At 51.6% G+C, this 461,373-nt stretch carries 467 protein-coding genes, 2 tRNA genes, 1 other RNA gene, 13 pseudogenes, 4 riboswitches and 1 other annotated feature (2 of these 488 cut by a window edge); of the genes and pseudogenes, 300 read left to right on the top strand and 183 right to left on the bottom strand.

Annotated features, from left to right (window positions below):
* The 13 genes from pnp to KNP75_RS08230 form a co-directional block, all read left to right on the top strand.
* Positions 1-637: the 3' portion of a polyribonucleotide nucleotidyltransferase gene (gene pnp / locus KNP75_RS08290; RefSeq protein ID WP_138859580.1), read on the top strand. It extends 1,580 nt beyond the left edge of the window; only the last 637 of its 2,217 coding nucleotides appear in the window; its start codon lies beyond the left edge, outside the window; it ends in the stop codon at positions 635-637.
* A gap of 50 nt (positions 638-687) precedes the next feature.
* A complete protein-coding gene (locus KNP75_RS08285; protein WP_215190204.1) occupies positions 688-1,905 on the top strand; it encodes a M16 family metallopeptidase in 1,218 nt (405 codons plus the stop codon).
* Between the two features lie 83 nt (positions 1,906-1,988).
* Positions 1,989-3,449 (top strand): UDP-N-acetylmuramoyl-L-alanyl-D-glutamate--2,6-diaminopimelate ligase, encoded by a 1,461-nt coding sequence (locus KNP75_RS08280; RefSeq protein ID WP_251128218.1) that lies wholly within the window; start codon positions 1,989-1,991, stop codon positions 3,447-3,449.
* A gap of 3 nt (positions 3,450-3,452) precedes the next feature.
* The gene (locus KNP75_RS08275) at positions 3,453-4,706 is read left to right on the top strand and encodes a lipid II:glycine glycyltransferase FemX (RefSeq protein ID WP_034777290.1); all 1,254 of its coding nucleotides are present in this window, start codon (positions 3,453-3,455) and stop codon (positions 4,704-4,706) included.
* Positions 4,703-5,356, top strand: coding sequence for a M15 family metallopeptidase (locus KNP75_RS08270; protein ID WP_214707485.1), 654 nt, complete (start codon positions 4,703-4,705; stop codon positions 5,354-5,356). Before KNP75_RS08275 ends, KNP75_RS08270 begins: the two co-directional genes overlap by 4 nt.
* A 95-nt stretch (positions 5,357-5,451) precedes the next feature.
* Positions 5,452-7,119, top strand: a complete 1,668-nt coding sequence (locus KNP75_RS08265) for a ribonuclease J (RefSeq protein WP_034777292.1) — start codon at positions 5,452-5,454, stop codon at positions 7,117-7,119.
* Positions 7,120-7,181: 62 nt separating this feature from the next.
* Positions 7,182-9,359, top strand: a complete 2,178-nt coding sequence (locus KNP75_RS08260; RefSeq protein ID WP_215190202.1) for a DNA translocase FtsK — start codon at positions 7,182-7,184, stop codon at positions 9,357-9,359.
* A 403-nt stretch (positions 9,360-9,762) separates the two neighbouring features.
* Positions 9,763-10,482, top strand: coding sequence for a GntR family transcriptional regulator (locus KNP75_RS08255; protein WP_034777294.1), 720 nt, complete (start codon positions 9,763-9,765; stop codon positions 10,480-10,482).
* Positions 10,483-10,610: 128 nt separating this feature from the next.
* Positions 10,611-11,696: a BMP family lipoprotein gene (locus KNP75_RS08250; RefSeq protein WP_034777296.1), complete on the top strand. Its 1,086-nt coding sequence runs from the start codon at positions 10,611-10,613 to the stop codon at positions 11,694-11,696.
* 61 nt (positions 11,697-11,757) lie between these two features.
* Positions 11,758-13,284 carry an ABC transporter ATP-binding protein gene (locus KNP75_RS08245; protein WP_034777297.1) on the top strand — a complete coding sequence of 509 codons (1,527 nt, stop codon included), beginning with the start codon at positions 11,758-11,760 and terminating at the stop codon, positions 13,282-13,284.
* Positions 13,281-14,345, top strand: a complete 1,065-nt coding sequence (locus KNP75_RS08240) for an ABC transporter permease (protein WP_034777298.1) — start codon at positions 13,281-13,283, stop codon at positions 14,343-14,345. Before KNP75_RS08245 ends, KNP75_RS08240 begins: the two co-directional genes overlap by 4 nt.
* Positions 14,342-15,301 (top strand): ABC transporter permease, encoded by a 960-nt coding sequence (locus KNP75_RS08235; protein WP_034777299.1) that lies wholly within the window; start codon positions 14,342-14,344, stop codon positions 15,299-15,301. Before KNP75_RS08240 ends, KNP75_RS08235 begins: the two co-directional genes overlap by 4 nt.
* Positions 15,302-15,383: 82 nt before the next feature.
* A complete protein-coding gene (locus KNP75_RS08230) occupies positions 15,384-16,190 on the top strand; it encodes a thermonuclease family protein (protein WP_215190201.1) in 807 nt (268 codons plus the stop codon).
* A gap of 39 nt (positions 16,191-16,229) precedes the next feature.
* Here KNP75_RS08230 and KNP75_RS08225 read toward each other — a convergent pair whose 3' ends face one another.
* Positions 16,230-16,478: a ferredoxin gene (locus tag KNP75_RS08225; protein ID WP_021067177.1), complete on the bottom strand. Its 249-nt coding sequence runs from the start codon at positions 16,476-16,478 to the stop codon at positions 16,230-16,232.
* Between the two features lie 143 nt (positions 16,479-16,621).
* On the opposite strand from KNP75_RS08225, the gene KNP75_RS08220 reads away from it, so the two are divergent.
* The 7 genes from KNP75_RS08220 (at position 16,622) to KNP75_RS08190 (ending at position 23,399) form a co-directional block, all read left to right on the top strand.
* Positions 16,622-17,644, top strand: coding sequence for a YpbB family protein (locus tag KNP75_RS08220; RefSeq protein ID WP_251128216.1), 1,023 nt, complete (start codon positions 16,622-16,624; stop codon positions 17,642-17,644).
* Positions 17,628-19,055: a RecQ family ATP-dependent DNA helicase gene (locus KNP75_RS08215; RefSeq protein WP_215190200.1), complete on the top strand. Its 1,428-nt coding sequence runs from the start codon at positions 17,628-17,630 to the stop codon at positions 19,053-19,055. Before KNP75_RS08220 ends, KNP75_RS08215 begins: the two co-directional genes overlap by 17 nt.
* A gap of 41 nt (positions 19,056-19,096) precedes the next feature.
* Complete coding sequence (locus tag KNP75_RS08210; protein WP_034777302.1) at positions 19,097-19,300, top strand: hypothetical protein; 204 nt, start codon at positions 19,097-19,099, stop codon at positions 19,298-19,300.
* A 164-nt stretch (positions 19,301-19,464) separates the two neighbouring features.
* Positions 19,465-20,322, top strand: a complete 858-nt coding sequence (locus KNP75_RS08205) for a MerR family transcriptional regulator (RefSeq protein ID WP_034777304.1) — start codon at positions 19,465-19,467, stop codon at positions 20,320-20,322.
* Between the two features lie 61 nt (positions 20,323-20,383).
* A complete protein-coding gene (locus tag KNP75_RS08200) occupies positions 20,384-20,965 on the top strand; it encodes an adaptor protein MecA (protein ID WP_034777305.1) in 582 nt (193 codons plus the stop codon).
* Between the two features lie 96 nt (positions 20,966-21,061).
* Positions 21,062-21,979, top strand: coding sequence for a D-alanine--D-alanine ligase (locus KNP75_RS08195; protein WP_215190199.1), 918 nt, complete (start codon positions 21,062-21,064; stop codon positions 21,977-21,979).
* A 151-nt stretch (positions 21,980-22,130) separates the two neighbouring features.
* Positions 22,131-23,399 (top strand): Glu/Leu/Phe/Val family dehydrogenase, encoded by a 1,269-nt coding sequence (locus KNP75_RS08190; protein WP_021067184.1) that lies wholly within the window; start codon positions 22,131-22,133, stop codon positions 23,397-23,399.
* Positions 23,400-23,453: 54 nt separating this feature from the next.
* On the opposite strand, the gene KNP75_RS08185 is transcribed toward KNP75_RS08190, so the two are convergent.
* A complete protein-coding gene (locus KNP75_RS08185; RefSeq protein WP_215190409.1) occupies positions 23,454-24,461 on the bottom strand; it encodes a YpdA family putative bacillithiol disulfide reductase in 1,008 nt (335 codons plus the stop codon).
* Between the two features lie 36 nt (positions 24,462-24,497).
* A complete protein-coding gene (locus KNP75_RS08180) occupies positions 24,498-25,469 on the bottom strand; it encodes an asparaginase (protein ID WP_034777308.1) in 972 nt (323 codons plus the stop codon).
* A 108-nt stretch (positions 25,470-25,577) separates the two neighbouring features.
* On the opposite strand from KNP75_RS08180, the gene prsW reads away from it, so the two are divergent.
* The 27 genes from prsW to KNP75_RS08045 all read left to right on the top strand — a co-directional run bounded on the left by prsW (position 25,578) and on the right by KNP75_RS08045 (position 47,279).
* Complete coding sequence (prsW, locus tag KNP75_RS08175) at positions 25,578-26,234, top strand: glutamic-type intramembrane protease PrsW (RefSeq protein ID WP_034777310.1); 657 nt, start codon at positions 25,578-25,580, stop codon at positions 26,232-26,234.
* A 20-nt stretch (positions 26,235-26,254) separates the two neighbouring features.
* Positions 26,255-26,920 (top strand): flagellar brake protein, encoded by a 666-nt coding sequence (locus KNP75_RS08170; protein ID WP_215190198.1) that lies wholly within the window; start codon positions 26,255-26,257, stop codon positions 26,918-26,920.
* A 74-nt stretch (positions 26,921-26,994) separates the two neighbouring features.
* A complete protein-coding gene (gene cmk, locus KNP75_RS08165) occupies positions 26,995-27,672 on the top strand; it encodes a (d)CMP kinase (protein ID WP_034777312.1) in 678 nt (225 codons plus the stop codon).
* Entirely contained in the window at positions 27,669-28,292 is a 624-nt protein-coding gene (locus tag KNP75_RS08160) for a lysophospholipid acyltransferase family protein (RefSeq protein WP_034777314.1), read from the top strand. The genes cmk and KNP75_RS08160 overlap by 4 nt, the downstream gene beginning before the upstream one ends.
* A gap of 140 nt (positions 28,293-28,432) precedes the next feature.
* Positions 28,433-29,581: a 30S ribosomal protein S1 gene (gene rpsA, locus KNP75_RS08155; protein WP_215190197.1), complete on the top strand. Its 1,149-nt coding sequence runs from the start codon at positions 28,433-28,435 to the stop codon at positions 29,579-29,581.
* A gap of 129 nt (positions 29,582-29,710) precedes the next feature.
* On the top strand, positions 29,711-31,021 hold the full coding sequence (der, locus tag KNP75_RS08150; RefSeq protein ID WP_034777316.1) for a ribosome biogenesis GTPase Der: 1,311 nt from the start codon (positions 29,711-29,713) through the stop codon (positions 31,019-31,021).
* A 17-nt stretch (positions 31,022-31,038) separates the two neighbouring features.
* Positions 31,039-32,082: an NAD(P)H-dependent glycerol-3-phosphate dehydrogenase gene (locus KNP75_RS08145; RefSeq protein WP_034777318.1), complete on the top strand. Its 1,044-nt coding sequence runs from the start codon at positions 31,039-31,041 to the stop codon at positions 32,080-32,082.
* An 80-nt stretch (positions 32,083-32,162) separates the two neighbouring features.
* On the top strand, positions 32,163-32,363 hold the full coding sequence (locus KNP75_RS08140) for a DUF2768 family protein (protein WP_034777319.1): 201 nt from the start codon (positions 32,163-32,165) through the stop codon (positions 32,361-32,363).
* 3 nt (positions 32,364-32,366) lie between these two features.
* A complete protein-coding gene (locus tag KNP75_RS08135) occupies positions 32,367-33,077 on the top strand; it encodes a hypothetical protein (RefSeq protein WP_034777320.1) in 711 nt (236 codons plus the stop codon).
* A gap of 109 nt (positions 33,078-33,186) precedes the next feature.
* The gene (locus tag KNP75_RS08130; RefSeq protein ID WP_021067196.1) at positions 33,187-33,459 is read left to right on the top strand and encodes an HU family DNA-binding protein; all 273 of its coding nucleotides are present in this window, start codon (positions 33,187-33,189) and stop codon (positions 33,457-33,459) included.
* A gap of 127 nt (positions 33,460-33,586) precedes the next feature.
* A complete protein-coding gene (locus KNP75_RS08125) occupies positions 33,587-34,159 on the top strand; it encodes a heptaprenyl diphosphate synthase component 1 (RefSeq protein WP_034777321.1) in 573 nt (190 codons plus the stop codon).
* Between the two features lie 20 nt (positions 34,160-34,179).
* Complete coding sequence (locus tag KNP75_RS08120; RefSeq protein ID WP_034777322.1) at positions 34,180-34,881, top strand: demethylmenaquinone methyltransferase; 702 nt, start codon at positions 34,180-34,182, stop codon at positions 34,879-34,881.
* Between the two features lie 3 nt (positions 34,882-34,884).
* The gene (locus KNP75_RS08115; RefSeq protein ID WP_034777323.1) at positions 34,885-35,847 is read left to right on the top strand and encodes a polyprenyl synthetase family protein; all 963 of its coding nucleotides are present in this window, start codon (positions 34,885-34,887) and stop codon (positions 35,845-35,847) included.
* A 91-nt stretch (positions 35,848-35,938) separates the two neighbouring features.
* Entirely contained in the window at positions 35,939-36,355 is a 417-nt protein-coding gene (ndk, locus tag KNP75_RS08110) for a nucleoside-diphosphate kinase (RefSeq protein ID WP_034777324.1), read from the top strand.
* A 117-nt stretch (positions 36,356-36,472) separates the two neighbouring features.
* Positions 36,473-37,252: a CheR family methyltransferase gene (locus tag KNP75_RS08105; RefSeq protein WP_034779832.1), complete on the top strand. Its 780-nt coding sequence runs from the start codon at positions 36,473-36,475 to the stop codon at positions 37,250-37,252.
* A 10-nt stretch (positions 37,253-37,262) separates the two neighbouring features.
* Positions 37,263-38,423 carry a chorismate synthase gene (gene aroC, locus KNP75_RS08100; RefSeq protein WP_215190196.1) on the top strand — a complete coding sequence of 387 codons (1,161 nt, stop codon included), beginning with the start codon at positions 37,263-37,265 and terminating at the stop codon, positions 38,421-38,423.
* Entirely contained in the window at positions 38,417-39,463 is a 1,047-nt protein-coding gene (locus KNP75_RS08095) for a 3-dehydroquinate synthase (protein ID WP_215190195.1), read from the top strand. The genes aroC and KNP75_RS08095 overlap by 7 nt, the downstream gene beginning before the upstream one ends.
* Position 39,464: 1 nt before the next feature.
* Positions 39,465-40,715, top strand: a complete 1,251-nt coding sequence (gene aroA, locus KNP75_RS08090) for a 3-phosphoshikimate 1-carboxyvinyltransferase (RefSeq protein ID WP_215190194.1) — start codon at positions 39,465-39,467, stop codon at positions 40,713-40,715.
* A 36-nt stretch (positions 40,716-40,751) separates the two neighbouring features.
* A complete protein-coding gene (locus KNP75_RS08085; protein WP_215190193.1) occupies positions 40,752-42,023 on the top strand; it encodes a tetratricopeptide repeat protein in 1,272 nt (423 codons plus the stop codon).
* A gap of 24 nt (positions 42,024-42,047) precedes the next feature.
* A complete protein-coding gene (locus KNP75_RS08080) occupies positions 42,048-42,581 on the top strand; it encodes a ReoY family proteolytic degradation factor (protein ID WP_034777333.1) in 534 nt (177 codons plus the stop codon).
* A gap of 165 nt (positions 42,582-42,746) precedes the next feature.
* Entirely contained in the window at positions 42,747-43,187 is a 441-nt protein-coding gene (locus tag KNP75_RS08075; protein WP_214707512.1) for a DUF2487 family protein, read from the top strand.
* A gap of 110 nt (positions 43,188-43,297) precedes the next feature.
* Positions 43,298-43,801, top strand: coding sequence for a QcrA and Rieske domain-containing protein (locus KNP75_RS08070; protein ID WP_131434059.1), 504 nt, complete (start codon positions 43,298-43,300; stop codon positions 43,799-43,801).
* 15 nt (positions 43,802-43,816) lie between these two features.
* On the top strand, positions 43,817-44,488 hold the full coding sequence (gene qcrB / locus KNP75_RS08065) for a menaquinol-cytochrome c reductase cytochrome b subunit (protein ID WP_021067209.1): 672 nt from the start codon (positions 43,817-43,819) through the stop codon (positions 44,486-44,488).
* Between the two features lie 33 nt (positions 44,489-44,521).
* A complete protein-coding gene (locus tag KNP75_RS08060) occupies positions 44,522-45,316 on the top strand; it encodes a menaquinol-cytochrome c reductase cytochrome b/c subunit (protein ID WP_215190192.1) in 795 nt (264 codons plus the stop codon).
* Between the two features lie 99 nt (positions 45,317-45,415).
* Entirely contained in the window at positions 45,416-46,030 is a 615-nt protein-coding gene (locus tag KNP75_RS08055; RefSeq protein WP_034777335.1) for a DUF1405 domain-containing protein, read from the top strand.
* A gap of 38 nt (positions 46,031-46,068) precedes the next feature.
* Positions 46,069-46,752, top strand: coding sequence for a zinc metallopeptidase (locus KNP75_RS08050; RefSeq protein ID WP_034777336.1), 684 nt, complete (start codon positions 46,069-46,071; stop codon positions 46,750-46,752).
* Between the two features lie 59 nt (positions 46,753-46,811).
* A complete protein-coding gene (locus tag KNP75_RS08045; RefSeq protein ID WP_215190191.1) occupies positions 46,812-47,279 on the top strand; it encodes a GreA/GreB family elongation factor in 468 nt (155 codons plus the stop codon).
* Positions 47,280-47,408: 129 nt separating this feature from the next.
* Here the strand turns inward: KNP75_RS08045 and KNP75_RS08040 are convergent, their stop codons facing one another.
* Complete coding sequence (locus KNP75_RS08040) at positions 47,409-47,741, bottom strand: hypothetical protein (protein ID WP_215190190.1); 333 nt, start codon at positions 47,739-47,741, stop codon at positions 47,409-47,411.
* Between the two features lie 107 nt (positions 47,742-47,848).
* The gene (locus KNP75_RS08035) at positions 47,849-48,724 is read right to left on the bottom strand and encodes a YitT family protein (RefSeq protein WP_114165717.1); all 876 of its coding nucleotides are present in this window, start codon (positions 48,722-48,724) and stop codon (positions 47,849-47,851) included.
* Positions 48,725-48,835: 111 nt separating this feature from the next.
* Between KNP75_RS08035 and bshB1 the strand changes: the two genes are divergently transcribed.
* The 15 genes from bshB1 to KNP75_RS07960 all read left to right on the top strand — a co-directional run bounded on the left by bshB1 (position 48,836) and on the right by KNP75_RS07960 (position 63,790).
* Positions 48,836-49,519, top strand: a complete 684-nt coding sequence (gene bshB1 / locus KNP75_RS08030) for a bacillithiol biosynthesis deacetylase BshB1 (RefSeq protein WP_215190189.1) — start codon at positions 48,836-48,838, stop codon at positions 49,517-49,519.
* Positions 49,516-50,637: an N-acetyl-alpha-D-glucosaminyl L-malate synthase BshA gene (bshA, locus tag KNP75_RS08025; protein ID WP_215190188.1), complete on the top strand. Its 1,122-nt coding sequence runs from the start codon at positions 49,516-49,518 to the stop codon at positions 50,635-50,637. Before bshB1 ends, bshA begins: the two co-directional genes overlap by 4 nt.
* A complete protein-coding gene (locus KNP75_RS08020) occupies positions 50,634-51,773 on the top strand; it encodes a CCA tRNA nucleotidyltransferase (protein WP_215190187.1) in 1,140 nt (379 codons plus the stop codon). The genes bshA and KNP75_RS08020 overlap by 4 nt, the downstream gene beginning before the upstream one ends.
* Positions 51,746-52,708, top strand: coding sequence for a biotin--[acetyl-CoA-carboxylase] ligase (locus KNP75_RS08015; protein WP_214752773.1), 963 nt, complete (start codon positions 51,746-51,748; stop codon positions 52,706-52,708). Before KNP75_RS08020 ends, KNP75_RS08015 begins: the two co-directional genes overlap by 28 nt.
* 218 nt (positions 52,709-52,926) lie before the next feature.
* Positions 52,927-53,763: a 3-methyl-2-oxobutanoate hydroxymethyltransferase gene (gene panB / locus KNP75_RS08010; RefSeq protein WP_215190186.1), complete on the top strand. Its 837-nt coding sequence runs from the start codon at positions 52,927-52,929 to the stop codon at positions 53,761-53,763.
* The gene (gene panC, locus KNP75_RS08005; protein ID WP_215190185.1) at positions 53,760-54,590 is read left to right on the top strand and encodes a pantoate--beta-alanine ligase; all 831 of its coding nucleotides are present in this window, start codon (positions 53,760-53,762) and stop codon (positions 54,588-54,590) included. The genes panB and panC overlap by 4 nt, the downstream gene beginning before the upstream one ends.
* 5 nt (positions 54,591-54,595) lie before the next feature.
* Complete coding sequence (gene panD / locus KNP75_RS08000) at positions 54,596-54,979, top strand: aspartate 1-decarboxylase (RefSeq protein ID WP_021067221.1); 384 nt, start codon at positions 54,596-54,598, stop codon at positions 54,977-54,979.
* Positions 54,980-55,086: 107 nt separating this feature from the next.
* The gene (gene dinG / locus KNP75_RS07995) at positions 55,087-57,897 is read left to right on the top strand and encodes an ATP-dependent DNA helicase DinG (protein ID WP_214752775.1); all 2,811 of its coding nucleotides are present in this window, start codon (positions 55,087-55,089) and stop codon (positions 57,895-57,897) included.
* 66 nt (positions 57,898-57,963) lie between these two features.
* Positions 57,964-58,149 carry a YpmA family protein gene (locus KNP75_RS07990; protein ID WP_016509977.1) on the top strand — a complete coding sequence of 62 codons (186 nt, stop codon included), beginning with the start codon at positions 57,964-57,966 and terminating at the stop codon, positions 58,147-58,149.
* A gap of 17 nt (positions 58,150-58,166) precedes the next feature.
* A complete protein-coding gene (locus tag KNP75_RS07985; RefSeq protein WP_353049024.1) occupies positions 58,167-58,625 on the top strand; it encodes a hypothetical protein in 459 nt (152 codons plus the stop codon).
* Between the two features lie 21 nt (positions 58,626-58,646).
* On the top strand, positions 58,647-59,834 hold the full coding sequence (locus tag KNP75_RS07980) for a pyridoxal phosphate-dependent aminotransferase (protein ID WP_215190183.1): 1,188 nt from the start codon (positions 58,647-58,649) through the stop codon (positions 59,832-59,834).
* Between the two features lie 20 nt (positions 59,835-59,854).
* Entirely contained in the window at positions 59,855-61,156 is a 1,302-nt protein-coding gene (gene asnS / locus KNP75_RS07975) for an asparagine--tRNA ligase (RefSeq protein WP_034777348.1), read from the top strand.
* A 59-nt stretch (positions 61,157-61,215) separates the two neighbouring features.
* Entirely contained in the window at positions 61,216-61,803 is a 588-nt protein-coding gene (locus KNP75_RS07970; RefSeq protein ID WP_034777350.1) for a DnaD domain-containing protein, read from the top strand.
* Complete coding sequence (nth, locus tag KNP75_RS07965; RefSeq protein WP_034777352.1) at positions 61,803-62,465, top strand: endonuclease III; 663 nt, start codon at positions 61,803-61,805, stop codon at positions 62,463-62,465. Before KNP75_RS07970 ends, nth begins: the two co-directional genes overlap by 1 nt.
* Before the next feature lie 104 nt (positions 62,466-62,569).
* Positions 62,570-63,790 carry an MFS transporter gene (locus KNP75_RS07960; protein ID WP_215190182.1) on the top strand — a complete coding sequence of 407 codons (1,221 nt, stop codon included), beginning with the start codon at positions 62,570-62,572 and terminating at the stop codon, positions 63,788-63,790.
* Positions 63,791-63,830: 40 nt separating this feature from the next.
* Here the strand turns inward: KNP75_RS07960 and KNP75_RS07955 are convergent, their stop codons facing one another.
* Positions 63,831-64,682, bottom strand: coding sequence for a DUF3800 domain-containing protein (locus tag KNP75_RS07955; RefSeq protein ID WP_034777355.1), 852 nt, complete (start codon positions 64,680-64,682; stop codon positions 63,831-63,833).
* 352 nt (positions 64,683-65,034) lie between these two features.
* Here KNP75_RS07955 and recU point away from each other — a divergent pair, with 352 nt between their 5' ends.
* The 8 genes from recU to KNP75_RS07915 all read left to right on the top strand — a co-directional run bounded on the left by recU (position 65,035) and on the right by KNP75_RS07915 (position 73,780).
* On the top strand, positions 65,035-65,631 hold the full coding sequence (gene recU, locus KNP75_RS07950) for a Holliday junction resolvase RecU (protein ID WP_084592793.1): 597 nt from the start codon (positions 65,035-65,037) through the stop codon (positions 65,629-65,631).
* Positions 65,632-65,652: 21 nt separating this feature from the next.
* A complete protein-coding gene (locus tag KNP75_RS07945; protein WP_215190181.1) occupies positions 65,653-68,274 on the top strand; it encodes a transglycosylase domain-containing protein in 2,622 nt (873 codons plus the stop codon).
* Positions 68,275-68,363: 89 nt separating this feature from the next.
* Positions 68,364-68,924, top strand: a complete 561-nt coding sequence (locus KNP75_RS07940; RefSeq protein ID WP_251128214.1) for a hypothetical protein — start codon at positions 68,364-68,366, stop codon at positions 68,922-68,924.
* Positions 68,925-68,938: 14 nt separating this feature from the next.
* Positions 68,939-71,188: a DEAD/DEAH box helicase gene (locus KNP75_RS07935; protein WP_215190180.1), complete on the top strand. Its 2,250-nt coding sequence runs from the start codon at positions 68,939-68,941 to the stop codon at positions 71,186-71,188.
* A complete protein-coding gene (locus tag KNP75_RS07930) occupies positions 71,185-72,342 on the top strand; it encodes a ribonuclease H-like domain-containing protein (RefSeq protein WP_215190179.1) in 1,158 nt (385 codons plus the stop codon). Before KNP75_RS07935 ends, KNP75_RS07930 begins: the two co-directional genes overlap by 4 nt.
* Positions 72,339-72,884, top strand: coding sequence for an SLOG family protein (locus KNP75_RS07925; protein ID WP_034777364.1), 546 nt, complete (start codon positions 72,339-72,341; stop codon positions 72,882-72,884). The genes KNP75_RS07930 and KNP75_RS07925 overlap by 4 nt, the downstream gene beginning before the upstream one ends.
* A gap of 5 nt (positions 72,885-72,889) precedes the next feature.
* Entirely contained in the window at positions 72,890-73,186 is a 297-nt protein-coding gene (gene gpsB, locus KNP75_RS07920; protein ID WP_034777365.1) for a cell division regulator GpsB, read from the top strand.
* A gap of 18 nt (positions 73,187-73,204) precedes the next feature.
* Positions 73,205-73,780, top strand: coding sequence for a nuclease-related domain-containing protein (locus KNP75_RS07915; protein ID WP_215190178.1), 576 nt, complete (start codon positions 73,205-73,207; stop codon positions 73,778-73,780).
* 28 nt (positions 73,781-73,808) lie between these two features.
* Here the strand turns inward: KNP75_RS07915 and KNP75_RS07910 are convergent, their stop codons facing one another.
* Positions 73,809-74,102, bottom strand: coding sequence for a hypothetical protein (locus tag KNP75_RS07910; RefSeq protein ID WP_235420186.1), 294 nt, complete (start codon positions 74,100-74,102; stop codon positions 73,809-73,811).
* Between the two features lie 95 nt (positions 74,103-74,197).
* On the opposite strand from KNP75_RS07910, the gene KNP75_RS07905 reads away from it, so the two are divergent.
* The gene (locus KNP75_RS07905) at positions 74,198-74,446 is read left to right on the top strand and encodes a hypothetical protein (RefSeq protein WP_215190177.1); all 249 of its coding nucleotides are present in this window, start codon (positions 74,198-74,200) and stop codon (positions 74,444-74,446) included.
* A 33-nt stretch (positions 74,447-74,479) separates the two neighbouring features.
* On the opposite strand, the gene KNP75_RS07900 is transcribed toward KNP75_RS07905, so the two are convergent.
* Positions 74,480-76,018, bottom strand: a complete 1,539-nt coding sequence (locus tag KNP75_RS07900; RefSeq protein ID WP_235420188.1) for an FAD-dependent monooxygenase — start codon at positions 76,016-76,018, stop codon at positions 74,480-74,482.
* Between the two features lie 104 nt (positions 76,019-76,122).
* On the opposite strand from KNP75_RS07900, the gene KNP75_RS07895 reads away from it, so the two are divergent.
* The 13 genes from KNP75_RS07895 (at position 76,123) to KNP75_RS07835 (ending at position 87,667) form a co-directional block, all read left to right on the top strand.
* Positions 76,123-76,749 carry an NUDIX hydrolase gene (locus tag KNP75_RS07895; protein WP_214709992.1) on the top strand — a complete coding sequence of 209 codons (627 nt, stop codon included), beginning with the start codon at positions 76,123-76,125 and terminating at the stop codon, positions 76,747-76,749.
* A 41-nt stretch (positions 76,750-76,790) separates the two neighbouring features.
* A complete protein-coding gene (locus KNP75_RS07890) occupies positions 76,791-76,991 on the top strand; it encodes a DUF2187 family protein (protein ID WP_021067243.1) in 201 nt (66 codons plus the stop codon).
* A 17-nt stretch (positions 76,992-77,008) separates the two neighbouring features.
* The gene (locus tag KNP75_RS07885; protein WP_215190176.1) at positions 77,009-78,199 is read left to right on the top strand and encodes a DUF2157 domain-containing protein; all 1,191 of its coding nucleotides are present in this window, start codon (positions 77,009-77,011) and stop codon (positions 78,197-78,199) included.
* Positions 78,196-78,660 carry a GDYXXLXY domain-containing protein gene (locus KNP75_RS07880; RefSeq protein ID WP_034777369.1) on the top strand — a complete coding sequence of 155 codons (465 nt, stop codon included), beginning with the start codon at positions 78,196-78,198 and terminating at the stop codon, positions 78,658-78,660. The genes KNP75_RS07885 and KNP75_RS07880 overlap by 4 nt, the downstream gene beginning before the upstream one ends.
* A gap of 223 nt (positions 78,661-78,883) precedes the next feature.
* Complete coding sequence (locus tag KNP75_RS07875; protein ID WP_214752792.1) at positions 78,884-79,627, top strand: 3D domain-containing protein; 744 nt, start codon at positions 78,884-78,886, stop codon at positions 79,625-79,627.
* Between the two features lie 158 nt (positions 79,628-79,785).
* Positions 79,786-80,520, top strand: a complete 735-nt coding sequence (locus KNP75_RS07870; protein ID WP_034777371.1) for an ABC transporter ATP-binding protein — start codon at positions 79,786-79,788, stop codon at positions 80,518-80,520.
* A complete protein-coding gene (locus KNP75_RS07865; protein WP_034777372.1) occupies positions 80,513-82,018 on the top strand; it encodes an ABC transporter permease/substrate-binding protein in 1,506 nt (501 codons plus the stop codon). The genes KNP75_RS07870 and KNP75_RS07865 overlap by 8 nt, the downstream gene beginning before the upstream one ends.
* Positions 82,015-82,893, top strand: coding sequence for a diacylglycerol/lipid kinase family protein (locus KNP75_RS07860; RefSeq protein WP_034777373.1), 879 nt, complete (start codon positions 82,015-82,017; stop codon positions 82,891-82,893). The genes KNP75_RS07865 and KNP75_RS07860 overlap by 4 nt, the downstream gene beginning before the upstream one ends.
* A gap of 121 nt (positions 82,894-83,014) precedes the next feature.
* Positions 83,015-84,367, top strand: a complete 1,353-nt coding sequence (locus KNP75_RS07855) for a sodium-dependent transporter (RefSeq protein WP_034777374.1) — start codon at positions 83,015-83,017, stop codon at positions 84,365-84,367.
* A gap of 184 nt (positions 84,368-84,551) precedes the next feature.
* Positions 84,552-85,268 (top strand): 5-bromo-4-chloroindolyl phosphate hydrolysis family protein, encoded by a 717-nt coding sequence (locus KNP75_RS07850; RefSeq protein WP_034777375.1) that lies wholly within the window; start codon positions 84,552-84,554, stop codon positions 85,266-85,268.
* Positions 85,252-86,481: a toxic anion resistance protein gene (locus KNP75_RS07845; RefSeq protein ID WP_034777376.1), complete on the top strand. Its 1,230-nt coding sequence runs from the start codon at positions 85,252-85,254 to the stop codon at positions 86,479-86,481. Before KNP75_RS07850 ends, KNP75_RS07845 begins: the two co-directional genes overlap by 17 nt.
* A gap of 53 nt (positions 86,482-86,534) precedes the next feature.
* Positions 86,535-87,110, top strand: coding sequence for a deoxycytidylate deaminase (locus KNP75_RS07840; protein WP_034777377.1), 576 nt, complete (start codon positions 86,535-86,537; stop codon positions 87,108-87,110).
* Positions 87,111-87,310: 200 nt separating this feature from the next.
* On the top strand, positions 87,311-87,667 hold the full coding sequence (locus KNP75_RS07835) for a hypothetical protein (protein WP_034777378.1): 357 nt from the start codon (positions 87,311-87,313) through the stop codon (positions 87,665-87,667).
* Positions 87,668-87,829: 162 nt separating this feature from the next.
* On the opposite strand, the gene hisJ is transcribed toward KNP75_RS07835, so the two are convergent.
* A complete protein-coding gene (hisJ, locus tag KNP75_RS07830; RefSeq protein WP_215190175.1) occupies positions 87,830-88,642 on the bottom strand; it encodes a histidinol-phosphatase HisJ in 813 nt (270 codons plus the stop codon).
* A 109-nt stretch (positions 88,643-88,751) separates the two neighbouring features.
* On the opposite strand from hisJ, the gene KNP75_RS07825 reads away from it, so the two are divergent.
* From KNP75_RS07825 to hisIE, 9 genes and pseudogenes are all read left to right on the top strand, one after another.
* Positions 88,752-89,675 (top strand): ATP phosphoribosyltransferase regulatory subunit, encoded by a 924-nt coding sequence (locus KNP75_RS07825; protein ID WP_214710981.1) that lies wholly within the window; start codon positions 88,752-88,754, stop codon positions 89,673-89,675.
* Entirely contained in the window at positions 89,672-90,280 is a 609-nt protein-coding gene (gene hisG / locus KNP75_RS07820; protein WP_034777382.1) for an ATP phosphoribosyltransferase, read from the top strand. The genes KNP75_RS07825 and hisG overlap by 4 nt, the downstream gene beginning before the upstream one ends.
* Entirely contained in the window at positions 90,277-91,494 is a 1,218-nt protein-coding gene (gene hisD / locus KNP75_RS07815; RefSeq protein WP_034777383.1) for a histidinol dehydrogenase, read from the top strand. The genes hisG and hisD overlap by 4 nt, the downstream gene beginning before the upstream one ends.
* Positions 91,491-92,504 carry a pyridoxal phosphate-dependent aminotransferase gene (locus tag KNP75_RS07810; RefSeq protein ID WP_215190174.1) on the top strand — a complete coding sequence of 338 codons (1,014 nt, stop codon included), beginning with the start codon at positions 91,491-91,493 and terminating at the stop codon, positions 92,502-92,504. Before hisD ends, KNP75_RS07810 begins: the two co-directional genes overlap by 4 nt.
* A complete protein-coding gene (hisB, locus tag KNP75_RS07805; protein WP_215190173.1) occupies positions 92,491-93,078 on the top strand; it encodes an imidazoleglycerol-phosphate dehydratase HisB in 588 nt (195 codons plus the stop codon). The genes KNP75_RS07810 and hisB overlap by 14 nt, the downstream gene beginning before the upstream one ends.
* A complete protein-coding gene (hisH, locus tag KNP75_RS07800) occupies positions 93,075-93,662 on the top strand; it encodes an imidazole glycerol phosphate synthase subunit HisH (protein WP_214752803.1) in 588 nt (195 codons plus the stop codon). Before hisB ends, hisH begins: the two co-directional genes overlap by 4 nt.
* Positions 93,640-94,353 carry a 1-(5-phosphoribosyl)-5-[(5-phosphoribosylamino)methylideneamino]imidazole-4-carboxamide isomerase gene (gene hisA, locus KNP75_RS07795; protein WP_215190172.1) on the top strand — a complete coding sequence of 238 codons (714 nt, stop codon included), beginning with the start codon at positions 93,640-93,642 and terminating at the stop codon, positions 94,351-94,353. The genes hisH and hisA overlap by 23 nt, the downstream gene beginning before the upstream one ends.
* Positions 94,346-95,113, top strand: coding sequence for an imidazole glycerol phosphate synthase subunit HisF (gene hisF / locus KNP75_RS07790; RefSeq protein ID WP_215190171.1), 768 nt, complete (start codon positions 94,346-94,348; stop codon positions 95,111-95,113). Before hisA ends, hisF begins: the two co-directional genes overlap by 8 nt.
* Positions 95,062-95,699: pseudogene (hisIE, locus tag KNP75_RS15905) on the top strand (bifunctional phosphoribosyl-AMP cyclohydrolase/phosphoribosyl-ATP diphosphatase HisIE). The gene hisF and the pseudogene hisIE overlap by 52 nt, the downstream one beginning before the upstream one ends.
* Before the next feature lie 42 nt (positions 95,700-95,741).
* Here hisIE and KNP75_RS07775 read toward each other — a convergent pair.
* Positions 95,742-96,665, bottom strand: coding sequence for a DUF7916 family protein (locus KNP75_RS07775; RefSeq protein ID WP_214710292.1), 924 nt, complete (start codon positions 96,663-96,665; stop codon positions 95,742-95,744).
* Between the two features lie 90 nt (positions 96,666-96,755).
* Here KNP75_RS07775 and KNP75_RS07770 point away from each other — a divergent pair, with 90 nt between their 5' ends.
* Entirely contained in the window at positions 96,756-97,310 is a 555-nt protein-coding gene (locus KNP75_RS07770) for a maltose acetyltransferase domain-containing protein (RefSeq protein ID WP_214752807.1), read from the top strand.
* Positions 97,311-97,343: 33 nt separating this feature from the next.
* Here the strand turns inward: KNP75_RS07770 and KNP75_RS07765 are convergent, their stop codons facing one another.
* The 7 genes from KNP75_RS07765 to KNP75_RS07735 all read right to left on the bottom strand — a co-directional run bounded on the left by KNP75_RS07765 (position 97,344) and on the right by KNP75_RS07735 (position 101,952).
* The gene (locus tag KNP75_RS07765; protein WP_215190169.1) at positions 97,344-98,348 is read right to left on the bottom strand and encodes a pyridoxal phosphate-dependent aminotransferase; all 1,005 of its coding nucleotides are present in this window, start codon (positions 98,346-98,348) and stop codon (positions 97,344-97,346) included.
* Complete coding sequence (locus tag KNP75_RS07760) at positions 98,345-99,103, bottom strand: transporter substrate-binding domain-containing protein (RefSeq protein WP_034777396.1); 759 nt, start codon at positions 99,101-99,103, stop codon at positions 98,345-98,347. Before KNP75_RS07760 ends, KNP75_RS07765 begins: the two co-directional genes overlap by 4 nt.
* A gap of 126 nt (positions 99,104-99,229) precedes the next feature.
* On the bottom strand, positions 99,230-99,757 hold the full coding sequence (locus tag KNP75_RS07755; protein ID WP_215190168.1) for a P-loop nucleotide/nucleoside kinase family protein: 528 nt from the start codon (positions 99,755-99,757) through the stop codon (positions 99,230-99,232).
* Positions 99,758-99,766: 9 nt separating this feature from the next.
* A complete protein-coding gene (locus tag KNP75_RS07750; RefSeq protein ID WP_215190167.1) occupies positions 99,767-100,489 on the bottom strand; it encodes a nucleotidyltransferase domain-containing protein in 723 nt (240 codons plus the stop codon).
* Between the two features lie 69 nt (positions 100,490-100,558).
* Positions 100,559-100,909, bottom strand: a complete 351-nt coding sequence (locus KNP75_RS07745; protein WP_215190166.1) for a VOC family protein — start codon at positions 100,907-100,909, stop codon at positions 100,559-100,561.
* Positions 100,906-101,424 (bottom strand): DNA topology modulation protein, encoded by a 519-nt coding sequence (locus KNP75_RS07740; RefSeq protein WP_215190165.1) that lies wholly within the window; start codon positions 101,422-101,424, stop codon positions 100,906-100,908. Before KNP75_RS07740 ends, KNP75_RS07745 begins: the two co-directional genes overlap by 4 nt.
* Positions 101,425-101,451: 27 nt before the next feature.
* Entirely contained in the window at positions 101,452-101,952 is a 501-nt protein-coding gene (locus KNP75_RS07735) for a hypothetical protein (RefSeq protein ID WP_215190164.1), read from the bottom strand.
* Between the two features lie 141 nt (positions 101,953-102,093).
* Between KNP75_RS07735 and KNP75_RS07730 the strand changes: the two genes are divergently transcribed.
* From KNP75_RS07730 to nhaC, 14 genes are all read left to right on the top strand, one after another.
* Positions 102,094-103,557, top strand: coding sequence for a phytoene desaturase family protein (locus KNP75_RS07730; RefSeq protein WP_215190163.1), 1,464 nt, complete (start codon positions 102,094-102,096; stop codon positions 103,555-103,557).
* 16 nt (positions 103,558-103,573) lie between these two features.
* Positions 103,574-104,002 carry a GNAT family N-acetyltransferase gene (locus KNP75_RS07725; protein ID WP_113926548.1) on the top strand — a complete coding sequence of 143 codons (429 nt, stop codon included), beginning with the start codon at positions 103,574-103,576 and terminating at the stop codon, positions 104,000-104,002.
* A gap of 101 nt (positions 104,003-104,103) precedes the next feature.
* Positions 104,104-104,535 (top strand): YlbF/YmcA family competence regulator, encoded by a 432-nt coding sequence (locus KNP75_RS07720; RefSeq protein ID WP_021067281.1) that lies wholly within the window; start codon positions 104,104-104,106, stop codon positions 104,533-104,535.
* Between the two features lie 54 nt (positions 104,536-104,589).
* Positions 104,590-107,115, top strand: coding sequence for a DNA mismatch repair protein MutS (gene mutS / locus KNP75_RS07715; protein ID WP_215190162.1), 2,526 nt, complete (start codon positions 104,590-104,592; stop codon positions 107,113-107,115).
* A gap of 4 nt (positions 107,116-107,119) precedes the next feature.
* Positions 107,120-108,922: a DNA mismatch repair endonuclease MutL gene (gene mutL, locus KNP75_RS07710; RefSeq protein WP_215190161.1), complete on the top strand. Its 1,803-nt coding sequence runs from the start codon at positions 107,120-107,122 to the stop codon at positions 108,920-108,922.
* Positions 108,923-109,085: 163 nt separating this feature from the next.
* A complete protein-coding gene (locus KNP75_RS07705) occupies positions 109,086-109,745 on the top strand; it encodes a 50S ribosomal protein L25/general stress protein Ctc (protein WP_034777406.1) in 660 nt (219 codons plus the stop codon).
* Between the two features lie 201 nt (positions 109,746-109,946).
* Positions 109,947-110,798, top strand: a complete 852-nt coding sequence (locus KNP75_RS07700) for a formate/nitrite transporter family protein (protein WP_215190160.1) — start codon at positions 109,947-109,949, stop codon at positions 110,796-110,798.
* A 190-nt stretch (positions 110,799-110,988) separates the two neighbouring features.
* Positions 110,989-112,833 (top strand): anaerobic ribonucleoside triphosphate reductase, encoded by a 1,845-nt coding sequence (locus KNP75_RS07695; RefSeq protein WP_034777407.1) that lies wholly within the window; start codon positions 110,989-110,991, stop codon positions 112,831-112,833.
* Positions 112,811-113,266, top strand: coding sequence for an anaerobic ribonucleoside-triphosphate reductase activating protein (gene nrdG / locus KNP75_RS07690; protein ID WP_215190159.1), 456 nt, complete (start codon positions 112,811-112,813; stop codon positions 113,264-113,266). The genes KNP75_RS07695 and nrdG overlap by 23 nt, the downstream gene beginning before the upstream one ends.
* Before the next feature lie 54 nt (positions 113,267-113,320).
* Positions 113,321-114,139: a fumarylacetoacetate hydrolase family protein gene (locus KNP75_RS07685; RefSeq protein ID WP_034777410.1), complete on the top strand. Its 819-nt coding sequence runs from the start codon at positions 113,321-113,323 to the stop codon at positions 114,137-114,139.
* A 121-nt stretch (positions 114,140-114,260) separates the two neighbouring features.
* Positions 114,261-115,523 (top strand): S1C family serine protease, encoded by a 1,263-nt coding sequence (locus KNP75_RS07680; protein ID WP_034777411.1) that lies wholly within the window; start codon positions 114,261-114,263, stop codon positions 115,521-115,523.
* Positions 115,524-115,578: 55 nt separating this feature from the next.
* Entirely contained in the window at positions 115,579-115,923 is a 345-nt protein-coding gene (locus KNP75_RS07675; protein WP_034777412.1) for a DoxX family protein, read from the top strand.
* A gap of 21 nt (positions 115,924-115,944) precedes the next feature.
* A complete protein-coding gene (locus KNP75_RS07670) occupies positions 115,945-117,042 on the top strand; it encodes an amidohydrolase (protein ID WP_214708575.1) in 1,098 nt (365 codons plus the stop codon).
* Between the two features lie 164 nt (positions 117,043-117,206).
* On the top strand, positions 117,207-118,607 hold the full coding sequence (gene nhaC, locus KNP75_RS07665) for a Na+/H+ antiporter NhaC (protein ID WP_034779844.1): 1,401 nt from the start codon (positions 117,207-117,209) through the stop codon (positions 118,605-118,607).
* Between the two features lie 17 nt (positions 118,608-118,624).
* Here the strand turns inward: nhaC and KNP75_RS07660 are convergent, their stop codons facing one another.
* The gene (locus KNP75_RS07660) at positions 118,625-119,815 is read right to left on the bottom strand and encodes an HTH domain-containing protein (protein WP_214797747.1); all 1,191 of its coding nucleotides are present in this window, start codon (positions 119,813-119,815) and stop codon (positions 118,625-118,627) included.
* Between the two features lie 78 nt (positions 119,816-119,893).
* On the opposite strand from KNP75_RS07660, the gene KNP75_RS07655 reads away from it, so the two are divergent.
* Complete coding sequence (locus KNP75_RS07655; protein ID WP_215190158.1) at positions 119,894-121,024, top strand: mandelate racemase/muconate lactonizing enzyme family protein; 1,131 nt, start codon at positions 119,894-119,896, stop codon at positions 121,022-121,024.
* A complete protein-coding gene (locus KNP75_RS07650) occupies positions 121,011-121,682 on the top strand; it encodes a hypothetical protein (RefSeq protein ID WP_215190157.1) in 672 nt (223 codons plus the stop codon). Before KNP75_RS07655 ends, KNP75_RS07650 begins: the two co-directional genes overlap by 14 nt.
* Positions 121,683-121,718: 36 nt before the next feature.
* Here KNP75_RS07650 and KNP75_RS07645 read toward each other — a convergent pair whose 3' ends face one another.
* Positions 121,719-122,468 (bottom strand): GDSL-type esterase/lipase family protein, encoded by a 750-nt coding sequence (locus KNP75_RS07645; RefSeq protein ID WP_214708585.1) that lies wholly within the window; start codon positions 122,466-122,468, stop codon positions 121,719-121,721.
* A gap of 117 nt (positions 122,469-122,585) precedes the next feature.
* On the opposite strand from KNP75_RS07645, the gene KNP75_RS07640 reads away from it, so the two are divergent.
* The 7 genes from KNP75_RS07640 to hfq all read left to right on the top strand — a co-directional run bounded on the left by KNP75_RS07640 (position 122,586) and on the right by hfq (position 129,333).
* Positions 122,586-123,506, top strand: coding sequence for an ABC transporter ATP-binding protein (locus tag KNP75_RS07640; protein ID WP_034779847.1), 921 nt, complete (start codon positions 122,586-122,588; stop codon positions 123,504-123,506).
* Positions 123,499-124,497 (top strand): ABC transporter permease, encoded by a 999-nt coding sequence (locus KNP75_RS07635; protein WP_034777418.1) that lies wholly within the window; start codon positions 123,499-123,501, stop codon positions 124,495-124,497. The genes KNP75_RS07640 and KNP75_RS07635 overlap by 8 nt, the downstream gene beginning before the upstream one ends.
* A 179-nt stretch (positions 124,498-124,676) precedes the next feature.
* Positions 124,677-126,206, top strand: a complete 1,530-nt coding sequence (locus tag KNP75_RS07630) for a M4 family metallopeptidase (RefSeq protein ID WP_215190156.1) — start codon at positions 124,677-124,679, stop codon at positions 126,204-126,206.
* 113 nt (positions 126,207-126,319) lie between these two features.
* Positions 126,320-127,180, top strand: coding sequence for a PPK2 family polyphosphate kinase (locus KNP75_RS07625; RefSeq protein ID WP_034777421.1), 861 nt, complete (start codon positions 126,320-126,322; stop codon positions 127,178-127,180).
* A gap of 111 nt (positions 127,181-127,291) precedes the next feature.
* The gene (locus KNP75_RS07620; RefSeq protein WP_034777422.1) at positions 127,292-127,885 is read left to right on the top strand and encodes an AmiS/UreI family transporter; all 594 of its coding nucleotides are present in this window, start codon (positions 127,292-127,294) and stop codon (positions 127,883-127,885) included.
* 236 nt (positions 127,886-128,121) lie between these two features.
* A complete protein-coding gene (gene miaA / locus KNP75_RS07615; protein ID WP_215190155.1) occupies positions 128,122-129,072 on the top strand; it encodes a tRNA (adenosine(37)-N6)-dimethylallyltransferase MiaA in 951 nt (316 codons plus the stop codon).
* A gap of 12 nt (positions 129,073-129,084) precedes the next feature.
* The gene (gene hfq / locus KNP75_RS07610) at positions 129,085-129,333 is read left to right on the top strand and encodes an RNA chaperone Hfq (RefSeq protein ID WP_021067304.1); all 249 of its coding nucleotides are present in this window, start codon (positions 129,085-129,087) and stop codon (positions 129,331-129,333) included.
* 40 nt (positions 129,334-129,373) lie between these two features.
* On the opposite strand, the gene KNP75_RS07605 is transcribed toward hfq, so the two are convergent.
* Positions 129,374-129,886 carry a hypothetical protein gene (locus KNP75_RS07605; protein ID WP_138859499.1) on the bottom strand — a complete coding sequence of 171 codons (513 nt, stop codon included), beginning with the start codon at positions 129,884-129,886 and terminating at the stop codon, positions 129,374-129,376.
* Between the two features lie 156 nt (positions 129,887-130,042).
* On the opposite strand from KNP75_RS07605, the gene KNP75_RS07600 reads away from it, so the two are divergent.
* The 6 genes from KNP75_RS07600 (at position 130,043) to KNP75_RS07575 (ending at position 136,485) form a co-directional block, all read left to right on the top strand.
* Positions 130,043-131,221, top strand: a complete 1,179-nt coding sequence (locus KNP75_RS07600) for a DNA-binding protein (RefSeq protein WP_214752836.1) — start codon at positions 130,043-130,045, stop codon at positions 131,219-131,221.
* A gap of 15 nt (positions 131,222-131,236) precedes the next feature.
* Positions 131,237-132,166, top strand: a complete 930-nt coding sequence (locus tag KNP75_RS07595; protein WP_215190154.1) for a CobW family GTP-binding protein — start codon at positions 131,237-131,239, stop codon at positions 132,164-132,166.
* Positions 132,166-132,948, top strand: a complete 783-nt coding sequence (locus tag KNP75_RS07590; protein WP_138859497.1) for a 5'-3' exonuclease — start codon at positions 132,166-132,168, stop codon at positions 132,946-132,948. Before KNP75_RS07595 ends, KNP75_RS07590 begins: the two co-directional genes overlap by 1 nt.
* Entirely contained in the window at positions 132,929-133,318 is a 390-nt protein-coding gene (locus tag KNP75_RS07585) for a reverse transcriptase-like protein (RefSeq protein ID WP_215190153.1), read from the top strand. Before KNP75_RS07590 ends, KNP75_RS07585 begins: the two co-directional genes overlap by 20 nt.
* A 106-nt stretch (positions 133,319-133,424) precedes the next feature.
* Complete coding sequence (gene fumC / locus KNP75_RS07580; protein ID WP_215190152.1) at positions 133,425-134,825, top strand: class II fumarate hydratase; 1,401 nt, start codon at positions 133,425-133,427, stop codon at positions 134,823-134,825.
* A gap of 169 nt (positions 134,826-134,994) precedes the next feature.
* The gene (locus KNP75_RS07575; RefSeq protein ID WP_138859495.1) at positions 134,995-136,485 is read left to right on the top strand and encodes a GGDEF domain-containing protein; all 1,491 of its coding nucleotides are present in this window, start codon (positions 134,995-134,997) and stop codon (positions 136,483-136,485) included.
* Between the two features lie 15 nt (positions 136,486-136,500).
* Here KNP75_RS07575 and KNP75_RS07570 read toward each other — a convergent pair whose 3' ends face one another.
* From KNP75_RS07570 to KNP75_RS07560, 3 genes are all read right to left on the bottom strand, one after another.
* Positions 136,501-136,980 (bottom strand): dihydrofolate reductase, encoded by a 480-nt coding sequence (locus KNP75_RS07570; protein WP_215190151.1) that lies wholly within the window; start codon positions 136,978-136,980, stop codon positions 136,501-136,503.
* Positions 136,977-137,771, bottom strand: a complete 795-nt coding sequence (locus tag KNP75_RS07565) for a thymidylate synthase (RefSeq protein WP_034777438.1) — start codon at positions 137,769-137,771, stop codon at positions 136,977-136,979. Before KNP75_RS07565 ends, KNP75_RS07570 begins: the two co-directional genes overlap by 4 nt.
* A gap of 154 nt (positions 137,772-137,925) precedes the next feature.
* Positions 137,926-138,597 (bottom strand): Type 1 glutamine amidotransferase-like domain-containing protein, encoded by a 672-nt coding sequence (locus KNP75_RS07560; RefSeq protein WP_215190150.1) that lies wholly within the window; start codon positions 138,595-138,597, stop codon positions 137,926-137,928.
* A gap of 172 nt (positions 138,598-138,769) precedes the next feature.
* Here KNP75_RS07560 and KNP75_RS07555 point away from each other — a divergent pair, with 172 nt between their 5' ends.
* The 6 genes from KNP75_RS07555 (at position 138,770) to KNP75_RS07530 (ending at position 143,026) form a co-directional block, all read left to right on the top strand.
* Positions 138,770-139,051 (top strand): hypothetical protein, encoded by a 282-nt coding sequence (locus KNP75_RS07555; RefSeq protein ID WP_215190149.1) that lies wholly within the window; start codon positions 138,770-138,772, stop codon positions 139,049-139,051.
* A gap of 104 nt (positions 139,052-139,155) precedes the next feature.
* Positions 139,156-140,076: an NAD(P)-dependent alcohol dehydrogenase gene (locus KNP75_RS07550; RefSeq protein ID WP_215190148.1), complete on the top strand. Its 921-nt coding sequence runs from the start codon at positions 139,156-139,158 to the stop codon at positions 140,074-140,076.
* Positions 140,077-140,172: 96 nt separating this feature from the next.
* A complete protein-coding gene (locus KNP75_RS07545) occupies positions 140,173-140,697 on the top strand; it encodes a type 1 glutamine amidotransferase domain-containing protein (protein ID WP_138859491.1) in 525 nt (174 codons plus the stop codon).
* A 26-nt stretch (positions 140,698-140,723) separates the two neighbouring features.
* Positions 140,724-141,458 carry a Bax inhibitor-1/YccA family protein gene (locus KNP75_RS07540; protein ID WP_214752847.1) on the top strand — a complete coding sequence of 245 codons (735 nt, stop codon included), beginning with the start codon at positions 140,724-140,726 and terminating at the stop codon, positions 141,456-141,458.
* An 80-nt stretch (positions 141,459-141,538) separates the two neighbouring features.
* On the top strand, positions 141,539-142,657 hold the full coding sequence (locus tag KNP75_RS07535; RefSeq protein ID WP_215190147.1) for an NAD(P)/FAD-dependent oxidoreductase: 1,119 nt from the start codon (positions 141,539-141,541) through the stop codon (positions 142,655-142,657).
* Positions 142,658-142,678: 21 nt separating this feature from the next.
* Positions 142,679-143,026, top strand: coding sequence for a hypothetical protein (locus tag KNP75_RS07530; RefSeq protein WP_034777445.1), 348 nt, complete (start codon positions 142,679-142,681; stop codon positions 143,024-143,026).
* 82 nt (positions 143,027-143,108) lie between these two features.
* Here the strand turns inward: KNP75_RS07530 and KNP75_RS07525 are convergent, their stop codons facing one another.
* Complete coding sequence (locus KNP75_RS07525; protein WP_215190146.1) at positions 143,109-143,672, bottom strand: TetR/AcrR family transcriptional regulator; 564 nt, start codon at positions 143,670-143,672, stop codon at positions 143,109-143,111.
* Positions 143,673-143,793: 121 nt separating this feature from the next.
* Here KNP75_RS07525 and KNP75_RS07520 point away from each other — a divergent pair, with 121 nt between their 5' ends.
* From KNP75_RS07520 to KNP75_RS07495, 6 genes are all read left to right on the top strand, one after another.
* Complete coding sequence (locus KNP75_RS07520; RefSeq protein WP_215190145.1) at positions 143,794-144,666, top strand: ABC transporter ATP-binding protein; 873 nt, start codon at positions 143,794-143,796, stop codon at positions 144,664-144,666.
* Complete coding sequence (locus KNP75_RS07515; RefSeq protein WP_214791411.1) at positions 144,667-145,464, top strand: ABC transporter permease subunit; 798 nt, start codon at positions 144,667-144,669, stop codon at positions 145,462-145,464. It begins immediately after the preceding gene.
* Between the two features lie 66 nt (positions 145,465-145,530).
* Positions 145,531-146,343 (top strand): aldo/keto reductase, encoded by an 813-nt coding sequence (locus KNP75_RS07510; RefSeq protein WP_215190144.1) that lies wholly within the window; start codon positions 145,531-145,533, stop codon positions 146,341-146,343.
* Positions 146,344-146,560: 217 nt separating this feature from the next.
* Positions 146,561-147,310 carry a TspO/MBR family protein gene (locus KNP75_RS07505; RefSeq protein ID WP_215190143.1) on the top strand — a complete coding sequence of 250 codons (750 nt, stop codon included), beginning with the start codon at positions 146,561-146,563 and terminating at the stop codon, positions 147,308-147,310.
* Positions 147,311-147,587: 277 nt separating this feature from the next.
* Positions 147,588-152,027 carry a glutamate synthase large subunit gene (gene gltB / locus KNP75_RS07500; protein WP_215190142.1) on the top strand — a complete coding sequence of 1,480 codons (4,440 nt, stop codon included), beginning with the start codon at positions 147,588-147,590 and terminating at the stop codon, positions 152,025-152,027.
* Positions 152,024-153,475 carry a glutamate synthase subunit beta gene (locus tag KNP75_RS07495; protein ID WP_034777453.1) on the top strand — a complete coding sequence of 484 codons (1,452 nt, stop codon included), beginning with the start codon at positions 152,024-152,026 and terminating at the stop codon, positions 153,473-153,475. Before gltB ends, KNP75_RS07495 begins: the two co-directional genes overlap by 4 nt.
* Positions 153,476-153,624: 149 nt before the next feature.
* On the opposite strand, the gene KNP75_RS07490 is transcribed toward KNP75_RS07495, so the two are convergent.
* From KNP75_RS07490 to KNP75_RS07480, 3 genes are all read right to left on the bottom strand, one after another.
* A complete protein-coding gene (locus KNP75_RS07490; protein WP_214752860.1) occupies positions 153,625-154,944 on the bottom strand; it encodes a Na+/H+ antiporter family protein in 1,320 nt (439 codons plus the stop codon).
* 148 nt (positions 154,945-155,092) lie between these two features.
* On the bottom strand, positions 155,093-155,803 hold the full coding sequence (locus KNP75_RS07485; RefSeq protein WP_034777456.1) for a YebC/PmpR family DNA-binding transcriptional regulator: 711 nt from the start codon (positions 155,801-155,803) through the stop codon (positions 155,093-155,095).
* A gap of 79 nt (positions 155,804-155,882) precedes the next feature.
* On the bottom strand, positions 155,883-156,329 hold the full coding sequence (locus tag KNP75_RS07480; RefSeq protein ID WP_034777458.1) for a MarR family winged helix-turn-helix transcriptional regulator: 447 nt from the start codon (positions 156,327-156,329) through the stop codon (positions 155,883-155,885).
* Positions 156,330-156,714: 385 nt separating this feature from the next.
* Here KNP75_RS07480 and adhE point away from each other — a divergent pair, with 385 nt between their 5' ends.
* The 10 genes from adhE to KNP75_RS07430 all read left to right on the top strand — a co-directional run bounded on the left by adhE (position 156,715) and on the right by KNP75_RS07430 (position 169,315).
* Positions 156,715-159,306, top strand: coding sequence for a bifunctional acetaldehyde-CoA/alcohol dehydrogenase (gene adhE / locus KNP75_RS07475; protein WP_214752864.1), 2,592 nt, complete (start codon positions 156,715-156,717; stop codon positions 159,304-159,306).
* Positions 159,307-159,446: 140 nt separating this feature from the next.
* A complete protein-coding gene (locus tag KNP75_RS07470) occupies positions 159,447-160,649 on the top strand; it encodes a zinc-binding metallopeptidase family protein (protein WP_215190141.1) in 1,203 nt (400 codons plus the stop codon).
* A gap of 87 nt (positions 160,650-160,736) precedes the next feature.
* On the top strand, positions 160,737-161,648 hold the full coding sequence (locus KNP75_RS07465) for an alpha/beta hydrolase (protein ID WP_214752866.1): 912 nt from the start codon (positions 160,737-160,739) through the stop codon (positions 161,646-161,648).
* A gap of 139 nt (positions 161,649-161,787) precedes the next feature.
* Entirely contained in the window at positions 161,788-162,534 is a 747-nt protein-coding gene (locus KNP75_RS07460; RefSeq protein ID WP_034777464.1) for a DeoR/GlpR family DNA-binding transcription regulator, read from the top strand.
* Positions 162,531-163,460 (top strand): 1-phosphofructokinase, encoded by a 930-nt coding sequence (gene pfkB / locus KNP75_RS07455; protein ID WP_215190140.1) that lies wholly within the window; start codon positions 162,531-162,533, stop codon positions 163,458-163,460. Before KNP75_RS07460 ends, pfkB begins: the two co-directional genes overlap by 4 nt.
* Positions 163,457-165,364, top strand: coding sequence for a PTS fructose transporter subunit IIABC (locus tag KNP75_RS07450; protein WP_034777466.1), 1,908 nt, complete (start codon positions 163,457-163,459; stop codon positions 165,362-165,364). The genes pfkB and KNP75_RS07450 overlap by 4 nt, the downstream gene beginning before the upstream one ends.
* Before the next feature lie 133 nt (positions 165,365-165,497).
* On the top strand, positions 165,498-166,019 hold the full coding sequence (locus KNP75_RS07445; protein ID WP_034777467.1) for a GNAT family N-acetyltransferase: 522 nt from the start codon (positions 165,498-165,500) through the stop codon (positions 166,017-166,019).
* A gap of 198 nt (positions 166,020-166,217) precedes the next feature.
* On the top strand, positions 166,218-166,610 hold the full coding sequence (locus KNP75_RS07440) for a hypothetical protein (protein WP_161787531.1): 393 nt from the start codon (positions 166,218-166,220) through the stop codon (positions 166,608-166,610).
* Between the two features lie 86 nt (positions 166,611-166,696).
* Entirely contained in the window at positions 166,697-167,164 is a 468-nt protein-coding gene (locus KNP75_RS07435; RefSeq protein WP_034777469.1) for an SRPBCC domain-containing protein, read from the top strand.
* A 171-nt stretch (positions 167,165-167,335) separates the two neighbouring features.
* Positions 167,336-169,315: a methyl-accepting chemotaxis protein gene (locus KNP75_RS07430; RefSeq protein ID WP_215190139.1), complete on the top strand. Its 1,980-nt coding sequence runs from the start codon at positions 167,336-167,338 to the stop codon at positions 169,313-169,315.
* A gap of 44 nt (positions 169,316-169,359) precedes the next feature.
* On the opposite strand, the gene KNP75_RS07425 is transcribed toward KNP75_RS07430, so the two are convergent.
* Together KNP75_RS07425 and cls (KNP75_RS07420) are read right to left on the bottom strand one after the other, a co-directional pair.
* Positions 169,360-170,265 carry a sensor domain-containing diguanylate cyclase gene (locus tag KNP75_RS07425; RefSeq protein WP_084592797.1) on the bottom strand — a complete coding sequence of 302 codons (906 nt, stop codon included), beginning with the start codon at positions 170,263-170,265 and terminating at the stop codon, positions 169,360-169,362.
* A gap of 233 nt (positions 170,266-170,498) precedes the next feature.
* Complete coding sequence (gene cls / locus KNP75_RS07420; protein WP_214755017.1) at positions 170,499-171,956, bottom strand: cardiolipin synthase; 1,458 nt, start codon at positions 171,954-171,956, stop codon at positions 170,499-170,501.
* A gap of 94 nt (positions 171,957-172,050) precedes the next feature.
* Here cls (KNP75_RS07420) and KNP75_RS07415 point away from each other — a divergent pair, with 94 nt between their 5' ends.
* From KNP75_RS07415 to KNP75_RS07400, 4 genes are all read left to right on the top strand, one after another.
* Positions 172,051-172,476, top strand: coding sequence for an OsmC family protein (locus KNP75_RS07415; RefSeq protein WP_215190138.1), 426 nt, complete (start codon positions 172,051-172,053; stop codon positions 172,474-172,476).
* Positions 172,477-172,555: 79 nt separating this feature from the next.
* Positions 172,556-173,044, top strand: a complete 489-nt coding sequence (locus tag KNP75_RS07410) for a GNAT family N-acetyltransferase (RefSeq protein ID WP_034777473.1) — start codon at positions 172,556-172,558, stop codon at positions 173,042-173,044.
* 60 nt (positions 173,045-173,104) lie between these two features.
* Positions 173,105-174,103, top strand: a complete 999-nt coding sequence (locus KNP75_RS07405; RefSeq protein WP_215190137.1) for a Gfo/Idh/MocA family oxidoreductase — start codon at positions 173,105-173,107, stop codon at positions 174,101-174,103.
* A 231-nt stretch (positions 174,104-174,334) separates the two neighbouring features.
* Positions 174,335-175,378, top strand: a complete 1,044-nt coding sequence (locus KNP75_RS07400; protein ID WP_215190136.1) for a lipid II:glycine glycyltransferase FemX — start codon at positions 174,335-174,337, stop codon at positions 175,376-175,378.
* Between the two features lie 40 nt (positions 175,379-175,418).
* Here KNP75_RS07400 and KNP75_RS07395 read toward each other — a convergent pair whose 3' ends face one another.
* Entirely contained in the window at positions 175,419-176,453 is a 1,035-nt protein-coding gene (locus KNP75_RS07395) for a PTS sugar transporter subunit IIC (RefSeq protein WP_034777476.1), read from the bottom strand.
* Between the two features lie 251 nt (positions 176,454-176,704).
* On the opposite strand from KNP75_RS07395, the gene KNP75_RS07390 reads away from it, so the two are divergent.
* Together KNP75_RS07390 and KNP75_RS15760 are read left to right on the top strand one after the other, a co-directional pair.
* A complete protein-coding gene (locus KNP75_RS07390) occupies positions 176,705-179,368 on the top strand; it encodes a cation-transporting P-type ATPase (protein ID WP_215190135.1) in 2,664 nt (887 codons plus the stop codon).
* Positions 179,369-179,424: 56 nt separating this feature from the next.
* A complete protein-coding gene (locus KNP75_RS15760; protein WP_034777478.1) occupies positions 179,425-179,559 on the top strand; it encodes a hypothetical protein in 135 nt (44 codons plus the stop codon).
* 69 nt (positions 179,560-179,628) lie between these two features.
* On the opposite strand, the gene KNP75_RS07385 is transcribed toward KNP75_RS15760, so the two are convergent.
* From KNP75_RS07385 to KNP75_RS07375, 3 genes are all read right to left on the bottom strand, one after another.
* Complete coding sequence (locus KNP75_RS07385; protein WP_235420191.1) at positions 179,629-179,901, bottom strand: hypothetical protein; 273 nt, start codon at positions 179,899-179,901, stop codon at positions 179,629-179,631.
* Positions 179,902-180,021: 120 nt separating this feature from the next.
* Complete coding sequence (locus tag KNP75_RS07380; RefSeq protein ID WP_215190134.1) at positions 180,022-180,654, bottom strand: hypothetical protein; 633 nt, start codon at positions 180,652-180,654, stop codon at positions 180,022-180,024.
* 87 nt (positions 180,655-180,741) lie between these two features.
* The gene (locus KNP75_RS07375) at positions 180,742-181,098 is read right to left on the bottom strand and encodes a PilZ domain-containing protein (protein ID WP_034777480.1); all 357 of its coding nucleotides are present in this window, start codon (positions 181,096-181,098) and stop codon (positions 180,742-180,744) included.
* A 146-nt stretch (positions 181,099-181,244) separates the two neighbouring features.
* On the opposite strand from KNP75_RS07375, the gene KNP75_RS07370 reads away from it, so the two are divergent.
* A complete protein-coding gene (locus tag KNP75_RS07370) occupies positions 181,245-181,493 on the top strand; it encodes a hypothetical protein (RefSeq protein WP_034777481.1) in 249 nt (82 codons plus the stop codon).
* Between the two features lie 31 nt (positions 181,494-181,524).
* Here KNP75_RS07370 and KNP75_RS07365 read toward each other — a convergent pair whose 3' ends face one another.
* The 6 genes from KNP75_RS07365 to KNP75_RS07340 all read right to left on the bottom strand — a co-directional run bounded on the left by KNP75_RS07365 (position 181,525) and on the right by KNP75_RS07340 (position 186,901).
* On the bottom strand, positions 181,525-182,220 hold the full coding sequence (locus KNP75_RS07365; protein ID WP_034777482.1) for a queuosine precursor transporter: 696 nt from the start codon (positions 182,218-182,220) through the stop codon (positions 181,525-181,527).
* Between the two features lie 148 nt (positions 182,221-182,368).
* Positions 182,369-182,929, bottom strand: coding sequence for a hypothetical protein (locus KNP75_RS07360; RefSeq protein ID WP_215190133.1), 561 nt, complete (start codon positions 182,927-182,929; stop codon positions 182,369-182,371).
* Positions 182,930-183,067: 138 nt separating this feature from the next.
* Positions 183,068-183,138, bottom strand: a tRNA-Thr gene (locus KNP75_RS07355).
* A gap of 110 nt (positions 183,139-183,248) precedes the next feature.
* On the bottom strand, positions 183,249-185,621 hold the full coding sequence (locus KNP75_RS07350; RefSeq protein ID WP_215190132.1) for an immune inhibitor A domain-containing protein: 2,373 nt from the start codon (positions 185,619-185,621) through the stop codon (positions 183,249-183,251).
* A gap of 144 nt (positions 185,622-185,765) precedes the next feature.
* The gene (locus KNP75_RS07345) at positions 185,766-186,551 is read right to left on the bottom strand and encodes a class I SAM-dependent methyltransferase (protein ID WP_215190131.1); all 786 of its coding nucleotides are present in this window, start codon (positions 186,549-186,551) and stop codon (positions 185,766-185,768) included.
* Positions 186,552-186,589: 38 nt separating this feature from the next.
* On the bottom strand, positions 186,590-186,901 hold the full coding sequence (locus tag KNP75_RS07340; protein WP_021067357.1) for a hypothetical protein: 312 nt from the start codon (positions 186,899-186,901) through the stop codon (positions 186,590-186,592).
* Between the two features lie 181 nt (positions 186,902-187,082).
* Here KNP75_RS07340 and KNP75_RS07335 point away from each other — a divergent pair, with 181 nt between their 5' ends.
* The 11 genes from KNP75_RS07335 (at position 187,083) to KNP75_RS07285 (ending at position 196,001) form a co-directional block, all read left to right on the top strand.
* On the top strand, positions 187,083-187,946 hold the full coding sequence (locus tag KNP75_RS07335) for a cation diffusion facilitator family transporter (protein WP_214763998.1): 864 nt from the start codon (positions 187,083-187,085) through the stop codon (positions 187,944-187,946).
* Between the two features lie 86 nt (positions 187,947-188,032).
* Positions 188,033-188,509, top strand: a complete 477-nt coding sequence (locus KNP75_RS07330) for a GNAT family N-acetyltransferase (RefSeq protein ID WP_215190130.1) — start codon at positions 188,033-188,035, stop codon at positions 188,507-188,509.
* A gap of 47 nt (positions 188,510-188,556) precedes the next feature.
* Positions 188,557-189,543 carry a LacI family DNA-binding transcriptional regulator gene (locus KNP75_RS07325; RefSeq protein ID WP_215190129.1) on the top strand — a complete coding sequence of 329 codons (987 nt, stop codon included), beginning with the start codon at positions 188,557-188,559 and terminating at the stop codon, positions 189,541-189,543.
* A 109-nt stretch (positions 189,544-189,652) separates the two neighbouring features.
* Positions 189,653-190,597, top strand: a complete 945-nt coding sequence (locus KNP75_RS07320; protein ID WP_215190128.1) for a carbohydrate kinase family protein — start codon at positions 189,653-189,655, stop codon at positions 190,595-190,597.
* Entirely contained in the window at positions 190,594-192,024 is a 1,431-nt protein-coding gene (locus tag KNP75_RS07315; RefSeq protein ID WP_215190127.1) for a sucrose-specific PTS transporter subunit IIBC, read from the top strand. Before KNP75_RS07320 ends, KNP75_RS07315 begins: the two co-directional genes overlap by 4 nt.
* An 18-nt stretch (positions 192,025-192,042) precedes the next feature.
* Entirely contained in the window at positions 192,043-193,461 is a 1,419-nt protein-coding gene (locus KNP75_RS07310) for a sucrose-6-phosphate hydrolase (protein ID WP_215190126.1), read from the top strand.
* Positions 193,462-193,568: 107 nt separating this feature from the next.
* Complete coding sequence (locus KNP75_RS07305; protein WP_215190125.1) at positions 193,569-193,856, top strand: hypothetical protein; 288 nt, start codon at positions 193,569-193,571, stop codon at positions 193,854-193,856.
* Between the two features lie 81 nt (positions 193,857-193,937).
* Entirely contained in the window at positions 193,938-194,354 is a 417-nt protein-coding gene (locus KNP75_RS07300) for a YhfM domain-containing protein (RefSeq protein WP_215190124.1), read from the top strand.
* 26 nt (positions 194,355-194,380) lie between these two features.
* A complete protein-coding gene (locus KNP75_RS07295; protein WP_128124215.1) occupies positions 194,381-195,094 on the top strand; it encodes a hypothetical protein in 714 nt (237 codons plus the stop codon).
* Positions 195,095-195,155: 61 nt separating this feature from the next.
* A complete protein-coding gene (locus KNP75_RS07290) occupies positions 195,156-195,557 on the top strand; it encodes a YhfM domain-containing protein (RefSeq protein WP_251128212.1) in 402 nt (133 codons plus the stop codon).
* Between the two features lie 24 nt (positions 195,558-195,581).
* Positions 195,582-196,001 (top strand): YhfM domain-containing protein, encoded by a 420-nt coding sequence (locus tag KNP75_RS07285; protein WP_215190123.1) that lies wholly within the window; start codon positions 195,582-195,584, stop codon positions 195,999-196,001.
* Between the two features lie 23 nt (positions 196,002-196,024).
* On the opposite strand, the gene KNP75_RS07280 is transcribed toward KNP75_RS07285, so the two are convergent.
* Positions 196,025-196,870 (bottom strand): alpha/beta fold hydrolase, encoded by an 846-nt coding sequence (locus tag KNP75_RS07280; RefSeq protein WP_034777544.1) that lies wholly within the window; start codon positions 196,868-196,870, stop codon positions 196,025-196,027.
* 115 nt (positions 196,871-196,985) lie between these two features.
* Here KNP75_RS07280 and KNP75_RS07275 point away from each other — a divergent pair, with 115 nt between their 5' ends.
* From KNP75_RS07275 to KNP75_RS07265, 3 genes are all read left to right on the top strand, one after another.
* Positions 196,986-197,981, top strand: a complete 996-nt coding sequence (locus KNP75_RS07275; protein WP_034777546.1) for a helix-turn-helix transcriptional regulator — start codon at positions 196,986-196,988, stop codon at positions 197,979-197,981.
* A 219-nt stretch (positions 197,982-198,200) separates the two neighbouring features.
* Positions 198,201-199,061, top strand: coding sequence for a metal-dependent hydrolase (locus tag KNP75_RS07270; RefSeq protein WP_215190122.1), 861 nt, complete (start codon positions 198,201-198,203; stop codon positions 199,059-199,061).
* Between the two features lie 8 nt (positions 199,062-199,069).
* Positions 199,070-199,828: a DUF817 domain-containing protein gene (locus KNP75_RS07265; RefSeq protein ID WP_214824633.1), complete on the top strand. Its 759-nt coding sequence runs from the start codon at positions 199,070-199,072 to the stop codon at positions 199,826-199,828.
* A 41-nt stretch (positions 199,829-199,869) separates the two neighbouring features.
* On the opposite strand, the gene KNP75_RS07260 is transcribed toward KNP75_RS07265, so the two are convergent.
* On the bottom strand, positions 199,870-200,277 hold the full coding sequence (locus KNP75_RS07260) for a hypothetical protein (RefSeq protein WP_215190121.1): 408 nt from the start codon (positions 200,275-200,277) through the stop codon (positions 199,870-199,872).
* Between the two features lie 75 nt (positions 200,278-200,352).
* Here KNP75_RS07260 and KNP75_RS07255 point away from each other — a divergent pair, with 75 nt between their 5' ends.
* The 5 genes from KNP75_RS07255 (at position 200,353) to KNP75_RS07235 (ending at position 204,742) form a co-directional block, all read left to right on the top strand.
* On the top strand, positions 200,353-200,769 hold the full coding sequence (locus KNP75_RS07255; protein WP_215190120.1) for a hypothetical protein: 417 nt from the start codon (positions 200,353-200,355) through the stop codon (positions 200,767-200,769).
* Positions 200,770-201,012: 243 nt separating this feature from the next.
* Positions 201,013-202,104: an IS200/IS605 family element RNA-guided endonuclease TnpB gene (gene tnpB, locus KNP75_RS07250; protein ID WP_215190119.1), complete on the top strand. Its 1,092-nt coding sequence runs from the start codon at positions 201,013-201,015 to the stop codon at positions 202,102-202,104.
* Positions 202,105-202,534: 430 nt separating this feature from the next.
* Positions 202,535-203,395 (top strand): ABC transporter permease subunit, encoded by an 861-nt coding sequence (locus tag KNP75_RS07245; protein ID WP_034777554.1) that lies wholly within the window; start codon positions 202,535-202,537, stop codon positions 203,393-203,395.
* A complete protein-coding gene (locus tag KNP75_RS07240; RefSeq protein WP_215190118.1) occupies positions 203,395-204,453 on the top strand; it encodes an ABC transporter permease in 1,059 nt (352 codons plus the stop codon). Before KNP75_RS07245 ends, KNP75_RS07240 begins: the two co-directional genes overlap by 1 nt.
* A gap of 55 nt (positions 204,454-204,508) precedes the next feature.
* Positions 204,509-204,742, top strand: a complete 234-nt coding sequence (locus KNP75_RS07235; protein ID WP_215190117.1) for a hypothetical protein — start codon at positions 204,509-204,511, stop codon at positions 204,740-204,742.
* Between the two features lie 156 nt (positions 204,743-204,898).
* Here KNP75_RS07235 and arr read toward each other — a convergent pair whose 3' ends face one another.
* Positions 204,899-205,315: an NAD(+)--rifampin ADP-ribosyltransferase gene (gene arr, locus KNP75_RS07230; RefSeq protein ID WP_215190116.1), complete on the bottom strand. Its 417-nt coding sequence runs from the start codon at positions 205,313-205,315 to the stop codon at positions 204,899-204,901.
* Between the two features lie 140 nt (positions 205,316-205,455).
* Complete coding sequence (locus KNP75_RS07225; RefSeq protein ID WP_251128211.1) at positions 205,456-205,902, bottom strand: GNAT family N-acetyltransferase; 447 nt, start codon at positions 205,900-205,902, stop codon at positions 205,456-205,458.
* Positions 205,903-205,994: 92 nt separating this feature from the next.
* Between KNP75_RS07225 and KNP75_RS07220 the strand changes: the two genes are divergently transcribed.
* From KNP75_RS07220 to KNP75_RS07195, 7 genes are all read left to right on the top strand, one after another.
* Positions 205,995-206,522: a Rossmann-fold NAD(P)-binding domain-containing protein gene (locus KNP75_RS07220; protein ID WP_215190115.1), complete on the top strand. Its 528-nt coding sequence runs from the start codon at positions 205,995-205,997 to the stop codon at positions 206,520-206,522.
* A 69-nt stretch (positions 206,523-206,591) separates the two neighbouring features.
* Entirely contained in the window at positions 206,592-206,768 is a 177-nt protein-coding gene (locus KNP75_RS15695) for a hypothetical protein (protein ID WP_251128210.1), read from the top strand.
* A gap of 54 nt (positions 206,769-206,822) precedes the next feature.
* A complete protein-coding gene (locus tag KNP75_RS07215) occupies positions 206,823-207,443 on the top strand; it encodes a phosphotransferase (protein WP_251128209.1) in 621 nt (206 codons plus the stop codon).
* Between the two features lie 107 nt (positions 207,444-207,550).
* A complete protein-coding gene (locus tag KNP75_RS07210; protein ID WP_251128208.1) occupies positions 207,551-208,123 on the top strand; it encodes a hypothetical protein in 573 nt (190 codons plus the stop codon).
* A gap of 52 nt (positions 208,124-208,175) precedes the next feature.
* Positions 208,176-208,449 (top strand) — a binding site (T-box leader).
* A 68-nt stretch (positions 208,450-208,517) separates the two neighbouring features.
* Positions 208,518-210,155: a methionine--tRNA ligase gene (metG, locus tag KNP75_RS07205; RefSeq protein ID WP_215190114.1), complete on the top strand. Its 1,638-nt coding sequence runs from the start codon at positions 208,518-208,520 to the stop codon at positions 210,153-210,155.
* Between the two features lie 61 nt (positions 210,156-210,216).
* Positions 210,217-210,879 (top strand): HAD family hydrolase, encoded by a 663-nt coding sequence (locus tag KNP75_RS07200; protein WP_353049023.1) that lies wholly within the window; start codon positions 210,217-210,219, stop codon positions 210,877-210,879.
* Positions 210,880-210,907: 28 nt separating this feature from the next.
* Entirely contained in the window at positions 210,908-211,930 is a 1,023-nt protein-coding gene (locus KNP75_RS07195; RefSeq protein WP_215190112.1) for a serine hydrolase domain-containing protein, read from the top strand.
* Here KNP75_RS07195 and KNP75_RS07190 read toward each other — a convergent pair.
* A complete protein-coding gene (locus KNP75_RS07190; RefSeq protein WP_215190111.1) occupies positions 211,923-212,759 on the bottom strand; it encodes a GGDEF domain-containing protein in 837 nt (278 codons plus the stop codon). The two genes, KNP75_RS07195 and KNP75_RS07190, sit on opposite strands and share 8 nt — an antisense overlap.
* A 212-nt stretch (positions 212,760-212,971) precedes the next feature.
* Positions 212,972-213,709 carry a UMP kinase gene (pyrH, locus tag KNP75_RS07185; protein WP_215190110.1) on the bottom strand — a complete coding sequence of 246 codons (738 nt, stop codon included), beginning with the start codon at positions 213,707-213,709 and terminating at the stop codon, positions 212,972-212,974.
* Between the two features lie 134 nt (positions 213,710-213,843).
* Here pyrH and KNP75_RS07180 point away from each other — a divergent pair, with 134 nt between their 5' ends.
* Entirely contained in the window at positions 213,844-214,755 is a 912-nt protein-coding gene (locus KNP75_RS07180; protein WP_214788529.1) for an alpha/beta fold hydrolase, read from the top strand.
* 82 nt (positions 214,756-214,837) lie between these two features.
* Here KNP75_RS07180 and KNP75_RS07175 read toward each other — a convergent pair whose 3' ends face one another.
* The 4 genes from KNP75_RS07175 to KNP75_RS07160 form a co-directional block, all read right to left on the bottom strand.
* A complete protein-coding gene (locus tag KNP75_RS07175) occupies positions 214,838-215,545 on the bottom strand; it encodes a class I SAM-dependent methyltransferase (protein ID WP_214788526.1) in 708 nt (235 codons plus the stop codon).
* A 313-nt stretch (positions 215,546-215,858) separates the two neighbouring features.
* Positions 215,859-217,082: an MFS transporter gene (locus KNP75_RS07170; RefSeq protein ID WP_214788523.1), complete on the bottom strand. Its 1,224-nt coding sequence runs from the start codon at positions 217,080-217,082 to the stop codon at positions 215,859-215,861.
* A 205-nt stretch (positions 217,083-217,287) separates the two neighbouring features.
* A complete protein-coding gene (locus KNP75_RS07165) occupies positions 217,288-217,689 on the bottom strand; it encodes a group-specific protein (protein ID WP_214788520.1) in 402 nt (133 codons plus the stop codon).
* A gap of 322 nt (positions 217,690-218,011) precedes the next feature.
* Complete coding sequence (locus KNP75_RS07160) at positions 218,012-218,461, bottom strand: hypothetical protein (RefSeq protein WP_214788517.1); 450 nt, start codon at positions 218,459-218,461, stop codon at positions 218,012-218,014.
* Between the two features lie 125 nt (positions 218,462-218,586).
* On the opposite strand from KNP75_RS07160, the gene KNP75_RS07155 reads away from it, so the two are divergent.
* Both KNP75_RS07155 and KNP75_RS07150 read left to right on the top strand, forming a co-directional pair.
* A complete protein-coding gene (locus tag KNP75_RS07155) occupies positions 218,587-218,796 on the top strand; it encodes a hypothetical protein (RefSeq protein ID WP_034777570.1) in 210 nt (69 codons plus the stop codon).
* Between the two features lie 105 nt (positions 218,797-218,901).
* The gene (locus KNP75_RS07150; protein ID WP_058763613.1) at positions 218,902-219,528 is read left to right on the top strand and encodes a hypothetical protein; all 627 of its coding nucleotides are present in this window, start codon (positions 218,902-218,904) and stop codon (positions 219,526-219,528) included.
* Here the strand turns inward: KNP75_RS07150 and KNP75_RS07145 are convergent.
* Positions 219,525-219,851 carry a hypothetical protein gene (locus KNP75_RS07145; RefSeq protein WP_214710163.1) on the bottom strand — a complete coding sequence of 109 codons (327 nt, stop codon included), beginning with the start codon at positions 219,849-219,851 and terminating at the stop codon, positions 219,525-219,527. The two genes, KNP75_RS07150 and KNP75_RS07145, sit on opposite strands and share 4 nt — an antisense overlap.
* 173 nt (positions 219,852-220,024) lie before the next feature.
* On the opposite strand from KNP75_RS07145, the gene KNP75_RS07140 reads away from it, so the two are divergent.
* The gene (locus tag KNP75_RS07140; RefSeq protein ID WP_215190109.1) at positions 220,025-220,750 is read left to right on the top strand and encodes a transposase; all 726 of its coding nucleotides are present in this window, start codon (positions 220,025-220,027) and stop codon (positions 220,748-220,750) included.
* The gene (locus KNP75_RS07135) at positions 220,747-221,202 is read left to right on the top strand and encodes a transposase (protein WP_214825370.1); all 456 of its coding nucleotides are present in this window, start codon (positions 220,747-220,749) and stop codon (positions 221,200-221,202) included. The genes KNP75_RS07140 and KNP75_RS07135 overlap by 4 nt, the downstream gene beginning before the upstream one ends.
* Before the next feature lie 54 nt (positions 221,203-221,256).
* Here KNP75_RS07135 and KNP75_RS07130 read toward each other — a convergent pair whose 3' ends face one another.
* The 4 genes and pseudogenes from KNP75_RS07130 to KNP75_RS07115 all read right to left on the bottom strand — a co-directional run.
* On the bottom strand, positions 221,257-221,736 hold the full coding sequence (locus KNP75_RS07130) for a TVP38/TMEM64 family protein (protein ID WP_125318013.1): 480 nt from the start codon (positions 221,734-221,736) through the stop codon (positions 221,257-221,259).
* Positions 221,737-221,879: 143 nt separating this feature from the next.
* A complete protein-coding gene (locus KNP75_RS07125) occupies positions 221,880-223,040 on the bottom strand; it encodes a D-alanyl-D-alanine carboxypeptidase family protein (protein WP_215190108.1) in 1,161 nt (386 codons plus the stop codon).
* 25 nt (positions 223,041-223,065) lie between these two features.
* A complete protein-coding gene (locus KNP75_RS07120) occupies positions 223,066-224,517 on the bottom strand; it encodes a UDP-N-acetylmuramoyl-L-alanyl-D-glutamate--2,6-diaminopimelate ligase (protein ID WP_029595522.1) in 1,452 nt (483 codons plus the stop codon).
* A gap of 199 nt (positions 224,518-224,716) precedes the next feature.
* A pseudogene (locus KNP75_RS07115) lies at positions 224,717-225,142 on the bottom strand (YdhK family protein); the annotation flags it as partial.
* 230 nt (positions 225,143-225,372) lie between these two features.
* On the opposite strand from KNP75_RS07115, the gene KNP75_RS07110 reads away from it, so the two are divergent.
* From KNP75_RS07110 to KNP75_RS07090, 5 genes and pseudogenes are all read left to right on the top strand, one after another.
* Positions 225,373-226,080 carry a cytochrome c biogenesis CcdA family protein gene (locus KNP75_RS07110; protein WP_029595520.1) on the top strand — a complete coding sequence of 236 codons (708 nt, stop codon included), beginning with the start codon at positions 225,373-225,375 and terminating at the stop codon, positions 226,078-226,080.
* A 38-nt stretch (positions 226,081-226,118) separates the two neighbouring features.
* Positions 226,119-226,662: pseudogene (gene resA / locus KNP75_RS07105) on the top strand (thiol-disulfide oxidoreductase ResA).
* A 323-nt stretch (positions 226,663-226,985) separates the two neighbouring features.
* The gene (locus KNP75_RS07100; RefSeq protein WP_215190107.1) at positions 226,986-227,894 is read left to right on the top strand and encodes a F510_1955 family glycosylhydrolase; all 909 of its coding nucleotides are present in this window, start codon (positions 226,986-226,988) and stop codon (positions 227,892-227,894) included.
* Positions 227,895-227,993: 99 nt separating this feature from the next.
* Positions 227,994-229,397 carry a sensor histidine kinase gene (locus KNP75_RS07095; protein ID WP_215190106.1) on the top strand — a complete coding sequence of 468 codons (1,404 nt, stop codon included), beginning with the start codon at positions 227,994-227,996 and terminating at the stop codon, positions 229,395-229,397.
* Positions 229,375-230,052 carry a response regulator transcription factor gene (locus KNP75_RS07090; RefSeq protein WP_215190105.1) on the top strand — a complete coding sequence of 226 codons (678 nt, stop codon included), beginning with the start codon at positions 229,375-229,377 and terminating at the stop codon, positions 230,050-230,052. Before KNP75_RS07095 ends, KNP75_RS07090 begins: the two co-directional genes overlap by 23 nt.
* Positions 230,053-230,111: 59 nt before the next feature.
* Here the strand turns inward: KNP75_RS07090 and KNP75_RS07085 are convergent, their stop codons facing one another.
* On the bottom strand, positions 230,112-230,444 hold the full coding sequence (locus tag KNP75_RS07085; RefSeq protein WP_084158420.1) for a four-helix bundle copper-binding protein: 333 nt from the start codon (positions 230,442-230,444) through the stop codon (positions 230,112-230,114).
* 272 nt (positions 230,445-230,716) lie between these two features.
* On the opposite strand from KNP75_RS07085, the gene copZ reads away from it, so the two are divergent.
* From copZ to KNP75_RS07070, 3 genes are all read left to right on the top strand, one after another.
* Complete coding sequence (gene copZ, locus KNP75_RS07080; RefSeq protein WP_029336157.1) at positions 230,717-230,920, top strand: copper chaperone CopZ; 204 nt, start codon at positions 230,717-230,719, stop codon at positions 230,918-230,920.
* Positions 230,921-231,057: 137 nt separating this feature from the next.
* Positions 231,058-233,196, top strand: coding sequence for a heavy metal translocating P-type ATPase (locus KNP75_RS07075; RefSeq protein ID WP_251128207.1), 2,139 nt, complete (start codon positions 231,058-231,060; stop codon positions 233,194-233,196).
* 348 nt (positions 233,197-233,544) lie between these two features.
* Entirely contained in the window at positions 233,545-234,504 is a 960-nt protein-coding gene (locus KNP75_RS07070; protein ID WP_114167461.1) for an IS30 family transposase, read from the top strand.
* A gap of 96 nt (positions 234,505-234,600) precedes the next feature.
* On the opposite strand, the gene KNP75_RS07065 is transcribed toward KNP75_RS07070, so the two are convergent.
* Entirely contained in the window at positions 234,601-234,942 is a 342-nt protein-coding gene (locus tag KNP75_RS07065; protein WP_029595514.1) for a YolD-like family protein, read from the bottom strand.
* Between the two features lie 371 nt (positions 234,943-235,313).
* On the opposite strand from KNP75_RS07065, the gene KNP75_RS07060 reads away from it, so the two are divergent.
* Positions 235,314-235,769, top strand: a complete 456-nt coding sequence (locus tag KNP75_RS07060) for a JAB domain-containing protein (protein WP_215190104.1) — start codon at positions 235,314-235,316, stop codon at positions 235,767-235,769.
* Positions 235,770-236,263: 494 nt separating this feature from the next.
* On the opposite strand, the gene istB is transcribed toward KNP75_RS07060, so the two are convergent.
* Positions 236,264-236,980 carry an IS21-like element helper ATPase IstB gene (gene istB, locus KNP75_RS07055; RefSeq protein WP_029595512.1) on the bottom strand — a complete coding sequence of 239 codons (717 nt, stop codon included), beginning with the start codon at positions 236,978-236,980 and terminating at the stop codon, positions 236,264-236,266.
* Positions 236,977-238,413, bottom strand: coding sequence for an IS21 family transposase (istA, locus tag KNP75_RS07050; RefSeq protein WP_029595511.1), 1,437 nt, complete (start codon positions 238,411-238,413; stop codon positions 236,977-236,979). Before istA ends, istB begins: the two co-directional genes overlap by 4 nt.
* Positions 238,414-238,874: 461 nt before the next feature.
* Here istA and KNP75_RS07045 point away from each other — a divergent pair, with 461 nt between their 5' ends.
* Both KNP75_RS07045 and KNP75_RS07040 read left to right on the top strand, forming a co-directional pair.
* Positions 238,875-239,258: a hypothetical protein gene (locus KNP75_RS07045; protein WP_029595509.1), complete on the top strand. Its 384-nt coding sequence runs from the start codon at positions 238,875-238,877 to the stop codon at positions 239,256-239,258.
* Positions 239,259-239,453: 195 nt separating this feature from the next.
* A pseudogene (locus KNP75_RS07040) lies at positions 239,454-239,582 on the top strand (ATP-binding protein); the annotation flags it as partial.
* A 378-nt stretch (positions 239,583-239,960) separates the two neighbouring features.
* Here the strand turns inward: KNP75_RS07040 and KNP75_RS07035 are convergent.
* The 3 genes from KNP75_RS07035 to KNP75_RS07025 all read right to left on the bottom strand — a co-directional run bounded on the left by KNP75_RS07035 (position 239,961) and on the right by KNP75_RS07025 (position 244,310).
* The gene (locus tag KNP75_RS07035) at positions 239,961-240,353 is read right to left on the bottom strand and encodes a FixH family protein (protein ID WP_029336184.1); all 393 of its coding nucleotides are present in this window, start codon (positions 240,351-240,353) and stop codon (positions 239,961-239,963) included.
* 770 nt (positions 240,354-241,123) lie between these two features.
* A complete protein-coding gene (locus KNP75_RS07030; RefSeq protein ID WP_029336183.1) occupies positions 241,124-242,461 on the bottom strand; it encodes a murein hydrolase activator EnvC family protein in 1,338 nt (445 codons plus the stop codon).
* A gap of 307 nt (positions 242,462-242,768) precedes the next feature.
* The gene (locus tag KNP75_RS07025; protein WP_081828362.1) at positions 242,769-244,310 is read right to left on the bottom strand and encodes an N-acetylmuramoyl-L-alanine amidase; all 1,542 of its coding nucleotides are present in this window, start codon (positions 244,308-244,310) and stop codon (positions 242,769-242,771) included.
* A gap of 384 nt (positions 244,311-244,694) precedes the next feature.
* Between KNP75_RS07025 and KNP75_RS07020 the strand changes: the two genes are divergently transcribed.
* The 7 genes and pseudogenes from KNP75_RS07020 (at position 244,695) to KNP75_RS06990 (ending at position 250,728) form a co-directional block, all read left to right on the top strand.
* Complete coding sequence (locus KNP75_RS07020) at positions 244,695-245,369, top strand: thioredoxin domain-containing protein (protein WP_029595508.1); 675 nt, start codon at positions 244,695-244,697, stop codon at positions 245,367-245,369.
* Entirely contained in the window at positions 245,366-245,785 is a 420-nt protein-coding gene (locus tag KNP75_RS07015) for a disulfide oxidoreductase (protein ID WP_029336179.1), read from the top strand. Before KNP75_RS07020 ends, KNP75_RS07015 begins: the two co-directional genes overlap by 4 nt.
* 420 nt (positions 245,786-246,205) lie before the next feature.
* Entirely contained in the window at positions 246,206-246,544 is a 339-nt protein-coding gene (locus KNP75_RS07010) for an ArsR/SmtB family transcription factor (RefSeq protein ID WP_029336177.1), read from the top strand.
* Between the two features lie 23 nt (positions 246,545-246,567).
* Positions 246,568-247,509 carry a cation diffusion facilitator family transporter gene (locus KNP75_RS07005; protein WP_029336176.1) on the top strand — a complete coding sequence of 314 codons (942 nt, stop codon included), beginning with the start codon at positions 246,568-246,570 and terminating at the stop codon, positions 247,507-247,509.
* A 124-nt stretch (positions 247,510-247,633) separates the two neighbouring features.
* Positions 247,634-248,449, top strand: coding sequence for a ZIP family metal transporter (locus KNP75_RS07000; RefSeq protein ID WP_029336175.1), 816 nt, complete (start codon positions 247,634-247,636; stop codon positions 248,447-248,449).
* A gap of 321 nt (positions 248,450-248,770) precedes the next feature.
* Positions 248,771-249,664: pseudogene (locus tag KNP75_RS06995) on the top strand (arsenic resistance protein).
* 212 nt (positions 249,665-249,876) lie between these two features.
* Positions 249,877-250,728 carry a cation diffusion facilitator family transporter gene (locus tag KNP75_RS06990; RefSeq protein ID WP_029336174.1) on the top strand — a complete coding sequence of 284 codons (852 nt, stop codon included), beginning with the start codon at positions 249,877-249,879 and terminating at the stop codon, positions 250,726-250,728.
* A gap of 497 nt (positions 250,729-251,225) precedes the next feature.
* Here the strand turns inward: KNP75_RS06990 and KNP75_RS06985 are convergent.
* Positions 251,226-252,350: pseudogene (locus tag KNP75_RS06985) on the bottom strand (heavy metal translocating P-type ATPase); the annotation flags it as partial.
* Here KNP75_RS06985 and KNP75_RS06980 point away from each other — a divergent pair.
* The 3 genes and pseudogenes from KNP75_RS06980 to KNP75_RS06970 all read left to right on the top strand — a co-directional run.
* A pseudogene (locus tag KNP75_RS06980) lies at positions 252,342-253,097 on the top strand (IS3 family transposase); the annotation flags it as partial. The pseudogenes KNP75_RS06985 and KNP75_RS06980 sit on opposite strands and share 9 nt — an antisense overlap.
* A gap of 110 nt (positions 253,098-253,207) precedes the next feature.
* A pseudogene (locus tag KNP75_RS06975) lies at positions 253,208-253,594 on the top strand (DUF6036 family nucleotidyltransferase); the annotation flags it as partial.
* A 32-nt stretch (positions 253,595-253,626) separates the two neighbouring features.
* Positions 253,627-253,977 (top strand): hypothetical protein, encoded by a 351-nt coding sequence (locus KNP75_RS06970; RefSeq protein ID WP_215190102.1) that lies wholly within the window; start codon positions 253,627-253,629, stop codon positions 253,975-253,977.
* Positions 253,978-254,164: 187 nt separating this feature from the next.
* Here KNP75_RS06970 and KNP75_RS06965 read toward each other — a convergent pair whose 3' ends face one another.
* Positions 254,165-254,911, bottom strand: coding sequence for a hypothetical protein (locus KNP75_RS06965; protein WP_215190101.1), 747 nt, complete (start codon positions 254,909-254,911; stop codon positions 254,165-254,167).
* Between the two features lie 282 nt (positions 254,912-255,193).
* Between KNP75_RS06965 and KNP75_RS15825 the strand changes: the two genes are divergently transcribed.
* The 8 genes from KNP75_RS15825 to KNP75_RS06925 all read left to right on the top strand — a co-directional run bounded on the left by KNP75_RS15825 (position 255,194) and on the right by KNP75_RS06925 (position 261,778).
* Positions 255,194-255,568 (top strand): thioredoxin family protein, encoded by a 375-nt coding sequence (locus KNP75_RS15825; protein WP_214763113.1) that lies wholly within the window; start codon positions 255,194-255,196, stop codon positions 255,566-255,568.
* Between the two features lie 113 nt (positions 255,569-255,681).
* Positions 255,682-256,140, top strand: coding sequence for a CopY/TcrY family copper transport repressor (locus KNP75_RS06955; RefSeq protein WP_034781861.1), 459 nt, complete (start codon positions 255,682-255,684; stop codon positions 256,138-256,140).
* Positions 256,141-256,185: 45 nt separating this feature from the next.
* Complete coding sequence (locus KNP75_RS06950; protein WP_029336168.1) at positions 256,186-256,401, top strand: heavy-metal-associated domain-containing protein; 216 nt, start codon at positions 256,186-256,188, stop codon at positions 256,399-256,401.
* An 18-nt stretch (positions 256,402-256,419) separates the two neighbouring features.
* Positions 256,420-258,879, top strand: a complete 2,460-nt coding sequence (locus KNP75_RS06945; RefSeq protein WP_214716442.1) for a heavy metal translocating P-type ATPase — start codon at positions 256,420-256,422, stop codon at positions 258,877-258,879.
* Positions 258,880-258,893: 14 nt separating this feature from the next.
* Positions 258,894-259,169: a glutaredoxin family protein gene (locus KNP75_RS06940; protein ID WP_034781864.1), complete on the top strand. Its 276-nt coding sequence runs from the start codon at positions 258,894-258,896 to the stop codon at positions 259,167-259,169.
* Between the two features lie 142 nt (positions 259,170-259,311).
* Positions 259,312-259,449, top strand: coding sequence for a heavy-metal-associated domain-containing protein (locus KNP75_RS15820; RefSeq protein ID WP_353048059.1), 138 nt, complete (start codon positions 259,312-259,314; stop codon positions 259,447-259,449).
* 150 nt (positions 259,450-259,599) lie between these two features.
* Entirely contained in the window at positions 259,600-260,277 is a 678-nt protein-coding gene (locus KNP75_RS06930) for a hypothetical protein (protein ID WP_235420268.1), read from the top strand.
* Positions 260,278-260,356: 79 nt separating this feature from the next.
* The gene (locus KNP75_RS06925; RefSeq protein WP_034781866.1) at positions 260,357-261,778 is read left to right on the top strand and encodes an MATE family efflux transporter; all 1,422 of its coding nucleotides are present in this window, start codon (positions 260,357-260,359) and stop codon (positions 261,776-261,778) included.
* A 227-nt stretch (positions 261,779-262,005) separates the two neighbouring features.
* On the opposite strand, the pseudogene KNP75_RS06920 reads toward KNP75_RS06925, so the two are convergent.
* Positions 262,006-262,860 (bottom strand): annotated as a pseudogene (locus KNP75_RS06920) (PRD domain-containing protein).
* A gap of 19 nt (positions 262,861-262,879) precedes the next feature.
* Positions 262,880-263,920: a glycoside hydrolase family 1 protein gene (locus KNP75_RS06915; protein WP_214755135.1), complete on the bottom strand. Its 1,041-nt coding sequence runs from the start codon at positions 263,918-263,920 to the stop codon at positions 262,880-262,882.
* Here KNP75_RS06915 and KNP75_RS06910 point away from each other — a divergent pair.
* The gene (locus tag KNP75_RS06910; RefSeq protein ID WP_051627790.1) at positions 263,906-264,505 is read left to right on the top strand and encodes an IS3 family transposase; all 600 of its coding nucleotides are present in this window, start codon (positions 263,906-263,908) and stop codon (positions 264,503-264,505) included. The genes KNP75_RS06915 and KNP75_RS06910 overlap by 15 nt on opposite strands.
* Positions 264,506-264,568: 63 nt before the next feature.
* Here the strand turns inward: KNP75_RS06910 and KNP75_RS06905 are convergent, their stop codons facing one another.
* The 5 genes and pseudogenes from KNP75_RS06905 to KNP75_RS06885 all read right to left on the bottom strand — a co-directional run bounded on the left by KNP75_RS06905 (position 264,569) and on the right by KNP75_RS06885 (position 270,060).
* Positions 264,569-265,288, bottom strand: a complete 720-nt coding sequence (locus KNP75_RS06905) for a peptidoglycan DD-metalloendopeptidase family protein (protein WP_029336161.1) — start codon at positions 265,286-265,288, stop codon at positions 264,569-264,571.
* Between the two features lie 196 nt (positions 265,289-265,484).
* A pseudogene (locus KNP75_RS06900) lies at positions 265,485-266,460 on the bottom strand (IS30 family transposase).
* Positions 266,461-266,577: 117 nt separating this feature from the next.
* On the bottom strand, positions 266,578-268,992 hold the full coding sequence (locus KNP75_RS06895) for a heavy metal translocating P-type ATPase (RefSeq protein WP_215190100.1): 2,415 nt from the start codon (positions 268,990-268,992) through the stop codon (positions 266,578-266,580).
* Complete coding sequence (locus KNP75_RS06890; RefSeq protein WP_029595499.1) at positions 268,985-269,350, bottom strand: ArsR/SmtB family transcription factor; 366 nt, start codon at positions 269,348-269,350, stop codon at positions 268,985-268,987. The genes KNP75_RS06895 and KNP75_RS06890 overlap by 8 nt, the downstream gene beginning before the upstream one ends.
* Before the next feature lie 95 nt (positions 269,351-269,445).
* Entirely contained in the window at positions 269,446-270,060 is a 615-nt protein-coding gene (locus KNP75_RS06885; RefSeq protein ID WP_029595498.1) for a CadD family cadmium resistance transporter, read from the bottom strand.
* 393 nt (positions 270,061-270,453) lie between these two features.
* On the opposite strand from KNP75_RS06885, the gene KNP75_RS06880 reads away from it, so the two are divergent.
* The 10 genes from KNP75_RS06880 to KNP75_RS06835 all read left to right on the top strand — a co-directional run bounded on the left by KNP75_RS06880 (position 270,454) and on the right by KNP75_RS06835 (position 278,207).
* Positions 270,454-271,608, top strand: coding sequence for an ISL3 family transposase (locus KNP75_RS06880; RefSeq protein WP_214800016.1), 1,155 nt, complete (start codon positions 270,454-270,456; stop codon positions 271,606-271,608).
* A gap of 158 nt (positions 271,609-271,766) precedes the next feature.
* The gene (locus KNP75_RS06875; protein ID WP_051627722.1) at positions 271,767-272,201 is read left to right on the top strand and encodes a hypothetical protein; all 435 of its coding nucleotides are present in this window, start codon (positions 271,767-271,769) and stop codon (positions 272,199-272,201) included.
* A 92-nt stretch (positions 272,202-272,293) separates the two neighbouring features.
* Positions 272,294-272,977, top strand: coding sequence for a hypothetical protein (locus KNP75_RS06870; protein ID WP_131472747.1), 684 nt, complete (start codon positions 272,294-272,296; stop codon positions 272,975-272,977).
* 71 nt (positions 272,978-273,048) lie between these two features.
* Positions 273,049-273,825 carry a hypothetical protein gene (locus KNP75_RS06865; RefSeq protein WP_131472745.1) on the top strand — a complete coding sequence of 259 codons (777 nt, stop codon included), beginning with the start codon at positions 273,049-273,051 and terminating at the stop codon, positions 273,823-273,825.
* A gap of 284 nt (positions 273,826-274,109) precedes the next feature.
* The gene (locus tag KNP75_RS06860) at positions 274,110-274,757 is read left to right on the top strand and encodes a DUF2750 domain-containing protein (protein WP_215190099.1); all 648 of its coding nucleotides are present in this window, start codon (positions 274,110-274,112) and stop codon (positions 274,755-274,757) included.
* Between the two features lie 144 nt (positions 274,758-274,901).
* The gene (locus KNP75_RS06855; protein ID WP_214797470.1) at positions 274,902-275,663 is read left to right on the top strand and encodes a hypothetical protein; all 762 of its coding nucleotides are present in this window, start codon (positions 274,902-274,904) and stop codon (positions 275,661-275,663) included.
* Positions 275,664-275,688: 25 nt separating this feature from the next.
* Positions 275,689-276,198 carry a GNAT family N-acetyltransferase gene (locus tag KNP75_RS06850; protein ID WP_215190098.1) on the top strand — a complete coding sequence of 170 codons (510 nt, stop codon included), beginning with the start codon at positions 275,689-275,691 and terminating at the stop codon, positions 276,196-276,198.
* Positions 276,199-276,241: 43 nt separating this feature from the next.
* Positions 276,242-276,724: an SRPBCC family protein gene (locus KNP75_RS06845; protein WP_215190097.1), complete on the top strand. Its 483-nt coding sequence runs from the start codon at positions 276,242-276,244 to the stop codon at positions 276,722-276,724.
* 6 nt (positions 276,725-276,730) lie between these two features.
* Complete coding sequence (locus tag KNP75_RS06840; RefSeq protein ID WP_131472737.1) at positions 276,731-277,207, top strand: GNAT family N-acetyltransferase; 477 nt, start codon at positions 276,731-276,733, stop codon at positions 277,205-277,207.
* A gap of 19 nt (positions 277,208-277,226) precedes the next feature.
* Positions 277,227-278,207, top strand: coding sequence for a Gfo/Idh/MocA family protein (locus KNP75_RS06835; RefSeq protein WP_215190096.1), 981 nt, complete (start codon positions 277,227-277,229; stop codon positions 278,205-278,207).
* 158 nt (positions 278,208-278,365) lie between these two features.
* Here the strand turns inward: KNP75_RS06835 and KNP75_RS06830 are convergent, their stop codons facing one another.
* On the bottom strand, positions 278,366-279,283 hold the full coding sequence (locus tag KNP75_RS06830) for an AraC family transcriptional regulator (protein ID WP_029595488.1): 918 nt from the start codon (positions 279,281-279,283) through the stop codon (positions 278,366-278,368).
* Positions 279,284-279,524: 241 nt separating this feature from the next.
* Here KNP75_RS06830 and KNP75_RS06825 point away from each other — a divergent pair, with 241 nt between their 5' ends.
* The 3 genes from KNP75_RS06825 to KNP75_RS06815 all read left to right on the top strand — a co-directional run bounded on the left by KNP75_RS06825 (position 279,525) and on the right by KNP75_RS06815 (position 281,357).
* Positions 279,525-279,890 (top strand): nuclear transport factor 2 family protein, encoded by a 366-nt coding sequence (locus KNP75_RS06825; RefSeq protein WP_058763636.1) that lies wholly within the window; start codon positions 279,525-279,527, stop codon positions 279,888-279,890.
* A gap of 66 nt (positions 279,891-279,956) precedes the next feature.
* Entirely contained in the window at positions 279,957-280,808 is an 852-nt protein-coding gene (locus KNP75_RS06820) for an aldo/keto reductase (protein WP_034777578.1), read from the top strand.
* 84 nt (positions 280,809-280,892) lie between these two features.
* Entirely contained in the window at positions 280,893-281,357 is a 465-nt protein-coding gene (locus KNP75_RS06815; RefSeq protein WP_215190095.1) for an NUDIX hydrolase, read from the top strand.
* Between the two features lie 118 nt (positions 281,358-281,475).
* Here KNP75_RS06815 and KNP75_RS06810 read toward each other — a convergent pair whose 3' ends face one another.
* Positions 281,476-282,225, bottom strand: a complete 750-nt coding sequence (locus KNP75_RS06810) for a class I SAM-dependent methyltransferase (protein ID WP_251128205.1) — start codon at positions 282,223-282,225, stop codon at positions 281,476-281,478.
* A gap of 194 nt (positions 282,226-282,419) precedes the next feature.
* On the opposite strand from KNP75_RS06810, the gene KNP75_RS06805 reads away from it, so the two are divergent.
* A complete protein-coding gene (locus KNP75_RS06805; protein WP_215190094.1) occupies positions 282,420-282,986 on the top strand; it encodes a histidine phosphatase family protein in 567 nt (188 codons plus the stop codon).
* Between the two features lie 160 nt (positions 282,987-283,146).
* Here the strand turns inward: KNP75_RS06805 and KNP75_RS06800 are convergent, their stop codons facing one another.
* Together KNP75_RS06800 and KNP75_RS06795 are read right to left on the bottom strand one after the other, a co-directional pair.
* Complete coding sequence (locus KNP75_RS06800; protein ID WP_215190093.1) at positions 283,147-286,527, bottom strand: dynamin family protein; 3,381 nt, start codon at positions 286,525-286,527, stop codon at positions 283,147-283,149.
* A 17-nt stretch (positions 286,528-286,544) separates the two neighbouring features.
* A complete protein-coding gene (locus tag KNP75_RS06795) occupies positions 286,545-287,165 on the bottom strand; it encodes an NAD(P)-dependent oxidoreductase (protein WP_215190092.1) in 621 nt (206 codons plus the stop codon).
* 172 nt (positions 287,166-287,337) lie between these two features.
* On the opposite strand from KNP75_RS06795, the gene KNP75_RS06790 reads away from it, so the two are divergent.
* Positions 287,338-288,429, top strand: coding sequence for an FUSC family protein (locus KNP75_RS06790; RefSeq protein WP_215190091.1), 1,092 nt, complete (start codon positions 287,338-287,340; stop codon positions 288,427-288,429).
* 44 nt (positions 288,430-288,473) lie between these two features.
* Here the strand turns inward: KNP75_RS06790 and KNP75_RS06785 are convergent, their stop codons facing one another.
* From KNP75_RS06785 to KNP75_RS06775, 3 genes are read right to left on the bottom strand one after another with little or no spacing between them, the layout of a single operon-like run.
* Positions 288,474-289,520: a DUF58 domain-containing protein gene (locus KNP75_RS06785; RefSeq protein WP_214802614.1), complete on the bottom strand. Its 1,047-nt coding sequence runs from the start codon at positions 289,518-289,520 to the stop codon at positions 288,474-288,476.
* Between the two features lie 5 nt (positions 289,521-289,525).
* Entirely contained in the window at positions 289,526-290,452 is a 927-nt protein-coding gene (locus tag KNP75_RS06780) for an AAA family ATPase (RefSeq protein ID WP_214712781.1), read from the bottom strand.
* Positions 290,452-291,153: a hypothetical protein gene (locus KNP75_RS06775; RefSeq protein WP_214712779.1), complete on the bottom strand. Its 702-nt coding sequence runs from the start codon at positions 291,151-291,153 to the stop codon at positions 290,452-290,454. The genes KNP75_RS06780 and KNP75_RS06775 overlap by 1 nt, the downstream gene beginning before the upstream one ends.
* 188 nt (positions 291,154-291,341) lie before the next feature.
* Between KNP75_RS06775 and KNP75_RS06770 the strand changes: the two genes are divergently transcribed.
* The 3 genes from KNP75_RS06770 (at position 291,342) to KNP75_RS06760 (ending at position 294,098) form a co-directional block, all read left to right on the top strand.
* Entirely contained in the window at positions 291,342-292,013 is a 672-nt protein-coding gene (locus KNP75_RS06770) for a WGR domain-containing protein (RefSeq protein WP_214823516.1), read from the top strand.
* Between the two features lie 73 nt (positions 292,014-292,086).
* Complete coding sequence (locus KNP75_RS06765; RefSeq protein ID WP_029595474.1) at positions 292,087-292,596, top strand: PH domain-containing protein; 510 nt, start codon at positions 292,087-292,089, stop codon at positions 292,594-292,596.
* Positions 292,593-294,098 (top strand): PH domain-containing protein, encoded by a 1,506-nt coding sequence (locus KNP75_RS06760; protein ID WP_215190090.1) that lies wholly within the window; start codon positions 292,593-292,595, stop codon positions 294,096-294,098. Before KNP75_RS06765 ends, KNP75_RS06760 begins: the two co-directional genes overlap by 4 nt.
* 144 nt (positions 294,099-294,242) lie before the next feature.
* Here the strand turns inward: KNP75_RS06760 and KNP75_RS06755 are convergent, their stop codons facing one another.
* The 4 genes from KNP75_RS06755 to KNP75_RS15755 all read right to left on the bottom strand — a co-directional run bounded on the left by KNP75_RS06755 (position 294,243) and on the right by KNP75_RS15755 (position 297,128).
* Complete coding sequence (locus tag KNP75_RS06755; RefSeq protein WP_251128204.1) at positions 294,243-295,385, bottom strand: sensor histidine kinase; 1,143 nt, start codon at positions 295,383-295,385, stop codon at positions 294,243-294,245.
* Entirely contained in the window at positions 295,375-296,055 is a 681-nt protein-coding gene (locus KNP75_RS06750; RefSeq protein ID WP_214712774.1) for a response regulator transcription factor, read from the bottom strand. The genes KNP75_RS06755 and KNP75_RS06750 overlap by 11 nt, the downstream gene beginning before the upstream one ends.
* Positions 296,056-296,075: 20 nt before the next feature.
* Positions 296,076-296,636, bottom strand: a complete 561-nt coding sequence (locus KNP75_RS06745; RefSeq protein WP_215190088.1) for a VanZ family protein — start codon at positions 296,634-296,636, stop codon at positions 296,076-296,078.
* Positions 296,637-297,005: 369 nt separating this feature from the next.
* Complete coding sequence (locus KNP75_RS15755; RefSeq protein ID WP_255417482.1) at positions 297,006-297,128, bottom strand: hypothetical protein; 123 nt, start codon at positions 297,126-297,128, stop codon at positions 297,006-297,008.
* Between the two features lie 286 nt (positions 297,129-297,414).
* Here KNP75_RS15755 and KNP75_RS06740 point away from each other — a divergent pair, with 286 nt between their 5' ends.
* The 10 genes and pseudogenes from KNP75_RS06740 to KNP75_RS06695 all read left to right on the top strand — a co-directional run bounded on the left by KNP75_RS06740 (position 297,415) and on the right by KNP75_RS06695 (position 305,492).
* Positions 297,415-298,677 carry an NCS2 family permease gene (locus KNP75_RS06740; RefSeq protein ID WP_131472709.1) on the top strand — a complete coding sequence of 421 codons (1,263 nt, stop codon included), beginning with the start codon at positions 297,415-297,417 and terminating at the stop codon, positions 298,675-298,677.
* A gap of 64 nt (positions 298,678-298,741) precedes the next feature.
* The gene (locus KNP75_RS06735; protein ID WP_215190087.1) at positions 298,742-299,335 is read left to right on the top strand and encodes an Imm64 family immunity protein; all 594 of its coding nucleotides are present in this window, start codon (positions 298,742-298,744) and stop codon (positions 299,333-299,335) included.
* A 109-nt stretch (positions 299,336-299,444) separates the two neighbouring features.
* A complete protein-coding gene (locus tag KNP75_RS06730; RefSeq protein WP_215190086.1) occupies positions 299,445-299,933 on the top strand; it encodes a DinB family protein in 489 nt (162 codons plus the stop codon).
* A complete protein-coding gene (locus KNP75_RS06725) occupies positions 299,930-300,421 on the top strand; it encodes a DUF3916 domain-containing protein (RefSeq protein WP_215190085.1) in 492 nt (163 codons plus the stop codon). Before KNP75_RS06730 ends, KNP75_RS06725 begins: the two co-directional genes overlap by 4 nt.
* A 244-nt stretch (positions 300,422-300,665) precedes the next feature.
* Complete coding sequence (locus KNP75_RS06720; protein ID WP_215190084.1) at positions 300,666-301,637, top strand: DUF2268 domain-containing putative Zn-dependent protease; 972 nt, start codon at positions 300,666-300,668, stop codon at positions 301,635-301,637.
* A gap of 313 nt (positions 301,638-301,950) precedes the next feature.
* Positions 301,951-302,280, top strand: coding sequence for a hypothetical protein (locus KNP75_RS06715; RefSeq protein ID WP_215190083.1), 330 nt, complete (start codon positions 301,951-301,953; stop codon positions 302,278-302,280).
* Positions 302,281-302,293: 13 nt separating this feature from the next.
* Complete coding sequence (locus KNP75_RS06710; protein ID WP_215190082.1) at positions 302,294-302,998, top strand: hypothetical protein; 705 nt, start codon at positions 302,294-302,296, stop codon at positions 302,996-302,998.
* Positions 302,995-304,368 carry a barstar family protein gene (locus KNP75_RS06705; protein WP_215190081.1) on the top strand — a complete coding sequence of 458 codons (1,374 nt, stop codon included), beginning with the start codon at positions 302,995-302,997 and terminating at the stop codon, positions 304,366-304,368. Before KNP75_RS06710 ends, KNP75_RS06705 begins: the two co-directional genes overlap by 4 nt.
* Before the next feature lie 63 nt (positions 304,369-304,431).
* Positions 304,432-304,680 (top strand): annotated as a pseudogene (locus KNP75_RS15815) (CPCC family cysteine-rich protein); the annotation flags it as partial.
* 254 nt (positions 304,681-304,934) lie between these two features.
* Complete coding sequence (locus KNP75_RS06695) at positions 304,935-305,492, top strand: hypothetical protein (protein WP_215190079.1); 558 nt, start codon at positions 304,935-304,937, stop codon at positions 305,490-305,492.
* 466 nt (positions 305,493-305,958) lie between these two features.
* Here the strand turns inward: KNP75_RS06695 and KNP75_RS06690 are convergent, their stop codons facing one another.
* Positions 305,959-306,669: a GntR family transcriptional regulator gene (locus tag KNP75_RS06690; RefSeq protein ID WP_215190078.1), complete on the bottom strand. Its 711-nt coding sequence runs from the start codon at positions 306,667-306,669 to the stop codon at positions 305,959-305,961.
* A 159-nt stretch (positions 306,670-306,828) separates the two neighbouring features.
* Here KNP75_RS06690 and KNP75_RS06685 point away from each other — a divergent pair, with 159 nt between their 5' ends.
* Entirely contained in the window at positions 306,829-308,721 is a 1,893-nt protein-coding gene (locus KNP75_RS06685; protein WP_205729372.1) for a beta-glucoside-specific PTS transporter subunit IIABC, read from the top strand.
* Between the two features lie 12 nt (positions 308,722-308,733).
* A complete protein-coding gene (gene bglA, locus KNP75_RS06680) occupies positions 308,734-310,188 on the top strand; it encodes a 6-phospho-beta-glucosidase BglA (protein WP_215190077.1) in 1,455 nt (484 codons plus the stop codon).
* A gap of 50 nt (positions 310,189-310,238) precedes the next feature.
* Here bglA and KNP75_RS06675 read toward each other — a convergent pair whose 3' ends face one another.
* On the bottom strand, positions 310,239-311,105 hold the full coding sequence (locus tag KNP75_RS06675; protein ID WP_215190076.1) for an AraC family transcriptional regulator: 867 nt from the start codon (positions 311,103-311,105) through the stop codon (positions 310,239-310,241).
* An 89-nt stretch (positions 311,106-311,194) separates the two neighbouring features.
* Positions 311,195-311,410 (bottom strand): hypothetical protein, encoded by a 216-nt coding sequence (locus KNP75_RS06670; RefSeq protein WP_131435017.1) that lies wholly within the window; start codon positions 311,408-311,410, stop codon positions 311,195-311,197.
* Between the two features lie 111 nt (positions 311,411-311,521).
* Between KNP75_RS06670 and KNP75_RS06665 the strand changes: the two genes are divergently transcribed.
* Positions 311,522-311,785 carry an excalibur calcium-binding domain-containing protein gene (locus tag KNP75_RS06665; RefSeq protein WP_113926645.1) on the top strand — a complete coding sequence of 88 codons (264 nt, stop codon included), beginning with the start codon at positions 311,522-311,524 and terminating at the stop codon, positions 311,783-311,785.
* Between the two features lie 33 nt (positions 311,786-311,818).
* On the opposite strand, the gene KNP75_RS06660 is transcribed toward KNP75_RS06665, so the two are convergent.
* Together KNP75_RS06660 and KNP75_RS06655 are read right to left on the bottom strand one after the other, a co-directional pair.
* Positions 311,819-312,358 carry a hypothetical protein gene (locus KNP75_RS06660; RefSeq protein ID WP_214763127.1) on the bottom strand — a complete coding sequence of 180 codons (540 nt, stop codon included), beginning with the start codon at positions 312,356-312,358 and terminating at the stop codon, positions 311,819-311,821.
* Positions 312,355-313,215: an alpha/beta fold hydrolase gene (locus KNP75_RS06655; protein WP_214763128.1), complete on the bottom strand. Its 861-nt coding sequence runs from the start codon at positions 313,213-313,215 to the stop codon at positions 312,355-312,357. Before KNP75_RS06655 ends, KNP75_RS06660 begins: the two co-directional genes overlap by 4 nt.
* 194 nt (positions 313,216-313,409) lie before the next feature.
* Between KNP75_RS06655 and KNP75_RS06650 the strand changes: the two are divergent.
* Positions 313,410-314,168: pseudogene (locus tag KNP75_RS06650) on the top strand (glucose 1-dehydrogenase).
* Positions 314,169-314,200: 32 nt separating this feature from the next.
* Here the strand turns inward: KNP75_RS06650 and KNP75_RS06645 are convergent.
* A complete protein-coding gene (locus KNP75_RS06645) occupies positions 314,201-315,001 on the bottom strand; it encodes a helix-turn-helix transcriptional regulator (RefSeq protein WP_215190075.1) in 801 nt (266 codons plus the stop codon).
* 140 nt (positions 315,002-315,141) lie between these two features.
* On the bottom strand, positions 315,142-315,402 hold the full coding sequence (locus KNP75_RS06640) for a DUF1294 domain-containing protein (protein ID WP_232939616.1): 261 nt from the start codon (positions 315,400-315,402) through the stop codon (positions 315,142-315,144).
* Between the two features lie 208 nt (positions 315,403-315,610).
* Between KNP75_RS06640 and KNP75_RS06635 the strand changes: the two genes are divergently transcribed.
* Together KNP75_RS06635 and cls (KNP75_RS06630) are read left to right on the top strand one after the other, a co-directional pair.
* A complete protein-coding gene (locus KNP75_RS06635) occupies positions 315,611-316,393 on the top strand; it encodes a LysM peptidoglycan-binding and 3D domain-containing protein (protein WP_034777617.1) in 783 nt (260 codons plus the stop codon).
* Positions 316,394-316,515: 122 nt separating this feature from the next.
* The gene (cls, locus tag KNP75_RS06630) at positions 316,516-317,982 is read left to right on the top strand and encodes a cardiolipin synthase (protein WP_052090124.1); all 1,467 of its coding nucleotides are present in this window, start codon (positions 316,516-316,518) and stop codon (positions 317,980-317,982) included.
* 49 nt (positions 317,983-318,031) lie between these two features.
* Here cls (KNP75_RS06630) and KNP75_RS06625 read toward each other — a convergent pair whose 3' ends face one another.
* The 5 genes from KNP75_RS06625 to KNP75_RS06605 form a co-directional block, all read right to left on the bottom strand.
* Positions 318,032-319,009: a hypothetical protein gene (locus KNP75_RS06625; protein ID WP_214763130.1), complete on the bottom strand. Its 978-nt coding sequence runs from the start codon at positions 319,007-319,009 to the stop codon at positions 318,032-318,034.
* Positions 319,006-320,034, bottom strand: coding sequence for a DUF58 domain-containing protein (locus KNP75_RS06620; protein ID WP_215190074.1), 1,029 nt, complete (start codon positions 320,032-320,034; stop codon positions 319,006-319,008). The genes KNP75_RS06625 and KNP75_RS06620 overlap by 4 nt, the downstream gene beginning before the upstream one ends.
* Before the next feature lies 1 nt (position 320,035).
* Complete coding sequence (locus KNP75_RS06615) at positions 320,036-320,944, bottom strand: AAA family ATPase (protein WP_215190073.1); 909 nt, start codon at positions 320,942-320,944, stop codon at positions 320,036-320,038.
* Between the two features lie 393 nt (positions 320,945-321,337).
* On the bottom strand, positions 321,338-322,033 hold the full coding sequence (locus KNP75_RS06610) for an amino acid ABC transporter permease (protein ID WP_214707772.1): 696 nt from the start codon (positions 322,031-322,033) through the stop codon (positions 321,338-321,340).
* A 6-nt stretch (positions 322,034-322,039) separates the two neighbouring features.
* Positions 322,040-322,888, bottom strand: coding sequence for a transporter substrate-binding domain-containing protein (locus KNP75_RS06605; protein WP_215190072.1), 849 nt, complete (start codon positions 322,886-322,888; stop codon positions 322,040-322,042).
* Positions 322,889-323,221: 333 nt separating this feature from the next.
* Here KNP75_RS06605 and KNP75_RS06600 point away from each other — a divergent pair, with 333 nt between their 5' ends.
* Both KNP75_RS06600 and KNP75_RS06595 read left to right on the top strand, forming a co-directional pair.
* Positions 323,222-323,617 (top strand): hypothetical protein, encoded by a 396-nt coding sequence (locus tag KNP75_RS06600; protein WP_214707768.1) that lies wholly within the window; start codon positions 323,222-323,224, stop codon positions 323,615-323,617.
* Between the two features lie 80 nt (positions 323,618-323,697).
* On the top strand, positions 323,698-324,240 hold the full coding sequence (locus KNP75_RS06595) for a GNAT family N-acetyltransferase (RefSeq protein ID WP_215190071.1): 543 nt from the start codon (positions 323,698-323,700) through the stop codon (positions 324,238-324,240).
* A 156-nt stretch (positions 324,241-324,396) separates the two neighbouring features.
* Here the strand turns inward: KNP75_RS06595 and KNP75_RS06590 are convergent, their stop codons facing one another.
* The 3 genes from KNP75_RS06590 to KNP75_RS06580 are packed head-to-tail and all read right to left on the bottom strand — an operon-like array spanning position 324,397 to position 326,206.
* Positions 324,397-324,846 carry a GNAT family N-acetyltransferase gene (locus tag KNP75_RS06590; RefSeq protein ID WP_215190070.1) on the bottom strand — a complete coding sequence of 150 codons (450 nt, stop codon included), beginning with the start codon at positions 324,844-324,846 and terminating at the stop codon, positions 324,397-324,399.
* A gap of 17 nt (positions 324,847-324,863) precedes the next feature.
* Positions 324,864-325,580: an MBL fold metallo-hydrolase gene (locus KNP75_RS06585; RefSeq protein WP_034777625.1), complete on the bottom strand. Its 717-nt coding sequence runs from the start codon at positions 325,578-325,580 to the stop codon at positions 324,864-324,866.
* A 14-nt stretch (positions 325,581-325,594) separates the two neighbouring features.
* Entirely contained in the window at positions 325,595-326,206 is a 612-nt protein-coding gene (locus KNP75_RS06580; RefSeq protein WP_034777626.1) for an NUDIX hydrolase, read from the bottom strand.
* A gap of 166 nt (positions 326,207-326,372) precedes the next feature.
* On the opposite strand from KNP75_RS06580, the gene KNP75_RS06575 reads away from it, so the two are divergent.
* Positions 326,373-326,879, top strand: a complete 507-nt coding sequence (locus tag KNP75_RS06575; protein ID WP_215190069.1) for a DinB family protein — start codon at positions 326,373-326,375, stop codon at positions 326,877-326,879.
* A gap of 65 nt (positions 326,880-326,944) precedes the next feature.
* Here KNP75_RS06575 and parC read toward each other — a convergent pair whose 3' ends face one another.
* The 3 genes from parC to KNP75_RS06560 all read right to left on the bottom strand — a co-directional run bounded on the left by parC (position 326,945) and on the right by KNP75_RS06560 (position 331,854).
* Entirely contained in the window at positions 326,945-329,350 is a 2,406-nt protein-coding gene (parC, locus tag KNP75_RS06570; protein WP_138859420.1) for a DNA topoisomerase IV subunit A, read from the bottom strand.
* 2 nt (positions 329,351-329,352) lie between these two features.
* On the bottom strand, positions 329,353-331,320 hold the full coding sequence (gene parE, locus KNP75_RS06565) for a DNA topoisomerase IV subunit B (protein WP_031200243.1): 1,968 nt from the start codon (positions 331,318-331,320) through the stop codon (positions 329,353-329,355).
* A gap of 129 nt (positions 331,321-331,449) precedes the next feature.
* Positions 331,450-331,854 (bottom strand): CoA-binding protein, encoded by a 405-nt coding sequence (locus KNP75_RS06560; protein ID WP_034777629.1) that lies wholly within the window; start codon positions 331,852-331,854, stop codon positions 331,450-331,452.
* 351 nt (positions 331,855-332,205) lie between these two features.
* On the opposite strand from KNP75_RS06560, the gene KNP75_RS15810 reads away from it, so the two are divergent.
* A complete protein-coding gene (locus KNP75_RS15810) occupies positions 332,206-333,261 on the top strand; it encodes a GGDEF domain-containing protein (protein ID WP_214797505.1) in 1,056 nt (351 codons plus the stop codon).
* 15 nt (positions 333,262-333,276) lie between these two features.
* Positions 333,277-334,287: a tyrosine-type recombinase/integrase gene (locus tag KNP75_RS06550; RefSeq protein WP_215190068.1), complete on the top strand. Its 1,011-nt coding sequence runs from the start codon at positions 333,277-333,279 to the stop codon at positions 334,285-334,287.
* A gap of 63 nt (positions 334,288-334,350) precedes the next feature.
* Here KNP75_RS06550 and KNP75_RS06545 read toward each other — a convergent pair whose 3' ends face one another.
* The 3 genes from KNP75_RS06545 to KNP75_RS06535 all read right to left on the bottom strand — a co-directional run bounded on the left by KNP75_RS06545 (position 334,351) and on the right by KNP75_RS06535 (position 337,937).
* The gene (locus tag KNP75_RS06545) at positions 334,351-335,487 is read right to left on the bottom strand and encodes a hypothetical protein (protein ID WP_215190067.1); all 1,137 of its coding nucleotides are present in this window, start codon (positions 335,485-335,487) and stop codon (positions 334,351-334,353) included.
* Positions 335,484-336,695, bottom strand: coding sequence for a hypothetical protein (locus tag KNP75_RS06540; RefSeq protein ID WP_215190066.1), 1,212 nt, complete (start codon positions 336,693-336,695; stop codon positions 335,484-335,486). The genes KNP75_RS06545 and KNP75_RS06540 overlap by 4 nt, the downstream gene beginning before the upstream one ends.
* A gap of 69 nt (positions 336,696-336,764) precedes the next feature.
* Positions 336,765-337,937: a MalY/PatB family protein gene (locus KNP75_RS06535; protein WP_215190065.1), complete on the bottom strand. Its 1,173-nt coding sequence runs from the start codon at positions 337,935-337,937 to the stop codon at positions 336,765-336,767.
* 116 nt (positions 337,938-338,053) lie between these two features.
* On the opposite strand from KNP75_RS06535, the gene KNP75_RS06530 reads away from it, so the two are divergent.
* Complete coding sequence (locus tag KNP75_RS06530) at positions 338,054-338,710, top strand: M48 family metallopeptidase (protein WP_215190064.1); 657 nt, start codon at positions 338,054-338,056, stop codon at positions 338,708-338,710.
* Between the two features lie 38 nt (positions 338,711-338,748).
* On the opposite strand, the gene KNP75_RS06525 is transcribed toward KNP75_RS06530, so the two are convergent.
* The 5 genes from KNP75_RS06525 to KNP75_RS06505 form a co-directional block, all read right to left on the bottom strand.
* Entirely contained in the window at positions 338,749-339,654 is a 906-nt protein-coding gene (locus KNP75_RS06525) for a methyl-accepting chemotaxis protein (protein WP_215190063.1), read from the bottom strand.
* Positions 339,655-339,857: 203 nt separating this feature from the next.
* The gene (locus KNP75_RS06520) at positions 339,858-340,262 is read right to left on the bottom strand and encodes a hypothetical protein (RefSeq protein ID WP_214753280.1); all 405 of its coding nucleotides are present in this window, start codon (positions 340,260-340,262) and stop codon (positions 339,858-339,860) included.
* A gap of 34 nt (positions 340,263-340,296) precedes the next feature.
* Positions 340,297-341,553 (bottom strand): hypothetical protein, encoded by a 1,257-nt coding sequence (locus tag KNP75_RS06515; protein ID WP_215190062.1) that lies wholly within the window; start codon positions 341,551-341,553, stop codon positions 340,297-340,299.
* 11 nt (positions 341,554-341,564) lie between these two features.
* Positions 341,565-342,857, bottom strand: a complete 1,293-nt coding sequence (locus KNP75_RS06510) for a hypothetical protein (RefSeq protein ID WP_215190061.1) — start codon at positions 342,855-342,857, stop codon at positions 341,565-341,567.
* A 106-nt stretch (positions 342,858-342,963) separates the two neighbouring features.
* Positions 342,964-343,347: a DUF302 domain-containing protein gene (locus KNP75_RS06505; RefSeq protein WP_034777646.1), complete on the bottom strand. Its 384-nt coding sequence runs from the start codon at positions 343,345-343,347 to the stop codon at positions 342,964-342,966.
* 171 nt (positions 343,348-343,518) lie between these two features.
* On the opposite strand from KNP75_RS06505, the gene KNP75_RS06500 reads away from it, so the two are divergent.
* Positions 343,519-343,914: a Spx/MgsR family RNA polymerase-binding regulatory protein gene (locus tag KNP75_RS06500; protein WP_214711362.1), complete on the top strand. Its 396-nt coding sequence runs from the start codon at positions 343,519-343,521 to the stop codon at positions 343,912-343,914.
* 27 nt (positions 343,915-343,941) lie between these two features.
* Here KNP75_RS06500 and KNP75_RS06495 read toward each other — a convergent pair whose 3' ends face one another.
* The 5 genes from KNP75_RS06495 to KNP75_RS06475 all read right to left on the bottom strand — a co-directional run bounded on the left by KNP75_RS06495 (position 343,942) and on the right by KNP75_RS06475 (position 348,847).
* The gene (locus tag KNP75_RS06495; RefSeq protein ID WP_034777647.1) at positions 343,942-344,604 is read right to left on the bottom strand and encodes a methionine ABC transporter permease; all 663 of its coding nucleotides are present in this window, start codon (positions 344,602-344,604) and stop codon (positions 343,942-343,944) included.
* Entirely contained in the window at positions 344,576-345,610 is a 1,035-nt protein-coding gene (locus KNP75_RS06490) for a methionine ABC transporter ATP-binding protein (RefSeq protein ID WP_215190060.1), read from the bottom strand. The genes KNP75_RS06495 and KNP75_RS06490 overlap by 29 nt, the downstream gene beginning before the upstream one ends.
* A gap of 9 nt (positions 345,611-345,619) precedes the next feature.
* Positions 345,620-346,441, bottom strand: a complete 822-nt coding sequence (locus tag KNP75_RS06485; protein ID WP_215190059.1) for a MetQ/NlpA family ABC transporter substrate-binding protein — start codon at positions 346,439-346,441, stop codon at positions 345,620-345,622.
* A 73-nt stretch (positions 346,442-346,514) separates the two neighbouring features.
* Positions 346,515-346,618: riboswitch (SAM riboswitch) on the bottom strand.
* Between the two features lie 40 nt (positions 346,619-346,658).
* The gene (locus tag KNP75_RS06480) at positions 346,659-347,675 is read right to left on the bottom strand and encodes an iron-containing alcohol dehydrogenase family protein (RefSeq protein WP_215190058.1); all 1,017 of its coding nucleotides are present in this window, start codon (positions 347,673-347,675) and stop codon (positions 346,659-346,661) included.
* A complete protein-coding gene (locus KNP75_RS06475) occupies positions 347,672-348,847 on the bottom strand; it encodes an aminotransferase class I/II-fold pyridoxal phosphate-dependent enzyme (RefSeq protein WP_215190057.1) in 1,176 nt (391 codons plus the stop codon). The genes KNP75_RS06480 and KNP75_RS06475 overlap by 4 nt, the downstream gene beginning before the upstream one ends.
* A gap of 78 nt (positions 348,848-348,925) precedes the next feature.
* Positions 348,926-349,026, bottom strand: a riboswitch (SAM riboswitch).
* A gap of 175 nt (positions 349,027-349,201) precedes the next feature.
* Between KNP75_RS06475 and KNP75_RS06470 the strand changes: the two genes are divergently transcribed.
* From KNP75_RS06470 to KNP75_RS06460, 3 genes are all read left to right on the top strand, one after another.
* On the top strand, positions 349,202-350,302 hold the full coding sequence (locus KNP75_RS06470) for an AI-2E family transporter (protein WP_034777652.1): 1,101 nt from the start codon (positions 349,202-349,204) through the stop codon (positions 350,300-350,302).
* Between the two features lie 264 nt (positions 350,303-350,566).
* Positions 350,567-351,811: an MDR family MFS transporter gene (locus tag KNP75_RS06465; RefSeq protein ID WP_215190056.1), complete on the top strand. Its 1,245-nt coding sequence runs from the start codon at positions 350,567-350,569 to the stop codon at positions 351,809-351,811.
* Between the two features lie 144 nt (positions 351,812-351,955).
* The gene (locus KNP75_RS06460) at positions 351,956-353,449 is read left to right on the top strand and encodes a peptide MFS transporter (RefSeq protein WP_131435096.1); all 1,494 of its coding nucleotides are present in this window, start codon (positions 351,956-351,958) and stop codon (positions 353,447-353,449) included.
* A 49-nt stretch (positions 353,450-353,498) separates the two neighbouring features.
* On the opposite strand, the gene KNP75_RS06455 is transcribed toward KNP75_RS06460, so the two are convergent.
* Entirely contained in the window at positions 353,499-354,794 is a 1,296-nt protein-coding gene (locus KNP75_RS06455) for a glutamine synthetase family protein (protein ID WP_215190055.1), read from the bottom strand.
* Positions 354,795-354,986: 192 nt separating this feature from the next.
* Between KNP75_RS06455 and KNP75_RS06450 the strand changes: the two genes are divergently transcribed.
* Complete coding sequence (locus KNP75_RS06450; RefSeq protein WP_215190054.1) at positions 354,987-356,024, top strand: SDR family oxidoreductase; 1,038 nt, start codon at positions 354,987-354,989, stop codon at positions 356,022-356,024.
* 38 nt (positions 356,025-356,062) lie between these two features.
* Here KNP75_RS06450 and KNP75_RS06445 read toward each other — a convergent pair whose 3' ends face one another.
* Both KNP75_RS06445 and KNP75_RS06440 read right to left on the bottom strand, forming a co-directional pair.
* Positions 356,063-356,386: a YflT domain-containing protein gene (locus tag KNP75_RS06445; protein WP_034777657.1), complete on the bottom strand. Its 324-nt coding sequence runs from the start codon at positions 356,384-356,386 to the stop codon at positions 356,063-356,065.
* A 104-nt stretch (positions 356,387-356,490) separates the two neighbouring features.
* Positions 356,491-356,718 carry a hypothetical protein gene (locus KNP75_RS06440; RefSeq protein WP_157964157.1) on the bottom strand — a complete coding sequence of 76 codons (228 nt, stop codon included), beginning with the start codon at positions 356,716-356,718 and terminating at the stop codon, positions 356,491-356,493.
* 112 nt (positions 356,719-356,830) lie between these two features.
* Between KNP75_RS06440 and KNP75_RS06435 the strand changes: the two genes are divergently transcribed.
* Both KNP75_RS06435 and KNP75_RS06430 read left to right on the top strand, forming a co-directional pair.
* Positions 356,831-357,889 carry a GTP pyrophosphokinase gene (locus tag KNP75_RS06435; RefSeq protein WP_200881484.1) on the top strand — a complete coding sequence of 353 codons (1,059 nt, stop codon included), beginning with the start codon at positions 356,831-356,833 and terminating at the stop codon, positions 357,887-357,889.
* Positions 357,890-357,979: 90 nt separating this feature from the next.
* Positions 357,980-358,417: a MarR family winged helix-turn-helix transcriptional regulator gene (locus KNP75_RS06430; RefSeq protein WP_215190053.1), complete on the top strand. Its 438-nt coding sequence runs from the start codon at positions 357,980-357,982 to the stop codon at positions 358,415-358,417.
* A gap of 105 nt (positions 358,418-358,522) precedes the next feature.
* On the opposite strand, the gene KNP75_RS06425 is transcribed toward KNP75_RS06430, so the two are convergent.
* The 5 genes from KNP75_RS06425 to KNP75_RS06405 form a co-directional block, all read right to left on the bottom strand.
* Positions 358,523-359,161: a class F sortase gene (locus KNP75_RS06425; protein ID WP_353048154.1), complete on the bottom strand. Its 639-nt coding sequence runs from the start codon at positions 359,159-359,161 to the stop codon at positions 358,523-358,525.
* Entirely contained in the window at positions 359,109-359,906 is a 798-nt protein-coding gene (locus tag KNP75_RS06420; protein WP_034777661.1) for a DUF4397 domain-containing protein, read from the bottom strand. The genes KNP75_RS06425 and KNP75_RS06420 overlap by 53 nt, the downstream gene beginning before the upstream one ends.
* A 252-nt stretch (positions 359,907-360,158) precedes the next feature.
* Entirely contained in the window at positions 360,159-360,872 is a 714-nt protein-coding gene (locus KNP75_RS06415) for a glycerophosphodiester phosphodiesterase (RefSeq protein ID WP_034777662.1), read from the bottom strand.
* Positions 360,873-360,883: 11 nt separating this feature from the next.
* Positions 360,884-362,350 carry a carboxypeptidase M32 gene (locus KNP75_RS06410; protein WP_034777664.1) on the bottom strand — a complete coding sequence of 489 codons (1,467 nt, stop codon included), beginning with the start codon at positions 362,348-362,350 and terminating at the stop codon, positions 360,884-360,886.
* A gap of 66 nt (positions 362,351-362,416) precedes the next feature.
* Positions 362,417-363,949 carry an FAD-dependent oxidoreductase gene (locus KNP75_RS06405; RefSeq protein ID WP_214753260.1) on the bottom strand — a complete coding sequence of 511 codons (1,533 nt, stop codon included), beginning with the start codon at positions 363,947-363,949 and terminating at the stop codon, positions 362,417-362,419.
* A gap of 201 nt (positions 363,950-364,150) precedes the next feature.
* Here KNP75_RS06405 and KNP75_RS06400 point away from each other — a divergent pair, with 201 nt between their 5' ends.
* Together KNP75_RS06400 and putP (KNP75_RS06395) are read left to right on the top strand one after the other, a co-directional pair.
* Complete coding sequence (locus tag KNP75_RS06400) at positions 364,151-365,128, top strand: D-alanyl-D-alanine carboxypeptidase family protein (RefSeq protein ID WP_034777667.1); 978 nt, start codon at positions 364,151-364,153, stop codon at positions 365,126-365,128.
* A gap of 356 nt (positions 365,129-365,484) precedes the next feature.
* Positions 365,485-366,966 carry a sodium/proline symporter PutP gene (putP, locus tag KNP75_RS06395; RefSeq protein ID WP_138859392.1) on the top strand — a complete coding sequence of 494 codons (1,482 nt, stop codon included), beginning with the start codon at positions 365,485-365,487 and terminating at the stop codon, positions 366,964-366,966.
* 151 nt (positions 366,967-367,117) lie between these two features.
* Here putP (KNP75_RS06395) and KNP75_RS06390 read toward each other — a convergent pair whose 3' ends face one another.
* From KNP75_RS06390 to KNP75_RS06365, 6 genes are all read right to left on the bottom strand, one after another.
* Positions 367,118-367,411, bottom strand: coding sequence for a hypothetical protein (locus tag KNP75_RS06390; protein WP_251128201.1), 294 nt, complete (start codon positions 367,409-367,411; stop codon positions 367,118-367,120).
* A 14-nt stretch (positions 367,412-367,425) separates the two neighbouring features.
* Positions 367,426-367,980 (bottom strand): hypothetical protein, encoded by a 555-nt coding sequence (locus KNP75_RS06385; protein ID WP_034777669.1) that lies wholly within the window; start codon positions 367,978-367,980, stop codon positions 367,426-367,428.
* 79 nt (positions 367,981-368,059) lie between these two features.
* Complete coding sequence (locus KNP75_RS06380; protein ID WP_034777670.1) at positions 368,060-368,881, bottom strand: YihY/virulence factor BrkB family protein; 822 nt, start codon at positions 368,879-368,881, stop codon at positions 368,060-368,062.
* 106 nt (positions 368,882-368,987) lie between these two features.
* Entirely contained in the window at positions 368,988-370,406 is a 1,419-nt protein-coding gene (locus KNP75_RS06375) for an alanine/glycine:cation symporter family protein (RefSeq protein ID WP_034777671.1), read from the bottom strand.
* Positions 370,407-370,465: 59 nt separating this feature from the next.
* Positions 370,466-371,371, bottom strand: a complete 906-nt coding sequence (locus KNP75_RS06370) for a Gfo/Idh/MocA family protein (RefSeq protein WP_215190052.1) — start codon at positions 371,369-371,371, stop codon at positions 370,466-370,468.
* A 68-nt stretch (positions 371,372-371,439) separates the two neighbouring features.
* Positions 371,440-371,622 (bottom strand): hypothetical protein, encoded by a 183-nt coding sequence (locus KNP75_RS06365; protein ID WP_034777673.1) that lies wholly within the window; start codon positions 371,620-371,622, stop codon positions 371,440-371,442.
* A gap of 279 nt (positions 371,623-371,901) precedes the next feature.
* Here KNP75_RS06365 and KNP75_RS06360 point away from each other — a divergent pair, with 279 nt between their 5' ends.
* The 4 genes from KNP75_RS06360 (at position 371,902) to KNP75_RS06345 (ending at position 374,161) form a co-directional block, all read left to right on the top strand.
* Positions 371,902-372,777 carry a DNA/RNA non-specific endonuclease gene (locus KNP75_RS06360; protein ID WP_215190051.1) on the top strand — a complete coding sequence of 292 codons (876 nt, stop codon included), beginning with the start codon at positions 371,902-371,904 and terminating at the stop codon, positions 372,775-372,777.
* A gap of 401 nt (positions 372,778-373,178) precedes the next feature.
* Entirely contained in the window at positions 373,179-373,448 is a 270-nt protein-coding gene (locus KNP75_RS06355; RefSeq protein WP_034777675.1) for an SNIPE associated domain-containing protein, read from the top strand.
* A gap of 143 nt (positions 373,449-373,591) precedes the next feature.
* Complete coding sequence (locus tag KNP75_RS06350) at positions 373,592-373,738, top strand: hypothetical protein (RefSeq protein ID WP_200881485.1); 147 nt, start codon at positions 373,592-373,594, stop codon at positions 373,736-373,738.
* Positions 373,739-373,840: 102 nt separating this feature from the next.
* Positions 373,841-374,161 (top strand): GIY-YIG nuclease family protein, encoded by a 321-nt coding sequence (locus tag KNP75_RS06345; RefSeq protein ID WP_235420196.1) that lies wholly within the window; start codon positions 373,841-373,843, stop codon positions 374,159-374,161.
* A gap of 174 nt (positions 374,162-374,335) precedes the next feature.
* Here KNP75_RS06345 and KNP75_RS06340 read toward each other — a convergent pair whose 3' ends face one another.
* The 4 genes and pseudogenes from KNP75_RS06340 to KNP75_RS06325 all read right to left on the bottom strand — a co-directional run bounded on the left by KNP75_RS06340 (position 374,336) and on the right by KNP75_RS06325 (position 377,706).
* Entirely contained in the window at positions 374,336-375,094 is a 759-nt protein-coding gene (locus KNP75_RS06340) for an HNH endonuclease (RefSeq protein ID WP_034777676.1), read from the bottom strand.
* Positions 375,095-375,285: 191 nt separating this feature from the next.
* A pseudogene (locus tag KNP75_RS15685) lies at positions 375,286-376,274 on the bottom strand (IS1182 family transposase); the annotation flags it as partial.
* Positions 376,275-376,524: 250 nt separating this feature from the next.
* Positions 376,525-377,226 carry a hypothetical protein gene (locus KNP75_RS06330; RefSeq protein ID WP_215190050.1) on the bottom strand — a complete coding sequence of 234 codons (702 nt, stop codon included), beginning with the start codon at positions 377,224-377,226 and terminating at the stop codon, positions 376,525-376,527.
* Between the two features lie 12 nt (positions 377,227-377,238).
* Positions 377,239-377,706 carry a Panacea domain-containing protein gene (locus KNP75_RS06325; protein ID WP_034777678.1) on the bottom strand — a complete coding sequence of 156 codons (468 nt, stop codon included), beginning with the start codon at positions 377,704-377,706 and terminating at the stop codon, positions 377,239-377,241.
* A 408-nt stretch (positions 377,707-378,114) separates the two neighbouring features.
* On the opposite strand from KNP75_RS06325, the gene KNP75_RS06320 reads away from it, so the two are divergent.
* Positions 378,115-378,420: a tyrosine-type recombinase/integrase gene (locus KNP75_RS06320; protein WP_034777679.1), complete on the top strand. Its 306-nt coding sequence runs from the start codon at positions 378,115-378,117 to the stop codon at positions 378,418-378,420.
* Positions 378,421-378,498: 78 nt separating this feature from the next.
* Here the strand turns inward: KNP75_RS06320 and KNP75_RS06315 are convergent, their stop codons facing one another.
* Positions 378,499-379,662: a THUMP domain-containing class I SAM-dependent RNA methyltransferase gene (locus KNP75_RS06315; RefSeq protein ID WP_034777680.1), complete on the bottom strand. Its 1,164-nt coding sequence runs from the start codon at positions 379,660-379,662 to the stop codon at positions 378,499-378,501.
* A 105-nt stretch (positions 379,663-379,767) separates the two neighbouring features.
* Positions 379,768-380,135: RNase P RNA component class B (gene rnpB, locus KNP75_RS06310), an RNA gene on the bottom strand.
* A gap of 121 nt (positions 380,136-380,256) precedes the next feature.
* Here rnpB and KNP75_RS06305 point away from each other — a divergent pair.
* Positions 380,257-380,661, top strand: coding sequence for a hypothetical protein (locus KNP75_RS06305; protein ID WP_034777681.1), 405 nt, complete (start codon positions 380,257-380,259; stop codon positions 380,659-380,661).
* A gap of 38 nt (positions 380,662-380,699) precedes the next feature.
* Here KNP75_RS06305 and KNP75_RS06300 read toward each other — a convergent pair whose 3' ends face one another.
* Both KNP75_RS06300 and KNP75_RS06295 read right to left on the bottom strand, forming a co-directional pair.
* A complete protein-coding gene (locus KNP75_RS06300; RefSeq protein ID WP_251128200.1) occupies positions 380,700-382,181 on the bottom strand; it encodes a S8 family peptidase in 1,482 nt (493 codons plus the stop codon).
* Positions 382,182-382,259: 78 nt separating this feature from the next.
* Positions 382,260-382,667, bottom strand: coding sequence for a hypothetical protein (locus KNP75_RS06295; RefSeq protein ID WP_034777682.1), 408 nt, complete (start codon positions 382,665-382,667; stop codon positions 382,260-382,262).
* Between the two features lie 168 nt (positions 382,668-382,835).
* On the opposite strand from KNP75_RS06295, the gene KNP75_RS06290 reads away from it, so the two are divergent.
* The 5 genes from KNP75_RS06290 (at position 382,836) to KNP75_RS06270 (ending at position 387,516) form a co-directional block, all read left to right on the top strand.
* Positions 382,836-383,726: a hypothetical protein gene (locus KNP75_RS06290; RefSeq protein ID WP_215190049.1), complete on the top strand. Its 891-nt coding sequence runs from the start codon at positions 382,836-382,838 to the stop codon at positions 383,724-383,726.
* Positions 383,727-383,787: 61 nt separating this feature from the next.
* Positions 383,788-384,453 carry a response regulator transcription factor gene (locus KNP75_RS06285; RefSeq protein WP_215190048.1) on the top strand — a complete coding sequence of 222 codons (666 nt, stop codon included), beginning with the start codon at positions 383,788-383,790 and terminating at the stop codon, positions 384,451-384,453.
* Positions 384,450-385,796, top strand: coding sequence for a sensor histidine kinase (locus KNP75_RS06280; protein ID WP_215190047.1), 1,347 nt, complete (start codon positions 384,450-384,452; stop codon positions 385,794-385,796). The genes KNP75_RS06285 and KNP75_RS06280 overlap by 4 nt, the downstream gene beginning before the upstream one ends.
* Positions 385,797-385,864: 68 nt before the next feature.
* A complete protein-coding gene (locus KNP75_RS06275; protein WP_138859379.1) occupies positions 385,865-386,872 on the top strand; it encodes an ABC transporter permease in 1,008 nt (335 codons plus the stop codon).
* Complete coding sequence (locus tag KNP75_RS06270) at positions 386,869-387,516, top strand: ABC transporter ATP-binding protein (RefSeq protein ID WP_215190046.1); 648 nt, start codon at positions 386,869-386,871, stop codon at positions 387,514-387,516. Before KNP75_RS06275 ends, KNP75_RS06270 begins: the two co-directional genes overlap by 4 nt.
* A 42-nt stretch (positions 387,517-387,558) precedes the next feature.
* On the opposite strand, the gene KNP75_RS06265 is transcribed toward KNP75_RS06270, so the two are convergent.
* On the bottom strand, positions 387,559-387,987 hold the full coding sequence (locus KNP75_RS06265; RefSeq protein WP_215190045.1) for a hypothetical protein: 429 nt from the start codon (positions 387,985-387,987) through the stop codon (positions 387,559-387,561).
* Between the two features lie 189 nt (positions 387,988-388,176).
* Here KNP75_RS06265 and KNP75_RS06260 point away from each other — a divergent pair, with 189 nt between their 5' ends.
* A complete protein-coding gene (locus KNP75_RS06260; RefSeq protein WP_215190044.1) occupies positions 388,177-389,076 on the top strand; it encodes an alpha/beta hydrolase in 900 nt (299 codons plus the stop codon).
* Here KNP75_RS06260 and KNP75_RS06255 read toward each other — a convergent pair.
* The gene (locus KNP75_RS06255) at positions 389,033-389,731 is read right to left on the bottom strand and encodes a CPBP family intramembrane glutamic endopeptidase (protein WP_215190043.1); all 699 of its coding nucleotides are present in this window, start codon (positions 389,729-389,731) and stop codon (positions 389,033-389,035) included. The genes KNP75_RS06260 and KNP75_RS06255 overlap by 44 nt on opposite strands.
* A 78-nt stretch (positions 389,732-389,809) precedes the next feature.
* On the opposite strand from KNP75_RS06255, the gene KNP75_RS06250 reads away from it, so the two are divergent.
* Complete coding sequence (locus KNP75_RS06250) at positions 389,810-390,502, top strand: lytic transglycosylase domain-containing protein (protein WP_233004295.1); 693 nt, start codon at positions 389,810-389,812, stop codon at positions 390,500-390,502.
* Between the two features lie 34 nt (positions 390,503-390,536).
* Positions 390,537-391,124 carry a DUF1643 domain-containing protein gene (locus KNP75_RS06245; RefSeq protein WP_034777694.1) on the top strand — a complete coding sequence of 196 codons (588 nt, stop codon included), beginning with the start codon at positions 390,537-390,539 and terminating at the stop codon, positions 391,122-391,124.
* 15 nt (positions 391,125-391,139) lie between these two features.
* Here KNP75_RS06245 and KNP75_RS06240 read toward each other — a convergent pair whose 3' ends face one another.
* The 9 genes from KNP75_RS06240 to KNP75_RS06200 form a co-directional block, all read right to left on the bottom strand.
* Positions 391,140-391,874, bottom strand: coding sequence for an energy-coupling factor transporter transmembrane component T family protein (locus tag KNP75_RS06240; protein WP_138859376.1), 735 nt, complete (start codon positions 391,872-391,874; stop codon positions 391,140-391,142).
* Complete coding sequence (locus tag KNP75_RS06235; RefSeq protein ID WP_034777698.1) at positions 391,871-393,202, bottom strand: ABC transporter ATP-binding protein; 1,332 nt, start codon at positions 393,200-393,202, stop codon at positions 391,871-391,873. The genes KNP75_RS06240 and KNP75_RS06235 overlap by 4 nt, the downstream gene beginning before the upstream one ends.
* Entirely contained in the window at positions 393,195-393,770 is a 576-nt protein-coding gene (locus tag KNP75_RS06230; protein ID WP_034777699.1) for an ECF transporter S component, read from the bottom strand. The genes KNP75_RS06235 and KNP75_RS06230 overlap by 8 nt, the downstream gene beginning before the upstream one ends.
* Positions 393,763-394,356 (bottom strand): YkoF family thiamine/hydroxymethylpyrimidine-binding protein, encoded by a 594-nt coding sequence (locus tag KNP75_RS06225; RefSeq protein ID WP_034777701.1) that lies wholly within the window; start codon positions 394,354-394,356, stop codon positions 393,763-393,765. Before KNP75_RS06225 ends, KNP75_RS06230 begins: the two co-directional genes overlap by 8 nt.
* A 79-nt stretch (positions 394,357-394,435) precedes the next feature.
* Positions 394,436-394,536, bottom strand: a riboswitch (TPP riboswitch).
* Positions 394,537-394,598: 62 nt separating this feature from the next.
* A complete protein-coding gene (locus KNP75_RS06220) occupies positions 394,599-395,792 on the bottom strand; it encodes a GTP-binding protein (protein WP_034777702.1) in 1,194 nt (397 codons plus the stop codon).
* Between the two features lie 102 nt (positions 395,793-395,894).
* The gene (locus tag KNP75_RS06215) at positions 395,895-396,158 is read right to left on the bottom strand and encodes a hypothetical protein (protein WP_034777704.1); all 264 of its coding nucleotides are present in this window, start codon (positions 396,156-396,158) and stop codon (positions 395,895-395,897) included.
* A gap of 12 nt (positions 396,159-396,170) precedes the next feature.
* On the bottom strand, positions 396,171-397,052 hold the full coding sequence (locus tag KNP75_RS06210) for an SMP-30/gluconolactonase/LRE family protein (RefSeq protein ID WP_034777705.1): 882 nt from the start codon (positions 397,050-397,052) through the stop codon (positions 396,171-396,173).
* Positions 397,053-397,225: 173 nt separating this feature from the next.
* A complete protein-coding gene (gene rlmN / locus KNP75_RS06205) occupies positions 397,226-398,287 on the bottom strand; it encodes a dual-specificity RNA methyltransferase RlmN (protein WP_034777707.1) in 1,062 nt (353 codons plus the stop codon).
* Between the two features lie 69 nt (positions 398,288-398,356).
* The gene (locus tag KNP75_RS06200) at positions 398,357-399,760 is read right to left on the bottom strand and encodes an amidase family protein (protein WP_251128199.1); all 1,404 of its coding nucleotides are present in this window, start codon (positions 399,758-399,760) and stop codon (positions 398,357-398,359) included.
* Positions 399,761-399,871: 111 nt separating this feature from the next.
* Between KNP75_RS06200 and KNP75_RS06195 the strand changes: the two genes are divergently transcribed.
* A complete protein-coding gene (locus tag KNP75_RS06195) occupies positions 399,872-400,033 on the top strand; it encodes a hypothetical protein (protein ID WP_034777709.1) in 162 nt (53 codons plus the stop codon).
* Between the two features lie 44 nt (positions 400,034-400,077).
* A riboswitch (SAM riboswitch) is annotated at positions 400,078-400,178 on the top strand.
* A gap of 62 nt (positions 400,179-400,240) precedes the next feature.
* Positions 400,241-400,753, top strand: coding sequence for a peptide-methionine (S)-S-oxide reductase MsrA (gene msrA / locus KNP75_RS06190; protein WP_034777710.1), 513 nt, complete (start codon positions 400,241-400,243; stop codon positions 400,751-400,753).
* 28 nt (positions 400,754-400,781) lie between these two features.
* Here the strand turns inward: msrA and KNP75_RS06185 are convergent, their stop codons facing one another.
* Positions 400,782-401,645 carry a GRP family sugar transporter gene (locus KNP75_RS06185; protein WP_215190042.1) on the bottom strand — a complete coding sequence of 288 codons (864 nt, stop codon included), beginning with the start codon at positions 401,643-401,645 and terminating at the stop codon, positions 400,782-400,784.
* A gap of 133 nt (positions 401,646-401,778) precedes the next feature.
* Between KNP75_RS06185 and KNP75_RS06180 the strand changes: the two genes are divergently transcribed.
* The 3 genes from KNP75_RS06180 (at position 401,779) to KNP75_RS06170 (ending at position 402,932) form a co-directional block, all read left to right on the top strand.
* Positions 401,779-401,851, top strand: a tRNA-Ala gene (locus KNP75_RS06180).
* Positions 401,852-401,966: 115 nt separating this feature from the next.
* Positions 401,967-402,299 carry a four-helix bundle copper-binding protein gene (locus KNP75_RS06175; protein ID WP_034777716.1) on the top strand — a complete coding sequence of 111 codons (333 nt, stop codon included), beginning with the start codon at positions 401,967-401,969 and terminating at the stop codon, positions 402,297-402,299.
* Between the two features lie 66 nt (positions 402,300-402,365).
* Positions 402,366-402,932, top strand: coding sequence for a 3'-5' exonuclease (locus KNP75_RS06170; protein WP_034777719.1), 567 nt, complete (start codon positions 402,366-402,368; stop codon positions 402,930-402,932).
* A gap of 43 nt (positions 402,933-402,975) precedes the next feature.
* Here the strand turns inward: KNP75_RS06170 and KNP75_RS06165 are convergent, their stop codons facing one another.
* The 5 genes from KNP75_RS06165 to KNP75_RS06145 all read right to left on the bottom strand — a co-directional run bounded on the left by KNP75_RS06165 (position 402,976) and on the right by KNP75_RS06145 (position 407,604).
* Positions 402,976-404,034, bottom strand: a complete 1,059-nt coding sequence (locus KNP75_RS06165) for a bifunctional glycosyltransferase family 2/GtrA family protein (protein ID WP_214763172.1) — start codon at positions 404,032-404,034, stop codon at positions 402,976-402,978.
* A gap of 102 nt (positions 404,035-404,136) precedes the next feature.
* Positions 404,137-405,126 carry a sodium:calcium antiporter gene (locus KNP75_RS06160; RefSeq protein WP_215190041.1) on the bottom strand — a complete coding sequence of 330 codons (990 nt, stop codon included), beginning with the start codon at positions 405,124-405,126 and terminating at the stop codon, positions 404,137-404,139.
* Positions 405,127-405,341: 215 nt separating this feature from the next.
* Positions 405,342-406,190: an HD domain-containing protein gene (locus KNP75_RS06155; protein ID WP_353049022.1), complete on the bottom strand. Its 849-nt coding sequence runs from the start codon at positions 406,188-406,190 to the stop codon at positions 405,342-405,344.
* Positions 406,191-406,301: 111 nt separating this feature from the next.
* Entirely contained in the window at positions 406,302-407,006 is a 705-nt protein-coding gene (locus tag KNP75_RS06150) for an SDR family NAD(P)-dependent oxidoreductase (protein WP_215190040.1), read from the bottom strand.
* Between the two features lie 52 nt (positions 407,007-407,058).
* The gene (locus KNP75_RS06145) at positions 407,059-407,604 is read right to left on the bottom strand and encodes a glycerol-3-phosphate responsive antiterminator (RefSeq protein ID WP_215190401.1); all 546 of its coding nucleotides are present in this window, start codon (positions 407,602-407,604) and stop codon (positions 407,059-407,061) included.
* 127 nt (positions 407,605-407,731) lie between these two features.
* Here KNP75_RS06145 and KNP75_RS06140 point away from each other — a divergent pair, with 127 nt between their 5' ends.
* Positions 407,732-408,151 (top strand): GNAT family N-acetyltransferase, encoded by a 420-nt coding sequence (locus KNP75_RS06140; RefSeq protein ID WP_034777729.1) that lies wholly within the window; start codon positions 407,732-407,734, stop codon positions 408,149-408,151.
* 37 nt (positions 408,152-408,188) lie between these two features.
* Positions 408,189-409,367, top strand: a complete 1,179-nt coding sequence (locus KNP75_RS06135; protein ID WP_034777732.1) for a cation:proton antiporter — start codon at positions 408,189-408,191, stop codon at positions 409,365-409,367.
* A 45-nt stretch (positions 409,368-409,412) separates the two neighbouring features.
* Here the strand turns inward: KNP75_RS06135 and KNP75_RS06130 are convergent, their stop codons facing one another.
* On the bottom strand, positions 409,413-410,042 hold the full coding sequence (locus KNP75_RS06130; RefSeq protein ID WP_034777733.1) for a DedA family protein: 630 nt from the start codon (positions 410,040-410,042) through the stop codon (positions 409,413-409,415).
* Between the two features lie 102 nt (positions 410,043-410,144).
* Here KNP75_RS06130 and KNP75_RS06125 point away from each other — a divergent pair, with 102 nt between their 5' ends.
* From KNP75_RS06125 to KNP75_RS06095, 7 genes are all read left to right on the top strand, one after another.
* Positions 410,145-410,702, top strand: a complete 558-nt coding sequence (locus tag KNP75_RS06125; protein WP_215190039.1) for a DNA-3-methyladenine glycosylase I — start codon at positions 410,145-410,147, stop codon at positions 410,700-410,702.
* A gap of 123 nt (positions 410,703-410,825) precedes the next feature.
* Positions 410,826-412,313: a sodium/proline symporter PutP gene (putP, locus tag KNP75_RS06120; RefSeq protein WP_034777738.1), complete on the top strand. Its 1,488-nt coding sequence runs from the start codon at positions 410,826-410,828 to the stop codon at positions 412,311-412,313.
* Positions 412,314-412,438: 125 nt separating this feature from the next.
* Positions 412,439-413,587 carry a CapA family protein gene (locus KNP75_RS06115; RefSeq protein ID WP_235420198.1) on the top strand — a complete coding sequence of 383 codons (1,149 nt, stop codon included), beginning with the start codon at positions 412,439-412,441 and terminating at the stop codon, positions 413,585-413,587.
* Positions 413,588-413,713: 126 nt separating this feature from the next.
* Complete coding sequence (locus KNP75_RS06110; RefSeq protein WP_029595378.1) at positions 413,714-414,925, top strand: argininosuccinate synthase; 1,212 nt, start codon at positions 413,714-413,716, stop codon at positions 414,923-414,925.
* Positions 414,918-416,300 (top strand): argininosuccinate lyase, encoded by a 1,383-nt coding sequence (argH, locus tag KNP75_RS06105; RefSeq protein ID WP_215190038.1) that lies wholly within the window; start codon positions 414,918-414,920, stop codon positions 416,298-416,300. Before KNP75_RS06110 ends, argH begins: the two co-directional genes overlap by 8 nt.
* 112 nt (positions 416,301-416,412) lie before the next feature.
* Complete coding sequence (locus KNP75_RS06100) at positions 416,413-416,943, top strand: biotin transporter BioY (RefSeq protein ID WP_215190037.1); 531 nt, start codon at positions 416,413-416,415, stop codon at positions 416,941-416,943.
* Positions 416,944-417,006: 63 nt separating this feature from the next.
* On the top strand, positions 417,007-417,201 hold the full coding sequence (locus tag KNP75_RS06095) for a hypothetical protein (RefSeq protein WP_034777742.1): 195 nt from the start codon (positions 417,007-417,009) through the stop codon (positions 417,199-417,201).
* A 134-nt stretch (positions 417,202-417,335) separates the two neighbouring features.
* Here the strand turns inward: KNP75_RS06095 and KNP75_RS06090 are convergent, their stop codons facing one another.
* From KNP75_RS06090 to KNP75_RS06070, 5 genes are all read right to left on the bottom strand, one after another.
* On the bottom strand, positions 417,336-418,184 hold the full coding sequence (locus KNP75_RS06090) for a sulfite exporter TauE/SafE family protein (RefSeq protein WP_131435199.1): 849 nt from the start codon (positions 418,182-418,184) through the stop codon (positions 417,336-417,338).
* Between the two features lie 71 nt (positions 418,185-418,255).
* Complete coding sequence (locus tag KNP75_RS06085; RefSeq protein WP_138859355.1) at positions 418,256-419,143, bottom strand: alpha/beta hydrolase; 888 nt, start codon at positions 419,141-419,143, stop codon at positions 418,256-418,258.
* 40 nt (positions 419,144-419,183) lie between these two features.
* On the bottom strand, positions 419,184-419,966 hold the full coding sequence (locus KNP75_RS06080; protein ID WP_215190036.1) for an AAC(3) family N-acetyltransferase: 783 nt from the start codon (positions 419,964-419,966) through the stop codon (positions 419,184-419,186).
* Between the two features lie 5 nt (positions 419,967-419,971).
* A complete protein-coding gene (locus tag KNP75_RS06075; RefSeq protein ID WP_215190035.1) occupies positions 419,972-422,983 on the bottom strand; it encodes an AAA family ATPase in 3,012 nt (1,003 codons plus the stop codon).
* Positions 422,980-424,086: an exonuclease SbcCD subunit D gene (locus KNP75_RS06070; RefSeq protein ID WP_215190034.1), complete on the bottom strand. Its 1,107-nt coding sequence runs from the start codon at positions 424,084-424,086 to the stop codon at positions 422,980-422,982. The genes KNP75_RS06075 and KNP75_RS06070 overlap by 4 nt, the downstream gene beginning before the upstream one ends.
* 105 nt (positions 424,087-424,191) lie before the next feature.
* Here KNP75_RS06070 and KNP75_RS06065 point away from each other — a divergent pair, with 105 nt between their 5' ends.
* Genes KNP75_RS06065 through KNP75_RS06055 form a run of 3 tightly spaced genes read left to right on the top strand, consistent with a single transcriptional unit; the run spans position 424,192 to position 427,074 of the window.
* A complete protein-coding gene (locus tag KNP75_RS06065) occupies positions 424,192-425,925 on the top strand; it encodes an ABC transporter ATP-binding protein (protein ID WP_215190033.1) in 1,734 nt (577 codons plus the stop codon).
* Positions 425,922-426,794, top strand: a complete 873-nt coding sequence (locus tag KNP75_RS06060; RefSeq protein ID WP_034777753.1) for an NAD(P)-dependent oxidoreductase — start codon at positions 425,922-425,924, stop codon at positions 426,792-426,794. Before KNP75_RS06065 ends, KNP75_RS06060 begins: the two co-directional genes overlap by 4 nt.
* A 46-nt stretch (positions 426,795-426,840) precedes the next feature.
* Positions 426,841-427,074, top strand: coding sequence for a DUF2188 domain-containing protein (locus tag KNP75_RS06055; protein WP_052090131.1), 234 nt, complete (start codon positions 426,841-426,843; stop codon positions 427,072-427,074).
* Positions 427,075-427,093: 19 nt separating this feature from the next.
* Here the strand turns inward: KNP75_RS06055 and KNP75_RS06050 are convergent, their stop codons facing one another.
* From KNP75_RS06050 to KNP75_RS05995, 12 genes are all read right to left on the bottom strand, one after another.
* Positions 427,094-427,741: a DUF975 family protein gene (locus KNP75_RS06050; RefSeq protein WP_034777756.1), complete on the bottom strand. Its 648-nt coding sequence runs from the start codon at positions 427,739-427,741 to the stop codon at positions 427,094-427,096.
* A 59-nt stretch (positions 427,742-427,800) separates the two neighbouring features.
* Positions 427,801-428,463, bottom strand: a complete 663-nt coding sequence (locus tag KNP75_RS06045) for a copper homeostasis protein CutC (protein ID WP_214711314.1) — start codon at positions 428,461-428,463, stop codon at positions 427,801-427,803.
* A 16-nt stretch (positions 428,464-428,479) separates the two neighbouring features.
* Positions 428,480-429,250: a DeoR/GlpR family DNA-binding transcription regulator gene (locus KNP75_RS06040; RefSeq protein ID WP_215190032.1), complete on the bottom strand. Its 771-nt coding sequence runs from the start codon at positions 429,248-429,250 to the stop codon at positions 428,480-428,482.
* Between the two features lie 246 nt (positions 429,251-429,496).
* On the bottom strand, positions 429,497-430,111 hold the full coding sequence (plsY, locus tag KNP75_RS06035) for a glycerol-3-phosphate 1-O-acyltransferase PlsY (protein WP_371743412.1): 615 nt from the start codon (positions 430,109-430,111) through the stop codon (positions 429,497-429,499).
* Positions 430,112-430,122: 11 nt separating this feature from the next.
* Positions 430,123-431,019, bottom strand: a complete 897-nt coding sequence (locus KNP75_RS06030; RefSeq protein ID WP_215190031.1) for a M15 family metallopeptidase — start codon at positions 431,017-431,019, stop codon at positions 430,123-430,125.
* Positions 431,020-431,094: 75 nt separating this feature from the next.
* Positions 431,095-431,514: an acyl-CoA thioesterase gene (locus KNP75_RS06025; RefSeq protein WP_034777763.1), complete on the bottom strand. Its 420-nt coding sequence runs from the start codon at positions 431,512-431,514 to the stop codon at positions 431,095-431,097.
* A gap of 30 nt (positions 431,515-431,544) precedes the next feature.
* The gene (locus KNP75_RS06020; RefSeq protein ID WP_215190030.1) at positions 431,545-433,806 is read right to left on the bottom strand and encodes an AAA family ATPase; all 2,262 of its coding nucleotides are present in this window, start codon (positions 433,804-433,806) and stop codon (positions 431,545-431,547) included.
* Between the two features lie 57 nt (positions 433,807-433,863).
* Complete coding sequence (locus KNP75_RS06015) at positions 433,864-434,547, bottom strand: hypothetical protein (protein WP_034777768.1); 684 nt, start codon at positions 434,545-434,547, stop codon at positions 433,864-433,866.
* 103 nt (positions 434,548-434,650) lie between these two features.
* Positions 434,651-436,216 carry a BCCT family transporter gene (locus KNP75_RS06010; RefSeq protein WP_215190029.1) on the bottom strand — a complete coding sequence of 522 codons (1,566 nt, stop codon included), beginning with the start codon at positions 436,214-436,216 and terminating at the stop codon, positions 434,651-434,653.
* 126 nt (positions 436,217-436,342) lie between these two features.
* A complete protein-coding gene (locus tag KNP75_RS06005) occupies positions 436,343-436,831 on the bottom strand; it encodes a DUF3939 domain-containing protein (RefSeq protein ID WP_084592824.1) in 489 nt (162 codons plus the stop codon).
* Positions 436,832-436,938: 107 nt separating this feature from the next.
* A complete protein-coding gene (gene acnA, locus KNP75_RS06000; RefSeq protein WP_214753210.1) occupies positions 436,939-439,653 on the bottom strand; it encodes an aconitate hydratase AcnA in 2,715 nt (904 codons plus the stop codon).
* 193 nt (positions 439,654-439,846) lie between these two features.
* A complete protein-coding gene (locus tag KNP75_RS05995; protein WP_138859343.1) occupies positions 439,847-441,442 on the bottom strand; it encodes a peptide chain release factor 3 in 1,596 nt (531 codons plus the stop codon).
* Positions 441,443-441,635: 193 nt separating this feature from the next.
* Here KNP75_RS05995 and KNP75_RS05990 point away from each other — a divergent pair, with 193 nt between their 5' ends.
* From KNP75_RS05990 to KNP75_RS05980, 3 genes are all read left to right on the top strand, one after another.
* The gene (locus tag KNP75_RS05990) at positions 441,636-442,067 is read left to right on the top strand and encodes a DUF2621 family protein (protein WP_034777781.1); all 432 of its coding nucleotides are present in this window, start codon (positions 441,636-441,638) and stop codon (positions 442,065-442,067) included.
* 296 nt (positions 442,068-442,363) lie between these two features.
* Complete coding sequence (locus KNP75_RS05985; protein ID WP_215190028.1) at positions 442,364-442,696, top strand: DUF485 domain-containing protein; 333 nt, start codon at positions 442,364-442,366, stop codon at positions 442,694-442,696.
* Positions 442,693-444,255 (top strand): solute symporter family protein, encoded by a 1,563-nt coding sequence (locus KNP75_RS05980; RefSeq protein ID WP_215190027.1) that lies wholly within the window; start codon positions 442,693-442,695, stop codon positions 444,253-444,255. The genes KNP75_RS05985 and KNP75_RS05980 overlap by 4 nt, the downstream gene beginning before the upstream one ends.
* Positions 444,256-444,289: 34 nt before the next feature.
* Here the strand turns inward: KNP75_RS05980 and KNP75_RS05975 are convergent, their stop codons facing one another.
* Both KNP75_RS05975 and KNP75_RS05970 read right to left on the bottom strand, forming a co-directional pair.
* Positions 444,290-444,742, bottom strand: coding sequence for a CcdC family protein (locus KNP75_RS05975; RefSeq protein WP_034779932.1), 453 nt, complete (start codon positions 444,740-444,742; stop codon positions 444,290-444,292).
* Positions 444,743-444,762: 20 nt separating this feature from the next.
* Positions 444,763-445,461: a cytochrome c biogenesis CcdA family protein gene (locus tag KNP75_RS05970; protein WP_034777784.1), complete on the bottom strand. Its 699-nt coding sequence runs from the start codon at positions 445,459-445,461 to the stop codon at positions 444,763-444,765.
* Positions 445,462-445,653: 192 nt separating this feature from the next.
* Here KNP75_RS05970 and KNP75_RS05965 point away from each other — a divergent pair, with 192 nt between their 5' ends.
* Positions 445,654-445,833, top strand: coding sequence for an aspartyl-phosphate phosphatase Spo0E family protein (locus KNP75_RS05965; protein ID WP_034777785.1), 180 nt, complete (start codon positions 445,654-445,656; stop codon positions 445,831-445,833).
* A gap of 83 nt (positions 445,834-445,916) precedes the next feature.
* On the opposite strand, the gene KNP75_RS05960 is transcribed toward KNP75_RS05965, so the two are convergent.
* From KNP75_RS05960 to KNP75_RS05930, 7 genes are all read right to left on the bottom strand, one after another.
* Positions 445,917-447,680 carry an ABC transporter ATP-binding protein gene (locus KNP75_RS05960; protein ID WP_215190026.1) on the bottom strand — a complete coding sequence of 588 codons (1,764 nt, stop codon included), beginning with the start codon at positions 447,678-447,680 and terminating at the stop codon, positions 445,917-445,919.
* Complete coding sequence (locus KNP75_RS05955; RefSeq protein WP_215190400.1) at positions 447,670-449,424, bottom strand: ABC transporter transmembrane domain-containing protein; 1,755 nt, start codon at positions 449,422-449,424, stop codon at positions 447,670-447,672. Before KNP75_RS05955 ends, KNP75_RS05960 begins: the two co-directional genes overlap by 11 nt.
* Before the next feature lie 129 nt (positions 449,425-449,553).
* Positions 449,554-449,784, bottom strand: coding sequence for a YneF family protein (locus KNP75_RS05950; RefSeq protein WP_021067584.1), 231 nt, complete (start codon positions 449,782-449,784; stop codon positions 449,554-449,556).
* Positions 449,785-449,908: 124 nt separating this feature from the next.
* Positions 449,909-451,900 (bottom strand): transketolase, encoded by a 1,992-nt coding sequence (tkt, locus tag KNP75_RS05945; protein WP_214753204.1) that lies wholly within the window; start codon positions 451,898-451,900, stop codon positions 449,909-449,911.
* 199 nt (positions 451,901-452,099) lie between these two features.
* Entirely contained in the window at positions 452,100-452,333 is a 234-nt protein-coding gene (locus KNP75_RS05940) for a DUF896 domain-containing protein (RefSeq protein ID WP_034777788.1), read from the bottom strand.
* Between the two features lie 60 nt (positions 452,334-452,393).
* Positions 452,394-453,038 carry a YneB family resolvase-like protein gene (locus tag KNP75_RS05935; protein WP_034777790.1) on the bottom strand — a complete coding sequence of 215 codons (645 nt, stop codon included), beginning with the start codon at positions 453,036-453,038 and terminating at the stop codon, positions 452,394-452,396.
* 72 nt (positions 453,039-453,110) lie between these two features.
* Positions 453,111-453,347, bottom strand: a complete 237-nt coding sequence (locus tag KNP75_RS05930; protein WP_215190025.1) for a hypothetical protein — start codon at positions 453,345-453,347, stop codon at positions 453,111-453,113.
* Positions 453,348-453,552: 205 nt separating this feature from the next.
* Here KNP75_RS05930 and lexA point away from each other — a divergent pair, with 205 nt between their 5' ends.
* Positions 453,553-454,173, top strand: a complete 621-nt coding sequence (lexA, locus tag KNP75_RS05925; RefSeq protein ID WP_021067589.1) for a transcriptional repressor LexA — start codon at positions 453,553-453,555, stop codon at positions 454,171-454,173.
* Positions 454,173-454,613, top strand: a complete 441-nt coding sequence (locus tag KNP75_RS05920) for a metal-binding protein (RefSeq protein ID WP_215190024.1) — start codon at positions 454,173-454,175, stop codon at positions 454,611-454,613. Before lexA ends, KNP75_RS05920 begins: the two co-directional genes overlap by 1 nt.
* Positions 454,614-454,700: 87 nt before the next feature.
* Here the strand turns inward: KNP75_RS05920 and KNP75_RS05915 are convergent, their stop codons facing one another.
* The 5 genes from KNP75_RS05915 to hflX all read right to left on the bottom strand — a co-directional run bounded on the left by KNP75_RS05915 (position 454,701) and on the right by hflX (position 460,398).
* Complete coding sequence (locus KNP75_RS05915; protein WP_215190023.1) at positions 454,701-455,801, bottom strand: DNA alkylation repair protein; 1,101 nt, start codon at positions 455,799-455,801, stop codon at positions 454,701-454,703.
* Between the two features lie 170 nt (positions 455,802-455,971).
* Positions 455,972-457,312: a type I glutamate--ammonia ligase gene (gene glnA / locus KNP75_RS05910; RefSeq protein WP_215190022.1), complete on the bottom strand. Its 1,341-nt coding sequence runs from the start codon at positions 457,310-457,312 to the stop codon at positions 455,972-455,974.
* A gap of 46 nt (positions 457,313-457,358) precedes the next feature.
* Positions 457,359-457,757 carry a MerR family transcriptional regulator gene (locus KNP75_RS05905; RefSeq protein WP_021067593.1) on the bottom strand — a complete coding sequence of 133 codons (399 nt, stop codon included), beginning with the start codon at positions 457,755-457,757 and terminating at the stop codon, positions 457,359-457,361.
* Positions 457,758-457,850: 93 nt separating this feature from the next.
* The gene (locus KNP75_RS05900; RefSeq protein ID WP_138860295.1) at positions 457,851-459,146 is read right to left on the bottom strand and encodes a methionine gamma-lyase family protein; all 1,296 of its coding nucleotides are present in this window, start codon (positions 459,144-459,146) and stop codon (positions 457,851-457,853) included.
* A gap of 7 nt (positions 459,147-459,153) precedes the next feature.
* Entirely contained in the window at positions 459,154-460,398 is a 1,245-nt protein-coding gene (hflX, locus tag KNP75_RS05895; protein ID WP_034777801.1) for a GTPase HflX, read from the bottom strand.
* A 102-nt stretch (positions 460,399-460,500) separates the two neighbouring features.
* On the opposite strand from hflX, the gene KNP75_RS05890 reads away from it, so the two are divergent.
* Positions 460,501-461,373, top strand: the 5' portion of a protein-coding gene (locus KNP75_RS05890; protein ID WP_214711301.1) for a site-specific integrase. 138 nt of this gene lie beyond the right edge of the window; 873 of the gene's 1,011 nt are visible here — the first part of the coding sequence; its start codon is at positions 460,501-460,503; the stop codon falls past the right edge of the window.

The raw sequence follows: 461,373 nt of genomic DNA, 5'->3' as shown, positions 1-461,373 counted from the left end.
ACGTTCAGGCCGTCTCCATATCTTGAACCATATGCTTGAGACGCTCGACGCACCGCGTCCGCAGTTGTCGAAGTATGCACCGAAAATCGTGACGATGACGATTAATCCGGACAAGATCCGCGACGTGATCGGACCGGGCGGGAAGATGATCAACAGCATCATCGACCAAACGGGTGTCAAAATCGATATCGAGCAAGACGGTACAGTCTTCATCGCGTCGACCGATCAAGAAGGCATCGACATGGCGATGGCGCTCATCGGCGACATCGTCCGCGAAGTCGTCGTCGGCGAAGAGTTCGATGCGACGGTTCGTCGGATTGAGAAATTCGGCGCTTTCGTTGAGTTGTTCAAAGGCAAGGACGCGCTCGTCCACGTCTCTGAGTTCAGTCTTGATCGCGTCGCGAACGTCGAAGACGTCGTTAAACTCGGTGATACAATTAAAGTCCGCGTAACGGAAATCGATGACAAAGGCCGAGTCAATGCCTCGCACAAAGTGCTCATCCTTGAAGGATTGTCACCGGAAGAACGCGAAGCATACGAAGCGAAACGTAAAGCGCAGCGCGAGAGCCGTCCACCACGTGACAGCCGTCCGCCGCGTCGTGACGGAGACCGTCGTCCGCCACGCCCGACAAACTAATCATGATGGCCATCGTCTGGTGCGATGGCCTTTTTCATAGGAGTGATAACATGGAATGGATCACATTAGACAACGGCGTCCGCATCGTGATTGAACCGATGGCGGATGTCCGCAGCACGTCGACCGGTGTCTTTATCAAAGCCGGCACTCGGACCGAAGACATGACCGAGATCGGCATCAGCCACTTGATTGAACATATGTTATTCAAAGGAACAAAGACGAGAACGGCAAAAGAGATCGCGTCGTTCTTTGATGAACTTGGCGGAAGCGTGAACGCGTTCACGTCAAAAGATCATACGTGCTATTACGTGAAGACGCTTGATGAGCACGCGGTCATCGCCTTCGACGCGCTCGCCGACATGCTGTTCGATTCGTTGTTTGATGAGACGGAGCTCGAGAAAGAGAAGCGGGTCGTCTTAGAAGAGATTAAAATGTATGAGGACACCCCGGAAGATCTCGTCCACGAGCTGCTCGCGAAAGCCGTCTATAAAGATGATATTCTCGCCGAACCGATTCTCGGGACGGAAGCGAGCGTCCTCGGACTATCTCGGGAGCAATTGCTCCGCTACGTCGCTTCGACGTATACAGGCAACCGTGTCGTCGTCTCAATCGCCGGCCACGTGCCGCAAGAGTTGGTCGAGGCGGTCACGAGAAGGTTTGCCGACCTTCCATCAGGGGAATCACCGAAAGAATCGACGACGCCGATCTTGTATAGCGACGTGGTGAAAAAACAGAAAGAGACGGAGCAAGCGCACCTGTGCTGGAACTTCGAGGCGATTGCCGCCAAAGACGATCGATTGCCGCATTTGGCCTTGTTGAACAATGCGATCGGGGCGACGATGTCGTCACGGCTGTTCCAGTCGATTCGAGAAGAGCAAGGCCTCGCCTACTCGATCTACTCGTACTATACGACGTTCGACGACCACGGGACGTTCACCATTTATATCGGAACGTCACCAGAAACGCTCGCGCAAGTCGAGACGATCATGACGCGTGAGCTCGAAACGTTAAAAGCGGATGGGCTGTCCGATGAGGAAGTCGAGAAAGGGAAACGACAACTGAAAGGGTCGCTCGTCCTTGGGAACGAGAGCACGAGCGCACGGATGAACCGCAACGGGCGTAACCTCGTCCTGCTCGATGAAGTCGAGGATTTGAACGAAGTGCTCGACAAAGTTGATCGCATTGAAACGCGTGACGTCAACACCCTCATCAATGAGGTGCTCGGCCACGCCCCTGCCAAATCATATGTCCTTCCGTCCGAAGACTGACTTGAAACCGAATTGTAAGTTCTCTACACTGATTAAGAGGTATTCTTTACTTTGGACAGGAACAGGTGAAAGAAGGGAAAGACTTGAACTTAACGGATTTAGCTAACCACATACAATTGATTAATCAACCAAACCTACAAGGAATCACGGTGACCCATGTGACGACCGACTCACGTGAAGTCGTCCCAGGGACGCTGTTCGTCGCCATTAAAGGCTATACGGTCGACGGTCACGACTACGCTGATTTAGCAGTCACTAAAGGCGCAGTCGCCGTCGTCAGTGAACGGCCACTCCCTTTGAGTGTGCCGAACTTGATCGTGCGTGACAGCACGCGTACGGTCGGTCTATTGGCGTCCGCGTTCTATCAATATCCGTCTGAGCAGATGCGTCTGTTCGGGATCACGGGAACGAACGGCAAGACGACGACGACGACCATTTTACGTGATGTTCTCACCGAGCTCGGACATAGCACCGGCTTGATCGGCACGGTCGAGGTACGCATTAACGATACGGTCGTCCCGAGCAAAAACACGACACCGCAAAGCTCTGAGCTGCAACAGTTGCTCGCCCGGATGCACGAAGAAGGCGTCACCGATGTGATGATGGAAGTGTCATCGCACGGACTCGAACTCGGTCGCGTCATCGGTACGGACTTCGATATCGTCGGCTTCACGAACTTGACGCATGACCATCTCGATTTCCATGGTACGTTCGAAAACTATGCGCGGGCGAAAGGCTTATTGTTCGCTCAACTCGGACAGATGGCGTCGCGTCACAAAGTTGCCGTGTTGAACGCGGATGATCCGTACAGCAAGCTGTACGAGACGATGACGGGCGCCCGAGTGATCACGTATGCAATCGACGAGATGGCCGATGTGACGGCATCAGATATCGTTCAGACGCTGTCAGAGACGAGTTTTAGCCTCAACTACCAAGGGGAGAGTCATCCGTTGACCGTTCAATTCATCGGCCGGTTCAACGTGTACAACATCTTGCTCGCGACCGGGTGTTTGATCGCTGCCGGCTATCGTTTGCCCGAGATCGTTCAGGCGCTCGAGTCGATTCATCCTGCCAAAGGGCGGATGCAACGTCTCGACGTACCAGGGTATAACGTCTATGCGGACTATGCGCATACACCGGATGGCATCGAGCAATGCTTGAAATCACTCGTCGGTGTCCCGAAAGAGAAGATTGTATTCTTGATCGGTACAGGCGGGAACCGTGACGTTACGAAGCGGCCGACGATGGGAGAGATGGCCTCGAAATATGCGGGGACGGTCGTCATCACGACGGATGACCCGCGTTTTGAAGCGTACGACTCGATCACGAGCGGAATCGCCGCCGGGATGACCCATGATAATTTCGTCGAGATTGGGGACCGGGAAGAGGCTGTCCGTTATGCGGCTCGGTTGGCCGAACCGGACAATATCGTCGTCTTGGCCGGAAAAGGGCATGAGAAATATCAAATCATCGGTAATGAGAAAATTCCGCTAGATGAAGAAGCAATCGTCCGAGCGACAATTTTGAAGACGGAGGAAATATGATTTATGGCAGTACAACCGATCACCTTGACAGAGAAAGAGCATGACGATTTCGTCAAAACACACGACCGTGGGGACTTGCTTCAGCTTTCGAGTTGGGCCGACGTCAAACGACAAAACGGCTGGTTCGCCGAGCGGGTCGCCGTCGCGAACGATGGGGTGACAAGCGGGGTGGCGTTACTCTTATTCAAACGTGTACCGAAGCTCCCATTCACACTCTGCTATGCACCACGCGGTTTCGTCGTCGACTATGACGACGTGGCTTCTTTACGGGCATTGACCGAGGAGGCGAAGCGGGTCGCCAAGGCGAACAAAGCGATCGTCGTGAAAATCGATCCGAATATCGATCGAGATGAAGTGCCAGGTCTATTGACCGAGATGGCGAGTCTTGGCTTCGCCCATAAAGGATACGGCGGTGGGTTTGATTACGCCCAACCGCGGTTCACGATGGAGACGGATTTACGCCCGAGCGAGAAAGACATCTTCGGCAAATTCCATCATAAATTCCGCTATAACGTTCGTTTGGCCGAACGGAAAGGGATCGTCTGCACGGAAGTCGGGCGCGACGGGCTTAAGACGTTCGCCGACTTGATGAAAGTGACGGGCGAGCGTGACGGTTTTGCCATTCGTGGACTTGACTATTTCGAGAACCTATACGATTGTCTGCAACCTGATGACGCCCGTTTGTTCTTGACGAAACTCGAGCCGAAACTCGCACTCGACCAACAGATGGCCACACTCGAAAAAGCGGAGCGTGACCTTGGGAAAATCGAACGGTCACTCGAGACGGAAACGGTCGAGAAGAAACGGACGAGCTTGTTGAACCGTCAAAAGCAGACACGTGAGCAAATCGAGAAGATTCAAGCCGCGTTACCTGAACTGACGGAGTTACACGAGAAATACCCGAACGGTCTCGTCTTGTCGGGCGGTCTGTTGACGCTTGCCGGACGACGCTCGTATTATCTGTACGGGGCATCCTCGAACGAGTTTCGTGAGTTCATGCCGAACCACCTCATGCAATGGACGATGATGCAAGCAGCCAAGGCGAGCGGGGCCGAACGCTACGATTTCGGTGGCGTATCGGGTAGCACGGAGCCTGATGACGAGTATGCAGGGCTTTATGCGTTCAAGTCGGGCTGGGGAAGCGATTTGATCGAAAAAGTCGGCGAGTTCGACCTCGTCTTGAATCGTCCGCTCTATTTCGCCCTCGAGACGGGATTACCGCTCGTCAAAGGACTCCGTAAACGGTTGCGCCGATGAAATGGACCGGCGTTTTGACGTTCGCGATGACGGCGTTTTTAGTCGGAATCTTTTTAGCGTACACGTTGTCACGTCCGGGCCCGATGCCATGGGTCGATGAACCGACATTTGAAGCGGGAATGTGTGAACGCAACCCGGGCTCGGAAGATGTCGTCGTCGAGCGGAGTGAAAAGGCGTTCGCGAAGCTTCATCCGCACGTCCGCGAGCGGAGCGAGTCGTTCGTGCGCCTGGCCTACTCTTGCCTCGGCCTCGAGGTCCGTCTGACGTCGGGGTATCGGTCGGCCGATGAGCAGAACGCACTCTATGCCCAAGGCCGCTCGAAACCGGGACAAGTCGTGACGAACGCCAAGGCGGGACAAAGTTACCATAACTACGGGCTCGCTGTCGATTTCGTCATCATCCACAATAACCGTGCCGATTACAATCTCGAGTCGGACCACAACCGATCGGACGAACCCGATTGGCAAGAGTTAGGAGAACTCGGCAAAGCACTCGGCTTCGAATGGGGCGGGGATTGGAGAAGTTTTCCGGATTACCCGCATTTACAAATGGACTTCGGCTTGTCGATTCGCCAACTCGCTTCCGGGAAACGTCCGGACGACAAAGCGACGATGCCACTCGCCGATGTGATGAAACCTCTCGTCAATTGAACGGAAATGTTGGCATATCAGCAGTTTTCCGATACAATATTCAGTAGCGATAAGTGGACGAAACAGAATATGCAACATCTAGGAGGTTTTTGTTAGTGTCAAAGAAGAAGACAGAGAACGTTAGCGTCTTTGCGCTTGGAGGCGTAGGCGAAATCGGGAAGAACATGTACGTCGTGGAACTAGACGACGACATCTTCGTCATCGATGCCGGCCTTATGTTTCCAGGCGATGAGATGCTCGGGATTGATATTGTCATCCCAGACATTACGTATTTAAAAGAAAATAAAGATCGGGTACGCGCGATTTTCATCACCCATGGTCACGAAGACCATATCGGTGGGCTCAGCTATGTACTCCGTGATTTGAAGCACGTTCCCGTGTATGGGACGAAATTGACGCTCGGTTTAATCGAGCTCAAATTGAAAGAGGCGGGCTTGTTAAAAGAAGTCGACCTCCGATTGATTGACGCCAAAACGAAATTGACTATCGCTGATCATTTCATCACTTTCTTCCGCGTCAACCACTCAATCCCGGATTGTGTCGGTGTCTGCATTCAAACGTCACAAGGCGCCATCGTACACACGGGCGACTTTAAGTTTGATTACACGCCAGTCGATGGGAAACAGTCGGACTTCAACAAGTTGGCAGCCATCGGCCAACGCGGCGTCCTCTGCTTATTGTCAGATTCGACGAATGCGGAACGCCCTGGCCAAACTGGTTCGGAGTCGCTCGTCGGCGCCGAGTTGAACGATGTCATCTATCAAGCTGAGGGCCGCGTCATCGTCGCCTCTTTCGCTTCGAACGTGCACCGTCTTCAACAAGTGTTCGCGGCAGCCGAGGCGAACGACCGCAAAGTCGCCGTCGTCGGTCGCAGCATGGTCAATATCGTCGAAGTGGCGCAGAAGCTCAACTACCTTCGCTTCAAGCCGAAGACGCTCGTCGAGCTGTCGCAAGTGAATCGCTTGCCTGACAACAAAGTCGTCATCTTGACGACCGGTTCGCAAGGCGAGCCGATGGCGGCCTTGACGCGCATGGCGCGCAACGCCCATAAGCAAGTGAACATCCGCTTGAACGACACGGTCGTCATCGCGGCGACACCGATTCCTGGGAACGAGAAGTCCGTCTCGAAGACGATCGACCTTTTGTTCCGCTCAGGAGCGAACGTCATCTATAACCAACGGAAAGTACACGTCTCGGGACACGGTTCGGCCGAAGAGCTCAAGCTCATGTTGAACCTCGTCAAACCGAAGTACTTCCTTCCGATTCACGGAGAATACCGGATGCAGATGGCCCACTCGAAACTCGCCGAGCAAGTCGGTGTGAAATCGAACAACATCTTCATCGTCGAAAAAGGGGATGTCGTCGAGTTCACGGGACGTAAAGCTCGGATGAGCCGTAAAGTACCGGCCGGCAACGTCTTGATCGATGGGATTGGCGTTGGGGACGTCGGGAACATCGTCCTCCGTGACCGTCGTCTATTGTCACAAGACGGTGTCGTCCTCTGTGTCGTCACGTTGAACCGGAAACAGAAGAAATTGATTTCAGGACCTGAACTCATCTCGCGCGGATTCGTCTATATGCGTGAATCCGAAGAGATGATCTCAGAAGCGAACCGCATCGTCACGAAACAGATCGAGAAGAGTCTCCAGGCTGGAAGTGATTGGACCGAGTTGAAATCAAATATCCGCGAGCGGCTCAGCGTCTACTTGTTCGAACAGACGAAACGTCGTCCGATGATCTTGCCGATCATCATGGAGATTTAAGGAATTGAGATTGAGGCAAAAGTCATCAGACTTTTGCCTCGTTTTTTTAGGAGGAATCTAAGGTGGCACAAAAATCGAGAAAAACTCCGGCGAAGCGGAAGCGACCGACGACAAGGCGTGCGAAAAAACAGCCAATCCCACTACGTACATATGGCTGGGTCATGTTCGTCACGTCGATCACGGCGTTCATCTTCTCCTTGTTCGACTTCGGTTGGGTCGGGAATCAGACGTCACTCCTCGCGACGACGTTATTCGGAGGCTGGGGGGCACTCACGTATTTGGCAATCGCATTCACGTTGCTCGTCTTTTTAAACGAATTTCGTCCGATGCAACGGACGGGCATCCTGTTCCTGTTCGTCTCGTTTCTCATGTTCGGAGATTTGGTATGGGGAGCGGAACGGGGGACGATCAACGGGGCGCTGTATCAGCTCAACCAATACTTGCTCTCCGACTTTGGGATCATCTTTTTAGGCGTGTTATGCATGATCATCGGGATCTCGCTCTTATCGCCGACGATTTGGCGGACGATCGGGTCGCGCCTGCTCGAGACCGGTACGGCCATCAAACAAGAATGGCACGACCGGGAGCGGGTCAAACCGGCTCCGGTGTCCAATCGGAAGAAGGCGGTTTCGGCACCGGCAAAGGTTGAATCGAAGCCGGTCGAAGCCGAGCCTGAAGCAGACGCGGTGACGATGCATGACATCCCGATTGTCGGGTTCAGCGAGAAAGTCGTCGCCGAGAAACGTCCGAAAACGGAAGAAGTGGCCTCGACGGAAGAAGTGACGGAGCTACCGACCGAGGACATGATGATGACGGCGTCACAAGACGTGTCGGACACGTATGAATTGCCAACGTTCACCATCCTCAGCGAACCGGTCGTGACCGACCTGTCCGGCGAGAACGCCCGTCTGAAAGCAAATGCGACAAAACTCGTCCAGACGCTCAAATCGTTCGGCGTCGGTGTGAAGGTGTTAAAGATTCATCTTGGTCCGACCGTGACGAAATATGAACTGCAACCGGATATCGGGGTCAAAGTGAGCCGCATCACCTCGCTCAGCGATGACCTTGCCCTTGCGCTTGCCGCCAAAGACATCCGGATCGAGGCGCCGATCCCAGGAAAGGCCGCCATCGGGATTGAAGTGCCGAATCAGGAAGTGGCCCCGGTCTGTCTCCGTGAAGTGCTCGAGGCCGATCCGGTCAAGCGGGAGCAGTCGCCACTCCTCGTCGCCCTTGGGCGCAGCATCAGTGGCGAGACGGTGACGATCGCCTTGAACAAGATGCCGCACTTGCTCGTCGCGGGTTCGACCGGTTCCGGGAAATCGGTCTGTATCAACGGCATGATCGTGTCGCTCTTGATGCGGACTCGTCCTGATGAAGTCCGGCTCATGATGATCGATCCGAAAATGGTCGAGTTGAACGTCTATAACGGCGTCCCGCACTTGCTGACGCCGGTCGTGACGGATCCGAAGAAAGCTGCCCAAGCACTCAAACAAGTTGTCGCCGAGATGGAACGACGCTATGAGTTGTTCAGCCGTTATGGTGTGCGGAATATCGAAGGATATAACGAACTCGTCGATAAATCGGACGATGAAGACGCCAAACGTCTGCCGTTCATCGTCGTCATCGTCGATGAGCTCGCCGATTTGATGATGGTCGCCTCGAACGACGTCGAGGACGCCATCATGCGTCTTGCCCAGATGGCACGGGCGGCCGGCATTCATATGGTGCTCGCCACCCAGCGTCCGTCTGTCGACGTCATTACGGGCGTCATCAAAGCGAACATCCCGTCCCGCATCGCGTTCGCCGTCTCGTCGCAGACGGATTCACGGACGATCCTTGACGGGGGAGGTGCTGAGAAGTTGCTCGGCCGGGGTGACATGCTCATGCTCGCCAACGGGATGAACAAACCGATCCGTGTGCAAGGTGCGTTCGTGTCCGACCAAGAAGTCGAAACGGTCGTCAATCATGTCATCGCCCAGCAACGGGCCCAATACGTCGAGGCGATGATGCCGAAAGAAGAAGAGGTCACGACCATTGATTCGGACGATTCATTGTTCGAAGAAGTCGTTCAATTCATTTTGACGCAAGAGACGGCGTCCACTTCGATGATTCAACGAAGATTCCGCATCGGTTATAACCGGGCAGCCCGCTTGATCGATTCACTCGAACAAGCCGGATATGTCGGGCCGTCAGAAGGCTCGAAGCCGCGGAAAGTGCTCATCAACCAACCAGAGGGTTAAAAAATAAAACGAACGATTAGGTATATTCAATCCTAATCGTTCGTTTTTTTATCTGATTTCAGATAATCCGGTTCAAACGTGACGATCGGGGTCGACGTCATGTTGGGACGAACTAATATAGCACATCTGACCTATTTGATTCATTAGGACATACTACTAAAAATGTTGAACCGCTTTCATTTTTTAATACCGTTTTCATTTTACGATTTCTTTTCAAAGCCTGCCAGAACAGGTAATATAGACTATGAAGTGTACATAATCCCTTCACTTTAAAATATTTCCCTGATTCCGAACAAAAAGTATTGCGTTCTATTTCTCGAATCCCTATACTTAATATTGGCAAGGACATTCATACGTCAGATGTCTGAGCACTGGTAAGAAATAGGTAAAGGTGGTGAGGCCCATGTCGATCAAGCTCGATCATCGCTTGCTCTATCTTCGCGTGATTGAGAAAATCAAGCAAGATATCGACGATGGTGTCTATCGTGAAGGAGAGAAACTTCCTTCAGAATTCGAGTTATCGAAGCAACTAGGAGTCAGTCGAGCGACACTCCGGGAAGCACTTCGTATTCTCGAAGACGAGAAATTTGTCGTGCGGAAACATGGCGTCGGGACATTCATCAGTTCAAAACCCCCGTTTACTTCAGGGATTGAAGAGCTGTTCAGCGTCACGGACATGATCATGCGCGCCAAAATGACACCAGGAACGAAAGTGTTGGTGGCCGAAAAGGTTCTAGCGACCGAGAGAGAAGCCGAGCGTTTAAAAATCGAACCGAACTCACCGATTTATCGGATCGTCCGGATTCGATATGCGGATGAGACACCAGTCGTCTACTGTGTCGATAAAATCCCAGCCCATCTCGTCTCGAATCCGAAGGCGTTGACGGAAGGAAAGTCATTGTTTGATGCGCTCGAAAAAGAGGTAGGACGTCGGGTCGCATATGCGATCACGCACATCGAACCGAGTGTGAACGCTGAAATTTCGACGCAACTTCAAACGGACCAACCGTTACTGGCATTGAAACAATTGCATTACGATGAGAGCGACTTACCGCTGCTCGATTCGGCAAACTTTTTCCGAGCGGACCGCTTCGACTTCCACGTCGTCCGCAAACGCGTTTAAGCACGTTCGTTTTATCCGGAAACGGTTATTTTTGGGGAACAGCGTGAAAGCGCTTTCTTATACCGGTGTAAAGACTACTGATGACATGACAACCTTAATTGTTATGATCCGAAAGGGGAAACACGACGATGAACAAGAAAAAAACAATTCTCTCAGCTTTAGCAGCAGGTCTCACACTCTCGACAGTACTCGCAGCATGTGGCGGGGATGACAATGAAGGGGCATCGAACGGCGAAGGCGGCGGCGAAGGCAGTGACTTCAAAGTAGCGATGGTAACCGATACTGGCGGTGTCGATGATAAGTCGTTCAACCAATCAGCTTGGGAAGGTCTCACGAAGTTCGGGGAAGACAACAACTTGACTGAGAACGAAGGATTCAAATATCTTCAATCATCGAAGCAAGCAGACTACCAGCCAAACTTGCAACAATTGGCACGCGATAACTTCAACTTGATTTACGGAATCGGCTTCTTGATGGGCGAAGACATTCAAAAAGTAGCTGAGCAGTTCCCAGACAACAACTTCGCGATCGTCGACATGGTCGTTGATGCACCGAACGTCGCATCAATCACGTTCAAAGAGCAAGAAGGTTCGTTCCTCGTCGGTGTTGTCGCTGGTCTTACTACGAAAACTGACAAAGTTGGATTCGTCGGCGGCGTTGAGTCTGACTTGATCAAGAAGTTCGAGAACGGTTATAAAGCTGGCGTCATGGCCGTTAACCCGGATGCGACAATCGACGTGAAGTACGCTGAAGACTTCAACTCAGCTGAAAAAGGTACAGCAATTGCTTCAGGTATGTACGGAGCAGGTTCTGATATCGTGTACCACGCAGCAGGCGGTACTGGGGTTGGCGTATTCACAGAAGCGAAAAACCGTAAGAAGAACGGCGAAGATGTATGGGTCATCGGTGTTGACCGTGACCAATACGAAGAAGGTCTTCCAGAAAACGTAACGCTTACTTCAATGGTCAAACGTGTTGACACGGCTACTTACGAAGTATCGAAACTTGCGATGGAAGATAAGTTCCCAGCAGGCGAAATCGTTGAGTTCTCTTTGAAAGACGATGGTGTAGGGATTGCTGAAACATCTGATGAGAACGTTTCAGCTGACGTCCTCGCAAAAGTTGAAGAGTACCGCACACAGTTGATCGACGGAGACATCACGGCTCCAGCGACTGACGCTGAGTTCGAAGAGTTCATGAAAACAGTAAAATAATTCATTGAGTTAGGGGGGACCCATGCGGTCTCCCTTTACTTAAAGTTAGGGGTGGACTTTCTTGGAATATGTAATTGAAATGCTCAATATTCGCAAAGAGTTCGGAACGTTCGTTGCCAACGACAATATCACCCTCCAATTGCGCAAAGGAGAGATTCATGCGTTGCTCGGCGAGAACGGGGCCGGAAAATCGACGCTCATGAACGTCCTGTTCGGTCTTTATCAGCCGGAAGGCGGGGAGATCCGCGTGCGCGGGGAGAAAGTGAACATTGAGAATCCGAACATCGCCAACGACCTTGGGATCGGTATGGTACACCAACACTTCATGCTCGTTGAGAAGTTCACGGTGACCGAGAACATCATCCTCGGCTCAGAGCCGAAGAGTGGACTGACGGTCGACCGGGCGACGGCGCGTAAAAAAGTCATGGACATCTCGGAACAGTATGGTCTTCGGATCGATCCGGATGCGAAAATCGAGGATATCTCGGTCGGGATGCAACAACGGGTCGAAATTTTGAAGACGCTCTATCGCGGGGCCGAAATCTTGATCTTCGATGAGCCAACCGCTGTACTGACGCCGCAAGAGATTCAAGAACTCATTCAAATCATGAAGCGTCTGATTGAAGAAGGTAAATCGATCGTCTTGATCACGCATAAGCTGAAAGAGATCATGCAAGTCGCCGATCGCTGTACGGTCATCCGTCGTGGACGTTATATCGGTACGATTGATATCGATGAGACGGTCAACGAAGATCGTTTGGCAGAAATGATGGTCGGGCGTGAAGTTAACTTTGATGCGGAATATTCCAAGGCAGATCCACAGCAAGTCGTCCTCGACGTCCAAAAACTTGTCGTCAAAGACAGTCGCGGGCTCAAAGCCGTCGACGGCTTGGATTTACAGATTCGTTCAGGGGAAATCCTCGGGATTGCCGGGATTGACGGGAACGGACAGACCGAATTGATTGAAGCCATCTCGGGCTTGAAGAAACCCGAGTCTGGAAAAGTGATGTTGAACGGGAAAGACGTGACCGGGTTCACGCCGCGCAAAGTGACGGAGTCTGGTGTCGGCCACATCCCGCAAGACCGGCATAAACATGGCCTCGTCCTCGATTATACGATTCGCGACAACATGGTGCTCCAAACGTATTATAAAGAGCCGTTCTCGAAGCGTGGTTTGATGAACTATAAAGCCGTGGCCGAGAAAGCGAAAGCGTTGATTGAGAAGTTTGACGTCCGAACTCCATCGGTCGACGTACCTGCCCGTGCCTTGTCGGGTGGTAACCAACAGAAAGCCATCATCGCCCGTGAAGTCGACCGGTCACCTGACTTGTTGATCGCGGCGCAACCGACGCGAGGTCTTGACGTCGGGGCCATCGAATTCATTCATGAACAGCTCATCAAAGAGCGTGAAAAAGGACGCGCCGTCTTGTTGATCTCGTTCGAGCTCGAAGAGATTTTACACGTCGCGGACCGAATCGCCGTTTTGTATGAAGGGAAGATTGTCGGAATCCGTGATCCGAAAGAGACGACGGAGCAAGAACTCGGCTTCTTGATGGCCGGCGGTAAGAGAGGAGAAGAAACAGTATGAATAAACTAGGATTTAATCGACTGCTCATCCCGCTCTTGTCGATCTTGATGGGACTTCTCGTCGGGGCGATCGTCATGCTCATCGGTGGCTATGACCCGATTCGAGGGTTCTCGTCACTGTTTGAAGGCATGGTCGGCAGCCCGTACGCAATCGGTGAGACGCTTCGCGCCGCAGCGCCGCTCATCTTCTCAGGTTTGGCCGTCGCGTTCGCGTTCCGGACCGGCCTCTTCAACATCGGGGTCGAAGGCCAAGTGTTGATTGGCTGGGTGGCAGCGGTGTATGTCGGGATCAACTTTGATTTGCCGATGTTCATCCACTTGCCGCTCGCGCTTCTCGCGGCCATGTTCGCAGCAGCGCTTTGGGCGTTCGTACCTGGTTTCTTGAAAGCCAAGTTCCACGTCCACGAAGTTATCACATCGATCATGATGAACTATATCGCGCTCTACACGACGAACGCGATTTTGCGCAGTGTCATCGGGGTGACGAACGAACGCACAGAATCCATTAAAGATTCGGCGTCGCTCGCGTCACCGATGCTTCAAGAATTGACGACGTTCTCGCGCTTGCATTGGGGTGTCCTCATCGCCGTGCTCGCAGCGATCGTCTATTACTACATCTTGCAACGGACGACGCTCGGTTATGAGCTTCGTGCCGTCGGTTTCAACAAACACGCATCACAGTACGCAGGAATGAGCGTCAACCGGAACATCATTCTCTCATTCGTCATCTCGGGTATGTTCGCAGGACTCGCAGGGGCGATGGAAGGTCTCGGTACGTTCAACGGGATGACGCTCAGCGCCTCGTTCACCGGAGTCGGTTTCGACGGGATCGCCGTCGCGCTCCTCGGTGCGAACACGGCCGTCGGTGTCGTCTTGGCAGCTATCTTGTTCGCTGGACTCAATATCGGCGGACTCGCGATGCAGCTCGGTGCGAACATCCCATCTGAGCTCGTCAAAGTCATCATCGCCGCGATTGTCATCTTCGTGGCTTCAGGTTACGCCTTTAACTACGTGATTGACAAATTCAAAGGAAATCGTAAGAAAGGAGTGGAGAAAAAATGAGCTTCTTAGAAGTCCTCTACATCGTCGTGCCGGTTGCCTTAGCCTATGCGACTCCACTCATCATCGCGGCGCTCGGCGGCATCTTCAGTGAACGTTCGGGTGTCGTCAACATCGCCTTAGAAGGCATCATGGTCATCGGTGCTGCGACAGGAATTATCACGACGCTCACGTTGACGGATATGGGGCTGGGCGGTCTCAGTCCATGGATCTCACTTTTGGTCGCTATGGTCGTCGGTGCGCTCTTCTCGCTCTTCTTGGCGGTGCCGGCCATCCTTTGGCGGGCTGACCAGACGGTACTCGGGGTCGCGATCAACATGCTCGCGATCGGACTCGCCATCTTCGTCGTCCGTGTGCTTTACAACAAAGGGCAGACCGACTTCATCGAGTTTCGGATTGCCAAAGAGAACGTGCCGATTCTATCGGACATCCCGGTGCTTCGCATGTTCTTCATCAACGTGCAGTACACGTCGTTCATCGCGATCATTCTCGCGTTCGTCGTCTGGTTCGTCATCTTCAAGACGCCGTTCGGTCTTCGTCTCCGTTCGGTCGGGGAACACCCGATGGCGGCTGACACGATGGGGATCAACGTCACGAAAATGCGCTTCATGGGCGTCATGCTCTCAGGAGCGTTCGGCGGACTCGCTGGTGCCGTGTACGCTGTCACCGTCACGACAAACTTCAGCGGGACGACGATCGTCGGTCAAGGTTTCTTGGCCATCGCCGCCATGATTTTCGGGAAGTGGAATCCGCTCGGCGCGCTCGGTGCCGGTCTGTTCTTCGGATTCGCCCAAGCGTTGTCGATCATCGGTAGCAACTTGCCGGTCATCAGCAACGTGCCGCAAGTGTTGCTCTTGATTGCGCCGTATGCGCTCACGATCCTTGCCCTCGCAGGTGTCGTCGGACGTGCGGATGCACCGAAATCGGTCGGTATCCCATATATTAAAGGGAAACGCTAATCATCAAAAGGACAAATGTCCATTTCATCCAGGTTGTTTGACGCTTAAGTCAAACAACCTTTTTTGTTATACTGGTGTAGAGGTGAGACAATTGAAAAAATGGTGGCAACTGCTGATCGCCGTCGTGCTGAGCATCTCGCTCGCGGGCTGCTCCGTCGACGACTGGTTCGCCGAACAAATCGACCCGCCAGAATCGCTCGTCGAACTCGAGGCCGATTTTCCGTCGGCGTCGGTCGCGCAACAAGTCGCACGGCCGCTCGGCAAGACCGAGACGGTCACGCTCGACCGCGTCATCGACGGAGATACGCTCAAAGTCGAGTTTGAGAACGGGGCGACCGAATCGATTCGTCTCTTGCTCGTCGATACGCCAGAGACGAGCCATCCGACGCTGCCGGTCCAACCGTTCGGAGAGGATGCGAAATCATTCGTCGAGCGTTGGCTGCCAGAAGGAGATACGATCACGCTCGAGTATGACGTCGGGCGCTACGATCGCTATCAACGGACACTCGCCTACGTCTGGTATGACGAAGCGATGTTGAACGAGGAATTGTTGCGCCGTGGGTTGGCGCGTGTCGCCTATGTATACGCGCCGAACACGCAACACGTCGATGCGTTTCGGGAGGTCGAGCAGGCCGCGCGTCAGGAATTGCTCGGGATTTGGAGTCTTGAGGACTACGTGACCGGCAACGGCTTCGACCATGAGGCGACCGAGCCGGCCCAGCCGAAACGAGACACGGATGGATGTGACATTAAAGGGAATATCAATCGGGACGGAGAGAAGATTTATCACGTTCCGGGCGGGGCGAGCTATGAGCGAACGATCCCAGAAGAGATGTTCTGTACAGAGGAAGAGGCGCGTGAAGCGGGTTTCCGGAAAGCGACGCGATAAAAAAAAGACATGTGCGCCCTTCAGGCACACATGTCTCTCTTATTCGTACTTGAGTGCGTCGCCATCGAACGATTCGTCCGCGACTTTAATTGAGTCGGTCGGGCATCCTTCGAACGCGTCCATCAAGTCCTCATACAATTCGTCTGGGACTTCGATCGTGCCCGTGTTGTCGTCCATCAAGTTGAACGCGAGGCCTTCGTCGTCATAGTCGAAGATGTCTGGGGCGGCTGCTCCGCAGGCCCCACATGCGATACATGTATCTTTATCAACAATCGTAAATTTTGCCATTTGTAACCCTCCATACGTTTCGTCTCTCTGCATAGAAATGATTTTCTACTGACTATGAGTAATTGTAGTCTACATACCCAAATATTTCAATGAGGAAACGAATAACGTTTTGGAAGCATAATTTTGACCGAGGAGGTGGAACGATGGTTCATTTAGCGGACGGGGTGTTGTTGCTTTCGATTGAGCGCTTGAAAGGGGAGCGCAGCGAGCGCAGTTTGTTTCATGTGTTGAACGGCAAACGTTCGGCGACGACACTGCAAGATGCCTTTTTTTATGACTTGGAACCAATTTTCGGATTGTTCCCCTATACGAAGTACGACTATGAGAAACTGCTCGCCTCGTTCGAGAAGCGAGGCTGGCTCAACCGTTCGAGCTTCACGTTGACCGAGGCCGGCAAGATGCTCGCTTCGCCGGAGGCGGTCAGTGAGCTGTTCGACCGACTCGGCGGTGAGTATCGGGACTATACGACGATGACGTGGAAGCGGCTCAGTTTGTTCGTCCAGACGTTCATGTCGCTCGAGCATGAGCGGACGTTCTATCCGGTGCAGGCCGATCGTCTGGCCGAACGCTGGGTCAAACAGATCGTCCGGACCGAGCGGGAGTGGCAACCGCTGATCCACAGCTTTCACCAGGAGCTTGAAACGGCGCTTGAAGAAGTGGGGGACCCGTACGCGACCGCCGTCGTCTATCGGTTCACCGGTGCGTTCGAGACAGGATACACGTATGAACAAATCGCCTCACTTCTCGATGTCGATGCGCGCACGGCTCGGCTCTATTTCTTGGCCGGCTGGAACGCCCTGTTGTGGAAGTTGCCAAGGGATGCCAAGTTGCTCGGCTTCGCGCACGGCTTGTCGATCGAGCGGATGACGCTATCGGCGCGCGAGTCGTATGAGCAGTTTTCGGCTGGTCGAACGTTCCAACAAGTCCAGTCCCAGCGACGGTTGCGCACGAGTACGATTGAAGACCACGTCGTCGAGATGGCGATGTATTTAGATGAGTTCCCGCTCGACCAATTTGTTCCGTTCGAGCAAATCAAGCAAGTCGAGCAGTTGCGTGACGAGTCGAGCTGGGCGCTCAAGCCGATTTTTGAACAAATCGACGGGATCAGTTACTATCAAATCCGATTAGTGTTCGCGAGATTGAAACGAGGTGAGACATTTGTTTGAGAAGACGTTGAAGCGGGTGTTCGGCTACGACAGCTTCCGTCCCGGGCAACGGGATGTGATCGAAGCGGTCGCCGACGGCCAGGACGTGTTGGCCATCATGCCGACCGGAGCGGGCAAGTCGTTGACGTTCCAACTCCCGTCCTATCTTAAAAATGACGGGCTGACCATCATCGTGTCACCGCTCTTGTCGCTAATCGAAGATCAGATGCTCCACATCCGTGAACGCGGCGAGCGGGGAGTGGCGCGATTGACATCGATGGAGACGCTCGAGGAGAAACAAGACATCTTGAACCATTTGAAGCGTTATCGCTTCTTATACTTATCGCCCGAACAACTCGCCGTGCCGCACGTGACGCGGGCGCTCGCTCGGACGCGGATTCAAATGCTCGTCGTCGACGAGGCCCACTGTATCTCGCAGTGGGGCCATGAGTTCCGACCCGAGTATGCCCGTCTAGGCGAGTTGCGTAAACAACTCGGCAGCCCGCAGTGCATGGCCGTCACCGCGACGGCCCCGGAGACGGTGAAACGGGATATCATCGAGAAGTTGGCGTTGTTCTCGCCGGCGCAGTTCGTGCATTCGGCAAACCGGCCTGAGATTCGACTCATCGTCGAACGTCTCGAGTCCGAGGACAAGATGCGGCGGTTGAGCGAGCTCGTCCATGACGTCCCGAAACCGGCCGTCATCTATACGGCGACACGGCGTGAGGCCGAAGCACTCGCTCTTCATCTTGACGACGCCTTGTTTTATCACGGTGGCATGTCGACTGAGGACCGCCGGCTCGTGCAATCGCAATTTTTGCGAGATGAAGTCGCCATCATGGTATGTACGAGTGCGTTCGGGATGGGTGTGAATAAAGACAACGTCCGTTCGGTCATCCATTATCAAATCCCGGCCACCCTCGAGGCGTACATGCAAGAGATCGGTCGTGCCGGACGAGACGGCGAACCCGCATTTGCCGTCTTGCTCTATGCCGAAGGCGACGAACGCATTCAACAGTTTTTGATCGACCAACAATATCCGAAAGACAAAGACATCCGTCTCGCGTATTTAGAACGCGACAACGGCACGAGTCTGGCCCAACTGCCGCGTCTCTTGCGGTTGAACGAGGAAGACCCGGTCTGGGGATTGTTGAACCAGATGCTCGCCGAGCGGACGCTTGCCGAGGCGATCGATTGGGTAAAAGATAGAAAGCGGGCCCGCTATCGTCAACTCGGACAGATGATGGACTACGCCCTCATCAAGACGTGCCGGCGCGATTACTTGTTGAACTATTTCTCGGAACAACCGATCAAACAAGCCGATTGTTGCGACGTCTGTGGGGAGATCGTGTTCCCGCCGTCGGTTCAAATTGTGTCTAAAAATGTGACAGATTGGAAACATCGTTTATCTCGTATCTTCTCCTTTGATTGATATCATAGTAAAATGATAAAAAAGGTAAAGGAGGGCACACGTTGCGACATCGGAACCAAGCGGACTCACTTCGTGAACAAGTGGTGGACACGTTGCCGTCTCGCGCTGAACGACAAGAGCATGAGCGGAAAGAAAAATTGAACGACAATTGGCTGAAACGGCCGCTCGCCATGATGCTGACATTGACGATGTTTGCCATTATTCTCGTATTTTTATATATAGGTCGTCATACAATATTTTTCTGACAATACGACGGGGACGTCGTATTTTTTTATGAGCAATCTCTGTTTTGTCGAACCAATCGCACAATCTCACCAATTTCTCACAGGAATTGCACAATAAAACAGGTAAAGCGCTTCAGATGGGTCTATACTAAATAAGAAGAACTTGTAGGAAAGGAGGGGCTGCTGTGCCGAAGTACTCCATTAAGACGGTCGCGTCGCTCACCGGGGTCAACCCGACGACGATTCGAGCGTGGGAACGCCGCTATCAATTCATCGTGCCGAGCCGGACCGAATCCGGCCACCGATTGTATTCCGACCAAGACGTCGAAAAGATTAAATGGGTCGTTGAAAAACAACGGGAAGGCTTGACCGTGTCCCAAGCGATTCAACAACTTCATGAAGCCCCGAAGCCGAAGCCTGCCCGCCTCTATGACGAGGAGCTCATGGACGGGTTGCTCGAGGCGTTACTTTCATTTGACGAACGCAAGGCGCACGATTTGATCAATCGTGCCTTTAATACGTTCAGTTTTGAGAAGGTCACGAAAGATATTATTGGTCCGTTGTTGATGGAGATCGGGACGCGTTGGGAGAATGGGGACATCACGATCGCGCATGAGCATTTTGCGACCGCTTTTTTGCGGGCCCGATTGTCGACCCTCTCGCTGCAGATGCCGATGAACCCATTTTTACCGCGGATCATTTGTGTGTGTGCCCCGGGCGAGATGCACGAGATCGGTCTGTTGTTCGTGACGCTTTACTTGCGTCAATATGGATACGACGTGATCTTCCTTGGTGCGGGCTTCCCGAAAGAGGATTTAAATGAGGCGTTGCACGATATCGACGCCAAGTGCTTGATCTTCTCCTGCACGTTGACGGAACATCTCGAGGACCTGAAAGAGGCGATGCGATTTATCCAAGCGGATCATCCCGATCTCGTCATCGGGGCCGGTGGTTACGCGGTCAGCCTTCACGCGACCGAGTTTGAGTCGGCCTTCCTTGGAGATACGCCCGAAGCATGGACCGAGTGGTTGTCAACTATTTGACAGGTTGCACAAACGAGAGTAGCTTATAAAGTAGGATTGATTAATCTTTGGAGGTTTTCGTTTGAGATTTGAAAAGCAAACTAAAGAACATTTAAGAGTATATTTGACGGCGAGTGACCTTTCGATTCGAGGGATTGCCATCGATACGATTGTCGGGGAGAGTGGTCAAGACTTGTGGCGGGAATTGCTCGAGACGGCGGAAGCGGAATTCGGTTTCATGCCCCAAGGCACCGTCGACTTGAACGTGACGATGTTTCCCCGTGATGGGCTCGTCATCGACGTCCAAAAAGTCGAGGCAGCCGTCCCGGATGCGGATCAAGAACAAGTCGAGATCCGTTTGACGATCGATGTGATTCATCATCTGATTTATCAGTTTGATGATATCGAGGACGTCATCAACGCCTCGGTCCGTCTATTCCCGCACATGCAGGATACAGAACAGGGCGGGGCGCTCTACCATTATGACGGACACTATTATTTACACTTTGTCGAAGTTCTCAAACCGGACGTCGAAGAGCGGTTGGCCGCCATCTTGTCGGAATACGGCCGCACGACGACCGTCAGCCCGTACGTCATGATGGAGTATGGCAAGACGATTCAAACTGAACAAGCCGTGAAACAGCTGTACGATACGTTCGCGTAAGTACGGCTTTTTTACTGTTCTGTTTCTATTGTTTTCGGCCGACACATGGTATGATAAAACTTGAATTTTTGAGAAGTTAGCCGAAGGAGAGATTTGATGAAAGTCGCGGTATTATATGGTGGTGTATCAGGTGAGCGGGAAGTGTCGCTCACGAGTGGTAAAGGAATGATTGAAGCGCTTGAAGAACGGGGTCACGACGTCGTGGCGATTGATTTTCACCCGGACCGGGCCAATGAGCTGTTGACGCTTCAAGCCGACGTCGTCGTCAGCGCCCTGCATGGCAAATACGGCGAAGATGGCCGTGTCCAGTCGCTCTTAGAGATGGCAGGCTTGCCGTACACGGGGTCGGGCGTTTTGGCATCAGCGCTTGCGATGGACAAAGCCCGTGCGAAAATTATTTTCGCCGCCGCCGGCATTCGCATCGCCCGTGACGTCCTCATCGAGTCGGGCGACGATATCGACGCAAAAGTCGTCGAGTGGGGTGGTGAATTCCCATGTGTCGTCAAGCCGGCCCAAGAAGGGTCATCGAACGGATTGACGATTGCGATGGACGAAGCGATGCTCCGTGAAGGGATTGACAAAGCGTTTGCATGCGATACGGCTGTCTTGGTCGAGCAATATATTAAAGGCCGTGAGTTGACGGTACCCGTCCTTGGGAATCACGGGGCTGAGGCCGCACTCCCGGTCATCGAGATCATCCCGAAAAATGAATTTTACGATTACGAGTCGAAGTATTCAGAAGGTGGATCGATTCACGTCTGTCCGGCCGAGTTGCCGGAAGCGTTGACTGAAGAAGTTCAAACGGCTGCCATCAAAGCACACCGTGCCCTCGGATGCAGCGGTTATTCTCGTTCGGACTTCCTCGTCTCTGAAGATGGGCTCGCTTATATTTTAGAGACGAACACGCTTCCGGGTATGACACCGCTCAGCTTGTTCCCGGACAGCGCCCGGGCCGTCGGGATCTCGTACGGTGAGCTGTTAGAGCGATTCATCGAACTGGCACTAGAAAAGTAAGAAGGGAATTCCCCCTTCTTTTTTCATTTTAGAAAACGCTTTCATTATTTTTGTAAAAGCCTTTCAAATTGGGCGCGTATCAGCTATACTTTTAAACGAATACGAGGTTGATTCTTGGGGGAGAATTGACAATTTAGGGGAGGAAACCTTCATGATTACGGATCAAGAAAAAGGTCATCAAAAACGAAAAAACATCCTTGAATCGACACAAGAAGTGATACACGAGGCGCTTGATAAGCTCGGGTATCCAGAAGAGATGTATGAGCTCTTGAAAGAGCCACTTCGGATGTTGACCGTCCGCATCCCGGTACGTATGGATGACGGATCGACAAAGATTTTCACAGGATACCGGGCGCAACATAATGACGCGGTCGGACCGACGAAAGGTGGGATTCGCTTCCACCCGAGCGTGACGGAGGTCGAAGTGAAGGCGTTGTCGGTCTGGATGAGCTTGAAGGCCGGAATTGTCGACCTTCCATACGGTGGCGGTAAAGGCGGGATCGTCTGTGATCCGCGTGAGATGAGTTTCCGTGAAATCGAACGATTGAGCCGGGGTTATGTCCGAGCCATCAGTCAAATCGTCGGACCGACGAAAGATATCCCAGCGCCGGACGTGTTCACGAACTCGCAAATCATGGCGTGGATGATGGATGAGTATAGCCGCATCGATGAATTCAATTCGCCGGGCTTCATCACTGGTAAACCGCTCGTGCTCGGTGGCTCGCATGGACGTGAGACGGCGACGGCGAAAGGTGTCGCCATCATGATCCGGGAAGCGGCGCTACGCCGTGGGATCGAATTGAAAGGGGCGCGTGTCGTCGTCCAAGGGTTCGGGAATGCTGGTAGCTTCTTGTCGAAGTTCATGCATGACGCCGGGGCGAAAGTGATCGCCGTCAGCGATGCATATGGTGCGATTCACGATGAGAACGGCCTCGATATCCCGTATCTTCTCGATCGTCGAGATTCGTTCGGGACGATCTCGACGCTCTTCAAGAACACGATCTCGAACAAAGAAATGTTAGAACTCGACTGCGACATCTTGGTCCCGGCCGCGATCGAGAACCAAATCACCGAAGACAACGCCGACAACATCAAGGCGTCCATCGTCGTCGAGGCCGCCAACGGACCGACGACGAACGAAGCGACCCGCATCTTGACAGAGCGCGGCATCCTGCTTGTCCCGGATGTACTCGCTTCGAGCGGTGGGGTAACCGTCTCGTATTTCGAATGGGTTCAAAACAATCAAGGATACTATTGGACGGAAGAGGAAGTGGAAGAGAAGCTTGAGAAAGTGCTCGTCCACTCGTTCAATACGGTATATAACACGTCATCGGCCCGTAAAGTCGACATGCGTCTCGCCGCCTATATGGTCGGTGTACGCAAGATGGCGGAAGCATCGCGTTTCCGCGGTTGGGTATAATTAAACAGCAAAAAGAGGGAGAACCTGGCGCCAGGTTCTCCCTCTTTTTGTCGATTACGTTGTCACACCGTTACGCTCCCGAAGCGTCTCGGCGATCGCTTGGCCATGGAAGCGGCCGTTCTCGATAAAGATCTTATTGGCGTCATTTCCGGCGGCGACGACACCGGCGATGAACAAGCTGTCGACGTTCGTCTCGAACGTCGTCTCGTCAAACGAGGGCACACCGGTCTCCTCATCGACTTGGACCCCGGCATCCGCGAACAGCCCATGGTCGGGCAAGTAGCCCGTCATGGCGAGGACGTGGTCGGTCTCGAGCCGATGTTCTTCACCATGCTGACGATAGACGACGTGATGCGGTTCGATTCGAACGATCTCCGCTTCGAGCTCGAGTCGCACCTTGTCATGACGGACGAGCGAGTCGAACGTCGGCAGGACCCACGGTTTGACAGACGGACTGTAGCCGTCCCCGCGATAGAGTACCGTAACGTGGGCACCGGCCTTCTCGAGCTCGATGGCCGCGTCGACCGCGGAGTTCTTTCCGCCGATGACCGTCACACGTTGTCGGTAAAACGGATGCGCTTCTTTGAAATAATGCGTGACGTGCGGCAACTCTTCACCTGGGACGTCCAACGTACGAGGACGGCCATAATACCCGGTGGCCAAGATGACATAATCGGCTTGGCGTTCTTTGACGCCGTCACGGTCATGGCGTGACCGAACGATGAACCCGTCCTCGGAACGCGTGACCGTTTCGACCGTCTCGAACGGTTGGACGTTGAGACCGGTCCGGCTGACGACTTCCCGATAGTAGACGAGCGCGTCTTGACGACGCGGTTTCAAATCTTTACAGATAAACGGGATATCCCCGATTTCGAGCAAGCTGGCAGAAGAGAAAAACGTTTGATGGGTCGGATACCGATAGATGGCATCGACGATATTGCCGCGCTCGATGACCGTGCACGAGATGCCGATCCGTTCTAATTCGATCGCAGCCGACAGTCCGCATGGTCCGGCGCCGACGACGATAGCATGTTTATTCAATGAAATCACCTCATCCCTCATTGTATGGAAGGACGAAACGGTTGGCAAGCCGCCAACTCACTGTTGGAAGCTGAAGCTATGTTCCATGACCGCTTGGGACGAACCCGCCTCGAGCTCGACAAGGAGGCGAAGTCTCGCTTTTTGTGAGTTGAGACCGTTCGAGAAGATGATGCCCATCTCTTTCAGTTGCTGGCCGCCGCCGACGTAGCCGTACACGTCTTGCACGATTCCGTTGAAACAACGGCTGACGATGACGACCGGCATCCGTTCGACGAGCATCTCGAGCGCGGGGACGATTGACGGTGGGACATTCCCTTGCCCGAGTACTTCAAGGACGAGCCCGTCATAGCCGAGCGCGAGCACCGCCTCGAGCAGGTCCGGCTCCATCCCGGCGACGACTTTCAGCACCGCGACCCGTTTCGTGATCGATGGAATCATTTTCGGTTGTTTTGTCGTCGGCTGACTATAAATGAGGACGTGATCTTTCGTCACCATACCGACGTTGCCGAAGTGGACCGATTTGAACGTGTCGACCGAGGACGTGTGCGTCTTCGTGACGTTGAACGCGGAGTGGATTTCACCATTGAAGACGACGAGCACGCCTTTGCCGCGTGCCACATCACTTTGGGCGACCCGAAGCGCCGTGATGAGATTGAATTCGCCGTCCGAGCCGACCTCGTTTGACGAGCGCATCGCTCCGGTCAATACGATCGGTACCGGTGCACCAAGCGTGATTTGTAAGAAGTAGGCCGTCTCTTCGAGTGTGTCCGTCCCGTGAGTGATGACGACCCCATCGTACGTGTCTTGTGTCAATTGTTGATTGATGAACTGGGCGAGCTCGAGCATTTTCTCGGGCGTCATGTGCGGCGACGGGATGTTCGAGAAATGTTTCGTTGTGATATTCGCGATGTCCGTCGCTTTCGGTAACGTCGCGTCGATCGGATTGACTTCGCTCGGCATGACATGTCCCGACCCCGATTGAGACATGGCGATTGTGCCGCCGGTGTGGATCAGTAATAAATGGTTCATAAACAGACCTCCAACTTTTTTGTTCGTTTCTTCCAATTTCTAGGTGCGACCTACTTTTTCTTTCCTCTATTTCAGTGTATGCTTAACGTGAGAAAGGAGAGATGCATCATGATTGCAATCGCCTTGTCTGCGGTTGCGCCAGGGTTCGCCCTTCTTTCCTACTTCTATCTCCGGCATGAATTGGAAGCGGAACCGCTCGGCTATGTGATCCGTTCGTTCGTCGCCGGGGCCATTCTCGTCTTTCCGATCATGTTCGTGCAGTATGCGTTCGTGGAAGAAGGGGTGCTCGTGGGCCCGTTTTGGAAGGCGTTCGTGGCCACCGCGCTATTAGAAGAGTTTTTTAAGTGGTTCATGATTTATTATACAATATACATACATAAAGTCTTTGATGATTACTACGACGGGATTCTCTATGCGGTCGCCTGCTCACTCGGCTTTGCCACGTTAGAGAATTTTCTATATTTATGGGTGTACGACTCGATTGAAATCGCCATTTGGCGTGCTGTGTTGCCGGTGAGTGGGCATGCGCTCTTCGCTGTCGTGATGGGGTTTTGCCTCGGCCGGGCCAAACATTCCGCCCATGAGCGCTTCTGGCTGTTCACGGCCGTCATGGCGGCGACATTGTTGCATGGCATGTTCGACTATATCTTGCTCGTCGAACCGATGAACAAAGTGCCGGCTGTCGTCTACATCGTCGTTCTTTGGATGGTCGCGCTTTTGCTCGTGCGGACCGCCAATCGCTCCAACCATCGCCAGTACAAATAGAATAAAAGGGGAATCGTTTCATGTTAAAAGTAGGACAAGAGTTACGGGTAGAAGTCGAAGGGAGAAAAGAAGGAAAGACAAAAATCGCGGCTATCAACGACCAAGTCGTCTGGATCGAGTCCCCGAGTGAGACGGATACGTTAAAGACGTTTTTCTTGCACGAGGACGAATCGATGCGTGTCTATTTTTTCGTAGGAGAAGAGCAGCTCTATGCGTTTGATACGGTCGTGACGAGACGGGTGAGCGATGCGCAACTGACGCTTCGCTACGCCTTCGCGTTGCCGGATGAAAAGAAAATCAAGCGCGTGCAGCGCCGTGAATATTTACGTGTCCCTGAAATGATCAATGTGACCGTATCCGCCGAGGACGGCCAGGCGTTCCCATCGTTTGAGACGACGTCGCTCGACGTGTCGGCCGGCGGTATGCGAATCGTGGCCAATCGAGCCCCGGTCGCGGTCGACGAGTCGATGATCGTCACGTTCCTTATTAATGATGACCGGGGCGTGCCGCAGACGTTCCGCGTCAAGAGCCGCCTCGTCCGCATCCATGAACAGACGGCCAAACAAGAGTTGTCGCTTTGCTTTGAAGAGTTATCACACCGGGACCAGGAGACGATTTTACGTTATTGCTTCCGAGCCCAGCTCGAAGCGAGAAAACGGACCGGCTCCGTATTTTCTTCACGATAAAAAACTGGTATGATGTTCTCGGAACAAATGACCGAGAGGAGGCGGGTATTGGGATGAGCCGATACCCAATTTTTATGAATAAACCATTACAAATCGCATTAGATGGACCGGCTGGGGCCGGCAAGAGCACGATCGCGAAAACGCTCGCTAAAAAACTAGGATACGTCTATATCGATACGGGTGCGATTTATCGCGCCGTCACGTATCGCGCGCTTCAAGACGGCGTCGGTCTCGAAGACGGTCCGATGCTCGCTGAGATGATCGACAAGATGGATTTACGTCTCGTTCCGTCCGAGAACGGTCAACGCGTGTTCGATGGCACGGAAGAAGTGACCGATGTCATCCGGACGAGCGAAGTGACGAACAACGTCAGTTTCGTCGCGCGCCAGCCGGAAGTACGGGCTGCCCTTATGGATTTACAGCGTGACCTCGCGAGTAAAGGCGGAATCGTCATGGACGGCCGTGATATCGGCACGCACGTCTTACCAGGCGCCGACTTGAAAGTGTTCATGACGGCGACGGTCGAAGAACGGGCCCGCCGTCGCCACGAAGAGAACGTGGCGAAAGGGTTGCCGAGCGACCTCGGACAGTTACAGCTTGAGATTGCCCTCCGCGACAAGCGCGACTCGGAACGAGAGGTCGCTCCGCTTCGCCAAGCGGACGACGCGCACTACCTCGACACGACCGAGCTGTCGATCGACGGGGTCGTCGAGGCGATCGAGCAATTGATGAAGCAGGTGATTGAACGATGAGACCACTCAACAATGGGCCGTTCGGCATGTATCGTCTCGCGGTGGGCGTCGTCAATATCATTCGCCGGTTGAGTTTCCGCGTCGAATATATCGGACGGGAAAACGTCCCGCTCGACGGGTCGATGATCGTCTGTTCAAACCATCAATCGAACTGGGACCCGGTACTTCTCGCCGGGGCGATGCCGAAACAACGCCAGCTCCGCTTCTTTGCGAAAAAAGAGTTGTTTGAAGTCCCGGTATTGAAACATATCTTGAACCGCGCTGGTCAAATCCCTGTGTCACGCGGAGAAGGCGACCGCCAGGCACTCCGTGTCGTCTTGCAAAAGTTGAAGGAAGACGAGGTCATCTCGATCTTTCCGGAAGGGACACGCTCGAAAGACGGGACGCTCGGCAAAGCCCAGGCCGGAGTCGGGTTCTTTGCGCTCCGCTCGGACGCCTCGGTGCTTCCGGTAGCCATCATCGGCACATATAAGTTCCGTTCGAAGCTTAAAGTCGTGATCGGCAAGCCAGTCGACTTGAGCGGGCTAAAAGCGGAGAAGGCGAGTGCTCAAACCGCGGCCGATTTGATTATGGCGACGATCGGTGATTTGTACATGCAGCATTCACGGAACGTTCGTTAATTTCAGGTTTAATCTCGCGCCAGGAAAGGAACTAACCTGATAACACCTTGACAAATCTTTCGAATTATAAGAAGTTTATACTAGGTGTAAGCGCCTTAGGGCGTTCCTTTTTGTACTCATCGTGAGGGGGTAGTGTTGGAATGGTCGAAGAAATGAAAGATATGCCTGATTTTGAGATTAATCGAGGTCAAATTGTGACCGGTACTGTCGTCAAAATCGAGGACAAACAAGCGTTGATCGATATCGGTTATAAAACCGAGGCAATTTTACCAATCAGCGAAGTATCAAGCATGCATTTAGACGATTTAAACGAATCACTCCATGTTAACGACGAAATCCGTGTCAAAGTGAAAAAGGTCACGGACGAAGAGGTGGTCGTTTCGAAGAAAGACGTGGATGCCGAGGCAGCTTGGGATCAAATCGTCGAGAAATTCGAATCTGGCGAAGTGTTCGAAGTCATGGTAAAAGACAAGGTCAAAGGTGGTCTTGTCGTTGACATCGGTATCCGTGGATTTATCCCGGCTTCGCTCGTAGAAAACCACTTTGTCGAAGACTTCTCATCCTACTTGAATAAACCGATTACGGTTAAAGTCGTCGAGATTGACCGCGAGAAAAATCGCGTCATCTTGTCGCATAAAGCGGTTGCTGAAGCTGAAATGAGCGCGAAGAAAGCGGAGACGCTCGAATCGCTCGAGGTCGGTCAAATCATCGAAGGGACGGTTCAACGTCTCACTGATTTCGGTGCATTCGTCGATATCGGCGGCGTCGACGGACTCGTCCACATTTCGGAAATGGCCCATAGCCGGGTAGAGAAACCGAGCGATGTTGTGACTGAAGGAGACAAAGTCAAAGTGAAAGTGCTTGGACTTGACCTCGACAACGAGAAAGTGAAGTTGTCGATCAAAGAGACGCAACCTGGACCGTGGGAATCGGTGGAAGGTAAAATTCAACCGGGCGACGAGATCGACGGGAAAGTCAAACGTCTCGTGACGTTCGGTGCTTTCGTCGAAGTCGCGCCGCAAGTCGAAGGTTTGCTGCACATCTCGCAGATTGCGAACCGACACATCGCGACGCCGTCTGAAGTGTTGTCAGAAGGCCAAGACGTGAAAGTGAAAGTGCTCGATGTCCATCTTGATGAGAAGAAAATCTCACTCTCGATGCGTGCGCTCGAGTCGAGTGATTCGACGCGTGAAGACGCGGACCAATCGCTGCTTGACGAGTATAGTGACCAAGGAGGGTTCTCTGTCTCTGAATTGACAGGAGAAGAGACCTCGGACGATTCTAAATAAGACGGTCGTTCAAGCGGGAGCCAGACTCCCGCTTCTTTTTGTATGGTCACGGAAATAGCGCTGTGATATGATAGTACAGTTGCAATTAGAAACGATCAGTTATTGAATGAAAGTTAGAGAGGTGTTTATATGGGAATTCCAGCAGTGGCCATCGTAGGCCGCCCGAATATTGGGAAATCCACGATTTTTAACCGGATTATCGGAGATCGCGTGTCGATCGTCGATGATAAACCGGGGGTAACACGCGACCGCATTTATGGGACGGGTGAGTGGTTGAACCGTAAGTTTCATTTAATCGATACAGGCGGGATCGAGGTCGGTGATGAGCCGCTTCTCGTTCAAATGCGCCACCAGGCCGAGCTTGCGATCGATGAGGCGGACGTCATCATTTTCATGGTGAACGGACGCGAAGGCATTACAGCGGCAGACGAAGAAGTGGCGAACTTGTTGTTCCGTTCGAACAAACCGATCGTCCTCGCCGTCAACAAAGTCGATAACTTCGAGATGCGCGAACTCATGTATGAGTTTTATTCGCTCGGATTCGGCGACCCGTTCCCGATTTCGGGGACACACGGACTCGGGCTTGGAGACTTGCTCGACAAAGTTCTCGATTTGGCGCCAGATAAAGATGATTATGAATACAATGAAGAAGTCATCCAGTTCTCGCTCATCGGACGTCCGAACGTTGGGAAATCGAGCTTGACGAATGCGATTCTCGGTGAAGAACGCGTCATCGTCTCGGATATCGCGGGGACGACTCGTGATGCGATCGATACACCGTTCACACGGGATGGACAAGAGTACGTCATCATCGATACGGCTGGTATGCGGAAACGCGGAAAAGTGTATGAATCAACCGAGCGTTATAGCGTCATGCGTGCCCAAAAGGCAATCGAACGTTCGAACGTAGTCCTCGTCGTCATCGACGGCGAAGAAGGCATCATCGAACAAGACAAACGCGTCGCCGGCCTCGCCCACGAAGCGGGGAAAGCCATCGTGCTCGTCGTCAACAAGTGGGATGCCGTCGACAAAGACGATAAGACGATGAAGAAGATGGAAGAGAAGATTCGTAAAGAGTTCTTGTTCCTCGACTACGCGCCGATCGTATTCTTGTCGGCTCTCACGTCGAAACGTCTTCAGACGTTGCTTCCGGTCATCAAGGAAGTGGCCGAGTCGCACCGTCGTCGGATCTCGACGAGCGTGTTGAACGACGTCATCGTCGACGCGGTCGCGATGAACCCGACACCGACGGACAAAGGACAGCGACTCAAGATCAACTACGCGACGCAAGTGGCCATCGAGCCGCCGACGTTCGTGTTGTTCGTCAACGACCCAGAGTTGCTTCACTTCTCGTACAAACGTTATCTAGACAACCAGATTCGTCGCGCATTTGACTTCACTGGTACACCGATTCATATCGTGGCGCGTCAGAAAAACTAATAATGGGGGTGCCTTCTATGGCAAAAGTTGCTGTCATCGGCGCAGGGAGCTGGGGAACGGCGTTATCACTCGTCCTCGCTGACAACGGACACGACGTCCTGCTTTATGGACGTGAAGAAGAGCATGTGCATGAAATCAATACCGACCACACGAATTCGACGTATTTGAAAGATGCGCCGTTACCGACCTCGATTCGAGCGACGACGGACTTGGCAGAAGCGGTCGCCGGCCGCTCCATCGTGTTCCTCGTCGTCCCGAGCTCGGCGATTCGTCCGGTGTCTCGTGAGTTGAACGCACTTCTCACAGAGCCGGCCGTTCTCGTCCACGCCGCTAAAGGGATCGAACCGAAGACGCACAAACGTCTGTCGGAGATCATCGCCGAAGAAATCGATCCGGCGAAACGCCGGGCCATCGGTGTTTTGACCGGCCCGACCCACGCGGAAGAAGTGGCGGTCCGTAAATTGACGACGATCACGATCGCCTGCGAGGATTTGGATGTGGCCGATGAGATTCAAGAGTTGCTCACGAACGATCAGTTCCGGGTGTATTTGAACTCGGACGTCATCGGAGCGGAGTATGGCGGTGCCCTTAAAAACATCATCGCGCTCGCTGCGGGGATGACGGACGGCCTCGGTTACGGCGATAATGCCAAAGCGGCGCTCATGACGCGCGGGATCGTTGAAATCGCGCGACTCGGGGTCAAACTCGGTGCCAACCCGGCCTCGTTCTCGGGATTGACCGGGATTGGTGATTTAATCGTCACGGCCACGTCTCAGCATAGCCGTAACTGGCGCGCCGGGAACGCGATCGGCCGCGGTGAAAAACTCGAGGACGTGCTCGGTCATATGGGAATGGTCGTCGAAGGTGTTCGTGCCTGTGAGGCGGCGCATACACTCGCTCGGGAAGCCGGTGTCGAAATGCCGATCACGGAAGCCCTTTACAACGTATTGTTCGAAGGCAAGAGCCCGCATGATGAAGTACAAAAGTTAATGAGACGCCCGCAAAAGCATGAGATGGAAGAAGTATTCCATTTCGAAGGCGGCGAAGAGCAAAGGGACTGACGTTTTCGTTCAGTTCCTTTGTTTTTTTTGCTACACTTATGTACGGAGAAAGAATTAAAGAGAAAGTCGAGGGGATAGACGTGACACCGTCACTCATCAAGATGTGGATTTCATTTGCGGGGATTGGAGCGTTTGCCATCGCCGCGCTCATGGTGGCAATCAGCCATACGAAGCTATCGGGATGGTTCGCGGCGCTCGTCCGCGTCATCGCATTCGTCATATTTTTATTTGGAACGATCATCATGATTTATGTGGTCGCTTCAGGACCGACAGGAGGATAACACGTGAAACGGATTTTGTTGGTCGCTAGTCTTTTGGCGGCGACCGTGCTCAGTGGATGTATGTTCCCGGACTCGAACCGGGTCGATAACGTGCCGTATGAAGATCAATTGACATCGGTCCAGACGGCCGTTGATTCGTTCAAAGAGACGACCGGTGTCTTGCCAATCAAAACGAAACCGGCTGAAACGCCTCTCATGGAGCGTTACCCGATCGAATTCGCCCGTCTCGTGCCTGGTTATTTGGCCGATCCGCCGGCGAACAGTTTCGAAGGGGGCGGCTTGTTCTTATATGTCCTTGTCGACGCCGAGACCGAGCCTACGGTCAAGCTCATTGATTTGCGCGTGACCGAACGGTTGCAAACGTTACAGACGAACATTAACGCCTTTCGGGCCAAAGAAGGGAAATTTCCGTTTGACGGGTCGGTCGGCAAGAATCAATTCACGATCGATTATGATCTCATCTTCGTCTCAGAAGAACCGACGGTCCCGAGTCCATACACCGATACCGAGTTGCCGATTTATGTCGACGGGACCGGGCAATTATTTGTCGATTACCGGACCGACCTTGAAGCCGCCCTTGAGAACACGGATGTAGAGCCGAAAGTCGGGGAAGACATTCGATATTTGCTCTATAATGACTCCCCGTTCGCCCCTGCTTATTCGCAAGGGTACACGATTAATGAACAAGGTGAGGTCGAGTTTTTAAACAACTGATCGTCGGAACGGGTCGAATATGGGCTTTTCACTTAAAAAATGTTGTCATATCAACGTTTGTACGATATGATTAATCCCGTAAACTCCCTGTGAGAGGAGGTGAATCGTGATGAACAAAACTGAATTGATCCAAGCAGTTGCGGAGAAAGCCAACGTTTCGAAAAAAGAAGCTACACAAGTTGTAGAAGCTACATTCGAATCTATCACTGAAGCACTCCAAAACGGTGATAAAATTCAATTGATCGGTTTTGGTACTTTTGAAGTTCGTGAACGTGCTGCCCGTAAAGGCCGTAACCCACGTACGAAAGAAGATATCGAAATCCCGGCGAGCAAAGTTCCTGCCTTCAAAGCAGGTAAAGCGCTCAAAGATGCGGTCAAATAATGTGCAATACATAAGTCGCCGAAAGGCGGCTTTTTTTGTGGTGGAAAGCGAGTTCACATGGCGTGAATGTGACAAAAATGTGCTATACTATGTCAGAATGACAACGAAGAGGACGAGGGGGGATAGCATGGAACAGATGACATACGAAACCGTTGTCACCGACCTTGCTCGTCAAATCGAAGAACGCATGACCCATCCGTATTTGACGAGACACGAGATTGTACCCGCAGTCGACATGCCTTTACTTCGTTGGATGGTCGAGATGATTGAAATCGAATCGAATCAACAACGTCAGCTCGTGCTTGCGACGTATTTTGCGCACCAAGCGCTCGAACTGCACGATCAAGTAAAGGATAGTCCGAACGGATCGCTCGAGCGGCAATTGAAAGTGCTCGCCGGCGATTATGCCTCGGCTCAATTTTATAAAATTCTGGCCCTGTTTCCTGCCGATTATAGCAATCGCTTCGGCCGGACGGTCCAGCTCGTCAACGGGGCGAAATGTACACTTGCGTTAGACGCAGACGTACCTGTCACGACGTGGATGGAAGCGAACTTCGGATTGATCAAAACGTTTTCTGAAGTGATCGGTCAGGCTTACTTGACCGCATACGGAAAAACGATCATCGAACGAAAGGCGGCGGAACTGCGCCAAGAACAACGAGAACAGCTATCGACGCTCCTGGCGCACGCTGTCGCTTAGAACGGAAAGGATGTTACGTATTGCAACCGAAAGAAAAAGAGCAAAAAGTATATGACGTGTTTCAATCAATCTCACCGAGCTACGATACGATGAACTCGATCATCAGCTTCCGTTTGCATAAATGGTGGCGCAAAGCGACAATGCGTCGCATGCAAGTGTTCCCAGGGGCTAAATGTCTCGACGTCTGTTGCGGGACGGCTGATTGGACGATTCAACTCGCCGAGGCGGCCGGGAATACCGGTGTCGTCAAAGGTCTCGATTTCTCCGAGAACATGCTCGCGGTCGGACAAGAGAAAGTGGAAGAATATCCGACGATCGAACTCATCCATGGTAACGCGATGGCATTGCCGTTCGGCGATCACTCGTTCGACTATGTGACGATCGGTTTTGGTCTTCGCAACGTTCCGGACTATATGACGGTGCTCCGTGAGATGCACCGGGTGTTGAAGCCGGGTGGTACGGTCGTCTGTCTCGAGACGAGCCAACCGACGGCACCACTCTTCAGCGAGCTATACCGATTTTACTTTGGATCGGTCATGCCGCTGTTCGGTAAAGTGTTTGCCGGCTCGTATGATCAATATAAGTGGCTCCAAGAATCGACCGATCAATTCCCGGACCGGTTGACGCTAAAACGGATGTTTGAGACGGCAGGATTCGAACAAGTCGAAGTGAAGGCGTTCTCCGGCGGTGCGTGTGCCATGCACTTAGGAAAGAAGTGGTGACCGATGTCTTTGAAGCGACTTTATCGCCACATGAACCGAGAGATTGAACAGATTGACCGGTTCTTGTCGACGCGAGTCCAAACCGATCATCCGGTCATCGAAGCGGCTTCGAAACAACTGTTAGACGCGGGCGGGAAGCGGATTCGGCCGGCGTTCGTCCTGCTTAGCGCCGGATTCGGACAGACGAAAGACATCCGATTGACGAAAGTGGCGGCGAGTCTAGAATTGATTCATATGGCCTCGCTCGTTCATGACGACGTCATCGATGACGCCACATTGCGCCGCGGCAAACCGACCGTCATGGAACGTTACGATGAACGGGTCGCGATGTACACCGGTAATACGTTGTTCGGTGAAGCGATTCGGCTCGTCTCTGAGATCGATTCCCCAGACGTGATGCAAATCATGGCTGATACGATGGAACTGATCTGTGTCGGGGAAATCAATCAAATCCAAGATCAATATGACTGGGCCCAATCTCCGAAACGATATCTCGACCGCATCGCCCGCAAGACGGCGCTGTTGATCGAGACGAGTTGTGCGGCTGGTGCCGTCGTCTCGGGAGCCTCTCCTGACGTTGTCAAACAGCTGCGGTTGTTCGGCTATGATATCGGGATGGCGTTTCAAATGACGGACGACTTGCTCGACTTCACCGCAAAAAGTTTCCAACTCGGAAAACCGGTCGGTGAAGATTTGAAACACGGTCATAAAACGCTTCCGCTCTTCTATTCAGCGGAAAATCCGGAATTTTTCGATCGGTTGCAACAAGTCAGTCATTCGTCTGATTATGCTTTGACGCACACGCTCGTTCGTGAAGTGCAACGCAACGGGACGCTCGAGCGGAGCCAACGGACGATCGACCGTTATGTGAACCGGGCGATCCGACGTCTTGACGGGTTACCGGACGTGGCCGACAAACGCTCCCTCATCGAGATTGCCGAGTACATCGGGAAACGAAAATGGTAATCGGCACCTTGTAAACCCTTTCAATAATGGTGATGACCGTGTAAACTAATAACGTACATGGTACACATATCGATTTAGGGGGATTAGGGGAATGGAAAAAACATTTTTAATGGTGAAACCGGATGGCGTGAAACGTGGATTGATTGGGGAAATCATCTCGCGCTTCGAACAAAAAGGCTATACGTTGAATCGTCTTGAATTGTTGACACCATCAGTGGAAGTTGCACAATCGCATTATGCGGAACATAAGGAAAAGCCGTTCTTTGGAGAGCTAGTCGACTTTTTAACGTCTGGTCCTGTTGTGGCGATGGAATGGGAAGGCGAGAATATCGTCGCCGTCTCTCGGTTGATGATCGGGAAGACGAACCCGCTTGACGCACAACCTGGAACGATTCGTGGCGACTTGGCCTCGACGATGTCACAAAACGTCATCCATGGTTCAGATAGCGTGGAGAGCGCAGAGCGTGAATTGTCACTCTGGTTCGCCACTGAAGCATCACACGTTTGATGACGATAAAAGGGACGGGGGCCTCCTGTCCCTTTTTATATTGGGATTGAAGCGCTCTCACTCGTTTTGGCACGACATGATCTAGGAGAAGAGAAAGAATTGAGGTTGGAACTGGTGATAAATGATTATGCCATCTTCGTTAAAAAGTTTTATTTGAAGTCAGGGATCGACTTGAATTTATATAAAGAGGCTCAGATGAAGCGGCGGATGATCGCGCTTCGTGAGAAGAAAGGGTATGCCACGTTCATCGAGTATTTCAAAGCGATGGAAGCGGATCGAGGATTGTACGATGAATTTTTAGACCGCATGACGATCAACGTGAGCGAGTTTTATCGGAACCCCGTCCGCTGGCAGCAGCTTGAGACGGATATCTTACCCGAGCTCATCCGAAAAAGTCAAGGCAAATTGCGTGTCTGGAGCGCGGCCTGTTCGACCGGAGAAGAGCCGTACTCGTTAGCGATGCTATTATCGAAACATTTGTCACCCGCCCAGTTCACGATCACGGCGACGGACCTAGATGATGTGGTGATCGAAAAAGCGAAGCAAGGCAAGTACCATGAGCGGGCGCTCGTCGACTTGCCCCCTGATTTTCGGCAGCGTTATTTCACTCGCCGTGGGGACGACTATTACATCACAGAAGACATCAAGAAGTTGGTGACGTTTAAAAAACATAACTTGTTGGCCGACGTGTACGAGCGGAATTTTGATTTGATCGTCTGTCGCAACGTCTTGATTTATTTCACCGAGGAAGCGAAAGAGAAAGTTTATAAATCATTCCACCGTTCGCTTCGCCCGGGCGGGATCCTTTTCGTCGGAGGCACGGAGCAAATCTTTCAACCGAAACGGTATGGCTACAAGATGAAACAAAGTTTCTTCTACGAAAAATTTGAAGAGTGAGGTGGCGCACATGCGTTATTTGACGGCAGGAGAATCGCACGGTCCCGGACTCTCGATCATCATCGAGGGTGTGCCGGCCGGGCTTGAAGTCGACGTGCAGGCAATCAATGACGAGCTTGCCAAACGGCAATCGGGTTATGGACGCGGCCGTCGCATGCAAATTGAATCAGACCGAATCGAGGTGAGGGCCGGTATTCGTCACGGGGTGACGACAGGGGCCCCTATTTCGTTTTGGATCGAGAACAAGGACCATACCCATTGGCGAAACGTCATGCAGGCCGAACCGGTCGACGCGGATGTTGAAATCAAGCGTCGCGTCGTCCGGCCACGGCCGGGTCATGCCGACCTCGTCGGCGGACTGAAGTATGACCATCGCGACCTGCGAGACGTGCTCGAACGCTCGAGCGCTCGAGAGACGGCGGCCCGTGTCGCTGTCGGGGCACTTAGCAAGCAACTGCTCGCTGCGGTCGGCATGTCACTCGTGAGCTATGTCAAAGTGATCGGCGGTGTCACGGCCGAGACATCATACGAGTCGCTCGACACGTTGCACGCCGCGATTGAGGCGTCGCCGGTCCGGACGATGGATGAGGCGGCAGGTCAGGCGATGATGAATCGAATCGACGAGGCGAAAGCTGCCGGTGATTCGCTCGGCGGTGTCGTCTGTACGGAAGTGCATGGCGTCATCCCAGGGCTCGGGTCGTATGTCCAATACGACCGAAAACTCGACGCGGCCATCGCCCGCGCCGTCATGAGCGTCAACGCGATTAAAGGGGTCGCGTTCGGGGATGGGTTCGAGATGGCGTATCGACCAGGCTCTGAAGTCATGGACCCGATCGCCTATGGCCCGGACGGTTATACGCGGCTGAGCAACCATCTCGGCGGTTTCGAAGGCGGGATGACGACGGGCATGCCGATCGTCTGTACGGCTGTGATGAAGCCAATCCCGACGCTATATAAACCGCTCCAATCCGTCGATATCGACACGAAACAACCGTTTCTCGCGCAAATCGAACGGAGTGACGCCTGTGCCGTCCCTGCCGCCTCGCTCGTCGTCGAGGCCGTCGTCGCGTTTGAGCTCGCCCGCGAGTTATGCGAGACGTTCGGATATGACACGGTCAATCGGATCCAGTCACGTGTCGCCGCGTACCGAGAGGAGATTCGGACGTGGTGACGCTCCATGTGAACGCCTCGACCCCGTACGACGTCACAATTGAACGAGGGGACGCCTGGCTCGACCGCGTCCCTTACTTCTCGTGCTCCACCGTTTGGGTGGTCACAGATGAGACGGTCGACCGGTTGCACGGAAGTGCGTTCCGGGAACGGCTCGCGCATAAACATCGGAACGTCGTCTGGTCGGTCGTCCGCCCGGGTGACGGCTCGAAGTCGCTCGACACGATTGAGCGGCTCGTCACGGACGGATTGACGGGCGGTTGTGACCGGGATACGCTCGTCGTGGCATTCGGAGGTGGCATGGTCGGGGATTTAGCCGGCTTTTTAGCGAGCGTCTATATGCGCGGTGTGCGTTACATACAAGTGCCGACGACGATTCTCGCGCATGACTCGGCCGTCGGTGGGAAAGTCGCGGTGAACCATCCGCTCGCGAAAAATGCGATCGGTGCCTTCTATCAACCGGCGGGCGTCCACTATAACGTGGACCGTCTCGAGACGTTGTCCGCGCGGGACGTCTTGAGCGGGCTCGGTGAATTGATTAAGCACGCCTATCTGTCACGTTACGTCCTCGGTCACTCGTTTGAGACCGAGTTGTTCACAGCTTTGGCACAAGGACCGCTCGATTGGGAAACGTGGCTCGCACGAGGGATCGAAGTGAAGCGATTAGTCGTCGAGGCCGATGAACGCGAACAAGGCGTGAGGGCGTGGCTGAATTTCGGTCATACGTTCGGCCATGCGTTGGAGTCGGCTGAGGCATACCGGTTGTCGCACGGGGAAGCGATTCTCTACGGGATGGTGTACGCCTTCCTCGTCTCGGGCGACGAGAAGCGGGCCGAAACCCTCGCTTCATTCATGAGGCGGGGAGGCATCACAACGGTCAACTGGCAATCGTTTGACACGTATCTCGCAGGCATGGGACACGATAAAAAGAATCGGGACGGGCAGATCCGCTTCGTCCTGCTCGGCGCTGAGGTGACCGTTGCGAGCGTCACGGCCGAGCGACTCGCTGGAGCGTTCCATCAAATGAAAGGGTGGTTTTGACATGGGATTGAATGGATTCATACGGGTTCCGAGTGACAAGTCAATCACGCATCGCGCTCTCTTGTTCGGGGCCGTGGCGACCGGGGAGACGACGATTTATGATCCACTCCTTGGCGAGGATTGCCGGTCGACGCTCGAGGCGATCCGGCGGTTAGGAGCGGACGTCATCGAAGAGCCGGACCGCCTCCTCATCACGGGGGCAAAGACGCTCACATCGGCCGAACTCGATTGCGGGAACTCGGGCACGACGATGCGTCTTTTGACAGGGCTTCTCGCCGGTTACGATGGGGAGTTCACGCTTACCGGAGACGCCTCGCTCTCAAAACGTCCGATGCGTCGGGTGACGGACCCGCTCCGACAAATGGGCGCGGACCTCCACGGAGAGTTCGCCCCGATCCGAATTCACGGCCGGACGCTGGCGGGCATCGATTACACGTTGCCTGTCGCGAGCGCGCAAGTGAAGTCAGCGGTCCTGCTTGCGGGACTTCGTGCGACCGGACCGACAATCGTGCGCGAACCCGTCTTATCGCGGGACCATACGGAACGCATGCTGCCGCTGTTCAGTGGGCAATTGGACATCACGGCAGAGGACGGTGTCCGAACGATCCGGTTAGCTCCATCCGGGCTCAAAGGGACCACGGTGGCCGTTCCGGCCGATCCATCTTCGGCTGCCTTTTGGTGGGCCGGGGCGGCACTCGTCCCGGGCAGTCGCGTCACGACGACCGACGTCTGTTTGAACGAGACACGAATCGGATTTTTACGCACGCTTGAACGGATGGGTGTGAAGACGGAAGTGACGAACGTTCGTTTGCTCGGGGAAGAATCAGTCGGCGACGTGACAGTGTCGACGAGTACACTTCACGGCATCCGCTTGGACGGGGACGCCATCCCGCACCAAATTGATGAATTGCCGTTGTTCGCTCTCGTCGCGTCGCAAGCGACGAGTCCGTCATCGGTCCGGGACGCGGGCGAACTCCGAGTGAAAGAGACGGACCGGATTCAGACGGTCGTGCATGAACTCTCGGCACTCGGGGTCGATGTGCGCGAAACCGAGGACGGATTTGACGTCTATCCGAGCCGGTTGCACGGGGGTCATGTCTCCTCGCACGGGGATCATCGCTTGGCGATGATGCTCCAAATCGCGGACTTATTGACGACGGACCGTGTGACGATTGAACACATCGAGGCAGCTGATGTAAGTTACCCACGATTCCGTGACGATTTACAACGCCTCGGCCGTGAGATAGAATAACGTCAATACGAGTAGCCGGTAGGAGGAATTATAAACATGTTAGACGAAATAGAATTGAATCATATTATTGAGATGCTCGAGAAAGGTGAGACCGAGCATGCCCTCATGCATCTCGAGTCGCTCGAGAAGGAAGGGTCGGACGAAGACCGTCTGGCCATCGCCGACATCTACCTCGAACTCGGGCTCGCCGATCGGGCCGTGAACGTACTCGCGGCACTCTACGTCGACTACGCGGGCAATCCGCACGTCGCCTTGTCACTAGCCGAGGCTTACTTGGACAGCGACCGGGAAGAAGAGGCGATCGCCGTCCTTGAAAAGATTGATACGACAGACAAGGAAGCGCATATGCGCAGCCTCGTCTTGCTCGCTGATCTCTATCAATCTCAAGGGTTGGATGAGGTCGCGGTGAAGAAATTGATGGAGGCGCTTGAGGCGAATCCAGACGAACCGCTCCTTATCTATGGTCTAGCCGAGTTGTATGCGTCGATCGGTTCATTCGAACAGGCGGTCCCGCTCTATGCCCGTCTGCCGCACTTGCGCTTGCCGGAAGAACTCGACTATCAGGCGGACTACGCCGAGGCGCTCACGATGATCGGCTCGTTCGAAGAGGCGCTCGAGGAGTATGAGAAAGCAAACGACCGCAACTTGAATACCGTGTTCGGTCACGCGATGACCGCCCATCGCATCGGTCGCGATGAAATCGCCGTGAAGCAGTTCGAGTCACTCCGGGCGATGGACCCGGACTTCACGTCGCTCTACTTGCCCTATACGGAAGCGCTCGACGCACTCGGCCGCTTCGAAGAGGCATTGGATGTGATCGATCAGGGAATCGACCGTGACGACTACAACGACGAGTTGCGGACGGTGAAGGCGAAGCTGTTCTTGAAGCAAGGGCGGACGGACGAGGCGGTTACGGAACTTCGGGAAGCGCTCGCGCTGAACCCGGAATCGCTCCAGGCAACCGAGCTCCTCTTATCAGTCTTATTCGAATCGGGTGACATGGAGGCCGTCCTCGAGACGATCGACACGCTCGAAGAGCATTCGACGTCCCCGCTCATGACCTGGTACAAAGCGAAGGCGGCCTATGAACTCGAGGACTACGATCAAGCCGTCACGTTATACGGGTCGATCGAGCAAGTTTATAAAGAGGACGTGTCATTTGCCATCGAATGGGCTACACTATTGATAGAAGAAGGACAGCGTGCCGAAGCGCAACGAGTGCTCGAGCAAACGCTTGCGCTCACCGTCGATGTCGACGACCGCCAAGTTCTGGAGGAGCGGCTCGAACGGTTGACGGACCACGATTAATCGATACAAAGGAGATGGGGTCATATGGTCGAGCGGAAAAAGATGTTCTTAAAGCGATTCCTCGCTCATCATACGCTTCGCAAACGAGAAGCCAAGTGGATTATCGACTACTGGCTCAGACATCCAGAAAAACTCGGGAACGTTCATTTCGTCACGAACGCCTCGGTCTCACCGCGTAGCCTGATCATGACGGCGTACGGTTTTGACGGCGAACCGTTCCGTTACCGCCGGGGTGACCTCATCACGGTCAATCCCGAGAAGGCGTATCACGACATCCGGCTCCATGACGGCGCCATCTACGTGGAGCTCAACTTCCAAGGGATGATGATCGACGAAATGTGGATCGACATCGTTGAATTGAACCCGTTCGAACCCGTGGCCGAACTTAAGGATGAAGTGACGACGTCCGCGCAAACGGTCATCCGGGCCTCGGTCGCCCAGTTCGAGGAAGAACGTCTGCTCGTCGAAATCGACAAGGCGCTCGACCGGCGTGACGAGAAATTGTTCCGCAATTTGACGAGTCAGCTGCATCAAGTGCGAGCCTCAAAATTATTTTAATAAAAACAAGCGCTTCCGTTATGGTCGGCGCTTGTTTTTTGGTATATTAATGACGTAGGAATACACAATAATTTCACATTTCGTTCATAAGTTTCGCATAGGGAACGTTTGTAGGTACGCTACAATGGACATGATGATGTATGTCTGGAGGAGAGGAGGAGGAAGATGAGGTTCGATGGCATAGACGCGATGAAATCGCTGACAGAACGCCAATACGTCGACACGCTCGTCGTCCCACTCGTCGAACTGGCGTTTGATGAGGACATGGTGCGAAAAGCCGAAGGGAACGAAGTCATTCAGGCGGTGGCACTTGAGACCGAACGGCAACTGTCGGGACGGACGATGCTCAGCCCGACACTTAGTTACGTCGACGTGGACGCTGGCCGGGCGACGGCAGAAGCGGTACTCACGAAGGCGGTGTCCTCTGGGTTTTCCCACGTGTTGTTCATCTCCTCGGATTTGCGTTTCAAAGGGTCTGAACTGCCGATTATGTTTGTTCCGCCGCTTGCTTTAAAAGGCATGTCCGGCGAGCAGTCGCACACGATGGTTCAAAATTTTGCGACGCAAGTCATTACCGAGCTTTCGAGCCGTTGGATGGCGACATGAAGCGGTTGACGTGGAGGTTTTATTGATATACTATTTTGTTGAGTGAGAAATTTTTGTGAAGAATGCATAAAGAATTATGGGGTTATGCACACGAATGAGGGGGGAACGAAATGGCTCAAAATGGGTCAAAAGTCACACGCCGTCAGTTCTTAACGTATACGTTGACTGGTGTAGGTGGCTTTATGGCGGCAACATTGATCAGTCCGATGGTCAACTTTGCGATCGATCCGGTCTTAAAAAAATCGGATGCGGGCGATAAAGTAAAAGTCATCAGTCTCGACGACATCACGACTGAGCCGCAACGTGTCGACTTTAAGAAACAAACGCAAGATGCTTGGTATGAATTTGAAGAAACGCTTTCGGCGTGGGTATTTAAAGATGAGAGCGGCGAAGTCATCGCCTTGTCTCCGATCTGTACGCACCTCGGTTGCCAAGTAGGATATGGTGGAGACCCGACTCGACCGACAGAGTTCTTCTGTCCGTGTCACTTCGGTCGCTATGAGAAAGATGGAACGAACATTCCGGGTACGCCTCCGACATCACCACTTGCACGCTACGAAAAAGAAGAAAAAGACGGCTTCCTATACTTGGGCAGTCCAGTCGCACAGTTGTGAGAGGGGGAATAGTCGATGTTACAAAAAATTTATGATTGGGTCGATGAACGCGTCGACATCACGCCGTTATGGCGCGACATCGCTGACCATGAAGTTCCAGAACACGTCAACCCTGCCCATCACTTTTCAGCATTTGTTTATTGCTTCGGCGGTCTGACGTTCTTCACGATCGTGATTCAAATTCTGTCAGGGATGTTCTTGACGATGTATTACGTACCAGACATCATCAACGCGCACGCGTCGGTGTATTATTTACAAAACGAGATCGCACACGGACAAATCGTTCGTGGGATGCACCACTGGGGCGCATCGGTCGCCATCGTCATGTTGTTCTTACATACGCTCCGCGTATTCTTTACCGGATCGTATAAGAAGCCGCGCGAACTCAACTGGGTCGTCGGTGTTCTCTTGTTCTTCGTCGTCTTGGCGCTCGGTCTTACAGGGTACTTGTTGCCGTGGGATATGAAAGCGTTGTTCGCGACGAAAGTTACGCTTCAAATTGCCGAGAGTGTCCCGGTCATTGGTGGCATCGCCAAGACGCTTCTCGCCGGTGGTGAGATCGTCGGCGCACGGACGCTCACGAACTTCTTCGCCATTCACGTCTTCTTCTTACCGGCGGCCTTGTTCGGACTCCTCGGAGCCCACTTCTTGATGATTCGTAAACAAGGGATTTCAGGACCGCTATAAGCCGATTCGAAGATATAAAGGGGGAGAAACGATATGCATCGCGGTAAAGGGATGAAATTTGTAACCGACTCTCGAGTAGGAATCTCGAATCGGAAACAAAATATTGCAAAAGACTATTCTGAATACCCAGGACGCACTGAGGCGTTCTGGCCGAACTTCTTGTTGAAAGAGTGGATGGTCGGTTCGGTCTTCTTGATCGGGTTCATCGCCTTGACGATCGTCGAGGCACCACCGCTCCAAAACATCGCCGATCCAACGAACACGTCTTACATTCCGTTACCGGACTGGTATTTCTTGTTCTTGTATCAATTGCTCAAGTACCAATTCGCAGCAGGGGACTGGATCCTTCTTGGGACGGTCATCTTGCCAGGGGTCGCTTTCACGGCGCTCTTGATCGCACCATGGCTCGACCAGGGGCTCGAACGTCGTCCGGCGAAACGTCCGGTCGCCATCAGCTTCATGCTTCTCGGTGTCTTGTCGATTTTCTACTTGACGTGGGAGTCGGTTCAAACGACACATTGGGATCAAGTTCACGAGCAAGGAATCTTGGAAGTACCAGGTGAGGGCCCGGAAATTGATACGGCCGCACCAGGTTACGAGATTTACTCGGCGCAGTCATGTGTGAACTGTCACGGTCAGAACCTTGAAGGCGGCGCAGCCGCTCCAGGTCTCGTCGGGACAGCTTACACGGCCGAAGAGATCGCGGATATCGCGGTCAATGGTGTCGGAACGATGCCGGCCGGCCAATGGGACGGTTCGGATGAGGACCTCCAAGCCATGTCTGAATTCATCGCTTCATACGGTGAAGGCGGAGAAAACAACCAATAAACGATTGGTTCAAGAAGTGTGACCCGTCAAACGGGCCACACTTCTTTTTACTTTCGTTTCGTTGCGCTACAATGAAGAAAAAAAGGATGGAATACTCGAATGATACATATGTTGCGCCCGATCCTGACACACCGGCTCGTGTTAGGACTACTCTTTCTCATCAATCTGCTCGGCACGATCTACGGGTACGTCTGGTATGAGCCCCAGCTTCGCGATACGCCGCTCATCTATTGGCCGTTCGTACCGGACAGCCCGACGGCCTCGCTCTTCTTCACGATTGTGCTCGGCCTATGGCTCGCCGGAAAGAAGTCGCCGCTCATGGAGACGCTCGCCTTCGTGACGCTCATCAAGTATGGGGTGTGGGCCGTCATCATGAATCTCTTGTTCTTGCGGGAACTCGGACCGGACGCGGAGACGTTCACCGTGCTCATGGCGGTCATGCTGATGGTGTCGCACGGAGCGATGGCGTTCCAGGCGCTGTTGTATGCACCGTTCATGACATGGACGGTTCGTTCGTTCGTTTTGACGCTCGTCTGGGTCGTCCACAATGACGTCGTCGATTATGTGCTCGGCCAATGGCCGCGCTATCCGTCGCTCGCCGAGCATATCGCCTGGATCGGCTATGGTTCGTTCTGGTTGACGGGAATATGTTTTTTTATGGGATACCACCTCATCCTGCGCACTTCACTTGATAATAAGTTCATAAGAATGTAAAATCAGGGTATCAAATACACGCAGAGGTGATAGAGAACATGTCATTAGGTGGCTATATTTTCTATCTTGCACTGATTATGCTCATCCCATTATGGGCCCAGATGCGAGTGAAAAGTACGTACAAAAAATTTCTTCAACAACCGATTCAAAGCGGCGTCACCGGCGCCCAAGTCGCTGACTTCATCATGAAACAAAACGGCGTCAACAACGTCCGCATCGAGATGGTCGACGGACTGATGAGTGACCATTACGATCCGGTCAATAAAGTCGTCCGTCTCTCACGTGAAGTGTATCAAGGCTCGACGATCTCATCGGCTGCGATTGCGGCCCACGAGATCGGCCACGTCATTCAAGATGCGACCGACTATAAGATGATGCGTGTCCGTCACCGGCTCGTGCCGGTCGTGAACATCACGTCGAACTTGTCGTTCCCGCTTCTCTTAGGTGGTTTCTTGCTCGGCGCGATGGGCCTCGCCCAACTCGGTGTCGTCATGATGCTCGGGGCGGTCGTGTTCCAACTCGTCACACTCCCAGTCGAATTCGATGCCTCGAAACGGGCCATGGCTGAACTGACGAGCCACGGAATCGTCACGGCAACCGAAGAGTCGGGTGCGCGCAAAGTGCTCAACGCGGCAGCATGGACGTACGTGGCGGCAACGCTCGTCGCCGTCGCCGAATTGATCCGCTTGGCACTCATCGTCTTCATGCCACGTGATGAGTAGAATCAACGGTCCCGTCTCGCGACGGGACTTTTTTTATCATGTTTGGAAAGGGGACCGAGATGTCAAAACCACAGTTGACGAAGGCGGGTCGTCTGCGTCTGATCGAACAACTCGAGACGCTTCGCATCGAGGGTCGGCGTGAAGCGCTCGAACGTGTCAAGGCGGCCCGGAAATTTTGTGACTTTCGAGAAGATGTGACGTACTTTGACGCAGTGCGTGAACAAGAGCGCATCGAGACGAAAATCATCGAACTAGAGCGAACGCTCGCCGATGCCGTCGTCGTGGAAGAGGAAGCGACTGCCGGAAAGGTTGGGTTCGGTGACACGGTGACGTTGCGAGAACTGCCGGATGGTGACACCGAGACGTACCAAATCGTCGGCGAGCTCGAGGCCGATCTGGCGAAAGGCACGATTTCCGTGTCGTCCCCGCTCGGCAGCGGGTTGATGGGCGGCGTCGTAGGTCAATCCGTCACAATCGATTCACCGGACGGCCCACTCGACTTTGAGATTGTCCGGATCGACAAATAATGGTTAGACCCAACCCGAGTCTACGACCGTTTACTCAAAAACAGGCCACTGGAAGCGATTAAGCTGCTTCTAGTGGCCTGTTTTATCATACTCGTATTTTGTCTCATGACGAGTGCAATCAGAGCAACGTCAAAATTGCCCGTTATAATCGCTTGGAACGACGTTGGTCAAAACATACTTAGTCGATGCTTCCTTTGACTCGTAAGACACCGTGTACTCCTCATTTTCTTCAAGTAAAGCCCACGTACTGAAATCAACCACATCTATTTTTTTCTCATTTGCAAGAATAATCCATTGTCCTGTCTCAGACCGATCCTTTGCAACAATGGTCGTCCTCTCAGTAACGGAAACGATAGAAGAATTCCCAAACAGGTACGCCATGCATGCTGAAGTCAAAAGAATCACCAGCGAAATGGTCAAGAGATGTCTGTTTGACAACGCTGAACAAAAACGATTCTCCACAATGTAGCCTCCTTGAAACAATGCGAGTTGTTTTAATCGACTGGTCCCTGACTCACGATTTGGATACGAATCGAAGCAACTCAGATGAACGAACAATCTACATTACTTTATTTCAGTGGTACACGGTTCTCATCGAACGTGAAGCCTTCACCACCGACCTCATAGACGTGGTGGAACGTGACGAAGGCGTGCGGGTCGATCTGTTTGACGATCGTTTTCAACCGGTTCACTTCGTTCCGCCCGACGACGACATAGAGGACTTCAAGTTCCTTGTTCGAATAGCCGCCTTTGGCGAGAAGACGGGTCGTCCCGCGGTTCATCGTGGCGTGGATGCCGTCGGCGATGGCCGTGCGATGGTCGCTGATGATCATGGCGGCCTTCCCGGCATATGTCCCTTCCTGCATCGAGTCGATGACGCGGGCCCCGATATAGACGGCGAGGAGCGTATACATCGCCTCGCGAATATCGAGATACGTCAAACTGAGGACGATGACGAAAAAGTCGAACACGAGGAACGTCTTGCCGATCGACCAGCCGACGTAACGTTGCACGAGCCGGGCAATGATGTCGACGCCTCCGGTCGTGCCGCCGTTATTGAAGATGATGCCAAGACCGACCCCGATGAACAGGCCGGCGAACAAACTCGCGAGCACCATGTCGTCCGTCAAATCGATGACGAGGTTTGAGTACTTGGCAATGAGGGCGTACCAGAGCGAGAAGCTGAACGTCCCGATGAGCGTGTAGATGAACGTCGTCCGCCCGAGCAGCTTATAGCTGACGAAGAAGAGCGGGATGTTGAGCGCCAAGTTCGTGATCGATGGCGACCAATCGAACAAGCCCCGCAGAATCAAGGTGATGCCTGTGAAGCCGCCTTCCGCCAAGTTGTTCTGGACGTTGAAGTGGTAGACACCGAACGCGAAAATAAAGGAACCAATCAAAATGAAGAATATATTGCGAAACCGAATCGGTAATTGTACCGTCATCTGGTTCACCTCCCATCTAGTAGCGTACTCGAAAAACCTCTCGATTGCCTACCCTGAACATATGACAATCGAGACGGAGTCCGATATACTTTTCACAGAAGAGGTGATTTTATGAAAATAGTAGCAATTGGGGCCCATCCGGACGACATTGAGATCGGCATCGCCGGTATGACCGCCCAATGGACCGAGGACGGGATCGAGGTCCTATACGTCGATTTGACGAGAGCCGAACTGTCATCGAACGGGGACGTCGTCACCCGGGGGAAAGAAGCCGAGATGGCCGACCGTGTGCTCGGTATCCGGCGTGTGAACCTCGGTTTTCCGGACCGGGGTTTGACAGGGGACAATGAACAAGTCGAGGCGCTCGTCCGTTTGATTCGGACCGAACGTCCGACACATGTCTTTTATCCATACGGCGTCGACCGCCATCCTGACCATGGGGCTTGCGCCCGACTCGTCGAGGAGGCGCTCTTTAACGCAGGAATCCGTAAATTTATGCCGGACGTCGCCGCGTATCGACCGGCGAGCGTCTATCAATATATGATCAACGCCCATACGACGCCTGACGTCTGCATCGACATCACGGCGACGATTGAACATAAACTAAACGCTTTACGGGCTTATGCCAGTCAGTTCACACCGGTCGACGGTGTGGCGACACCGCTCACGGACGCCTATCTCGATCGGGTGTTGGCACGGGAACGGCATTTCGGCAGTTTGATCGGCACGGAGTACGCCGAAGGGCTCATGACGACCCGTCCGTACGTTGTCACGAAGGCGGGTGAGCTCGCATGAGACTACGCATCGGGGTCCTTTGTTATCCGTCGGTCGGAGGTTCGGGCATACTCGCCACCGAGCTCGGCATGAAACTCGCCGACCGGGGGCATGACGTTCATTTCATCACGTCGAGCATCCCGTTCCGACTGAACGCCTACCATCCGAATATCACGTTCCACCAAGTCGAGATCAACCAGTACTCGGTGTTCCGCTATCCGCCGTACGACATCACGCTCGCCTCGAAAATCGCGAGCGTCATCCAGGCGTTCGGCCTTGATGTCATTCATGCCCACTACGCGGTGCCGCACGCTGTCTGTGCCGCCCTCGGGCGCGAGATGGCCGGGACGAAGACGCCGATCGTGTCGACGCTCCACGGGACCGATATCACCGTGCTCGGGGAAGACGAAGAACTCAAGCCGGCCATCCTTTATGGGTTGCGTCAATCGAACGCGATCACGGCCGTCTCGGACAGCTTGAAACAAGAGACGCGCGAGCGGATCGGGTCCGATTTGTCGATTGACGTCATCCATAACTTTATCGATGAGGCTGTCTATCAACCACAGGCCGATACATCGCTTCGCGAACGATACGGTTTATCGGAACAGGACCGGGTCGTCATCCATATCTCGAACTTCCGGCAAGTGAAGCGAATCGACCTCGTGCTCGAATCGTTCCAGCAGATGAACGTGCCGCACAAAAAACTGCTCCTCGTCGGTGACGGCCCGCTCATGGGAGCGATGCGCCGCCTCGTGAGCGAGATGGGGCTCGAAGAGCAAGTCATCTTCGCCGGGAAGCAAGAGCAAGTGGCGGCACTTCTATCGATGTGCGACGTCCATATCCTGTTGTCGGACAAAGAGGCGTTCGGCCTCGTCGCCCTCGAGGCGATGGCGACGGGTGTACCGTCGGTCGTCAGCGATGCGGGCGGATTGCCGGAAGTCATCACCGACGGCGTGGAAGGGTTTGTCGTCAAACGCGGCGACGCGCCCGCGGCGACGAAAGCGCTCGAAGCGATCTTGCTCGACCACGAGCTCCATGCACGCTTCCGTGCGAACGGGCTCGAGCGGGCCAAACAGTTCGCCTCGGCCGATATCGTCACGGCGTATGAATCGCTTTATGAACAGGTGGTGGGACGATGACGGAATGGGAATACGCCAAACGAATCATCGAGACGATCAACGCCCACGGCGGCGAAGCGTACATCGTCGGGGGTGCCGTCCGTGACTATATGCTCGGTACGCTTCCGGATGATATCGATATCGCTACGTCGCTCTTCCCGGACGAAGTCATGCGCTTGTTCCCGAAATCGGTACCGACCGGGATTGACCACGGCACGGTGACGGTCATCCTCGACCATCATCCGTTCGAAGTGACGACGTTCCGCTCGGAAGGGACGTACTCGGACTCGAGACGACCCGACCATGTTTCGCTCGGCGTCTCGCTTGAAGAAGATATGAAACGGCGTGACTTCACCATGAACGCGATGGCGTTCCACGACGGCAACGTCGTCGACTTGTTCGGCGGACGGATGGACCTCGAGGCACGTGTCATTCGGACCGTCGGCAGCCCCTATGAACGCTTCAACGAGGACGCGCTCCGCATCATGCGGGCGTTCCGCTTCATGGCCCAACTCGATTTCCGGCTCGACGAAGACGTGCAACGGGCCTCACGCGAACTCGGCCACAAACTGCAAGACATCGCGATGGAACGGGTCGCCATCGAGTTCGAGAAGTTGATGATGGGCCCGGCATACCGAAAGGCGCTCGCGGCGATACTTGACCTCGGCATCCATCAATACTTGCCGAACGTCACGGAGACGCTCATCCGCCGTGTCATCGCCGACAAGCGGACCCCGGTCGACCCGGTCGGGGGCTGGGCGTTGTTCGTCTATTATGCTGACGCCACCGATTGGCTGACACCGTGGAAACGCTCGAACGCACTGAAGCGGGAGGCGGGCGTGCTCGCGCGTCTGTTCGACAGCGGGCTCGACACGTTCACCATCTATGAGACGACGCCGGAGACGCTAGCGACATACTTGCGGATGTCCGGACGAAGCGAGACAGCCGAACAGTTGAAGCGGCAGTTGCCGATCCAGTCGCGCCGGGAACTCCGATTCGATGGTCGCGATGCGCTACATCTCGGTGCCCGGGGACCGCTCATCAAACAGCTGCTCGCCCACGTTGAGCGGCTCGTGCTCATTGGCGAGCTCGCCAATGAGCCGGAACCGTTACGAAAGGAGGCCGAACAATGGCTTCGACACGCGGAAAAGTCTTAAATCTGTTGCAGGACGGGGCCGTCTGGAGCGGTCAAGAGTTGGCCCGCCAATTAAATATTTCACGTACCGCCATTTGGAAGCATATCGAGACGTTAAAACAAGACGGGTATGCGATTGAAACGATTCCTCGAAAAGGGTATCAATTGTTCGGTCAGACCGACCGGCTCGATGAACCGGCGTTCGTATCGTTCCGAAAAGGGCGGTTCGGACAAGTCGTCCATGCGTTTGAGCAAATCGACACGACCCAACGCATCGCCCATGAATTGGCGCAAAAGGGCGTCCTCGAAGGAACGCTCGTCATCAGCGAAGAGCAGACAGCGGGCCGAGGCCAACTCGGCCGGAACTGGTATAATCCGAGCCACGTCAATATCGCGGCGAGCGTGATTTTGCGGCCGGCGTTGCCGATTCGAGACGCCTCGAAGCTGACGCTCATGGCGGCGAGCGCGTTCGCGCGCGCCCTGCACGCGCAAGGCATCCCGGCCACCATCAAATGGCCGAACGACTTGTTGCTCAACGGGAAAAAAATCGGCGGCATCTTGACCGAGATGCAGACGGAGGGTGACCGGATTCAAGCCGTCATCCTCGGCTTCGGGATGAACGTCAACAGCGAGGTCATCCCGGAAGAGCTCGCGCATCGGGCCACATCGATCAAACTCGAGACGAATCAGACGCATCGCAGAAGCGAGCTGCTTGCCAACTTACTCGCCGAGCTTGAAAGCGAATATGACTTGTTCCTTGAGTCTGGGTTCGGCCCTGTGCGCAAGCATTGGCTCGAGCATGCCGCTTATCTGAACGAATCGATCACGTTGACGGCGTCAGGTAAGCCGAGGTATGGAACGATGCGCGGTATTTCGGAAGAAGGCGCACTCCTTTTGGAACAAGAAGGAATCATCGAGCCGATTTATTCGGCGGAGATCGCAGTTTGGAATGATTGATGGAAACGGGTTCGTGGTCTATAATGAATGTGCCGGACGCTATCGCTCGCGAAGTGTACCGGAACTGCAGACCGCCACTCTATATTTTGTCTGCCTTGATCATTTTGACAGGGACAGAAGGACACTCAACTACTTGAGATCGTTTTCGTGCGCCTTCTTACCATTCGTGTAGGAAGGCGTTTTTTGTAACCTGTCTCCACATTTAGGAGGAGAACCATATGCACACGATGACTTCGTTATTGAAGAAGATGAAGCAAGAAGAGAAATTGGTCATGTTGACGGCCTACGATTATCCGTCGGCGAAACTGGCCGAGGCAGCAGGGGTCGACATCATTTTAGTCGGGGACTCGCTCGGAATGGTCGTGCTCGGCTACGATTCGACGATTCCGGTGACGACTTCGGACATGGTGCACCATGCCAAGGCCGTACGCCGCGGGGCACGCGACACGTTCGTCGTCGTCGATATGCCGTTTGCGACATATCATGGCGACTTCGACCGCACGCTTCAAGCGGCCGCGACGTTGTTCCAAGACGGTCAGGCCGATGCCATCAAACTTGAAGGGGCCGGCGAGGTGCTCGAAACGATCGAACGTCTGACGAAAGTCGGTATGCCGTGTGTGGCCCACCTTGGCCTCACCCCACAATCGGTCGGTGTGCTTGAAGGCTATAAAGTACAAGGCAAATCGCTCGAGGATGCCGAACAGTTGATCGCCGACAGTCTCGAGGCCGAACGGGTCGGTGCGAAGATGCTCGTTCTCGAGTGTGTGCCACATCAATTGGCCAAAAAGATTGCCGAGGCACTTACAATCCCGGTCATCGGCATCGGTGCCGGTGCCGACGTGGACGGTCAAGTGCTCGTCTATCACGATATCTTGAAATATGGCGTCGACCGTCTGCCGAAGTTCGTCGAGGCGTATGCCGATGTGAATGAGGTCGCGACGACGGCAATCCGCAATTATGTCGAGGCGACGAAAGACGGCTCGTTCCCGCTCGAACGGCACACGTTCACGATGGATGAGTCGCTGCTCGACACGCTCTACGGGGGCAAGGCATGAACATCGTCACGACACCACATGACTTACAGAAACTGTTGACCGACGCCGGGACGATCGGTTTCGTCCCGACGATGGGTTATTTGCATGAAGGGCACCTCAGTCTCGTCGAGGCGGCCAAGTCAGAGAACGACCTCGTCGTCATGAGCATCTTCGTCAACCCGACCCAGTTCGGTCCGAACGAGGACCTCGACCGCTATCCGCGTGATTTCGAGCGGGACGAGGCGCTCGCCCGCGAGGCGGGTGTCGACGTCTTGTTCTACCCGAACACGGAGACGATGTATCCGCTCGACATGGCTCGTGTCACGGTACGTACCGGCGCAGATGTTCTCTGCGGAGCGAGCCGGCCCGGTCATTTCGATGGCGTTTTGACCGTCGTGTCCAAGCTGTTCAACTTGGTCCGTCCGACGCGCGCTTATTTTGGTTTGAAGGACGCGCAACAAGTCGCCTTGATCGAAGGATACGTCCGTGACTATTTCGTCCCGGTCAAGATTCGACGCTGTCCAATCATCCGTGAAGAATCAGGTCTCGCCAAGTCGTCCCGGAACGTCTATTTGTCGGAGACGGAGAAGGCGGATGCGAGTGACATCAACCGTGCCTTGATCGAGGCGCGAGACGCCCTTGCGCAAGGTGAGACGATTCAAGATGTGAAAGCACATCTCGAGGAACGCCTGAAGAACGTCCCAAACAGTACGATCGACTATATCGAGATCAAAGACTACCCGACGTTGACCGAGGTGACCTCCGCGTCGACCGAACTATTGATTGCCGTAGCGGTGCAGTTCGAACGGGCCCGCTTGATTGATAATGTGATTTGGAAGAGAGGATGAATCCAATGATTCGAACATTTATGCACGCGAAACTACACAAAGCGACCGTCACCGAGGCGAACTTGCATTACGTCGGTTCAATCACAATCGATGAAGATTTGATGGACGCGGTCGGCATCATGGAAAACGAACATGTGCACATCACGAACAACCATAACGGAGCTCGTATCGAGACGTATGTCATCAAAGGAGAACGAGGTTCGGGTGTCGTCTGTCTGAACGGGGCAGCGGCCCGCCACTTCCAAGTCGGAGATGTCGTCATTATCATGGCGTACGGCCAAATGACAGCCGAGGAAGCGAAACAGCATCGTCCGAAAGTCGCCGTCTTGAACGAACGGAACGAGATCGATCAACTTCTTTATGAAGAGATCGCCCATACGATTCTATGACACGAGCGGGGATGTCCGATAGAGGCATCCCCGTTTTTTCGTGTATCGTTCTATGGTAAGATGAGACAGACAGAAAGCACGAGCGTGCCGAAGATGGGATGGATGTTATGGACACCTATGTGATAGTGGATTTGGAGACGACTGGTCATTCCGTCAAGTCCGGCGACGAACTGATTGAATTTGCGGCGGTGGTCGTTCAAGGGAGTGAAGTGATTGAGCGCTACAGTACCTTGATTCGCCCGAGTCGCCCAATCCCGCCTTTTATCACGCAGTTGACGACGATCACGAACCAAGACGTGGCAGAAGCCCCGACGTTTGAGGAAGTGATCCCAGATATATGGAAGATGCTCGATGGGCGAATATTCGTCGCCCACAACGTGTCTTTCGATTTGAATTTTTTAAATGAAAGCCTCGAGCAAGCCGGGTACTTGCCGTTCCAAGGGCGAGCGATCGATACGGTCGAGCTGGCCCGGATCTTATACCCGACGCTTGAGAGCCATGCGCTCGAGTCGCTCGCCGAGACGTTTGATCTCGTGCATACTGACGCGCACCGGGCGCTCAGCGATGCCGAGGCGACGGCGGAACTGTTCATTCGTTTGATTGAACGGTTGCGCGCCTTGCCACTCGTGACGTTACAACAGTTACGACGCCTGTCCGAGTCATGGACGAGCAACGTCGAACCGCTCCTCGACGAGTTGATTCTTGAGGTTGGGATCCGAGCCGACGATGAGACGACGTTCGATATTCATCGGAAAATCGCACTCCGACGTCTCGTCGATACGTTCGAACCCGCTGTCGAACGCGAACCGTTCGAGCCGTTTCTTCACCGGACGATCGAAGAGACGCTTCCGGCACTATTCGGTCAATTTGAACCGCGTCAAAGTCAGTTCGAGATGATGCGACACGTCTATAAGGCGCTCGACGACGAGGCGACGCTGTTGATCGAGGCGGGTACGGGGACCGGAAAGACATTGGCGTATTTGATTCCGAGCGCACACCACGCCCTCGAGACGAAGCGCCCGGTCGTCGTCAGCACACATACGATTCAGTTGCAAGAACAGTTGTTGAATCGAGATTTACCAATCTTAAAAGCGATTTTCCCTGAAATCGAGTTCACACTTTTGAAAGGGAGACGCAACTACATCGACCTCCGAAAGTTCGAGATGATTCTCGAAGAAACGAATGACGGGCTGCTCCCGGCGATGTGCAAGGCGATGGTCCTCGTCTGGTTGACCGAGACCGAGACGGGGGACTTGGAAGAGTTGTCATTGCCCGGTGCGGCGTCACAAGGGCCGGCCTCGTTCAAACGGCTGATCCAGGCCGATGCAGCCTCTGACTTCGGTCGCTTCGACCCTTGGTATAGCCGTGACTTCTTCACCCGGGCCGTCTTGCGCTCGAAAGAGGCCGATATCATCGTGACGAACCATGCTTTGTTGTTCTCTGATTTGCAACACCAGGCTGGGATTCTCCCGACCGATACGCCACTCGTCTTGGACGAGGCGCATCAAGTCGAGGAAGTCGCGTCGCATCACTTCGGAGTCACGTTTGACGCGATTCAATTTGACCGCTTGTTCAAATGGTTCGGCTACGGTGCCGACGGCAAGTTTCATTCGCGCGTGCTCGGGCTCGCCGATTTGACGTCCGTCTCGGAAGAGGCGGAGGCGTTTAGCAAAGCGACCGATCAAGCACTCGCCCGCGTCGACGATGAGCTGAACGATTTGCTCACGGCGCTCCAGTCGCTCGGGAAAAAGCGGGAGCAACGTCAAACCGTCCGCTTCGAGCGGGAAGGGGAACCGTTCCGACCGATTCGTGAAGTGGCGAAACGGCTCGAGGACCGACTGCGCACGTTACGGACGACATTGCGACAACTGCACCGTCTCCTCGATGAGCATAAAGAGCATATGACGTTCAAACAACGGGCCGTGCTCGGTGATTTGAAGGCGTTCATCGGCGACGTGCGCGATATCGAGAGCGTCCTCTACGAGACGATGCTCACGCGAGACGACGATGCCGTCAGTTGGGTTGAGCTCAATCTGGCTAATCGCAAGTTGACCTCGGTGTACACCCAGCCGGTCGAGATCGGACCGCTCCTGCATGAGCGGCTGTTCGCCAAACGGCCGACCATCCTGACGTCGGCGACGATGACCGTCTCAGGACGATTCGGCTTCATCGAGCGGCGTCTCGGACTCGATGGGGAAAACGTTCGCCGCGTCGTCCTGGCGTCCCCGTTTGATTTCAAGAAGCAAGCGAAACTGTTCGTCCCGTCCGATATCCCGCTCATCAACGAAGTTCCGTTGCCGCGGTTCGTCGAGCAGATCGCGGACTCGATCGCCCAAATCGCCAACGTGACGAAAGGACGGATGCTCGTCTTGTTCACGTCGAACGAACTGTTGCGTTTGACGCACGAGGCTGTCAAAGACCAATTGGATGAGGCGTACACGCTCCTCGCCCAAGGCGTCAGCGGCGGATCGCGAAGCCGCTTGACGAAACAGTTCAAACGGATCGACCAGTCGATTTTGTTCGGAACGGCAAGTTTTTGGGAAGGGGTCGATATTCCGGGCGAGGCACTCACCTGCCTCATCATCGTCCGGCTTCCGTTCGCGCCGCCCGACCAGCCGGTCATGCAGGCTCGGTCCGAGAAAATCGAGGCGACCGGTAAATCGTCTTTCTTTGAACTATCGCTTCCGCAAGCGGTCATCCGCTTCAAGCAAGGGGTCGGTCGCCTGATTCGTTCGAAAGAGGATTACGGCGCCATCTTCGTCTTCGACCGTCGCGTCGAGACAACGCGTTATGGCAAGCAGTTCATCAACAGTCTACCGTCCGTCGATCGAATTGACGGACCGCTCGAGACCGCCCTCGCTGAACTTGAGCTGTTTTTAGACGAGAAAGAGAAGACCGGGTTAGGAAATCAGAGATAACGCTAGGCATCGTGAAATTATCGCTTTATAATAATGGGTATAGTGTTTTTTGAAGGAGGAGTAATCATGAATTCGAATATTGAGACGTTGGCGACGGTTCGAATCGAGCCGACGGCAGACGTCTACAAAATCGTCGACTTGTTGAATCGTACGTTGAAGAGCCAAGATTTAATGTTCGGTCTTGCTTTAGAGAAAAAAGTGAATGATCCGAAGAAAGAAGAGATGGTGTTCACCATCTATCGGACGGAATGACACGGAAGACAAAAGTAGTGATTGCGTTCATGACGGCACTCATCGGTGTCGTCATCGTATTTAGTGGCATTTATTGGTTCACGGTCGGCCACACCGAGCGGACGAAAGAGAAAATGATCGAGGAAGCGCGCGAGCGACTCGTCGACGAGCAACCGTCCGTCTCGATTGAACGGGCCGAACTGTTTAACGGGACAGAACCGTATGTCGTCTTCGAGGAGACGGATCGGGTCCAGTTCGTGCCGGTCGACGACAAGTTGCCAATCGAGACACGGGACATCGCAACGGTCGACTCAGAACAAATCTGTGCCGATTCGGTCGCAGAGATCGGCGGTACGCTCGTCAGCTGTAAATATGGCTTCGATGAACGGGCATTGATCGAAGTCGTGACAAAAGCGGGCACGTCTTACACGTACTCGTACTATACGCTCCAAGCGGGCGAATTCATTCGACGGGTCCAATTGACGGACTCGCCTTGACGAAACTAGAGGGGGATCTCAATGGAACATCTATTGGCACAACGTGTAAAGCAGTTGACACCTTCAACGACACTCGCCATCACGGCGAAAGCGAAAGCGTTAAAAGCGTCGGGTCAAGACGTGATCGGGCTAGGGGCCGGTGAGCCGGACTTCAATACGCCTGAACGCATCATCGAGGCAGCCTGTCAGGCCGCACGCGATGGCGACACGAAGTATACCCCATCTGGCGGGACGGTCGCACTCAAAGACGCGATCATCGAAAAGACGAAACGCGACAGCAACTTGACGTTCACACGTCCAGAGGTCATGGTCGCTTCCGGTGCGAAACACGCCCTCTATGCGCTGTTCCAAGCGATTTTAGATGAAGGGGACGAGGTCATCATTCCGGTACCATATTGGGTCAGTTATCCGGAGCAAGTGAAGCTGGCTGACGGGGTTCCGGTCTACGTCGACACGAACGAGACGACGATGTTCAAACTGACGCCGGAGCTGCTCGAGGCGGCCATCACGGATCGGACGAAGGCGGTCATCTTGAACAGCCCATCGAACCCGACCGGCATGATTTATACAAAATCTGAACTCTCGGCGCTTGCGGACGTCGTCAAACGGCATGATCTGCTCGTCGTCAGTGACGAGATTTATGAGAAACTCGTTTACGGTGAGGCGGAGTTCGTCTCCATCGCGACGCTTCCTGACATGCGGGAACGGACGATTATCATCAACGGTGTCTCGAAGTCGCATGCGATGACGGGATGGCGCATCGGCTATGCGGTCGGTGACAAGACGATCATCGAGGCGATGACGAACCTCGCGTCGCACTCGACATCGAACCCGACGTCGATCGCGCAAGCTGCGGCGGTCGAAGCCTACAATGGACCACAAGATGACGTCGAGATGATGCGTGTCTCGTTCGCTGAACGACTCGAGATCGTCTATGAACGACTCATTGCGATTCCAGGAATCACATGCTTGAAGCCACAAGGCGCATTTTACTTATATGCCAACGCCAAAGAAGCGGCCACGATGAGCGGTTACGACTCGGTCGATGCGTGGTGCGAGGCCGTCCTCGGTGAAGCGTACGTCGCCCTCGTCCCGGGTTCAGGTTTTGGTCAGGACGACTACGTCCGCTTGTCATATGCAACAGAATTAAAACGAGTACTAGAAGCGCTCGATCGAGTGGAAGACTTCATTACACGTAACGCTCGATAAGCGAAAGGATGGATATGAACATGACAACTATTTCAATCAGCCAATTTAAAGACTATGAAGGCCAGACGGTCCGGGTCGGAGCTTGGATCGCCAACAAACGTTCGAGCGGAAAGATCGCGTTCCTTCAACTTCGTGACGGGAGCGGCTTTGCCCAAGCGGTCGTCGTCAAAGCCGATGTGGCAGAAGATTTGTTTGCCCTCGCCAAAGGCGTAACACAAGAGACATCGGTCTGGGTGACCGGTACCGTCAAATCGGACGGTGGTCGCACGCCGCTCGGGTTCGAACTCGAGGTGACGGACATGGAAGTGATCGCGGAGTCGGTCGACTACCCAATCACACCGAAAGAGCACGGGACAGAGTTCTTAATGGACAACCGTCACCTTTGGCTCCGCTCGCGTCGTCAGCACGCGATCATGAAAGTCCGTAACGAGTTGATCCGGGCGACGTACGAGTTCTACAACCAAGAAGGGTTCGTGAAGATCGATCCACCGATCATCACGTCGAGCGCACCGGAAGGCACGACGGAATTGTTCGAGACAGATTATTTCGGACAGCCGGCCTACTTATCGCAAACGGGCCAACTTTATATGGAAGCCGCAGCGATGGCACTCGGGAAAGTATTCTCGTTCGGACCGACGTTCCGGGCCGAAAAATCGAAGACGCGCCGTCACTTGATCGAATTCTGGATGATCGAGCCAGAGATGGCGTTCTTCGACCACGACATGAGCCTCGAGCTCCAAGAGCGTTACGTCTCATACATCGCCAAGTCGGCACTTGAGAACTGCCGCAACGAATTGGAACTGCTCGGACGTGACTTGTCAAAACTTGAAAAAGTTCAAGCACCGTTCCCGCGCGTCCGTTATACGGATGCGATCAAGTTCTTGAAAGAGGAAGGTTTCGACGACATCGAGTATGGTGACGATTTCGGTGCACCGCACGAGACGGCCATCGCCAACGCGCATGACCTCCCGGTGTTCATCACCCATTGGCCGAAAGACATCAAACCGTTCTATATGAAAGTCGACCCGGAGAACCCGGAACTCGTCCTTTGTGCCGATTTGATCGCGCCGGAAGGTTACGGCGAAATCATCGGCGGCTCGCAGCGTGAAGACGACTACGACCGCTTGAAAGAAGAAATCATCAAAGAAGGTCTTGATGAGACGGACGCGTACGACTGGTATCTCGAACTCCGTAAATACGGGTCGGTCCCGCATTCTGGCTTCGGCCTCGGCCTTGAGCGGACGGTTGCTTGGATTAGCGGTATCGAGCATATCCGCGAAGCGATCCCGTTCCCACGTCTCTTGAACCGCATTCACCCATAATCGCCGATCGGGGATGACTTTGTCTTCCCCGATTGATTTGTCTAGAAAGGATGTGCGACATGGATGCACATAATATAATCAAGCTGTTCGAACAAAATCCAGTCGTCGTTCCGAGGAAACTGTTCACCGAGGCACGTCGCCTCAACTTGACGCCGGTCGAGTTCAATCTCGTCATCCATCTGCTTGAAATGATTGGGGAAGGCATCGAGATGCCGCTTCCGAGTGAGCTCGGGGACCGGATGAACGTGGCCGAGAGCGAGGCCCGCGCCGTGTTGCTCGGCCTGCTCCAAAAAGAGTTGATCGCCATCGACGCGTCGGCCGAGGTCGAACGATACAGTCTGCTTCCATTGTTCTTGGCGCTCGAGGAAGGGGCGGCACCTGAAAAATCGGCCCATTCGTTGAATGAGAACATCATTCATACGTTTGAGCGCGAGTTCGGGACAATCACTCCATTTGAGATCGAGCAGATTGTCGGCTGGTTGACCGAGGACGGCTTCAGCGAAGAGCTGATCATGGCCGCGCTTCGGGAAGCAAAACTACGCAACGTACGGAACTTCAAATATATGGACAAGATCCTCCGGGTGTGGCAAGACCATAACGTCGAGTCGCTCGAGGACCTCGTCGATTATCAACGGAGGAAAAAGTGATGTTGACGAGAGCCCAATTGAACGAAGTGTCGGACGAGATGCGCCGTATGTTCCCGGACGCCCACTGTGAGTTGACGCACCGCAACCCGTTCGAGCTGGTCGTGGCCGTGGCGTTATCGGCGCAGGCGACGGATGCACTCGTCAACAAAGTGACGCCTGGTCTGTTCGAGGCCTATCCGACCGTCGAATCGATGGCCGCGGCAGACGTCGCCGACATCGAGGCGTTAATCAAGCGCATCGGTCTCTATCGGAACAAGGCGAAAAACGTGAAGGCGCTGTCGATGCAAATCGTGGAACGTCATAACGGAATCGTTCCGTCGGACCGCGAATCGCTCGAGGCATTGCCTGGCGTTGGACGGAAGACGGCGAACGTCGTCTTGTCCGTCGCGTTTCATGAACCGGCGTTCGCCGTCGACACACACGTAGAGCGCGTCTCGAAACGGCTCGGGATTTGTCGTTGGAAAGACAACGTCCGTCAAGTCGAGGACACGCTCATGAAGAAGTTCCCACGCGAAGAATGGTCTCAGCTCCATCATCAGTTCATCTTTTTCGGACGTTACCATTGTAAAGCGCAACGTCCTGCCTGCGAGACATGTCCGCTGTTGCACATGTGCCGCGAAGGCAAGAAACGAATGAAGTCCAAGCAAGCGACCGGACAATGAACAAGCGTCTTCCTGATTACAATGATCAGGAAGACGCTTTTTATACGCAGGGGGGTATTTTTTGGTATACTCAATCCAGTTAGCAATCGGCAAGGAGGATGTATATGGGTGAAACCCGGATTGGAATAAAAGAAAATCAAATGAACTTCATCTTGCTCGTCGTGACGAACTTTTTCGTTGGGTCGATGGTCGGCCTCGAACGGACGATCTTGCCCATCATCGGAGAAGAGGACTTCGGTCTCGTCTCGACGAGTGCGGCACTATCATTCATCATCAGCTTTGGGTTCTCGAAGGCTGTCGTCAATTACTTCGCAGGAGCCATCGCCGATCGATTCGGGCGCAAGAAAGTGCTCGTCTTCGGCTGGGGGATCGGGGTATTCGTCCCCGTGCTCGTCATGTTGGCCCCGGCCTGGTGGATGATCATCGTGGCGAACGTCTTGCTTGGGATTAACCAAGGACTGACGTGGTCGATGACGGTCAATATGAAGATTGATTTGGCTAAACCGACGGAGCGGGGGCTCGCGGTCGGACTGAATGAATTCGCCGGTTATGTCGGTGTCGCCGTGATGGCCGCCGTCTCTGGGATGATTGCCGTCACGTACGGCAGTCGGCCGGAACCGTTTTATATCGGCGTCCTCGTCGCATTCATCGGTCTCGGGTTATCATTGTTCGTCCGCGATACGACGAATCAGGTACAGCTCCAACCGACGAGCGGGTCTGAGAAAACACGTTCCGCGAGAGACGTATTTATGACGACGACTTGGAAAGACCGCTCGCTCTCGACTCTGACGGTGGCCGGTCTGTCGACCAATCTGAAAGACGGCATGGCATGGGGCTTGTTCCCGATTTATTTTGCCGCACAAGTGCTCAGTCTAGCTGAAGTCGGATTAATCGTGGCGGTCTATCCGGCGGCGTGGGGCTTCTTCCAACTGTTCACCGGGGTATGGAGCGATCGCATCGGACGCAAAGGATTGATCGTCGCCGGGATGTGGGTCCAGGCCGGTTCGCTTTGGGCGATTCTTGTCATGTCCGACTATTGGCAATGGGTGCTCGCCGCGGTCATGCTCGGCATCGGGACGGCAATGGTCTATCCGACGCTCCAAGCCTCGATCAGTGACGTCGCCGAGCCATATTGGCGCGCCTCAGCAATGGGCGTCTATCGGTTTTGGCGCGACAGCGGCTATGCGTTCGGGGCCATCTTTGCCGGGGTGTTGACCGACATATTGTCCATCGATTGGGCGATCGGGCTTGTGGCCGTCCTACCGTTCCTGGCCGGACTCAATGCGCTCGGTCGTTTGCGGGAGACACTTCCAGGTTTGCGTTAATCAAAAAACTGCCTTGCCGAAGCTTCGGCAAGGCAGTTTTTTAATGGTTCCACGGATGGTCGCTCCATTCGCGGCGTTTTTTCGTGATCGGTACTTTTTTGAATCCCCAGTTACGGAAATCTTGGTCAGGACTTTCTTTACGAATGTAAATCTTGTCCTTGATGGCTTTGAAGATCCGGTTCTCATCCCCATAATGGACGAACCGTGGTTTCACTTCGATGACGCCGCGACGTACGCGCGAGAGCGGGAGACAGACGAGGTCAGCGATTTCAAGCCCAGACTGATAGATGGTGTTCTGTTTCTCCGAGAAGATGAAACCTTTAATCTTTTGTCGGCTCTTCTCGACGTCAAGATGGACCGTCCCTGAATTGAAGATATCGAAGAACGCTTTTTGGATGAGCAAGTTTTGATAGTCGTCTCGCGACTCCAAGACGACACGGGCGCTGACCGCTTCCGTCTCTTCTAAGAATGCATAAAACGATTTCATCAAGTGGGCGAAGGCGACGACGTACGGATCTTTCGGCGTTGAATAGAAGTCGTGAAGTTTTTGTTTATCGACCTCGACGCTGATGATTGTACAGTTGATATCGCGTAGGAAGTCCGGCAACTTGTTCCAAAAGTCACGAAGCATATCGATCGTGATGCCATCCTCTTTTCCATACGGATGCTCGGCCTTTAAAATCTCTTTTAAATGGAGCGGGATATTCTCCGTCTTGAACACGTCGCGTTTGAAGGCATGTAACCGGCGCTTCAACTCGCACGGCATCCCGGCCTCGTCGGCATCGATTGCATATTTGTATTCCATCAATACGCCGGTGAGGTTGAACTGGGTATTTCCTTTTGGCGTGCCCGTCTCATCGACGAACATGACATACTTCTTTTGTGTTTCCATCTTACTCCTCCAACCATGGCTCAACTGTTTATCTCAGCGAGCCTGCTAATTGTTTTCCAACCTTGGTTTACATTGCTTATTGCGCACTTTTTCAAACTTACGTCAATCTGCGTTTAATCTGTCTTGATTATGGCTAATAAGTAGAAGACTTATTTCAGAAAAATAAATAGCTCTTCCGTAACAAGGTCGTGTCAATTTGACTACACAATGAACTACCTACTAGTTTAACATACGGGAGTTTGGTACGATATGGATTGCGGAAAATCCACACAGGAGTCGAGCGACAGAACTCGACAATCAGACTTCAGACGGAAGGAACGGCTGGACCAACCTGTTAAACTAGAGACTAGGGGTGACGACATTGTTCCATTATCCGAACGGGAAAAAGCCGAAACCTGCGGCAACGCCGGTCCGCTCTAATCCGCAGACGTATGCGAATCGAGGCATGAACCTTGAGACGCTGCTGAACGACACGAATGAGTTTTACCGACTCCATGGACGAGCGGTCATCCATAAGAAGCCGACACCGCTGCAAATCGTGAAAGTCGATTACCCGAAACGGAGCGCGGCGAAAGTGACCGAGGCGTATTTCAAGCAAGCGTCGACGACCGATTATAACGGGGTGTATCGCGGGAAGTACATCGATTTCGAGGCGAAAGAGACGAACAATAAGACGTCATTTCCACTCGGAAACTTCCACGACCACCAAATCAACCACATGCGTGAGTGCGAGCGGCATGGAGGGGTTTGTTTTGTCATCATTCGGTTTAGCCGCTATAATACGCAATATGTGTTATCAACGGAGCAATTATTAGTTTGGTGGGAACAGCGCGAATCGGGACGGAAGTCGATTCCGCTCTCCTATATCGAGCAAGAAGCAATTGAAGTCCCAACCCGGGCGATGCCCGCCGTCGATTATTTGACGGCGATTGAGGCGTGGCTCGATTGAAATAGAAGGAGTGAAGCGTGAATGGAACGAAGTCGGATGGCACGTCGACAAGATACGACGAGCAATAAACGTAAACCAGCGGCCAAAAAGCCGAAACAAAAAACGAAGAAGTCGAAGTTTCGACGCATTTTAACGATTTTAGGGATTTTATTCATTATCGGCGTCATCGCCGGCGCCGCATACACTGCGTATGCGATCGCGACGGCACCGCCGCTCGATGAAGAGAAGTTGGTCGATACGTATCCGATCCAACTATTATCAGCTGAAGGCGAACCGCTCGAAGGAAGCGGACAAATTCGGGAGTATGTCTCCATCGATGAAATTTCAGAAGTGATGCAACAAGCGGTCATCTCGATCGAGGACCGTCGCTTCTATGAACATAACGGGATTGACTTGCGCCGTATCGGCGGCGCCGTGGTCGCGAACTTGACGGACGGCTTCGGGGCCGAAGGTGGTTCGACGATCACGCAACAGCTCGTCAAACAATCGTTCTTGTCGACCGACAAGAAATTGAAGCGGAAGCTGCAAGAACAGTGGCTCGCCATCAAACTTGAGCGCGAGTACACGAAAGAGCAGATTCTCGAGATGTACTTGAATAAGAACTATTACGGTACAGGCGGATATGGTGTCCAAACGGCATCGAAACGCTACTTCAATAAGCCGGTCTCAGAAGTGAATTACCAAGAGGCGGCCATTTTGGCGGGTCTCCCGCAACGTCCGAGTGCCTATGACCCGATCAACGGGGACCAGGAACTGACGCGTTATCGTCAAGAGCAAGTGCTCTCAGCGATGAAGCGTGACGGTCATATCACGGAAGAAGAATACAACCAGGCGCTCGACGTCGAGATCGCGGACGTCATCTCGCCAGGTGAAGAAACAGAAGAAGAGACGTACACGCGCTCTATTTACGCTCGCGTCCAAGCTGAGCTCGAGGAAGACTACGGTCTCGAGCAGGCCGACATTTACGGGACGGGATTGAAAGTGTATACGTCAATCAATAAAGATTTGCATACGAAGTTCAATAACGATATTAAGAACGACAACGTCAACCTTCAGACTGAGACGTTCCCAGAAGATCTTCTCATGGGAGCGACCGTGTTGAACACGAAGACGGGTGAAATCGTTGCCGTTATCGACAGTCAGCAAGCGAAACAAGGCGATAAGAACTATCGTGACTATTCGCGCGAGAAACGTCAAATCGGGTCGACGGCGAAACCGTTCTTCGATTACGGTCCGGGGATTGAGAACGCGCAGTGGTCGACTGGGAAAATTTTGATGGATGAACCGTTTGGTGAAGATGAATTCAATCCAGGAAACTATTACACAGGGTATCGCGGCGCCAATACGATGCGTTATTACTTGACGGTTTCCGGGAACACTCCGGCCGTCCGAGCCTTCAATGAAGTAAAGGAAGAGTTCGGTCCGGAGGCGATCGAATCGTTCGTCGAGAACGTCGGCATCGAGCCGGCGCGTGCGGGTGACGAGATTCTGCCGGCAAACAGTCTTGGTGTAGCAGAAGCGAACACGACACAAATGGCGGCTGCTTACGCGGCGCTCGGCACGAACGGGATGTATACGAAGCCGCACTTGATTCAAAAAATTGAATTCAATGACGGCTCGACAATCAACTCGCCGATTAAAGCAAAACAGGCGATGGAAGACTATACGGCCTACATGTTGACCGACATGCTCCGTGACGTGGTCAACACGTCAACTGGTACGTATGTGCCTGAACCTTTCCCTTATGACGTCGCCGGGAAGACCGGGACGACGAACGATAAAGATAAAAATCCAAACGATAAGTGGTTCACTGGTTATACGACCGACTATTCAATTTCGGTTTGGACCGGAAAAGCACCAGGAGCTGATAAGGATGCGCTTGCTGAAGATCATGCTCAGTTCTACTTTGACTATATGATGCAAGAAGTGACGAAAGCGACGGGTCAACCGGATCGCTTCCAGCAACCGGAATCGGTGCTCTCGCTCGGGAACGAGTTGTACGTCAAAGGAACGAAACCAAAAGACTTGCAGCCTGACAAACTCGCCGCGCCGACCGGCGCATCGATTGACTACGATGTGCCAGGCGAGACAGGTACGCTCTCGTGGTCATACGACAAGCAAGCAGTCGAAGCAGCTGGTTACCAAGGACTTTCGTTCACCGTGACGGAGACACGTCCGGACGGTAGCGAGCGTGTCGTCGGGACGACTGAAGACACGAGCATCGCCATCTCTGGCCTCGGTGAAGGGGAGACGACGTTCACGATTGTCGCCAACGCGACGAACGCGCTCGTCGGCGATCAACAGTCGAGCCCGCTCCAAACTTCCTACACGGTCGAACGGAGCGAGGAGCCTGCTGCCGAAGAGGAAGAAGAGCCAGCCACGGAAGAGACGCCTCCTGAAGAAGAAGGCGAGCAAACCGATGGTGAGAGCAACGAGAACAATGGCAATAACGAAAACAATGAGAATAACGGAAACGACAACAACACCGAAGACGAGAACACGGAAGAACCGACCGAAGAAGAACCGACAACCGATGAGACAGACGGGGAGTCGGATTCGGAGGGGGACGTCAGCCGTCAATCGACGTCAGACTCGGATGACCGTAACAACGGCAACGGGAATGGCAACGGTGGTCGTGACTAATCTGACTCACAGGAAACAGGGCGACATCAGCGCCCTGTTTTTCTGTTTCGTTTGCTATAATGAAAAGAAAGCGAATAGGATGGTGACACATGGTACAACTCTCATTGAAACGTAAGATGAAAGTATTGTTTGTGATCGACCGACTGCAAGAGGATGATTTAGGCATCCCGTTACATGGCGTCAATGGCTTGAAGATGGGCCGATTGCTCCTCGAGGAATCGATTCCGTTCGGACGCTTGATTGATGATCAAGCCGTGGCCGAGGCCAGTGGCCATCCCTATTTGAAACGGATCGGCGTTGAGACGATGTTTCTCGGCGACGAGTCATATTACCCTGAACTTCTGCGGGGCAAGCGCCAAGCGCTCGCGACGCATGAAGATTATCATAAAGCGGTGCAGCGTTACACGAAGCATTTACAAGCGGTCCACTCGAAGTGTACGAAGCTACATACCATCGTCTTGTTCGGACGGTCGACGCAACGGTTGTTTGACGATGCGATCACGCGTCTCGAAGAAGAAAATGAGCATGTCGCCGATTCGTTCAAAGCGATGGACGTGCTCCGTTTGCCGGCCGTCCACCGGCTCGTACGCGACGAACGGATCAGCCAAGTCAAGGCTATCGTGGAACGTCTCGCACCTTCGAAATCGTAAAGAAGGTGAACTCTATGCGGAAAAAACGTTCCGTGGAAGAAATGATTCAGACGCTCAAGACCGACCCGGGTTTCTCGGGCAACGTGACGCATTGGCACACGGTCGAGGCGAAGCCGGCCCGGTATGCGCCGATTCCATCGAGCGTCCCGCCAGATCTCGTCCGGGTGCTGCATGGCCGCGGAATCGAACAACTGTACACCCATCAGGCCGAAGCAATCGAGCAGACGTCTCGAGGCAACTCGACGGTCATCGTCACCCCGACCGCTTCCGGGAAGACGCTCTGTTACAATCTGCCGGTTTTATCGAAAATGATTGAACAACCGAATGCCCGGGCGCTCTACCTGTACCCGACGAAAGCGCTCGCCCAAGACCAAAACAGTGATTTGATGGAGATGGTCGAGGCGCTCGAAGGTGACCTCCGCTGTTTCACTTACGATGGGGACACGGCGCCAGCGGCTCGTACGAAAGTACGGGACGCCGGCAATATTGTCATCACGAATCCCGATATGCTTCACTCTGGAATCTTGCCGCATCATACGAAATGGATTCGCTTGTTCGAGAACTTGGAATATATCGTCGTCGACGAGTTGCACACGTACCGAGGGGTATTCGGTAGCCACGTCGCCAACGTGTTTCGTCGTTTGAAGCGAATCTGTGCCTATTATAGGAGCCATCCGAAATGGATCATGACGTCAGCGACGATCGCCAACCCGGTCGAGCTGGCTGAACTGTTGACCGAAGAGGACGTCGTCCTTGTCGACAACAACGGGGCGCCCCAAGGGAAGAAACATTTAATTTTCTACAATCCGCCCGTCGTCAATGAGGCGCTCGGGATTCGTCGGAGCGCCACGCTCGAGACGAAGCGGATCGCCTCAAAGCTCGTCGAAGCGGACATTCAGACGATCGTCTTCGCCCGCTCACGGGTACGGGTCGAGGTGTTGTTGACGTATTTACAAGAACTGACGCGGCGCGAGCTCGGACCAAAATCGATCGTTGGCTATCGGGGCGGCTACTTACCGTCGGAGCGTCGTGAAATCGAGCGTCGGCTCCGTAACGGGGAGATTAAAGCTGTCGTCTCGACGAATGCGCTTGAACTCGGCGTCGATATCGGCCAGTTGCAGGCGTGTGTCTTGAACGGCTATCCGGGCACGGTCGCCTCGATGTGGCAACAAGCGGGCCGGGCCGGACGCCGTCATTCCGAGGCGCTCGTCATTTTTGTCGCCTCGTCGTCTTCGCTCGATCAACTCGTCGTCGAACAGCCCGATTTGATTTTAGACCGGTCTCCGGAAGCGGCTCGTCTCGACCCGAACAATTTAATCATTCTCGTTGACCATATGAAATGTGCCGCCTTCGAACTGCCTTTCTCAAAAGGGGAACGATTCGGCACGGTCGAGACGGAAGAAATTCTCGATTTCTTGACGGACGCCCACATCTTGCATGAACGGGCCAATAAATATTATTGGATGACGGACGCATTCCCGGCTCATGACATCTCGCTGCGGACGAGTGACCAAGAGAATGTCGTCATCGTCGACCAGACCGCGAAAAACCAGGTCATCGGTGAGATGGATACGTTCAGCGCGATGACGTTACTGCATGACGAGGCCATCTATTTACATGGGGCCGAGCAATATCAAGTCGAACGACTCGACTTTGAAGAGAAGAAAGCTTACGTCCGACGTGTCGACGTCGACTACTATACGGACGCCAATTTGGCGGTCGAACTGAAAGTGTTGGAAGAGAACAAGACGACCGGCGTGAAGACGTTTGGAGAAGTATCGGTCATCGCGATGGCGACACTATTCAAGAAAATCAAGTTCGGGACGCACGAGAATATCGGTTCCGGGCCGATTCATTTGCCGGAACGAGAACTGCACACGACGGCGACGTGGTTCACGCTCGACGAACGGTTCGCCTACTCGGAGGCCGACATGGAAGATCAGCTCGAAGCGGTCAGTGATCTCTTGCGGCGGCTCGCCCCGCTCTATTTGATGTGTGACACGCTCGACTTGTTCACGACAATTCAAATGAAAGCGACCCATACGAACAAACCGACCGTCTATTTATACGACCGCTACCCAGGCGGCATCGGACTGAGCGAGGCACTTTATCGCGACGCCGATGAGGTCTTGGGTGCAGCCATCCGTACGGTCGAGGACTGTCCGTGTGAGAGCGGCTGTCCGCGGTGCGTCGGCATGATTGGGTACGGTGATTTCAAACAGCAGGTCGTCCAGCAGTTGCATGCATTGAAAGGATCGATATGAAAGCAAAACTATCACGACTCATCAAAACGAATGAACCGAAACAAACGGCCGTGACGCCGGACGACGTCGAACAAGCAAAATGGCGGGCCCGAGGTGGAGAAATCCTGACGTTCGAACAAGAGTGGTGTGTCCGCTTGAAGCAGATTTATCCGCTCGACGAGACGTACCACGACTTTACGTTCGGTTCCGCCAAAGCTTCGCTCGCGACATCGACCCATCCCTTTTTCCAAGTCGATGTCCCGTCCGAGCAGGTGTTGTTCATGGATATCGAGACGACTGGGCTCCGCGGATCGGGGACCTCGATCTTTTTGATCGGATTCGCGCGTTTCCAAGACGAGCATCTCGAGATGATCCAATACGTGTTGCCTCATCCCGCGTTCGAGACGGCGTTCTACTATCACTTCTTGAATGACATCGGCGACGAGGTTCGTTTCGTGACGTATAACGGAAAATCGTTCGACTGGCCCCAAATCAAGACACGGCACACGTTCGTCCGCTCGAAAGTCAAAGCGTTACCGGCCGTCGGCCATGTCGATTTGTTGCATGCCTCACGGCGATTGCTGAAACCGACGCTCGAATCGGTATCGCTCAAAGCGGTCGAGGCCCATTTCGGTCACGCCCGGACGGACGACTTGCCCGGCTTCTTGGCCCCGATGCACTATTTCCAATATGTGAAGGACCGGGAACCGGATATTTTACAGCCGGTCATCGAACACCATCATGCCGACTGTCTAAGCCTCGTCTCGCTCTACAAACGGCTCTGTCATCTCGTCGAAGCCGACGAGACGCCATTTGGTGAAGAACGGGCGCACTGGTTGAACGACCTCGGCAACGCCGAGGCGGCGCTTCAAGAGTACGAGCGGCTCGAACAGCCAACGAAGCGGGCCTTGATGCGTCAAGCGCTCCTGTTAAAACGGACCGATCAGATGGAGCAGGCGTTGCCGCTGTTCGAACAAGTCGGTACGGTCGAGGCGCTCGTCGAATTGGCGAAATACGCCGAACATCGCGAAAAAGACATCAATCGGGCCATCATCTATACCGAACAGGCCATCGCCTTGGCGGAACGGAAAGAGACGGTGCTTCGACAGACCGCTTTGACCGAGATGCGGGCGCTTCGGCACCGGATGAACCGGCTAGAAAGGAAGCAGTCATGAAAGTTGTCGCCATCACAGGATACCGGCCGCATGAGCTCGGCATCTTCAAAGCCGACCATCCCGGTATCGGCATCATCAAGGAAGCGTATGAGCGAAAAATTGTCGAAGCCATCGAGCTCGGAGCCGAATGGTTCATTTTTAGTGGCACGAACGGTTGTGAATTATGGGCTGGAGAAGTATTGTTAGAGTTAAGAGAAACTTATCCAATCAAAATCGCCGTATTTCCACCTTTTTTACAGATGGAAGAGAAGTATAAGCCGTACGAGCAAGAATTGTTCATTCGTTTGCAGCTCGAGGCCGACTTTTTTGAAGCACTGACCCAGCGTCCTTACGAGGACCCGAGCCAGTTGCGGGCAAAAACCGCCTTCTTTTTAGACAAAGCAGCAGGATTAATCACGCTGTATGACGAAGAGACGGGAGGAAGCCCACGCTTTCTCGTCGAAGGGGCTAAACGAAAACACCAGATGGAGTTATTCTTGATCACACAGGAAGAATTACGCGTGATCGAAGAAGAAAAACAATGGGAACAACATTGGGAGTGAAAATGATGCAAACTGAATTAACAGCCGAAGCCATTTATAAACAAGAATTCAAGACCGCCCTTCGTGGGTACTCACAAGAAGAAGTCGACCAGTTTTTGGACGTCGTCATCCGCGATTATGAGAAGATGACGAAAGAAATCGAACGGTTGCGCCAAGAGAACGAGTCGCTCCGCCGTGGTTCGAACGAACAAGCAGAACCGGTCAAACCGGCCCAGCCTGTCGCGTCGAACTATGACATGTTGCGTCGCATCTCGAATTTAGAAAAGGCCGTCTTCGGAAAACAGGTCGGCCCGAGCGAATAAAGTGAGGAGGTGGAGAAGATGTTACAAGTATTGACGGCCGTCAAAAAAGAACCTGAGAAACGACAGACGAAAGGCTTGTTCCGCACGAAAGAAGAAGTCATCGCACCGCCGAAGTCGTACACGGACGAGATCGTCGAGATTATCCGTCACACATGCCGGTTTGATTGGATGATGATCGAACAAGTCGAGCTTGGTGAGGATGTGCTCGATTATGTATTGGTCGGCCCGAAAGGCGTCTTTTTAGTCCGCATCAATCGGACGACGTCGGCCGTCCATATGACGAACCGTGACTGTCGTCTCGAGACGTCGCTCGGTTGGAAAAACATCTATCCGCATCCGATAGAAGAGCTTGAGCGGATGACGAAGCACGTCAGGAGCGCCCTGAAGAGGCAATGCGGACAAGCAGTCCCTGTCACGTCGTTCTTGATTTTCCCTGAGACATCCCGTCTAAAGGTCGAACGCATCAAAGCCAACTGTGCCGATACGTTCGATGTGATCGATGACGTCATCGCGAAAACGAAGCTCGAGCTGTTATCGGAGGCGACAATCAAACACATCGCCTACTATTGCTCGGAGCGTCAAGTACATAAATGAAAATGGCGCTGAAGCTTCAGCGCCATTTTCATTTCAATAATTGTCGGGCTTGTTCTGCATCTTTACGATGGACGAACAAAGCGACCCGGTCGTCCAAGTTTTTTGCGAGCGGGCGGAACAGGCGCCCGGTCGGCAAGCCGTGTTCGACGCGACACGTGATGCCTTGTTCCGTCAAATACGTATAGTCGTCGAGCAGCGCCTCGCCTTGCTTGCCAAACGCCTCGCCGAAGCGGACCCACTGTAAGTTGCGGACGGCGCGGATTGAGACGAGCACGACGAATGTGATGCCTAAGACGATAATCAATAGCGTTTCCAAATCCAAAGCGTTCAACCCCTTCTTTACATAATTTTAAGGGTGCAACCGCTTGAAAGCAACAACGATAGACCGGTATACTCAAAAGAAAGTGAGGGATGACGATGAAAACAACGATTCAATCGCGTCGCGAAGCCGTGACGCTGCTAGAAGACAAGCACGTGCTCTACATCCGCATCCATAACGGGCAGACCGGGATGATCAAACAAACCGAAGACGGAATCGTCGTCGCGATTCCGAATGAAGAGACGGACAAAGTCGATTTCCGCAAGTTAGAGGACATCGAAGCGTTTGAGGCGTTCTACGATTTGACGCTCTCGAAGCCAGGGACGCTTTATTATAACCAATCGTAAACAAAGCTCCACTCATCTCGAGTGGAGCTTTTGTCATGGTGTCGGCAGCCAAGTGGACATCGTCTCTTGCAACGAATCAGGGCGCAGGTGCCGTTGTTTATGGAGCAAATAGCCGTCCGGTCGGATGACGAGCACGCCGCGCTTCATGAACAATGATTTCGCGAGCTCGTTGCCTTGGTCGAAGAAGGGACGACTCGTCTTCGAGAGCGTGATGATTTGGAAGAACGATTGATGATCGTTCAAATAATCATAGAGTGCGGTCGCATCACGTTTATCATCGTCGAGGATGAGCACTTGGAACCGGCCGTCCGCAATCTCTGAGATTTTGGTGCGCAACCCGTCATCGGTACGGATGATCTCGATCTCCGGGAAGATTTTGCCCTTGGTGACACGCAAGAACGGAATTCGGGAATGCCCGGGATAAGACAAGTGCAGTTGGGCGATTCGTTCCGTTATTTTTTGGTTGACCAAGTTGACGCGCGTAAAGACGTCGGCGCCGAGCGCTTGGAACGGCAAGAGGACAGGCAACGTCGTCTGTAACACCTCAGTCGCCACGTTCGTCGTCTGAAGTACGTTACGAGCCACGTGTTCACGTTCGTCGCGATACGAGGCGACGACGCGGAACGGGGCACCAGCCTTCAAATGAAGCCACAACTTCCACCCGAGGTTGAACGAGTCGGCGATGCCGGTGTTCATCCCTTGTCCGCCTACGGGTGAGTTGATATGGGCGGCGTCTCCCATTAAAATGACTCGATTGTGGATGAACGAGTCGACCATACGGTTGTGGACCCGGAAGAGCGAGAACCACTCAACTTCGTCGATCTCGACATCCATATGGCTTCGCTGTTCAATCAATTTGCGCAGTTCCGACTCATTGAACGACTCGTCGCTCGCGAGGTTCCCTGTGATGCGAATCGTGTCATCCGTGAGCGGGAAAACTTCTAAGACGCCCCGGTCGGAAAAGAAAATATGCACTTCTTCGCGCGAGATGTTCCATTTGGCTTTCATATCGGCGAGCACCCATGACTCTTTGAACGATTTTCCGCTAAACGGAAGGGCGAGCATCCGGCGAATCGAACTGTTCGCCCCATCGGCCGCGACGACGTATTTGGCTTCGATCGTCCGGTTTGATGCATCTGACTCAAGGTGGGCGAGCACTCGAGACGGGTAATGTGTCAACGAGACGAGCGATTCACCGCGCTGGACGGAATGACCGTGTCCGTTTAACGCATCCTCTAAAATCGCCTCGGTCTCGTTTTGGCGTAGCAGCGTCACGAACGGGTACGGCGTGACGAGGCGAGAAAATTCAAGTTTGGCCGTCCATTGACCCGAGAAGTATAGATTGCCTTTCTCGATGGTCCGTGCCCGGCCGAGTACTTCCTTGGCGACATCGAGACGAGAGAACACTTCGATCGTTCGCGGTTGAATCCCGATGGCCCGGGAATTGTTCGACGGGGTCGTCTTACGATCAATGATTTCAAATGAGATCCCATATCTGGCTAACGTCAATCCGAGCGTGAGTCCGGTCGGGCCCGCTCCGACGATCAATACATCAACTTTTTTATCCACCACATCCACCAACTCCTATCGTTAATAATGATATTTCCGACATTTGATGCGTTTAAACGAGGAGACAACGGTGGAAGTGTAGAAACAAAGAGAACGAGGTGGAGAGAATGGACAAATCGTGGATCACGGAACAACAACTACGTGACAGTTTCTCGATGGAAGAAAACTATGAACAGACGGCAGCCGTTTTGATCCCGTTGACCGAGGTCGACGGGACGTGGCACGTCGTCTTTGAAGTACGCGCCCATACAATGCGGCGTCAACCCGGAGAAATCTCATTTCCGGGCGGCCGTCTCGATCCCGGTGAGACACCGGTCGAGGCCGCTGTTCGAGAGACGAGTGAGGAGTTATTACTCGCCTTATCCGATATCGAGGTCATCGGTCGCCTGCAGCCGCTCGCGACGCCGCACCGGCAACTGATCTATCCGTTCGTCGGGGTAATTCCACTGCTACCGGACGTGCATCATACGGATGAGGTCGACCATTTATTTTCAATCCCGGTCGAGACGTTGCTTTTGCTAGACCCGTTCCATGGGGAGATGGAATGGACGATGAACCCGGATCAAAATATCCCATTTGAACGGATGGCGAATGCTAAAGCGTACGAAAAACGGGTAATTAAAATGAGAGAACCTTTTTATGAACATGAAGACTACATTATTTGGGGATTGACTGGAAAAATTTTGACACAATTTATTAAACGGCTTAAAGAAAACGTATTCAAACCGATATAATTTCGTTATAATGATAGAAACAAATTTAAGATTGGAAGTGAATGGGTGTGTCTGTAGAATTCGTTGTGGGTGATATCGTCAAGTCAACTCGTGAAGGTTGGGTCGCAGAAGTGACTGCCGTATTGACCAATACGGTCATCGGGGACGTTTCCATCATGGAAGAATTTCAACAGCTTGGTCTCGAATTTGAGAAGCAAGTTTTACTGAAAAAAGATTTGGAATTGATCGAACGCGCCAGCTGACCTTTTAATCGAAAGGGATGATTCAGGTGTCCATTGACAAAAAAGTTCGTGAATGGGAAGAGGCCGGTTTACTTGATGAAGTGACCGGTCAGCGCTTGGTCGAATATGAACATAAGAAATTGGCGGTCGGTGACAAACGTGAGCACAAACCGCCTATTCTTGTGATCATCGGTTCTATTTTGCTCGCACTCAGTCTATTCAGCTTTGTCGCGGCCAATTGGCAAGCGATTCCTGACCTTGTGAAAGTCGCTATTTTCCTCGTGTTTATGGTCGGGATGTATGTGACCGCCGAACGCCTGCAAGTGAAGGCGTCACGCTATGTCACGCTGTTCCGGCTTTTAGGCGTCGCTTTCTTCGTCGCCACGATGATCGTCATCTTCTCCACTTATAATCTGTCCTCGCAAATCCCGCTCTTATTTTGGCTCTTCCTTGCCGTCGCTGTCCTGCATAAATTGATCTATAAGCATCCCATCTACACGTTCCTGGCCGCGCTCGCTGCCTTTTTGGCGGTCACGAACAGTTTTCAAGGCATCGGCATCACGTTGATCGCGTTCGGGTTCCTCGTGACCTGGGTCTGGTTCCATTACGGAGACAACGAGCTCGATCGTATCTTCGCCTGGTTCGGCTTTTATGGCCTCCTCATCACAATCGGTCAATATGCCGGCTACGAAGGACGCTTTTGGCCGCTATGGGCCCTTGCTGCCTTACATGTCCTATTCCTTATCTATCGTGAGCGGGCCCAGTGGAATTATTTGTACCTCTTCGTCGCGGCCGTCCTATCGATCGGTTATTTAATCAATGCGACGGAAGGCTGGTTGTCGCAACGAACGCCCTCGGTCATCGAGGCGACGATCCTTTCGGTCGTCCTCGTCGCCGTCTATTTACTTCACCGACGCCAGGACTTGATGTGGGTCAGTTTACTCGCTGTCATCCCGTTCTCATTATTCGAAGACTCCGGCATCTTGCTAGCGGTGCTACTTGAAGTGGTCGCACTCGCCTATCTCGTCTATCAAGACCACAATCGCAAACCGATCGTGCTTGCTTTCATTTATTTCTTGCTCGTCCAAATGACGATTTACTTCATTTACGTTTGGGATCGACTCGACATTTCGCTGTTCTTCCTCATCGGAGCATTGATCGTCTTCGCATTGTCGCTCGCTTTGTGGTGGCGCAGCCGTAGCCGTACGAGAGGGGATGCTCAGACATGAAACGATTGACGCCTTGGCTAGTGCCGGTTTTGCAAGTAGTGATCGCTGTCGGTTTTATTCTGCTCGTCTATGCGGTCTCCTGGTTCGGAGAGACGTATACGTTCAAAGCGACCTCCTATGAGCCGTACGATCCGTTCTTTGGAGACTTTGTCTATTTGGAATACGATTCGTTCGACGGCAGACAAGATGTCGAATCAGGGACGGTATACGTGTCGTTCAAAACGGGGGACGACGGTTACGCGACCATTGATCGGGTCAGTTCACGGCCGTTCTTCGGTGGCACTCGTGCCAATTACTATGACCGGCAAGTGTATATCGATGACATGAGTTCGTATCGGGTCGCCGAAGAAGAAACGTCGGCGATCGAAGGTGCGAAAACGTTCGAAGTGGATGTCGACGTGGCACCTTGGGGCATGGTTCGCCCCCATGATTTACGCTCGATTGAAGCTGAAACAGAATGACAATCAGATTACAGATTTGTTACACGTTATGTTGTAACGAATCTGTAATTTTTTACGAAAACGGTTGGTAACACTAGGTTTATTGTAAATGTTACAGATTGTAACCAGTTCTTTCTTGATGTGTCAGAAATATTTCACTTCGTCAAAATCCCTTCTCGTGATTGAAACGACATGGTAAATTTACTCCTGTTCGTTAGATGACGAGAAAGGTGCTGACCTATTAATGCATTCCTTAAAATATATAATCGCGATTTTATTTGCCGCTGTTGGAACATTCGTGTTTGCTGCGAATGCCGATGCCGCCCAAATTGGAATCGGGACTGAACAGAAAATTGTCCAAAACCCACTTGAATTAGAACGTCAGGCCATTGAGTTGGAGCGCCAGCAAGAAATCGAACGCAAGAAACGTCTTGCCGAAGAGAAACGGCTCGCTGAAGAAAAACGTTTAGCCGAAGAAAAGCGCTTGGCAGAAGAGAAAGCCAAACGTGAACAGGCCGAGCGTGAAGCGAAAGCGAAAGCAGAACGTTTGGAAGAAGAAAAGCGCGTCGCTGCCGAACAGGCACGACAAGAAGAAGCGAAACGCCAAGCCGCAGCAAAAACCGAGAAGAAGCAACAAGCGGCATCGAGTGCGACCGTGACACCGGTCTCGACACAAGGACGTGTCATTCAAGCCGAGTCAACGGCCTACACGAACGATGCAGCTGACAACGGTTCTTACGGGGGACGCGTCTTGACGGCGACAGGCCATGACGTGACAGACTCGATTTATTATAACGGCATGCGTATCATCGCAGTCGACCCATCTGTCATCCCGCTCGGTACGGTCGTTCAAATCGACGGCATCGGCCAAGCGATCGCCCTTGATACAGGAGGACGCATTAAAGGGAACATCGTCGATTTACTCGTCGACACGAAGAGCGAGGCCATCAATTGGGGTCGTCGTCATATCACAATCACATTGCCATAATCTAAAGGTTCTCCTGCGGGGGAACCTTTTTTGTCTCGCCTCGTGGGTTGACAGTCTTTCGACCGCGTCCCAGCACGTTTCATTGTTTAACAATCGTTGGAAACGGGCAAACTAATATTTGACTTTCATGAAAAGTTACGAGCCGAGGAGGGGTAGAGTTGATAGAATTCCAAAATGTATCTAAGCGTTACGAAGACGGGACGTTAGCCGTCAAAGATTTGGATTTAACAGTACGAAGAGGCGAGATTTTTGTCTTGATCGGCCCATCAGGGTGTGGCAAGACGACAACCATGAAAATGGTGAATCGACTGATCGATCATACCGACGGGAAAATTTTGATTGATGGGAAAGAGATTTACCAATTCGATATTTATGAGTTACGCCGCAATATCGGTTATGTACTTCAACAAATTGCCTTATTCCCTCATTTAACGGTCGAAGAAAATATTTCTGTCGTTCCTGAACTATTGAAGTGGCCAAAGCAAAAGACGAAAGACCGCGTGACCGAACTCATGGAAATCGCCGGATTAGATCCCGTCTTGCGGGCTAAAAAGCCGACCGAGCTATCCGGTGGACAACAGCAACGCGTTGGGGTGCTCCGTGCGCTCGCGGCCGATCCTGACGTCATCTTGATGGATGAGCCGTTCTCGGCACTCGATCCAATCAGCCGGGGCCAACTCCAAGACGATATTAAACGCTTGAACGATGAGCTTGGGAAAACGATTTTGTTCGTGACCCACGACATGCAGGAAGCGATGAAGCTCGGAGACCGTATCGCGTTGATGCGTGACGGCGAGTTGGTCGTCGTCGGGACACCAGATGAAATCAGAGCGAGCACGGACCCGTTCGTCCTCGACTTTACACAACGCGGAAGAGGTGAGGTTGATGCTTGAGACATTCCAAAACCGACGAGGGGAACTCGTCGAGGCGCTCATCGAGCACTTGCAGCTCTCCGTCGTCTCCTTATTGATCGCGGTCTTGATTGCCGTCCCGCTCGGTATTTGGTTGACGCGCCGTAAAAAAGTGGCCGAGACCGCCATCGGTGTCACTGCCATCATTCAAACGATTCCTTCTTTGGCGCTCCTCGGACTGATGATTCCACTTGTTGGGATTGGCGCCTTGCCGGCGACGATCGCCCTCGTGTTGTACGCCTTACTCCCAATTTTACGAAACACGTTCACCGGACTGAACGAGGTCGACAAATCGCTCATCGAAGCGGCACGAGCTTGCGGCATGAAGCCGAACCAGAGCTTGATGAAAGTCGAGCTCCCGCTCGCCTTGCCGGTCATTATGGCCGGGATTCGAACGGCGATGGTTCTCATCGTCGGGACGGCGACGCTCGCTGCCCTCGTTGGAGCAGGTGGGCTCGGGACGCTGATTCTTCTAGGAATCAACCGGAATGACAACTACTTGATTTTACTCGGCGCCATCCCGGCCGCCATCCTTGCTCTCTTGTTCGATTTCTTGCTCCGACAAATGGAAGGCGCGACAGCTACGCGGAATAAGACAAAATTGATTGCTGTCTCTACCGTCTTGGCGTTAATCGTCGCGGCACCGCTCGCGCTCGGTCGCACGCAACAGACCGATCTCGTCGTCGCCGGAAAACTTGGACCAGAGCCTGAAATTTTAATGAACATGTATAAATTATTGATCGAGGAAGAGACTGATTTGACTGTTTCTGTCCGACCAAACTTTGGCGAGACGACATTCGTCTGGGGTGCGCTCCAATCTGGTGATGTCGATATTTACCCAGAATTCACAGGGACGGTACTCGCCAGTCTCGTGAAAGAGACACCGAACTCAAATGACGCTCGCGAAGTGTATGAACAGGCTCGTGATGCGCTGGCAGACGACGGCTATGCCTTGCTTGAGCCGATGCAGTTCAACAACACATATGCCATCGCCATCCCACGCGACTATGCCGAAGAGGAAGGCATCACATCGATTTCTGATTTACGAAACGTGCAAACGGACATTAAAGCCGGCTTCACGCTCGAGTTTACGGACCGGGAAGACGGATACCCTGGACTTCAGCAAGCCTACGGTCTCGACTTCCCGTCGGTCGTCTCGATGGAACAGAAACTCCGTTATCGCGCCATCGCTCGTGGTGACGTCAACCTTGTCGATGCATACGCGACGGACCCGGATATCGCCGAGAATGATTTGCTTGTCCTTGAAGATGATCAACAGTTCTTCCCGCCATATCAAGGGGCACCGTTGCTCAAGCAAGAGACATTAGACGAGCACCCTGAAATCGAGGACGCGCTCAATCAATTGGCCGGTAAAATTACAGATGAAGAAATGTCTGAACTCAACCGCCGCGTCGCGTATGGGAATGAGCGTGCTTATGACGTCGCACAAGACTTCTTGGAGCAGGAAGGTCTCCTATGAGAGCAATGATTATCTCGAATCCAACATCCGGTGCAAGTGAAACGATGCTCGGTGAGGTTGTCGGGACGGTCGAATCCCTGTATGACGAGATTCTGATTCGAAAGACGCTCGGACAAGGAGATGCTGCCCGCTTTGCCGAGGCGAGTGGGTCGTTCGAGCATTTAATCGTCATCGGTGGGGACGGGACCCTGCATGAGGTCGTCAACGGCCTCATGTCACTTCCGAAGGACGAGCGGCCGACGGTCGGCCTCGTCCCCGGTGGTACGTGCAACGACTTTGCCCGTGCGCTCGATTTACCAGTCGAACCGATTGAGGCGGCCCGGTTATTTAAGATGAGTCATGTCCAGCCCGTCGACGTCATGCGGGTCAATGATCGATATGGCCTCAATTTTATTGGGGTCGGCCTGATCGCCGACGCATCGAGACAAATCGATCCGCTTCAAAAAGAATCTCTTGGTTCCATCGGCTACTTTTTAGCGACAATCCGGCAGTTTCGTGAACTCGACCCGTTCGACGTCCGCATCGAACACGGTGGGGAGGTCGTCCATGATGGGCCGGTCAGTTTTTTGTACGTCGGAAACGGGGCATATCTTGGTACGGTACCGACAAAGTTACCGACCCAATCGTTCACCGACGGACTCGTCGAAGTCGTGCACAGCTCGGCCATCGGCTTTCCAATGATTCGGCAACTGCTTACGCAACAACTCGGACTCGAACAGTCGTCGCCGGAGTGGGTCCATCTACAAATGTCTCAACTGACCGTCCATTTGAGCGAATCACAGATCATCGACGTCGATGGGGAACATTTTGAGGCGGACCGATTACACATCGACGTCTTGCCAAGTGAACTGACATTCCTTGTGCCATCCCACTAAAAACCAGACAGAGAAAAGAATTCAGACTTTTCTCTGTTTTTTGTTGTTCTCATTTCTGAACCGTGTTAGTATTTCACTATTATTATGAAAATAGATATGAAAACAGGAAGTAGGGATGGTAATGGCGCAAAACTCGTTCGCCTCAAAAATTGGATTCATCTTAGCGGCCGCAGGGTCAGCGATTGGTCTCGGTGCGATCTGGAAATTTCCGTATGTCACCGGCACAAGTGGAGGCGGCGCCTTTTTGCTCATGTTTTTAGCGTTTACGCTCTTACTCGGTCTCCCGTTATTGATCGGTGAGTTCATCGTCGGACGCTCGACACAAAAAACGGCACTGCTCGCATTCAAAAAATTAGGACACGGCCGTTGGACGCTCGTCGGTTACCTTGGTGTCATCGCATGTTTCTTATTGCTCTCATTCTACAGTGTCATCGGTGGTTGGGTATTAATCTATGTCGGTCTCGGCTTGAGCGGGACATTGAACGGCCGATCGCCTGACGAATTCGGTGCCGTCTTCGGAGATGTCGTCTCGTCACCAGGCATCGCCGTGTTCGGTCAATTCTTATTCTTATTGATCACGCTCTTAATCGTGCTAAAAGGCGTCGAAGCTGGAATCGAGCGGATGAGCAAGATCTTGATGCCGCTCTTGTTCGTCAGTTTCATCGTCCTCGTCATCCGCTCATTGACGCTCGACGGGGCGATGGAAGGGGTTCGCTTCTTCTTGCAGCCTGACTTCTCTGCCTTGACGGGGGAATCGGTCTTGTTCGCCCTCGGTCAAGCGTTCTTCTCGCTATCACTCGGGGTTGCGGCCATGTTGACGTATGCGTCCTACATTAAAACGAAAGGCACGCTCAATCGCTCGGCGAACATGATCGTTCTATTGAACATCGCCGTCTCGCTGTTGGCGGGTCTCGCGATTTTCCCGGCCGTGTTCGCATCAGGTCTCGACCCGGCTGAAGGCCCGGCGCTTCTCTTCGTCGTCTTGCCGGCCGTCTTCAATCAAGTCCCGCTCGGTGGTTTCTTCATGGTATTGTTCTTCTTGCTGTTCACGTTCGCCTCGATCACGTCATCGATTGCGATGCTTGAAGTCGTCGTCGCCGGTGTGACCGACCGACTGAACGAAAAGAAACAGACGATGTCGAAACGGAACGTCACACTCTTGTCAGCAGCGATCGTTTTTGCGGTTGGTATCCCTTCGGCCCTCTCGTTCGGAGTGATGAGCGAGATGCAGTTCTTGAACGGTCGTACGTTCTTCGATTCGATGGACTATATCGTCAGCTATGTCTTGATGCCGGTCGGTGCGCTCTTGACATCGATTTTCGTCGGGTATGTCGTTGATCAACGCATTCTTAAAGAAGAGATTCAAACATCGGGCGCTGGTGTCAAGCTGTACCCGGTCTGGCACTTCCTCATCCGGTATGTCATTCCGGTGACGGTCGCCATCGTCATGGTGACAACGTGGGTCACGGTGTAACGTGACGAACTCCTCCTGATTCATTGAATCAGGAGGTTTTTTTACATTCGAGCGACCCTGACTTTTCGTTCTTGCGACCGAGAGAGCGTGCGGCGTCATTATGCTAAGCTTATAAAGATGACGAAACTTTTTTTGAAGGGTCACGTAAGGTACAATAGAAGTATCATGAGACGAGGTGAAACGGATGAAAACATGGATGAAATGGGCCCTGACCGGGGCGATCCTATATTTTGCCATAAACGTTTTTGATTTCTCTTGGTTGTTTATCATCGTCGGGGCGCTCGTATTAAACGAAGTGTGGTCGACCAATAAACGCCGGAAGCGGGCACCGGCCCCCGTTGCCAAACGGGCCAAGAAAAAGCTGTTGCTCGATGAAGACGAACCGTTCGTCGGCTCGCGTATCTTGAAACCGCTTGAAGAAGCGGCGCCGGTACGTCAGTTCGAGGCGACCGACGATTTAGAGCTTCAATTTTTGCAACGGACGATTGAACAAGGCTATGAGAAACTGCAACAAATCGACCGCGTCTTGCCGGAAATCAAAGACATCGAGGTGCGGCGTGAGATGAAGGCCGTCTCGAAGGAAGCGCACGAACTGTTCGCCGAACTGTTCGAGAATCCACAAGACGCGAAACATGTTCGTGATCTCTTCACGTTCTATTTGGATTCGCTTGTGTCGGTCGTGTTGAAATTTAAAGAACTAGAAGGAAAACGCGTCGTCATTCAAGAAGAGACACGTGAACAGTTGATTACCAATATGCGACTCATCGTCGATAAGTTCAAACAGCAACGCAGCCGTCTCTTAGAAGACGATGCGGTCGACTTTGAACGAGAGTTGATCATGATGGAAAAAGTATTGGCCGATCAACCAGAAGGGAGAAAAAAACATGACTTCATCGAATGAAACGAACTGGCAGTCATGGCCAGAAGAAGAGCTCACTTCACAGACGAAAACGAAGACGGAAACCGATGCGATTTCGGACCCGTCCGTGGACTGGTCATCTATGACAGAGAAACATGAGGTGCCGGCGATTCAAGTGAATCCAGATGTCCCCCAGGAACACCGAGAACGGATCACGCGCATCGCCGAGTCGATCGATATTAAAAAGACAGATTCCGTCATGTTGTTCGGCTCAAACGTGCAACGCGAACTGTCGCAATTCTCGGACCAAATCTTGACCGAGGTCCGGATGAAGGATGGCGGTGACGCCGGAAAGCTATTGTCCGACTTGATGCAGAACGTACGCAAGATGGACCCGGACATGTTGCAGCCAGAGAAGAAGAGTTTTATGGACAACTTGCCGCTCATCGGACGGGCCAAGAAGAAAGCCGAGAACTACAAACTCCAGTTTGAAAAGATGAGCGTCTATTTAGAAGAAGTCATCCATAATCTAGACCGGGCCAAGTTCGGTTTGATGAAGGACATCACGATGCTCGATCAGATGTACGATAAGAACAAGCGTTATTTTGAAGAGCTTAACGTCTATATCGCCGCCGGTGAGACGAAACTTGACCACGTGCGCAGCTATGAGATTGCCCCACTTCGTCAAGAAGTGGAGATGTCGAAAGACCAGGTCAAACTTCAACAGTTGAACGACATGATTCAACTCGCGGACCGATTCGAGAAAAAATTGCACGATTTGAAACTGAGCCGGACAATCAGTCTGCAGATGGCACCGCAAATCCGGGTCATCCAACAGAACAACCAGATTCTAGCCGAGAAAATCGAGTCGGCGGTCGTCAATACGATTCCGCTCTGGAAAAACCAAGTCGTGCTTGCGCTCAGCTTGACACGACAAAAGACGGCGCTCCGCATGCAGCAAGACGTCACGAAGACGACGAACACGTTGCTCGAGCAGAACTCGAAGATGTTGAAAGACTCATCGATCGAGATCGCCACAGAGAACGAGAAAGGCATCGTTTCGGTCGAATCGCTCAAAGTGGCGCACGAGAACTTGCTCTCGACGCTCGACGAGACGCTCCGGATTCAACAAGAAGGACGTCAGAAGCGTCGTGAGGCCGAACGTGAACTCGATCGTATGGAGCACGAGTTGAAAGAAAAAGTCATCGAGATCGCTTCAAAAAACAAAGAGTTGCCAAAAGAGACTGGATATTGAACGAGGAAAGTCTGAGCCCTCAGACTTTCCTTTTCTTTGAGGAGGATAAGAAGATGGAAAAACAACGGCTATGGGATGAGACGTGGTTGCAGTTCGCTGATATGATGGCGGTACGCCATTCGAAATGCGCCTCGAAAAGTGTCGCTTGCGTCATCGTCAAAGATGAGAAGCCGATCTCGATTGGGCTCAATGGGACGCCACCCGGGCATACGAACTGCAATGAGATCTTTTTAAAACGGGAAGACGGTTTTTATAAACGGGCCGAGTACGTGTCAGAAGATGCGGTCGATTTGCTCGAGGCACCGGTTTCATTCATCCATGAGGGTGTGACATTTATTAGATGTTCGGACCCATACGACCACCATAATTGGTCGAAGCAACATGAAATCCACGCCGAAATCAACGCGATCGGTAAGCTCGCCGCGGATTCGACGAACGCCTTCGGCGCGACAGCCTATGTGACCCACTCACCATGTCATGCCTGTTCGCTCGCTTTGATTGCGTCACGCGTAGCCCGTGTCGTCTATGCGGTCGGCTATGAGCATGGTGACGGCCTCGATTTGATGCGTGAGAGTGGGATTGACGTGGTACATATGCCACTCGAAAAAAGTTTCAAAAACACATTGTAAACGTTTACATTCAATGTTATATTATTAATGTACTGCCAATGGTGTTTTACTCTTCCATTATTCGTCTCTCTTCGGAGGGACCTTTTTTTATGGCTAAGCACAGGTGAGACAAAGTTTACACATAATGTTCAATATTTCACAATCTTTTCGTGGGTTTCTTTCTTATAATGAAAGTAGATTAACGAGAGGGGAAATGTTACATGGAAAAACAAGTTCGTTTCACAGATGGTGCCTATGATGTGGAAGCGTTGATCACACTCGAAGAGGTGTGGGAAGATAAATTTGCCATCGGGACGCATAAAGAGCTCGCCGTTAAGTCATTAAAGATCAACGGAAATGAGGTTTCGGAGTTGAAGCACGTTCGGGCGTTGCTTCGCTACTATCCGACGCTCGGTGTCTCGGGCATCTTGCTAGCGCTCGATGGTGCCGCAGCTGAGATCGTCGCCTTGTCAGGGGATACGGATCCGGCGCTCCGGTTTGTTGAACTCGTGGCGTTACAAATGGACGAGGCAGCGACGGAAGAGTTGAAAGACCTATACGCCGAGATGGCGGTCTAACTTTGTAAGGATGACACCCACGTCATCCTTTTTTCATTTTCGGGTTGCAATGCGGGTTCAGTATGGTATTATTGTCAATAGATGAAGAAATGGAACGCCATATCGTTATCGACAACCAAAAATGGGGATCTAGATAGCTAGATCGCTGTGAAAAAGCCACGTTCATAGGAACGTGGCTTTTTTTTGTATAATTTCGAACCCGGCGCCGACATCGAAGGCGATATGGGCGTCTGAACCGAGCACGAACGGGATGCCGAGTGCGGCCGCCTCGGACGCGACGTCAATGGCGTAAGGTTGGCCGCAATCGGGCTTGCGGAGACCGGCCGTATTCAAATCGAGACCGAAACCGCGTGTAGCGATCGTTTGTAGCAAGCGCGTCTGTTCGTCCTGCACGTTCGAGCGGGCCCACGTGTAATTGTGTTGATATTTGATCGGTAAGTCGATATGTCCGATGCGGTCCACTTTCAAGCGCTCCCAAGGGAATGCGAGGCCGGCAGCGAGCGCCGTGTAGTATTGTTTCATCACGGCCTCGAACGAGCCGACACGTTTGACGAGCGCATCAAACGTGTCGGCCGAGAAGTCGATAGGCAGGAGCTCGTCGTCGACGAGGAGAAAGTGTTGGGACAAGATTGCTTCGTCTAATACGTTGGCATACGGCTCGAGCAACGCCAGCGTCTCGGACTCATATCCGGGCAAATAGTCGATCTCCAAACCGATGCGGAGATCAAGTTCGGGATACGACCGCTTCAACGTCTGCAAAGCTTCTATATAACGCGGGAGCAAATCGAGCGCCATCGCTGAATCTTGGTCTGGCGTCGGGTCTTGAAACCGGGCCGGGAGCGGCGCATGCTCCGTGAACGTGAGCGTCTTGATTCCTTGGTTCAAGGCGCGCTTTACATACGCTTCGAGCGAATCGGATGAACCATGCGGACAAAATGGGGTGTGAAGGTGACCATCACGGGTAAAGTCAATCATCAGTCGACATTCCTTTCGAGTTCGCCGGTTGACAGCAACGGCTTGGTTTGATAAATTTAACACACTACTTTAGTTTGGTAAAGTGATAATAAGATAAAGGGTGATATTGATGATCTGGTTCAATACAAAAGGATCCATCCCGGAAGGATGGCACGAATTGCAAGGGGAAGACGTCCTGCGTCCGAAGCAGTGGATGTTGTCATTTTTAGAACGAGCCGAGTCAAATGGCTACAGTGTCATTGAGCCGCCGCTCGTGGAATATTATTCGCACTATCAAGACTTGGCCTTGTTCGATGAGTCGGCCTATTATCGTCTGTTCGGGAATGACGGCGAGTTGCTCGTCATGCGTCCGGACTATACGTTGCAAATCGCTCGGAAGCTCGCCGATGGTCATGAACCGATGCGAGTCGCCTATGCCGGTGCCGTCTATCGGCGTACCCCGAAACATTCGGGTCAGCCGCATGAGCGTCAACAGCTCGGGCTTGAATGGATTGATGGTGATGCACCCGATATGGAGCTGATCGCTTCGTTCCTCAGTATGACCGAGCGGGTGTTGCCGCAAGACGGGCTTCGGATTCAAGTCGGCTCGGCTGCCTTGGTCGCGGCCGTGGCGGAAGAGGCTGGGATCCCAGAGCGGACGCTCCGTCAATATTTGGCGCTCCGTAACTTAGAATCACTCCGTGACCTCGCGGATACGTACCAATACCCGTTAATCGCGAAGCTACCGTTCTTAATCGGTGATTCGGCACTCGCTGAACTACGAGAAGTTGCCGAGCCAGGGTTGACGGCTGCGATCAATGAAGTCGAGCGGGCGGTCGAACATTTACGCGCCATCGGTTTGAACGTATCGTACGACTTTGGGCAGACCGGCGATTTTGATTATTATTCAGGATTGACGGTGACAGGAAGCATCGACGGACGGCGCGTCCTCTCGGGCGGTCGCTATGATTCGCTATATGGACATTTCGGCCAATCGCGACGGGCGTTCGGATTGTCGCTCGATTTAGAACAGTTAGGTGAGGTGATTTTATGAAAGTGGCCATCGCGAAAGGACGCATTGAAAAAGCGGCCCGAGACTATTTCGAACAAGTCGGATTAACCGTCTGGCCCGAAAAACGCGGCCGGGAACTGACCGTCGAAGTCGACGGGCATGAGTTCATCTTCGTCAAAGGGGATGACGTCTATAAATATGTCATGCATGGCGCGGCTGATGTCGGCGTCGTCGGTGGCGACATCTTGCGAGAGAAGACGCCTGGCGTCCTCGAAGTCGTCGATTTGCCGTTCGGCCGTTGCCGGATGGCGGTTTGCGGACCGAAAGAACGGAAAAACGGGACGAAAAAATTGAAAGTCGCGAGCAAGTATCCGAATATCGCCATCTCTCACTTCGCTTCGAAGCGACAGAACGTCGAAGTGATTGCGTTGAACGGTTCGGTCGAACTCGCACCGCTCACAGGACTCGCCGATTGCATCGTCGATATCGTCGAGACGGGGGCGACGCTTCGTGCGAACGACCTCGAGGAATACGAAACGATTTTCACGGTGAACGCCAAGTTCATCACGAGTGAGACGGCGCTCGCCAACGATCCTGATGAATTGAAGGCCTGGATTCGTCGTTTAAGCAAGGAGGAAGCGAAATGAGCACGGAAACGAATCGGAGCCGGCGTGAAAGCTGGGCGGAAGCGGTTAAGCCAATTCTTGAGGCCGTGGAGTCGAACGGAGATGAGGCGCTCCTAGAGTTTACAAAGAAATTTGACGGTGTCGACGTAATCGAAACAGTCGACTTGACGGCCTTCACGCCACCTGAAGCTTACGGGGAGTTGACCGAGGCGTTGACGCTCGCCGCCGAACGCATTCGCACGTTCCACGAGCGTCAGCGTCGTCAAGACGACGCGTATGAAGATGGCATGTTCAGACTCGGACGTCGCTTCATGCCGCTCGACTCGGTCGGCGTGTACGTACCGGGTGGGACGGCCGTCTATCCCTCGAGCGTCTTGATGAACATCATCCCGGCGAAAGTGGCCGGTGTGAAACGGATCGTCATGGTGACGCCGCCAAAACCAGATGGCATCGACTTGTCGCTATTGATTGCGGCAAAAATCGCAGGGGCAGATGAGTGTCATCTCGTCGGCGGGGCACAAGCCGTGGCCGCGCTTGCGTTTGGCACCGAGACGATCAAACCGGTCGACAAGATTGTCGGACCTGGTAACGCCTATGTCGCGACCGCGAAGTCGCTCGTCTCTCACATCGTCGGCATCGACTCGGTCGCTGGGCCCTCTGAAGTACTCATCATCGCCGATGAGACGGCCAATCCGAAATGGGTCGCCGCCGACTTGCTCGCCCAAGCCGAACATGACGTCGAAGCGACGGCACTCGCTCTCGTCACGTCAGACGAGTTGGCCGAACGGATCGAACAGGAATTGGCACGCCAGCTGGCCGAGCTACCACGCCGTGACATTGCGGTCGAGGCATTGAAACGAGGCGGGGTACGCATCATGTCGAGCGAACGTGCAATCGAAGTCGCCAACGAGATGGCAGCCGAGCACGTGCAACTTGCCGTCTCCGACCCGGAAACCTATATGCAAGCCATCCGTCACGGTGGTTCGTTCTTCCTCGGTCATGAAGCCGCGGAAGCGTTTGGAGATTACATCGCTGGACCAAACCACGTCTTGCCGACGAGCGGGACGGCCCGCTTCTCGAGCGGCCTCTCGGTCGATGATTTTTACCGGAGACAGACGTTCCTTCAGATGACGGAGCTCGATGAACGTGTCACACGCGCCGCGATTCGCATCGCACAACAAGAACAACTTGACGGCCACGCCCGAGCGATGGCGGTTCGATTGGAGGACGTATGAGACAGAACTATGAGACGATTCCCCGCTACGTCCCGCAGGCGGTCAAAGGACATGCGTTGAATCAAAACGAGAGCCAATATGAGTTCCCAGAGCGGTTAAAGACGGCAATCCGAGAGCTTCCGCTCGATTTGAGCCATTATCCGGTCGATGAGTTGGCAGCGCTGAAACAAAGTTATGCGACATATGCTGGTGTGGATCCGCAACAACTCATGGTCGGGAGCGGCAGTGACGAACTGCTAGCCATTTTATGTCAGGCAATCCTTGACGCCGATGACGTCGTCGCCGCCCCGATTCCCGATTTTTCGATGTACGGCATTTATACGCATATCGCTCGCGGGAATTTTGTGCAGCCGGATGTGGACGGATTGTCGATTCAATCATTGCTCGAGACGATCGAGGCGGAACGGCCGAAACTTGTGCTCGTGTCGAACCCGAACAATCCGACGGGAAAGATGTGGTCACTCGATGAACTCGAAACGGTCGCCAGACGTGTTCCATATCTCGTCGTGGACGAGGCATATATCGATTTCACGATGGAAGATTCATTCAAAGACCGACTCGCGGACCACGCGAACGTCATCATTCTCCGTACGTTATCGAAAGCGTTCGGACTCGCGAATCTGCGCATCGGTTTCATGATTGCCGACGAGCGCTTAATCGAGAAGATTGATCGGTTCCGTTCGCCATTCAACGTGAGCGGGCTGAGTGCGGCCGTGGCGACGGTCGTGTTGAACGACTCCGAATATATCGAGGAGTCGATCAGCTTCCATCAAACGCAACGACAAAAGCTTGAAACGTTGCTCGCACCGATTGGAAACGTCTTACCGAGCCGTGCCAATTTCCTATACGTCAAAACACCGGACAGCGAAGCTTGGGCCGCCCGTTTCTTAGAAAAGGATGTCCATGTTCGCGCGTTCGCAGACGGGATTCGTGTCAGTGCCGGCACGGACGAGGCGTACCGCTTGCTTCAACAAACGATAGAAGAGGTGACTTCACTTGAGAACAGCTGAGACGAAACGAGAGACAAAAGAGACGAAAATCGAGCTCAAGCTTGATTTGAATGGGACAGGACAAAGTGACATCAAGACAGGTGTCGGCTTCTTTGACCATATGCTGACACTGTTCGCGTTCCACAGCCAAATCGATTTGACGGTCCATGTCGAAGGGGATACGTGGGTCGACGCTCACCATACGGTCGAAGACGTCGGAATCGCCCTTGGGCAGATGATCAATCAAGCGCTCGGCGACAAAATCGGCATTCGCCGCTACGGCACGAGTTATTTGCCGATGGACGAGACGCTCGCGCGTGCCGTCGTCGACGTGTCGGGCCGTCCGTTCCTCGTCTACCGGGCCGATATTAAAAATCCGAAACTCGGAGACTTTGACACCGAGCTCGCCGAAGAGTTTTTCCGGGCCGTGGCGATGAACGCCCGGTTGACACTGCACCTAGAGGTCCTCTACGGGTCGAACTCGCACCATATGATTGAAGGGTTGTTCAAGGCGTTCGGTCGCTCCCTCGCCGAGGCGATCGGGCAAGACGGGTCGAATCGATTGCCGTCGACGAAAGGACTGATCGAAGGATGAAAATCGCGGTCATCGATTATGGAATGGGTAACGTGTTCAACGTCGAACGGGCACTCCAAGCTATCGGCTGTTACGTCATCATCACGAACGATCCAGTGGAAATCGAGGCAGCTGATGCCATCTTGCTGCCTGGGGTCGGAGCGTTCCCGCAGGCGATGCAATCGCTGAGCGAGACGGGGCTGATTCCGCTGTTGAAACGATCGGCGAATGAAAAGCCGTTCCTCGGCATCTGTCTCGGCATGCAACTCTTGTTTGAATCGAGTATGGAAGGCGTGCCGACGGAGGGACTCGGTTTGATTGAAGGGCGCGTCGAGCGGATGCGGGCGAAACGTCTGCCACACGTCGGCTGGAACTCGATTTTGCGCGACGAGGACGTCTATTTCGTCCACTCGTATCACGTCGTGACTGATCCAGTCCACGTCGTCGCGTCTGCCGATTATATGGGTGAAACCGTGCCAGCCATCGTGCAAAAAGGGCTCGTCACGGGGATGCAGTTTCATCCCGAGAAGAGCGGCGCGTTCGGATTACGTTTATTGACAGAATGGAAGGAGGCGGTCGAACGTGAGATTACTACCGGCCATTGATTTGATTGACGGAAAAATCGTCCGCTTGACGGAAGGCGATTTCAATACAGAAGAACAGTATGGCGACCCATACGAAAAATTGAAGGAATGGCAAGGGCGCGTTCCGATGCTTCACTTGATTGATCTCGAAGGGGCGAAAGCCGGCGAACCGAGACATCTTGATGTCGTCCGATTCGCCAAATCGTCCGGCTTCTTCGTCCAGACCGGCGGAGGCATCCGTTCCGAGGAAGCGCTCGATGCGGTCATGGCGACCGGCGCCGACCGTGTCTTGCTTGGGACAAAGGCGTTTACAGACCCGGATTTCTTGGACCGGGCGCTCGCGAAGTACGGTGATCGTGTCGCCGTCGCCCTCGACGCCTATGATGGCATCGTCGCCGTCAACGGATGGCAAGAAGCGACCGACTTAAAAGATATCGATGCCGCGAAAGAACTCGTCGACCGTGGGGTCAAGACGATTCTCTATACGGATATCGGTTCGGACGGGAAATTGAACGGACCGAACCTTGAGCGGATGAAGGCGCTCCGTGAGGCTGTTTCGGTCACGATCATTGCCTCGGGTGGCGTGACGACCGAGGCTGACGTCGAGGCGCTTCAAGCGGCCGGCATCGACGAGGCGGTCGTCGGGAAGGCACTACTCTCCGGACAAGTCAGTCTTGATGACTTGATCGAGTGGGAGGCGCGCCATGCTTAAACGTCGCATCATTCCGTGTCTTGATGTGAAAGACGGTCGTGTCGTCAAAGGGATCGAGTTTGTCGCGTTACGTGACATCGGCGACCCGGTCGAGATTGCCAAGTATTATGACGCCTCCGGTGCGGATGAGCTCGTGTTTCTCGATATCACCGCGAGTACGGAACGCCGCCAGACGATGCTTGACGTCGTCAGTGCTGTCGCCCGGAAAGTGTTCATTCCGCTCACGGTCGGTGGCGGCATCCGGTCGCTTGAGGATATTTCCTCGCTCTTAAAAGCTGGGGCCGATAAAGTGTCGCTCAACACGCTCGCCGTCGAATCACCCGATTTGATTAAACGAGCGGCCGAGCGGTTCGGGTCACAATGTATCGTCATCGCCATCGACGTCAAGTTTGAAGATGACGATTACTTCGTCTATACGTATGGCGGTAAACATCGGACCGAGTTACGGGCCGTCGATTGGGCAAAACAAGTGGCCGCACTTGGGGCGGGCGAACTGCTCGTCACATCGATGAATCAAGACGGAAAGCAGAGCGGCTACGATTTACGAATCCTTGATTTGCTCCGCGAGGCCGTCGATATCCCGATTATCGCCTCAGGGGGCGCCGGGAACGCGAATCACGTCGTCGACGCGCTCGAGAAGGTCGATGCGGCGTTGCTCGCCTCGATTTTACACGACCGAAAAACGACAGTGGAAGAGGTGAAACACGTATGCAGCGAGCACAACTTGCCGATGCGGTTCGTTACGACGACAATGGATTGATCCCGGCCATCATCGTGTCGACCAAAGACGAGGCCGTTCTCATGCTAGGTTACATGAACGATGAGGCGATTCAGAAGACGCTCGAGACGAACACGGTCACGTTCTGGTCACGTTCGAAAGGGAGACTCTGGATGAAAGGGGAGTCGAGCGGAAATACGCTCGAGCTCGAAAGCATCCACGTCGATTGTGATCAAGACGCGTTGTTGGTCCGTGTCCGTGCCAATGGGCCGACGTGCCATACGGGAAATCGAAGCTGCTTTTTCACGGAGGTGGAAGGATGATTCACGAATTAGAGAAGTTGATTCAAGAACGACAGGCGTCACCGAAAGAAGGGTCGTATACGTCTTATCTATTCGACCAAGGTGTTGACAAGATTGCCAAGAAGTTTGGGGAAGAGTCGTTCGAGGTCGTCATCGCGGCATTGAACGATGAAGATTTGGTCGAAGAGTCGGCCGATCTCTTGTACCACCTGCTCGTCTTGCTCGCCGCCAAAGGCGTGTCATTACAAGACGTTGAGGCGCTCCTCGCCAAACGGCACGGGACGACGACTCCGGCGAAACCACGCCGAGACGTCACCGACTGGTAACACAAAAAGGAACGAAGCCATTATCGGCTTCGTTCCTTTTGATTAGCGGTTGACCGAGGCGGCCATACGGATGTACGTATGGCGCCGTCCCCGAATCGCAATCGATAACGCCTGAATATTCTCCGGTGTGGCGATTCCGGACAGCCCAGCATCGCCGATATGGAAGATGTCCGTCCCACCGCGCTTCGAGGACAAGGCGATGTCACGAATCGTCGCTTCATCGGATCCTTCCTGTGAAGTGCCGATGGCGGCGACGACAAGTTTATCCAACGCCTGAATCTCGCGCGTGACTTCATAGAATTCATCTTCGCGGACGCCAGGAACGGTGCCGGGCGCTGGAATCAAGATGATGTCGGCCCCGGCTTCAGCAAACCGGACGTACGCCTCTTGATCGAGTACACGGCCGACGCCGGCTTGATGCATTTTCCCGGCGATGATGACGCCCGCGAACTCTTGGCGGGCGTTGATGATGGCTTGCTCAATCGCCTCGTTCGTCACCCCGGTGTTCGGGTTTCCGGTCAGGCAGATGAAGTCGATCCCGAGCTCTGACGCTCTGGCGAACGCTTCCCGTGTCGCGAGCCGTCCTTGTTTCACATCATACATGTCCTCCGATTTCTCGGAAAAGTCGACCGGCTCGAGGTTGACCCCAATCGGCAAACCGACGAGCCGCTTCAATTCCATGATGGGATTGTCAGACATCGTCTCGCCCGGCATGTTTCCGAACAAGGCGTGGCTTTCGAGACCTTTTATGTACGGGTGGAACACGTCGAGCATGTTCAAAAGAATCATGTCGGCACCGAACGCCCGCGCGAGTTCGGCGTTCGTCACTTCCGGATAGAGTGGTTGTACGGTCGGGATGACTTCGGCGAGTACGGTCCGGCCTTCGGCTTTGCGAATCGATCCAATCAAATCCGAGCGGTTGAACGTCAAGAAATCACTGGCTCTACAGTCAAGAATTCGTTTCATCTGTCTATTCCTCCTCTAGTTCGTCATGTTCCTATTCCCCATTTCGCTAGAAATTCCTCTATAATGATGACAGAATAGGGGGAGATGCAGATGACTGAAAAAGAAAAGATGATTCGGGGCGAGCTTTACTTGGCCGGAGACGAGGAACTCGTCGCCGACCGGCGTCAGGCCCGGCGTTTGACGGAACGATTTAATCGATCCGGGATTGATGAACTCGACGACCGAAAAGCAGTGTTAGCGGAGCTGTTCGGCTCGACCGGAAGTTCGTTTTATTTGGAGCCGACGTTCAAATGCGACTACGGTTATAACATTCATCTCGGAGAACGGTTCTTCGCTAACTTTGATTGCGTATTCCTCGACATCTGTCCGATCACATTCGGTGACGATTGCATGCTCGGTCCGGGTGTGCACGTGTATACAGCGACGCATCCGCTCGACCCGATCGAACGAATCTCGGGTCTTGAATACGGGAAACCGGTCACGGTCGGACATCGGGTATGGATCGGCGGCGGTGCCATTCTAAACCCAGGGGTGACAGTCGGGGACGATGCCGTCATCGCCTCTGGCGCCGTTGTGACGAAAGACGTGCCAGCCCGTGCCGTCGTCGGGGGGAATCCAGCAAAAGTGCTTAAGTTCATACCATGACGAAACGACCCGACGTGATGTCGGGTCGTTTGATTATGCTGTCGGTTGTGACGCGAAGGTGACTAGTGCCTGACGTGTTGCTTCGAGAGCAGATTCATTGCCGAGCGTGATGCGAATCCCGTTCGGTTGTTTCGATGTGTGAACGCCATGCGCGACGAGGTGGGCCCAAACGGCCTCCGGCTCATCGAGCGTGACGTAAATGAAGTTCGCCTCGGCGGGATGGACGTGTCCGATGGTGGCGAACAAGTCGGTCCACTGTCCGCGCATGTCGGCGTGCCATGTGATGGCCTCATCGAGATACGTCGCATCTTGTAAAAAGATGTTGGCGATTTTCGCGCTGACACCGCTAATGTTGAACGGCGGGACGAACTGACGGAAATAAGCGGCGAGTTCGGTCGTCGTGACCATGAAACCGAGGCGGACGTTGGCCAGGCCAAACGCCTTCGATAACGTCCGCAGTACAATCACATTCGCAAATGAATCAAGATGGGCCACCATGCTCGACGTCGGTGTGAAGTCGATATAGGCTTCGTCGACGATCAAGTACGGCACGAGTCCCGCGAGTTCGGCCAATTCAGCGACGCTCCACAATTTACCGGTCGGATTGTTCGGGTTCGACAACAGCAACAGCTTCGGTGTGTGTTGCGTGATCGCCTGGACGAGTGCGTCATACGACAGGTCATCGGCTTGCACGTGACGACCGTGAGCGATTGTCGTGAAGATCGGATAGAGTGCGAAATCCGGGCTCGGTGACAAGACGACGTCTTCCGGTGCCAACAGCGCCTGGGTGACGACGTGAATCATCTCGTCACTGCCGCAACCGACGAGCAATTGATTCGGCTCGACACCGGCGTAGGCAGCATAACGGGTGAACAACTCGTCAATCGGTTGGACCGGATACTCATGCAAGTCTTGGAACGAGATTGTCGCAAGTTGGTCATACAGCCGGGACGGCACCGGGAACTGGCTCTCATTTTGATTCAAACGGTACCCTTCTGGATAGGTGACTGGATAAATCGGTAGCGAGACTGGTCTCATTCCGTCGGCTCCATCGAGAACCATTTTTTGGCGAGTTTGTCGATTTCACCTGAGTCGATCATCTTGTTCAACTCCTCGTTGAACTGATCGCGAAGGTCATCCTCCAATTTAAAGGCGGCTGCAGAACCTTTCTCGCCATCTTCTTTCAAGGCGAACGTGTAGAGCCCTGCGTCTTGATCCAAGTATTTTTGGGCGACCGTATCCTCGATGACCATCGCGTCGATCCGACCCGTATTCAACTCTTGAACGATTTCTGGAATCTTGTTCAATGAGACGAGCTCAGCCTCCGGAGCTTGGTCTTTGGCGATGTTTTCTTGAATCGATGCCGTTTGGACGCCGATTTTCTTGCCGGCAAGCGCCTCAATCGACTCGAGTGACTCATCTTTCGTCATGACTAAGTTCGTCGCCGACAAGTAGATATCCGAGAAGGCGGCATTTTCTTTCCGCTCTTCGGTCGGCGTCATACCGGCCATAACGAAGTCGACACGTCCGGCGTTTAGTGCCCCGAGCAGGCTACCGAAGTCCATGTCTTCAATTTTGAGTTCGTAGCCGAGGCGTTCCGTGACGGTTTCGGCAATCTCGATATCAAATCCGACAATCTCGTCCCCGTTCGCCGTATCGACAAACTCATACGGGAAGTAATCGGCGCTCGTCCCCATGACGAGTGTTTTTTTCTCTTCGCCCGTCGTCTCTTGGCTACATCCTGCTAGTAATGCACTTGCCACTAATCCCCCTGTAATGACCCACTTTTTCATGTATGAATTCCTCCTTCAAGATATGAGACTAAGTGTATATGTATGATTATTAATTGTAAAGCATAAAAATACAAAAAATGATTAAAAAAATGCATCCGGGAAAAAGTCACAGGATGCATCAGGTGGTCAATCAATCGCTTGCAGATAGGCGATGGCTTCGGGTAAATACGTCTCGAGGGGGCGATTCGTATCGATTGTAAGCGTATGCATAAACGGCGGTTTTTTACTGGCTGCGACGGTCTGTTGGAAATCTTCTGGCGAGACGCTGCTGATTTGACTGAGCTTCCGCTCGCGTTCCCGTAAACGGCGATTGATTTCATCGATGTCATCGATGAGACATTCGATGTAACGATACGTGGCCCCGTTATTTGTCGTCATCGACAGGCCGCGGTCAATCATTACGTCATACAGACAGGGGCTATCTAGAATAACATTCCGTCCTAAAGACAGATGGAACTCGACGAGCGCCCAATCGAGATCATAGGCGACTCTTCCGGCCAGCTCCGGGTCGAGCGAATATTGTGCGGTTGATTCGAGCAGTGCCGTCTTCGTGACATCGTGATCGACGATAACCGCATCCAGTCGTCGGGCGATTTCCCGAGACAGCGTCGACTTACCTGATCCGGGGAAACCGGACATTTGTAGAAAGAACATAGAGACTCCTCACGTTTCGTTTGATTTCCCCCGGCTGTATCCGGCGAACACCCGGCCGCCGAACGGGGAGAGCGTCTCATCGACGTAACGGATGAGCGCGTCGGGTTCGTTCGTTTGATAATACGCCTCAAGGGCAGTGACGAGTTCTCGGGCTGCTTGCGCATCGTAGCGGTCGAGAGCGCGGTACGTCCATTTGGAAGATCCCGTCCATTGTCGATTCGTGCGCAGGATGAACTCGCAGACCAACGTGGCGAGAGTGCCCGCGATGAATAACCCTTCTGCCCGAGTGGTGCATCCAATCAAATCCTCGAGTGCATCGGTCAGAAAGTATCGTTTCAACTCAATCGTCTCGTCCGACCAAGCCTCCGGCCCGATGTCGAGCAACGCTCTCGCTTCACGTTTGATGTCTTCGACGATGTCTGTGTCCTTCAAGACGATGCCTTCGGTGACCATTCTCGGTAACGACGGAATGGCACGCTGGCAATCTTGCTCGAAGAACGTCCGATACGACGTCAAGTTATGGGCGAATAGTTCGATGGGCCATCCGGACTCGATGAACGATTCTCGATAAGACGAGCCGAGGGTGTCGTCGAAGATGATGATGTCTAAATCCGACGTTGCGGTCGCCTCACCACGGACGACGCTCCCAGCGAGCAGTGCGGCCCGACAGTAGGGGAAATGTGTAGAGATAAAGTGATGCGCCGCTTCGAGCGGGTTAATTTTAGAAGGCATCATGGACTCCTTTCAAATTGATGTGATTGACACGTTGAGTCTGAATGCTTGTATCTTCTGCTGGTCCCGTCAGCATTGGCACATCATGAGAACGTTTCCGTCCGGGTCTTTGAAATTGAACCAATGATCGTGTTCAATCGGGGTTACAATGTCAATTTGTCGTTGCACCATATGCGCATATGCTTGATGGATATCCGGCGTGTTCAAATGGAACAGCGGCGTCTGGATGACGTTCGCTTCGGACCAAATTTTACTATCTAGTACGATATTCGGTCCGTCTAACGGGACGACATACAGATGACCGAACAGGATGTCTCCATCTGCCGAGATATCGAATAGCTGACAATACCAGTCCCGGGACGTCGCAACGTCTCGGACGGGAATAAAGACGGTCCCGATTTCTGCGAGAATTGGATTCATTTATTCGCCTTCAGTTGATTCGCTACGAAACGACGGACCTCGGCCCGTGAACGCAGGATAATGATGTCTTTTTTGGATTCAAGTTCGTGTAAACGCTGTAAAATCGCTGGTCGCTGCGACTTCGGATAGTCCCACACCCACTTCAAGAACTTCGGGTCGAACCGTTCCTCACAACCAGGACCCATGTCCGGACGTGTCTTGCCGCGATAGGACAGCATGCGCTTCAAGACGCGGTACGAACAAATAGACCTCGGCAAGTCGAGAAAAATAATCGTGTCGGCAGCGTGAAGGCGCAAGTCGAGCGTGCCCCCGTAGTTGCCGTCGATGATCCACGACTCGCGTTCAATCAATGCTGACTGCATGGTAATTTGTTCGTGCCGTGTGGCGGGTGTCCAATTCGGTTTCCATAGTAAGGCGTCTAAGTGATGGACGTCGATGCCGAGTAGGCTTCCCAACACGCGGGCGAGCGTCGATTTGCCCGAACCACCAGAGCCGATGAGAATTATTTTTTGCATAGGAAAATACCTCTCGTATTTTGAATGTCATGATTCTTCTGATTCTAGGATGCGCCATTTTTCAATGACACCGTCCTCTTCGTATAGGACGCGTACCTCCATCTGGTTCAATACGAGCCGTTGCTCGCTGGCGAAGAGCACAATTGGATAACCGATTGACAGCGGTTCGTCAGCTTCAAAGACGGGGCTGTGCGCTTGCATGGCATAATAGCCGTCCGAGCGCGTATTGGCCGCCCCGGCATCGACTTGAATCACCGTCTCGAACCCTTGGAGCCGGAGGATGTAACTATATGTCGTCCGGGCGCCGCGTTCGAGCCGCCATTCCTCGACGATCGCCTCGCGGCCATCTTTTACTTCTTCGAGTAAGATTTTCTGTGTCGTGTATTCCCGTTCATACGGAATCATCTCTTGAATATTCACAGCCGTCATCGTGGCCAATTTTTGTGATTCTTCCGATGGCGGGGTGATGAGAATGCCGATAAAAATTAAGATAGGGATGAGCAGATAAATGATGACCCGACTTCGCATATAGTTTCACCTGTCCTTTATCGATTTTTTCGCCATCTACCGGCAGAACCCTGCCTGACCGGTGAAATATGTCTAAGGAACACGTTGAAATGTCTCGGATTTCAGGAAGCCATGTATGATGAAGGCAGGAGGGGATTCAATATGCGAATCGGGATTATCGGCGGTGGGATTGCCGGGTTGACGACCGGGGCGTTGGCAAGTCGGATTGGTCATGACGTGACGGTGTTTGAATCATCGCGGGAGTGGGGTGGTTGCGCCGGTAAGTTCGAGCGCGGTGACTACCGGTTCCCAGCCGGGGCGACGCTCGGGATGGGATTTGAACCAGGCGGCCTGCATGAGCGAGTCTTGTCCTACTTAGGTGAAACGATTGACGTTCGCCCGTTAACCGAGGTGATGCAGATTCATGTGGACGGGAAAACGGTCCGCTATTATCAAGACCCGACTCGTTTTTTACTTGAACTTGAATCGACGTTTCCCGAGCTCGCTCCGCGGATTCGTGCCTTCTTGAATGAAGTATGGACCGATTTTGAGACGATTCGTCCTTTGTTTGAGATGCTACCGGCGTTGCCGTTTCGAACGATTCATGACGCATCGGTTGCGATACGTGGTTTTCGACCGACGCAACTACGTGCGTTTCGGAAGTTATACCGGCCGCTCGGTACAACGTTAAAACGGCATCGATTGAACGGGACGTCGTTCGAACGGGTCATCGACGGGATTTTGCTCGATAGTCTTCAGACCGGAGCTCGCGAGGCGAGTCACTTGCTCGCGGCCGTCGCGTTATCGATTTACCACGAAGGGGCATTTTACGTCGATGGCGGCTTGTACACGCTCGCTCACGCCTTGGAGCGCTCGATTCAAAAAGACGGCGGACAAACCCTTCTCGGACGACAAATCGTCAAACTCGAGCGCGTGGCGGACGGTTGGCTCTTGACCGATCGGCGGGGCCGGCTCGACCTCGTCGATGTCGTCGTCTCCGCCATCCCGCTCGAGGCGACCGCTCAACTGCTGAGCGGAGATACGTCACGTCAATTCAGCAAGCAGTACGGGCGTCACTTAAAGCGCTCGCAATGGGGAACGTTCAGTCTGTACGTCACGTTACCCGAAGCGATATGCATGAACCGTCCGCTGTTCCAACAAGTGTATAGCGATGACTTACCGTCAGGACACGCCTTCATCTCGATGTCAGCCGCAGATGATTCGCTCCGGACCGAGCGACCGGAACGGACCGTCACCGTCTCGACCCATATCGATTTGACAGAGTGGCAGGCTTGGAAAGACAAGGCGACGTATGAGAAACTAGAGACAGATTGGACCGAGCGCCTCGTCTCGGTTGTGAGTCGAGCGTTCCCGGACTGGAACGGCGAATCGTCTGTCATGTTGCCCGGGGGACCAGGGGCGTGGGTGAAATATACGAAACGTCCGCACGGCGCGGTCGGTGGTTATGCCCAAACACCGCAACAAGCTTTGTTCCATGCGGCGAGCTACCGGACAACCTTGCCGAACCTGTATGTCTGCGGGGATACAGTATTTCCGGGGGCAGGCACAATCGGGGCGATGACGAGCGGGCTTCATGTCGCCCGAGCGCTCGGTTCGAAGTTATGAGGGGAGACAAGTGGAGATGCATAAAAAACGGTTTGACGAATTGACGACGAGAGAACTCTATGAGTTATTGGCGCTCCGGACCGAAATCTTCGTCGTGGAACAAGATTGCCCATATCAAGAAGTCGATGGGAAAGACGTGGCGGCGGTCCATTACTGGATTGAGGCTGATGGTCGCCCGGTCGCGGCGCTACGTGTCCTCGAGGAGGAGTCGCCGGTCGCCATCGGCCGTGTCGTCACGAAATCGACGCATCGGGGACAAGGCCATTCGCGGCGTTTGATGCAAGAAGCCGTGGCTGACTTTGGGGATCGCGATTTGTACTTGCAAGCACAGACATACGTGGAGCCGTTCTATGCGAGCTTCGGGTTCACACGAACGAGCGAGGAGTACTTAGAGGACGGGATTCCTCACGTCGATATGGTTCGGACGGCGACCGTCTCGAAGTGAATCGATGCGGTACCGTTTGCCATAAGTTCGTGGTAGAATGATGAGGAATACTTGCGTGCGTCAAGGCGTGCGTTCAATCATAGAGAGCAAAGGGGTTTACGATGGTGACTGATCAAACTGTGATTCAAAAAGCGAGAGAATTAGCCGACTTATTGGCGAGCACGCCGGAAGTGGCCCGCTTCAAAGAAGCGGAAACGAAAGTGAACGAAAGTGAACGCGTTCAAACGTTGATTAAACGTATCAAATACTTACAAAAAGAAGCCGTCAACTGCAAGCACTACGGGAAGACGGAAGCGCTCGCCAAAGTTGAGCTGAAAATCGACAAGGCGATGGACGAACTCGATTCGATCCCGGTTGTCCAGGCGTTTCAGGAGACGCAAGTCGAAGTGAACGATTTGCTTCAATACGTGACGGTCACACTCGCCAACTCGGTGACAGATCGCATTATCGAGTCGACGGACGGTGACGTTCTCGCCGGTAAAACAGGAAGCGGTATGGCAGCGGAGAAATCACGCGGCGGCTGCGGATACTAACAAACAGACAGCTGGCCTTTGGTCAGCTGTTCTAATTTCTAGAGGTGAACACGAATGGAAACGATACATCAAACCCCGATGATGAAACAATACTTTTCAATCAAGGCCGATTATCCAGACGCCTTTCTCTTCTACCGGCTCGGTGACTTTTACGAGCTGTTCTTTGAAGATGCCCAAATCGTCGCCAAAGAACTTGAGTTGACATTGACCGCGAAAAACGGGAAGAACGCTGAGCACCCGATTCCAATGTGTGGCGTACCACATCACTCGGCCGCTATCTACATTGAACAACTGATCGAAAAAGGATTCAACGTGGCCATCTGTGAACAGATGGAAGATCCGAAAGCGACGAAAGGGCTCGTCAAACGTGAAGTCATCCAAGTCATCACGCCAGGTACATACATGGCTGCACTCGGTGAGAAAGAGAACCGGTATTTACTATCGGTCGTGAACGTAGCAGGCCGTTTCGGGATTGCCCGCGGCGATGTGACGACAGGTGAATCTTGGTTGACGACCTTACCGTCGCGTGAGGCCGTCCTACGTGAAGTCGAAGGGTTGGTCCCGAGTGAAATCATCGTTGATGACGCCGAGTTGGCAGACCATCTCTCATCACTCGGCATTCCGTTGTCGGTGCAGACAGAGCGGCTAGCGAGCCCGTTGTCGAGCGGAGCGAAAGACGAGGCGCAAGTGAGCGCGTTTGAATTGCTGTTCGCTTATTTGACGCGCACGCAAAAACGCGCCCTCGATCATCTCCAACCGGCCGTCGCCTATGAAGTCGAGGCCCATATGCAACTCGATGCCAACACGGCCCGGAACTTGGAATTGTTCCGGTCGGCCCGGTCCGGTGAACGGAAAGGGTCGCTTCTCGCCTTGCTTGATGAGACGACGACGGCGATGGGGGGACGGTTGCTGAAACGTTGGCTCGAACAGCCGCTCTATACCGAGCAGGCGATTCGGGACCGACAAGATGCGGTCGAGAACTTGGTCGATGACTTCATGCTTCGTGACCAGTTGCGTGAACAGCTACGTCACGTCTACGATATCGAACGGCTCGTCGCCAAAGTCGGTTACGGGACGGCCAACGCCCGTGACCTCGTCCAACTCCGGAACACACTCGAGCGCATCCCGGCGGTGCGGGCCTTGCTCGAAGGCGTCACGGCCTCACGGCTTCGTCAAATCGATGATACGCTCGACACATTCGACGACTTGGCCAGCATGCTCCAAGCAGCGCTCGTCGAGGCGCCACCGATCTCGATTAAAGAGGGTGGGATGATTCGTGCCGGCTATTCGGCCGAACTCGACGAACTGCTCGAGGCGAAAGCGGACGGAAAGACATGGATTGCCAATCTCGAGCAACAAGAGCGGCTCGCGACCGGCATCAAGTCGCTGAAAATCGGCTATAATCGTGTCTTCGGCTATTATTTGGAAGTGACGAAAGCGAACGCCCGCCTGCTCGAAGAGGAACGTTACGAACGGAAACAGACGCTGACGAACGCCGAGCGTTACGTCACACCCGAGTTAAAAGAGAAAGAAGCGCTCATTCTCGGGGCTGAAGAGAAGAGTTGCACGCTCGAGTATGATTTATTCGTCGCCTTGCGTGACCAAGTCAAGCAAGAGACGAAACCGCTCCAACAACTGGCGCGCTCGCTCAGTGAGCTCGACGTCTTGCTCGCGCTCGCCATCGTCGCCGAAAAACGTGACTATGTTCGGCCGACGACGTCGACGAACGTCCAAATCGATCGTGGCCGCCATCCGGTCATCGAGACGGTGCTACCACGCGGTGAATACGTCGCCAACGATTTGACGCTCGACGACACGCGGCGCATGCTCTTAATCACCGGACCGAACATGTCCGGTAAATCGACGTATATGCGTCAATTCGCCTTGATCGCCATCTTGCATCAAATCGGGTCGTTCGTGCCGGCTGAAGCGGCTGAGATTCCATTGTTTGATCGCATCTTTACCCGCATCGGTGCGGCCGATGACTTGGTGAGCGGCCAGTCGACGTTCATGGTCGAGATGACGGAGACACGCCAAGCGGTGACAGAGGCGACCGAACACAGCCTCATCCTGCTCGATGAGATCGGTCGGGGGACATCGACGTATGACGGCATGGCGCTCGCCCAGGCTATCGTCGAATACATCGCTTCGACAATTGGAGCGAAGACGTTGTTCTCGACCCACTATCACGAGCTGACCGTGCTCGAAGACACGATCCCTGCTCTTGAGAACGTGCACGTCCGCGCCATCGAGCGAGACGGGCGTGTCGTGTTTCTACATGAAGTACATCCGGGGCGGGCCGATAAGTCGTACGGGATTCATGTCGCTGAGCTCGCTGAATTGCCCCGTGATTTGATTGAACGGGCGCGGACCATCTTGTCTCAACTTGAGACGGACTCGAAACCGGAACTGGCAGCTGTTGAACATCCGGGAACGGCAGAACCCGTGGCCCAACTATCGCTCTTTGAGGCGGAAGACGAGATTAAACGACAATTGCTCGAACTCGATTTGTTGGCGATGAACCCGATCGAGGCGATGCAAGCGCTCTATGCGCTCCAACAATCCGCGAAGAAGGGGTGAGTCGATGGGAATCATACAGGAGTTACCGGAACAACTGGCCAACCGAATCGCGGCTGGCGAAGTCGTCGAGCGGCCGGCCTCGGTCGTGAAAGAGCTCGTCGAGAACGCGATTGACGCCGGCGCCACCAAAATCGAAGTCGATTTGGAGGAAGCGGGCATCCGTCTCATTAAAGTCCGCGATAACGGGCACGGGTTTTATGAAGAGGACGCCCCGCGCGCCTTTTTACGTCATGCGACGAGTAAGATTCGGGACGAGCACGACTTGTTCCGGATTCGCACGCTCGGCTTTCGTGGGGAGGCGCTCGCCTCGATTGCTTCGGTCAGCCATGTGACGCTGAAGTCACGCCGGGCCGAGGAAGACGGGTTCGAGATGACGCTTCAAGGCGGCGTTGTCACGGCGCAAACACCGGCCGCGGCGAACGTCGGGACGGAGATAGCCGTCAGTCAATTGTTCTATAATACACCAGCCCGATTGAAGTATTTGAAAACGTCCGCGACGGAACTGGCGAGCATCACCGACACGTTGAACCGGATCGCCTTGTCCCACCCGGAAGTGCGCCTCACGGCGTTCCATGAAGACAAGGAGCTGCTCAGGACGAGCGGGAACGGAGACATCAAACAAGTCATGCTCGCCATTTACGGGCGTCAAGTCGCGGCCCAAATTGTCACGGCGTCGAGTAAGACGAACGACTATAGTTTGAGCGCCCATCTCGTCCGTCCGGAAGTGACGCGTTCGAACAAGCAGTACGTGACGCTCATCTTGAACGGTCGGAGCATCAAGAACTTTGCGTTGACCCAAAGTGTGCTCGAAGGCTACCACACGCTGCTACCGATTGGTCGTTATCCGATCGCTGTCCTCGAAGTGAACATGGACCCGATGCTGATCGATGTCAACGTTCACCCGACGAAACGAGAAGTTCGGCTTTCAAAAGAGAAAGAGCTCTGTCAGTTGATTCGCGAGACGGTCCAACTGACACTCCGGGAACAGCGTTTAATCCCGTCGGTCAAACCGAAAGAGCGACCGGTCATTCGGACCGAACAAGAGCGACTTGATTTCACGGTTGAACGGGCGCCGGTCACGGAAGAAGCGCCGACGTGGAACTATCCAATTCCACGTGAGCCTGTCACGTCACCGAGTCGTTGGTCGCCGACCCCGCTCGTCAATGAAGCGCCTGAGCCGATAGCGTCGACGGTCGAATCGGAAACAATCGAGACGAAAGGAGAGCGGTTGCCGCCGCTCGACGTCATCGGTCAATTGCATGCGAGTTATATCGTCTGTGGTGCCGAGGACGGGATGTACGTCATCGACCAACACGCGGCCCAGGAACGAATCAAATATGAGTTGTTTTACGAGCAACTCGGGAATCCTGACAAGGAATACCAGTTGTTGCTGCTTCCGCTCACGCTCGAGTTCACGCAAGAAGAGGCGCTCGCGATTGAAGAAGTCACTTCGCTTTTAAAAGAAGCAGGTCTCGAATTGGAGCCGTTCGGCGGCAATACGTTCCTCGTTAGAGAGATTCCGACGTGGTACCCGCAACATGATTTAGAAGGAACGGTCCGTGATTTGATAGAGATGGCGATTCGGGATCGCTCCATTGACATCGCTAAATATCGGGAAGATGCGTCGATTTTGATGGCGTGCAAACGGTCGATTAAAGCGAACCATCCGTTGAACCACGAGATGATGCGGCAATTGCTTCACGATTTGAATCAGACGACGTCTCCGTACACGTGTCCGCACGGACGTCCGATTTTAGTGAAGTGGAGCACGTACGAGCTCGAGAAGCTATTTAAACGCGTTATGTGACACGCCTGTAATCTTTTTTTAACCTCCTGTTACGTTTATGGATAGGTGGCTATGGGAACAATATACACATGTCACTCAACGCATCGAGGTTGAGAGGTGGCTTTTTCACTGCCTCACCCTCAAGATGTAGACATGATCGATAAACCAGTAGGGGGAAAAGATTATGGCAGACACGCTTAAAGTAACGAAACGAGAATTACGACCACGTTCGGTCCGCGCTAACTTGCGTAAAGAAGGAAAAGTGTTAGGTGTCGTTTACGGCTACAAAGTTGAAAGCACACCGGTCGCATTCGAAGAGATGGCACTTCGTAAGATTCTTCGTGAACACGGCGACAACGCTTTGATCGAACTCAATATCGATGGTAAGAAAGTGAACACACTCGTTCACGGGACAGAAGTCGACCCATTCACGAACGAATACAAGCACGTCGAATTTATGGCAGTGAAGATGGACGAAGCGACAGAAGTCGAAGCGGACGTCACACTCGTCGGCGACGCGAAAGGCGTCAAAGAAGGCGGCTACTTGGCACAGACGCTCTATAAAGTAACGGTCTCGGCAACACCAGCCAACATTCCGGAGCGTATCGAGCTTGATGTTTCTGAACTCGGCATCGGTGACTCGCTCACTGTCGCTGATATTCCAGAGAACAAAGATTACGAAATCGTATCTGAGGGTGATCTTCAAATCGCATCGGTGAATGAACCGGTGGCGGTCGAAGACCTTGAAGCTGATACAGCGACAGAAGGCGAAGTTGAAGCGACTGAAGAGGCGTCAGAAACTTCAACGGAAGAGTCGGAAGAGGCTTCTGAAAACAAAGAATAATCATTTCGAACGGCCCTTTGCGAAGGGTCGTTTTTTTCTAGTCACAAATCCGACAAATGTAAACGATTACGATGTGAAAAATGTGTCAACATGTGGAAGGGGCGATTGCAATTTATTCGTTTCGGGCTTATATTGTTAATGATTTCACATGTTCGTTCTTATTATAATGGTTTCATTCAAACAGAAAGAAGGGTTTGTGACATGGCATCAATGGAAATCCATGCACTCGAATCGTTGCGGAAGAAAGCACAGGCATCTTCGCAAATGATTCATTATCGGCCAATGGAGTACTTTTTACGAGCAATGCTCGCGGGGATCTTTATCGGATTCGCTTCAATTTTCACACTGAAAGTCGTCAACGGAATGTATTTGATCGATTCTCCGTTCACAACGCTCATCGGAGGATTCTCATTCGGGATCGCCCTCGTCATGATCATCTATGGCGGAGCCGAACTGTTCACCGGGAATACGATGTACTTCACAACCTCGACGATGCGGGGGTACACGACGCTCAGCGACACGATGCTCGTCTGGTTGCTCTGCTTTGTCGGGAATGCGCTCGGTGGCGTTTTGTTCGCCTTGCTGCTCGCCCCGACCGGTGTCATCCAAGAACTTGGGATGAACAACTGGCTGTTCTCGGTCGTCGAGAGCAAGATGCACCACACGACGGTCGAAATTTTCTTCCGCGCGATCTTCTGCAACTGGATGGTCTGTCTTGCCATCTTCTTGCCGAAGCAAATGAAAAACGAGTTCGCCCAAATCTTCTCGATGATCTTCCTCGTCGCCGTTTTCTTCGCCTCAGGATTTGATCACGTCATCGCCAACTTCGTCTTGTTCGCCCTCACGCTCGTCGTCCCGCATCCTGAGGCGATCAGCTTTGCCGGCGCGATCCACAACTTGATCCCAGCCACGTTCGGGAATATCATCGGTGGCGCGTTGTTCATGGGTGCGATCTATACGTGGTTAAACGCGAAAGGCTTGCGTGAAGCCCAAGAATCGGAAGCAACGGAAGAAGTCGAATTGAAAATTGTGAAACCTGCCAAAGAAGTATAAGGTAGCTCACGACAACGAGCAGTCGAGTCCACGTCAGTGGCTCGACTGTTTTTGCGTTTTTATCACAAGCATTGATCACAATTTCGACTTCACATCTCAATAGCAAAACATGACATAATCTATATATGGAACTTAAGCGAGTAATTAACTCGCTTGTAATCAATATATAGTGAGGTGATGCGGAGTGAATATGCTCCAGCTTTATGAAGATGTCTGTGTTCTCCCAGATCAGGACCTCGTACAAGAGAACGCCAACGTCGACGGGAAATCACCACTTGGAAAATTGGCACGATTATCCTCAGAAGTATCAAAACAATTGTCGACGACATATCTATTATCAGAACGGTCACGTCAAGCCGTCGAGGATAATTTTTTGTATATCCATGACGCCGACTACTATGTGACAGGATCGACGACGTGTTGTCAAATCCCACTCGGTGAGCTACTCACGAACGGATTTCATACCGGGCACGGGACGATTCGACCGCCCCAGGATATCCGCTCGGCGATGGCGCTCGCTTCGATTATTCTTCAAGCGAACCAAAACATGCAGCATGGCGGTCAAGCTTTCCCGATGTTTGATGTCGACCTCGCACCGTATGTCGAAAAGACGTATGAACGTCAGCTCGAGCGGCTCAAAAAGTTACCAGTCGAATGGACGACCGAGCAACTCTTTGAAACTGCCGAGTCTGAAACAATCGCGGCGACGTATCAAGCGTGTGAGGCGTTCATCCACAACGCCAACTCGATGCACTCACGTGGTGGCGGACAAGTACCGTTCGTTTCCATCAATTACGGCACCGACACGAGCCGGTGGGGACGAGTATTCATTCGAGAGTTGCTGCGCGCGACCGAGCGAGGGCTCGGTAACGGGGAGACGCCGATTTTCCCGATTCAAATCTTCAAAGTGAAAGAAGGGGTCAACTTCCATGAGGACGATCCAAACGTCGACTTGTTCCGTCTCGCGTGTCGTGTGACGGGCAAGCGATTATTCCCGAACTTCTCGTTCGTCGATGCTCCGTTCAACCTTCAATACTACGACGGGACGCACGGCTCGGAAGTCGCCTACATGGGTTGTCGGACACGGGTGATGGGGAATCGGCATGGTGCCGAGACGTCGATTGGACGAGGCAACTTATCATTTTCGACGTTGAACTTGGTCAAAATGGCACTCGTCTCTTCGGATATCCATACTTTTTATGAGACGCTCGACGCTTACGTCGACGTCGCCATCGATCAATTGCTCGAACGATTCGACTATCAAGCGAAGCGGCACGCCGACGAATTTCGGTTCCTCTATGCCCAACACGTCTGGCGGGGTGGAGAGAGACTCGGTCCAGAAGACGATCTTCGCGAGGTACTGAAGCAAGGGACGCTCTCGGTCGGATTTATCGGTCTCGCCGAAGCGCTTCGTGTTCTCACAGGTGGCACGCATGCCGAGTCACGAGAGGCGGAACGGCTTGGGCTCGATATCGTCACTCATTTACGTGATCGAATGAAGCAGGCATCGGAACGATACGATTTGAACTTTTCTCTCTTGGCGACCCCGGCCGAAGGATTGTCGGGTAAATTTGTGACGAGAGATCAGCAATCGTTTGGGATGATCGAAGGTGTGACCGACCGCGCCTTTTATACGAACTCGTTTCATGTGCCCGTGTATCAATCGGTCTCGATTCGCGACAAAGTCCGTCTCGAAGCGCCTTACCACGCGCTTTGTGATGCGGGTCATATCACGTATGTCGAAGTCGACGGATCGCTCGCCCATAATGCGGAAGCGGTCGAAGCGATCGTCCGGCTCATGCGGACCGAGAACGTTGGCTACGGGTCGATCAACCATCCGGTCGACCGTTGTGGCAACTGCGGCCTTGAAGGGATCATCGACGAAGCGTGCCCGACATGTGGCGAACATGAACGAATTGAACGGATCCGTCGCATTACCGGCTACTTGGTCGGGACGATGGACCGGTGGAATTCGGCAAAACGAGAAGAAGAACGAGCGAGGGTGAAGCATCATGCGCGTCCTATCCGTACTTGAAGAATCGGTCGTCGACGGTCCAGGCATTCGCACGGTCATCTTTACGGCGGGCTGCCCGCACCGTTGCCCTGGGTGTCATAATCCAGAATCTTGGAATCCACGTGGAGGACAAGACGTCTCGGTCGCGGACTTACTCGCTCAAATCGAACAATCAGGCTGGGACGGGGTGACGATTTCAGGCGGGGAACCATTTCTGCAACCGGAAGAATTGGCACGGCTCGTCGACGGATGTAAGGCCCTTCAGAAAAACGTTTGGGTGTATACGGGCTATACGCTCGAACAGTTGCAAGCCATGCACGACGAATTCGTCACAAGCGTGCTCGACCGTGCCGATGTGCTCGTCGATGGGCGTTTCGAACAGCCGCTCATGGACCGGTCGCTCCGGTTTCGGGGATCGAGCAACCAGCGGATTATTTTCTTAAACAAAGCGTAATCGGGGCCGTCGCGTCCCGATTTTTTGTATACTAGCAAAAAAGGGGGAATTTTGATGAAATGGTGTAGTTTTCAAGTTGAAGGAGAGCAAAGGGTCGGTGTCGTGGCAGGAGAGTTCGTCTATGACGTCAGTGACCAATTACATACGACTTCGTTGTTAGAAGTCATCGCGCGTGAGTTTGAACCGGATGTCGATCTAGATGTCGCGCCAAGGCTGGCGCTTCAAGACGTCACGTTCGTCGCACCGTATCGTCCGCTCAAAAATGTCATCTGTATCGGGAAAAATTACGAAGAGCATGTGAAAGAGATGGATACGGCGGGGGCCGGTAAGCTCGTCATCTTCACGAAAGCGCCGACCTCGGTCGTCGGCCCAGAGGCTGTCGTCGAACGTCACCCCGAATTGACCGACCAGCTCGACTATGAAGGCGAACTCGCCGTCATCATCGGGAAATCAGGGCGGGATATTGACGACGTCGATGCCCATATTTTTGGTTACACGATTCTGAACGACATCACGGCCAGGGATGTGCAAAAACAACACGTCCAGTTTTTCCGCGGCAAATCGTTCGATACGTTCTGTCCGATGGGGCCGTATATCGTCACACCGGATGAGCTCTCGTTCCCACTGACGATTCAAACGGTTGTCAATGGCGAGACACGTCAAGATGGGTCGACGGCGGATATGATTCGCCCGATCGAAGAGTTAATTCGGACTTTGTCAAAGGGCATGACACTTGAAGCAGGAGACATCATCGCGACCGGCACACCGGCCGGGGTCGGCCACGGCATGAAGCCGCCCGTCTATCTCCAATCAGGAGACACGGTCGAAGTGAGTATCACGGGACTCGGGACGCTCCGTAACGTCATCGTCTGACCCAATTGACGCAAATTGTGAAGAATCTTGTAATCGATGCTTCATTTCCGCAAAACGATGACTATGCCTCTTATACTAAGGGTAGAACAAAGAGGAAACATCATATAGGAGATGATTACACATGGAACGCAATGATCGTCCAACAGAATCAAATGAACAAAATCACCGCGAGGATTGGCTCGATACCGAGCTCGGCTCGTCAGAACAACGACAAGAACCGTCGCGCGCAGAGCAACCGGCCCGACCATCGTTCGTCGGCCGGATGTTCCCTGGGTTTGTCGGTGGCGTGATTGGTGCCGTCTTGACTGGCGCCATCGCTTTTCCGTTCATCGATCAAGTGCCGACAAATGTGTCTGATACGAACGTGACGTCGGAAGGGTCGCCGGTCCAGACGACGTCTACGACAACGGACAGCTCGGTCACCGATGCGGTCGCGACCGCACAGCCTGCTGTCGTGACGGTGAACAATTTCGCGTCAAACGGTTTTTCAAGTGAGGCTGTCGAAGCCGGGGTCGGCTCGGGTGTCATCTATAAAAAAGACGGCGACTCGGCTTACATCGTCACGAACCATCACGTCGTCAACGGTGCTGACCGTTTGACCGTGACATTCAATGACGGATCGACAGCAGACGCCAAATTGATGGGTAGCGACGCCACGTATGACTTGGCCGTGCTCGAAGTCGATGCGGACAAAGTCTCGTCCGTCATCTCGATTGGGAAGTCGAGCGAGTTGAAACCGGGGCAAACCGTCGTCGCCATCGGGAACCCGCTCGGCCAGTTTGAGAACTCGGTCACACGCGGCGTCGTCTCGTCGACGTCACGTCTCGTCCCGGTCGATACGGATGAGAACGGACAAGCCGACTTCAACGCCGAAGTCATTCAGACGGACGCGGCCATCAACCCGGGTAACTCCGGTGGCGCGTTAATCAACGAATCAGGACAATTGATTGGGATCAACTCGATGAAAATCGCGACCGACTCGGTCGAAGGGGTCGGCTTCTCCATCCCGGTCGATATCGCTTTGCCGCTCATCAATCAAATCGAACAGACGGGCGAAGTGAATCATCCATCGCTCGGCGTCTCGCTTCGGGACGTGTCGGAGTTCCCACCGGGGTACTTGACCGAGCAAATCAATTTGCCGGAGTCGGTGACGTCGGGCACGATCATCGTTGAAGTGCAAGCGAACAGTTCGGCTGCACGGGCAGGACTTGAGGCACGCGATGTCATCGTGAAAATCAACGACCAGGCTGTCTCATCGTTCATCGACCTGCGGAGTGAACTGATTCGAGACACGGACGGGACCGTCACAATCGAATACGTTCGTGACGGTAAGACCGAAACGGTCGATGTCGAGATTCAAAACGCAAATGGAGACGCACTGTAAAGATGGGCACGCAGCCCATCTTTTTTGTTATGCTTAGAAAAAAGGAGGGGTTCAGTTGATTCGTAAACTATACGGGATTTTATTTCTAGGGGCCGGCATCATGCACTTCATTCAGGAACGGGCGTTCATGTCGATTATTCCGAAATCATGGCCGTTCAAACGATTCATGGTCCAGGCAAGCGGGGTCATCGAGGTCGTCTATGGTGTGTTGTTGCTCATGAACAAAGGGACGCGCTTCGTGAAAGGGACATTACCCGCTTTCTTAATCGCGGTGTTCCCGGCCAATATCAACATGGCGCTCAAACCGTCGAAACTAGGCAAAATACCGCTCCCAAAATGGGTCACGTGGGCCCGATTGCCGCTGCAGTGGCTCTTAATCAAAGGGGTCAAAAAAATATAAGTACATATGGGGGAATTGATCATGACGACGAACGTATTGAACTGGTTTGAGCATTTTCATGCTCATCCGGAAGTGAGCTGGAAAGAGGTTGAGACGACGAAGACGATTGCCGACATCTTGACGTCATGGCAAGTCCGTCACGAGACGTTTGCGGACGTGACCGGGGTCATCGCAGAGATTGGACAAGGTGATGACGTCATCGCTGTCCGGGCCGATATCGATGCCTTATGGCAACAAGTCGACGGGACGTTTCAAGCCAATCACTCATGCGGGCACGACGCCAACATCAGCATGGTGCTCGGCGCGCTCGACCTGTTGAGACATGAGATGCTATCGAAGCGGATTCGCTTCATTTTCCAACCGGCAGAAGAACAAGGGAACGGCTCGCTCGCGATGATTCAAAAAGGGGCACTCGAAGGAGTGAGTCAGCTGTATGGCATCCACTTGCGACCGCTCGAGGAATTGCAGCGCGGACAATATGCGGCTGCGATTCAACACGGAGCCGCATTCTTTCTAAGAGGAAGCGTTATCGGGGACGATGCCCATGGTGCGCGACCGCATCAAGGTCAAAACGCGTTAGATGTCATCTTTACGATTCAACAGATGCTCAAAAGCATCTACTTGTCGCCGTTCGAGCCCCATTCGATCAAGTTGACGGGCGTCCAGGCCGGTAGCGATAATTTGAATATCATCCCAGGGAACGCGACGTTCTCACTCGACGTCCGGGCTCAACAGAACAAGGAGCTGCTGGCGTTACGTGACCGCGTCGAGACGCTGTTGCAGCAAATCGCCGTCCTTCATGATGTCACCATCCACTGGGACTGGCAAGACTTCACACCGGGTGCGGAGATCGGAGAACGCTCGAGCCGACATGCGGCCGAAGCGATTGTCGACCGCTTCGGGGAAAGCGCGCTCGTCGACCGGATCATTACATCAGGTAGTGACGACTTTCATTTCTATACGGTCGAACAGCCGGGACTCGATGCGACGATGATCGGAATCGGCGCGAACTTGACACCGGGGCTCCATCATCCTCATATGTCGTTCGATCGGGACGTCTTACCAGAAGCGGCCGCCTTACTCGCCGATACGTTGCGCCGGGCCGCAAACGATAATTGAAGCGATTGACTAGATGGACGGGCCGGACGAGCTCGTTCATTTTTTTATTGCCAACTTTAAATGTAAGCGTTATCATCTACTTATTAGCGACAATATAACGACAATTCTGAATTTTTCGCTATCGGGGAGGAAGACACATGGAACAACAGGGGAACAAGGTAGACATGAAGCTTCGCTGGGCGGTATTGCCGCTACTTGTCATGATCGGGGTCATGCTCGTAGCCATCGTCAAATTGGAACAAGGGCCGCACATCCCACTCATCGTCGGGACAGCGGTCGCGTCGCTCGTCGCATGGCGACACGGGTACAAGTGGAAAGAGATCGAGGAGATGATGTACAAAGGGATTCGGCTCGCACTACCGGCCGTCGTCATCATCATCTTGGTCGGTTTAACGATTGGTGCCTGGATCGGGGGAGGCGTCGTCGCTACGATGATTTATTACGGATTGACGATTATTTCACCGGCCTATTTCTTGGTGACGATTTGTATCATCTGCTCGGTCGTCGCGCTCTCGATTGGCAGCTCATGGTCGACGATGGGAACAATCGGCGTCGCCGGGATGGGCATCGGACTGAGTATGGGGATACCAGCACCGATGGTCGCCGGAGCTGTCATCTCAGGGGCATACTTCGGGGATAAGATGTCCCCGTTGTCGGATACGACGAACCTCGCGGCGGGTTTGACGCACACGAACTTGTTCGAACATATTCGGCATATGCTCTACACGACGATTCCAGGGCTCGTCATCGCGCTCGGCGCCTATTGGTGGCTTGGCAGACGGTTCAGTGAGACGACGACGGACTCTTCAGAAATCGTCCAAACACTCGGTATTTTACAGGACAGCTTCGTCATCTCGCCGTGGCTCCTATTGATTCCACTTGCTGTCATCGTCCTCGTCGCGAGGAAAGTACCGGCCATTCCGGCACTCGTCGTCGGGATTGCGCTCGGCTTTCTCGCCCAAGTCATCGTCCAAGGCGGTTCGCTCGCCGACAGCGTCGGGGCGTTGCAGAGCGGGTATGTGATCGACACCGGTAATGAACTCGTCGACAACTTGTTCAGTCGGGGCGGTCTCGACGCGATGATGTACACCGTCTCGATGACGATCGTCGCGATGACGTTCGGAGGGATTTTAGAATACTCGGGGATGCTGCAATCGATCATGAATCAAATCGTCAAACTGGCGAAGACGGCCGGTTCGATGATTGCGTCGACGATTCTCGCCGGGGTAGCAACGAACGCCACGTGTTCCGAACAATACATCTCGATCGTCGTTCCATCTCGTATGTTTGCAGGTGCTTATGAGAAAATGGGGCTTCACTCGAAAAACTTATCCCGGGCACTCGAGGACGGCGGGACACTGACGTCGGTCTTCATCCCATGGAACACGTGCGGTGTGTTCATTCTCGGGACGCTCGGCGTCGGGGCGTTCGAATATGCGCCATACGCGATCTTGAACTTCATCGTTCCGGTCATCTCGATTATCTATGCGTTCACAGGCTTCACGATTGCACGGATTGCTGTGCAGAGTGTGGAACCGCCACTCGAAAAACAAGCAGCACAATGAAAAATTTCCCGGCCTATTCAGGTCGGGAAATTGAATTTATAGACGGCACGAGGTCGTCCTTGGTTGTAACTCATCTCTTCACCAATCACTTCGATCAGTTGCGCGTCATGTAATTTTTTGATGAGTCGCTCCGTCGTCCGTCTTGAGACGGCGAGATGGTCAGTCAACTCTTTTGCCGTGAATTCGAGATGGTGTTTTGAGAACTGCATAATTTTACCGATGTTGACCGGACTGATCCCGGCTTGCTTGATGACGTCAAAGACCGCTACTTCGGTCACTCGATAGGGGATGCGGTCCTCACGGTTCGGAAAGGACAAGCGTTTTGAATCGTCGACGATTCGAATGCGCTCCTTGCTCGCGGCTGATAGTGCGATCTCAGCATGTTCGTATGCTTGTTGATATTGCGTGCCATAGCCGATTCCGATTCGATAATCACCTGTTGGGCTGAGCGTACTTGTATCGAGGGCGTTGTTCGTCTCGCCTCGTGTCGTAAGTAGCGTGATACGACCATCGTCGGTCGATTCGATGTGTCCGCCAAGGTAGCGGACCACTTTCAAATGTTCGAGTAATGCCTTGTCGTCGGTCTCGAAACGAATGATGGCGAACTGGGCGTCGTCCGCGAACTGGCGTCGAATTCGTTGAATTAACATATCGAGATGGCGCTCGACCGTGGTCCGCGGCTCGATCATCAATAGACTATGATACCCATCACGGACGAGTTGACGATGAACTTGTTCGATGCTCGTCACGGCCAGTTTCGCCTGCTTGGCCCGGTGCTCCGTGTGAAAAGTAATCACGTCTTCGAAAGCGATACTCGGTTCGATTTTCATAACGACAGGAGTCGAGGCATGATTCGGGAACGACTCGAGGATTGACGTCAAGCGCTCCGGCTCGACCAAATCGATGGACAGTTGATCAAGAGGGACTGAGTGGGTGAGCGTCGCATAGAGAAGTGTCGTTAATAGGACAGTCTCGTCTTGGACGACGTGATGGGTCGCCACGTTTTGAAGGTAGGGGGCCGCATAAGTGAACGGGAACGACCCGGAAAAAAAGACACCATCGAACGAGCCGAGCGTTTTGGCGATAACGGCTGCTTCATGGGGATGCTCATAAGGGTGATACGCGAACCGAACACCTTCTGGGGCACCGAGGGTACGGATGGTCGCCACGAATTCGTGCGACCCGACGATGGCGATATGGATGGACATCAAAACTCCTCCTTGCAATTTAACGACTATTTAACGACAATATAGCTAACGATATATAAAAAGTAAAGGGGAATGGATATGAGAATAAAGAAAATCGAGCTGTTTGCGATACGTCTACCACTGAAAGTACCGTTCATCGTCAGTTATCACCGCTATGACGACATGCCGTCGGTAATCGTGAAACTGACGACCGAGTGCGGACATGTCGGTTACGGCGAGGCCGTCGCTGATGAGCACGTCACGGGTGAGTCGCTCGACAGTACGATTAGCGTCATCCGACATGTGCTAGGACCACTTTTGATCGGGCAAAACCCGATGCATATGGAACGAATCCATGACGTGATGGACCGAGCCATCCGGGACGTGCCGGCGGCGAAGGCGGCGCTTGATATTGCCTGCCACGACGTTGTTGGGAAAAAACTTGGCTTGCCTGTGTATGAGTTGCTTGGCGGCCGTTATCACGATGCCTTCCCGGTCACGCACGTGTTAAGCATCGGAGATCCGGAAGCGATGGCGGCCGAGGCGCTCGAACAAATCGAACAAGGCTATACAGCCGTCAAGATGAAAGTCGGCGTCGATGTCGCCTCGGACGTACGACGTGTCGAGGCGGTTCGGCGAGCTGTCGGACCGGACATTCCGATTCGGGTCGATGTCAATCAAGGTTGGGTCAATGCTGCCAAGACGCTCCAAGCGATGAAGTTGCTCGAACCATTCCATATCGATTGGGTCGAACAGCCGGTCAAAGCCGACGATTTTGAAGGCATGGTCGAAGTAAAAGGGAAAATCTCGGTCCCGCTCATGATTGATGAAGGCGTGCGGGGTGTAACCGAAATGCGTCGTCTGACGATGATGCAGGCCGCCCACAAAGTGAACATTAAGCTGATGAAGTGCGGCGGCATCTACCCGGCGAAAAAACTTGTCCATATGGCCGAGATGTCAGGTATTGAGTGCCAAATCGGGTCGATGGTCGAGTCGTCGGTCGCCTCGAGTGCAGGTTTCCACGTCGCGTTCTCGAGCAAAATCGTCCAATCGGTCGAATTGACAGGGCCGCTCCGTTTCGCAGAAGACATCGGCAATTTGACGTACGACCTTCCGTTCATTCGATTGTCTGAACGACCAGGACTCGGTGTCGACGTCGATGAATCTGTCTTATTACGTCTGACGACCGCGACGTACGTCGTCGGAGGGACCGATCATGTGGCGCGGTGATTGTAACGGCCTCGACATCGAGGTCACCTATTTGGCGATGACCGACCTGGGACAAATCGAGGCGGTGCAACAGAATGTCATGGATACACTGACGGAAGGGAGCCAGTATCAGTCCCTGTCGACAGAGGAGTTCGTCAAGTTGTTGACGGACCGGACGCTCATCGGGGCATATCACAAGGGAACGTTGATCGCGTTCCGCGCGCTCCTCATCCCACCGCTTGATGACGAGCATCTCGGCTATGATATCGGTTATCCATCAGAGGGACTGGAACGCATCATTTATCAAGAAGTGACGAACGTCCATCCGGACTACCGCGGCTACGGCCTGCAACAGCATCTCGGCAGGCTTCTGATGAGAGAGCTGGAACATGGTAGCCGATTCGACCTCGTCTGTGCGACCGTGGCACCATTCAACATCCCGAGCTTGAAAGACAAGTTTGCCCTCGGGCTTCGCATCGGTGCCCTTAAACCGAAGTATGGCGGGAAGTTGCGCTACATCTTTATGAAGGAACTGCACAGCGACTGGCGACCGGCCGGAGAAGCGACATGGCTCGAGATGGGCGAGACGGAGCAACAGGGCGCCTTGTTGAAGGCGGGTTGGTACGGAACGTCCATGACGCGCGACGGGGAGAGCTGGCTCGTCAAATATGAACGATGAAAAAATGGCCTGATCGCGATGATCAGGCCATCTTACTTATTCGAGGATGAACAGGACGTCCTCGGCTAACTTCTCGTACGTGCGATCGCTCGGATGGAACTGGTCGGTCGCGAGGTCACGCGAGACGTCAGAGACGTATGCGAACGGGTCGATCACGTCGATGCGTTGCGCGTTTCCGAACGTGGCCGCCGAGGCGTTCCAATCGAGAATCAGTTGATTGAACGCCTCACCGTTTTCGTTCTCTTGGAATGGATTATAGAGCGCGATATAAACGATTTGTGCCGTATCGTTCAATCCGCGAACTTGTTCAAAGATGTCATTCAAATTCGTCTTGGCATCGGTCACGACTTGTTCGATATCGACCGATTCAAAGTTATCGACGTTCTCGCCGCGATTGAACAGGTCGTTGCCGCCAATCGTGAGTGTGATGTAGCGGGCGTTCTCAATCGTTCGCCGCACTTCCGGTTGTTCGAGTTGGGCCAACAAATCCTCAGTCCGGGCACCGGAGACGGCCAAGTTCTGCGTACGAATGCCGTCTTCGTCGAGCGTTTCACCGACCGGCTGAACGTAGCCAGCACCTGACGTCGACCCGACGCCGCGTGTCAGGGAGTCACCTAAAGCGACGTAAACGTCACCGACCGGTTCGGGTCTCGAATCTTCACTAATCGAGAGTGTGCGTTCCGGTGGGTTGACGATATCTTGATAGCCGATCCATAAACCGTATAAGGCGATGCCCGTCAAGAAGACCGAACCGATTAAAAACGAATACCATTTCCCATTTTTCATGTGATTCCCTCACTTTCTATGAGACTATCATATCAAATAAGTTTGAACCTGCCCTATGTGAATGTTCGAATAGGACAGATGCGGTTGAGTCCGATAGAATGTAGGAGAGGTGAGATGATGCAACCAACATTGAAAATAGACCATTTGACAAAAGTAATCGGTAAGAAAACAATCATCGATGACATCTCGTTCGATGTATTCCCAGGTGAGGTGTTCGGATTTTTAGGTCCGAACGGGGCCGGCAAAACGACGACAATCCGGATGATTGTCGGGTTGATTAAGCCGACGAAAGGGACCGTCTCGATTTGTGGATTCAGCGTCGAACGACAATTCGTTCAGGCGATGAACCAAATCGGGGCCATCGTCGAGAATCCGGAGCTGTATAAATTCATGAGCGGGCGTGAGAACTTGAACGCCTTTGCCCGGATGTTGCCCGGTGTCGATGAGGCCCGGATTCAAGAAGTGATCGACCTCGTCGACTTGACGGCGCGGATCGATGATAAAGTGAAGACCTACTCGCTCGGAATGCGGCAACGGCTCGGTATCGCCCAAGCGATGTTGAACAATCCCCGCGTCTTGATTCTTGATGAACCGACGAACGGGCTCGACCCGATGGGGATTCGCGATCTTCGACTCTTCATCCGCCGTCTCGTCGAAGAGACTGGACTGAGCGTCCTCGTCTCGAGCCACATTTTGGCTGAGATTGAACTGCTCGCGGACCGCGTCGCCATCATGTCGCGCGGAAAAATCGTCAAAGTCGGGACGGTTGACGAATTGATTCATGAGTTGGCGTCGACTGTCGATGTTCATGTGGCCGACAGTTTTGAAGTCTTGCCGATTGTGCGCGGTTTCGAATCGATTGAGCACGCCGACGTCGTCGACGAGCGCACGATTCGCGTCTCGATGAATCTTGAAGAGACGGCCCGCTTGAACCGCTATTTGCTTGACCGGGGAGTCGACGTATTCGGGCTTGAACGACGCGTCCAGACACTCGAAGAATTATTCATCTCATTGACCGGGGGTGACCATATTGTCTAATCCGTCAATACTTGGTCTTATTCGGAACGAAGTCTTAAAAATCCATAAGAAGCGACGACTCCTCGTCGTCTCGATCATCTTGATTGTGCTCGTTTCGATGTTCACGTATGCGAACTATCGTCAAATCGAGAAACAGCGCGAAGAACAAGGGACGATCGATTGGCGCGTCGATTTGCAACAAGAGATTGTCGATACGCAAAACCGGCTCGCCTCGGCGAACGTTCAGGACGAGTTCCGTCAAATCTTGGAGTTCCAGGTCCAACAGAATCAATACTACTTAGATAATGATATCAACCCGAACTATCCCGGGGCTCCGACGTTCATGCGAGTCTTCTTCTCGCAAGGAACGACGCTCGTGTTGCCGCTCTTCATCATCGTCCTGATGGCGGATATCGTCAGCGGTGAACACAATGACGGGACGATCAAGACACTGTTGTCTCGGCCCGTAAGACGATTCAAAATCTTGCTCGCCAAATGGATGACGACGCTGCTTTATACGTCGATTCTCATCTTCATCACGGCGTTCGTTAGTTACGCCATCTCCGGCATCGTGCTCGGTTGGGACGGATGGACCGCCCCGATTTTGACCGGCTTCCAGGCCTCGTCGACGGGGACGTTCTCGACCGACTTCGTTCATACGCTGCCGATGTGGCAATACTTGCTCATGTCGGTCGGACTATCTTGGTTCGTCGTCGCAGCCGTCGGGACGATTGCGCTCATGATCTCGGTCATCGTCAAAAACACGGCGACAGGGATTGGGATCATGATGGCCGTCCTGATTTCAGGACCGCTCCTCACGTCGCTCGGGTCGAATTGGGACAGCTCGAAATATTTGGTCAACGTCAATTTCGGTCTTCATACCTATCTCGAGGGGCAAGCCCCACCAATCGAGGGGATGACGTTGCCGTTCTCGCTCATCGTCATATTCGTCTGGTCGCTAGCGGCTCTCGCGTATGCGTTCTACCATTTCACACAAAAAGATGTCTATTGATGACTGGCGTCACCTTCCATGGTGACGCTTTTTTTGTTACGGCTGATACGACTAGAGAAGAGGACGGGTTAGTCCAAATGTCTTAATAATTTGAATTGTCAAAATAATTAAAAAGTTGGATACATTAAATGTGGGAAACTATGTAAAGTAGGAGACACCACATAAGGAGGGAAACACACATGAAAAAAGTTTTATCTACATCACTCATCGCAGGAGTCTTGCTCGTGCCACAACTCGTCGGCGCGGCGGAGCTCAAGTCGGGCACGTTGACGAAACCATCGAACGAAGCCCCGACGACGATCGTCAAAGAGTATGCGAAAGCGAAAGGCGAATTCAAAACGCTCGAATCGAAGCGTGACAAAGTCGGACAAGTTGTCAAATTACAACAGACGGTCGACGGAGTGCCAGTCTTCGGTGGAATTGTCGTCGGTGTCGTCGATAACGATGGTCAATTGAAAACGGTCGTCGACGATACGAAACAACTTAAAGGATTACATAAATCAATCAAGCTGAATGAGCAAAAAGCGGTCGCTCGTTATAAAGAGCTCGTCGGCCACAAAGGCGCATACGAGCTTGAGCCGGCAGCGGAACTCGTCGTTTATCCGAATGGTGAAGAGGCGGTCTATGCGTATGAAGTGACCGGGACGATCCTTGATGCGGATGAGCCGTCACGCTGGACATACTTCATCGATGCGACAAGCGGGAAAGTATTGAACAAATACAACCAATTGGCGCACGCCAAACCGACGAACGGCGTCACGGGTACGACATTTACGGGAACGGGAATCGACGTCCTTGGTCAGAGCCAAACGTTCAAGACGACGAAGAGCGGTTCATACTACTATCTCCAAGACTCGACGCGCGGTAAAGGCATCTATACGTATGACGCCGGAAACCGGACGCGCCTTCCTGGATCTCTCTGGGCCGACGCTGACAACGTCTTGAACACGACGTACGACCGGGCCGCGGTCAGTGCCCATGTCAACGCGACGAAGACGTATGACTTCTTCAAGAACACTTATGGACGCAACAGTTACGATAACAACGGTGCGGCCCTCAACTCGACGGTCCACTATAGCCGTAGCTACAATAATGCGTTCTGGGATGGCAGCAAGATGGTGTACGGTGACGGGGACGGCCAAACGTTCACGTACCTCTCTGGTGCACTCGACGTTGTCGCTCACGAATTGTCACACGCCGTTACAGAATACACGGCCGGTTTGATCTATCAAAATGAATCGGGTGCGATCAACGAGGCGGTATCGGATATCTTCGGTACGGTCGCGGAGTATAGCGTCGGCTCGAACTTCGACTGGTTGGTCGGGGAAGACATCTACACGCCTGGCGTGGCTGGGGACGGACTCCGTTCGATGTCGAATCCGGCAGCATATGGTGACCCGGACCACTACTCGGTCCGTTACACGGGGACGCAGGACAACGGTGGCGTCCACATCAACTCAGGTATCGTCAACAAAGCGGCTTATCTCTTAGCGAGCGGCGGTTCGCACTACGGCGTCTCGGTCCAAGGCATCGGCGTCATGGAGATGGGGGACATCTACTACCGTGCCCTCACGGTCTACTTGACACCGACTTCGAACTTCTCAAGCCTACGTCAAGCCGTCGTTCAATCGGCCAAAGACTTGCACGGTGCGACGAGCACGCAAGCAGTCGCAGCGGCGAAATCGTTCGATGCGGTCGGCATCAACTAAACTTGATTCAGTCCTTTTCGCTTCGGCGGAAAGGATTTTTTTGTCGCTATTTTTTTGAAAGAATAGGGTAAATAGATGTTGTACTTAGAATTCAATCGAGTCAAGGAGGACACATGGATATTCAAACTTTTCGCATTGACCATAAAAATGGGATTCGTCTCAGCGATTTCCCGACCACGATACAAGATCGCCCATCTGACGAGACGTTACAAAACGAGTTGATTCCAAAGAGCGTGGAGCGATTGAAAGAGTTGCATTGGAAGCTGTACGCCGAATCGAAGAAAGGGATCGTTGTCGTCTTGCAGGCGCTCGATGCCGGCGGCAAAGATGAGGCGATCAGTTATATCTTTTCGAACTTGAACGCGCAAGGGTTGAAGACGAACGCGTTCCAAAAACCGTCGGACACGGAAAAGAAACACGATTACTTGTGGCGAATGCATGACCTCATGCCAGAGCGGGGGCAGGTAGGCATCTTGAACCGGTCGCATTATGAAGAAGTGATCGCTCCGCGCGTCCATGACCTGCTCGGGGAAGAGGTCATCCCTGATGAAGAGGACAAAGAGTCGGTATGGAAGGTCCGTTATCGCCAAATCAATGACTTTGAACAATATTTAGATGAGAACGGATTCAAAGTCATCAAATTTTTCTTTAACGTGTCAAAAGAAGTCCAGCGTGACCGCTTGCTTGAACGACTGAAAGATCCAAGTAAGAACTGGGAGTTTTCATTCAATGACGTCGAAGAGCGAAAGCATTGGGATGATTACCAGGATATCTTTGAGGATATGTTATCGAACACGGCGTCGAAACATGCACCCTGGTTTGTGCTCCCGGCAGATGATGACTGGTACGCCAGATATATCGTCTCCACGATTATGATTGACGTCCTTGAAGACATCGATCCTAAATTCCCGACATTTACGGAGGACGAACAGGACCGGATTGATGAAGCGATTGAAACGCTCGAGAATGAGTGACCTTTGTCGACTCCGTGAACTTCCATTTCCCCACTTGCACTGAAAACGAATTCACGTTACAGTGGACGTATAAAATAAGACGTCAGACATCTGTACGAAGGAGCAATGAGAGTGGGGAATATTAGTTTATTATTTGGTGGCGTGGCACTGTTCATTAACAGCCTCGTCTTATTCGGGAAAGTGGACGTCAAGAGTGCGGGTGTATTCAGTCTCTTCACAGGACTGTTGCAGACGTTCATCGCGACGTGGCTCGTCATCGGCGCGAGTTCGGCGGAAGTGTTCGGATATGCGAGCATCTATTTGTTCGCTTTCACCTATTTGTACGTCGGTGTGACATTTTTGTTCGACCTCGACGGACGTGGCGTCGGTTGGTTCTCGCTATTTGTTTCGATTTCAGCCGTTTTTTATGCCACCATCTCGTTCACGACGGGCGATGTGATGGGCGCCGTAACCTGGTTGTTCTGGTCGTTCCTATGGGGACTGTTCTATGTAGGGATGGGTCTTGGGCGCCAAATTGATGGGTTGACGGCCCGAGTCGCATTCGTGCTCGCTTGGTTGACACTGATCGTCCCGGCGCTGTTTGGACTGGCCAACTTGATGACACCGCTCTATGACGTGATCTGGTGGGCAGCGAGCGGCACGACGGTTCTCTACATTGGGTTCACGATGTGGCGAGGCCGCCGAGTTCTTGAAGTGACACAATGAATGACGCTCTTCGTGAGCGTCTTTTTTTACGTATTCAATTGTGTCTAAAGTGTGAAAAGTGGGAATGAGGTACGTAAAGGAGGCGACCACGGATGAGTGACGGCTTAATTTTATTGATGGGACTATTATTATGCGGATGGATGCTGTTTGCGGTCGTGTTTGATGATACAATTAAAAGAAGAATTTAACGGACCGTTTCCTTTTTGGAACGGTCTTTCGTTTGAGGAGTGACAAGGATGGAACAAACACCAGTCATCGTCCTCGTCGGACCGACCGCTGTCGGGAAGACGAAGACAGGAATCGAGCTCGCGAAAGCGTTCAACGGTGAAATCGTATCGGGCGACTCGGTCCAAGTGTACCGCGGGATGGATATCGGTTCGGCAAAAGTGACGGTCGAGGAGGCGGAAGGGGTTCCGCATCATTTAATCGATATCTGTGACCCGGACGAGGCGATGAGCGTCGCCAAATTCCAGACGTTGGCCCGGGCGGCGATCGATGACATCTACGCGCGCGGGAAATTGCCGATTCTGGTCGGCGGGACCGGTCTCTACATCAGAGCAATCTTATATGACTATGAGTTCACGGAGCGACCGGTCGACCATGCATTGCGCGAATCGCTCGAGTTAGAGGCGGAGACGAATGGTCCTGAAGCGCTGCACGCCCGCCTGCAGTCGCTCGACCCAAAACGGGCCGAGAGCATTCATCCAAATAACGTCCGCCGCGTCATCCGTGCTCTTGAAGTCGCGCTCCAAGGCGACGCCCAGGCGATGGATAGCCTCCCGTCGGAGCATTACGCCTATAAATTGTTCGTCTTGCATGCGGACCGGGACGTGCTCTACTCGCGCATCAACCATCGTGTCGACTTGATGCTCGAAGCAGGTCTCATCGAAGAAGTCGAGCGCTTACTCACGGCTGGTTACCGGGACACGCAAGCGATGCGGGCCATCGGTTACAAGGAAGTCGTTCCGTACCTTGATGGATTGATGACGCGCGAACGGATGACAGAGACGCTCAAACAGCACACGCGCAAATTCGCGAAGCGTCAATTAACATGGTTCCGTCATCAATTTGATGGGATTTGGGTTGATATGGGAAGAAAATCATTTGAACTATCGTATCAAAATATTTATGATGAAGTTGAGGAGTTTTTTCGAAAATTCCGATTATTTGAAAGAGACATAGACTAGGGGGAATGCAACATGAAGGCTAGCTATAACATCCAAGACCATTTTTTGAATCAATTACGTAAAGAAATGGTGCCGACGACCGTCTTTTTAGTCAGCGGATTTCAAATTCGGGGAGTCATCAAATCGTTTGACAACTTCACGGTCATCGTCGAATCAGAAGGGCGCCAACAGTTGATCTATAAACATGCGATTTCAACGTTCTCACCAGCGCGGAACGTCACGTTGTTCGAACCGGAAGCGGTCGAAGTGACAGAAGGATAATTTAAGGCATAAAAAAGAGCGGCCCGGGGACCGCTCTTTTTTATGCCGTTTTGACGTTCGGGTCGAGATCGAGTGCTTCAATCACACGATGGACGGCGCAACCGCCGAGCAGTGAGTCGAGCTGGTCACAGAGCTGTGTAGGTGCCGACCGATACAAGTGGGTATATGTCCGCTTCCAAGATCGTTCTGCCGATTGAATCCGCACGAGCAAGTCAGCATGACCGAGTTCTTTCAGTTTCTCGATGTTCATCCGGTTCGTGCGTGCGAACGCCGATAAGACGACGGCTTTGGCGAGCGGTGTTTGGATCGGATAACCGGCGACGAGCAGGACGGCCATCGCCCCTTTCATTTCATGCTCGATGACCGAGTCGACGAGTTGGTCTGGCGTATATGGGTTACCGGCATGCCCCGAGACCGCCGTGACGAGCTCTTGATGCGAGACCGGGCAAGTCGATGCCTGTAAAATGCTTGCGATTGTCGAATGCGTAGTGGCGTAACGTGTCGCTTCCCCTGTTGCGATCAACCGTTCATACGTATCTACCAATGAAATCATGTGAGTTCCCCCTTTATCTAACTGCCTTTATCGTAACAATTCTAGTAAGCGCTTTCAATATAATTCAGGAAACTTCTGGCCCTATAACGAAAGTATGTTCGCCTCGAAGCGGAAAACACGATACAATGGGCAAAGAGAAGAAGGAGGGCATTGCACATGAACTATTACCAACAGATTGATCCAATTGCAGGGGGCGGATTCGACCGAACACGGTTCCAACTTCCGACCGTAGAGAAGTCGGCGACACGGCTATCGGACCTGACAGACGGAACACCGGTTCAGACGAAAGCGCTCGTCAGTACGGTCGAAGTTCGAGAAGGCAAATCCGGGGCGAAATGGTTACAGCTCAATTTGACGACCTCGAGTGGACTCATCCGTGCCAAGCAGTGGTTGCGCGGCAATGAAGATCAATTGTTGCCGATTTACGAGTCAGGCGTCATCGAGCTCGAAGGGAAAATCGACGTCTACCCAAAACCGGACGGCGCCAAATCGATTACGATCGACCGGGCCAAACCGATTGCCCGGGACGAAGCGGTATCGTTGTTGCCAGGTCTTCCTGGAGACGAGACGATGGAACAATACGCCGACGAGCTGTTCGCGATTCTGTCGACGCTCTCGCCAGACTATCAAGCGATCGCGATGTCACTGCTCGACCGCTATTGGGACGATTTCGTTCTCGCACCGGCCGCACTGTATCATCATCATAACTATGTCGGCGGCCTCTTGAAGCACACGGTCTGTATGCTTCGACTTGGTTATCGGTTTCAAGAACAAGACGACCATTTGGCGATGGCGTTCCGGGTCATCAAAGAAGCCGAGCAGTTGCACAAAGTAGACGTATGGAATACGATGAACGGTGTAAAAGTTGAACAGGCGTTCCGCGGCACGTTCGAGTCGCTTTACGCGGCCTGTGAGGCCATCGCCGAGTTGAAAGAGCCACTCCGTTGGGACGAGCTCGCGCTCGGGATTTTGTTCCATGATATCGGTAAGTTGTTCGAGTACAGTCACTTGCTGTCGTCCCCGAACCGGTTCGAGCAACTGTTCTCGGTCAGCGGCACGAGTGAGACGACCGGGATCTCCATCAACCCGATGGGAAGCTTGATCGGACACATGCCGTACGGCGGACTTTTGTTCGAGAGAAGTCAACAAGCTGCCGGCGTCACACTTCCGCTCGACGTCCATCACCGGATTTGGCATATGATTTTGTCCCACCACGGCAAGCGCGAGTGGGGCTCGAGCGTGTTACCGGTCACGACGGAAGGATGGATGCTCCATCTGATCGACTTGTTGGATGCCCGTTATGAGAAGTGGGCGCGGGTCCACGAAAATTTATAAGGTGAGGTGCAGTACATGATTCCCGTGCAATTGGTGACCGGTTTTTTAGGCGCCGGAAAAACGACCTATATGAATCGCTTGCTAGAAGCGACGGACGAGCGATTGCTCGTCATCGTCAACGAGCTTGGCTCAGTCAATATCGACGAACAGTTGATCGTCAAGATGGACCAAGAACAGATTGAGTTATCGAACGGTTGCATCTGTTGCTCGATTCAAAGCGATTTGAGTAAGACGTTCTATCAGCTTGCGTCCAAAGATACATTTGACCGCATCGTCATCGAGACAACTGGTGTCGCCGATCCGGCACCGATCATCCAGACGATTTATTACGATGATTACTTACGGACACGGTTCAAGCTGACGGCGATTTTGACGGTCGTCGACGCTAGTCAAATGGACCGCGAATTGTTTATAGAAGGAATCCATCAAATCGCCTATGCAGATGTGATTCTGATGAACAAAGTCGACCTCGTCGATGACGTCACGCTCGAACAAGCGCATGAACGGATTAAAGCACTAAATCCGACCGTTCGGGTCATCGAGACGGTCCAGACGGTAGGGGACTATGACTTGACGGAAAATACGTTCCAGCTTTCACGAGTCGACGAGCAACTCCTCGGTCGACTGACAGCAGGGCACACGTCCGTCTCTTCACTACGGGCCGTGACGCTCACGACCGACGTCCCACTACGTCGGGAACGTGTCACGCAATACGTACGCGAGGTGCTCATGCACTATGAGGACGATGTCTATCGCTTGAAGGCGATTGTCCGTTTAGAAGGAGAAACATCAAAATTCGTCGTCCAAGCGACAAATCAACTGATGGGGGCGACGTTCGCCAAAGAACCGAGCGACGACTCGCGTTCCGTCTTCGTCTGGATCGGGAAGAATCTCGATCGAGACGCGCTAGCGCGCGGATTACAAGCTTGTGAGGTGGATGCATGATGAAATTGATGTTGGTCGATGGGTTTAATCTCCTGTCGCGTTATTATTTTGCCACAGAGCGTCGTCGGGCGCTCGATCCCGATGTGACGTTGAAAGGACTGCTCCGTAAAGTTGACGGGTGGACGAACGACTTCACGCATATCGCCTTCTTTTGGGACGGACCACGCGAGACGACGCATCGTTACGCCCTGTTTTCGGACTATAAAGCGACTCGCACCGGCTTACCGGAACCGTTGTTCCACGATTACGTCAAGTTGCGGGCAGCGTTGAGCGAGCGCGGCATTTTTCAGTCCGAGCTCGCCGGATATGAGGCCGACGATTTGATCGGGGCCGTCGCGACCGCGTTCCCGGGTGAATCGTATATGTATTCGTCAGACCGTGATTTGCATCAGCTGCTTTCCCCGAACGTGTTTCAAATCGTCCCGAAAAAAGGGGAAGAGATGATGATGAACCAGGACATATTCGAGACGACTTATGGAATACGGCCCGGACAGTTCGTCGATGTGAAAGCGCTCCAAGGTGATGCCTCGGACAATATTCCAGGCGTCCGCGGCATCGGACCAAAGACGGCGACGATTCTTGTCCAGTCATACGACACGGTTGAAGCGCTGTATGACATCTTGAGACAAGAAGCACTCCAAGAGGCGCATCGGAAGTTTGCGAAGAAGCTCGACGGGCAAGAAGAAGTGGCGCTCTTGTCGAAACGTCTCTCGCTCATCGATATCCATGCACCGATCGAAACGGATTGGGAGGCGTATCGCTTTGGTTCACATTTATTTTGATGCGGCGACGAACCAAGAGGCGGGTGAGAACGGTCTTGGTGTCTGGGTCAAGACGACGGACGGCACCGTATCCACGTACATCGCCAAACGTGTCGGGCTGACGAGCGTTCAGGCCGAACTCGCCGCGCTCGCGTTCGCCCTCGAAAAAGCGCATACGCTCACGGACGAATCGACGTTCATGTTCTATTCGGACGCCGAGACGGTCGTGCGGGCGCTCGAGCAGCGGTTCTTAAAAGACCAAGCGGTGCGTCCTTTGTTCGTCAAGGCGCTGACGCTGTATGACGAATTGCCAAACAAGTTCATCAAATGGATCCCGCGGGCAGAGAACCGGGCCCATGACGTGGCGAAACAGGCATTGTTGATCGGATGAGAGTCGGGCTTTGGCCCGACTTTTTGTCAATTGCAGGGGAATGATTTCTTTTTTGCAAAAGTTTCGCTAAAATGAAAGCGTAGTCAAAAAAAGAGGGGGAATTTTCATGGAATATCGGATCGAACGGGACACGATGGGGGAAATCAACGTTCCGGCTTCAGCCAAATGGGGAGCCCAAACACAGCGCAGTCTAGAGAACTTTAAAATCGGCACGGAAAAGATGCCGCTCGAGGTCGTGCATGCCTTCGCGATTTTGAAAAAAGGTGCCGCACTCGCCAACGCCGAGCTCGGTGTGTTGGAGCAAGCGAAAGCCGACGTCATCGCCGAAGTCGCCGATGAGATCGTCGCCGGGAAACATGACGCCGAGTTTCCACTCGTCGTCTGGCAAACGGGTTCAGGGACACAGTCGAACATGAACGTCAACGAAGTCATCGCCCATTTGGCGAATGATAAGTTGAAAGAGCGTGGTCAAACGCTCACGATTCATCCGAACGACGACGTCAACAAGTCGCAGAGCTCGAACGACACATATCCGACGGCGATGCACATCGCCGCCATCCTCGCTGTTGAGGACCATGTGTTGCCGTCAATCGAGGCGCTCCACGCGACGCTCGCGAAGAAGGCCGAGTCATTCATGGACATCGTCAAGATCGGTCGGACGCACTTGCAAGACGCGACGCCAGTCACGCTCGGTCAAGAGATCAGTGGTTGGGTTCGGATGCTCGAGCTGTCGAAACAGATGATTGAGCGTACGATCGAACCGTTGACAGAGCTCGCCCTCGGCGGGACGGCAGTCGGGACGGGGATCAATGCTCATCCACGGTTCGGAGAAGTCGTGGCCGAGAAGATCTCGCAAGAGACCGGAAAACGTTTTATCACGGCCGTCAACAAGTTCCATGCGCTCACGAGCCACGATCAGCTCGTGTTCACACACGGTGCCTTGAAAGCGCTCGCCATGGATGCGATGAAGATTGCCAACGACGTCCGTTGGCTCGCTTCTGGCCCGCGTGCCGGTATCGGTGAGATCTTGATTCCGGAGAACGAACCGGGCAGCTCGATCATGCCTGGTAAAGTCAACCCGACTCAGAGTGAGGCGTTGACGATGGTCGCGGCCCAAGTGCTCGGCAATGATGCGACGATTGGATTCGGGGCGAGCCAAGGAAACTTCGAGTTGAACGTGTTCAAACCGGTCATCATGTACAACTTCCTCCAGACGTGCCGCCTGTTGACGGACAGTCTTCATTCGTTCGACGTGCATTGCGCCGTCGGCATCGAACCAGACTTAGACGTCATCGCGCACAACGTCGATCGTTCGCTCATGCTCGTGACAGCGCTCAACCCGCATATCGGCTACGAGAATGCGGCTAAAATCGCAAAACTAGCACATAAGAATGGGACGTCTTTAAAAGAAGCGGCGCTAGAGACAGGACTATTGACAGAAGAGCAGTTTGACGAATGGATTCGTCCACAAGAGATGACATCTCCTAACCTAAAAGTTGGAAAATAAGAAAAGAGCGGTCGATGACCGCTCTTTTTCATGATGTAATGGGTCATAAGCACTATCTTATTGTCAAACAATGGGCGGAAAATAAGTAAATAGTTGTATTTTCGTGGATAAAGTCGCATAATCATAGACAGAAGAACATATCGGGGAGAACGAAACTGGGGGGTCGGGAATGAAGCAGCAGCAACTCACAGATCGTATACATACTATTTTGACGCAAATCACGAGCGCGAGACAGATTCAAACATCAGAGATCGAGTTTTTATTAGATTGGATGAAGCAAGAAGTGAAGCGTCGCCGCTTGATGCACTTGCTTGAGATTTTCAGTCGTGTCGAGTCTGATGTTCGTGAATTGCCACCGGTCTTGACGCAAGCGGAGGCGATGGCTTTGATTGCCCCAGTGAAACGTTATATCCATACCGTCTTAGGCATCGAGCAGGAAGACGAAGATCTCGTCCTTGTTTTAGCTAACAGTTTTTCGACGTATAGCCGGTATAAACCGCGCGTCGAAAAGCTCGGGGCGCGTCCTGTCTTCTTGCAGACGTTAGAAGAGGCCGTCGAATATGACTATGAAGATGTCCCGAAAGCCATCATCATGGACGTCGAGTTGTGGGCCCGCTTCCCGGAGCGGTCGATTCAATCGTTCGTCAGCAAGATGAAGAAGCTGTATGTCCCGCTCATCGTGATCGGCACGAATGAACATTATCGCCTCGCCGCCTATTCTTACGGCTTCGATGACTATTGGGAGGAATGGGTACCGATGGAAGAACGACTCGTTCGTCTCGGACATCATATCGAGAAGGCTCGTCTCGTCTCGAACGCGCTCCTCGTCGATGAATTGACAGGCGCGTTCAACCGAAAATATTTGAAAGCGACGTTTAGCCGTTTCATGTCCCGACTTGAGCGCTCCGGTGAGAGCTTCACGCTCGCCCTGCTCGACATCGATCATTTCAAACAGTTGAACGATACGTTCGGTCATGCTTACGGGGACGAGGTGTTGCATCGCGTCGCCGAGGAAGTCCGTCTCGCCATCCGCTCGAGTGACGAATTGATTCGTTATGGCGGGGAAGAATTTCTCATCATCCTAAACGTGTCCGAGCGTCACGTCGTCGATGCGGTGCTTGAACGGGTCCGTAGGCGCATCGAGGAGATGACATTTACATATGAACATCACGTCACCGTATCGATCGGCTATACACGGGTCTGTCAGACCGGTATGACGCTCGGCGAGTGGTGTGCTTATGCCGATGAGGCGCTCTACAAGGCGAAGCGCGATGGACGCAATCGAATCATCCGCTACTCGTCAGCCGTCCGCGAGGAGAAACGGCTCGCTTACGTGACGATGAGTCCTGAGAAGTACGCTTTGCTCGCTGAGCGCTTGCCGAAGCAGCATCGTCGCTACGAGGTCATCTATCGCCCTTACGACCGTTACGCCTGTAACGATCATATGGAAATGTTTATTCTCGATGACTCGGGCACGAACGAGACGAGAGGGACCTTGTCAGCCGTCAAAGAGCAACGCGGCAAGTACAGCCACATCTTGGCCGTATCGAAACGAACCGCGCTCGAGCTCGGGGCGCTGTATGATGACTTGGCCGAGCAGGACCATCAGGACACGATTACTGAAAAAATCGAGCAATGGCTCGAAAAATTACCCGATTAAAAAAGGGACGTCGACTCAGTCGATGTCCCTTTTGTCATATTGACGGAATGTGAAGCTATAGGCATGCCGTTCGTCGGCCGGATGAAACTGTTCGTTCGTCACGATAAGACCGTACGGAAGGGACGGATAAAACGTGTCCGCCTCGAACGTGCCATCGACCTCGGTGACGAAGAACCGGTCCGTTATCGAAAGCGTCTGCTCATAGAGCGTCGCGCCACCGATGATATAAAGGTCTGTCGTCTCGTCTTTAAGCGACTCGAGGTCGTGCCACACATCGACACCTTCAGCCGAGAAGGCACGGTCCGACGTGACGACGATATTGCGTCGGTTCGGCAGCGGCCGACCGATCGATTCAAACGTCTTTCGTCCCATGACGACCGTTTGACCCGTCGTGACAGCTTTGAACTGTTTCAAGTCATCGGGCAGGCGCCACAACAAGGCGTTATCTTTCCCGATTTCCCGATTGCTCCCGATGGCGACGACATGGATGATCATACGCTCACTTCTCCTTTAATGTGTGGATGAGGGTCATAGCCGACAATCTCGAAGTCTTCAAACCGGAAGTCCTCGATGGATGACACGTCACGCAGGATGTTCAATGTCGGGAGCGGTCGGGTCTCACGCGTCAATTGCAGCTTCACTTGTTCGAGGTGGTTATGGTAAATGTGGGCGTCGCCGAGCGTATGGACGAAGTCGCCGACTTCAAGCCCGGTCACATGGGCGACCATATGCGTGAGTAAAGCGTAAGACGCGATATTGAACGGGACACCGAGGAACGTGTCAGCGCTTCGTTGATAGAGCTGGCACGACAATTTGCCGTCCGCGACGTAAAACTGGAACATGAGATGGCACGGCGGCAACGCCATGTCTTCAAGTTGCCCTGGATTCCAGGCCGAGACGATGAGTCGGCGCGAGTCAGGGTTCGTTTTGATTTGCTCGATTACTTGCGCGAGCTGGTCGACAGTCGTGCCGTCTGGTTTCGGAAACGAGCGCCACTGCGCCCCGTAGACAGGACCGAGATTACCGTCCTCGTCGGCCCACTCGTTCCAAATACGAACCCCGTTGTCTTGAAGGTATTTGACGTTCGTGTCGCCAGTGATGAACCAGAGCAGTTCATGGATGATGGAACGCGTATGTAATTTCTTCGTCGTGATCAGGGGGAACCCGTCCTGAAGGTTGAAACGCATCTGGTAGCCGAACACGCTCGTCGTCCCGGTCCCGGTGCGGTCTTCTTTGACGACCCCGTTCTCGAGGATATGGGTGCATAAATCATGGTATTGTTTCATGTGGGAAGTCCCCTTTCTCGTTCAAAAATTTACAAAAAGACGCACTCATTATAACACAATATATTGACGACATAACGTTTCGATTTCTACATACAGATTTTGCAAGCGATAATTATCTCGGATTTAACATGAAACCATATCGTAATGGGAGGTACTAATCTGTATGGAAAGATGTGGTCTCAGGTAGCTTCGTTATGTTTCGATTCGCATACAAATAAACGTCTCCAAAGATATCGACTTGATCACCTTGAACACGAAGTGCACAATCTTTGTTCGACAAATAGATTGGTAATTCTTCGGATAAGAGGGCGAGCTCTTGCTTGACGATGTGCATGTGATGTTCGAGATCGAAGTGGGAGAGCACCGAAAAATCGTTGAGGGCCATGCCCTGGAAAATCGTTGGGGTTGAAACCTCATAACCCATGAATGGCGAGCATAACCAAGACAAAGACATATTGATTGCGCCTGCACTAGCGCCTATGACGATGGCCTCGCTTTGTTGAATCGATTGGATTAGGTCATATTCATGTATGAACTGATTTTGCTTGACGGTGTCCCCACCTAACAAGAAGATCATCGAAGCTACTTTAAGAAGATGTTTTGCATTAGTTCGGTCCGTTTCATAATTGATTACGTGATAGTCGTTGAACAAGATGCCAGCTTCCTGTAACCACGATAGCTCGATAACACCATTTTCCGCAGTTGAGGCAGGGTCCGAGCTGATCATTACGAGGGACTGCCGATTTGTCACGTCTCGTGATAAGGCATCTGCCAAATGAGTTGGGAAAAAATCGTTGAACCATCCAAGATAGTAGCACGTCTTCATAGTGAGCCTCCTTCGTATGGAAGTTCTTTCAATAAATTGATTAGAATCAATCTCATTGTAACCGAATTGGTTGAAATTTTTTCCATAAATAATATGTGATTGTTTATAATGAAGAAGACAAACGAGTCTACCTTGTCATGTTGATTGATGTACGTTCAAAAGGAGGATTATCGTGAAGAAGCAATCATTAATTTTCTTATTATCCGTATGCTTACTGAGCCTTGGCCTAATCGGAAATCTTGTTTTTGAAACGATGGGCTTTATCTTAAATCCAACCATTCAGGTGATCAGCATCCCAATCGCATCCACTGAAGGGTACTTCATCCATGGACTTATCGCCCTTGCCATTACTTTTCTTGGGTTATTTCTGCTTCCTTTCGCATTGAATCGTAACAAAGTAAAAATCACTTCCGTTTTTCTGTTGGCGGTCATTCTTATTCCTCAGCTTGTTTGATGAAAAACTCATTCCAGGAACCAGATGACTTTTCCATCTAGTTTTATTTTATTGAGAGGGTGAATTCATTAGTAACTACTGCAAGTCTTAAGAGGAGGGTTACGATGAAAGCAGTGATTTGTACCGCATATGGGCCACCTGACGTGTTACAGCTCCGAGAGGTCGACAAGCCTGTGCCAAAATCGGATGAGTTGTTGATCAAAGTTCACACCACTGCCGTCCATTCCGGCGACCGTCGATTACGGGCTCTTGATGTACCGGCTCTAGGTAAGCTCCCGATGCGAGTCATCGTCGGTTTCAAGGCGCCGCGCCAACCGATTCTTGGTGTCGTCTTGGCAGGGGAGATCGTCGAGACGGGTAGTCGCGTTGAAGACCTCAAGGTCGGTGACCGTGTCTATGCGCTGACCGGGATGCGGTTCGGCGGCTATGCCGAATATGCGTGTTTCAAAGCGAATAAATGTGTCGAACGCATGCCGACAAACGCTAGTTTTATCGAAGCGGCCAGCTTGCCGTTCGGAGGGACGACTGCCCTTCATTTTTTGCGCAAAGTGAACATCGAACAAGCGAAGACCGTATTGATTTATGGGGCTGCCGGGGCAGTCGGTTCGATGGCCGTTCAAATCGCGAAACATTACGGGGCTCACGTAACGGCAGTCTGTCGAGAGCGAAACTTCGAACTCGTCACAAGTCTCGGCGCGGACGTGGTGATTGACTACACCATAGACGGCTACGACGAGAAACTGACCACATACGACGCCGTGTTCGATGCGGCCGGGAAAATCGATAAGCGGTTGGCCCGGAAACATGTCGCCGAACACGGGAAATTCAGTTCTGTCGCCGGACAAGGACCTGCGAGTGAACGGAAAGAGGATTTGACTTTCCTGAACGATCTGTTTGAAGCCGGCCGAGTAAAGGCCGTCATCGATTCGGTTTATCCGCTCGAGGACATCGTCGCGGCGCACCGTTACGTTGATGCCGGAGGAAAGGCTGGAAATGTGATTGTGACCGTGACACAAGCAAATTGATTCAAGTTAAGCGACGTGCGTTTCATCAATCGTCCCTGTTTTCGCCACGTGGCTTATGGGGTATACTTGTGAAAGACAAATAAAGGGAGGGATTCGATGCAATTACAAGGTAAAAATATTTTGCAAATCGTCAGTGACGACTTTGAAGACTTAGAATTATGGTATCCGGTCCATCGGTTACGCGAGGAAGGTGCAAACGTCATCCTCGCCGGCGAGAAGGCGGATCACGCCTATATCGGTAAGTACGGCGTTCCAGCCAAATCGGACATCGCGTTCGATGACGTCGACATCTCATCATACGACGCTATCCTCGTCCCAGGTGGCTGGTCACCCGACTTGTTGCGCCGCTTTGATTCAGTGAAAGGGTTCGTCCGCTATATGCATGACGAGAAACGGCCGATCGGTCAAATCTGTCACGCTGGCTGGGTGTTGATTTCAGCGAAGATTCTTGATGGTGTCAACGTCACGAGCACACCGGGCATTAAAGATGACATGGAAAACGCGGGTGCGATTTGGCACGATGAGCCGGTCGTCGTCGACGGTCATATCGTCTCGAGCCGCCGTCCGCCTGACCTGCCTGACTATATGCGGGAATTCATTAAAGTCATGGCCAAGAACTGAAAATAGAATAAAGGGGTTAACGACAGTTGAGACTTAAATCGAATCCAGTTCTCCGTAAATCAATGGAGACAACAGCTTATAGCGCCACGCCGATGACGAAAGCCGGTACGTGGTCGAAAGTGTTCACGCTGCTCTTGCTCGTCACGGCAGCCGCCGGGACGACGTGGATGCTCGTGCCGACAATCGGGGAGGCGTTATTGTTCCCGCTCATGATCGGCTCGCTCATCCTCGGCTTGGTCTTAGCACTCGTCATCACGTTCAAACCGAGAACGGCACCTGTCGTCGCGCCATTGTATGGTATTGTCGAAGGGGTGTTCGTCGGGTTGATCTCGTACTTCTTCGAAGCGATGCTTCCGGGCATCGTCGGCCGTGCCGTCTTGACGACGTTCATCGTCGCGTTCGCGATGTGGTTCGTCTACTCGACGGGTCTCGTCAAAGTGACGCAAAAGTTCCGCGCCGGTGTCACGGCCGCGATTTTTACGGTCATGTTGCTTTATCTCGTTCAAATCGGGATGAGTTTCTTTGGTTCAGGACTCCCGTTCATGACGGGCTCGTCACCGCTTGCCATCGGCGTGCAATTTGTAATTGTCATCATCGCCTCACTCGCGCTCGTGCTTGATTTCGACTATATCGCTCGTCAAGTCGAGAGCCGGGCTCCGAAAGAGCTCGAATGGGTCGCGGCGTTCGGATTGATTGTGACGCTCATCTGGCTCTACATTGAAATTCTTGATTTACTGTATCGCCTCGCCATGCGCGACTGATCATCGGCCTTCGGGCCGGTGATTTTTTATGAAAGGAAAGGATGTGAAGCCGTCATCGAACCGATGAGGGCGCGAATGTTATGAAAAAAGTGATTGTGATTGGTTCAGGAATCGTCGGCATCTCGACCGCGTACCATCTGGCTGGGAAAGCCGACGTCACCGTCATCGACCGGAAAGAGAAGGGCCGTGCGACCGACGCGGCAGCAGGCATCGTCTGCCCATGGATCGCCCAGCGCCGGAACAAGGCGTGGTACGCGCTCGCCAAAGGGGGCGCTCACTACTACGCGACCGTCGTCGACGATTTGAAGCGAGAAGGAGAGACGGAGACCGGCTATAAACGCGTCGGGACACTTGCCTTGCACGAAGACAAAAAATTGAACGAGATGCAAGAGCGGACGGCGCTACGCCGGGAAGAAGCCCCGGAAATCGGCGATTTGACCCGGATGACGGCAGAAGAAGCGAGAGCGCTGTTCCCGCCGCTCTCGGACGAATATGACGCCCTTCTCGTCGAAGGAGGGGCACGCGTCGATGGGGAGAAGTTAAGAGCGGCGCTCGAAAGGGTCGCCGTAAAACGCGGCGTGACCTTGGTTGACGGTTCGGCCGTGCTCGTTGAAGCGGGCGGCTATCATGTCGAATGTGATGGTATCCGCTTTGAGGCGGATGAAATCGTACTCGCCTGCGGGGCGTGGTTGCCCGAGTTGATGGAACCGATCGGGTACACGGCCCGTGTCGCCGGGGAGAAGGCACAAATCGTGCACGTGCAGCTCCCGGATACGGACGCGTCCGACTGGCCGGTCGTCATGCCGCCGCGGCGCCGCTATTTGCTCGGATTCGAAGAAGGACGAATCGTCATCGGCTCGACGCACGAACGGGACAAGGCGTTCGACGCACGGCCGACGGCGATCGGGATTCATGAAGTGCTCTCAAAAGGGCTAGAATCGGCCCCGGGACTCGCTGAGGCCGAACTGATTGAGACGCGGGTTGGCTTCCGTCCGGTCACCCCGAACTCGATCCCGATTCTTGGCCGCGTGCCTGGAGCGGAGCAGTTGCTCGTCGCGAACGGTCTCGGCTCGTCCGGTTTGACGGTCGGCCCGTTCATCGGGAAAGTGCTCGCCGACCTTGTTCTAAGCGGAGATTGTGAGCTCGATCTATCACTCTATCCAATCGAGGAATCGGTGTTTAGAACGAAAGACAGCTAATCATAAGAAGGGGGAGTACGAATGCGGTACGAATTTGATTTGATTGACGATGAAAATGATGAGTTTGAGCAGCTGGCAGATAATGTAGGCACGGTCATGGTGTTTGATGAGTCGTGGGAAAATGTCAGCCCGCAAAGCAAGGTGATGATCTCCTTAAGCCGAAATGCCATGATTGGGCTCGGCACGGAGTTGATTCGCATGGCCCACCGCTTTGAAGTCGGTCGACACGTTCATGTTGAACCGATGATGGAAGGACTGGTTTGTCAACGCATGGGTGTTTTCATGACGCCTGAAAGCTCGGAACTGATTATCGCCTGTGGAGACGAATTGGACGTGGATTCGTACATCCCCCCTGAACTTCAAGAGTAGCATCTCTTCTACTACGTTAACGGAATATAAAAAGTCGCCTATCCCTTCTTACACACACATGAAGGGGAAGGCGACTTTTTAGTTATTTCCGGATGATGCCGTGAAGGAAAAATCGGAAATAGTCTTGCATCGATTCGGTCATCGGTGACGTCGACAGGCTCGGGTCGGACAAAATCGCCTGCTGCACAAGTTGGACGTAGCGTAAGTACGAATCGGTCGACAGCTCCGGGTCGATGGCCCCGCTCGTCTTCCCGTACTCAATCAATTGCCGGAATGCGGCGTAGCCTCGTCCTGCCAACTGTTGCCACGAGGCGTCCGCTTGAATCATCGAAGTGATCGTCTCGTCGAACAGCCCGGCCGTCTCGATTTTACGAGACAAAATCTCGATCAGCAATTGATCGAACGGGACGATGTCAGCGATTTGTGACTCAATCCATCCCATCTGTTCCTCCGTCATTTCGGTCAAGACGGCGACAATCACTTGTTCTTTGGAGCCGAAGTAATTATAAATCGATACCGGTGAGACCGAGGCGGCGCGAGCAAGCTCACTCACCGTGAAACGGGACTGCTTCTCGTTCATTAGCCGAAAGGCGGCGTCTAAGATTGCTCGTCGTTTCGTTTCAGTTCGTTTTGTGAATCCATCCATGATGACCCTCGCTTCTCTAATGTTTTGTAATCAATATACCATTTCCATTTCAAAAAATAACGTGATATACTAGTTTTGTAATCATATATATAATAAATTTCAAAACTAAGGAGTGAGTGCGGTGATTCAAATTAAAGGACTGACGAAGCGTTTCGATGCGTCACACGGCATCTTCGACGTGTCGTTCACGGTCGAGCCGGGAACCGTGTTCGGATTTATCGGACCGAACGGGGCGGGGAAATCGACGACGATTCGTCACTTGATGGGGTTGCTCCACGCTGAATCGGGTGTCGCCACGGTCATGGGACATGATTGCTGGAATGAGAGTGAGACGGTGAAGGCGCTTGTCGGCTATTTGCCTGGCGAGATCAATTATCCACAGGACATGACTGGGGAGGATGTCATCCGACTGACTCGGAAACTTCATGTGACGAGCGCGGAGCGCGAACGGACGTTGCGTGACGTGTTCGCCTTCGATACGTCACTCAAAGTGCGCAAGATGTCGAAAGGAATGAAACAAAAACTTGCCATCGTCACCTGCTTCATGAAAGATGTGCCGGTTTATATTCTCGATGAACCGACGAGCGGGCTCGACCCGCTCATGCAGGAACGGCTCGTCGATTGGGTCATCGCTGAGAAAACAGCGGGCAAGGCGGTCTTGATGAGTTCCCACCACTTCCCGGAGATGGAGAAGACGTGTGACCGGGCCGCACTCATCCGTGATGGTCGGATAATCATCGAAGCGGAGATGACCGAGTTAAAACGGCATAGTCAGAAGACGTATCGGATCGAATTGATGGACGAGGCGGCAGCAATGCGGTTGAGCGAAGAAATCGGTTCGCGTGACGGTGTGGTCGTCACCGTCACTTTATCGACGGTCGAAGAGTTGAACGACTTGATTCATCGACTCGCCCGTCACGAGGTCCAATCGTTGTCGAGCGGCACGGACGAACTCGAGCATCTGTTCATGCAATATTATGGGGAGGCGAAATAAATGGTTCTCATCTCGGCACTGTTTAAACAAAATCGTAGCTGGATTCTTGGGTACTCGCTCGGGACGAGCCTCTACTTGTTCTTTTTGGCGGCGGTGTTCCCATCCATCCAAGAGACGGGGCTGATTGAAGGAAAGTTGGATTCGTTGCCACCCGAGTTGCTAGAAGTGTTTAAAATCGACCCGAACTTGGCGATGGACAACGTCATCAATCTGCTCGCGGGCAATTACTATGGGCTCATCTTTTATGTATTGGCCATTCTGTTCGCGCTCACGTTCGCCTCACGGCTCATGGCTAAACCGGTCGATTCGGGTGAGGTCATGCTTTATTTGGCCGCACCGATTTCACGTGGCGGTTACGTGACGGCTAGTATGGTGTTGCTTGTGATCGCGAGTGGTATGCTCGTCGGGTTGAACGGGCTCAGTCTCATGCTCGCCAACGTCCTATTTGATTTACAGATCGACATCGGCTTACTGTGGACGCTTCAGTTGAACGCAGGACTGATTCTAGTCGTCCTCGGGGCGCTCGCCTATGTGCTCGCGAGCCTGTTCGACGACAGCACACGGTCATATATGGTCACAGGTGGGATTTTCGCGCTCTTCTTGATGGCGAACGTCTTCTCGGGATTTAGTGACCAGCTCGACTGGTTGAATACGTTATCGATTTTCTCGTTGTTTGACGCCAACGCTCAAATCCAAGGGGAGTCAGCGTTTCGTTCTTTCATCTGGTTGGGGGGACTTCTCATCGTCGCAATGCTGTTGTCTTATGGACGTTTTACCCGAAAAGATTTGACGATTTAGTTTTTCGAAATAGAATGACGGGTATGATACAATCAGCTCGAACAGTTTTGAAAGGGGAATGATTGTATGCAACTCGCAACATTACGCAACGGTGTCAAAATTCCAATGATCGGCTTTGGGGTATGGCAAGTCGACAACGAGACAGAGGCGCCACAGGCTGTCGCCAAGGCACTGAAAGTCGGATATCGCCATATCGATACGGCAGCCGTTTATAAGAATGAAGAAGGCGTCGCCAAAGGGATTCAAACATCAGGCGTCGCTCGTGAAGATATCTTTTTGACGTCGAAGATTTGGAACGAAGATATCCGTCAGCGCCGGACGAAAGAAGCGTTTGACGAATCACTCGCTCGACTCGATACGGACTATTTGGACCTCTGCCTCCTCCACTGGCCAGTCGACGGGTTCGTCGAGGCATGGAAAGATTTGATTGACCTCTATGAGGCCGGTAAAATCAAGGCGATCGGGGTGTCGAATTTCAAAGAACACCATCTCGAAACGTTGAAAGAAGCGGGTCTCATGACGCCCCTCATCAATCAAATCGAGTTGCACCCGCAACTGCCGCAACCGGACCTCGTCGAGTATTGCCAAGATGAGGGCATTCAAGTCGAGGCTTGGAGCCCGCTCATGCAAGGGAAGTTCCTCGACATCCCGACTTTCGCTGAGATCGCGGAGAAACACGGCAAGACGCCGGCGCAAGTCGTGCTTCGCTGGCATTTGGACACGGGGAATGTCGCGCTTCCGAAATCCGTCACACCGCACCGCATTCAAGAGAACTTCGAAGTGTTCGACTTTGCGCTCGATGCGGACGACTTGGCGAAAATCGACGCCGTGGCGACGCATGACCGCCTCGGTCCGGACCCGGACGAGATCGACTTCTAAACAATTGATGCTACTGTCCATGAACTCAGGTGGGCGATTCCGAATGCGGTGACACTGCCGTTTCTTTGACACGACTCCGGTTTAGGCCGGGGTCGTTTTATTATGTGTCCAGCGAGTTATTCAGGAGCTAGTCCAGATGTGTATGAGCGTTGGCACATGGGTATAGAAAACTATGCTAAAAAAGGAGGTGTCAGGTCTTCTTAGGAGGATCCTACTTATGGACTTATCAAAATGGCCTTTAATCAACTGGCTGGCGTTTTTGGCGACGGTCGTCATCAACTACTTCGCGAGCGGTGAAAATGCGGCCGTGTCGGACCGAATCGATATTTACTTCAAACCGGCCGGCTACGCGTTCTCGATTTGGGGCGTGATTTATATCGCGCTCGCCGTCTGGCTCGTCTTGCAACTGAAGAAAGGGTCGGTTGCGAACCGGCAGGCGAATCGGATGAAAGCGGGCTTTCTCGTCTCGTGTATCTTGAACGGCCTCTGGTTGCTCACGTTCACGAACGAGTGGTTCATCGCTTCGCTCGTCGTCATGATCGCATTTCTTGCGACGCTCGCCTGGATCTATTACATCGCCTTCCGGACGTCGACAAGTTGGCTCGACCGGTTCCCGTTCTCGATTTATATCGGCTGGGTGTCCGTCGCGACGATCGTCAACGTGTTCGTTGTCATGAACCGAGAAAATGTCACCACGTTGCTCGGGCTCGACGAACTGGCTTGGACGTCGCTCATGCTCATGGTCGGTGTTGTCCTCGCACTCGTCTTCATGTGGTGGCATCGTGACTTCATCTATCCGCTCGTCTTCGTCTGGGCCTACGTCGCCATCTTTGCACGAATCGACAATGCGACGCTTTACGTCGTCCTCGTCAGTGCCTTGATTTTGCTCACCCTCGGCTATGTCGGCTTGATCATTTGGAAAAAGCCACGGGCATTCTTGCATCACTCACGAAAAACGGTTGAATAAGGTCGAAAGCAGAAGCGGTAGCTCAATAGACTACCGCTTTTTTGCGAATTTATTTGAGTTCTTATGAACCTATATATCAATATATTTTATGGATAATTATTCTTTATGCATTATAACATGTTTTCAAAAATTGCTTGATAACGCTAATGAATCCGCTTACATCTACATGGTGGTGGACGTGAATTATGCAGAATGGTATACAAGCCCCTTGATTTATCAGAATATTTAGAACAAAATAAAATTTACGAAACAAGATCGAGAGAGAGGGGTTGATTCGATGAAGCGAACAGGCTTGTACGATTCACGATTCGAAAAAGACGCATGTGGCATTGGGCTATATGTCAACCTAAACGGAGAGAAGAAACACGACATTGTCAGTAAATCATTATCGATGCTCTGTAAGCTGGAACACCGGGGCGGGCAAGGCGTCATCGATGCCGGAGACGGCGCGGGGATCATGACCGAGCTACCGCACGAACTGTTCCTCGAGACGATGAATTTGCCGACACCAGGTCGCTACGCGGTCGGGATGGTCTTTTTCCAACCTGACGAATCACGGCTGCAAGAAAAGCAACGGCAGATGGAAGCGATTGCCGACGAATTCGATTTCGCAACCATCGCCTGGCGTGAGGTCCCGGTCGATAGACTGGCCATTGGGGAACACGCCCGGGTGACACAGCCGACGATTTATCAATGGTTCGTTTCTTGCCCATTCGCAGACTACGACTCGAACGAGCGGACACTCTACCAACTCAGACGGACGATTGAGAAGACCGAAGACTTGAATCTATACATGCCGAGTTTATCGACGAAGACGATCGTCTATAAAGGGATGCTGACGCCTGAACAGATTGAGCGGTTTTATCTCGATTTGCAGGCGCCGGCCTATAAGAGCACGTTCGGTATCGTCCATTCTCGCTTCTCGACGAACACGTTCCCATCATGGGAGCGGGCCCATCCGAACCGCATGATTGTGCACAACGGAGAAATTAACACACTCCGCGGCAATATCGACGCGATGCGAGCGCGCGAAGGCGTGACATCGACCGATTTGTTCGAGGACGTGAATCAGCTGTTCCCAGTCCTTCAAGAGACGGGCAGCGATTCGTCGATGCTCGATAACGCCTTCGAGTTCTTCACACGGACCGGACGTTCCATCGCTCATACGGCGATGATGCTCATCCCTGAGCCGTTCGCAGAAGTGAAAATAGATCCGTTCAAAAAAGACTTCTACCAATATCATTCATCGATCATGGAGCCTTGGGATGGACCGACTGGTGTCGTCTTCACGGACGGCCGTCAAATCGGCGCCATCTTGGATCGGAACGGACTGCGACCGATGCGTTATATCGAGACGCTTGATGGCGAACTCATCTTGTCGTCTGAGAGCGGCGTCATTCCCGTACAAGCCGAGAACGTGAAGTCGAAACAGCGACTTCGTCCAGGCCAGCTCCTATTGATCGACTTAGAGTCAAAACGCCTCATCCCTGACGCGGAAATCAAACAGACCATCGCGCGAGCCGAGCCGTACGGTAAATGGTTGAAACAGATGACTAAGCTTGAAGAGTCTCCGGTCGAAGAGCCGTTCGTCGCCGACCTGCACCGGAAACAGCGGGCGTTCGGTTACACGAAAGAAGATATCGAACAATATCTCGTCCCACTCATCCTTGAGAAGAAAGACCCGATTGGTTCGATGGGTCATGACCAACCGGTCGCGGTCTTGTCTGAACGGCCACGCTCATTGTTCCATTACTTCAAACAGCACTTCGCTCAAGTCACGAACCCGCCAATCGATGCATTGCGTGAGAAAATCGTCACGGCCACGTTCACGTGGCTCGGACCACTCGCAAACCCGGTCCACACCGGTCGTGGTCATGCGCGTCGCGTCTGGCTCAAACATCCGTTCCTTGATGCGGCCGCAGTCGAGCAAGTGAACGAGACGCTTCGCGTCGAACGGGTCGAGACGACATACGAACACGACCTCGAGGCTGCTCTTGAGACGTTGTTCGAACGTGTCGAAGGGCTCGTCCGCGATGGGGCTGAAGTCATCATCTTGTCAGACCGAAGCATGAACGAAAACCTGCTGGCGATGCCGTCGCTCCTCGTCTTGAGCGCCGTCCATCAACATTTGATTCGTGTCAATCTTCGCGCGTCGTGCAGTCTCGTCGCTGAGAGTGGCGAAGTGCGTGAAGTGCACCAAGCGGCCGCCTTGATTGGATACGGCGCAGACGCCGTCTATCCGTATCTCGCCTATGCAACGATTGCCGAGGCGGTCGAGGACGGTCAACTGCCATACTCGTTCACAGAAGCCGTTCGCCGCTATCAGACGGCATCGGTCGATGGCATCGTCAAGATCATGTCGAAGATGGGGATCTCGACCGTACAAAGTTACCGTGGGGCCCAAATCTTTGAGGCGGTCGGGATTGACCGTGCCTTGATCGAACGCCATTTCCGCGGGACGACATCACAGTTGTCCGGTGTCGGTTTCACTGAACTCGAAGAAGAGTCGCGCCGCCAGCATGAAGCTGCCTACGAGCGGGAACGACCGCTCGAGGCCGGAGCCGATTTCCAGTGGCGCGCTGATGGGGAAGAGCACGCCTTTAACCCGAAGACGATTCATTTGCTCCAGCGTGCCTGCCGCGAGAACGAGCGCCGGTATTATGACGCTTACGTCAAACTCCACGAGTCGTCAGGCCAATTCTTACGTCAATTGTTCGCGTTCAAACAACAAGATGCGATTTCGATTGATGAAGTCGAGTCGGTCACTTCGATCGTCAGCCGCTTCAAGACGGGAGCAATGTCGTTCGGATCCTTGTCGAAAGAGGCGCACGAGACGCTCGCCATCGCCATGAACCAAATCGGCGGCAAGAGCAACTCAGGAGAAGGCGGGGAGGACCGGAATCGGTTCACCCCTGATGAGGACGGCAGTGAACGCGTCAGTCGCATCAAACAAGTCGCAAGTGGTCGTTTCGGTGTGACGGCCGAATATTTGTATCACGCCGATGAGATTCAAATCAAGATGGCGCAAGGTGCGAAGCCGGGTGAGGGTGGACAATTGCCAGGGAACAAAGTATATCCATGGGTCGCCGAAGTGCGCGGCTCGGTCCCAGGTGTCGGACTCATCTCGCCACCGCCGCACCACGACATCTATTCGATTGAAGATTTGGCGCAACTGATCTTCGACTTGAAGCACGTCAACCCGAACGCGAAAATCAGCGTCAAACTCGTCTCGAAGTCAGGCGTCGGGACGATCGCGGCCGGTGTCGCCAAAGCGAACGCCGACACGATTGTCATCAGTGGCTATGACGGAGGAACCGGGGCGTCACCACGGACATCAATCAAGCATACGGGACTCCCGTGGGAGCTCGGTCTGCTCGAGACGCATCAGACGCTCGCGTTGAACGGACTCCGGGGCCGCGTCACGCTCGAGACCGACGGTAAGCTCATGACCGGGCGTGATATCGTCCTCGCCGCCATCTTCGGCGCCGAAGAATACGCGTTCGCGACGGCGCCGCTCGTCGTGCTCGGTTGTATCATGATGCGGGCGTGTCACCTCGACACGTGTCCGGTCGGTGTCGCCACACAAGACCCGGCCTTGCGCGCAAAGTTCATGGGCAAACCCGAACACGTCGTCAACTTGATGACGTTTCTCGCCGAAGACGTGCGAGAGATTTTAGCCTCGCTCGGTGCGAAATCGCTCCGTGACGTCATCGGCCGGACCGACTTGTTAGAGGAAAGCGTCTGGAAACAAGAACATCCGAAAGCGAGAACACTTGATTTGGCACCGATGCTATCGATTCCGACAGCGTTGCCGGAAAAAGAAGAGCTGCCGCATCCGGCCTATCAGTCGTATGACCACCGAAAATTGATCCCGGCCGTATCACGCTCGATCAAGTCGCTTCAACCGACGTTCTTCGTCGGCCGCGTCCGCAACACGGACCGCGCCGTCGGGACGATGCTCGGGCATGAAGTGACGAAAGTGCATGGCAACGTCGGTCTCGCCGAGGATACGATTTCACTTCGCCTCAGCGGATCGGCCGGCCAAAGTTTAGGGGCGTTCCTGCCGAGCGGGATCACGATCTCGGTCATCGGTGACGCGAACGATTACGTCGGGAAAGGCTTGAGTGGTGGAAAACTCGCCGTCATCGCCGAGAAACATGCCCCGTTTGAAGAGAGCGAACAAGTCATCGCTGGGAACGTCTGTCTCTACGGCGCGACGTCTGGGATGGCGTTCTTCAACGGTCATGTCGGAGAACGATTTGCCGTCCGTAACTCGGGTGCGGTCGCTGTGACAGAAGGCGTCGGCGATCACGGCTGTGAGTACATGACTGGTGGGACGGTCGTCGTCCTCGGTACGGTCGGTCGTAACTTTGGGGCCGGGATGTCGGGCGGAGTCGCCTATCTTTACGGGGACCAGGCGTACGAACAACTTGTCAACGAAGAGCTCGTCTCGATTGATCGAGAGTTGACCGATGAAGATGCCGAACAGATTTACGCGTTGCTCGAGATGCACCAGTTCCATACGGACAGTGTGAAAGCGAGAGCCGTACTTGAGGCGTTTGAGCAAGAACGAAAACGCTTCGTCAAAGTCGTACCGCGTGATTATGCGAACGTACTTGACGTCATGCGTCACATCGAGGCGACGCGTCCGGAATTGAGTGACGCCGACCGCGCCCTCGAACTATTCCGCGTCGTGACTGAAGGAGGGGGAGCATGAGACATAAATTTATCGATATCCCACGGGAGACATTGCCAGAACGTTCCGTCCTCGAACGGATTCATGATTACAGTGAATACGCTTCACGGATGGAAGACGGACCGATCGTCAAACAAGCCGAGCGTTGTATGGATTGCGGCACCCCGTTCTGTCACGTCGGGGACATGATCGGTCAAGAGACGATCGGCTGTCCAATCCACAACTTGATTCCCGAATGGAATAAGCTCGTCTCGGATCAAGATTGGTATCGGGCCTACGAACGATTGATGGAGACGAACAACTTCCCAGAGTTTACGGGGCGTGTCTGTCCGGCCCCGTGTGAAGGGTCGTGTACGCTCGGCATCAGCGAGGATCCGGTCGCGATCAAATCGATCGAACGGACGATCATCGACCGCGCGTTCGAGGAAGGTTGGGTCAAGCCACGTCATGTCAAGAAACGGACCGGACACCGTGTTGCCATCATCGGCAGCGGGCCGGCCGGACTCGCGGCGGCCGATCAATTGAACCAGCTCGGTCATGCGGTCACAATTTATGAGAAAGCGGATGAGGCGGGCGGCCTGTTGTTCTATGGCATCCCGAACATGAAGCTGGAGAAGGACGTCGTCCGTCGTCGCGTACGGCTACTCGAGGCAGAAGGGATTCGCTTCAAGACGGGCGTCAACGTCGGGACCGATGTGACGATTGAGTCACTCCGTCACACGTACGATGCCGTCATTCTCGCGACAGGGGCTCAAAAACAACGGACGCTCGGCATCGATGGGGATGATGCCACAGGCGTCGAGCCGGCGATGGATTATTTGACCGAATCGACGCGGGTGCTCGGCGGGAAATCGCTCAACGCTCGATACGACGCGAACGGGAAAGACGTCATCGTCATCGGTGGCGGAGACACGGGAGCGGACTGCGTGGCGACGGCGATCCGTCAAGGCGCCAAGTCGGTGACGCAGTTCGGGAAACACCCGGAGAAAGGCATGTTCCGGGCGCCGGAGCGGCCATGGCCGCTTCAACCGGACACATTGTCGACTGATTACGCTTATGCGGAAGCGATTGAACATTTCGACCACGACCCGCGCACGTATTTGATTCGGTCGAACCGGGTTATCAAAGATGGAGACCGTGTCGTCGGGATTGAGACGGAACGGATGGAGAAAATCGTCAAACCCGACGGACAGGCGACGTTCTTCGTCGTCGACGGGTCGATCGAGACGTATCCAGCCGATCTCGTCCTTGTCGCCATTGGGTTCGAACGCCCGGAGCGAGAGCTCCGGAAAGTCGGCATCGAGGCGAACCATGACTATACGTCGAACGTCGAGGGTGTGTTTGTTGCAGGGGATGCGAGACGGGGACAAAGTTTGATTGTTTGGGCAATCCGAGAAGGTCGCGAGGTCGCGGATACCGTCGACGGATACTTGAACACTTGTCAACAAGAGCTAAAAACTTCATCATAAAAAGGAGCGACGAATTCGTCGCTCCTTTTTACATGGACATTTAGGAGGAGTCAGAAATGATTATCGAAATCCTCATGTACACCGGGGTTTGGTTTTTACTCGTGCTCGTCTTGCTCGGCACGATTTACGCTCGGCGCAATCGGAAGTGATTACAACACCATGGCGGCGATCAAGCCGAAGACGATGAGCGGAATGTTGTAGTGGAGGAACGTCGGCCACACCGTCTCACGCAAGTGGTCGTGTTGACCGTCGGCGTTCAAGCCACTCGTCGGTCCGAGTGTCGAGTCACTTGCCGGGCTACCAGCATCACCGAGTGCACCGGCCGTCCCGATGATGGCGATTGTCGCCTCGACCGAGAAACCGTATTGGATGCAAAGCGGGACGAAGATGGCCGCGATGATTGGAATCGTCGAGAAACTCGAACCGATTCCTAACGTGATCACGAGTCCGACGAGGAGCATGACGAGCGCGGCGACAAATTGTGAGTCGCCCATGATGCCGCTTGCGCCACTGACGAGCGGATCGATGGCACCGGTCGCGCGGATGACGGCGGCAAAACCGCTCGCTGCAATCATGACGAAGCCGATGAAAGCCATCATGCGCATCCCGCTCGTGAAGATGTCGTCTGCCTCTGACCAAGGGATGAGGCGAAGCAGCGTCAACAGAATGAGTCCTGAGACGGCCGATGCGATCATCGATTCGGTCTGAAGTTGAACGACGAGCACGACGAGGACGACGGCAGCTGTGAGCCAGATTTTGAGCGGGCTCAACGTCCGAATCTCGTAATCAGTAGGCCCGAGTTGAATCGTATCGTACGTCCGCGGCTTCCGGTAGTGGAAGAAGGCGGTGACGAGACCGACGAGCATCCCGAGGGCTGGGATGGCCATGATGCTGACAATATTGACATCACCGACGGCCATGCCGTTCGTTTCCACGTTTGGTAGCAAAATCTCATTCAAGTAAATGCCGCCGAATCCGACCGGAAGTAACATATACGGCGTGACGAGACCGAACGTGAGGATCGTCGCCACGAGCCGGCGGTCGAGCTTCAACTCGTTAAAGAGCACGAGGAGCGGCGGGATGACGATCGGGATGAACGCGATGTGAATCGGTAATGCGTTCTGCGAACTGATTGCTAGTAATAAGAGGAACGATAGCAACAATGCCTTGACCCGAGTCACACTTTTGCCTGTGACGTCGCGGCCTGACATGCTGATTAACTTTTCAGCCAGGACGTCTGGGAGCCCTGTTTTTGATAGACCGACGGCAAATGCGCCGAGCAACGCGTAACTGAGGGCGATGGTAGCCCCTCCGCCAAGACCGTCGCTGAAGGCGGTCAACGTCTCATTAAACCCGAGACCTCCGACCAGACCACCGACGACCGCGGCAAGGATGAGCGATAAGACGATGTGAACTCGACTGATCGCAAGAGCGAATAATACGATAACAGCTAATAAGACAGCATTCATCAATTACAACACCTTTCTTTCAAAACTCTTTCTCTTGTTATCACTTTAATATGATAAAGACTTTTGAAATTTAACATACGTTTTTCGGGTTGTCAAATCGATTGTTCAAAAAAAGCGATAACTCCGAAAAGTTATCGCTCGTTCATGATCATTCAACGTTATGGTACACCTGGCGCACGTCTTCAAGATCTTCGAGGACGTCGAGCAGTTTTTCGAACTGTTCTTTCGACTCGTCGTCGAGGGCGATCTCGTTTTGTGGCAACATCGTCAACTCGGCGACTTCAAACGTCTCGATGCCTGCAGCTTTGAAAGCAGTCTGGACGGCATGGAACGCTTCTGGTTCCGCATAAACGATAATCGTCTCATCTTCTTCGATGACATCGCGAACGTCAAGATCGTGCTCCATCATGAGTTCGAGTACGTCGTCAGCAGACATGCCGCTGACACCGATGACGGCCGTCGCGTCAAACATGTAAGCGACCGATCCGCTGACACCCATGTTGCCGCCGTTTTTACCGAAAGCGGCGCGGACTTCAGACGCCGTCCGGTTGACGTTGTTCGTGAGCGTGTCGACGATGAGCATCGAGCCGTTCGGTCCAAACCCTTCATAGCGGAGCTCATCGAAGTTCTCTTCGTCGCCGCCTTTCGCCTTGTCGATGGCGCGGTCGATGATGGCGCGTGGGACGTTGTACGTCTTCGCCCGTTCAACGACGAATTTGAGCGCTTGGTTTGATTCTGGATCTGGTTCCCCTTGGCGGGCGGCTACGTAGATTTCACGGCCGAACTTCGCATAAATGCGACTCGTATTGGCGTCTTTTGACGCCTTTTTCTCTTTAATGTTGTTCCATTTACGACCCATTACATGTCATCTCTCTTTCCATTGTTCGATTGATTCATCCTCGATTATATAAGAAGACGTGGATGTTGACGAGTAAAAATCATCCCTCGCTCTTATCCATTTTCTCGACGATCTCCGTCAACGTCTTCAGGCTGTCAATCAATCGATCCGTCTCTTCCTCGTCTAAAAAAGCGAGGCGGTCCTCGAACAAGCGTCGAAACGAGTCGCGACGCTCGCGAAGAACGAGCTCACCTTTGTCGGTCAATTGGTTCCAGATGACACGGCGGTCACGCTCGTCCGGCACGCGGGTGATGTAGCCCTCATCGACGAGCTTCGTGATGAGCGGCGTCACGTTTGGCGGGGCGATCGATAGCGTCTCGCTGATGTGTCCGTTCGTCACGGCGCCTTCATCCTCAATCAACATGAGGAGATGAAAGTGGGAAAAGTTCAAGTTTGGGATTTGCGGGAGGTCGGAACGGCGTAACAACTTCCTGCGGATTAATGGGATCAGTTTTACGAACTGATCGGCTGCGTCTTGTCTCGGCATAGTCATGTCACTTCCTAATTAGGTTCTTTCTTCATTATACACGACCGAGGGCGGGGTGGACGACCAATCCTTGTTGCGTGACAAATTGCACAGCACATCAGACAAACAGGCGTCACAATATATGTAAGCGTTTACATTTGTTAGACTTCATCTTTTCATGAAAACGCATACGATTTTACTGAGCGTCCTATCAAAAAGCAAGACCTATCCTCATTCTTCAAAAAAATATTGTGAAAGAGTTCACATTGTTGTCACGCACAAATTGTTGGAAACGTTGTATTCTATGAATGTGAAGGAAAGCACAAACTCTTATCAAACCACTGATCGCCCCGTGCTCTCCATCAAGTCAGCAGTATAAGCTCTCATTCATGAGGAGGAACCCAACATGGCAGTTAAAGAGAAAGCAGTAGTGGAAACATCAGCAGAACAGATGGTCGACACGCTCGTCACACGAGCACATACAGCGCTCGACACGTTAATGACGTTTGATCAAGAGAAAATCGATGCGATCGTTCAGGCGATGGCGCTAGCCGGTCTCGAACAACACGTCGCACTCGCGAAACATGCATATGAAGAAACTGGTCGCGGTGTGTTTGAAGATAAGATGATCAAAAACATCTTTGCGACAGAATATATTTATAACTCACTCCGTGGTGAGAAGACGGTCGGCGTCATCGAAGACGATGAGCAAAACGGCATCACGTACATCGCGGAACCAGTCGGTGTCGTCGCCGGGGTCACACCGGTCACGAACCCGACATCAACGACGATGTTCAAAGCAATCATCGCCATCAAAACGCGTAACCCGATCATCTTCGGCTTCCACCCGTCGGCACAACAGTGTTCAAGTGAAGCGGCACGCATCCTTCGTGACGCAGCCATCGAAGCCGGCGCACCGGAACATTTGATCCAATGGGTTGAAAAACCGTCACTCGACGCGACGAAAGCACTTATGAACCACCCAGGAGTCGCCATGGTCCTCGCAACAGGCGGTGCGGCGATGGTCAAATCAGCCTATTCGACTGGTAAACCAGCCCTCGGTGTCGGTCCTGGTAACGTTCCAGCCTATATCGACAAGACAGCAAAAGTGAAACGTGCCATCTCGGACGTCATCTTGTCGAAAACGTTCGATAACGGCATGATCTGTGCATCTGAACAAGCGATCATCGTCGACCAAGAAGTGTATGAAGAAGTGAAAGCGGAAATGACGGCCCTCGGTTGCTACTTCTGCTCACCAGAAGAGAAAGCAAAACTCGAGACACTCGTCATTAAAACAGACTCTTGTGCGGTAAACCCTGAAATCGTCGGGAAGCCTGCAGCCTGGATCGCCGAGAAAGCTGGACTTAGCGTTCCGGCCGACACGAAAATCTTGATTGCCGAACTCGAGACGGTCGGCGCGACAGAATTGCTCTCACACGAGAAACTTAGCCCAGTACTAGGAGCCTATAAAGTCCAATCGCGTGAAGAAGGTTTCGCGATCGCTGAGAAGATGCTCGAAATCGGTGGTCTCGGTCATACGGCAGCCATCCACTCGACAGACGACGACGCCATCCTCGCATTCGGACTCCGGATGAAAGCTTGCCGCATCATCGTCAACTCGCCAACGGCACACGGCGGGATCGGTGACCTCTATAACGAAATGACACCATCACTCACACTCGGTTGTGGGTCGTACGGTAAAAACTCCGTCTCTGAGAACGTGACGGCGAAACATCTACTCAACGTGAAAAAGGTGGCGAGACGTCGCGTGAATATGCAATGGTTTAAAGTCCCTGAAAAGATTTACTTTGAGAAAAACTCGGTCCAATACCTTCAATCGCTCACATCGAAAAAACGGGCGATGATCGTTACAGATGAAATGATGGTCAAACTCGGATTTGCCGATAAAGTCGTCAAAAACTTGCCGGCTGGTGTCGAGTACCGCATCTTCGACCAAGTCGAGCCAGACCCATCGGTCGAGACGGTCATGCGTGGTGCCGAAGCGATGCGTCACTTCCAACCAGACATGATTATCGCACTCGGTGGTGGATCACCGATGGATGCCGCGAAAGGCATGTGGCTCTTCTACGAACGCCCAGAAGAGAAGTTCTCGAACCTTCGCCAAAAATTCATGGATATCCGCAAGCGGACGTACAAGTTCCCGACACTCGGCAACAAGTCGATGTTCGTCGCCATCCCGACAACATCAGGTACGGGTTCTGAAGTGACACCGTTCACGGTCATCACGGATAAGAAACGCAACGTCAAATACCCGATCGCTGACTATGCGATCACACCGGACGTCGCCATCGTCGACCCTGAGTTCGTCATGACGGTCCCAGCTTCAATCACGGCTGATACAGGTATGGACGTGTTGACACACGCCATCGAAGCGTACGTTTCGGTCATGGCAAACGACTATACGGATGGACTCGCGCTTCGTTCGATGAAGATGATCTTCGATTACCTCCCGAAAGCGTATGAGAACGGCAGTGACGCCGAAGCGCGTCAGAAAGTCCACAACGCATCGACAATGGCTGGTATGGCGTTCGCGAACGCGTTCCTCGGTATCAACCACTCGATCGCACACAAAATCGGTGGCGAGTTCCATGTCCCACACGGACGGACGAACGCGATCCTTATGCCGCACGTCATCCGCTATAACGCGACACGCCCATCGAAACTCGCGGCGTTCCCGAAATATGAGTCATTCATCGCCGACGAGCGTTACGCTGAAATCGCGCGCTACCTCGGACTTCCAGCCAGCACGACGGAAGAAGGCGTCGAGTCGCTCATCCAAGCGATCATCGAGCTCGGTCAGCGCTTGAACATCAAGCTCTCGTTCAAAGCCCAAGGCATCAAGAAAGCGGACCTCGACGCGAAAATCGACAAGATGGCAGTCGACGCGTTCGAAGACCAATGTACGACGGCTAACCCGAAAATGCCGCTCGTCGAAGAATTGAAAGAAATCATGTACGCTGCTTACGAAGGCGTATAAGTCTTACAATATCTAAACGGTTTCCCTCCTAAGAGGGAGGCCGTTTTTTCTTGAAAAATAAATATACAATTGTCAGATCACTTAATATAATAGGATAATACAACCATTTATTGGTGAGTTTTTTTTATGGAGATACGTAGATGACCATTATGTACAGCCTACTGTCGGCACTATTTACTATTTTTCTTTATTTCAATCCGGCCTCGGCAACAAGTCCTTATGAGACGGCTGAATATTTTGCTTCATACGATCGGGTCGCAGAAAGCCATGAAAATGTCGAACTGTTCGAGTCGTTAGGTATCGGTGTTTCTGACGAGACTTCAGTCGATATGAAACGTGAAATTCATTACGCTCCGCTCAACACGAATTGGCCGACTATAACGATTGATGATGAATTTTACGATGGGTACGCGACAATTCCATTTGAAGAGACAATTGAAGGGGAACTGCTTCATTTGGAATGGGATGCCCCGATACCTGATGTGGCTGGAAGAGTCATCGTCCTACCGACGACCGACGTATCTTATGAAGCAATGGAAGATGCGTATGAAATCGATTATTACGGAGAAGTCCTTAATGACGAGGCAGCGAATCGCTATCTTACAAAATTAGCCGAAGCGAATGCGGCAGGTTATCTCATTACGCCACACCCGTATGCTCCGGAAGAATATGGATTCGCTTACGTTTCAGCTGCACTTCGCTTGAATGGGGCCGGGGTCGACCGAATAACAGCCGAGTCTTTCCAAGACGGTCAAACGGTTGCGATTGAGCCGTTCACAGACGAAATTCCTTACGTAGAGTTTACGCAACCTGGCACGACTGACAAAGAAGTGATTGTCATGGCCCGACTTGAGGGAAGCTGGTATGGCGATCACGCTCTCACTGGGTTAGGTGGTGCATCCGTGCTCTACCATACGCTTCAAGCGATGGATGACGTAGAGACGGATGCAACGGTCCGCTACGTTTTCTTGAATGGAACTGGGGATGGATACGAATCAAGTACGCACTATTTGCAGATGCTTCAAGATCGAGGTACGACGCCGCGTGTCATCATGTTACTTGATATACTTGGTACAGGGGAGACGAATCGATTCTTCAAAACAAGTGGGATGACGACATATCCGTTTATGGAGGGGATTGGTTTTGGCCCTGTCGAAGTGAAGAGTCTAGGCGTATCAATCTTAGATGAGTACAAGCAAGCCGGGTTCCCAGTCATCTCCGTCAATGATTCTGTCACAGCCCATAACGACGTTTATACAGATAAAGACACAATCAGTCGTCTTTCTGACGAGGCGATGCGTGATCACGTTAAATGGCTCAGCGAGTGGTTAACTCTCCAATAAGAAGTAAGACCGTCACATATGGGGCGGTCTATTCTTTTACTCGAAACGGATCCATTACTTCGGTATGATGAAAGGGGAGGCGATACGATGGAACGACAACTGAATGTGACAACGAATTATGGACAACTGGCCGGTACGTGGATGACCCACGGCGAGCCCCGAAAGACGGTCGTCCTGCTCAGCGGGAGCGGGCCGAGCGACCGGGACGGCAATTTGGGACCATCCCAATTCGGCACATATAAAAAGCTGGCCGAGGCGCTCTTTGAGATGGGTGTCAACGTCTACCGCTATGACAAACAAGGCATCGGTGCATCGGACGGTGATTTCAATAAAGTCGGGCTGCACGATTTGGTGACAGATGCGATCACCGTCGTCAACGCCATCAAACAGGAGCCGGACGCAGGGGATATGTATGTGCTCGGTCACAGCGAAGGGGCCGTCATCGCCCCGGCTGTTCAGCTCGAGACGAATGCGGCCGGGCTGATCCTTCTCGCCGGATTCAACGATTCCTCGAAGAAGATGTTCTTGCTGCAAGCCGACGCACTCGCAACTGAAGTCGGTTCGGTGAAAGGACTCAAGGGCGTGTTCTATCGATTGACCGGCGTCCCGAAGAAGATTCGCCAGCGCCAAGACGATTTGCTCGAACGGTCGCTGCGGACGAACGTCGCCGCCTTCAAGTACCGCGGCCAAGTCGTGAACGCCAAATGGATTCGCGAGCATGCCTCGTACGACGTCCGCGAACGGCTCGAACATGTGCGTGTTCCCGTGCTCGCTCTCACCGGTGATCGCGACGTCCAAGTCCCACCGGAACATGTCCACTCGATTCGGACCAAAGGGGACGTCGACAGCCACATCATCCACGACATGAACCACTTGCTCGTCGAGCGGACGAGCCCGCACTCGCTCCTCACGCTCCATAAGGAATATCGGGACGCCATTGAGGCGCCGCTACACCCCGAACTCATCCGCCGATTGAACGATTGGTTGATGAAACGATAACGAACCACCAAAAACGGTCACTAAGTGACCGTTTTTTATGTTATAATTGTGACAACGTAAAAAAAGATGAATGTTTTTGAATGTTTATGATTGTTTTTTAAATGAAAACGCTTTATATTAGAGCTACGGAGGGAATACGATGTTAACGAAACAACGACATCAACTGATTTTGCAACGTCTGTCGGAGCAAAAGATCGTCAAATTGAAAGAATTGGTCGAGTTGACGGCATCGTCGGAGTCGACGATTCGCCGGGATTTGACCGACCTTGAAGCCGAAGGTTATCTCGAACGGGTTCATGGCGGTGCAACGCTCGTGGCCCGCTACGAAGAAGAGCCGACGTTCGAGGAGAAACGAGATCAACACGTCGATGAAAAAGTCGCGATCGCACGGAAGGCCGCGACATTCATCGAAGACGGGATGTCCGTCTATCTCGATGCCGGGACGACGACGCAAGCGATGGTTCCTTTCTTAAACGGAAAAGACGTCATCGTCGTGACAAACAGTTTACCGATCGCCAACGACTTGTTCGACCTCGATATTAAAACGTTCGTGATCGGCGGCGAGTTGAAACGTTCGACACAAGCGCTCGTCGGTTATAATGCTCGCGAGAGCATGATGAACTATCGAGTCGACCTCGCATTTCTCGGAATTAACGGCGTAGACTTAGAAGCCGGGTACACGACCCCGGACCCGGAAGAGGCACTCGTCAAAAAGACAGCGATCGACTTGGCCCGTGAGGCGTATATTTTGGCGGACGATTCAAAATTCGGGAAACGTTCGTTCAGCCGTGTGGCATCACTCGATGCAGCCACACTCGTCACATTTGGTGACACGCCATACATCAGCTCGATCCAATCAATCACAAAGGTGGTGAACGCCCAATGATTTACACATTAACCCTCAATCCCTCAATCGATTACTACGTCACTCTCCCTGAAGTCGTCCTCGGAGAAGTCAACCGAATTCAAGAGACGACACAGCGTGCCGGCGGAAAAGGAATCAACGTCGCGTTCGTCTTACGCGAATACGATGTCGACACGGTCGCGTTAGGATTCGTCGGCGGTACGACTGGAGACTTCATCAAGAAGGCGTTGACGGACAAAGGCGTCCAAACCGATTTCGTCGAAGTCGACGGACAAACGCGGATCAACGTCAAGATCCGGGCGCAAGAAGAAACGGAATTGAACGCAAGTGGTCCCGTCATCTCGGGCACGGAACTTGAACAGTTGACGCGTCAATTCGATCACGTCCAACCGGGCGACATCGTCGTGCTCGCTGGAAGCATCCCGGGCAATCTGCCGGATACGCTCTACCGGACGCTCGCTGAGACGGTCCGCGCGAACGGTGCTTCCTTCGTCGTCGATACGACGAAGGAAGCGATGCTCGAAGTGCTCGCACTCAAACCGCTTATGATCAAACCGAACCACCATGAACTCGGTGAACTGTTCGATACAGACATCGAGACGTTTGAACAGGCGCTCCCATACGCGGAGCAGTTGGTCGAACGCGGTGCTCAAAACGTGATCGTCTCGTTCGCCGGTGATGGTGCCATGCTCGTCAACGCTTCAGGCGCTTATACGGCGAATACACCGAGCGGTAAACTTGTCAACTCGGTCGGCGCAGGCGATTCACTCGTCGCCGGATTCGTCGCCAACATTCTAGACCACGACGCAACCGAGGCGTTCCGCTATGCGGTCACGACCGGCAGCGCGTCTGCATATACGTTCGGGCTGTGCACAAAACAAGACGTGGACCGCTTGGTCGGCGAAGTCAGCGTCACCCCACTATCTCGATTGGAGGAAACAACATGAACATCACGGATCTTCTTAAAAAAGACACGATTCAACTGAATCTCCGCAGCCGTTCGAAAGCCGAAGTCATCGAAGAACTCGTCGACGTGCTCGACCGCGCCGGCAAACTATCGGACCGCAACGGCTATCGCGACGCCATTCTCGCACGTGAGGCACAAAGCACGACTGGACTCGGTGAAGGGATTGCCATCCCGCACGCGAAGACGAAAGCCGTCAAACAACCGGCCATCGCTTTCGGACGCTCGGAAGGCATTGATTACGAGGCACTCGACGGCCAAGACAGCCGCTTGTTCTTCATGATCGCAGCCGGAGAACACGCCAATAACGAACACTTGGAAACACTTTCGAAATTATCCGTCTTCCTTATGGACCCAGCTTTCCAAGAACGTCTCTATGCGGCCACGTCAGAAGATGACGTCATCCGGGCCATCGAAGAAAAAGAAGCAGCCGAGGCGGCTCCTGTCGCTTCGAAACCGGTTCAAGCTGATGCTCCTTACATCCTTGCCGTCACGGCGTGTCCAACAGGTATCGCCCACACGTACATGGCCGCCGACAGCTTGAAGCAAAAAGCAGACGCGATGGGCGTCGACATCAAAGTCGAGACGAACGGATCGACTGGCGTCAAAAACGAATTGACAGCAGCTGATATCGCGAAAGCGACTGCCATCATCGTCGCAGCCGACAAAGCCGTCGAAATGGATCGTTTTGCTGGCAAACATGTCATCGAAGTCCCGGTCGCCCAAGGCATCCGGAAGCCGGAAGAGTTGATCAACCGGGCCGTGAAACAAGACGGACCTGTCTACCAAGCGACTGGTAAATCAGGTCAGCAAAAAGAACAGCGGACCGGTATCTACAAGCACTTGATGAGCGGGGTATCTGCAATGCTTCCTCTCGTCGTGGCTGGTGGTCTCTTGATCGCCCTCAGCTTCTTCTGGGGCATCAACTCCGCCAACCCGGATGACCCGTCGTACAACGAATTCGCCGCCCAACTTATGACGATTGGTGGCGCAGCGTTCGGATTCCTCGTCCCGATTCTTGCTGGTTTCATCGCGATGTCAATCGCCGACCGTCCAGGTCTCGCACCAGGTCTCGTCGCCGGAGCACTCGCCAGTCAAGGGAACGCCGGATTCCTCGGTGGACTCATCGCCGGTTTCCTCGCTGGTTATGTCGTCCTCTTCTTGAAGAAAGCGCTCGCGAAATTGCCAGCCACACTTGAAGGAATCAAGCCGGTCCTGTTGTACCCGTTACTCGGTTCATTTATCTCTGGGATGATCATGCTTCTCGTCGTCAACGAACCAATCGCCGCACTCATGTCTTGGTTGATGGAGACACTTAACGGTATGAGTGGCGCGAACGCCATCTTGCTTGGTGTTATCGTCGGTGGAATGATGGCCGTCGATATGGGCGGTCCGATTAACAAGACAGCCTACGTCTTCGGTACAGCAGCACTCACTGCCGGTAACCAAGAAGTCATGGCAGCCGTCATGGCCGGTGGGATGGTACCACCGCTTCTCGTCGCACTCGCATCGACAGTGTTCGCTCGTCAAAAGTTCTCGAAACAAGAACGTGAAGCCGGGAAGACAGCATACATCATGGGTGCCTCGTTCATCACGGAAGCAGCCATCCCGTTTGCAGCGGCCGACCCGATTCGGGTATTACCGTCAGCGATTCTCGGATCTGCGATTGCAGGTGGGTTGTCAGCCTTCTTCGCTATCCAATTGCCAGCGCCGCACGGTGGGATCTTCGTCTTCCCACTCCTTGAAGGAGCTGGAAACGTCGTCATGAGCATGGGACTTTACGCCCTCGCGATTCTCGCCGGAGCCTTGATTGGAGCACTCCTCCTCTCATTCTTGAAAAAACCATTGACGGAGACGCAAGCTACAACAACGCGTAACGTCGCTTGACCAGTACGACCGTAGGATTTCCTACGGTCGTTTTTTGTCAAATGATTGTCAGTCAAATCTGGAAGAAGTCTGATTTCGATTGGGTGATTTGTGGTAAAATACTTGTAAAACTTACGCTAAGGAGGGGGTACGGATGCTCATACGGAAAGCCGAGCCAAAAGACGCTTACGGGATTGCGCGGGTGAGGGTGAACGGATGGCGCACAACCTATCGAGGAATTGTGCCGGCCGACTTTCTCTTGAAGCTCGGTTCGAACGCGATCGAGTGGTCTGAAAAGGTCCGCAGCGCCCTCGCGAAACGAGAAGTCGAAGGGTTTGTCGCCATCGTCGAAGAGGAAATCGTCGGGTTCGTTCTTTACGGGGAAGAACGGACGGGCGAATATCCGGACCATCCGAATGAGATTTATGCAATTTACATTCTAGAGGACCATCAGCGTAACGGGATTGGTTCGCTATTGCTGGAGCGAGCGATTCAAGCGATGTCGAATCACGGGCTCATCATTTGGGCGCTCGAATTGAACCCTTACCGCACGTTCTATGAGCAACGTGACGGGCAAGTCATCGATGCGAAAGAGCGCTTGTTCGGGGAACTTGCCCTCCGTGAAGTCGCCTACGGATGGACAAAAGGGAATCACGACGCGATTGTCGGCGCATAATCGGACACGACTCTACTGTCGTGTCCTTTTTTTAGACTACACACAAAACAAAGGAACAGGCTAGGTGACTATGTGAACATCTATAGCATAACCAAATATCATCCTGAAACGAGAGGAAAAATTGACGAGTGGACGGAAATCACGGACATCCTCCGAACGTTTGACGGTGTCGTCTTCATGTTGGAGGAATATCTCCGCGTGGAATCGAATTACGTTGAAGCGATTGAGCGAATCATGAGTTATTTAGGAGTGAAGACATTGACTGTCTCCTATCTTGAACGACGTGATTATGCGTATCGCCCCTCTTCGAAAAGCGCGTTCAATGCGCTTTATCCAATCCGGATGAGAGATCTTCGTAAAAAAGTGAGGCCAGGGAAGGCACTGTCACGAGACCAAATCCCGAACATGCTTCGACTCATGTTAAGGAATGCGCTTTACGCTGAGTTAGAGTCTAAAGTGAATGAGTCAGACGAAGAGTATAGGTTCAAAGTGTTCTTTGGATACGACTATATGATGGGCGTCCATTCGGTAATAGATTTATCCCCGCTTCGAGACGAATTGTTGCGCATGGATATGTATCTTGAGAGTTGATTTGGCGAAGAAATTTAAGAAGAAATTTAAAAGGAAGTTCCGCACGACTGACTGTACTGTAGCACGCGCTAAAGGAGTGATCCGATATGAATCGACGCATCGATACAGCCGTGGCATGGATTGAGGCAACTCCAGAACGGATCTATCATGCATTTCTCAACTCTGATGAGCTCGTCGAGTGGCTTCCACCGAAAGGGATGTCGGCTCGTGCGACCGTGTTCGAGCCATGGGTCGGCGGCACGTATCAGCTCGTCCTCACGTATGAAGAAGCCGATCTCATCTCCGGCAAAACGACGGACCGGACCGATGTGTCGAACGGACGCTTTTTGGACCTCGTCCCCGGTCTCAAGATTGTGCAGGTGGGTACATTCGAGTCAGCAGACCCGGCCTTTGCTGGTGAGATGATTCAGACGTGGTATTTGGAGGCGCTCGATGGAGGGACACGCGTCACAATCGTTTGTGAGAACGTGCCGCCGGGCATCCGGAAACAAGATCATGATGTCGGACTTCGCTCCACACTCGACAATCTGGCCCGCTATTTGACCAACGACTGAGTCCGTTTGTTTGCCTCGTGCAAGCAGACGGTCTTTTTGTGTATGAAAAGGGTTTCAGTAACGAAAAATAGAAAAAGGTGATGTTTTTTTGTCTAGGGTGTCAACATCCTCTTCCAACTGTCCGATACAAAGGTTAACATAACGAGTTTTCTCGGGAATGGGAGATGTTTTATGAGACGAAAGTACGACCGTACGATCACCATTAAACAAAAATTGATTACGATGTCGTTGGTGCTATTATTGATCCCTTCTTTATTGATTGGATTTGTCGCCTACAATCAGGCGAAACAAAAGATCACCGAACAAATCATGCAGTCGGCCCACGCGGGGGTGGAGCGGATGAATGATGAAATCACCAACTTGATTGAACCAATCCAACGTGATGTTGCGTTCTTTGCCGGACGAATTGATTCGTCCCTCTATGAGTCGGGGGCAGAGAACCTTGATTTGGAAGAGAAGTTTCTTGAGTATTTGGAGACGCATCCGAACGTGACGAATATCTACTACGCCTCGACGGGAGGGGAGATGACGATTTATCCGGCACAAGAGTTACCGGATGATTACGACCCGCGGACTCGTCCCTGGTATGAGGCGGCCGAAGCGGCCGGTGGGAACGTCGTTGTGACGGACCCGTACGTCGATGCGGCCTCGAACAAGATGATGGTCACGCTGTCTCAGACAGGGACGGACGGTCGCGGTGTCATCGCGGTTGACGTCGAGGTCGACGATATCGCAGCCGTCGCGGCGAGCATTCAAATCGGGAAAGAAGGCTACGTGACGATTCTTGATGCGTTGCAACAGTTCGTCACCCATCCGACGCTGGCAGCCGGAGAGAAGGCAGAAGGCGAGTGGATTGAACCGCTCTATTCGGGAGAAGCGGGCCGCTTTGCTTATGAGTTTGAGAATGAAGGCAAACAGATGGACTTCATGACAAACGAGTTGACGGGGTGGAAGATTGCCGGGACGCTCTACGATGAGGAAATCACAGATGAGACGTCTGGAATCTTATGGACGACAGTCGGGGTGATCGGATTGATGCTCGTCTTGGCAGCTGGCCTGCTCTACGTCATCTTACGTTCGATTTTACGTCCATTGAATCGTTTGACCGTCGGGGCTGAACGAATTCAAGCCGGAGATTTGACCGAAGACATCGTCGTCGAATCGAATGACGAAGTCGGGCGTGTCGCCGCGAGTTTCAATGAGATGACGCGTTCTCTGCGCGCTATCATTCAAAGTCTTGATCAATCGATCGGACAAGTCGCCGCCTCGTCGCAGGAATTGATGGCCAACTCGGCTCAGAACACGGCCTCCTCGGAACAAATCGCTGGAGCGGTCCAACAGATGGCCGCCGGTGCGGATGATTCGAAACGTCAACTTGATGATAACGCCGTCTCGCTCCAAGCGATCACGGGCGGCATCATGCGCATCGCCGAGAGCTCGACGGATGTGTCCGAGCTGTCGCGCGAGACCGCGCTCGAGGCTGAGGACGGGACGACTGCCGTCACAGAGAACGTGGTCCAGATGCAAGCGATCGACTCGTCGGTCGAGACGTTCGGCAAAGTCATTCACTCGCTCGCCGAACGGTCGAACGAGATTGGCAATATCGTCGATGTCATCAACGGCATCGCGACCCAGACAAACTTGCTCGCCTTGAACGCCGCGATTGAAGCGGCACGGGCCGGCGAGAACGGGAAAGGCTTCGCCGTCGTTGCGAGCGAGGTCAGAAAGCTTGCCGAACAGTCACAACAGTCGACGAAACAGATTTCCGAGTTGATTGATAATATCAAACAAGAGACGGAACGTTCGGTCCAGTTGATGAAAGAAGTGTCGGCCCATACGAAAGCTGGGCTCGAGACGACGGAGAACACGGCCAAGCGTTTCCAGAAAATCATGACGCAAACGCAAGCGATGACGCCGCGCATCGAGGACGTGACGGCGACGGTTGAAGAGATCGCGGCGAACGTCGAGGAAGTATCGGCTGCGGCGACACAGATCGCCCATATCGCCGACGAGAACTCGGTCGCCTCGAAACAAGTGGCGGCGACGACCGAGGACCAACTCGGTTCGATGGAAGAAATCGCACAGTCCGCGAAGGCGCTCGCGGATATGGCGGAAGAGTTGCAGGAGCTTGTCTCACGCTTCAACGTATAAAAAAGAGGATGCTGCGGCATCCTCTTTTTGGTGGCATCAGTTAGTTAACGTTTACTCGATACTTGATTCCGGCCGCGGTTCTTGGCAATATACAGTGCCTCATCGGCGTCTTGAAGCGCCTGTTCGACCGTCTTCCCATCTTCAAGGGCGCTGACGCCGAACGAACAAGTGACGCGCGGGACGGGACCGAACGGCTCGGCGTTAATCTTTTGTCGGAGCTTATCGGCGAGTTGCACCCCGTCAGCAAGCGTTGACTGCGGGGCGACGATTAAAAATTCCTCACCACCCCAGCGGCCGATCGAGTCCGACTTGCGGATGTTGCGTCTGAGCAATTGGGCGATCGAACGTAAGACGAGGTCTCCGGTCGGATGGCCGAACGTATCGTTCACGAGTTTGAAATAGTCGATATCGAGCATGATGACGGCGGCGGGCGCCCTTGTGTCGAGCGTTTCCTGAGCCGTCGACGAGAGAACGTCCCCGACTTTCTTCCGGTTATACAGCTCTGTCAGCGGATCGAGCGAGGACAGGTGTTCCATGCGTTCTTCATAGCGACGTTGCTCGGTCGCGTCTTCTAAAATGCCGACGCCGCCATCGAGTTGTCCGTCCGCGGAAAAACTCGGAGACATCGTCGTTCGGATGAAGCGAGCCTGCCGTTCTGGTGCTTTATACCAGCCGGCCATGCGAATCGTCTCCCCGTTCAAGACGTTCCGAATGGCGCCTGAGAAGTCGAACGAAGAAGAGCTGCATCGCTCGAACATCACATTCGAGGTCGGAAGCATCCCGAGTAAATGAACGAATGATTCGTTATAGCTGACGATTTGCCCGTCACGATTGAAGGCGAACAGGCCAATCGGGAGCTGGTCCCATGAGGAAGGATCGGGTTTCGTGGTGTGAGTGTCATGATGAGTCCGTTCTTGATCAGCCATTGTATGACATATGCGTGAACGCATACTTCCTCCTTTCCTAGCCGAAGCGGTAGTGTAGGACGTTCGTACTGATACTTTATACCCTAATTTGGGAAGGAACTAGCGAGTATTCTTTTAAAAGATAGCAATTTTTAGAATATGACGAGAAATCGTCACAGCTTGGTGTGAGTGCATAGCTCTCGACTTCCGAACATAAAGATACCCCATCGCGTTGGCACATTTGGCCGATACGATGGGGTAGTTAGCGTAATCAGAACTTATAAGATCGGACTGAGCAATCGTGACACGCCTTCACGCATCCGGACGGTCCATTTCCGGGCCGCATAGTCGTCGACCGTGTATTTGCGGCTGACGGCGACGTCTGACTCGAACAGTGATGCGAGTTCGAGCGCGACCCGCTGATCATAAATGACGGCGTTCACTTCAAAGTTCAACCGGAAACTGCGGGCATCCAAGTTCGTCGTCCCGACGGTCGAAATCTCATCATCGACGACGAGCGTCTTGGCGTGTAGGAAACCTTGCTCATACATATAGACGTTCGCCCCGTAGTCGAGCAATTCGCCGAGGAACGATAGCGACGCCCACATGACGAACGGGTGGTCGGGCTTCCCTGGAATCATGATGTCCATCTTGACGCCGGACAAAAGTGCCATCTTGCAGGCGTCCATGAAGCTCGTGTCCGGGATGAAGTAAGGCGTCTGGATGATGACGCGATGTTTCGCCGACATGATCATCTTGATCATCATGTTTTTCAAATGTTCCGTGTCGGAGTTCGGTCCGCTCGTCACGATTTGCATCGGCGACTTGTCCTTGATGTCGTGGCGTGCGAAACAGAATGAGTTCTCCGGGTCATGATGTTTGCTGCCGGAATAGTTCCAATCGAGAATGAATCGATGTTGCAAATGGTAGACGACGTCCCCTTCGACGCGGAGGTGCGTGTCACGCCAGTACCCGAACTTCTCGACCAGGCCGAGATACTCAGTGCCGACGTTGAAGCCTCCGACATAACCAATCTTGCCGTCGATGATGACGACTTTCCGGTGATTTCGGTTGTTTAACTTGAAATTGATCAACCCGAGCGTCGGCGGGAAGAAGACGCGGACCTCGCCATCGTGGGCGATCAGCTCTTTGAAGTCTGAATCACGGAGGCTGCGCGAACCGACGGCATCATATAACAGCCGGACTTTGACGCCCGCCTTGGCGCGTTCGATCAGTTCATGGATCAGCGCCTTGCCGAGCGCGTCCCGTTGAATGATGTAGTACTGGATGTTGATCTCGGTCTCGGCGCTGCGGATATCGTCCATGAGCGCTTTGAACTTCTGTTCTCCATCATGCATGATGGCAGATTTGTTGTGGACGCTAATCAAAGACTTTGAGGAGCGCAAGTTCATCTCGAGCAATTGCTCGTACTTTTCGAACACAGGTTGAGCCAAAACGGTCTCTTTCCGGCGAATCTGTTCGATTTGACTGTCGACTTGAAGGGCGTGGAACGAGCGCTCTTCGACGCTCAAGTTGAAGAAGTTGTCCTTCTTCAACTGTCGGCCGAGGAAGAGATAGATGATGAACCCGATAATTGGCAAGAAGAACAAGACGAGAAGCCACGCCCACGTCGCCCCGACATCGCGGCGCTCCGCAAAGATGACGGCTAACGCGAACAATAAATTCAAACCGAGGACGATATACAATCCCCAACTAATAATGACCGACCATTCCATGCGACCAACTCCTTAACGACAATTTCCTTACATAGATTAATAATACATCATTCAAGGGAATAGTAAGCTATCGAAACATAAGGAGGAGACAAAGATGCATTTACAAGTGAATTGGAAACAAGGGATGGCGTTTCAGACGACGACGCCTTCGGGTCATAATGTGACGCTTGACGCCGGGGAAGACGTCGGTGGTCTCAATACGGGTCCGCGTCCGACCGAGATGCTCCTGCAGGCGACGGCCGCTTGTACGGGGATCGATATCGTCTCGATTCTTCATAAGATGCGGTTGCCGCTCGAGCGGTTCGAGATGGAAGTCGACGGGGTCCGGGCGACGGAACATCCAAAGAAGTTCACGGCCATCCACATCTTATACGTCCTCGATGGGGATATGCCCGAAGAACGGGTCCGCCGCGCCATCGAGTTGTCCGTCGATCGCTATTGTTCGGTGTCGCACAGTCTCAACGCGACGATGACGTACAGCTATCGTTTGAACGGCGGTGAGGTCGTCCCATTTACGTAATGTGAGCAGGATGGTTGAAAAGAGTCGAAACGGTCCGTTATATTTGTATTTCAAATACTGTAATACAAAGGAGGACGTTATGATTCGACTCGCGACGAAACGCGATGCCAAACACATCGCGGACCTAATCGAACAACGAGCCGTAGCGCTAAAACAACAAGGTAGCGATCAATGGGCGGAATATTTGGAGCAAGACCTCATAGACCGGGTGCAGACAGACATCACCTCGGGATATGTATATGTGTACGAGCAAGATGGAACGGTATTGGCCTCGATCGCCTTACTTCCGGCAGATGACTGGGACCATAGCTTATGGGAAGATGGCGAGCGCGGTCAATACATCCATCGAATCGTTGTTAGTGAACGGCTGAAAGGGCGAGGTGTCGGTCAACAACTGATGGAGCACGTCTTACGTGAAGCCGACACACAGGAGCCGGTCCGGCTTGATTGTGTGGCTGATAATGATTTCTTGAACAGTTATTATCCACGGTTTGGCTTCGTCTTCGTGGACTCACGGGACGGGTATAACACGTTTGAATACAGCATGGATGAGAGTGTCAGTGCATAAGGGGTCGATTGACTCCTTTTTTTGATATACTGGGAAGCGAATGGATAGGAGGAGAACGGTATGATTCAAACGATTCTTGTCGGCTTCGGTTTTTCCGCGACGACATTTCATTTACCATTTTTACAGGAGCTGGATGACTTCCAGATCGCCGGTGTCGTCTCATCAAGACCTGAGGACGTACAAGCCGTACTTGGCGATGTCGCGGTATATGCGACGCTAGACGAGGCTCTCGCGACTGAGGCGACCTTGTTCATCGTCACGACGCCGTCCCATTTACATAAGGACATGGTGGAACGTTGTTTACAGGAAGGGAAGGATGTTCTCGTCGAGAAGCCTGCGTTCTTGACGACAGAGGAAGGAGAGGCGTTGATTGCACGCGAACAGGCCAGTGCCGGAATCGTCAACGTCTTCCATAATCGACGGACGGACGGAGACTTCTTGACGGTCAAACGACTGCTCGAGGAAAAACGACTCGGCGATTGGAAAGTGATCGAGTCACGGTTCGACCGGTTCCGTCCGGTCGTCCGGGATCGGTGGCGCGAGAATGCGGGGCCGGGAGCAGGGATATTGTTTGACCTCGGTAGCCATTTGATCGATCAAGCGCTCGTCTTGTTCGGTGCACCCGACAAAGTGTCGGCAGATGTTATGATTCAACGTAAAGGAGGTCAGTCTGACGACGGCTTCCATCTGACCCTGTATTATGGAGAAAAACGGGTATATCTGCGTTCGAACCCGTTCATAGCCGTCGAGGCGCCGCGGTTCGAAGTGCACGGGACGGAAGGCAGTTTCTTGAAGTTTGGACTCGATCCGCAAGAGGCGTGTCTCCGGAACGGGGAAGTGCGATGTCCCGACCGTGAGAGTGGAACGGTCGTCACAGACGTTGAATCGACAATCGACATCGAAGCAGGTGAGTATTTGTCCTTCTACCGGGCGCTGGCGGATAGTTATATGACACGTCATCCGCTCGTGCCGCTTCGGGAAGCGCTCTTGACGACGAGAGTCATCGAAACGGCTCGTGAAGCATCACGGCTTCAACGTGTCCTCGACTTCAAGTCATAATCATGAAGGACGACCTGATGCCATTGGCGAGGTCGTCCTTTTTAAAATCTCAAAGAAATCGCTATGATTTTATTGTGAATGAACAAACTCGCTTCATGTTTGTTAACAACAAAAAGCTATTCCCCTCCTTCAAATAGTCAGCTTTGAATGGGAACAGGACATAGGAAACGACTCCAGACTGTCCTGTCACACTTCAAACAATGACGACTTAAAGGAAGAGGGGAACGGATGATGTTCAATCAGATTGTGAAAAATCGATGGGAGTGGGAGAACTGGTTGCGGGAGGTCAGTTGTGATTCGTACGATCATTACGATTATGTATTGGCCAATTGTGAACCGGGCGAGCAGCCTGAGTTGTATATTGCGGCCAAAGAGGACGGCATCTTGTTGTATCCATACATCCGTCGTCCAATTGCACATCGTCATGATGACCTCGTGACGGCGTATGGTTATGGCGGCCCGTTCCGTGAAGGCAACTTTTCGAACGAGGACGTCGCAGAGGCTAGACGTCTCTTTTTAAAACGTCCTGAGAATCAAGCCACGGTTACTGAGACGATTCGATATCATCCTTGCCGCTTCGACCATGATTTGATGTGTGCCTTCGGCCAAGCCGTCCCGATTCGTCAAACGGTGCACGTCCGGCTCGATGACCCGTTCGACCAACTCGAGCAACGCTTCAGTAAAATGACGAAACGAAACGTGAAGCGGGCTATCCGTGAACAAGTGACGGCGGTACAAGGGCAGACCCATGAACTATGTGAATTCATCCGGCTTTATCGGGCGACGATGGACCGTCGAGCAGCGAACGAGGCGTACTATTTCTCGGACCGATACTTCGAGGACCTGTGGAACAGCGATACATGCGAAACGGAGCTGTTATTTGCTGTCCATGAGGGTGTCATCGTGGCAGGCGTGTTCATGTTGTTCGGGGACGATGGGGCGCATTATCATCTCGGAGGCTCGGACGCGAACTACTTGGCGCTGCGACCGAACCATTTCTTGTTCCGCGAGATGATCCGCCGCGCGGCCGAGAAAGAGAAAGCATACGTACATCTCGGTGGCGGAGCGACCGGGGAAGATGCGCTCTATGACTTCAAGCAGAGCTTCTCAGGGGATGAGCCGCTCACATACTATATCGGACAGTCCGTGCTCGATGAGGCGGTTTACCACCGGTTGAATCAAGACCATTTGCTCCGCTACGGACCATCTGATTTCTTTCCACTCTATCGGACACCGGTCGAAGAGACGGTCGCCGAGGTGCAAGCAGAACGATAACAAAAGGTTCTCACTCGAGATGGAGTGAGAACCTTTTGTATCAAGCGGCCTCTTCGTCGGAAGCGGCCATTTTTTCGGTTTGGCGAGTGATAGGGAAATTACTGAACAGTTTACTGCCGACAAGTCCGGCCACGATGCCGACGCCGAACAAGATGAGCGCCGTCACGGTCACGGTCTGCCAATCATTGAAGCCGTACATGACGAGCAATCCCGGAATCCCGGCAGCAGAACCTGGCGCGTCGTTCACCATGCCGGTCATCGCGACGATGAGTCCGGCGATGGCGCCACCCACGAAGTTGACGCTGTAGATCGGGATCGGGTTCGCCGAGATGAGATCGGCTTGCGTGAGCGGTTCAATCGCGACCGATAGTTGATCTTTCTTCGTCCCGATGTTCAAACGCTTGAACAGCAAGAAGTTCATCGAGATCGACGCTGTCAACGCGAGGGCGGCGATGGCCATCGGCACACCCGTCAAACCGAGCATGGCGGTGAGTGCCATCGAGCTGAGTGGTGACGTCGAGACGACTGTGACAATCCCACCAAGGACAAGTCCCATCACGACGGGGTTTTGCGTCGCGGCAAGTTCGATGACCGCACCGATTTGCGACAATGTGTTCGAGACGAGCGGATCGACTCCTGTCGCCACAAGGCGAGCGAGCGGAGCCATGACGATCACGTAGAAAATCATGTCGACACCGGCCGGTAAATGCCGGTCTAGTTTACGACCGACAAGGGCAAGAATGTATCCGGCGAAAAAGCCAGGAAGAATGCCGAAGCCGGCGACCGATAGACCGAGCATGAGCGCGTAGACCGGATTGATCCCGAGTGCGATCGAAACGAGCGCGGCTGCGGCAGGGCCGGACAACGAACCAGCCGCCTGTCCGACTTCCTCATATAAAGGGAGCGGGAGCAAACCGCCGATGGCGTAGGCGTTGAACGCCTCGACCAAGAAACTCGCGATGGCGGCGCCGGCCAAGGCGCCCATCGCTTTCATCCCGAACGGGGCTTTGTAACTGAATAACGTGAATAAGGCAAGAATCAACAGTAAAAGTGCGATACCTTGAATAATGATCATACGGTGTACCTCTTTCTCTCTGTTCTATATTTCCTCTATAGTTAACCATCCGAACGGTTCTGTAAAGCCATTTCATCCATCTGACACGACTTTTTTTGATGGTAGCGTTTCCAACTGACGAATTGGAAAATTGTGAACGAATTCAGCTGTAAAATTAGCGAAAAAACAAGCTCAAATGTGTCAGTCCGGCCCGGAGTGGGAAGAGAAAGGGGAAAGACTTTCCATATAGGAATGACCAAGGAGGAGTAGAGATGCAGATGGAGACAAAAAACTGGCACGCACTCGAACCGGATGCGGTAAAGAGTTCGCTCGAGACGGACACATCTAGTGGTCTGTCGAAAGGGGAAGTGTCAAGTCGGCAGGAACAGTACGGGAAAAACGTGCTGCCCGAGAAAGAGAAGACACCTGAAATCATAAAATTTTTGCGTCAATTCAATGATATTCTCGTCTTCGTCTTGCTCGGTGCCGCTGTCGTCACCGGCTTTTTAGGGGAGTACATCGATACGATCGTCATCGTGCTCGTTGTGACGGTTATCGCCGTCGTCGGATATCTCCAAGAGAACAAGGCCGAGCAGGCGTTAGAAGGAATCAAAAAATTACTCGAGACGAAGGCGAGCGTCATCCGTGACGGCAAGCAAATCCAAGTCGACTCGAGCGACCTCGTCGTCGGGGACATCTTGGTCCTTGCCGCCGGTGATAAAGTGCCGGCTGACGCCCGTGTCATTCAAGCCGAGAAATTCAAAGTCGAGGAGTCGGCGTTGACAGGTGAAGCGACGACGGTCGAGAAGAAAATTCAAGTCGTACCGGAAGACGCCGTCCTCGGTGATCGCAAGAACATGATTTATTCGGGTACGAGCGTGGCGACGGGAAGTGCGAAAGCAATCGTCACGTCCATCGGAGAAGGCACGGAGCTCGGCCAAATCAACGCCTCGATTGCTGAAGTCGAGACGGTGAAGACGCCGCTCATTCGGCAGACGACGAAGTTTGGTCAGACGGTATCGATTGCCATCCTCGTCATCTCGGTCGTCATTTACGCGTTCGGTTACTTCGTCCGCGATTTCGACCCGATTGAGTTGATGCTGACGACAATCGGTCTCGCCGTCGCCGCGATTCCAGAAGGGTTACCAGCCGTTATCTCGATTATCCTCGCGCTCGGTGTTCGGAACATGGCTGAGAAAAAAGCCATCGTCCGCAGCTTGCCGTCGGTCGAGACGCTCGGCGCCGTATCGGTCATCTGTACCGATAAGACCGGGACGTTAACGAAAAACGAGATGACCGTCAAACAAGTCGTCACGGCCAAACACGACATCGAAGTGTCAGGGAGTGGATACGCCCCGGACGGTGATTTAGAACTGAACGGTCAACCGTTCGATTTAGATGATGATGAGTCGATGATCGACCTTCTCACGGTCGGGAAAACATGTAACGACGCCCAGCTGTATGAAGAGGGCGGGGAATGGGTCGTCAATGGTGACCCGACGGAAGCATGTTTACTCACGCTCGCCGAGAAAGCGGAGCGGCCGATCGAACGTTTGGACGTCATCTCGAAGATTCCATTCGATTCGGAGTACAAATATATGGCGACGCTCGTCGACTATAAAGGCGAGCGGATGATCTTCATCAAAGGGGCACCGGACCGCCTGTTCGATATGGCGGAAGACACGGAGTTCGACCGTGCCTATTGGGATGAAAAACGAAAAGAGATTGCCGACCGCGGACAACGCGTGCTCGGGGGCGGTTTCAAACGCGTCAACGCCTCGAAAGAGACGGTCGACCATGAAGACGTCGAGAACGGCATCACATTCCTCGGCCTCTACGGCATCGTCGATCCGCCACGACAAGAAGCGATCGAAGCGGTCGCGGCTTGTCGTGACGCGGGGATCCGTATCAAGATGATCACCGGCGACCATAAAGACACGGCCGTCGCCATCGCCCGAGAACTCGGAATGGAAGTCGAGGGCGCCCTCGAAGGGAAAGAATTGACGAACATGTCCGACGAAGAAATCAAAGAGGCGTCGGTCCATAATGACGTCTTCGCCCGGACGAGCCCGAACGATAAACTTCGTCTCGTCAAAGGACTGCAACAAAACGGCTTAATCACATCGATGACCGGTGATGGCGTCAATGACGCCCCGGCCTTGAAAAGGGCCGATATCGGGGTCGCGATGGGAATCAAAGGAACGGAAGTCGCGAAAGAGGCCTCACAGATGGTGCTCGTCGACGATAACTTCAAGACGATCTACAACGCCGTCCGTGAAGGTCGTCGCGTCTATGACAACTTGAAGAAGACGATTTTGTTCTTGCTCCCGACAAACGGGGGACAAGCACTCCTTGTCGCAATGAGTATCTTATTGGGCGCCGCGGCACCACTCAGTCCGGTCCAAATCCTTTGGGTCAACATGGTCGTCGCCATCACGCTCTCGCTCGCCATCGCCTTCGAGCCGCTCGAAGAGAGCACGATGAAACGGCCGCCGCGTCCCGCGAACGTGCCGTTGCTGAGTCGCTACTACGTCTTCCGCATCACGTTCGTCTCGATTTTAATCGGGGGCGGTAGTCTAGTCATCAACTATATGCTCGGCGATTTCGATTACTCGACCGACAAGTTGCAGACGATCACGCTCAATACGATTGTCATGGCGCAACTGTTCCATTTGTTCAACTGTCGGACCGAGCTCGCCCCGGCGTTCAACCGTCACTTCTTTGACAACAAGATCGCCTTCCTCGTGTCGGCACTCTTGATCGGGCTCCAGCTGTTCATTACGTACGTCCCGTTCATGCACACGCTGTTCGGTACGGCACCACTTGAACTGCAAGACTGGATTTATCCGGTCGCGTTCGGTCTCATCGTCTTTGTCATCGTCGAAATCGAGAAAGCCATCTCGCGTCGTGTGATCGGCAACAAAGACATACACTGATGTTTTGCCCACTGCCTAATGTGGAATTAGTCCATTATGCAGAGGAGGGATGCTCAATGAAACGTGATGAATCACAACCAGGGGTTCACCCGGACCCAGTACCGGATGAGGAATCAAACCCGGCTACAAAACCGGCTCCGACGCAACATCCGGACCCGGCACCTGAAGAAGACGACAAAGAATCAAAATAAGGAGACTTCAATGAGGGAGTATCCACAAAAAAGGCTTTCCGACAAAGATCGGAAAGCCTTTTTATGGCATTATTTTTTCGGTGCCGGGGTCCGAAACTCATTCATTTTGTCGAACTCTTTTTCATTGAAGTATTCGACGACGACGAAATCACCGACTGGGCACTCCCAACGGTCTTTCGCGACCTGACATTCTTTGAGTGTCACTTTCTGGTCATACATGTCGAGCTCGAGCGTGTCTTTCAAAAATTGATCGGCCTGTTTGTCATTGATCTTAAAATATTCGCTCAAGATGATCTCTTCGGCTTTATCGTTCGTATGCGTCATCACTTTAAAAAATCTCATATGTGTACCTTCTTTCGTCTGTAAGCTGAATTCTCAGTATATAGGAGCTAGCCCGATTTGGGAACCGTCATCCCGGTTTCGATAAAAATGCCCCTAACGCGAATGCGAAAGGGGCTCGGTTCATTTCATTTTTTGTCGGCTTGGCGGTGCCTCGTTGAACGGTTGTTTATGGCGAATGATCAGCCAGAACAACAAACCGAACAATGGAATGTAAGGCAGCGGCCACAAGCTCATCTTATAACGTTTGGCATCCCGGTTCATCAACGTGATTTGGATGAAGGCGAGCAAGAAGAAATCGACCGTCATCGTCCGGACGAACTGGTTCTGTTCGACGTATGACCAATACTCGGCCACGTTCCCGGTCGTCGACGCGGCGATGAACAAGCCGATCGTGACGAGCAAGAGCAACACCCCGAGCAATCGTGTCGGGAGCGGTTTGATCGGTGTCGGATAAGGCGATTGCCGCGCGAACGCCAAATACGGGGCGATGATGAAGCCGCCGATGACGAAACCGGTCGCTGCCGGTAAGAGCGGGTTTGGGCGCAACTGGTTCACCTCGGACCAAAGAAGCGGGAACAAGGCGAGAGGATAAACGCCTAGGATGCTGAAAAGGGAAAGCGAATACCCTTCATAGGCGTCCGTATTATACGTGATGAAATCGAGCAAAAACCGGCTCGAGAACGGTTCGTTCGGGCCGAGGAGCGCGATGGTGATCGCAGCGGCCCACGGAATGAGTAAAAACTTTCTAGTCATGCCCTACACCTCGAGTCTGTCTCTGTTTCTTTTAGTATACCCCGGAATCAAGCGAACAAAAAATGAGAAGTGTCAATCGACACGTTCTCATTGGTTTTCGCGCGCATACGCTTTAATCATCGTCACGAGTTGCTGGGTCTCGTCAGAGTTCGAATCGAGTCGAATCCCGTAATCATACAGGCTCCCCATTTGTCCACGGTGCCGTACGTGGCCCGTCAGGTCGAGCGGTTGAATCAACGGGACGAGGTCGAGTTTGACTTGGACTTTCAATCCTTCAGAAAGTGGAAATAAGTAATCGCACCGCATCTTCAGACCGTGGGCGCTGATATTGAGCAGTTGTGCTTCCCCGTCATGAAGTTCTTTGTCTTCCCAGATGAGGCGATATGGGATGAAGCGGGGGTTCGGTAAAATATAACGAAACGTTTCTTGTCGTCGATAGCGCATCGGTTCACCTCATTTCTCTACCTTGATTATCGGCTATTTTTGGCGAATCGTGAAGCGTTGAATGCACCAAAATTTAGGAAGCGCGGTTTACAGAAATGCAATCGCTTTCTATAATGAGAAGACAGAGTGGATAGAGGAGGGATCGTATGAACGTCAAGGACTTACTCCGACGCTATTCGATCGACGAACCAATCATCTACGCAAAAAATCTACACGGGCAGTGGGTCAAGTTGGAGCAACTGCCGCCCTACACCATACTAGAGGTCGAGGCGACGGACGAGGCCATCGAGGCGCTCGCCATCGACGCGTACGTGGCGCTCACCGTTTGTCGGGAGAAATCGTCGCTTGAAGATGCACGCCCTTATGCGGTGCGGCTTCATATCAAAGGTAAGTAAAAACCGCGAGCCGATGGGCTCGCGGTTTTGTTTAGGCTGCTTTTTCTGTCTCGTCTTCCTGTGGGACGGTCCGTTTTGCGTAATACATGAACGGCGTCGCCATCCAAGCGATGATGAACTTGGCGACGTATGTCGTGATGAAGATATTCCACCAGATGTCCCATTCCATGCCCCAGAAGGCAATCGTACAGAACGTGAGCGTGTCGATGAACTGTGAGACGACGGTCGAACCGGTCGTCCGGAGCCACAGTTTCTTCTCACCGGTCTTGGCACGAATCTTCGAATAGATGAAGACGTCGAACAGCTGTGAGACGAGGTACGCCGCGAGACTACCGAGCGTGATGAGCGGTAGCATCGAGAACAGCGCCTCGAAACTCTCATGCATGAACAGCGCCTCTTCGAACGGCTCATAGAGCAGTGCGAATTGCATGAGCACCGTCGAGACGATCAAGATGAAGAAGCCGAGCCAGACGCCTTTACGGGCGGTGTGACGACCATATTTTTCATTCAAGATGTCAGTCGCTAAATAAAGGGAACCGTAGACGATATTCCCGAGAGTAAAGATGAAACCACCGATTACAATCTGCTGCGTCACTTGGATGTTGGCGACGACCGAGGCCATCGCGATCCAGGCGAACAGTCCGACACGTCCGAACAGCTTATAACTGAGGACGAGCAGACCGAGCGTGAGCAAGGCAGAAGGAATCCATAACCATTCATTGAGCATGGGGATCGTACTCCTTCCAAATCATTCATTCTGTCAACTTTACAAGTTTATAGAGGAACGGAAACCGTGTCAAGACAGTTTCCATGACTAGACGGAAAAAGCTCTCATCCGGGGTCGGATGAGAGCGATATATCTAGTTGATATGCTGTCATACACCACTTAGATTAATGGCGATGCCTTTCATCATCGATGACAGATGATTCAATTTGGTACGGGCATGTTCCCAAGATTCCCAATCGTCACCTTCTATAAATCGTGTCAACGTCTCACTAATGTAAGTGAGTTCGTTCAATACGGAGGTCAACGCCTCGCGGTCGATGCCTGACGCGTCAGATGCGACAAGGTGATCGAGCGCCGGGAGAATCTCATCAATGTCGGCACGGACGGATTCGAGCTCTTCCCGGTTACTGTCGATTTGCGTAGAGATTTCGTCGAGCGGACGGTCTTCACAAGACATCCCACAGGGGAAAATCGCCTGCTCTGATTTGCGCAACGCGCCGAGCGTATCACTGCTCAGTGACTCAAGATACCCTAAAAAGATTGTGACTTCTTCTTCGGTCGGGACGGGCTCGGAGAAAGGTTGTGTCTCGGATACATCGATTACGACATTTTTAGTTTTCGGGGGTGAGTCAGACGTAAGATCTGTCGTCTGTTCGGTACAGGCGGCCAATAAGGCGACGGCAGCAAGTAGAATGATGAAACGTTTCATATCGAGTCTCCTTTATATAAGTATTTATCCATTATACCATTTATTGGAATATAAGGATGGACGATCGACAATAAAAAAGCACTTTCTCAATAGTTTGAGAAAGTGCTTGTGTTGGTCCGTGTCACGGAATCCATTTGATGCCTCCGACGAGAATCGAACTCGTGCTGCAGCATTACCATTGCTGAGGTCTGCCACTAACCTACAGAGGCGGTTACATCTAGTATGTTACACAGTCTGTCATGAAATTTCAAGCTTTTTTAGAATAATAAGACCCCCGTCCTCCTCATGGTGAGAAGGGCGGGGGTGCGTTGAATCAAGCTTACTTCGTCCGGACCCAAACTGCTCCAGCCGAGTTGTCTTTCGCTTCGCCGACGACGTCGACGACGAGACCGTATTGTGGAAGTTTACGGCCCGCATCTGGGATGAGCGAGTTGATGTACGTGTTGGCGTCGTTGAACTGTTTCACGCCTGGTTGAGCTTTGTAGTCATAGATGCCACGGCTCGGTGAATCGATGTACCAAGGGAGCGTCTTGTCTAAGCTGAACGCCGCGTCTGCGATCTGGTAACGCGTGCTGCCAGCGACTGTGTCTTGACCGTTCAAGTTGCCGATAAGTGCCTCAGGGTGCGAGTCGACGACACCGAGGAAACCTTCACCCGGATGGATGCCGACCCAGTTGTCTGAGAACGAATCATCCGCATACCAGACAACGAGACCTGTGTTGTACTTGACGCCACGGCCGTTCAAGAGACCAGTGTCAGCGCCTTCATGGTTGCGCCATTCGAGGTAGTAGTAGTGCGGTTTCGTGTCATAGCCGTCCGACTTGACGAAGCCGTCGAGCGTGACTTTCTCTGCGCCTTCCGCATCGTCAGCGAGGAGCGATTGTCCGCTTGACATGATCGACAAGTTGTCGAGGGCGAACCCTTCAAGGGCAAGACCACCGTCCGTCACGTATTCGAAGACGATTTGTACGTCTTGACCAGCGAACTGTGACAAGTCGTACGATTTGTTCACCCAAGCGCCGTTCGTCGATTCCGCACCGTTTCCAGTGTTGTCATCGCCGTAGACGTCAAGGACGACTTCTTTGCCGCCGCTGAGTGCTTTCACGTACAAGTAGTCGTAGTCAAACTCGATATCGAAACGTGTGTCGAAAGCGAGTGTACCGTCCGCTCCAAGTTTGACCGTCGGTGTCGAGAGTTCAGTATGCAAGTTATCGCCTTTTGTCGAGTAGTAGTAATACTCGCCGTATTCTGGTTCGATGCCTTTTACTTTCTTGTCTGGAAGGTTCACTTTCAACAATCCAGGGTTGGTTGATTTCGTCACCGATTGATCGAGTTTCGAAACAAAACCTTGTTGCGTGATGTCTTCAAGGTCGACTTCCGTGATGTTCGCCCAGTTGCCGCCCATCAATTTTTGGAAGTACTCTTTGTTTTGTGGCGAGAAGCTCGTTGGCTCTGTACCCGCCACTTTACCAGCCCAGCTGCCGCCGCTCATGATTGACCATGATTGGACCGGTTCGCCTTGACCTGTGTACTGTGTATCGTACTCATCTGGAAGACCGAGGTCGTGACCGTATTCGTGAGCGAAGACGCCGACTGCGCCGTCTTCAGGTTGGATTGTGTAATCGAATGCCGCCATTTGACCGCCCCAGTATGGGACAGCTGCTTCCGTACCTGCTACGCGGTAAGGGCTGTTGCCGACGACCCAACGGTGTGACCAGACCGCATCGTCACCGAGGACACCGCCACCAGCTTCTTGGCCGGTACCAGCATGGATGATCATCAAGTGGTCGACCAAGCCGTCCGGCTCGTTGAAGTCGCCGTCACCGTCGAGGTCATATAAATCGTACTGATCGTATTCGGCGAGGTCCATGCCTGAAGCGACCGCAGCGTTCAACGTGTCTTTAACGAGTTGACGCGGACCTGGCCCGATGTTGTCATTCCCGCCGGCCGGATTGTCACCGCCGTAATCTTTCGCTGTGCCCGGGACGGTCAACCAGTCTGAGACAGTGCCGTCGACCGTGTAACTGCCGCCCGACTGTTCTTCATAATACTGCTTGAACGTTTGGACTTTCTCACCGTTGAACAGTTCGAACGATTCGTCGCCGAACATGTATTGCTCGTAGTGTTCTTTACTAAAGTTGTCGCTATAGAGATAACCTTCTTCTTGAACGACGTTGTTATGTTTGAAGTCGCTGTACTCGACGAGAAGGACGAGGACTTTGTCTTCACGGACGGCGCCGTTATAGCCAGCTTGCTTGGCCGGGTCGACTTTCACTTGGCCGTTCGGCTTGCCTTTTCGATAGTTCGCTTGTCCTTTTTTCGCTTTGTCGAGGAGACGCTTCGATTCTTTCTCGAATTGGTTATGTATCTTCTCTTTCGCTTCAGCGGCTTTATCGTTCAAGCCGTGCTTATGGACGTCTTTCGCACCGCCTTGTTTCTTCTCGATATAGGCATCGACGGCCTTTTGGCGCTCAGTGGCCGAAAGCCCTTTTTTGATGACGCCTCGTTTCTCGAGCGCTTTGGCGAGCCGATCCTCATCGATGATGTTGTGATCGAATGGAGCGGTCGAGCTTGGGGTTGGCAACGGTGAGGCGGCGAGTGGAGCGGCACCGACGGCCGGGATCGCACTGACGCTCATGACCGATGTCAGTGCGACGGCGAGCGTCGTACGACGGATGGAACGTTTTTTCATTTGTACTAACCTCCTGTGAAAATAATGGGAAATTGTGTGAGCTTGAATCCAACGTTAAACTTGTGTCTGATTAATGTCAATATTCAGAAAATAATAACTTAAAAAAGAGACTTTCGTCCCGAATGGTCCTAAAGACCTAAGGGGTCAAGTCTCTACATCGATGATGCCGTAATGAAATTTGGATGTTTTGCGAACAATCCTTGTAAAACCAAACGTTTCAAACGTCTCACTCTCAAAGTGAGCCTTTAGGACAATTCGTCTGGATGCAACACGACGGGCCTCCATCATGAGTTCAAGAGACAGCGGATTCGTGTTGGCGAGGGATCGTAATGGGTTCAAGTGAACCGATTCTGAAATCGTCTTTTCGAACATTGGGTCGAAGTAGACGACATCGAATGAATCGTCCGGGCATGTCATCAAATAGGTGAGGGCATCCGTCCAAACGACCTCGAGCCGACGCATCGCCTCATTGACGGCGGGCTCTTTTTCTTCCCAAACGGTCAGCCCTTCCTTGACGAGCATCGCTGTGACAAATTCGCTCTCGACCCCAACGGCGCGACCGGTCGGACCGACGGCATGACTGAGGACGATACTGTCGGAGCCGAGCCCGAGCGTACAGTCGAGGACCCGGTCACCCGGTTTGATTGCGGCGGCATCGACGAGCGGGTCGTTCCCGCCACGCGCAAGCTGCTTCACACGGAACACCGAGCTCGATGGATGGAAAAAGAATGCATCCTGCCCGTCGAACGGCGTGTATTCGACCCGGCGTTTGTCAAATACGAGCACACCGGCATGAGAGCGGTCTTTCAACGTCTCAATGGAGTGTTTGCGCCGGGGGATAAAACGGACGCCATACGTCGCCGCATGAGCCTCGGCCCGTTCGATGGTTGCCTCAGTTGGGCGTAAACAAGTTGTAACGATATAAGTCATAGTTTCTCCTTACTGAAAAAATGAGACGCAGAAGCGTCTCATTTTTTCTTGCTGAGTAAATCCGATAACTCGTCGATGAGTGCCTTGTGGGAGGCAAGTTCTTTCTTCTTCTCGTCGTTCGGGTTGATCGGGCGTTTCGAGCGGCTCTGGAGCGCCTCGAGCGTTTCGTCGATTGACGATTTGAGCGTGTCACGATCTTCCGGCTTGAGGGTGACCTCATGCGGGTTTTCACCGCTCGCGTCGAGTTCGCGAAGACGAGCCATCAATTGTTTTGCTTCTCGGTTCAAATCAGCGAGTAATCTGTCAATTTGTTCCAAACGAAGCTTGATTCCATCACGTTCCGTAAACATTTGTTTCACCTCTTTTATTGGGATAACCCTGTTGTCTCTTCCCATTTACTTTACCATAATTTTCGAACAACGAAACTACCGGGAATATATTCCATTTTTATTGGCTGTGGGAAACACTGTTTCTCTATGCCCACATGAATCTCAACTGGTATACTGACTTAGCTAAAAAGGAGGTGGTCGGATGCAGTCGACAACTCATCCACCAAAAGCGCTTAAAGGCGCCATTTTATCAATCACGACGTATTTGGTCTTATCTGTATTAAAAGTCGTCTTCGGTTTGGTGTACAATTCGGAGGCCGTCCTCGCCGACGGATTCAATAATACGACCGACATCATCGCATCAATCGCCGTCTATATCGGCATTCGCATCGCCGCACTGCCCCGAGACGCCGAACACAAATACGGCCATGCCAAGATGGAGACGCTCGCCGCGCTCGTCGCTTCGCTGATCATGGTCGCCGTCGGGGTGTTCGTTCTATTGAACAGCATCGCCACTCTAATCGGTGGTGAATACGTCGAACCGAACCCGCTTGCTGCTGTCGTCGCGTTCTTAAGTGCACTTGTCATGTTCGGCGTGTATGCGTACAATTCGAACTTGGCCAAGAAAACCCGGTCGCTCGCCTTGAAAGCGGCCGCGAAAGATAATTTGGCCGATGCCATGATCTCGATCGGGGCTACGCTCGGCGTTCTCTTCGCTTACTTTAAATTGCCTTGGATGGATACGGTTCTCGCCGTCTTGATTGCGGGAATGATCATCCGGACCGCGATTCAAATCTTTCTCGATGCGACACATCAGCTCTCTGACGGATTCCCGCCGGATCTCGTCGATTCCTACGAAGAGACGATTCAGCATTTCGATGCCGTCAAGGAAGTGCGTGAAATCAAAGGACGTCACCTCGGCAACCATGTCATGCTCGATGTGACGATTGCCGTTGAAGGAAGTCTCACCGTCGAGGAGGCGCACGATTTGTGTGATGACATCGAACGGGAGCTCGACGAACATCATGCTGTCGACTCGGTCCATATTCACATTGAACCGGTCTGATTTCGGTTATCTTTTGCGCTTCACGTCGCCGTTCGTATATAATGAGTTTGGAAAGACTATGAGATAACTGTTAAGGAGGGCACGGGATGGAAATCGTGCGTCAACCTATTCGTCAGATTGATGAGATCGAATATGAGCATTTTAAAAAATATGGTCAAAGTTCTTACGGCATCTCAGCCGAAGAGTTAAAAGGCATCTTTGTCGAGATGGGGGCAGAGCAGGTATACTCGGCCGATGAGCATAGTTATGGGGAGGACTTCTATTACGATCTTCTCGTTGACGGGAAAATCGTCGGAAAAGTGTTACTCTTGAAACTCGCTCGCGTCTATCAGCTCGATTTGATGGTGTTCGACGCCTTCAAGGGCAATGGCTATGCGACAGAAGGCTTGCGCCTCGCGCTCGAACAATCCGACTTAAGAGAAGGACATACCGTCCACGCCGGCATCCCGCCGACGAGTCCACATCAGGAAGCGGTACGCCGTGTCCTTGAGAAGAACGGCTTCGAGAAACGGAACGGCCTTTACTATTTAAACTTTAAAAAGCGATATGTAATCAACCACTGAACTGACGGCGTCTGACGCGTCAGTTTTTTCGTATGGAGGTTTTACCGATGAAACAAGTGACAATCAACGACATCGCCAAACTTGCCGGGGTCGCCAAAAGTACCGTCTCTCGTTATTTGAACGGGGGTTCGGTCGGACAAGCGACACGCGAGAAAATCGAGCGGGTCATTCAAGAGACGAACTATGAACCGAACCAGTTTGCGCAAAGCTTAAAGTCGAAACAGACGAAAATGATTGGTGTCATCGTCCCTCGTCTTGATTCCTATGCGGCTTCGCGTACGATGATGGGCATCGACGAGCGGTTGACCGAGCGCGGTTATCAAATGCTTGTCGTTAACACGGCCCAACAGACCGAACGCGAGATCGAGCAGTTGTATAATTTGGCAAAGCAGAAAGTGGCCGGCATCATCTGGCTCGGGACGACCGTGACGCCGCGGCACTTGCAGGCGATCCAAGACATCCAAATCCCGGTTTTGTTGATCGGTCAAGAGCATGAACACGTCCATAGCCTCGTTTATCCCGATTTCGACGCGGCGTACGCTCTCGGACGGCAGTTCATGGACTGGGGACATCGAGACATCATCTATGTGGGCGTCGAGGAGTACGACATCGCCGTCGGTCAAACGAGACGTGACGGTTTCTTACGCGCCTTCAACGAGGCAGGGGCGGATGTGAAGACGTACACGACGTCATTTAAAATCGATGACGCGATTCCGATTGGGGTTCAGATAGGGCATGAGCTGTCGGCGTCACTTGTCGTCTGTGCGACCGACAACATCGCACTCGGCGTGTTGAAGGGACTTGCCAACGCCGGCAAAACGGTTCCAGGCGACATCTCGGTGAGTGGATTCGGCGGCTATGATTTCACCGAAGTGCTCCATCCGTCGATCACGACGGTGCATCTTCCATACCGTCGGACAGGGTCTCGGGCGGCTGACATGATTCTCCAATTGTTAACAGGCGAAACCATCCCGATGAAAACGTTCACAACTTTTGAATTAAAACTGCGAGAAAGCGTTGACATTTTAAATTAAATCGATTACATTTGTGTTGCGGAACCGGTTCCGCAACATTTTTTATTCATTTTTGGAACCGGTTCGATAAATGACACGAAGCACGACATTCAGACATGGAGGTGGACGGATGAACACCGTACATTGCATCGGTGAACTATTGATTGATTGGGTTTGCGAGGACGCATCGAGCGACCTCGTCAACGGGACGACATTCGTGAAGAAAGCGGGGGGCGCACCGGCAAACGTCGCGGCGGTCGTCAGTAAACACGGAGGAAATTCGAGTTTCCTCGGTCAAGTCGGGGCAGACCCGTTCGGACGCTTTTTAAAACAGACGCTCGTCGACAACGGCGTCGGCGTCGAAAACTTGGTGGAGGAAGGTGACACGACGTTCGCATTCGTGTCGATTCAAGAAGACGGGGAACGAGATTTCACGTTCCGACGCGGCAGCGATGGCGACTATGCGTTCGAGTCAATCGACTTGTCGGCCTTCAAGTCTGGAGACATCGCCCATTTCGGATCGGCGACGGCACTCCTCGACGGCGAGTTAAAGAACGCCTACTTTAAACTGCTCCAGTTCGCCAAGCGTGACGGCCTGTTCGTCTCGTTCGACCCGAACTACCGCGACGCGCTCGTGACCGACCTCGAGGCGTTCAAACAAGATTCGCTCCATTTCATCGCCGAAGCGGACTTCGTCAAGTTGAGCGAGGAAGAAGCGCACTTGTTGACTGGGCTTGACGATTTAGATCAAGCGATCGCGTCGCTTCTCGAAACGGGTGCGAAACGGATCGCCATCACGCTCGGCTCGCGCGGGACACTGATTGCGACGAAAGACGTCAAAGACGTCATCGCTTCAGTGAAAATTGAAAGCGTCGATTCGACGGGAGCGGGTGACGCCTTTGTCGGCGCCTACTTGTATCGCTTAGTGACTCTAGGAATCGATGACGAGCGCTTACTGAAGGATATCGAATACGCGAATGTGACCGGCGCTTTGACGTGCACGGCATACGGCGCGATTCCGGCCATACCAACACAACAACGCGTGCTTGAAACGCTAGGAGGGAAACCAGCATGAACTACAGACAAGAAGCAGAAGCGATTTTAGAGGCGATCGGTGGAAAAGACAATGTCGCCGCTGCGGCCCACTGTGCGACCCGGCTCCGCCTCGTCTTGAACGACGAATCGAAAGTCGATGAGAAGAAACTCGACGCCCTCGATGTCGTCAAAGGAACGTTCTCGACCGGTGGCCAGTACCAAATCATCATCGGACAAGGCACGGTCAACAAAGTGTACGCTGAGTTCGCCCAATTGACAGGGCTCGGCGACATGTCGACAAGCGACGTTAAGTCGGCCGGCGCGAAAAAAGGTAACCCGCTCCAACAGTTCGTCAAAATGTTGTCGGATATCTTCGTCCCAATCATCCCGGCCATCGTCGCCGGTGGTCTCTTGATGGGGATCAACAACTTGCTCACGGCACCTGATTTGTTCTTCGAAGGAAGCTCACTCATCGATCAGTACCCAGGCATCGCCGATCTCGCCGCGATGATCAACACGTTCGCCAACGCCGCCTTCGTCTTCCTGCCCGTCTTGATCGGGTTCTCCGCCGCCAAGCGGTTTGGGGGTAATCCGTACCTCGGCGCCGCGCTCGGGATGATCATGGTTCACCCGGATCTCGTCAACGCCTACGCCCAAGCGACGGTCGGCGATATCCCGGTTTGGAACATTCTCGGCTTTGAGATCGAGAAGCTCGGTTACCAAGGACAAGTGTTACCGGTCCTCGTATCTGCTTATATCTTGTCGAAACTTGAAATCAATATCCGTAAATTCATGCCAGCATCACTCGATATCTTGCTCACACCGTTGCTCTCGCTCCTCATTACGGCGTTCGTCACGTTCGCCTTCGTCGGGCCGATCACACGCGAAGCGGGTAACTTGATCATCGACGGTCTCGTTTGGACGTACGACTCACTCGGCTTCTTCGGCGGCCTCGTCATGGGTCTCTTGTACGCACCGATCGTCATCACAGGGATGCACCACAGCTTCATCGCCATCGAGACGCAACTTCTCGCCGATATCGCACGTACGGGTGGATCGTTCATCTTCCCAATCGCAGCCATGTCGAACGTCGCACAAGGTGCGGCCACACTCGCTGTCTTCTTCTTGACACGTGATAAGAAGATGAAAGGTGTCGCTTCGGCATCTGGTATCTCGGCATTGTTAGGGATCACCGAGCCGGCCATGTTCGGGGTCAACTTGAAACTACGCTATCCATTCATCGCGGCCATCATCGGTTCAGGGATCGCCTCGGCGTTCATCGTCGGACGTGAAGTCCTCGCCGTCGCCCTCGGTGCGGCTGGACTCCCAGGAATTATCTCGATCGCACCAGCGTCGATCGTCTCGTATATCATCGGTATGGCCATCGCCTTCGCGCTCGCCTTCGGATTGACGTTCGTGCTTGCGAAACGCCAAGCGAAAAAAGAAGCAGTCAAACAAGCAGCATAAGAAAAAGGAAGTGATGTTATGAGTTGGACGAAGGCAGAGCGTTACCGCTCGTTACGTGACGTGAGTGCCCTCGAGATGGAGACGCTCCGCACGAAGACGGCAGCTTCCCCGTGGCGGTTCGGATACCATATCCAACCGCCGACGGGACTCCTGAACGACCCGAACGGATTCACGTATTACAACGGGGAATATCACATGTTCTATCAGTGGTTCCCGCTCGGACCGGTACACGGTCTCAAACACTGGTATCATGTCACATCACCCGACCTCGTCACGTGGACGGACCGCGGGGTGGCGTTAGTCCCGGAGACGACCGAAGATTCACACGGTGCCTATTCAGGCAGCGGGTTCGTGAAAGACGGGGAACTCCACGTCATGTACACGGGCAATCACCGGACGGATGACTGGACGCGTCACGCCTCGCAAGTGATCGGCGTGTTGCGGGATGGCAAGATCGAACGTCGCAATGTCGCGATTCCGGACGTGCCGGCCGGGTACACGGAACATTTCCGTGACCCGAAAGTGTGGCTCGAGGACGGCGCCTATTACGCCGTCGTCGGCGCACAACGTACGGACGAGACGGGTTGCGTCGTCTTGTATCGCTCGGTCGACTTGGATGAATGGACGTTCCTCGGTGAAATCAAGACGGGACTCGATTCGTTCGGCTACATGTGGGAATGTCCCGACGTGTTCGAACTGAACGGGCAGCACGTCCTCGTCTTCTCGCCGCAAGGGATTGAACCGGACGGGCATCGCTATCACAACATCTATCAGTCTGGGTTCTTGATCGGCAAGCTCGACGTTGAGACGTTAACATTCACCCACGGAGCGTTCGAGGAGCTCGACTTCGGGTTTGATTTTTACGCCCCACAGACGACAGAACAGGACGGACGACGCGTTCTCGTCGGTTGGATGGGACTCCCTGAAATCGAGTATCCGACGGACCGCTTCGGTTGGGCCCACGCCTTGACGTTACCGCGTGTGCTCACAATTGAGGAAGGGATGCTCAAGCAGCGTCCGGTGGCGGAGATGACAACGCTTCGCCAAGACACATTCCTCGACGCGTCCGGCACATCAATCAGCGTCGCGACACCGGACCGGTATGAGCTTGAGGTGAAAACGGATGGGTCAGACTTCACGCTCGACCTGCTTCAGGTCGAGAATGAGTCACTCGTCATTCGTTACGACGCGACGGCAGGCGAATTGACGATCGACCGGACGAATGCCGGAGAGCCGTTCGCGACCGAGTTTGGCACGACACGGACGAAAGCGATTCATGTGACGTCGCTTCACGTGTTCGTCGACTCGTCAAGTGTCGAATGCTTCGTCAATGACGGTGAGGCGGTCGCCACGCTCCGTGTCTTCCCGAGCGAGCTCGAGAAACAGTTGCGCTACGAAGGCGCGACTGCGAGCCTGACCGGTTGGACGTATCAATAAGGAAGAGCTGAGCTTCGGCTCGGCTTTTTTGTTTACCTACAGAATGAACTCTATATGCTATTCTAGAAATAGGGAATAAATTACATATAGCATAGGGGATGATTTACGTGTGGATGGTTTTAGGAGTACTGGCGATTGGCGCGACACTGTTCAATTTGTATACGTTCAGCATCGGGAAAGACTATAAGCTACCGATGGCGCTTGCGTTATCGCTGACCGCATTGACTGTGTGCGCGGATTATAGCTATTTATCAGTATGGGTCGAAGCGGAGGATTGGAGTGCGTTGGCGGATGTCATACCAGGTATGGGACGGGCATTATGGGTTCTCACCAGCATCTCGATTATCTTGAACCTATTGCCGATTTTCTTGGAGCGAATGCGAAAACAGGCATGAGTGATTCGATGTCAAAAATTGTGAAACCTTTCGTCCAGATTTTCGTAAAAGATGACTATCAACGTGAATGGGGTGGAGGGAATGAAACGAAATCGAGCCATTATGACAGTGGCTTCGGCGATGTTCAAAGCTTTCATAGAGCCGGAGGAAAGTGAATTGGATAGAGAAGAAATGATTCAAGCGCGAGTCGCTCAGTCGTCAGGGATCGGTTCGTTCAATGAGACGGATTTCATCATGTTCAATGGAATCGAGAAAGTGAGACCGTTCGCGGACATGTTGCGCAATGCAGATGAGGCGCTCGAAGATTCCATTCACGGGGAACCGGACTTTGACCTGGAACTTCATTGGAAGGGCGGCGTGATGGCACAGTATCATCTTTGGCTCGGTCAGAAGCAGCAACCGAGCTATTTGATGGACGTGACCCATCCACACCTCATCTACCGCGTGTCGGGAGACATGACGAATCAGTTGATTCAAGTGCTCGGGGTGGACGTATAAGGTGGGGAACGTGAGGGTTATGAAAAATGGATTACATTAATTTGAGTTTTCGCTTCGATAAGGATCTTTCGAACAAAACGTATGGTGAAAAGCTCCTTCAATTTTTTGACAAGTACGATGTGGAAATTGGCTTTCTCGGCTATTTTGAGCCCATCAACATACCTTTTTCACGAGAACGATTCATGAATATGTGGGGTGTCGAACAGGATGGTATGTCTGATTTTTTTGCGCGCCTGCATAAACGAAAAAGTTTTCTACTCATCAATCCAAGTTATGACGGAACAGCTAGTGTGTATATCTCGCTCAGTCTATCGAAAACCCATTACAACGACCGGCCAAATCGATGGCTTACTCTATTTAAAGCGATGTGTATCGAACTTAACCCATATCGAGCTGCCATGTGTATGGACCCTAGTTCCAAATCTTCGCTTTATGATTATGACCGGGAAAATTTTTGGTTTCTCAAACCAGAAGAAGTCTCGTGGTTCAATTATTGGAGCGATGATTTGCTGGCCTTTGGGGATGCGTCTGATATTGACGCATTCGAATGGTTTAATCGAGAACGAATCGAAAGCGGATGTTTCTATCAATTGACGGACCAGATAGATGCGTCCGATCTGGAATCGCTTATCGAAGAGGCAAGAATCATGTTTGGCAACGGGTTGCTGTTGAAACGAGAACTCGTTGAAGAGGATGATATCGATTGGGATGAAGATTACTTTGATTGGGAACACAAATGATTTACATAAGTGCTTAGTTATTCATTACAAGAGGCAGAGGTGACTTATGAGGCGAGAACGGATGGGTACTTTAGTCGCTCTAACAGTTTTGACAATTGCTTTGACCGGCTGTGGCTCGAACGATTTTCGGACGGATGGGATTGAAAAAGTCCGCGTCTCGGAATCGGACGGATTCAGCAGTTTCCAAGACCGCGATGTCATCACATATGACGAGCTCGAGGACGTCAAAGTGTTTGCGGACATGATTCGGAATGCGGAACAGCAACCGGGCGTCGTAAATATGGCAACGCCTGAATATGATGTGGAAGTCCAGTATCAAGATGAGACAGTGGACCGCTATTACGTCTGGCTCGGCGACTTAGGCATGCCGACGAGCATCATGGATGTGAATGATACGCATACGGTGTATCTCGTCCCGGCAGACGTGACAGATGAGTTGATCAGACTGCTCGAGCAAGGGTAAACTTTCAAAGCGAGGTGATGGCTGATGAAGCAAGCAATGAGGCAAATCGGGGCAATTACCGTCATGGTTTTTATGTTATCGGGTTGCGGCTCGAACGATTTTCGGACGGATGGGATTGAAGAAGTCCGCGTCTCGGAATCGGACGGATTCAGCAGTTTTCAAGAGCGCGACATCGTCACGTTCGACGAACCGGAAGCGATTCGAGTATTCGAAGACATGCTTCGTGAGGCAGACGAACTTCCAGGCGTCGCCAATGTGGTTGGGCCGGAATACGATATCGAAATCCACTTCGAGGACGGGGAGACGGACCGCTATTACCTCTGGCTCAACGATGATGCGAAATCCGTCAGTAGCCTTTACGACGCGGACGACACAAATATAGGTTACCGCCTTCCGGCTGACGTGACGGAAGAATTGATCAATCTGCTCGAGGCAGGCGACTAAAAAAAGACGCCCGAATCGGCGTCTTACGAGTTGAAGCGGATAAAGCGTTCAATTTGTTGCTCACTTTTTCGCGCTTGACGGCCAATCCAAATTAGATGGCCGGGGCTGTTCAAGATGGTGAGCTGGGCGTGCGGGATGAGCCGCTTCGCATGATGCGCGTGGCGGACCGGCACGGCCTTGTCATTTTTGGAGTGGACGATATACGTCGGGCACGTCACCCCGAGCAGCGCTTCATCGGTCACTTGTTGCCGCAGGTCGAACTGGGCACCGAGACCGAACGCCATTTGGCTAGCGACTCGTTTCAATAGGAAGATATCGTACGGGGTCACTTCGTCGCGGATGACATCGAGTGCGAGCAGGCTCGTCGATTGAATCATGCGGGCCGTCGCCTCGAACGGTTGTTTTTGAATGGCGCGGGCGACGAACTGTTTCATCGCAAATTGCAGCGCGATGAACGCAGGCTGGGCGACGTTACGGCTGATGTATTGCCGATAGGGGAAGTCGACGACGCTCGTCACAGCGGCAGCGAGCGTAAGGCTGAGCGCGTGGTCGTTCTGCGATGCGAGCTCGATTGCCGTCGGCCCACCGGCCGAAATGCCGTACACGTGATACCGATCGATTAACATGACTTCCATCAGGCGACGTAAGTTCGCGGCGAACGCTTGCGGCGAAGCCGAAAATGAGTACGGAGTCTCACCGTAGCCGGGACGGGATGGGACTATGACCCGAAAACCGGACACGACCAGCCGGTCCACATGGTACGGTTCGAGGCTCGATGATTGGGTCCCATGAATCAGAACGATGACCGGACCGTGACCGCGGTCCATATATTCGATTTTCGTGCCGTTGACGTGCGCGTAATGTTTCACTGCGGAAGGGCCTCCTTAAACGATTTGTAATGGAAAATACCTTTATTTCATGGAAATAACATGCTACTGTCTGTTTATACATATTTTACATAGAGAAGTGAAAGGGGATTAAACCGTGAACAACCGAGAACGGTTACTCGAGGTGAGACGGTTTTTCGAACGCCACACAGATGATAATCATCCAAAGACGTTAGAAGACTTGCTCGAATATTTATCTACGATCGGAGATACTTCTAAGTTAGCAAAAAAATCAGTGAAAGACGACATCCAAGCATTGACCGATTCGGGGTTCGAGGTGCAGGATGAGCTCGAGAAGAACGGCCTCGCCAAAAAATATTGGCATTCGGCCCGTTTGTTTGAAATCCATGAGCTCCGGATGATGGTCGACGCTATCGTCGCGGCGAAGTTCATCTCGGAGGACGTGACAGAGCGGATCGTCGAGAAACTTCAAAAACTGACGAGTATTCCGGAAGCGGAAACGCTCCAGTCGATCATTAAGACACCGAAGAAGAAACACGGACAGATTCCGTACCATATCGATCGCATCCAGCGCGCGATCCAAGAACAAAAGGCAATTTCGTTCCAATATACGGACGTCGTCGGCTTTGACGCCACGAAGCGAACGTTCCCGCTTCGCCGCGACGGCGAGCGTTACGTCGTCAATCCGATTGACTTGCACTGGAACCATGAGCAATATTATTTGATTGGCATCGATGAGTCGATCGGGGAAATCCGAAACTATCGCGTCGACCGCATCGTCAACTCAGAGATTGTCGAGGATGATACGCCGCGCATGAAACATCATTTGCCGGATGACTACTTCCAAAAGTCGTTCAATATGTACAACGGGCTCGACGAGGAAATCGTCCTTGCCGTCGACGAGCGCGTCCTTCCGGTCATCTTCGACAAGCTCGGCGAAGACGTCTCGATCACGCAAGACGGAGAACGCTTCCTCATCCGCTTCGATGCGGCCGTATCCGACGGGTTCGTCTTCTGGCTCTTGTCGCTCGGTACGCAAGTCGAGGTGCTCGAACCGATCACGCTCCGCGACCATTTGCGCGAGACGATCGAGGCGATGGCCGAACGATATGCGAAGGCGAGCATTCACTGAAACGATTGAAATGAAGGTATGATATACTGCTTGCGACACTTGTAGAAGGGGGACAGGCGGATGTTAGATTGGATGCCATTAATCATTCCGATTGTCGCTGTCATTTTTGTTGCTGTCGTCGCAAGACGCGCCATGAAAATGGACCAAGAGAAATAAGCTAGGACGGACATCCTTCTCGTCATGAGGGGGATGTCTTTTCCGTCCAAAAGGAGGAGACCGGTGGATACGATTACCCATACGCTGTTCGGTCTGACGCTCTACGGGGCGGCCGATAAGCGAGACTTACAAACAAACGAAAAACGGGCCTTGTTCGTCACGACGCTCGTCGGGAGTCAAATCCCGGACAGTGACGTCATCTCGCGGCTATGGGACACGGAAGGCATGTATCAGATGTGGCACCGCGGTATCACTCACTCGATTTTCCTCGTCCCGTTGTTCGCGCTACTCATTTACATACTCGTACGAGTCTTGTTCAAGGTGACCGATATCCGTTACTTCTGGTGGGCGCTCTTGTCCGTGTTCATCCATAACACGGCAGACTTGTTCAACGCCTGGGGGACAGGTTACTTCGAACCGTTATCGGATGTCCGGGTCACGTTTGGTGTCATCCCGATCGTTGATTTCGTCTATTGGGGCATTTTCCTCGTCGCCTGGCTGATCGCTCGGCGAACTGACATCAGTCATACGTTGTATCGCTACGCCTGGGCAGCGATCGTCGTGCACGTCTTGATTCAAAGTGCGCAAGGGGCGTACTTGTATCAGTCGTATGCCGCCGATCACGACGAGGTGGCGCTGTCGGCCTCGTTCATCCCGACCCAGTTCACCGTCATCACGAAGACGGAGGAATCGGTGTCGATTTACAGTGACTCGGTCTATCAAGAACCCGAGGTCCAATACGAGTTGACGAGTGCGGACAATGCCGATTTGAATCCGCTCTTCGCCGAAAATAAAGAAGCGATCACGCTCAAACAGTGGTCCCCGTTCGTGGTCGTCGTCGAGGATGATGAGCGGCTCGGCCTCTACGATCCGCGCTTCTTTGACGGTGAGTCGTCATTCCTTTACGAATACATCGAATTGTAGGTGATTCTATGCGGCGCATCCGTTATTTGTTCATCTTCGGTTACGAACAAGCACTCAGTTGCATCTTCCCGGTCGCCATCTTCGGGGCGCTCGCGTTGACGAAATGGTTCGACTTTCCGATTCCGCGCTATGACGTCCTCCTCATTTGGTGTCTGTTCGTCCAAGTCGTGCTCGTCAAGACCGGGCTCGAGACGATGGAAGAAGTGAAGGTCATCAGTTGGTTCCACGTCATCGGGCTCGGCCTCGAGCTGTTCAAAGTCCAGATGGGGTCATGGAGCTATCCGGACGAGGCGTTGACGAAATGGTTCGGCGTCCCGCTCTATGCGGGGTTCATGTATGCGAGCGTCGGCAGCTACGTCGTCCAGTCGTGGCGTCGCCTTGATTTGGAGTTTCTCAAGATGCCTCCACCGCTCATTGCATTCGGACTCGGGATTGCCATCTATTTCAACTTCTTTTGGCATCACATTTGGCTCGATTTGCGCTGGGTGTTGATCGGTCTCGTCTTTCTCGTCTTCGGCCGTGCCATCGTCACGTACCGGCTCGACGACCGCCGTTTCACGATGCCCGTCGTCGTCGCCTTCTTTTTGATTGCCTGCTTCATCTGGTTCGCGGAAAATATCGTCACGTTCTACAACGGTTGGGCGTATCCGAACCAGTTGAGCGGTTGGGTGCTCGTCGACCTCGGCAAGCTGTCGTCGTGGTTCCTGCTCGTCATCATCAGCATCTTGCTCGTGGCGTGGCAGAAACGAAGACAGGAGCTCTCATGAAAAAACGTGTGCACCCGCTTCGGGTTGCACACGTTTTTTGGTTACGTCGTTCGTTGTTTGGAGCGGGCGACTATATGGACGATGAACACATAGAGCGGGAACGTGAATGTGAGCGCGATAATCAATAGCCCGACGACCCGACTTGGCCATGCCGCTTCACCAGGGGCGGGGACGATCCGTGTCCAGACGTATGTGAACAGCGTCAAATAAGCGAGCCATAGGACGTAGAGCGATAGATTCCAAGTAGAGGTGGCGAGTTGCCTGACACGTTTGATGATGACTCGCGTGAACAAGACGAGTGAAACAAGACCGATAGCTGTGATGACCATCATATAAATATTACCCATGATCAAATAGAGCCGTCCGCTGTTGGCGAGCAGTTGAATGTTCAATAATAGCAGGACCGCGAGCAAAATGGAGATAGATTGTAACTTGAGGAAGTGGGCCATATAGGACTCCTTAATCTGATAGGATGATGAAACATTATTCAGTAACGCTCGTATAATATGAAAGAGGTGATCAGGTTGGCACAATTATTTATGTTTTGGTTTGTCGGATTCATGTGTGTGTTCTCGACGTTTATGTATGCATCACAGTGGCGGAGCGAGCGCAAACTGATGAAATTGCTAGGAGCCATATTTAGTGTCTTCATAGCTATCGTTTGTTTTATGATTGCTGTACCTGATACATATGATCGCGCGCTTGGCCGTTATGAGATGGAAACCGGGAATTGCTACGTCGTTGACAATCAGTCGAAACAAGGCGGCGTGACACTCTGGTTTGAAGAGGATTCTTATGATTTTCCGGACATACCGGAGGACGTCGCATATGGACCGGGCACGTTGTTTGATTGTACCGTCACGTTGACGAAAGTGAATTCGACTGGAGTTGACTATGTGTTGAAGTCGAAAGACGGCGATCCGCTCTTTTCAACATACTAAAGTATTCTTCTGATTAGAAGGATACTTTTTTAACTGATTTAGGCGAGAATTCTCCCACCTCTAAGCGTCTCGGGCGAAGCCCAGCGAAGGTGGGAGATGAATTGCCCGTCCCCGACGCCCTCGGCCACCGCTGTGACAGGACGACGAACAAATGTTCGTGATTCCGTCAGATTTCCTCGCCCCCTCCGCGGGTATCGGAATGGGACGAGGATGATCCTGAGACCGGGCAGAGGAGGAACGGACATGCTGAAGGGCTACAAATACCGGCTCCACCCGACGGCTACACAGGCCGAGTTCCTGATCAAGACGATCGGCTGCACTCGCTTCATCTACAATAAGTTGCTCGAGGACCGCATCGCCATCCATGAGGAGGCGATGGCGAGCGGCGGGCCGAGGCGGAAACCGCCGACGCCGGCCTCCTACAAGCCCTTGTTCCCGTTCCTGTGCGAGGCGGACAGCCTCGCGCTCGCGAACGCGAAGCTGCACCTCGACACGGCGTTCGCGAAGTTCTTCGCCGGGACGGCCGGCTTCCCTGTGTTCAAGTCCAAACGGAAGGCGCGCGCCTCCTACACGACGAACAACCAACACGGCACGATCCGCATCGAGGAGGACCGCGTACGGCTCCCGAAGGTCGGGTTCATCCGGTTCACACAGCATCGCGGCTTCGACGGGAAAATCCGCTCGGCGACCGTATCGATGACGAAGACGGGCAAGTTCTTCGTGTCGCTCCTCATCGAGCAGGCTGACGAGCCATGGGTCCCAGCCGAGCACAAGGTCGGAATCGACCTCGGGCTGGAACACTTCGCCACCACGACGAACGACGATCTCGTCACGGAGAAGATTGCGAACCCGCGCAACCTGCGACAGGCCGAGGCGCGGCTCAAACAAGCGCAGCGCGCCCTCGCCCGCAAGAAGCCCGGCAGCAAGAACCGCGAGAAGGCCCGAATCCTTTTGGCTAAAAAGCATGAAAAAGTACGGAACCGCCGACATGACTTCCTCCACAAGCTGTCGCGACGCATCGTCGACGAGAACCAAGTCGTCGTGGTCGAGACGCTGAAGCCGAGGGAGATGATGAAAGACCGCCGCCTCGCGAAGTCGATCGGGGACGCCGGGTGGGGCGAGTTCGTCCGCCAACTCGAATATAAATGTAAATTCTACGGACGGACGCTGATCAAGGCCGACCCGTGGTTCGCCTCGACCCAGGTCTGTTCGGCCTGCGGCGAGAACGACGGCAAGAAAGACTTACAAACCCGGGAGTGGACGTGCGCCGCGTGCGGCACGCACCACGACCGTGACGTCAACGCGAGCCTCAACCTGTTGCGCCTCGCCGACTGAAACAATCAGGGCAGGGACTGCCCGACGAGCTTGGCCCATAACCGTGGCTGGTCGAAGCACGGTCTTCCCAAGAAGCTCCCACTTCAGGTTGCGAAGCAAGCAAGTGGTGAGTAGTTCACTGATTTTTCTGCCATTCATCCTCTGAATTCAATTATCATTTGAAATCTACTTTTTCGATAAAGCAATAGGGTGAGTGCAATGGATATCGTTGAGTTGTAAAGAACGCCGATTTCAATGTGGAAACCGTCGAAGCAAATGACTATTTAAATTTCTGAAATTTTCGGAATATTGTTTTTATTCATAAATGATTATGATAAAATCATAACAGTGTAAATGGGGAAATTTTACTTTGGGATGAGGGATATGCTTTATTTTGGAATCGGCTTTTTGGATTCTATAGTTTTTTGTTTTTTGAAAGGGGGAGAACTTAATGAACTTGATTGCTCAAAAATCGGCTCAGTTTTTCATCACCATTTTTGTATTGATTGCAATCAGTGCTTTGCCGTCGCTCGTCGTGCAACTCGAGTTCGTGCCATCGAATTACTGGTACGGGATTCAACAACAATTCAGTCAGTTGGCGAAACTCGATGAGATTACATACTTCAACGTCACAGCGCAACGAGAGTTACCGTTATTGCCAGATCTCGGTCCGCTTATGAAAGAGACGCTTATTATCTTTACGACATCACTTGTCGTTTCGGTCGTGTTCGCCCTTATGTACGCCTATTTCTTTTATCGGAGCGGGAAGCGTGTGCGCACGGTGCTCCAACAAACGAGCCAGACGCTCGAGATGATCCCGGATTTATTTTGGCTCATCTTTTCGCAATATCTTGCAATCACGATTCATAAGACGACCGGATTTGATCGAATTGAAGTCGCTGGCGGGTTTGCCGAATACATACGTTTTCTACCGATTTTGACGTTGACGCTAACCATTCTATTCTTCTTCCTCAAATGGTTGACGAAACATATCCTCGAGGAGGAAGCGACACCGTTTCTCGAGCTGGCGCGGGCCAAAGGCGTCCGGCCGGCAGGGTTGTTCTGGAAACACTTGCTTCCGAATTTGGTGTATCGCTTCTATCTCTTTTTCCGCTCGAATTTGATCACGGTGCTATCGAGTCTCCTGATCATCGAATATTTGTTCAACGTACAAGGGATTTTCCGTTTTGTCGTCTATAATCCTGTGATGCCAATCCTACTCGTGATCTTGCTGGTCGTCTATATCCCGATCTTCATATTGGATTTACTGGCGGAGTGGCTTATCCCGAAATCATGGAAAGGGGAGATTTGATGCGTCGTGCGCTGCTACGTGACCCAGTTTTCTTAATCGTCTTTACGATTTTGATGGGCTTGCTATTGTTAAGCATCGGAAATACGATTTTTCGAGATGGTCAAGTCGATCAATTCCTGAACCGTTACTCCGATGAGGGACGGTTGATTGGCATTCCACCGCTCGAACCGTCCAAAGATCAGTGGCTCGGAACCGACCGCGCTGGGAATGATTTGTTTCAAATGATGATCGAAGGGTTCAAATGGACGGTCGGTATTTGTGCGACCGTGGCGATCGGACGGATGGCGCTTGGATTAGTAGTCGGGATTCCGCTCGCCTTTCGCGGGGCACGGGTGAACCGAATTTTCAAAATGCTGTTAGATGGGTTTTTGATTCTACCGATTTCCCTTCTTGCCATGATGATGCTGTTTTCGTCTCTGTTGTTCGCAGACTCGACGATGGTGCCACCGCTAGTTGATCGCGTGACACTTCAATTGACGGTCTTCGTGTTGCTCGGTCTACCTGCCGTCACGCTGTACCTGATTACAGAAATCCGGCAGTTGCTCCAACAAGAGTTTATGATTGTCGCCGAGACGTTAGGCGGCAGCGTCTGGCATCGAGTGAGGCGACACCTGTGGCCGCACCTCGTCCCGACGATGGTGATCGTCTTCATGCAACAGTTTGTGCAAACATTGATGTTACTCATTCATCTGTCCTTGTTCGGCGTCTTTTTCGGAGGGACCATTTACTTATTCGAAGGTGTGATGCCGACACTGTTTGAATGGTCGTCGATGTTCGGCTATTATTTCAAGCAGTTCACGGCGACGACCTGGATGACGAGTCACATGTTCCTCGTCCCTGCGATTGGATTGTCGATGCTCGTCTTCCTCAGTAACTTGCTGACGAGCCGCCTCGAGCGGGCGTTCCGGTTGCGGCGACAAGAAGCGGTCGACACGGAAATGACGATGTCTCAAGCCGAGGCAGCGGCCGCGTCGCTCGCGGAGCCGTTCACACTTGTGCATGCGGATGGCTCATTTCAAAAGATGAATCAAAAGAAAGCGGACGGCATCACACACTGATGTCATCCGCTTTCTTTTAGTACTTGATTATCGTAAAACTAAGGAGGTAAAGATGGTGAACACGAAGTCGTTTATGCTCGTTTTTGTCTCGGTGTACTTGTTAATGAGTCTTCCTTCAATGTTAGGAATCGGTTATGTGATTGATTGGATTCCGGAAGCCGCTTTATTGCAAAAGCTGAAGGGATATGTGATTGATGGTTTTACTCACAACTCTCTTTTTAAAATTGTGTTCAGCCATCGCGAGTGGGATTTTTACTTTCTTTTCATCAAGACGGATAGCCAGTCATAGTGATTGAATTCGCTCAATATTATGAGAAACCTATGATAAATTAATCTTCAGATTGTGATTTGACTCGATTAATCCATGCATCAAGCTTGTTATAATCGATTTCTCCTGAATATCAGCGCTTCCTGTACGATTTATTCAAGGTGTATCTACTTCGTGTCAGTCTTCAATCATATCTTCTCCAGCGTGTCGCAGTTTCTCAAGTGAGTCGCGCATATGCGCGATCACATCGTCAAGGTGGCGTTCCCAAGCCCCGAGTTCGGCCACGACTTTGAGCGGGGCGTTCGACCGGTAAGACCGGGTCGGATTTCCGGGGAAGCGCTTGTCCGTCAAGTTCGGATCGTTCTCGAAGTCGCCCGTCGGTTCGACGACGTAGATTCGTTCACGCGCATTTCCGCTCGCCAGTTCGGCTCCCCACTTGGCGGCGTCGAGGGTGGCCGTGAAATAGATGTAGTTCGACTGCTTGTCTTGATAGTTCGAGCGTCGCTTCGGTTCAAGCAAGTCTCCAAGTTTCAGTTCGGCTTTCGTTCCGTGGAAAAACGGGCCGGGGTCGAGCGGTCTCATGTCATCGGTCATGCTTTATCTCTCCTTCAGTCAGGCTGTCTTCACAGTATAGTGGATGGATTTAGGAGAACACAGTCTGTTTTTGGTTCGAGAATCGCGATATAATAAAGACGGGAAGAGCGTTCGGCTCTTCCTTTTTTGTTACATAGAATTCAAAGATGTTTTCGGAACGAATAGCTCGTGATGGCGTAGTCCATCTTGTCTTTATAAAAGCGATGCGCCTCGGTCCTTGCCAGTCCGGACTCGAGGGCGACATATTTGGCACCACTGTCGCGTGCGTATTCATGGACGAAGTGAAGCAATATCTCGCCATATCCCTTCGAGCGATGGTTTACGCACGTCACGAGGTCGTAAATGAAGACGTGTTTCTCGAGATATAGATTGACGCGGAGCTCAATCCCCGCAAGCGAGACGATGGCATCGTCGGCGTATAACGCATATAGTTCATACCCTTGTGGTCGCATGGCGGCGACGAGCTCGCGATAGGCGTCGAGCGTCAGATGGGTACGCAGTTGGTTCATGACTGGGAACGATTCATCGAGTTCGTGTGGCGACTCGATTGGTTTAATGGAATAGATGGTCGATGGAATGGGAATCATGCCTCCTTGAGAGGATGTTGTATGTAGATTTCGCTTTCGTAAGTCAGGATTCCTTTCCTTACTTATAAACGGACAGAAGGGACAGATACATCGTGAAACATGCGTTAGTGATCGGCGGGAGCGGGATGCTGGCGGGGACGGTCCTTTGGTTGACAGAGGTTGGCTATCACGTGTCCATCATCGGACGGGATGCCGAGAAAATGAGCCGATTGACCGAACAAGCACCCGCCCGACTGTCTGCCGTATTGGTCGACTATCGAGACGACTTGTGTCTCAAAGAAGCGCTGCGAAGTTCGATTGCGGATCACGGAGATTTCGACTTGGTCGTTGCCTGGATTCATTCGGATGCAGCTGATGCCTTACCGTGTGTGTTGTCAGCACTGCGCGGAGGGACGGACGTGTTCCAAGTTCTCGGTAGCTGCGCCAACTTGAGCGGTGTGAGAAACGGGCTGACGATCCCTCAAGACATCCGTTATCACCAAGTGCAACTCGGCTATCAGGTCGAGAAGGGGGAACGCCGCTGGTTGACGCATGAAGAGATTGCCGGAGGCGTGGTCGAGGCGATTCATGGAAACATGACGTATCACGTTGTCGGCATGATCGAGAACGAATCGGTATAAAACGGATTTGATCAGAGGCGGCGTTCTTAGAGATTGCAGAGGTGGGGTTTATGATGAAGTTGGCACGAAATGAAGAATTCTTTACAGTGGTGTGCCGAGCGTCTCGACTTGGGGGAGTTGAGAGGTCAGCCAACCGTCGTAACGGGTGGATTCATGCATGACATGTATCGGATTGAGACCGACAGCGGGACATACGCCATCAAACTGTTGAATCCTCAAATCATGAACAGGCCTGAGGCGCTTTAAAACTTCATCGATTCAGAAGAGATTGCCAATCTGGCCGCTAAAAGAATCCCGGCGTTGGCTGCCCACATCTTGGACGGTGACGCGGTTCAAACGCTCGGTTGTCAGTCCTATCTCGTCTTTGATTGGGGCTTATATCTGCATAAAGGAATCGGACAAGGAGCCGAGTGGGTTGAACACTTACAAAAAACCGTGGATGACTTGTATTCGTGGCATCGACAGGCAATTCAATCGTCAAACTCGCTCGCGTCAAAACGTGTCATCAGCCATCGGGACTTGGATTCAAAAAATGTGCTGTGGCATGATGACCGTCCCCTTGTCATCGACTGGGAGTCGGCCGGTTCGATTCATCCGATGCAGGATTTGGTGGAGACGGCACTCTATTGGTCGCGAGATGAGGCAGGCCTTGTAAACCGGACCAAATTCTTTTCATGTATACGAGCTTATGAACAGAAACGAGAACGAAGCGATGTGGATTGGCAACGTGTCTTGTGGCATGGCTATCTCGGGAAGTTGAAATGGCTGGAGTACAACTTGAAACGGTCCCTTCACATCGAGAGTGCGAGCAGTGCGGACCAAGCCACAGGAACGAGCCAAGTCGCCGTAACACTCGAGGATTTACATACATATGCCGCTCAGATACCGCGGTTAATGAGCTGGTTACGTCAAGAAATATAAACATTCGCATTGAGGAGATGTCAGCAATAATGAGAATTCTAATCGGACAACCAAAGATGGAGCAACACTTAGAGTAATTCATTCAAGAGATCGAAGCGAACCCTGATGTGGACTTGATCTTGTATCCAGAGAGCTATTGTCAATACACACATTTGAACGAGGTCAAGGAGCTCGCGAAGACGTTTCAGACAGCGGTCGTGATGGGCTATCGGAACGAGCTGAACGTGGACCGGGCTCTCATCATCGATAAGCGTGGGGAGACACTGTTGGACCGTGCCAAGACACCGGAAACGATGCCGCTCTTCATGCCGTCAACTGTCGATGACGATGGTCACCGCTACGGATATGTGCTCTGTCGAGAAATCTTCATGGGGCTGGAAGGACTTAAATCGGAAGAATCCATCCAAATCATCTTCAATCCGATTGGAGTCGGCATGTTCAGTGAAGAGCAGTACACTGACTGGTCTGGAGAAGCGAAACAGATTGCATTGCAACAACGCTCCATCATTCTCGGGACGAGCCATGCCGACGGGTCGTACCGGAACTGTGGAAGTTCGATTCCGATTGCCTACTGTTTTGACGAGACGGGCGAGGCGATATTGCTGTCGAAAAACGACACGCGTACGCGGATTGTTGATACGGTAACAAAGACGGTTAGTATTCTCGTTCCACAAATTTGAAATAAATGTTGACTAAAAATTCCAATGGGAATAAGATACGTATATATATTCGAAAAAGGCATGGAAGAGAAAAGTAGAGTGACTCGATTTTTATACAGAGAACTTCGGTAGCTGAAAAGAAGTTAAAAATCCTCACTTGAAAATGGTCTCTGAGCTTCGACCTGAAAATACGTTTCGTATGAGTAGGCTTCGACGGGAATTGGCATCCGTTATCAATGTCACGGTATACGAACGAACTCATTTGTTCTGTACTTGTAGAGGCAAATGGCGTAAGTCATCTTGCGAACTAAGGTGGTACCACGGGGAATCCAAACCTCGTCCTTAACTGTTATTGACAGTTGAGGGCGAGGTTTTTTTGTTTTCTATTGAACTAATTAACTGGAGGAATGAAGTCATGGCTGTATTCATTGGTGGGGCTTGGGTGTATGCGAACGGATCTTTACATTTAGGACATGTTTCGAGTCTACTTTCCGGAGATATTTTAGCAAGGTATTTTCGGCTAAAAGGAGAAAAAGTACTGTATGTGTCAGGCAGCGATTGTAACGGTACCCCGATTACTGTAAGGGCGAAGCAGGAGGGCGTATCGCCTGCTGTGATTGCAAATCGTTACCATGAGGAGTTTGTAACATGTTTTTCGAAGCTCGGATTTTCATATGATGTGTACACGAGAACAGACACCACGTTCCATCATCGGAACGTGCAAAACATATTCCTCGATTTGCTTCAAAAAGGACTGATTTATAAAAAAGAAGTCGAGCAAAGTTACTGCAACCATTGCGAACAATTTCTTCCGGACCGTTATGTGGAAGGTATTTGCCCGCAATGCCACGCTCATGCGCGCGGAGACCAATGTGATCAATGCTCAAAAATGCTCGAACCCCTCGACTTGTTGCAACGCCAATGTAAGCTATGTGGGAACGAACCGACGACACGTTTCACCGAACACTTCTATCTTTCACTGAGCTCTTTTCAAGAAACGTTAGACACATATGTGAGTCATGCTGAAACTAATTCGCTTTGGCGAGAGAATGCGATTTCACTTACAAAAAGATATTTAAGGGAAGGGCTGCAAGACCGTGCCGTCTCTCGAGATTTATCAATCGGTGTCAGTGTGCCAATCAAAGGATACGAAGATAAGAAAATTTATGTATGGATTGAAGCGGTAGCAGGTTACTTAACGGCGAGTCGATTATGGGCAGAGGAAAACGAAAACGATGATTCACCATTTTGGTCGAAAGGTGTACGGTCGTATTATGTACACGGAAAAGACAACATCCCATTTCACTCCGTCATTTGGGCCTCGATTCTCGTAGCCTTAGGAGATATGGCATTGCCGACGCATATTGTCTCGAATGAGTATGTAACGCTCGAGAAACGAAAGATATCCACGAGCAAGAATTGGGCCGTCTGGATGCCAGATTTGTTAGAACGATATGAAGCCGATTCGATTCGGTATTTTATGACAAGCAATGCACCCGAGAACAGGGATGCCGATTTTTCGTGGAAAGAATTCATCTACAGTCATAATGCTGAATTATTAGGGGCTTACGGGAACTTTGTAAATCGGACGCTTAAATTTATTGAGAAATCATTTGAAAGTATCATTCCCGATATAGCTGTATCAACCGAGATTCAATTCAAAATAGAAACGTTGTACGTAGAAGTGGGTCTACTTATTGAACAGGCGAACTTTAAGCGAGCTTTGGAGACGGTTTTTGAAATGGTTCGCTTTTCGAATAAATATTTCGATCAGCAACAGCCTTGGAAGCAAATCAATTCGGATGAACAAGCCTGTCGACAGACGTTAGCAGACTGCGCTCATTTAATTATCAATTTAGGGCGTGTGTTGGAACCATTTCTGCCGTTCTCGAGTAAAAAAATTCGCGAAATGATTCACGTAGAATGTGAGACATGGGATGTTGTTAGTATCAAATCATATCGTTTGAACAAAGTGGTTCCTTTATTTGAGAGGATCGATGTGGCCATCATTGAGGAGGAGAGGACGCGACTATACGAGCAATCCAATACATGAGTGGATTACAGGGCGTGTACTTTTCAACCTTAAACGAAGATAAAAAGGGAGCGAAGGAAGCATGTCGTTGTTAAAGGCAGTTATTTTTGATTTGGATGGCACGCTGCTGAACCGGGATGAATCCGTTCGTCGGTTCATCCACGACCAGTATGCAAGACTGAACAGACATCTGATCGGCATCGAAGAACGAGATTATGTCACGCGCTTCATCGAACTCGACCAGCACGGCTATCGATGGAAAGACGCGGTGTATGACCAGTTGATTCAGGAGTTTGAGATTAGCGGAATCACTCGACAAGAACTGCTCGATGACTATGTGAACCAGTTTCAGCATTTCTGCGTCGCGTTCCCGAATCTAAAACCGATGCTAAGCGCCTTGAAAGCGCGTGGTCTTCGACTCGGCATCATCACGAACGGAAATGGCGAATTTCAAATGAAGTCGATCCGTGGTCTAGGTATCCACGACTATTTCGATTGCATTCTCGTCTCTGAATGGGAAGGCATGAAAAAGCCAGACCCCGACCTGTTTCAACGGGCCCTTGAGCGATTAGACGTTACGCCAGGAACTGCCATGTTCGTCGGGGACCACGCGCTCCATGACATTCAAGCCGCTAAGCGAGTCGGCATGCGGACGGTTTGGAAACGGAACGACCGCTGGGAGGGGTCTGAAGCAGACGCCGATGATTCGATTGACGATTTGTCCGAATTGATTGTGATGCGGTGAGATTATCTTTAGGAGAGGAAGTTGCGTGATGCCGTTAGATGTAGCATATATCGAGGAGCGGATGAAATACCATCGCGTCCCGGGTTGTAGCATCGCCCTGATTGAACACGGGCGACTCATGGACTCTAAACAGTTCGGAACGGTGGCGACGGGGAGCGGTCATCCGGTGACGGCTGACACGCGCTTCAATGCCTGTTCGATGAGTAAGTTTCTGACCAGTGTCCTCGTTATGAAGTTGGTCGAAACGGGACAGGTAGCGTTAGATGAACCGGTGAATGACCGACTCGTTTCATGGCAACTCACAGATGTTGCCTCAAAACGTAGCGAGGTGACGTTGCGTCAAGTATTGCGTCATGAGTCCGGGGTCATCGATGCGACGGACAGTTTCGGAGAGCTTGATGTCACCTTCGGACGACCTTCGATGACCGCTTTGTTGAACGGAGACACGCTGTATCACGACGGACCGGTTCATGTAACGGGTGAGCCGGGCCAAGCGTTTCACTATTCGGACGCCGGGTTCTGTCTAATTCAACTATTGATTGAGGACGTCATGGAGCGTCCGTTTGCGAATGTGATCCGTGACGAACTGTTCATCCCGCTCCGTATGCATGCGAGTGGATATGACTTCGAGGTGGAAGGTGTGGCGTTTTCGAGCGGACACGACAAGCACGGTCATTCCGTCGCCCCCATCATCCCGCACTATCCGTATCCAGCGGCGGCCGGATTGTGGACGACGACAGAGGATTTGACGCGCGTTGTCATCGAACTCATGGATGCGGTGAGAGGCAACGGTCGCTTACTGTCTCCTCGGATGGTAAAAGACATGCTGTCTGGTTCGTCGTTGAACCCGTTCATCGGACTCGGTGTCTTTTTGGATGGGGAACAGGAGCTGCGCGAACTGTCCTCGCTCGGCTGGGGGATTGGTTTTCAAAGCATGCTCGTGGCATACCCGTACATAGGCAAAGCAATGATCATCATGACGAATGCAGAGTTAGGGGTGCACCAAATGGATGGTCTGATTGGGGATATATATCGCGCGACATTCAACTGATTGCGGACATGTTCGCAATGATTTCGTCGACGACCGTGTTGCTATTTTCTCGATTCACATCATAAAACGTATGTTCATGAGTCAACGACACGTGTTCACCGCTTTGGAGTTCGTACTGTTCGAGTAACGGACGAATCCGGTCATGGACGACGCGGGCGGCCTCTGGGGACGTATGTGGATAGATGATGGCGAACGTGTCTAGGGCGATGCGATACTTATGATCTGTTCGTCTCGTGGCCAGAAGGAGCTCGTCGCTGAAGTAGTTCAAGAACCATTCATATTCTGTCCGTCCATAGCGCTCCTCGAACTGTCTCAGCTCTTGGAGTTGAATGAACGACACTGTGAAGGCGTCACCGTGGCGAATGAGGCGATCGCGTTCTGCAGTCAAATCCATCCGAAACCGTTCGGCGTTATCGAGCCACGTCTCAGGATCAACGGCCACGAGCTGTCGTGCCCGTTCCTCTAACTCGAGCCGTGACAGCTGCACGTTCTTCACGAGTTGATGGACGAGGCCGGACAAAATGGACATGACGAGCAACAGAATCGTAAAACTGATACCTCTGGCGTTAAAAAACTGAACGTTTCCTGCTTCATAGATGGACGCGAACCATCGAAAATAAATGAATAAAAAGACGAGGAGCGTGACAGACAAGGTCAGCCCGGCCCGCATCCCGAAGATGAGGGAAGATAAGACGATGGCAGGTAAAATCAAGTAGCCGAGAAGCCCGGTGTTACTCTCAAGCAAAAGGAAGGTGTACGCCATCGTGCCGACAACCATACAAGCGATGAGCCCGAACAAGTAAATCGAGTCATTGGTCCATTGCTTCATGTTCATCCCTCCATCTGTTTCAAATCGGGTCGCGAGGAGCCACCTCCTCAATTACCCGTGATTCGTAGGGAATAACCAATCAAAGATGTATATATCCATTATAGAACATCAGATTGAAACGACGAGTCCGTTTTTTTGAATCGGGGCGAGTGCGTTCTTCGAGTGAATCAAGTAAACGACACCACCGACATCTGTGCCGGTGGTGTCGTCAGTTATGGCGCTAAGTTGGTCTGGCCGTCGTGAATCAACGTGCCGAGAGATTCGCCCGAACAGATGCGCTTCATCGCGCCCATCTCTTCGAAGTCGAACACATGGACCGGGAGATGATTGTCCCGCGCGAGGAGCAGCGCTGACTGATCCATTACCTTCAAGTCATGGCGCAACACATCGTTATAGTGGAGCGACGTATATTGTCTCGCCGTGTTCGATTGATTCGGATCGTCCGTATAGACGCCGGAGATCCTGTTTTTCGCGACGAACAGGGCGTCGCAGTGCATCTCGACCGCGCGTTGAACCGCCGGATAGTCGGTCGAGACGAACGGCTGACCGTTACCGCCTGCAAAGATGAGGACGTATCCTTTGTCCAGATGGGTGAGTGCCTTCAGTCGAATGTACGGCTCGGCCATGCTCGGAATCGGCATGGCCGTCATGACCCGAACTTCGCGGTCGGTCTTACTCTTCAAGACACCGCGCAACATCAAGCTGTTGATGACGGTGCCGAGTGTGCCGATGTTGTCAGCCTCGACGCGGTCGATGCCCCATGCGTCTGCCATATTTCCTCGGAAGATGTTCCCTCCGCCGATCATCAGGGAGACGTTGATGCCCATGTCAATCAATGACAGGATTTCATCCGCAATTTGATCGAGGTTGTGTGCATCGAAATTTGAGTTGTCCTCGCCGGCGATGGCCGCCCCGCTCAACTTGATGAGCACGTTTTGATAGTTGTTCATCGTTACACTCCCTTTACGATTCCAAATCTCCAAAATTATATAGGTTTTTCAATTAATTAGCAATGATTTTAAGGTGTCAGTTATAATGGAAAGTGAGATTGTTGGAAACGGGAGAGGAATGGGGGGACATATACATGAAGCATTTTGTGAAAGTGTTTGAGACAGAACTTGAAGTGAATCTTAAAAGAGAGCATGGTACACCGATCGTCATCATGACTGGAATGGGTTGTTCATTCGAGGAGTGGCATGAGGTGACAGAGAAGCTAAGTGCAATGAATCGGGTCATCCTGTATCACCGGCCGGGGATTGGCAGAAGTGAGCAGAGTCAACGTGAGCGCAACACCGAAGCAACAGTACGCGATTTAAAAGAACTATTACACATTCTGCGTATTGACGAGCCCGTCATCTTGTTAGGACATTCCTACGGAGGACTTTGCGCCCAGCATTTCGCGAAGCGTTATCCATCTGATGTGGCTGCACTCGTGCTCGTTGACTCCACATCACATGACTTGGAGAGGCTTGATACGCTAGACTTGCCAATCATGAATGAGGGAGCGTCGGATGAGGAATGGCTGAAACAATGTGAGGCGTATGCAGAGCAAACCGAATCAGCGTTAACGCGACGTATCCAAATCGTATTGACACCCAATCAGCTGAAGCTTCCGAGTGATGTTCAAGCAGAATTGATTCAATTTTTCCAAAGACCGAATCTGTATAAAACGATGATTGATGAAGTCAAGAACTGGTATGCGGATGCCCGGTTCATAAAACAGTTAGGAAACCTCGGTGTGATGCCGTTATATGTGATTGGACGCGACGCCGACCATGAAGTCGAACAAGGCATGTTAAACGGTTTTCCTGAATCTGAGTTAAGGTTATTAGAAGCAACGTGGCATCAACTCATTCGTGAACAAACGATGCTCTCAACGACTAGCAAGCTGGTGATTGCGGAACAGGCATCGCATGCCATTCATTTAGATCGTCCGGATGTTATTATTGCTGTGGTAGAAGAACACATTGATCAGATGACTCAAGCGATACAATAAGCCGAATGTCGCCACAACAACTAAGAAAGAGCCGATTGAGAGAATGGTCTCAATCGGCTCTTTCTGTGTCGAGCATAAGAATTCAGTCCGTTTTTTTGAACAGCGCCGTCCAGAGTGCCGAGACCCCAAAGACGTCTTCAGAACGGTCGGCCTGTCGCATCTTGCGAATCTCGACTTCCTCGAACGAATGGAAGATGGACCGAAGTTTTTCAGGCGTGAAGCCGAGCCCGCCGTTCAGGTTTCTTCGGCGATACACTTCCCAGTCCGTGATGTCCGAGCCGCCGAGCTCGCCACCTTCCACGAAGCATGTGATTGCAAAGTGACCGTCTGGTTTTAGCGTTTTCCAGACTAAATCGATATACTGTTTTCTTCGATGCGGCGCGATATGGTGAAAACAACCTGAATCATAGATGACGTCGTATGCGGACTCTTCTAGTTTCACATCATACAGATTGTCATGCATGAAGTTCACTTCCACTTGATTCTCAATGGCGCGTTCTTTGGCCCATTCAATCGATGTGATGGACAAATCGATGGCATCGACCGTACATCCGTTCTCCGCAAAATAGATGGCGTTGCGTCCAGGACCGCTCCCTAACTCCAACACGTGACACGGTGCTAGGATATCCCGCTCAAAATAGCTGACCAAGTTTTCATCAGGCTTGTTCACAAAGAAGGGGATGCGCTTGTCTCGATCTGCGTAAAACGAGTCCCAAAACTCACTCGGTTCCCTCAACAGAGAGTCCAACATATTCAATAAATCTTCTTCAGTTCGAATCGTCTCTTTCATGGTATCCCCCGCTTTTATAGTTTCTTGAACACTCCTTAATTATACGATTTTTTCCAAATGTGAGGATGTCAGGTACATGACATTCAGGTTAATTCATCTCGGATTTGAAGGTAGTAGATGGACCGGAAAATAGTGTGTAAAGGCCTCAGGGAAGGGAGTATAGCTCGTGAACTCAATTTCCATGTCCTCCATTGCAGTTTATTCACAATCGATTAAATAAAGGTTTTTGAGAGTGTGAGGTGAATGATCCGATAGCAATAATTCCTATTTATTACAACTATTATAATTATGTTACAAATGAGGCAGTTTAGAATTACGAGACATTCTCTTCAACGACGACCGCCTCATACATCCCTCGTTTTGAACGTTCGAGCACAATCCGAACCGTGACCAAGCCGACGAGCAAGAAAGCGAGTGAGAAGGCGACATACGTCGAGCGAATCCCGACATATTCAGCGAGGAGACCGATGCCGAACGTCAACCCGATAATCAAGACGGACTCCGCTACGTTGATCACCCCGGAGAAGCGGCCCATCAGGTCGGTCGGGACATTGTTTTGATAGAACGACAAGAAGCCGGTGTTCGCGAACGACAAGGCGAACGTGAGCAGGAAGAATCCGACCGCTGCGACCACGAATGACTCGGAGAAGGCGAAGACGAGATAGCCGACAGGTGTTAGGATGGCACCGAAACTGATTAGGAACGGTAACGTCAGCCGGGCACTGAACGTCGCGTTGATGATGGAACCAGCGATAATCCCGGCTCCGGCAACACTGACGAGAAAACCGTAGCGACTCTCAGAGAAGTTGAGCACTTGCGTCGCGAACGACGCCTCGAGCGAGTCGAGCCCCGACATGAAAATCGTCATGACGCAGAATAGGCCATAGACGAGTGTCACGTAACGCATGGTCGATGCGAATCGGACGACCGTTTTCCAATCATCGAGAATCATGCGCAGGTTGAACACTTCGACTTCGTCGCGGGCCGTGAACAACTTCGGTAGTAGGGAGAGGATTCCGACAGACACGAGCAACGCCAGCGCGTTCAATTGTATCGCGAGCGCGGGTGTACCGATCATGAACAACAATCCCGCGATGGCCGGGCCTAAGATGAATCCGGCCGATTGGACGAAATTTTTCATGGCGTTGAACCGTTGACGGTCACCGCTTGGGACGAGCTTGGTCATGTAGACGAGGGAGGCCGATTCGAAGACGGAACTCGCGATGTTCAATAGAAACACGAGCAAGTAGATGAGCGCGAGTGAGTCGATGAAAGCGAGACTGAAGACGACGACGGCGCGGAGCGCATCAAGCCACATCATCAAGCGGCGTGTATCGGTACGGTCGATGACCGAGCCTGACCAAACGTTCGCGCATAGGGCCGCGAGCGGGACCAGAATGTAGAGGACCGAGACGGTGAACGGCGATTGCGTCATCTCGAGAACAATCAAGTTGAGGGCGATGAAATACACCCAGGCGCCGAGGTTCGAGATGCCGACGCCAGTTAGTAAGAGTAAAGTGTGTTTCCAAGTATTCATCGCAATCGTCCCCGTTCAAAGTAGATTTTGAACAGTATGTCACAAAAATGATTGATATACCAGATAAATCCAATCCACTTCAATTTTTTATGAATTTGATTATCCGGCTTGCTCGCTTTCCATAGATTGGACAAAGAGGCTGCGATATACTTTTTGACAGAGCCAGATGGCTCTCGAAATGATTGTTGCAAGCCGAGCAGGTGACTTAACGCGCTGTACCAGCGAAGTAGACTGTGATGGCCTTAGGCACATCCTCGAGCGGTCCTGTCAATTGGACGACATGATTTAGATGATAGAACGTGCTCGTCGTCTCGACATCGTCGAAGCGATTCGTGGCGTCATGGACGAACACGGGAACACCAGCACCGAGGGCAATCCCGAGCTCGATATGGCTGCTGTTGCCGGCCGGCAGTAAAATGATGACGAAGTCCGAAGCCTTGATGGTCTCGAACTCACTCGTGCCGATGGCTCGCAAGTTTTCAAGTGTCGTGGCGCGATCGTTCGTCGTCCAGTCGTATGTATGCGTGTGACCTTGCGAGAGAAGAGTATCACGCAGCTCCCTTACTCGTTCGATGTTTGCGAAGCGTGAGCCGATATAGAAGTTCATATGAGTCCTCCTAGCATATGTCATGTCGAGTGATTCATGTTGATGGCAATAACTTACCACAAGATATACAGGGAAATGAGTCCAAGCATCAAGAGTATGCCGACGCCTACGAAAATGGACTTGGATCGATGCCATCCTCGATATTTGGAAAGATGCACTGTTAATCCGATTGAAGAGGTTATCAACAATTTCATCGTTCCAAGTATCCACACGAATCCTGGCCCAATCCAATTTGGGGAGAACAAAACGTAAACGATGGATATGAAAAGGCTCCTGCCGCTAATCATCACCGCTTGAAAACGACGCGTCACATGACTTCCGTTCATTGTTTGACTCGATCGAATCGTGTCACCGCTACTTCATGAACGATAAGCAACAAAATCGCGATGAAAAAGATGAGCAATGCGACGTATTCCGGATTGACGTTCAGGAAGTAATTGAGCCCGAACAGTGGCGTCACGAATATGATATAGAGCGGATACTGAATCGCAAACAAGGCGTCCAACACCACGATGTCATACATATATGTTTCGAAGCTATTTAATGTGAAGACAGTGACACTTGCGAACAAAATAGCCATGATGAACAGTTTTGCGGCACGGTTTCGAAGTAAACACGTCCCAAGCATGCAAACGAGCAGTAAGCCGGATGCGAAAGCATGAATTGGGTGAATCTCTGCATCAGGAAACATGAAGGATGGAATTAGGTTCACGATGAACGCGAGTATATAGACCGATGACAAGACGACGAGGCATTTCTTTGAATTAGCCATTTCTGAACCCCTTTCTTGATGAGGGTTATATTTACATTTACTTACAAGTGTAATTTTACACTAAAGGGAGAGTGTGTCAAGATGAACAGGTGGAGTTAGACTAAAAAAAGAAAGGTGGAACAACAATGACAAAAGAGGAATTGAAAGCACTATTGCCGATAGAAGAGGTCGAAATCAAACTCGAAGATGTGGAAGGATTGCCGCGCTTCGCATTCGTTAACGAGCGTGAACGTTTCGAGGAAGTACAGGAGGAGTATCAGGACGACGAGGAGCCATGGCCGGACGGGCTTTATATCATCGGGTATGGGGACTTTTTAGGGACCCCATTTGTGTGAACATCGAGTCGAATTACGTCATCATCGTCAGTCATGAGACGTTCGAAGTGGATGAGATGTTGTCGACTTCCGTCAAGGATTGGTTACGGTAAGGTGGGCGAGCCATTGTTTGAGCAACAAGTCATCATTTCATCCTTAGGTGAGGAGGAAATGGAACTTCAGATGTTCACGATAGTCGGTGCTTCAAAAAAAGCAACGCTGTTAACGAGGGCCGACGCTGCACAACTTCGTGCTTTACAAGAAACCGATTTGCGGTTCATCCGCGTTGGTTACGATAGCGATGGGAATTGGCTAACTATCGATTTAGGCAACGGGGAGCTATTTTTTTGTAACGACGAATACAGACCGAGTGATGTGATTCGCACACCGATTGAAACGGTTATGAACTGGGCCCCGACGACAGAGCGACTATTGCTCTTGACGCAACGTTTAAAGCGCGGAGAGTTGTCTGAACAAGAACTTCCTCGAAAACGTTATACCCCGACGTTCGAAGAGATGATCAAATGGGTTTTGTATGTGAAGGAGGGCTTAGTGACGCGGGAAGACGTATCCGATTGGGCCGGACGTGTGCTTCAGCAGTCAGATGACGACCTCATTGTGGGCATGACGACTGATTCACTTGTCTGGTTAAACGGGATCGATTTACCCGACGGAGACAGCGGTTACTTACATGATGAATCGGATCTGGATGAATGGGTCTTGCAACTTGAAAGGAAGATTGATGAGCTTTAGTAAGTTGGAGTCGTAAAAAACGTCCAAACCACACACATCATATGAATCGTCGCAAGTGTATAAAGGACAGCGAGTAAACCGAATAGGCGCGGGTTGTCACGATTCTTGAAATAGCGAATCGTGTATTCTGAAATGATTGCGCTAGTGAGTGGAATCACGGAGAACATCATGAGGAAGGGCAAATACATGAAAGTCTCGAGGTCGATGAGCGCAACGATGAAATGGTCTTGATCGATCAGGACAGTCTCTATATACAAATACTGACGAATGAGGATATAAATCCATGCCACAAACGATAAAATGCCTAGCAGATGAATGCGCAAATTACATTCTCCTTCTTGTTATAAATTGGATATTGATTGAAATGATTAGGCTCATCACCATAAGGTGTGGTTGACGCATAAAATCCATCAGATTTTGAATTGAACATAGAAAAAAAGCGAAAACCCCGGTATCGTAATTGTTGCTTAGACAAACCACGATTGGAGTTTTCGCTTTGTCCCAACAGTTTATCAAATTACTTCTTCCACTTCCAGACCTTTTTCAGATTCAGATGTCTTCAGACGAAGAACCAAACGTTTTTCCGGTCATCCCGGATCGACATGATATCCCTTGTCCGCTGTGCCAGAGAAAGACCATCCTGCATTCGAAAAAGCGGCGTCGCTTTCGACACGGTCATGCGTGGAACGTCGGTGTACTCTGGATCGAACTGGATGTCCCACGTCAAAGATGCACCTCTTGTGATTTGACGTTCGTGTATGACTACGGTCTCGGGCTCGTCCGCACTTCCACCGAGGTTTTCCGGAAAGGCATCGCAAAACGTTGCCACGGACGGACAATCTCAGATGTCGCACGCGAGTACAGCCTCCCTTATACGACGGTGGAGCGCTGGTTCTATCAGTACGCTTCGGTGGAGACGATGGAGCGTGCAACGCATGTCCTGGTCGACGAGTTCGCCACGAGAAAGGGGCACCACTATGCGACGATTGTCCTCGATGCCAAGAGTGGCCAGCTTCTGTCCATTGTCCCGGGCCGGGACGTGGCAGCCATCTCGGCAGCACTTCAAGGCGTATCCGGGGATGTCCGTTCTGTCGTCAGTGATTTTGCACCGGCGATGGCGAAGGCCATCAACCATGTCTTCCCGGAGGCAGAACATGTGCTGGACCGGTTCCACCTCGTCCAGTTCGTCACGGACGCCCTTCGCCGACGGCGTCGTTTTTGAACGAGGCAAGACGCCATCACCACGTTCGCGTGATCGATCGTTCGCTCGCGCGTCGCCCGGAAACGCTGACTGGGGAAGACCGGGAGGTCGCCCGTTCCTGTATGCAGGAAGATCCATTCATTCGGAACCTCTATCAAGGGCTCCAGCATATCCGATATGTGCTGAAGGCGACGTGCGAGATACAGGCGCAACGGCGGCTCACAGACTGGTTGGACCGTTATCAGTTCCATCCGTGCGGGCCCCTGGCGAAGATCGCGAAAGCAATCCGGGTCCGGGAGCAAGCGATGCGCCAGACAATCGTGTCAAGGCTGTCGAACGGGAAGATGGAAGGGACGAACAACAAGATCAAGCTCATCAAACGCCGTGGCTATGGCTATCGAAACCTCGAGCGATTCTTTTTAAGATTGCGCCTCGAGATCGGTCGTCAAAATAGCAACCACGAGTTATGGTGATGAGCCAGAAAAAGAGGATGAATTTATCGAAGTTTTCTCAAACAGGGGGTAAAATTACAAAGAATTTTTTCTTTTGTTCTTTGCCCAGATCACTAGAAACGATAGAAAGATCAAAATAAATAAGCCGTACTGATAACCGGGATGTATGGATTCTACAAGGCCATAAACAACAGCCACTTCAAGAGAAACGGCCGGAATTTTACCGATGGTGCTGGCAATAATGAATAAGCCACCTGGAATGGGCGTCAAGGCCGCCCCTGCTGTTACCAGACCTGATGGGACAAAAGGAATTAAGCGCAGCAAGATGATTGCCCAGAAGACGCGGCTTATTGAAGAACTCTGGATGTACCTCCAGAACGGCCGCTTTAACCACTTTGGATTAACTTTTGAAAACCCATATCGATATAGGTAAAATCCGACGATAGCGCCAAAAATCTCCCCCGACAAAGAAAGGATGACGCCAATGGTTAACCCTAAAGAACTGATATTGAGAGACGTGAGCAAAAAGCTTGGGAAAAAGCCAACTGCACCCATACTTATGTTGAAAATGAGAAGCAGCAGAAATTCTAAAACGGGGAACTGAGTGTTTATGGTATAATCCGCCTCCTGCGCTGTTTAAAAAATTGATGGTATATAAAAGTTCAGTTGAATGAAATTTTAAGATAGAGAAGTGCGTTCTATATCCGTTTTTTTCGAATTCGGTAATACACTAATCCTGAAAAGCCAACGACGAGGAGGAACAAATAGATTGAACTTAAAATCCCAGGTGGGAAAAATGTGCGAACGTCTTCAGAATTAGAAGGAAGGTTTGTCTCAGAAGCACTGACAACGGGAAACTGATAAGAATACAAAAGAGTGCCATCCTGATCAGTAATCCTTAATAGTCCATCTTCTTTTACAGCGATTGTCACTTGCTCATCTGTTTGGTGTGTATAAAAGAAATCGCCTGGCGTAATGTATTCCACATCACCGGCAAAAAAGCTGCTTTCTTTCGGAATGCTCACTGTTTTAAAATTTTCAAATCCAAAATCCAAAAGTTGAATAGTGTCAGCATAAGCTTCTGCCTCTGTGTCGCTTTTTAAGGTGACGACAATTAAATTCAGGTTTTCTCTTTTGGCTGTCGTGGCCAGCGTGACGCCTGCTTCTGGCACAAACCCGGTTTTACCACCCGTAACGCCTTCATAAGGTTTTTCCCTTAATAGTTTGTGGTGGGTATAAAGCGTGGTATCCCAGGATTCACCGTTCCAGGGCAGTTCTTTTGTTCCAAATATTTTCATGAATTCATCGTTCTTCATCGCATATCGGGTTAACTTCGCTAAATCTTCGGCTGTCGTAACATGCTCGGGATCAAAAAGACCGTGGGGATTTTCGAAGTTCGTATTCCGCAGGCCAATTACATCTTCTAAATATAAATTCATATCAGCAGAAAATAACTCAACGCTGCCGCTGATGTGTTCAGCAATGGCGACGCCGGCATCATTTCCAGAGTTGACTAAGAGGCCCAGCAACAGTTTTTCTAAAGTCACTTGTTCTCCCTCTTCCAAATAAACACGGGTGCCTTCCGTATTGCGTGCTTTTTTACTGATGGTTACAACATCATTTAATTTTCTGTTTTCAATTGCATAAATGGCTGTGGCAATTTTTGTTAGGCTGGCAGGATACATCTGCGACTGTGCATTTTTTTCATAGAGGATTTCTCCAGTCGTTGCTTCCATGACAATAGCTGCTTCACTGGATACGTTTGGCAGGGAAGGGTCATCAGTTTTACTGAAAACGGACGAAACGATTAAAGTGTTGATCATGATTAAAATGGTTGAAACAACACTTAGTTTTTTCATAACTACTCCCTCCTGAGTGATTATTTTAGTTCTGCTTTATTATATAATTGACGGTTTCCCGGTCCGAATCAGTCGGTAAATGAAAGGTTTGCTGGTATTTCTCGTGTCCTTTACCGGTAATCACAATCCAGTCGCCTTCCTTGCTTTCATGGATTGCTTGCTGAATGGCGAGTGTACGGTCTGGAACGATGCTGCCTTTTGAGTTGCCGTATGTTTCATTTAGTTGGTTTAAAACTTCCAGCATATCTCCTGGAGAAACATTGTTCAGGTCGTCCAACGTTAAAATGTAGCGGTCACTCATTTCAGCAGATATGGATAGCATGTGCTTTCTCTTGCTGGCATCTCGATTTCCACGAAAGCCGAAAATATGGGTTATTCGTTGGGCCCCTTGTGATTTTGCAGTTTCCAGGCAGTAAGAGATGGCATCCGGAGTATGGGCATAATCCACAATAACGATCGAGCCCTTGGCCAGTTTCGTGACCTCAAAGCGTCCATCGACTCCCTTGAAATGGTGAATGGAGTTTAAGAGCTTTTCTTTGGGGATACCCAGCAACAATGATGTTCCGTAGGCCATTAAGGTGTTATACATATTGTGCATTCCGGTCATGGCAGCGACCATTTGATACGTTTCGTTACTTTCAATCACCCGCATAGTGGAGGACAGTGAATGAAATTTTGCAACACGCAGGTTGCATTCAGTGGATGTGCCAATTGCATAAATCGGTTTTCCCTTTGTTTGCAGGATTCCACAGAGCTTTCGTCCCCACTCATTATCTGTATTCACTACAGCAATCCCATGTTCTTTCATCTGATTGAACATTGTAAGCTTCGCCTGAAAATATTCTTCCATGGAACTGTGATAATCCAGGTGTTCATGGTGAAGATTGAGGAACAAGCCGTAATCAAATTCAATGCCTTCTAACCGATACTGGGCCAGTCCATGAGAAGAAACTTCCATAATGACGACCTCATCCTGACTGAGGGTCAACAGTTTATGGAGAGCGAGTGAATTTGGTGTGGTGTTCGAGCTTTTCATTTTTTCGCCATTGATAATATTTTGGTTGGTACCGATGACAGAACAACTCATACCGTTGCTTTCCAGAAAGTGCTGGAGCATATAGCTCGTCGTCGTTTTTCCGTTGGTGCCCGTAATTCCAATCATTATTTTCTGGTCAGATGGACGGCCATAAAAATTCCTGGCCAGGATGCCAAGCGCTTTCCGGCTATTTTCCACCTGTAAATAAGGGACACCTAACCGGGTAATTCCTTGTTCTCCGATGACAAGGGCTGCCCCTTTTTCAATTGCCTGGTCAATAAACCCGTGACCATCAATTTCAAATCCTTTAATAGCAACAAACACAAAACCTTTTGCCACATCGCTTGAGTTATCGGCAATCCCCTTGATGTCTAATTCTAATATTCTGGAATCTAATCGGGAGATCAGACCGGATTCGTTCAAAAGCTGATTTGTTTTCATAGATTTGGTGACCTCTCTAAAACTATTTAAATTTGATTTATTCTATTATAAAAATGTTGAAAAAATGTGCAGAATTTATACGGGAAGCCTAACTACTAAAACTTAATGTTTTTGTAATACAAACGAAATCGAATCCTTTATGAACCATTACAGATAAAAACCCGGGATCTTGTTGACAAGATCCCGGGTTTTGGCGCTTTTATTCGGGTGACAGTTCGCTTTCAGTCACCCATTTATGATTGGTGACTTCCTCGCCTCCGGTGGTCGGGACGAAATCAACCATATAGACGGTCGTTTCTTCGGTAGAATCAACCGTAGCCGTTGCGCCGTCCATTCCCTCCATATGGTCAGCGGCAATGGCCGCTTCATCGCCCGTTTCCAATGGTTCATCACCTGGATTTTCCAATTCTGCGTGAATCACCCATTTGTGATTTTCAACCGGCTCGCCTCCGTCCGTCGGCGTATAGGTCACTGCATAGGCGGTTGTATCATAAGCCCCGACAATTGTGGCTTCAGCACCTTTCATGCCTTCCATATGATCGGTTTCAATAATCGCCTGGCTTCCAACTTCAAAGGTTGGATTTTCGGCTTCCTGCAAATCATCCGGGACTTCACCTGAACCGGAATAGAAGAAACTGCACAGAAAATCAAGAATTAATCGGTAAACTGGATTGGTTGACGTCTTCTGGAACGGTTAAGCAAGCACGGGGAAGTAGAAGTTAAGAGAGGGGCTGTATTTAATTTTACATACCTTGAAATTCCCCGAGTCTTATATAGAAAATTTCATTTGATTCCTTAAGGGATACAAAAATGATAAAGAAGAGGATTCAACTTACTGTAATAGGAGGTGTACAAGTGGCGGAAATTAGTTTGTATCTTGCGTTTGGCGCAGGGCTTTTATCATTTATCTCTCCATGCTCCCTTCCTTTGTATCCGGCTTTTTTATCCTACCTTACTGGAGTTTCAGTCAATGAGTTAAAGACGGGCAAGGGAATGATGAGGAGCACGGCTTTGATTCATACGGTTCTATTTTTGATAGGTTTCTCCATCATTTTTTTAGCGTTGGGCTTGTCGACTTCGCTTATCGGAAACTTCTTCTTGGAATATCAAGTTCTTCTACGTCAATTGGGCGCTATTTTGATGGTGTTTTTTGGCTTGGTCCTAACCGGTATTCTGAAATTCGACTTCCTGCTGTCGGATAAGAAATTACAGTTCCAGAAAAGGCCCTCCGGATACGCGGGTTCTGTTCTGATCGGCATTGGCTTTGCAGCTGGATGGACCCCGTGTACCGGTCCCATACTTGCAGGAGTTATTGCACTCGGAGTAGCGGATCCGGACAGTGGCTTACTCTATATGCTGTTTTACGTTCTGGGATTTTCCATTCCTTTTCTCTTGATGTCGTTTTTTATTGAGAAAATGACTTTCTTGAAGAAGAAGAGCGCTCTTTTCATGTCAATAGGAGGAGCATTAATGATTCTGATGGGCGTTTTACTTTACTTTGACATGCTGACAGAAATCATCGCTTTTTTATCGCAATTTACGGGTGGATTTACAGGGTTTTAATGGACTCAACCCATCATCTAGGAAGGACGTGACAGTGTATGGCTGCTAAAAAGGATAAAAAGAGAAATCGCTTGATTATGAGGACAAGTATTTGTTCATTCTGGTTGTCGCTATTGCATTTACCATCTACAACGGATTAACAAAAGAGAAAAACGAATTGCTGCAAGTTGGAGATTCGGCACCCGATTTTGCGTTGACGGATTTGAACGGGGAACGGCATCAGCTGTCTGAGTACAAAGGGCAGGGGGTGTTCGTGAACTTTTGGGGTACTTGGTGCAAACCGTGCGAAAAAGAGTTCCCGCTGATGGAAAAGCAGTACCAGGTATACAAGGATCAAGGTGTGGAGATACTCGCTGTCAATATTGCGCAATCCGATTATGAAGTGAGACAATTTGCTGAACAGCGAAATTTAACGTTCCCGATTGTTATCGATAAGGACAAAAGTGTTATGGAGCTTATAATATCCGTCCATTGCCGACTACTCTGTTAGTCAATCAAGAGGGCAAAATCGAGAAAATTATTACGGGTGAAATGTCCGAAGAGGATATCGCGAGTTATATGGAACAGATCAAACCGTGCTGATACCTCTGAATTTCCCAAGCATAATGCGGGCCACGTTATTTTGAAAAATGCTGCAAAGAAAAAACGAGAAAAAAACATTTCTTTAAAGTGGACTAACCGAAAGAAAAGAAATGTCAGGTGTAGAAAATTTATAAATAAAAATCAGGCAAAGATCCTCCACCGGACCGATTGGAAGGATTATTCCTTTTGGGTCAATTGTAGAGGGAATGGATTACCTGTTTTGAAATCAAGATATCTGCACAAAAAGTCGAAACTTTTTCGTTAAACTTTAAGAATGTTATACTTATAAAAAATAAAAAATGACATATTCGGAGGGCATCTACATGAAAAAAAAGAGAATAGGAACGGCAGTGCTGTCGGCTTTTCTTTTGCTGGCAGGCTGCAGCAATGATACAACGGATTCATTTGAAGTGCCGTTTGAAGGGGAACTGAACCATGTTCATGGGATGGGTTATGCAGGAAATGAGAACGGACTGTATTTTGCCTCGCATACCGGGCTGAAAATTTACCGGGAAGAGGGCTGGTTCGAAACGGCGGATAATTTTCATGATTATATGGGCTTTAATGCAACAAATGAAGGATTTATTACGTCGGGCCACCCAAGTGCAGACTCAGAATTACCCAATCCCCTAGGGATACAGCGAAGCATCGACAGCGGTAAATCGATTGAAGAGATTGCATTTCAAGGAGAAACGGATTTTCATGCCATGGCGGTGGGATATAACAGTAACGACATTTTCCTAATCAATCCGGCCAAGAATTCCCTATTGGAAGCCGGCGTATATAAAAGCGGTGATGAAGGCGAATCATGGAAAACTGTGAAGGCTGAAGGGCTGGAAGGCGAAGTGACTTCGCTCGCTCTTCACCCGGCTGACTCAAACTTCGTCGCTGCAGCTACGGCTGCAGGGATTTATTTCTCACGGGATGGCGGAGAAAATTTTAAAGCCATTACAGACGGAAGTGAAACAGGCACAGCGGTGCATTTCACCGAAGACCATTTGTACTTCGGAAGCTACGGGACAGCGGCGGCTCTGGTGAAGTATACTATGGAAAATGAAGAACTCGAGCCGGTGGATACACCGGACCTTTCACAAGATGCCATCGCTTTTATTGCACAAAACCCGATGGATGGAATGGAACTGGCGATCTACACATTTGAAGGCAATGCCTACTTGTCGGAAGACGGATTACAGACCTGGAAAACGCTGCTGGAAGAGGGAAAAACCAAGTAGAAACCAGCTAGCCGTTTGAAAGACGAACCGAATCCAACAGCTTTCGGCAGCAGTCTTTGTCTTGATTGCTGCTAACCAATCGACTTAAAGAGGGATGCCATGTTAAACAGGCTTGCATTGAAAATAGGTTTGCTGTTTTTTGTGTTTATTATCATCATTGAATTGGTTTTGTTTCTAACCCTGTACGTTACTTTTGTCAATGAACGGGTGGATGAAGTCATGACCAACCTGCTTGCAAGAGGGAACACCCACAGCGAAGTATTGGAAGACAGTTTTGAACCGGCGACATTGAACCATGTGGCGTTGATGGAATCGGCCTCCGATTTCATCGTCATCATCACGGATGCAGATGGCAACGAATTGACCCATTCCGATCTGATTGAACCTGAAATGAGGGAAGTGTTGGAACATACCGATTTTGATGAGGTTCTGCAGGGAGGGAAGGTCGTGGAAGAGCGATGGGACAAAAAAGAGTTTATTGCGACGGACAGCCCAATCACCATTGAAGGAGAACATAGAGGCCACGTGTTCATGTTTGCGGAAACCAATCATATCAAAGGGATGGTCAGTCATTTGCGAAACCAATTCCTGATTGTTGGCCTGATTGCTGTCGGGTTGACCGTCATCACAATTTTTCTGCTATCCCGATTGATTACGTTGCCGTTGATTCGGATAAAAGAAGCGACGGAACAGTTAAGCGAAGGGCACCACGAGGTCAGCCTGAATATTGGCCGAAACGATGAGTTGGGAGAGCTGGCGAACGCCATCACTGCTCTATCCAGTGACTTGGAACATTTAAAAAATGAGCGGAATGAATTTTTGGCGAGTATTTCGCACGAGTTGCGGACGCCGTTGACCTATATCAAAGGATATGCCGATATCGCGAGCCGGCCGGATGCATCCGAGGAAGAGAAAAAGGAATACATTGGCATCATCCGGGAAGAGACGGCCCATTTGACGGAATTGATCCGGCAGCTGTTTGAGCTGGCTCAGATGGATCATAACCAGTTCGCCATTCAAAAAGAGGAATTTTCACTGGAGATGCTTTTTGCATCCGTCGTTGCCTTGGTTCGGCCAGCTTTTGACGAGAAACAGATTTCATTGGCTGTCCATTGTGAACATGAGATTGTCGCCTTCATTGATCCCGAACGTTTTCAGCAGGTATTGCTGAATGTCTTGGACAACGCCCGCAAGCATTCTCCTGAAGGAACACAAGTGGTATTACAGGGAGTCCAAGATAAAGGTACCATCACCATAAGCATCCGTGATGAAGGAGAGGGCATACCGGAAAAAGATCTTCCTTTTGTCTTTGAACAATTGTATCGGGTCGATAAATCCAGATCCAGACAGTACGGCGGAAGCGGTCTTGGCCTGGCGATTGCGAAAGAAATCGTCGAATCGCACGGTGGTCTCATGACGCTTCAAAGTGAGTACGGACAAGGGACAACCGTCCTGATAGAATTGAAAAGGGGGGATTCGCTTGCAGAAAGTGCTGTTGGTTGATGATGAACAACGAATGCTGGATTTAGTGGCTTTATATTTGAAGCCGCATCAGTACCTCTGTAAAAAAGCACTGGGAGCTCATGAAGCCCTCGACTATTTGGAATCGGAACCTTTCGATCTCGTCTTACTGGATATCATGATGCCGGAAATGGATGGCTGGGAACTGTGCCGCGAAATCCGGAAATTTTCGGATGTGCCAATCATTATGCTGACGGCGCGGGAACAACAGGAGGATATTGTTAAGGGATTGAATATCGGGGCGGATGATTACATCACAAAGCCGTTTAATGAAGATGAGTTGCTGGCCCGGATGGGGGCGCTGCTTCGCAGGAGAACTCCGAAAAATACCATTGAAGTGGACGGTTTGGTGTGGGAAAAAGACCGGTTTGAACTTACGTACGGCAAACATATCATCAAATTGACGCCAAAAGAATTTCTGATGGTGGGCCACCTGATGAAGAATGCCGACAAAGTGTTTACGAGGGAGCAGCTGATCCAGTTAATTTGGGGATTCGACTCAGAGACGGAAGGGCGGACCATCGATTCGCATGTGCGAAATGTTCGGGAAAAAATCCGCCAGTCCGGTTTTCCGGTCGATGATCATTTTCTCACGGTTTGGGGAATCGGCTACAAATGGATCCATGAAGCAGAATGATGCTTGATAAAAGAAAAGGTCCGTCGGAAAATATTTCCGACGGGCCTTTTTGAGTAAGGTTATGCGGCGTTACGGCAAGCTTCTGCACATCTACGGCAAGCTTCCGCACAGCGTCTGCAATGTTCATGATGATCGGCGTGCTTCTCACATTCCTCTGCGCAAGCTTCGCAAATGGTTGCGCAAACGGCTGCCAGTTCGGAAACGAACGGTGAATTGTGAGTAATGGCATGTTCCAAAAATGCACACATGTCCGCGCATTCCCGGTCTAATCGAATGCACTGTGCTAGCATCTTCACATCGTCTTCCTGCAGACAAGCGTCAAAACAATGGTTACATTCCGCTGCACAATCATGTAATGCCCGAATCAATTCCTGATGTTGTTCATGAGCCATGTTAAAACCTCCATTTCTTATTTTTGTTTCATTTACTGGATTTCCCTCTCCTTTCCAAACTAAACAGAAATACCGAAACTCCATAGAAACTGCACATTTTATAGACAAGTAATCAAATATTAAAATCAATGGTGCGGTTTTTTTGGGGGGTCATTGTGAACTTCTAAATTAGAGTCATGGAAACAGCGATAAAGTAAAATGATACTAAACACTTGATATACCCTATCGGGGTATGTTAAGTTTAAGGAAATATTACTTTAGGAGGAATAATAATGATTGAAACATTAAAAGTACAAGGTATGTCCTGCGGCCACTGTGCAAACTCGGTTGAAACGGGCGTCGGTGAACTCGAAGGGATTTCATCTGTGACAGTTGATCTTAAAAAAGGCGAAGTGGCAGTAGACTATGATACTGCCAAGACATCATTAAACGAAATTCAGAAAGCGATTGAAGAACAAGGGTATGACGTCGTATAAGGGTGCTTTCACAGCACACTTTACTTTTAAATGAAATATACCCTCGCGTGGTATATTCGGCAAGAACTTTGTGAATGTTAAGAATGTAAATAGGGTTAAATAGGATAAGAACCACTAGTTTGGAGGAGGCGCACTGAATGGCTAAAAATGATAAAGACCATCACCACCATCAAGACGAACAGGTAGATCACAGTAAAATGGATCATTCCAAACATGTTGGGCATTCGTACCATGAAGACCAAGTGAAAGAAGGCATTCAAGACGACAGCAATCCTGCCAAAATTCATGATGATCATGCCCATCACAATCATGGTGGCCACGATCATAGTGACCATGGACATCACCATCATGGGAATTTCAAAGAAATTTTCCTGAAGTCGCTGCCCTTGGGCATTGTCATTCTATTATTGTCGCCGATGATGGACGTTCGGCTTCCTTTCCAATTTACTTTTCCATACTCGGATATTGTGGTCGCTGTATTAGCAACTATCTTATTGGTTTATGGCGGAAAACCCTTCTATCAAGGTGCAATCGCTGAATTTAAGGAAAAAGCACCGGGCATGATGGCCCTTATTTCATTAGGGATATCCGTTTCCTATTTGTACAGCATTTACGCCGTGCTGGCACGCTACGTAACCGGCGATCACATCATGGATTTCTTCTTTGAATTCGCGTCCTTGCTGTTGATCATGCTCCTTGGACACTGGATCGAAATGAAGGCTATCGGAGAAGCAGGAGACGCGCAAAAATCGCTCGCCGAATTGGTGCCGAAAGATGCACATGTGGTATTGGAAGATGATTCGATCGAGACGCGTCCCGTAAATGAGCTGGAAGTCGGAGACCTTGTACGGGTTCAGGCCGGAGAAAACGTCCCTGCCGATGGCATCATCAAAAGAGGCACCTCGCGGATCAATGAAGCTTTGCTGACGGGGGAATCTAAACCCATTGAAAAAGGAGCCGGAGACAAAGTGATCGGCGGTTCCACGAACGGTGCAGGCATCTTATATCTTGAAGTACAGGAAACCGGCGACCAATCGTTCATTTCTCAAGTTCAAACCCTGATAAGCCAAGCGCAGGATCAACCTTCAAGAGCTGAAAATCTTGCTCAAAAAGTAGCCGGCTGGCTGTTTTATATCGCCATTGCGGTGGCTTTCATCGCTTTTGTCGTTTGGCTGTACATTGCTGACATTCAAACCGCTATTCTTTTTACGGTTACGACATTAGTCATTGCATGTCCACACGCTCTCGGCCTTGCCATTCCGCTGGTTATTGCACGAAGCACCAGTTTAGGTGCAAGCCGCGGGCTGTTGGTGAAAGACCGCGAAGCATTGGAGCTGGCAACTAAGGCTGATGTAATGATACTGGATAAAACGGGTACATTGACTACTGGCGAATTTAAAGTTTTGAACATGGAAACACTGGATGGTCAACATACCGAAGCCGAAATCGCGGCGTTAATGGCAGGGATTGAAGGCGGGTCCAGCCACCCAATCGCCCAGTCAATCGTCCAATACGCTGAGAAACAAGGGATTCAGCCTGTCCACTTTGATTCGATTGATGTTGTGTCGGGTGCGGGTATAGAAGGATACGCCAATGGCCGCAAATACGAATTGATCAGCCAAAAGGCACTTGGAAGAGATGTAGCGGTGGATGTTCCCAAAGGGGCAACATTAAGTATACTAGTTGAGGACGGGAATCCGATCGGTACGGTCGCATTAGGCGATGAATTGAAAGAAACGAGCAGAACGCTGATACAGGCATTGAAGCATTACAATATAAAACCGATTATGGCTACAGGTGACAATGAAACGGCTGCCCAAGGAGTAGCAGAGGAACTGGGCATTGAATACAGAGCCAATCAATCACCGCAAGATAAATATCATTTAGTGGAATCACTGAAAAATAATGGACAAACGGTTATCATGGTCGGCGATGGCGTCAACGATGCACCATCCCTTGCAATAGCAGACGTTGGGATAGCAGTCGGTGCCGGAACTCAAGTCGCCATCGATTCCGCTGATGTGATTTTGACTCAGTCGGATCCAGGCGATATTGAATCCTTTATCGAATTGGCCAATAAAACAACCAGTAAAATGAAACAGAACCTCGTGTGGGGAGCCGGTTATAACTTTATTGCCATTCCCATAGCGGCGGGTGTTCTAGCCTCCATTGGGATTACGTTGGCTCCTGCCGCAGGAGCAGTTCTGATGTCCGTGTCCACGGTTATCGTGGCTATCAATGCGATGACATTGAAACTAAGAAATAGAGCTGTTTAACACCGTGTTTAATTGTCGTACACGAAAAGTGCTGCCTCCCAAAAGTTGAATTTTCTTTAACCTTGGGGGCACAGTTTTGTATTAGGTTAAAGTCAAACGGAGGTTTGAAGACTTTGGATAATTAAATATATTTTTATAGTTAACATATGAGATATTATCGGAAGAGAGGAAGCCCAAAAGCTTCTTCTCTTTTCTACTTAAATTCAATTAACACAAAAAAGTTTTCAAAAATTGATCATTCATTCATTAATCGCCGATTGTAAAATTAAGCTAGACAATTGAAAAAGCCATTCGTGGTACACTCACAATGTATTTTCCGACCAAAGAAAAACATAGGAGTGATCACGAATGACCTACACCCATCTTACCACGGATGAACTGGTGATGATAGAATCCTACCACCGCCAAAATATACCTGTAGCGATCATTGCTAAGTTGATGAACCGTTCCAGGCAGCCAATCTACAACGTCATCAATTTCCTGAAATCAGGACATACAGCGCTCGACTTCTACACGCAATACAAGAAAAATAAGAAACGCTGCGGCCGGCGGAAGATTGTCCTGCCGAAGAAACAAGTGGCCTATGTTCAAGACAAGGTGGCGCAGGGCTGGACGCCGGATGTCATTGTCGGCCGGGCAGAAACGGCCATCGATTGTTCCGCGCGCACCATCTATCGCATGTTCAAAAATCAGGTCTTTGACGCCGCCACGCTGCCGATGAAAGGAAAACGGAAACCCAATGGACACCAGGAACGCCGGGGAAAACAGGCGTTCAAACGCCATATTTCCGAACGGGAAGCCGACAACCCGTCGTTCAAAAAAGAGTTCGGGCATATCGAAGGCGACACCATTGTGGGTGCCCGCCACAAAAGTGCGGTGATCACGCTGGTCGAACGGCTGACGAAAGTCATCATCGCCCTGAAGCCTGCAGGACGCAAGGCTTGCGATATTGAAACTGCGTTGAACCAGTGGTTCCAAGGGGTCCCGAGAAATCTGTTCAAATCCATCACGTTTGATTGCGGCAAGGAATTCTCCAATTGGAAACCGTTGTGCAACCGGCACGACGTCTCGATTTACTTTGCGGATCCCGGCACGCCTTCTCAGCGCGCCTTGAATGAAAACTCCAACGGGCTCCTGCGGAAAGACGGCTTGGCAAAGGAAATGGACTTCAACCAGGTGGATCAAACATTCATTTCGTCGGTGGCCGACAAGCGGAATAACATCCCAAGAAAGTCACTGAATTACCGCACACCGTTGGAGGCATTTTTGAGTCACCTGAATGGAGTCGATCTGTCTAGCTTAAATTGACAAACGGAATGATTTAAAGATATCAGTGTACTGCAACTTTTAACTGATACATCTATAAAAGCAGCAAAGGATTTTTCGTCAGCAACCGCCAGGGCGTTAGTCTATCGATTGTTCGACGTGAATGATTGCCTCGAACGGCACATGGATGATCCCTTCCCTTTGATTGGCCAGCTCGACGGTCCGCTCCATGTAGTTCGTCCGGTGCACGAATCCTCTGAATCGTTTCATCTCCCGCTTCTCCACATATTTTACCTCTACCAAATCTCCGCTGAAGATCGCGTCGTTCAGCACATTCTCATAGACCGATAGGACCTGTTCATCGATATCTGGCATCTCAATTTTTTGAATCTCTTTATAGTATTTCGTCAGTAGCGCCTTGTGCTCGGGCATGAGGAATGGGATCCATTTCAATTCGCCCCGATCGCGATACATCGTCATAATAATTACCCCTCTCAATAAAACGAACGTTTGTTCTTATTTTATACCCGATTTGTCCCGTTTGAACAGCCTTTTTCGTGATTGGTAATCCGTGCGTCCTGTTTCCGTACTCTAGCTCGCTGGTCTTCGGTGCAAGGGACGTCAAAAAAATGACGCGCCCTCCGGCCCGTCTTCCTTCGCTTTAGGCTCAAAGCGAGGCTTTTCGCTCGTTGGCTACGGAAGCCTGTCCCTCCGTTTGCTCTACGCATTTTTTTGAGGCTCTCCCTGCGGTCGCCCTTGCACCGTCTCCCGACGCTCTCTTCGTTCCCGTCAACAGGACGCACAACGGTGTTCGTTCTGAGCTCGGCTTATCCGAAAGGGGACAAACCATCATGGAACTTACATCCATCATCGAGGTCATTCGTATCAAACAAGAGATTCGCGAGGAGATGGTCGCTCTCGAGCACGCCATCATCCAATCACCGGACAGTGCCCGACAAATCGGTTCCTCGTTCATCGGGGACGACGACCGTGAAGTGTTCCTCGTCATCATTCTCAACACAAAGAACCGGGTCATCGGCGTCCACCGGGCACACGTCGGGAGCGTCAACTCGAGTGTCGTCCACCCACGGGAGGTCTTCAAATGCGCCATCTTGAACAACGCCTCGTGCCTCATCGTCTGTCATCAGCACCCGAGCGGGGACCCGACGCCGAGCCGGGAGGACATCCTCGTCTCCGAACGGTTACATGAGGCGGGGGACCTCATCGGCATCCCGGTGCTCGACCATCTCATCCTCGGAGCGGACGAGTCGTACGTCAGCATGAAACAGCGAGGTTACATGGGTTGAACGGAATGGAGTGGGGCCGGGGGACCGGTCCCGGTCCGTCCGGTAAGGACAAGGAAGAAAAACGTACGTTTTTCTTTGACTGGATGGGCGACTCGCGTTGCTCTCGCCTGGATCCATAGAGCGGGATCCGGAAAAGGGTCGTTTTCGCATGACGAAAACGCGATGGTTCGTGTGTGAAGGTTGGACGTTGTTTTGGTCTGTCTCGTAAGAAGACTATTTGATGAAATGACAGAAGTGAAAACACGGTTTGTTTATTGAAAATGAGCATGTTTTCTAAACAAGCCCTAGGGCTTACGTGAAATTAGGCGAGATGTTGTCTGCTTGGATGCGAGGTATCATGAGGCTATCAACAGGAGAGGAAGATTCAGATGGACAGTTACCAACTAGATCAACAGACGATGGACGAGATGACGGAGGTATTGCTTCGACTGTATTTTGCAATACAAATGTGCACAATAATGCAACGAAAAGTACAGAACTTTGCCAGCTGGGTTTTAGTGTTTCGACAACGCATGCGTGACACGATAACTGTCACCTGTAAAGTTTAGTATGTGAGCGTGATGGATGACGCGATCGACGAGTGCCGCAGTCAAGCGCGCGTCGCCAAAGATGCGATTCCATTGGCTGAACTCAAGGTTGGATGTGATGATCAGGCTCTTTCGCTCGTACCAGTCGGTGATGAGATGAAACAGAAGTTCCGCAGATTCTTTTGTGAGAGGGAGATATCCCATCTCATCTAAAATAATCATATCTGCCGACTCGAGACGAGAATGGAAGTTGCCTAGTTTTCCATCCCGCCAGGCCTTGTTAAGTTGCTCGACGAGTTCAGAGACCCGGAAGAACCTCACCTCATAACCTTTGTGACAAGCTTCTCTCCCGAGCCCGATGGCCAAATGGGTCTTTCCTGTACCCGGGGACCCTGTCAGAACGACGTTCTGTGAGTGCTCGACGAAATTCAGTGAGGTCAGTTCGTCCTTATCTAAATGCTTTGGGAAGTAGATGTGATTGCCCCAATGATAGTCGTCTAGTGACTTATTGTTGATGAATTTTGCCTTTTTGATTAACCGTTGCGCTTTCGCTTCCTCGCGGAGGCGCATTTCCATCGAGAAAAGCTCCGTGAGAAACTTTTCAGGGGATTCCGTTGGAATCGATTCATAGATTTCAGCGACATAGGCAAGGCGGAGCGATTTGCACATTTCTTTTAGGCTCATACTGCACCACCTTCTCCCCAAGGCCGATTCAGGCTATCGTACTTGCTCCAATCCACATCATAAGGATGGTCCTCAACCACGGCTGGATCGTCGTCCTCGCTCAGTAGCTCGTATAGGCGTTCATTGATCTCGAGGATTGGATAGAGTGCGAGCTTGGCTCGGATCCAGGCCAGTCTTTCCTGCCGAACGAGTAAGTTGGGTACGCCCAGGTACTCTTTGATTCTACCCGGCAGATATTCGGAATAACGGGAGTGCCCGAAGCTTCTCGGCTTCTTGTGCCAAGTGCTGATGATGTTTTCCCATGGGAGCGCACGCTTTGTCATCATGTAGGGACGTTTTTCTTCGTAGAGGATTTCTCCGTGAAGTGAGAGAATCTTCATCGAATCCCACCTTAAGATGGCGCGTACTTGCCCATGACGAGCCCCTGAAGGGATCAAGACTTTCGTCTTATCGATCGTTATTTCGCCGTACTTGTTCACCTTGAACAGTTCTTCTTTGAAGACGGGGAAGTCTTCTTGCGGCAATCGCAATAGATGTCTCTGCTCTTCTTCGAACAACTCACGGATCAGCACATGCTTTTCGTAATGCACTCTCTCCATGTCATCCCGTAGGGAAGCTGCGAGTTGCCGGTTCGTCGAATCGTAATCATGCATGACAGGGGCTGGGACAAGAAAATTGTACCGAACGTATCCTACCTTGTTCTCGACACTTCCTTTCTCGTTACCTCTGTAAGGATTACAGCTTTGAACTTGGAAGCCGTAATGTGCCATGAACTGCAGGAAAGCATCTGTATAGATCGCCTCTTCTTTTGTCGTTCGTGGTTGGATGACTGCGGCGGGGAGATTATCGATTCTGAGCTGTTGCGGTACACCACCGATTTCTTCAAAAAGCATTTTGAGTCCCGTCAAAAAGCACTCTTGGTTTTCTGCGGGCAGGGCGACAGCTGCTGTGCGGTTACTGAAGGGCAGGCTCATGACGAGGCATTTTACATCGACCGCATGACTATCTTTGACGACTTCCATCGTCCCGAAATCTACCTGTGCCTCACCCGGAGGGTGTTGCAATCGTTCTTGCCTTGTGTCGTTTTCCTCCTCGCTCGTCATATGCCAGCTCTTGATGAAATTGCAGACCGTCCGGTAAGAACCCTCGAATCCGTTCGCCACCAGCGTTTCATAAAGCTTTTTATTCGTTCGTCTTAACTTTTTCTGAAGCATTTGATCCTCGGTCAACCAATCCTCGACCATCTCGCCCCATTTCGTTCCGTACATCATGCCTCTCTTGGGGCGAATGGTTTCACTCGGCAGTTGAGCTGAATCCGCGTATTTTTTTACCGTCCTCCAGTTGAGGTCTAGATTTTTAGCGATTCGATTGATCGAATGTGATTTGTGGTTTCTCAGATATTTGATACAATTGATATCGGACATTGCTAGCATTCCTTCCATCTCCTAACGTTCTTGTGTCGCAACTTAAACGTTAGGGTGAGATTATGGTTGCTGGCAAGTCCTTTTTCTTTTCTAAAATAGGAGTGCAGAGTTGTGTACGTTTCCGTTGCACACTTCTGCACTCCTATTTTGCATTACACACTTCGACGCCTTCCTGACCGGCTCCAAGAAGATTTTGACGACTTAAAACTTGTGAGCATGGATCTTCTTTGTGATGTGAAGGAAGGAGAACGCTTGACCCACCTCACCGTCTTTTTCAATACCAATATGATTCGACGGAATCGTCGTACATAAGAACAAAAATATTTGTATACATGTATACATGTAGATTTGTATACGCGTATACATGTATACATTTTTTAAAGTCGTCATTTCTGTAGTTTCATGAACAAGGACTGAACTGGCTCTGGACGGGGAATCGTTCTATAGCGAAGCGGAAGGGGGGAGACGTGATGGATGAGGGGCTGCTTGATGACTATGCGTTCGCTGGATTGGATCCGTTCGTCCGGACGGTGTTCTCGGAACTGATGGAACATCCCGAATGGATGCGTGTCGTCGACAGGGAACATTGCGTCGAGAAGGTCGTCCGGTTCGATGACGGACGGAACTCGCCTTACTTCCGGGTGCTGATCTATCTGGATGCAGAAGAGCGTCCGATCAAGAAAGTGTATCTATACGGGACATGGGTGGTGGCGGATGGAGAAGTCAGCTTCGTCGTCTCAGAGCTATCCAAGGGTGTATTCGAATATGAAGTGATGCATGTCCATTGGCTCATCAAGTATCGGTTCGAGGATTGGGGCGTGTCTGAAGACGGGGCATGGGAGAAGGAATGGTGATCCGGGCTCATGCGTGAGCGTCTAACGCCAGGAGGCGAAGTCGCTCATCGCACCGCTGCCCCCCTGACGGCCCGATAACAAGAGCTGCTGGCTCACCGCCGCATCTCTATGTTCCTGGCCCTTTCTAACGGGAGGCACGGAGCGTAAGGGCAACGTCAAAAGCAAGAGCGTGGGCGCGTCTAACGCCACGCGGAGTGGCATTCGAATCTAGGACAGGCCCAAATCGCGGACGCAATTCTCGACAGGATCGTACACGACTCCTATAAAATCCTGGTCGATGGCGAAACCTCAATGAGGGAACACCACGGGCTAGGGATAAGCTAAGATCTTGGCCATCGATGAGTCGATGGCCTTTTTCTTCATATTGACTCGCTCAGTCGTCCGCACTAGTGGCTCTCTGTATCCGCAATACTCAGCAGGACAAAAAACGCATCCTTCGAGTTTTTGAGGATGCGTTTGAGCAATGTGACTCTATTTGACTCGCGTTTATATTCCTACATATAAGCATACAACTGATGGTAGTTTCCAAGGTGGAGCGACGGAATGGACGTATCAGACATTGGAGCGGAAAGGATATATCATAAAATTGGTATTTTTCGAGCATATATCACAAGGTTGATGTTGTCGCGCGATTCAATAAAAACGAGTTTTTTCATCATGGATTAGCTCGTCTATATTATTAATTGTAATAATTAAAATTTATTATTTTACTAATATTTCGTTTTTGGGCATAGAATGATAGCTTCTTGCTGTCGTATGTGAATATATAAAGTATTTACCGGGCTCTTCAAAAATATAAGAAATTACATACAGTCCGTCTTGTTGATAATTGGCTTCAATTTTTTCGTGTTGGCTTTCCTCTTGGCCTTCTTTCCATATCTCGAATTCAACTTTATCCGCATCGTCTACTTTCTCGTTTCCTTGAGAAACAGTTGCTATAAGTTCAATAACTTCGTTTGCTTTTACTATTTCAGGATCTGTTTTAAATTGTACATCAATTAATTCTGGAATCACTTCAGGTCCATTATTGCTTACTGTACTTCCACAACCAGATAATACTAACAAAACAATCAACAGTGAAAAAAACCTTGCCATCTTTTTTCTCTCCTTTAAACGATTTAATATTAACATACACGAAAATGTGATGTATTGATTATTACATTAAAAGTGACCTGATCATGCAATCTTATTAGCTATCGAGCATAGACCCCATGTCACTTTTAAGGTTCAAGACTTTATAGAGCGTCGTATGCTCGATTGGTTTACTTTTCTATATAAAAAATAAAGAAATGTACATTTTATATATTAAGTTCAATTTTATATATTAAGTTCAAAAGATATTAATTGAACTTAATCCAAAAAGTTGGATCATGAAATAGATCATCTGGTGACTTCGACAACCTAGGTTTGAATTTGGACCTTCATATCCGTAAATTTATCATCGACCGTTAGACACGGCCTTAGTAACCTAAGGTTCGTCTCGACGTATATTGCCAGTTGAAGGTCATCAAAGGAGAGAAGAGTCTGTACTTCAAGATTGAATCGATTAAAGATTGTCTACCCATCCATATCGTTTTTAATATCTACATAGTGAATGTGTATGTCGCACCTGAGATTGTATTCCCCAGGCACTCGTAGGGGGGGGGGGGCACGAACGAAAGCTCATCCTAACTTTCTGAAGTTTTTCTTGCGAGTCAGTTAGCGTTTGGTCACCGAGACTTTAAAAGCTTTCGGACATAAAAATCGCCCCATAAAAATTAGATTATCAGGTCCAACTTTTACGGGGCATCTAATATTCTGTGGTCTAAATATTAAGTGATTTACTGAAGTAATTATATAGTGTTAAACAATTTCGCCTCTGAAATTCAGAAAAATTGGGATGGGTTGACTGTATTCCCTGCACTTGTAGCTGAGTACGAATAGTTTCCTCGATGGACTTCAAAGTGTAAATGAGAACCGGTCGAATTTCCGGTACTCCCCATCGCACCGATGTTCTGTCCTCGGGTCACACGTTGTCCGGCGGAAACGGACAATGAGCTCATGTGAGCATAAAGGGTAGTCCAAACTTGACCGCCTATGACATGCGTAATGATGACATGATTTCCATAAGGTCCACCCCAGCCTGCTCGAGTTACAGTTCCTGTTTGAGCAGCCATAATAGGAGTTCCTACTGGTCCAGCTGTATCTAGTGCATTATGGAAGCTGTAGCCATTGGCCCCGCCTGCTGGACCCCATCCTTGGGTTACGATACCTGAGGTTGGACGTTGAAAAACTCCGCCACTTGTTGGAGAAGCGAGTGAATCCGTAGTCTTTGAAGTGTTTACCACTTTCTCAGAGTTTGGTGATTTTTCGAGAGAGGCTTTATTCTCGCTGATTTCATTTTTTTCGGCACTTTTTGCTTCTGCAGCTTTACGCGCAGCCTCTTTGGTACGAATTTTAGCTTGTTCTTCAAGCCTTTGGGCTTCAATCTCTGCTTGAATTGATTTTTCTTGTTCTTGAAGCGTCGATTCCATTTGTTGCAAGCTTACCAATTTAGATGTGAACTGGATTTTTTCGGCCTCTAATTTTTTTATTTGAGCAGCCCGCACTTTAATTTTGCCGTTCAATTTTTTCTGACTATTCTCTAGCTCTTCTTTTTGACTAATAAGCTTATCTTTTTCAGTGTCCAATTCAGCTTTAGCAATTTGAAGCTTATTTTTTGTTGATTGATATTCTTTGAAAAGTTCTTGATCATTTTCTTGAATCGTCCCTGCGGTGATCATGCGTGAAACCAGATCACCAAAGTCTTTTGAACCAAAAATAAATTCAGCCCAGTTTATAGAAGAACCACCGTTTTTTTGCATCGTGACCATGCGTTCTTCCATCAATGTCTTTTGAGAGCTCATTTTTTTCTGGAATTCTTTAATTTGAGTTTGAATCTGAGCAATTTTCTTTTGGGTTGTCCGAATTTCAGCCTTCTTCTGGGTGACCTCATTGATAATATCCTGTAACTCGGATTCCAAGTCATTCAGTTTCTGTTCTTCGAGTGTGATATCTTGTTCACGCTGCTGAATTGACGTATTAGCTTTACGTTGCTCTGTAGAATTTTGCGCTTGCTTCTGCTGGATATTTTTTTGTTTTTCAGTCAAGTTTAAAGCGTAAGAAGGGGATGCGCTTTGAACTAACATAACACCAAGTAAAGTTGAAGCTATAATTTTTTTCATGGTAAACAATGTTGTTGCCTCCGTAACTTATCTCTATTATAAAAAATGCGTTGCTGGATAAAAGTATTCGTATCATGATTAAAACTCGAACCGGAATCATTGTATCAATATTACTTCACCATCTATATTTCTATTTCTTTTCATTTCTATGTCAGTTGTTCTTTTGAGTTTATTGTCATTCGAGTATATCAAGAGAAATACTTATAATGCCATTTTGATGAGGAAATGAATGATGACCACTGAATTTAGGACATTTTGTCTCAAATTCAGTGGTCAAATCGTTTGTTAGTATTTGTTTGGTGTTTATTTAGTAGTAACTCTTCATAAATTTATCAATTCCTTTGGCGGTTGCTTTGATCATGTTACTTCCCGACATATAGGAGCGATCTACTGAGTTAGCAATAAAGCCATATTCGATGAGAGTAGAAGGTACCGTGTTTCTTCCTACCACATAGACATCTTGTCGCTTAACGCCTCGATTTTTAAAATCTGGAACGTTCATGGCGATTTCTTGATTAATTACTTCACCTAATCTGCGGCTAGCGTTCGCATATGGATTTGTGGTGTACGCGCTAGAAGTAGGGACGAGTGCTTCATGACCTGTAGCGAAAGAAGGTGAAGAATTAATGTGGACGCTTATGAAAGCGTCAGCATCAAGCCTTTCTGATAGATTGGTCCGCTCAACAAGTGACAAGTATCTATCATTTGAGCGCGTTAGTTTCACTTCATAAAGCTCATAGTTTTTCTTTAGTTCGTCGGCCACACGATTAGCAATGTTTAGGGTGAGTACTTTTTCTTGAACTGTACCGTTTGAAGTCACTGCACCAGCATCTCCCCCACCGTGTCCAGCGTCAATTAAAATCACGTGTTTGTTAGCTGGAATCACCGGTGATTTTATAGGAGTTTTTCCGGTAAATGGTTGCACAAAACCAGATGATACGTAACCGACTTGATTGTTATATCGCACCTTGTACCAACTGGCGCTTTTCGATATGACAGAAATCGAAGTGCCTGAGGGAATTGTTGTCAAAATAGATCCGTAACGACTCGCTTGGTTACGTAAATTAAGATTTTCGATAGTAATATATGTTGGATAAGTGGATAAAGAATCCCCCGGTGCCACTTGCACTATATAATGTCGAGCAGGTGTGAATCCTGTAATACCGTTATACATAACTTTTAACCAAGAACCCGTTGTGCCCGATTTTCCTAGTACAGTCACTTCAGTAGATGCTGGAATCGTAATAAGGACCTTTGAGTTCACTAAAGACATGCTTGAGCGAATCTCGGTCGTTTGCTTACTTCGTGACTTCATAGCCGAGGGCGATATGGTTACATACTGACTTGCCACATAGCCTTGAGTCCCATTGTATGATACTTTATACCAAGGGCCTGAGGCAGCATGGTACATTAGTGGGCTGGACTTTGGGATAGTCATTAAAACGGGTGATTTGACAGATGGGCCCTTACGCAGATTTAGTGAAGTTTTAGTTTTATATATTGTGTTTATTGAACTGACTGAATTTTTAGGTATAGGTTTTGGCGTCACGTACTTCGTTGAGACATAACCGATTTTTGAATTAAATGAAACTTTAAACCAGGATTTATCTTCTCCATATACACCTATCTTCTTAATGGTTTTTCCTTTTGGAATCGTCAAAAGGACTTTGCTTTTTGAAGAGAACGAGGAACGCAAATTCAAATTTTCAGTTGTTATGAATAGAGATTCCTCTGCATGTACGACGTTTAGGACGTTAACACTAGTTAAAAGCTTAAAGGGATAGAAAAAAGAAGTTAATAAAGCCAAGGAAATTACTAAGCTTATTCGAAATTTATGTTTAGACTTCATAATAGACTCCTCATATGTAGTTTTTTTGGTTGTAAAGACCCATGAATGGTTTTTTACTATCTGTATGGTACTTATCCTTTAAATATTAGTCATTCTATGCAACGATTATTGGCTTTCGTCTATCTACAGTTAAAAGTTTTCTTGCCCTGTTTTAAAATGCACTATTATTAAGGGGAATAGACGTATTTTAAGAAATAAATTGGCCCTCCTTTCATCTGCATAAAAGTTTAGTTGCATGAATGTGTTAGAATGTAACTTGTTTGACTCATAGATTTCGTTTTTAGAAGTCCATGGATTCAATGTTGAAAAACTAAGGATACTCTAGTATTTTTAGCTATAATTCTGATAAAAGAAATAACGAATTTATAAAAGAGGTGAATTGTTTTGAAAACTAATCAACTATTGACTATTTTTACATCCGTATTAGTAATTGCAGTCTTAGCTTTTTTATTTTTAAATGATCAAAGTTCCGAAAAATCAAAGACTAAAATTGTTCAAGATGAAAAGATATCAGTTAATAATCAACCTACAATAGGTAAAAAGGAAGCGCCGATATCAATTGTAGAATTCGGAGACTATAAATGCCCTTCGTGTAAAGAGTGGGGTGAAACAATCTATCCTCAACTTGTAAAAGATTACATTGAAAGTGGGAAAGCTTCCTTTAGTTACATTAATGTTTTGTTTCACGGAGATGAGTCCACTTTAGCTGCCCTTGCATCAGAATCTGTTTACAAAAATCACCCAGAATCATTTTGGCAATTTCACAAAGCTATTTATGAAGCTCAACCTGACGTGCAAATACACGATAATCCATGGGTTACGGTGGAGAAAATGGAAGAGATTGCGACGAAGACTGTCCCTTCTCTAGATTTAAATAAATTTAGAGAAGACCTATCAAGTCGTTCTTCTAGATTAGAATCAGTTAAAATGGATGCGGCGCTCGTAGAAAAATACAATGTTACACTGACCCCGACGATTGCAGTTAATGGGGTCATCCTTGAAAATCCATTCGACTATACCTCTATAAAAAAACAAATTGAAAAGGAGCTAACCCAATGAGCGCTTCAGTAATAAACCGATATGGACTGTACCTCGCCTGGGTTGTTTCAATTACTGCAGTACTTGGAAGTCTATATTTTAGCGAAATTCGTGGTTTTATACCTTGTGAACTCTGTTGGATTCAACGTATCTTTATGTACCCAATAGCTTTGATTCTTGCAATTGCAGTTTTCAGAGAAGATAGCTCAATCAAATTTTATGTTCTCCCTTTATCAATAATCGGATTCTGTATCTCTTTTTACCACTATCTTGTACAAAAGGTGCCCGGCTTTTCGGAAGTCAGACCATGTGAACAAGGAGTTTCCTGTAATGCACAGTACATTGACTGGATGGGTTTTATCACAATTCCGTTTTTAGCGTTGACCGCCTTTTTTCTGATTACAGTCATTCTTGGACGAATCAGTACCAAACAGTAGTTTTTGATTTGGATTTGAAAAATGAAGAACTAATTGTATCAAATTGGTATGCTTACTAAAAAACAGCTTTGATTTAGAAAAACATGAAAAGCTTTTTGAAGTTGGAAAATAGATTAGACAATACCCAGTAAATAATTCAATTGACGTTTTCTTAAAACGTTAGTGTACTATATTGATTTTTTGAAAAAGCGTGACTACCTATCGAGTATGAGATCTAACTAGCTCTCTAATAGGTAGTTTTTGTATGGCTAAAAATAAGAAATAATCGCAAAACCAGAGAAAGTATCTCAAATCTTCAAGTATGTAGAGCTGATAGAATAAATGTTTTTTAAATTAAGTGTTGACGGCACAGCAAAAGTCTAATAAGTTATATATGAACATATGAACATGTATAGTTATCATGAGCGGAGGTACTGACTTATGGATGAACCGATTGAAGATACTACAGAAAATGAAATAGAAATAGGGGCGCAGATTGACGATGAGACTCTATTTATTGTATCTCAGACGTTCAAGGCACTTAGTGACCCGACAAGAATTAAAATATTAACCCTGCTATGCACAAAGGAACATTCGGTCAACGGAATAGCTGATCTTCTTAACTTAAGTCAATCAAACGTGTCTCATCAGCTACGTTTTTTAAAAAATCTTCGACTTGTCAAGTTTAGAAGAGAAGGAACTACTCTATTTTATTCAGAAGATGATCACCATGTCATGAACTTACTAAGACAGGCGATTGAGCATGCGAAACACCACTAAATATAGTAAGGAGAGTTAATCTTATGGCACATAATCATGCACATGATCATTCTCATACCTCTAACAAAAAGATTTTGATCATTTCATTCTTTATTATTTCGGCATACATGGTTGTAGAGGCGATTGGAGGGTACCTTACAAATAGCTTAGCACTTTTAGCGGACGCAGGTCACATGCTTAGTGATGCGGCTTCGCTCGCTATTGCATTACTTGCCTTTAAATTAGGTGAACAAATAGCGAACAATCGTAAAACGTTCGGATATAGACGCTTCGAGATTCTAGCAGCTGTTTTAAACGGGGTCACACTCATACTGATTTCCATATATATCTTTTATGAGGCCATCAATCGATTTATTCAACCACCTGAGGTCGCATCCGTAGGAATGTTAATTGTTAGCAGTATTGGCCTTGCTATAAACCTTCTTGTTGGATGGATTATGTTAAGAGGTGCAGACGTAGAACATAATTTGAATATGCGAGGTGCTTATCTACATGTTGTAAGCGATACGTTGGGTTCAGTCGGTGCAATACTGGCAGCGCTTCTTATCATGGCATTTGGATGGAACTGGGCAGATCCGCTCGCAGGAATCATTGTAGCGGGACTTGTTTTACGAAGTGGTTATTTCGTGACGAAATCCGGATTGAACGTATTAATGGAAGGTGCACCACAAAACGTTGATGTCGAAAAGGTTCTTCAAGTCATTCACAACAAGGAGGGGGTACGGAGTATACACGACTTTCATCTTTGGAGTATCACAAGTGGAATGAATGCACTCTCATGTCATGTTGTCGTTGATGGTAATTTACAAATCTATGACAGTGAGAATCTACTTCAAGAAATTGAACACGATTTAGCACATCTGAACGTTCAACACTCTACGATTCAATTCGAAACTCTTTCTCATCCTCACAGCGATGAATTGCTTTGCAAACTGAAGGTAGGGGAAGTAGTACATCAACATTAAAAAAATCACCTGTTGAGTAGGATTGACAATCAAGAGGAGGAGACAGCAATGCTGATTTTGGATAATAGTTACTTAATTTTGAGCATGTATAGAAACTCGATTTTTGGCAACGGAGTTTTGATAGATGATTGAATATATTTCTTCGTTAGAACCCCTTACTCAAGCATTGCTGGGTACTTTATTCACTTGGGGGATGACGGCGCTTGGTGCCGCGTTAGTGTTTATGACAAAATCAATGAATCAAAAGCTAATGGATGGGATGCTCGGTTTTGCTGGAGGAGTAATGATTGCCGCTAGTTTTTGGTCATTACTCTCACCTGCAATTGAGATGGCGGAACAAGATTCTCTTCCGGCGTGGTTACCAGCTGCAATCGGTTTCTTACTTGGAGGATTCTTTTTATCAGGTGTTGATAAAGTGATTCCACATCTGCATCCCACTTCACCGATGGATGAGGCTGAGGGTATAAACCCTAAGAAGAGAAAGCGGAGCACGTTACTGGTGTTAGCAATAACATTGCATAATATTCCAGAGGGACTTGCCATAGGCGTTGCATTTGGAGCAGTTGCAGCAGGATTCCCTTCATCATCAATCACGGGAGCTATCGCGCTGGCAATCGGAATCGGCATACAAAATTTCCCTGAGGGTGCTGCTGTGTCAATGCCATTGAGACGAGATGGATTATCTCGTCGTAAAAGTTTTTTCTATGGCCAGTTATCTGGTATGGTTGAACCGTTCGCGGCGTTGGTAGGAGTAGTAGCAGTACTCATAATGGAGCCTTTACTTCCGTTTGCGCTAAGCTTTGCTGCAGGAGCAATGATTTTTGTTGTAGTGGAGGAGGTAGTCCCAGGATCTCAAGAAAATGGAAACAAGGACTTGGCTTCTGTTTGTTTAATGTTTGGCTTTACAATCATGATGATTTTAGATGTGGCTTTAGGCTAAAATAATTATTTTTTTAATGGTTATCACTTTATTTTTTGACTGATATATATTCAAGATACTAACTATATTCGGAAGTGTAAATAATGAGCCTTAATTATATTTACTTTCAGTCGGTATTTTTACTGTTGGATAAATAAAAATACTAGAAGAAAAAATATAAAACCTCTTGCCCTGGCAATTAAAATCGTGGAGTTATCTATTTCATTCTGAAATTTCCTGAAAATTTTGGGGGTGATTTTGATAGAGAAGGAAAGCAAATTCGGAATTCAAGTGCTAGAGAAGGTGGAAGCCCACCAAGTCAGTATATACATCATTTTTTTGATGTTGGCAGTAATCTTTGGTCTATTGAATACAGAAGCTGTATATCTCGATATTTTTATTTCTCCCCTTTTAGGAGTTTTGATGTATGGGATGTTCGTTCAAATTCCGTTTCTGAAATCGAATGGATCTGCTACAAACATGAGGTTTGTGGTAGCTCTTTTATTAGGAAATTTTGTTGCCGTTCCTTTAATAGTTTAGGTTTTGGTTATCATATTTCTTCAAGATTCATCACTAATGCTGGGGGTGTATTTGGTGTTGTTAACACCGTGCATCGACTATGTGATTGTTTTTACAAAGATGGGAAAGGGAAACGAATCAATATTGTTAAAAGTAACACCGATTCTTTTAATTTTACAGACGATACTCTTACCCATATATTTATTCGTATTATTAGGAGAAAAGGCTATTAGTATCGTTAGGATGGGTCCATTTCTAGATGCATTTCTATTTTTGATTTTTATACCGCTTCTATTAGCGATAATGACACAATTGTGTTCTAAAAAGAGTTCTTTAGGTAATCGTATCATGAAAATGCCGCCATGGATTCCCGTTCCATTTATGTCTTTTGTACTTTTTGTGGTAGTTGCCTCTCAAATTAGGGAAGTGTATAGTGACCTCGGGACATTAATAGATGTAATACCAGTTTATATTTTATTTCTACTTATCATACCATGGGTGTCAAAGTCCCTTGGTAAGTTGTTCAAACTAGATATTGCTTCAAGAAGAGCAATTACATTTAGTATGGGAACAAGGAATTCACTTGTAGTTCTTCCATTAGCATCTATATTACCAGAGCCCCTATCAACACAAGTAGCTGTAGTGATCATTTTACAGACCGTTACCGAATTGTTCGGAGAAGTCTTATATATAAAATTAGTGCCTAAATGGTTCTAACAAATTAGATACATGTATTTAATTTCGCTTTCAAAAATTACGTCCTTCGATTGTTTATTAAAATATTAAGAACTGCGCTTAAGTTCTCAAGTATGCGTTGTTTACAATCAATAGGCAAAGAAATTTATTATATTGCAGAACGCTAGAGACCAGTATTATTCTAACAACTAACCTTTTTAAGGATGGACTACCAAGTGAGGAGAGATCGAACAATGGCGAGTACTGATAAGGCATCAAAAAATATCAAACTAGCATTTATAATTAATCTTGTTTTCTCGATTGGTGAATTTATCGGGGGATTTTTGATTAATAGTGTTGCAATCATGTCGGACGCCATTCACGATTTAGGTGATGCTCTTGCATTGGGCCTGTCCTGGTTCTTACAAAAATTTTCGAACAAAAAACCCGATCATAACTTCACTTTTGGATATAATCGTTTTTCCCTTTTAGGAGCATTAATAAATGCGACAATATTAATAATTGGATCTGTATATATTTTTACTCAAGCAATTCCTCTACTGTTTGAACCGGAGCATTCTAATGCACAAGGAATGATTTGGTTTGCAATTTTTGGTGTGCTTTTAAATGGTTTTGCGGCATTCCGTCTACACAAAGGAAAATCAGTAAATGAGGGAGTACTATCTTGGCACCTTTTAGAAGATGTTTTAGGTTGGATTGCCGTTCTTGTAGTAGGGATAGTTTTACTCTTCAAGGATATACATATACTTGACCCCATCCTATCAATTGCTATTGCGTTGTTTATATTAGTGAATGTGTTTCGTAATTTAGTTAAAACAATGAAAATACTTTTAGGTGCTGTCCCTGATGGTATTGACATCGATGAGGTGAAGCAAAAGATTGAAGGTATTGAAGAAGTGATTTCTGTTCAAAACCTATATGTCTGGTCAATTGATGGCGAAGATAACGCCATGAATTTACACTTAATAGTAGAAGAGATGAATCTAAAGGATTCAACTATTGTTAAACAAAAAGTCAAAGAAGTGACTTCAAAACTAGATATTAAACATTCTACAATAGAGTTAGAATCAAAAAAACACAACTAAAGAAATAAGTCATCCTTGCACCAAATCCACACTGAGGTTCGACATATGAGTAAAAATTCTATACTTCATACCGTCTGATACCAATAAATACTTTTCTACGTGCAAGGAAACTGAATATCGAATGAGGGTATATTTAGAAACCCCCTCATTCGTTTTTTTTTTGAACACTATCGAAATTTCGTCTCTTAAAATAGGATGTATTCGAATGAATGAATGATTCCAAAACGAACGTTCAAATATTTAGATTTAATTGTCATAGTTTAGTAGACCTATCGACCGGATTTTCTTTCCATACTTCGGAGAATATTCCGGTCAATGAATAAGGTTCGGCCTCGATTAAAACTGTCTGATGATAAAAAAGCTGATAATGAAACCTAAAAAGATGACTCGGGAACAATACCGAAGTCATCTTAAAGCCGTCTTAAAAAACAGAGATCATTTATTTTTATCATACCCAGTACAAATTCGAGGATATAAAAATGAATATTTTTGTTTTTTTATTCTTTGACATTCATCAGTCTTAAACTGTTCAGTGCTACCAGAAGAGTTGCCCCCATATCGGACATAATAGCTATCCATAGGGTGAGCCAGCCCGGGATGACCAAGAGTAATGCAATCGCTTTGATACTGATAGCGAACGCGATGTTCACTTTGATAATATTTAGGGATTTTCGGCTCAATTTTATCGTAAACGGTAGTTTGCTCAAATCGTCGCCCATCAGGGCGACATCTGCTGTTTCCAAAGCGGTATCCGTTCCAGCACCACCCATGGCAATTCCAACAGTAGAGGCAGCGAGTGCCGGAGCGTCATTTACGCCGTCCCCGACCATCGCGACATTGTCGTACTCAGCTCGCAAGCGTTTAATGACATTTAATTTATCCTCTGGCATCAATTCTGCCTGGATTTCGTTGACGCCAACTTGCTGGCCGATAGCTTTGCCTGTCCCTTTGTTGTCACCCGTCAGCATAATTGTCTTTTTAATACCCATATCATGTAGTTTCCGGATGATTTCTTTGCTGGATTCCCGGACTTCGTCGGCTACGGCGATAACCGCCAATATGCTTTGTTTCGTTCCGATAATCATCGAAGTCTTACCTTGCTGTTGCAGAGCCGTTACGGTTTGGTCCAGATTATTATCAATACTTTCAACACCTAGCTCGTTAAAGAGAAGCGGGCTTCCGATAAAGTAGGTGGTGCCGTCTATCGTTCCTTTAATGCCTTTTCCTGTGATGGAAGAGAAGTCCTCAACTCTGATAGAGGTGTAAGGTATGTTTTCCTCGTCCGCTTTTTTCATGATGGCAGAGGCCAACGGATGCTGAGAACGATATTCCAATGCCGTCACGATAGAAAGCAGTTCTCTCTCGTTTACCTGCTTGTTCGTGATTTTAAAGTCTGTGACGACAGGTACACCTTTGGTCAGGGTACCGGTTTTGTCAAATGCAATAGCTTTCAGCGCGCCCATTTCTTCCAGGTATACGCCGCCTTTAATCAAGACCCCTTTTTTGGCAGCATTACCGATGGCGGAAACAATCGAAATCGGCGTCGAAGTGACTAAGGCACACGGGCAACCCACTACTAGAACCGCCAATCCTTGATAGACCCAGGTTTCCCAGCTGGCATCTCACGTGCGGCCTATTACAAATGGTTGAACCGCACCGTATCGGTGCGTCAAGAAGAGAACGAGAAGCTCCTGGAGGACATTCGTCTACTCTATGACCAGGCGAACCGTACATACGGCTACCGTCGGGTCACGATGACAATCAACCGGTTGCGCCGACAACAAGGTCTGTCCACGTTCAATGAAAAGCAAGTCTATCGCCTGATGCATATCCATGGGATCCAATCGATCATCCGCGGGAAGCGGAAGAGACATAAGAAGTCGATGCCACAGCATGTGGCCGAGAACCTGATGAACCGAGAATTCGGTGCGTCTCGGCCGGACGAGAAATGGTGCACCGACGTCACCGAGTTCAAATATGGTACCGGGAAGAAGGCGTATCTGAGCGCGATCATCGACCTGTACGACGGATCGATCGTCGCCTATCGTATCGGAAGGTCCAACAACAACGGGATCGTCTTCCAGACGATGATGCCAGCCATCGCGGGGCTCCGTCCAGGAGCGCGTCCGATGATCCATAGTGACCGAGGGCTCCAATATACCTCGAGAGGGTTCAAACGTATGGTGAAAGACGCAGGACTAATCGGCAACATGTCCTGAGTTGGTCGTTGTCTCGACAACGCCCCGATCGAGAGTTTTTGGGGCACTTTGAAAGTCGAGATGTACTACTTGCGTGAGTTCCAGGTCTATAGCGAACTCACGTCGGCCATCGAGACCTACATATCGTTCTACAACCATGGTCTACTCTAGAAACGACTAAACGGCTTGAGCCCTGTCGAATACAGGTCTCAAGCCGTTTAGATTGGTTTTCATTATTTGCCCTGTCTACTTGACGGGGGGCAGTTCAGTATCGTCCGACGCGAGATATTGATATTCGCGTGACAGAGGGCGTTGTGACACCTGAATTGAAAGAGGCGCTTCATGAATATGAAATTGAAATTGTCGAAGGCGTGATTCAGTTCCCACCCCGTGAAGACTTTAGGGAGAATGAATTCCGGCATAAGATTGAAGGTCTGTTCGAGGCGGTTGATGTGTATATCCCTGACATTGAACTCTTAGCATGTACCAAGATCTTCTCCTCTCGCCAAAAGGATCTAGAGGATCTCGAAAAGACGAACCTATTGGAACTTTGCGACAAAGACAAGCTTCTCGAACTTGTAGAAGAATACAAAGGTAACATGACGTGGGACGATCCATTTTGTAACGTGCATGACTTGAGTCGAATTTTTCAGGAAAAGGGTATATAATAAATTAAAAGAAGAGTAGAGGAGGGTGACCGATGTCAGACAGTAATCATGTACTTCTGCAAAGTGAGCTAGCGGATGAACTGAATCGTATGCAGGCAGGTGGGACAAGCTATCGCTTAGAGACGGCTCAATTGGCCCTGGCATTAAGTCGTCATGTATCGGTCCCTGAATCGCTACGTGACCGAGAAATGGCTCGCCAGTATGTTCGATCTTCACTCCTTGATTTACAGGACGACCGGGCAGAGGATGTGGCAAAAATGCTTAGTATGGCAGCACGGCGTGCCTACAACACTCCTGAAAGTACGTTCTCGGTAGATATGAAAGTGAAATTAGAAGAAAAGCGTAATCGATTCAAGATGCGTGGATTGCGGGTGAAATCTTAATTGGACCAAGTGGAGTCATTTTTATACTCTCATGAGGTTATGATTCTACGCATGAAGGAAGAATCTCTGGTCAAATCATTGAACATGTATCAGACGATTTCCCCAAACCGTTAAATCCTTTCTTTGTAAAAAATATAAGGGTACTAGATTCAGTCACTGGTTGACTCAATCTAGTACCCTTTTCGTATCATTGTTTATTTTGTTGGGTGTTTCGCTCCCGCAGGACCGCGAGCTCGACCTGTTCCTGTAACCGGTTCTCGAATGTCTCTTTCTCTCGATGGAGGAGCTGGACTTCTAAGTGCAGTTTCTGGTTCTCTTCTTCAAGCTGGTCAAGACGGCGTGTACGAGCTTTTAAGTCGTCGACAGCGTCCATAAGACTTTGATTTTGCCGATAGAGCTGGCTACGTTCATCTTCTAGCTTTTTCATGTCTCCTTCTAGATGAAAAACTGTTTTTTTCTGCTCTTTTAGTTCTTCTTTGTTAGACACACGTTCTGTTTCCAATGCGTCTTCAACGATTCTCTTTTCAGCGATTAGTTGGTTGATTTGATCTTGTAATTGAGTGAGTGCAATTTCATGTGACGACACCTTTCGCTCATACTCCTCTTGGAGTCGTTCAGCTTCTGCAATTACGCTTTGTTCAAGGTCATGAATGGTATTTTTATATCGCGCGTTGATTCGCTCATGTTCTTTTTGTTGCGTTTCTAGTCGAGTGGCTCGTTCATTGAACAGGGCAAGCACTTGATTCAGTGCTGCTTCGAGTGATTCGTTCTCCTTGACGACTAAGGGGTCCGGTGACTGTTTATCGGCCAATGATATTAATTGCTCGAATAATTGGTTGGTTGATATTTGACGTTGCTCCATTAAACGCTGAATATGTTCTTTCACTTCTTGTGACACGCGGAATGACGTCACCTTGGTCTCGTTTGATTCCAATTCTAATCCCTCATTTGGTTATTATTTTGTATACAGCATATGTAGTTCCTATATTTAAATCATTTAAATACAAGTTGTTATAAAAAAAATCACTCATAAACTGGCACTTTGTGGTGTAGGAAGGTATACATTTCGACGTCGAAATGTATACCTTCCTACACTTTTTACTTACGAGAATGTCTCAATAGTAAGCTAGTAGTCGAATCATCTATTTAATCCTAGCGACTAAGCAACAAAACGCTTAAGACAATTCCTACTTTGTTTTATTACATCATATAAGAGATGACAGTAGTTAACAATTTAAAGCTGTATGAGTTCAAAATAAATACGACCCAACTAAATACGAATCGAATTAGTGTTTTGAGAGAAACAATAAGCTTAAAGAAACATACAAAATGGACACGAATATATAGATTGACAAATAACGTTTACAGTTGTAAATTTAAATCGATTACAAACGTAAACGAAAAGAGAGGAGAAAAAATGCTTTCGAAATTTCAATTATCTGATTTGCAAATGGTTAATCACTCTACGCAGCCTGTAGTCTTAAAGTTCACCACCGATTGGTGCCCGGGATGCCGTCAGCTCGCACTACTATTTGAAAGCGTTGCTGAAGGATATCCAGATGCGTTTTCTAGACAAGAATATAGCCAATGAAGACTGAATAGCGAACCCAAAAACATAATGGTTGACAGACGACGTTTACGATTGTAAACTTAAATCAAACAAAATGTTTACGATTGTAAACTTAAAATTTGGAGGTTAGACAAATGGCTGAACATGTCGAAAAACAAATCACGGATTCAGAATGGGAAGTCATGCGTATCGTTTGGGCCCAAAATCACGTGACCAGTAAAGAAATCATCGAGGTATTGGAAAAGAAGATGAGCTGGAAGCCTGCGACGACGAAGACATTCATTGGAAGGCTCGTGAAAAAAGGGATGCTCTCAACCGAGGCCGAGGGGAAGAAATTCATCTACTCCGCGAACGTCGTTGAAGGTGACGTCATCAGAGAGACGTTACACGATCTACTCGATCATATCTGTGACAGGGATGTCGGGAACACAATCGGAACGATGATCACACAGGCGACACTGAGTGTACAGGATATCGAGAATCTCAAAAAAATCCTTGAGATGAAGGAAAGTGAAGCGGTGGAGGACATTCCATGCACCTGTACCCCGGGTCAATGCAGATGTCAGGACCATTCTTGTGGATCCAGACATTGAGTTTGAAATGATGTCATGAATGTAGTGAATAGGAGGAGACTCAAGATGAAAAAAACGATTTTAACGATTAAAGGTATGTCATGCGCTCATTGTGTCAACAAAGTCGAGTCAGCACTTGAAGGTCTGAATGGGGTTGAAAGTGCGAAAGTCAACTTAAAGAAAGGCATCGCAAAAGTGAAGTACGATGAAACACGACTAGATGTGAATGAATTTAAAGAAGTTGTGGGCGAGGTCGGTTACGAAGTCGAATCAGCCCAATAATAATGGAGGTAAGACGATATGGAGAGTAAGACATTTGCCGTGGAAGGGATGACCTGTGCGTCCTGCGTTCAGACAGTTGAAAAAGCAACAAAAAAATTGCCTGGCGTAGTGACCTCCAACGTCAACCTAGCGACTGGGAAATTGAGCATTCATTACGATGAGACGAAAATCTCGCCGCTGGATATTCAGACGACCGTCGAGAAGGCTGGCTACAAGGCCTCAACCGAGACCGAGCAAAGATCATTTGTCATCACAGGGATGACTTGTGCCTCGTGTGTGCAGACGATTGAGAAGGCCACGAGGAAAATGGTGGGTGTGACTGAGTCGAATGTGAACCTGGCGACAGAAAAATTAGTCATTCGATATGATCCTCAGCTGGTGACTGTATCAGATGTGGTCCGAGTGGTGGCAAACGTCGGATATGAGGCAAGAGAAGATCAAGAATCAACGGATGGCCAAGATACAGAGAAAGAAAAGAAACTGAAAAAAATTCAATCGATGTGGAACCGATTTGTAGGATCGGCGATTTTCACGATTCCATTACTCTATGTGGCGATGGGGCATATAATCGGCCTACCCCTACCGATGGCATTGGATCCAACGATGAACCCAGAATTGTTCGCTGTCTTGCAGCTCATGATGACCATCCCAGTGATGTTGTTCGGATGGAAATTCTTCTCCGTAGGATTTAAGACATTGTTCCGAGGGCATCCGAATATGGATTCACTTGTCGCCCTAGGGACGAGCGCAGCCTTCTTCTATAGCGTCGGTGCCACCATGGCTATCCTCTCAGGTTATGAGGGATACGTGAATAGCCTCTACTATGAGACAGCCGCAGTCATTCTCACGCTGATCACATTAGGTAAATATCTTGAAGTCCGGTCGATGGGTAAAACATCCGAAGCGATTGAAAAATTGATGGGACTGGCACCTAAGACGGCAAAGGTCGTCCGCAACGGACAAGAGTTAGAAGTATCAATCGACGAAGTCATCGTCGGCGACACGATTATCGTAAAGCCTGGTGAGAAGATTCCGGTGGATGGCGTGGTTCTATCAGGTAATACGTCTGTAGACGAATCCATGCTGACCGGTGAAAGTATCCCTGTTGAAAAAAATGTGGGTGCTCAAGTCATCGGTGCCAGCATCAACAAGAACGGGATCATCCAATACCGAGCCACGAAAGTCGGTAAGGATACAGCGCTATCTCAAATCATCAAATTGGTCGAGGATGCACAGGGCTCTCGAGCTCCTATCGCAAAACTGGCCGATATCATCTCCGGATACTTTGTACCGATTGTCATCGTCGTCGCGATCCTTTCAGGAATTGCATGGTATTTAGGCGGTCAGACCGGCCTCTTCGCCTTGACGATCACGATTTCAGTACTGGTCATCGCCTGCCCTTGTGCACTAGGTTTGGCCACACCAACAGCAATCATGGTGGGTACGGGCAAAGGTGCTGAGAATGGTGTGTTGATCAAGAGTGGCGGCGCCTTGGAGACGACCCATAAAGTCCAGACGATCGTGTTCGACAAGACAGGGACGATCACTGAAGGAAAACCGAAAGTGACAGATATCGTGACAGTGAATGGACATCAAGAAGATGAGTTGTTACGCTTGACCGCTTCCGCTGAAAAAGGGTCTGAACATCCATTGGGCGAAGCAATCGTAAGAGCGGCAGAGGACAGAATGATGCGTGTCATGGATATCGATCGTTTTGAAGCCATCCCAGGGCACGGGATCGAAGTACTGATCGACGGAAAAGTCTTGCTTGCCGGAAACAGAAAATTGATGAAAGACCGCGGCATCTCACTGGATGTCCTTGAAGGCGCTTCAGACAAACTCGCACACCAAGGCAAGACGCCGATGTATATCGCGATTGACCAACAAATCGCAGGGATCATCGCTGTCGCAGACACCGTCAAAGAAAACAGTCGTAAAGCCATTCAGAAACTTCAACGAATGGGTATCGAAGTAGCCATGATCACCGGAGACAACAAAGGTACGGCCATGGCGATTGCGAGACAGGTCGGGATCGATCGGGTACTGAGTGAAGTGTTACCTGAAGATAAAGCGAACGAAGTGAAGAAGTTACAGGCCGAAGGGAAGAAGGTCGCAATGGTCGGTGATGGAATCAATGACGCACCAGCCTTGGCCCAAGCAGACATCGGAATCGCGATCGGTTCGGGTACTGACGTTGCGATCGAATCTGCAGACATCGTCTTGATGCGAAGCGATTTGATGGATGTACCTACAGCTGTCGAATTGAGCAAGTCAACCATCCGCAACATCAAACAGAACCTGTTTTGGGCATTTGCCTATAATGTCATGGGTATCCCGTTTGCGATGGGGATTGTTTATCTACTCGGCGGGCCCTTGTTGAACCCGATACTTGCCGGAGCGGCCATGAGTTTAAGCTCAGTCTCGGTCCTGGTGAACGCACTCCGTTTAAAACGATTCAAGCCTTCGATGATCAAATAAAAGGAGGGAGTGGGATGGATACAGCCCTACAGCTCGAGCTTTACACGCGTCCGACGTGTTCAGATTGTCAGGATGCCAAAAAATATTTAAAAACAACCACAGTCCCTTATGTGAACAAAGATGTGGGTGCGAACCTTGACCTTGAACAAGAAATGGTAGCGATATCAGGGAATCGAATCGTACCACTGTTTGTCTTCTACAAAAAAGGGATGCTCAGAAAAAGAAGAGTAGTGAAGTACTTTGTTGGCTTCGAGAACAACAAAGAAGAGATTCTAACATTGCTACGATAAGCAACGATAGCTCACTCTCAGAACCTGTTGAAAGCGTGTCGCGCAATGAGGGACACGAACATAAGGTGGCGAGGGTGTAAAAAAATCGATACTTTTACACCCTACCCATGTATGGTAATTAAATAATCAGGAGGAACATATAATGAAAAAATCAACATTTCAGGTAGCGGGCATGTCTTGTGGATCTTGTATCAATAAGATTGAAGGACACGTTGGAAAGTTAGCGGGTATTGAATCAGTGAAGGTCAATCTTTCGGCGGGAGAGGTGGACGTTCGATGAAAGCCAACTCACACTTTCTGAGATTGAAACCGCAATTCAAGAGACTGGCTACGAGGTAACGGAGGCGACCGTTAAAATCGGTTGTTCTTGCTGCAAGTAATGGAGGTCGAGTGACGGTGCGATCAAGGACTACACAAAGGAGTGTTAAACGTGAAAGACCATGGACATCATCATATGAAGAACTTGACGGGAAATGAAGTGTCTGTAGAAGCTAAATATGAATTCGGGAAAATCAGTATCGAGTTAAAGGATCAACATCAGCAAGCCCCGGAACTCGAAGTCAGCCATGAAAAGGAATTCCATTTGATTCTCGTGAACGAAGACCTAACTGAGTACCGACACCTCCATCCGTTTAAAAAGGGTGAGGGTCGATTCGAGCAACCCGTCCAACTTGAGGCAGGGGCGTATAAACTCTTCGTGGATATTCAGCCTAAGGGACTGGCATATCAAGTGAAGCCGGTTCACTTACAGATTGATCATCAGTCCTCTTCCTCTATCGAATCGTCACTTAAAGTGGATGAGCGTCTGACGAAGACGATCGAAGGTCATACCGTCGAGCTGTCGATTGACTCTTTAAAAGCGCATGTCCCGACTGTCTTCAGCTATGACACCAAAGAAAGTAACCCGGAGCCATACCTTGGAGCACTTGGTCATGTCGTCATCTTGGATGAAGCCGGAGAACAGTTTATCCATGTGCATCCTTCTTCTCATGATACGACGGAATTTGAGACGGTCTTCCATAAACCTGGCCTATACAAGGTCTGGGCCGAATTCCAGTTCCATGGGACTGTGCACACCTATCCTTTCGTCATTCGTGTCTCAGATTGACCATGAGCGACCCATGGTTCCTCGTTGGGTCGCTTTCCTGTAATCGTTGTAAGCATAATTTTCGAAGGAGAGGACTCAGATGATAGAAAGTGAGCGGCTGGACACTCATGGTGATCGAAAAACCAAGATGAAATTCATCCTTCTACTCGCGTTACCAGCGGTTGCCGAGAATTTTTTCCAAACGTTGCTCGGATTTGTCGATACGCTGTTCGTCTCAAGAATCGGCCTAGCAGAAGTGTCAGCGGTAGGAGTGACGAATGCCGTCCTCGCCATCTACTTAGCTGTCTTTATGGCAATCGGTGTGGCAGTAAACGTTTATGTCGCCAATAACTTAGGCGCAGAACGAATCGAGCGCGCGAGACATATCGCGCAGCAGGCCATCGTCCTATCTGTCGTGGTCGGGGTGACCTTTGGGGTCGTGACGCTATTTTTCGCTGAGCCTCTCCTGCGGTTGATGGGGGTGGAGAATGACGTTTTAGAAGCTGGTAGCACCTACTTCAAAATTGTCGGGATCCCATCGATCGTGATGGCATTGATGTTTGTGCTCAGTAGTATCTTACGAGGTGCGGGAGATACAAAATCACCGATGAAGGTGAGTATCGTCATCAATGTCGTCAATATTGTGCTCGACTATATGTTGATTTTCGGTTTTTGGATCATCCCCGAACTTGGTCTCGTCGGAGCGGCACTCGCGACCGTCATCGCCCGGCTCGTCGGGACGCTCTTATTGATGAACTATATTCGTAAGACGGAAGTCATCGCCTTCAGGAAAGATTTCTGGAGACCGGATCTCGAACACCAGTTGGAGCTCGTGAACCTTGGAAGCCCGGCGGCTATCGAGCGATTGGTCATGAGAGCCGGACAGATCGTGTATTTCGGATTCATCGTGGTACTCGGGACGAACACCTTCGCCGCGCATCAAATTGCAGGGAATCTAGAGGTGTTCTCTTATATGTTGGCATATGGTTTCGCGACAGCAGCAACCATTCTCGTCGGTCGCAACATCGGAGCGGGAGACCACGAGACCGCCAAAGAATATGCCAGATTGAGCACGTTCATGGCGATGGGCTTCATGTCCTTATTCGGGGTTGTCTTATTCTTCTTCGGAGGATGGGCAGGTTCACTTTTCACCGACGATCCCCAAGTCATCAAAGACATCGATGTCGCGTTAAAAATAGCAGCGGTCTTCCAGCCTTTCCTAGCAGTTGTCCTTGTATTGACCGGTGGATTCCAAGGAGCGAACAATACGAAGTTTCCAATGTATCTGACCACGATCGGTATGTGGGTGATCCGGACTGGGGCAGTATATGTATTGGCGATTCAGATGCAGATGGGCATTGCAGGAGTGTGGATCGCCATCGGTCTAGACATCGTCTTTAAGGCGATCGTCCTTTGGATTCAATTCAGCCGAGGGCGTTGGATTGTAGTGGAATCCGAACCGCAGAAGCCCTGTCATCCCAAAACTAAGCATGAAGACGTGCGATGTATAAATAATTATTAACACTTGACTGAAATTGTAGGAAAGAGCAAAGTTGTTCTTTCCTTTTATCTTTTCTGAAAAAGTTATTAAAGGAGCCCGTCACGCCGATCTAAAGAAATCGAATCAGTGGTGAAAAACACACATATGTCATGCGGCCTATAGCTGCTCGATTATAAAAAATGGATATTTTTTTGTTCAGTATAGAAAAAACCTGGTCTTCGTCAAAAAGAACCAGGTAATTAAGAAAGTTATTGTTTATTCAAATCCATATTAGTTGTCAGTCGATGAATATGAACGGCTAGATAAGCTAGTTCCTCATTAGGAATTGTCACACCGTGCAACTGTTTAAGGTAGTCCCGTACTTTGAATGAACCATTCATGGCCTTTGGGTAGATGTTCGCAATCTGTTCAAATAGTTGATCGGATTCTTCATTCAATATTTTTCCAGCATAAAAGCGTTCAGCGAAATATTTCACATGTGTGATGAATCATGAATAATGAATATCTTCTTCATCGGTTTCAATATTGTAAGCATATCGAATAAGGTTCACAATACTCCCAATCATCTTGGCGTAGCGCATGCCATCACGTGTTTCTTCTCTTTCTCCTTGCGCGTTGATAATATGAAAAGCAATATTGGCTGCCTCTTTAATAGGCAGTTCGATTTTAAATCGTTCATTCATGAGATTAACCGCATAACTTCCAATCTTGAATTCCTGTGGATAATAGTTTCGAATTTCCCAAAATACTCGGTTGCTGATAGTAATACCTTTATAATAACGTTTTACCGCAAAGTGAAGGTGGTCTGTCAGTGTTAAAAAGATACCGGCATTGAGCTTTGTAGCTAGCTTTTCCTCAGCATATGCAACGATTTCTCGAGTGAACTCGACGAATTCAGGAGGAATTTCAGTCACCAGTCCTATGAACTCTTTAATACGGACATCGTCAGCGGGTATGAACATTTGGGAGGCTTCAGGTGGAGCGACAACATTTCCGATTTTCTGCCCGAAACCAATTCCTTTTCCAATTAAAATGTACTCAAGCTTTGATTTGTCCTCGACAATCACGACACTTGAATTTAATACTTTTTTGATACGAATCATTCCATACCTCCGTCTTAATTCAAGTCAGATCATCTCCATTTGAAGCTATGACTTTTTTATACCAGTAGAACGAATCTTTTTTAATCCGTTCTAGGGTCCCGTTCCCTTCGTCGTCCAAGTCTACATAGATGAACCCATACCGTTTCTTCATTTCTCCCGTACTGGCTGCAATCAGATCGATTGGACCCCATGCCATATAGCCAAGTAACGGAACCCCGTCAATCGCGACTGCTTTTTTCATTTCTTCGATATGACTCCGAAGATAGGCGATACGATAGTCATCATGTACTTTCTTGTCCGGCGTGAGCGTGTCAACGGCCCCAAGACCGTTTTCAACAATCATAAGTGGTAACTGATATCGATCATACAAGTAATTTAAGGAATAGCGTAAACCTTTCGGATCGATACTCCATCCCCATTCACTTTGCTCCACATGCTGGTTTTTATAGCCTGTCTTCACGCCATTCAAACCAGAGAATTCGAGAGGCGACTCCTTGACGATAACGTGAGTTAAGTAATAGCTATATGAAATAAAATCAACAGGACCACGATACAATGTATCGGCGTCTCCTTCTTCAAACGGCAAAGAGATATTCTCGCGCTCTAATTCTTTTTTAATGTAGTTCGGATATTTGCCACGACAAAGTACTTCACAGTAGTACTGCATTTTATGCATGAATTCCTCAGTTCGTTGGACGTCATCTGGGTCTGGGGAGTTTGGATATGCGAAGTGGCCATTATACATCATCCCCACTTTGTTCTCTGAATCAATTTCATGGGCAAGTGTCACGGCTTTGGCATTCGCCAACATCTGATGGAATGCACCGATAAACTGTGATTCTTTCGTTGAAGAAGGGATTCCTCCCCCCATCCATGGTTTTGTCGACATGACATTGATTTCATTAAAAGGAATCCAATATCGGACTTTACCTTTATATCGAGTAAACATGGTTTCGCAGTAGTGAAGGAAGAAGTCGACCACATCACGATGAAGCCAGGGGCCATATTTCTGTAATCCTAGCGGAGTCTCGAAATGAAGAGAATCATGAAGAAGCACCATCTCCAGTGTCGGATCAAACCCAAACGAAAATGGAAGTCTCAGGGTGAGAGTATCGTCATCGCCCCTGACCTTCTCAAGCGAGACTTCACTGCCAGTAGACCGAATAAGAAGTGGGTGACGGACATCACCTACATCCAATACGGGGGCACGACGAAGTACCTCTCCACGATCATCGACCTATTCAACAATGAGATTGTTGCCTATAAGCTATACGATCATCAACAGACGCCCCTCGTCATCGATACGTTAAGGATGGCGTTGGAGAGTCGGAACAATCCCGAAGGGGTTATCATCCATTCAGATCAAGGAAGTGTCTATACATCATATGCCTTTCAAGATTTCGTAAAGAGGAAGTATCTGACGAGCAGCATGTCTCGAAGAGGCAACTGTTGGGATAATGCGGTGATCGAATCGTTTCATTCGAACTTGAAGTCTGAGGTGTTCCAGTACGTCAAGTTCAACTCGTTAAGCGACTATGAAGTGCGTGAGCGGGTGAATAATTACTTAACTTACTACAACGAAGAACGTATCCAAGAAAAATTAGGCTACCTCACACCGATAAAATATGGTGTGGCGGTAGCCTAATCAAGGTATTTTTATTAGTGTCTCATACAGCTAGGTCAGTCTAATCTTTTCTTTTTTTTTAGGTTACAAATAGTTCATTGGGTTGACACTATTCGCTGCAGAATAACTGCTGTATTTATAACTGTTTTTATGAATCTCAAAGTGCAAATGATTTCCGAACGAGTTTCCTGTATTCCCAACTGTTCCAATCTTCATACCTTTAGAGACTGTCTGACCATTTTTTACCGAAAGGCTGTTCATATGAGCATAAACGGTTACGTATTTTTGATTCTGTAGACTATGTGAAATCATAACGTGTTTACCGTATGCACCGCTGTTTTTAGATGTAATGACTTTTCCACTGGCAGAAGCGTAGACGGGTGTGCCTTTTGCTGCAGCTAGATCAACGCCATTATGGAATGTATAACCGTAAGCACCATTAGAGTTTCCGTATCCTTGGGTCAGCCGACCTTCTGTAGGAGAAGCAAAAAGAGAGTTATTATATGATGTTTTTTTGGCAACGTGGCTCTTATATTTTTTTAGGTAAGAACTATAGATATACCGTGTGTTTCCTTTGTAAAGGACTTTTGTCCAAGCTCCTTTTTTTCCTAAATAAGAAAAGGTCTGCCCAGTGTTAGTGATGCCGACAATTTTGTGATTGAGAGAAGGACCAGTCCGAACACGAAGATCGTCTGTCTTCACTTTTACGTTATATGCACTACTTGCTTCGACTTTTGGACTATGCATCGAAAAAGTTGTTGTGAGTAAGACACTAGAAGCGATAAGTATTACCTTGTTTTTCATTAGTTGTACTCCTTTAAAGATAAAGATACAGTGACGAACGATTTGTTAAAAGGAGTATAGCATCACTATATTACAAAAAAGTATATCAAATTCATTTCAAAAATTGACAAGAGATTTAATCAAAAAATGCATAGTTTTTTCACAAACGGATTTTATGATAAAAATTAAACACATTTCTTTTTTATAAGACGGTTTGTCAAATTAAGCGCAACACTTCCTCGGTGAAGGCCTCGTGTGCGGTTTTCCAGTCCAGGCACTTTCTCGGTCGCCCGTTGATCTTGGCCAGCGCATCCGCGAGTTCACCGTCACCGACCTGCGCGAAGTCCGTTCCTTTCGGGAAGAACTCGCGGAGGAGCCCGTTGGCGTTCTCGTTGCTCCCCCGTTGCCACGATGAGTTACGGGTCGGCGAAATACATCGGCACGCCGAGCGACGCCTGGATGCGCTCGTGACCGCTGAACTCCTTGCCCCGGTCCGTCGTCGCCGTCTCGAACGTGCCTTCCGGGAAGGCACCGTGCACCGCATGGATCGCCCCCTCCATCGAGGCCGCGGTGCGGTCCGCGATTGGCAGGGCGAGATAGAACCGGCTCTTCCGCTCGATGAACGTCGCGACGCACGCCTTCGATTTCCCACGTCCGGAGACGACGGTGTCGAGCTCCCAATGCCCGAATGTCCGGCGACCCCTGACCTCTGGAGGTCGTTTCGAGATGGGGAGACCGACGTTGATGCGACCGCGCGTCTCGGTCGGCTTTTGACGTTTCCCCTTCTGGCGGAGCACGGTCACGGGCACGTCGATCCGTCCCGCATAGATCCAGCGGTAGATGGTGGAGAAGGCAATTTTTCCTGCGTAGAGGCGGCCGACGATCTGTTCTGGTGACCAGGTCGCACGCAGCTTCTCGACGATCGTCCGGCGCATCGTGTCGTCGAGCTTCGTCTTGACGCCGCAATGGGTTTTCGCCTTCTCGTAGCGTTTCTGCGCACGTCCTGACTCGTAGCCGGGGTTCCGTCTGATCTCCCGCGAGACGGTCGAGGGCTGTCGCCCGATCCGTCTCGCGATGGACCGGATGGACATCCCGAGCTCCAGATAGGTCTCTATTTTCACGCGCACCGTTGTGGTAAGATGGGTGTAGCTCTTAGCGATTCCTCCGTCTGAATGTTTGTGTCGTAACTTCATTCTAAACGAGGCCATCGCTGTGGGCTTTTTTTTGCGTTCACGTTCAGATGTTGCACTTAATTTTATAATTCATCATAAAAAAGGGGTTTCCAGATAATCGGAAACCCCTTTTGCTTTTTATTCTTTCACTCGCATCAGCCGTAAACTGTTTAACGCGACTAGAAGGGTAGCGCCCATATCCGACATGATGGCGATCCACAGGGTCAGCCAACCCGGAATGACCAATAGCAGTGCAATCACTTTGATGCCGATGGCGAACGTAATGTTCGCTTTGATGATATTCAGGGATTTCCGGCTCAATTTCACCGTGAATGGCAGCTTGCTCAAATCGTCGCCCATCAAAGCGACATCCGCCGTTTCCAAAGCGGTATCCGTTCCGGCTCCGCCCATGGCAATCCCGACCGTAGAAGCGGCGAGTGCCGGCGCGTCGTTCACGCCGTCTCCAATCATCGCCACCTTGCCGTACTCGGCCCGTAAGCGTTTGATGACATTCAATTTGTCCTCCGGCATCAGCTCGGCCTGGATTTCGGTGACGCCGACCTCTCGGCCGATGGCCTGACCGGTCGCTTTGTTGTCACCCGTCAGCATGATCGTCTTCTTGATGCCCATGTCGTGCAGCTTCTGGATGACTTCCTTGCTGGAGTCCCGGACTTCATCGGCCACGGCGATGACCGCCAGGATGTTTTGTTCCGTTCCGATGATCATGGCCGTCTTGCCCTGATTTTGAAGAGCTGTGACATTTTGTTCCAAGTTCTTATCCGCACTTGCGGCGCCCAGCTCGTTGAAGAGGATCGGGCTGCCGATATAGTACGTGATTCCTTCTACGGTTCCTTTAATCCCTTTGCCCGTAATGGAAGAGAAGTCCTCGACCAAGACCGAAGAATATGAAATGTTCTCTGCGTCCGCTTTTTTCATGATGGCGGAGGCAAGGGGGTGCTGCGAGCGGTACTCCAGCGCAGTCACGATGGAAAGCAGCTCTTTTTCGTTTACTTGCTTGTTCATGACTTCAAAATCCGTTACGACGGGAACCCCTTTGGTCAGGGTGCCGGTCTTGTCAAATGCGATGGCCTTCAGCGCACCCATTTCCTCCAAGTACACGCCGCCTTTGATCAGCACGCCTTTTTTCGCGGCATTCCCGATGGCGGACACGATTGAAATCGGCGTCGAAATGACCAAAGCACACGGGCATCCTACGACTAGCACAGCCAATCCTTGGTAGACCCAGGTTTCCCAGCTGGCATCAAACAGAATGGGAGGAACGATGGCTACAAGCGCAGCAACGACCATGATAATCGGTGTATAATATTTGGCAAATTTATCGACAAACGCCTGCGAAGGAGCCCGTTCGCCTTGTGCTTCCTCAACCAGGTGGATGATTTTCGCAATGGTTGTGTCTTCAACCAACTTCGTGACTTTGACTTCGAGCAAGCCTTCTTCATTCAGCGTGCCCGCGAAGACGTCATCGTTCACCGTTTTGGCGACCGGCACGGATTCCCCGGTGATGGCCGCCTGATTGACCGCCGAATACCCGTTGGTCACCGTGCCGTCCATCGCAATCTTCTGTCCCGGTCTGACAATCATGGTGTCGCCCACCACAATGTCGTCTACCGAAATTAACTGTTCTTGGCCATTCCGCCGGACCAGTGCCTCTTTCGGAGCGATGTCCATCAACGAACGGATGGATTGTCTCGCCCGGTCCATGGAATAGCGTTCCAGTGCTTCACTGATCGCAAAGAGGATGACCACGATAGACGCTTCCGCCCATTCGCCGATAAAAGCCGCCCCGATGACGGCAACGGTCATGAGGGTTTTCATGTCGAAATCCAGGCGTATTAAATTCTGGAAACCGACTTTGAAGAGCGAGTACCCACCAATGACAATCGCCGCCACAAACAGGAGCGACGTCATCAGGTTGTCTTCGCCATTGACGAACTGGGAAATGTAGCCGAACACGATCAAGAGGGTGGAGTAGAGCAAGGTGCTGTGCTTTTGGTAGAACGGCACTTTCTTCTCTGTTCGAGCTGGCGCTTTTTCGGTTCCGGTATTCGTGATAGCTGGACGTCCTGTAATTTCAGGCGCCACCTTCAAGTTTTCAAACGCACCGGCTTTCTCCAATTCGTCGATGGTCGCTGCCCCGTAAACGGAAATTTTTGAAGCCCCGAAGTTCACTTTGGCATCCTGGACACCGGGGATCTGCTTGACGTTGTTCTCAAACTTCCCGGCGCAGTTCGCGCATGTAAAGCCTTCGACCCGGAAGACATTTTTGTCTTCGACGGTCACTTCAGGAGCCGCCTGGCGTTTCGGTTTTTCCGGTGCGACCTTCAAATTCTCGAAAGCGCCGGCTTTTTCCAGTTCCTCGACCGTCGCCTCGCCGTAGACCGCAATTTTCGAAGCCCCAAAGTTCACTTTGGCATCCTGGACACCGGGAATCTGTTTGACGTTCTTCTCGAATTTCCCGGCGCAATTCGCACACGAAAAGCCCTCAACCCGGTAGACCGTTTTGTCTTCTGTTTCCTTCGTTTTTTCAACCAACGGAAACAACCTCCTTCTGATGGATGAAGGCCACTTGCACCAAGTGTTTCACATGCGCGTCATCCAGTGAGTAGTAGACCAACTTGCCTTCCTTGCTGTATTTCGCCAACCCCATATTATTCAGTAGTCGCAGGTGGTAGGAGGCGGTTGCGGTAGATGAACCGATGATATTCGCAACGTCACACACACACAGTTTGTCCTCCAGCGATAAGGCGTAGGCGATCTTGATACGCGTATCGTCCGACAACGCCTTGAAGATCTTCGCCACTTCCAATGGATTTTGTTCAGACAGTTGCTGCTGGACTCGTTCCACCTTTTCTTCATCTACACAGACCACATCACAAATCTCTTTTGCCATTTTCATTCACTCCTTTTTCTCACTTCTGTTTACTCATTCGTTTTTTCAAGTAAGTGATTTTCTTCTATATAAAACAAAGAGTGCAAAGAATCACTTCAACTCACCAATCCCCAAAGGAATCGGAAAGTCCCATTCTCCGCCATAATCAAGATGCCGAGCCCGATGAAGACAATCGGCACAATCCACCGTTCCCAATTTTCTATCGTTTCAGAAATCGTTTTAACGGCTGCCAACCGGTAACTGAGGTAACACAAGACGGCGACCAGGATGGCAAAGACAACCAGCATCACCACAGTTTCACTTGGATTCAAGGTTGAAAAGTAGGGTATGTAGACGCCAATGTTGTCGCCGCCAGCCGCCAGGGTAATGACTGTAATGGTGACAAACAAGCGATTGGGGTTTCCGGAAGACAAACGGGACAGGAGATTCTCTTCGTCGTCCTCGTCTTCTTCTCGCTTCCAGACCCGGATGCCCAGGTAAATCGGAATGAGCCCTAGCAAGCCCACCCAGTGGGACGGCACAAGCGTCAGGCTGTACGCAGCCAACAGGCTGACGCCCACCAAGATGGCTGTTCCTAGGTATTGTCCGATGACAATGGATTTTAACTGGCCTTTTTTCATCGTTTGTGAAAACAGGATCAGCAAAATAATGACGTAATCAATGCTGGTCGCCACATAAGCGGCAACCGCGGTAAAAATCGTGGTTAACAGCACCCTCATCTCCTTTACGGATATCCTAGTGTGAAGTGATACCCTCTGATAGTTATACATTCAAACAAACGTTTGATTAATGCAAGTGTACAAAGATTTCGCTAGATTGTCAATTATATATTCAAATGATTGTTTTAATGTTTGGGCATGCTTGTTAGAATGAACAGGGAGCGACAAGTGGCAAGGCAAATTGAAATTTAGTATGGCCAATGCCTGCATGTCTTGTTAAGCATTCTATCTTTAGAAGAGCTAAAAATGGTATAGAAGAGGCTCATCACCATAAGGCGTGGTTGACGCATAAAATCCATCAGATTTTGAATTGAACATAGAAAAAAAGCGAAAACCCCGGTATCGTAATTGTTGCCTAGACAAACCACGATTGGAGTTTTCGCTTTGTCCCAACAGTTTATCAAATTACTTCTTCCACTTCCAGACCTTTTTCAGATCCAGATGTCTTCAGACGAAGAACCGAACGTTTTCCCGGTCATCCCGGATCGACACGACATCCCTTGCCCGCTTTGCCAGAGAAAGACAGTCCTGCATTCGAAAAGGCGACGTCGCTTCCGACACGGTCACGCATGGAACGTCGGTATACTTTGGATTGAGCTGGATATCCCACGTCAAAGATGCTTCTCTTGTGATTTGACGTTCGTGTATGACTACGGTCTCGGGCTCGTCCGCACCTCCACCGAGGTGTTCCGGAAAGGCATCGCAGAACGTTGCCACGGTAGGACGATCTCAGATGTAGCGCGTGAATACGGATTACCTTACACGACGGTGGAACGATTGTTTTATCGGTACGCCTCAGTAGAGACAGAGAAGCATACGACAGACGTCCTCATCGACGAGTTCGCCACACGAAAAGGACATCACTATGCGACAATCGCCCTCGATGCGGAGAGTGGTCGGCTCCTGTCCATTGTCCCGGGAAGGGACGTCACGGCCATCACGGCTGCACTCCAAGGCATAGCCGGAGACATCCGTTCTGTCGTCAGTGACTTTGCACCGACAATGGCGAAGGCCGTCGCACATGTCTTCCCGGATGCGAAACATGTGCTGGATCGTTTCCATCTCATCCAGTTCTTCACGGACGCCCTTCGCCGTCGGCGTCGTTTTTTGAACGAGGTGAAACGTCACCATCATGTCCGTGTGATTGACCGTGCTCTCGCCTGTCGTCCGGAGACGCTGTCCCCCGAAGACCGGGAGGTCGCCGATTCTTGCCTTCGGGAAGATCCGTTCACCCGGGACCTCTATCAAGGACTTCAACATATTCGATATGTGCTGAAGGCCACGTGCCATGGACAGGCGAAACGTCGACTGACCGATTGGTTGGATCGTTATCAGTCCCATCCTTGCGGGCCTCTGGCGAAGATCGCGAAATCGATCCAGAACCGAGAGAAAGCGATGCGTCGAACAATCGTGTCCAGTCTATCGAACGGAAAGATGGAAGGAACGAACAACAAAATCAAGCTTATCAAACGCCGTGGTTATGGCTACCGAAACCTCGAACGTTTCTTTTTGAGATTACGCTTCGAGCTTGGTCGTTAAAATAGCAACCACGTGTTATGGTGATGAGCCAATGATTATAGCGTGTGATAGTTGCGGAAACAAATCGAGGATTCTTCGTTCCATCGCGCTAGGTTTTAAACGGAAATGAATGAAAAAAAGAGCGTTGATGAATCATCAAGCAAGGGGCAAGCGTTCAAATGAGCCTGAAAAAACAACTACACAAGGCGATCCTCTCAAATGACCGAGCGACCGTTCAACGTCTAGTGAAGCCGCTCGCTCACGAAGTGGTGTTAGATACATTTCTTGAAGTTGCGTTTGATACGGATGATTTAGCGGTCTACGAAATCGTATGCGATCAGATTCAAGTTGAGCAGACTGCGGATTGGGAAGAGGCTGCGTCGCTTCTCATGAGCCAACCGTTCTGTCACCATCCTCATGCCTATGAACGGGCCTACGAACATGCGAAACGTGCTGTCGTGCTTGATTCTAGTCGCATAGATCTAAAGGAATACTTGCTCTTTTTCAATGCGATTCCCGACAAATTAATGACGGATGATGAAGCGAACGAATTAGCGACCGAGATTCTAAAGCTGCGGCCAACAAGTCAGGTCGCTAAGATGCATCTTCTGTAAAACGATGACTAGAGTCGTGCTGAATGATTATTCCAAGTGGAAACGTCCAATGATACAATGTGATGTAAGTCATCCCTAGAGGAGGCGACAACATGCGTTGGATGATTCGGCTTGGTTTGACCGCAGTGCTGACAGTAGGAACGGTCTTTATTGGACTTCGTCTCATCAGCTTGTTGATGGAATGGTGGTATGAGCCTCCGACCTCGGGGTTAAAGTTGCGACCGACACCGGCAGAATCTGAGTATTTGATGGAGTCGTCCGAAGGAAAGATGAGGATACCGAAAGAAGAAGAACAGTCTCGTCTGAAACTGGACTATTTGGATTATACGATTGATTCTGTGACTACCGTCATCGAACGAGGCGATGGCCTCTTCTATTGGGTGTTGATACTAGCCTGTGTATTGCTTAGCGTACTGATTTTTGCCGCTAACATTCGTTTTCAGCACCGCAAGCGAGCTGACGAAACAGCTTCGTTCACGACGCGGACGTTCTCGCGTCATTCAGTCCCGAGCTCGATGACGAGTGTCGAAGAACCGGCTTGGACCGGTGTGACGATTCGAGACGCGCTCATCACGTTCAATCAGGCGTTACCGCCGGCGAAGAAATGGTTGCCGACAGAAACGGTTTTAGAGTGGGCACGGCGCATCGAATTGACGGACATCGATTTCAAGCCATATTTGGAAGAGCGCTATGGAATGACAGATTCGGTGACACCGAAAGAAGTTGACCGCTTCCGCAGAAGGCTCGAGCAGTATCAAGACCGTCTAGCTCGTTGAGTAAACGTATAAACGATTCATCGTGTTCGATTGACCAACAAGATAGCAGTGAATATGGGAGGTGAAACTGGATGGAGCTACAAGTTGAGACGTTATTTAAAATGGATAGGCTTAGCATAATTGATGCCGATTTATCAGGTGGTGAAGTGATTGTTCTGGTGGATCAGGATGGCCAGGTCGTCTATTGGAATGAGCGAATGATACGACTGCCGTTTCATTTGAGTTCGCCATTCATCCGTCTACTTGATTCAGAAACGTTTCTCGTCGTCGATGTGACGCACGAAGGTACACCCGGCAACGCCTGGGTTATCGATGGGCGAGGGTCGATACTTCATTCGTTCCATGCGGGCAACGCCATCGGAGCTGTCGCCGTCAACGACACGGGGATTTGGATCGGCTATGCCGATGAAGGGGTGTTCGGGGAAGGGATATCCACCGAGGCACTCGTCTGTTTCTCGAGGACAGGGGAAGTGTTACAACGCTATCAGTCAGATTTTGTACGTCCGCCGACCATTGTCGACTGCGAATTGTTGCAAGCAAATCAAACCGGGGTATGGTTCTGTCCGTCGATTTGGTATGACTTGATTCATGTTGATTTAACCGGTCGACTCAACAAGTATAAGACGCCGAAGCGACTTCACGACAGTTCGGCGCTGACGATTCAAGGACAGGTCGGCTACTTCGTAAAAGACGGGTTGTTGTACAAGTGGCCGTTCGGTGCACGCAAACGCCCTGACGTTGTAGCTGAGTTTTCGGGAACTGCTAGAGGGTTAGGGGAGGGTGAACGGTTCCACTTCATTCAAATCGGTGATTATGAAGTGAGCGGCGTTCAGCTCGTTAACGAGTGATGACGCATATAGGTAGTCGTTGAATCGACTAAGAAGTTACAACTTACAACCGAATGATTTCTCGTGACGATGGACCTTGTCTATAGGTCCTTTTTTACGTTTTACAAACGTTTGGCGCAACAGAATCGTGATCATTATTGAATCAACTTGTCGGAATCAATTCCCTCTTTTTTGTAAATTCAGTATACTCATGTTATTGATGTTAGAAAGAAGGCGATGAGATGAGGCTTGATACGAATCTTTCAGGAATTTCGGTCGAAACGATTGAACAGGTAGAGTAACAAGTGGGGTCACGCTTCCCGGACGGCTTACGTGACGCATGGGGTCATGAGAACAAGTTCGAACTTGGGGATTGGTTCTTTTATCCGATCAAGGACGAGCGGTTTTTCAATAAGACATGGGATGACGTCATTCGAGCCAACGAATTGAAACAAGAGGAGTTACCGCATGGGTTCGTGACGCTTGCGACGAACGGATCCGGTGATGAGCTCGGTTTTTTGAAAGACGACCGGGAGACGATTTACGCCTGGTGGCACGAGATAAATGACCTCGAGGTGGCGGCGCATTCGTTTGAGGCGTTCGTCGAAGTGACGCAGGCGGAAAGCGACGTGCTCGAGACATTTTGCGAACGAGTCGAGAAGAATGGACTCGTCTTCGGATTATCTGCGGATCAAGACGAGGGGTGGGCGTACGCACCATCGCACGTCGAAGACACAGACGTCCTGTTATTCTTTTCGTCACGAGAGCTTGCGCTCGCGTGCCGGGTTAAAGAATGGGCCGACTATCATGTGATCGAGTTGCCGGTCGAGCTATTCCTTGAACGCTGGTTGCCGAACATGTCGGATGATGAGCTGCTGTGCGGCCTCGATTGGTCGAGCGAGCTGGTAGGGTTGGAATATGACCCAGAAACCATTCTAGAGTATTTTGAATAATTTTATTTCAAATACCGCATGTGATATCTTTTTTAAAGAAAACATAGCAACGAATATGATAAATTCTTTTTCTAAAAACGCAATCATATCGACAGAATAATAGCGCTCATCGTGGAAAGCGACGTGGGAGAGGAGAACACATCTTTGAATGATTATAACGTAGGGAATATCTTTGAGCTGTATTCAGGCAACGAGACCCTCTCGGTGGAGCAACAGGCGATGATGGATCCCATCGACGCCTACGTTGAGGCAAACCAGTTCAAACAGCTTGAACATTACCTTCAACAAACCCGAGGCATCGAGCAGATGTTGATTGATCATGTGATGATGGACCCGACCGATAACAGCCGATGGGACATGCTCATCGGGTATGAGTTGATTGATACCATCGAAGATTTTGCCCGGGTGAATAGCTTCGGTCTCACTGCCTATACGTTTCATCCGAATGACCCGTTCTATTTCGCGCTCGCCTTATATTGGACGGGTTGGAATGACTTTGTCATCACAGACGAACACGTCGCCTTAGCAGAGTCGCTCATCGAACAAGGGCCAGAAGAAGTGAGCGGCTTGCTTTGTATTGCGTTGGCGAAGAGAGACATCGATCATTTCGATTATACATATGTTCAACGAGCGATTGAACGATGCCCGTGGGCCGTCGAACCATATATGCGTCTCGGCGAACATCGCTTGCGAGCCCATCCAGCAGAAGGAAAGATGCTTCTACAGCAAGGGCTTGACCGGGTGAAGTATACGTGGGGATTCGATCAAAAGGGGCGCTGGTTCAACACGGGCTCGCAGTATTTTAATCCGACCACGTGGCGACAAGACACAATCGCTGAGCTGCTCGGTCTAAGCATGGACCACGACGAGTATAAAAAATACGAGCGGATCATCAATAAAAGATAGTCACCCTAAAGAACGGAGCATTGGAATGAACACAATCGCATTAGCCAAACCATCAGATTTAACTGCAATTGAACAACTGTATCTCGCTTGTAAAGACGATTTGCTCACCCGACAGATTTTTCAATGGGACGACACGTATCCGAACCGCGCCTATTTTGAGGAATGTATCAAAGACGATTCTGTCTATATCATGAAACACGGTGAGGAGTTGCTCGGAGTCGTTGTACTCGATCAATGGCAGTCGCACGAATGGGAGGCGATTCACTGGCGTCACGACCATCCGCTCGTCATCCATTCCTTAATGGTGCATCCGGAGCGGCAAGGTCAAGGTAGCGGAAAAGCCCTGTTACATGCCTCTGAACAGTTGGCAAAAGCGGAAGGTTACACTAGCATCCGGCTCGACAGCTTCTCAGGAAATGGGGCAGCCTGCAACTTTTACAAACGACACGGCTACGTGGAACGTGGAAACGTCCATTTCGATTCGAAACCGAAAGGGCATGAACGGTATGTCTGTTTTGAAAAAGAACTTGTCTAACGTAATGAAAAAAAGAATGTCGATCGATGAAGGAGGATTTGATGTGAAACAACTCGAAGTGGCTACATTTACGATGACAATCGACGCACCGATTGACCACACGTTCGCTTGTCTCGCAGAAGACGAACATATCATCAAATGGAACGACCATTTGATCGAAAATATTTATGAGGACGGTGACGCCTCACTCGTGACGGGAAAACGGTTCATCTCGGTCCAACAGTTCGAGAAAAAAGAGATTCGGGTCGAATCCGAGTTGACCCATGTCAATCGTCCTCACGAATGCGAGGTGCAGGCGGTGACGAATCAAGGGGTGTCGATTGCGACGTATACGTTGAGCGAGACAACGGACGGGACGGATGTGACGATTCGGATTTCACTCATCCCTTCATCCTGGCTATATGCCCTATATGTGAAGGCGTTCAAATGGGCGATTCGCCTGATTTACGATGAACAGTTTAAACAGTTCCGCATCTACACCGAGGCGAGTGCATCAAAACCGTCACTTGCCCGAGAGGCGGAGTGATTTGCGATGATTGAACCGATTACCTCTTCGACGCGTGACGCGGTCCGTGCATTCTTTATCGATGCCTGGGGCACACCTGAGATGGTGATCTCGACCGGGACGTATGATTGCGCCACGCTTGACGGGTTTGTCTGGTCGGAAACGAACGTCATCATCGGCCTCGTCACGTATGTCATTCGGGAAGACGAGATTGAGATCATCTCGCTCGACAGCCTCCAGGAGAAGCGTGGCATCGGCTCGGCGCTCCTCGATGAAGTGGAGAGAGTGGCCAAGCAACATCAGCTCGAACGGCTGTCGCTCATCACGACGAACGACAACCTGGGAGCGCTCTCCTTTTACCAACGCCGAGGCTGGCGCCTCGCACGGATCATCCCGGGTGCGGTCGATGCGGCCAGGCTACATAAACCGTCGATTCCCGTTATCGGTGAGCACGGCATCCCGCTCCATGACGAAATCGTCCTTAGCAAAATCATCACAACTTAAAGAAAAGAGGGATTTTCCTATGATTCGATTCGGTATTATCGGCACGAACTTTATCACCCGTTCTTTCATTGAAGCGACCCATGAAGTCGAAGGCGCATCCGTGTCCGCCGTCTATTCCCGGACAGACGAGCGCGCGAAAACGTTCGCTGAAGAATTTGATATTCCACATACGTTCACCTCACTCGAGGAGATGGCGTCCAGTGAGTTGATTGATGCGGTATATATCGCGAGCCCGAACTCGCTCCACGCCGAGCAGAGCCTGCTCTTCATCCGCCACGGCAAGCACGTCCTCTGTGAGAAACCGTTCGCCTCGAACGTCGAGGAAGTTAGACAGATGCTTGAGACGGCGCGCGAACATGACGTCGTCTTGCTCGAAGCGCTCCGCAACCTGTTCATGCCGAACTTCGATGTGTTGCGTCAAGAACTCCATCGCGTCGGACCGGTCCGGCGTGTCATCTTGAACAAGTCGCAATACTCGTCACGCTATGACTTGTATAAGCGCGGGGACAACCCGAACACGTTCAATCCCGCCTTCTCGAACGGTTCGCTGATGGACCTCGGCGTCTATTGCCTCGGCCCGGCTTTGAAACTGTTCGGTCGACCGGAGACCGTGCAGGCGAACGCGGTCAAGCTCGAGTCAGGTGTCGACGGCAGTGGTTCGGCCATCTTGTCGTATGACGGCATGGACATCATCGTGCTCCACTCGAAAATCCATGGCACGGACGCCCCATCCGAAATCATTGGGGAAGCGGGGCGCATCGTGATTGACGATATCGGTTCGCTCGACCGCTTGACATTCGTTGGCCGAGACGGGGCGACCGTCGAACTCGGTTTAGAACAGGAAAGCCATATGACGTATGAGATTCAGACGTTCGTGAACATGATTGAAGCAGGGGAGCGGGAGACCGAGGTCCATTCGTTTGCCGATATACTCACACTCGCGGACGTCATGACCGATATCCGGCAGCGCATCGACGTGCGGTACCCGGCTGACGCATAACAAAGAGCCTCGAGCATGTGCTCGGGGCTCTTTTGCACGAAATGAATATTCATTCAAAAAGGATAAATAGTAAGCGAACTGGTGCGACAGTGATTATAATTCGTCAATCTGTGGAGACGTGTCGCTTAAATTTTATACATAATCATCAAGTCAGGTGGTCAAAGATTTATCCGTTGTTCATGCTTTTCTTTAAGCCGCTTTATGTCTTCTCTTGGTGGTAAACCGAACAGTCGTGAGTACTCACGGCTGAATTGTGATGGACTTTCATATCCGACACGGTAGGCCACAGTAGCGGCATCTGAGGTCTCTGATAATAAGAGGCGACGTGCTTCCTGAAGTTTTAATTGTTTTTGGAATTGGATTGGGCTCATTGCCGCCACTTCCTTAAAATGCTTATGAAACGCAGAGACACTCATATTGGCTGTTTCTGCAAGTTGATCCACCCGAAGAGGTTTATCATAGTTGGTCATAATGAGTTGAATGGCATTTTTAATGTGATGGGCACTGTTGCCTTTCACTACAATGTTCTCGATCGTGTTTCCATGCTCCCCCGTCAGGACTTTATAAATGATTTCTTTTGTGTACAAGGGGGCAAGCATTGGAATATCGTCCGGGGTGTCCAGTAGTCGGACCAATCGCAAGACGGCATCGAACAAAGAAAAATTTAGTCGGCTAACAAACATTCCCCGTTCCGAACTCGCTTCTGATAAAGGTGAGACATTCGCATTATCTAAAACCTCGAGGATTTCATTAGTTTTTAGTTCTAAGATGAGGCCTAAATAGGGGCTTTCAAGTGATGTCTCGATCAGCTGGCTTGTTGCCGGCAAGTCGACAGAGGAGACCAGGTAATCCCCAGGTCCGTATCTAAAGTCTTCCATCCCTACTGATACTTCTTTCACCCCTTGAGCCGTAATACAAAGCGATGGCCTATAGACCCCGTAATTAAGATCTTTCTCGATTGGACGTCGAACAAAAGACAACGATGGAATAACAGTCTCATGAATACCATTCGTCCCCGTATGACGTTCAATGATACTTGCCAGTTCTGCTTGCTGAATGGATGGTTGATCTCGCATGAATTTTCTCCTTCTCCCCATGGTTTGTACGCTTATTGTAATTTGAAGAATATAGTTCTGTAAATGAAACGAAAGAGGATTAAGCAAACATCGAATAGGAATAGACAAGGGGTTTCTTTAATACTTACGTATAATGAGATTACACCTTCAAATGTATCGAGGAGCTATCGGTATTTCTAGTGTTCTTCACATAGAGTGAAGGCGGGGGAAGAAAAACACCGAGAAAGGGAGTGATCCGAATATGGAACAAGCAATCATAGCTCTTTCAAAGAACAAGTGGGAATGGATGATCGAGAGACAACTAGATGATTTACGTCATCTCTTTCACGAGAAAGCAGTTTTTGTACACATGGGGGCTACATTTTCTAAAGATGAAGAAATAGACGTAATTCATAGCGGCTCTATTATTTATAAGGACATAGACATTCAAGAAACGTCTGTCCAATTAATCGGTGAAACGGCCATCCTTCTGAACAAAGTAAAGTTACAGGCGATCGTAGGAGGAAATACCGTGACGAATCCGTTTGTGGTCACTGAGGTGTATGTGAGACAGAAAGAACAATGGCAGTTGGCATCGATGTCTTTCACACGGTTGTTGTCGCCATAAACGTACCACTGAATAGACGTTAGAACGTTCAACATGACACTGGTTTTTATAGAGGAGGAAGCTACTATGCAAAAAGTTAATTTGAACAATGGTGTTGAAATGCCGATTCTTGGTTTCGGTGTTTTTCAAATTCAGGATGAACGTGAATGTGAACAAGCTGTTTATGAGGCGATTGCAGCAGGTTATCGTTTGATTGATACGGCCGCTTCGTATCTCAATGAAGAAGCGGTTGGTCGAGCAATCAAACGCAGTGGTGTGCCACGAGCGGAATTGTTTATCACGACAAAGCTCTGGGTTCAGGATACCGGTTATGAGAACACAAAGAAAGCATTCGAAAAGTCATTGGATAGACTGCAAGTAGACTATCTTGATTTGTATTTGATTCACCAACCATTTGGCGATGTGCATGGCTCTTGGCGCGCCATGGAGGAATTGTACCGTGAGGGTAAAATCAAGGCAATCGGAGTGAGTAACTTCCAACCAGATCGCTTGATTGATTTAATCATTCATAATGAGATCGTTCCTGCGGTCAACCAGGTCGAAACACATGTCTTCAACCAACAGGTTGAGAGTCATGACTTCATGAAAGAAAACAATGTTCAAATCGAGTCTTGGGGACCTTTTGCTGAAGGGAAAAACAACTTATTCCAGAACGAGATTTTAGCATCAATCGCTGAAAAGTATGACAAGTCCGTGGCTCAGGTGGCTTTACGATGGCTGACTCAAAGAGGCGTCGTGGCCATTCCGAAGTCTGTGCGGAAGGAACGGATCATTGAGAACTTCAATATCTTTGATTTTGAACTGAGCAGTGAGGATATGGAGAAGATCGCTACGCTCGATACGAAAGAGAGCCTGTTCTTCTCGCATAGAGATCCTGAGATGGTGAAATGGATAGGGACACGTAAATTAGACATCTGATTTTTATTAATGAAAAATAGGGGTAGTGATATAGCGTTAACAAGTAATGAGTGAAAAACCCTCGAACAGGCGCTCTCTCTATAATTGATATTGAAGTCAGCTAATAAGCTTCTGCTCTTGAACCGAGAGAAGCCATCCGCCATAGGATTAAGGAATGGTGTCGGCGGAAAAATCGAGCCAGGGGAAACGATTGAGGACTCGGTATGTCGTGAAGTGTTTGAACAGACTGGATATGAAATTGTTGCGCCTATCTATAAAGGAGATATCATCTTGCACGGGGAGCAACAGGTGGGGAACCATCTATTTTTGGCCGAACTATCAGACGACCTAAAGTATGATGAAGTCATGAAAACACGAGAAGGGATTTTAGAGTGGAAAGAGATCGAATGGGTGTTACATCCTGACAATATTGGCATCATCAGTAATCTAAAGCGATATCTGCAGCCCATGCTTGAGAGTCGTGTCCCAATGCAACATGTCTTTCACTATTCTGGACATGACTTGTTAGCGTATAGCTATAAACAGATGGACGAAACAGCCTTTATTTAAAAAATGATATGCCATTTGATGGAATTCAAAAAGTCACGCCTATGAGGTGTGACTTTTTGTTTTAGTTATTAAGTCAACCGAATACAATGTGTAGATAAACATAATTAATTGAGAGGTATCATTCTTTGACGGCTAAAATAGTGAACTCCCACGGTATATTCTCACCGTTCCAACCTCGATGTTCGTCAAATCGACGAATCTGAAAGCCAGTAGTGATTACCGAATTTATGATGTCACTCAGCGCATGATGTGTCAGCAAAACATCAGGGAAGTCGTTTTGCTCGTCCTTATCGAAAAAGGACTTATAAGCGATATCCTCCTCATGCAACTCGTTATCAAAATAGATGGGCATATATGTAGACTCAGGACCAATGCATCTTTTGAGAGGATGATAATCACTTAAAATCATGCTTCCCCCGGGTTTCAAGATGGAATAAAGGATATTGCACAATCGCTTGAGATCATCAAAGTAGTGTAAGATGCCTCCCTCCAAGTAAAGAAGATCGAACCGGCCCTCATACTTGCTGACATCTAGGTCATAGACATCACCCACTACGTAATCGATGCATGTCTGTGCACAAGTCGCTAATTCCAGTGCATATCTTCTGTTCTCTTCGGATACGTCGAAGATGGTGACGTTCGCCCCCATCAACGACAGCGGGACGGCTTTTCTTCCGTTCGACCCGCATAGATTGGCCACATTCAGTCCATCCACGTCATGAAAAAATTCTTGGTGCTTTTTCAAGCTGGCTCGTGGGTCTTTTAAAAGTTCTTTTGCCTTTTCCGCTGGCGTATCGTCGTGTTTTTGCCAAAACTCATAGGCACGGTATTCCCAAGCAGTTTTATTGGTTTGTGTTTGTTTGTTCAAATGTATCCATCCTCTCTTTTTGTTCCCGTCGATTTAGTTGTTTGTAAAGCTATGAAAAGCTGTAAATAGTTCGAAGCAAAATCAACAGCATTTAACAATTTAAGGGGTATACTAAAGTATCGATGGATAATTTTACAATAAGTTTCAGTGGAATGATAGTGAATGATGACATACATAGAACGGGAGACGATGACATGACGACCTTATATTTCGTAAGACATGCACACTCTACATATACAGCCGATGAATGGACGAGACCCTTATCTGAAAAGGGAGAGAGAGACGTCCGTAACATCACGAACACCTTGAGTGAAGAAAAGATTGATCTCGTCGTTTCGAGTCCATATAAACGAGCTATTCAAACCGTCCAAGGGATTGCTGACCAGATTGAAGCAGAAGTTCTGCTCATCGATGACTTGAGAGAGCGGACATTGACGACAGAGCCGGCCGAGAATTTTACCCTGGCGATGACAAAAGTGTGGGAAGATCCGACCTTTGCATGGGAAGGCGGCGAATCGAACGTTGTCGCTCAACAGCGGGGAGTCCGTGCGATCCTGTCACTACTCGACCAATATGAAGGAAAGCGAATCGCAATCGGTACGCACGGGAATATCATGGTTTTGATGTTGAACTACTTCGAAGACAAATACGGCTATACGTTCTGGAAAGAACTCGATATGCCGGACGTATATAAAGTGACGTTCGACAAACAAGAACTATTGAGCGTCGAAAAGCTTTGGGACCGTCAAGGAGTGGTTTGAAGTCGGTTTATGATGACATGGAAAAAGGATGGGGCCGGTCTCGGTCCCATCCTTCAAAGTCTACTCTCTATTCAAATACAGATGGCGGATAAACAAGCCGAGCGCGACCGTCATGATGACGGCCGGAATCAGGCCGACGAGCAACAAGGAACCCATGCGTTCAGTCCTTTCTGAGCGCAGCGAGGCGCTGTGTCATGTCTTGGAACGATTGTCCGTCCGAGAGCACGCTCAGTTCGCCGGCGACAAGGTCGTTCACTTCACGGTCCCAGTCCTGGCTGAGCGTCGTCTCGAGCGCGATAAGGTGCGTCGCCGTCCGTTCGACTTGATGACTTCCGACGCGCGCGAGCTGTTCACGCACTGCCGTCTTCAACAGGGCGCTCAAGTCGTCGCGCAACTTCGTCCGGCCATCGCCTTCGAAGAACTGGTTCGCATTCTTATAGTGCTTCAAGACTGGACGGAAAGGGGCCGCCTCGAACGTGATTGGGTCGACGGCGTCGCGGAGCCAATCGATGTCGATGTCATCTTCGAACGACAACGTCGGCAAGAGCGGACGCAGTTTGAGCGTCTCGCGCTCGATCAAGCGTTCCGTCTCCCGTTTCAAGAAGCGCTCGAGCCGATATTGGAACACTTGCAGCTCTTGATGGATGTCATACGCATACTTGTCGAGTGTCCGGCTGAGGGCGCGCTCGAGGCTCGCCTTCGATCCATCGACCTCGACCGGATGGAACGTCTCTTTGACGAAGTCCGACAGCCGGAGGAGCGAGCGGGTCTCGAGGTGAGCGAGCAGCTCGTCCGTCTCGCGCTTGAACGGGTCTTCGAGCGTCGTGACGTTGAGACGATTGTCAGACGTGCGTACTTGTTCGAGCTTGTCACGGCGGGCCGCCTTGACGCTCGCATCCGCTTCGGCCTCGCGTACAACGTCCTCGAACGCGGTGACGAGGGCATGTGCCTCATCTTTGATGCGGACCGCGTTCGCCTGACGCAAATCGTGGTCGACGAATTGCTCAAGCTTGGCCGAGAATCGTTCGAATCCTGCGTCCGTGCCTTGGATGGCGTTCCGGCTCGAAATCGGTAGCACCGTCGGATGACGGACACCGAGCTTCGTCAACTGGTTCGACACATAATCAGTGACGGCAAGCCGTTCCGTCTCATCGGCCGCCAAATCTGATGCGTTGACGAGGAAGAACATGTGATGGTCACCTGTCCCTTGGACCCGTCCGAGCTGGATGACGAGTTCACGGTCGGCCTCGGTGAAAGCGTGATTGTAGTACGTCACAAATAAAACAGCATCGGCGTCACGCATATAGCCGAACTGCACCTCGCTATGACGGTTGAACTGCGAGTCGGCACCCGGCGTGTCGACGAAGATGATGCCGCGCTCGGCCCAAGGGGAGTCGATGGCGAGCTCGATCTCTTTGACGATACAGCTCTTCTCTTCCTCCGTGACGAACGAGCAGAACGTGTCATAGTCGACCGTCTCCTGGCTACCGAGATAGGACAGGGGAGCGTTCTTGACGGCGTTTACGAACGGGTGGTCGAGATGGAGTGCGTCGAGTGACGCCCCGTAACCGTTCAGCTCCGCCTCGAGTTCGGCACGTGTCTTGAACGTGATCAACGCGCTCTTGTTGGCACGGCCGTTCGGCGGCACGATTTTCGTGATTGACGCCGTCAGTGGGTTCGGTGACGTCGGGAGCACAGTCTCACCGAGCAACGCGTTCAACGTCGACGATTTACCGGACGAGAACGCCCCGAAGATGGCGAGCGTGTACGTCTCGGATTCGGCCCGGGCCAATTTATGACGGAGCGATTTGACGCGTGACTTGAATAACGGATGGTTCTCCAATATTTCACATACCGTATATTCATATGAAAAATCAAACGATAAAGCAGTGATATCATCCACCAAAAGCGAGGTCGAGGCAACTTCTTGTTGCTGATGTTCGACTTGTTTCTGTGGCAATTGGTCGGCCGTGACGTAGTGACGGGTCTCAAGGTCCGTCAAACGCGAATCCGAGAGGTCACGTGTCGTGTAATGGGTGAGCTCGTCTCGTTGTTCGGAGAGCTGACGTTGTAGCGCCAACGTGTCGAGCATGTCATATAATTCGTCTTGCTCGGTCTCGATGGCATGGATTCGGTCTTTACCTTCGGCCTCAAGATACGTTTCGACGGACGTGACCCACGGTTCGGACACTTTCGTCACCCAAGAGGCGAGAGCCGACTCGATGTCGCGGCTGAATTGAAGCACCGTGTCACCGCTGAGCGATGCGCCGGACTTCACTTGGTCACTGATGAGCGCGCTCGGTGCAGTCGGTAACGTATCCGGACGTGACAAAATCGCCTCGGGCAGTTTCAAATCGCGGACGATGTCTTCGGCGTACTTGATCAAGTGGGGGCGAAGGTTCGTATCAATCAACCGGTTGAATTCCTTGACGGCGATGTCTTCACGACGGAGGCGTTCCTGTCGCGTCTTCTCTTTTGAGAAGAACAGGCCGACTTTGAACTCCGGTGCACAACTCTCGAGATAGTCCCGCAATAGTTCGCGGAACTCGTAGTTCATGATTGGCGCGCTCGCGACAATCGGTATCTGGTGTTTGAAGAACTCGCGGCGGAACGCGGTGAGCCATATCGATTTTTTGTCGAGACGTTGCAGGCGGGCTTGAATCTCCGTCGGCTGCTTCTCGATGACCGGCAACTCGTTCAGGAGCGCGTCGTGCGCACCAGTGGACCGGGCGAGCAACGTGTCAACGAGCAAGTCGGCGCGCGCTTCCGCATGTTCCCGCGCGGCGTCGATGACGGTTTGGACGTACGTCCGGAGGCGTTCGACCTCATTTTCCGGGTGATCGAGCTCACGGAGCGAGATGTAAAACATATCGTCCGGATTGATCGCATGGCGGGTGAAGGCGGTCTCGAGCGAACGCTTGAACGTGCTGAACGGAAGCTCTCCTTCATCGTGCTTATCGATTTGGTTGATGATGATCGAGTAGGGACGTCCTTCGGCGCTAAACTGTTTCATCAGTTTAATGTTTTGTTCGGACTGGATGTGATTGTAGTCCATCATGAAGAACAGATGGTCGGCGAGGAAGAGCGAGCGTTCCGTCGCTTGACGGTGCCGTTCATCGGTCGAGTCGATTCCGGGCGTGTCCATGAGGACGACGTCGCTTCCGAACGGGAAGCGGGGCAGGGCGTACTCGACTTCTTTAATCTCTTCGATTTTGCAGTAGTCGCTCAAACGGTCGAGCTCATCCGGCGCGAGTCGAATCCAATCTGTATCGTTGACGGCGACGGATGCCCCGATTTCCCCATGTCGAAGCGTCACGATATTCGCACTCGTCGGAATCGGGCTCGTCGGTAACACACCGTCCCCGAGCCAATTGTTGAGAAGTGTCGACTTACCGGCCGAGAAATGACCACAGACCGCGATCCAAATCTCGTTTTGTGTCACTTTTCGGAGTGCGGTCTTGGCGAGACGAGCCGACTCGGTCTCAGTTTGTGTGTCAAATACGTCGGTCAATTGCGCGAGGCGCATGCGTTGTTCGTTCATAAATCCCCATCCCCTACTTATGATTCCGTCGTGATGCCGACGCGATGTCTACGATATGATTTGTTTTCCCAGGCTTGAATGACGAGATCTGCTACATCGTCACGCGAGATTGGTCCCGAGTTCTGTGTCCCGAGCACGTCAGCTGTGATGACGATGTTCCCGACGGACGCGTCTTCAATCAATTGGGTCGGGCAGACGATTGTATAATCGAGCGTTGATGCATCGAGCAGTTCATATGCCCGGGCGTGATCCTCGGCCGCGGTCGTCATCGAACGTTTCGACTCACGGGTCTCGAAACGATAGTTGTCAGAATCATGTGCCTGCAAGATGCCGGCCGTCCCGACCGTCAGGATGCGCGTGATCCCGGCTGCTTGCATCGCTGAGATGATGAACGGCGTGAAGCGGGACAAGACGTCCTGCTTATCCGTACCGAGCGCCGACATGACGACGTCGGCCGATTTCACCGTTTCTGCGATGGCATCCGCATCGGTCGCATCACCAATGATGACCGTGAGACGATCCCTCGGTTCGACCTCGCGACGTGACAACAGTCGGACGTCGTGGCCGTCTTTTAACAAACGTTCAAGCAACCGCATCCCCGTGCGGCCGCTCCCTCCAAATAAAGCAATGGTTGACAAGTAAACCCCTCCCAATCAAGATTAAAGAAAATATCCAACGCCATCATACCACGGAAGCGCTATCGAAACAGGAGACAACGGCTTGAAGTTGTGAGGTTTCAGGGCAGGGTAAGTGGGATACAAAAAGTTAAGACGTGTATAAGGGAGGAAGACACTTCGTTGTCGACACCGCATGAGATTTGGAGCTAGAACCATCAAGACCGGGATATCCGTCGCCTTGGTATTGCTCATCGCCGAGGCATTTCAATTTCAACAGATTGTCGTACCGGCACTCGCGGCTTCGCTCGCATTATTGCCGTCCGTTTATCAGACGGGTGTCCGGCTATTAGAAGAACTAAAAGGGAACTTGATCGGGGCTTTGCTCGCCGTCTTCTCATTAATGTTGACGCCGAACCCGACACCGATCGCCATCGGCGTCGTCATCATCATCGCCATCTCGATCCTTCTCTTCTTGAACCTCGAGTCGACGACCCGGACCGTCATCTTGACGACGATTCTGATTATGGAAGGGGCAAGCCAGTCGGACATGCCCGTCTGGATGTTCGCCGGGGAGCGTTACTTGCTCATCATGATGGGGATCACCGTGGCGCTTCTCGTCAATGCGCTCTTGTTCCCGCCGCGCTATGAGCGGAAGCTCGAGGACGAGATCACGACCGTCTTCCAAATGGCCGTCCGCATCGCCCGTCTGTTCTCGGAAACGGAAGGGGGACGTTCGTCGTTCGAGTCACTCGATGAGACGAAAAAGAAACATCGAGGTTCGAAGACGACGTACGACTTTTTTGAAGAAGAGATTAAGGCCAACCGCTGGCTCGAGAAGAAGACGCCGATTTATCGCCGGGCCGTCTTGAAGTCGAAGATGATTGATACGAACAGTGCCGCTATCCACGTGCTCGACAAGCTGCATGACGATTTTCTGACACTCGAACATCTACCACCTCAGCTCGAGGACGAATTGATGCGTCATATGCGGCACTTGCTCAGACGGCATGAGCGTCTATTCTCGGCTTATGAATTAGAGAACGAGCACATCATCGACCGGGAAGAGGACTTGATTCACGAGAACTTCGACTTCGCCAAGCTAATGATTGAGAGAATGCGTGAGGAGGAGGAGGACCTCATCCTGACCGTCGTCCCGCTCGTCGCGACGATGACAGATTGGGTCAAGGCGATGAATGAGCTCGAACGCTACCTCATCACCGAGATGAAGAAGCACGGAGACAACCTGAAAGTGGAACCGCGTAAGAAGTGGTTCTTTGAAGACTAAAAAAGGTAAAAAAAATAGCATCACCTAACTGGGCTTTTAAAAAGTCAGTTAGGTGATGCTATTTTTATGAGCTGAGCTTGCTTGTTTTTTATTTTCGTCACGTAAGGCGAGAAACGGGTTGAACCCATATAGTGATCTTGCTCCGATAGACTAGAGAGTAAAGCGAGGATGTTTTTAAGCTGCTTCGCCCCTTCTTGGATGCTCAAGTGATTGACATGTCCCTTTTGATCTAATCGGTTCACAAACAGCTCGACCTTCCCGCCGCTTTCAATCAATTCCCGACTGACCAATGCCGTATCCTCTATCAACTCTTCGAACTGATGATGAAGGCCGATTCCATTCGAAGCCGACAAGTCGAGATACACCGTGAACATGTCTTGATTGACCGGCTGGTACAGTTTCGTTTGCAAAGTGGATTTCTTCGCCGTCGCATACCAGTCGATTTGTCTAGACGGTTCATCCTCATAGGGCTTCGAGGAGATTTGTAGTAACCGATCCTTAATTGGAGAATATTTAGAGACGCGCTCACCAAGCTTCAGGTGTGATCGGATACGCTGCGCATGAGTACTTGAAATCGATGGATAGACCGTCCAACGTAAAGGGGGAGCCAAATAGAGTGTCAACGTACCTAACGATAGAGGCAAGTTAATCGTGATGGAGATTTCTGCTATTTCGATGGGCCCCCTTCGATTACCTGTAAGTTCGAAGACGAAATCAGACGGCAGCTCGTCCAATTCGATGATGGTTTCCGTATGCCCCTCTAAGTTTACAACGTAAGGTCCATCCTTTGGCGTACGTATATACGTTTTCGTGCTCATTTCGTTTAAGAGGTGCACGTTCGTCAGTTCAAGGGTGAACTTACAACTTTCGTCCTTGAACAGAATCGAGTCGAACTGTCTCCACGTGACGTCCATTTGTGCAGTCAGTCGTTTCGTGTAACGCTCGATATAAAGACTTGCTGCCAAAAAAACAGCAAGAACGAATGAAAAAATCGAGAGGTACGGCACGAACAACAAGATGACCATCACTGAAAATAAGACGATTTGGATTCGTTTTTCAAGCAAGAAAAATACATTGGTCGTGATGTTCATCGGAGTCACATGCCCATCTCGACCGGGACCGGGACGGTCGCCAAGAGTTCTTCCATGACCACGGCCTTCGAGGACTTGATCTCGCCCTCGAGCGTCAGTGTCAATCGATGTGCGAAAACGTATGGGGCCAAGAACTTGATGTCCTCTGGTGTGACATAGTCACGATTTTGGATATAGGCATAACTTTGAGCGGCTTTCGAGAGCGCGATCGTCGCACGAGGACTGATCCCCGTCTGAACATTCCGGTGACTACGTGACGCGGTCGCGATCGAGACGATATAACGTAACACATCTTTCGAGATGTGGATTTTCATGGCATCGGCTCGATATTGTAGGAGTTGCTCGAAATCGACATTCGCCAGTACCGCCTTCCGAGTCTCGGTGACGGATTCCTCCAACAATTGAAGTTCGAATTCTTCGGTCGGGTACCCTGTATGTAGACACATCATGAACCGGTCAAGCTGCGCATCAGGCAAAGAAAAGGTACCAGATGATTCAATCGGGTTTTGCGTCGCGATGACGAAGAATGGGGTAGGAAGGTGATATGTCTTGCCCCCGACCGTCACCTGTCGTTCTTCCATCGCTTCGAGCAATGCGGACTGGGTACGTGGGACGGCCCGGTTGATTTCATCGATGAGCACGATGTTGGCGAAGATCGGGCCTTGCTTGTTTTCAAACTCTTGCGTCTTTAGATTGAAAAAATCTGAACCGACAATATCTGACGGTAATAAGTCGGCTGTGAACTGAATTCTTGAAAAGTCGCCGTGGAAACTCGTCGCTAACGTCTTGGCCAACATCGTTTTCCCGGTGCCCGGTACATCTTCTAAGAGCACATGTCCGTTTGCCAACAGCGACGTCACACACAACTCTACTACTGTCGGGTTGCCCAAATAGACTTGGTTGATTTCCTCAATCATCGTACGAATGTTCATCAAGATTTCTCTCCTTTGTAGTGTTGTATATACTGTCTGACAGATACTTTGAAATCATGAAGTGAGCGCTCGTCGATCACGTTCAGTTCTCCATATCGCACATCGGCATAAGGTTTCACAGATTGTTCGAATCGAATGCGTGCAAACCACTCTGAGACGGTCTCGTGAGGTTTTCGTTTTTGAGTGTCGCTCAAGGTGTCATTCAACTCCACGAGTAGTTTCCCAAGCTCAGTATCAGAGGCATAGAGAAAGATTGGTGTGGTATTGGTCACCGTGTTCATGTTGGCTCGATCTGAGAATGGTCTTTCGTCAGCTGAGGACGGTGTCGCTTTGCGTCGCCGCTTATCCCACCAATCTCGTACTCGCTTGTAGTACTTGAGAAATAAAATGAGCAAGAAAGCTATAACTGCCCATTTTAGGACATCTGAAACAGTCTCTTGATCTTCGCCAGACGTCTTCTTCTCAAACCGTTCTTTCGACAAAAGGTCATACCACTTCGGTATATCATTAGTATCCTCTAGATTCTCTGTTTTATCTTTAAAGGTTGCCAATTCACCGTCGATGTACCTTGGATTTCCCGACATGTCTTGTTGGGTCGGGCGATCTACAATCATTGTATAAAGGAAAGTACCCCCGATTTTAAATAAAGCGACGATGATTAAGGTCGATATGATGAAATAATACATTTTTCTTTTCTGCATAAGCCCTCCTTCATCGATAAGTCTCTATGATAACTTAGTCTTCTTAAAGGAATTCAATGTATACTTATATATTCCTTTATAATAAAAAAATGTTAACAATTGAAAAATAATACACTAAAAAGCGAATCACCAGATTGGCTAATTCACCGTATAATGAAAACATAATAAATATTATTGGGGAGTGGCAAATGAAGGTCCATTTACTGCACACTACAAAATTTTGGAACATCCGCGTCGGCACAGACGAGTTCGTCGTCCAGTATGGAAAGCTCGGTACGGTCGGTAAAGTCCAACTAAAGTCTTTTGATACAGCAGAAGAGTGTAAGAAAGAAGCCGACAAACTCGTCCGTCAAAAACTAAAGAAAGGGTACGTTGAGGTCGAGTACGACTGGGACAACCATCTTTACTTAGATGACCCAGAGATCGGCCCGCATCCGTTGACGGCCAACCCGGCGTTTATGCAACATTTCCAGGAAGACTTTTATTTAGACTGTACGGACGAGTTCGCGCCGTTCGGGAGCGATGAAGGGGCCGACGTCCTCGACATGTTCGGAGAAGCGCTTCGAAAAGAGCAGGACTTCGATTTTCTGGAAGGGGCGTATGCCGTCCTGTCTGACTGGCTCGAGGAAGACATCTCGACGCCGGACGACTGGATGTTGAACGGAGATCGTTTCGTGTGTGACGTCGTCATCCTCGTGAGCGCGTTCGCTTCAATCAAACTGACCGGACGAATCACGGATGCGTTGAAACGTTCTGCCCATGAAGCGTTAACCACAATCGTCGAGGAAGTCGAGCCTGAGGATACGCATCGGTTTCAGCTAATCAACGAACAGCTCGCCACTTTCCCCGTGTCGAAATGAAACTTTTTCAGAAAAACGGCGTATACTAAAGAGAGAGAAGGACAAACGTCCGAACGAATAGGGGGAAACACCAATGTCAGACATAGAAACAACACCGATATCATTCAGTGGCACACTGCCGATCGAGGCCCGTACCGTCTTCCGACTGTCGAGCGCCATCTTTTATCTCATCGGCCTCGTCATTACAGGAGGGCTCGTCGCGGCCGCGCTTTATTTTGACTGGCCGACATGGCTTCAATATACGATGTACGCCTTACTCGCTATCGACCTCATCTATAGTGTGATCGATATCGTCGTCTTCCAAAAATGGAAGCAAGAACGGTTCACGTATGATGTAAAGCCGCTCGAGATTCGCCTGCATCACGGGATCATCACGACGCATGACGTCTTGATTCCGATGACGAAAGTCCAATACGTCCACGCCCAGCAAGGCCCGCTGCTACGAAAGTACGGCTTGCAGACGATCACGATTGGAACGGCGGCCGGGTCGCACGACATTTATGCAATCGAGGAGTCGTTCGCGAAGACGCTTCGTGAACAGATCGCCGTCTACGCCCGCATCGAGGAGGAGGATGTCGTATGACGGAAGCCGCCCTCACGTGGCATCGGCTGCCGAGTCGCGTCTTACTGTTACGGGTATTAGAGATCATCAAGTCGTTCGCCATCCCACTCGTGTTATTGTTCGTCGTCAACAACGATTGGGAGTCCACGTTCGGCATCATCTTACGGGTCGGAATCCTGCTCTTCCTCGGGCTCGATGTCCTGCAGAAGTTCTTCGGCTGGCTCAACTTCCGGTATGCGCTCGATGAGAAGACGGTATATATCATCGATGGCAATTGGATTAAGAAAGAGAAGTCGCTTCCGCTGTATAAGATTCAAAGCGTCCATTCGAACAGCCCGTTCTTGTACCGGTTGCTCGGGGTCGTCGAATTGACGTTCGATACGAACGCGAACAGCGACGACGCCTCGTTCAAACTGGCCGGCGTCTTCCCGAACGAGGCGAAGCGGCTCGAGGACATCCTGGACCAGGTCCGTCACCGCAAGACCGAGACCGACATACCAGTAGAAGGTGAGACGGACACGACAGCTACACCGGTGGCGATTGAAAAACCGGCGAGCCGTTTGTTATACGCCCTCTCGACCCGAGAGATCATCATCGCCTCGCTGACATCATTGTCGGTGTTCGCGATCTTCCCGGTCGCCTCGACAATCATCTCGTCCATCGATGACTTCATCAATCTCGACGGGACGTTCGATACGATCGGCGATTGGGTCGTCCACGCGTCGATTATCGCGATTGGCCTGCTCGTCCTGACGGTCCTGATATTGTCGGTCGTCATCGGCATGGTCATCAACTTCTTGAAATACGGGAACTTCCGGCTCGAACGACGCGGGGACCGCATCCGCGTTGAGAAAGGACTGCTCAACCGTTCCGCTAAAGAGATCCCATACGAGAAGATTCAAGCGGTCCGGGTCAAAGAGACGTTCATCCGGCGCTGGTTCAACATCGTCGGTGTCGAACTCGTCGCGGCCGGGACGATGGACGAGTTGAAAGACGAATCGTCAACCATCCTCCCGTTCGTGAAACGGGAGCGGGCGATGACCGTGTTGAACGAGCACTTCGACCAGTTCGTCTGGTCTGACACGCTTCATCGCTTGCCAAAACGTTCGCTCTGGGTCAAACTGCTACGCATCAGCTGGGTCGGACTCATCGTCTCGGGTGTCGTTTTGTATTTCTTCCGCGATTACGCCTGGTGGCTCGTCCTACTGTGGGCCATCATTATCGGCGGTCGCCTATTGAGCTATATGACGACGCGCTACGCTCGCAACGGTCAGTTCATCGAGCTGCGGACAGGGGCCTTCAACGTCAGTTCATTCTTGACGGACAAGCCGCGGATCGAACAGGTCCAAGTGACACAGACGCCACTCCAACGCCGTTTCGATGTATGTAACGTCCTGTTCTCGACACGGGGTGGCTTGCTATCGAATGAGATGATCGAGGACATCCCGAAACAAGAGGCAGAAGCCATGCTGAACTGGTTCTCCCGCTATACGGTACAGGAAGATATGAAAACACCGGGCTAACGGATAGCCCGGTCAGGTGATTGACGAGCCCCCTCGCGTGTTGCGAGTGGCTCGTCTTTTTTAATCGGCTTGAAGGGCTCGCTCCGACATAAGCTTGAAGTTGATCCTGTTTGGTGTGAATGCAACAATCATGGCACGTGTAGGTCACACGTGCCATGATTGTTCATGAACAGCATTGGAAGAGACTTTTGGGAGAATGATTGTGAACGTCGTTTTTCTTGGTTGACTCGTCACGTGAATCTCGCCCTCGTGTAAATCGATGATGGACTTGGCGATGGCGAGACCGAGACCTGATCCGCCAGTGTAATGTGCGCGTGACTTTTCCACTCTAAAAAATCGTTCAAACACGTATGGGATGTCACGTGATGGGATGGCCTCCTCGCCGTAATTCGTCATGTTGATAAGAACCACTTCATCCGTATCTTCAATGAACGTATCGATATACGTTCCGTCACGCCCGTAACGAATCGCATTCTCGAGTATATTTTCAAACACACGGAGGAGCTTCAACGCATCACCTTCAACGATGGGTCGCTTGGCTGAGGAACTGAATCGAGCTTCCATTTCAACTTCCGAGAGACGTAACGTCGACTGCATGATGAGCTGATTGAGCAATTCATCGAGACGGACCTCACTTGTTTGCAGCGCGATTTGGTCGTTTTGTAGAAATGTATAGTCAAAGATATCGTTAATCAAGCCTTTCAGATGGATCGCATTCTCATGAATGACTTGGATGTAATGACGCAATTCCACCTCGTCCCGGTAACGGTCGCTGTGAATCAAGTCAAGATAACCCGTGATCGACGTGAGCGGGGAGCGTAAGTCGTGCGCGACGTTCGTCACGAGCTCGTGCTTCAAACGATCAGCTTGAACCAATTCCTGCTCCGCTTTTGCCGCACTGTCCGAGATGGCGCGTACGGTTGCCATCAATCGTTCTAGCTCTGGCGGGACAGATGGTTCAACCGAATCCCGGTCGGCGTGGAGTTCTTCGACAAGTGAAGTCATCCGCTCAATGTGAAACTGTAAATACCGTTTACGCTCATATTGATAGATCAACACGAGACAAACGATGACCATCAGACTGTAAAACATGACGATGACACCTTCCCGGAAATACGACAATACGATGATCAGACTCTCCACAAATCGTGAAGACTCCTCAAAGTACCAGACGGCAGGCAGTAACAGAACACCGCTCAGGGTAGCGACTCCAAAAGCAATCACCACATACAGCAGACGTTTCCACATCGGGATGAACGTTATGACGCGCCATATATTATGTCTCAATTTTATATCCCACTCCCCACACCGTATGAATGATGACCTCATGTGGCACAACGGCATGTAATTTCTCGCGGATGTTACTGATATGAACCATCACCGTCTGATTCGACCCGACGCCATGCTCTTGCCAGACAGCCTCGAATATCTCTTCAGAGCTATACACCCGGCCTTTATGTTTCGCTAGTAAATACAAAATCTCAAATTCACGTGCCGTCAATCGAATCATCTGCTCTTGCATCATGACGGTGTGGCTGGCTCGATCGATGAGGAAAGGGCCAGCTTGTACACTTGAGGACTCGCTTGGTCGGTTATAGTTTGAACGGCGCAGCAATGCTTTAATACGTGCCATCAACTCGAGCGGATTGAACGGTTTGATGATGTAGTCATCGACTCCCGTCGTCAATCCCAATATCTTATCCATATCACCCACTTTGGCACTGACCATTAAGATCGGAATTTGGCTCGTCTGGCGCACCAGCTTACAAAATTCAAGCCCATCCATCCGAGGCATCATCCAATCTAAAATGATTAAGTCAAACGATTCTTGGTTGAACAAGTCAAGCGCCATTTCCCCGTCGGTTGCCATCGTCGTGTGATACCCGTCATTTTTTACATACACATCAATCAGTTCTGCGATTTGGACATCATCATCCACTAACAAGATTTTTGTCATGCTTGAAACTCCCTCGCGAATTAAAGTTGGAAATTCTGATACAAACGTCGGAACGGGGCGTATTGGACGACGAAGCGAACGAGTAAGAACCCTAAGAGCGCCCCGAACGCATTTGCCAATAAATCATTCACATCCGTGCTTCGTCCACTGCCTAGTGTCGTGCGCACCAATAATTGAATCAGTTCAAGGATCAGACTAAACTGAAATCCTAATTTAAGTACTTCTTTTTTCGTGATCGACGGTTTCAAAAATGGAAGATAACAGCCGAACGGGAGGAACATCACGACATTCAGCACAAATGAATACACATCGATGGCCAAAATCGGAATAAAATTAATCGTTCTCCACCACGGAACTTGATTCGCATACTTTCCTAAATTGACGTCAATCGGGAAAAACACGAAGTGAAGGACACCTAATAAGTATATCCCGAATGATAGAAGCAAAATAGTTTGTGCGGCTTTTACATGTTTCTTGCGAAACGACCAGACGAGTAACGTGATGAGTCCGAGGATGGCGAGTGGGATGAGAACGACTCCTGATTCGATTGTGAACATAACTGAATAATTCTGATTATACATGGGAATAAACCTCCTAAGAATTTGAACTGTCTTCAGTGTAGATGGCAGATTTAAAGAATTTTTAAAGGAGTCATAAATGAAATCTAAAAAAGGCAAAGCGCTTTGCTCTGCCTCGAACTGTTGAACAATCAATCAAGAAGCTTGCTCTCGGATCGATGTCTGGCGCCCAGATATCATTCGTCACGTCAACTTCACCGTTTTCGCGTTTCTGTTGCTGAAAAATGGGAACAAGTATGGTATGATGCAAGTAGAAAGAGACCGGTGCTGGACACACCGGCCTCTGGCTCACAGGCTACCACTTCAAGAGTGGCCCAGCCGCCACAATGGTTAGTGAATCAGAAAGTGACCCATCTCATTGCGCCGAGGGGGTCATTTTTTTGTGCGTTCAGACGTTGCACGATCGGATGTTTGGTGTAACACCAAGTGAACGATAATCGGAGCGAGGATCGGGACGATCACATAATCGCCGACCCAGGTCCATAGTTGTTCCATCCGCACCACCGCCTTCCTCCATTGTGGACTTGGCGGCTGACCCCACTATTGCTGCGTTAACCTGCCTCTTTATTATAGCAGATTCTTGTCAAAAAAAATGCTAAAAACAGGAACGTTTGTTCTTATTTTATAAAATGAACCTTTCGTCCGAATGGGTCTCATGACTGGGTCCAAAGATGGATTTGAACCAATAATAGCTTGTATGTCAGAGGTCAGACAGGATATAATCAATCTCGTGTGTATAACCACATGGGTGGGTGAGGGTGCCAATAAAGGATTGATTCCTATGGCAAAACAAACAGAATGGAAAACAGAAACATACGGGGGCGTGCTGAACTTTCTGGCGACAGCATACATCCCGGCCGTTCACGCGGCAATCTTGACACAAGCCGGACTCCCGTTCGAGGGAGCGCTCGTCGGAGCAATTTTGACAAGCATCATCGGAACGTTCATCGCAGGGCTGTTCAACTTGCCGCTGCTCCTGTTACCAGGGATGGGCATCAACGCGTTGTTCACGTACACGCTCGTCCTGCAGATGGGGCTGAGCTGGCAAGGCGCGCTCGCTGTCTCGTTCGTCTCAGGGGCGCTCGTCGTCCTGTTGACGGTGACGAAGGTGGCGAGGAAACTTGCGAACGCATTCCCACCGATTATTCATGACGGATTGACAGTCGGACTCGGCCTGTTCCTCATCTTGATCGGACTCGAAGCGGCGGGGATCGTCTCGGGCGGTGGTGGGGCACTGCTTCATATCGGAGACCTCGGGGAACGGCCGGTGCAGGTCGCGTTCCTGTCGCTCTTCGTCGCCATCCTTCTCTTCTTGAAGATGGGGCCGAGCAGTTTCCTATGGACGATTGCGTTCGGGGTCGGCTTGAGCGCCGTCATGGGAACGCTCGACTGGACCGGTGAGTTCGCGCTCATGCCGTTCTTCGAGTCGTTCGGCACCGTGTTCGGCAACGTCTCGTTCGCCGAGTCGGCGTCACCGATCTTCCTTGTCGCCGTCGGCGTATTGACGCTCGTCTTGCTGATCGAGAACATCAGCCTGATCCAGAATCAGACGCGCGCCATCAGCAAGGATGCGGACGCACCGAAAGGGCTCGTCGCCCAAGGGTTGTCGACGATGGCCGGTGCCATGTTCGGCTCGAGCCCGACCGTCTCGACGGTCGAAGTCGCGGCCGGCATCTCGGTCGGCGCTAGGGGCGGCATCGCCTCGTTCGTCACATCAGGCCTGTACGTCGTCTCGCTCTTGTTGTTGCCGCTGTTCGCGATCATTCCGGTGACGGCAATTGCGCCGGTGTTGATCATCATCGGCATGATGATGTTCCAGAACGTGAAGCATCTCCCGCTCGACAATTGGGAGCATGCCTTCCCGGCGATTCTCGTCATCATCATGATTCCGTTCACGTATTCCATCGTCGATGGCATCGGGCTCGGATTCATCGCCTACACGATGATTGTCTTGTTCAAGAAGGGCTATCGATCGCTCAGTCCGGTCGTCGGTGTCTTGACCGTATTGTTCTTGGTTTTCTTTTCTTTACCAGTCTGGCTATAAGATAGGGCGGTGCCGTGTATACGGTGCCGCTTTTTTTGTATGATGAAACAAAGGAGGTGTTTGAATGGATCAAGCAGGCGGATTCATTTCCATCGGGATGGCTTATCCGAGCCATTATCCGTTACCTGAACTTGCTCAACATGTATGTGCGGAATTGTTGAGTAGCGGTGGCGAAATCATAAACGTGACATACAGTCAGGATGAGGCGGGCACTAGTTGGACGACAACGACAGGTACCGACTTTGCTCAGATCGGACATTACGGATCTATCCATTTACGAAGCAACTATTTTGGAGACGTGGACATGACGATGACCGTGTCCCTTCAAGAGATGGACACCTATGTCGGGATTCTCATCGATATAAAGTGGGATAATGTCGTCTCACACCCTGCATCGAGACCAGTGTTCACACAGAAAATCGAACGACTGCTCGTTGACGTGTATCGTCATATGCCATTCTCGTACGCGCTTGCCGGGCACGAACTTGAGCTCGACTGGGCACCTGATGCGTTTCCGACATCAGCGGACTGGTTGGATACGTTCCCTCTTTTTATGGTCCCGTCACCACAAGGCGTGATGGTAACTTACGGTTCAATTTCAATCGACGGGATGACTCCTCAAACCAATATGAAGAGGTCTATCCCGTTATATGCATAAGTGAGGCTCAATCACCTCAATCAAGCATTCCTTGATTGACGAAGCTCAGTGCTAAGCGGCCGGAACATGATACAATTTTCTTAGCTTATAACCGAAGGAGGATACTTTTATGACGAAAACCTCAGATGTCATCGACGAGTTTGCATCCTATATAGACTGGTTAAACACATTGTCGGGATTGGATGAATCGATGTGGGAAAAATCGATTGCAACCGACAAATGGTCAATCAAAGCAATCGTCCTTCACATCGCCCATTGGGACAATCATCTGTTGAACGTCATCGTCCCGGCCGTCAAGACCGGGGAAGCCATGATTTTCCCTGAATTCGACTCATTTAACGCGCGAGCGACCCAAAAAGCGAAACGTCTTTCGGGAGAAAACGTGTTCCAGTTAGCCAAAACGAGTCGGAGCTCGCTTATAGAAACGCTTCAGTCATTAAGTCAAGAGACGCTGACTTCGCACACGATGGCGAACGGGGTAACCCATTGCCCGCATCACGGTGTCCCGTATACGCTCGCCTATATCGTCACCGAGTTCATCGAACATGACCGGCACCATCAGCAACAAGTCGGCAGCATCTTGGGGAAAACGTCTTGAAGAGACGAGCGAAAGTACGCGGTGTTAGACGAAGACTGAAACGGTTGCGCATGGATGTCGACGAACAGACCTATTCGTTCCCGACGACGTTTCACGACGGGTATTGGCATAACAAAATTCCAATCGATCAACCGTTCTTACTATCGATAAAGAAGAATAGCCGAATCCAGCACGCCGTCATCGAGGCGATGGTAGAGGGTTCTTCACGTCTCGTACGTCTCCGAGAAGAGGAGCGGTTCCGGGTCGTCGTCTTGATCGACCTGCCGTCGCTCTGGCAGTCCGAACTTCTCGTGTTTGAAAGCGACGCACGACTAAAGGCGTTCATGGAACGCGATACGTCTGAGCAGACATGGACGCGCTTGCCAGTGGGCTCTGTGTGCCTACAGCGATTCATGCTTCCGGCGAACGTCGAGGTATATTGCTTCCATGAGCTGATTCAAGACGAGGATTATACACATAGCGGGGAAGTATGGTTGCTCGTTCAATAAGCGGGCAATTTTTTTGTGAGATGAATTATAAAATTAAGTGCAACACCCAACGTGAACGTAAAAAATGATTATGGCAGTCTCGAGGTACCATATAAGCATTCAGAAGGGGCATCGATAGAAAATATGGTACAATTTAACATATATGAGAAGGGTGATTTATATAACAAAACTACTTCTTACGGAGAGAAAAAAGTATCAACATGATCAAAGCTTGATGGTTTAAAAAGAGACGGAGGACGTTCAATTGAAAAAATTGACTATCATTTTACTTTGCATTCCTTTAATTCTGTTATCAGCATGTTTGGGTGATGAAGAAAATGTAGAAATTGATAAAGAACGTATTGACATGCAACCTGAGACCATGAAAATCAACCAGGATAGTGAATTGAAAATTGTGCCACTTTACACACAATATCAAAAATATTTGGAAGCATCACTTGAGACAAACGATACAGAACAGAAAAGAAAATTTTTTAAAGAATTTGTTCTTGATTACATAGAGGAGATTGGAGAAGAGGAGAAGTTCGGAACAGCAGATTTGAAAGGCAACTTTTTAATGAAATCGACATCCTATGAGCAAGAACTCCTAAATCGAATCGATATATTGATGAGCAAACATGATGAAATTGAAGAAACGATTATAAAAACCTACATCGCTTCACATAAGGTACTTCCTAAAAAGAAAAGTACGATTTTCCTCGTACCAATCAATTCAGAATTTGCATTTATCGGTGAGTCACTGGGTGGGGTTAGTGGAAATGCATATAAAGACTCTTTTGTCTTTTATCTGAATGAAGACTTTGATAAAAATATTCTTGCTTATGCGACTGCACATGAATATCATCACTTGATTCTTCGGGACACACCAAACTTTATGATTAGTTCGGTTTTAAATTCTGCCATATTAGAAGGGAAGGCAGATGCTTTTGCAGATCGAATTGTCAAAGGCGTATCACCTCCTTGGCATGAACCAATAGATGAGAAGACAAAGGAACATGTAGCGAGTCTTGTTAATGATTATGAAACAACATTTAACGATTTTGTTGTCGGTAATGAGCAAAAGAATCTTCCTCGCTGGAGTAACTATATCTTAGGAAAAGACATCCTCAACCATTACTTAGAATCAAATCCAGAGCTTTCGATTCAAGATTGGACATTCAAAGAAGATCATGAAATCTTAGAAGGCTACAAATATCAAGAGATTCTTCAACAATGACGAAACAAGCTACATACTTTTCGAGTATCGCAGTCGTGATACTAACGGAATGGATATTGAGTCCGGTCTCATGAAAGTGCAACGTGACATCTTTGCCCAATCTTTTGTCATTTCTTATGATGAGTCTAAAAACTGAAATCATGATAAATCCATAAGCACGCTTTATAATCGGCCTCAATAGTGCAACGAAAAACATACCTCCAATTATCATAAAGATTTGAAACAGACCAAACGATACAAATTCCAAAGTCGGTTCTAACAAACGAAAGTATTTCAACGCCAAAACCTCGATACATTCACGCTCGTACTCGACTTGAGCGGTCCGCTAGGGAATGGCCTTTATGCGCGCTATGAAGAGTTGATTCAACAGGCCGCTTATTTGGTATCCTATTTAGTGAAGGAAGATTGTAAAGTCGAACTGTTCATCAATCGGCTCAATGCTGATAATCAGATTGACCACTTGCGGATGAGTGACGGTCGCAAGCAGTTACGGCTTGCGCTTGTGCGCCTCGCCTGGATTCATGAATCCGATCGATTCGTCGCCATGAAACGCTTTGACCAAATCATCGACCGACAAAAACATCCCCATGCGGAACTGATTCGGATTGACGCGTCACTGCTCAAACAGATGTCTGTCGGTTGAAAGGAGAAACAATATGTTCCGCCACCTCACAACATTTGCTTTAGCCTTGACCCTCGCGCTCGCTGCCACGTCCGCAGCTGCGGCGCCGACAGAGCGATCAGCGGAGCGTTTCGCTGAAGAACATTTCGAGTCGATCGTTCTCGACCATATCGAAGGAGACGACCCGAGTAACTATCACTTGACTGAAAGTCGCGCCATCTCGTTCGGTTCGCTCCATGAAGTGATGATTGCCGCGCAATCCTGTTATTCGTCGGACGAAATGTGTACGTTCGTTCCGAGTGACGAGTACGTGTCGACCGTCTTACAGGACGGAGAACCAAGAAACGTCATCGGCACGTACGAGCAAGAACCGGGCCTCTTCGCCTTCTCCACGTTCGGGTATGGTGACGAGTTGGCCATTGCTTTAGCTGATGTGTCCGGTACATTGGTCCATTCCGCGCGCGAGAACGCCTGGTTTGACTATGATGGGGAGACGTTGACTGCCTTGACGACCGATGCGAAACGGTTCATCGGCGGAGACACGATCACGCTCGAATCCTATCAGGCACTCTTAGTCGAGACACATTCAAACGTTGAAGGTTCGTTGGAGGATGGCCTCACTGGTAGTTTGGGTAATGTTCAGACGACAGAGCCGAAATCGTATCGGATGCTTGGCCTCGCGTTGTTGGCGGGGCTCCCGCTCGGTTATCTTTTGTACCGGAGGCGAGGAAAAAGATGAATTTGAAACGTCCGTGGTTGCATGAAGTCGATGCGACCACGGCTTTATTTGTGCGTCAACATGCGGTGCACACGAATAAGTTTGAACAAAAGACGGAGAGTTTATCACGTTCGAATGATGGGACGTTATGGAAAGTGGACCGTTACGAATTCGACCAAGTTTATAATCAAGCGCTTGATGACACGTATCGCTCGATTCGTCGACAAGCTGCTGACATCTTCTCTTTTCATCCGGATGGCTTACAAATCGATGAACGCTTTACAAATAAGACGATATTGCGATTCCTCGTCTTGCATCCGTTCACAAGAGCCGTCTATGTCGATGCCGCACCATCTGGGGTCGTTGAGACGGTGTATGTCTGGATGCATCCGATTGAGGTGTGGAAACAAAGAGACCAAATCACTCGTGTGACGCTAGATGTCTCGAACATCGCGGCGGAAACCGAGTTGCATCACCTGTTAAAAGAACAGTTCCATTCCCCTGCTCACTATGACATGAACTGGAACGCATTTTGGGACGCCATCACCGATGAGAACGGATTGCCGGATATCGTTGATTTGTACGGTTGGATGGATTTAGAGCAACGTTTGCCTGAGGCGGCGAACACGCTCGCAAAATGTTTTACGGACTACGAGAACGAGCCGGACTTGAAACCGTGTCGTATCATCTATCAAAAGAATGAGATGCTTATTTTACCGCGGCATGCATTAAAAGAGGGAGAAGCAAATCGCCTGATTTACCGACAACTTGCTGGCGCGACTTTCCCGTTACGCGTGGAACGAAAGACGTCGGTACGGTTGCCGAAGCGACATCGTTTCTCGTTTGAACGCTCAGAAGAGGAGTCTGTCACATTCGGAATTGTTCGCAATCATGAGGATATTGAGCCATGGCTGACACTTTCCCGTGACGACCAGCGTGAAGACGTCGTCACGTTCTCAAATGAAACGGATTGGCTCGTGAGTTCTTACCGTGAGGGACTGACACTCCAAGGGACGACAATTGAATCTGTTGAGTCGATTGACACAGCGGATTACGAGACGTTCTTTCACCACGTGATACGAGGGTCGTTTCCAATCGAGTTGACGTTCTGTCTCGAAGGAACGTTTGGACCAAAAGAGAAAGTCTATCGATTGATGCTACATGACGTAGCGTGGGAGAAGTTGATTGAAGACAGGTTGTTGCCTCAACTAGAGATTCCGAAAACAAAAGGGTTTTGGCAACCTTTCTCTTCACCCATATCTGAACAGACACTTGAGACGTTCTTAGGAGAGTTTCATCCTCATATCTTCGGAAACTTTGTACTGGCGCATGATGCGGACGATGTGTATCACTTTCTTGATCATGTGAACGGGTCAATCAAGCGGTTTTAACTTCGTGAGTGGAGCTTGTGCATAGCGCGTCACAAATTATTTTGACGAATTGGAGCTGTACAAATGAAAATATACACGTGTATCTGTTGTGGCTACAAAACGATGGAAAAGAAGCCGCCAGGGACGTTTGCGATTTGTCCAAACTGTTTTTGGGAAGATGAGGGTGTGAATCCTGATTGTTGGGGAGGAGCTAATGGTATTTCATTACGAACGGCGCAGCGAAATGTGATTCGGTTTGGCGTATCCGATGAATGTTACGTCAACGAGTACAGTACGAAGGAATATCAAAAAGATGTGATATGGAAACCCATATGGGAAACAGAAAACTCTCAATCGTCGTTAATTTTAATTGATGGTAATGTCTTCTGTAAGAAAAAGAACAAGAATATTGATATCAATCGGTTCAATGAACAATTTGAAAAAATGTTGAAACAAAATGGATGGACTTTTGGCGGAGAGTTTGTTCAATCTGAAGAATAAGAGACTCTTTTGAAAACTACACAATGCATCATGTCATAAGATTATACTTGCATGGTATTTAGAGTAAGATAACATGGAGAAATCAGGTGGAAACGATGCATCGATATAGATTAATCAAATACAATCCAGAATACCGAGATGAGTTCGGTGGCTACGAAAAAAACGAGTGGACATCAATATCCGATGTTGGAAAGTCGTTTGATGGCGTTATATTTAATTTCGAGAAATACATGAGAGTGGAAGATGCATATGTGAAATCGGTGAAAATGATTATGGATTATTGCAAGGTGACTGCGCTAAAGGTTACATATATTGAGAAGAGAGGAGTTCTCTCAGCTCACGAATATAACTCACCTAATTTTCCAAAGAACCTATATGATTTAAAAACGGCAGCTTTGTACAAAAGTGTTAAAAAAAGAACCGTGCTGACCGGATGGAGAATCGAACACATGATTCGCTTGATGTTACGAGAAGAACTTTATGCGCAACTCGTCGGTAATGAACCGGATCATAAAAGTGAACCATTCAAAGTGTTCATCGGATACGAATATTTGATGGGGATTCATACGAATACAAATCTTCAACAACTGAAAGAGCAGCTTTTAAAGATCGGAATGTATCTCGAAAACCCGTACGAGGAGTAGTGACTTGAACATACTTAGAGAATTCAAATCGATCGATAGTGAGGTTTGGCGAGTACGACTTGACGAGAGTGACGCATTCCTCGTGATTAAAGATGAGAAAAGACGAAGCGAGCTCACCGACTATCCATGGTTTTCTGAACATGAGGCTTCTCAATTTGAGTCAAAAGAAAATATGATTCATGTCAGTTATCTCGTCACTCCGGACGTCCGATTGAGTCCGGAACACTTGGCGGAAGTGTATGAAGTCGTCGAACAGATATTGCATCATGTCGCCCAGGCCACGTGTGATATCGTATTCATTCCATACAGTTTTCCTACCGAAACGGAGATACATACTCATATAAATGAGACGTGTAAGATTGATTCGTATTCAGTCGATGCGTATCGACATCTGACTCAAGTACAATCCGAATAGATTACGGTTCGACAAAAACACCGCTCTACGCCATCGCGTAGAGCGGTGTTTTCACATGTACGGCCCGTTCGCCTGAACGACGAACTGGGAGTGCTCGTAATGATACGTGATGCGTGAATAATCGAACGGCTTTCCATTCGATAGATGGAAGATCGTCTCGATGCGGAGCGTCGGGTCCTCCGTTTGTAAACCTAGATAGCCGGCTTCCGTCTCGGTCAGTCGACCGACCTGCATGTACATGTCCGAAAAGCCGATGGTGACACCGAGTGCGCCCTGTACGTAATCGAAGATCGAGTCGGCGACGATTTCTCGGTTCAAATACGGCACGATCGCCTTCACATAGTACGACTCCTCGTAACAGAACACCTCGCCGTCGACGAAGCGGACCCGCTCGACGCGATAGACGTCATCTGTCACGTCGATGCCAAGGTTCTGTGCGACCGTCGCGTCCGGTTTCGAGACCGAGACGTCGAGCACGTCCGACGTCAACACCCGGTCACCAAGGTTGCTCTTGAACCCTTGTGTCGAGAACAGGCTCATATAGCCCGGACGGTTGTGGCGCCGGACGAAGATGCCGCTCCCCCGCAATTGAAAGATGACCCCTTTCCGCTCCAACAATTCGAGTGCTTTCGTGATCGTGCTCTTGCTGACGGCATATTGGCTCATCAACTGCTCGAGCACGGGCAGTTTATCTCCTTGCTTCAAATCATGTTGATTGATGTACTGTTCAATCTCTGCTGCCACTTGTAGATATTTAAGCACGCTCATCCCTCATCTACTTGAAAATGTTGCCTTCATTATACCACACACATGTCTACGAAACGTTCACAAACTATTTATTGTATCGCTATTGATTAATTGTACCGGTACAATTATAGTAAGAGTGTACAAAATGTAAGCGTTACATCAAAGGAGGGTGTTCTGTTGAGTAAAGTTCGGGATTATTCAAAATTGGCTCGGGATATTTTAGAGGCCGTCGGAGGGGAAGACAACGTCATCAATGCGGCGCGCTGTGCGACGCGACTCCGCCTCGTCTTGAAGCGGTCAAATCCGCAGGCGAAAGAACAAGTCATGGCGATGCCAGGTGTCATCACGGTCGTCGAGACGGGTGGCCAGTTCCAGGTCGTCATCGGGCAGCATGTCGGGGAAGTGTTCGATGAGTTCACGAAACTGGTGCAAATCGAAGGGACTGAGGTCGAAGACGGAAACAAGGGGACCGTCTTGAACCGCATCATCGCTACGATGTCCGCCGTATTCGCACCGTTCATCTATATCTTGGCCGCAGCCGGGATTTTGCAAGGGGTACTCATCATCACGACATTGTTGTTCGACGGTTTCGCCGAGACGGGGACGTACGAAGTGTTCAGCTTCATCTCATGGGCACCGTTCACGTTCTTACCGATTTTCATCGCCATCACGGCATCGAAACACTTTAAGACGAACACGTTCATCTCCGTCGCAGCCAGTGCGGCCTTGGTCAGTCCGACATGGGCCGAGATGGCGGCTCGCATCACGTCAGGGGAGACGATCAGTTTCCTTGGTCTCGCCTTGTCAGGTACGACGTATACGTCATCGGTATTACCACCGCTCTTCCTCGTCTGGATCTTATCCTATGTCGAGCGGTTCTTGAACCGACACATGAACGAGGTCATTCGTCCTTTGTTCGTACCGTTCTTCAGTTTGGTGCTCATGGTGCCGCTCACGATTCTCGTCATCGGACCAATCACGACGATGGGTGCGGTCGGGATTGCCAACGGCTACAACTTCTTAGCGGAGAACGCCCCGATGCTCGCTGGCGCAATTATCGGTGGTCTCTGGCAAGTCATCGTCATCTTCGGGGTCCATTGGGGCGTGACGCCGATGGTGCTCGCAAACTTCGACTTGTATGGCCGTGACTCATTCCAGGCATATCAGACGATTGCCGTCATCGCCCAAGTCGGCGCCGTTCTCGGTGTCATCTTGAAAGCGAAGAGCCAAGAAATCAAAAAAGTCGGTGTCTCGGCTGGGATTACTGGACTATTCGGAATCACAGAGCCTGCCATTTACGGGGTGACACTCCGCTTCAAGAAACCGTTCATCTTTGGATGTATCTCGGGGGCCGTCGGAGCCATCGTGGCCAGTTTCTTCAACCCGTATTACTTCGCTTACGCTGGTCTCCCGGGTCCGCTCACCCTTGTGAACGGAATCAGTGAAGACGTGCCGACCTCGATTTGGGGACTGTTGATCGGGACAGCGATTGCCATCATCCTTCCGGTCGTCTTGATTCAAATCTTCGGTTTCGGAGAAGACACGGCCAAACAAGTGACAGAAGTGACGGAAACACCTGCGACGGCAGAAGCGAGTGCGACGCTCGTTCAGGAAGAGACGATTGCTTCACCGCTCTCTGGAAAAGTCATCGCCTTGAGCGATGTTCCGGACGATGTATTCGCCTCCGGGGCGATGGGTAAAGGTTATGCCGTCGAGCCAGACGGGAATAAGGTCATTGCACCGTTTGACGGGACGGTCGTCATGGTCGCACCGACGAAACATGCGATCGGTCTCCGTTCGAACACGGGAATCGAGTTGTTGATTCACGTCGGTCTCGATACGGTGACGCTCGATGGGAAACCGTTCACCGTGCACGTCAAAGACGGCGACAGCTTTAAAGTGGGCGATGTGTTGACGACGTTCGACCATGACATGATCGCTGCACATAATATTTCAAGTATCACACCTGTCATCGTGACGAACAGCGCGACATATGCTGACGTACTCGTCCAAGCAAGTAATCAGACAGACACGACGACACCGATACTCACGATTGTTAATCAATAAGGAGGAATTACAATGAAGACATTACCGAAAGACTTTCTATGGGGCGGCGCTCTCGCCGCGCATCAATTTGAAGGCGGCTGGGACGCCGACGGCAAAGGACCGAGCGTCGTCGACGTGTTGACGGCAGGCGCTCACGGCGTCGCGCGTCGGATCACGGACAAGGTCGAGCCGGACGAATTTTATCCGAACCATGAGGCAATCGACTTCTATCACCGTTATAAAGAAGACGTCGCGCTCTTCGCTGAGATGGGCTTGAAGTGTCTCCGCACGTCGATCGGTTGGAGCCGGATCTTCCCGAACGGGGACGATGCGGAGCCGAACGAGGCAGGGCTCCAATTTTATGACGACTTGTTCGACGAGCTGTTGAAGCACGACATCGAGCCGATCATCACGTTGTCCCACTTCGAGATGCCGCTCCACCTCGCACGTGAGTACGGCGGGTTCCGCAACCGTGCCGTCGTCGACCATTTCGTCCGCTTCGCCGAGGTGTGTTTCGACCGCTATAAAGACAAGGTCAAATATTGGATGACGTTCAACGAGATCAACAACAAGATGGACGTCAACAACCCGCTCTTCTTATGGACGAACTCTGGCGTCATCGTCGAAGACGGGGAGAACGCCCGTGAAATCATGTATCAGACGGGGCACCATGAGTTGATTGCGAGCGCGCTCGCCGTCGCGAAAGGGAAAGCGATCAACCCGGACTTCGAGATCGGGGCGATGGTATCACACGTGCCGATCTATCCGTTCTCGTCAAACCCGGACGACGTCATGCTTGCTGAAGAGATGATGCGTCAGCGTTACTTCTTCCCGGACGTGCAAGTGCGCGGGGTCTATCCGAGCTATGCCTTGAACGAATTCGAGCGTGAAGGCTATTCAATCCCATTCCTCGATGGGGACGAAGAGATTTTGAAGAATGGGACCGTCGATTACCTCGGTTTCAGTTACTATATGTCGACGACCGTGAAGAGTGATGTCATCGCCGATAACAGCGGCGACATCGTCAACGGTGGTCTACCGAACGGCGTCGAGAACCCGTACATCAAGTCGAGCGACTGGGGCTGGTCGATTGACCCCGTCGGTCTCCGTTATGTGCTCAACCGGTTGTACGACCGCTATCAAATCCCGCTCTTCATCGTCGAGAACGGATTCGGTGCTGTCGATGAGATTGTCGACGGGAAAATCCATGATGCGGCACGCATCGACTACTTGAAGGCGCATATCGAACAGTTGAAACAAGCGGTCGTCTATGACGGCGTCGACTTGATTGGTTACACGCCATGGGGCATCATCGACATCGTCTCGTTCACGACGGGCGAGATGAAGAAACGCTACGGCATGATTTATGTCGACCGTGACAATGAGGGCAACGGCTCGATGGAGCGGATGAAGAAAGACTCGTTCGATTGGTACAAGCATGTGATCGAAACGAACGGGGAAGCGCTCGCGTACGAGCCTTCGAAGTAAACGAAAATACCTCTTGAAGACAATTGTCTTCAAGAGGTATTTTTCTGTGCTTACGTCGTTTTCGGTTTGACCGCTACCCACACTTCGCTATAGACGTTGTCCGATGGTCCGTCATGCTTCGTGAACGAGATGCTCGGCAAGTCGGCCAGTTCGTACCCAGACGTCGGCAACCATTCGGCATACGTTTTGGCCATCGTCTCCTGGAGCGTCTTCGGGAACGGGCCGGTATTCGGGAAGACGGCCCACAGGTTCGACGCAATAGTGATTTGTTCAAGATCCTCGTACGGATTATCTTGTGTCGTCGCGAAGCCAATCATGTGCGTGAGTGAACCCGTTTCGTCCAAATAGCCTTCATCGAAGTCGTACGACACGTTGAGCACTTGATTTGGATAAAGGTCCGCCAATTGATGCATCTCGCTTCGTTGTTGTTCCGTAATTGACTGCGCCAACTCGACGATTGCATTGTTCACACCTTCAAATTGAATCGGGACGCGTTTGGACACGCCGACGACGTTGAATGAAGGTTTATGTTCTAATTTGAATTCCATTGAAATTCCTCCTTTGATGTCGATGTAGAAAGTGAATTTCGGGAATGACTTTTGAATCTTGTTCTTGATCACTTCAGACGGTAAAAAGCCACACCAGTCTCGAAACGCTCGCGAGAACCCGTCGACGGATTGGTATCCATACGTATACGCCACGTCCGTGACCGATTTCCCATGAATCAAGTCCTTGTTCGCTTCTGACAGCCGACGATTTCGGATATATTCATTGAGCGTCATCCCGGCCATGTAGGAAAACATGCGTCGAAAATGATAGTTGGATACCCCGACGATGCGTGTGATATCCTCACTCGTGATGTCTTCTGTTAAATGTTGATCGATGTGGTCCATCAATCGGTTCAGTGATTCAAGCATCAGCATTCCCTCCTATCTGCATTCATCATACTTCGAACATCGTAGGGGCACTCGATGATTTCGATACGGATATCATCGGATAGAAGACGTCACTGGTTGTAGCCGATGAACATCGTGAACATGAAAAGGATGACCGATGACGTCATGAGTAGAAACGCAAGCGAGCTCGCGAACACGAGAAAACCTTTGGAGAAGTGGCGTCGTCGTTTCCAAATCCCTATGACGAACACCACGTTCAAAATGAGAAATAGTGCGAGCAGCAGTAACGGGAGAGCCCGGTCCTGCATCAATATAAGTAAGTCCATAGATGTTACCTTCCTTCAACTATTTTTAAAAAGCAGGGGATTCATCATAACTGCCCTTATAATAAACAAGAATTAACACTGATATCGTTTGTTACTAAGGAGGAAACAACTATGAAGAAGTTACTTCGCGCGACCATCGCCGGCATCGCGTTGTTCACGCTGAGCGTCGCGCCGTCAGAAACCGTGGACGCCGCACCTAAAAAATTTAAGAATTGCACAGAACTGAATAAGACGTACAAGGGCGGGGTCGCCAAGACGAAGACGACGAAAAACAAAGGCGGCAAGACGAAGTACAAGCCGTATGTCAGCGCCACGCTGTATGAAGCAAACAAATCGAAAGACCGCGACAAAGACTTTATCGCCTGCGAACGCTAAGAGATGAGAGGACAGCGGTCCTCCGTCTCTTTTTTAGTTATTAAAGCGGTAGGATATGTCTCCCGCAGCATCGTAGCCGATGATGGACTCAATCGACTCGATTTGGTCGACGAGCACGAACCAGACGTCATTCCCGGCCTTTGTCTTCAACAGTTCCGGTTCGAATTTGTCTCCGTTCAACTCGACGACGACTCGGGTCGTATCACCGTGGTTCATCCCATAAAGGATGTCGTAGGGGGAGCATTCTGACCGATCCCCGCACGATTGGCCGAAAGTGGCCCACGTGAGCCCTGCCTCGGACAGCGATTCAGATGTAATTGACTGAACCTGATTGTCGACAGTAAGTTCAAGACCTATGCCTTGCGCAACCGGCTCTTCACTCCATTCCTCGACGATGTAACTGTTCGTGAAAAAGCGAAGACTCATATTACGGTCATCAACAGGGTAGGTGAGAATCGGTTCCGCTCCCTCGGGCAATTGTGTCTGCTTCGTCGAATCAAATGCCCAGGCCACTCCGGCTGATACCAACAATAAGCACACAAGAATGAGGACAATCTTTTGCTGACGCTTCATAACAGACCGCTCGCTTTCTCAACTTGTAAAAACTGTCGTACCTGTTCAAGCGGGAACGCCGGGTTCCAATGGACGAAGTGGCCGCCTGTCATTCGTATGTAAGTGATCGGCAGCTCATGCCGTTGCAGGTCCAGAATGGCTGACTTCGTCAATCGGACTTCTTTGTCGTCCAGTCCGACAAAATCGCCGTAAATAAGTAACGTCGGGACTTGAAGTGAACGCATAAGCTGCGGCACGTCAAGGTGATAGAAGCCGAACAGCAGATTCAATCCGCCTCGTCCGAGTTTAGCCGGGTCGTTCAACGCGCGCCGAATCTCGTTTCGTTCAGAGAGGCCTGTCTGTGCGCAGAAAGTCTTAACCTGTTCCTCTGTAACTGGAGATGTACCTTCATCTGAAATGACCTTCGTCTCGATTTTGGGGACGAGTCGAGGTCCGAACAGACGATAAAGTCCGCTCAGGAGCGGGACGGCAAGGCCAAACACGCCATACTCTCTCAACGGAACGCAAGGGAACGCCTTATGGCCTTGATCGAGCAAGACGAGCCGCTCCACGTGCTCGGGATAATGCGTGGCGAAAGCGAGAGCGATCGCACCTCCAAGTGAATGCGCGATCACATGGACGGGTCCGATTCGATGTGTGATGACGTAGTCGTTGACCCAATCCGCCAACTGTTCGGACGTCACGACCTGCTTAATCCCTTCACTTCGCCCGAACCCTGGCAAATCCAGCAAATGCACCTCGAAGTCGTCGCATAGCACCTCAGCGAGTGAACGACCTTCTTCTCCGGTGAATCCTCCAGCCGGTAAAAATATAACGGGTGTCCCGCTTCCCATCACTTCTGCATGATAACGATTCAATTGAATCCCACCTTCCAACTCCCAATATCTGTATCTTTCCATTGTACGTGACTAGTGATTGGAACAGAAGCAGATTCTTTCAAACGGAGATACGTTTTCACCCAAATCCAGGTATAGACTAATGACACGTGAGCAGGTTGCACTTGTCGTTTTCTCTGTCGCTCTTGAGTTGTCTCAACAAGGAGGAATGCGGTGTGAAATTATCGGGTAAAACGGCACTCGTCACCGGGGCCGGGTCAGGGATGGGTCGGGCCATCGCCAAACTGTTTGCCGAGGAAGGGGCACGCGTCGTCGCCATCGACATGAACGGGGACTCGGTCGAAGCGGTCGCCTCAGAGATTAAAGCGAGCGGCGGGGAAGCCGTCGGCGTCTCGGGGAACGTCACGAAACAAGAAGATATCGACAAGATGGTCGAGACGGCGACGAGCACGTTCGGCTCGCTCGACATCTTGGTCAACAACGCGGGCATCATGGACAACTTTTTGACCGTCGGCGAAGTGACGGACGAGATGTGGGACCGGGTCATCGCCGTCAACTTGACCGGACCGATGAAACTGGCACGGGCCGCCATCCATATCATGGACAAACAAGATTCGGGCGGTGTCATCATCAATAACGCCTCGGTCGGTGGTTAGTTCGGGACACGCGGTGGCGCCTCGTACGTCGCCTCGAAACATGCGCTCATCGGCCTGACGAAAAATATCGCCTCCACATACGGTACGTTCAACAAGATTCGGGCCAACGCCATCGCACCGGGCGGGGTCAATACGAATATCGGCGCCACCATCACCGCGCCGAGCGAACTCGGGATGCGAGCCATCCAAGGGGCAGGGGAGGCTCCGATGGGTGAACCGGAGCAGATCGCCAAGGTCGCGTTGTTCCTCGCCTCCGATGATTCGAGTTTCGTCAATGGCGACGTCTTGAAAGCAGACGGCGGGTGGACCGCCCGTTAACGAGAAAAAGCCGACACGATTGTCGGCTTTTGTTATGTCTGTCGCTTTCGGTACGCCAATGGTGTCACCGCATGGACTTTTTTAAACGATTGCACGAAATGGCTCACGCTCGTGTAGCCGAGACGATGTGCTAGATCGGCGATCGGTTCCTTCGACTCCTCGACGAGGCGCGCCGCACGATGCATGCGGACGTTCTGGACGTAGGCGAGCGGCGATGTGTCGCCCCATTTTGTAAAGTAGCGGCAACATTCCGCCCGGCTCAGACCACCCGTTGCTGCGATGTCTTCGAGCGTCAGTTTCATCGTGTCATGGTCATGTATGTAGGCGAGCATGAGACGCATCCGTTCCTGAACATGATGTTTCGTTCTGCTTTGCGGCTGTTGAATCCAATAGCGCCAAATGACTGCGAGCTGTAAGCTCGCATCGAGCAACGCGAACGAGGACTTCTTCTTCAGGCTGCGAATCACTTTGTCGATTATGTCGAGGACGGGCTTATCTCCTGGTTCACCGGGATGCAACACTTTACTACGCGACGTCTCGGCGTGCGGTGTCACGTACAACTCCGCAAGCGACGGAGAGAATAGGTCAAACGGCTCGACGGAGAGCACGACCAAACGAAATGGCTCTCCTTTCGGTTCAACTTTCACGATTTGTCCACGGTCTAAGATCAACGCCATCCCTGAGCGGAGCCGAGACCGTGTCCCATTGACGAGCAGGTCGAGTTGTCCGTTCGTGATTAACCAGATTTGAAACTGCGGATTCACTTTGATCGTCGTCTCAATCGTCGTTTCAGTCCACTCTTGGATATCAATCAGATTTTCTTCAACCTTCATCCGAACACCTCAATAATTGAACATTTATTTCGTTTTAACACCGGATGGACATACTTCTTTTTCACCACGAAGCGTCTATCAAGACATTTCATCGGGATTTTCTACGTGGTGATTGAACAAGTTCCTTCTATATAATGGCGTCAAAAGATGAACCAACCGGTGACACCCGCATGCACTAATATAGCGATTGGAACACCAATGCGGAATTTCGGTTTCAACGTCTTATGACGGAAGAACCGCATCGCGAGATAGGCCCCGAATGCGCCACCGATCCAAACGAGAATGAGTAACGTTTGTTCCGAAATGCGCCATTCCCCTGATTTAGCACGACGTTTATCGAGGTAAAATGACATAAACGCTAGGAAATTAGTCACAATGTAATATAGCAGTAATAGTTCCAAAGACTAAAACCTCCTTTCTCTTCTCTTTAGTATAGCTGAAAATGGCTCAACTAAGCCATTTGTATTTGGATTGTAAAAATTCAGATTCCTCTCATCTCGCTGAAAGCTTCTGTAACTGAACTGATATCACTCTCATATCAGCCTGTAACGGCAGTGAAATATACAGGTGTTACAGTAAGGGGGCGTTAGAAAAGGGAGGAATATTCTTATGAAAAAACCACTATTGACACTAACGGCACTCGCTGGCCTTAGTTTAGGAGTCGCTGCTCCAGCTTCGGCAGCATCAACACACACAGTTCAGTCTGGAGATACACTTTACCGTATCGCCGTGAACAACGGTGTATCAGTTAATGACATCAAACAAGCGAACGGCTTAAACTCTAATATGATTTATCCAAACCAAGTATTGAAGCTTGCGAAGTCAGAAGCTAAAGCTTCAAGCGCTTCAAAAACGTATACAGTAAAATCAGGTGACACGTTGTATCGCATCGCGACAAACAACGGCGTATCTGTCAAACAGTTGATGACATGGAACGGTCTTAATTCAGATCTCATTTTCCCTGGTCAACAATTCTCTGTAAAAGGTGCTAAAGCAGCATCGGTTGCGAACAGCGCACCAGCCGCTAAACCAAAAGCATCAACATCTGCACCGGTGACGAAACAGTCTACGTCTACAACGCAAACCCAAGCTCCGGCTTCAGGTAAGACGATGACTGTGGAAGCAACGGCTTACACACCATACTGTGCAGGATGCTCAGGAATCACGGCAACAGGAATCGACGTCCGCTCGAACCCGAACCAAAAAGTCATCGCGGTTGACCCTTCAGTCATCCCACTCGGCTCTAAAGTATGGGTTGAAGGCTACGGCGAAGCAATCGCTGGAGATACTGGTGGCGCCATCAAAGGTAACAAAATCGATATCTTGATGCCGACACGAGAGCAAGCGCTCAACTTCGGTCGTAAATCAATCACAATCAAAGTCTTAAACTAATCGATTTTCCCTAAAAACACCGCAGGCGCGGTGTTTTTTTGTGTGTCTATCCCTTTACCTGTAAACGAGCATTTCATTCTTACGAAGAATGGGTAAACAAGAGACAAAAGGAGGAGATCGAGATGGTCACGACAGAATTCATTCTAGGCATACTCGGTATCGTATTGGTCATCCTCAACGTGACGTTTGCGGTCACCATTATCTTCTTCGAACGGCGCGATATCGGGTCGACGTGGGCCTGGCTACTTGTTTTATTCTTCGTGCCGCTGCTCGGATTCTTCATCTATATCTTCTTCGGACGATTAATCAAATCGAATAACTTCTACCAAGTCGACGAGGAACGACGGCATGAATACGCGGAACACGTCCATAACCAGTTGACTGAGCTCGACGCCCATGGCGGCTTGTTTGCCAGTGATCCGCTCTTATCCAAGTATCGTCGCCTCGCCCGCTTGAACTTATCCTCCACGAATGCGCTCGTGACGTATCATAATGCAATTCAAGTCATCCATGACGGCGAGCAGAAGTTCGAGGCGTTGTTCCATGACATCGAGGTGGCAACAAAGGAAATCAACATCCAATACTATATCATCCAAAACGACTCGCTCGGTCAGGCTCTCATCTCGGCCTTGACGCGACGGGCCAAGGAAGGGGTCAAGGTCCGTCTACTCTATGACGCCGTCGGCTCCCGCGGATTGCGACGTTCCCATTTTAAACAACTGCTCGCGCATGGCGGCGAGGTCAAATCGTTCTTCCCGTCACGTCTCGGTATCAACTTCCGCGTCAATAACCGGAATCACCGAAAGCTATGTATCATCGATGGGGAGATCGGCTATATCGGTGGTTTCAACGTCGGGAATGAATACCTCGGGACGAATCGTCAGTTCGGCTATTGGCGCGATGTGCATCTACGGATGAGAGGGGAGGCGGTCCGAGAACTGCTCGAGCGTTTCCTCCTCGATTGGAACCGTGCCGTACCGACGAAGCATCGAGCCGAGAAAGAGGATTTCATTTGGCCGTCCATCCTTATTGAGACGGCCCAATCACCGGTGCAAATCGTCACATCGGGCCCGAACTCATCGACCGAGCACTTGAAAAACATGCTCGTCAAGATGATCACCGAGGCGAAAGAGACGATTTACATCCAGACCCCTTATTTCATCCCTGACGCCAGCTTCCTCGACGCCTGCCGCAATGCGCTCATGTCCGGGACGAAAATCCGCCTGATGATCCCGAACAAGCCGGATCACATGTTTGTCTACTGGGCGACGTATACGAATGCGGCCGAGCTCGTCCGCTACGGGGCCGAGGTATATACGTATGAAGGCGGCTTTTTGCACGCGAAGACGCTCGTCATCGATGGCGAGGTCGCCTCGATCGGCACGACGAACATCGACGCCCGCAGTTTCCGACTCAATTTCGAGATCTCGGCGCTCGTCTATGATGAGGTCGTGGCCCAGTCTGTCATCGATGCATTCGATCGCGACCTCGCATGTGCCGACAGGTTAACGATTGAGCGTTATGAGACACGAACGAAATGGATCCGTTTCAAAGAGAGCGTGTCACGCTTGCTCAGCCCAATTCTTTAAAAAAGACCAGTCAGACCGTCCGGGAGTGCCCGGCGAACTGACTGGTCTCTTATTTTTTGAGCGTCTGGGTGACATGTCGTTCGAACGCCTCGACGATTGGAGCCGGCGCTTCTTTCTCTCCGTACTCGGCCGCCTCCAGCCATGTGGCAAAGCGACTTCCTTCGGTAAATCCGATTCGTTCGAACCATTCCGAAACAGTCTCTTCGCGCTGGCGGGGATGGGCCTGTTCGAGACGTCTCCCGGCATCAAGCAGACGGACGTGCCGTGGGGCCCGTGTCGAGCGGCGAACCGAATCGGCCGCTTGATGGCGTTGCTTCGGCACCGTCCCATCCTCATGGATTTCTTTTCGGCGTTGCACATAGATGAATAAAGCGATGACGCTGACGAGAACGACGAGAAACGTGACGACCAAGAATAGCGATTGATTCGTCGCCGATTCGAGTAACGTCTCGTTTGAAATCGTCTCGGCATCGATGTTCGGATTGTCCGGGACGAGGATACGGTTGACGCGATCGGTCGGATCGAGATTGACTCCGTCGAACCAACCGCCGATCCAAATCAGGATGGGCTGAATCCAGGCGACGAGGTTGCCGAACAATAGCTCTTTGATGGTCCGGATGATTATCGCTAAACCGAGGCCGACCCCTAGGGCGACGACGAGCGTGGACAACATCCGTTTATAGTCACGGCGATAATACAGGCTCCGTTGCCAAAACAAGAACAAGAACGGGAAGACGATCATCGCCAGCGGCTGAGACGCCGGCGGGAACAACCAATCGACAATGAGGAAGAGCACACTTGCGATCGCGTAACGGTCCGTCCAATCGAGAGTTCGGATAAAGGCGTGGACGTACGTGAACAACAGTAGCGTGATGCTCATCTCATACGAGAACAAGAGCGCGGCGATGCTCAGGGCCGTCTGCACCCCAAGCTGCCAGTTGCGCGGCAAACGGAGCGTCAGCAGAAAGACGAGCGGAAACACGTGACCGACATAGAACGCGGCGAACACCCACCAGAGTAGTCTCATCGTCCGTCACCTCCCAGTCGTAAAATGGATTGGCTGCCGCCGTATTTGGCGACCTTCCGTTCGAATAGCGACCGGGCGAGTGGGAAATCCCGTTCCGACAGGCAGGCGAGTGTCGTCATGACCTTGCGGAAATGCGTCTCACCGCTCCCCGGGGCGAGGTCATAGGTGATGCCTTCCTTCGTCAGGGTCGGGACGATCAGCCCATAGCTCGCGTTCTCTTTCTCGAAGTCGCGGCATAGCGCCGCCGCCTGCGAGATCAACCGTTCCATCTGATGGGTGAGGGCGCGCCCGTCTTTCGTCAACAAGTCGAGCACGACGACATATTCGTTCGCCTGGACGGGTTGCTCGGTGCGGGCGAGCAGTTCACCTGTTTTCGCATAGGCCGACCAATACAGTTGCCGCATCGGCTGTCCGTGATACGGCGCCACTGACTGGAACGTCTCCGGGTCACGGTAGGCGCTATGACGGACCATCTCTTCGCCTGGTAACGTCGGAGGGCGCTTCGGAATCGGATAAGGCAGGAATTCGGGGAAGACATACCCGATGCGGTCGAGCGGGTCTTCTTTATAGAGCGAAAACATACGGAGCGGGTCCCGGATCTCCATGCCGATCGCCTCCATGCGGATCGGACCGCGTCGAATCGCCTTGAGCGGGAGCGTGTAGGCGACGGCCGCCTCACGACCGACAAAGTTCTCTTGGCGCCAGAAGGCGTGCGCCTCCGACTCGACGGTCGGATGGAGATAACCCGACAATCGGACGATGCCAAGGGGCACGGGCGCCGTCGAAATCAATTTGAGCGTATACGTCTCTTCATCGTTCGGGAACAGCTTCAGTTCGTCAGTCACTTCGACGTGGACGTACTCAGCGAGTCGGAATAATAACTCCGGCATGATGAGCGCATACAGGCTGAACCCGATAATCACACTCGCGAGGAAGACGTTCCCGTATAGGGCGGTGAACACCCCGACGACGAACAAGAGCCACATATACCCGGACTCGAGGTAGCGAGGGCTGACGAGTTGCATGTCACACCTCTGACGGGACCGGGATGGTCTCCAAAACGGACTTGATCAATTTAGACGGCTTCGTCTTGAGCGACGCCTCGACCGTCAAGACGATCCGGTGGCCGAGAATCGGCAAGGCGAGCGCGCGGATGTCTTCCGGTGATACGTAATCCCGTCCGTCCATATAGGCATGCGCCCGAGCCGCCATCGTGTAGGCGAGCGTCGCCCGTGGGCTCGGTCCGACCTCGATATCCCGGTGATGACGGAGCGCCTCGACAAAATCGAGGAGATAGTCCTCCATCGCCTCGTGGAACAAGACATCACGGACGGCTTGCTGCATCTCGGCAAGTTCGGTCTGTTGCAACGTGAACGGAGCCGCACTCAAATGCTCATTCCGCAGCAACCGGCGTTCCGACTCTCGTGACAGCGGGGCGAGTGACAGTTTGAATAAGAAGCGGTCAAGCTGCGCCTGAGGCAGCGGGAACGTCCCTTGCCCGTCGAACGGGTTTTGCGTCGCGATGACGAAGAACGGGTCTGGTAAACGAAGCGACACCTCGCCGAGCGTCACTTGCCGCTCCTGCATCGCCTCTAACAGTGCCGACTGCGTCCGTGGTGTCGTCCGGTTAATCTCATCGACGAGTAAAATCGACGTGAAGATTGGGCCCGTTCTTCGTTCGAACGTGCCTGTCGTCGGATTGAACAGTTCCATCCCTAAAATGTCACTCGGTAACGTATCCGGCGTACACTGTACACGTTGGAATGCGGCCGAGACCGAGGTGGCCAGGCTACGCGCGAGCGTCGTCTTTCCTGTCCCCGGTCGGTCCTCGAGCAGGACGTGCCCCCCGGAGAGGAGGGCGATCGTCGCCAGCTTGATCGCCTTTGACTGCCCGATCACTTGATCGTTTAAATGTGTCGTCCATTGTTGCACCATAATAAAATTCCCCCGTCTATTTTCTGATAATTAAGAAAATCATAGCACACTCGCGGTCCGAGATGGAACGCTAAAGACCAGCGCTTCAAAATATGTACGTCACGTGTGGTCAATCCGAAGAGGCCGCCTTCGCTCTTTTCTGGCTTGGGAACTTAAAAACCAAGTAATAAAGGACAATCATACTCGTGTATGGGTTTAAGGCACTGACCCATGCCGGTCCATCGAATAAAATATACGTGAATGCGATGAGGCCGGATGCGACGAATAATAGCTTTGAGAACATAGGTGATGTCTCTCCTTTGAAGCGAAATATAGAATAAGTTGACTATACCATGTCATTTTTGCAATAACCGCCCGACAAAAAAACTGACCTGCCTGTATGAGGCAAGTCAGTCATCGCTTCGGTGTATCCAAATAGCGTTCAAAATGCCGTTCGAGCCAATCTTGGAAGAACGACATGAACGTACAGATGCCCCAGTAGATGAGGGCGACGACCAGATAGACGGTCATATAGTCGAACTCCCGGCCTCCGACGATCTTCGCCTTGTTGAAAATTTCAGGGACGGTAATCATGGCGGCGAGCGAACTCGCTTTAATCAAATCGAGGAACACGTTCGAAAGCGGGGGGAGCGCGATTCGCGTCGCCTGCGGCAAGATGACCCCTTTGAGCGTCAGCCACTTGTTCATCCCGAGCGAGCGGGCCGCCTCGACCTGTCCCGGATCGACGGCACGGATCGCCGACCGGATAATCTCAGCGATATAGGCCGCCGAGTTCAGACTGAACCCGATGACCGCCGCCGTCAGCGCCGCGAACTCGATGCCGATGAATGGAAACCCTGAATATAAGATGAACAGGATAATCAAAATCGGCACGCCCCGCATGAACGAGATATAGAACGTCGACGGGAACCGCAGCATCCGGGACGGTGACAGTTTCCCAAGGGCAAGCACGAGACCGAGCAACAAGCCGAAGAGCATGCTGACGAATGAGATCCAAAGCGTGTTCGGCAAACCGCCTAGCAGATAAGGGAACGAGCGCACAGCCAGGTCGACGTCAAAGATTGCTTCCCATTTCACACCTTCGAACATGACCGCTTAGTCCAATTCGACGATCGTCGCGTCGACGTCCGGTTCTACCGAGACATCGGCTCCGTTATAGAACGTTTCCGACAATTCTTTCACCGTACCGTCTTCAAGCATCTCGCCAAGGACGCGGTCGATGTTCTCTTGGAGCTCTGCATTCTCTTTGTCCATCAAGAACGCGACTTCCTGTGGGTTATAGGCGATATCCGGGTGGATCGTGATATCGAAGTCCGGGAAGAAGGCGAGGGCGAGTGTCTGAAGATAGTAGTCGTTCAAGATGACGTCGGTCCGTCCTGTCGAGACGTCACGGAGGTACTGGTCGTTCGTCGCGTTGTCATAGATGACTTCCTGGGCTCCGTATTGACGTGCCACGTCCATAAAGACGGTCGTCGCTTCACCAGCGGCCTTTTTGCCTTTCAAATCCTCAATTGACTCGATGCCAGACAAATCGCTCTTGCGAACGATGGCCGTCCCGTACGTGTACTTGTACGGTGTTGAGAAGGCGAACTTCTCTTTCCGGTCCTCTGTGACCGAGATATCGTTCGCTGCGACGTCAACTTGTCCGTTTTGGACGCTCGTCAACATGTTGTCGAACGCCATCTCTTTGAATTGGACCTCAAGGTCAAGACGTTTCCCGACCTCTTTCATGAGCTCGACGTCAAACCCAGTCAATGTATCGCTATCTTCTTCACGGAACGAGGCGGGATAGAGTGTACCGGCCGTACCGACCGTGAGCGTACCGTCTTCTTTGATTTCGTCCCAGCGCGAAGTTTCGGCCTGATCGGTGTTAGAATCACCACACGCCGCGAGCGGGACAGCCAATAATAGGGATGCTGCCAAACCTTTTGTCATACGTTTCATTCAAGTTCCTCCTTAAGTTATCATCTGTCTAAAAATAGCATGACATACGCTTACAGGCAACTCCTAAGAGCGGATAAACAGTCTTAATGTTATATTTGAAACATTAATCCATTAAGCGCTAACATGTTGATGAATGAAGGATTCAATCGAATGACACAGTTTATTAATTGTGATGAAACAGATGAATGGATGTCGGTTTGAACAATACGGTTTAAGCGAAGATATCATCGTGTTGATCAGCCGACTCCCACGCATGTGAACGTCATTAATTAATGTATGATAGATAGTGAAGGCTTATTTGGAACATATCAAAATGAGGAGAGGAGGGCACACATGGAGAAATGGGAAAGATGGACCGCCAATCCAGAGATACCGGATAAACTATATCTGCAGGCGCTAATTGATGATAAAGACGGATTAAGACTCGTGTTTACCGATGCGCATGAAAACACACATACATTCTTGTTTGACGGACTTGTATTGTCGTATCGAAATACAGACGAAGGAACGCTTATTAGAACGCTAGAACATTTATACAAACATCATGACCCTGATTTTTTTGGCGACTGGACACTCTTTAAAGTGACCGATTCCAGCTATTTAAAATGGTTAGCTGAAGAATCAACAAACATTTACGAAACGGTTTATAATATTCAGCATTACGTGTTCCTGACATCAAATGATGTAATTGAAGTGTTGTCGACAGAACCACCGACTTTGATTTCATGATCGCCACTTTATGGCTAGTCTAGTGAGACCATTTGGTTCTGGGATGGAGCGGTCATTACATATGAAGGGAGAAAGATGCAATGGAAGAAGCCCCGAACATCTCGATCAAACCGTTAGATGAGTATTCCATCAGGGTCGTGAACGAAGCCAATAATCCGTTTCCAATCATCGGGAAAATCATTCCGAGCTTTTGTGACGGAGTTTGGACGTATGAGGAACAGTTATATGAGAAAGCCCGTGTGACAAGCTTTCCAGACGATTTGCTGGACTGGCATGAATACATCAACAGTGAAGACAAACAAGTATTCTTGGCGTTCGACGAGACGACATGTATCGGACAAATCCGTGTGGTGAAAGACTGGAACCGTTTTGCGTATATCGAGAACATCGCGGTCCGTAATAGCGATCGACACAGCGGGATTGGCCATTTGCTGATAGAAGTTGCGGAGGCGTGGGCAAAAAAGCAATCGTTGCTTGGATTGTCACTCGAAGCGCAGAACGATAACGTGATCGCGTGTCGATTTTATGCGAAAGAAGGGTTCGCGCTCGGCGGTGTCGATACGCTCAAACAGACCGGAAATCCGAACATCGATATGACGTTGTATTGGTACAAGCTATTCTGATTTTCTCGAGAGGAGAGACGTCATATCTGACATCGATTTTCTTTATTTTTTCTCTTAGTTAACATAACATATATTATCAGTAAAAATAAAACTTCGTCTCAATCCTTTAGTATACTTAAAGTAGTGAGACGGAATTTGAAATTTGAGAAAAGGGATTCAAGATCGTGTAAAACGAATCAAAGTGACACCTGGTTCCGGTTCGAACTCGGCGCTTGGTTCGAAACCGAGCTTCGTGTACAGTTTCTTGGCCGGTCCATTATGTTTGCCGGTGTGCACATAGACGAGTTTGTCCTCGTGCAAGCTGAGCACGTGTTCGAGCAACGTCGTTGCAAGTCTCGCCCTGAAATATCTAGGATCGATGCACAGTTTTGTGACCTCGACCGTGTTCTCAGCCGCTTCAATCGTGATAAAGCCGATCAACCGCCCGTCGTTATACAAACCGTAGCTCGTACCGGGCAGATTCTGGATCACCTCGACCGTTTCATAACGCGCTGGGATTTCATCGAAACCGATTAGCTCGGCCTCGACCGCATAAGCGTTTCGTTGAATCTCGAGCATTTGCTCGGCCAGTTGATAATCTGTCGTCTGAATCTCGCGTAATTCCACCTGTGAGCACCCCCGGATTATCGTAAAAATAGACGTGCTTGCTTGCGTTTGGCCCGCTTCAGTGCCAAATAGAGCCGATGTGTCCCGGCGACTGGTTGCCCATGACCGACGAACGTACGTTGCGGTGCGAGATCGATCAACTTCTCCGCATGCTCTAACGCTGCACGCTTATCCCATGTCGCGATACCCGGCAGCGGGAACAACGGACGGACGTCCCCTGCCACGGCGACTCCCCCACGCGTCTGAAATGCATCTCCCGCAAACAAAATCCGCTCTTTCTCATCGAAAAAAGCAATCGAACCAGGGGTATGACCCGCTGCCGGATAGACCCGTAAGCCGAACAGCCGCTCACCTGGGTCAAGCAATTTATCCGGCAAGGAGTGGATTTTCGGGAGAGAACCCTTCAGTTTGAGAGCCCGCTCGTCCGAGTCAGTCGTCCGGTCCCCTTCAAGGAGACGGGCGTCGCGCCTCGAGACGTACAGCTCGGCATGAGGATGGGCTTTCAAAATCGTATCGACACCGCCGACATGATCTCCATGGGCATGCGTCAACAAGATAGCGAGAAGCGGGCGTTCGAACGTCTCGATATACGCTAAAATCGATTCCGCGTTCTGCGCGAGCCCTGTATCGATCAAGACAAGCCCGAGCTCACGTTCAATCAGTTGGACGTTGATTGGTAAGATGGGTGCGAAAAACGTCAGTTGATGGACGTGATCAAAACGTGTGACTTTCATGGAATCCCCTCCCCTTAATCGAATAACGTGGTCCAATCTTCTTGCCAACGGGCCTCAAAACACATATAGAGCTGCTCTCGCGTGTTCCGAGCAAGTGACAAAGGTGGTAAGGCGTCTCGTGTAAAGAACGCAACCTCGCTCGTCTCATGACTAATTTGCGCCTCTCCACCAATCAACTCGCATTCGATAAACAATTTATAGTAATGCTGCGACAACGGCGGATGGTCGTGATGATGCATGTCGAACAAAGCAAGCAGCCGAATCGGTGCGACATCGAAACCGGCCTCTTCCTCGATCTCTTTGATGATGTTCTCTGCCGGGGACAGTCCGATCTCACAAAAGCCACCCGGAAGCGTCCAAAGTCCGTCTGACCTTTCCTTGACGAGTAACACTGCGTCATCCTTGAAGACGACGCCTCGGACGTCGAGCTTCGGTGTCGGATAACCATCGACGTGGGTCAATTCGGTGATTTCATGCAAAGCAAGATTAGATTGTTGCTCGAACATCTCGGTCGCGATTCGTTGGAGTTCGAGGTAACGTTCTCGATCGAACTCGTCTTTCGTAAACGTCAAGCCAGCCTGTGACAGCGCCTGTAGCCGCTTGGCCCAATCGAGCCACTGTGACATACGTATCCCCCCATGATTTGTCCTCCTGTCCCATTCGCCAAAAGAGATCGTTGTTCCTTTTAGAAATACCCGCTCCTAAGAGAAACTAATGTGACATGGAGTTGAAAAAATCAGCTGATGCCTCCGTGTTATACTGGATAGAGAATCAAATCGAAGGAGGTTGGACATGCCGATTTCACTGTTATCCCAGTTCAAAGCAGACTTGGACGGCTATACCGAGCGGCAGCTCCGTTATCAGGCAGCAGCAGGCATTTGGTCAATCGGGCAGATGTACGACCATATCATCGTGGTGGCCGAGGAATATGCGGACGAGATTGAACGGTGTCTCGCTTCCACTGAAGAACAACCGCTCGGGAAGACCGAGTTCGGTGAACGATTGTTCCGGATGGGCGGTTTCCCACCGGTCAAAATCCGCTTACCTGATGAGATGAACCAACCTCCGAACAATACGGACAAGCGCGAGATGCTCGAACGACGAATCGACGAGTTATCTGCACGCTTGAACCGCCTTGAACCGCTCGCCCGCGCGGCGAACCTTGACGTCAAAGCCCGGCATGGCGGTTTCGGTTGGCTGAACGCCCAGGAATGGTACGACCTCATCGGGATGCATACCCGTCATCATTTGCGCCAACAGACCGATTTGGAGCGCTATCTGATAGAGGCCGAGCTTTGAATCCATAAGAAAAACCCTGTATCAAAGACAATCGTCTCTGGTACAGGGTTTTCTTTAGTTCGATCTCAATCGAGATACACGTCCTCAATCTCACCGAACGTCTCTTCATCAAACACGAATGAGCCGTTGGCGTAGCGGTCCAAGAGCGTCAATTGCTTCGTCTTGACCGTCTTCGCTTTCTCTTTCCCGATGATGTGGAGCGTTTCATCGTCATGCACCGGGAGCACACGACGAATCTGGTGCGGTTTCGATTTGACTTCGCGGATGAGCATCGTCCCGCGCAAGTTGCGGTTCGTGCAGTCGAACTGATCCTCGAGCTTCATCTTCTTGACCGCTCCACGTTGCGTCACGAGGACGAACAGCGGCGGTGTGAAGAAGGCAAAGGCATCGGCGACCACATCGCCATCTTTCAAGTTCATCGCTTTGACGCCGGCGGCACGTTGGCCGACGACCGGAACATCGTCTTCTTTGAACCAGAGGCCATAGCCGCGCTCAGAGACGAGGAACAGTTGTCCTGGACCGTCACTGATGCCAGCGAAGACGACCTCATCGTCACCTTTTAACTTGAGCGCCATGAGCGCCTTCGACTTGCGTTGGGCGTCATAGTCACGGAGCGGCGTCCGTTTGACCATGCCTTCACGCGTGACGAACAGGCAGTGCGCGTCGGTGTCGAACGTCGAGACGACATCGGCCGAGACGACTTGTTCGCCTTCGATTGGCACGAGGTTGGCCACATGCTGTCCGGCGTCTTTCCATTTCGACTCTGGAATCTGATGGACCGGGATGAGCAAGTAGCTGCCTTTGTTCGTCCAGACGAGCAAGTGGTCCGTCGTCATCGCCTGGGTGACGAGGACGGGACGGTCTTTCTGCTTCATCTCCGGCATCTCGTCGCTCGAGGCGCCATATGAGCGCATCGATGAACGTTTGACGTACCCGTCGCGGCTGACGAACACCATCGTCTCTTCGACGGCGATCATGACCTCTGTCTTCAGTTTCAACTCTTCGACTTCCGATTCGATGACCGAGCGCCGTGCGTCGCCGAACTCGTCACGGAGCGCGGTCAACTCTTTCGAGATGAGCTTCCGTTTCGTCGCGTCGACGTTCAAGATGTTGGCGAGGCGAGCAATCTCTTTTTGGAGCGCCTTCGCCTCTTTTTGGAGCTCGACGATATCCGTGTTCGTCAACCGATAAAGTTGGAGCATGACGACCGCTTCGGCTTGACGGTCCGTGAACGAGAACCGCTCCATGAGCTTCTGTTTCGCCTCGGACTTGTCTTTGGCCGAACGGATGAGTTCGAGCGTCTCGTCAAGGACCGAGATGGCCTGTTCGAGCGCGTCGACGATTTCGGCGCGTTTCTTCGCCTGATCGAGCTCGAACGTCGTGCGACGGGTGACGACTTCTTCGACGTGCTTCAAGTACGCGTCGATGATCGACAAGAGACCCATCTGTTTCGGTGTCCGGTTGACGATGGCGACCATGTTGTAGTTGTAGGCGAGTTGCAGATCGGTATGCTTCAAGAAGAAATGGAGCACACCTTCCGCATCGGCTTCCTTCTTCAATTCGATGACGACGCGGACGCCGGTCCGGTCGGTCTCGTCACGGACTTCGGCGACACCTTCGACTTTGCGGTCGAGACGGAGCTCTTCCATCTTCTTGACGAGGTTCGCCTTGTTCACCTCATACGGGAGTTCGGTGATGGTGATCTGTTCACGGCCTCCCTTAAGTGGCTCGATGACCGATTTGGCACGGATGATGACCTTGCCTTTTCCGGTCTCGAACGCCTTCAAGATGCCGTCTTTGCCCATGACAATCCCGCCAGACGGGAAGTCAGGTCCTTGCATATAACGGAATGCGTCATTCGTCGTCTCGACCTCACCTTTCAAGCGGGCGATGGCGAGGTTGAGCACCTCGGTCAAGTTGTGCGGCGGGATCTCGGTCGCATAACCGGCAGAGATCCCCGTCGTCCCGTTCATGAGCAGGTTGGGGAGGAGTGACGGCAAGACGAGCGGCTCTTCGGTCGAATCGTCAAAGTTCGGCGTATAGTCGACCGTGTTCTTCGAGATCGACGTCAGCATGACGCCGGCAATCTTCGACAGACGGGCCTCGGTATACCGCATCGCGGCAGCCGAGTCGCCGTCCATCGAGCCGTTGTTCCCGTGCATGTCGATGAGCGGGTAACGCAACTTCCAGTCCTGCGATAGGCGTACCATCGCCTCATAGACGGAACTATCACCGTGCGGGTGATAGTTACCGATGACGTTACCGACCGTCTTGGCCGATTTGCGGTACGGTTTCTCGTTCGTGTTGCCTTCATGGTGCATCGCATACAGGATGCGGCGCTGAACGGGTTTGAGGCCGTCGCGCGCGTCCGGGAGGGCCCGGTCCTGGATGATATATTTCGAGTAACGCCCGAAGCGGTCACCGACGACCTGTTCGAGCGACAAGTTTAAAATGTGTTGAATCGTCGACATCGTTACATCACTTCCTCAATCGCTTTAGTCACGTGTTCATTGGCGATGATCGAATCATCTTCCTGGAGGCCGAAGGCGACGTTCTCCTCGATCCATTCCCGGCGATGGGCGACGTTGTCCCCCATGAGCACCGAGACACGCTTGTCGGCGACGGCAGCATCGTCGACCGTGACACGGATGAGCGTCCGTGTGTCGGGGTTCATCGTCGTCTCCCATAGCTGGTCGGCGTTCATCTCACCGAGACCTTTGTAGCGCTGGAGGATATAGCCCTTCTTATACACTTTGACGAGCTTCTCGAGCGCCTCTTCGTCCCAAGCGTACTCGAACTGTTCCGACTTGCCTTTCCCTTTCGAAATCCGATAGAGCGGCGGCAAGGCGACGAACACTTTGCCGGCCTCGACGAGAGGGCGCATATAACGGAAGAAGAACGTCAACAGGAGCACTTGGATGTGGGCCCCGTCCGTATCGGCATCGGTCATGATGATGATTTTGTCGAAATTGCAGTCCTCAAGGTCGAAGTCGTGGCCGACCCCGGCCCCAATCGCGTGGATGATCGTATTGATTTCCTCATTCTTCATGATGTCCTGAAGTTTCGACTTCTCCGAGTTGATGACCTTCCCGCGTAGCGGCAGGATGGCCTGGAACGTCCGGTCACGGCCCTGTTTAGCCGAACCGCCGGCCGAGTCACCCTCGACGAGGAACAGTTCGTTCTTGGCGGCGTTCTTCGACGTCGCCGGCGTCAGTTTTCCGTTCAAGATGCTCGAACGTTTCTTCTTCTTGCCGTTGCGCGCCTCTTCCCGGGCTTTCCGGGCGGCTTCGCGGGCCTGGGCGGCGCGGATCGCCTTCTTGATGAGCATCGTCGCCATCTGCGGGTTCTCCTCGAGGAAGATCGTCAGTTGTTTGGCCATGACACCATCAGCGCTCGTACGTGCCTCGGGCGAACCGAGTTTCGATTTCGTCTGCCCCTCGAACTGGAGGAATTCTTCCGGGATCCGTACCGAGACGATGAGCGTCAAGCCTTCGCGGACGTCACCGCCGTCGAGGTTCTTGTCTTTTTCTTTCAACAATCCGTTCTTACGGGCATACTCGTTCACGATGCGGGTCATCGCCGTCTTGGCGCCGACCTCGTGCGTGCCGCCGTCACGAGTCCGGACGTTGTTGACGAACGAGAGGACGTTCTCAGAATAGGCGTCCGTGAACTGGAAGGCGAGCTCTAGCTCGATATCGTTCTCCGTCCCTTCGAAGTAGACGATCGGATGAAGCGTCGCCTTGTCGTCGTTCAAATATTGGACGAACTCGGCAATCCCTTCCTCGTAATGGAACGTCTCTTCTTTATCCGAACGCTCGTCCGTCAACGTGATCGTCAATCCTTTTAACAGGAATGCCGATTCACGGAGCCGTTCAGCGAGCGTGTCGTAGTTATATGTCGTCGTCGAGAAGATCGAGGCGTCCGGTTTGAAGTAGACGCTCGTCCCCGTCTGACGCGTCTTTCCGGTCTCAAGGAGCGTCGTCTGCGGAATCCCACCGTCGGCAAACGTCTGCTCGAACACTTTGCCGTCACGATAAATCGTGACGAGGACCTTGCTCGAGAGTGCATTCACGACCGAGGCGCCGACCCCGTGGAGTCCGCCTGACGTCTTGTAGCCGCCTTGGCCGAACTTACCGCCGGCGTGGAGGACCGTGAAGATGACCTCTGGCGTCGGTTTCCCGGAGGCGTGCATCCCAGTCGGCATACCACGCCCGTGGTCGCGTACCGTAATGGCGTCATCTTTATGGATGGTCACATCGATTTGGCCACCGAATCCGGCGAGCGCCTCATCGATCGCGTTATCGACGATCTCATAGACGAGATGGTGCAAGCCGCGATGGTCGGTCGAACCGATATACATCCCCGGACGTTTCCGGACAGCAGTCAGTCCTTCGAGCACCTGGATGGCGTCTTCATTGTAATTAAATAAGTCTGTTGACATCTTCGTCACCTCAATTTCGAACACACGTTCGTTTTTCTATCCTATTGTATAGCTGTTTTTGGATTCTGGCAAGCCTCCCTCCGCGAGCGGGGCTCGTGAAAAAAAGGAGACCTACCAAGGAGGTAGGTCTTAACCGAGAAGGCGGGCGTGCTCGACATAGATGCATCGATTTTCGATGTAGTCGAGTCCGGCATCGCGAGCGATCCGCTCGGCGTCCGGGCTGGTGAGCCCGAGCTGGTTGAAGACGAGACCGACATCCCCATGTCGGACGGCATCTTCGGCCACGCCGGCCAAATACTCATTGCGTCGGAAGACGTCGACGATATCGACGCGCCCCGGGATGCTCTCGACCGTCGGATAGACTTTGCGTCCGTTCCACGTCTCGAGCGTCGGATTGACAGGGATGACCGTGTAACCTTGCAACAGCAGATACTCTGCGATTTGGTTCGCGGTCTTGTTCGGGTTCGCTGACACGCCGACGACAGCAATCGTCTTCGCTTCGGTGAGCCATTGTTTCAAACGTTGATCGTCCATCCTGAAATCCCCCTTTTGTTTACGTTCTCAGTGTACCTTTACCTGAATCACCGTTTCAAGCTTTATTTTCTTTTATCATACAACTGTAACTCTTTCAAATTTTTAAAACAAATCAATTGGTTCACCATAACTTATTATGTAAACCATGATATATGACATTATCTTTCTGGTTCGAAGGTTGATGTTGTCTCGGATGAAAATGGCGCGTGAACAAACGTTGCGTGAAATATCTATTTCACGCAATTATATGCACGATTTAAAGACGTTTGTGCGTGTCGGTTTTAATCGATTGTTGGATAGGCATGGGCAAATGAGGATGGGTTCGGTATACTGAAAAAAGGAGGTGTTCGCGTGGGAACAGCCTATGAGGAACGTCGCGGTACACTATATAATTACCGCATCACTTTTTATGGGAACGTGTTCGCTTGGCTCATCCATGTCGTGTTCTTGATCACGTTTTGGCGACTTGACGTAACCGTCCTTGCCTGGTCGAACGTACTCAGCGTTCTTTATTACACATTGTCTTTTTATTTTGTACATAAACGATATTATCGGACGTTCTTCATTGGTCTCTTCGTCGAGGTCGTCTACAACGCCATCATCTCGACAATCGTCCTCGGCTGGGGCGCGAACGTCCACTACTTCATTCTCACGGTCGCCTATGGCGTGTTCTTCATGCCGAACGTGAGCCGGGCCATCCGAATCGCCTCGACGATGCTCGCCATGGGAATCTATGGCTATTTATATGTGAACGTGACGGACGGGACATCGCCGCTCGGCCCGACCCTCGAGCAAGTCATCGGGGTGACGTGTTTACTCGCGACCATCGCCTTGATCGCCGGGCTGTCATTCATCTTCGAAGGGGCGGTCGTCGAGGTGACGTCCGAACTCGAACAGACGAACGAACGGCTACATACCCTCGCCTCGCGGGACGGTCTGACCGGTCTCTATAATCGTACGACCGGATACCGTTTAATCGAAGAGGCGATCCGTGAAGCGGTCTTGTCGGGACGCCCGTATGCGGTCGTCTTGGCCGACATCGACCATTTCAAGTCGTTCAATGAACGGCATGGCCACGACTGCGGCGACCTTGTGCTCAAACAAGTCGCCTCTGCACTCACGCGGACCGACGGCGTTGCCGTCCGTTGGGGCGGCGAGGAATTTCTTTTGTTCTTGACGGACCAGTCAGAGGACGAGGCGGCGCAAGCGATCGACCACCTGAGACAGCAAATCAAATCTCTCGAGACGATTTATGAGGGACGACGGCTCAGCGTGACAATGACATTCGGTGTCACGACACACCGCGGGTTCAAGCCCGTCGACACGCTCGTCAAAGAGGCGGACGACCGGCTCCGGGCCGGGAAACAGGCCGGGAAAGACCGCATCGTCACGTCAATCCATCATTAAGCGAGGAGCGATTTTTTGAGTATATTCCGCCAGCTCGGCCAATCACCGACGAAAGTCGACGCGAGACGTTTCAACTTGAGCGGCTATGAACGCATGCCGGGCTTCATCCAAAGGTTCTTGAACCACATGGCCGCCAAACACTACTCGGAGCAGACCGCGCAGCGCTATCTGTATGATTTTTTGGATTTCTTCCGCTGGGTCGAGACCGCGAGTGCATCCGAGGTCGACCCGTCATCGGTCGAAATCGAATCGTTCGTCGAGTTCGACCATGCCGGGGCCGAGGCGTACGCGACGTACCTCGCCCTCGAGCTCGACAACGCACCGAGCGTGATCAACCGCAAACTGTCGTCGATGCAGTCGCTGTTCAACCATCTGATCGAGACGGGCATCACGGCGCACAACCCGTTCCAGGCCGTCGAGCGACCGAAGCGCGCCAAGCGCAACCCGGTCTATTTGACCGAACAGGAATGGCTCGACTTCTCGACGCTCGTCCGCAGCAACGTCGGCATGTCCGACCGCGAAGCGAGCTGGTACGAACGCAATCGGGACCGGGACTTCCTGATGATCCAACTGCTCGGGTTGACCGGGATGCGTGTCTCTGAACTTGTCAGCCTTGATTGGAACGACATCGACCGAGAGAACGGGACGATCCGTGTCATCGGGAAAGGGAACAAGGAACGCGTCATCCCGATCGCCTCCCCGCTCGAGCCGCACCTTGACGGATATCGTGGTCAAGGTGCAGGTCCCTTGTTCTGCTCCGAGAAAGGCAAACGGATCTCGGTCCGCACGGTGCAGCACGCGTTGAAAGGGCACATCGACCGCCTGAAGCCATATCTGCCATTTTTGACGTACAAGCAGGTCACGCCGCATAAATTGCGACACACGTTCGCCTCTCGTCTCGCCATGAGCGGGGTCGACGTCTTGACGATCCAACAACTGCTCGGACACGAGTCGGTGGCGACGACGCAAGTATATGCCCATATCGGTGACGAGAAGAAAAAACAAGCGTTAACCGGTTTACGATAACTTATTATGTAAACCACGATAAAACACCCGAATCTATCAACAGGATAGGTTCGGGTGTTTTTGTCATAACTGTTTTGTCGAGAGGATGACAATCGTCTCATCGAGCACTGTATAGTAGGCGTCCTCGAACGTTTGACGTTCGTTCGTCTCGAGGTTGAAGATGCTCACGCCGCCCCCTCCTTCAGCCGATTCATGGATGAAATAGGTCGAAGCGAGTACGCGCTCGAACGGAGCCGTATCGAGGAAGCGGGCACCGGTCGTCGCGTCAATCAGTTCGGTGTGATCTTCCGATTCCTCGACTTTGATAAAGACCGTCGAACTGACATCATCATACGTGAAGTCGATCGGTTCATAGGCCCCCCAGTCGACGACCGTGACCTCCCGGAGCACGTCCGGTGCCGTCAACTCATAAATCGTCTCCTCATTCGTTGCATCGACGAACGCAGAGAACCGCAGTTTCGCGTCCCGTTCCCCGAGATATTGGACCGTGTCCCCTTCCCCATGGAGCCGAATCAAGTCCTCGAATGGGATCTCCCCTTGTCGGTCCCGGATAGCCTCGACCGCCTCGTCGAGCGAACAGATAAGGATCGCTTCCGAGTGGTCGATCGCATCGTCCGGCGAGACCCGTCCGTCCTCGAGCGCCTCGTAATAGGCGAACTCGTCCAATCGGGCGTTACAGACGATATAAGGGACCCCGTCCAGCTCGGTCGTGAACAGATACAGCTCGCGGAACTTACCGGCATGGCCGACGAGCCGTTCATCACGGATCCGTTCTTGGAACGACGTCTCGGCATCATACAACCATGCCTCATCCGCATCCCCGAAACTCGTCAAGAACAGGAAGTAACGATCGGCGAGTACCCAATAGAGCGTACTGTTGCCTCGCTTCTCGAATGTCGCGAGCATAACCTCCTGTCCAGAGCGGTAATCGAAGGCGATCAGTTCCGTTCGGACGACCCCGGTCCGGTCCGGTGTCTCATTCAAGAAATAGACGCGGTCCTTACTGACGAACAGCTTCGAGATCCCGTAGTCTTCATACACACGACGGCCGACCGGAGTGACGGAACCGTCTTCTTCGTCATAGCGGAAGATCGAGAAACTTGTCTCACCCGACTTTTCGCGGTAATAGACGGACGTCTCGGTGACCGCGATCAAGTCCTCATGGCTGATTGACATGGCACGTGCATCAACGATTCTCATAGCGCACCTCTCTCATAAGAAGATTCGACCGGTTCGACGGTGACGATACCGGGTGGTCGTTTCGGGAATGAAATCCGCAGATGGGCAAATTCGATGACAGACTGGCGAGGGTCGGCCTTCTCGATCCAGCGTATTCGTTGCCGGTTCGCCAAGGCATGACCGATTTTTTCTTCGATTTGGAACTGCGAGATGCCGCGATAGGCGACTTCTTGGATATACGTCGTCTCGTCGGCTTCGAACTGTTGCCAAATGCCCATGACGAGCTGCCCGAGTGCCGAGACGCGTTGTTCCGGTAATCGGACCGTCCGTAACGTCTGTTCGACTTCTTTCAAACATTCGAGCGGATCGTCAGCCACCGCGAACAATCGCTTCGCCGAGTTGTTCATGACCCGATAACGTCGCTTCCCGCTCTCCAGCCGGAGTACTTGCGCGTATGGCTCGACCGGTACCCCGTGAAAGAACGTGTCCACCCCACCCCAAGAAAATCCGAAGGCTGGATCGAACTTTTGGATCGTCTTCATGAAGGCGAGCATGAAATCCTCGACCTCTCGACGCTCGAGCCGTAACCATTCGGCGAGCGCGAGCGTGCCTCGGTCTTTCTGAATCCGGTGCACCGGGAAGAACAAGTCCCCCTCCGCCAGGCGATGTGGTTTGAGTTCGGTCCCGTCGGCGCGATAGTCCGTCGCCGGACGGCCGCTCCGGCCCGCATAGACAATCCATTCGTCTTCGGTGCTCTCAAACGCGTAGGCTTGGTGCGCCCATGGCGGCGTCACGTATAATGCCGGATACTCTTCATACGTCTCTAGGTGAAGGTAGGAGCGGTCGGTCCACAGTTGCGCGAGCAAGCGGACGATTTCCCCGGTCTCCGAGTCCTTCGGTGCGATATAGTTGCCCGTGTTACCGATGTACGTCAAAACATGGAAGTCATAGGCGTGATACAGATGGCGGACGATGCGCTCGAACACGGCGGCGATCATGCGCTCGAACAGCGGATGGTCCTCGTTCCGGTCGACCGAGGTCGCATCGACGGTGCACATGAGCCATCCCATACGCACGTACAGCCGAATCCGGAGCGGATACGAGATCAACGGGGACGAAGATGCATGAATCTCCGTCAGACCAAGGTTGGCCATGTTCTCGACCTGTAACGTGAATCCGCTACGCCTCAGTTGTTCTTCCATCTTCTTTTTCCAATTGATCGTCTCCATCGCATTCACTCGCTTTCCGTTGCCATGTCAGCTTTGTGGCTCATTGTGAAATTTTTCCCGTTTCTTGATTCATACAAACGCCTTTCCACCGGCGTGTTCTGTCAGGCGCTTGAGTGCCTCGTCAAGCACCGGTCGTGCCGTCCCGAAATTGAGCCGTTCGAACGTCGTCCCTGACGCACCGAACGGGAGGCCTGGTGACAAGAACAGACGGACTTGCTCGTGCAGCCACTTCTTCCGCGCTTCCGGTTCAAGACCGAGCCCCGCGAAGTCGATCCAGAGGAGATAACTCGCCTCGGGCATGAACGTCTTCAATTGTGGTAGTTCTTCCTGGAGCCGCTCGACGAGATACGTCGCTTGCTCCTCGAGTTCGGCCGTCAACTGGTCAAGCCAACGCTCGGCGCGCGAATCCGTGTAGGCGGCAATGATGGCCGTGTTCGCGAACGGTGTCGGTAACACATGGTGTTTGTTTTGAACTTGGATGATTCGTTTGCGCATCGCATCGTCCGGACAGATGATGTAAGAAGCGAACAGTCCAGCGATATTAAACGCCTTCGACGGCGCACTCACCGTGATGACCGAGTCATCGAGTCGATTGAGGGCAGTGTGCCTTTGTGACGGGTACGTCAAATCAGCATGGATCTCATCAGCGACGAGGATAACGTCATGGCGACGTGCCAGCTCGACGACCTGCTTCAGCTCGTCCTCGGTCCATACCCGTCCGACCGGGTTGTGCGGCGAGCAGAGCAAGAACAGCTTCGCCTTGCGCATCTGTGTCTCGAGCGCATCAAAGTCCATCTCGTAGCGACCATCGACTTGACGAAGCGGGGCGTCGAGCAACTCCCGTTTCAACCCGGTGACCAGTTCATGAAATGGCGGATAGACGGGCGACTGGATGACGACCCCATCCCCTTCCTCCGTCAACGCCTCGACGATATGCGTCAATCCCGGTACGACTCCACTCGAGAACAAGACGTGATTGGCATCGACGTTGAGCCCGTGACGGCGGTCGTACCATGAACTCACGGCCGCTTGCGCCTCTCTAGAGAACAATGTGTATCCGAACTCGCCTGTCGCGGCCCGCTCCGTGAGCGCCTCCGAGATGGACGGAGCCGTGCGGATATCGATATCCGCCACCCAAAGCGGCAAGACGTCATCTTTCAAATGGAACCAGCGGTCGAGCCCGTCCCATTTCACCGAATCCGTTCCGGTCCGGTCAAGCGATTGATGTAAGATTGATTTCATGTTCATCCCTCCTACTCCTACTGTAACAAAAAACGGACGTCCGAGTCCGCAAAACGATGGAGGATTCGGGGCACGTCGGCTATAATCGACCGAGATACTACAAGGAGGTGAATCTGATGGACGTGACCGTCATCCGCCATAAACGCCGGAAACGGGCGGCTTTCTTCGTAACGCCGGACGGAATCGAGCTGCGGATTCCAGCTAGGCTCCCGAACCGGGTCGTCGAGACGATCTTAACGGAGCATGCCGGCTGGATCGAAGATCGCCTCGCCGCATTGCCGAAGCGTGACATCTTACCAGCCGGCAGACTGCTTTTGCACGGGGAGACGTTCCCGCTCGTCAAACGTGATACCGAGACAAGGTTCCGTTTCGACGGCGAAAACTTTCACTGTCCCGCTGCATGGGACGAGTCATCGCTTCGGAAAGCGCACGAGGCCTGGCTCCGCGAGCGGGCTCTCGCCTACGTCACGAAGCGGGCCCCCCTCTATGAACGTCAGCTCGGTGTGAAGGCGAGCCGAATCCGCATCGGCCACCAAAAGACGCGCTGGGGGTCATGCAGTTCGACCGGGACGATCTCCATCAACGTCCGGCTCATGCTCGCCCCGCGGGACGTCATGGACTATGTCATCGCCCACGAATGGACCCATCTCGTTCATTTCGACCACTCGAAAGCGTTCTGGTCGAAGCTTGCGTCAGTGTATCCAGACGTCGCCGGCGCGATGGCCTGGCTGAAACAGCATGGCCATACGCTGCAAATCAAAAAAACCAATTGAACGTGTCCCTTGTCAGGAGGCATGTCCGATTGGTTTTTTTAGATGGCGGAGGTGAACCGCTCGGCTGTCCCGTTCAGCGATTCGGCCGACTGTTCGATATGCTCGAACCGCTCGAGTGTCTGTTCCATGATGCGCACACTCTCTTGAATGTCTGCACTGGAGCGGGATACACCGTCGACGATCGAGACGAGCTCTTTGTTCATCCCATCCGTGTTCGAGCGCACTTCGATGACGGCGCGTTCGACGAGACGTGACAGGTTCCGCACCTCGGTCGCGACGACGTTGAAGCCGAGACCGTGCTCACCTGCCCGTGCGGCCTCGATGGCGGCGTTGAGCGACAACAGGTTCGTCTGGGCGGCAATCTCTTTGATCGTACTGGCGATTTTCGTGATCTCGCCCGCCTGCTCTTGCAAGTTCGCGAGCATCTTCAAGTTCTGATTCGAGTCCGCATCAAGGCGTTCGATCGTCTGTTTCAACTGTTGACTCTCTTCCATGCCACGACGGGCCCGGTCGTCAAGGTTATCGGCCATGTCACGGAATGAACGCGCATATTCCTCAATCGTTTGTTGGCGACTCGTGATGTCGGAGGCGATTTTGACGACACCGACGACCTCGTCCTGTTCATAGATCGGCATATACGTCGCCTCGAGCCAAATCGAGTCACCTCGGGCGTCAATCCGTTCGATTTTGTCGGCCGAACTGAATCCGTCGAACAGCTTGTTCCAAAACGCTTGATAGTCGGGGCTGCTGACGAAACTTGGTGTGCAGAACAAGTGATGGTGCATCCCGATCATTTCGTCACGTTTATATTTCATTGCCTTGGCGAAGAGGTCGTTCACATCGACGACGCGTCGTTGACGGTCGAATCGGATCATCGCCACGTTGGCCTCGAGGGCACGGAGCACGTCAGGGGATGAGAGGCTAGCGGTCTTTGTCAGTTCCATTCCGATTATTCCTACCTTCTTTTCTCGATTTCCTTTAGTGCTTTATTCCTGGAATGTAGCGGAATTCTAGTGTACCCTGTGTGAAAAGTCCTGAATAGCGTCGGTTTTTGAAATCGAGTCAATATCTTGAATTTGAAGTGTTTTCCAGTTGGTTCACTGCTAAGTCCATGAACAAAGGACCCGTGCAGTGCACGGGTCCCCTATCATTCCTGGTCATCGAATATTGATTTGAACAGCGTGACTTGGTCGGCCGTGAGTTCACCCCGGCTGTCCTGCGGCTCGATACCGCCGATCATCCGCTCATCGAACCAGATTCCGAAGTCGAGCGAACGCTCGGGCGCATCGTCCGGCGTGAACACGAACGTCGCTTTTACATCCGGATCACGATCGATTGGGACGGGCTGGTCTTCCCATTTGATTTCTTCGGTCGTTCGGTCAAGCTCGGCATTCGTCTCAGCGTCGGTAATGGTGCGTGTCGGCCCGTAGTCCCCATCAGTATGTATCGTTTGGTACTCGATACGAGACGGATCCACGTCTTCCTCGCTACTGGCACAACCTCCAAGCAACAGTCCCGCGCAGATGACATATCCAGCTAACATGCGTTTCAACAGCGCATCCCTCCCTGATTCACGTCCAATCTGTTCATTCGAACGCTTGCGGGTACAGTTCTTGGAACGTCTCCGCCCCGACGCTCGACAGTTTGAACACTTCCCCGGTCTTCACGTCTTTCACATAGACATCGACTTTTTTCGAACGTTGCTGGTAGCTGACCTCGAACTGTTGCCCAAGATTTCCACGCAATAGCGTCAAATACTTATAATCTTCCGTTTCACCGCTCTTCGTCGACGGGCGCGCGGTCTCGATGGCTTCGACCAATCGATCATACGCCTCGCCACTCACGCTGACGGCGTCCGGATAAGGGAGCGGGACTTCACGGTGGTACGGATACTTATGGAGGTAAGCAATCGAAACCTTCTCTAACTCGGTAGAATCACTGAGCAACGGGATCGGTTTGAACCGCATCCACAAGGTCTTCGTCACCATCTGTCCGTCCACCTCGACCGTAATATCGTAAAGCGGAATTTGTTTCGACGGTTCCATCGTTCCACCTTCGAATACCCGACGGAAGGTCAGACTGTCTGCCCCATTGAGCAGGTCGGTATCTTGAAGAATGGATGAAGAGTAGCGAGCCCCGTCCCCGCCATAGGACATGAGCAGATGAGGCAGGTTCGTCTCCGTATCCCGCCCTAGTGCGATGAACACATCGAACGGTCTAAGGTTCGGCAAAAAGTCGAAGGATGGGCTAAAGAAGCCCCATTCTCCAATCCCAATCTCGACCGTGCCGTTAAATCCGGGGGACATCCTCATGAGCGTGACCGGATACGGCTCGATATCTTGTCCATTCTCGTAGAAGGCGTCCGGCTGATGTAGCGAGGCCCGCTCGTTCTCCGTCGCGACATGGACGTTCGGAAGGAACGAGACTTCAGTGCCAACTTCGTCTTTTAAGAAAGACGGCCGTACCTCGAGCTCGACGGCTTGGTACCCTGGTATCCCATCCATTTGATGCGACCTACAGAGCGCATAGACCGCATCTCCCTCGACATACGTCACTTCGTCGAAGGCGTATCCGTCATAGTCGTCATTCATAAACGGGGCGCGGGTCGCGTAGGCCATCCCGAGTATGGAAAACGTCTCTCCAGCTAGTTCGGTCAATCGTTCCTCATCTTCACATTGGTTCAAGATTGTTTCGGCATCCACTACAGGCTCTTGACTGTTCATCGTGACCCGTTCGGCCTGCCAGTGTTCCTCGATATGGCCATAGCGGACGACGTCCACGTCTTCCGAACAACCCGCCGTCATCAACAAGAGCGACATTGCCGCCAACGTTCGTTTCTTCATGTTCAACCCACTCATTTCGTCTTCAAATCAGGGAAGTAAGACAAGAACGTCTCTGCCCCTTCGCTCGTCAGTTTATACGTCTCCTTGGTCGATCGGTCCGTCACGTAAATATCTAGCTTCTTCGAGCGCTGTTTATATGTCACCTCGAACTCTTGTCCCTTGAGTCCGTCGACGATTGTGAGATAAGGATAGTTCCCTTGATCACCCGTGCGCTTCGTCGGCTCAGCCGAATCGATTGCTTGAATCAGGTCGTCCATCTCGTTACCTACCGCACGCAAAATGGTCGGATACGTCAAGGTTGACTCGTGATTGAATGGTTGTTGGTGGAGATAAATCAGAGGACCGCTCACAGACGGCATATACTGCTCGTCCGGATTGTCTTTGAGCGCCTTTTGTTCAGAAATCGTCAACAGTTCAGAGGCACGATATGTAATGGTCGCGATTTCGGTCACCGCTTTCCCGTCACGGGTATAATTGAACTCATACAATGGATAGGATTTGTCGGGTAATAGTTCCGAACGAAGTGGCAGTCGTTTGACTGTCAACTCTTCATACGACTGTTCTCCTTTTACCGGGTCGATAATTTCATCTAGCGGACTCATTGTGAAATAGAGGTCCGCGAGCATCAATAAAACATAGGGTTTCTTTTCATCGGGATGATATCCGATTGCGATTTTTACCTCATCTATGTGTGCCATCATCGGGTCGAACATAAGCACCGGAAATGCGACCGGTCGATCTCCAATGGTCAATTCCACCTCGCCGTGGAAGGCCGGTATGAACGTGACGATGGTATCAGGAAAAGGTTCGACAGCATTATTCGGCTCCAATAATCCATCCGTATCGAGGAATTCTGCTTGAGTAGTTTCGTCGGCAGGTTCGATGAAAGGGTTTCGTTGAATTCGCTTCCCGTTCTGTGTATCAACGAATGGGGGGAATGACTCAATGACCTCGGCTTGAAAGCGTTCCGAGAGCATATCGCGACAAAGTGCATAATGCTCATCGCCTTTGATGTACGTCACCGATTTATATGCATATTCATCTCCCGTATCGGTCATCTGATGGCGATTCGCGATGACCGTATCGTACACGGTCAAATCCCCTTTTAATTCGGTCGTCAAGTCCCCGGTACAGGCCTGTAAAGTCTCATCGACCGATTCGAGGGCTTCCGGTTGCTCTAAGGAATACTTGTTAACGGTCCAATGCGCATCGACATACGACAAGTTCACGACGTCTGGCTTTTCCCCACCGCAACTGGCCAATAAGCCCATGGATAATACGAGTGCACTGGCTAACTTTTTCAAATCATCCGCCCCTTAAAATCTATTTGTACCAATTTTACCATTATATGACTTTAAGGAGGAACAGGAAAAAACCCGTCCACTCTCATGGACGGGTTCGCTCATTCAATTATACGGCTTGATCAATCGCACGCGTCAGTCGCGTCTCGACGTCGTGGGCGATCGATTGAAGCGACTCATCCTCAATCAGCTCGATCAGTTTCGTCGGCTTCGGCATCCCGACATGGGTCGCCCCGTCTTTCGTGAAGACAGCGAGCTTACAAGGCAGGAAATAGCCGCCTTCCCGATGTGCCGTGATGACTTTCTTCGCTTCTTTCGGATTACATACTTCAAGGATGCGATAGTCCCCGTCGATCGCTTGGCCTTTCTCTTCGAGCGTCTCGCTCAAATCAAAGTCCCAGAGCACTCCGAACTCTTCTTCCTTGAGCGTCGCTTTCAGCTTCTCGACGACCGCTTCGACCGTCTGGTCCGTCTTGACCGTGTAATCAAACATGTAAATCCCTCCTCGGTTATGGTCTCTTTCGTCATGTACCCGAACTGACTGACGACAAATCGTCCGATGGCGATAAAAAGTATATGTGATTTGAAACATATTTCGCGTTCGAAACGTATGAATGAGAGAAAATAGAGAAGTCCATACTTACGTAAAGGAGAAGTGGTTGCCGTGACGGTCACCGTATTCACACATACAAGCTGCAGTTCTTCCCGTAAGACGATTGATTGGTTACGCGAACAGAACATCCCATTCATCGAGAAGAAATTGACCGATCAAGGGATGTCGTTCACCGAGTTCAAAGACATGCTCCGCCTCACCGAGAACGGGACGACCGACCTGTTGTCCATCCAAAAGAGCGTGTACAAACAAGCGGCGGACCAACTTGACGAGATGTCGCTCCGTGAGCTGTACAGCTTTGTGGCGTCGCACCCCCAGATCTTGAAGAGTCCGATCGTCGTCGACGACAATCGGATTCAAATCGGGTTCAGTGAGAAAGAGATTCGTACGTTCATCCCGCGCCATGACCGAATCGCCGAATTGAAACGATTGCTCGACAACAAATAAGAGCCCTGCCGAAGCAGAGCTCTTTTCTTATGCCTTCTTGAGTCGGGCCGCCAAGCGGTTACCGAACGATTGAATCGATTGGACGAGCAGGATCAAGACGAAGATGGTCACGTACATGACCTCCGGCTCGAATCGGAGATGCCCGTATTGATAGGCGATATCGCCGAGTCCGCCTGCCCCGACGAGTCCTGCCATCGCGGTCGCCCCGATCAAACCGATCGTCGCGATCGTCAAACCGAGCACGATTGAAGAGCGGGCCTCCCGGATCAACACGTACCAGATGATTTTCCGGGTCGAGATGCCCATCGCCTCATACGCCTCGACGACCCCGCGGTCGACCTCGAGCAGCGCCGACTCCATGAGCCGCGCGATATACGGCGCCGTGAACACGATGAGCGGCAACAGGACGCCTTGGACGCCGATCGTCGTTCCCATGATGAAACGGGTGAACGGGAGGATGAAGAATAAGAGAATGATGAATGGGATCGAACGGACGACGTTGATGACGCTCGACAAGATGCCGTAGAAATAACGGTTGGCGAGCCGCCCGTTCGGTCGCGTCAAGACGAGGAGCGTCCCGAGCGGCAGTCCAATCAACGTCGAGATGACGAGCGCGATGCCGGTCATCGTGAGCGTCTGAATCGTCCCCGTCCAAATCAAGTCACCCCAATTTTCCCAAAACTGAAGCATGGTTCGTCACCTCCTTCACTTTCACACCGCTCGCCTCTAAGAAGCGGACGGCTTGGTCGGTCTGTCCCTCATCGCCGTCCAAATGGACGAGTAGATTACCGACGAGACCGCCTTTTAGCTTTTTGATGCCGCCCCCGATGATGTTCGGCAGCAAGCCGAACCGTTTCGTCAACTGGGCGAGCACAGCCTGTTCACTCTGATGACCGATGAACGACAAGTTGACGAGCATCCCGTGCGTGCTCAACTCATCGACGACCTCTTTCGGGACATCGAGGTTCGTCTTCAAGAACTTGCGTGTCGTCGCATGCTGCGGGTCCGAGAACACGTCGAGCACGTCCCCTTCCTCGATGATCCGGCCGGCCTCGATGACCGCGACCCGGTCACAGATGCGCTCGATGACTTCCATCTCGTGCGTGATCAAAAAGATCGTCAGTCCGAGCTCGCGGTTGATGTCGAGCAAGAGGTCGAGAATCGACTCGGTCGTCTCCGGGTCGAGCGCGCTCGTCGCCTCGTCGCTGAGCAGGATATCCGGCTCGTGCGCGAGGGCCCGGGCGATGGCGACACGTTGCTTCTGTCCGCCCGAGAGTTGCTCGGGATAATGTTTTCGATGGTCCGTCAAGCCGACGATGTCGAGGTATTTGTCGACGCGAGCGCGGATCGTTGCCTTGTCGAGACCCTCAAGCCGGAGCGGGATGGCGACGTTATCTTCGACGGTCGCCGTCTTGAGCAGGTTGTAGTGTTGGAAGATCATTCCGATTCGATGGCGGAGTTTTGAGAGCCCACGTTTGTCGAGCTTCGTGATGTCCTGTCCTTCGATCTCGACCTGGCCCGAGGTCGGGCGTTCGAGCAGGTTGATCATGCGGATGAGCGTGCTCTTGCCGGCCCCGCTTCGACCGATGATGCCGAAGATCTCGCCTTTCTCGATCGTGAGCGAGACGTCGTCGAGTGCGGTGACAGCACCTTTGTTCACCGTGAACGTCTTCGTGATTCCTTTAAGTGCGATCATAGGCCCTCCTTAAAACGCCGGGACGATTGAGCCGTTGAACGTCTCTTCGATGAACGTCCGGACCTCGTCCGAGTGATAGTACGACTTGAGCGTCGCGACGACTTCGTCATCCTTGTTATCGGTGCGGACGACGACGTAGTTCGGATACGGGTTGTCGACCGTGTCTTCGTGGAACAAGGCGTCCTCATTGATCGACAGGCCGGCACCCATCGCGAAGTTCGTGTTGATGGCCGCGAGTGCGACTTCCGGGAGCTGGGTCGGGAGCTGAGACGCCTCGAGCTCGATGAATTCGAGGTTGAGCGGGTTTTCAGCGATGTCGCGTTTCGTCGCCTTGTCCGTCAAGCCTTCCTTCAGCGTGATGAGGCCCGCTGTCTCATAGAGACGGAGTGCGCGCAGCTCGTTCGCCGGGTCGTTCGGGACGGCGACCTTGTCGCCTTCTTTCAAGTCCTCAATGTCGGTCAACTTTTCCGAGTAAAGACCCATTGGGAACGCGACGGTCTTGAACACATCGTCGATCTTATAGCCTTTGTCGGACTTTTGCAGTTCAAGGAATGAGAGCGTCTGATAACTGTTCACGTCGAGACTGCCCTCGGCGAGCGCCGTGTTCGGGGTGTTATAGTCGTTGAACACTTTGATGTCGAGCTCGAGGCCGTCCTCGGCCGCGAGTTCTTTCACTTTTTCGGCGATTTGTTGGTGTGGACCGCCCGTGACGCCGATCGTGAGCGACTCCGTGCTGAGCGATTCGCTCGCGTCCGATTGACCGCACGCCGAGAGTGCGATGGCGGCGAGTAGTGAAGTTCCTGCGAGTGCTGTTTTCTGTTTGATGTTCATCTGTTTTTCCTCCTCCAAAATGAAAGCCCGCTACTCATGAAGAGTGGCGGGCACGACAAGACAAAGTCGGACACGCTCATCTCCCAGACGTTCCGTCTGTTGGAATTAGCACCATGATCATAATGATCTGGTTGCCGGGTTTCATAGGGCCAGTCCCTCCACCACTCTTGATAAGCAATCGGTCTATTTAATTGTTATCATCTTACTTTCAATTCTTTTATTTGTAAATAGAAAATTGCAAATTTTCAAATATTATTTTCAGAAAGTCTTTATCGAGCGGCTTTGGCAACTGTTGCAGCTCGGTCTCCGTCATGACGGAGTCGACCAATACCGGGATGTCGCTCGACCCGACCCCGAGCGTCTCGAGCGTCGTCGGGGCACCGAACTCGCTTAGCCAAGCCTCCAAATACGGGGTATCGGCCGAGCGCCGCAACCGCTCTTGGACGATCAGGCCGAAGCCGACCTTGTCCCCGTGTAAGAAACGGTGCGTCGACTCGAAGCGACTGAGAGCGTTATGGACCGCATGGCCCACGGCGACCCGTGTCCCGGCGTCACCAAATCCTCCGACGGCACCTCCGATGGCGAGCACGTGATCGACAGCGAAGCGGACGTCGTCACTATACGACTCAAAAGCGTGCTCGCTCAAATCAAGTTCGACGAGACGCCCGCACTGCTGGGCCAAGACGAGCCCGGTGTTGACGCCCGCGTCGACCGAGCTGTCACCGCTCAAGTAACGGGCCTCGTAAAACTTCGCGACCGTGTCGATGACACCGGCTCGGAAGTATTCATATGGAGAGCGCGAGATGACCCGCGAGTCAACGATGACCCGTTCGATGACGACGCGGAACATGTCGTAGCGGTCGTAGCTCCCGTCCTCCCGATAGACGACGCTGAGAGGCGTGAACGCCGCACAGTTCGAGGCGAGTGTCGGGACGATGATGAGCGGCACGTTCTGTTGATAGGCGACGAGTTTGGCCGTGTCGACGAGCTTCCCGCCCCCGATGGCGATGAGGACATCGACGTCTTCAAAAATCAGCCGTTCGACTTCCTTGTCCGTACACTCCCCACGGAACGTCGTGGCCGGATAGTCCGTGATGGATGGATGAACGGCCCGCACGACTTCGTACCCGTTCTGACCGCGCAGGACGTGGGCACGTCGGCCGTCGACTAAGTCATCAAGACGGTCGAGCGCGTCATCGGCGTGGTCATATTCAAGGACGGCCTGACGAATCATGCCCGCACCTCCTCATAGGCGGCAAACAACCGCTCGATTCGTTCGACGGCCTCATCGATTTTCGGCTCGGGCGAGACGAGTCCGAAGCGGACGTATCCGTTCCCTTCTGAACCGAAGAAATAGCCCGGTGTGACGGCGACTCCTGCCTCGTACAATAACTTACGCGAGAACGATTTGGCATCGCCCTCGGGCACTTTCGCCCAGACGAAGAACGAACCCTCCGGCGGCTCGACGGCCCACCCGGCCCGGTTCAACCCATCGATCAGGCGATCGCGTCGCGCCTCATAGAGTCGGGCCAAATCGTCCCGGATAGAGCGTGGGGCCTCGAGCGCGGCGACAGCCGCCGCCTGGATGGCCGAGAACACGCTGACGTGGACGTGATCCTGGTACGTATTGATCGCCTCGATGATGTCTGCGTTCCCGATGGCAAAGGCGACGCGCCAACCGGACATGTTGAACGCCTTCGACATCGTATATACCTCGATGCCGACGTCTTTCGCCCCCTCTGCCTGCAGAAAGCTCGGCGGGACATGTCCATCAAACCCGATGCTGCCATACGCGAAGTCATGGACGACCATCAAGTCCCGCTCCTGGGCGAACCGAACGGTGTCATCAAAGAAGGCTGGTGTGGCCACGGCCCCCGTTGGATTGCTCGGATAGTTCAAATACATGAGTTTCGCCCCTTCCGTATCGAGCGTCTCATAGTCAGGGAGGAAACCGTGCTCCTCGCGTAAGATGAGATCACGGACGACGGCACCGGCGAGTCGTGCCCCGGAGATGTAGTCGGGATAGCCGGGGTTCGGCAGCAAGATCCCGTCCCCTGGCTCGAGCACACATTGCGGCAACGTGATGAGTCCGGACTTGGAACCGATGAGGATCGCGACTTCCGTCTCGGGATCGACTTCGACGCCGTACTCATTCAAGTAAAACGTCGCCACCGCTTGTTTCAGACGGGCCTGACCGCGGAACGGACCGTATTGATGGGTCGAGGCATCAAGGAGCGCCGTCTGAAGTGCGTCGCAGATCGGGGCGGGCGTCGGCAAATCCGGCGTCCCTTGACCGAGTCGGATGATATCGCGACCGGCCTGTTCAAGTGCTGCGACTTCATCGGCGAGTCCGACAAAATGTTGGGGTGGTAAAGTTTTAAGTAAGTGTGAGCGTCTGTCTGTCATGAATAGTCCTCCTATGCAAAAAAACACCCCTTTCCGCGGAAAGGGGTGTCGAGATACGGACGTATTCAAACAACCACCTTTCCATCTCTCAAGGTCACCTTGCTGGAATTAGCACAGTATTGGAACAATCTGTTGCTGAAGCTTCATCGGGCCAGTCCCTCCGCTTCTCTTGATAGAAAGTGTTTTTATATGCGATTTGTCTTTTTGTAATATGTCACTTAGTTAACCAAACGTTACCAATCTTGTCAATCCTTTTTCGAAAATGGGTGTGGCCTATTGAATCCCGATAAAAAAAAGGTCATAGTACAAAGTGAACACTATTCTACAAAATTTAAAAGATGAGGGGATGGACCTTTGGAATTAAATCGTCAATTAATTTGGAAGTTGAGCGTGATCGGATTGATTCTGCTCGTCCTATGGAAAGTCATCAGTGAACCGGACACGATTTCTAGTGTGTTGCACTACACGTTCCAGTTGCTGACGCCGATTATCATGGGAATTGCCATCGCGCTGCTCCTGAATACCGTCCTGTCCTATATAGAAGAACGGTTTCAATTAAAACGCTATCAAGGTTTGCTGATCGTTTATATCGTCTTCATCGGGATTCTTGTCATCTCCGCTGTGACATTGTTCCCGCGCATCTACTCGAGTGTGGCCTCACTCATCGAAGAGCTCCCGTTCTACATCCGACAGATTGACGGGTTCCTCGCCCAGTTGAACACGTACTTGAAAGAGTACAACGCGACGATCGCCCAAGCCATCGATTTCAGCCGCTTCGAGGAACGTTACTCGGGCTGGGTCGAGACCGCCGTCTTGTCGTCGGTCAGCTACGTGTCGAGCTTCACGATGACGCTCATCAATTTCTTGATTGGGATCGTCATCTCAATCTATCTGTTAAAAGACAAAGAGGTTTTTGCCCGCATGTTCAAGCGGCTGTTGTATGCGATGTTCCCGGTCGCGTCGGCTAAGACGACGATCGACATCTTTCAAGAGATGGATTACATCTTCAAACGCTATATCATCGGGAAGTCGATCGACTGCCTCATCATCGGGGTGTTGGCCGTCGCCGGTCTGTTGATCATCGGGGCACCTTACGCGCTTCTACTCGGCGTCATCGTCGGCGTCTTGAATTTTATCCCGTACGTCGGTCCGCTGCTCGGGATGATTCCGGCGTTCATCATCACCTACTTCTATGACCCGTTCACGGCGCTCATCGTCCTCTTGTTCATCTTCTTGTTGCAACAGTTCGACGGACTTTGGCTCGGCCCGAAGATTCTCGGCGACAGCGTCGGCATCACCCCATTTTGGGTCATCACCTCGATCATCATCGGGGGTAGCCTGTTCGGTCTCGTCGGGATGTTCATCAGTGTCCCGGTCACGGCGATGATTCAAGTCGTGTTCTCTCGGTTGATCGACTACCGGCTCAGCCGAAAGAATTTGAACGAATTATTATGACACATTGACGATTTATGTTGACACATTTCACGGAAATATCATAATCTTGAAGAGAAGACAGTCCAATGCAGAAAGGAGAGGTACCGATGTCAGTCATTCAACGCTCGCACGTCCAAGTTCATATTGACCGGCAGGCGCCTCTCCGTGATTTGAATCCGTGATGTCGCCTGCCTTCCGAGGCATGCCTAAGATCGTAGGGACGCGTATGCCTTTGTGCATGCTGCGTCCCTTTTCTTATTCTATCAACTAAAGCAGGTGACCTTAATGATTCAATCACTCAAACAGCTCGACCGTAACATTTGGATCCGCTTCCTCGGAGAGACGATCACCGGTGTCATGATGTTCATGATCGCACCGTTCCTCGTCCTCTACTATAGCGACAAGCTCGACAGTTATATCCAGGTCGGGGTCATCATGGCGACCGGACCGATCATGGCGCTCATCGGATCGGTCGTCGGTGGACGGCTCGCAGACCTCTATGGCCGCAAACCGATCATGATGGCTGCCATTCTCGGCGACGCCCTCGCCCTCGTCGGTTTCGCCTTCGCCGAAACGTTTTGGCCGCTCCTTCTCTTGAACGCCATGCTCGGTTTGACGAACTCATTGTTCCACCCGGCCGCAAGCGCGATGGTAGCCGATGTGACCGAGCCCGAACAGATGAACGAGGCGTTCGGTCTGTTGCGGATGGGGCACAATATCGGGGCTGCATTCGGCCCGCTCCTCGGGAGTGCCGTCCTCTTTATCGACCGGCAGTATATCTTCTACTCGGCCGCTCTCGTCTTCGTCTTGTACGCACTCGTCCTCGGTCGCTTCATCCGGGAGTCGCTCCCAGAGACGACCGATGTCGACACGCCGTCGAACCGGGATGTCCTGCGCGTGTTCTACAATGACAAGGTGTTCCTCGTGTTCATCTTTGCCGGTGTCTTCATCTCGATGGGCTTCTCGCTCATCGAGAGCATGCTGCCCCTCTTCTTGAGAGAGTCGATGCCATCGTTCACCGATCGTGAGAACCCGTTCGCCTATATGCTCGCCTTGAACGGCATCATGGTCGTGTTGTTCCAGTTCCCGATCGCTTCGAAACTCGGCCGCAAGCCGTTCGGCAACGTCATGCTCGCCGGGGCGACCATCTTCGGGGTCGGCATGATTCTGATCGCCGTCATGCCGCGTCTCCTCTATTCACTCGGGACACCGTACCTCGTTCTCGTCAGCGTCTTGCTCGCGGTGTACGCCTTCTATACGCTCGGCGAGATGATCATGTCCCCGGTCCAACAGACGTTCATCGCCTTGATCGCTCCGGAGAATATGCGCGGTGCCTACAACGGGGCCGCCAGCATCCAATGGTTGATTGGTGGGGTGACCGCACCGATCATGGCAAGCTTGTTCTTCGACCAACGCGCCGGACATATCGCGTTGATCCTCGTCGGGACGGCCAGCTGCGTGTCGGGACTCATCTATTGGCAACTTGGACGCCGCGTCAGCGCAGCCGAAGCGAAACAAAAGACAGCTTGACTTATAAAACCACACTGAACCTAGTCGTTTAGTGTGGTTTTTGATTTCGTTCGAATATCATTAAATTTTGAATTTTTCATTCGTTTATTCTTTACAAACATAATGATTCTTTTTTATGATGATACGGTTAAGGAGGGATCTTTCATGGAAAGGATCGATAAACAGAAAATTGTGGACAGCGTGCCACAAAAAGGTTTTTTCGGACAGCCTAAAGGCTTGTTCACGCTATTCTTCACTGAGTTTTGGGAACGGTTCTCGTATTACGGGATGCGCGCCATCCTCGTGTTCTACATGTACTACGAGGTATCTGAGGGCGGTCTCGGTCTCGACCAGAATGTCGCCTTGTCAATCATGTCGGTATACGGCGCACTCGTCTACATGTCGGGGGTCATTGGGGGATGGCTCGCCGACCGTGTCTTCGGGACGTCTCGGGCCGTCTTCTTCGGCGGCGTGTTCATCATGCTCGGTCATATCGTCTTGTCGATTCCAGGCAGCCTGACGTTCTTGTTCATCTCGATGGCACTGATTGTCATCGGTACGGGCTTGTTGAAACCGAACGTTTCAAGCATCGTCGGTGACCTGTATCACGAGACGGACCGTCGTCGTGACGCCGGGTTCAGCATCTTCTATATGGGGATCAACCTCGGTGCCTTCATTTCACCTTTGATTGTCGGTGGAGTCCAAAAGAGCTACGGCTTCCATTGGGGCTTCGCACTCGCCGCGGTCGGGATGTTCATCGGTCTCGTCGTCTTCCTCGTCACGAAGAAAGGCAACCTCGGTCTTGCCGGTTCATATGTGCCGAACCCGTTGACGCCGTCTGAGAAGAAAAACGCGATCAAGTATACGACGATCGCGGTCGTCCTCATCGGGGGCCTGTTGGCCGTGCTCATCCCGCAAGGTTTGTTCACGATCAACACGTTCATCGGCCTCGTCGGTGTGTTCGGGATCGCCATTCCGACGATTTACTTCATTATCATGTATCGCAGTCCGAAAACGACGGAAGTCGAACGGTCACGAATCATCGCCTACATCCCGCTCTTCATCGCCTCGGTCATGTTCTGGGCGATTCAAGAGCAAGGCGCAACGATTTTGGCCAGTTATGCGGATAAGCGGACCGACCTTGAATTTTTAGGGTTCACGCTGTCACCGGCCTGGTTCCAGTCGCTCAACCCGTTGTTCATCATCATGCTCGCTCCGGTGTTCGCATGGCTTTGGGTCCGACTCGGTGACCGTGAGCCGAGCATCCCGACGAAGTTCGCCTTCGGGATTTTGTTCGCAGGGTTAAGTTTCTTGGTGATCTTGCTCCCGGCCTACTTCGGTGGCCCGGACACGCTCGTCAATCCGCTCTGGCTCGTCCTCAGTTACTTCATCGTCGTGCTCGGTGAGCTCAGCCTGTCGCCGGTCGGTCTGTCGGCGACGACGAAACTCGCCCCGGCCGCCTTCTCGGCCCAGACGATGTCACTCTGGTTCTTGTCGAACGCGGCGGCACAAGGGATTAACGCCCAGCTCGTTCGTTTCTATTCACCAGAGAACGAGATGCTCTACTTCGGGATTATCGGTGGAGCAGCAATCGTACTCAGTATGATTTTGTTCGCTCTCGCACCGGTCATCAAAAAGTATATGCGCGGGATTCATTAAGCGTAAAAGCCCATTCCTCGGCCGAGGAATGGGCTTTTGTATACGTTGCTTATTTACGGACTTGGATGAGCGACAAGTAGCGGTCGATCAAGTCATGGTTGAAGTAATCATGGAACCGGTCCGACTTGAGCGATTGAATCGACTCATGGAACGTCGCCGGGAGTGACGAGATGCCTTGGCTTTCAATCTGCTTCGCCGAGTACTCGAACAAGTCGTCCTCGTTCGGTGCCGACGGCTCGAGCTGTTGCTCGATGCCCTCGAGTCCGGCATAAATCAATGCCGCAAGCGCGAAGTACGGGTTCGCACTCGGGTCTGGGTTACGGACTTCGACGCGCGTCGCGCTTCCGCGGGACGCCGGAATCCGAATCATCGAACTGCGGTTCGACGGGCTCCAACAGATGTTGACCGGTGCCTCGAAACCTGGCACGAGACGCTCGTACGACTCTGGGAGCGGGTTCGTGAAGATGGCCGTCGCGCGGGCATGCTTCAGAATCCCTTCGATGAAGTGACGGGCCGTGAGCGATAGACCGTAATCCGACTCCGGCTCTTCGAATGCGTTCACCGTCGGGTTGCCGTCCTTGTCGTTCTTCCAAACCGAGATGTTGAGGTGCATACCCGAACCGTTCACGTCGCGGAGCGGTTTCGGCAAGAACGACACTTTCGCGTTTTTCTCTTGGGCTGCCAACGTGACGATTTCTTTGAAGAACTGGATGTTGTCGGCCGTATGCAACGCGTCATCGTACTTGATGCCGATCTCGTGCTGGGCCGGTGCCACTTCATGGTGGACCGCTTCGATGTTGAAGCCGACATCGCTCAACCGGTTGGCGATATGTTGACGTACCTCATAGCCTTTGTCTTCCGAACGTGTCGAGAAGTATCCGGCCTCGTCATAGAACTCTCCGTTTTCGTCGAAGATAAAGAATTCCGGCTCGGCGCCGACGAAGATCGAGTATCCGTCACGAGCAGCGCGCTCGAGGGCATCCTTCAAGACGTTGCGCGGGTCGAACTCATACCGTTCCCCGTCTGGCGTGCAGACGTCACAGAAGAACGCGAGGATGCTCTCGTCCCCGTCCTGTTCGTAGCGTGGACGATCTAAATCCGGTCTCAAGAATAGGTCTGAGTTTTTGATGGAAGAAAAACCAGCGATGGATGAACCGTCAAACATCGTCTTCCCTTCAAAAACTTCCGGCAACAATTTTGCAGAGAGAGTCAATAGCTTCAAGTCTCCAAGCACGTCGGAGAAGTACATATGGATCTGAGTGATCCCTTTCTCCTGAACCGTTTTTTCAATCTCTTCTTGCTTCTTCCTGTTGCCATCCTTGTCAGTTCCGAATAGATTAGCCATGATTCTAAAAAACCTCACTTAAGTTATTTGACAGATCAACACTGTCATGACGTACCTTGCGTACGCTTCTCCTTAAGTCATAACCCACTTTAAAAAATGTTAAACCCCTAATTTGAAACATCGGGCTGAAAGTGGCTCATTCCGCCGTCGCTTGTTATGATGGGGAGAGACTGAAAAGAGAGGAAGAACGCTGTGAACATTTTTATGACCGGTGCGACCGGATTTTTAGGAGGGCGGCTCGCCCGCGAGTTGATTCATCGAGGCCACACGTTATGTGTCCTCGCCCGCACGCCTGAAAAAGTGGAGGCGATGTTCTCGAAGGACGAACGCCGCTCGATGACAGTGCTGGCTGGGGATTTGACCGCCCCGTTCCTTGGAGCGGACGATGAGTTTATCAAAAAACATGAGCGGAGCTTCGACTTGGTACTCCACATGGCCGCGCTCGTCAAATTCGACGAGGAGCTCCGCGATGAGCTGTTCGAGACGAACTTGACGGGGACTCAGCAATCGCTCAACCTCGCGAAAGCTTTGCACTGCCCCCGCTTCTTCCACGTCAGTACGGCGTATACGCTCGGCGCACGCGAGAACGGAGATGAGACGTTGTATGCGACCGATCAAACGTTCCATAACCCGTACGAGGAGAGCAAGGCCCATGCCGAACAAGCCGTTTGGGAAGCCCGGCATGACCTGGCCGTCTCCATTTTCCGGCCCGCCATCATCGTCGGTGACTCGAAGACCGGCGAAGCCGATTCGAAGTTCACGATGTACGGCTATATGCGGGCCCTGGAAGTGTTCAAGCGTCGACTCGAACGCAAAGGCGCGCCTGTCGGTCCGATCCGACTTCTCGGCTCTGAGACGGGCACGTCGAACCTCGTCCCGGTCGACTATGTCGCCGACGTGCTACTCGCGGCCATCGAACACGCCAAGCCGGATACCATCTATAACGTGACGAACGATGCCCCGCCGCGCAACGAGACGATGCTCGAATATATGAAGCAGGCGCTCGAGTTCCCGCATTTGAAAATCACCGAGACGGCGACGTCCTCGTTGAGCAACGTCGAGCAGACGTTCAACGAGATGGTAAAAGTATTCAACCCGTACTTGAACCGCAACATCTCATTCCAGGATGCGAACACGAAACGCCTGTTGCAGGACGCCGGGTTCAAACCGCTCGATTTGAATGAGCGCTCGCTGCGCCGGATCGTGAACGCCTATTACGAGACGAAATGACAACAGCCGGGACTGATCCGTATCAGTTCCGGCTGTTTTTATGATTTGTCGCAAACAAGGACGATCTTCCCGGCTTGGATTTCACTTTCGAGTGACTCGACCATCTCTTTCGTCAAACCGAGGCTCTCGAGCTGATCGATGCGGTCATCCGAGTTTTTCGTGAACTTCGACATGAGTGATTCCCACAATCCTTTTTCAGTGATGCGGTATGGTTGTACACCTGCTTCTGCGGCAAGACGCACCGTCAATTCTTCATCTTTGGCAAATAAGTAAATGTTCTCGTTGACACATCCGCCTGACACCATTCCATTCACTTCATGATCGACCGAGGTCATATCCCGCACGATTCTTGTTTCTAACATATTCATCCTCCTAAACGTCCGCTGTTCTAAAATCGAATAATATACTATTCCCGAAAAATGAGTCGTAAAACCCATTTTCCGTCAGCGATTTGAAAAAGAGGGACTCAAGAAAACGTGGCGGTCCAGTCATCGATTCCAAAATGATCGACGATGCCTTGGATTCGTGCCCGTTCCTCCGGTTCAGACGAGACCCCTTCACGGCTGAGACGGACGATATTGACCCCGGTCTGCCAATCGATCTTCCCCGCCCGATAACCGGCCTGTTGCAACAGGCCGGCGACGATCTCGAGCTTCTCGCGCTCCATCGATTTCAATGTATGGCTCACTCTCACATGCGACACTCCTTCCCGTTCCAAGCCGTATTGTATCATAGGGACGGCAGACAGGTGCGACAGCGATTTCAATGATGCTATACTACTTATAATGAGACAAGGAGTGATGTAGATGCCGAGACAGGATATGAATACGATCATGCTCGACTATATGAATGAGAAAGAGGATTACGAGGCGTTCGCCGCCAAACTGAAGTCGCTTCTCAGTGAACTATTGAATGACGCCGGGATTCAGTTCCACTCGATCGTCGCCCGGGCCAAGGAAGCGGAGAGTCTATATGCCAAACTGTCCCGCAAACCGTACCAATACCGGTCATTGCGCGACGTCCAAGACTTGGCGGGGATTCGGATCGTGACATATTTCCATGACGACGTCCGGGCCGTGGCCCAAATCCTTGAGGACGAGTTCCGAATCGACCGTGAACAGTCGATTGATAAATCCACCCTGCTCGACCCGAACGAGTTCGGCTACCTCTCGGTCCATTACGTCGTCGGTTTGAGTGACAAGCGGCTCGCTCTCGGGGAGTATCGCCGCTTCGAGGAGAAAGAGGCCGAGATTCAAGTCCGGTCCATCTTGCAACACGCCTGGGCCGAGATTGAGCACGACCTAGGTTATAAAAACCCGAACGCCGTCCCGCCGGAGATCAAACGCAGCTTCAGCCGTGTCGCGGGACTGCTCGAAATCGCTGATTCCGAGTTCGTCAACATCCGCAAGCAGCTGCGGACGTTCGAGCAGGAGACGGTCGAACGGATTGTCGAGTCACCGGACAAAGTGAGCATCACCCGGGACAACTTGAACTATTATATCGCCAATGACGTCACTGTCGAGAAGCTTGATAATGCCATCTTCCAGAGCGACTGGTTGCTCGACACCGACCTGTCGACGATCATCGAACTGACGCGGATGTTCCATTATGCCGAGATTCGCACGTTCCAGGACTTGAGTGACACACTCGATCGTTACTTCAACCGGGCCATCCAATGTGCGACGCTCTTACCGTCGTCATTATTGCCGCGGCAAGGGATGGGTGTCGTTTACGCAGTCCTTGCCAAGCTGCTCGCCGAAGGGGATGACCAGCAGATCGAGTTCTTCTTCCGCCGCTTCTATCCGGACTTGAAACATTACGATGAAGTCATCCAAGAACTTCGCATCCGTGAAGAGCCATCATAACTTTACAGACTTCATGTTTTTGTTGTAGAATGTTTTTATGTTCTGAAATATATGCAAATAATGATATTTACCTAGGAGGTACGCTTGAGGATGACAACGCCTGTACAAACAGCATCCCGCCGTCAGCTCGTCGCTGATGCTGAGCGAGGGATTCGCATGAACTATCGCGGAGTGAAGAAAAACCTCCGGTCGATGTTCTCACAATACTTGACGCGCAACGAATTCTTCATCCTTCGTTCGCTTTGTCAAAATAGTCCTCAAATCGCCTCGGCCTTATCGAACGAGTTTCAGTTCTCGGCTTCGATGATCACGGCCCTCGCAGATGAGCTCACGAAAAAAGGGTTGATCTCACGCGAACGTAGCGAACGCGACCGTCGCGTCGTCGAGTTACAGGCGACCGATGAAGGTCGTGCCTTGTTCGAGACGTTAGAAGATATGAAAATCGAGTACTTGATGGACGTGTTCGAAGACTTTTCAGATGACGAATTGATTCTTCTGTCCAAATTGCTTGATCGAATGGACGCATAAAAACGACTGGGCCCGATTCATTTCGGCCGCAGTCGTTTTTCTTGTGTCGTCCTACAAACGAAAAACCCTCGATCAGTGCAGTTGCCTTGATCGAGGGTTTTTCGTTTATGCTTTGGCGATTGCCGTGACGACGATCCGGTCACGATATCCGTGTTCCGGGTCATACGGACCCGCACATGTGATGAGCTGAAGCCGTGTCGCTTGGGTCGCCGCAAAGATCGAGGCGAGCGGAACGTCTTCGAGTCGGTACCGTTCGACGGAGACGACTTCATATTCGATCACCTTTTTGCTACGCTGGAGCGTCACCGATTCTCCGAGGCGCAGTTCGCCAAGGTTTGCGAAGATGGCCGGTCCGCGAAGGTCATCGAGATGACCGGATAGTACGACGTTACCCGTCGCACCCGCTTTGGCCCCGTAACGATACCATCCGACCTCATCAGCGTCTGTCGGCGTATCCATCCGGTCGAGTCGGTCTTTCCCGACCGGTTGGATGACGGCATCGACATCAATTGACGGAATCTTCAGTCGTTTTGGGACGAACGTATCTGTGTGAAAAGATTGACGATCGATCTCGGTCGCTGACAGGACGAGCGGGTCGGCGAAACCGACGGTCGTCAGTTTCGAGTCCGCGTCCGGTGCGTCCGCGCCCGGTGCGATCATAAGGAACGATAGCGTTCCAATCAAGAGAAGCTTAAGCGTCTTGCTTCTGACGACGAAAGACGTAGAAGCCAGCTGCTGCTGCACCAAGGACCGCTGCTGCGAGCAACCAGTTCATTGATGCTGTCTGAGCGAGACCGCCTTGTCCTGTTTCTGGAGCTCCGGCCATTTCACCGCCGTCTGCTGCAAGGAGGACTTCAAACGCTGGTTCGCCTTCAAGGAGTCCGATGGCGAACGCCGTATAGTTTTTACCGCCTTCGAGGGCAACACCGTCAAGTGCCTTCACGACGTCAGTCGCGCCGGCCGGACGAACTTCGAGGTCATACGTGCCAGCGTCGAGTGTGCCATAGTCGCTGACTGCTTTGAACTCAAGGTTCGAGAAGAGCGGGTCGCCACCTTTAGGGGCTACATCGACTGCCGGTGCGTCAGGTGAGAAGTGAGCGACACGGACTTTCGATTTACCGTCTTCAAAGTTCGCATCGTCTTCCATTGCCGCGATCTCGATGTTTTCAAGTTGGCCGATTGCTGCCGCTGTGTAGAACTTGCCTGCTTCGATCGAGAGGTCTGCCGCAACGACGACCGTCTCGGCATCACCTGCCGGCTTGATCTCAACATTGTAATCTCCAGCCGGGAGTGTCAAATAGTCGGTGAGCGCTTTGAACTCTGCGCCTTCGACTGCGACTTCACCGTTGACGTAGACATCTACCGCCGGTGCATCAGGTGAAGCATGGAGTACACGTACCATCGCGTTCTCGTGTCCATCCGCACTGACCGGTACGATGAGTGCGAACGCCAAGGCGAGTGTACCAAGTAAAGACATCAATTTCTTCATGTGAAATTTCCTCCTTTTTCTGCTTGGGTTGACCGATTGACTGCGTACGACAAGTTTGATGCGTGCTGCAAAGTGTGCTACATCTGATTGCTATGTAGCTGGTGACATCTTAAATTTAAGACAACGGAGCAATGGCGTAAAGGTGACGGTGTGCTCTGAATATGCCGCTGGGCACATCGGGAAGAAACCGCTTTCTTTACATTACCCACACTTCCCCTTCACCTTACTTTAAAAACCCCGCAACGCGTAACGTTACGGGGTTGAATGTGCTTTGGCCCAGTCGATGTCGTTTACGAACACCGCATCGACCCCGAGCCGGCGAAACCGTTCGAGGTCATGCACCGTCTTGACGGTATAGGGACGCACGGCGAGCCCTTCTGTTTGAAGCTGTAGGATTTCCTCATCGGTCATCGTCCGGACGTTCGGATGCACGGCGGTCGCCCCGACCTTCGCACAGTACGCCACAAGGTCATAGAGAGGTTGGGCCAAGAGCACCGCACACTCGATATCTGGCGCCAACCGCTTCAAACGTTTGAGCGTCGCATGATTGAATGAAGAGAACACGATTTGTTCAACAGGGACACGTCGGTTACGGATTGTGTCGACCAGTCGCTGCTCAATCCCGGGATACCGTTCGATATCGGTCTTGACCTCGAGGTTCAGTACCACCGACGTCCCTTGACACAGGTCGATCAGTTCATCTAACGTCGGAATCTGCTCGTGAACCGCGAACGTGACGCCCGCATTGACCGCTCTCAGTTCTGATAGCGTCATATCGGCAATCCGCCCTTGACCATCTGTCGTCCGATCGATCGTCTCGTCATGGATGAGGACGAGTTTCCCGTCCTTCGTCATATGAACGTCCGCTTCAATCCCATCTGCCCCGGCCTCGAGTGCAGCCCGGAACGCTGTCATCGTATTTTCGGGATGGCGGGCCATCACTCCTCGATGCGCGAAGAATCTCATCTGTATTCGCCTCAGTTCGTTTTATATTTGCTCGTCAAGTAGCGGACGAGCGGACGTACCGAGATGTCTTCCCCGGTCACTTGTTTGATCAACTCGTTCGGGGTGAGCGCCTTCCCATGACGATGGACATTGTCTTCGAGCCACTGTTTGATCGGGCCGAACTCGCCACTGCTGACGAGCGATTCAAACTCTGGATGGGCATCACGGAGCGCCTCTGTCAATTGGGCGGCATAGACCAAGCCGAGTGCATAGCTTGGGAAGTAACCGAATGAACCGCCGGCCCAGTGCACGTCTTGCAGGACGCCTTTCGCATCACTCGGGACATCGACACCGAGATATTCCTTATACAGCGCGTTCCATGCCTCTGGTAATTCCTCGACCGAAAGATCGCCTTGGATCAGTTTCTTTTCGAGCTCATAGCGGATGATGATGTGCAGACTATACGTCAACTCGTCCGCTTCGATTCGAATGAGGGAGGGTTTTGCCTCGTTCACCCCGGCATAAAACGTCTCGAAAGAAACGTCCTGAAGCGCAGGGTGTTCTGTTTGAAGACGCGGATAGACGCTCTTCAGGAACGCTTCGCTTCGCCCGACAAAATTCTCGAAGAAGAGCGACTGTGATTCATGGATTCCCATCGAGGCCCCGCCTCCGAGCCCGAGCTCGTCGAGTTCCGAGTCGATTTGTTGCTCATACGTGGCATGGCCCGCTTCGTGCATCGTCCCGAACAAGGCGTTGCGGAAGTCGGCCTCGTCATATTTTGTCGTAATGCGCACGTCGCGCCGGTTGATCGTGATCTCGAACGGATGGACCGTCGCGTCGAGTCGGCCCCGTGTCAAATCGTAGTCGACGACACGCATCCAATCCTCGCACAACCGCTGTTGGACCGACTTGTCCATCGCCCAGTCGAGTCCTTGTACAGGTTCCGGCAATTCGCGGATGAGCGGGACGAGTTCGTCCCGGAGCGTCTGGAACAACGCATCGAGCTGTACGACCGTCATGCCAGGTTCATAGTCGTACAGCAAAGCATCATACGGGTGAGACTCGTAGCCGAAATACTCGGCGAACTTGCGTTGGAACCCGATGATCTTCTCGAGATATGGGGCGAACATGTGCCAGTCATCCTGGTCCTTCGCTTTCTCCCATGCCGTCTCGGCTTCAGAGACTAGCGTCACGTACGCCTGATATTCCGATGAAGGGATTTTAGCGTTCCGCTCATACTGCGTCTTGGCGACGGCGACCGATCGGACTTCAATCGGCGTCAATTCCTCGGTCTCGGTCATTTGCGCGAGCAAGTCTTTGAACGACTCGCTCGTCTGGCGCTTGAACGCCTCGGTCGACAGATAGCCGATCGTCTCGGCCCGAAGCGGTGCCGATTGTTCCGGCATCTGGGTGCGCATGTCCCAGTATAGTAAAGAAATCGCCTCATCGAAGGCACGCAATTGTTTGAAATGGTCACGCCACTGCTTTGTTAGTTCCATTCTGATTCCACCCCTATGACAGTTATATCGTTACTTCTTTACTTTAATATAGACGAAGGAAGTTGCCTATTCTTTCGACACATCGGTTTTCTGCTCATATGAGAGCGGCTTCGTCGCCGGTCCCTCCAACACGTTCCCTTTCGTATCGAACCGTGACCCGTGGCAAGGGCAATCCCACGAGCGTTCGGCGTCGTTCCAATTGACCGTGCAGCCCATATGCGTGCACCGTGTCGAGACGAGATGGCATTCGTTGTCGAGGTCGCGATAGGCGCCGACCTTCTTGCCGTCGACTTGGACGATGCCTCCCTCGTCCAGCTGCAGGTCGTCGAGCGTACCCGGTTTCTCGAGTGAACCTTTGACGAACTGGGTCGCCGTGTCGAGGTTCGTTTTCAAGAACTGACCGACATCCGCCGGCTTGAACTTGGAACGAAGTGGATTTAATAGTTCTCGGAAGCGATTGTCCTGACCGGTCAACAGATCAGCCAAGAGGAGCCCCGAGGCGATCCCGTTCGTCATCCCCCACTTGGCGAATCCCGTCGCGACGAACACATCCGGCTCCCGGCTAAACATCTGTCCGACATAGGGGAGATGGTCCAGTGTGATCAAGTCTTGTGAGGACCAACGGAAGCTGGCCTTCTTCGTTTCGAACGCGTCATGGGCGAACCGGTCGAGCCGGTTATAACGCGAGCGCGTCTCCGTCACGTGACCACTCAAGTGACCCTCCCCTCCGACGAGCATGTACGTCTTCTCCCCTTCCTGGAACGTACGGAACGACCGACTCGGTGAATCGACGCTCAAATACATCCCCTCAGGTACGCTTTGCTCGGTCTCGCAAGCGACGATATAAGAGCGTTCGACCTCGAACTTCGAGAAATAAAGTCCCCGGATATCATTGAACGGGTAATGGGTGGCGACGACGACTTGGTTCGCCTGGACCCGCCGCCCCGTCGATGTCGTGACGATTGGTCGGGGTCCGGAGCTGATCTCAGTCGCCCGCGTCTTCTCATGGAGTCGACCGCCCGCCTCAACGAAACGAACGGCTAGCTCGTTCAAGTACTTGACCGGGTGGAATTGGCCTTGGTCCCGGATGACAAGGGCCTGTTTCACTTGGAGCGGGAGCGCGGCATTCACTTCCTCCGTCGCGTCCCCGCCTGCGAGGTCGAGCTGCTCATATGCCTCCCGTTCGGCGACGAGTTGGCTCGATCCGTCGATAGAATATAAGTAAGAATCTTTCGTCTCGTAATCGATGTCGAAACCGTCCGCGACCTGGTCCTGCAAATAGCGAAGGGCCTCTTGATTGAACTCATAATAAAGCCGGGCCGTCTCATGATTGAACGTTCGAATCAATTTGGAGTAAACGGTCCCGTGCTGCACGGAACATTTCGCCGTCGTATGACCGGTCGTCCCCCGTCCGACCTCGGCCGCCTCGAGCAGGACGACTTGTTTACCGCGTCGCTGTAGTTCGTAGGCTGTCACGAGCCCGGCGATGCCCGCTCCAATGACGACGACGTCACATGAGACCGAGCTTTCTAACTTTGGATACGGTACGGTCTCGTCGTGTTGACGCCACAGGGAATTGGTGAATGGATAACGATGCATGAAGGTGCCTCCTTTAGTGGGTTGAGTGTCTGTTATTGTGTATACCCATTCCACTTCATTTCATACGCGTCAATTATTGACCTGATTCTTTATTTTGATGACGATTTCAAGAGGCTCCATCCATTATGGTAGAAAAGTAAACAATGAAGGAGCGATTACATAGTGAAACGAAACCGCAGACACCGTAGAAAGACGTACATCATGAGGCGATTGACCGTCGGCCTCGCCCTGATCGGACTACTCGCCATCATCCCTGCCCTAATCGGCTTCAAGCAAGACTCAGAACCAAAAGCAGAACCATCCGCTCCGGTAGCCGTCCCCGTCAAATCCGGACCGACTTTCCCGGAGATTCCAATCAAGGAATGGACACATCAACCGATTGCAGCAGCCGAGACACCGGATCTGCTCGTCGGGTCGATGGCGTTCGTCAATTTGACGGACGGTCAGATTTTAGTAGATAAAAACGCATCGGAACGCGTCTTTCCTGCCAGTACGACAAAACTGATGACTGCCCTCCTCGCTTATGAGACGGCAGTCGACAAAGATGAGCTCGACAAAGACGTCGTCACCGTAAAACAGTCGACGCTCGATATCCCGTGGGACAGTCACATCGTCCATCTCGCAGTCGGTGACCGGCTCACCGTCCGCCAGGCGCTCTATGCGACGTTGCTCGAGTCGGGGAATGACGCCGCCAATAGCCTCGCCGAATACGTAAGCGGTTCGACATCCGAATTCGTCGACTTGATGAACGCCCGTTCGAAAGTACTCGGGTTGACCGGGACCCAATTTCGGAATGCGCACGGCTACTCCGACCCGGAACACTTTACGACTGCACTCGACATGGCTAAAATCACCTACGCGTTCGGCACGTATCCAGAGCTAGTCGACATCGCCGGGACGTACGAATACGAGGCGAAGTTTGTCGATCAGGCCGGAGATTTGAAACGACGTTGGTGGTATCACCTGGGGTCGGCCATCAACGAGCGGAGCATCCACTATTCGAAGCTCGTCACAGCAACGAAAACCGGATATACGGACGAATCAGGCTACACGATGGTGTTCTTGATGGAACGCGACGGCAAACAATACGCTTTGGTAACCATGCAAGCTAAATCGGGACAGACGTTCCCGACGATGCGTACGGTTGAACAGATTGCTTTTGGCATTACTCATGAATAAATGGACATCAACCACCCGCTCTTCCCTGTACAGGGAAGAGCGGGTGGTTGCGTTAAAACATCAGAAATTAGACGAGTTATATGACAAACAGATGACACAGGAATAACACCCACATGACTAATTGTCAGAATATTTAAACTTTAATCATGAAAAATATAGCCCTTATCCATTGATACAATGCGCTTTAGAGCCATTTTTATGAAAAGATGACAGTTTGCAATGATTGAGTAGGTCCGTTATGGTTAGTCACAAGTTCGCCGAGTCACTCAAGTTTGACGCATTTGTGTGAGATTCACACATGATTGAACTACGATTGATAAAACGACAACAATTGAACACGTACAGGAGGTAATCAAATGTTATGGCAAGAATGGGTATCCATCGCGCTTTATCTCGTGATGATGCTCCTCATCGGATACGTCGCCTATAAGCGAACGACCGATTCATCAGATTATATGTTAGGTGGCCGTAAAATGGGGCCAGGTGTTACCGCCATGTCAGCCGGAGCTTCGGATATGAGTGGTTGGATGTTAATGGGACTTCCGGGCGCAATGTACGCCACGGGATTATCAGCGATTTGGTTAGCCGTTGGATTGGTCATCGGAGCTTACTTGAACTACTTGTTAGTCGCTCCCCGTCTACGCGTCTTCACGGAGATGGCAAATGACTCGATCACGATTCCTGACTTTTTAGAGAATCGGTTCCGAGATCACTCGAACTGGCTACGGATCCTGTCTGCATCCGTTATCATCATCTTCTTCACGTTCTACACGTCAGCCGGACTTGTGTCTGGCGGGAAGTTGTTCGCAAGCTCGTTCGGGCTTGACTATCAGATGGGCGTCATCGTGACGATTAGCGTCGTCATTCTTTATACGCTCTTCGGTGGCTTCACAGCCGTCAGTTGGACAGACTTTGCACAAGGTGTCATCATGTTCCTTGCGCTCGTACTCGTCCCAATCGTCGCTTTGACAGACGTCGGTGGTGTTTCAAACGCCGTCAACACGGCCACGACGCTCAACACAGATTTGTTCGACCTCTTTAAAGGGACGTCGACGCTCGGGATTATCGGTCTCCTCGCTTGGGGACTTGGTTACTTCGGTCAACCGCACATCATCGTCCGCTTTATGGCGATCCGTGATGTGAAATCATTGAAGACGGCACGCCGTATCGGTATGGGCTGGATGACAGTCTCGATCATCGGTGCCGTTATGACAGGTCTCGTCGGAATCGCCTACTTCCGTGGTCAAGGGAATGCCCTGGCTGACCCGGAAACGGTGTTCATCCGCTTCTCAGAAGTATTGTTCCACCCGTTCATCACTGGATTCTTGCTCGCTGCGATTCTAGCGGCGGTCATGTCGACCGTATCGTCACAGCTTCTCGTGACATCGTCAGCGTTGACAGAAGACTTCTATCGCAAGTTCTTCAATAAAGAAGCAAGTGAGAAGACGATGGTTCTCGCCGGTCGAATCGGTGTTTTAACGGTCGGAGTTGTCGCGACTCTCATGTCGCTCAGCCCATCGAACACGATTTTGACGCTCGTCGGCTATGCGTGGGCAGGCTTCGGTTCAGCCTTTGGTCCAGCGATTCTCTTGTCGCTCTATTGGAACAAGATGACGCGTCAAGGTGCCCTCGCCGGAATCCTTGTCGGTGCCATTACGGTCATCCTTTGGATCGTGACTGGACTCTCGAGCGTGATTTATGAGATGGTGCCAGGCTTCTTCCTCAGTATGCTTGCCATCGTTCTCGTCAGCACGTTCACGAGCCAACGTGAACAAAAACGAATCAACCGTGAATTCAGTGAAATGGAAGCTGAACTCGCCGTTGCGAAAAAAGAATAACATCAATCAAAAACGCGGGCCGAACGGCTCGCGTTTTTTTGTTGCGCACGGTCACGTATCTTTACTCTAACGCGGCTTGTATTATAGAACACCGTGATCAATGCATTAAAGAAAAGCCCGCAGATATGATATCTGCGGGCTTGAGACTCGATTACATCGCTCTCGCCATGAACCATAATTGAATGAAAAATGGCACCAATACGAGGACGAGCATCGCATTGCGCATCCATCGGTTACGGTTCCAGTAGTACGCCATCAAGACGAACGGATGTAGCGCCGTCAGCTGATATGGGTTGAACCAGAACCAGGTGAGCATCAATACGATAAAGAAATATAACACAGAGCGTTGTTTCGTGGTGCGCCATTCGCGCCACATGTCGAACGCCCCTTTGAAGAATACGATAAACGTCACGATCCAAAACACCATCAGAATGATACTATTCAATGACTAGACCACCTTCATGAGACATTTTCAATATAGAACCCGCCCCAGTAAATATGTCGATACGTGTATTCTTTTCCACTCTCTGCCGTGATGATGATTTCATCCTCAGTCAATACGAGCACATGGACCGGAATCTCACCTTTTCGTAACATCGGGCTAAACAGTTGAAACTGTTTGTTCAACCATTTCCGCTCCGAGAAATCACGGTAATGATGCAAGGCGAGCGACGGATGAACCAAGAACACACCAATGATCAAAGCGATGGCTCCCGGTGAGGCGGCCACTTCAAGCAGTAACGAGAGGACGAGCAGAAGTGATAAGACCGCATAACCGAACTCGAGGAGCTCCATCAAAGAGGCTCGACTGGCAATCACGTACTGCATGACGCGGAAGGCCACGTACAGTAACAGACTGACCATCACATACTGGGTGAACGGAGCGCTACTCATCTCAACGTCCAAATAGAACAAGATCGGCAGTAACATGACCCACTTCCATAATTGTAAGGCGAGGTAAAACAATGTTTGATCGATGAAACGACGATTGTGTACGAGCCGTTGCATATCCATGTTTCCCACCTCCGATTAAAAGATGTGATCTTATCGATATCATTCCCTGAATCAAAGATTGATAACAACGATTTACACGTCAACCGGATATTTCTTTTTGTTCGATGAGCGTGGCGTTCAGAAGTCCCCCGAGAAGGATGACCGAGGCCGCCAGGTAGAACCAGATCAACAAGATGATAAAGGCACCGAGCTGACCGTAAAACTGTTCATAGTTTGCATACTGTGAATAGTAGCTGAATACGTTCGAAACTGTCAAGATGCCGATTGTCGCAAAAGCCGCCCCGGCCCAGCTGTCTCGGAACGTGCCGCGATGGCTCGGCAACCACTTATAGACGAGCAGGAAGACACTGAACAGGATGAGTGTCCCGATGATCCAACGGAAGTAGAACCAAATCTGGGCATATCGGGCGACGATGTCATCGATAAAGATGATGTGGGTCGCCAACTCTCGTAGCGCCGTCTCGATGACCGGGACGAGCAGCGAGAACGGCAGGACGAACATGAGCGCGAGCGTCACGGCGATGTCTTGCAACACCCCGCGCCAGAACGCTTTGTTTCGAATCAGTCGATAGGCGTCGTTCAAGGAGCGAACGAGCGATTGGACGGCCATCGAAGAGATCCAAAGTGCCGGTAAGATGCTGAGCGAGGCCAAGCGTAGTCTCGAATCATCAAAAATGGCCTCGATGTTCCCTTGTAACAATCGATAACTCGCTTCGGGCATCACCAAGGACAACGCCGAGATGACGTCTCCGCTCGAGAACGGTAGCCACCCGACGATGCCGAGGACGAACAATAGAAATGGAAATGTGGACAGGATGAAATAGTAAGCCAACATCGCGGCTTGATCGAAGAATCGTTCGGCAAAAAATCGTTTGAATGTGTGAAGAAAGGGTTGTATCATGTCGTGCGCTCTTTTCTATTTTTATTATATAAGTGCGGTATGTGAAATAAAAAGATTCAACAAGGAAAGGCAGGACTGGCGCTGTGCGTCAATCCTTGCCTTACGCTCAACTAATATTCTCTCGTTTCGCTTCCCATGCTTCGACGTGCTCTTTCCCTGGCAGCTCGACGTCGTCCCGATTAAACACCGGATCGCGTCCTGCTCGTTTCTGGGCCACGTAATCATCAAGCAACAGTTTCGCGACTTTACTGAGCCGGAAGATGGCGTACATATTGACGAGTGCCATCAGACCCATGAAGATGTCGGCGATCGACCAGACAAGCCCGGCCGAACGGACCGAACCGAACAATACCATCCCGATGACGGCGATCCGGTAAATGACGAGATACACTTTCCGTTCCGAGATGAACTCGATGTTTGTCTCCCCGTAATAATAGTTTGCCAAGATCGAGCTGAAGGCGAACAATAAAATCGCAATCGTCATGAGCGATGTCGCGACCGGCCCGATCTCGGTGAGGAGCGCCTCTTGGGCAAGTTCGATGCCTTGGAAATCCTCTGAACCCGGCACGCCAGAAATGAGGACAATCATCGCCGTCGCCGTACAGATAAAGAGCGTATCGACGAACACGCTGAGTGACTGAATGAGACCTTGCTTGACCGGGTGACTGACCTCGGCGGTCGCAGCCGCGTTCGGGGCCGACCCCATCCCCGCCTCGTTCGAGAACAAGCCACGGCGAATCCCTTGCAAGACGGCCGCACCGACCGCACCGCCAAGCAGTTGTCGGAACCCGAGCACGCCTTCTGAGAAAATGGCTGAGAATACGGCCGGGACGACCTCCAAATTCGTCAAGACGACCCACAGGGCGAGCAAGATATAACCGCCAGCCATGATTGGGACGATAATCCCTGACAGTGTCGAGATGGAACGGATCCCCCCGAAGATGACGATCCCCGTCACGACGGCCAAAATAATCCCGATCCAAAGCGTGTCGATCTCGAAGACGTTGTTGACCGACAAGGCGATCGTGTTGGCCTGGACCGAGTTGAATGCAAATCCAAACGCGAACGTGATCAGAATGGCGAACACGATACCGAGCCATCGCTGACCGAGCGCCCGTTCGATATAGTAGGCCGGTCCGCCGCGCCACGCCTTGCCGTCATGCACTTTGTACACTTGGGCGAGCGTGCTCTCGACGAACGCTGACGCCGAACCGATCAACGCGATGAGCCACATCCAAAACACGGCACCCGGTCCCCCGAGTGCGATCGCGGTCGAGACGCCGGCGATATTCCCGGTCCCGACCCGTGCTGCCGTCCCGATGGCGAACGCCTGGAACGACGATACTTGTCCTTTTTCGTGCTTGATCCCTTTGACGAATAACAGCTTGAACATCTCGGGCAACATCCGGAACTGGACGAACCCCATCCGAATCGTGAAATAAAGCCCACCGGCAATCAATACGAAAATGAGTACGTACGTCCATAACAAATCATTCGCCTGCATGACGAGCTCGCGAATGTCCATGCGCATCCCCTCCTTTTACGGAGTTATTACCCGCTCGACGGACCGCAGAAACGAGACGGTCAGCGCGAAGCCTCTTCTAGTATGCGTTCACAGAGCGCATGCGTCGTCAGACTATCGGCAGCGAGCACCGACTCGTTCGGTTCTCCGTTCAGTAGCTTGATGAACGCATCGATCATCGTCGTGAAGCCGCGACGCATAAGGTTCGACTCCCACGGACTCAGAGCCCGCTCGAGCATGCCGTCGCGCGTGAAGTCATACACGCGCTCGACGTCGCGGGTCACCCGCTTCAGACGCGGAGACATCACTTCCATCACTTCTTCCGTACAACCGTTGTCGCGGTTCATGATCCCGAGCGCTTCGATCCCACCCGCCGTGAATTGAATCTGCAACTGTTTCAGCGTCTCTCCTTCATAGCGCGTCCGCACCGACAAATTCTCAACCGGTGCGAGCCCCGTCAAGTAACGGAGCGTGTCGACGACGTGGACGAAATCCTCGATGATGAACTCTCGGAGCGTCGCCGGTTGATACGTGCGATTCTTTTGAATGAGGACGAGGTTTTGGTCCGTGACTTCCTTCAAGGCCGCCGTCGCCGTCGCGAAACGACGATTGAAGCCGGTGACGAGTTCGACCCCGTTGTCTGCCGCGAGCCGCACGAGCCGCTCCGTCTCGTCGAGCGAGAACGTGACCGGCTTATCGATGAACACATGGACGCCCCGCTCGAGCACGTAGCCGACCTGGTCCGCGTGGGCCGACGTCATCGAATGGATCAACACGCCATCCACCTCGTCGAGCGGCACGTCTTGTAACGACCGGTAATGGCCGCTGAATCGGTATTTGTCGACGAGCTGCCCCGCTTTCGCCTCATCTCTCGAGACGAGATAGACGTCCACCCCTTCTAATCCGGCATAAACCGGTAAATACGCTTTTTTCGCGACATCCCCTAACCCAACAACTACGATCTTCATTTCAACATCTCTCCTCTTCGATGGACTGAACAAAACCCCATGGCGTACGCCCGGGGTCGATGGTTCACTTAATGGACGGCAAGAATCTCAAAACTCGTGATCGGCTTGCGAATCGCATCCGACACGATTTGATATAGGTCGGCGAGTTGCTCATTATCCTTTAAATCTGGCGTCCGGTCGAGCTCGACTTCACACGTTCGTGTCGTCTGTTCCTTATCTTGAAACGCATATTCAATCGTATATGTCTGCATGATATGTCTCCTCTCAAGCGATGTATACGTATGTATAGCCTGAAACGAAATGATTGAAACGCCTCGGGTGTGCGACTCAAATCGCTCGAGAGCCCCCTGTTCGACCCGTTCTCCCCCATTGTACCATTCGTACCTAGGGCGACGCCTCCCCCATCTGTGACAAAATCTGTCTCGTTTGTCGGAAGCACGATTAAAACCGCCTCCAATCCGTTTGCTTGTAAATGTGGGCGAAGATTCCTAGAATGGACAAGTATGCATCAAAGACATAGGAGTTTTAACATGAAAAACAATCTTACTTATCTTGCCTTCCCGCTGGCCATGCTGTTGTTGGCCGGTTGCACGAACGAGACAGAACCGAATCCCGAGTCGAAGACGGAACCTCAGGAACAGGTTACCGTTGAGACGGAGCCCCCTGACCAGACCGAAACGAACGATCACTTCACGGGCTACGACTTGATTGAAGTCGAGGGTGGAGATTTGTCAGGCGACCGCGAGAATAATGTCGTCGTCGATATCGGATACGGGGAACGCGAGTATTGGGCGTTCACGAACGAGCACGGACAACTCGTGAAAGTGCTCGCCGACGAGATCGTCTTGCAAGATGATGAGCTCGAGGACGTCACGTCTTCGGGTCGCTATTATTCAGACGAGGCGAAAGTGCCCGGGGTCGAGCATCGCGACCTCGACGAAGGGCACGTCATCGCCGATTCGCTCGGCGGCGTCTCGAACGCCTTCAACATCACCCCGCAAGACAGCACGCTCAACCGCCACGGGGACCAGGCGTACATGGAGAGCGTGATCCGGAGCGCAGGCGGCGCGACCGACTTCGAGGCCATCATCACCTATCCGGATACGGAGACACAAATCCCTTCACACTATGAGTACACATACACTGTCAAAGGAAATGTCATTACCGATTCGTTCGACAACGTGAACCCGGACGAGGTGAACGAGTCGCTCGGGCTGACCGAGAGTGCGACTGAAACCGAGTCCGTGTCTGAAGACGGTGACGTCGCGAGCATCGATATGAACGGGAACGGCCAAGTAACGATCCAAGAAGCAAAAGATGCCGGGTTCAGCATGCCGATCACAAGCGATCATTGGCTCTATCCTTACATGCATGACAACGATGGCGACGGGATGGTCGGAGAATAAGCTATCGGGATCACCCACAACGATATGAAAGAATCATCGACGTCACGCTCTTCCTGACCAAAGGGAGAGCGTTTTTTTATGACGAGTCATGATGAGGTCAGATTGTCGATTTTGAAAGAAACAGCATCAAACAAAAAACCATAGACGAATGTCTAAAGACCGGGGGACTATGTGCCTTATTTCGCGTCTGTCAAATCGACCGGACGTCTCGGCGGACGTTTCCCGAAGAATTGATAATACTATTTATATCGTTCCATCCGTTATCAATTATCATCTCTTTCTGTAAGTATGAAGTAAAATGATTGGGATAACACCATAAACTATCCATAGTAAGTATTTCCTTCATTTTGAAATTTAATTCTCTGCGAAATGTTAATTGTAGAGATGAAGATTCATCGGAGTTGTTAAAAGCTAAATTTGACTTTACACGCACTAAACAAAAAGCTCTTATCAAGAATAAAAGAGCAACTACACATCCACCTGCTTACACAGTCGATGGTGACAAAAAGAAAGGTAAGGAATTCGTTAACGATACAATTAAATTGTTACTACGAACTTTTAATAACGAGTGTGATGTTATTACCTTTGGAGTCAAGCACACAAATTTTGAACGCTCCGTCGAAAAAGTTCAAAAAAGTTTTTATCAGCTAAACTCCTTAACAGATATGTAAACAGTCCTTATGACAACAGAGTACAAAAAACTAAAAGTCGATGAACCTACTATAATGCATAAATTTCGCGTGAAAAAGCAAGACAAGAAGAGAAAGAATAACAGCAGGCCATCAAAAATCAAATGCGCGAAGATGCTCGTATCTTGAAAAAGATTAAGGAGGCTCGGAAGAAGGTCGTGAAAGAAGAGACTCACTTCAAGACCGCCCAACTCGCTGCACGCACCAAAATCGAGAACGCGAGCGATTCTGAGCGCTCAGCACTTAAGGCCAAACTTCAAGAAGTCGAATAAATCAAGGGTGACATCGAGAATCGTGAGCGCAATACTCGTGCCAGTTACGTTTATGTCATCTCGAACATCGGGTCATTCGGGCAACATGTCTACAAAATCGGCATGACGCGTCGTCTTGATCCGCTCAATCGGAACCGTAGTCTCGAGAGCGCATCGATGCCGTTCACGTTTGACATACATGCCATGATTTCCTCAGAGGATGCGCCGAACCTCGAGAACAAACTACACAAACGTTTTGCCGACCGTCGCGTGAACCAGTTCAACTTCCGCAAGAAGTTCTTCAATTTCAACATCGACGAGGTCGCCGACGTCATCAAGCAAGAATTTGACCAGACGCTTGAGATCACTAAGTTGGCGCAGGCTGAGAAGTATAATCGTACATTACAAATCTTTCCTAAAAGTGAAGCTGCTGCATCCAACTAATAAAAAAATAGTTTGAGCAACCAAGACCCTCACAGGATCTTGGTTGCTTCAAATTCTCTGTGTGTTTTTAACTTAAGCATAAAAAAGAGCCTAGCGGCTCGAAGTATTATGCACCCATTATTAATATTCTTCTTGAATAACAGGTTTATTTTTTAACAAATTTCTTTATGATAGCTACACTTGAATTCCGATTCCCGCCTCACAGCTCCGGAAAGTTGTATTTTTGATAGATAAGAAACCTTTATTTTTTATAGCATCTTTGTTCCCTATTGAAGCTTCAATCGAATCAGGACTTATCTTGATTAAAGCACCTTTATAATATAAATTTGCTCTTAATTCAACAGTATTCTTTATTGAATTGACTTTAAAAATCAGATGGATTTTCCTAGAAGCTGAGTTAATTTTCAACTCTCCTTGACTCCATTGTAAATCCCAAACTTTATCGGTCTTTCTATTTACAATCCACTCGTTATCAATAATCTCTGCAATCAACACATTTTTCTCGTCATAGAATTTAATATTTAATAGTGGTCTTCCAAAATCATCTTTCTTTATCTCAATCAATGGAAATTCATTCACAGTAAAAATTTTTGGGACGTCTATAAAAGTACATGTTCCTAATTCAAACTTAAGTGTCTCATAGCTCCCCAACCAAAATTGACTTCTAATTTCTTCGTTTGATAAGTTAAACGGATTTTCTTTTCTAAAATATACCTCCTCCACGGGAATGATATTGTTGTGAAAACTATTGTGATGATTCCCACACAATGCAACCAAATTTTCTGCTTCGTGTTTTTTTACAGTTGCGTGAGGTATGATGTGGTGATATTCAATAATCGGCATTCCACAAAAAACACAACCAAATCCAGCTTCTGTTCTAATCTGTCTTTTAATTTTTGCAGGTATCGGATCTCTTCCACTTTTTTTGTTCATTTTCTTCACCTCTAATTTATTTTATGGAATGATTAGCAGTTTATTTAATTTGAAAACAACTTAAATAATCAATATATAGTATTAAATTACCACTTACCTATTAAAAAGTTAATTATTTAATGAAATATGTAAATAAAAGAAGTCGCTGGTACGAATTGGAGGCAAAAAAGGAGCCTTTCGGCTCGCAGATTGTAGACGTCATGGTGCTCGTCATAGATGAAATCTTTGGTCTTGAAGGCGCCTTTCTTGCACTTCGGGCGCGTGTACGGAAAGACCGGCAGGATTCCACGGTCAATCAGCAACTTGGCGATGGCGAGGTTTTTATAGGCGGAGTCGGCGGCGACGGCGAAAGGTTGAATCAGACGGTCGGAGACCTTGTCGAGCAGATCTGGGAACACGAGACTGTCGTGCACGTTCCCAGGTGTGACGATGGCACCGAGCACGAACCCATGGGCGTCGCTCGCCGCATGGACCGAGTAAGCGAACTGCTTCTCACGCTCGCCTTTCACGTAATATCCACTCTCAGGGTCTGTCGTGCTGACCTTGATTTCCTTCGTTTCCTCCGCCTGATTCTTTTTTGGCCCCAAGGGCTTCTTTCCACTCTCTTCGAGGTCTCGCTCGACCTCGGCATCTAGCTGTTCCTGATAGTGTTTCACCTCTTGCCGGACGGTCTTCTTGACGAGCTTCCGCTTGTTCGCGTTCGCTTTGACGTGTGTCGAGTCGACGAACAGGACGGCACGATCGATGAACCCGGCGTCCGCGGCCTGTTCAAGGATGTGATAGAAGATGTCGTCGAATATATTCGTGTACTGGAAGCGACGCACATAGTTCTTCCGAACGTTGAAAAATGTGGCACCTTGTCCGTGAACCCGAACCCGAGGAACCAACGGTACGCGACGTTCGTCTCGATCTCACGAATCGTCTGACGCATCGATCGGATACAGAACAGGTACTGAAGGAAGGCCATCTTGATAAGAACGATAGGGTCGACGCTCGGTCGCCCGCGGTCCTCAGAATACAGGTCCTCCACGAGCGGATAGATGAACCCAAAGTCGATCACCGCCTCAATTTCCCGGACTAGATGGTCCGCTGGCACGAGCTCGTCGAGCGTGACCATCTCCAGTTGCGTTCGATTGGTTTCCGATTCTGTTGATTTCCTGATCGTCCGATTCGCCTCCATGACTGGTTCTCTACATCTCATTATAAAAAGGAATGAGGGTACGAAAAGAGGGATTGATGTATGGACCGACCGAGAGGGCACGGCGAGACTTCTAGGGGAATAGCAAGCAAAGGGAGACCCAGCAGCGACAACGTCGCGATGCGGCTCCCTGCTTGCCCCCAGAAAAGCGAGCTGTGCCCGGTCGGGCAAATAAAAAAGACTGCAGACAATGTTTTGTCTACAGTCTGAAGAGCCTTTCGGCTCGTTATCCTTAAATCAATTCTACGTACATTTCATATACAATGTCTTTACAGGTAACACACACTTCGTCTAAAAGATCAGATGCTTTCTCTTGCGACAAATAGAGAATAGAGGCATTGCGGACATTTTCAAAAGCTTCATCAGACACATCGGCTAAAACCTTTGGACAATACCTAAAAGATGCAAAATCTTGTTGATTATAATTTTTATCTGGATTTAGTAGATGATGATAATCCACGAAGAAAGGATAAATCTCATCATTGTCGTTAACACCGCAAACTAAACGAATCCCTTTTGAAAAACCAAACTGCCATATGTTTCTGAGATACTCCGAAGAGTAATCAGCATCTGGATAGATCTCATTAATTATATCTTTTGCACGTTTTAATGCATTCCCATTCAGTACATGACAATGAGGAAATTGACGTGCATTTGGATTAGGGTAAAGACTTTTCCAATCCTTCATCAATTTCGGAAGTAAAGTCATCATTATGAAGGCTATCTTTTCAGCATATTGCTCTGCATCCTTCAGATAGGTTGTCATGCCGCCTCTGACTCTTGCTCCACGCATCCAATCCGGATTCGAGAGAAAAAATTGAGGATGATTAGCTTCACGTGGTAGTGTTGAAGATTTTATCTCTTTCTCAGGTAACTTTCCTCCATCTGCAAAAGGATTGATATCACGTATATTTTTTCGAATAGGTTCCGGCATTATTCTTTCCTCTTATAAACGAGATCCATAGGTCTCAAAAATAGTTTCATCGTTGATGATATTGTTACAGATGGCAATCGGTGAACGGTCTCCACGCGCCTCTATCCAAGGTTCTTCTTGATGACTGATAGACTCCAGCTGATTTCCGTTGTATTTGCCATAAACATCCCAAACTTGGAACAAAATTTCTAAAGTCTCAGCTGTAAACCCCACTTCACCAGGAACAAAGCTTTCATCTTTAGGAATGTTATTAGCTCCCCTATCCTTGAACTGATGATAAATTTTAGGGACGACTGGCCCATGTACCCATGCCTCGATTCGCTCGTCAAATAAGCGAATAGGAGCAGGGTTATCTGTCACTTTTTCATTTTCGAATACTAAGAACCACGAATAAGCATAATATAATAGTTTTTGAAGTTTTTTTGGTGTCATGTCATCCATACTTAAGAAAAATCTTACAATCTGTTGAACATCATACATAGTTATTCCCCCTTACTCAATAAATCACTTCCGCGCGTTCTTATTACACTTTACAGGAACGTACGTTCTCATTTTTCCCTTATGTTCGTATTAATAATAACAATAATGTTACAAAAATAGTTAACGAAAGTGCAGAAAAAAGTAAATAGTTTTATCTTTAGTATTTCCGAGGTCACAATTTGTTAAACTTGAGGTCACAAAAAAAACGAAAGTAAGTTCGTAATAATTGCCAATTTAGAAGGAGGTTGATGTGAATGGCAAACATCAAGAAAAACAAAAGAACGGCAAATCAGAGGTACGACTCTCTCTAAGGTACAATGAGGAAGGCAAGAGCGTTCAGCGCTACTTCTCCGTCCCCGACTAGTTGATCCGTTTCCTCGAAAGTCTCGTCTGCGGCAGAAGAACGACATGGTCAAGTTCGTATGGCGGAACGATGAGGAACTTGTCTGTCTCGGCAACAAGGGCACCTATGTCTGGTATTCTGGATTGCGAAGACGTCATAACTTGGCCGTCAAAGCAGCCAAGATTCCGAAAATCACTATTCACGAATTGCCGCATACACAAGCGACACTACTCATCAAGGCTGGAGTCCGCGTAAAGTTCATCCAAGAACGTTTGGGGCATGACGACGCCATAACGACGATGGATATCTACGCCCACGTATTGCACACTACTCAAGGGGAATACGGCCGAACTCTTCTCCTCCATGTTTGAAGACGTAAAAAAAACCGCTCTAGGGAGCGGTTTTCGTATGTCAGAGACAGAAAATAATTAAAAGTGTGCACTGACGACTTATTTTGAGTCAGCCGACTCAACAGGACGTCTCGGCGGACGCTTGCCGAAGAACTGGTAGTACTGCGTCTCAATATTTCCGTTGTACAGCTTACGGCGTTTCGTCGCCGGACGGCCGTACGCCTTCTCGAAGTCCTCATAGCTCGTCAACATGTAGACGCTATAGCCCGGATACTTGGCGAACTGTTGTCCGATCCGCTCGTACAGGTCGATAATCTCTTCTTCGGTCTGCAACCGTTCGCCGTATGGCGGGTTACCGATGATGACACCGTACTCTTCTTTCGGCTTCAAGGCAGCCGCGTCGCTGTGGACGAACGTGATGGCGTCACGGACGTCAGCGAGCTCGGCGTTGTCCTTGGCGAGCTTGACCATGCGTGGGTCGAGGTCGATGCCGTAAATTTTGAGCGGTTTGTCCCACTCCGCTTTCTCGTTCGCTTCATTGATGGCCTCATACCAAGCTTTCTTCGGTACGCACGGCCAGTCTTGTGAACAGAACTCACGGTTGAGACCAGGCGCGATGTTGCGGCCGATGAGCGCCGCCTCGATGGCGAGCGTCCCAGAACCGGTGAAGACGTCATAGAACGGCATGTCCGGCTTCCAGTTCGTCAGCTGGATCATCGCCGCGGCCATCGTCTCTTTGAGCGGTGCCTGTGAGTGAAGCTCACGGTACCCGCGACGGTGAAGCGCGTCACCTGACGTGTCGATCGTAATCGTCGCCACATCTTTCAACAAGGCGACTTCGATTGGATAGTACGCGCCTGTCTTCGGAAGCCACTCGCCCGGCTTGTCGTATCCGCGTTGCATCGCGTCGACGATCGCCTTCTCCGTGATCTTCTGACAGTCGCGGATCGAGAACAACTTCGACTTGACCGAGCGGCCGTCGACGATGAACCGGGCGTCCCACGGCATGAGATCCGTCCAAGGCAGTTCGACGACACCGTCGAACAGTTCCGTGAACGTCGTCGCTTTGAACTCGGCGACGACGAGCTTGACGCGGTCGGCCGTCCGGAGCCAAAGGTTGAGACGTGGAATGTCCTCCATCTCCGCGTCGATATAGACGCGTCCGTTCTCGACCTCACACGTGTAGCCGAGGTCACGTACTTCTTTGGCGACGAGAGCCTCGATGCCCATCGCCGCGGTGGCGATCAGTTTACGTTTTGCCATACTATCCCTACTTTCTATAGTGTAACTCCTAAAATGGTCATGTAAAAAGGAGCTCAAGTAGGATTGCTTGAACTCCTGGTCAATGTTAAATGAGAGACTATGCTGCCCTGTAAGCCATGTTCTGTACTCCGGTGCTCATAACGGTCTCCCTGGCACGATGGAGTGACAATCATCTATCTGCGCCGATTGGCGCCTTCCGTCCCGTTCGGTTCCAGTCAGGAAGTTCCCCTACCATAGTTTGGGTTTCTCGCTCGTGGGGTTTACCTCGTTCCACTCTGAACGTTTCCGATCAGACTCCGTCACTGTGGCACTTTCAAGAAGCTTGCACCATATCCGAGGACTTAGGTGCTTCTTCTGCCGTCAACTTGCGTTGCCTACACTTATCTTTTCGTGTAGCACGATCACTACAGCCATCACAGGCTGTGCGAGCATGGACTTTCCTCAAGACTTGCGTCCCGCGATTGCCCAGACCTCATAGTCACTTTATCCATTGTAGCGGATAACCCGAGAAATGACAACCGAGAACCTGAACTTGATTTTCATGGGCGTCAGCGCTAAAATAAGGCGTGTTCCATTGAACAAGGAGGGATTTTGATGCGTCAAGATGCAAAAAACGGTTGGATTCAACGACTGACCTATGTGATTGAAATCGATGACATTAAAGCGCTCCACCCGAACAACGGCGTGTTCGCCTTCTACCGGAATAATCGACTCGTTCGAGGATTCGAGCCGTTTGACATCAAAGCACCAAATGAATTGTCCAAACGTTCGTATCACTTCGACCATCATAACTTGGCCCACTTACAGGAACGTTTTCCTGAATCAATCCCGACGTTCGACGCGTCGACACAGACACGTCGCGCCTGGAGCGACGACGTCCGCGTCGGCCTCTGCGAGATCATCGTCGACGGGAAACTGAGTTTTGAACATATCGACGATAACGGCAACGTCTTAGAAGCGAATATCCGTTGGAGTGGTGAAGCCATCACGAAAGCATAAATCAACACCCGAAGCCAGCACTGGCTCCGGGTGTTTTTTTATGTCGATTCCGCCGAAGTATCCGTCTCGACTTGAACCGGTTGCGGCGCATATTTGACCGTCACCACTTTTTCAGTGACGTCGGTCGGCTTCAACAGCACCGTATAGGCCGATCCCGTGTCACCACGAACAGGGAACTTGCCCGGTACATGAAGCGCCTCATAGACGACTTTCTTGTTCGCGTCGAGCACGGTGACGACGCCTTTTCGGGACGTGGTCAACTCGAACGTCCCGTCATCGGCCGCTCTGACCGTGACTAACGGCTTGAGGGCGTTCACGTAGGTGAACGAACGATTGACCGAGCGCTTGTGTTTCCCGTCTGTGACGGTGGCATTCAGACGATATTTCCCACTCGGTAACCAATCTCCTCCGGCGTACATCGTGAACATCGATTTCCCGGCTGAGAGGGTCTTCACTTTGCGCGTTCCTTGATACAGCGTATACGTCGTCTTCAAACTCGACTTTTTCATGACCGTCAGTTTCGCTTCTTTCACATAGCGGCTCTTGAGTGTCGATGGTGCGGAGAGCGCGACCGGCCGTGGTGTCGCATCGATCAGCCGCTTCGTGTTGAGCTCGGTATATGTCTTCCCGCTCGCACGTGGCATTTTTTGAAGCAAAGCATCGATGTCGGCCGGCGTCAGGAACGGGTTGACCGATTTGACGAGCGCGATCCCAGCCGACACCATCGGCGCCGCCATCGATGTTCCGTCCATGTAGACGAAGCTATTTTTCACGCCGAGCGACAAGACATTCACCCCGGGCGCCACGATTTTGACTTGGCTGTCCATATTGCTAAAAGCAGCGACACGGCGGTTTGCGTCGATCGCCCCGACCGCGATGACTTCTTTCATATTCGCCGGGAACGACGTTTTCTTCTTCCCGTCATTCCCGGATGAGGCGACGATGACGACACCTTTGGCACGGGCCCGACGAATCGAGTCGGCGAGGACGCGGTCATAGTCTTGACCTCCGAGCGACATGTTGATGACGTTCGCCCCTTTCGCGACCGCCGTGTCCACCGCCTTGGCGACCGTCCAAGAATCCGTGTACTCCGAATTTTTGCCGTAAAAGACGTTATAAAAATGATAACGCACGTTTGGAGCGAGCCCTGCCATTCCGAACTTGTTGTGACGTCCGGACATGATGCCGGCCGTGTGCGTGCCGTGATAGTCGACACTATACGGGCCTTTCATCGAGTTGACGACACGCGGGACGTTATACAGCTCTTTATGACTCCGGTCGGCCGATGAATCGATTAAAGCGATAACGATGTCCGACGCCCCGCGGGTCGTATTCCACGTCAAGTCGGTACCCGTTTGCTTGATATAGTATTGATGACCGACCCTAGGCTCGGCCACGACATAGCCGTGCTTTTCCAACAGCACCGGTTTGGCCGCGTCCACAGACGTCGGGACAAGCAGCGCGAGCGCTGCTGCAATCATAATTTTTTTCATCGCCTTCCGCTCCAATCCACACTTCATAAGATGACCCCATTATCTCAAATCACGAGGTCGATTTCCCTTTTTTTCAAAAAATAGATTGTGACATTTTTGCGACGCTTACCAATAGTCCGGCTGGTCAGGGTCGTTCATCTCGTATTCAATGATTTTTCCGATCGTCAAATACGTGTAATAGCGCGCCAGCTCCGTCCGATACGGGTCAGGTGTGAATCCGTCCAAGTCCTCGCCGAGCGGTGAGCCGTCGATCGTCTCGAACTGTTGACAGAAGAACGATTCCGTCTCTTTGTCCCAGACGATATTGTCGCCGATATAGCCGCTCCCGAACCGGATATAATCGATGATGGAAGGCACGATCACCTCGGCCGGAAGCCGCTCACTCATGCGGCCGACCAATTCATAGCGGTCCCGATCGGCATACTCGGCTTGGTCGAGGGACGTACATTTCAAGACCTCTTTATTGATTTCAATCAAGACGACATAGTCCCCCGGATCAATCGATAGCTTCATCTCATCACCTCATCTCAACTTCCACATAGCTCTATCTTAACAAATATTCGTAACGAAACCGCGAAATCCTGTATGCCTGTAAAATTTTCCATCTGGTCGATTCATACAACATGACGAAATCTGTTTTTGGTATACTGAATGAGATGACATGAAGAGAGGAAGTGCAGTATGGCCAAACGCCCTTTGACCCCTCGCGAGAGTGAATTGATCGCCACGGCCTTGTTCGTCGTCGGGAACGTCCCTTACGTCGGGCACATCGACCGGCTCGAGTCGATCACGCTCCGGGATATCGCAGACGACTATTTGAGTGGAAAAAATTCCGTCGCCGACGCCGTCGAGGCGCTCGACCAATACATCTATGTCCGACGACACCGTTTCAAAAACGTCACGCCGAACAACCTTTGGACGCTTGACGATCGGACCGAGCAGGAGGCACTCCGCTATATCGTGCGCCGGCCTGAGCTGAAGAAAGGCGAGACGCTCAGCAAAAAGGATCAACCGTTCACTGTGGGCCAAGATATCGAGTTCAAGGTCGATAAACAGCTCGATCGTGGTCAGTTCCGGATTTACATCGGTAAACTGAACGGCTACACGGCGAAAGCCCAGTCGAAAGATAAAGAAAAACTCAAATCGGTCAAAGGATGGATCACCCACCTCGACCGGAAAGACCGACTCGTCTTTGTCAACATTTCCGAGTTCGGGCGCGAACCGATCGACCCGGCCGCCAAAGTCCGGCTTGAGTCGATGAGCGCCGCGCTGCTCGGCTGGTTCGCCACCGCCACGTTACCAACCGAGGATGAAGCGATGACGGCCAAACAGATGATTGCCACGCTCCAGCGCCGTGACCAACCGTACTGGTTCACGTTGACCGTCGCGATGAACCAGCCGAAGCCCGAGCACGTCAAGCGGTGGGGCACAGTCGTCAACCTGCTCGTCAAGGCGAGCGCCGGCGACGCTTCTGCTCTTGAGACACTCGAGGCGCAAGAAGACAAGTATTTCAAAGATGCCTTTTTGCGGGCGCTTCGGGCCTTGCATAAAGAACTGACCAAAACGACATAACATGCAGGTGACCTGCCACGGGTCACCTGTTTTCGGTGTCGTGATAGAAAGGAAGAGAGCGATGCACGTACTGATTGTAGAGGACGATTTGGCTATCCTTCGCCTCGTTGAGACCACGCTACAACGAGCCGGACATACGGTGACAGCGGTCATGGATGGGGCCGACGCCGAGCGACTGTTTATGGCGAACCCTGCCGATGCCGCGATCATCGACATCTTGCTGCCCGGCCTCGACGGACGGACGCTCTGCTCACGTCTGAAGCAACTGACGGACATTCCCGTCATTTTATTGACCGCCCTCGGGGAATGGGAAGAAAAACGAAGCGGCTTCGAACACGGGGCCGATGATTATATGACAAAACCGTTCATCCCGGAAGAGCTGCTGTTCCGCCTTCAAGCCGTCGCAAAACGTTACGCCAAAAATGCGGCCACACTCGTCACAGTCGGACCGCTCAAGCTCGACTTGCGCGATTATCGCCTTGAACTGAACAATGAGACGATCCACCTGCCGAAAAAGGAGTTCGAGCTGCTCTATCAGCTGGCGGCGTTCCCGGGCCGGGTGTTCACCCGGGATGAATTAATCGAACAAGTATGGGGCCTTGACTTTGAGGGCGATGACCGGACCATCGATGTGCACATCAAACGGCTCCGAGGCCGCTTGCATGACGACACGATCATGATTCGAACGGTTCGGGGCGTCGGCTATACGCTCGAGGTCTCGCCATGAAGACGCTCTATACCCGGATCGTCCTGACCGTGTTCATGATTTTGCTCTTGTCCGGCGCCATCGCCCTTCTCGTCAGCAATGTCGCCTATTACGTCTGGTGGCAGCCGTCCTACAGCGAAAAGACCGAACAGACGGCACAAGCCGCCCTTGACTACTTCGAGACGCATACGGACGGTGAGGCATCGGCCTTTTATCGTTTGCTCGCTCAGACGGGCTATCAACTCCTCGTCGTGCGTCCTGACGGTGAGATCGACCGCTATGGAGGTTCGTTTCGGGACGAGCAACTCGACGAAGCCGTCATCGCCTCGGTCCGGTCCGGCGAACGCTACGACGGGATGCGCGCTTATCCGTTCCACTTGTTTTGGCTCGGCTTGTTCGACAATGAAGTCGTCAACACGTATGGCTTCAGCCTGGACGGGGAAGATGCCGTCTTCATCCGCCCCGACCTTGGCGCCCAAATCCGAGAATTGCACTTGTTCGTCGGCTTGTTCTTTGCACTCCTGACCGGGCTCGCCTTCATCTTGATCGCCCTATCGACAAGCCTGATCGTCCGACCGGTGCGCACATTGACGGATGCGACTCGCTCCGTCGCATCCGGGGCCCGTCCGCTCGATCTCCCGACCGAGCGCAACGATGAGATTGGAACCCTCGCCCGTCGTTTCTCTGACATGGTCGACTCACTTGAGAAATCCGAGGGTGAACGGCGTCGCTTTGTCTCAAGCGTCTCGCACGAATTCCAAACACCGCTCACCTCAATCAAAGGCTACGCCTCGGAACTGGCCGCCCGAACCGAAGGGGACGCCTTGATGTATGCCGGGATCATTCGTGACGAGACGGATCGCCTCTCGGATTTGACAAAACAGTTGCTCCTGCTCGCCCGGCTCGACGAGTCGAACGTGTCGCTCTCCGAACAAGTCGATGTGAGCGCATCGATCGAGGACGTCATTCGTCGCCATGCGTTCCAGCTGGATGAGAAAGGGATCGCCGTCGCGACAGAGCTTGACACATCGCTCGTCGTGACCGGCGACCCGCTCTTATTGGCCCAAGTCTGGACCAACTTGTTGACGAACGCGATTCACGCCTCTCATGACGGGGGGCTGATCACCATCAAAGCGTATGCAGCCGATCGTCCGACTGTCTCGATTCAAGATGCCGGCGTCGGAATGGATGAGGCGACGCAGTCACGCCTATTCGAACGTTTCTATAAAGGAGATGTCTCTCGGACCGGCCGGGGCACCGGTCTCGGACTTGCTATTGCCCAAGACATCGTCCGCCTGCATGGCGGTGAGATGACGGTCGAATCCCATCTCGGGACAGGAAGCACCTTTTACGTCCGGTTTTAGTCCCGTTCATATTCTGTTCATATCCGTCAGTTATGCTTCCTTCATCGCTATGAAGGAGGCTTTTTTGTATGAATTTAGCATTTAAAGAAATGTGGCGGCAAAAACGAAAATTTTCATTAATTTTTGTCATCACCCTACTCATCGTCTTATTGTCGACGTTGATCACCGGGCTTGCCGATGGGCTCGCCTATGACAACGGGGCCAGTTTGCGTGAACTCGACACCGAGACGTTTCAGTTGGCTGAGGATGCGGACGGGCAACTGACCCGCTCGTTCATCGAACTGCCGACGCCAGAAACGCTTACACCGCTCGGGGTCAAACCGTTGACACTCGTCGATGGGACCGTGAAACAGGACGCCACGCTATTCACGTTACCGCGGGATTCTGACATCGGGCCCGCCCTCGACCTCGCCGTCGGCGAAGTCCTCGTCGATCCAAGCTTTCTCGGGGACTTTAAACTCGGGGACACGATTCAAGATTTCACGACCGGCTACTCATTCACCATCGCGGGGACGACGGACGGACGTTACAGTCATGCACCCGTCATGTGGGCATCGATGGAGACGTGGGAGGCGTTCCAGGCAGACAGCGGACAACCCGAATACGTCTCGGCCTGGCTCGGGGAAACTGAGACGTCGCTCGCAACGCTCTCCAAACAAGACGTCGTCGAGGCCGTACCGGGCTATACAGCCGAACAAGGCACGTTCACGATGATGCGCGGCTTCTTGTTGTTCATCGGTGCGTTCATCTTGACCGCATTCTTTTATATGTTGACGCTCCAGAAACTGCCAGAACTCGGAATTTTGAAAGCGATCGGGATTCGCCCTCGTGTGATCGGCACGGCGCTCGTCACGCAAGTCATGGCAACGGTGCTCGTCGCGAGCCTGTCGGCAGCCGCCTTGACGGCCCTCGTCGCCTCGTTCGTCCCAACCGATATCCCATTCCGTTTCGATGCGGGACATGTGCTGCTCTACAGTGTGATCATGTTCGGGCTCTCACTCATCGGTACGTTGTTACCGCTTTGGAAACTGCGTCATCTTGACGCCGCCGACGCTTTAGGAGGGACATTACAATGAAATTGATGAACATCAGCCACGCCTATGACGGACAATCTGTGTTGCGTGGAATCGATTTGCAGGTCGATGCCGGGGAATGTATCGGCATCATCGGACCGAGCGGCAGCGGGAAAAGTACCTTGCTCCAAATTCTCGGACTATTGAAACGACCGGTCTCGGGACAGGTCGAGCTCGAAGGACGAGACTTGCTCGGCGCCACTGAAGAAGAGCGACGCCTCTTGAGACTGAACGAAATCGGATTTGTATTCCAGCAAGCACATCTCGTCCCTTACTTGACGGTCCGGGAACAACTCGAGCTCGTCCAGGCCGAGAGCGAGTCGAAACAAGATCCGATTCGGTTGCTCGACGCGCTCGGTTTGGGGCATCGTCTCGACCAGTTGCCAGGGCAACTGTCCGGAGGGGAACGTCAACGTGTCGCGGTCGCTCGGGCCTTGGTCAATCGCCCCCGACTTATATTGGCCGATGAGCCGACGGCGAGCCTCGATTATGAGAATGGCCGACGGGTGATGGAGTTGCTCGTTACTGAGGCACGGATGAGTGCGCGACGGGTCATCGTTATCACCCATGACGAACGGATGCTCGACGTTTGTGACCGGGTCCTCATGCTTCAAGACGGTCTGCTCCAACCGTCGCCCCGGCATTAAAACAGGGAAGACCGCGATTGAGGCGGCCTTCCCTGTTGTTTGTCAGATGACGTGCGCGTGAAGTGGCTCCTCAATCGATGCACTTACGAGTTTTCCTAAATGATGCGTCAACCAGGCGTTGAAACCGATGATGAGTGTCATGTTCCCATGCTCGTCGATTCCGGCCGAATCGACCCGGATTAGTCTTTCCTCGATATGTTGTGAGACGAGAGTGATGCGGGCGAGCGCTAGGACTGATTGGAAGACCTCGTCCGCCGATGACCCAATCGCTTGCGCCACGTCCGACACGGACAGTTCAATCGGTCGTGCCGGCTCAAGCACATAGCGGTCAATCAGCACATCGAGTACCATCGCATGCTGACGATGGCCGTTGACCGGGGCACGATAGAAGGTCACCCCTTCGGCGGTCTTGTAATCCACCTGCCCCGTCAAGCACGCTTGCAGCAACTGATCCATCACTTCTCGCCCCATCGCTTCGTATCCTCCCGCTTCACCTTGATGATTGTCTGGTTCCATCATAGCAAGACGATACTAATTAAACGAACGGGACAATCATCGGTAAGACCTCTGCTTAACGGCATGAACCCGCCGTCAAACCGACACTGCGCGTGAACTATCGTCACGTTTTCGGGTACAATAATGGAGAAAGGAGCGGTTCAGATGCAGAAGAAATGGAAAGTTGGACTTGCAACACTATTCACTGGCTACTATGCCATCAGTTATTATGCGTTCAAGCGCATGACGCGAGGCAAACGCAAGACGCCAGAGATGCTCTTGGCCCCGTACACGAAAGAAGATCAATCGTTTTATCATGACGTGCCGTTCGAGCACGTCTCGCTCCGTTCTCAGGATGGCTACCGGCTGTATGGACGCGTCTACCGCAATGAAGGGTCGACGAAATGGATCGTGTTCGTTCACGGCTATACCGCCTCCCACAGTTTCATGGCCCCGCATTTGGCGATGTTCCATCGCCTCGGGTACAACCTTCTCGCTGTCGACTTGAGATCGCACGGTGAGTCCGAGGGCGTATACGCCTCTTATGGTTATCACGAAAAGCATGACATCACCGATTGGGTCGACTGGTTGCGGGCCAATGAAGTGGTCACGGAAGTCGGGTTGCACGGTGTCTCGATGGGAGCTGCCTCGATTTTACAGGCCGGACCGTTAACCGACGTCGACTTCTTGATCGCCGAATGTCCGTTTGACGATATGAGACAGCTCATGCGCCATCAGTTGAACGTGTTGCATCGGTTGCCCGGGGACCTGCTCTTGCCAGGGATCAACTATTTCTTGTGGACGCGGGCCGGTTTCCGGATGCATCAAGTCCGGCCCAAACACGATCTCGCCGCGATTGACGCGCCCGTCTTGTTCATCCACGGGACGAAAGATGATTTCGTGCCGACGTGGATGTCGGTCGAGATGAACGCGCTCAACCGGCAAAACGAGTTAGCCCTCATCCATGGGGCCGAGCACACAAACTGTATCTTGAAAGATCAACCCGCCTATGAGGCGGCCGTCAGTCAGTTTCTGAATCGACGACGTGAATCGGCCCGGCGATAAGGTCGAGCAAGGCATGGACGACCATCACTGGCCATAATACACCCATCGCCAAGTACAAATAGCCGAGTCCCCAGCCGACGATCCCGGTGACCAGGACGCCCCTGACGCCTTGATAAGCGTGGGCCAACCCGAACAAGGCGCCGCCGATGAAGGCGAGTGTCAGGGACGAGACGTCAAGATAGAGACTGACGGTGTAGAGGAGCACACCACGGAAGATGAACTCCTCGGTCACACCTGCCGTCCACGAGACGGCGCTCCACGCCTTCGCCTCAATATCCGTCCGCGGCAAGAGCAACCGCTCGATTTCGAGCTCATAGTACGGACGTAACCGCCGCCGTAATCGAGACGAGGTTTTGACGAGTAAATAGAACGCCAGCAGCACGGAGATGAGGATGGTCGTGAAAAAGAAATACTTCCAAGCGGACATGTCCCCTTCGACCGGGGCGAATCCGAGACCGACCATGTCTGGCGGGACGTCGAACAAGAAGACGAGGGCGAGCAAAAGCAGGCTGAGCCCCCACGACGACTTGACTGTCTGTTCATAGACACGTCCACGACCGAGCGTTTCGATCATCGGCTTCATCAACCGGGCGTTGAACAATTGAACGATCAACAAATACATGAGAATGATGGTAAAGACGGCCTGTTCGAGCATCTATATCCACTCCTGTCCTTCCTGTTAGCTATATGCTACACTATTCGGGTATTGTCTAGAAAGCTAGGAGGCGGAATCTTGAAACGATTGATTTTGCGACTGACCGGTCTCATGCTTGTGATCGTGCTGTGCCTCGGCGCAATCGGCTGGTTTGGTCAACATGATAAAGTGAACAACGCCCTGTACCGGGCCTATTACGGGGACCATGGCGTCCCGTCCGTCCATCGCGATGTGTATGAGGATGCCGCGGCCACGTATGACGTCGATTGGCGCTTACTTGCCGCCGTCCATCGCGTCGAGACGATTTTCTCCCACAGTTCATCGATGCGTTCATCGGTCGGGGCGATCGGACCGTTCCAATTCATGCCGCGGACGTGGCTCGGCTGGCAATATGACACGGACGATCAAAAAGGCGATGTCCCTGAGGACGAAGTCGATTTGACGGATCTCGCGCTCATTGAACAGTACGGCGGTCTCGGACGCGATGGCAACAATGATGGCAAAGCCGACCCGCACAGTCTCGTCGACTCGGCCCATACGGCCGCTTACTATTTGAGCGAGCACGGCGGGACGAAGGCAGACACGACGGACTCGATTCGAAACGCCATCTTCGAGTACAACCGCAGTGAACAGTATGTCAATGATGTGATGTCGTTTTATGAGTCATATCAAACCGATGTGTCTTATTTACCGGATGACAAGGCGTCGGCAACCCAAAGTGTCGCGCGCTACACAATCCGCTACTTGGAATGGTTCGCAGGCTGGGTCTGACCCGGCACTATTTGATTAAAAGTGAGGAAACCTTATGAACACCCATATCGAGGAAGTGACGATTCGTGTCAAGTCGGTCTTCAATGAGGACAAGACGAAGCGCTACTTGCGTTCGTACGAATTCACAGATGTCGTCGACGGCGTCATCTGTGCCGTCATCATCTACTCGCCCCGGATGAGCGATGCTTTCTTGTCCGGTACGACAACGCAGCGGGCGTATATGCTCATGCGGAACCATCTCGATCAACCGATCCGTGAGATGCGCGTCATCAGCCTCGTCCCGACACTCGCCATCAATGACAATCTGCCGTACGTCGAATCGCAACTCGACGAAGTCAACTTTCATTACGTTGAGGAAACGCTCGACGAGGTCGAGGCGAGCGGAGGTATGATTATCGTCGGCTGGGGCTCTCCGGGACGCTTGATGCATCATGCCACCCCGTATAAGGCGCTCTTTGCCGATCATGAGGCGCATATGTTCTGTATCGGCACGACTTCCAAAGGCGAGCCGCAACAGATTCGTATGGCCAACGAAAACACCGTGCTCGAGGCGTTCAATAACGAATCGATCAAACCGAAATTTAGAATCGTAAAAGAAACGAAACAAGACGACTCCGAGTGAGTCGTCTTGTTTCGTTTATATGCCAATCCATACGCTCACTCCAAACAATAGGAGCAAAAGCGACGCCAACAGAAAGTCGTTCCTGGTGACGGGGACAACCTCGTACGTCGCTCGAGGTTCCCCCGTAAACCCACGTGCTTCCATCGAGAACGCGATTCGTTCCGCTTGGCGAATCGATCCAGCAAGAAGCGGAACGATTAATTTGGGGACGTGGCGGATGTGATCGAGTCTCGTCTCCAAACGTACGCCTCGTAGCGCATGCGTTTCATATAGTTGCATCAGTTCTTTTTTTAGAATCGGAAAGAAACGAAAACCGACGAAGACACTATATGCGATTTTTGGTGATAGCTTTCCTTGTTGCATCAAACTGTAGACGAACCGTTTCGGGTCCGTCGTCAGCGTGAACAGAAGCGACAAGGCTGTGAATGCCAACACACGTAAGGAGAGCGTCGCTGCTAGCATCACATTCTCATCGGTCACATCATTGCCAAACAGCTTGAACACGACATCTCCGCTTGATTGCTTTCCAAAGACGAGCGTCGTCCACAATGTCCCGAGCGCGGTCAATAAAAATGGGATCATGAACAACCCCCATCTTCTCCAGCTCACAGCAGAGAATAGCGTTTGAAGTGTAACTGTACCGAGAAAAACAGCAAGCGGAGTCCAAGGGTTATACATGAAGGCGAGACCGAACATGAGACATGCCACGGTCAGAAATTTAATCGTCGGGTTCATCTCATGAAATGTCATCGCGATTCCTCCATCAATAAGCCGTGGGTGCGTAGTAATTCTTTTTCATCCCAGAGTGAAGCGTCATATGGCCCACTCAAGTCGCCGTCACACATCAAATAATATGTGTTCGCAATCCGCGCGAAGCTGAGGTCGTGCGTCACAAACAAAATCGTCTGGCCGGATCGTATTCGTTCGACCATTAAGTCATAGAGCGCACGAAGCGATACCTCGTCTTGTCCGGCAGTCGGTTCATCAAACGCAATCAGTTGTTTATTAGACAGCATCATCACTCCGATGGCGAGCCTTCGTTTTTGACCGTGACTAAGGGAGAGTGGATGGTGGTCACGCACTGATTCGAGCCCGAGCCGCGTTAAGACGTCCTCAATCGGGCGATTATGGCCATATGCGAGTTCTCGGGTCACATCATTCGTAACGAATAGATGCGCCGGTGATTGCGGGACGAGGCCGACTTCACGATGTTTCCGGGCTAGGCTTCGCAGCCATGTCGACTTTCCGCTACCATTTCGACCGAGTACCGCAATGAGATCACCCTCAGCGACCTTTAACTCGCTCGCTGCTAATTGAAATGTTTTTCGTTTTAATTCCGGTATGTGAAATAACATTTTCTTTCCTTGTTCAACTTTAATTGGAGAGAACGCATAATCTGGTCGGACGATGAACGGTCCATCATAGTCGATGCGCCCACTCACGAGCTTTATTTGTCGGTCAAAAAAATCACCCCATATGTATGGCCGATGCTCGATGACGACAACGTTTACGGTCTGTGCGACGCCGTCGAGCCAACGAACGAAATGATGGGCGGTCTCAGGATCGAGGTGAGCGAGCGGCTCATCGAGGAGGAGCCACTCGGGGCGGCCAATCAAGGCACAAGCGACGGCAATTTGCTGCTTCTCACCCCCCGATAGGTCATGAATGGTACGGTGACGATAATCGGTCAAATGCAACGCCTCTAACATTGTGGTGACACGGGCCATCATCTCGTCTCTCGCGACGGCAAAGTTTTCGAGCGTGAAAATCAATTCTTCTTCGACCGTCTGCATGACGAACTGACTGTCCGGGTCCTGAAAGACCGTTCCGATGCGCCGGTTCACTTCGCCAGCTTCATACGTATCATAAGAGCGATCGAACAAGTGCAGTCTGCCCGTCACGATGCCATCACAATTGTCCGGATAGAGACGATTCATCAAAGCGAGCAATGTTGATTTTCCCGACCCACTTGCCCCTGTAATGACCGTTCTCCCTTTTGTTAGACGTAGTGTGATATCCGTCAAGACATCGCATTTCTTGTTCGGATAACGAAATGTCAGATGTTCTGCCTCAACCATGCATACGGTCCTGTCGCGCGAGGGCATACCCATCAAGCGCGCCCGTCCGAAGCAACAAGTCGCTCAAAATCTTACCGCCCAGACCAGCAATCAACATCCCGCTCGTTGCGCGTAGTGCGAACATCGTAGCCACATATGTCGGACTGAGGGCATTGAGCCCTCCCATGACGTACGTATACGCGAAACTTGTCACAGCAGCACTGAATCCGGCGAGCATGAGCACCCAAAGATCATAGCGTTTATAACCCGTCAAAGCGAACGCCGCTTCGGCGCCGATCCCTTGAACGATCCCAACTAAAATGATGCGCGGTCCGATGGCGTTGCCAATCATCATCTCAATCGTCGCCGCAAGCACTTCGGACAAGAATGCAGCCCCAGGCTTGCGAATGATATAAGCTGCGATAATCGAGACGATGAACCATATCCCAAAAATCCATTCGTAGGCGATTGGTCCAATCAGACCGGCCCACAAGTTACCAGCATGGACGAACGCCAAATAGACCACCGCGAACACGACCGATAAAATCGACAACAAGACGATTTCTTTTAACTTCCACGATTTAAGCATCCATGCGTCCCTCGTGTGACGGGCTGTTCACGCTGAACGTCACCGTCATGACGACGTGGCTTGTCTTCTGTCGGACGCGATCAAACGTCGCCTCATAGAAAGCGAACACCGGCTCGATGTCCCCATGTATGCCTGAGGCGTAATGCATCGAGTCATTGAAGACACCCCGCTCTTTCGCAAAAGCGATTTCTTCGTAGATGATGTCCATGTAGTTCTCATCACCGAGCGGATAGAGCGCGAACTGTGAAGAGACATATTGCGGACCGACGGGACCATTAAGCGGTTCGCTCGACACAACGAGCACTTCATCTCCGGCCGTATCCCCTGGACACCCGACCGAGAACGTCCCGCTCATCGACACATGTTCCCCTGTCTTCGTCGCGTGTGACAGCACGGTCTTAGCCACATCGAATACATGCTCACTTCGTCCACGGATGACCGTCGACACGTCATCGGTATGTCGCCAGACGTTTTGTAAATCCGTCTCCTTCAACGCCCCTTTGATGATGCTCACGAAATCAGTCGTCATCGGGCTCAGTGTAAAGCGGAACCCGACGATCGGGCTCGTTCCACATTGTTTGTTCATGTTCTATTCCCCCTTATTATGTGTACACAAAAAAGCCGCATCCATGAGAATGCGGCCACTCGTCCAATTTTAATCCATTAGAAAAAGTGCCACACTTCCTCACGCCGGTATTACCCGGATCGAGTCATAAGGGATTGGAGCCATGCTCACATCTCAGCCGAAGCACCCCTAGTGTAGTCCAATGTATGCGGTTGTTCATGCAAGAATCAGTATAGACGACCGCTTTCATTTTGTAAACGGTCTTATGAGAACGTGACGACCTCGTTCCCCGGAAGTGTGTCCCGGAGCGTCGACCAATCCAGCGCCATCTCCTCATCTGTCAGCAGACAGTGATCGAGCTCTTGTTCGATGATGGCTCGATCCATCCGCTGCCCAATCAAGACGAGCTCCGTCTGTCGGTCCCCGTACGGTTCGACATAGTCGGCGGCGAGTTCCGGTTCGGCCGCGAACATGTGACGGCGCTCTTCTTCCGGAAGCGTCGCGAGCCAGCGTCCGGCATGTTCGAGCGTCGAGGCGTAACCCGCTTGTGAAAACAGACAGGCGAGGTCGTTCCGTGAAGCGATCCATAAAAACCCTTTCGCACGGACGATTTCTTCCGGAAACGTCTCAATCCAGGCATGGAGACGCTCCGGGTGGAACGGCCGACGCCGACGGTAGACGAATGAGCTGATGCCATACTCTTCCGTCTCCGGCGTGTGCACATCTGTCTCAAGTTCTTGAATCCACCCGGCCGCATGCATCGCCTGTTCGAAATCGAACAAATTGACATCCAACAGCTCGGTCAATTCCACGTTCGCATGGACAGACGTCAACAGCTTCGCGGTTGGGTTGAGCGCCTTCAACAGTCCGGTCATCTCGCCGAGTTCGGTCTCGGTCACGCGATCCGCCTTGTTCAAGACGATGATATCGGCGAATTCGACTTGGTCGACGAGCAGGTCGACGACTTCGCGGACGTCCGTCGCCTCGATCGCCTGCTTGCGTTCATGGAGCGACTCGCCCGAGTTGAAATCTTTTAAGAACCGAAACGCATCGACGACGGTCACCATCGCATCAATATAGACTCGGCTCGTCAAATCGATGCCGAGGGCGTCATCGGCATATGTAAACGTTTGGGCGACCGGGATCGGCTCTGAGATACCGGACGACTCGATGATGATTCCGTCGAGGTCCCGGTCGTTCGCAAGCTCTGCTACCGCCTCGAGCAGGTCCTCACGGAGCGTGCAACAGATGCAGCCGTTCGATAGTTCGACCAACTTTTCGTCCGTCCTTGAAAAACCGCCCTGTTCAATCAATCGCTCATCGATATTCAACTCGCTCATGTCGTTGACGATGACGGCGTATTTCTTGCCCGTCCGATTGTTCAATATGTGGTTCAATAGTGTCGTCTTACCGCTTCCTAAATAACCGGACAGCACGGTGATCGGGATTCGTCTCATTCTACCCACTCCTAAATCGTAATGATTACTTTTTAGATAATGACGGGTCGGTGACGTCTTGTCAAGAAAAAAACACGCCCGTTTCCGGACGTGTTCTCCTGCCTATTCCTCTAACGCCTTGCGTTCGGCCTCTGAGCGTGGATAGGCGTTCGCCTGCCATTCGGCTCGATAAATCGAGTCGAGCTGGGTCAGACCGACCTCATCCGCGTCCTTGTCGGCATCCACACTCGGCGTCTCATCCCACCGCGGATTCAAATACGTATGATCGTCTTCCCGGTTTGCCTCCAACAGCTTTTGAATCCCGACCCGGGCGACCGCCGCGAGCGCCAAACCGATTCCCGCACGAACGAGCAATCGTTTTACCATCTTCGTACCTCCTTATCGACCAAACCGATAGAGCGGCATCCCTTTCACATCTGTATCAATTTTAAAGACCGACCCTGCGTCCGGATGGGCCTCGAGCGCCGCGTCATCCATTCCTTCGCGCGCCGTCGTGATCGCAAGTTGTTTCAAGTCATCACCGACGAAACAGCATGACGTGACGTTCGGGGCCGGCACGAGCACCTCGAGCACTTTTTCACCCGTCTTCGGGTTCCAGCGCGAGACGCGTCCGCCCGCGAAGTGGGCAATCCATAAAAAGCCGTCCTCATCGGATGTCATGCCGTCCGGGAATCCTTCCTCATCTTTGAAATCGATGACGACTTCCCCATCCCCGAGTGTTCCTGTTTTCAAGTCGAACGGGTATTTGCGGACCGTCTCGGTCGGTGTATCGATATGGTAGAATGTCGAGTGGTCCGGAGACCATGTCAGACCGTTCGACAGCGTCAGTTCACTGAGCATGACCTCGGTCGTGCCGTCACGGTTCAAGCGATAGAGCGTCGCCTCGTTCTCCTCGTCGTTGAGATGAAGCGTCCCGGCAAAGATTCGTCCGTACGGGTCGGCCTTTCCGTCGTTGAAGCGAAGATCCCCTTCCGGGTCATCGAGTTCGACGAGTTTATCGAGTCGCTTCGATCCCTCGTCCCATTCATAGATGCCGTCTTTCAAGCCGACGACGACGCCGTCTGTCACTTTCGGGACCGCAAACCCGATCTGTTGTCCCATATCGAACGATGACAGCTCGTCTTCCTTTTCGTCGTACCACCAAAGTGTGTGTCCTTCGATGTCGACCCAATAGAACCGTTTCAGTTCAGCATCCCAACACGGGCCTTCCCCAAGTGTATTTCTGACTCGAATCCATAACGCAGCGTTTACTGTCTCCATTGAATTGCCTCCACTCTCTACATTGATTTCAACTGACTATTCCCTGAGCGGACGAGGTCTATTCAAGATTTTTCAAAATCGTTCCGCAGAGTTAGGGGCGATGTCCGTCTTTCCTTCACCGGAGCGGCTCTATGAAAAAAAACTCCTTGAATCATTCGATTCAAGGAGTCCACTTATTTCGCACCTTCGACGTTCATATGTTTACTGCGCAACTGGCCGCATGCCGCATCGATGTCAGTCCCGTGCTCAAGGCGGACACCGGTGTTGATGCCACGCTTCTTCAAGACATCATAGAACGCCATGATGTCCTCCGAGGTACTGCGCTCGTATTGGATATGCTCGTTGACCGGGTTATACGGGATCAAGTTGACGTACGACTTGTCCTTAATATCGTCGATGAGCGCCGCCAATTCCTCGGCGTGCTCCGGTAAATCGTTCACTTTCGACAGGAGAATATATTCGAACGTGATTCGTTTGTTCGTCTTCTCGACGTAATACCGGATGGCCGGCATGAGCTTGTCGAGCGGGAACGCCCGGTTGATTTTCATGATTTGCGTCCGCAGCGCGTCGTTCGGCGCATGGAGCGACAGCGCCAAGTTGATGCGCAAATCGAGGTCCGCGAACTTGTAAATCTTGTCGGCGAGTCCGCTCGTCGAGACGTTGATTTTACGCGGCGCGATCGCGAGACCGCGCTCGTCCTTGACGACACGCAGGAAGTCGACCAAGTTGTCAAAGTTATCGAACGGTTCGCCGATCCCCATGACGACGATATGGCTGACCCGGGCCCCTTCGCCGACTTCGTCCAAGTAATGTTGCACGGTCATGATTTGTTCGACGACTTCGCCCGCCGTCAAATCACGTGTCTTCTTCAAGAGACCGCTCGCACAGAAGCTGCAGCCGATATTGCACCCGACCTGCGTCGTCACACAGACCGAACGGCCGTACTTATGTCGCATGAGCACTGTCTCGATATAGTGCCCGTCGTGTAGTTTAAGTAAAAATTTGACCGTCCCGTCGCCCGCCTCTTGTTTGACGAACAGGTCTTGCGTCGAGATGACGTATTCGGCGGCGATCGCCTCACGCACCTCGGCCCGTACCGAGATGTCCTCGATTTGCTTCACTCGGTCGATGTAGAGCGAGTCCCAGATTTGTCTCGCATGGAAGGCGCTGTATCCCCAAGAGACACACGCTTCTGTCAGCTGATCGAACGTCAGCCCGTATATAGATGGTTTCATTGCTATCTGTCCTTTCTTCAATCCGCATACGTACCATTGTAGCGGACGTGGACGACGGGTGCAACGTTCTTATAACGGTGGAACGGGACGCGAAATATGTCGCTCGAACGCATACGCCAGACGGATCAAGTCACGTTCGGCATAACTCGTCCCGGTGAACGATAGGCCGAACGGCGCCCCGCTCGCTTTCAAGCGATATGGGATCGTGATGGTCGGATGCCCGGCTTTTGCCGCCATGTCATAGTTCAAATCGTGAGGCAAGACGAGCGCGTGCAACTGCTGTTCGTTTAATAGGCGGTCGAGTCCGTCCGTCTTGGCGTCACGCACGTCATCGAGCCGGCGCGTCAAATAGGCCGCCTCGATGAGACGTCCCGACAATCTTTCCGCTTTCTCGAACGTCTTTTGTCCGTGCGGGATCGTCTCAGGATGTCTGTTGTTCCAGTCCATCAAATCCGACAACGTCTCGTACGGGAGCGTCGTCGTGGCCAGGTACGCCTCGATCCCGAGTTTGAACTCGTGGTACAAAATATCGCCTTGGTCGAGTGTATCATGGGCGGGCAGTTCGACTTCGACAAGGTCGATGCCGCTCTGTTTCAACAGCTCGGTCGTCTCACCGTATAATGCTTGTTCTTCTGTTGATAAATCAGCTTTGACGATCCCGACACGCATCCCGACCGCTTGGCGCTCGTCGAGGCACGTCCGATACGGCGGGCCGGCCGGGAGGTTGAGTGTCGCCGGGTCCGCCGGGTCTTCCCCTACCATCGCCTCAAGTGCCCTTACCGCGTCTTCGAGCGTTCGTGCCATCGGTCCCGCCGTATCTTGCGACCGCGAGATCGGGATGATGCCACTCCGACTGATGAGGCCGACGGTCGGTTTGATGCCGACGATGCCATTGTGCACGCTCGGATGGATGATGGAGCCGCTCGTCTCGCTACCGACAGCGAGCAGTGTCAGGTTCGCTGCGACCGCAGAGGCCGAACCTGAGCTCGAACCTCCGACATCGAGCTTATCCCCATATGGATTGAGCGTCTGCCCACCGACACCGCTCCAGCCGTTCGGCATGCCCTCGGTCAAAAAGTTGGCCCATTCGGACAAGTTCGCTTTCCCGAGGATGATGGCCCCGCTCGCTCGCAGGTTTTGGACGAGATGGGCGTCCCGGCCTGCGAAGTGATGTTCGAGGGCGACGGCCCCGGCCGTCGTCTTCATGAGTCCGTCTGTCTCGACATTGTCTTTGATCAAGACAGGAATGCCGAGTAGCGGCAAGCGTAACCCGCGACGAAACGCCCGGTCAGCCGACTCGGCCTCGAACAACGCGTCCGGGTTCACCTGGATGACCGCCTTCAGTTTGTCGTTGAACTGGGCGATCCGGGTCAAATAGTAGGCCGTCACGTCACGCGCCGTGAACGTTCCTTCTTTATATCCGCGATGGGCAGATTCGATATCGAGTTCCATAAAATCAAATGTGTCAGTCATATTGATTCCTCCTTTGGTCACTCGATGGTATTCGCTATCGCCACATGATTTCCTGTTTTCGTTCGCCAACGAATGTGTAACTTGGTACACTGAAAGAAAAGGGAGGTTACTATGAACCGTTCGTACGTACTCGTCTTATTGTCCGTCTTTGCCTTGTTCTTCTTACAGTTATATGCCGGGGACGCCCCGTATACGCTACCGCTCTCCATCGTGCTCGTCATCCTGATCCTCGGTGCCACCTTGCTCCAACTACGGCGCAAGCCAAACCGTTGACGCCGCTTCAAATCTGATGGTATGATGCTGTCACCAACTACATATCGATATCTTGAGTGAACGAGAGACCTGGCTCTATGACTTCACAGCAACCTGCTACGGCAAGGTGCTACTACCAGCAAGGTGATTGCCTTGGCCGATATGACAGAGCGCTCATGTCGATGACATGGGCGCTTTTTTTGGAATGAACATGAGGGGGACTTATTAATGGAAAAAGCAACATTCGCAGGCGGCTGCTTTTGGTGCATGGTGACACCGTTCGAGGAACAGCCCGGCATCGAGTCGATCGTATCAGGTTATACGGGAGGTCACGTCGACGATCCGACGTATGAACAAGTGAAGACAGGGACGACAGGACACTATGAGGTCGTCGAGATCACGTTCGACCCGACGCTGTTCGCTTACGAGCGACTGCTCGAACTGTATTGGATTCAGACCGATCCGACCGATGACGGCGGTCAATTCCAAGACCGAGGCAGTCAATATGCGCCGGCCATCTTCTATCATACGGAAGAACAACGTGTGAAAGCAGAGCAGAGTCGCGACGCGCTCGCGGCGAGCGGACGTTTCCAACAGCCGATCGTCACGAAGATCTTACCGGCTGACACGTTCTATCCGGCCGAGGAGTACCATCAAGACTTCCATAAAAAAAATCCGGCCCACTATAAAGAGGACCGGAAAAAATCTGGGCGTGACGCATTCATCGAACAAGCCTGGTAAGCGAAAGACGGGTCGTCTGACCCGTCTTTTAGCTTTTGGCGATTCCGAGCATGAATCCGGCCACGACAATGAGGCCGATACCCATAAAGACTAAGACACGTTCTTTCGTCGTCTTCTCTTCTTTTAATAGATAGATCCCGCCGAGCGTCGCCACGACGACGTTCAATTGCGACAAGGCGAATGACGTCGCGATTCCGACTTCACCGCTCGACACGAACAGCCCGAAGTTCCCGATCCCCCAGGCGATCCCGGCCAAGATATTTTTGAACGTCTTCGGATCGAACTTCTTCACATCTTTCTCACGCAGGCTGAACAACAGCGCCGCGACGAACATCCCGACCGACTGTGGCAAGATGGCCGTGATCCCGTCGACCTCGAAATAGTTCGTCAGGACGGCGTACGTCACGTAACCGATACTCGACACGAGCAGGACGAGCAAGCCTTTCTTCAAGGCGCCGCTACTGTCGCCGTCTTTGTTCTGCTGATACGATGTCAACGCAGCCCCAATCACGATGAGAACGAGCGCCGAAAATCCGAGCCATAGTTCGGTCGTCGTTTTCCAGTCTCCGAGGACGATGACACCGAACAACGATGTACCGAGAAGCTGCATGCCGGTGCTGATCGGCATCGCCTTCGAGACACTTAAAATTTGAAACGATTGGAACTGTAAATATTGTCCGAGTGCCCAAAACGCGCCGGAGATGAATCCGGTCACGATTGCGAGCGTCGTGAACCCGGGATTGAACACGAGTGCGATAATGACCGCCATCACCATCGCCCCGATTGTCGTCCCGATCAACTGTTGAATCGGCTTCCCGCCGACCTTTGAGACGATGAGCGGGATGCTCCCCCACATCAAGGCAGGTAAGAGTGCGAGTAAAATCATTTCCATACATGACACCTGCTTTCGTAATATAACATCATTTGTGATTTTCCCACGTTCAGTGCTGATTAAACTTTGTTCAAAAAAATTAAAAATAGCCATTGCCAAATGTTTTACTAGGATGATATAATAATTTTCGAACGGGGCATTAGCTCAGCTGGGAGAGCGCCACGCTGGCAGCGTGGAGGTCAGCGGTTCGAGCCCGCTATGCTCCATTATTGAAGTCACCACTCATTTGAGGGGTGACTTTTTTTGCGTCGCCGCTCGGTTTAACTCATCCGCTAGCGGGTAATGATTGTAAGACATCATTATTCTAAAGGGGGACTTATCATGGACCGAGCCTCTGTCGAAGAGACCATTTTAGCCGTCATCGACTGTATGCGGGCAAGTAATCATTGTTTCTCAAAATGCTTACAAGAAGAAGACTTGTTGATGGTCGCCGAGTGTATCCGGCTGACGAAAGAATGTTCGGAAGTGTGTGCACTCGCCTTGAACGCGCTCGAGACCGATTCGGCTTTCACCAAACCGATTGGTGCACTCTGCGCCCAGGTGTGTGACACGTGCGCCGTCGAATGTGGCCGCCACTTGCACGACCATTGCCAACGCTGTGCCGAAGCATGTCTCCGCTGTGCCGAAGCATGCCGCAACCTCGTGGCCGCATAATCGCTTTTTAGTCTAACGATATGTTAGACTTTTTTTATACTTGTTTTTACGAGAAAGGGATCAATTATGCCACATTCAATTCTTGCCATCGACGTCGAGACGGCGAACCGCGATAGTCGCAGCATCTGCTCTGTCGGCTGGAGCCTGCTCGTCGACGGTGAAATCATCGAAACGAACCAACTGCTCGTCAATCCGGAGGAAGACTTCGATGCCGGCAATATCCGGGTCCACGGCATCCGGCCGAGCGATGTCTGGGACGCCCCAGCGTTACCCGAGGTGCTCGAACAGCTCTATCCGACGCTGCGGGATGTCGACCTCGTCATGGCACACAACGCATCGTTCGATATGGGCGCGTTCAAGAAAGCGATCGCCAAATACGATTTATATACGTTTCCGACGATCGAGTACGGCTGTACCGTCAAGTTGTCGAGAAAACTGTATCCAGGTCTGCCGAATCACAAGCTGAACACGATGGCGGAATATTTGAACGTCCCGTTCATGCATCACGATGCGGCTGAAGATGCTCGCGTCTGTGCCCTGCTCATGCGCGACATGATGCAGAAGACCGGGATCCATGATCCGCGTGAACTGCACCGGTACACATCGGTCAAGCTCGGAAAACTCGCTTATTGAACGATATGCATGCCAGACAGGCCAAGACACACGTCTTGGCCTGTTAGCGTTTAAAGATCCATTTTTTCTGGACATAATAACTGACGACGAACAAGAAGCTGTCGACGAACACTTTGATCCATACCTCACCGTCGCGGATGACATAGAACAGCGCATAGACGAGACCGGCCGACAGCGCCATCTGCAATCCGACGAGTCCGAAGTATTTCGGCATCGCCCGCTTCGCCTTCGAATGGAACACGATTTTCCGATTGACGAAATAATTGAATAGCGATGACAGGATACGGGCCACGACCGTCGCAATCAAGACGTGCGTCGTCTCGAACCACGGATTCAACAAATAGACGAACAAGGCATAGAACCCGATGTCTAACAGAAATGATGCGACCGATGATAATGAATAGGCCAAAAACATGCGATAGATAAGAATCGAGTCGATCACCGGCCGGAAATGGGACGAGGCGTTTTCTGCCACATAGACGGTTTGAATTGGTGTCTGATGAATCGGGACTTGCAATCGTTTCGTGAACGTCAACATGTTCATCTCGAACTCATAACGGTTCCCCGGCACATCAAGCAATTGTTCCGCATACCGCAACGGAATCGCCCGAAGGCCGGTCTGGGTGTCCTTCAGACGAAGACCGCTGCCGAGCAACATGACGCCGCGCGTCATCTGATTTCCGAATCGGCTCCGGAACGGGATATCGGACCCTGAAAAGTCGCGACAGCCCATAATCAAATGATGAGGCCAGCGTATGCCTTCTTCATACAGCTTCAAGACGTCAGTCGGCAGATGTTGCCCATCCGCATCGACCGTGATGACCCCGTTCGTTCTAGGGAAATGCTGAACGACATGTCGAATCCCGGTTTTCAATGCCGCACCCTTCCCTTGATTCCGGGTATGCTCGAGCACCGTGACCCATTTTCCGACCTCGTCAAAAATCGGACGGGACGTCTCGGCACTCCCATCGTTCACGACGAACAGATGGACGAACCCTTCTTCTTTCAACTCCCGGACCAGTGTGACGAGCGCTTGATCGGGATTATATGCTGGGATTAATATGACGTAATCATCAAGACGTTCCACGGAATGCATTTGCATCGCCACCCCTCCTTCCCTCCTTCTATACCCAAGTGAGTGAAAAGTGATTCCTCGAACCGCCTCAAACAAAAAACACGATGTCCGAGGACACCGTGTGGTCGATCAACCGATGAAGATGAAGTAAGACGACGCGAAATAGACGAGGACGACGAGAACGGACGGCAAGACGTAGCGGAACTTCGACGTGACATCTTTTCGAAGGACACTGTACATGACCAAGACCGACAAAATCGTGATCCCGATCGCCGTCACCAAGTGTGACGTGGACACATCCGCCAAAATCGAACCGCCTCGGTAGAAGACGTCCGACATCGCGATGATGAGCATATTGAAGATGTTACTCCCCAAAATCGAACCGAACGCCAAGTTGACGTTTCCAAGCTTCAAGGCGACGAAGACGGCGACCGCTTCTGGGAGCGACGTCGAGGCCGCGATCAAAAAGCTGCCGACAAAGCTCGAACCGAGTCCGGTCACGACGGCGATTTGGTCACCTAACACTGAAAGCGCCGTTCCGGCCGCCATGATGACGAGAGCGGCGATGATGAAGCCGATGACCGCGCGTTTGATCGGAATTGAGTCGGTGACGCTGACACCGACCTCTTGCTCGACTTCACGTTCTGTCGTAGTTTCTTTTGGACGTTGTCCGATATAGTAAATCCCAACCGCGTACAACCCTGCAATCAATAAGGCATCGATACCAATCCCGAGAATCGTGAAGTCGATGCGAATGACGAGTGCGAGCATCGTCACGAGCGTCAACATCAAACCGAGACTCGCCGTGTAGAGGTGATCCCGACTTGCTTCGTTAAATAGACGCTTCTGACGATAATACAAGTCAAACATCGCCAAGATAAAGATGTTGAACAAGTTCGAGCCGAGCATGTTCCCGATGGCGATATCCGGGTTATTGATCATGACGGCCGATACGCTCGTCGTCACTTCCGGAAGCGATGTCGCTCCGGCAAGCAACACGGTCCCGACGAGCATGCCGCTCATCGTCGACTTCTCGCTGATGACGTCGGCATATGTCGATAATTTGATGGCAGCATACACGGTGAGTGCTGCGGCCAAGATGAAGTAAATAAATACCATATTTCTGTGTCTCCCCTTTTTCAAAAAATCAAAAAAGACCTTTTTATGGACGCCGAAGAAGCATCCATAAAAAGGTCTCGCGGACTTGGATCAGAAGCTCGATGGACCGAGTGCGTTGCACCGTAGTGACGATCCATCGACCACATTCGTGGTCGCTACTCCCCTTCTTATGTTCACGATGAATATATCACGTTTAAGGTCACTTGACAATCATTTCACTCAAGCCACGCGACGATCTCGTCCGACTGCAATGCCATTCGATACGATAATTCATCGATCGCTTGGAGTGCCGGGAGCGACAAGCGTTCCCACAGTCCAGCTTCTTTCAATTGAGCCGACAAGGCGTCGAGCTCGAGTTGATTGACCTCGGTCCCGTGACGATACCCTTCGCGCATCGTCTCGTTCAGCTCGAAAGCGGTCTGACAAAGCGTCGTCGTCTCTTGAAGCCACTCTTCTTCACGGAACCCATGTTTGATGACACCGAACAACTTCTCTAACTTCTCGGTCCGCCCTTCTTCGACTCCGTAAAACAACAAGTTCATTTCCGTCTCGAACGCTTCGATGAGCGTCGTCGTCTGCGCGAACGGCTTCAACGCATGGAGCAGTTCATGATAATACCAGGACTGGTCGCGGAGCGGCCGATTGAAACGGTCCCATACTTGTTTGCCGGCAGACTCGACGTCGAGACGAATCGAACGCAGATTATGTAGCTTGTCCGCGGCCAAGAGTGCGACTTCATCATACTGCATCGTCCGCACATGCTGAATCGTCATCCGTTTGCGTTCTTCCCACGACTGGTGTTTCCCCGGCTCGGACACAGCCTTGACTAGACGTGTCACTTCATGTCCAAATCGTTCACTCAGTTCATCAGGTGTCGTCAACGTATCTTCGAGCAAGTCGTGGAGCAGACCCGCCACGACGACCGGGACGGGTTGCCTATCTTCGACGAGCAACATGGAGACGGCCACAGGATGGGTCAAGTAAGGAATATTCGTTCCTTTTCGAAACTGTCCGTCGTGACGGACGGCCGCGAAACGGAGTGCCTCCTCGATGATTTGATGCACGACGCTTCCTCCTTCGCTAGTTTCAATGTACTCCCCATCCTATACCCGTCACTAGGTCTTTACACGCATATCGGTTGTTGAAAGATAGGGTAATGGTCCCAGTTTCTTGATTCAAGCTTCGTAAATCATCTTTTTCGTCATGCCCCCGTCAACGATCAAATTATGCCCGTTGACGAAATCGTTTTTCTCGTCAATCAAATAAGAGACGGCACGGACGATATCCTCCGGCGTCCCGACACGTCCTGACGGATGCTGCGCGTGATCGATATCACGAAGGGCTTCATCCGAGGTATGGATCCATCCGGGACTGACCGCATTCACCGTGATCGGTCGTTCAGCCAAAGAGACCGCCATCGACTGGGTCAACGAAACAATCCCGCCTTTTGAGGCGCCGTATGCTTCCCAATCGGCCTCGTTTTGAAGCGCGCGGGTCGAGGCCACGTTGATGATGCGGCCGAAATTAGCCCCTTCGTTCAACGTCAAGAAAGCTTTCGAGCAAGCGAACGTCCCGACGAGGTTGACATCGATCACGCGTTTGAACGTCTCGACGTCGAGTTCGGTCATCGGTTTGACGAGCGAGGATACGCCACCGTTATTGATAAGCACATGGGCGGTGCCGACTTCTTGATGAATTACTTTGAACACGCGGTTCACATCCTCATGATCCCCCAGATCGATCTGATGGAACGTCACTCCTTCAAGTTGTGGGTCTTGCCCGATATCGAGTCCGACAACACGGTATGTCGTGCTGAAATGGCGGGCCAGTTCCCGCCCGATTCCTTGGCTGACACCGGTTATGATCATCGTCTGTTTCATTGTCATCCCTCCTGGACAGTAGAATACCCTGATTGCATGAAAATGAGTCCTATCAGTTCGTCCAAAGTGTTTGGTCAGACGTCGTCACGACGGTCGCACCTGCCTCAAGGGCGGCCTCGATTTCTTCAGACGACGAGATCAAGCCGCCGGCGAAGACTGGAATATTTGTCGCTTCTTTCACGCACCGGATATATTTCGGGACGAGACCTGGTAATACCTCAATATAATCCGGTTGAGTGCGGTTGATGAGGCGATAACTCTTCTCGAGCGAACTCGAATCGATTAAAAACAGACGCTGCACCGTTTTAACTTGCTTTTGTTTCGCTTTTAAAATGACACTGCCTTTCGTCGAGATGATTCCATACGGTCGAAACGTCTGACACACATATTCGGTCGCATATTCATCCGCCTTCAGACCTTGAATCAAATCGAGATGGACGAACACTTGCTTGTCATGGGCCGCTAGTAACTGAAACACGGCATCAAGCCGGGCCACATGGACTTCAAGCAAGACGCCAACTTTGAATGGCCCTCTCACAAATGCCTCGAGGTCTTTCATGTCTCGGAGAGCAGGCAAAATCGTTTGACCTTCAATCATTCCCACACAACCTTTCTCCATTCCAGTTTCTCTCATTATCTGTACAACGTCATCCGGAAATCAAGGTTTACCGATTCAATATAGCGGGAAAATAATTTTAACTTATGCGCAGAGAGGGAGTAGTGACATGGTGAATGAAGTAGATGTACGGATTGAGACACCGACACCGGAGGAGCATCAACGCCTTCGCGTCAAAGCAGGCATGCCGAAGCGTTCCGACTCAGGCACGGTGAAAGGGCTCGCTAACACGTTATACGGCGTTTGTTTATATAAAGACGACACGATGGTCGGGATGGGACGTGTCGTCGGGGACGGCGGCATGGTGTTTCATCTCGTCGATATCGTCGTCGATCCCGAGTGTCAAGGCCTTGGGCTTGGTAAATTGATCATGGAACGATTGATGGATTGGATTTTACAGGAAGCAGACGAGACGGCCATCATTAGTCTGATTGCTGACATTCCGGCAGACGGCCTGTATCGCCAGTTCGGATTTGACTATTCTCGTCCCGAATCGGTCGGGATGGAATATCAATGGAGTGAAAACTGATGGTGAAGCAATCCTTCCCTTTTTTAGGGGGTGACGTATGGACGTATTCAATGTAATCGTATTCCTCGGATTGGCACTCACCGTAATTTCGGTGCTCAGTTTGATTATCGAGCGGTTGTTCTTTCCTAGTATCCTCGCCTTCATTGCCATCGGCGTCGCGGTCGGCTTCTTTTGGGACGGGAATGAGGTCTTCAAAATCGCCGGGGAAATCGGGATTATTCTGTTATTCTTTCTACTCGGTTTAAAGTTTCCGCTGAGCGAGCTCGTCAAGCGAATGAAACAAGTGTGGAAAGCAGGCGTCCTAGATGTCCTTCTCGCCTTCGGGGTCACGATTGGAATCGCTTTGTTGTTTGGTCTCGACTTCTCACAAGCATTTTTGATCGGTGCCGTCCTCTATGCGACGAGTTCGTCGATTTCGGCGAAACTTCTCGAGCGACATTCTGAAAAACATGAAGATGTGAAAGAGTTCGTACTGGCGCTCCTTATCTTCGAAGACATTTTCGCCCCGCTCATTTTGACCGTGGCCCCGTTCATCATCCAAGACGAACCGATCGCTTTCACGGACATCGGGAAAGTGTTCGCCGGATTTCTGATTTTCGGAGTGCTCCTCTTCATCGGGTCTCGTTTCGTTTTGAACCGACAGCGGTTCGTCAAACATCTGTTGCGACAAGATGATGCGAGTATCGGTTTGATTGGATTGATTTTATTCTTTGCCGGGATCGGCATGGTGTTCGGCCTGTCCGAGATTCTCGGGGCGTTCATCGCCGGCATCATGCTTGCGGGCATCCACGATGTGCGGCCGTTGAAACGATTGACCGTACCCGTTCGCGACTTGTTCTTGCCGATTTTCTTCATCTCGTTCGGGATCTCCATCAATCTCGATCAAGGGGTCATCGTCAATGCCCTCTTCTTCGTCCTGATCGTTTGGGGCGTGTTATCGAAGTGGATCGTCGGACGCGTCGGGGGTCGCATGTATGGCTTGACGCGGGTGCAGGCGAACGAGGCCGGCTTCTCACTCGCCCCGCGTGGCGAGTTCTCGATCTTGTTCACCGCCCTATCAAACGGAGCGATCAACTTATTTGTCGGTCTCTATATTTTCGTCTCGGCCATCGTCGGCATCGTCTTGTTCCGCTTCTCTGAGATTCTTGCTAACAAGACGGAGGAAAAACTTGAGAAAGTACTTCCCGATGAGACAAAAAATAAAGAAGATCAATGATAGAACACAAAGGAGGACCTTCGCGTGAAGGTCCTCCTTTGTTCGTCAAAATGACGATGCTTGTTTCGACTGCTTTTTCTTCCGTTTCTTGCGCCAGATGAAAAAGACAATCAGACCGACGGCCAATAACCCATAAATCGCGTACGAATACACATCCAAATATCGTAAAATCGATTCCCAATTCTCACCGACACGGATGCCGATATAAATAAGAATCGTGTTCCAAATGACCGTTCCGGCCGTACTGAGGGTCAAGAACTTCAGAAACGGCATATTCGACATGCCGGCCGGTAACGAGATCAAGCTCCGTACGACGGGCATCAATCGCCCAAAGAACACCATCCAGCCCCCATATTTGTCGAACCAGGCATCCGCCCGTCGAACGTCAGCGATATCGAGCCGAATCCATTTCCCATATTTTTTCGTCCACCTCTCAATCTGTTCGACATCTAAATATAATCCGATCCCATATAACAAAATCGCTCCTAAAATGGCGCCCGCTGTTGCAGCGAAGATGACGATCGGGACGTTCAAATCAGTCTTCACGGCAAAGAATCCACCGAATAAGAGCACGACCTCTGATGGAATCGGCGGGAACACGTTTTCAATAAAGATCATGAACGCGATACCGAAATAACCGAACTGTTCAATGACCTGGATCATCCACTCTCTCATATCGTTCACCCTCCAATATCCCCTATTATACCCGTCACCACCCATCAAAAACCGTCCCGACGTGCTAAAATGAAGTACTTGAACGAAAGCGAGGAAACGACAATGACCGAACCGACACGTTGCCCTTGGTGCGGCACGGACCCCATGTACGTCCGTTATCACGACGAGGAATGGGGCAAACCCGTCCACGACGATCAGAAGCACTTCGAATGTTTGATCCTTGAGAGCGCCCAGGCCGGCCTCAGTTGGATCACCATTTTACGAAAGCGCGACAATTACCGGGAAGCCTACGCCAACTTCGACGTCGAAACGGTCGCCTCGTTCGACGAGACGGATGTTGAACGGTTGCTGGGCAATCCCGGTATCGTCCGAAACCGCCGGAAAATCGAGGCGTCAATCAATAATGCCAAGCGCTTCATCGAGATTCAACAAGAGTTCGGCACGTTCGATGCCTACATCTGGTCGTTCGTCGACAATACGGTGATCAACAACCAATGGGCGGCCAATGACGACATCCCCGCCACGACCGAACTGTCTCATCAGATCAGCAAGGATTTGAAACGGCGCGGGTTCAAATTTTTAGGACCGACGACTGTCTATGCCCATCTGCAGGCGACGGGACTCGTCAATGACCACTTGACCTCTTGCTTCGCTAAATAATTTGATTATTTGGTCAATCCTTCAATAAAATCGTGCACTTGATTCAGTTTTGTGACAAAATTTTGACATGGTGCATACCATAAACATTGAAAGCGTTTTCATTATGATTGAGGGGGATGTTTTATGAACGGGATTTTAATATCCATCACCGTTTACATGGCGCTCATGGTACTACTCGGCGTCATCGCCTATCGGCGGACGGAGAGCATCGGTGACTATATGCTCGGAGGGCGCGGACTCGGTCCCGCCGTCGCGGCTTTGTCGGCAGGTGCTTCCGACATGAGTGGTTGGCTGTTGATGGGACTACCGGGTGCGATGTTCGCGACCGGACTCTCGAGCGGATGGATCGTCATCGGGTTGACGATCGGCGCGTACTTGAACTGGTTGCTCGTCGCACCTCGCTTGCGGACGTACTCGTATTTGTCCGAGGATGCCATCACGATTCCAGATTTTTTCGAGAAACGTTTTAAAGATTCACGCGGCACGTTGCGATCGTTCTCGGCGGCTGTGACACTCATCTTTTTCACCCTCTATGCCACGAGCGGATTCGTGGCCGGCGGCCGGTTATTCAATGCCGTCTTCGGAATTGAGTTCGGGACGGGCGTCTTGATTTTGGCTTCTATCATTATCATCTATACGTTCATCGGAGGATTTTTGGCGGTCAGTTGGACGGATTTCGTTCAAGGGTTGATCATGTTGTTCGCCCTCATCCTCGTCCCGGCCATCGCCATCACGGCGACCGACGGCGTGAGCGCCGCCTTCCAGACGATCGGTGACATCGATGAGGCGCTGCTTGATCCGCTGACTGGTCAGTCGCTCATCGGCATCGTCTCGCTATTCGCCTGGGGGCTCGGTTACTTCGGGCAACCGCACATCATCGTCCGTTTTATGGCCATCGAGAAGTTACAGGACATCAAGAAGGCACGACGGATCGGCATCTCATGGATGCTGTTCACCGTCGTCGGCGCGATGGCGACCGGGCTGTTCGGACTCGCCTATTATACGCAGCGTGGACTTGAGATCGATAACCCAGAAAACATTTTTATTAATTTATCTGATTTATTATTCGTCGATCTCATCACCGGCGTCTTGCTTGCGGCGTTGCTCGCTGCCATCATGTCGACGATCTCGTCACAGCTCCTCGTCTCGTCGAGTGCTGCGACGACCGACTTCTATCAGAAGTTCTTCCGAAGAGACGCCAGCGACCGTGAGCTCGTCATGGTCGGCCGGATCACGGTCATACTCGTGTCGCTCATCTCGATTTGGCTCGCGTTCGGGGCGGATGATACGATCTTGAACTTGGTCGGTTACGCCTGGGCCGGCTTCGGCTCGTCGTTCGGGCCACTCATCCTGTTCAGCCTGTTCTGGAAACGGACGACGCGACAAGGGGCGCTCGCCGGTATGCTCGTCGGGGCATTCATCGTCATCCTCTGGAAAAACTTTGCCGCCGATTGGTTCGGGACCGTCGGTGAGCTCTATGAGATGATTCCAGCGTTCTTCTTGTCGAGCCTCGCCATTTATGTCGTCAGTCTGATGACACCACCACCGAGCTCGACGATCACGAACGAGTTCGAGGAAATGGAACACATCTTGAAGACAGAACGGATTTAACGATCGAAGTGCCATGCTACTATAGCCTGGCACTTTTTTTTGTCGCCTAACAAGGAAATTGACAGTCTATAGCGAAAGGTACATATAGATCAATTTGTATCATAAGAAAGGAAGTGACTCGTCCCTTGAAACGAGTAATCCCGTATAAACAAGCCATATTGACCTTGCCCCTCCTCTTTCTGTTCGGCTGTGCGACCGCCGACGTCGAGACGTCTACGGAGCAAACGGAGACCCCGGCACCAGAGACCGAGGCGGAGGAGCCGGCACCTGTTCCGGAAGAGCCAGAATCAGTCGTGACGACGACGTCCGTCTATGCGATTGGCGATATCTTGTTACACGACAGCGTATATAATGCCGCCAAGAGCGGGGACGGCTATGACTTCACTGCCGCCTTCGAACCGATCGCCCCGATTTTGACCGAGGCCGATATTGCCATCGCCAACCAAGAGAGCATGATTGGTGGCAGTGAGATCGGCTTATCGAGCTACCCGGCCTTCAACAGTCCGTATGAGGTCGGTGATGCGCTCCAAGACGCTGGCATCGACCTGGTGACGACGGCGAACAACCATACGCTCGATCGAGGTGTCACGGCCATCGAGAATTCGATTGCCCACTGGAACGAGATCGGTATGCCGTATACTGGTTCGTTCTTATCGGAAGCGGACAAGGCTGAGATTCGGACGTTGACGAAGAATGATATCTCGTTCGCGTTTCTCGCCTACACGTACGGCACGAACGGGGTCGTTCCGAAACAACCGTACCATGTCAACTACATCGATCTCGAGGCAATGAAGCCTGAGATTGAAGCGGCCGAACAAGCAGCCGACCTCACCGTCGTCTCGCTCCATTTCGGGAATGAATATGAGATACTCCCGAACGAGGCACAACAGACACTCGTCCAAGAGCTGTCTGACCTCGGGGTCGATCTCATCATCGGCCATCACCCCCACGTCCTCCAACCGGTCGCTTGGGTGGACGGCGCTGAAGGCAACCGAACGTTCGTCGCCTACTCGCTCGGCAACTTCCTGTCCGGCCAACAAGGGGACGATCGTAATACGGGTGGCATCGTCGGCATCGATGTCGTCAAGACCGTCGAAGCGGATGAGACGACGTTCGAACTCGCCAATCCGATGTTCTATCCGACGTTCACCCGGCGCTCTAGTGCGGACGGACCGTTCGAGGTCGTGCCGTTACAGACGGCAAAACCCGAGTTGTTCGATGCCACGAGCGAACATATGTCGCAATGGATGCCAGAACTCGAAATCGTTCAATGAAGGATCACTTTCACAAGTGATTCTTTTTTTTTGCCAAAAAAGGTTGCTTTACATGAAATCATCCGTTAGACTAAGTCGTATATTTATAAATACAGATGAATAATTATGTATAAGGGGTGTAAGGAAATGAAACAAAAACTCGTATTAGCTTATTCAGGTGGACTTGACACATCGGTCGCAATCAAATGGTTGGATGAACAGGGATATGACGTCATCGCCTGCTGTTTGAACGTGGGAGAAGGGAAAGACTTGGAGCGCATTCAACAGAAGGCACTCAAAGTCGGGGCCGTCAAATCGGTCGTCATCGATGCGGTCGATGAATTCGTCAACGATTTCGCCCGTTACTCGATGCAGGCACATACAATGTATGAAGGCGTCTATCCACTCGTCTCTGCCCTATCGCGGCCGCTCATCTCGAAGAAGCTAGTCGAGGTCGCGCAAGCCGAAGGCGCCATCGCCGTCGCTCACGGGTGCACTGGGAAAGGGAATGACCAAGTCCGGTTCGAGGTGTCGATTCATGCGCTCGACCCGTCGCTTGAAATCATCGCGCCGGTCCGGGAGTGGAAATGGTCACGGGAAGAAGAAATCGCCTATGCGGCCGAGCACGGTATCCCGATTCCGATCGTCCAAGAAGAGCCGTTCTCGATCGACCAAAACATTTGGGGCCGGGCCGTCGAATGCGGCATTCTTGAGGACCCATGGGCCGCTCCACCGGCGAGCGCTTATGAATTGACGGCACAGCTCGAAGACACTCCAAACGAACCGACGTATGTCGAAATCGAGTTCAACGCCGGCGTACCAGTCGCCATCAATGGACAAGCAGCGACGTTCACAGCCATTCTCGAACAGTTGAATATCGTCGCCGGGGCACACGGCATCGGGAAAATCGACCATATCGAAAACCGGGTCGTCGGAATCAAATCACGGGAAGTGTACGAAGCACCGGGTGCGATGACGCTCATCACGGCACACCAAGCGCTCGAGGCGCTCACGCTCGTCCGGGAAGTCGCCCACTTCAAACCGATCGTCGAACAGAAATTGACGGAGACAATCTACAACGGTCTCTGGTACTCGCCACTGACGAAAGCGCTCCTCGCCTTCATCGATGAGACGCAACAAACCGTGACCGGTACGGTCCGGATGAAACTGTTCAAGGGACAAGCCATCGTCGACGGACGGAAGTCCCCGATCTCGCTCTATGACGAACATCTCGCGACGTACACGTCGGCCGACACGTTCGACCAACAAGCTGCCGTCGGTTTCATCAAGTTATGGGGACTGCCGACGAAAGTGCAAGCGGAAGTGCTCGCAGAGAAAGGAACGATGGTGCATGAGTAAACTATGGGGCGGCCGGTTCGAACAGACGGCCAGTGAATGGGTCGACGAGTTCGGGGCCTCGATTCATTTCGACGCCCAGCTCGTGTTAGAAGATATTGAAGGGAGCATCGCCCACGTGACGATGCTCGGGGAGCAGCACATTTTGACGGCGGACGAAGTCGTGCAAATCGTCGCGGGGTTGAAGACGCTAGCCAAGAAGGCACAAGCGGACGAATTGACGTTCAACGTCTTCCATGAAGACATCCATATGAACCTCGAGGCCCTCTTGCATGAAGAAATCGGCCCGGTCGCTGGCAAGATGCACACGGCCCGCAGCCGGAACGACCAAGTCGCGACGGATATGCACCTATATTTGAAACGCCGTGTCCTCGAGACGATTGACGGGATTGAAGCCGTGCAGACGGCACTCTATGACCACGCCGCTCAAAACGTCGAGTCGATCATGCCGGGTTATACACACTTGCAACGGGCCCAGCCGGTCTCGCTCGCCCACCACTTGCTCGCGTACTTCTGGATGCTCGAGCGCGACAAGGAGCGCTTCAGTGACAGCTTGAAACGGATTGACATGAGCCCGCTCGGAGCGGGTGCCCTGGCTGGGACGACATTCCCAATCGATCGTCATCGCTCGGCCGAGTTGCTCGGTTTCGCCCAAGTCTATCCGAACAGTCTGGACGCCGTCAGCGACCGTGACTTCATCTTAGAGTTCTTGTCGAATGCGTCGCTGCTCATGATGCACTTGTCACGGTTCTGCGAGGAGTTGATCCTTTGGAGCAGCGAAGAGTATCGGTTCATCACGATCTCTGACGTGTTCTCTACGGGATCGAGCATGATGCCTCAGAAGAAGAACCCGGACATGGCCGAACTCGTCCGCGGAAAGTCAGGTCGCGTCGTCGGCAATCTGATGGGACTTTTGACGATTATGAAGGGACTCCCACTCGCCTATAACAAGGACCTGCAGGAAGATAAGGAAGGCATGTTCGATACCGTCAAGACGGTTCAGGGCAGTCTCAGCATCATGGCCGGTATGATTCAAGACATGACGTTCCACACGGAAACGATGAAGCAAGCGACCGAACGCGATTTCTCGAACGCGACCGAACTCGCCGATTATTTGACGGCAAAAGGGATGCCGTTCCGTGAGGCCCATGAAGTGACGGGCACGCTCGTCCGGTATTGTATCGACCAGCGTCTGTATTTATCAGAATTACCGATCGAGACGTACCAAGCCCACTCTGAATTGATTGAAGCGGATGTGTACGAGGCACTCTCGCCGGTGACGGCCGTCAAACGCCGCAACAGTTACGGCGGGACGGGCTTTGACTCAGTTCGGACTCAACTGACAGAAGCGAAAGAGAACCTACCGACACATGCGTAAACGATGAGGACCTGGTCAATTTGCGACCAGGTCCTCATTTTTCTGCTTGTCAGACGAAAAAAATGATGTTAACCTAACTTTAGTCAACGTTAACAGAAAAGGGGTTTACATATTGAAAATTCATGATTTGACACAAGTTGCCATCGGTGCCGCCTTGCTTGCGAGCATCGGCTCCATCGCCATCCCGATCGGCCCCGTTCCGATCACCCTTCAAATGCTCGGCATCATGACGGTCGCTTCCGTGCTCGGCGCCAAAAAAGGCGGTCTTGCCGTCGTCGTCTACTTATTGCTCGGCTTGATCGGTCTACCCGTCTTAAGTGGTTCGGGCGGGCTCGCCCCGTTCGTCGGTCCGACGGTCGGTTACTTGATCGCCTTCCCGATCGCCGCCTTTTTGATTGGTTGGTTCTCGGAACGACATCGTGCGTTCCCCGCCCTCGTCGCTTATAACATCCTGATCGGACTCGGCTTCGTCTATGTAGTCGGCAGTCTCGGTCTCCAAGCCGTGTTCGGACTGACGTTCATCGATGCACTCAAAGTGAATATCCCGTTCATCCTCGGTGACTTGATCAAAGCAGTGTTAGCTGCGGGCATCGCCTACAAAGTCTCAACGAACCCGCAAATGCGCAGAACCCTCGCCTCGTGAAGGTTCAAACGTTTCATCGGAAAGAAGAGGTGGAACGTATATAGTATGGAAGGGGGTGTCCTGATGAGCGATTCAACGTTTAAAAAGCGCTTGATGAAAGCGACCCATATCCATCGCTCCCCGAAAGGACAGCGTCGCGGGAAAGACGAGCCGCAACGTGAAAAACGCGACACCGAGGCGTTCGAACGACGGTTGCGTGAAGCGAAGAGCAAAGTCGGAGAGATTCAAGAGAACATTGACCATATCGCCAGACGTTAACACCCTGTCCTCGGACAGGGTTTTTTGATGCGCTTCAGCACACGTTATACCGATGGTGATGTTCATATGTAGGATATATCATGCTCCGACTATCCCTATAAGAAAGACCCCCGTCTGTAGACGAGGGTCGATCATCACTTCGAACGCGGCCGGATAAACAGCGCGACAATGAACGAGAGCGCGAGGACGACGAGTAGTCCGAGCGAGATGTCGTTGAAGCCGAGCAAGTTGAGTCCGACGCTGATGGCGACAGCGACATAGAAGCCACCGAGCGCCTTTTTGACGAGTTGCGAACTGAACCGTTGCAACTGCTTCGCCCCGATCGGCGAGCCAATCATCGCCCCGGCGATGAGCGCGAGACCATGCCAATAGTTCGCATCGGCCCCGGCGACGGCATAGTTGATCACGCCCGAGACGACGATGAGGAACGCCGCGGCGATACTCGTCCCGACGGCTCGTTTCATCTCGGTGTTGAGCAGTTTGACTTGAAGCGGTGTCAACACGAATCCGCCGCTGACACCCATGAGTGACGAGATGAACCCGCCGAACAACCCGATAAAACCGAGGCGTGGGACCGACTCCGAGCCGACACTTCCTTCTTCATGTTGCTTCGACCGGAAGAACGAGACGGCAAAGTACGTCAGTAGCGCGATGTAGGCGAGCGAGATGACCGGCTTCGCACCGTCGAGCGTCTCAAGGTAGAACACGAGCGGCGTCGCCACCCACGTCCCGACGACACCGAAGGCGCCAATCATGAGGGCATGTTTCGGATTGACGTTCTTTAATTTAAGATGGGAGATCGTACCGGCCGTGGTCGATCCGAGCGTGAGCATCAGACTGAGCGCGATGGCCGCACTCGCCTCGTATCCGAAGACGAGTAGCAGCGGCGTGAGTAAGATCCCGCCCCCGATGCCGAAGAATCCGCTCAAAATCCCGATGAGCGTTCCGAGCAGTAGAAACGATAGTAATGCTGTGACATCCATGAACAAACCTTCTTTCTTTCCTTTTCATAACTAATCATAACAAAAAAGGAGCGCTTTATGGCGCCCCTCGTTTATAATACCTTCTCTAAAAATCCGAATACTTTTTGACGATACTCGGTTTGGAACGAGCGATGCGACTGCACGTGCCCATCATTCTCGGTCACCCACAGTTCGACTTCCTCCCCGGCCTCGGCCAATTGTTCACTCTCGCTCACAGGGATGGCATCATCGCCTTCACTATGAATCAACAACACCGGTGCCTCGATTTGAGCGATATCGTCAATCGGCTTGACCACATCGGCATCGAGACCTGTGAACCACGGCGTCACCGTCATGATGACCGGTGTGAACGGAAAGTTCGGTAAATCGCTCCATACAGGCAAGTTTGTCTCGAGGTAGCCCCGGAGGTCACTGAACGGACTATCGGCGATCACAGCGGCCACGTCGGTCTCATCAGCCGCAGACAACGCCGTCGCCGCGCCCATCGACACCCCGTATAAGACGATTGGACCGTCCGAGCGTTCTTTCGCATAGGCGATCGCGGAGGCGAGATCCGCTTGTTCTTTCGCCCCGACCGTCACACGGTCACCTTCCGAGATGCCTGACCCCCGAAAATCGAACGTCAGGAACTGATATCCTTGTTCATGAAACTCCGGAATCAATTCTTTGAGCGGCAAATCGGACTGCTCGCGGTTCTTCCCATAACCATGTGCGAACACGATCGTTGCGCGCGGTGTCGGGTGCGGGATCCACCACCCGTACAAATCGTGACCATCCTCGGCTTCGATGGTCACATTCTCGTATTTGACACCTAACGTCTTCGGCGTATACGTCAACGTCTCCCGTTCGGGCGACGTCAACTGATCGCCGATGTGGGCCGAGATGCCCACGACGGCGAGAAACACGATGAGAAGCAACACACCGGTCGCCACCCCTATATATTTAACCCAACGATTCATCGCACTGCCCCTCTCCATTGTCCACTTGCTTTCAGTTGACTCATCGGAGCCAACTCCGTAAAGCGATTAACGCATGTTGCACCGGTTCCCATGTCTCAGACGGAATGACGTAACACGTCGCTTCCTCAATTTGAAACGTCGTCACATCGGCACGTCGGACGATATTTTCACCGATTGGACCGAACGGGTCACTGTTGACATCCGTATGGTCGAATGTCTTCCACACCCGCGCCCCGTCCTCATAAAGCGCGCACCCAAACGACTTCACCGGTCCGTCAATTCCATACTCGGCATAATGCCATAACGTCGTCGCATCGAGCGGTGAACCGAGATGTAGGATTTTTGCATTACGCTCGATCATGCGTTCGATTGGCGAACCCGGCCCAAAACCGACCTCAAGTGTATGTCCAGCCACAATCTCCTCGGCACCATTCCCCCACGCAGCGACCGACCACATCGGATGATCGCTCCGAAACACGTTCGGATACGTACGGAACAGTTCCGGGACACGGCCCATGCCTCGAGTCGGTGTCTTTTCCTGGTCATACGCCGGCATTTCCTCCCGGATCGTTGGCCACCACTCGACTGGGACGGGTGGGGCTTCCCATTCAGCCGGGTCTGAATTATCACTGCTCTGGGTCGCCATCATGATCAGCCCGTCCGGACCGACCGTATCTTGGAGCGCCTCGATGACGGTCTGAGCCCCGCCACATACCCATCCGAGCTTTGATAAGGACGTGTGGACGAATAGGGTGTCCCCCGGCTTGACGCCGGCACCCTGTAAGTGGGCAACTAAACTTGTTTTCGTTTCGATATGTTTCATCGGATTCACTCCACGATGAGCTGGATCGTCGACCCGCTCCTTGATTTTTTGACTTCAATCCGGGCGTCGACCCGGTCCTTCAATTCCTGAACGTGACTGATGACCCCGACGAGCCGCCCGCTCGATTGGAGCGACATGAGAAGCTCGATCGCTTGGTCGAGCGATTCAGCGTCGAGTGTCCCGAACCCCTCATCGATGAGCATCGTCTCAAGGCTGACCCCGCCACTCAGTTGCTGGACGACTTCGGCGAGTCCAAGGGCGAGCGACAATGATGCTTTGAACCCTTCCCCACCCGACAGGTTTTGGACGCGGCGTGACTGACCCGTATAGGCGTCAAAGACTAATAGTTCGAGACCGGACTTGGCATTTCCTCTCGCCGTCTCGATTTTCCGCTCCAATTGGAACTGTCCGCTCGTCATTTGATCGAGATGGACGTTGGCCGCATGGAGAATTTGATCGAAGAACGCCGTCTGCACGTACGTCTCGAACGTTAACTTTTGCGGATTCAGTCCTCGACCGGTGTCGGCGATCAATTTGACCGTCTCCAGATTCCGTTGATCCTCATCCGTCTTCTCCCGGAGCGCGTTCCATTCGGCTACGATGTGACGATGACGTTTCAATTGCCCGTCCGCCGTCACGAGTTGTTCGGACAGCGCTTCGAACGAACGGTTCTCCTCGTGCAACTTCTCCTGGAGCCGTTCAAGGTCTGGTCGCGGACGGTCCCCGATTTTATCGTTCAGCGCCTTGACGGCGTGTTCGAGCCGGACACCTTCCTCCAGCTCGGTCGCTTGGCGTTCGCGCAGCTCGGGCAGTTGCTCGACGCGCGCGCGATACTCCTTGAACACAACTACAGTCAACTCAATCTTCTCGAGAGCAGCCTCCAGTTCAGCCGTCGCTTCGGAAAGACGAACATGCTCGAACTCGAGTTGTTCACCAAGGAGACGGAGTCGCTCCGCTTCCCCCCACTTCAATCGATTCAATTCTTCAAGCCGACGTTCATACGTCCCCACGTTTCGTTCGATGTGAGTGAGTCGCGTCGCGAGCTGATTCCGCTCGGTCTGCAACATTTCTAACGTCGTCCCATCCGGTTGACGCATCGACTGAAGCTGCTCTTGGACGGTCTGGAGCTGTTCGAACAACTTCTGTCGTTCATCTGCCTGCACACGCTTCGCCGTCTCGAGTTGCTTCAATTCGGTCGTGGTCGCGCGCAAGAGACGCTCCATCCGTTGTCGTTCTTCGGCTTCTTGACGCAACTGCCGGACGCGGGCGTCTTGGTGTTGCATCGCAGCGTCAGCCGCACCATCGAGCTTCAATTCGAGTCGAGCGAGATCACGTTCACGGATCAGCTCATCGAGTTGGCGTTTGAGCGCCCGATAATCCGCCCGAGCTTCATGGAGGTCGGCCTCGATCCGTTTCAGTGTCTCGATGGCTGAGCGATGACCGGCTTGGTCGATGGACGTCCCCGTTCGCTCGACGTGTCCGTGGGTCAATGAACCGCAGACCGGACAAGGTTCCCCCGCTTCGAGTTGCTCGCGCAGCGTGTCGGCCATGAGCGCATGCTCGGCCTCGACGAATTGGTCGACTTGTTTCGTCTGGGCAGTGAATTGTCGCTGGACTTCCTTCCCGTTGCGTTCACAGGCACCGAGTCGTTCCGTGACCTCTGCCACTTTCTCCTCGAGCCGAACCTGATGTTGGAGCTGACTATACAGCCGTTCGGCCTCGACGAGTTGGTCTGGGGCCGGTGCGTGTTCCAGCTTAGCCGCAAGTTCGCCTTCAGTCGCTTGGAGCTCCTTGAGACGCGCTTCTTCTGAGAACAGGCTGAGCGGCTCCAACTGGCGTTTCAAGTCATCCCGACGTCTCGTGGCCCGGTGCCATTCGTCGACGTAGGGCAACATCTCGTCAATCGCATTGACGCGACTTGTGGCTTGATCTGCCTCCTGGCGCATGGTCGTGATGGCTTCTGCTTCTGCCTTCAACTCTTCCAGCTGTCTCGTGTAGCCTTCGTCTCGTTGACGGGATACATCGCGTTCACGGGTCAACCGTTCGATGTCGTGACGCACCGTTTCGGTACGTTGATAGAGCGGGCTGACGCTTGCCACTTGTTCAAGTCGTTGGATGAGCGCCTGGCGTTCTTCGCGCTCCTGTGCCGCTTCGCGGAATGCTTGGAGCGCGGTCGCGCGCACGTCCCGCTCTTCCATCAACTCGGCGAGCACGGTCGCCTGATTCACTTCTCGACGCAGCGCCTCGAGCCGTTCCTCACCAGTCCGGCGTTGTGCCTGTAGCGAGTCCCTCGCCGCCAAGAGCCGCTCCTCCCGGGCGTCGAGCCACGTCACGATTTCAGGCAAGTTTCGGGTCGACATGTCCTCGACGGCATCGTCTTCGAGTTCCAACAGTTTTAAGCGCGTCGTCTCGACCGCCCATTCGACTCGTTTGCGGTATTTGCCGTAACGTTCGATCCAATCTTCCTGAAAGGCACGGTACGCCTCCGTCTTGAAGATCGATTGCAGAATTTGTTGCTTCTTCGTCGAATCGGAATCGAGGAGCTGACGGAACTGGTTCTGCGGCAACAACAAGATTTGGCTGAACTGCTCATAGCTCAGTTGCAACAACGATTCAATCGTCTGTTCGACGTCGTTCACTTTCGTCGCAATCGGTTTCCAAGCGTCTTTCCATTCGTAGAGCACCGCCTCGTGCGGGATCGGCGTCTTATTTTTCGGGTGCGGCTGTTGTGGTTGGCGGACGATCCGATACCGTTCGTCGCGGATCGTGAACGAAAAGTCGATCTCGGTCTTTCGCTCCGGGTCCGCATATTGGCTTCTAAAATCACTCGCGTTTCGGAGCGTCCCACTCGCCCGTCCGTACAGCGCGAACGTCATCGCGTCAAAAATCGTCGTCTTCCCGGCACCGGTCCGGCCGCTGATGACGAACATCGAACGGCCTTCAAGCTGCGTAAAATCGATTTGTTCTGTCTCGGCGTAAGGACCGAAGGCGGTAATGGTCAATTGTTCCGGTCTCAAATCGATTCCTCCCCTTCTAAGAAGCGTTGCACCGTCGCATCGGCATCGCGGCCGTGGACGGCTTTAAAGAAGTCCATATATACATCCTCGACCGATTGCCGTTCGAGCTTCTCCCGTTCAAAGCGGGACGTCTGGTCTTGGCGACGCAACAACTCAAGTTCGAGGTGTAAGATGTTCGGATAGACGGTCCGCAACTTCGCCATCGGGTCGAATAACGCACGTTCATCGGTCAAGACGATTTTTAAATAGTCGTCGACGGCCTCGTCTTGATAAAACGACGGGTCGAGCAGCTCGTTCAGCGGCCCGGTCAAGATGCGCAAGTCACGGCGCGCCTGGAGTGGACGACGTCGACGTGTCCACGTCCCGTCCCATTCGATGACGTCGACCGATTTCACATGCGTCGCCTCGGAGAACGAATATTTCATGAGCGACCCGCTATACGCGATCCGGTCGTCGCGAATGGCGTCACGGTTATGCAGGTGTCCGAGCGCCGTATAGCCGAACGGCGCGTATAGTCCTTTGGCGACTTGCCCGGCCGTCCCGACGGACAGTTGCCGTTCGGAGTCGGTCTCGAGTCCGCCGGCGACGAAACTGTGGCCGACGGCGACCGCTCGTGCGTCGATCGTCCCGTAGGAATCGACGACTGCGGCGAGCGCGTCATGGTGAGTCCGAATCGACTCGTCGCCGAACGCGTAACGGATGCGCGCCGGCTCGAGGAACGGCATCAAATAAAACGGGATGTCGTTCACGACAATCGGCTCTGTTCCCGGGTCATATTTCCCGACGATATGGAGACCGACTTTCGTCAACAGTTTGGAGCTGTATTGGAGCCGCTCAGCCGAATCATGATTGCCGGCGATGGCGAGCACGGGGATGCCCCGCTCGAGGACGAGCGCACGCCACATCTCATCGAGCAAGTCGACGGCCTCGACGGGCGGCACGGCCCGGTCATATAAATCACCGGCGACGACGATGGCATCAGGCTTCTCCTCGTCGACGATGTGTAAAAATGATTCAAATAATATATGTTGTTGTTCTTCTGTCATGTGGCGGCCGTGGACAATCTTTCCTAAATGCCAATCGGCCGTATGTATCCATTTCATGCGACTTCACCTCTGATTCCATTCTAGCATTATTCCGGTGTACGATTCGACGTCTTGACACTTGTTTTCGAAACAGCGAAAGTTAAAAGGAAAGGGGGACGTATCATGGAGTCCACATCCACATGGCAAGCCTTTCTGCGCTTGTTCCGTGTCGCTCGAGCACCGAAAGGTCTGTTCATCGGCGCTGTATTGATTTCGTTGCTCCAAGCGATGGCGTCACTCGCCATCCCGCTCATCTTGCAACGCGTCGTCGACAATTGGAGCGAGGCCGCGCTTGACGCCCGTCTCGTCGCCATCTTCGTCATCGCGTTTCTAATTCAAGTCGTCTCGAGCGCGATTTCGATCTATTGGTTACATATCGTCGGACAACGCGTCGTCGCCAACCTGCGGACGACGTTATGGGAGCATCTCGTCGCGCTTCCGATTCCGTTCTATGACGGCGTCAAATCGGGGGATCTCGTCTCGCGGCTCAGCAATGACACGACGACGTTGCAGCAGCTCTTGTCCGAACAGAGCGTTCGACTCTTAACGTCGTTCGTCTCGGTCATCGGCGCCGTCGGCATCTTGTTCACACTCGATTGGCAGATGACGCTCGTCATCTTGTTCTCGGTGCCGACGACACTCTTGATTGTCATCCCGCTCGGGCGTAAACTTCGGAAAATCGCCAAGGCGACCCAACATGAGCTCGGTGACTTGTCCGGGTTTTTCGCCGAACTGCTCGGGGAGATTCGGCTCGTGAAATCACAGGCGACCGAATCCGTCGAGGTCGCAGAAGGAAAACGACGCATCGAGCGTCTCTTCGGCCTCGGTGTGCGCGAGGGACGGATTCAAGCGATCTTGATTCCGCTCTTGAACGTCACGTTGACGGCGATGCTGATCGCTATTCTCGGCTTCGGGGCTTATCGCGTCTCGACCGGTGCCCTGTCGACCGGCTCGTTGCTCGCGTTCATGCTGTACTTGTTCCAAATCATCACGCCGCTCATCACGATGACGGAGTTTATCACCCGGCTTCAAAAAGCACGCGGGGCGACCGAAAGAATATCGGAACTGCTCGCCATCGAGCCGGAACCGTACACGGCTGAGCCGTCGACGATTCGACAGTCGTCGCTCTCGTTCGAGGGCCTGACGTTCCGTTATGGCGACCAGCCTGTGATTGACGACGTGTCCCTCATTGTCCCGTTCGGTGCCACGACAGCCATCGTCGGACGCAGCGGTGCCGGCAAGACGACACTGTTTGCCCTCGTCGAGCAGTTCTACCTTCCGTCGAGCGGTCACATCTATTACGGGGACCGGGATATCTCAACCTACGGCCGCAACGAATGGCGGCAAGTCATCGGCTACGTCGCCCAAGATTCGCCCGTCCTATCCGGGACGGTGCGGCAAAATATCTTGTACGGCTTGACCCGGACAGCGACCGAGGACGAGATTCGACGAGCCTGCGACATGGCCAACGCCTGGTCGTTCATCGAGTCGATGCCGGACGGGCTCGATACAGAGATCGGTGAGCGCGGCGTCCGCTTGTCGGGTGGTCAACGACAACGACTCGCCATTGCCCGGGCGCTGTTACGCGACCCGCAAATCTTATTGCTCGACGAGGCGACATCAAGTCTCGACTCGGAATCTGAGCGTGTCGTCCAAGAAGCGCTCGACCGGCTCATGAAAGGCCGGACGACGCTCGTCATCGCCCACCGCCTTTCGACCGTCCAACATGCCGACCAAATCGTCGTGCTCGAGGACGGCGGCATCAGCGGGCTCGGGACGCACCAAGAGTTGCTTCGGGACAACAAACTCTATGAACGACTCGTGAAACAACAACTTTTAGGAGGCAATCAATTATGAAGACAATCGGATTTATCGGACTCGGTGTGATGGGTCAATCGATGGTCAGAAACTTAATGAAGGCGGGATTCGAAGTCCAAGCGTATACGCGGACGAAAGAGAAGGCGGCTGATTTATTGGCGGAAGGTGTCCGCTGGTGTGATTCGGTCGAAGCCGTCTGTCAAAACGCCGATGCCGTCATCACCATCGTTGGCTACCCGTCTGACGTCGAGAGCCTTTATTTCGGGGACGGTATGATTTTGCAGTCGGCCGAGCCGGGAACGCTCGTGATCGATATGACGACGTCTTCGCCGACGCTTGCCGAACGTATCGCTGAGGCGGCAATCGATCGCAGCTTACTCCCGCTCGACGCACCGGTCACGGGTGGCGATGTCGGTGCGAAGAACGGGACGTTGTCGATTCTCGTCGGTGGCGGCGAATACGCCTTCACGAAGGCACGACCGCTGTTCGAGGCGATGGGCCAATCGATCGAACGGATGGGCTATGCCGGGAGTGGCCAATATGGAAAGCTCGCCAATCAAATCGCAATCGCCGGCATCATGATGGGCAACGCCGAGATGCTCGCCTTTGCGAAACAAGCCGGGCTCAATCCCGATCAACTGCGCCAGACGATCCGAGGCGGCGCAGCCGGCAGCTGGACGCTCGAGAACCTTGTCCCGCGGATGATCATCGAGGACTACGCTCCTGGTTTCTTCATCAAACATTTCATCAAAGATATGAAACTTGCCCTCGAGAGCGCAGACCAGTTGAATATCAAACTGCCGAGCCTCGAGTTGGCTCATAAACTGTACTCGATCCTCGAAGAGAACGGCTACGGCGAGAACGGGACGCAGGCGCTCATCGAATACTACATGCACCAGGACGTTTGAATCGGCTCGCTCGTGGAATTAGTAGTACAGAAGGGAGCGATGTAAGATGCCATGGAATATGAAAGATTATCCGGAATCACTGAAAAACTTCGACCCGCTCGTCAAAAAGAAAGCCATTGATATCGCTAACGCCTTGCTCGCCCAAGGCTACTCCGATCAAAAGGCGATTCCGATCGCCACGGAACAAGCGAAAAAATGGCATGAACATGCCTCAAAAGAAGAGAAAGACGAGTTCCGTGACGCTCCCGACCCACAAAAGTCGGATCGGCACGGGACATAAAAACAACCGGTCGGCTCATTCAGCCGACCGGTTGTTCGTTTGCTTCTGTTTCTGCCTTGATTTCGACGTACAGTCCGGCGAGCGCCGTGTTGATATAAGGTTGCACGAAGATATAGGCCAATCCGCCGGTGAATAAGACGAGCACATACCAACCGATGAAACTCGCATATAGACGAAGCATCGTGCGCTTGTGTCCAAACATGAGACGGCGGCTTTCACGCATCGCGCCGAAAGCGGATAGTTCCGGGCGGTCCCGTAGGACGAACGGGACGATCCGATACGTCAAATAGAACCAGATTCCCGGCACGATCAAGAACAGCATGAGCACGTTCAAGCCGAGATAAAAGACGGCATAATACGTGACGGCACGCATGTAATCTTTGAGCGAACCGAACGCTTCGAACAGCAGACCGAACGACGGTTTCTCGGCTTTCGCGATGTCGAGGAATACCCAGTTGCGGCCAAGTTCTAGCGGAGCGAGCAAGACGGTCGCGGTGTATAGCAAACCGATCGAGACGAACAGGATGCTCGGGTCGGTCGATTCTAAATCGAGCTGCGTCGTGATGACCGCTTGAACGAGCATCGTTGCCACGACCGCAAGGAGCGAGATGCCCCAGTTCCCGGACAACATCCGAAGGGCAAATTGTTTATAGACTGATGATTGCATGACTTCACCTACTGTATCGTTTTTTTCATTATAGCAAAAAAACAGTCATCCGACTGTTTTTAGCGTGTCATCGTTTCCTTGATGGCGTTGAACTTCTGCTCATCTAGCTGTCCATCGGTCCTTACACCACTACCGACATGGACAAAGTCAATGCCTAATCGGTCGACGAGTTGGGACACGTTGTCCGCCGTGATCCCAGCGCCTGGAAGGATGTTCATTTCCGCGACGTCGTGCATCGCGCTCAACCGCTCTAAGCCCTCTAATGCCGTCGCTTGACCGCCAGACGTCAGCACATGGTCCACTTCAGGGAAATCATTCAACACGGTGATGGCGTCCATCAAATCGACCGCGTCATCAATGGCCCGATGGAACGTCAATGCCATCTCGCCCTTATGTTTAATCACTTCCCCGAGCAGTGCCTCATCGATGCGCCCGTCATTCGTCAAAGCACCGAACACGATGCCATCGGCTCCGAGCTCACGACACAGACCGACGTCTGCCAAAATCGTCTCCGCGTCCGCCTCATCATAGACGAATGAGTCTGCATGCGGACGAATCATGACGTGGACCGGAATCGTCGCTTGTTCGAGCACGTTTCGAATCGTCCCGAAACTTGGTGTCGTCCCGCCAGCTCGCATATCCGCAATCAATTCGAGACGGTCCGCCCCGTAACGCTCTGCCTGTTTCGCTTCTTTCAATGTGGTCACGATCACTTCAATCATGTCTTCTGCCTCCTTATTAAGGTGCGAAGCGCCATTCGACCTCGTGCTCCGCTAACGCACGTTTCCAATCTGCGGGCTCCGGGAAATCCGAGATGATTGTCGTCACCTTGGAAAAATCGGAGACCCGATACCGCTTTTGTTGGTTGAACTGGGTATGGTCGGCCAGTAGAAAACATTGTCTACTTTGGTCGAGTACCGCTTGCGTCACGGTCGAGAGACCGTGAGCATCACACGTCAAACCGAGCGAGGGATCGACCCCCTCGACAGAGAAAATCGCCATGTCAAACATGTACGTCTTTAACTGCTGCAAGACGTGTTCGCCGACGGTGACGAGATGCTTCGGATCAATCGTGCCGCCGAGCAGTTGGATGTCCCCCGTGAAGACGCCTTTGGCCCGTTGCTCGAAGAGCGCCTTTGCCGCCATGAGTGACGGTGTGACGACCGTCAAATTTCGTCCGCGAAGTCTCGCGGCGACTTGTTCCGGGGCGACCCCATGACCGATGTAAAGGAGGGTATCATCCTCGACGAGCTGAAACGCCGTATAGGCGATGCGACGAATCCCGTCCATGTTTGAAATCAGCATCGGTTGGAACGATACGCTTTGATGCAGCACCGCCCCGCCATACACCCGTTTGATGCGATGTTCTTTTTCAAGTTCTTCTAAGTAGCGGCGGATCGACTCCCCAGAGACGTTCAACCGTTCAATCAATTCACTCGTCTTCACTTTGCCTTCTCGTTCAATCCATTCCACAATCTTTTGCTTACGTTCTTCTCCAATTAAAGACACTTCCCTGCCTCCTCCGCAAATATCGCTTCCTTTCTCAGTGTAGCGAACGGATGTAAATTTAACGTAAACAGAGAGTAAAGAACGGGCAAATCCAACAGATTTTTCGCTCATTTCGACGAAAATCAACAGAAATCCACAAAAAAGACAGTCGAACGTTGACGTCTTGCTTTCAATCCCGAGCGCATCTCATGAAAATGACCGGCCTTCTCTCCGTGTCCTCCGAGAGCTTGCCGGTCATCGAAACATTCATTTCCGTTTTTGGAACAGTGGTACTTTCGGTTCAGTGCCGGAGCGAATCCGCTGCCAGTTCGTGCGGTGTTTGATGATGATGAACAAGGCGAGCGGAACGATGACGATGAGCGGCAGCCAATCTTTCGCGATGACACCATACGTGACGACGGTCACGAGCCCCACGGCTGCGGCAGCCATCGAAGATAGCGATACCATCTTCGAAACGAACAGCGTCACGAGGAACGTCCCGACGACGACGACGAAAAACCATGGGAACGCCGCGAGCAGAACGCCTGCACTCGTCGCCACCGATTTTCCGCCTTTGAACTTGGCAAACACCGGATACGAATGACCGATGATGGCCGGGATCCCGGCGAGTAGCAAGCTCATCTCGCTCCCGAAGAGGAGCGGTAATAGCGCTGCGACCAACCCTTTACCCATATCCCCGAGCAGAACGAGCGTGCCGGCTTTTTTGCCGAGCACACGGAACGTGTTCGTCGTGCCCAAATTCCCACTCCCATGCTCCCGGACGTCGACCTTATAGCCGAGTTTTCCGACGATAAGAGCAAACGGAATCGCACCGAGTAAATAGCTGATTAAAATGATGATGATTTCTGTCATGTAAGGCATCGCAATTCCCCTTAATCCATTAATTGCTCGAGATAGTGCTCAAGCGGGACGTTCGCCTTGTGGACGTCAGTCGCATGCTCTACCCCGATATAGCGTAAGTGCCACGGTTCGTACATATAACCGGTTTCGGACTCATATGCACGTTGATAACGGACGATGAATCCGTACGTGTGGGCATTGTCGGCCAACCACTTGCCCTCTTTCGTCTGTTCTAGACTTTGTGTCAATTGATAGCCGACCGAGGCACTCGAAACATCGATGGCGAGCCCGGTCTGATGTTCCGAGTGTCCTGGTGGTGCCGAATATTTCATCGCCTGTTCTTTCCCGTCCCGGGCTACATAGTTATTGAACAGTTGCACTTGATAATCGTAGGAACGGAACGCACTCGTCCCTTTCAACTCAATGTCGGCCGCTTTCGCGCCCGTCATGAGCTTCTCGATGGCCTGTGCCGCTTCTTTACGAAGCATCTTCCGCTCCCCGGTCGCCGATTCGACGAAATCGATATTCGCCGTCACGAGATCGGCTGGTTTATAGCCCGCTGGCAAGGCGATTTGCTTATTGACAAGGATGAGTGTGTCGAGCTTCAAATTCGCCGTCCCATTCTGTTCAAGCGGTTCGCTCGGCGTTTCAGTCGGCTCCTCTACAGAAGGGGCCTCGGCAACCCGCGCTTCTTCTTCAGGCTGATCCTCGGAAGGCTCTTCCGCTGTCGGTTCCTCCGTTTCCGGAGTCGGTTGTTCTGCTTGCTCATCTTCTTTATCCGTCGGCGTTTCGGCCGGAGTTTCTGTTTGTTGTTCGGTTTCGGCCGGTTTGTTCTCGGCTTCTTCCGTTTTGCTTTGGTCGCTTGTGGTACAGCCCACTAATGTGAGCGTCAAGGCGCAGCACACCATCAGCATAGATGGTTTTCGCATGCGATCTTCCCCTTTCATTGTACAAAAAATACCGTCAAGATATGATACCATACTGACGGTACAAAAGAACCACTGTTATAAGACGGGACTCATGACGCGCATATACATGTCATGCCACTCAGGAAACTCACGGTCGAGTCGAATCGGTTTGAAGTCGCCGCGTTTGACGACGACATGTGTCGTCTTCGCCGAACCGACGAGATGACCGTTTTGATCAGTCAACTCATAACCATAGACCGTCCGGACCTTCGAATAACTATCGACCCAAACTCGTACGTGGACTGTATCTCCGTACGTCACGCTCTTCTTATAATCGACCGAGACGTTCGTTACTGGGGAAACAAATCCAGCTTCCTCCATGTCTTTATATTCGACCCCGAGCTGGCGCAACAATTCGGTGCGTGCCATTTCAAGATATACTAAATAGTTTGCATGATAGACGATGCCCATCATGTCGGTCTCCTGATAGCGGACCGGAATCTGAATCGTATGCATTGAATCGTCCTCACTTTCAACTTGATTATATTATAACTTGGTCTTAATATCTACTACTAAAATCCGATTCAATTCACTGTCTTGTGACGATGCTTCGATCAAACGATATGATTGTCTCGCGATCGCTTCATCGATCAACGATAGGGCCGTCCGTGCATTCGGTCGGTCGATTTCTTTTAGACGGTCAAGGAGTGCCAGACTGACATCTTCATCACACGTATAGCCGAATTTTGCGGCATACTTCTTGGCGATATCGACGAGCTGTTCAAGCGAGTAGTCCTCGAAGTGAATCGTCCGTTTGATCCGGCTGTTGAGCCCTGGGTTTGAGTCGATCAGGCGACGCATTGGTGCCTCATAGCCCGCCATCACGACGACGAGGTTGTCTCCATGCTTTGGCATCTCGTCGACGAGCGTATCAATCGCTTCGCGCCCGTAGTCGTTCGGCCCTCCATTCAGGCTGTATGCCTCATCGATCAACAGCACGCCACCGAGCGCATCTCGAATCGCGGCTTTCGTTTTTTGTGCCGTTTGCCCGACATAGCCGCTGACGAGATCGGCCCGGCTGACGACTTTCAAATGTCCGCGTTTCAAATAGCCCGTCTTCTTCAAGAGCTGGGCGTACAGGTGGGCAAACGTCGTTTTTCCGGTCCCGCTGTTCCCGACGAGGGCGGCATGGAGCTGGACGGGTGCCGTCTTCAACCCGAGTTCACGCCGACGCTTCTGAATCGTGACGAGTGCCTCGATCTCGCGCAGTTGACGTTTTGCCTCATCCATCCCGACCAAATCGTCGAGTGTCGGACCGGACGTATCCTCGGTCGCATCCATATCAAAATCGACTTCTGTCAGGAGCGCCATCTCGTCGAGTGGGGCGTCGGCACCAAATCGCGACCCTTTCTTGAACATGGCGTCGAGTAGAATGTTGTGCACCGTCCGCGCGTTGCCGAACGTCGCGTCGACCCGTTCCCGGTCGATTCGCGCAATCAAGGCGCGCTTCGCTTCGACCGTCAGGACGTAGTTGTTCTCCGCCGCCACTTTTTCACCGATGGCGACGAGTTCGTCATCACTGTAATTCGGGAGCTCGTAATGGTTGGATTCTGGGAAGCGGGAACGAAGTCCCGGGTTCGCGAGCAGAAAATGACGCATTTCTTCCGGGTAACCGGCGAGAATCACGACAAATTTTCCCGCATACTCCCCGCTCGTCATCGCGGCGACGAGCGTGTCGATGGCTGCTTGTCCATAGTCACTCCCACTCGCATCTTGACGTTTCAAGGCATACGCCTCGTCGATGAATAAGACACCGCCCTCGGCTTCCTTCACCTTATTCATGACTTGTTCTTCCGTTTGACCGACGAACGCACCGACGAGACTCGACCGGTCTGCCTCGACGACATCGGGACGTGCGAGCAGACCGAGCTCGAAATAAATCTCGGCCATGAGACGCGCGAGCGTCGTCTTACCGGTCCCTGGGTTTCCCGTGAACACGAGATGGAGCGAAGGTTGGTGTTTGGACGAGAACCCCGCTTTCTCACGCTCTTTCTGGAACAACAAGAACCGATACCATGCTTTGACACGTTGCTTCACGTCAAACAAGCCAATCATCGACTCAAGCGACTCAATCGCACTCGACCGTGTCGCTTCAGTTTGTTCTGGTAACAACGCAACGATCGCGTCGAGTCGTTCCTTGACGAGACCGACTCGTTCGCCGAAGCGGTGAAACGCCTCGCGGCTGAAATAATTCCCTTGCATCGACGCCAAGAGCGAGGCCGTGTCGTCTTCGAGCGCGGCCACTTCTTGCATCGCTTCGATGACGACGATGAACAGACGTTCGAGTTGCCCTTTAAACTCCGAGTCCCGTAAATCAGATTTGGCGCGGTCAATTTCATCGTGAAGCTGCTCGAGATGTTCGAGCAACTCGGATGTCTTCGACTCATATTCGGTCAATATTTGAACTTTCATCGACGCGTAATCCGTCTCACGCAGCTTCGGCCACTCGACATGCAGCTGTTGCTTGTGGCGTCGCAAAAGATCATACAATTGACTGACACGAAGGGCTGGCGGCAAAGCACCGAGCGACTCCAACTCTTTCACCCAACGAGTTAACAGCGGGTCGATCGACTGACGGTGCTGTAACCGTCTCGTCGCGAGTAGTGTCAGTGTGCGAATCAATTCTTGACGATGCCCGGTCGCACGTGACCAATGGGCGTAGGACAGGAGAGCCGCTTCATCGACGCGCCCACCTTCTTCCCAAGCCGTCAAATCGGTTTGGACTTGCTCCAAGGTGATCTGTTTCATAATATTCTCCTTTTTAGACGACAAAGGAGCCGACGTCTCAGTCTGCTCCTCGCCGGATTATCGTGATTCAAAAGAAGTCATGCGAATCGAATGGAACAACTTTCCGTTGTTACGCGACTCGGCGGCGAGCAGGATTCGCTCGTTCGCATCGACGTAATAGGTCACCGCTTCTTCATTCTCATCCTCACTGAAAATCGATGGATACTTCTCGACCCATTCCGCTGGGACGGCTTCCGGTGTTTCTTTCTTGACGAACGCTTGTGCCGTACGACCGATGATATCGACATCGCCTTCGCTCGAGCCAAGTGTTCCGTCGTCTAGCCATTTACGAATCTGTTCGTTCGTCGCCCGCGACAAGAACGGGTGCGGGGCGACCGCGCCTGAACTCGTCTCTTGGCTGTTCGTCTCATCGCCGTCCGGATTGAACTCACGATAGACGGTCCCGTCCCACTCGGCACGGGCGCCGACGTTCGGTCCCTCTACGACCTCGGACACGAAGTGCCCGTCTTCATCATATGTCACTTTATATTCACGAACTTCTAACGTCTCCCCGTCCTCCGGCAACTTTTTCTCTTCATAGCCGATGACCACAGACGTATAGAACGGCTCGGCCCGATTAGTGCGGCCGTCGTCGTCATTTAAATTGGTGACCAAATAAAAGTTATAGGCGAGCAGGGCGCCGACAATGAGAATACCGGCAAAAATCACCCAACTCAATCGCTTCTTTACGTGTTGTTTCATAGAATGCCCTCCCAATCTTCTTCACTTACTATCCTACACTAGCGAGAGGGTCCTGCAAAACATTAACCACTAAAAAAAGGCCTCCGTATGGAGACCTTTCAACTTATCCGAGTTTATCTTCTTCGTCTTTATACGCTTCAATCCACTTGTCCCGCTCGTCCGGTTCGTCGGCCAAGTCCTTGAACAAGGCGACGATCATCAGAATCAAGACGAAGATGAACGGGAAGGCGACGAGAATCGCGACCGCTTGTAGCGCCCCGAGCCCACCTGCATATAAGAGGACGGCAGCGATTGAGGACTGGATGAAGCCCCAAATCAACTTGATGCGCATCGGCGGGATCAGTTTCCCGTTCGTCGTCAGCATTCCGAGCACGTAGGTGGCCGAATCCGCTGACGTGATGAAGAATGTCGAAATCAGGAAGATGGCCACGATACTGAGTACCATCCCAAATCCGCCGAACGTCTCGAACAAGGCGAACAACCCGACTTCCGTCCCGATCTCGTTGACTTGGTCGATCAGTGCTGCGCCGCCGAACAAGTCAGCCCAGATCGCCGATCCACCGAAGACAGAGAACCAAAGTAGACCGAACGATGTCGGAACGAGTAGAATCCCGATGATGAACTCACGAATCGTGCGACCTTTTGAGACGCGGGCGATGAACGTTCCAACGAATGGTGACCATGAGATCCACCATGCCCAATAGAAAATCGTCCACCCGTTGATCCATTCCCGTTCGACAGGTTCAAATGCACCCGTACGGAAACTCATCGTCGGCAACTGTTGCAAATACGTCCCAATCGTCTGTGTGAACAAATCGAGGATGAATGCACTCGGTCCAGCCACTAGTGTTGCCCCGAGCAAGACGATGGCAAGGAAGATGTTCGTGTTACTCAAGATTCGAATCCCTTTCTCGAGACCCGTCGAAGCACTGATCATATAGAGCACCGTCACGACGGCGATGATGATCAGTTGTGTCGAGAACGCGTTCGGCACGCCTGGAATCAAGTAATGCAAACCACCTGCGATTTGCTGAGCCCCGAAACCGAGCGAAGTAGCGACACCGAAAGCGGTCGCAATGACGGCCAAAATATCAACGGTCTGTTTGACCGGACGTTCATAGCGATCATTGACGAGCGAACCGATCGTCTCTCCAATCGTCGCCGGACGACCTTTGCGGAACGTCGAGTAAGCAATGGCGAGCGCGATCATCGCATAAATTGCCCACGGGTGGAAGCCCCAATGGAAGAATGAATAACGCATCGCGGTACGTGCATCGCCTTCAGGCGTTGGTGATTCGAATGGTGGTGTGTGAAAATGCGACAACGGTTCTGCCGCCCCCCAGAAGATGAGTCCGATCCCCATCCCGGCACTGAACAACATGGCGAACCATGTCATGTAGCTGAATTCTGGTCGGTCCGTATCTTTTCCGAGTCGAATCGAACCAAATCTTGAAAAAATTAAAAAGACGGCGACAAGTAATATTCCGGTCGCACTGAGTAAATAAAACCAACCCATCCCGTTCGAGAGCCAACCTTGTAACTTCGTCGTCACGTTCAAGAGACTCGCGTTACCGAGGAGGCTCTCCGGGAAGACGCCCCAAATTGTGAACAAGACCGTGATGATGGCTGAAACGAGAAAAACGGTCGTCACTTGGCTTTTTCTTTCCATAATCTCACTCCTATTCAATTTTCTTATTTTCATATACGTTTTCCACCGTAACATAGTTTATAAACCCGACTCAACCCCTCGGCGTGTAATCGCGCCGCTGACAAAAAGAGTGACGATACCGTTTCGTCACTCTTGCGGCTTCGGTTCTAGCGAGACGATCAATGTCTCGTCCACGACGTAATAAGGCCGTTTCGGCAACACTTTTAAATACCCGCCTTCACGTAATCGTGTCAAATCAAGTTGTAACGTCTGTTGGAATTTTCGGAGCGGTAATTTTTTTTCTTGTTCGAAATATAAATCGAGCGCCCGCTGGACTTGATCCATCTCATAGACCACTTCCCGTTCAGTTTCGGGAACGATGTGAAACGTCTCTTTCGACATGTAAAATCGCTGCCTCGGTTTGCCAGGTAAATGTTTCTTCAAACGCGCAAGATCGATTTCCTGTGCTTCATCGAGGAGCACCGTCCGATTGACGCCTTTCGGCAACGTCTGCTCATACTCGTGGATCGCCTCCCGCAACTGAGGAAGCGTGATGTCGACTTCCTGTTCCGTCACTTCCTCTTTTTGCGTCAGCCGTTGCCACCAGTTTTTGCCTGATTTCGTTTGTCGCTCCATACACTCCCCCCTCTCCCCATTCTCTTCCCGATATCGTGCACCGTCTCACCTTATATTCGCACATTCACTAAAAAAACCTTCCTTTTTTCAAAGGAAGGTCAGTTGGCTTATTTCAATTTGTTACGGAGGACCATCTGCAAGATTCCACCGTGACGGTAGTAATCGATCTCGACTTCAGAATCGAAGCGGGCGACGACTTTGAATTCAGTCACCGTACCGTTCTCATGAGTCGCTTTGACGTTCAGGATATCACGTGGGCGGACCGATTCGTCGACTTGGATGTCGATCGCCTCTTCGCCTGTGAGTCCGAGTGAGTCCGCTGACTCTCCGTCCATGAACTGGAGCGGCAAGACGCCCATCATGACGAGGTTCGAGCGATGAATCCGTTCGAAGCTTTGCGCGATGACGGCACGGATGCCGAGCAAGTTCGTTCCTTTGGCTGCCCAGTCACGTGACGAGCCCATGCCGTAGTCGTTCCCAGCGAAGACGACGAGGCCTGTGCCCTGCTCTTTATACTTCATGGCCGCATCGTACATCGGCATGATTTCGCCAGTCGGCCAGTACGTCGTGAAGCCGCCTTCAGTGCCTGGTGCGACTTGGTTACGAATACGGATGTTCGCAAACGTACCGCGCATCATGACTTCGTGGTTTCCGCGGCGTGAGCCGTACGAGTTGAAGTCGAGCGGTGCGACACCTTTTGATTGAAGGTATTGGCCAGCTGGTGTCGTTTTCGAGAATGCTCCGGCTGGTGAGATGTGGTCGGTCGTGACCGAATCAGCAAACTTCCCGATGACGCGGAGTCCGTTCAACGCATGGACGACGCCCGCTTCCGGCTCGAGGTTTTCGAAGAATGGCGGGTTTTGGATATACGTTGAATCGTCCGAGAAGTCATACAAGTTGCCTTCTGGCACGTCGAGGGCGTTCCAACGCTCGTTTCCTGTGAACACCGTGTCGTACTCTTTACGGAACGCTTCCGGTGAGACGACGTCTTGAACGACCATCTTGATTTCATCGTTTGATGGCCAGATGTCTTTGAAGAAGACATCGTTGCCATCTTTGTCCGTTCCGAACGACTCGTTCATGATGTCGAAGTTGACCGATCCGGCGAGCGCGTACGCGACGACGAGTGGCGGTGACGCCAAGAAGTTCGCTTTCACGAGCGGGTGGACACGGCCTTCGAAGTTACGGTTCCCCGAGAGGACCGACGAGACGAGCAAATCGTTCGATGTGATCGCTTCTTCGACTTCGCGGTCGAGTGGACCCGAGTTTCCGATACAAGTCGTACATCCGTAACCGACGGTGTTGAAACCGAGTTGGTCGAGATACGGCGTGAGACCGGCTTTATCGAGGTAATCGGTAACGACTTTCGAGCCTGGTGCGAGCGACGTCTTCACGAATTTCGGAACCGTGAGACCACGTTCGACGGCTTTCTTCGCCACGAGACCTGCTCCGACCATGACGTATGGGTTCGACGTGTTCGTACAACTTGTGATCGCTGCGATTGCCACGTCACCTGTACGCATGTCGACACCGCCGTCCGTGTAGTTGACAGCTGCCGTCTTCTCAAGCTCGGCTTTTTCAAGACCGAAACCGCTGTGTCCGGCTGGTGCTGTCACGCTGTCGACGAACGCCGTCTGAAGGTCTGACAAGTTGATCCGGTCTTGTGGACGTTTCGGTCCAGCGAGCGACGGCTCTACTTTCGACAAGTCGAGCGTGAGCGTTTTCGTGAACGACGGGTCAGCCTGGTCTGGCGTATAGAACAAGTCGTTCGCTTTCGAGTAGGCTTCGACGAGGTCGATCAATTCTTCTGGGCGACCTGTCGTGCGCATGTAGTTGAGCGTCTCTGTATCGACTGGGAAGAAGCCACATGTCGCACCATATTCAGGTGCCATGTTGGCGATCGTTGCCCGGTCCGAGAGCGGCATCGTGTGAAGCGACGGTCCGAAGAACTCGACGAACTTGCCGACGACTTTCTCGTTACGGAGCATCTCTGTGACGACGAGCGCGACGTCTGTCGCTGTGACACCCGGGTTGACTTCACCGATGATTTTGACGCCGACGACGTCTGGTACCGGGAAGTAAGACGGTTGTCCGAGCATGCTCGCTTCGGCTTCGATTCCACCGACACCCCAGCCGAGGACACCGAGTCCGTTGATCATCGTCGTGTGCGAGTCCGTTCCGACGAGCGAGTCCGGATAGGCGACATTGCCCGTCCCATCATTCTTTTCGAGCACGACCGAAGCCAAGTATTCCAAGTTGACTTGGTGGACGATCCCTGTTGCTGGCGGGACGGCACGATAGTTGTCGAACGCCGTCTGGGCCCAACGTAAGAACTTGTAGCGCTCTTCGTTACGCTCGAACTCGATGTCCATGTTTTTCATGAGTGCGCCGGCGAAACCGTACGCATCGACTTGGACCGAGTGGTCGACGACGAGGTCGACTGGGATTTCCGGATTGATCTTGTTCGGGTCTCCACCGAGGTCGGCCATCGCTTTACGAAGTGAAGCGAGGTCAACGACCGTCGGTACACCCGTGAAGTCCTGAAGGACGACGCGAGCCGGTTTGAACGGAACATCGATGTCTTTCGAGACTTCGGCAGTACCCCATTTAGCCAAGTTCTCGACATGTTCTTTCGTGATGGCGCGGCCATCCTGCTGGCGAAGTACAGATTCGAGCAACACACGAATCGAGTACGGAAGTCGACTAAGTTCCGTCACCCCTTCTTCTTCAAGCTTTTTGAGCCGGTAATAATCGTACGCTTTGCCATTGACCTCGAACTGCGTCCGAGATTTGAAAGCGTCTAATACGTTCGTCTGTTCCATACGATATCCCCCTTTTTGAAAGCGGCGACTTCGGCATGTGCCGTAATCGCTTACTTATCACATGTTTATCATAATACAACTATAGCGTGACGTAAAATACATTCCGTCACAAATTAGTCATAAGTAAAACTTATCAAAATCAACCAAGTCACTGAAACAAAAAAAGACGGCCCTATGAAGAGCCGTCCATCCATTATTCTGCGCCGATCTCGACGTTGACGTCGAGGGCGTCGACGAGCGTGAGCTCATCTTCATACCGTTCTTTGAAGCGATCGAACGTGAACTCGTTGGCGAACAAGAACACGGGACGCTCCCAGCGGTCTGTCACGAGCATGTTGCGTGAGTCCTGGAACGGCTTGAGCGCCTTTAATTCCTTGTCCTTCACCCAACGGGCGACGCTGTATGAGACCGGCTCCATGCGGATGTCGACGCCGTACTCATTGTTCAAGCGATACTCGAACACTTCGAATTGGAGTTGACCGACCGCACCGAGATAAATCTCGTTATACTCGTTACGGTACACTTGGATCGCTCCTTCTTGGGCGAGCTGCTCGACACCTTTGTGGAAATGTTTCGACTTGAGCGAGTTGACCGGCGAGACGCGCATAAAGAGTTCTGGTGGGAACGTCGGCAACGCCTCGAACGCGATTTTTTGTTTCGATGTCGTGATCGTATCACCGATTTGATACGTGCCCGAATCATAAATCCCGATCACGTCTCCAGCGAACGCCTTGTCGACCGTCTCCCGGTCGTTGGCCATGAGCTGTGTCGACTGGCTCAACTTGATCTTTTTGCCCGTCCGTGTGAGCGTGACATCCATGCCGCGCTCAAAGACGCCCGAACAGATGCGAACGAAAGCGATGCGGTCGCGGTGGGCCGGGTTCATGTTCGCTTGAATCTTGAAGACGAAGCCGCTGAAGTCCTCTGACGTCGGGTCGATTGGACCGACGTTCGACTTACGTGCCTCAGGCGCCGGTGACATATCAAGGTAGTGATTCAAGAATGACGTCACCCCGAAGTCGACGAGCGCCGTCCCGAAGAAGACCGGCGTCAATTTCCCGTGCTGGATCGCATCGACGTCGATTTCATTGCCGGCACCGTCGAGAAGATCGATTTCATCTCGAAGGTTCGTCAAGTTCTCTTCCGTCAAGTGATCGGCGAGGATTGGATCATTGACCCCATCCTCGTTCAACGTGAGCGTCCCTTTGTCACCACGGAACAAGTGCACTTCGTTTTTTAAGCGATCGTATACCCCTTCGAACTGCATTCCGCTCCCGATCGGCCAAGTCACGGCGACCGAAGGCATGCCGAGCACTTCTTCAAGTTCTTCCATGAGCTCGAGCGGATCTTTCGCTTGGCGGTCAAGCTTGTTCATGAACGTGAAAATCGGAATCCCGCGCATCCGACAGACTTGGAACAATTTCTTCGTCTGCGTCTCGATCCCTTTGGCCGCATCGATGACCATGACGGCACTGTCGACCGACGTCAAGACGCGATACGTGTCTTCCCCGAAATCGTTGTGTCCTGGTGTGTCCATGATCGAGACGACCTTGTCTTGATAGACGAACTGCATGACCGATGACGTGACCGAGATTCCACGTTGTTTCTCGATCTCCATCCAGTCAGATTTGGCGTGTTTAGAGTTTTTACGGGCTTTGACCGTCCCCGCTTCACGGATGGCTCCCCCGTGAAGGAGCAATTTCTCAGTGAGCGTCGTCTTACCGGCATCCGGGTGCGAGATGATGCCGAAAATACGCCGCTTCTCAACTTCTTGTTTTAATTGGTTCATGTATGGCTCTTTCCTTTCTGAACATTACGATTTACACTGGCTCTTGCTCATTGCAACGCTATCTATTCTAACGAAGCCCACGCGTTTCGTCCATCTTTATAGTAAGGAACGGATAGCTGTAGCTTTTGTATCGCGCCCCTTTTTTGTATACTTAGCTTGAATGATCGTGAAATGACAGAACGGGGGAAAGACGATGCCAGAAAACTTGGTGATGTATTTCATTGTCTTCTGGGGATTCGTGATGATCGGGTTGATGTCGATCGGCGGCTACTTCATGTTCCGCAAATTTTTAAAACGAATGCCGAAAGAAGACGGGCGCTCACTCCTCGACATCGAGGATGATTACATCGACAAGACACGCCACTTATGGACACCGGAGACGCGTACATTGCTTGATCGTCTCGTCACACCGGTACCGGAGCTGTTCCGCGACGTCGCCATCCGAAAGATTGCGGGCAAAATCGGACAGTTCGCTCTCGAGACGCGGGCCCGTGAAATGACGACCGAGCTCGTCGTCAAAGGCTATATCGCCGCGACACCGAAACGGGACCATAAATTTTTAAAAAAGGCGCTTGAAGAAGAACAAATCGACTGGAAAATGTATCAACATTATTTCCAACAATGATGAAACGAGATGCCGGCCTTGGGCTTGGCATCTTTTTTTGTCTTCAACAGTTCAACTAAGTTATGCGAAACGGAAATTGTGCCATACGACTACTAGGTCCAAAGTACCTTTTTCCGACAGATTAATTATTCTTAAATATCGTTCATAATATAGACAATATTGAAAACGCTTACAATAAAGTGGTATGACCAATATTAGTATAATATGTATAGGTTTTAGCAATAAAAAATGGATAGCTTTTCCTTTATTTACATTTCTATAATGTACGTATCTTGATTCCAAAAGGAGGTTTTCCGATGCATGATGTCACGCACGTCACGCGAACTGACAGCACTCGCTCCGCCGAAACAATCGTCGAGAGCTCGTCATTCCACAAGTTGATGCAAGAAAAGAACCGGTTCATTGTTCCATCCATCATCTTCTCACTCATCTTTTATTTTACGTTACCAATCTCCACGAGCTACTTCACGTTCTTGAACATCGCTGTCGCCGGTGAAATTACTTGGGCCTGGGCGCTCGCCTTCGCTCAATTCTTCATGACCTGGACGTTCTGTGTCATGTATAGCCGCCGGGCCCGCCGCTTCGACGAGCTCGTCGCAGCCATCAAACAAGAGGAGGATGGACGATGAACTGGACAGCTATTCTTCTATTCGTCGCGATTGTTGGACTCACGCTCGTCATCACATTTTTCGCCGCCCGAAAGACAAAGACCGCAAGCGACTTTTACACGGCCGACGGTGGTTTGACCGGATTTCAAAATGGTCTGGCCATCGCCGGTGATTATATGTCGGCCGCTTCATTCCTCGGGATTGCCGGGATGATTGCCCTCGCCGGGTTCGATGGGTTCTTTTACTCGATCGGTTTCCTCGTTGCCTACCTCGTCGTCCTTTATTTGGTCGCCGAGCCGCTCCGTAACCTCGGGAAGTATACGATGGCCGATATGATTGCGGCACGCTTCAACAAGCCGCGTGTGCGTGGGGTTGCCGCCATGAATGCCATCGTCATCTCCATCTTTTATATGATCGCCCAACTCGTCGGCGCCGGGGCACTCATCGAGCTCTTGCTCGGCATCCCCTACACGACGAGCGTCATCGTCGTCGGAATCTTAATGACCGTCTATGTCGTTTTCGGGGGGATGACCGCGACGTCATGGGTACAGATCACAAAAGCCGTCTTGTTGATGATCGGGACCGCCATCATTTCGTTCCTCGTGTTCGCCCGCTTTGACTTCTCCGTCTTCACCATGTTTTCCGAGGTCAGTAAGGCGACACCGCTCGGGGAGAGCTTCTTGAACCCTGGCAACAAGTTCAAGCTCCCGCTCGATACGATTTCACTCAATTTGGCACTCGTCCTTGGGACGGCCGGTCTGCCGCACATTCTCATCCGCTTCTTCACGGTCAAGGATGCACCGACGGCACGACAATCCGTCGTCTATGCGACATGGGTCATCGGTGCGTTCTACATACTGACGATCTTCCTCGGATTTGGGGCCGCCGCGTTCGTCGGATCGGACGCCATCGTCGCCGCCAACCCGGCCGGGAACATGGCCGCGCCGCTCCTCGCCCAAGTGCTCGGCGGTGACTTATTGTTCGCTTTCGTGGCCGCCATCGCCTTCGCCACGATCCTTGCCGTCGTCGCAGGACTCGTCCTATCGGCGGCCTCGGCATTCGCCCACGACTTCTATGGTCATATCATCCGGAAGGGCGAAGCGACCGAAAAAGAACAAGTCACAGCGGCCCGTATCGCTTCGATCGCGGTCGCGCTCGTCTCGATGGGACTCGCCTTCTTCGCCCAATCGATGAACGTCGCATTTCTCGTCTCACTCGCATTCGCTGTCGCTGCCAGCGCGAACTTGCCGGTCATTTTGTTCACGATTTATTGGAGACGGTTCAATACGGGCGGTGCTGTGTTCGGCATGGTCGTCGGATTATTCTCGTCCCTCTTCCTCGTCGCCATTAGCCCGAACGTGTGGGCACCGGATGGCTCGGCAATCTTTATCGGTGAGGCGTTATTCCCGCTCACGAACCCGGGGATCGTCTCGATCCCGCTCGGCTTCCTCGCCGCCATCGTCGGGACGTACGTAACGAAGTCGGACGAAGTCGCCGGAAACTTCGAACGCATCCTCGTCAAAGCGAACACCGGGATCGATGCCGAGACGGAAGCCGCCATGACGAAAAAATCTTCATAATCGACAAAACGGCGTCCCTCGCGAGGGACGCCGTTCATGTTGAAGCGATTTGTTTATATTTTTGGTACATGGCGATGCGCCAGGGGACGATCATGCCCCAGGCAATCAAATAGAACAATCCGCCCGTCGCGAAAATATTGACTTCGTCTCCGAGAAACGCCTTCATGACCGTCCGAATCGCCAATAAGACGAAGACGACGATAAAGAACGCTTTTGAGCGGGATAAGTACACCTCACCATCACGTTTCTCGAAGTTCGATGTCTTGATGAGAAATACGCTGAAAATCAATCCGACGATTAAAGCTTCTCCGACCTCGAGCCAAGTCAATCGAAACGCCGGGACGAGAAATTGCAACATCCCGGTCGACATCGCCAAGGGCGGAATCAAGATCTTTTTAGCATTCGTCGGACGTGCCGATGCTTTGACGCGAACGAAGCTCGCAATCAGGCCCATCATTAGTGCGACGAGGGTCGATCCCCAAAATATCGACATTCGGTCAACCCCTTTTAAAATCCGGTGAATCCTACTAATTCGCTCATCCAAGCAGCGAAGCGATTCATGCCATCAAAATATAATACGACGCCGAAGGCCATCATCAAATAACCTCCGAATTTTGCCACCTTGGCACTGTTGCGCGCCAAGTATTTGATTTTCCCGACAAAGCTCGCCATGATGAGGAATGGGATGGCGAAGCCGATGACGTACGCCAACATATAGCCCATCCCTTGACTCGGGTTCGAGGCCGCGAGCGCGATGACACCGGCAAGAATCGGTCCGGTACACGGGGTCCACCCCGCCGCGAATCCAATTCCAATCAATGCCGTTCCAAAGTAGCCGCTTTTACGCTCCCCTAAAGCGAGCTTTTTCTCGCGCATCATGAAACTAGGTTGCCAAAGTCCCGCCAAAAAGACGCCGAATACGAAGATGAGGATGGCACCGAACATGCGCAAACTATCCTTATATTGAATGAACACGTCGGCAATGAGCGAGGTCGACAGACCGAGCACGAGGAAGACGATCGAGAAACCAATCAAGAATGAGAACGTGTGAAACCAGGCCGTGCGTTGTCGCAGTCCCTCGCTCTTTAAATCAGAGACTGAGACCCCAGTGATATACGATAAAAAGACTGGATACAACGGTAGCGTGCACGGTGATAAAAATGATAAGACGCCCGCCCCAAATGCGAGCCAAAGTGTGACTTCCATGCGATCTTCCACCTTTCAGCCCCATTATAGCGAAAACCTTTTCAAAATGCTCGCATCTTTTTCCGAGCACCTTACATGATTGAATTTGTAATCTTTGAAATGGAAATGAAACTTGTAAACGGTAGTGTTAGATGCTAAGATTTGGATATTCTTATTAGTCAGTATCGATCTTACAATGATGGGGGAAACACCGTGGCGGTCATCACAGCTGAAAACTTACATTATGCCATTGAACAGAAACGCGATGAACTGTATGAAATCGCCTCGCAGCACAGTTGGACGTCTCCAGAAGTGATTCATGTCAGCCAAGAATTGGACAAGCTGATTACACGTCACGTCCTAGCCATACACGCTTCAGACCACATAAATTAATCGAACCAAACGGCCCGTCCTTCCTTCAAGTGGCGGGCTTTTTCCATGGAAAAAAGACACCTTGACGGTGTCTTTTTTGTAATTTATGACATCAGACGTTGACCAGATTGAAGTTCGTACATCTTTTTGTACAGCCCATCCTGTTTTAAAAGCGCCTGATGGTTACCTCGTTCGACGATCTCACCCCGATGAAGGACGAGAATCAAGTCGGCATCTTGAATCGTCGACAGACGATGCGCGATGGCAATCGTCGTCCGTCCCCGTCTCATCCGATCGAGGGCGAGCTGGACACGCTCCTCGGTCTCGGTGTCAATCGAACTCGTCGCCTCATCTAAAATCAAAATCTTCGGGTCACGGGCGACCGTCCGGGCGAAGGCGAGCAGTTGCCGTTCCCCGCTCGAGAATGTCGCGCCGCGCTCACCGACCGTATGTCCGTAACCGGCCTCAAGCTTCTCGACGAACGTATGAGCTTGCACGAACTCGGCCGCTTCTCGGACTTTGTCCGAGTCGATTGTCGGATTGAACAGTTTCAAGTTATCCTCGATCGTCCCTGTGAACAAAAATGGATCTTGGAGCACAAGCCCGACTTTGGCTCGGAGCTCGGCTTCCTCGAACTGCTCAATCGGATACCCATCGATCGTGATTTGGCCTGATTGATACGGATAGAACCGGGTCAACAGGTTGATGATCGAACTCTTCCCGCTACCCGTGTGACCGACGAGGGCAACCGTCTCGCCTGGTTTGGCGACGAATGATATCTGTTTCAATACATCGACTTCCCCATCGTAGCTGAACGTGACGTTCTCGAACCGGACTTCCCCGGAGCCGATTTCAGCAGGACCGGCAAGACTCTTTCCTGGAGCCGGCTCATCCGTGTCCAAGATTTTGAAGACACGGTCCGCCGAGACGACCGCCTGTTGAAACTCGCTCAAGCGTTGCATGATGTCGAGCACCGGACGGAAGATGCGCTCGATGTAGCTGATGAAGGCATAGACGACCCCGACCTGCACTTGCTCGGTCGTCGACAAGACGCCGTAATAGCCGAGCAGTCCAATGATGGAGAAGGCGAGCAACAGCTCGATGATTGGTCGCAGCAACATGCTGTCGAGCTTCAAGTTTCGATAACGTGCCTCTTGGTGGGCCTCGTTCGTTTCTTCGAACTGGCGGACGAGCCGCTCTTCTTGACGAAACTGTTGAACGATTCCCATCCCGTTGATCGATTCATTCAATTGCCCGTTCAGTTGTGACAACAAGTCACGCACTTGGGCAAAATATTTTGTCGAATAGCGGCGATACGCCCAGATGATGAGCCAAAACAGCGGAACAAGGACGAGCCCCATCGTCGCGAGCGTCGGTTCGAGGATATAAAGGAACACGTACGTCCCGACCAATTGAACCGCTGACTGTACGAACGTGCTCATTACCCCGACATACAGTTCCTTGACGGCCTCGGTGTCGTTCGTGATTCGAGAGACAAGCACTCCCGCCGGAGTCCGGTCAAAGTAGGCGAGCCGCATCCCCATCACATGTCGGAAGATATCCATCCGGATGTTTTGCACGATCTTCAAGGCAATCTTTTGGAACGAGATCGACTGCAAGTAGTCGAAGATGATCGCCGACACATGCAAGACCAAATAAACAACGAGCAAGGTGACGACCCAGTTTGTCGGATAGACGCCAGGCGTCACGAACTCATCGATGAACACTTTGATTAAGAACGGTCCTGCGAGTTTTGCGCCGGTGGCGAGCAGCAAGAACACAAAAGCGAGTCCGAGCGGACGTGCGTAGCGGTTCGTGTAGGCCAACAGGCGTTTGATGACCGCCCATTCCTGAACGTCATGCTTCATGGTGGCCACCTCCTTCGACAATCGCCTCGAGTTGTTGGCGATCGTACGTGTCTTTGTACCAACCGGGCTCGCGAATCAAGTCCTGATGACGCCCGCGTTGGATGATTCGACCGTCCTCAAGAACGAGAATCTCATCAGCATGCTCGACCGCAGACAGTCGATGCGCCACGATCAAGCGGGACTGGTCAGGGTTCCCGGTCCGGAAATGCTCGATGATCGCCTCCTCCGTCTTCGCATCGACAGCCGAGAGGGCATCGTCGAGGATCAACACGTCCGCCTCAATCATGAGGGCACGTGCGATTGAAATCCGTTGCTTCTGACCACCCGACAACGTCACACCCCGTTCCCCGACGAGCGTGGCGTATCCTTCCGGCAGCCGCATGATGTCATCATGAACCTCGGCGATTTTTGCCGCCTCCATGATTTCGTCGAGTTTCGCTTCCGGTTTGCCGAATGCGATATTGTTCGCAATCGAATCGCTGAACAAGAAATGGTCTTGCGGGACGACGGCGACTTTATCGAGCAGGAGTGATTTTTTCACTTGGCGAATGTTGGCACCACCGATTTTGATCGTCCCATCATGCACGTCATACTCTCGTGTCAACAAGCGTACAATCGTCGTCTTACCAGAACCGGTACGGCCGACGAGTCCGAGCGTCCGTCCGCGTTCGAGGCGGAATGTGACGTCTTGCAGGACGGGCGTCTCGTCATAACGGAACGCACGAATATCCGCTTCAATCTCCGAATGGGCGAGTTTCGTCGCCGCCATCGGATCATCCTGAATCTCAGGTTTGACGGCGAGCATCCGCTCGATCCGGTCGTAAGACGCCCGCCCTCGTTCGACGATATTGAACAGCCAGCCGAAAGCAAGCATCGGCCACGTGAGCAAGCCGAGATAGGCGGTGAAACTAACGATCTGTCCGATGGTCAGCTCTCCTTGTTCAATCAAATACGCGCCATAACCGATCGACAAGATATACGAGAGGCCGACAATCCCGAAGATGGTCGGGTCGTACAAGGCGTCGATTTTCGCGACACGTACGTTTTTCGCCATGACTTCGTCGGATAGCTTCTCGAACGAGTCAACGTCGCGGCCGACTTCCCCGGTCGACTTCAACACCCGGACACCGCTGACGCTCTCTTGGACTTTATCGTTCAGTTCAGAGAACGCCGCTTGGGCGACCCCGAACCGATTATGTAAGAGTTTGCCGTATCGCGTCGTCAACGCGACCATGATTGGCAGCGGCAACAATGCCACGACCGTCAACTTCCAACTGATGGTCGTCACCATCGTGATGATGACGAACGTTCCCATGGTGATGCTATCGACGAGTGTCAAAATCCCCGCACCCGCCGTCGTCGAGACGGCTTGGACATCGTTTGTCGCATGGGCCATCAAATCCCCGACCCGCGACTTCTTATAAAACCGTTGATCTAAATCGGTGAAATGACGATAGAGCTGACTCCGCAACATCCGACCGAGGCGAATCGAAGCCCCGAAGATGAAGTATCGCCAGAAGAAACGGGCCACATAGTTCCCGATTCCGACGGCCGCGAGCCCGCCGAGCAACATCCATAATAAATCTGTTCCAAGCGTTCCCCGGTTGATTTCATCGACGATTCGTCCGATGATGCGCGGCGGTATAAGTTCGAGCGCCGCGACGAACATGAGTAAGACGATGCCGAGCGCATACGTCCGCCACTCGAGCTTGAAGAACCAAGCTAGTTGTTTGAATACACGAATTGGAAACACCCCCTATGTTGTCTTGAATTCAGACTATTCTATTAGATTAGCGAAAGTCTGTTCGATTGTCTAACAAAAACTGGATGAAAAAAGCACTTTGCGGGCGCAAAGTGCTTCGGTCAATCGAGTTTATTTCTTTTCGTTCTTCATTTGAACGTTCATGGCGCGCATCACTTGGTTGACTTTCTTCTGTGACGGCTTTTGACCCATTTGCATCATCAATGTACGAATCATATCTTCGTTGATCGGTGGGTTCTGTTCGAGGTAGTTCATCATGTATTTACGAGCGATAAAGAAACCGATCGCAATACCCCCGATTAGTGCTGCCACGATAAGAAGAATCCAGAATAATGTACTCAAGGCTTAACCTCCTCTACCATATGAAACATCGTTTTTTACTATACACTATATTACGCTAATTCGCTAGTCGTCTGAAAAAAAAGTGGTGACCCAAAACCTCCGGGCCACCACTGACAACATGCGATTAAAGTGATTTGACAGCTGCGACGACGTTGTCGACAGACATGCCGTATTCTTTCATGAGGAGATCCCCAGGAGCAGAGGCGCCGAACTTGTCGATGCCGAGTACTTTTCCGCCGAAACCGACGTATTTGTACCAACCGAGCGTCGCGCCCGCTTCGAGCGAGACACGTTTCGTGATCGACGACGGAAGGACCGATTCTTTATACTCTGCCGATTGCGCTTCGAACAATTCCCAAGAAGGCATCGAGACAACAGCCGCGTTCACGCCTTCAGCCGCGAGTGCTTCGCGAGCTTCGACGAGGACGTGTACTTCAGAACCTGTACCAAGAAGAAGGACGTCTGCCTCGCTTGAGTTGCCGGCGACGACATAGCCACCTTTAGCTGCGTCTTCAACCGACGTGCCAACGAGCTCTGGCAACGCTTGACGCGTCAAGACGAGAAGTGATGGTGATGTTTTCGTCGTGATTGCTTGCTTCCAAGCCGCGATCGTCTCTTTTCCGTCAGCTGGACGGAGAACAGACAAGTTTGGCATCGCACGGAAGCTCATCAAGTGCTCGACCGGTTCGTGGGTCGGGCCATCTTCGCCGACCGCGATCGAATCGTGCGTCAAGACGAACGTTGATGGGATTCCCATGAGCGCAGCAAGTCGAACGGCCGGGCGAAGGTAATCCGAGAAGACGAAGAACGTCGCGCCGTATGGGAGCACCCCACCGTGGAGCGCCATCCCGTTGACGGCTGCTGCCATCGCGAATTCACGGACTCCGAACCAGATGTTGCGGCCGGCTGGATCTTCATCGAAGTCCGCAGCGCCTTTGATCATCGTGTTGTTCGAACCAGCGAGGTCAGCCGAGCCTCCGAAGAGAGTCGGAACCGCTTTGGCGATCGCATTCAATACTTCACCGCTCGTTTGACGAGTCGCTTTTTTCGAACCGATTTCGAACGTCGGCAATTCGCTGTCCCAACCTTCTGGGAGCTCGTTGTTCATCGCACGCTCGAACTGGGCACCAAGTTCAGGGTGTGCTGACTTGTAAGCTTCAACGAGTTCATTCCAGTCCGCTTCATGCTTCGCGCCTGGCTCAACGACTTTATCGTTGAACAAGTCGTATACTTCGTTCGGTACGTAGAAGTTCTCGCCTTCCCACTTGTAGAACTGCTTCGTGAGCTCAATTTCAGCTTCGCCGAGTGGTGCACCGTGTGATGCCGATTTGCCTGACTTGTTCGGTGAACCGAAGCCGATAACCGTCTTCACCTCGATGAGGGTCGGTTTCGACGTTTCTGCTTTCGCTTCGTCGATTGCTTTCGCGATCGTATCGATATCCGTACCATCTTCGACACGGATCACTTGCCAACCGTAGGCGTTGAAACGATCTTCAACGCTTTCCGAGAACGATTTGTGAAGGTCGCCGTCAAGCGAGATATCATTTGAATCGTAAAGGACGACGAGTTTGCCGAGTTTCAAGTGACCAGCGAGCGAAGCAGCTTCTGCCGATACGCCTTCCATCAAGTCACCGTCTCCACAAATCCCGTATGTGAAGTGGTCAACCACTTTGAACTCATCGCGGTTGTACGTCGCTTCCAAATGTTTCTCTGCCATTGCCATCCCGACAGCCATGGCGATCCCTTGTCCGAGCGGTCCAGTCGTCGCGTCGACACCTGCCGTGTGACGGTACTCTGGATGCCCAGGCGTTTTCGAATCCATTTGGCGGAACGATTTGAGATCGTCCATTGAGAGATCGTAACCAGATAAGTGAAGAAGCGAGTACAAGAGCATCGAACCGTGTCCCGCTGAAAGGACGAACCGATCACGGTTGAACCAGTTCGGGTTTTTCGGGTTGTGACGCATTTTGTCCGTCCAAAGTGTGAACGCCATCGGAGCCGCACCCATCGGCATACCCGGGTGACCTGAGTTCGCTTTTTGGACCGCATCGATTGAGAGCGTCCGAATCGAGTTAATCGCTAATAATTCTTTAGTAGTTGTTTCCACTAATTTCATCCTCTCTGTTGTTAACAAAGTTTCTACCCGTCATATTTTAGCACACTCATTCGTGTGTCACAACTAATTAATTAGTATAACACATTAAATGAAATCGTTTACTTCCTTTCGTTTGAAAACGCATCAATGAGTCCCCCTGATCAACGTTCGCGTATAACAAACATGCACATCCTATATGAAATAGGATGTGCATTCATGGTCATTCTGAGCGGTAACGTTCCTGCTCATCTTTTAATTTTTCAGGCGTTACGTCGTTTCCTTCCGGATCGACGACCTTCATTCCCATCATCTGTGATTTGAATGATTGGCGGAACGCTTGCAAATATTGTTGGCGCAGCGCTTGCTGCTCGTCCATCTCTTGTGGTGACAGACCATCTGTCTTTGCTTTGTTGGCGAGGAAATTGATTCGCTCCAACTGTTCAGGTGCTAGCATCGGGCTCGCCCCCTCTCTACTGAATTTGTCCTTCTACTGTACAAAATCAGCGAGCAGGAATCAAGTTTCTGGTACCGACACGTGCTCCAAGTAGCGCCGGTTCACGGTCGCTTTCGATACCTCATAACCAAAACCGCGGAGGGTGGCGGCAATTTCAGCGAACGTGAGTCCACGTTCACGCAATTGGACGATTTCTTCAATCGGAACTTCGATTCGGCTCCGGCCGCCCTGGTCATGGTGCTGGATATTCCGATGCGGATTAAATCCGTTCGCGACCGCCCGACGCATTCCGCGTGAAATTTTAGCGTTATGGATCTTGCGTTGATACTCTTCGACGACACTGACGATCTCGAGCACCATCTTCTCGGCGTCGGAGACGATATATTCATCGGACGACTGCATCGTCAACAAGCGCACGTTATGTTTCATGAGCGTATGCAAGATAGCGATTTTTGCATTTCCCCGTCCGAGACGGCTGTCGTCGCTCACGAGCACGGCATCGAGATCAGACGTCGAGACGTGCTCCAATAGATCGAGCAGTCCCGCCCGATTGACCTCATACCCGCTCTCTTGTTCACTGATCACATCGACAACCTCAGCATCAAGACGTCTCGCCATCTGCTTCAATTCGTCTGCCTGACGACTGAGCGACGTCTCTTGGGTGGACTTGTTCGTCGATACGCGACAATAAATGACGACTCGCATCGCGTCACTTCCTTTCTTTCCATTCGCCCTCTACGATACACAGGATGAAGGGATGTTCGCAATCAGAAACGATTATTCGGCGGCGAACCACGTCGTCTTGTCGTCTTTTTCCTCATCCCGTTTAGCGAGAATGTGCGCTTCGAGCGTCTCCGCCTCTTTTAAGGCGACTTCTTCTTCAATACTGTGTTCGACTTTTTGTTCGGTCACGACGATCGCTTCGTTGTCACGTAGCTCTCCGACCGCGAAAAATACGAACATACCGAGTGCCAACATGCCGACTAAGATGATTCCATTGATTGTGTCTCTCATAATCATTGCCTCCTGGGAATAAGAATACACGTTCTCGAGAACGTCTGTTCGTTTATCTGTTCTCATCATAAAACAAGAACTTCTGTTCGGTCAAGCAGAAAAAAACGAACGAATGTTTGTGCGCTCATGTGTTCTTGTGTTAAACTAAACCCATAAAGAATAGGATGCGTTCGCAGGTTATTCGACATAATCGAGGTGAAATCCATTGAAAAAAATGTCAGCAAGACAACAACAGATTCTTGATTTTATAAAAGCCGAGGTTCGGGCGAAAGGGTATCCCCCTTCGGTCCGCGAAATTGGCGAGGCTGTCGGGCTCGCATCGAGCTCGACTGTACACGGTCACTTGGACCGTCTTGAGAAGCGTGGATTGATTCGACGTGATAAGACGAAGCCACGCGCCATCGAGATTTTGGATGAAGAGATGTCCGTCGTCGAAGACCACGATGCCGTCATGTACGTGCCGGTCATCGGGAAAGTCACAGCCGGTACGCCGATCACGGCCATCGAGAACGTGGAAGAACACTTCCCGCTCCCGGCTCACGTCGTCGGTTCCGACAACGTCTACATGCTCTCTGTCTCAGGAGACTCGATGATTAACGCGGGGATCTTGGATGGGGACCGCGTCCTCGTCCGTCAACAGAACACGGCCGACAATGGAGAGATTGTCGTCGCCATGACGGATGAAGGTGAAGCGACCGTGAAGCGGATTTATAAAGAAGCTTCGAAAGTTCGCCTCCAGCCGGAGAACGACGAGCTCGAAGCGATGTATTTCGATAACGTGTCGATTTTAGGGAAGGTCATCGGTGTATACCGCACGATTCACTAATGGCTAGTGGCAAGACACATACCCGTACGAATCTCGTGGCAATCGGTGCTCTTGCGATTGCCACGCCTTTTATTGACATCGATGTTCCGACCGTGTTCCTGCTTGGCGCCCTCATCGGGACGTTCTGGCTCTCCCCGGATCTCGATTTGAAGTCGGACGCCTATTATCGATGGGGACCGCTTCGGGGCTTTTGGCTCCCTTATGTGAAGATTATGCCCCATCGGTCGTTATTCTCGCATTTTCCGCTCTTGAGCGATCTGATCCGGGTCATCTATCTCGGTTTCCCGCTCACGCTTCTGCTCACGGTCACGCCGTATGAGGAAACTGTCAGATCGTGGCTCGATTTGAACGGGGCAGCATGCTTCTTCGGACTCGTTTTCGCGACGACGCTACATACGACGCTCGACTATGCGTCCACGTTCTTCAAACGTGCGTTTTAACCAGATCGTTATGCTACACACCCAAAAAGGGCAACCCGTCTAAATAGACAGGGTTGCCCTTTTTTGAACCGTTTATTATATGGAAGTTCAATAACTTTTATGCAACATGACATGATGTTCAGCCACTTCTCGTCCATTTACCAACAAGACGACACGATGCTCCCCTGGATAATGCCGACGGGTCGTCAAATCTGACCAGTCGTGCACTCTGGTCGCTGCAAGTCGCGCACCCCCAGCGACGGTTCTATTCGCTAGCAGGAATGCTTTACGACTCGCTTTCCCGTTGGCCTTTATAAACTCAATCGCGTATTCGATACGAATATAAGCAGCATCCCCTGGACGAATGGACACATCGTACTGAATCTCGCACGCCTCCCCTATGCGGATCACGTTCGGATGTATAGAAATCGATGCGTCGACGGTTAAATTTGTTTCCTGCGTATAACCGAATATCGTTAACGCGTCAGGATGGGCTGACTTGATCAGTGTCCGGCATCCGTGCCTAATGATCCAATCGGTATGAGGATGCTCGCCCTGCCATCGTCGCGAGACTGCGAGTACAGCTTCTGGGTGATCTTTCGAGATATCGTTGAGGTTGTTAGCGACACTTTTTCTCACATATAATGATGGATCTTCTTTTAACAACTCTAGGATCTCCAACACTGGAGCTGGGTCTTCTTTGAACATCGGTAACGATTCCGCCCACGGAAGGCGAGGACGACAACCCTCACTCGCCAAACGCCGAACATGTTCGTTCGGATGAATGGCCCAAGCTGTCATTTGGTGCATCACACGCGTTGGTTCCCGCAATAAAAAAGACCTGATCGCAAATTCAGAAGACGACTTCTGTGTGAAGCGTTCGAGCGCTGACATCGAGCGTTCCCAATACCCTTCTGCCTGCCCATACACTGCTACAAAGTCCGGAAAAAATAAGTATGGAAAACCGATACAATCATCTGCAATTTCAACCAATACGTCCAAAGCTGATTCGTAATCCTGTGGCAAATACTGACCGAGTTTTATCGAAATACGTCGAGTACGCCCTTTGAGTGCCAACTCTTCCCACGATTCATCTATGATTGATGCGATAAAAGCCTGTACGTCAAATGACGGATACACGGTTTGAATACGTCGTCCAAATTCCAACAAAAAGGTCTCATCATACACGTCTTTTAATGGTGTTGCCACTTCTCGTCCCCCTATCCCATTCCATTACATTACATTTATAGTGATATACATTTTCTCTCATTACATTGATTAGTTGAAGCGAACTATAGAAAAAGAGTCCTGAATGAGCACTTCATACGAAGACTCGTTCAGGACTCTGATTTTAAAGGGAATATCCCTTATTAGTCGACTTAGTAGAGCGTCATGTACTGATCGCGTTCCCACTCTGTCACTTGCGTACGGAACATATCCCACTCGATTTCTTTCAACTCGAGGAAGTGCTCACCGATATGTTCACCGAGTGATTCCATGACGACTTTATCGGTACGGAGTACTTCGAGCGCGTCGAAGAGCGTAGCCGGAAGGTCGTCAATCCCGTTAGCAACACGTTCTGGCTTGTCCATGACGTAGATGTTGCTATCGATCGGCTTCGGAGCCGCCATATCTTTTTCGATGCCGTCAAGGCCAGACGCCAAGAGGGCAGACAACGCGAGGTATGGGTTCGCCGCCGGGTCGACCGAACGTACTTCGATACGTGTCGAGAGGCCACGGGCCGCAGGTACACGAACGAGTGGTGAACGGTTGCGCGCGCTCCATGCTACGTAGCAAGGTGCTTCGTAACCAGGAACGAGGCGCTTGTACGAGTTGACAGTCGGGTTACAGACAGCCGTGAACGCACGAGCGTGCTCGAGAATCCCTGCCGTGAAGGCGCGAGCCGTATCAGAAAGTTCCATTTCGCCGTTTGGATCGTAGAAGACGTTCGTGTCACCTTTGAAGAGCGACATGTTGGCGTGCATCCCTGAACCGTTGACACCGAAAAGTGGCTTCGGCATGAACGTCGCGTGAAGACCGTATTTCGCTGCGATCGTCTTGACGACGAGTTTGAACGTTTGGATGTTATCAGCCGTTGTGACCGCATCTGCGTATTTGAAATCGATCTCGTGCTGACCTGGTGCGACTTCGTGGTGTGATGCTTCGATTTCGAAGCCCATGTTTTCGAGCTCGATGACGATTTCTTTACGGCAGTTCTCGCCGAGGTCGACCGGTGCCAAGTCGAAGTAACCGCCTTGGTCGTTGAGTTCGAGTGTCGGTTGGCCGTTCAAGTCTTTCTTGAAGAGGAAGAACTCAGGCTCTGGTCCGACGTTGAATGCTGTGAAGCCGAGCTTTTGCATGCGCTCGAGGTTACGCTTCAAATTGCCGCGCGGGTCACCACTGAACGGTGTGCCGTCCGGGTTATAAATATCACAAATCAAGCGAGCGACTTTACCGCTGCCGTCTGTCCACGGGAAGACAACCCATGTATTGAGGTCTGGATAGAGGTACATGTCTGATTCCTCGATGCGTACGAACCCTTCGATTGAAGAGCCATCGAACATCATCTTGTTATCAAGTGCTTTGTCCAATTGGCTGATTGGTACCTCGACGTTTTTGATCGTACCGAGGATATCCGTGAATTGAAGACGAATAAAGCGTACGTCCTCTTCTTGTGCGATGCGTTTGATGTCTTCTTTCGTGAACGTTTTTCTGGCCATGGTGAAATGTCCCCTCTCACATTGTGTAATGGTTAGTGTACTGGCGTCATCGATAAAAACGTGACAGCTCACCTTGAATGAGCGACGTCTTATTGAAACGGCCAGCTTCTTGAAGCTGTGTTTTCAATAATTTGTGTAACTCTTGTTCAGAGATCTTCGGTGCTTCATCGACCGGTGCCTTTGGTGATTCGGCATCTTTGGCGTCCGTGTTGTCGAGCATATGACGAATCGCCGCCAAGTTGAAGCCTTGGTCGATAAAATCCTTGATCGTGAGTAGACGTTCGACATCATTAAAGGAATAGAGCCGTCGTTTCGATTCCGTCCGACTAGGCGAAATTAGACCCTGTTCTTCATAGTACCGAATCTGTCTACCTGTCAGCTGTGTCAAATCTTGAACGATTCCAATCGGAAACAACGGGTTGGAGCGACGAAATTGATCGGCCATCTCTTACCCCTCCTTTTCTGTCTCACACTGTGAGAATAATACATGACAACTTACCTGTCAATAGATGTTAAGAAAGTTAACATGACATTTCGGTTACAACTTCTGTGAGATATTGTCACGGTCAAATGTGACGAGCTCTTTCGTCCGCAATTGGCTCAAGGCGAGCATGAGCGCGACCTTGACGTGGGCGTAAGTCAATCCGCCTTGAACGTATGCCGTGTATGGAGCCCGAAGCGGTCCATCGGCCGACAGTTCAATCGACGACCCTTGAATGAACGTCCCGGCCGCCATGATGACGTCATCCTCATAGCCCGGCATATAGGCTGGTACCGGCAACGCGTGCGCATTGACCGGTGACGCCATTTGGATGCTCTGACAGAAAGCGATCATCTTGTCACGGTCGCGGAACGTCACCGATTGAATCAAATCGGTCCGGGGCGTCGTATAATGCGGGTCGGTCTCGAAACCGAGCAATCCGAGCAGGCTCGCCGTCAAGTGTGCCCCTTTCAACGCTTGGGCGACCGTATGTGGCGCCATGTAAAACCCTTGGTACATCTCTTGGAGCGAGTAGAGTGACGGACCGGCCTCGCTCCCGATGCCTGGCGTCGTCATGCGGAACGAACAGCGTTCGACGAGTTCTTTCGTCCCGGCGATATAGCCGCCCGTCTTCGCCAAGCCGCCACCCGGGTTCTTGATGAGCGAGCCGGCCATGAGATCGGCCCCGACGTGGGTCGGTTCGATCGTCTCGACGAACTCGCCGTAGCAGTTGTCGACGAAGATGAAGACGTGCGGATGTGCCGCTTTGATCTTCCTGATCGCCTCACCGATTTCTTGGACCGGGATGCTGCGACGATTGGCGTAACCTTTCGAGCGCTGGATACCGACGAGCTTTGTCTCAGGACGAATCCGTCCGATGACGGTCTCGACGTCGATTCGGTCCTCTTTCAGCTCGACCGTGTCGTAGCCGACACCGAGCTCTTTGAGCGACCCACGGCCGTCTCCCCGAATCCCGACGATCTCTTCGAGCGTATCGTACGGCTTGCCGGTGATATAGAGCAGCTCATCTCCTGGCAACAACACACCGAACAAGGCAATCCCGATGGCGTGTGTCCCGGAGATGATTTGCGGACGGCATAGGGCGAGGTCCGCCCCGAACACGTCGGCGTAGATCGACTCGAGCGTGTCGCGCCCGATATCGTCATAGCCGTACCCGGTCGTCGGATTGAAATGGAAATCCGACACTTTGTGTTTCTTGAACGACTCGAGAACACGGTATTGGTTGAACTCCGCCGTCGCCTCGATCGTTTCAAAATATGGTTTTACCCGTTCTTCCGCCTCGGTCACGAACGGGGCCAATTCATCATAGTACGCAATCTTTTCTTGCCACATCATTGTTTCACACCTCAAATTGTTTCAGCGTCGCATATAGACGCGTGTCTTCTCTCATATATCCGACGAGTTCGACCGAACCGTCATCGAGGAACTTCTCCTCGAGACGATACATCGAATCTTTGGCCGGATGGTAATGCTCGAACGAGCGGACCGGCAAGACGACGTGTACTTTCGTCAACACATCCGCAATCTTATCTTCGATCGCGCCGATGAGCGTCTCGATATCGGTCGAATCGAGCGCCGAGATGACGAGCGGTCCGCCGACGAAGTCTTCCGTCAACCGGTCTTTCTTATTGTATACCTCGAGCTGCGGCAACTCACTCGCACCGAGTTCCGACAATACCGAATTCGTCGTATCGATTTGGTTCATGTAATGCGGGTTCGATGCGTCGATGACGTGCAAGACGAGATCGGCCCCGAGCACTTCCTCGAGCGTCGAGCGGAACGCGGCGACGAGTTTCGTCGGCAGGTCCCGGATAAATCCGACCGTGTCCGTGATCAGCACTTTACCGCCCCGCGGCAACTCGAGCTCGCGCGTGAGCGGGTCGAGCGTTGCGAACAGTTCGTCCTGTTCGTACGTATCCGCATCCGTCAAGCGGTTAAAGATTGTCGACTTCCCGGCGTTCGTGTAACCGACGAGCGCGACTTGGAACACACGGTTTTCTTTCCGACGCTCCCGGTAACGGTCACGGTGCGCGACCGTGCCTTCGAGATTTTTCTTGATTTCATCGATGCGGCGCTTGATGTGACGACGGTCGGACTCGAGTTTCGTCTCACCCGGTCCCCGAGTCCCGATTCCGCCACCGAGACGTGACAACTGCGTGCCTTGTCCGATCAAACGTGGAAGCAGGTAGTTCATCTGAGCGAGCTCGACTTGGAGCTTCCCTTCTTTCGATTGGGCCCGTCCGGCAAAGATGTCTAAAATCAATTGCGTCCGGTCAATCAGTTTCATCTCGTCCGGATCGTTCAGCGAGATGCGGATATTCTTCGATTGGGCCGGCGACAGCTCGGCGTTGAAGATGACAATGTCCGGCTCGAACTGTTCGATGAGCACCGCGAGCTCCTCGACTTTCCCTTTTCCGATGAATGTGCGGCGGTCGACTTGTTGCCGTTTCTGGTCGAGACGGGCGACGACCTCACCTCGTGCCGTATCGACCAATTCGACGAGTTCCCCCATCGATTGTTCATATGTCCAATCGTCGACGGTCGGTAATTGACACCCGACGATAATGACTTTCTCTCGTTGCATAAAAATCCCTCATTCCTATAAGTCTCATCCTCCATCTTACCACGAAACGACGAATGGAGAACGTCCGTTTGTGGTACGATATGAGGAGAAGGAGGAACGTCCATGACGAAACGTAGAAAAGAGTATCCATTGCCTGAATATATCGAGGCGTACTTGTTCCACCTCGGCGCGAGCGGCCGTCAACCGTCGACGCTGAAACGCTATCGGTACGATTTGATCGATGTGCACAAATACTTTCATGACCATAACGTCGAGCTCGATGCCCCGGAGGCGTGGCTCGCCGTCCCGCTCGAATCGTGGAAGACGTTCGTCAACGACTTCCTCATCGAGGAGAAGCAATATCAACAGGCGACGGTCGCCCGGATTGTCACCGTCATCAATAGCCTGACCGTCTTCTTGAACCCGCTCCGTAAGAAGATGCTGACGTATGCGCAACCGGCCCACACGCTCACCGTCGACCAGATCGCCTTGCCCGCTGAGTTCAACAAGCTCGTCCGAACGATCCGCTCAACAAGCGGTCTGAGCGAGAATCAGCTTCAGGCGCATCCATACCTCGTCAACCGAAACGAGTTGATCGTCACTCTGTTCTATAAGTACGGTCTCCGGGTCCACCATATCATCCGTCTCCGGATGAACGACCTGCACCTCGCGAGCCACGAGTTCGACGTCTATGACCGGCTCGGCAACCGGTTCACGTTGAAACTTAGTCCAGAGGACCAGGCACTTCTCATGAACTATTTGGCCGACATCCCGACGCCGGTCCGTCCGCGCTGGTACTCGGATGATCCTGTATTCGTCTCTTTCGATTTCGCCCGAATGACATTCCGCTGGGTGTATGCGAAGAACCAGCCGAAACAGTTGACGATCGTCATGATCACGAAGATGATGCGCCAATTGAACGAACGGAGCGGTCTCACCCGCTCGGTCACACCATCGATGCTCCGCAATGCCCACGTCTTGAAGACGTACGCGACC

This window comes from Exiguobacterium sp. s6 (assembly GCF_018618155.1).
Classification (GTDB): Bacteria; Bacillota; Bacilli; order Exiguobacteriales; family Exiguobacteriaceae; genus Exiguobacterium; species Exiguobacterium mexicanum_A.
The sequence above is the reverse complement of the archived record's forward strand: the minus strand, read 5'-3'. Positions and strand labels throughout refer to the sequence as shown.

Bases quoted from the DNA above. Each gene is read 5' to 3' on its own strand.
- plsY (WP_371743412.1), bottom strand. From the start codon at position 430,111: ATGCCTTACATGACAGAAATCATCATCATTTTAATCAGCTATTTACTC.
- KNP75_RS07085 (WP_084158420.1), bottom strand. From the start codon at position 230,444: ATGGCTCATGAACAACATCAGGAATTGATTCGGGCATTACATGATTGT.
- KNP75_RS15695 (WP_251128210.1), top strand. From the start codon at position 206,592: ATGAAGAATTCTTTACAGTGGTGTGCCGAGCGTCTCGACTTGGGGGAG.
- KNP75_RS08190 (WP_021067184.1), top strand. From the start codon at position 22,131: ATGATTACGGATCAAGAAAAAGGTCATCAAAAACGAAAAAACATCCTT.
- KNP75_RS07750 (WP_215190167.1), bottom strand. From the start codon at position 100,489: ATGCCTTCTAAAATTAACCCGCTCGAAGCGGCGCATCACTTTATCTCT.
- bshA (WP_215190188.1), top strand. From the start codon at position 49,516: ATGAGACTACGCATCGGGGTCCTTTGTTATCCGTCGGTCGGAGGTTCG.
- KNP75_RS08060 (WP_215190192.1), top strand. From the start codon at position 44,522: ATGCATCGCGGTAAAGGGATGAAATTTGTAACCGACTCTCGAGTAGGA.
- KNP75_RS08235 (WP_034777299.1), top strand. From the start codon at position 14,342: ATGAGCTTCTTAGAAGTCCTCTACATCGTCGTGCCGGTTGCCTTAGCC.
- KNP75_RS06170 (WP_034777719.1), top strand. From the start codon at position 402,366: ATGCCACATTCAATTCTTGCCATCGACGTCGAGACGGCGAACCGCGAT.
- KNP75_RS07390 (WP_215190135.1), top strand. From the start codon at position 176,705: ATGCAGATGGAGACAAAAAACTGGCACGCACTCGAACCGGATGCGGTA.
- KNP75_RS07240 (WP_215190118.1), top strand. From the start codon at position 203,395: ATGCGTCGTGCGCTGCTACGTGACCCAGTTTTCTTAATCGTCTTTACG.
- KNP75_RS07885 (WP_215190176.1), top strand. From the start codon at position 77,009: ATGATTCAGGTGTCCATTGACAAAAAAGTTCGTGAATGGGAAGAGGCC.
- KNP75_RS07825 (WP_214710981.1), top strand. From the start codon at position 88,752: ATGATCTGGTTCAATACAAAAGGATCCATCCCGGAAGGATGGCACGAA.
- argH (WP_215190038.1), top strand. From the start codon at position 414,918: ATGAGTAAACTATGGGGCGGCCGGTTCGAACAGACGGCCAGTGAATGG.
- KNP75_RS06710 (WP_215190082.1), top strand. From the start codon at position 302,294: ATGTTCCGCCACCTCACAACATTTGCTTTAGCCTTGACCCTCGCGCTC.
- tnpB (WP_215190119.1), top strand. From the start codon at position 201,013: ATGCTGAAGGGCTACAAATACCGGCTCCACCCGACGGCTACACAGGCC.
- panC (WP_215190185.1), top strand. From the start codon at position 53,760: ATGAACATCGTCACGACACCACATGACTTACAGAAACTGTTGACCGAC.
- KNP75_RS06600 (WP_214707768.1), top strand. From the start codon at position 323,222: ATGGAGAAATGGGAAAGATGGACCGCCAATCCAGAGATACCGGATAAA.
- KNP75_RS08270 (WP_214707485.1), top strand. From the start codon at position 4,703: ATGAAATGGACCGGCGTTTTGACGTTCGCGATGACGGCGTTTTTAGTC.
- KNP75_RS06080 (WP_215190036.1), bottom strand. From the start codon at position 419,966: ATGAAACATATCGAAACGAAAACAAGTTTAGTTGCCCACTTACAGGGT.
- KNP75_RS06770 (WP_214823516.1), top strand. From the start codon at position 291,342: ATGAAGGTCCATTTACTGCACACTACAAAATTTTGGAACATCCGCGTC.
- KNP75_RS07010 (WP_029336177.1), top strand. From the start codon at position 246,206: ATGGATGAACCGATTGAAGATACTACAGAAAATGAAATAGAAATAGGG.
- KNP75_RS06055 (WP_052090131.1), top strand. From the start codon at position 426,841: ATGCCATGGAATATGAAAGATTATCCGGAATCACTGAAAAACTTCGAC.
- KNP75_RS07560 (WP_215190150.1), bottom strand. From the start codon at position 138,597: ATGAAGACGTGCTACTATCTTGGATGGTTCAACGATTTTTTCCCAACT.
- aroC (WP_215190196.1), top strand. From the start codon at position 37,263: ATGCGTTATTTGACGGCAGGAGAATCGCACGGTCCCGGACTCTCGATC.
- KNP75_RS06185 (WP_215190042.1), bottom strand. From the start codon at position 401,645: ATGGAAATGATTTTACTCGCACTCTTACCTGCCTTGATGTGGGGGAGC.
- KNP75_RS06380 (WP_034777670.1), bottom strand. From the start codon at position 368,881: ATGATACAACCCTTTCTTCACACATTCAAACGATTTTTTGCCGAACGA.
- rlmN (WP_034777707.1), bottom strand. From the start codon at position 398,287: ATGAAACCATCTATATACGGGCTGACGTTCGATCAGCTGACAGAAGCG.
- hfq (WP_021067304.1), top strand. From the start codon at position 129,085: ATGAAGGCTAGCTATAACATCCAAGACCATTTTTTGAATCAATTACGT.
- KNP75_RS07120 (WP_029595522.1), bottom strand. From the start codon at position 224,517: ATGAAAACAAATCAGCTTTTGAACGAATCCGGTCTGATCTCCCGATTA.
- KNP75_RS08130 (WP_021067196.1), top strand. From the start codon at position 33,187: ATGAACAAAACTGAATTGATCCAAGCAGTTGCGGAGAAAGCCAACGTT.
- KNP75_RS07550 (WP_215190148.1), top strand. From the start codon at position 139,156: ATGAAAGCAGTGATTTGTACCGCATATGGGCCACCTGACGTGTTACAG.
- KNP75_RS05985 (WP_215190028.1), top strand. From the start codon at position 442,364: ATGCATGATGTCACGCACGTCACGCGAACTGACAGCACTCGCTCCGCC.
- KNP75_RS06465 (WP_215190056.1), top strand. From the start codon at position 350,567: ATGATTCAATCACTCAAACAGCTCGACCGTAACATTTGGATCCGCTTC.
- KNP75_RS07035 (WP_029336184.1), bottom strand. From the start codon at position 240,353: ATGGCAAGGTTTTTTTCACTGTTGATTGTTTTGTTAGTATTATCTGGT.
- KNP75_RS06150 (WP_215190040.1), bottom strand. From the start codon at position 407,006: ATGAAACAGACGATGATCATAACCGGTGTCAGCCAAGGAATCGGGCGG.
- KNP75_RS06945 (WP_214716442.1), top strand. From the start codon at position 256,420: ATGGAGAGTAAGACATTTGCCGTGGAAGGGATGACCTGTGCGTCCTGC.
- KNP75_RS06955 (WP_034781861.1), top strand. From the start codon at position 255,682: ATGGCTGAACATGTCGAAAAACAAATCACGGATTCAGAATGGGAAGTC.
- KNP75_RS05995 (WP_138859343.1), bottom strand. From the start codon at position 441,442: ATGAACCAATTAAAACAAGAAGTTGAGAAGCGGCGTATTTTCGGCATC.
- mutS (WP_215190162.1), top strand. From the start codon at position 104,590: ATGGAAACGATACATCAAACCCCGATGATGAAACAATACTTTTCAATC.
- KNP75_RS07100 (WP_215190107.1), top strand. From the start codon at position 226,986: ATGAAAAAAAAGAGAATAGGAACGGCAGTGCTGTCGGCTTTTCTTTTG.
- KNP75_RS07450 (WP_034777466.1), top strand. From the start codon at position 163,457: ATGAACATCACGGATCTTCTTAAAAAAGACACGATTCAACTGAATCTC.
- KNP75_RS07955 (WP_034777355.1), bottom strand. From the start codon at position 64,682: ATGGAAACACAAAAGAAGTATGTCATGTTCGTCGATGAGACGGGCACG.
- KNP75_RS06925 (WP_034781866.1), top strand. From the start codon at position 260,357: ATGATAGAAAGTGAGCGGCTGGACACTCATGGTGATCGAAAAACCAAG.
- KNP75_RS06245 (WP_034777694.1), top strand. From the start codon at position 390,537: ATGAACACCCATATCGAGGAAGTGACGATTCGTGTCAAGTCGGTCTTC.
- KNP75_RS07075 (WP_251128207.1), top strand. From the start codon at position 231,058: ATGGCTAAAAATGATAAAGACCATCACCACCATCAAGACGAACAGGTA.
- KNP75_RS07845 (WP_034777376.1), top strand. From the start codon at position 85,252: ATGACTTCATCGAATGAAACGAACTGGCAGTCATGGCCAGAAGAAGAG.
- KNP75_RS06370 (WP_215190052.1), bottom strand. From the start codon at position 371,371: ATGAAGATCGTAGTTGTTGGGTTAGGGGATGTCGCGAAAAAAGCGTAT.
- KNP75_RS06485 (WP_215190059.1), bottom strand. From the start codon at position 346,441: ATGAACATCAAACAGAAAACAGCACTCGCAGGAACTTCACTACTCGCC.
- KNP75_RS07705 (WP_034777406.1), top strand. From the start codon at position 109,086: ATGGCAGACACGCTTAAAGTAACGAAACGAGAATTACGACCACGTTCG.
- KNP75_RS08195 (WP_215190199.1), top strand. From the start codon at position 21,062: ATGAAAGTCGCGGTATTATATGGTGGTGTATCAGGTGAGCGGGAAGTG.
- KNP75_RS06575 (WP_215190069.1), top strand. From the start codon at position 326,373: ATGCCGATTTCACTGTTATCCCAGTTCAAAGCAGACTTGGACGGCTAT.
- KNP75_RS07735 (WP_215190164.1), bottom strand. From the start codon at position 101,952: ATGCGAAGTCGGGTCATCATTTATCTGCTCATCCCTATCTTAATTTTT.
- KNP75_RS07655 (WP_215190158.1), top strand. From the start codon at position 119,894: ATGAGAATAAAGAAAATCGAGCTGTTTGCGATACGTCTACCACTGAAA.
- nrdG (WP_215190159.1), top strand. From the start codon at position 112,811: ATGCGCGTCCTATCCGTACTTGAAGAATCGGTCGTCGACGGTCCAGGC.
- KNP75_RS07295 (WP_128124215.1), top strand. From the start codon at position 194,381: ATGGATTACATTAATTTGAGTTTTCGCTTCGATAAGGATCTTTCGAAC.
- KNP75_RS07755 (WP_215190168.1), bottom strand. From the start codon at position 99,757: ATGTTCTTTCTACAAATGTCCGGTTTCCCCGGATCAGGTAAGTCGACG.
- KNP75_RS06750 (WP_214712774.1), bottom strand. From the start codon at position 296,055: ATGACAAAAATCTTGTTAGTGGATGATGATGTCCAAATCGCAGAACTG.
- KNP75_RS07470 (WP_215190141.1), top strand. From the start codon at position 159,447: ATGACCATTATGTACAGCCTACTGTCGGCACTATTTACTATTTTTCTT.
- KNP75_RS06260 (WP_215190044.1), top strand. From the start codon at position 388,177: ATGCAGAAGAAATGGAAAGTTGGACTTGCAACACTATTCACTGGCTAC.
- KNP75_RS08080 (WP_034777333.1), top strand. From the start codon at position 42,048: ATGGTCGAGCGGAAAAAGATGTTCTTAAAGCGATTCCTCGCTCATCAT.
- KNP75_RS06070 (WP_215190034.1), bottom strand. From the start codon at position 424,086: ATGAAATGGATACATACGGCCGATTGGCATTTAGGAAAGATTGTCCAC.
- metG (WP_215190114.1), top strand. From the start codon at position 208,518: ATGGCTGTATTCATTGGTGGGGCTTGGGTGTATGCGAACGGATCTTTA.
- KNP75_RS06320 (WP_034777679.1), top strand. From the start codon at position 378,115: ATGGTCAAGTTCGTATGGCGGAACGATGAGGAACTTGTCTGTCTCGGC.
- KNP75_RS07590 (WP_138859497.1), top strand. From the start codon at position 132,166: ATGAAATTGATGTTGGTCGATGGGTTTAATCTCCTGTCGCGTTATTAT.
- KNP75_RS07605 (WP_138859499.1), bottom strand. From the start codon at position 129,886: ATGATTTCATTGGTAGATACGTATGAACGGTTGATCGCAACAGGGGAA.
- KNP75_RS06365 (WP_034777673.1), bottom strand. From the start codon at position 371,622: ATGCAGACATATACGATTGAATATGCGTTTCAAGATAAGGAACAGACG.
- KNP75_RS07685 (WP_034777410.1), top strand. From the start codon at position 113,321: ATGAAATGGTGTAGTTTTCAAGTTGAAGGAGAGCAAAGGGTCGGTGTC.
- KNP75_RS06110 (WP_029595378.1), top strand. From the start codon at position 413,714: ATGAAACAAAAACTCGTATTAGCTTATTCAGGTGGACTTGACACATCG.
- KNP75_RS06140 (WP_034777729.1), top strand. From the start codon at position 407,732: ATGGTGAATGAAGTAGATGTACGGATTGAGACACCGACACCGGAGGAG.
- KNP75_RS07315 (WP_215190127.1), top strand. From the start codon at position 190,594: ATGAACTACAGACAAGAAGCAGAAGCGATTTTAGAGGCGATCGGTGGA.
- KNP75_RS06830 (WP_029595488.1), bottom strand. From the start codon at position 279,283: ATGCGAGATCAACCATCCATTCAGCAAGCAGAACTGGCAAGTATCATT.
- asnS (WP_034777348.1), top strand. From the start codon at position 59,855: ATGACAACTATTTCAATCAGCCAATTTAAAGACTATGAAGGCCAGACG.
- KNP75_RS06515 (WP_215190062.1), bottom strand. From the start codon at position 341,553: ATGAAGAAACGAACGTTGGCGGCAATGTCGCTCTTGTTGATGACGGCG.
- KNP75_RS07170 (WP_214788523.1), bottom strand. From the start codon at position 217,082: ATGAATACTTGGAAACACACTTTACTCTTACTAACTGGCGTCGGCATC.
- KNP75_RS07065 (WP_029595514.1), bottom strand. From the start codon at position 234,942: ATGACGATGTATCGCGATCGGGGCGAATTGAAATGGATCCCATTCCTC.
- KNP75_RS06790 (WP_215190091.1), top strand. From the start codon at position 287,338: ATGAGATTTGGAGCTAGAACCATCAAGACCGGGATATCCGTCGCCTTG.
- KNP75_RS07360 (WP_215190133.1), bottom strand. From the start codon at position 182,929: ATGAAACGTTTCATCATTCTACTTGCTGCCGTCGCCTTATTGGCCGCC.
- KNP75_RS06735 (WP_215190087.1), top strand. From the start codon at position 298,742: ATGGATCAAGCAGGCGGATTCATTTCCATCGGGATGGCTTATCCGAGC.
- KNP75_RS08225 (WP_021067177.1), bottom strand. From the start codon at position 16,478: ATGGCAAAATTTACGATTGTTGATAAAGATACATGTATCGCATGTGGG.
- KNP75_RS07515 (WP_214791411.1), top strand. From the start codon at position 144,667: ATGGTTCTCATCTCGGCACTGTTTAAACAAAATCGTAGCTGGATTCTT.
- KNP75_RS06665 (WP_113926645.1), top strand. From the start codon at position 311,522: ATGAAGAAGTTACTTCGCGCGACCATCGCCGGCATCGCGTTGTTCACG.
- KNP75_RS06415 (WP_034777662.1), bottom strand. From the start codon at position 360,872: ATGAGATTCTTCGCGCATCGAGGAGTGATGGCCCGCCATCCCGAAAAT.
- KNP75_RS06525 (WP_215190063.1), bottom strand. From the start codon at position 339,654: ATGGAACTGACAAAGACCGCTAGCCTCTCATCCCCTGACGTGCTCCGT.
- KNP75_RS07770 (WP_214752807.1), top strand. From the start codon at position 96,756: ATGACTGAAAAAGAAAAGATGATTCGGGGCGAGCTTTACTTGGCCGGA.
- KNP75_RS06175 (WP_034777716.1), top strand. From the start codon at position 401,967: ATGGACCGAGCCTCTGTCGAAGAGACCATTTTAGCCGTCATCGACTGT.
- KNP75_RS07330 (WP_215190130.1), top strand. From the start codon at position 188,033: ATGGAAATCGTGCGTCAACCTATTCGTCAGATTGATGAGATCGAATAT.
- KNP75_RS07565 (WP_034777438.1), bottom strand. From the start codon at position 137,771: ATGAAACAATACCATGATTTATGCACCCATATCCTCGAGAACGGGGTC.
- KNP75_RS07855 (WP_034777374.1), top strand. From the start codon at position 83,015: ATGGCGCAAAACTCGTTCGCCTCAAAAATTGGATTCATCTTAGCGGCC.
- KNP75_RS06215 (WP_034777704.1), bottom strand. From the start codon at position 396,158: ATGGTAAAACGATTGCTCGTTCGTGCGGGAATCGGTTTGGCGCTCGCG.
- KNP75_RS08115 (WP_034777323.1), top strand. From the start codon at position 34,885: ATGTCTTTGAAGCGACTTTATCGCCACATGAACCGAGAGATTGAACAG.
- KNP75_RS07405 (WP_215190137.1), top strand. From the start codon at position 173,105: ATGATTCAAACGATTCTTGTCGGCTTCGGTTTTTCCGCGACGACATTT.
- KNP75_RS06785 (WP_214802614.1), bottom strand. From the start codon at position 289,520: ATGAACATCACGACCAATGTATTTTTCTTGCTTGAAAAACGAATCCAA.
- msrA (WP_034777710.1), top strand. From the start codon at position 400,241: ATGGAAAAAGCAACATTCGCAGGCGGCTGCTTTTGGTGCATGGTGACA.
- KNP75_RS06625 (WP_214763130.1), bottom strand. From the start codon at position 319,009: ATGAGACTACTCTGGTGGGTGTTCGCCGCGTTCTATGTCGGTCACGTG.
- KNP75_RS06165 (WP_214763172.1), bottom strand. From the start codon at position 404,034: ATGCAAATGCATTCCGTGGAACGTCTTGATGATTACGTCATATTAATC.
- hisG (WP_034777382.1), top strand. From the start codon at position 89,672: ATGAAAGTGGCCATCGCGAAAGGACGCATTGAAAAAGCGGCCCGAGAC.
- istB (WP_029595512.1), bottom strand. From the start codon at position 236,980: ATGAGCCTAAAAGAAATGTGCAAATCGCTCCGCCTTGCCTATGTCGCT.
- KNP75_RS06670 (WP_131435017.1), bottom strand. From the start codon at position 311,410: ATGGACTTACTTATATTGATGCAGGACCGGGCTCTCCCGTTACTGCTG.
- KNP75_RS07625 (WP_034777421.1), top strand. From the start codon at position 126,320: ATGGATATTCAAACTTTTCGCATTGACCATAAAAATGGGATTCGTCTC.
- KNP75_RS06050 (WP_034777756.1), bottom strand. From the start codon at position 427,741: ATGCAATCATCAGTCTATAAACAATTTGCCCTTCGGATGTTGTCCGGG.
- putP (WP_138859392.1), top strand. From the start codon at position 365,485: ATGTTATGGCAAGAATGGGTATCCATCGCGCTTTATCTCGTGATGATG.
- gpsB (WP_034777365.1), top strand. From the start codon at position 72,890: ATGCAAACTGAATTAACAGCCGAAGCCATTTATAAACAAGAATTCAAG.
- KNP75_RS06300 (WP_251128200.1), bottom strand. From the start codon at position 382,181: ATGAAGTGTGGATTGGAGCGGAAGGCGATGAAAAAAATTATGATTGCA.
- KNP75_RS05905 (WP_021067593.1), bottom strand. From the start codon at position 457,757: ATGGCCGATCAATTTCGTCGCTCCAACCCGTTGTTTCCGATTGGAATC.
- KNP75_RS06835 (WP_215190096.1), top strand. From the start codon at position 277,227: ATGATTCGATTCGGTATTATCGGCACGAACTTTATCACCCGTTCTTTC.
- KNP75_RS06015 (WP_034777768.1), bottom strand. From the start codon at position 434,547: ATGAAACAACACGTAAAGAAGCGATTGAGTTGGGTGATTTTTGCCGGT.
- KNP75_RS06010 (WP_215190029.1), bottom strand. From the start codon at position 436,216: ATGGAAAGAAAAAGCCAAGTGACGACCGTTTTTCTCGTTTCAGCCATC.
- KNP75_RS07425 (WP_084592797.1), bottom strand. From the start codon at position 170,265: ATGCGTTCACGCATATGTCATACAATGGCTGATCAAGAACGGACTCAT.
- KNP75_RS06620 (WP_215190074.1), bottom strand. From the start codon at position 320,034: ATGCAACTCGTCAGCCCTCGCTACCTCGAGTCCGGGTATATGTGGCTC.
- KNP75_RS06285 (WP_215190048.1), top strand. From the start codon at position 383,788: ATGCACGTACTGATTGTAGAGGACGATTTGGCTATCCTTCGCCTCGTT.
- KNP75_RS07160 (WP_214788517.1), bottom strand. From the start codon at position 218,461: ATGGCTAATTCAAAGAAATGCCTCGTCGTCTTGTCATCGGTCTATATA.
- KNP75_RS06660 (WP_214763127.1), bottom strand. From the start codon at position 312,358: ATGAAGCGTCAGCAAAAGATTGTCCTCATTCTTGTGTGCTTATTGTTG.
- KNP75_RS07645 (WP_214708585.1), bottom strand. From the start codon at position 122,468: ATGAAAAATGGGAAATGGTATTCGTTTTTAATCGGTTCGGTCTTCTTG.
- KNP75_RS06990 (WP_029336174.1), top strand. From the start codon at position 249,877: ATGGCGAGTACTGATAAGGCATCAAAAAATATCAAACTAGCATTTATA.
- KNP75_RS07725 (WP_113926548.1), top strand. From the start codon at position 103,574: ATGCATAAAAAACGGTTTGACGAATTGACGACGAGAGAACTCTATGAG.
- KNP75_RS08180 (WP_034777308.1), bottom strand. From the start codon at position 25,469: ATGAACCATTTATTACTGATCCACACCGGCGGCACAATCGCCATGTCT.
- KNP75_RS06045 (WP_214711314.1), bottom strand. From the start codon at position 428,463: ATGATTGAAGTGATCGTGACCACATTGAAAGAAGCGAAACAGGCAGAG.
- der (WP_034777316.1), top strand. From the start codon at position 29,711: ATGGGAATTCCAGCAGTGGCCATCGTAGGCCGCCCGAATATTGGGAAA.
- KNP75_RS08050 (WP_034777336.1), top strand. From the start codon at position 46,069: ATGTCATTAGGTGGCTATATTTTCTATCTTGCACTGATTATGCTCATC.
- KNP75_RS06505 (WP_034777646.1), bottom strand. From the start codon at position 343,347: ATGTTTGATTACACGGTCAAGACGGACCAGACGGTCGAAGCGGTCGTC.
- KNP75_RS07495 (WP_034777453.1), top strand. From the start codon at position 152,024: ATGAGACATAAATTTATCGATATCCCACGGGAGACATTGCCAGAACGT.
- fumC (WP_215190152.1), top strand. From the start codon at position 133,425: ATGGAATATCGGATCGAACGGGACACGATGGGGGAAATCAACGTTCCG.
- KNP75_RS07880 (WP_034777369.1), top strand. From the start codon at position 78,196: ATGAAACGATTGACGCCTTGGCTAGTGCCGGTTTTGCAAGTAGTGATC.
- gltB (WP_215190142.1), top strand. From the start codon at position 147,588: ATGAAGCGAACAGGCTTGTACGATTCACGATTCGAAAAAGACGCATGT.
- acnA (WP_214753210.1), bottom strand. From the start codon at position 439,653: ATGGAACAGACGAACGTATTAGACGCTTTCAAATCTCGGACGCAGTTC.
- KNP75_RS07875 (WP_214752792.1), top strand. From the start codon at position 78,884: ATGCATTCCTTAAAATATATAATCGCGATTTTATTTGCCGCTGTTGGA.
- KNP75_RS08160 (WP_034777314.1), top strand. From the start codon at position 27,669: ATGAGACCACTCAACAATGGGCCGTTCGGCATGTATCGTCTCGCGGTG.
- KNP75_RS07890 (WP_021067243.1), top strand. From the start codon at position 76,791: ATGGGTGTGTCTGTAGAATTCGTTGTGGGTGATATCGTCAAGTCAACT.
- KNP75_RS06220 (WP_034777702.1), bottom strand. From the start codon at position 395,792: ATGAGACGAATCCCGATCACCGTGCTGTCCGGTTATTTAGGAAGCGGT.
- KNP75_RS06255 (WP_215190043.1), bottom strand. From the start codon at position 389,731: ATGCTCGAACAGGCCGTCTTTACCATCATTCTCATGTATTTGTTGATC.
- KNP75_RS06585 (WP_034777625.1), bottom strand. From the start codon at position 325,580: ATGAAAGTCACACGTTTTGATCACGTCCATCAACTGACGTTTTTCGCA.
- KNP75_RS15755 (WP_255417482.1), bottom strand. From the start codon at position 297,128: ATGGAACAACTATGGACCTGGGTCGGCGATTATGTGATCGTCCCGATC.
- KNP75_RS06705 (WP_215190081.1), top strand. From the start codon at position 302,995: ATGAATTTGAAACGTCCGTGGTTGCATGAAGTCGATGCGACCACGGCT.
- KNP75_RS05935 (WP_034777790.1), bottom strand. From the start codon at position 453,038: ATGCGAGTCGTCATTTATTGTCGCGTATCGACGAACAAGTCCACCCAA.
- KNP75_RS07535 (WP_215190147.1), top strand. From the start codon at position 141,539: ATGAAAAAAGTGATTGTGATTGGTTCAGGAATCGTCGGCATCTCGACC.
- KNP75_RS07125 (WP_215190108.1), bottom strand. From the start codon at position 223,040: ATGAAAAAACTAAGTGTTGTTTCAACCATTTTAATCATGATCAACACT.
- KNP75_RS06490 (WP_215190060.1), bottom strand. From the start codon at position 345,610: ATGATCGCACTTAAAGGAATCACGAAGACGTTCACGGTGAACAAAGGT.
- KNP75_RS07720 (WP_021067281.1), top strand. From the start codon at position 104,104: ATGGTGACTGATCAAACTGTGATTCAAAAAGCGAGAGAATTAGCCGAC.
- KNP75_RS07915 (WP_215190178.1), top strand. From the start codon at position 73,205: ATGTTACAAGTATTGACGGCCGTCAAAAAAGAACCTGAGAAACGACAG.
- KNP75_RS07930 (WP_215190179.1), top strand. From the start codon at position 71,185: ATGAAAGCAAAACTATCACGACTCATCAAAACGAATGAACCGAAACAA.
- KNP75_RS06775 (WP_214712779.1), bottom strand. From the start codon at position 291,153: ATGCAGAAAAGAAAAATGTATTATTTCATCATATCGACCTTAATCATC.
- miaA (WP_215190155.1), top strand. From the start codon at position 128,122: ATGGAACAAACACCAGTCATCGTCCTCGTCGGACCGACCGCTGTCGGG.
- arr (WP_215190116.1), bottom strand. From the start codon at position 205,315: ATGACCGATGACATGAGACCGCTCGACCCCGGCCCGTTTTTCCACGGA.
- KNP75_RS07940 (WP_251128214.1), top strand. From the start codon at position 68,364: ATGGTACAACTCTCATTGAAACGTAAGATGAAAGTATTGTTTGTGATC.
- KNP75_RS07530 (WP_034777445.1), top strand. From the start codon at position 142,679: ATGCGGTACGAATTTGATTTGATTGACGATGAAAATGATGAGTTTGAG.
- KNP75_RS06800 (WP_215190093.1), bottom strand. From the start codon at position 286,527: ATGAACGAACAACGCATGCGCCTCGCGCAATTGACCGACGTATTTGAC.
- KNP75_RS06090 (WP_131435199.1), bottom strand. From the start codon at position 418,184: ATGGATGTCACAGCATTACTATCGTTTCTACTGCTCGGAACGCTCATC.
- KNP75_RS07630 (WP_215190156.1), top strand. From the start codon at position 124,677: ATGAAAAAAGTTTTATCTACATCACTCATCGCAGGAGTCTTGCTCGTG.
- KNP75_RS07335 (WP_214763998.1), top strand. From the start codon at position 187,083: ATGCAGTCGACAACTCATCCACCAAAAGCGCTTAAAGGCGCCATTTTA.
- KNP75_RS06560 (WP_034777629.1), bottom strand. From the start codon at position 331,854: ATGGACGATCAACGTTTGAAACAATGGCTCACCGAAGCGAAGACGATT.
- panD (WP_021067221.1), top strand. From the start codon at position 54,596: ATGATTCGAACATTTATGCACGCGAAACTACACAAAGCGACCGTCACC.
- KNP75_RS07245 (WP_034777554.1), top strand. From the start codon at position 202,535: ATGAACTTGATTGCTCAAAAATCGGCTCAGTTTTTCATCACCATTTTT.
- KNP75_RS06375 (WP_034777671.1), bottom strand. From the start codon at position 370,406: ATGGACATTCGCGAGCTCGTCATGCAGGCGAATGATTTGTTATGGACG.
- nhaC (WP_034779844.1), top strand. From the start codon at position 117,207: ATGAAGCTTCGCTGGGCGGTATTGCCGCTACTTGTCATGATCGGGGTC.
- KNP75_RS06905 (WP_029336161.1), bottom strand. From the start codon at position 265,288: ATGAAAAACAAGGTAATACTTATCGCTTCTAGTGTCTTACTCACAACA.
- KNP75_RS08075 (WP_214707512.1), top strand. From the start codon at position 42,747: ATGAGGTTCGATGGCATAGACGCGATGAAATCGCTGACAGAACGCCAA.
- prsW (WP_034777310.1), top strand. From the start codon at position 25,578: ATGATTGCAATCGCCTTGTCTGCGGTTGCGCCAGGGTTCGCCCTTCTT.
- KNP75_RS06805 (WP_215190094.1), top strand. From the start codon at position 282,420: ATGACGACCTTATATTTCGTAAGACATGCACACTCTACATATACAGCC.
- KNP75_RS06230 (WP_034777699.1), bottom strand. From the start codon at position 393,770: ATGCTTAAATCGTGGAAGTTAAAAGAAATCGTCTTGTTGTCGATTTTA.
- KNP75_RS07840 (WP_034777377.1), top strand. From the start codon at position 86,535: ATGGAAAAACAACGGCTATGGGATGAGACGTGGTTGCAGTTCGCTGAT.
- KNP75_RS06970 (WP_215190102.1), top strand. From the start codon at position 253,627: ATGTCAGACAGTAATCATGTACTTCTGCAAAGTGAGCTAGCGGATGAA.
- KNP75_RS07865 (WP_034777372.1), top strand. From the start codon at position 80,513: ATGCTTGAGACATTCCAAAACCGACGAGGGGAACTCGTCGAGGCGCTC.
- KNP75_RS06875 (WP_051627722.1), top strand. From the start codon at position 271,767: ATGAGCCTGAAAAAACAACTACACAAGGCGATCCTCTCAAATGACCGA.
- KNP75_RS06200 (WP_251128199.1), bottom strand. From the start codon at position 399,760: ATGACTGACACATTTGATTTTATGGAACTCGATATCGAATCTGCCCAT.
- KNP75_RS06870 (WP_131472747.1), top strand. From the start codon at position 272,294: ATGCGTTGGATGATTCGGCTTGGTTTGACCGCAGTGCTGACAGTAGGA.
- KNP75_RS08185 (WP_215190409.1), bottom strand. From the start codon at position 24,461: ATGAGGGATGAGGTGATTTCATTGAATAAACATGCTATCGTCGTCGGC.
- KNP75_RS07310 (WP_215190126.1), top strand. From the start codon at position 192,043: ATGAGTTGGACGAAGGCAGAGCGTTACCGCTCGTTACGTGACGTGAGT.
- KNP75_RS06475 (WP_215190057.1), bottom strand. From the start codon at position 348,847: ATGACAGACAGACGCTCACACTTACTTAAAACTTTACCACCCCAACAT.
- KNP75_RS07935 (WP_215190180.1), top strand. From the start codon at position 68,939: ATGCGGAAAAAACGTTCCGTGGAAGAAATGATTCAGACGCTCAAGACC.
- KNP75_RS07640 (WP_034779847.1), top strand. From the start codon at position 122,586: ATGCAACCAACATTGAAAATAGACCATTTGACAAAAGTAATCGGTAAG.
- KNP75_RS07375 (WP_034777480.1), bottom strand. From the start codon at position 181,098: ATGCGCTATCGACGACAAGAAACGTTTCGTTATATTTTACCGAACCCC.
- KNP75_RS06890 (WP_029595499.1), bottom strand. From the start codon at position 269,350: ATGGCAAAAGAGATTTGTGATGTGGTCTGTGTAGATGAAGAAAAGGTG.
- KNP75_RS06435 (WP_200881484.1), top strand. From the start codon at position 356,831: ATGCCGAGACAGGATATGAATACGATCATGCTCGACTATATGAATGAG.
- KNP75_RS05930 (WP_215190025.1), bottom strand. From the start codon at position 453,347: ATGAGAGACACAATCAATGGAATCATCTTAGTCGGCATGTTGGCACTC.
- KNP75_RS06495 (WP_034777647.1), bottom strand. From the start codon at position 344,604: ATGCTTCAGTTTTGGGAAAATTGGGGTGACTTGATTTGGACGGGGACG.
- KNP75_RS06060 (WP_034777753.1), top strand. From the start codon at position 425,922: ATGAAGACAATCGGATTTATCGGACTCGGTGTGATGGGTCAATCGATG.
- KNP75_RS07070 (WP_114167461.1), top strand. From the start codon at position 233,545: ATGACCTACACCCATCTTACCACGGATGAACTGGTGATGATAGAATCC.
- KNP75_RS08240 (WP_034777298.1), top strand. From the start codon at position 13,281: ATGAATAAACTAGGATTTAATCGACTGCTCATCCCGCTCTTGTCGATC.
- KNP75_RS08125 (WP_034777321.1), top strand. From the start codon at position 33,587: ATGGAACAGATGACATACGAAACCGTTGTCACCGACCTTGCTCGTCAA.
- KNP75_RS06325 (WP_034777678.1), bottom strand. From the start codon at position 377,706: ATGTATGATGTTCAACAGATTGTAAGATTTTTCTTAAGTATGGATGAC.
- KNP75_RS08255 (WP_034777294.1), top strand. From the start codon at position 9,763: ATGTCGATCAAGCTCGATCATCGCTTGCTCTATCTTCGCGTGATTGAG.
- KNP75_RS07700 (WP_215190160.1), top strand. From the start codon at position 109,947: ATGGCATCAATGGAAATCCATGCACTCGAATCGTTGCGGAAGAAAGCA.
- KNP75_RS07345 (WP_215190131.1), bottom strand. From the start codon at position 186,551: ATGACTTATATCGTTACAACTTGTTTACGCCCAACTGAGGCAACCATC.
- KNP75_RS06940 (WP_034781864.1), top strand. From the start codon at position 258,894: ATGGATACAGCCCTACAGCTCGAGCTTTACACGCGTCCGACGTGTTCA.
- hisH (WP_214752803.1), top strand. From the start codon at position 93,075: ATGAAAATCGCGGTCATCGATTATGGAATGGGTAACGTGTTCAACGTC.
- KNP75_RS07225 (WP_251128211.1), bottom strand. From the start codon at position 205,902: ATGATTCCCATTCCATCGACCATCTATTCCATTAAACCAATCGAGTCG.
- KNP75_RS06340 (WP_034777676.1), bottom strand. From the start codon at position 375,094: ATGAACAAAAAAAGTGGAAGAGATCCGATACCTGCAAAAATTAAAAGA.
- KNP75_RS06235 (WP_034777698.1), bottom strand. From the start codon at position 393,202: ATGGTTGAGGCAGAACATCTGACATTTCGTTATCCGAACAAGAAATGC.
- pyrH (WP_215190110.1), bottom strand. From the start codon at position 213,709: ATGAACAACTATCAAAACGTGCTCATCAAGTTGAGCGGGGCGGCCATC.
- KNP75_RS06605 (WP_215190072.1), bottom strand. From the start codon at position 322,888: ATGAAACGTATGACAAAAGGTTTGGCAGCATCCCTATTATTGGCTGTC.
- KNP75_RS06145 (WP_215190401.1), bottom strand. From the start codon at position 407,604: ATGATTGAAGGTCAAACGATTTTGCCTGCTCTCCGAGACATGAAAGAC.
- KNP75_RS07430 (WP_215190139.1), top strand. From the start codon at position 167,336: ATGAGACGAAAGTACGACCGTACGATCACCATTAAACAAAAATTGATT.
- KNP75_RS07190 (WP_215190111.1), bottom strand. From the start codon at position 212,759: ATGAAGCAATGGACCAATGACTCGATTTACTTGTTCGGGCTCATCGCT.
- KNP75_RS07775 (WP_214710292.1), bottom strand. From the start codon at position 96,665: ATGAAACGAATTCTTGACTGTAGAGCCAGTGATTTCTTGACGTTCAAC.
- KNP75_RS08035 (WP_114165717.1), bottom strand. From the start codon at position 48,724: ATGACGGTACAATTACCGATTCGGTTTCGCAATATATTCTTCATTTTG.
- KNP75_RS05940 (WP_034777788.1), bottom strand. From the start codon at position 452,333: ATGCTAGCACCTGAACAGTTGGAGCGAATCAATTTCCTCGCCAACAAA.
- bshB1 (WP_215190189.1), top strand. From the start codon at position 48,836: ATGAAAATAGTAGCAATTGGGGCCCATCCGGACGACATTGAGATCGGC.
- KNP75_RS05980 (WP_215190027.1), top strand. From the start codon at position 442,693: ATGAACTGGACAGCTATTCTTCTATTCGTCGCGATTGTTGGACTCACG.
- KNP75_RS06005 (WP_084592824.1), bottom strand. From the start codon at position 436,831: ATGGAGCGACAAACGAAATCAGGCAAAAACTGGTGGCAACGGCTGACG.
- KNP75_RS07265 (WP_214824633.1), top strand. From the start codon at position 199,070: ATGCGGCGCATCCGTTATTTGTTCATCTTCGGTTACGAACAAGCACTC.
- KNP75_RS07730 (WP_215190163.1), top strand. From the start codon at position 102,094: ATGCGAATCGGGATTATCGGCGGTGGGATTGCCGGGTTGACGACCGGG.
- KNP75_RS08020 (WP_215190187.1), top strand. From the start codon at position 50,634: ATGACGGAATGGGAATACGCCAAACGAATCATCGAGACGATCAACGCC.
- KNP75_RS07480 (WP_034777458.1), bottom strand. From the start codon at position 156,329: ATGCCGAGACAAGACGCAGCCGATCAGTTCGTAAAACTGATCCCATTA.
- KNP75_RS07005 (WP_029336176.1), top strand. From the start codon at position 246,568: ATGGCACATAATCATGCACATGATCATTCTCATACCTCTAACAAAAAG.
- KNP75_RS07370 (WP_034777481.1), top strand. From the start codon at position 181,245: ATGAACGTCAAGGACTTACTCCGACGCTATTCGATCGACGAACCAATC.
- KNP75_RS08170 (WP_215190198.1), top strand. From the start codon at position 26,255: ATGTTAAAAGTAGGACAAGAGTTACGGGTAGAAGTCGAAGGGAGAAAA.
- pfkB (WP_215190140.1), top strand. From the start codon at position 162,531: ATGATTTACACATTAACCCTCAATCCCTCAATCGATTACTACGTCACT.
- KNP75_RS07650 (WP_215190157.1), top strand. From the start codon at position 121,011: ATGTGGCGCGGTGATTGTAACGGCCTCGACATCGAGGTCACCTATTTG.
- KNP75_RS07960 (WP_215190182.1), top strand. From the start codon at position 62,570: ATGGGTGAAACCCGGATTGGAATAAAAGAAAATCAAATGAACTTCATC.
- qcrB (WP_021067209.1), top strand. From the start codon at position 43,817: ATGTTACAAAAAATTTATGATTGGGTCGATGAACGCGTCGACATCACG.
- KNP75_RS07850 (WP_034777375.1), top strand. From the start codon at position 84,552: ATGAAAACATGGATGAAATGGGCCCTGACCGGGGCGATCCTATATTTT.
- KNP75_RS06095 (WP_034777742.1), top strand. From the start codon at position 417,007: ATGAGCGATTCAACGTTTAAAAAGCGCTTGATGAAAGCGACCCATATC.
- KNP75_RS06780 (WP_214712781.1), bottom strand. From the start codon at position 290,452: ATGAACATTCGTACGATGATTGAGGAAATCAACCAAGTCTATTTGGGC.
- KNP75_RS07000 (WP_029336175.1), top strand. From the start codon at position 247,634: ATGATTGAATATATTTCTTCGTTAGAACCCCTTACTCAAGCATTGCTG.
- KNP75_RS06385 (WP_034777669.1), bottom strand. From the start codon at position 367,980: ATGGATATGCAACGGCTCGTACACAATCGTCGTTTCATCGATCAAACA.
- aroA (WP_215190194.1), top strand. From the start codon at position 39,465: ATGGGATTGAATGGATTCATACGGGTTCCGAGTGACAAGTCAATCACG.
- KNP75_RS06360 (WP_215190051.1), top strand. From the start codon at position 371,902: ATGAAAAACAATCTTACTTATCTTGCCTTCCCGCTGGCCATGCTGTTG.
- KNP75_RS06410 (WP_034777664.1), bottom strand. From the start codon at position 362,350: ATGGAACTAACAAAGCAGTGGCGTGACCATTTCAAACAATTGCGTGCC.
- KNP75_RS06125 (WP_215190039.1), top strand. From the start codon at position 410,145: ATGACCGAACCGACACGTTGCCCTTGGTGCGGCACGGACCCCATGTAC.
- hisF (WP_215190171.1), top strand. From the start codon at position 94,346: ATGCTTAAACGTCGCATCATTCCGTGTCTTGATGTGAAAGACGGTCGT.
- KNP75_RS07400 (WP_215190136.1), top strand. From the start codon at position 174,335: ATGTTCAATCAGATTGTGAAAAATCGATGGGAGTGGGAGAACTGGTTG.
- KNP75_RS06405 (WP_214753260.1), bottom strand. From the start codon at position 363,949: ATGCATCGTTATCCATTCACCAATTCCCTGTGGCGTCAACACGACGAG.
- KNP75_RS06400 (WP_034777667.1), top strand. From the start codon at position 364,151: ATGAGGCGATTGACCGTCGGCCTCGCCCTGATCGGACTACTCGCCATC.
- KNP75_RS06615 (WP_215190073.1), bottom strand. From the start codon at position 320,944: ATGGTGCAACAATGGACGACACATTTAAACGATCAAGTGATCGGGCAG.
- KNP75_RS15825 (WP_214763113.1), top strand. From the start codon at position 255,194: ATGACAGTAGTTAACAATTTAAAGCTGTATGAGTTCAAAATAAATACG.
- KNP75_RS06290 (WP_215190049.1), top strand. From the start codon at position 382,836: ATGGCCAAACGCCCTTTGACCCCTCGCGAGAGTGAATTGATCGCCACG.
- KNP75_RS07340 (WP_021067357.1), bottom strand. From the start codon at position 186,901: ATGTTTACGGAACGTGATGGAATCAAGCTTCGTTTGGAACAAATTGAC.
- KNP75_RS07095 (WP_215190106.1), top strand. From the start codon at position 227,994: ATGTTAAACAGGCTTGCATTGAAAATAGGTTTGCTGTTTTTTGTGTTT.
- KNP75_RS07365 (WP_034777482.1), bottom strand. From the start codon at position 182,220: ATGCTCAATGAATGGTTATGGATTCCTTCTGCCTTGCTCACGCTCGGT.
- KNP75_RS07195 (WP_215190112.1), top strand. From the start codon at position 210,908: ATGCCGTTAGATGTAGCATATATCGAGGAGCGGATGAAATACCATCGC.
- KNP75_RS06330 (WP_215190050.1), bottom strand. From the start codon at position 377,226: ATGCCGGAACCTATTCGAAAAAATATACGTGATATCAATCCTTTTGCA.
- KNP75_RS06915 (WP_214755135.1), bottom strand. From the start codon at position 263,920: ATGGTGCTTCTTCATGATTCTCTTCATTTCGAGACTCCGCTAGGATTA.
- KNP75_RS06305 (WP_034777681.1), top strand. From the start codon at position 380,257: ATGCGTCAAGATGCAAAAAACGGTTGGATTCAACGACTGACCTATGTG.
- KNP75_RS06910 (WP_051627790.1), top strand. From the start codon at position 263,906: ATGAAGAAGCACCATCTCCAGTGTCGGATCAAACCCAAACGAAAATGG.
- KNP75_RS07175 (WP_214788526.1), bottom strand. From the start codon at position 215,545: ATGAAAGAGACGATTCGAACTGAAGAAGATTTATTGAATATGTTGGAC.
- KNP75_RS07465 (WP_214752866.1), top strand. From the start codon at position 160,737: ATGGAACGACAACTGAATGTGACAACGAATTATGGACAACTGGCCGGT.
- KNP75_RS06740 (WP_131472709.1), top strand. From the start codon at position 297,415: ATGGCAAAACAAACAGAATGGAAAACAGAAACATACGGGGGCGTGCTG.
- rpsA (WP_215190197.1), top strand. From the start codon at position 28,433: ATGGTCGAAGAAATGAAAGATATGCCTGATTTTGAGATTAATCGAGGT.
- KNP75_RS06460 (WP_131435096.1), top strand. From the start codon at position 351,956: ATGGAAAGGATCGATAAACAGAAAATTGTGGACAGCGTGCCACAAAAA.
- nth (WP_034777352.1), top strand. From the start codon at position 61,803: ATGTTGACGAGAGCCCAATTGAACGAAGTGTCGGACGAGATGCGCCGT.
- KNP75_RS07485 (WP_034777456.1), bottom strand. From the start codon at position 155,803: ATGGGTCGTAAATGGAACAACATTAAAGAGAAAAAGGCGTCAAAAGAC.
- KNP75_RS06275 (WP_138859379.1), top strand. From the start codon at position 385,865: ATGAATTTAGCATTTAAAGAAATGTGGCGGCAAAAACGAAAATTTTCA.
- KNP75_RS06420 (WP_034777661.1), bottom strand. From the start codon at position 359,906: ATGAAGAAATTGATGTCTTTACTTGGTACACTCGCCTTGGCGTTCGCA.
- KNP75_RS08015 (WP_214752773.1), top strand. From the start codon at position 51,746: ATGGCTTCGACACGCGGAAAAGTCTTAAATCTGTTGCAGGACGGGGCC.
- KNP75_RS07575 (WP_138859495.1), top strand. From the start codon at position 134,995: ATGAAGCAGCAGCAACTCACAGATCGTATACATACTATTTTGACGCAA.
- KNP75_RS07980 (WP_215190183.1), top strand. From the start codon at position 58,647: ATGGAACATCTATTGGCACAACGTGTAAAGCAGTTGACACCTTCAACG.
- hisJ (WP_215190175.1), bottom strand. From the start codon at position 88,642: ATGATTGACTTTACCCGTGATGGTCACCTTCACACCCCATTTTGTCCG.
- KNP75_RS06280 (WP_215190047.1), top strand. From the start codon at position 384,450: ATGAAGACGCTCTATACCCGGATCGTCCTGACCGTGTTCATGATTTTG.
- panB (WP_215190186.1), top strand. From the start codon at position 52,927: ATGCACACGATGACTTCGTTATTGAAGAAGATGAAGCAAGAAGAGAAA.
- KNP75_RS06730 (WP_215190086.1), top strand. From the start codon at position 299,445: ATGACGAAAACCTCAGATGTCATCGACGAGTTTGCATCCTATATAGAC.
- KNP75_RS06820 (WP_034777578.1), top strand. From the start codon at position 279,957: ATGCAAAAAGTTAATTTGAACAATGGTGTTGAAATGCCGATTCTTGGT.
- KNP75_RS07810 (WP_215190174.1), top strand. From the start codon at position 91,491: ATGAGACAGAACTATGAGACGATTCCCCGCTACGTCCCGCAGGCGGTC.
- KNP75_RS07180 (WP_214788529.1), top strand. From the start codon at position 213,844: ATGAAGCATTTTGTGAAAGTGTTTGAGACAGAACTTGAAGTGAATCTT.
- KNP75_RS06020 (WP_215190030.1), bottom strand. From the start codon at position 433,806: ATGAAACAGATCACCTTGGAGCAAGTCCAAACCGATTTGACGGCTTGG.
- KNP75_RS07300 (WP_215190124.1), top strand. From the start codon at position 193,938: ATGAAACGAAATCGAGCCATTATGACAGTGGCTTCGGCGATGTTCAAA.
- KNP75_RS08085 (WP_215190193.1), top strand. From the start codon at position 40,752: ATGTTAGACGAAATAGAATTGAATCATATTATTGAGATGCTCGAGAAA.
- KNP75_RS06455 (WP_215190055.1), bottom strand. From the start codon at position 354,794: ATGGCTAATCTATTCGGAACTGACAAGGATGGCAACAGGAAGAAGCAA.
- cmk (WP_034777312.1), top strand. From the start codon at position 26,995: ATGAATAAACCATTACAAATCGCATTAGATGGACCGGCTGGGGCCGGC.
- KNP75_RS06760 (WP_215190090.1), top strand. From the start codon at position 292,593: ATGACGGAAGCCGCCCTCACGTGGCATCGGCTGCCGAGTCGCGTCTTA.
- KNP75_RS08275 (WP_034777290.1), top strand. From the start codon at position 3,453: ATGGCAGTACAACCGATCACCTTGACAGAGAAAGAGCATGACGATTTC.
- KNP75_RS07925 (WP_034777364.1), top strand. From the start codon at position 72,339: ATGAAAGTTGTCGCCATCACAGGATACCGGCCGCATGAGCTCGGCATC.
- ndk (WP_034777324.1), top strand. From the start codon at position 35,939: ATGGAAAAAACATTTTTAATGGTGAAACCGGATGGCGTGAAACGTGGA.
- mutL (WP_215190161.1), top strand. From the start codon at position 107,120: ATGGGAATCATACAGGAGTTACCGGAACAACTGGCCAACCGAATCGCG.
- KNP75_RS07860 (WP_034777373.1), top strand. From the start codon at position 82,015: ATGAGAGCAATGATTATCTCGAATCCAACATCCGGTGCAAGTGAAACG.
- KNP75_RS07260 (WP_215190121.1), bottom strand. From the start codon at position 200,277: ATGGCCCACTTCCTCAAGTTACAATCTATCTCCATTTTGCTCGCGGTC.
- KNP75_RS07325 (WP_215190129.1), top strand. From the start codon at position 188,557: ATGAAACAAGTGACAATCAACGACATCGCCAAACTTGCCGGGGTCGCC.
- KNP75_RS06270 (WP_215190046.1), top strand. From the start codon at position 386,869: ATGAAATTGATGAACATCAGCCACGCCTATGACGGACAATCTGTGTTG.
- KNP75_RS06265 (WP_215190045.1), bottom strand. From the start codon at position 387,987: ATGGGGCGAGAAGTGATGGATCAGTTGCTGCAAGCGTGCTTGACGGGG.
- KNP75_RS07385 (WP_235420191.1), bottom strand. From the start codon at position 179,901: ATGAGATTTTTTAAAGTGATGACGCATACGAACGATAAAGCCGAAGAG.
- KNP75_RS08250 (WP_034777296.1), top strand. From the start codon at position 10,611: ATGAACAAGAAAAAAACAATTCTCTCAGCTTTAGCAGCAGGTCTCACA.
- KNP75_RS06025 (WP_034777763.1), bottom strand. From the start codon at position 431,514: ATGCATACGATTCAGATTCCGGTCCGCTATCAGGAGACCGACATGATG.
- parC (WP_138859420.1), bottom strand. From the start codon at position 329,350: ATGTCGACGATTCAACACATTTTAAACTTGTCGCTCGAACAGGTCGTC.
- KNP75_RS07435 (WP_034777469.1), top strand. From the start codon at position 166,697: ATGAATCGACGCATCGATACAGCCGTGGCATGGATTGAGGCAACTCCA.
- KNP75_RS06765 (WP_029595474.1), top strand. From the start codon at position 292,087: ATGTCAGACATAGAAACAACACCGATATCATTCAGTGGCACACTGCCG.
- KNP75_RS08285 (WP_215190204.1), top strand. From the start codon at position 688: ATGGAATGGATCACATTAGACAACGGCGTCCGCATCGTGATTGAACCG.
- KNP75_RS05900 (WP_138860295.1), bottom strand. From the start codon at position 459,146: ATGTGGCAAGAAAAGATTGCGTACTATGATGAATTGGCCCCGTTCGTG.
- KNP75_RS07990 (WP_016509977.1), top strand. From the start codon at position 57,964: ATGAATTCGAATATTGAGACGTTGGCGACGGTTCGAATCGAGCCGACG.
- KNP75_RS05990 (WP_034777781.1), top strand. From the start codon at position 441,636: ATGCCAGAAAACTTGGTGATGTATTTCATTGTCTTCTGGGGATTCGTG.
- KNP75_RS07285 (WP_215190123.1), top strand. From the start codon at position 195,582: ATGAAGCAAGCAATGAGGCAAATCGGGGCAATTACCGTCATGGTTTTT.
- KNP75_RS05960 (WP_215190026.1), bottom strand. From the start codon at position 447,680: ATGAAGCATGACGTTCAGGAATGGGCGGTCATCAAACGCCTGTTGGCC.
- KNP75_RS07060 (WP_215190104.1), top strand. From the start codon at position 235,314: ATGGAACTTACATCCATCATCGAGGTCATTCGTATCAAACAAGAGATT.
- KNP75_RS07350 (WP_215190132.1), bottom strand. From the start codon at position 185,621: ATGAAAAAACGTTCCATCCGTCGTACGACGCTCGCCGTCGCACTGACA.
- KNP75_RS07045 (WP_029595509.1), top strand. From the start codon at position 238,875: ATGGATGAGGGGCTGCTTGATGACTATGCGTTCGCTGGATTGGATCCG.
- copZ (WP_029336157.1), top strand. From the start codon at position 230,717: ATGATTGAAACATTAAAAGTACAAGGTATGTCCTGCGGCCACTGTGCA.
- KNP75_RS06295 (WP_034777682.1), bottom strand. From the start codon at position 382,667: ATGAAGCTATCGATTGATCCGGGGGACTATGTCGTCTTGATTGAAATC.
- KNP75_RS05970 (WP_034777784.1), bottom strand. From the start codon at position 445,461: ATGGAAGTCACACTTTGGCTCGCATTTGGGGCGGGCGTCTTATCATTT.
- KNP75_RS08045 (WP_215190191.1), top strand. From the start codon at position 46,812: ATGTCAAAACCACAGTTGACGAAGGCGGGTCGTCTGCGTCTGATCGAA.
- KNP75_RS07025 (WP_081828362.1), bottom strand. From the start codon at position 244,310: ATGAAGTCTAAACATAAATTTCGAATAAGCTTAGTAATTTCCTTGGCT.
- KNP75_RS07660 (WP_214797747.1), bottom strand. From the start codon at position 119,815: ATGTCCATCCATATCGCCATCGTCGGGTCGCACGAATTCGTGGCGACC.
- KNP75_RS07130 (WP_125318013.1), bottom strand. From the start codon at position 221,736: ATGGGTGCAGTTGGCTTTTTCCCAAGCTTTTTGCTCACGTCTCTCAAT.
- KNP75_RS06210 (WP_034777705.1), bottom strand. From the start codon at position 397,052: ATGGAGACAGTAAACGCTGCGTTATGGATTCGAGTCAGAAATACACTT.
- parE (WP_031200243.1), bottom strand. From the start codon at position 331,320: ATGTCAACAGACTTATTTAATTACAATGAAGACGCCATCCAGGTGCTC.
- KNP75_RS08145 (WP_034777318.1), top strand. From the start codon at position 31,039: ATGGCAAAAGTTGCTGTCATCGGCGCAGGGAGCTGGGGAACGGCGTTA.
- KNP75_RS06530 (WP_215190064.1), top strand. From the start codon at position 338,054: ATGGACGTGACCGTCATCCGCCATAAACGCCGGAAACGGGCGGCTTTC.
- hisD (WP_034777383.1), top strand. From the start codon at position 90,277: ATGAGCACGGAAACGAATCGGAGCCGGCGTGAAAGCTGGGCGGAAGCG.
- KNP75_RS06085 (WP_138859355.1), bottom strand. From the start codon at position 419,143: ATGAATCGTTGGGTTAAATATATAGGGGTGGCGACCGGTGTGTTGCTT.
- istA (WP_029595511.1), bottom strand. From the start codon at position 238,413: ATGCTAGCAATGTCCGATATCAATTGTATCAAATATCTGAGAAACCAC.
- bglA (WP_215190077.1), top strand. From the start codon at position 308,734: ATGAAGACATTACCGAAAGACTTTCTATGGGGCGGCGCTCTCGCCGCG.
- KNP75_RS07505 (WP_215190143.1), top strand. From the start codon at position 146,561: ATGGACTTATCAAAATGGCCTTTAATCAACTGGCTGGCGTTTTTGGCG.
- KNP75_RS15820 (WP_353048059.1), top strand. From the start codon at position 259,312: ATGAAAAAATCAACATTTCAGGTAGCGGGCATGTCTTGTGGATCTTGT.
- KNP75_RS06030 (WP_215190031.1), bottom strand. From the start codon at position 431,019: ATGCGAAAACCATCTATGCTGATGGTGTGCTGCGCCTTGACGCTCACA.
- KNP75_RS08220 (WP_251128216.1), top strand. From the start codon at position 16,622: ATGGTTCATTTAGCGGACGGGGTGTTGTTGCTTTCGATTGAGCGCTTG.
- KNP75_RS07595 (WP_215190154.1), top strand. From the start codon at position 131,237: ATGATTCCCGTGCAATTGGTGACCGGTTTTTTAGGCGCCGGAAAAACG.
- cls (WP_214755017.1), bottom strand. From the start codon at position 171,956: ATGGAATGGTCGGTCATTATTAGTTGGGGATTGTATATCGTCCTCGGT.
- adhE (WP_214752864.1), top strand. From the start codon at position 156,715: ATGGCAGTTAAAGAGAAAGCAGTAGTGGAAACATCAGCAGAACAGATG.
- KNP75_RS06580 (WP_034777626.1), bottom strand. From the start codon at position 326,206: ATGTCACAGTGGCTCGATTGGGCCAAGCGGCTACAGGCGCTGTCACAG.
- hflX (WP_034777801.1), bottom strand. From the start codon at position 460,398: ATGCAACGAGAGAAAGTCATTATCGTCGGGTGTCAATTACCGACCGTC.
- KNP75_RS07600 (WP_214752836.1), top strand. From the start codon at position 130,043: ATGAACTATTACCAACAGATTGATCCAATTGCAGGGGGCGGATTCGAC.
- KNP75_RS06160 (WP_215190041.1), bottom strand. From the start codon at position 405,126: ATGGTATTTATTTACTTCATCTTGGCCGCAGCACTCACCGTGTATGCT.
- KNP75_RS07895 (WP_214709992.1), top strand. From the start codon at position 76,123: ATGGACAAATCGTGGATCACGGAACAACAACTACGTGACAGTTTCTCG.
- KNP75_RS07320 (WP_215190128.1), top strand. From the start codon at position 189,653: ATGAACACCGTACATTGCATCGGTGAACTATTGATTGATTGGGTTTGC.
- KNP75_RS06950 (WP_029336168.1), top strand. From the start codon at position 256,186: ATGAAAAAAACGATTTTAACGATTAAAGGTATGTCATGCGCTCATTGT.
- KNP75_RS07765 (WP_215190169.1), bottom strand. From the start codon at position 98,348: ATGAGACCAGTCTCGCTACCGATTTATCCAGTCACCTATCCAGAAGGG.
- KNP75_RS07970 (WP_034777350.1), top strand. From the start codon at position 61,216: ATGGATGCACATAATATAATCAAGCTGTTCGAACAAAATCCAGTCGTC.
- KNP75_RS06345 (WP_235420196.1), top strand. From the start codon at position 373,841: ATGACGCGTCGTCTTGATCCGCTCAATCGGAACCGTAGTCTCGAGAGC.
- KNP75_RS06135 (WP_034777732.1), top strand. From the start codon at position 408,189: ATGGACGTATTCAATGTAATCGTATTCCTCGGATTGGCACTCACCGTA.
- KNP75_RS06850 (WP_215190098.1), top strand. From the start codon at position 275,689: ATGAACACAATCGCATTAGCCAAACCATCAGATTTAACTGCAATTGAA.
- KNP75_RS07545 (WP_138859491.1), top strand. From the start codon at position 140,173: ATGCAATTACAAGGTAAAAATATTTTGCAAATCGTCAGTGACGACTTT.
- KNP75_RS06240 (WP_138859376.1), bottom strand. From the start codon at position 391,874: ATGACATTTCATGAGATGAACCCGACGATTAAATTTCTGACCGTGGCA.
- KNP75_RS07290 (WP_251128212.1), top strand. From the start codon at position 195,156: ATGGGTACTTTAGTCGCTCTAACAGTTTTGACAATTGCTTTGACCGGC.
- cls (WP_052090124.1), top strand. From the start codon at position 316,516: ATGGTCACGACAGAATTCATTCTAGGCATACTCGGTATCGTATTGGTC.
- KNP75_RS07030 (WP_029336183.1), bottom strand. From the start codon at position 242,461: ATGAAAAAAATTATAGCTTCAACTTTACTTGGTGTTATGTTAGTTCAA.
- KNP75_RS07680 (WP_034777411.1), top strand. From the start codon at position 114,261: ATGGAACGCAATGATCGTCCAACAGAATCAAATGAACAAAATCACCGC.
- KNP75_RS07945 (WP_215190181.1), top strand. From the start codon at position 65,653: ATGGAACGAAGTCGGATGGCACGTCGACAAGATACGACGAGCAATAAA.
- KNP75_RS07380 (WP_215190134.1), bottom strand. From the start codon at position 180,654: ATGACTAGAAAGTTTTTACTCATTCCGTGGGCCGCTGCGATCACCATC.
- KNP75_RS06825 (WP_058763636.1), top strand. From the start codon at position 279,525: ATGGAACAAGCAATCATAGCTCTTTCAAAGAACAAGTGGGAATGGATG.
- KNP75_RS07015 (WP_029336179.1), top strand. From the start codon at position 245,366: ATGAGCGCTTCAGTAATAAACCGATATGGACTGTACCTCGCCTGGGTT.
- KNP75_RS06535 (WP_215190065.1), bottom strand. From the start codon at position 337,937: ATGAAATCAATCTTACATCAATCGCTTGACCGGACCGGAACGGATTCG.
- KNP75_RS06635 (WP_034777617.1), top strand. From the start codon at position 315,611: ATGAAAAAACCACTATTGACACTAACGGCACTCGCTGGCCTTAGTTTA.
- KNP75_RS07740 (WP_215190165.1), bottom strand. From the start codon at position 101,424: ATGCAAAAAATAATTCTCATCGGCTCTGGTGGTTCGGGCAAATCGACG.
- KNP75_RS06130 (WP_034777733.1), bottom strand. From the start codon at position 410,042: ATGAGAGAGTGGATGATCCAGGTCATTGAACAGTTCGGTTATTTCGGT.
- KNP75_RS06315 (WP_034777680.1), bottom strand. From the start codon at position 379,662: ATGGCAAAACGTAAACTGATCGCCACCGCGGCGATGGGCATCGAGGCT.
- KNP75_RS07410 (WP_034777473.1), top strand. From the start codon at position 172,556: ATGATTCGACTCGCGACGAAACGCGATGCCAAACACATCGCGGACCTA.
- KNP75_RS07760 (WP_034777396.1), bottom strand. From the start codon at position 99,103: ATGAAAAAGTGGGTCATTACAGGGGGATTAGTGGCAAGTGCATTACTA.
- KNP75_RS07510 (WP_215190144.1), top strand. From the start codon at position 145,531: ATGCAACTCGCAACATTACGCAACGGTGTCAAAATTCCAATGATCGGC.
- KNP75_RS06610 (WP_214707772.1), bottom strand. From the start codon at position 322,033: ATGTTCGAAGGTGTGAAATGGGAAGCAATCTTTGACGTCGACCTGGCT.
- KNP75_RS15760 (WP_034777478.1), top strand. From the start codon at position 179,425: ATGAAACGTGATGAATCACAACCAGGGGTTCACCCGGACCCAGTACCG.
- KNP75_RS07835 (WP_034777378.1), top strand. From the start codon at position 87,311: ATGGAAAAACAAGTTCGTTTCACAGATGGTGCCTATGATGTGGAAGCG.
- KNP75_RS06545 (WP_215190067.1), bottom strand. From the start codon at position 335,487: ATGAGAATCGTTGATGCACGTGCCATGTCAATCAGCCATGAGGACTTG.
- tkt (WP_214753204.1), bottom strand. From the start codon at position 451,900: ATGAAATTAGTGGAAACAACTACTAAAGAATTATTAGCGATTAACTCG.
- KNP75_RS06745 (WP_215190088.1), bottom strand. From the start codon at position 296,636: ATGTATAATCAGAATTATTCAGTTATGTTCACAATCGAATCAGGAGTC.
- KNP75_RS06480 (WP_215190058.1), bottom strand. From the start codon at position 347,675: ATGATTCGTCAGGCCGTCCTTGAATATGACCACGCCGATGACGCGCTC.
- putP (WP_034777738.1), top strand. From the start codon at position 410,826: ATGAACGGGATTTTAATATCCATCACCGTTTACATGGCGCTCATGGTA.
- KNP75_RS06195 (WP_034777709.1), top strand. From the start codon at position 399,872: ATGAACCGTTCGTACGTACTCGTCTTATTGTCCGTCTTTGCCTTGTTC.
- KNP75_RS06865 (WP_131472745.1), top strand. From the start codon at position 273,049: ATGGAGCTACAAGTTGAGACGTTATTTAAAATGGATAGGCTTAGCATA.
- KNP75_RS06675 (WP_215190076.1), bottom strand. From the start codon at position 311,105: ATGCTTGAATCACTGAACCGATTGATGGACCACATCGATCAACATTTA.
- KNP75_RS08055 (WP_034777335.1), top strand. From the start codon at position 45,416: ATGATACATATGTTGCGCCCGATCCTGACACACCGGCTCGTGTTAGGA.
- KNP75_RS07525 (WP_215190146.1), bottom strand. From the start codon at position 143,672: ATGGATGGATTCACAAAACGAACTGAAACGAAACGACGAGCAATCTTA.
- KNP75_RS05920 (WP_215190024.1), top strand. From the start codon at position 454,173: ATGGCTAGTGGCAAGACACATACCCGTACGAATCTCGTGGCAATCGGT.
- KNP75_RS07445 (WP_034777467.1), top strand. From the start codon at position 165,498: ATGCTCATACGGAAAGCCGAGCCAAAAGACGCTTACGGGATTGCGCGG.
- KNP75_RS07460 (WP_034777464.1), top strand. From the start codon at position 161,788: ATGTTAACGAAACAACGACATCAACTGATTTTGCAACGTCTGTCGGAG.
- KNP75_RS07415 (WP_215190138.1), top strand. From the start codon at position 172,051: ATGCATTTACAAGTGAATTGGAAACAAGGGATGGCGTTTCAGACGACG.
- KNP75_RS07155 (WP_034777570.1), top strand. From the start codon at position 218,587: ATGACAAAAGAGGAATTGAAAGCACTATTGCCGATAGAAGAGGTCGAA.
- KNP75_RS06595 (WP_215190071.1), top strand. From the start codon at position 323,698: ATGGAAGAAGCCCCGAACATCTCGATCAAACCGTTAGATGAGTATTCC.
- KNP75_RS07200 (WP_353049023.1), top strand. From the start codon at position 210,217: ATGTCGTTGTTAAAGGCAGTTATTTTTGATTTGGATGGCACGCTGCTG.
- KNP75_RS06445 (WP_034777657.1), bottom strand. From the start codon at position 356,386: ATGTTAGAAACAAGAATCGTGCGGGATATGACCTCGGTCGATCATGAA.
- KNP75_RS07695 (WP_034777407.1), top strand. From the start codon at position 110,989: ATGCTCCAGCTTTATGAAGATGTCTGTGTTCTCCCAGATCAGGACCTC.
- KNP75_RS07395 (WP_034777476.1), bottom strand. From the start codon at position 176,453: ATGATCATTATTCAAGGTATCGCACTTTTACTGTTGATTCTTGCCTTA.
- KNP75_RS07570 (WP_215190151.1), bottom strand. From the start codon at position 136,980: ATGATCATCCATGTCGTCGCCATCGGGAGCAATCGGGAAATCGGGAAA.
- KNP75_RS07670 (WP_214708575.1), top strand. From the start codon at position 115,945: ATGACGACGAACGTATTGAACTGGTTTGAGCATTTTCATGCTCATCCG.
- KNP75_RS06840 (WP_131472737.1), top strand. From the start codon at position 276,731: ATGATTGAACCGATTACCTCTTCGACGCGTGACGCGGTCCGTGCATTC.
- KNP75_RS06225 (WP_034777701.1), bottom strand. From the start codon at position 394,356: ATGAACAAACAATGTGGAACGAGCCCGATCGTCGGGTTCCGCTTTACA.
- KNP75_RS06645 (WP_215190075.1), bottom strand. From the start codon at position 315,001: ATGAAGGTTGAAGAAAATCTGATTGATATCCAAGAGTGGACTGAAACG.
- glnA (WP_215190022.1), bottom strand. From the start codon at position 457,312: ATGGCCAGAAAAACGTTCACGAAAGAAGACATCAAACGCATCGCACAA.
- KNP75_RS07745 (WP_215190166.1), bottom strand. From the start codon at position 100,909: ATGAATCCAATTCTCGCAGAAATCGGGACCGTCTTTATTCCCGTCCGA.
- KNP75_RS06540 (WP_215190066.1), bottom strand. From the start codon at position 336,695: ATGGAGACGATCAATTGGAAAAAGAAGATGGAAGAACAACTGAGGCGT.
- KNP75_RS06430 (WP_215190053.1), top strand. From the start codon at position 357,980: ATGACAACGCCTGTACAAACAGCATCCCGCCGTCAGCTCGTCGCTGAT.
- KNP75_RS07165 (WP_214788520.1), bottom strand. From the start codon at position 217,689: ATGAACTTCTATATCGGCTCACGCTTCGCAAACATCGAACGAGTAAGG.
- dinG (WP_214752775.1), top strand. From the start codon at position 55,087: ATGGACACCTATGTGATAGTGGATTTGGAGACGACTGGTCATTCCGTC.
- KNP75_RS07490 (WP_214752860.1), bottom strand. From the start codon at position 154,944: ATGAATGCTGTCTTATTAGCTGTTATCGTATTATTCGCTCTTGCGATC.
- KNP75_RS08070 (WP_131434059.1), top strand. From the start codon at position 43,298: ATGGCTCAAAATGGGTCAAAAGTCACACGCCGTCAGTTCTTAACGTAT.
- KNP75_RS06065 (WP_215190033.1), top strand. From the start codon at position 424,192: ATGGAGTCCACATCCACATGGCAAGCCTTTCTGCGCTTGTTCCGTGTC.
- KNP75_RS07905 (WP_215190177.1), top strand. From the start codon at position 74,198: ATGAAAACAACGATTCAATCGCGTCGCGAAGCCGTGACGCTGCTAGAA.